General features: G+C 64.2%; 452 protein-coding genes, 4 tRNA genes, 1 other RNA gene, 3 pseudogenes and 2 riboswitches (2 of these 462 running past the window's edge). Of the genes and pseudogenes, 235 read left to right on the top strand and 225 right to left on the bottom strand.

Going from position 1 to position 449525, the window contains the following annotated elements; translation table 11 throughout:
• The 4 genes from PVU19_RS15335 to PVU19_RS15320 form a co-directional block, all read right to left on the bottom strand.
• Positions 1-69, bottom strand: the 5' end (the start) of a protein-coding gene (locus PVU19_RS15335) for a DUF3489 domain-containing protein (protein WP_050664070.1). The gene continues 486 nt to the left of window position 1, outside the view; only the first 69 of its 555 coding nucleotides appear in the window; its start codon is at positions 67-69; the stop codon falls past the left edge of the window.
• A gap of 103 nt (positions 70-172) precedes the next feature.
• Positions 173-442, bottom strand: coding sequence for a hypothetical protein (locus PVU19_RS15330; protein WP_050664069.1), 270 nt, complete (start codon positions 440-442; stop codon positions 173-175).
• 113 nt (positions 443-555) lie between these two features.
• On the bottom strand, positions 556-774 hold the full coding sequence (locus tag PVU19_RS15325) for a hypothetical protein (RefSeq protein ID WP_050664068.1): 219 nt from the start codon (positions 772-774) through the stop codon (positions 556-558).
• Positions 771-965 (bottom strand): hypothetical protein, encoded by a 195-nt coding sequence (locus PVU19_RS15320; protein ID WP_050664067.1) that lies wholly within the window; start codon positions 963-965, stop codon positions 771-773. Before PVU19_RS15320 ends, PVU19_RS15325 begins: the two co-directional genes overlap by 4 nt.
• A gap of 123 nt (positions 966-1088) precedes the next feature.
• On the opposite strand from PVU19_RS15320, the gene PVU19_RS15315 reads away from it, so the two are divergent.
• From PVU19_RS15315 to cobJ, 9 genes are all read left to right on the top strand, one after another.
• Positions 1089-1661, top strand: coding sequence for a hypothetical protein (locus PVU19_RS15315; RefSeq protein WP_235575879.1), 573 nt, complete (start codon positions 1089-1091; stop codon positions 1659-1661).
• Between the two features lie 225 nt (positions 1662-1886).
• A riboswitch (cobalamin riboswitch) is annotated at positions 1887-2106 on the top strand.
• Positions 2107-2188: 82 nt separating this feature from the next.
• Positions 2189-2890, top strand: coding sequence for a HupE/UreJ family protein (locus PVU19_RS15310; protein WP_160316384.1), 702 nt, complete (start codon positions 2189-2191; stop codon positions 2888-2890).
• 27 nt (positions 2891-2917) lie between these two features.
• The gene (locus tag PVU19_RS15305; protein ID WP_050664071.1) at positions 2918-3304 is read left to right on the top strand and encodes a DUF1636 family protein; all 387 of its coding nucleotides are present in this window, start codon (positions 2918-2920) and stop codon (positions 3302-3304) included.
• Between the two features lie 40 nt (positions 3305-3344).
• A complete protein-coding gene (gene cobW / locus PVU19_RS15300; RefSeq protein ID WP_050664065.1) occupies positions 3345-4400 on the top strand; it encodes a cobalamin biosynthesis protein CobW in 1056 nt (351 codons plus the stop codon).
• 15 nt (positions 4401-4415) lie between these two features.
• Positions 4416-7706 carry a cobaltochelatase subunit CobN gene (cobN, locus tag PVU19_RS15295; protein WP_050664064.1) on the top strand — a complete coding sequence of 1097 codons (3291 nt, stop codon included), beginning with the start codon at positions 4416-4418 and terminating at the stop codon, positions 7704-7706.
• Positions 7703-8875 carry a precorrin-3B synthase gene (cobG, locus tag PVU19_RS15290; RefSeq protein ID WP_082237912.1) on the top strand — a complete coding sequence of 391 codons (1173 nt, stop codon included), beginning with the start codon at positions 7703-7705 and terminating at the stop codon, positions 8873-8875. Before cobN ends, cobG begins: the two co-directional genes overlap by 4 nt.
• Before the next feature lie 3 nt (positions 8876-8878).
• The gene (locus tag PVU19_RS15285) at positions 8879-9508 is read left to right on the top strand and encodes a precorrin-8X methylmutase (protein WP_050664062.1); all 630 of its coding nucleotides are present in this window, start codon (positions 8879-8881) and stop codon (positions 9506-9508) included.
• Between the two features lie 59 nt (positions 9509-9567).
• Entirely contained in the window at positions 9568-10242 is a 675-nt protein-coding gene (gene cobI, locus PVU19_RS15280; RefSeq protein WP_420833271.1) for a precorrin-2 C(20)-methyltransferase, read from the top strand.
• Complete coding sequence (gene cobJ / locus PVU19_RS15275) at positions 10239-10991, top strand: precorrin-3B C(17)-methyltransferase (protein WP_050664060.1); 753 nt, start codon at positions 10239-10241, stop codon at positions 10989-10991. Before cobI ends, cobJ begins: the two co-directional genes overlap by 4 nt.
• Here cobJ and PVU19_RS15270 read toward each other — a convergent pair.
• On the bottom strand, positions 10964-11719 hold the full coding sequence (locus tag PVU19_RS15270; protein ID WP_050664059.1) for a cobalt-precorrin-6A reductase: 756 nt from the start codon (positions 11717-11719) through the stop codon (positions 10964-10966). The genes cobJ and PVU19_RS15270 overlap by 28 nt on opposite strands.
• Here PVU19_RS15270 and PVU19_RS15265 point away from each other — a divergent pair.
• From PVU19_RS15265 to cobF, 6 genes are read left to right on the top strand one after another with little or no spacing between them, the layout of a single operon-like run.
• Complete coding sequence (locus PVU19_RS15265; protein WP_050664058.1) at positions 11718-12920, top strand: bifunctional cobalt-precorrin-7 (C(5))-methyltransferase/cobalt-precorrin-6B (C(15))-methyltransferase; 1203 nt, start codon at positions 11718-11720, stop codon at positions 12918-12920. The genes PVU19_RS15270 and PVU19_RS15265 overlap by 2 nt on opposite strands.
• Positions 12902-13297 carry a cobalamin biosynthesis protein gene (locus PVU19_RS15260; RefSeq protein ID WP_321164596.1) on the top strand — a complete coding sequence of 132 codons (396 nt, stop codon included), beginning with the start codon at positions 12902-12904 and terminating at the stop codon, positions 13295-13297. Before PVU19_RS15265 ends, PVU19_RS15260 begins: the two co-directional genes overlap by 19 nt.
• Complete coding sequence (gene cobM / locus PVU19_RS15255; RefSeq protein ID WP_050664056.1) at positions 13294-14088, top strand: precorrin-4 C(11)-methyltransferase; 795 nt, start codon at positions 13294-13296, stop codon at positions 14086-14088. The genes PVU19_RS15260 and cobM overlap by 4 nt, the downstream gene beginning before the upstream one ends.
• Positions 14081-15409, top strand: coding sequence for a cobyrinic acid a,c-diamide synthase CobB (locus tag PVU19_RS15250; protein ID WP_050664055.1), 1329 nt, complete (start codon positions 14081-14083; stop codon positions 15407-15409). The genes cobM and PVU19_RS15250 overlap by 8 nt, the downstream gene beginning before the upstream one ends.
• Positions 15406-16146, top strand: coding sequence for a uroporphyrinogen-III C-methyltransferase (cobA, locus tag PVU19_RS15245; protein ID WP_050664054.1), 741 nt, complete (start codon positions 15406-15408; stop codon positions 16144-16146). The genes PVU19_RS15250 and cobA overlap by 4 nt, the downstream gene beginning before the upstream one ends.
• On the top strand, positions 16139-16897 hold the full coding sequence (cobF, locus tag PVU19_RS15240) for a precorrin-6A synthase (deacetylating) (RefSeq protein WP_050664053.1): 759 nt from the start codon (positions 16139-16141) through the stop codon (positions 16895-16897). Before cobA ends, cobF begins: the two co-directional genes overlap by 8 nt.
• On the opposite strand, the gene PVU19_RS15235 is transcribed toward cobF, so the two are convergent.
• Both PVU19_RS15235 and PVU19_RS15230 read right to left on the bottom strand, forming a co-directional pair.
• On the bottom strand, positions 16869-17009 hold the full coding sequence (locus PVU19_RS15235; protein ID WP_160316383.1) for a hypothetical protein: 141 nt from the start codon (positions 17007-17009) through the stop codon (positions 16869-16871). The genes cobF and PVU19_RS15235 overlap by 29 nt on opposite strands.
• A gap of 212 nt (positions 17010-17221) precedes the next feature.
• Complete coding sequence (locus tag PVU19_RS15230; protein ID WP_274789801.1) at positions 17222-17926, bottom strand: IS6 family transposase; 705 nt, start codon at positions 17924-17926, stop codon at positions 17222-17224.
• A 404-nt stretch (positions 17927-18330) separates the two neighbouring features.
• Between PVU19_RS15230 and PVU19_RS15225 the strand changes: the two genes are divergently transcribed.
• The 3 genes from PVU19_RS15225 to PVU19_RS15215 all read left to right on the top strand — a co-directional run bounded on the left by PVU19_RS15225 (position 18331) and on the right by PVU19_RS15215 (position 19945).
• Positions 18331-18897 carry an integrase core domain-containing protein gene (locus tag PVU19_RS15225; RefSeq protein ID WP_235575895.1) on the top strand — a complete coding sequence of 189 codons (567 nt, stop codon included), beginning with the start codon at positions 18331-18333 and terminating at the stop codon, positions 18895-18897.
• A 315-nt stretch (positions 18898-19212) separates the two neighbouring features.
• Positions 19213-19566, top strand: coding sequence for a type II toxin-antitoxin system RelE/ParE family toxin (locus PVU19_RS15220; RefSeq protein ID WP_050664241.1), 354 nt, complete (start codon positions 19213-19215; stop codon positions 19564-19566).
• A gap of 4 nt (positions 19567-19570) precedes the next feature.
• Positions 19571-19945 carry a helix-turn-helix transcriptional regulator gene (locus tag PVU19_RS15215; protein WP_050664242.1) on the top strand — a complete coding sequence of 125 codons (375 nt, stop codon included), beginning with the start codon at positions 19571-19573 and terminating at the stop codon, positions 19943-19945.
• Positions 19946-20121: 176 nt separating this feature from the next.
• On the opposite strand, the gene PVU19_RS15210 is transcribed toward PVU19_RS15215, so the two are convergent.
• The 6 genes and pseudogenes from PVU19_RS15210 to PVU19_RS15185 all read right to left on the bottom strand — a co-directional run bounded on the left by PVU19_RS15210 (position 20122) and on the right by PVU19_RS15185 (position 23806).
• Positions 20122-21115 (bottom strand): IS5 family transposase gene (locus PVU19_RS15210; protein WP_235575896.1). Its coding sequence is split into 2 segments (ribosomal slippage): positions 20122-20442 and positions 20444-21115, totalling 993 coding nucleotides; the frame shifts between segments, so codons are not numbered across the junction.
• Between the two features lie 414 nt (positions 21116-21529).
• Positions 21530-21841, bottom strand: coding sequence for an addiction module antidote protein (locus PVU19_RS15205; RefSeq protein WP_050664243.1), 312 nt, complete (start codon positions 21839-21841; stop codon positions 21530-21532).
• Positions 21831-22133, bottom strand: a complete 303-nt coding sequence (locus tag PVU19_RS15200; RefSeq protein ID WP_050664244.1) for a type II toxin-antitoxin system RelE/ParE family toxin — start codon at positions 22131-22133, stop codon at positions 21831-21833. Before PVU19_RS15200 ends, PVU19_RS15205 begins: the two co-directional genes overlap by 11 nt.
• A 108-nt stretch (positions 22134-22241) precedes the next feature.
• Entirely contained in the window at positions 22242-22754 is a 513-nt protein-coding gene (gene nusG, locus PVU19_RS15195; RefSeq protein ID WP_050664245.1) for a transcription termination/antitermination protein NusG, read from the bottom strand.
• 315 nt (positions 22755-23069) lie between these two features.
• Positions 23070-23384: pseudogene (locus tag PVU19_RS15190) on the bottom strand (acyl-CoA transferase); the annotation flags it as partial.
• Positions 23381-23806, bottom strand: coding sequence for a MerR family transcriptional regulator (locus tag PVU19_RS15185; protein ID WP_050664246.1), 426 nt, complete (start codon positions 23804-23806; stop codon positions 23381-23383). The pseudogene PVU19_RS15190 and the gene PVU19_RS15185, both read right to left, overlap by 4 nt.
• Positions 23807-23882: 76 nt before the next feature.
• Here PVU19_RS15185 and PVU19_RS15180 point away from each other — a divergent pair, with 76 nt between their 5' ends.
• The 4 genes from PVU19_RS15180 to merA are packed head-to-tail and all read left to right on the top strand — an operon-like array spanning position 23883 to position 26263.
• Positions 23883-24272, top strand: coding sequence for a mercuric transporter MerT family protein (locus PVU19_RS15180; RefSeq protein WP_050664247.1), 390 nt, complete (start codon positions 23883-23885; stop codon positions 24270-24272).
• A gap of 18 nt (positions 24273-24290) precedes the next feature.
• Positions 24291-24596: a heavy-metal-associated domain-containing protein gene (locus tag PVU19_RS15175; RefSeq protein ID WP_050664248.1), complete on the top strand. Its 306-nt coding sequence runs from the start codon at positions 24291-24293 to the stop codon at positions 24594-24596.
• Between the two features lie 4 nt (positions 24597-24600).
• Positions 24601-24834, top strand: coding sequence for a mercury resistance system transport protein MerF (gene merF, locus PVU19_RS15170; RefSeq protein ID WP_121096992.1), 234 nt, complete (start codon positions 24601-24603; stop codon positions 24832-24834).
• Entirely contained in the window at positions 24827-26263 is a 1437-nt protein-coding gene (gene merA / locus PVU19_RS15165) for a mercury(II) reductase (RefSeq protein WP_050664250.1), read from the top strand. The genes merF and merA overlap by 8 nt, the downstream gene beginning before the upstream one ends.
• Positions 26264-26313: 50 nt before the next feature.
• Here merA and PVU19_RS15160 read toward each other — a convergent pair whose 3' ends face one another.
• The 7 genes from PVU19_RS15160 to PVU19_RS15130 are packed head-to-tail and all read right to left on the bottom strand — an operon-like array spanning position 26314 to position 31410.
• Positions 26314-26946: a DUF6441 family protein gene (locus PVU19_RS15160; protein WP_050664251.1), complete on the bottom strand. Its 633-nt coding sequence runs from the start codon at positions 26944-26946 to the stop codon at positions 26314-26316.
• On the bottom strand, positions 26943-27254 hold the full coding sequence (locus PVU19_RS15155) for a head-tail joining protein (RefSeq protein ID WP_050664252.1): 312 nt from the start codon (positions 27252-27254) through the stop codon (positions 26943-26945). Before PVU19_RS15155 ends, PVU19_RS15160 begins: the two co-directional genes overlap by 4 nt.
• Entirely contained in the window at positions 27254-28267 is a 1014-nt protein-coding gene (locus PVU19_RS15150; protein WP_050664253.1) for a major capsid protein, read from the bottom strand. Before PVU19_RS15150 ends, PVU19_RS15155 begins: the two co-directional genes overlap by 1 nt.
• Positions 28268-28292: 25 nt before the next feature.
• On the bottom strand, positions 28293-28658 hold the full coding sequence (locus PVU19_RS15145) for a head decoration protein (RefSeq protein ID WP_050664254.1): 366 nt from the start codon (positions 28656-28658) through the stop codon (positions 28293-28295).
• Between the two features lie 6 nt (positions 28659-28664).
• Positions 28665-29657: a head maturation protease, ClpP-related gene (locus PVU19_RS15140; protein WP_050664255.1), complete on the bottom strand. Its 993-nt coding sequence runs from the start codon at positions 29655-29657 to the stop codon at positions 28665-28667.
• A 4-nt stretch (positions 29658-29661) separates the two neighbouring features.
• Positions 29662-31191: a phage portal protein gene (locus PVU19_RS15135; protein WP_245964048.1), complete on the bottom strand. Its 1530-nt coding sequence runs from the start codon at positions 31189-31191 to the stop codon at positions 29662-29664.
• Positions 31192-31194: 3 nt separating this feature from the next.
• A complete protein-coding gene (locus PVU19_RS15130; RefSeq protein WP_274789800.1) occupies positions 31195-31410 on the bottom strand; it encodes a phage head-tail joining protein in 216 nt (71 codons plus the stop codon).
• A 47-nt stretch (positions 31411-31457) separates the two neighbouring features.
• Between PVU19_RS15130 and PVU19_RS15125 the strand changes: the two genes are divergently transcribed.
• A complete protein-coding gene (locus PVU19_RS15125) occupies positions 31458-32072 on the top strand; it encodes a plasmid pRiA4b ORF-3 family protein (RefSeq protein ID WP_085881315.1) in 615 nt (204 codons plus the stop codon).
• Positions 32069-32332, top strand: a complete 264-nt coding sequence (locus tag PVU19_RS15120) for a GIY-YIG nuclease family protein (protein ID WP_200812592.1) — start codon at positions 32069-32071, stop codon at positions 32330-32332. The genes PVU19_RS15125 and PVU19_RS15120 overlap by 4 nt, the downstream gene beginning before the upstream one ends.
• Positions 32333-32451: 119 nt before the next feature.
• Here the strand turns inward: PVU19_RS15120 and PVU19_RS15115 are convergent, their stop codons facing one another.
• The 3 genes from PVU19_RS15115 to PVU19_RS15105 all read right to left on the bottom strand — a co-directional run bounded on the left by PVU19_RS15115 (position 32452) and on the right by PVU19_RS15105 (position 35292).
• Positions 32452-32691 carry a CDGSH iron-sulfur domain-containing protein gene (locus PVU19_RS15115; RefSeq protein WP_085881316.1) on the bottom strand — a complete coding sequence of 80 codons (240 nt, stop codon included), beginning with the start codon at positions 32689-32691 and terminating at the stop codon, positions 32452-32454.
• Positions 32692-32783: 92 nt separating this feature from the next.
• Entirely contained in the window at positions 32784-34784 is a 2001-nt protein-coding gene (locus PVU19_RS15110) for a phage terminase large subunit family protein (protein WP_274789799.1), read from the bottom strand.
• Entirely contained in the window at positions 34732-35292 is a 561-nt protein-coding gene (locus tag PVU19_RS15105; protein WP_274789798.1) for a hypothetical protein, read from the bottom strand. The genes PVU19_RS15110 and PVU19_RS15105 overlap by 53 nt, the downstream gene beginning before the upstream one ends.
• A gap of 112 nt (positions 35293-35404) precedes the next feature.
• Between PVU19_RS15105 and PVU19_RS15100 the strand changes: the two genes are divergently transcribed.
• The 4 genes from PVU19_RS15100 (at position 35405) to PVU19_RS15085 (ending at position 36784) form a co-directional block, all read left to right on the top strand.
• Entirely contained in the window at positions 35405-35677 is a 273-nt protein-coding gene (locus tag PVU19_RS15100; protein WP_050663603.1) for a hypothetical protein, read from the top strand.
• A gap of 5 nt (positions 35678-35682) precedes the next feature.
• The gene (locus PVU19_RS15095) at positions 35683-35901 is read left to right on the top strand and encodes a hypothetical protein (RefSeq protein ID WP_050663602.1); all 219 of its coding nucleotides are present in this window, start codon (positions 35683-35685) and stop codon (positions 35899-35901) included.
• Between the two features lie 95 nt (positions 35902-35996).
• Positions 35997-36587, top strand: coding sequence for a DUF3489 domain-containing protein (locus tag PVU19_RS15090; protein ID WP_050663601.1), 591 nt, complete (start codon positions 35997-35999; stop codon positions 36585-36587).
• A complete protein-coding gene (locus PVU19_RS15085) occupies positions 36587-36784 on the top strand; it encodes a hypothetical protein (protein ID WP_050663600.1) in 198 nt (65 codons plus the stop codon). The genes PVU19_RS15090 and PVU19_RS15085 overlap by 1 nt, the downstream gene beginning before the upstream one ends.
• 9 nt (positions 36785-36793) lie before the next feature.
• Here the strand turns inward: PVU19_RS15085 and PVU19_RS15080 are convergent, their stop codons facing one another.
• The 10 genes from PVU19_RS15080 to PVU19_RS15035 form a co-directional block, all read right to left on the bottom strand.
• A complete protein-coding gene (locus PVU19_RS15080) occupies positions 36794-37003 on the bottom strand; it encodes a DUF7220 family protein (protein ID WP_050663599.1) in 210 nt (69 codons plus the stop codon).
• Entirely contained in the window at positions 37003-37995 is a 993-nt protein-coding gene (locus PVU19_RS15075; protein WP_121097588.1) for a DNA cytosine methyltransferase, read from the bottom strand. The genes PVU19_RS15080 and PVU19_RS15075 overlap by 1 nt, the downstream gene beginning before the upstream one ends.
• Entirely contained in the window at positions 37995-39317 is a 1323-nt protein-coding gene (locus PVU19_RS15070; RefSeq protein WP_050663895.1) for a site-specific DNA-methyltransferase, read from the bottom strand. The genes PVU19_RS15075 and PVU19_RS15070 overlap by 1 nt, the downstream gene beginning before the upstream one ends.
• 617 nt (positions 39318-39934) lie before the next feature.
• A complete protein-coding gene (locus PVU19_RS15065; RefSeq protein WP_050663896.1) occupies positions 39935-40375 on the bottom strand; it encodes a DUF6362 family protein in 441 nt (146 codons plus the stop codon).
• Positions 40372-40572 carry a hypothetical protein gene (locus PVU19_RS15060; RefSeq protein ID WP_438829812.1) on the bottom strand — a complete coding sequence of 67 codons (201 nt, stop codon included), beginning with the start codon at positions 40570-40572 and terminating at the stop codon, positions 40372-40374. The genes PVU19_RS15065 and PVU19_RS15060 overlap by 4 nt, the downstream gene beginning before the upstream one ends.
• Positions 40569-40826 carry a DUF6378 domain-containing protein gene (locus PVU19_RS15055; protein ID WP_050663897.1) on the bottom strand — a complete coding sequence of 86 codons (258 nt, stop codon included), beginning with the start codon at positions 40824-40826 and terminating at the stop codon, positions 40569-40571. Before PVU19_RS15055 ends, PVU19_RS15060 begins: the two co-directional genes overlap by 4 nt.
• Positions 40823-41461, bottom strand: a complete 639-nt coding sequence (locus PVU19_RS15050) for a crossover junction endodeoxyribonuclease RuvC (RefSeq protein WP_438829813.1) — start codon at positions 41459-41461, stop codon at positions 40823-40825. The genes PVU19_RS15055 and PVU19_RS15050 overlap by 4 nt, the downstream gene beginning before the upstream one ends.
• Positions 41439-43844: a phage/plasmid primase, P4 family gene (locus tag PVU19_RS15045; RefSeq protein ID WP_050663899.1), complete on the bottom strand. Its 2406-nt coding sequence runs from the start codon at positions 43842-43844 to the stop codon at positions 41439-41441. Before PVU19_RS15045 ends, PVU19_RS15050 begins: the two co-directional genes overlap by 23 nt.
• Complete coding sequence (locus PVU19_RS15040; protein WP_050663900.1) at positions 43805-44554, bottom strand: isoleucyl-tRNA synthetase; 750 nt, start codon at positions 44552-44554, stop codon at positions 43805-43807. Before PVU19_RS15040 ends, PVU19_RS15045 begins: the two co-directional genes overlap by 40 nt.
• Positions 44551-44757 carry a DUF6511 domain-containing protein gene (locus tag PVU19_RS15035; RefSeq protein ID WP_050663901.1) on the bottom strand — a complete coding sequence of 69 codons (207 nt, stop codon included), beginning with the start codon at positions 44755-44757 and terminating at the stop codon, positions 44551-44553. Before PVU19_RS15035 ends, PVU19_RS15040 begins: the two co-directional genes overlap by 4 nt.
• 234 nt (positions 44758-44991) lie before the next feature.
• On the opposite strand from PVU19_RS15035, the gene PVU19_RS15030 reads away from it, so the two are divergent.
• From PVU19_RS15030 to PVU19_RS14950, 17 genes and pseudogenes are all read left to right on the top strand, one after another.
• The gene (locus tag PVU19_RS15030; RefSeq protein WP_050663902.1) at positions 44992-46191 is read left to right on the top strand and encodes a hypothetical protein; all 1200 of its coding nucleotides are present in this window, start codon (positions 44992-44994) and stop codon (positions 46189-46191) included.
• Complete coding sequence (locus PVU19_RS15025; RefSeq protein ID WP_147434213.1) at positions 46157-47242, top strand: hypothetical protein; 1086 nt, start codon at positions 46157-46159, stop codon at positions 47240-47242. The genes PVU19_RS15030 and PVU19_RS15025 overlap by 35 nt, the downstream gene beginning before the upstream one ends.
• 183 nt (positions 47243-47425) lie before the next feature.
• Positions 47426-48037 (top strand): sigma factor, encoded by a 612-nt coding sequence (locus PVU19_RS15020; RefSeq protein WP_050663903.1) that lies wholly within the window; start codon positions 47426-47428, stop codon positions 48035-48037.
• A gap of 157 nt (positions 48038-48194) precedes the next feature.
• Positions 48195-48485 carry a hypothetical protein gene (locus tag PVU19_RS15015; protein ID WP_050663904.1) on the top strand — a complete coding sequence of 97 codons (291 nt, stop codon included), beginning with the start codon at positions 48195-48197 and terminating at the stop codon, positions 48483-48485.
• Positions 48482-49378 carry an ATP-binding protein gene (locus PVU19_RS15010; protein WP_050663905.1) on the top strand — a complete coding sequence of 299 codons (897 nt, stop codon included), beginning with the start codon at positions 48482-48484 and terminating at the stop codon, positions 49376-49378. The genes PVU19_RS15015 and PVU19_RS15010 overlap by 4 nt, the downstream gene beginning before the upstream one ends.
• 4 nt (positions 49379-49382) lie before the next feature.
• A complete protein-coding gene (locus PVU19_RS15005) occupies positions 49383-50009 on the top strand; it encodes a hypothetical protein (protein ID WP_050663906.1) in 627 nt (208 codons plus the stop codon).
• An 11-nt stretch (positions 50010-50020) separates the two neighbouring features.
• Positions 50021-51703, top strand: coding sequence for a DEAD/DEAH box helicase (locus PVU19_RS15000; protein ID WP_082237862.1), 1683 nt, complete (start codon positions 50021-50023; stop codon positions 51701-51703).
• Between the two features lie 196 nt (positions 51704-51899).
• Positions 51900-52355 (top strand): DUF2924 domain-containing protein, encoded by a 456-nt coding sequence (locus tag PVU19_RS14995; protein WP_050663908.1) that lies wholly within the window; start codon positions 51900-51902, stop codon positions 52353-52355.
• Positions 52352-53671 (top strand): recombinase family protein, encoded by a 1320-nt coding sequence (locus tag PVU19_RS14990; protein WP_050663909.1) that lies wholly within the window; start codon positions 52352-52354, stop codon positions 53669-53671. The genes PVU19_RS14995 and PVU19_RS14990 overlap by 4 nt, the downstream gene beginning before the upstream one ends.
• Positions 53668-54069, top strand: coding sequence for a hypothetical protein (locus PVU19_RS14985; RefSeq protein WP_050663910.1), 402 nt, complete (start codon positions 53668-53670; stop codon positions 54067-54069). Before PVU19_RS14990 ends, PVU19_RS14985 begins: the two co-directional genes overlap by 4 nt.
• Before the next feature lie 94 nt (positions 54070-54163).
• A complete protein-coding gene (locus PVU19_RS14980; protein ID WP_200901880.1) occupies positions 54164-54376 on the top strand; it encodes a helix-turn-helix domain-containing protein in 213 nt (70 codons plus the stop codon).
• A 1-nt stretch (position 54377) separates the two neighbouring features.
• Entirely contained in the window at positions 54378-56501 is a 2124-nt protein-coding gene (locus PVU19_RS14975) for a type I restriction-modification system subunit M (protein WP_274789797.1), read from the top strand.
• Positions 56501-57901: a restriction endonuclease subunit S gene (locus PVU19_RS14970; protein ID WP_050663913.1), complete on the top strand. Its 1401-nt coding sequence runs from the start codon at positions 56501-56503 to the stop codon at positions 57899-57901. The genes PVU19_RS14975 and PVU19_RS14970 overlap by 1 nt, the downstream gene beginning before the upstream one ends.
• A gap of 2 nt (positions 57902-57903) precedes the next feature.
• Positions 57904-58563, top strand: a complete 660-nt coding sequence (gene darT / locus PVU19_RS14965; RefSeq protein ID WP_050663914.1) for a type II toxin-antitoxin system toxin DNA ADP-ribosyl transferase DarT — start codon at positions 57904-57906, stop codon at positions 58561-58563.
• 17 nt (positions 58564-58580) lie between these two features.
• Positions 58581-59639: a type II toxin-antitoxin system antitoxin DNA ADP-ribosyl glycohydrolase DarG gene (gene darG, locus PVU19_RS14960; RefSeq protein WP_050663915.1), complete on the top strand. Its 1059-nt coding sequence runs from the start codon at positions 58581-58583 to the stop codon at positions 59637-59639.
• Positions 59639-62581, top strand: a complete 2943-nt coding sequence (locus tag PVU19_RS14955) for a type I restriction endonuclease subunit R (protein ID WP_050663916.1) — start codon at positions 59639-59641, stop codon at positions 62579-62581. Before darG ends, PVU19_RS14955 begins: the two co-directional genes overlap by 1 nt.
• Before the next feature lie 63 nt (positions 62582-62644).
• Positions 62645-62851, top strand: a pseudogene (locus tag PVU19_RS14950) (ATP-binding protein); the annotation flags it as partial.
• A gap of 211 nt (positions 62852-63062) precedes the next feature.
• Here the strand turns inward: PVU19_RS14950 and PVU19_RS14945 are convergent.
• The 5 genes from PVU19_RS14945 to PVU19_RS14925 form a co-directional block, all read right to left on the bottom strand.
• Positions 63063-63548 (bottom strand): hypothetical protein, encoded by a 486-nt coding sequence (locus PVU19_RS14945; protein WP_152911682.1) that lies wholly within the window; start codon positions 63546-63548, stop codon positions 63063-63065.
• Positions 63549-63572: 24 nt separating this feature from the next.
• Positions 63573-63893: a hypothetical protein gene (locus PVU19_RS14940; protein WP_152911683.1), complete on the bottom strand. Its 321-nt coding sequence runs from the start codon at positions 63891-63893 to the stop codon at positions 63573-63575.
• A gap of 89 nt (positions 63894-63982) precedes the next feature.
• On the bottom strand, positions 63983-64747 hold the full coding sequence (gene istB / locus PVU19_RS14935; RefSeq protein WP_274789796.1) for an IS21-like element helper ATPase IstB: 765 nt from the start codon (positions 64745-64747) through the stop codon (positions 63983-63985).
• Positions 64744-66240 carry an IS21 family transposase gene (istA, locus tag PVU19_RS14930; RefSeq protein WP_420833234.1) on the bottom strand — a complete coding sequence of 499 codons (1497 nt, stop codon included), beginning with the start codon at positions 66238-66240 and terminating at the stop codon, positions 64744-64746. Before istA ends, istB begins: the two co-directional genes overlap by 4 nt.
• A 581-nt stretch (positions 66241-66821) precedes the next feature.
• Positions 66822-67220 (bottom strand): hypothetical protein, encoded by a 399-nt coding sequence (locus PVU19_RS14925; RefSeq protein WP_050664321.1) that lies wholly within the window; start codon positions 67218-67220, stop codon positions 66822-66824.
• A 175-nt stretch (positions 67221-67395) separates the two neighbouring features.
• On the opposite strand from PVU19_RS14925, the gene PVU19_RS14920 reads away from it, so the two are divergent.
• The 11 genes from PVU19_RS14920 (at position 67396) to PVU19_RS14870 (ending at position 84328) form a co-directional block, all read left to right on the top strand.
• Positions 67396-68889 carry a recombinase family protein gene (locus PVU19_RS14920; protein ID WP_235575904.1) on the top strand — a complete coding sequence of 498 codons (1494 nt, stop codon included), beginning with the start codon at positions 67396-67398 and terminating at the stop codon, positions 68887-68889.
• Positions 68889-69800 (top strand): plasmid partitioning protein RepB C-terminal domain-containing protein, encoded by a 912-nt coding sequence (locus PVU19_RS14915; protein WP_050664323.1) that lies wholly within the window; start codon positions 68889-68891, stop codon positions 69798-69800. The genes PVU19_RS14920 and PVU19_RS14915 overlap by 1 nt, the downstream gene beginning before the upstream one ends.
• Positions 69797-70717, top strand: coding sequence for a plasmid partitioning protein RepB C-terminal domain-containing protein (locus tag PVU19_RS14910; protein ID WP_050664324.1), 921 nt, complete (start codon positions 69797-69799; stop codon positions 70715-70717). Before PVU19_RS14915 ends, PVU19_RS14910 begins: the two co-directional genes overlap by 4 nt.
• A gap of 381 nt (positions 70718-71098) precedes the next feature.
• Positions 71099-71959 carry a BrxR family helix-turn-helix transcriptional regulator gene (locus tag PVU19_RS14905; protein ID WP_050664325.1) on the top strand — a complete coding sequence of 287 codons (861 nt, stop codon included), beginning with the start codon at positions 71099-71101 and terminating at the stop codon, positions 71957-71959.
• A complete protein-coding gene (locus PVU19_RS14900; protein WP_050664326.1) occupies positions 71943-75215 on the top strand; it encodes a helicase-related protein in 3273 nt (1090 codons plus the stop codon). The genes PVU19_RS14905 and PVU19_RS14900 overlap by 17 nt, the downstream gene beginning before the upstream one ends.
• On the top strand, positions 75212-75919 hold the full coding sequence (locus PVU19_RS14895) for a DUF4391 domain-containing protein (RefSeq protein WP_050664327.1): 708 nt from the start codon (positions 75212-75214) through the stop codon (positions 75917-75919). The genes PVU19_RS14900 and PVU19_RS14895 overlap by 4 nt, the downstream gene beginning before the upstream one ends.
• Before the next feature lie 13 nt (positions 75920-75932).
• The gene (locus tag PVU19_RS14890) at positions 75933-77810 is read left to right on the top strand and encodes a site-specific DNA-methyltransferase (protein WP_274789794.1); all 1878 of its coding nucleotides are present in this window, start codon (positions 75933-75935) and stop codon (positions 77808-77810) included.
• Positions 77811-77941: 131 nt separating this feature from the next.
• On the top strand, positions 77942-78310 hold the full coding sequence (locus PVU19_RS14885) for a hypothetical protein (protein ID WP_152911674.1): 369 nt from the start codon (positions 77942-77944) through the stop codon (positions 78308-78310).
• A 36-nt stretch (positions 78311-78346) separates the two neighbouring features.
• Positions 78347-80239: a site-specific DNA-methyltransferase gene (locus PVU19_RS14880; protein WP_082237775.1), complete on the top strand. Its 1893-nt coding sequence runs from the start codon at positions 78347-78349 to the stop codon at positions 80237-80239.
• A gap of 13 nt (positions 80240-80252) precedes the next feature.
• Complete coding sequence (locus PVU19_RS14875) at positions 80253-83381, top strand: type III restriction-modification system endonuclease (RefSeq protein ID WP_050663625.1); 3129 nt, start codon at positions 80253-80255, stop codon at positions 83379-83381.
• Positions 83381-84328 carry a GIY-YIG nuclease family protein gene (locus PVU19_RS14870; RefSeq protein ID WP_050663624.1) on the top strand — a complete coding sequence of 316 codons (948 nt, stop codon included), beginning with the start codon at positions 83381-83383 and terminating at the stop codon, positions 84326-84328. Before PVU19_RS14875 ends, PVU19_RS14870 begins: the two co-directional genes overlap by 1 nt.
• A 317-nt stretch (positions 84329-84645) precedes the next feature.
• Here PVU19_RS14870 and PVU19_RS14860 read toward each other — a convergent pair whose 3' ends face one another.
• The 13 genes from PVU19_RS14860 to PVU19_RS14800 all read right to left on the bottom strand — a co-directional run bounded on the left by PVU19_RS14860 (position 84646) and on the right by PVU19_RS14800 (position 97412).
• Positions 84646-84903, bottom strand: coding sequence for a hypothetical protein (locus PVU19_RS14860; RefSeq protein WP_050663623.1), 258 nt, complete (start codon positions 84901-84903; stop codon positions 84646-84648).
• Positions 84900-85574 carry a YcbK family protein gene (locus PVU19_RS14855; RefSeq protein WP_050663629.1) on the bottom strand — a complete coding sequence of 225 codons (675 nt, stop codon included), beginning with the start codon at positions 85572-85574 and terminating at the stop codon, positions 84900-84902. The genes PVU19_RS14860 and PVU19_RS14855 overlap by 4 nt, the downstream gene beginning before the upstream one ends.
• Before the next feature lie 74 nt (positions 85575-85648).
• The gene (locus PVU19_RS14850; RefSeq protein WP_050663622.1) at positions 85649-85936 is read right to left on the bottom strand and encodes a DUF6127 family protein; all 288 of its coding nucleotides are present in this window, start codon (positions 85934-85936) and stop codon (positions 85649-85651) included.
• Positions 85937-85955: 19 nt separating this feature from the next.
• On the bottom strand, positions 85956-87032 hold the full coding sequence (locus PVU19_RS14845; RefSeq protein WP_050663621.1) for a DUF2793 domain-containing protein: 1077 nt from the start codon (positions 87030-87032) through the stop codon (positions 85956-85958).
• A gap of 10 nt (positions 87033-87042) precedes the next feature.
• Positions 87043-91011 carry a baseplate multidomain protein megatron gene (locus PVU19_RS14840; RefSeq protein ID WP_050663620.1) on the bottom strand — a complete coding sequence of 1323 codons (3969 nt, stop codon included), beginning with the start codon at positions 91009-91011 and terminating at the stop codon, positions 87043-87045.
• Positions 91012-91020: 9 nt separating this feature from the next.
• A complete protein-coding gene (locus tag PVU19_RS14835) occupies positions 91021-91455 on the bottom strand; it encodes an NlpC/P60 family protein (RefSeq protein ID WP_050663619.1) in 435 nt (144 codons plus the stop codon).
• A complete protein-coding gene (locus tag PVU19_RS14830; protein ID WP_050663618.1) occupies positions 91452-92336 on the bottom strand; it encodes a DUF2163 domain-containing protein in 885 nt (294 codons plus the stop codon). Before PVU19_RS14830 ends, PVU19_RS14835 begins: the two co-directional genes overlap by 4 nt.
• Positions 92333-92959, bottom strand: a complete 627-nt coding sequence (locus PVU19_RS14825) for a DUF2460 domain-containing protein (protein WP_050663617.1) — start codon at positions 92957-92959, stop codon at positions 92333-92335. The genes PVU19_RS14830 and PVU19_RS14825 overlap by 4 nt, the downstream gene beginning before the upstream one ends.
• Entirely contained in the window at positions 92959-95373 is a 2415-nt protein-coding gene (locus PVU19_RS14820) for a phage tail tape measure C-terminal domain-containing protein (protein WP_050663616.1), read from the bottom strand. Before PVU19_RS14820 ends, PVU19_RS14825 begins: the two co-directional genes overlap by 1 nt.
• Entirely contained in the window at positions 95366-95596 is a 231-nt protein-coding gene (locus PVU19_RS14815; RefSeq protein ID WP_050663615.1) for a DUF7697 family protein, read from the bottom strand. The genes PVU19_RS14820 and PVU19_RS14815 overlap by 8 nt, the downstream gene beginning before the upstream one ends.
• Positions 95593-96030, bottom strand: coding sequence for a hypothetical protein (locus PVU19_RS14810; protein WP_050663614.1), 438 nt, complete (start codon positions 96028-96030; stop codon positions 95593-95595). Before PVU19_RS14810 ends, PVU19_RS14815 begins: the two co-directional genes overlap by 4 nt.
• Positions 96030-96968 carry a phage tail tube protein gene (locus tag PVU19_RS14805; protein ID WP_050663613.1) on the bottom strand — a complete coding sequence of 313 codons (939 nt, stop codon included), beginning with the start codon at positions 96966-96968 and terminating at the stop codon, positions 96030-96032. The genes PVU19_RS14810 and PVU19_RS14805 overlap by 1 nt, the downstream gene beginning before the upstream one ends.
• Before the next feature lie 24 nt (positions 96969-96992).
• Positions 96993-97412: a hypothetical protein gene (locus PVU19_RS14800; RefSeq protein WP_050663612.1), complete on the bottom strand. Its 420-nt coding sequence runs from the start codon at positions 97410-97412 to the stop codon at positions 96993-96995.
• Between the two features lie 132 nt (positions 97413-97544).
• Between PVU19_RS14800 and PVU19_RS14795 the strand changes: the two genes are divergently transcribed.
• Positions 97545-97859, top strand: a complete 315-nt coding sequence (locus PVU19_RS14795; RefSeq protein WP_050663611.1) for a hypothetical protein — start codon at positions 97545-97547, stop codon at positions 97857-97859.
• A 61-nt stretch (positions 97860-97920) separates the two neighbouring features.
• Here PVU19_RS14795 and PVU19_RS14790 read toward each other — a convergent pair whose 3' ends face one another.
• The 8 genes from PVU19_RS14790 to PVU19_RS14755 all read right to left on the bottom strand — a co-directional run bounded on the left by PVU19_RS14790 (position 97921) and on the right by PVU19_RS14755 (position 105623).
• Entirely contained in the window at positions 97921-98550 is a 630-nt protein-coding gene (locus tag PVU19_RS14790) for a DUF6441 family protein (RefSeq protein WP_050663610.1), read from the bottom strand.
• Complete coding sequence (locus tag PVU19_RS14785; protein WP_050663609.1) at positions 98547-98858, bottom strand: head-tail joining protein; 312 nt, start codon at positions 98856-98858, stop codon at positions 98547-98549. Before PVU19_RS14785 ends, PVU19_RS14790 begins: the two co-directional genes overlap by 4 nt.
• On the bottom strand, positions 98858-99193 hold the full coding sequence (locus tag PVU19_RS14780) for a DUF2190 family protein (RefSeq protein WP_050663608.1): 336 nt from the start codon (positions 99191-99193) through the stop codon (positions 98858-98860). Before PVU19_RS14780 ends, PVU19_RS14785 begins: the two co-directional genes overlap by 1 nt.
• Before the next feature lie 78 nt (positions 99194-99271).
• The gene (locus tag PVU19_RS14775) at positions 99272-101326 is read right to left on the bottom strand and encodes a prohead protease/major capsid protein fusion protein (RefSeq protein ID WP_050663607.1); all 2055 of its coding nucleotides are present in this window, start codon (positions 101324-101326) and stop codon (positions 99272-99274) included.
• A gap of 5 nt (positions 101327-101331) precedes the next feature.
• Positions 101332-102903 carry a phage portal protein gene (locus PVU19_RS14770; RefSeq protein ID WP_050663606.1) on the bottom strand — a complete coding sequence of 524 codons (1572 nt, stop codon included), beginning with the start codon at positions 102901-102903 and terminating at the stop codon, positions 101332-101334.
• Positions 102903-103112, bottom strand: coding sequence for a phage head-tail joining protein (locus PVU19_RS14765; RefSeq protein ID WP_050663605.1), 210 nt, complete (start codon positions 103110-103112; stop codon positions 102903-102905). The genes PVU19_RS14770 and PVU19_RS14765 overlap by 1 nt, the downstream gene beginning before the upstream one ends.
• On the bottom strand, positions 103112-105115 hold the full coding sequence (locus tag PVU19_RS14760) for a phage terminase large subunit family protein (protein ID WP_200901870.1): 2004 nt from the start codon (positions 105113-105115) through the stop codon (positions 103112-103114). The genes PVU19_RS14765 and PVU19_RS14760 overlap by 1 nt, the downstream gene beginning before the upstream one ends.
• Complete coding sequence (locus PVU19_RS14755; RefSeq protein ID WP_050663604.1) at positions 105063-105623, bottom strand: hypothetical protein; 561 nt, start codon at positions 105621-105623, stop codon at positions 105063-105065. Before PVU19_RS14755 ends, PVU19_RS14760 begins: the two co-directional genes overlap by 53 nt.
• Positions 105624-105735: 112 nt before the next feature.
• On the opposite strand from PVU19_RS14755, the gene PVU19_RS14750 reads away from it, so the two are divergent.
• From PVU19_RS14750 to PVU19_RS14735, 4 genes are all read left to right on the top strand, one after another.
• Positions 105736-106008 (top strand): hypothetical protein, encoded by a 273-nt coding sequence (locus PVU19_RS14750; protein WP_050663603.1) that lies wholly within the window; start codon positions 105736-105738, stop codon positions 106006-106008.
• 5 nt (positions 106009-106013) lie between these two features.
• Entirely contained in the window at positions 106014-106232 is a 219-nt protein-coding gene (locus tag PVU19_RS14745; protein ID WP_050663602.1) for a hypothetical protein, read from the top strand.
• Positions 106233-106327: 95 nt separating this feature from the next.
• Entirely contained in the window at positions 106328-106918 is a 591-nt protein-coding gene (locus PVU19_RS14740; protein WP_274789792.1) for a DUF3489 domain-containing protein, read from the top strand.
• Positions 106918-107115, top strand: coding sequence for a hypothetical protein (locus PVU19_RS14735; RefSeq protein ID WP_050663600.1), 198 nt, complete (start codon positions 106918-106920; stop codon positions 107113-107115). The genes PVU19_RS14740 and PVU19_RS14735 overlap by 1 nt, the downstream gene beginning before the upstream one ends.
• A gap of 9 nt (positions 107116-107124) precedes the next feature.
• Here PVU19_RS14735 and PVU19_RS14730 read toward each other — a convergent pair whose 3' ends face one another.
• The 20 genes from PVU19_RS14730 to PVU19_RS14635 all read right to left on the bottom strand — a co-directional run bounded on the left by PVU19_RS14730 (position 107125) and on the right by PVU19_RS14635 (position 124162).
• Positions 107125-107334 (bottom strand): DUF7220 family protein, encoded by a 210-nt coding sequence (locus PVU19_RS14730; RefSeq protein WP_050663599.1) that lies wholly within the window; start codon positions 107332-107334, stop codon positions 107125-107127.
• Complete coding sequence (locus PVU19_RS14725; RefSeq protein ID WP_274789791.1) at positions 107334-108326, bottom strand: DNA cytosine methyltransferase; 993 nt, start codon at positions 108324-108326, stop codon at positions 107334-107336. The genes PVU19_RS14730 and PVU19_RS14725 overlap by 1 nt, the downstream gene beginning before the upstream one ends.
• Positions 108326-109660 carry a site-specific DNA-methyltransferase gene (locus PVU19_RS14720; protein ID WP_274789790.1) on the bottom strand — a complete coding sequence of 445 codons (1335 nt, stop codon included), beginning with the start codon at positions 109658-109660 and terminating at the stop codon, positions 108326-108328. Before PVU19_RS14720 ends, PVU19_RS14725 begins: the two co-directional genes overlap by 1 nt.
• A gap of 429 nt (positions 109661-110089) precedes the next feature.
• Positions 110090-110536 (bottom strand): DUF6362 family protein, encoded by a 447-nt coding sequence (locus PVU19_RS14715; RefSeq protein ID WP_050664305.1) that lies wholly within the window; start codon positions 110534-110536, stop codon positions 110090-110092.
• Positions 110529-110732, bottom strand: a complete 204-nt coding sequence (locus PVU19_RS14710; protein ID WP_082237998.1) for a hypothetical protein — start codon at positions 110730-110732, stop codon at positions 110529-110531. The genes PVU19_RS14715 and PVU19_RS14710 overlap by 8 nt, the downstream gene beginning before the upstream one ends.
• Complete coding sequence (locus PVU19_RS14705; RefSeq protein WP_082237995.1) at positions 110729-111253, bottom strand: HNH endonuclease; 525 nt, start codon at positions 111251-111253, stop codon at positions 110729-110731. Before PVU19_RS14705 ends, PVU19_RS14710 begins: the two co-directional genes overlap by 4 nt.
• On the bottom strand, positions 111250-111837 hold the full coding sequence (locus tag PVU19_RS14700; RefSeq protein ID WP_235575902.1) for a crossover junction endodeoxyribonuclease RuvC: 588 nt from the start codon (positions 111835-111837) through the stop codon (positions 111250-111252). The genes PVU19_RS14705 and PVU19_RS14700 overlap by 4 nt, the downstream gene beginning before the upstream one ends.
• A gap of 36 nt (positions 111838-111873) precedes the next feature.
• Entirely contained in the window at positions 111874-112356 is a 483-nt protein-coding gene (locus PVU19_RS14695; protein ID WP_152911712.1) for a hypothetical protein, read from the bottom strand.
• Between the two features lie 132 nt (positions 112357-112488).
• On the bottom strand, positions 112489-114873 hold the full coding sequence (locus PVU19_RS14690; RefSeq protein ID WP_082237993.1) for an AAA family ATPase: 2385 nt from the start codon (positions 114871-114873) through the stop codon (positions 112489-112491).
• Complete coding sequence (locus tag PVU19_RS14685) at positions 114870-115628, bottom strand: hypothetical protein (RefSeq protein ID WP_050664303.1); 759 nt, start codon at positions 115626-115628, stop codon at positions 114870-114872. The genes PVU19_RS14690 and PVU19_RS14685 overlap by 4 nt, the downstream gene beginning before the upstream one ends.
• A gap of 384 nt (positions 115629-116012) precedes the next feature.
• Positions 116013-116423, bottom strand: a complete 411-nt coding sequence (locus PVU19_RS14680) for a DUF6511 domain-containing protein (protein ID WP_274789789.1) — start codon at positions 116421-116423, stop codon at positions 116013-116015.
• A gap of 3 nt (positions 116424-116426) precedes the next feature.
• Complete coding sequence (locus PVU19_RS14675; RefSeq protein WP_274789788.1) at positions 116427-118067, bottom strand: DEAD/DEAH box helicase; 1641 nt, start codon at positions 118065-118067, stop codon at positions 116427-116429.
• Positions 118068-118108: 41 nt separating this feature from the next.
• A complete protein-coding gene (locus tag PVU19_RS14670; RefSeq protein ID WP_050664301.1) occupies positions 118109-118702 on the bottom strand; it encodes a hypothetical protein in 594 nt (197 codons plus the stop codon).
• A 19-nt stretch (positions 118703-118721) separates the two neighbouring features.
• A complete protein-coding gene (locus tag PVU19_RS14665; RefSeq protein ID WP_050664300.1) occupies positions 118722-119597 on the bottom strand; it encodes an ATP-binding protein in 876 nt (291 codons plus the stop codon).
• Positions 119594-120082, bottom strand: a complete 489-nt coding sequence (locus tag PVU19_RS14660) for a hypothetical protein (RefSeq protein ID WP_050664306.1) — start codon at positions 120080-120082, stop codon at positions 119594-119596. Before PVU19_RS14660 ends, PVU19_RS14665 begins: the two co-directional genes overlap by 4 nt.
• Positions 120083-120126: 44 nt before the next feature.
• Positions 120127-120480 (bottom strand): hypothetical protein, encoded by a 354-nt coding sequence (locus PVU19_RS14655; protein ID WP_274789787.1) that lies wholly within the window; start codon positions 120478-120480, stop codon positions 120127-120129.
• Positions 120481-120498: 18 nt separating this feature from the next.
• Positions 120499-120759, bottom strand: a complete 261-nt coding sequence (locus PVU19_RS14650) for a hypothetical protein (protein ID WP_274789786.1) — start codon at positions 120757-120759, stop codon at positions 120499-120501.
• A gap of 84 nt (positions 120760-120843) precedes the next feature.
• The gene (locus PVU19_RS14645; RefSeq protein ID WP_274789785.1) at positions 120844-121386 is read right to left on the bottom strand and encodes an RNA polymerase sigma factor; all 543 of its coding nucleotides are present in this window, start codon (positions 121384-121386) and stop codon (positions 120844-120846) included.
• Positions 121387-121665: 279 nt separating this feature from the next.
• A complete protein-coding gene (locus tag PVU19_RS14640; protein ID WP_147434238.1) occupies positions 121666-121911 on the bottom strand; it encodes a hypothetical protein in 246 nt (81 codons plus the stop codon).
• A gap of 76 nt (positions 121912-121987) precedes the next feature.
• Positions 121988-124162: a hypothetical protein gene (locus PVU19_RS14635; protein ID WP_152911630.1), complete on the bottom strand. Its 2175-nt coding sequence runs from the start codon at positions 124160-124162 to the stop codon at positions 121988-121990.
• 394 nt (positions 124163-124556) lie between these two features.
• On the opposite strand from PVU19_RS14635, the gene PVU19_RS14630 reads away from it, so the two are divergent.
• The 3 genes from PVU19_RS14630 to PVU19_RS14620 are packed head-to-tail and all read left to right on the top strand — an operon-like array spanning position 124557 to position 126717.
• On the top strand, positions 124557-125012 hold the full coding sequence (locus tag PVU19_RS14630) for a DUF2924 domain-containing protein (RefSeq protein WP_050662639.1): 456 nt from the start codon (positions 124557-124559) through the stop codon (positions 125010-125012).
• Complete coding sequence (locus tag PVU19_RS14625; protein ID WP_050662640.1) at positions 125012-126337, top strand: recombinase family protein; 1326 nt, start codon at positions 125012-125014, stop codon at positions 126335-126337. The genes PVU19_RS14630 and PVU19_RS14625 overlap by 1 nt, the downstream gene beginning before the upstream one ends.
• Positions 126337-126717 carry a hypothetical protein gene (locus tag PVU19_RS14620; protein WP_420833232.1) on the top strand — a complete coding sequence of 127 codons (381 nt, stop codon included), beginning with the start codon at positions 126337-126339 and terminating at the stop codon, positions 126715-126717. The genes PVU19_RS14625 and PVU19_RS14620 overlap by 1 nt, the downstream gene beginning before the upstream one ends.
• 3 nt (positions 126718-126720) lie before the next feature.
• On the opposite strand, the gene PVU19_RS14615 is transcribed toward PVU19_RS14620, so the two are convergent.
• Positions 126721-127557, bottom strand: coding sequence for a protein NO VEIN domain-containing protein (locus PVU19_RS14615; RefSeq protein ID WP_050662642.1), 837 nt, complete (start codon positions 127555-127557; stop codon positions 126721-126723).
• Positions 127558-127945: 388 nt separating this feature from the next.
• Positions 127946-128035: transfer RNA gene (locus PVU19_RS14610), tRNA-Ser, on the bottom strand.
• Between the two features lie 201 nt (positions 128036-128236).
• Here PVU19_RS14610 and PVU19_RS14605 point away from each other — a divergent pair.
• Genes PVU19_RS14605 through PVU19_RS14575 form a run of 7 tightly spaced genes read left to right on the top strand, consistent with a single transcriptional unit; the run spans position 128237 to position 134587 of the window.
• Entirely contained in the window at positions 128237-129124 is an 888-nt protein-coding gene (locus PVU19_RS14605) for an SPOR domain-containing protein (protein WP_050662643.1), read from the top strand.
• Positions 129125-129139: 15 nt separating this feature from the next.
• On the top strand, positions 129140-130303 hold the full coding sequence (locus PVU19_RS14600) for a D-alanyl-D-alanine carboxypeptidase family protein (protein ID WP_152911631.1): 1164 nt from the start codon (positions 129140-129142) through the stop codon (positions 130301-130303).
• Positions 130300-130926: a dTMP kinase gene (gene tmk / locus PVU19_RS14595; protein WP_050662644.1), complete on the top strand. Its 627-nt coding sequence runs from the start codon at positions 130300-130302 to the stop codon at positions 130924-130926. The genes PVU19_RS14600 and tmk overlap by 4 nt, the downstream gene beginning before the upstream one ends.
• Complete coding sequence (locus PVU19_RS14590) at positions 130923-132044, top strand: DNA polymerase III subunit delta' (protein ID WP_050662645.1); 1122 nt, start codon at positions 130923-130925, stop codon at positions 132042-132044. Before tmk ends, PVU19_RS14590 begins: the two co-directional genes overlap by 4 nt.
• Before the next feature lie 20 nt (positions 132045-132064).
• Positions 132065-132856 carry a TatD family hydrolase gene (locus PVU19_RS14585; protein ID WP_050662646.1) on the top strand — a complete coding sequence of 264 codons (792 nt, stop codon included), beginning with the start codon at positions 132065-132067 and terminating at the stop codon, positions 132854-132856.
• A complete protein-coding gene (locus tag PVU19_RS14580) occupies positions 132856-133653 on the top strand; it encodes an MBL fold metallo-hydrolase (protein ID WP_050662647.1) in 798 nt (265 codons plus the stop codon). The genes PVU19_RS14585 and PVU19_RS14580 overlap by 1 nt, the downstream gene beginning before the upstream one ends.
• Positions 133654-133657: 4 nt before the next feature.
• The gene (locus tag PVU19_RS14575; RefSeq protein ID WP_050662648.1) at positions 133658-134587 is read left to right on the top strand and encodes an AEC family transporter; all 930 of its coding nucleotides are present in this window, start codon (positions 133658-133660) and stop codon (positions 134585-134587) included.
• Between the two features lie 36 nt (positions 134588-134623).
• On the opposite strand, the gene PVU19_RS14570 is transcribed toward PVU19_RS14575, so the two are convergent.
• The 6 genes from PVU19_RS14570 to PVU19_RS14545 all read right to left on the bottom strand — a co-directional run bounded on the left by PVU19_RS14570 (position 134624) and on the right by PVU19_RS14545 (position 140661).
• The gene (locus PVU19_RS14570; protein ID WP_050662649.1) at positions 134624-135856 is read right to left on the bottom strand and encodes a mandelate racemase/muconate lactonizing enzyme family protein; all 1233 of its coding nucleotides are present in this window, start codon (positions 135854-135856) and stop codon (positions 134624-134626) included.
• A 78-nt stretch (positions 135857-135934) separates the two neighbouring features.
• Complete coding sequence (locus PVU19_RS14565; protein WP_050662650.1) at positions 135935-137020, bottom strand: zinc-binding dehydrogenase; 1086 nt, start codon at positions 137018-137020, stop codon at positions 135935-135937.
• 333 nt (positions 137021-137353) lie between these two features.
• Positions 137354-138160 carry a 3-oxoadipate enol-lactonase gene (pcaD, locus tag PVU19_RS14560; protein WP_050662651.1) on the bottom strand — a complete coding sequence of 269 codons (807 nt, stop codon included), beginning with the start codon at positions 138158-138160 and terminating at the stop codon, positions 137354-137356.
• A 10-nt stretch (positions 138161-138170) separates the two neighbouring features.
• Entirely contained in the window at positions 138171-139145 is a 975-nt protein-coding gene (locus PVU19_RS14555) for a threonine ammonia-lyase (protein WP_050662652.1), read from the bottom strand.
• The gene (locus tag PVU19_RS14550) at positions 139142-139975 is read right to left on the bottom strand and encodes an alpha/beta fold hydrolase (RefSeq protein WP_050662653.1); all 834 of its coding nucleotides are present in this window, start codon (positions 139973-139975) and stop codon (positions 139142-139144) included. Before PVU19_RS14550 ends, PVU19_RS14555 begins: the two co-directional genes overlap by 4 nt.
• Positions 139975-140661, bottom strand: coding sequence for a haloacid dehalogenase type II (locus tag PVU19_RS14545; protein WP_050662654.1), 687 nt, complete (start codon positions 140659-140661; stop codon positions 139975-139977). Before PVU19_RS14545 ends, PVU19_RS14550 begins: the two co-directional genes overlap by 1 nt.
• Positions 140662-140886: 225 nt before the next feature.
• Here PVU19_RS14545 and PVU19_RS14540 point away from each other — a divergent pair, with 225 nt between their 5' ends.
• Both PVU19_RS14540 and PVU19_RS14535 read left to right on the top strand, forming a co-directional pair.
• The gene (locus tag PVU19_RS14540) at positions 140887-141315 is read left to right on the top strand and encodes an FKBP-type peptidyl-prolyl cis-trans isomerase (protein ID WP_050662655.1); all 429 of its coding nucleotides are present in this window, start codon (positions 140887-140889) and stop codon (positions 141313-141315) included.
• A gap of 379 nt (positions 141316-141694) precedes the next feature.
• Entirely contained in the window at positions 141695-141877 is a 183-nt protein-coding gene (locus PVU19_RS14535) for a hypothetical protein (protein ID WP_050662656.1), read from the top strand.
• A gap of 2 nt (positions 141878-141879) precedes the next feature.
• Here the strand turns inward: PVU19_RS14535 and irrA are convergent, their stop codons facing one another.
• The gene (gene irrA, locus PVU19_RS14530; protein ID WP_050662657.1) at positions 141880-142302 is read right to left on the bottom strand and encodes an iron response transcriptional regulator IrrA; all 423 of its coding nucleotides are present in this window, start codon (positions 142300-142302) and stop codon (positions 141880-141882) included.
• 182 nt (positions 142303-142484) lie between these two features.
• On the opposite strand from irrA, the gene fabA reads away from it, so the two are divergent.
• From fabA to PVU19_RS14505, 5 genes are all read left to right on the top strand, one after another.
• Positions 142485-142994 (top strand): bifunctional 3-hydroxydecanoyl-ACP dehydratase/trans-2-decenoyl-ACP isomerase, encoded by a 510-nt coding sequence (fabA, locus tag PVU19_RS14525; RefSeq protein WP_050662658.1) that lies wholly within the window; start codon positions 142485-142487, stop codon positions 142992-142994.
• Positions 142995-143020: 26 nt separating this feature from the next.
• A complete protein-coding gene (gene fabB, locus PVU19_RS14520; protein WP_050662659.1) occupies positions 143021-144250 on the top strand; it encodes a beta-ketoacyl-ACP synthase I in 1230 nt (409 codons plus the stop codon).
• A gap of 7 nt (positions 144251-144257) precedes the next feature.
• Entirely contained in the window at positions 144258-145049 is a 792-nt protein-coding gene (locus tag PVU19_RS14515; RefSeq protein ID WP_050662660.1) for an enoyl-ACP reductase FabI, read from the top strand.
• Between the two features lie 47 nt (positions 145050-145096).
• Complete coding sequence (locus tag PVU19_RS14510) at positions 145097-145354, top strand: hypothetical protein (RefSeq protein WP_050662661.1); 258 nt, start codon at positions 145097-145099, stop codon at positions 145352-145354.
• A gap of 89 nt (positions 145355-145443) precedes the next feature.
• On the top strand, positions 145444-146742 hold the full coding sequence (locus PVU19_RS14505; protein WP_050662662.1) for a glycine cleavage T C-terminal barrel domain-containing protein: 1299 nt from the start codon (positions 145444-145446) through the stop codon (positions 146740-146742).
• 285 nt (positions 146743-147027) lie between these two features.
• Here PVU19_RS14505 and PVU19_RS14500 read toward each other — a convergent pair whose 3' ends face one another.
• A complete protein-coding gene (locus PVU19_RS14500; protein ID WP_050662663.1) occupies positions 147028-147903 on the bottom strand; it encodes a hypothetical protein in 876 nt (291 codons plus the stop codon).
• A 113-nt stretch (positions 147904-148016) separates the two neighbouring features.
• On the opposite strand from PVU19_RS14500, the gene miaB reads away from it, so the two are divergent.
• The 9 genes from miaB (at position 148017) to trmB (ending at position 156550) form a co-directional block, all read left to right on the top strand.
• Positions 148017-149342, top strand: coding sequence for a tRNA (N6-isopentenyl adenosine(37)-C2)-methylthiotransferase MiaB (gene miaB / locus PVU19_RS14495; protein ID WP_050662664.1), 1326 nt, complete (start codon positions 148017-148019; stop codon positions 149340-149342).
• A gap of 187 nt (positions 149343-149529) precedes the next feature.
• Positions 149530-150108: an OmpA family protein gene (locus PVU19_RS14490; RefSeq protein ID WP_050662685.1), complete on the top strand. Its 579-nt coding sequence runs from the start codon at positions 149530-149532 to the stop codon at positions 150106-150108.
• An 11-nt stretch (positions 150109-150119) separates the two neighbouring features.
• Positions 150120-150431 carry a hypothetical protein gene (locus PVU19_RS14485; RefSeq protein WP_152911633.1) on the top strand — a complete coding sequence of 104 codons (312 nt, stop codon included), beginning with the start codon at positions 150120-150122 and terminating at the stop codon, positions 150429-150431.
• Positions 150432-150613: 182 nt separating this feature from the next.
• Positions 150614-151588, top strand: a complete 975-nt coding sequence (locus PVU19_RS14480) for a PhoH family protein (protein WP_050662665.1) — start codon at positions 150614-150616, stop codon at positions 151586-151588.
• A 6-nt stretch (positions 151589-151594) separates the two neighbouring features.
• Positions 151595-152083: an rRNA maturation RNase YbeY gene (gene ybeY / locus PVU19_RS14475; protein ID WP_050662666.1), complete on the top strand. Its 489-nt coding sequence runs from the start codon at positions 151595-151597 to the stop codon at positions 152081-152083.
• Positions 152084-152125: 42 nt separating this feature from the next.
• On the top strand, positions 152126-153013 hold the full coding sequence (locus PVU19_RS14470) for a hemolysin family protein (protein ID WP_050662667.1): 888 nt from the start codon (positions 152126-152128) through the stop codon (positions 153011-153013).
• Positions 153006-154541 (top strand): apolipoprotein N-acyltransferase, encoded by a 1536-nt coding sequence (gene lnt / locus PVU19_RS14465; protein WP_050662668.1) that lies wholly within the window; start codon positions 153006-153008, stop codon positions 154539-154541. Before PVU19_RS14470 ends, lnt begins: the two co-directional genes overlap by 8 nt.
• A gap of 32 nt (positions 154542-154573) precedes the next feature.
• A riboswitch (SAM-SAH riboswitch) is annotated at positions 154574-154621 on the top strand.
• A 5-nt stretch (positions 154622-154626) separates the two neighbouring features.
• A complete protein-coding gene (gene metK / locus PVU19_RS14460) occupies positions 154627-155793 on the top strand; it encodes a methionine adenosyltransferase (protein WP_050662669.1) in 1167 nt (388 codons plus the stop codon).
• Between the two features lie 43 nt (positions 155794-155836).
• Complete coding sequence (trmB, locus tag PVU19_RS14455) at positions 155837-156550, top strand: tRNA (guanine(46)-N(7))-methyltransferase TrmB (RefSeq protein WP_050662670.1); 714 nt, start codon at positions 155837-155839, stop codon at positions 156548-156550.
• 4 nt (positions 156551-156554) lie between these two features.
• Here trmB and argE read toward each other — a convergent pair whose 3' ends face one another.
• Positions 156555-157721 (bottom strand): acetylornithine deacetylase, encoded by a 1167-nt coding sequence (argE, locus tag PVU19_RS14450; RefSeq protein WP_050662671.1) that lies wholly within the window; start codon positions 157719-157721, stop codon positions 156555-156557.
• Between the two features lie 321 nt (positions 157722-158042).
• On the opposite strand from argE, the gene PVU19_RS14445 reads away from it, so the two are divergent.
• From PVU19_RS14445 to PVU19_RS14430, 4 genes are all read left to right on the top strand, one after another.
• Positions 158043-161225: a BapA/Bap/LapF family prefix-like domain-containing protein gene (locus PVU19_RS14445; protein ID WP_050662672.1), complete on the top strand. Its 3183-nt coding sequence runs from the start codon at positions 158043-158045 to the stop codon at positions 161223-161225.
• Positions 161226-161303: 78 nt separating this feature from the next.
• Complete coding sequence (locus PVU19_RS14440) at positions 161304-162608, top strand: TolC family protein (RefSeq protein ID WP_050662673.1); 1305 nt, start codon at positions 161304-161306, stop codon at positions 162606-162608.
• Entirely contained in the window at positions 162605-164803 is a 2199-nt protein-coding gene (locus PVU19_RS14435) for an ATP-binding cassette domain-containing protein (protein ID WP_050662674.1), read from the top strand. Before PVU19_RS14440 ends, PVU19_RS14435 begins: the two co-directional genes overlap by 4 nt.
• Position 164804: 1 nt before the next feature.
• Entirely contained in the window at positions 164805-166004 is a 1200-nt protein-coding gene (locus PVU19_RS14430) for an HlyD family type I secretion periplasmic adaptor subunit (protein ID WP_050662675.1), read from the top strand.
• 262 nt (positions 166005-166266) lie between these two features.
• On the opposite strand, the gene PVU19_RS14425 is transcribed toward PVU19_RS14430, so the two are convergent.
• Positions 166267-167283 carry a ribose-phosphate pyrophosphokinase gene (locus PVU19_RS14425; protein WP_050662687.1) on the bottom strand — a complete coding sequence of 339 codons (1017 nt, stop codon included), beginning with the start codon at positions 167281-167283 and terminating at the stop codon, positions 166267-166269.
• A gap of 104 nt (positions 167284-167387) precedes the next feature.
• On the opposite strand from PVU19_RS14425, the gene PVU19_RS14420 reads away from it, so the two are divergent.
• Positions 167388-167987: a 2-hydroxychromene-2-carboxylate isomerase gene (locus PVU19_RS14420; protein ID WP_050662676.1), complete on the top strand. Its 600-nt coding sequence runs from the start codon at positions 167388-167390 to the stop codon at positions 167985-167987.
• Positions 167988-167991: 4 nt separating this feature from the next.
• Positions 167992-168798 carry an alpha/beta fold hydrolase gene (locus tag PVU19_RS14415; RefSeq protein ID WP_050662677.1) on the top strand — a complete coding sequence of 269 codons (807 nt, stop codon included), beginning with the start codon at positions 167992-167994 and terminating at the stop codon, positions 168796-168798.
• A gap of 140 nt (positions 168799-168938) precedes the next feature.
• On the opposite strand, the gene PVU19_RS14410 is transcribed toward PVU19_RS14415, so the two are convergent.
• A complete protein-coding gene (locus PVU19_RS14410; RefSeq protein ID WP_050662678.1) occupies positions 168939-169892 on the bottom strand; it encodes a radical SAM protein in 954 nt (317 codons plus the stop codon).
• 158 nt (positions 169893-170050) lie between these two features.
• Between PVU19_RS14410 and zwf the strand changes: the two genes are divergently transcribed.
• The 4 genes from zwf to PVU19_RS14390 all read left to right on the top strand — a co-directional run bounded on the left by zwf (position 170051) and on the right by PVU19_RS14390 (position 174484).
• Positions 170051-171505, top strand: coding sequence for a glucose-6-phosphate dehydrogenase (zwf, locus tag PVU19_RS14405; protein ID WP_050662688.1), 1455 nt, complete (start codon positions 170051-170053; stop codon positions 171503-171505).
• Positions 171502-172173: a 6-phosphogluconolactonase gene (pgl, locus tag PVU19_RS14400; protein ID WP_050662679.1), complete on the top strand. Its 672-nt coding sequence runs from the start codon at positions 171502-171504 to the stop codon at positions 172171-172173. Before zwf ends, pgl begins: the two co-directional genes overlap by 4 nt.
• Before the next feature lie 14 nt (positions 172174-172187).
• Positions 172188-173768 (top strand): glucose-6-phosphate isomerase, encoded by a 1581-nt coding sequence (gene pgi, locus PVU19_RS14395; protein WP_050662680.1) that lies wholly within the window; start codon positions 172188-172190, stop codon positions 173766-173768.
• A 440-nt stretch (positions 173769-174208) separates the two neighbouring features.
• Entirely contained in the window at positions 174209-174484 is a 276-nt protein-coding gene (locus PVU19_RS14390; protein WP_050662689.1) for a glycine zipper 2TM domain-containing protein, read from the top strand.
• A gap of 71 nt (positions 174485-174555) precedes the next feature.
• On the opposite strand, the gene eno is transcribed toward PVU19_RS14390, so the two are convergent.
• The 8 genes from eno to PVU19_RS14350 all read right to left on the bottom strand — a co-directional run bounded on the left by eno (position 174556) and on the right by PVU19_RS14350 (position 186451).
• Complete coding sequence (gene eno, locus PVU19_RS14385; RefSeq protein ID WP_050662681.1) at positions 174556-175830, bottom strand: phosphopyruvate hydratase; 1275 nt, start codon at positions 175828-175830, stop codon at positions 174556-174558.
• An 85-nt stretch (positions 175831-175915) separates the two neighbouring features.
• On the bottom strand, positions 175916-176890 hold the full coding sequence (locus PVU19_RS14380; RefSeq protein WP_050662682.1) for a glutathione S-transferase family protein: 975 nt from the start codon (positions 176888-176890) through the stop codon (positions 175916-175918).
• A 371-nt stretch (positions 176891-177261) separates the two neighbouring features.
• A complete protein-coding gene (gene ptsP / locus PVU19_RS14375) occupies positions 177262-179505 on the bottom strand; it encodes a phosphoenolpyruvate--protein phosphotransferase (protein WP_050662921.1) in 2244 nt (747 codons plus the stop codon).
• Positions 179506-179572: 67 nt separating this feature from the next.
• Positions 179573-180811, bottom strand: coding sequence for an aspartate kinase (locus tag PVU19_RS14370; RefSeq protein WP_050662920.1), 1239 nt, complete (start codon positions 180809-180811; stop codon positions 179573-179575).
• Positions 180812-180899: 88 nt separating this feature from the next.
• The gene (locus PVU19_RS14365; protein ID WP_050662919.1) at positions 180900-182435 is read right to left on the bottom strand and encodes a Ppx/GppA family phosphatase; all 1536 of its coding nucleotides are present in this window, start codon (positions 182433-182435) and stop codon (positions 180900-180902) included.
• A gap of 50 nt (positions 182436-182485) precedes the next feature.
• The gene (locus tag PVU19_RS14360) at positions 182486-184660 is read right to left on the bottom strand and encodes an RNA degradosome polyphosphate kinase (RefSeq protein ID WP_050662918.1); all 2175 of its coding nucleotides are present in this window, start codon (positions 184658-184660) and stop codon (positions 182486-182488) included.
• Between the two features lie 49 nt (positions 184661-184709).
• On the bottom strand, positions 184710-185384 hold the full coding sequence (locus PVU19_RS14355; protein ID WP_050662917.1) for a P-loop NTPase family protein: 675 nt from the start codon (positions 185382-185384) through the stop codon (positions 184710-184712).
• Positions 185384-186451: an AI-2E family transporter gene (locus tag PVU19_RS14350; protein ID WP_050662916.1), complete on the bottom strand. Its 1068-nt coding sequence runs from the start codon at positions 186449-186451 to the stop codon at positions 185384-185386. The genes PVU19_RS14355 and PVU19_RS14350 overlap by 1 nt, the downstream gene beginning before the upstream one ends.
• A gap of 368 nt (positions 186452-186819) precedes the next feature.
• Between PVU19_RS14350 and PVU19_RS14345 the strand changes: the two genes are divergently transcribed.
• Both PVU19_RS14345 and proS read left to right on the top strand, forming a co-directional pair.
• Positions 186820-188145 carry a hypothetical protein gene (locus PVU19_RS14345; protein ID WP_152911641.1) on the top strand — a complete coding sequence of 442 codons (1326 nt, stop codon included), beginning with the start codon at positions 186820-186822 and terminating at the stop codon, positions 188143-188145.
• A gap of 181 nt (positions 188146-188326) precedes the next feature.
• Positions 188327-189682 carry a proline--tRNA ligase gene (gene proS / locus PVU19_RS14340; RefSeq protein ID WP_050662913.1) on the top strand — a complete coding sequence of 452 codons (1356 nt, stop codon included), beginning with the start codon at positions 188327-188329 and terminating at the stop codon, positions 189680-189682.
• Between the two features lie 17 nt (positions 189683-189699).
• Here the strand turns inward: proS and PVU19_RS14335 are convergent, their stop codons facing one another.
• The 6 genes from PVU19_RS14335 to gatC all read right to left on the bottom strand — a co-directional run bounded on the left by PVU19_RS14335 (position 189700) and on the right by gatC (position 193903).
• Positions 189700-190206 carry a DUF2244 domain-containing protein gene (locus tag PVU19_RS14335; protein WP_050662912.1) on the bottom strand — a complete coding sequence of 169 codons (507 nt, stop codon included), beginning with the start codon at positions 190204-190206 and terminating at the stop codon, positions 189700-189702.
• Positions 190207-190242: 36 nt separating this feature from the next.
• Positions 190243-190643: RNase P RNA component class A (gene rnpB / locus PVU19_RS14330), an RNA gene on the bottom strand.
• A gap of 12 nt (positions 190644-190655) precedes the next feature.
• On the bottom strand, positions 190656-191375 hold the full coding sequence (locus PVU19_RS14325) for an N-acetylmuramoyl-L-alanine amidase (protein ID WP_235575820.1): 720 nt from the start codon (positions 191373-191375) through the stop codon (positions 190656-190658).
• Positions 191375-192091: a hypothetical protein gene (locus PVU19_RS14320; RefSeq protein WP_050662930.1), complete on the bottom strand. Its 717-nt coding sequence runs from the start codon at positions 192089-192091 to the stop codon at positions 191375-191377. The genes PVU19_RS14325 and PVU19_RS14320 overlap by 1 nt, the downstream gene beginning before the upstream one ends.
• Positions 192092-192128: 37 nt before the next feature.
• Positions 192129-193616, bottom strand: a complete 1488-nt coding sequence (gatA, locus tag PVU19_RS14315) for an Asp-tRNA(Asn)/Glu-tRNA(Gln) amidotransferase subunit GatA (protein ID WP_050662929.1) — start codon at positions 193614-193616, stop codon at positions 192129-192131.
• Positions 193616-193903 carry an Asp-tRNA(Asn)/Glu-tRNA(Gln) amidotransferase subunit GatC gene (gene gatC / locus PVU19_RS14310; protein ID WP_050662911.1) on the bottom strand — a complete coding sequence of 96 codons (288 nt, stop codon included), beginning with the start codon at positions 193901-193903 and terminating at the stop codon, positions 193616-193618. The genes gatA and gatC overlap by 1 nt, the downstream gene beginning before the upstream one ends.
• 141 nt (positions 193904-194044) lie before the next feature.
• On the opposite strand from gatC, the gene PVU19_RS14305 reads away from it, so the two are divergent.
• Entirely contained in the window at positions 194045-194737 is a 693-nt protein-coding gene (locus PVU19_RS14305) for a metal-dependent hydrolase (RefSeq protein ID WP_050662910.1), read from the top strand.
• A 74-nt stretch (positions 194738-194811) separates the two neighbouring features.
• Here the strand turns inward: PVU19_RS14305 and PVU19_RS14300 are convergent, their stop codons facing one another.
• Positions 194812-195618, bottom strand: a complete 807-nt coding sequence (locus PVU19_RS14300) for a pseudouridine synthase (protein ID WP_050662909.1) — start codon at positions 195616-195618, stop codon at positions 194812-194814.
• Positions 195619-195715: 97 nt separating this feature from the next.
• Between PVU19_RS14300 and PVU19_RS14295 the strand changes: the two genes are divergently transcribed.
• Positions 195716-196408 carry a cyclic nucleotide-binding domain-containing protein gene (locus PVU19_RS14295; protein WP_050662908.1) on the top strand — a complete coding sequence of 231 codons (693 nt, stop codon included), beginning with the start codon at positions 195716-195718 and terminating at the stop codon, positions 196406-196408.
• A gap of 6 nt (positions 196409-196414) precedes the next feature.
• A complete protein-coding gene (locus PVU19_RS14290; RefSeq protein ID WP_050662907.1) occupies positions 196415-196873 on the top strand; it encodes a nucleoside deaminase in 459 nt (152 codons plus the stop codon).
• On the opposite strand, the gene PVU19_RS14285 is transcribed toward PVU19_RS14290, so the two are convergent.
• From PVU19_RS14285 to PVU19_RS14270, 4 genes are all read right to left on the bottom strand, one after another.
• Positions 196865-197830: a LysR family transcriptional regulator gene (locus PVU19_RS14285; protein WP_050662906.1), complete on the bottom strand. Its 966-nt coding sequence runs from the start codon at positions 197828-197830 to the stop codon at positions 196865-196867. The genes PVU19_RS14290 and PVU19_RS14285 overlap by 9 nt on opposite strands.
• 6 nt (positions 197831-197836) lie before the next feature.
• Positions 197837-198394, bottom strand: coding sequence for a polyhydroxyalkanoate synthesis repressor PhaR (gene phaR / locus PVU19_RS14280; protein ID WP_050662905.1), 558 nt, complete (start codon positions 198392-198394; stop codon positions 197837-197839).
• Positions 198395-198526: 132 nt separating this feature from the next.
• Positions 198527-198976 carry a hypothetical protein gene (locus PVU19_RS14275; RefSeq protein WP_050662904.1) on the bottom strand — a complete coding sequence of 150 codons (450 nt, stop codon included), beginning with the start codon at positions 198974-198976 and terminating at the stop codon, positions 198527-198529.
• Positions 198977-199118: 142 nt separating this feature from the next.
• Complete coding sequence (locus tag PVU19_RS14270; protein WP_050662928.1) at positions 199119-200924, bottom strand: PHA/PHB synthase family protein; 1806 nt, start codon at positions 200922-200924, stop codon at positions 199119-199121.
• A 108-nt stretch (positions 200925-201032) separates the two neighbouring features.
• On the opposite strand from PVU19_RS14270, the gene phaZ reads away from it, so the two are divergent.
• Positions 201033-202328 carry a polyhydroxyalkanoate depolymerase gene (gene phaZ, locus PVU19_RS14265; protein WP_050662927.1) on the top strand — a complete coding sequence of 432 codons (1296 nt, stop codon included), beginning with the start codon at positions 201033-201035 and terminating at the stop codon, positions 202326-202328.
• Between the two features lie 20 nt (positions 202329-202348).
• Here the strand turns inward: phaZ and PVU19_RS14260 are convergent, their stop codons facing one another.
• A complete protein-coding gene (locus PVU19_RS14260; protein WP_050662926.1) occupies positions 202349-202804 on the bottom strand; it encodes a GAF domain-containing protein in 456 nt (151 codons plus the stop codon).
• Between the two features lie 426 nt (positions 202805-203230).
• Here PVU19_RS14260 and PVU19_RS14255 point away from each other — a divergent pair, with 426 nt between their 5' ends.
• Complete coding sequence (locus tag PVU19_RS14255; protein ID WP_050662903.1) at positions 203231-203692, top strand: GNAT family N-acetyltransferase; 462 nt, start codon at positions 203231-203233, stop codon at positions 203690-203692.
• 6 nt (positions 203693-203698) lie between these two features.
• On the opposite strand, the gene PVU19_RS14250 is transcribed toward PVU19_RS14255, so the two are convergent.
• Positions 203699-204871: a thiolase family protein gene (locus PVU19_RS14250; protein WP_050662902.1), complete on the bottom strand. Its 1173-nt coding sequence runs from the start codon at positions 204869-204871 to the stop codon at positions 203699-203701.
• A 97-nt stretch (positions 204872-204968) separates the two neighbouring features.
• Here PVU19_RS14250 and PVU19_RS14245 point away from each other — a divergent pair, with 97 nt between their 5' ends.
• From PVU19_RS14245 to PVU19_RS14235, 3 genes are all read left to right on the top strand, one after another.
• Positions 204969-205307 carry an STAS domain-containing protein gene (locus PVU19_RS14245; protein WP_050662901.1) on the top strand — a complete coding sequence of 113 codons (339 nt, stop codon included), beginning with the start codon at positions 204969-204971 and terminating at the stop codon, positions 205305-205307.
• Positions 205308-205357: 50 nt separating this feature from the next.
• A complete protein-coding gene (locus tag PVU19_RS14240) occupies positions 205358-205789 on the top strand; it encodes an ATP-binding protein (protein WP_235575818.1) in 432 nt (143 codons plus the stop codon).
• Between the two features lie 230 nt (positions 205790-206019).
• Positions 206020-207597, top strand: a complete 1578-nt coding sequence (locus PVU19_RS14235; RefSeq protein WP_050662900.1) for a gamma-glutamyltransferase family protein — start codon at positions 206020-206022, stop codon at positions 207595-207597.
• Positions 207598-207643: 46 nt separating this feature from the next.
• Here PVU19_RS14235 and hspQ read toward each other — a convergent pair whose 3' ends face one another.
• Entirely contained in the window at positions 207644-207970 is a 327-nt protein-coding gene (gene hspQ, locus PVU19_RS14230) for a heat shock protein HspQ (RefSeq protein WP_050662899.1), read from the bottom strand.
• Positions 207971-208159: 189 nt separating this feature from the next.
• Between hspQ and PVU19_RS14225 the strand changes: the two genes are divergently transcribed.
• On the top strand, positions 208160-208762 hold the full coding sequence (locus tag PVU19_RS14225; protein WP_050662898.1) for a transglycosylase SLT domain-containing protein: 603 nt from the start codon (positions 208160-208162) through the stop codon (positions 208760-208762).
• Positions 208763-208769: 7 nt separating this feature from the next.
• Here the strand turns inward: PVU19_RS14225 and PVU19_RS14220 are convergent, their stop codons facing one another.
• Positions 208770-209123 (bottom strand): hypothetical protein, encoded by a 354-nt coding sequence (locus PVU19_RS14220; RefSeq protein WP_050662897.1) that lies wholly within the window; start codon positions 209121-209123, stop codon positions 208770-208772.
• A gap of 58 nt (positions 209124-209181) precedes the next feature.
• Complete coding sequence (gene dapB / locus PVU19_RS14215; protein WP_050662896.1) at positions 209182-210000, bottom strand: 4-hydroxy-tetrahydrodipicolinate reductase; 819 nt, start codon at positions 209998-210000, stop codon at positions 209182-209184.
• 140 nt (positions 210001-210140) lie between these two features.
• Here dapB and PVU19_RS14210 point away from each other — a divergent pair, with 140 nt between their 5' ends.
• Both PVU19_RS14210 and PVU19_RS14205 read left to right on the top strand, forming a co-directional pair.
• Positions 210141-210560, top strand: coding sequence for a protein tyrosine phosphatase family protein (locus PVU19_RS14210; RefSeq protein ID WP_050662924.1), 420 nt, complete (start codon positions 210141-210143; stop codon positions 210558-210560).
• Entirely contained in the window at positions 210557-211279 is a 723-nt protein-coding gene (locus PVU19_RS14205) for a 2-dehydro-3-deoxygalactonokinase (protein ID WP_050662895.1), read from the top strand. Before PVU19_RS14210 ends, PVU19_RS14205 begins: the two co-directional genes overlap by 4 nt.
• Before the next feature lie 6 nt (positions 211280-211285).
• Here the strand turns inward: PVU19_RS14205 and PVU19_RS14200 are convergent, their stop codons facing one another.
• Entirely contained in the window at positions 211286-211744 is a 459-nt protein-coding gene (locus PVU19_RS14200) for a GatB/YqeY domain-containing protein (protein ID WP_050662894.1), read from the bottom strand.
• A gap of 162 nt (positions 211745-211906) precedes the next feature.
• On the opposite strand from PVU19_RS14200, the gene carA reads away from it, so the two are divergent.
• Positions 211907-213055, top strand: coding sequence for a glutamine-hydrolyzing carbamoyl-phosphate synthase small subunit (gene carA / locus PVU19_RS14195; RefSeq protein ID WP_050662893.1), 1149 nt, complete (start codon positions 211907-211909; stop codon positions 213053-213055).
• 96 nt (positions 213056-213151) lie between these two features.
• On the top strand, positions 213152-215089 hold the full coding sequence (locus PVU19_RS14190; RefSeq protein ID WP_082237614.1) for a glycosyltransferase: 1938 nt from the start codon (positions 213152-213154) through the stop codon (positions 215087-215089).
• Here the strand turns inward: PVU19_RS14190 and PVU19_RS14185 are convergent.
• Complete coding sequence (locus PVU19_RS14185; protein WP_050662892.1) at positions 215030-215674, bottom strand: GntR family transcriptional regulator; 645 nt, start codon at positions 215672-215674, stop codon at positions 215030-215032. The two genes, PVU19_RS14190 and PVU19_RS14185, sit on opposite strands and share 60 nt — an antisense overlap.
• Before the next feature lie 109 nt (positions 215675-215783).
• Here PVU19_RS14185 and PVU19_RS14180 point away from each other — a divergent pair, with 109 nt between their 5' ends.
• The 3 genes from PVU19_RS14180 (at position 215784) to PVU19_RS14170 (ending at position 217971) form a co-directional block, all read left to right on the top strand.
• Positions 215784-216428 (top strand): pyrimidine 5'-nucleotidase, encoded by a 645-nt coding sequence (locus PVU19_RS14180; RefSeq protein WP_050662922.1) that lies wholly within the window; start codon positions 215784-215786, stop codon positions 216426-216428.
• 96 nt (positions 216429-216524) lie between these two features.
• Positions 216525-216740, top strand: coding sequence for a hypothetical protein (locus tag PVU19_RS14175; RefSeq protein WP_050662891.1), 216 nt, complete (start codon positions 216525-216527; stop codon positions 216738-216740).
• A 28-nt stretch (positions 216741-216768) separates the two neighbouring features.
• The gene (locus PVU19_RS14170; RefSeq protein ID WP_050662890.1) at positions 216769-217971 is read left to right on the top strand and encodes a UbiH/UbiF family hydroxylase; all 1203 of its coding nucleotides are present in this window, start codon (positions 216769-216771) and stop codon (positions 217969-217971) included.
• Between the two features lie 315 nt (positions 217972-218286).
• Here PVU19_RS14170 and PVU19_RS14165 read toward each other — a convergent pair whose 3' ends face one another.
• From PVU19_RS14165 to PVU19_RS14155, 3 genes are all read right to left on the bottom strand, one after another.
• Positions 218287-219414, bottom strand: coding sequence for an aminotransferase class V-fold PLP-dependent enzyme (locus PVU19_RS14165; RefSeq protein WP_050662889.1), 1128 nt, complete (start codon positions 219412-219414; stop codon positions 218287-218289).
• A gap of 64 nt (positions 219415-219478) precedes the next feature.
• Positions 219479-219937: an Lrp/AsnC family transcriptional regulator gene (locus PVU19_RS14160; RefSeq protein WP_050662888.1), complete on the bottom strand. Its 459-nt coding sequence runs from the start codon at positions 219935-219937 to the stop codon at positions 219479-219481.
• Positions 219934-220389: an Lrp/AsnC family transcriptional regulator gene (locus PVU19_RS14155; RefSeq protein WP_050662887.1), complete on the bottom strand. Its 456-nt coding sequence runs from the start codon at positions 220387-220389 to the stop codon at positions 219934-219936. Before PVU19_RS14155 ends, PVU19_RS14160 begins: the two co-directional genes overlap by 4 nt.
• A 127-nt stretch (positions 220390-220516) precedes the next feature.
• Here PVU19_RS14155 and ilvC point away from each other — a divergent pair, with 127 nt between their 5' ends.
• Positions 220517-221539 (top strand): ketol-acid reductoisomerase, encoded by a 1023-nt coding sequence (gene ilvC, locus PVU19_RS14150; RefSeq protein ID WP_050662886.1) that lies wholly within the window; start codon positions 220517-220519, stop codon positions 221537-221539.
• Positions 221540-221594: 55 nt separating this feature from the next.
• On the opposite strand, the gene PVU19_RS14145 is transcribed toward ilvC, so the two are convergent.
• Positions 221595-221756 carry a hypothetical protein gene (locus PVU19_RS14145; RefSeq protein ID WP_160316363.1) on the bottom strand — a complete coding sequence of 54 codons (162 nt, stop codon included), beginning with the start codon at positions 221754-221756 and terminating at the stop codon, positions 221595-221597.
• Positions 221757-221933: 177 nt separating this feature from the next.
• On the opposite strand from PVU19_RS14145, the gene PVU19_RS14140 reads away from it, so the two are divergent.
• Positions 221934-222782, top strand: coding sequence for a DMT family transporter (locus PVU19_RS14140; RefSeq protein ID WP_235575809.1), 849 nt, complete (start codon positions 221934-221936; stop codon positions 222780-222782).
• Positions 222783-222917: 135 nt separating this feature from the next.
• Here PVU19_RS14140 and folP read toward each other — a convergent pair whose 3' ends face one another.
• Both folP and PVU19_RS14130 read right to left on the bottom strand, forming a co-directional pair.
• Entirely contained in the window at positions 222918-223925 is a 1008-nt protein-coding gene (folP, locus tag PVU19_RS14135; protein ID WP_274789783.1) for a dihydropteroate synthase, read from the bottom strand.
• Entirely contained in the window at positions 223925-224854 is a 930-nt protein-coding gene (locus PVU19_RS14130) for a dihydroneopterin aldolase (protein WP_074785284.1), read from the bottom strand. The genes folP and PVU19_RS14130 overlap by 1 nt, the downstream gene beginning before the upstream one ends.
• 220 nt (positions 224855-225074) lie before the next feature.
• Here PVU19_RS14130 and PVU19_RS14125 point away from each other — a divergent pair, with 220 nt between their 5' ends.
• Positions 225075-225659 (top strand): carboxymuconolactone decarboxylase family protein, encoded by a 585-nt coding sequence (locus tag PVU19_RS14125; protein ID WP_274789782.1) that lies wholly within the window; start codon positions 225075-225077, stop codon positions 225657-225659.
• Here the strand turns inward: PVU19_RS14125 and PVU19_RS14120 are convergent, their stop codons facing one another.
• Positions 225660-226013: an ArsR/SmtB family transcription factor gene (locus PVU19_RS14120; RefSeq protein ID WP_074785433.1), complete on the bottom strand. Its 354-nt coding sequence runs from the start codon at positions 226011-226013 to the stop codon at positions 225660-225662.
• Between the two features lie 283 nt (positions 226014-226296).
• Here PVU19_RS14120 and PVU19_RS14115 point away from each other — a divergent pair, with 283 nt between their 5' ends.
• The 3 genes from PVU19_RS14115 (at position 226297) to clpX (ending at position 230006) form a co-directional block, all read left to right on the top strand.
• On the top strand, positions 226297-227649 hold the full coding sequence (locus PVU19_RS14115; RefSeq protein WP_274789781.1) for an IS1380 family transposase: 1353 nt from the start codon (positions 226297-226299) through the stop codon (positions 227647-227649).
• Between the two features lie 302 nt (positions 227650-227951).
• Positions 227952-228584 carry an ATP-dependent Clp protease proteolytic subunit gene (locus PVU19_RS14110; protein WP_050662834.1) on the top strand — a complete coding sequence of 211 codons (633 nt, stop codon included), beginning with the start codon at positions 227952-227954 and terminating at the stop codon, positions 228582-228584.
• Between the two features lie 150 nt (positions 228585-228734).
• Positions 228735-230006, top strand: a complete 1272-nt coding sequence (clpX, locus tag PVU19_RS14105) for an ATP-dependent Clp protease ATP-binding subunit ClpX (protein WP_050662835.1) — start codon at positions 228735-228737, stop codon at positions 230004-230006.
• 151 nt (positions 230007-230157) lie between these two features.
• Here the strand turns inward: clpX and queF are convergent, their stop codons facing one another.
• The 5 genes from queF to PVU19_RS14080 all read right to left on the bottom strand — a co-directional run bounded on the left by queF (position 230158) and on the right by PVU19_RS14080 (position 234051).
• Positions 230158-230622 (bottom strand): preQ(1) synthase, encoded by a 465-nt coding sequence (gene queF, locus PVU19_RS14100; RefSeq protein ID WP_050662836.1) that lies wholly within the window; start codon positions 230620-230622, stop codon positions 230158-230160.
• Between the two features lie 12 nt (positions 230623-230634).
• Positions 230635-231375 carry a 7-carboxy-7-deazaguanine synthase QueE gene (gene queE, locus PVU19_RS14095; RefSeq protein WP_050662837.1) on the bottom strand — a complete coding sequence of 247 codons (741 nt, stop codon included), beginning with the start codon at positions 231373-231375 and terminating at the stop codon, positions 230635-230637.
• The gene (gene queD, locus PVU19_RS14090; protein ID WP_050662838.1) at positions 231354-231710 is read right to left on the bottom strand and encodes a 6-carboxytetrahydropterin synthase QueD; all 357 of its coding nucleotides are present in this window, start codon (positions 231708-231710) and stop codon (positions 231354-231356) included. Before queD ends, queE begins: the two co-directional genes overlap by 22 nt.
• Positions 231710-232408, bottom strand: coding sequence for a 7-cyano-7-deazaguanine synthase QueC (gene queC, locus PVU19_RS14085; RefSeq protein ID WP_050662839.1), 699 nt, complete (start codon positions 232406-232408; stop codon positions 231710-231712). The genes queD and queC overlap by 1 nt, the downstream gene beginning before the upstream one ends.
• A gap of 164 nt (positions 232409-232572) precedes the next feature.
• Positions 232573-234051: a class I adenylate-forming enzyme family protein gene (locus PVU19_RS14080; RefSeq protein WP_050662840.1), complete on the bottom strand. Its 1479-nt coding sequence runs from the start codon at positions 234049-234051 to the stop codon at positions 232573-232575.
• 108 nt (positions 234052-234159) lie between these two features.
• Between PVU19_RS14080 and PVU19_RS14075 the strand changes: the two genes are divergently transcribed.
• From PVU19_RS14075 to aat, 4 genes are all read left to right on the top strand, one after another.
• Positions 234160-234702, top strand: coding sequence for a LuxR C-terminal-related transcriptional regulator (locus PVU19_RS14075; protein WP_050662841.1), 543 nt, complete (start codon positions 234160-234162; stop codon positions 234700-234702).
• Positions 234703-234848: 146 nt separating this feature from the next.
• A complete protein-coding gene (gene accB, locus PVU19_RS14070) occupies positions 234849-235340 on the top strand; it encodes an acetyl-CoA carboxylase biotin carboxyl carrier protein (protein WP_050662842.1) in 492 nt (163 codons plus the stop codon).
• Positions 235341-235351: 11 nt separating this feature from the next.
• Complete coding sequence (gene accC / locus PVU19_RS14065) at positions 235352-236701, top strand: acetyl-CoA carboxylase biotin carboxylase subunit (protein ID WP_050662843.1); 1350 nt, start codon at positions 235352-235354, stop codon at positions 236699-236701.
• 2 nt (positions 236702-236703) lie between these two features.
• Complete coding sequence (gene aat, locus PVU19_RS14060) at positions 236704-237345, top strand: leucyl/phenylalanyl-tRNA--protein transferase (protein ID WP_050662844.1); 642 nt, start codon at positions 236704-236706, stop codon at positions 237343-237345.
• On the opposite strand, the gene PVU19_RS14055 is transcribed toward aat, so the two are convergent.
• The 12 genes from PVU19_RS14055 to PVU19_RS14000 all read right to left on the bottom strand — a co-directional run bounded on the left by PVU19_RS14055 (position 237312) and on the right by PVU19_RS14000 (position 248551).
• A complete protein-coding gene (locus PVU19_RS14055; protein ID WP_050662845.1) occupies positions 237312-237665 on the bottom strand; it encodes a DUF2155 domain-containing protein in 354 nt (117 codons plus the stop codon). The genes aat and PVU19_RS14055 overlap by 34 nt on opposite strands.
• The gene (gene mlaD / locus PVU19_RS14050) at positions 237662-238123 is read right to left on the bottom strand and encodes an outer membrane lipid asymmetry maintenance protein MlaD (protein ID WP_050662846.1); all 462 of its coding nucleotides are present in this window, start codon (positions 238121-238123) and stop codon (positions 237662-237664) included. The genes PVU19_RS14055 and mlaD overlap by 4 nt, the downstream gene beginning before the upstream one ends.
• Positions 238124-238134: 11 nt before the next feature.
• On the bottom strand, positions 238135-238518 hold the full coding sequence (locus tag PVU19_RS14045) for an NADH:ubiquinone oxidoreductase subunit NDUFA12 (RefSeq protein WP_050662847.1): 384 nt from the start codon (positions 238516-238518) through the stop codon (positions 238135-238137).
• A gap of 160 nt (positions 238519-238678) precedes the next feature.
• The gene (locus tag PVU19_RS14040; RefSeq protein ID WP_050662848.1) at positions 238679-238945 is read right to left on the bottom strand and encodes a hypothetical protein; all 267 of its coding nucleotides are present in this window, start codon (positions 238943-238945) and stop codon (positions 238679-238681) included.
• Between the two features lie 106 nt (positions 238946-239051).
• On the bottom strand, positions 239052-239957 hold the full coding sequence (locus PVU19_RS14035; protein WP_050662849.1) for a DMT family transporter: 906 nt from the start codon (positions 239955-239957) through the stop codon (positions 239052-239054).
• Positions 239954-240982 (bottom strand): DMT family transporter, encoded by a 1029-nt coding sequence (locus PVU19_RS14030; RefSeq protein ID WP_050662850.1) that lies wholly within the window; start codon positions 240980-240982, stop codon positions 239954-239956. The genes PVU19_RS14035 and PVU19_RS14030 overlap by 4 nt, the downstream gene beginning before the upstream one ends.
• Before the next feature lie 297 nt (positions 240983-241279).
• Positions 241280-243229 carry an acetate--CoA ligase gene (gene acs, locus PVU19_RS14025; protein ID WP_050662851.1) on the bottom strand — a complete coding sequence of 650 codons (1950 nt, stop codon included), beginning with the start codon at positions 243227-243229 and terminating at the stop codon, positions 241280-241282.
• Positions 243230-243320: 91 nt separating this feature from the next.
• Positions 243321-244076, bottom strand: a complete 756-nt coding sequence (locus PVU19_RS14020; RefSeq protein WP_050662852.1) for an ABC transporter ATP-binding protein — start codon at positions 244074-244076, stop codon at positions 243321-243323.
• Positions 244077-244090: 14 nt separating this feature from the next.
• On the bottom strand, positions 244091-244849 hold the full coding sequence (locus PVU19_RS14015; protein WP_050662853.1) for an ABC transporter ATP-binding protein: 759 nt from the start codon (positions 244847-244849) through the stop codon (positions 244091-244093).
• A 12-nt stretch (positions 244850-244861) separates the two neighbouring features.
• Entirely contained in the window at positions 244862-246064 is a 1203-nt protein-coding gene (locus PVU19_RS14010) for a branched-chain amino acid ABC transporter permease (RefSeq protein ID WP_050662854.1), read from the bottom strand.
• 4 nt (positions 246065-246068) lie between these two features.
• Complete coding sequence (locus PVU19_RS14005) at positions 246069-247100, bottom strand: branched-chain amino acid ABC transporter permease (RefSeq protein ID WP_050662855.1); 1032 nt, start codon at positions 247098-247100, stop codon at positions 246069-246071.
• A gap of 104 nt (positions 247101-247204) precedes the next feature.
• Complete coding sequence (locus PVU19_RS14000) at positions 247205-248551, bottom strand: substrate-binding protein (protein WP_050662856.1); 1347 nt, start codon at positions 248549-248551, stop codon at positions 247205-247207.
• Between the two features lie 219 nt (positions 248552-248770).
• Between PVU19_RS14000 and PVU19_RS13995 the strand changes: the two genes are divergently transcribed.
• The 8 genes from PVU19_RS13995 (at position 248771) to PVU19_RS13960 (ending at position 257287) form a co-directional block, all read left to right on the top strand.
• Entirely contained in the window at positions 248771-250081 is a 1311-nt protein-coding gene (locus PVU19_RS13995; RefSeq protein WP_050662857.1) for a helix-turn-helix domain-containing protein, read from the top strand.
• A 72-nt stretch (positions 250082-250153) separates the two neighbouring features.
• Positions 250154-250522 carry a response regulator transcription factor gene (locus PVU19_RS13990; protein WP_050662858.1) on the top strand — a complete coding sequence of 123 codons (369 nt, stop codon included), beginning with the start codon at positions 250154-250156 and terminating at the stop codon, positions 250520-250522.
• Positions 250519-250791: a hypothetical protein gene (locus PVU19_RS13985; protein WP_050662859.1), complete on the top strand. Its 273-nt coding sequence runs from the start codon at positions 250519-250521 to the stop codon at positions 250789-250791. Before PVU19_RS13990 ends, PVU19_RS13985 begins: the two co-directional genes overlap by 4 nt.
• A complete protein-coding gene (locus PVU19_RS13980) occupies positions 250791-253475 on the top strand; it encodes an ATP-binding protein (protein WP_050662860.1) in 2685 nt (894 codons plus the stop codon). Before PVU19_RS13985 ends, PVU19_RS13980 begins: the two co-directional genes overlap by 1 nt.
• Positions 253476-253545: 70 nt before the next feature.
• Positions 253546-254517: a FliM/FliN family flagellar motor C-terminal domain-containing protein gene (locus PVU19_RS13975; protein ID WP_152911640.1), complete on the top strand. Its 972-nt coding sequence runs from the start codon at positions 253546-253548 to the stop codon at positions 254515-254517.
• 86 nt (positions 254518-254603) lie between these two features.
• On the top strand, positions 254604-254930 hold the full coding sequence (locus PVU19_RS13970) for a TraR/DksA family transcriptional regulator (protein ID WP_050662862.1): 327 nt from the start codon (positions 254604-254606) through the stop codon (positions 254928-254930).
• 90 nt (positions 254931-255020) lie between these two features.
• Positions 255021-255230 carry a hypothetical protein gene (locus tag PVU19_RS13965; protein WP_050662863.1) on the top strand — a complete coding sequence of 70 codons (210 nt, stop codon included), beginning with the start codon at positions 255021-255023 and terminating at the stop codon, positions 255228-255230.
• An 89-nt stretch (positions 255231-255319) separates the two neighbouring features.
• On the top strand, positions 255320-257287 hold the full coding sequence (locus PVU19_RS13960) for an enoyl-CoA hydratase/isomerase family protein (RefSeq protein ID WP_050662864.1): 1968 nt from the start codon (positions 255320-255322) through the stop codon (positions 257285-257287).
• Positions 257288-257293: 6 nt separating this feature from the next.
• Here PVU19_RS13960 and PVU19_RS13955 read toward each other — a convergent pair whose 3' ends face one another.
• Both PVU19_RS13955 and PVU19_RS13950 read right to left on the bottom strand, forming a co-directional pair.
• The gene (locus PVU19_RS13955; RefSeq protein ID WP_050662865.1) at positions 257294-258901 is read right to left on the bottom strand and encodes a peptide chain release factor 3; all 1608 of its coding nucleotides are present in this window, start codon (positions 258899-258901) and stop codon (positions 257294-257296) included.
• Positions 258902-259036: 135 nt separating this feature from the next.
• The gene (locus PVU19_RS13950; protein ID WP_050662866.1) at positions 259037-260050 is read right to left on the bottom strand and encodes a Hint domain-containing protein; all 1014 of its coding nucleotides are present in this window, start codon (positions 260048-260050) and stop codon (positions 259037-259039) included.
• 195 nt (positions 260051-260245) lie between these two features.
• Here PVU19_RS13950 and PVU19_RS13945 point away from each other — a divergent pair, with 195 nt between their 5' ends.
• The 3 genes from PVU19_RS13945 to PVU19_RS13935 all read left to right on the top strand — a co-directional run bounded on the left by PVU19_RS13945 (position 260246) and on the right by PVU19_RS13935 (position 263103).
• Positions 260246-261025: an SDR family oxidoreductase gene (locus PVU19_RS13945; RefSeq protein ID WP_050662867.1), complete on the top strand. Its 780-nt coding sequence runs from the start codon at positions 260246-260248 to the stop codon at positions 261023-261025.
• 116 nt (positions 261026-261141) lie between these two features.
• On the top strand, positions 261142-262509 hold the full coding sequence (locus PVU19_RS13940; RefSeq protein WP_050662868.1) for an SLC5/6 family protein: 1368 nt from the start codon (positions 261142-261144) through the stop codon (positions 262507-262509).
• 66 nt (positions 262510-262575) lie between these two features.
• Positions 262576-263103 (top strand): DUF3833 domain-containing protein, encoded by a 528-nt coding sequence (locus tag PVU19_RS13935; RefSeq protein ID WP_050662869.1) that lies wholly within the window; start codon positions 262576-262578, stop codon positions 263101-263103.
• Between the two features lie 254 nt (positions 263104-263357).
• Here PVU19_RS13935 and ribA read toward each other — a convergent pair whose 3' ends face one another.
• A complete protein-coding gene (ribA, locus tag PVU19_RS13930) occupies positions 263358-264452 on the bottom strand; it encodes a GTP cyclohydrolase II (RefSeq protein ID WP_050662870.1) in 1095 nt (364 codons plus the stop codon).
• A 159-nt stretch (positions 264453-264611) separates the two neighbouring features.
• On the opposite strand from ribA, the gene PVU19_RS13925 reads away from it, so the two are divergent.
• From PVU19_RS13925 to PVU19_RS13905, 5 genes are all read left to right on the top strand, one after another.
• On the top strand, positions 264612-265298 hold the full coding sequence (locus PVU19_RS13925; protein WP_050662871.1) for a response regulator transcription factor: 687 nt from the start codon (positions 264612-264614) through the stop codon (positions 265296-265298).
• A gap of 286 nt (positions 265299-265584) precedes the next feature.
• On the top strand, positions 265585-266373 hold the full coding sequence (locus PVU19_RS13920; RefSeq protein ID WP_050662872.1) for an exodeoxyribonuclease III: 789 nt from the start codon (positions 265585-265587) through the stop codon (positions 266371-266373).
• 55 nt (positions 266374-266428) lie between these two features.
• Positions 266429-267349 (top strand): thioredoxin family protein, encoded by a 921-nt coding sequence (locus tag PVU19_RS13915; RefSeq protein ID WP_050662883.1) that lies wholly within the window; start codon positions 266429-266431, stop codon positions 267347-267349.
• 26 nt (positions 267350-267375) lie between these two features.
• Complete coding sequence (locus tag PVU19_RS13910) at positions 267376-268023, top strand: LON peptidase substrate-binding domain-containing protein (protein ID WP_050662873.1); 648 nt, start codon at positions 267376-267378, stop codon at positions 268021-268023.
• Entirely contained in the window at positions 268020-268229 is a 210-nt protein-coding gene (locus PVU19_RS13905) for a Trm112 family protein (protein WP_050662874.1), read from the top strand. The genes PVU19_RS13910 and PVU19_RS13905 overlap by 4 nt, the downstream gene beginning before the upstream one ends.
• A gap of 98 nt (positions 268230-268327) precedes the next feature.
• Here PVU19_RS13905 and cobT (PVU19_RS13900) read toward each other — a convergent pair whose 3' ends face one another.
• Positions 268328-270205 (bottom strand): cobaltochelatase subunit CobT, encoded by a 1878-nt coding sequence (cobT, locus tag PVU19_RS13900; RefSeq protein WP_050662875.1) that lies wholly within the window; start codon positions 270203-270205, stop codon positions 268328-268330.
• A gap of 98 nt (positions 270206-270303) precedes the next feature.
• On the opposite strand from cobT (PVU19_RS13900), the gene PVU19_RS13895 reads away from it, so the two are divergent.
• Positions 270304-270516, top strand: a complete 213-nt coding sequence (locus PVU19_RS13895) for a hypothetical protein (protein ID WP_050662876.1) — start codon at positions 270304-270306, stop codon at positions 270514-270516.
• A gap of 14 nt (positions 270517-270530) precedes the next feature.
• On the opposite strand, the gene cobS is transcribed toward PVU19_RS13895, so the two are convergent.
• Complete coding sequence (gene cobS, locus PVU19_RS13890; RefSeq protein WP_050662877.1) at positions 270531-271517, bottom strand: cobaltochelatase subunit CobS; 987 nt, start codon at positions 271515-271517, stop codon at positions 270531-270533.
• 166 nt (positions 271518-271683) lie between these two features.
• Between cobS and PVU19_RS13885 the strand changes: the two genes are divergently transcribed.
• Complete coding sequence (locus tag PVU19_RS13885; RefSeq protein ID WP_050662878.1) at positions 271684-272226, top strand: sigma-70 family RNA polymerase sigma factor; 543 nt, start codon at positions 271684-271686, stop codon at positions 272224-272226.
• Entirely contained in the window at positions 272223-272918 is a 696-nt protein-coding gene (locus PVU19_RS13880; RefSeq protein WP_050662879.1) for an anti-sigma factor, read from the top strand. Before PVU19_RS13885 ends, PVU19_RS13880 begins: the two co-directional genes overlap by 4 nt.
• Before the next feature lie 103 nt (positions 272919-273021).
• Here PVU19_RS13880 and PVU19_RS13875 read toward each other — a convergent pair whose 3' ends face one another.
• Positions 273022-274239, bottom strand: coding sequence for a cytochrome b/b6 domain-containing protein (locus PVU19_RS13875; RefSeq protein ID WP_050662880.1), 1218 nt, complete (start codon positions 274237-274239; stop codon positions 273022-273024).
• Between the two features lie 168 nt (positions 274240-274407).
• Here PVU19_RS13875 and fabD point away from each other — a divergent pair, with 168 nt between their 5' ends.
• Entirely contained in the window at positions 274408-275343 is a 936-nt protein-coding gene (gene fabD / locus PVU19_RS13870; RefSeq protein WP_050662881.1) for an ACP S-malonyltransferase, read from the top strand.
• Between the two features lie 27 nt (positions 275344-275370).
• On the opposite strand, the gene PVU19_RS13865 is transcribed toward fabD, so the two are convergent.
• Both PVU19_RS13865 and PVU19_RS13860 read right to left on the bottom strand, forming a co-directional pair.
• A protein-coding gene (locus PVU19_RS13865) for an IS630 family transposase (RefSeq protein ID WP_274789773.1) occupies positions 275371-276521 on the bottom strand; the annotation gives its coding sequence in 2 pieces (ribosomal slippage) (positions 275371-276071 and positions 276071-276521; 1152 coding nt in all).
• Between the two features lie 74 nt (positions 276522-276595).
• Positions 276596-277288 (bottom strand): DUF2726 domain-containing protein, encoded by a 693-nt coding sequence (locus PVU19_RS13860; protein ID WP_050663735.1) that lies wholly within the window; start codon positions 277286-277288, stop codon positions 276596-276598.
• 127 nt (positions 277289-277415) lie between these two features.
• Between PVU19_RS13860 and fabG the strand changes: the two genes are divergently transcribed.
• Positions 277416-278153 carry a 3-oxoacyl-[acyl-carrier-protein] reductase gene (gene fabG / locus PVU19_RS13855; protein WP_050663736.1) on the top strand — a complete coding sequence of 246 codons (738 nt, stop codon included), beginning with the start codon at positions 277416-277418 and terminating at the stop codon, positions 278151-278153.
• Between the two features lie 228 nt (positions 278154-278381).
• Entirely contained in the window at positions 278382-278615 is a 234-nt protein-coding gene (locus PVU19_RS13850; protein ID WP_050663737.1) for an acyl carrier protein, read from the top strand.
• Positions 278616-278691: 76 nt separating this feature from the next.
• Here PVU19_RS13850 and PVU19_RS13845 read toward each other — a convergent pair whose 3' ends face one another.
• The gene (locus tag PVU19_RS13845; protein ID WP_050663738.1) at positions 278692-279651 is read right to left on the bottom strand and encodes an alpha/beta fold hydrolase; all 960 of its coding nucleotides are present in this window, start codon (positions 279649-279651) and stop codon (positions 278692-278694) included.
• A complete protein-coding gene (locus PVU19_RS13840; protein ID WP_050663739.1) occupies positions 279651-279941 on the bottom strand; it encodes an SCP2 sterol-binding domain-containing protein in 291 nt (96 codons plus the stop codon). Before PVU19_RS13840 ends, PVU19_RS13845 begins: the two co-directional genes overlap by 1 nt.
• A 71-nt stretch (positions 279942-280012) precedes the next feature.
• Here PVU19_RS13840 and PVU19_RS13835 point away from each other — a divergent pair, with 71 nt between their 5' ends.
• The 5 genes from PVU19_RS13835 (at position 280013) to PVU19_RS13815 (ending at position 285022) form a co-directional block, all read left to right on the top strand.
• Positions 280013-280573, top strand: coding sequence for a tetratricopeptide repeat protein (locus PVU19_RS13835; protein ID WP_050663740.1), 561 nt, complete (start codon positions 280013-280015; stop codon positions 280571-280573).
• Positions 280574-280593: 20 nt separating this feature from the next.
• Complete coding sequence (locus PVU19_RS13830) at positions 280594-283440, top strand: helicase-related protein (RefSeq protein WP_050663741.1); 2847 nt, start codon at positions 280594-280596, stop codon at positions 283438-283440.
• Between the two features lie 3 nt (positions 283441-283443).
• The gene (locus tag PVU19_RS13825; protein ID WP_050663742.1) at positions 283444-283824 is read left to right on the top strand and encodes an RNA-binding S4 domain-containing protein; all 381 of its coding nucleotides are present in this window, start codon (positions 283444-283446) and stop codon (positions 283822-283824) included.
• A 52-nt stretch (positions 283825-283876) separates the two neighbouring features.
• Positions 283877-284215 carry a ferredoxin FdxA gene (gene fdxA, locus PVU19_RS13820; protein ID WP_050663743.1) on the top strand — a complete coding sequence of 113 codons (339 nt, stop codon included), beginning with the start codon at positions 283877-283879 and terminating at the stop codon, positions 284213-284215.
• A 297-nt stretch (positions 284216-284512) separates the two neighbouring features.
• Entirely contained in the window at positions 284513-285022 is a 510-nt protein-coding gene (locus PVU19_RS13815) for a CarD family transcriptional regulator (protein ID WP_050663744.1), read from the top strand.
• Between the two features lie 189 nt (positions 285023-285211).
• Here PVU19_RS13815 and PVU19_RS13810 read toward each other — a convergent pair whose 3' ends face one another.
• Positions 285212-285970, bottom strand: coding sequence for an adenosylcobinamide-GDP ribazoletransferase (locus PVU19_RS13810; RefSeq protein WP_050663745.1), 759 nt, complete (start codon positions 285968-285970; stop codon positions 285212-285214).
• A 78-nt stretch (positions 285971-286048) separates the two neighbouring features.
• Here PVU19_RS13810 and cobT (PVU19_RS13805) point away from each other — a divergent pair, with 78 nt between their 5' ends.
• Together cobT (PVU19_RS13805) and PVU19_RS13800 are read left to right on the top strand one after the other, a co-directional pair.
• On the top strand, positions 286049-287062 hold the full coding sequence (gene cobT, locus PVU19_RS13805; protein ID WP_050663746.1) for a nicotinate-nucleotide--dimethylbenzimidazole phosphoribosyltransferase: 1014 nt from the start codon (positions 286049-286051) through the stop codon (positions 287060-287062).
• Positions 287063-287223: 161 nt separating this feature from the next.
• On the top strand, positions 287224-288888 hold the full coding sequence (locus tag PVU19_RS13800; protein WP_050663747.1) for an ABC transporter permease: 1665 nt from the start codon (positions 287224-287226) through the stop codon (positions 288886-288888).
• A 108-nt stretch (positions 288889-288996) separates the two neighbouring features.
• Here PVU19_RS13800 and PVU19_RS13795 read toward each other — a convergent pair whose 3' ends face one another.
• Positions 288997-290682 (bottom strand): thiamine pyrophosphate-dependent enzyme, encoded by a 1686-nt coding sequence (locus PVU19_RS13795; protein ID WP_050663763.1) that lies wholly within the window; start codon positions 290680-290682, stop codon positions 288997-288999.
• Positions 290683-290815: 133 nt separating this feature from the next.
• Here PVU19_RS13795 and PVU19_RS13790 point away from each other — a divergent pair, with 133 nt between their 5' ends.
• Positions 290816-291259: an NUDIX domain-containing protein gene (locus tag PVU19_RS13790; RefSeq protein WP_050663748.1), complete on the top strand. Its 444-nt coding sequence runs from the start codon at positions 290816-290818 to the stop codon at positions 291257-291259.
• Here the strand turns inward: PVU19_RS13790 and PVU19_RS13785 are convergent.
• The gene (locus PVU19_RS13785; RefSeq protein ID WP_050663749.1) at positions 291249-292097 is read right to left on the bottom strand and encodes a DMT family transporter; all 849 of its coding nucleotides are present in this window, start codon (positions 292095-292097) and stop codon (positions 291249-291251) included. The two genes, PVU19_RS13790 and PVU19_RS13785, sit on opposite strands and share 11 nt — an antisense overlap.
• Before the next feature lie 366 nt (positions 292098-292463).
• On the opposite strand from PVU19_RS13785, the gene PVU19_RS13780 reads away from it, so the two are divergent.
• Positions 292464-293270 (top strand): CE1 family esterase, encoded by an 807-nt coding sequence (locus PVU19_RS13780; protein ID WP_050663750.1) that lies wholly within the window; start codon positions 292464-292466, stop codon positions 293268-293270.
• 19 nt (positions 293271-293289) lie between these two features.
• Here PVU19_RS13780 and PVU19_RS13775 read toward each other — a convergent pair whose 3' ends face one another.
• Positions 293290-294105 (bottom strand): cyclase family protein, encoded by an 816-nt coding sequence (locus tag PVU19_RS13775; protein WP_050663751.1) that lies wholly within the window; start codon positions 294103-294105, stop codon positions 293290-293292.
• 105 nt (positions 294106-294210) lie between these two features.
• On the opposite strand from PVU19_RS13775, the gene PVU19_RS13770 reads away from it, so the two are divergent.
• The gene (locus PVU19_RS13770; protein WP_050663752.1) at positions 294211-294477 is read left to right on the top strand and encodes a hypothetical protein; all 267 of its coding nucleotides are present in this window, start codon (positions 294211-294213) and stop codon (positions 294475-294477) included.
• Positions 294478-294488: 11 nt separating this feature from the next.
• Positions 294489-295070, top strand: a complete 582-nt coding sequence (locus tag PVU19_RS13765; RefSeq protein WP_050663753.1) for a DUF1523 family protein — start codon at positions 294489-294491, stop codon at positions 295068-295070.
• 143 nt (positions 295071-295213) lie between these two features.
• On the opposite strand, the gene PVU19_RS13760 is transcribed toward PVU19_RS13765, so the two are convergent.
• The 8 genes from PVU19_RS13760 to PVU19_RS13725 form a co-directional block, all read right to left on the bottom strand.
• Positions 295214-295612, bottom strand: a complete 399-nt coding sequence (locus tag PVU19_RS13760; RefSeq protein WP_050663754.1) for a Na+/H+ antiporter subunit G — start codon at positions 295610-295612, stop codon at positions 295214-295216.
• Between the two features lie 12 nt (positions 295613-295624).
• On the bottom strand, positions 295625-295894 hold the full coding sequence (locus tag PVU19_RS13755; protein ID WP_050663755.1) for a K+/H+ antiporter subunit F: 270 nt from the start codon (positions 295892-295894) through the stop codon (positions 295625-295627).
• Positions 295891-296382, bottom strand: a complete 492-nt coding sequence (locus PVU19_RS13750) for a Na+/H+ antiporter subunit E (RefSeq protein WP_050663756.1) — start codon at positions 296380-296382, stop codon at positions 295891-295893. The genes PVU19_RS13755 and PVU19_RS13750 overlap by 4 nt, the downstream gene beginning before the upstream one ends.
• 14 nt (positions 296383-296396) lie before the next feature.
• Entirely contained in the window at positions 296397-297914 is a 1518-nt protein-coding gene (locus PVU19_RS13745) for a monovalent cation/H+ antiporter subunit D (RefSeq protein ID WP_050663757.1), read from the bottom strand.
• Entirely contained in the window at positions 297911-298264 is a 354-nt protein-coding gene (locus tag PVU19_RS13740; protein WP_050663758.1) for a Na+/H+ antiporter subunit C, read from the bottom strand. Before PVU19_RS13740 ends, PVU19_RS13745 begins: the two co-directional genes overlap by 4 nt.
• 1 nt (position 298265) lies before the next feature.
• Positions 298266-301124, bottom strand: a complete 2859-nt coding sequence (locus PVU19_RS13735) for a monovalent cation/H+ antiporter subunit A (RefSeq protein ID WP_050663764.1) — start codon at positions 301122-301124, stop codon at positions 298266-298268.
• Positions 301125-301314: 190 nt separating this feature from the next.
• Positions 301315-301803 (bottom strand): hypothetical protein, encoded by a 489-nt coding sequence (locus PVU19_RS13730; protein WP_050663759.1) that lies wholly within the window; start codon positions 301801-301803, stop codon positions 301315-301317.
• Complete coding sequence (locus tag PVU19_RS13725; RefSeq protein WP_050663760.1) at positions 301800-302282, bottom strand: RNA pyrophosphohydrolase; 483 nt, start codon at positions 302280-302282, stop codon at positions 301800-301802. Before PVU19_RS13725 ends, PVU19_RS13730 begins: the two co-directional genes overlap by 4 nt.
• 134 nt (positions 302283-302416) lie before the next feature.
• Here PVU19_RS13725 and PVU19_RS13720 point away from each other — a divergent pair, with 134 nt between their 5' ends.
• A complete protein-coding gene (locus PVU19_RS13720; RefSeq protein ID WP_050663761.1) occupies positions 302417-303052 on the top strand; it encodes a glutathione S-transferase family protein in 636 nt (211 codons plus the stop codon).
• Between the two features lie 7 nt (positions 303053-303059).
• Here the strand turns inward: PVU19_RS13720 and PVU19_RS13715 are convergent, their stop codons facing one another.
• A complete protein-coding gene (locus tag PVU19_RS13715) occupies positions 303060-304283 on the bottom strand; it encodes an MFS transporter (protein WP_050663762.1) in 1224 nt (407 codons plus the stop codon).
• A 369-nt stretch (positions 304284-304652) separates the two neighbouring features.
• Here PVU19_RS13715 and PVU19_RS13710 point away from each other — a divergent pair, with 369 nt between their 5' ends.
• Both PVU19_RS13710 and PVU19_RS13705 read left to right on the top strand, forming a co-directional pair.
• Entirely contained in the window at positions 304653-305183 is a 531-nt protein-coding gene (locus PVU19_RS13710; RefSeq protein WP_200901889.1) for a hypothetical protein, read from the top strand.
• Entirely contained in the window at positions 305180-306088 is a 909-nt protein-coding gene (locus tag PVU19_RS13705) for a hypothetical protein (protein ID WP_200901890.1), read from the top strand. Before PVU19_RS13710 ends, PVU19_RS13705 begins: the two co-directional genes overlap by 4 nt.
• Positions 306089-306228: 140 nt before the next feature.
• Here PVU19_RS13705 and PVU19_RS13700 read toward each other — a convergent pair whose 3' ends face one another.
• The 4 genes from PVU19_RS13700 to PVU19_RS13685 form a co-directional block, all read right to left on the bottom strand.
• A complete protein-coding gene (locus PVU19_RS13700; protein ID WP_050664279.1) occupies positions 306229-306786 on the bottom strand; it encodes a YceI family protein in 558 nt (185 codons plus the stop codon).
• Between the two features lie 34 nt (positions 306787-306820).
• Positions 306821-307429: an ImuA family protein gene (locus tag PVU19_RS13695; RefSeq protein WP_050664280.1), complete on the bottom strand. Its 609-nt coding sequence runs from the start codon at positions 307427-307429 to the stop codon at positions 306821-306823.
• A gap of 279 nt (positions 307430-307708) precedes the next feature.
• Entirely contained in the window at positions 307709-308713 is a 1005-nt protein-coding gene (locus tag PVU19_RS13690) for a hypothetical protein (RefSeq protein ID WP_050664281.1), read from the bottom strand.
• A 65-nt stretch (positions 308714-308778) separates the two neighbouring features.
• Positions 308779-308862: transfer RNA gene (locus PVU19_RS13685), tRNA-Tyr, on the bottom strand.
• A gap of 158 nt (positions 308863-309020) precedes the next feature.
• Between PVU19_RS13685 and rlmB the strand changes: the two genes are divergently transcribed.
• Entirely contained in the window at positions 309021-309797 is a 777-nt protein-coding gene (gene rlmB, locus PVU19_RS13680; RefSeq protein WP_050664282.1) for a 23S rRNA (guanosine(2251)-2'-O)-methyltransferase RlmB, read from the top strand.
• On the opposite strand, the gene PVU19_RS13675 is transcribed toward rlmB, so the two are convergent.
• Positions 309779-310681 (bottom strand): hypothetical protein, encoded by a 903-nt coding sequence (locus PVU19_RS13675; protein WP_050664283.1) that lies wholly within the window; start codon positions 310679-310681, stop codon positions 309779-309781. The genes rlmB and PVU19_RS13675 overlap by 19 nt on opposite strands.
• Positions 310682-310795: 114 nt before the next feature.
• Between PVU19_RS13675 and PVU19_RS13670 the strand changes: the two genes are divergently transcribed.
• The 3 genes from PVU19_RS13670 to PVU19_RS13660 all read left to right on the top strand — a co-directional run bounded on the left by PVU19_RS13670 (position 310796) and on the right by PVU19_RS13660 (position 313254).
• Positions 310796-311095 carry a hypothetical protein gene (locus PVU19_RS13670; RefSeq protein ID WP_050664288.1) on the top strand — a complete coding sequence of 100 codons (300 nt, stop codon included), beginning with the start codon at positions 310796-310798 and terminating at the stop codon, positions 311093-311095.
• A 192-nt stretch (positions 311096-311287) separates the two neighbouring features.
• Complete coding sequence (locus PVU19_RS13665) at positions 311288-311761, top strand: CoA-binding protein (protein ID WP_050664284.1); 474 nt, start codon at positions 311288-311290, stop codon at positions 311759-311761.
• A gap of 80 nt (positions 311762-311841) precedes the next feature.
• A complete protein-coding gene (locus PVU19_RS13660) occupies positions 311842-313254 on the top strand; it encodes an FAD-binding oxidoreductase (protein WP_050664285.1) in 1413 nt (470 codons plus the stop codon).
• Here the strand turns inward: PVU19_RS13660 and PVU19_RS13655 are convergent.
• Both PVU19_RS13655 and metF read right to left on the bottom strand, forming a co-directional pair.
• A complete protein-coding gene (locus PVU19_RS13655; RefSeq protein ID WP_050664286.1) occupies positions 313223-313747 on the bottom strand; it encodes a PaaI family thioesterase in 525 nt (174 codons plus the stop codon). The genes PVU19_RS13660 and PVU19_RS13655 overlap by 32 nt on opposite strands.
• Before the next feature lie 61 nt (positions 313748-313808).
• Positions 313809-314675, bottom strand: a complete 867-nt coding sequence (gene metF, locus PVU19_RS13650) for a methylenetetrahydrofolate reductase [NAD(P)H] (RefSeq protein WP_050664289.1) — start codon at positions 314673-314675, stop codon at positions 313809-313811.
• A gap of 105 nt (positions 314676-314780) precedes the next feature.
• Between metF and PVU19_RS13645 the strand changes: the two genes are divergently transcribed.
• Entirely contained in the window at positions 314781-315686 is a 906-nt protein-coding gene (locus PVU19_RS13645; RefSeq protein ID WP_050664287.1) for a LysR family transcriptional regulator, read from the top strand.
• Positions 315687-315968: 282 nt separating this feature from the next.
• Here the strand turns inward: PVU19_RS13645 and PVU19_RS13640 are convergent, their stop codons facing one another.
• Positions 315969-316829, bottom strand: coding sequence for a helix-turn-helix domain-containing protein (locus PVU19_RS13640; RefSeq protein WP_050662978.1), 861 nt, complete (start codon positions 316827-316829; stop codon positions 315969-315971).
• Between the two features lie 107 nt (positions 316830-316936).
• Here PVU19_RS13640 and PVU19_RS13635 point away from each other — a divergent pair, with 107 nt between their 5' ends.
• Both PVU19_RS13635 and PVU19_RS13630 read left to right on the top strand, forming a co-directional pair.
• A complete protein-coding gene (locus PVU19_RS13635; protein ID WP_050662979.1) occupies positions 316937-317143 on the top strand; it encodes a DUF2061 domain-containing protein in 207 nt (68 codons plus the stop codon).
• Positions 317136-318041, top strand: coding sequence for a fatty acid desaturase (locus tag PVU19_RS13630; protein WP_050662980.1), 906 nt, complete (start codon positions 317136-317138; stop codon positions 318039-318041). The genes PVU19_RS13635 and PVU19_RS13630 overlap by 8 nt, the downstream gene beginning before the upstream one ends.
• A 272-nt stretch (positions 318042-318313) precedes the next feature.
• Here PVU19_RS13630 and PVU19_RS13625 read toward each other — a convergent pair whose 3' ends face one another.
• Genes PVU19_RS13625 through PVU19_RS13610 form a run of 4 tightly spaced genes read right to left on the bottom strand, consistent with a single transcriptional unit; the run spans position 318314 to position 322071 of the window.
• Positions 318314-319096 (bottom strand): heme ABC transporter ATP-binding protein, encoded by a 783-nt coding sequence (locus tag PVU19_RS13625; protein WP_050662981.1) that lies wholly within the window; start codon positions 319094-319096, stop codon positions 318314-318316.
• Positions 319096-320163 (bottom strand): FecCD family ABC transporter permease, encoded by a 1068-nt coding sequence (locus PVU19_RS13620; protein WP_050662982.1) that lies wholly within the window; start codon positions 320161-320163, stop codon positions 319096-319098. Before PVU19_RS13620 ends, PVU19_RS13625 begins: the two co-directional genes overlap by 1 nt.
• Positions 320141-321025, bottom strand: a complete 885-nt coding sequence (locus tag PVU19_RS13615) for a heme/hemin ABC transporter substrate-binding protein (protein WP_050662983.1) — start codon at positions 321023-321025, stop codon at positions 320141-320143. The genes PVU19_RS13620 and PVU19_RS13615 overlap by 23 nt, the downstream gene beginning before the upstream one ends.
• A complete protein-coding gene (locus PVU19_RS13610) occupies positions 321022-322071 on the bottom strand; it encodes a hemin-degrading factor (protein ID WP_050662984.1) in 1050 nt (349 codons plus the stop codon). Before PVU19_RS13610 ends, PVU19_RS13615 begins: the two co-directional genes overlap by 4 nt.
• Positions 322072-322314: 243 nt before the next feature.
• Between PVU19_RS13610 and PVU19_RS13605 the strand changes: the two genes are divergently transcribed.
• The gene (locus PVU19_RS13605; RefSeq protein WP_082237634.1) at positions 322315-324324 is read left to right on the top strand and encodes a TonB-dependent receptor domain-containing protein; all 2010 of its coding nucleotides are present in this window, start codon (positions 322315-322317) and stop codon (positions 324322-324324) included.
• A 55-nt stretch (positions 324325-324379) separates the two neighbouring features.
• Here the strand turns inward: PVU19_RS13605 and PVU19_RS13600 are convergent, their stop codons facing one another.
• The gene (locus tag PVU19_RS13600; protein WP_050662986.1) at positions 324380-325669 is read right to left on the bottom strand and encodes an NAD(P)H-dependent oxidoreductase; all 1290 of its coding nucleotides are present in this window, start codon (positions 325667-325669) and stop codon (positions 324380-324382) included.
• Between the two features lie 85 nt (positions 325670-325754).
• On the bottom strand, positions 325755-326546 hold the full coding sequence (locus tag PVU19_RS13595) for an IclR family transcriptional regulator (protein ID WP_050662987.1): 792 nt from the start codon (positions 326544-326546) through the stop codon (positions 325755-325757).
• A gap of 171 nt (positions 326547-326717) precedes the next feature.
• Here PVU19_RS13595 and PVU19_RS13590 point away from each other — a divergent pair, with 171 nt between their 5' ends.
• From PVU19_RS13590 to PVU19_RS13535, 12 genes are all read left to right on the top strand, one after another.
• Positions 326718-328235 carry an ABC transporter substrate-binding protein gene (locus tag PVU19_RS13590; protein WP_082237637.1) on the top strand — a complete coding sequence of 506 codons (1518 nt, stop codon included), beginning with the start codon at positions 326718-326720 and terminating at the stop codon, positions 328233-328235.
• Positions 328236-328330: 95 nt separating this feature from the next.
• Complete coding sequence (locus PVU19_RS13585; RefSeq protein WP_050662988.1) at positions 328331-329248, top strand: ABC transporter permease; 918 nt, start codon at positions 328331-328333, stop codon at positions 329246-329248.
• Between the two features lies 1 nt (position 329249).
• Positions 329250-330152: an ABC transporter permease gene (locus PVU19_RS13580; RefSeq protein WP_050662989.1), complete on the top strand. Its 903-nt coding sequence runs from the start codon at positions 329250-329252 to the stop codon at positions 330150-330152.
• A 4-nt stretch (positions 330153-330156) separates the two neighbouring features.
• Entirely contained in the window at positions 330157-331155 is a 999-nt protein-coding gene (locus PVU19_RS13575) for an ABC transporter ATP-binding protein (RefSeq protein WP_050662990.1), read from the top strand.
• Positions 331152-332150 (top strand): ABC transporter ATP-binding protein, encoded by a 999-nt coding sequence (locus tag PVU19_RS13570; RefSeq protein ID WP_050662991.1) that lies wholly within the window; start codon positions 331152-331154, stop codon positions 332148-332150. Before PVU19_RS13575 ends, PVU19_RS13570 begins: the two co-directional genes overlap by 4 nt.
• A gap of 1 nt (position 332151) precedes the next feature.
• The gene (locus PVU19_RS13565) at positions 332152-333735 is read left to right on the top strand and encodes a gamma-glutamyltransferase (protein ID WP_050662992.1); all 1584 of its coding nucleotides are present in this window, start codon (positions 332152-332154) and stop codon (positions 333733-333735) included.
• The gene (locus PVU19_RS13560) at positions 333732-335129 is read left to right on the top strand and encodes a M20 family metallopeptidase (RefSeq protein WP_050662993.1); all 1398 of its coding nucleotides are present in this window, start codon (positions 333732-333734) and stop codon (positions 335127-335129) included. Before PVU19_RS13565 ends, PVU19_RS13560 begins: the two co-directional genes overlap by 4 nt.
• A 150-nt stretch (positions 335130-335279) precedes the next feature.
• Positions 335280-335774, top strand: a complete 495-nt coding sequence (locus PVU19_RS13555) for an Lrp/AsnC family transcriptional regulator (protein ID WP_050662994.1) — start codon at positions 335280-335282, stop codon at positions 335772-335774.
• Between the two features lie 161 nt (positions 335775-335935).
• Positions 335936-337108 (top strand): glycine cleavage T C-terminal barrel domain-containing protein, encoded by a 1173-nt coding sequence (locus PVU19_RS13550; RefSeq protein WP_050662995.1) that lies wholly within the window; start codon positions 335936-335938, stop codon positions 337106-337108.
• 12 nt (positions 337109-337120) lie between these two features.
• Complete coding sequence (locus PVU19_RS13545; protein WP_050662996.1) at positions 337121-337570, top strand: OsmC family protein; 450 nt, start codon at positions 337121-337123, stop codon at positions 337568-337570.
• Between the two features lie 21 nt (positions 337571-337591).
• The gene (locus PVU19_RS13540; protein ID WP_050662997.1) at positions 337592-338395 is read left to right on the top strand and encodes an enoyl-CoA hydratase; all 804 of its coding nucleotides are present in this window, start codon (positions 337592-337594) and stop codon (positions 338393-338395) included.
• Between the two features lie 8 nt (positions 338396-338403).
• Positions 338404-340047, top strand: a complete 1644-nt coding sequence (locus PVU19_RS13535) for an acyl-CoA synthetase (RefSeq protein ID WP_050663019.1) — start codon at positions 338404-338406, stop codon at positions 340045-340047.
• A 21-nt stretch (positions 340048-340068) separates the two neighbouring features.
• Here PVU19_RS13535 and PVU19_RS13530 read toward each other — a convergent pair whose 3' ends face one another.
• A complete protein-coding gene (locus PVU19_RS13530; RefSeq protein ID WP_050662998.1) occupies positions 340069-340539 on the bottom strand; it encodes a DUF411 domain-containing protein in 471 nt (156 codons plus the stop codon).
• Between the two features lie 216 nt (positions 340540-340755).
• Here PVU19_RS13530 and PVU19_RS13525 point away from each other — a divergent pair, with 216 nt between their 5' ends.
• Positions 340756-343017, top strand: coding sequence for a mechanosensitive ion channel domain-containing protein (locus PVU19_RS13525; protein WP_050662999.1), 2262 nt, complete (start codon positions 340756-340758; stop codon positions 343015-343017).
• Positions 343018-343035: 18 nt separating this feature from the next.
• Here PVU19_RS13525 and PVU19_RS13520 read toward each other — a convergent pair whose 3' ends face one another.
• The 4 genes from PVU19_RS13520 to PVU19_RS13505 all read right to left on the bottom strand — a co-directional run bounded on the left by PVU19_RS13520 (position 343036) and on the right by PVU19_RS13505 (position 346670).
• Positions 343036-343830, bottom strand: a complete 795-nt coding sequence (locus PVU19_RS13520) for an alpha/beta fold hydrolase (RefSeq protein ID WP_082237639.1) — start codon at positions 343828-343830, stop codon at positions 343036-343038.
• A complete protein-coding gene (locus tag PVU19_RS13515; protein ID WP_050663000.1) occupies positions 343806-345107 on the bottom strand; it encodes a TRAP transporter large permease in 1302 nt (433 codons plus the stop codon). Before PVU19_RS13515 ends, PVU19_RS13520 begins: the two co-directional genes overlap by 25 nt.
• A 3-nt stretch (positions 345108-345110) precedes the next feature.
• Complete coding sequence (locus PVU19_RS13510; protein ID WP_050663001.1) at positions 345111-345614, bottom strand: TRAP transporter small permease; 504 nt, start codon at positions 345612-345614, stop codon at positions 345111-345113.
• Positions 345615-345680: 66 nt separating this feature from the next.
• A complete protein-coding gene (locus PVU19_RS13505) occupies positions 345681-346670 on the bottom strand; it encodes a type 2 periplasmic-binding domain-containing protein (protein WP_050663002.1) in 990 nt (329 codons plus the stop codon).
• Positions 346671-346879: 209 nt separating this feature from the next.
• Here PVU19_RS13505 and PVU19_RS13500 point away from each other — a divergent pair, with 209 nt between their 5' ends.
• On the top strand, positions 346880-347764 hold the full coding sequence (locus PVU19_RS13500) for a LysR substrate-binding domain-containing protein (protein ID WP_050663003.1): 885 nt from the start codon (positions 346880-346882) through the stop codon (positions 347762-347764).
• A gap of 354 nt (positions 347765-348118) precedes the next feature.
• On the opposite strand, the gene PVU19_RS13495 is transcribed toward PVU19_RS13500, so the two are convergent.
• Both PVU19_RS13495 and PVU19_RS13490 read right to left on the bottom strand, forming a co-directional pair.
• On the bottom strand, positions 348119-348334 hold the full coding sequence (locus PVU19_RS13495; protein WP_050663004.1) for a polysaccharide deacetylase family protein: 216 nt from the start codon (positions 348332-348334) through the stop codon (positions 348119-348121).
• 51 nt (positions 348335-348385) lie between these two features.
• Positions 348386-348757 (bottom strand): cupin domain-containing protein, encoded by a 372-nt coding sequence (locus tag PVU19_RS13490; RefSeq protein WP_050663005.1) that lies wholly within the window; start codon positions 348755-348757, stop codon positions 348386-348388.
• A gap of 297 nt (positions 348758-349054) precedes the next feature.
• Between PVU19_RS13490 and PVU19_RS13485 the strand changes: the two genes are divergently transcribed.
• Positions 349055-349999 carry a ligand-gated ion channel gene (locus tag PVU19_RS13485; protein WP_160316364.1) on the top strand — a complete coding sequence of 315 codons (945 nt, stop codon included), beginning with the start codon at positions 349055-349057 and terminating at the stop codon, positions 349997-349999.
• Between the two features lie 21 nt (positions 350000-350020).
• On the opposite strand, the gene PVU19_RS13480 is transcribed toward PVU19_RS13485, so the two are convergent.
• The 12 genes from PVU19_RS13480 to PVU19_RS13425 all read right to left on the bottom strand — a co-directional run bounded on the left by PVU19_RS13480 (position 350021) and on the right by PVU19_RS13425 (position 362969).
• Positions 350021-350386 carry a hypothetical protein gene (locus PVU19_RS13480; protein ID WP_050663007.1) on the bottom strand — a complete coding sequence of 122 codons (366 nt, stop codon included), beginning with the start codon at positions 350384-350386 and terminating at the stop codon, positions 350021-350023.
• 34 nt (positions 350387-350420) lie between these two features.
• Positions 350421-350930: a DUF308 domain-containing protein gene (locus tag PVU19_RS13475; protein WP_050663008.1), complete on the bottom strand. Its 510-nt coding sequence runs from the start codon at positions 350928-350930 to the stop codon at positions 350421-350423.
• A gap of 10 nt (positions 350931-350940) precedes the next feature.
• Positions 350941-351459, bottom strand: coding sequence for an HdeD family acid-resistance protein (locus PVU19_RS13470; RefSeq protein ID WP_050663009.1), 519 nt, complete (start codon positions 351457-351459; stop codon positions 350941-350943).
• A gap of 26 nt (positions 351460-351485) precedes the next feature.
• Positions 351486-353333: a glycerophosphodiester phosphodiesterase gene (locus PVU19_RS13465; RefSeq protein WP_050663010.1), complete on the bottom strand. Its 1848-nt coding sequence runs from the start codon at positions 353331-353333 to the stop codon at positions 351486-351488.
• A gap of 3 nt (positions 353334-353336) precedes the next feature.
• A complete protein-coding gene (locus PVU19_RS13460; RefSeq protein ID WP_050663011.1) occupies positions 353337-356468 on the bottom strand; it encodes an efflux RND transporter permease subunit in 3132 nt (1043 codons plus the stop codon).
• 3 nt (positions 356469-356471) lie between these two features.
• On the bottom strand, positions 356472-357482 hold the full coding sequence (locus tag PVU19_RS13455) for an efflux RND transporter periplasmic adaptor subunit (protein WP_152911644.1): 1011 nt from the start codon (positions 357480-357482) through the stop codon (positions 356472-356474).
• Positions 357483-357666: 184 nt separating this feature from the next.
• Entirely contained in the window at positions 357667-358125 is a 459-nt protein-coding gene (locus PVU19_RS13450; RefSeq protein ID WP_050663013.1) for a rhodanese-like domain-containing protein, read from the bottom strand.
• 108 nt (positions 358126-358233) lie between these two features.
• On the bottom strand, positions 358234-358980 hold the full coding sequence (locus tag PVU19_RS13445) for an amino acid ABC transporter ATP-binding protein (RefSeq protein ID WP_050663014.1): 747 nt from the start codon (positions 358978-358980) through the stop codon (positions 358234-358236).
• 9 nt (positions 358981-358989) lie between these two features.
• Positions 358990-359799: an amino acid ABC transporter permease gene (locus tag PVU19_RS13440; RefSeq protein ID WP_274789920.1), complete on the bottom strand. Its 810-nt coding sequence runs from the start codon at positions 359797-359799 to the stop codon at positions 358990-358992.
• A 26-nt stretch (positions 359800-359825) separates the two neighbouring features.
• Positions 359826-360569: an amino acid ABC transporter permease gene (locus PVU19_RS13435; RefSeq protein WP_050663016.1), complete on the bottom strand. Its 744-nt coding sequence runs from the start codon at positions 360567-360569 to the stop codon at positions 359826-359828.
• 59 nt (positions 360570-360628) lie between these two features.
• A complete protein-coding gene (locus PVU19_RS13430) occupies positions 360629-361420 on the bottom strand; it encodes a transporter substrate-binding domain-containing protein (RefSeq protein WP_050663017.1) in 792 nt (263 codons plus the stop codon).
• A gap of 313 nt (positions 361421-361733) precedes the next feature.
• Entirely contained in the window at positions 361734-362969 is a 1236-nt protein-coding gene (locus PVU19_RS13425) for a DMT family transporter (protein ID WP_274789778.1), read from the bottom strand.
• 59 nt (positions 362970-363028) lie between these two features.
• Here PVU19_RS13425 and PVU19_RS13420 point away from each other — a divergent pair, with 59 nt between their 5' ends.
• Complete coding sequence (locus PVU19_RS13420; protein ID WP_274789777.1) at positions 363029-363211, top strand: hypothetical protein; 183 nt, start codon at positions 363029-363031, stop codon at positions 363209-363211.
• 74 nt (positions 363212-363285) lie between these two features.
• Here PVU19_RS13420 and PVU19_RS13415 read toward each other — a convergent pair whose 3' ends face one another.
• A complete protein-coding gene (locus tag PVU19_RS13415; RefSeq protein WP_274789776.1) occupies positions 363286-364158 on the bottom strand; it encodes a polysaccharide deacetylase family protein in 873 nt (290 codons plus the stop codon).
• Between the two features lie 284 nt (positions 364159-364442).
• Between PVU19_RS13415 and PVU19_RS13410 the strand changes: the two genes are divergently transcribed.
• Complete coding sequence (locus tag PVU19_RS13410) at positions 364443-365405, top strand: TRAP transporter substrate-binding protein (RefSeq protein ID WP_274789775.1); 963 nt, start codon at positions 364443-364445, stop codon at positions 365403-365405.
• Positions 365406-365453: 48 nt separating this feature from the next.
• Here the strand turns inward: PVU19_RS13410 and PVU19_RS13405 are convergent.
• Positions 365454-366604 (bottom strand): IS630 family transposase gene (locus tag PVU19_RS13405; RefSeq protein WP_274789773.1). Its coding sequence is split into 2 segments (ribosomal slippage): positions 365454-366154 and positions 366154-366604, totalling 1152 coding nucleotides; the frame shifts between segments, so codons are not numbered across the junction.
• Between the two features lie 98 nt (positions 366605-366702).
• Here PVU19_RS13405 and PVU19_RS13400 point away from each other — a divergent pair.
• The 3 genes from PVU19_RS13400 to PVU19_RS13390 are packed head-to-tail and all read left to right on the top strand — an operon-like array spanning position 366703 to position 369351.
• The gene (locus tag PVU19_RS13400; RefSeq protein ID WP_050664444.1) at positions 366703-367158 is read left to right on the top strand and encodes a TRAP transporter small permease; all 456 of its coding nucleotides are present in this window, start codon (positions 366703-366705) and stop codon (positions 367156-367158) included.
• Entirely contained in the window at positions 367155-368435 is a 1281-nt protein-coding gene (locus PVU19_RS13395) for a TRAP transporter large permease (RefSeq protein ID WP_050664443.1), read from the top strand. Before PVU19_RS13400 ends, PVU19_RS13395 begins: the two co-directional genes overlap by 4 nt.
• 4 nt (positions 368436-368439) lie before the next feature.
• The gene (locus PVU19_RS13390) at positions 368440-369351 is read left to right on the top strand and encodes a LysR family transcriptional regulator (protein WP_050664442.1); all 912 of its coding nucleotides are present in this window, start codon (positions 368440-368442) and stop codon (positions 369349-369351) included.
• Between the two features lie 191 nt (positions 369352-369542).
• Here PVU19_RS13390 and PVU19_RS19405 read toward each other — a convergent pair.
• Both PVU19_RS19405 and PVU19_RS13385 read right to left on the bottom strand, forming a co-directional pair.
• Positions 369543-369668 (bottom strand): annotated as a pseudogene (locus PVU19_RS19405) (hypothetical protein); the annotation flags it as partial.
• A 264-nt stretch (positions 369669-369932) separates the two neighbouring features.
• On the bottom strand, positions 369933-370364 hold the full coding sequence (locus tag PVU19_RS13385; RefSeq protein ID WP_274789772.1) for a LysR family transcriptional regulator: 432 nt from the start codon (positions 370362-370364) through the stop codon (positions 369933-369935).
• Between the two features lie 230 nt (positions 370365-370594).
• Between PVU19_RS13385 and PVU19_RS13380 the strand changes: the two genes are divergently transcribed.
• The 6 genes from PVU19_RS13380 to PVU19_RS13355 all read left to right on the top strand — a co-directional run bounded on the left by PVU19_RS13380 (position 370595) and on the right by PVU19_RS13355 (position 374371).
• Positions 370595-370996: a hypothetical protein gene (locus PVU19_RS13380; protein ID WP_050664440.1), complete on the top strand. Its 402-nt coding sequence runs from the start codon at positions 370595-370597 to the stop codon at positions 370994-370996.
• A 14-nt stretch (positions 370997-371010) separates the two neighbouring features.
• Positions 371011-371142, top strand: coding sequence for a hypothetical protein (locus PVU19_RS13375; protein WP_268785361.1), 132 nt, complete (start codon positions 371011-371013; stop codon positions 371140-371142).
• 325 nt (positions 371143-371467) lie between these two features.
• Positions 371468-372883 carry an IS66 family transposase gene (tnpC, locus tag PVU19_RS13370; protein ID WP_274789764.1) on the top strand — a complete coding sequence of 472 codons (1416 nt, stop codon included), beginning with the start codon at positions 371468-371470 and terminating at the stop codon, positions 372881-372883.
• A gap of 36 nt (positions 372884-372919) precedes the next feature.
• The gene (locus PVU19_RS13365) at positions 372920-373480 is read left to right on the top strand and encodes a fasciclin domain-containing protein (protein ID WP_050663947.1); all 561 of its coding nucleotides are present in this window, start codon (positions 372920-372922) and stop codon (positions 373478-373480) included.
• A 73-nt stretch (positions 373481-373553) separates the two neighbouring features.
• Positions 373554-374021: a peptide-methionine (R)-S-oxide reductase MsrB gene (msrB, locus tag PVU19_RS13360; RefSeq protein WP_082237874.1), complete on the top strand. Its 468-nt coding sequence runs from the start codon at positions 373554-373556 to the stop codon at positions 374019-374021.
• A 62-nt stretch (positions 374022-374083) separates the two neighbouring features.
• Entirely contained in the window at positions 374084-374371 is a 288-nt protein-coding gene (locus tag PVU19_RS13355; protein ID WP_235575874.1) for a DoxX protein, read from the top strand.
• Positions 374372-374590: 219 nt separating this feature from the next.
• On the opposite strand, the gene PVU19_RS19400 is transcribed toward PVU19_RS13355, so the two are convergent.
• A complete protein-coding gene (locus PVU19_RS19400; protein ID WP_420833230.1) occupies positions 374591-374875 on the bottom strand; it encodes a DUF1272 domain-containing protein in 285 nt (94 codons plus the stop codon).
• On the opposite strand from PVU19_RS19400, the gene PVU19_RS13350 reads away from it, so the two are divergent.
• On the top strand, positions 374795-375028 hold the full coding sequence (locus PVU19_RS13350) for a tyrosine-type recombinase/integrase (RefSeq protein ID WP_050663950.1): 234 nt from the start codon (positions 374795-374797) through the stop codon (positions 375026-375028). The two genes, PVU19_RS19400 and PVU19_RS13350, sit on opposite strands and share 81 nt — an antisense overlap.
• A gap of 71 nt (positions 375029-375099) precedes the next feature.
• On the opposite strand, the gene PVU19_RS13345 is transcribed toward PVU19_RS13350, so the two are convergent.
• The 9 genes from PVU19_RS13345 to PVU19_RS13305 form a co-directional block, all read right to left on the bottom strand.
• Positions 375100-375176: transfer RNA gene (locus tag PVU19_RS13345), tRNA-Pro, on the bottom strand.
• Between the two features lie 108 nt (positions 375177-375284).
• Positions 375285-376391: a 3-isopropylmalate dehydrogenase gene (gene leuB, locus PVU19_RS13340; protein WP_050663951.1), complete on the bottom strand. Its 1107-nt coding sequence runs from the start codon at positions 376389-376391 to the stop codon at positions 375285-375287.
• 91 nt (positions 376392-376482) lie between these two features.
• Positions 376483-377481, bottom strand: coding sequence for an endonuclease/exonuclease/phosphatase family protein (locus tag PVU19_RS13335; RefSeq protein WP_338049938.1), 999 nt, complete (start codon positions 377479-377481; stop codon positions 376483-376485).
• Between the two features lie 53 nt (positions 377482-377534).
• Entirely contained in the window at positions 377535-378380 is an 846-nt protein-coding gene (locus PVU19_RS13330; protein WP_050663952.1) for a hypothetical protein, read from the bottom strand.
• Positions 378381-378714: 334 nt separating this feature from the next.
• Positions 378715-379320 (bottom strand): 3-isopropylmalate dehydratase small subunit, encoded by a 606-nt coding sequence (gene leuD / locus PVU19_RS13325; protein WP_050663953.1) that lies wholly within the window; start codon positions 379318-379320, stop codon positions 378715-378717.
• Positions 379320-380720, bottom strand: coding sequence for a 3-isopropylmalate dehydratase large subunit (leuC, locus tag PVU19_RS13320; RefSeq protein ID WP_050663954.1), 1401 nt, complete (start codon positions 380718-380720; stop codon positions 379320-379322). The genes leuD and leuC overlap by 1 nt, the downstream gene beginning before the upstream one ends.
• 295 nt (positions 380721-381015) lie before the next feature.
• Positions 381016-381510 (bottom strand): hypothetical protein, encoded by a 495-nt coding sequence (locus tag PVU19_RS13315; RefSeq protein ID WP_200901882.1) that lies wholly within the window; start codon positions 381508-381510, stop codon positions 381016-381018.
• A 154-nt stretch (positions 381511-381664) separates the two neighbouring features.
• Positions 381665-382366, bottom strand: coding sequence for a response regulator (locus tag PVU19_RS13310; protein ID WP_050663955.1), 702 nt, complete (start codon positions 382364-382366; stop codon positions 381665-381667).
• Positions 382363-382860, bottom strand: coding sequence for a MarR family winged helix-turn-helix transcriptional regulator (locus PVU19_RS13305; protein ID WP_050663956.1), 498 nt, complete (start codon positions 382858-382860; stop codon positions 382363-382365). The genes PVU19_RS13310 and PVU19_RS13305 overlap by 4 nt, the downstream gene beginning before the upstream one ends.
• A gap of 165 nt (positions 382861-383025) precedes the next feature.
• On the opposite strand from PVU19_RS13305, the gene PVU19_RS13300 reads away from it, so the two are divergent.
• Positions 383026-383892: a branched-chain amino acid aminotransferase gene (locus PVU19_RS13300; RefSeq protein ID WP_050663957.1), complete on the top strand. Its 867-nt coding sequence runs from the start codon at positions 383026-383028 to the stop codon at positions 383890-383892.
• Between the two features lie 885 nt (positions 383893-384777).
• Positions 384778-385467 carry a sugar transferase gene (locus tag PVU19_RS13295; protein WP_235575876.1) on the top strand — a complete coding sequence of 230 codons (690 nt, stop codon included), beginning with the start codon at positions 384778-384780 and terminating at the stop codon, positions 385465-385467.
• Here the strand turns inward: PVU19_RS13295 and PVU19_RS13290 are convergent.
• Positions 385447-386625, bottom strand: coding sequence for a glycosyltransferase family 4 protein (locus PVU19_RS13290; RefSeq protein WP_050663958.1), 1179 nt, complete (start codon positions 386623-386625; stop codon positions 385447-385449). The two genes, PVU19_RS13295 and PVU19_RS13290, sit on opposite strands and share 21 nt — an antisense overlap.
• A 222-nt stretch (positions 386626-386847) precedes the next feature.
• Here PVU19_RS13290 and PVU19_RS13285 point away from each other — a divergent pair, with 222 nt between their 5' ends.
• The 9 genes from PVU19_RS13285 (at position 386848) to PVU19_RS13245 (ending at position 397892) form a co-directional block, all read left to right on the top strand.
• Positions 386848-388263 carry a hypothetical protein gene (locus PVU19_RS13285; protein ID WP_050663959.1) on the top strand — a complete coding sequence of 472 codons (1416 nt, stop codon included), beginning with the start codon at positions 386848-386850 and terminating at the stop codon, positions 388261-388263.
• A gap of 13 nt (positions 388264-388276) precedes the next feature.
• Entirely contained in the window at positions 388277-389566 is a 1290-nt protein-coding gene (locus PVU19_RS13280; protein ID WP_050663960.1) for a glycosyltransferase family 4 protein, read from the top strand.
• A complete protein-coding gene (locus PVU19_RS13275) occupies positions 389563-391557 on the top strand; it encodes an acyltransferase family protein (protein WP_050663961.1) in 1995 nt (664 codons plus the stop codon). The genes PVU19_RS13280 and PVU19_RS13275 overlap by 4 nt, the downstream gene beginning before the upstream one ends.
• Positions 391554-393131, top strand: coding sequence for a GMC oxidoreductase (locus tag PVU19_RS13270; RefSeq protein ID WP_050663962.1), 1578 nt, complete (start codon positions 391554-391556; stop codon positions 393129-393131). Before PVU19_RS13275 ends, PVU19_RS13270 begins: the two co-directional genes overlap by 4 nt.
• Positions 393128-393889: an SDR family oxidoreductase gene (locus PVU19_RS13265; RefSeq protein ID WP_050663963.1), complete on the top strand. Its 762-nt coding sequence runs from the start codon at positions 393128-393130 to the stop codon at positions 393887-393889. Before PVU19_RS13270 ends, PVU19_RS13265 begins: the two co-directional genes overlap by 4 nt.
• A gap of 104 nt (positions 393890-393993) precedes the next feature.
• Complete coding sequence (locus tag PVU19_RS13260) at positions 393994-394968, top strand: metal ABC transporter solute-binding protein, Zn/Mn family (protein WP_050663964.1); 975 nt, start codon at positions 393994-393996, stop codon at positions 394966-394968.
• 2 nt (positions 394969-394970) lie between these two features.
• A complete protein-coding gene (locus tag PVU19_RS13255) occupies positions 394971-395756 on the top strand; it encodes a metal ABC transporter ATP-binding protein (RefSeq protein ID WP_050663965.1) in 786 nt (261 codons plus the stop codon).
• A 4-nt stretch (positions 395757-395760) separates the two neighbouring features.
• Positions 395761-396960: a metal ABC transporter permease gene (locus PVU19_RS13250; RefSeq protein WP_050663970.1), complete on the top strand. Its 1200-nt coding sequence runs from the start codon at positions 395761-395763 to the stop codon at positions 396958-396960.
• On the top strand, positions 396960-397892 hold the full coding sequence (locus tag PVU19_RS13245) for a metal ABC transporter permease (RefSeq protein ID WP_200901883.1): 933 nt from the start codon (positions 396960-396962) through the stop codon (positions 397890-397892). Before PVU19_RS13250 ends, PVU19_RS13245 begins: the two co-directional genes overlap by 1 nt.
• Positions 397893-398021: 129 nt before the next feature.
• Here PVU19_RS13245 and parC read toward each other — a convergent pair whose 3' ends face one another.
• Positions 398022-400328, bottom strand: a complete 2307-nt coding sequence (gene parC / locus PVU19_RS13240) for a DNA topoisomerase IV subunit A (protein ID WP_050664268.1) — start codon at positions 400326-400328, stop codon at positions 398022-398024.
• A 158-nt stretch (positions 400329-400486) separates the two neighbouring features.
• On the opposite strand from parC, the gene PVU19_RS13235 reads away from it, so the two are divergent.
• The 6 genes from PVU19_RS13235 to PVU19_RS13210 all read left to right on the top strand — a co-directional run bounded on the left by PVU19_RS13235 (position 400487) and on the right by PVU19_RS13210 (position 404739).
• Positions 400487-401134 (top strand): SH3 domain-containing protein, encoded by a 648-nt coding sequence (locus PVU19_RS13235; protein WP_050664269.1) that lies wholly within the window; start codon positions 400487-400489, stop codon positions 401132-401134.
• Positions 401135-401172: 38 nt separating this feature from the next.
• Positions 401173-402000, top strand: a complete 828-nt coding sequence (locus PVU19_RS13230; protein ID WP_050664270.1) for an SDR family oxidoreductase — start codon at positions 401173-401175, stop codon at positions 401998-402000.
• A gap of 102 nt (positions 402001-402102) precedes the next feature.
• Positions 402103-402309: a twin transmembrane helix small protein gene (locus PVU19_RS13225; protein WP_050664271.1), complete on the top strand. Its 207-nt coding sequence runs from the start codon at positions 402103-402105 to the stop codon at positions 402307-402309.
• Positions 402310-402313: 4 nt separating this feature from the next.
• On the top strand, positions 402314-402886 hold the full coding sequence (locus tag PVU19_RS13220) for a cob(I)yrinic acid a,c-diamide adenosyltransferase (RefSeq protein WP_050664272.1): 573 nt from the start codon (positions 402314-402316) through the stop codon (positions 402884-402886).
• A 168-nt stretch (positions 402887-403054) separates the two neighbouring features.
• A complete protein-coding gene (locus PVU19_RS13215) occupies positions 403055-403813 on the top strand; it encodes an electron transfer flavoprotein subunit beta/FixA family protein (protein ID WP_050664273.1) in 759 nt (252 codons plus the stop codon).
• On the top strand, positions 403813-404739 hold the full coding sequence (locus tag PVU19_RS13210; protein WP_050664274.1) for an electron transfer flavoprotein subunit alpha/FixB family protein: 927 nt from the start codon (positions 403813-403815) through the stop codon (positions 404737-404739). Before PVU19_RS13215 ends, PVU19_RS13210 begins: the two co-directional genes overlap by 1 nt.
• Before the next feature lie 49 nt (positions 404740-404788).
• Here the strand turns inward: PVU19_RS13210 and PVU19_RS13205 are convergent, their stop codons facing one another.
• Positions 404789-405622 carry a DUF6473 family protein gene (locus PVU19_RS13205; RefSeq protein WP_050664275.1) on the bottom strand — a complete coding sequence of 278 codons (834 nt, stop codon included), beginning with the start codon at positions 405620-405622 and terminating at the stop codon, positions 404789-404791.
• Positions 405623-405785: 163 nt separating this feature from the next.
• Here PVU19_RS13205 and PVU19_RS13200 point away from each other — a divergent pair, with 163 nt between their 5' ends.
• Positions 405786-406661 carry a 3-hydroxybutyryl-CoA dehydrogenase gene (locus PVU19_RS13200; protein WP_050664278.1) on the top strand — a complete coding sequence of 292 codons (876 nt, stop codon included), beginning with the start codon at positions 405786-405788 and terminating at the stop codon, positions 406659-406661.
• Positions 406662-406919: 258 nt separating this feature from the next.
• Here the strand turns inward: PVU19_RS13200 and PVU19_RS13195 are convergent, their stop codons facing one another.
• On the bottom strand, positions 406920-408281 hold the full coding sequence (locus PVU19_RS13195) for a cytochrome P450 (protein WP_050664276.1): 1362 nt from the start codon (positions 408279-408281) through the stop codon (positions 406920-406922).
• A 120-nt stretch (positions 408282-408401) separates the two neighbouring features.
• Here PVU19_RS13195 and PVU19_RS13190 point away from each other — a divergent pair, with 120 nt between their 5' ends.
• The 15 genes from PVU19_RS13190 to rpoC all read left to right on the top strand — a co-directional run bounded on the left by PVU19_RS13190 (position 408402) and on the right by rpoC (position 426422).
• Positions 408402-409130 carry a hypothetical protein gene (locus PVU19_RS13190; protein ID WP_050664277.1) on the top strand — a complete coding sequence of 243 codons (729 nt, stop codon included), beginning with the start codon at positions 408402-408404 and terminating at the stop codon, positions 409128-409130.
• 147 nt (positions 409131-409277) lie between these two features.
• Positions 409278-410453: an elongation factor Tu gene (tuf, locus tag PVU19_RS13185; RefSeq protein WP_274789771.1), complete on the top strand. Its 1176-nt coding sequence runs from the start codon at positions 409278-409280 to the stop codon at positions 410451-410453.
• 139 nt (positions 410454-410592) lie between these two features.
• On the top strand, positions 410593-410709 hold the full coding sequence (locus PVU19_RS19350) for an MAPEG family protein (RefSeq protein ID WP_338049890.1): 117 nt from the start codon (positions 410593-410595) through the stop codon (positions 410707-410709).
• 316 nt (positions 410710-411025) lie between these two features.
• On the top strand, positions 411026-411880 hold the full coding sequence (locus PVU19_RS13180) for an HTD2 family dehydratase (RefSeq protein WP_050663734.1): 855 nt from the start codon (positions 411026-411028) through the stop codon (positions 411878-411880).
• The gene (locus PVU19_RS13175) at positions 411877-413115 is read left to right on the top strand and encodes a CoA transferase (protein WP_050663733.1); all 1239 of its coding nucleotides are present in this window, start codon (positions 411877-411879) and stop codon (positions 413113-413115) included. The genes PVU19_RS13180 and PVU19_RS13175 overlap by 4 nt, the downstream gene beginning before the upstream one ends.
• Before the next feature lie 131 nt (positions 413116-413246).
• Positions 413247-413322 (top strand) — tRNA-Trp (locus tag PVU19_RS13170).
• A 297-nt stretch (positions 413323-413619) separates the two neighbouring features.
• Positions 413620-414228 carry a hypothetical protein gene (locus PVU19_RS13165; protein ID WP_050663732.1) on the top strand — a complete coding sequence of 203 codons (609 nt, stop codon included), beginning with the start codon at positions 413620-413622 and terminating at the stop codon, positions 414226-414228.
• An 89-nt stretch (positions 414229-414317) separates the two neighbouring features.
• Positions 414318-414515 (top strand): preprotein translocase subunit SecE, encoded by a 198-nt coding sequence (gene secE, locus PVU19_RS13160; RefSeq protein ID WP_050663731.1) that lies wholly within the window; start codon positions 414318-414320, stop codon positions 414513-414515.
• A 190-nt stretch (positions 414516-414705) separates the two neighbouring features.
• Positions 414706-415239, top strand: coding sequence for a transcription termination/antitermination protein NusG (nusG, locus tag PVU19_RS13155; RefSeq protein WP_050663730.1), 534 nt, complete (start codon positions 414706-414708; stop codon positions 415237-415239).
• A gap of 108 nt (positions 415240-415347) precedes the next feature.
• Entirely contained in the window at positions 415348-415773 is a 426-nt protein-coding gene (gene rplK / locus PVU19_RS13150; RefSeq protein WP_050663729.1) for a 50S ribosomal protein L11, read from the top strand.
• Position 415774: 1 nt separating this feature from the next.
• Positions 415775-416473, top strand: coding sequence for a 50S ribosomal protein L1 (gene rplA / locus PVU19_RS13145; protein WP_050663728.1), 699 nt, complete (start codon positions 415775-415777; stop codon positions 416471-416473).
• A 255-nt stretch (positions 416474-416728) separates the two neighbouring features.
• On the top strand, positions 416729-417247 hold the full coding sequence (gene rplJ / locus PVU19_RS13140; protein ID WP_050663727.1) for a 50S ribosomal protein L10: 519 nt from the start codon (positions 416729-416731) through the stop codon (positions 417245-417247).
• 74 nt (positions 417248-417321) lie between these two features.
• Positions 417322-417699, top strand: a complete 378-nt coding sequence (rplL, locus tag PVU19_RS13135; protein ID WP_050663726.1) for a 50S ribosomal protein L7/L12 — start codon at positions 417322-417324, stop codon at positions 417697-417699.
• Between the two features lie 240 nt (positions 417700-417939).
• Positions 417940-422076, top strand: coding sequence for a DNA-directed RNA polymerase subunit beta (rpoB, locus tag PVU19_RS13130; RefSeq protein WP_050663725.1), 4137 nt, complete (start codon positions 417940-417942; stop codon positions 422074-422076).
• 98 nt (positions 422077-422174) lie between these two features.
• Positions 422175-426422 carry a DNA-directed RNA polymerase subunit beta' gene (gene rpoC / locus PVU19_RS13125; RefSeq protein ID WP_050663724.1) on the top strand — a complete coding sequence of 1416 codons (4248 nt, stop codon included), beginning with the start codon at positions 422175-422177 and terminating at the stop codon, positions 426420-426422.
• A 195-nt stretch (positions 426423-426617) separates the two neighbouring features.
• Here the strand turns inward: rpoC and PVU19_RS13120 are convergent, their stop codons facing one another.
• The 4 genes from PVU19_RS13120 to PVU19_RS13105 all read right to left on the bottom strand — a co-directional run bounded on the left by PVU19_RS13120 (position 426618) and on the right by PVU19_RS13105 (position 431790).
• Positions 426618-428660 carry a dipeptide ABC transporter ATP-binding protein gene (locus tag PVU19_RS13120; protein WP_050663723.1) on the bottom strand — a complete coding sequence of 681 codons (2043 nt, stop codon included), beginning with the start codon at positions 428658-428660 and terminating at the stop codon, positions 426618-426620.
• Between the two features lies 1 nt (position 428661).
• Positions 428662-429540 (bottom strand): ABC transporter permease, encoded by an 879-nt coding sequence (locus PVU19_RS13115; RefSeq protein WP_050663722.1) that lies wholly within the window; start codon positions 429538-429540, stop codon positions 428662-428664.
• Entirely contained in the window at positions 429537-430496 is a 960-nt protein-coding gene (locus tag PVU19_RS13110; protein ID WP_050663721.1) for an ABC transporter permease, read from the bottom strand. Before PVU19_RS13110 ends, PVU19_RS13115 begins: the two co-directional genes overlap by 4 nt.
• Positions 430497-431040: 544 nt before the next feature.
• Positions 431041-431790, bottom strand: a complete 750-nt coding sequence (locus PVU19_RS13105; protein ID WP_050663720.1) for a WecB/TagA/CpsF family glycosyltransferase — start codon at positions 431788-431790, stop codon at positions 431041-431043.
• A gap of 190 nt (positions 431791-431980) precedes the next feature.
• Between PVU19_RS13105 and PVU19_RS13100 the strand changes: the two genes are divergently transcribed.
• The 6 genes from PVU19_RS13100 to PVU19_RS13075 all read left to right on the top strand — a co-directional run bounded on the left by PVU19_RS13100 (position 431981) and on the right by PVU19_RS13075 (position 439568).
• A complete protein-coding gene (locus tag PVU19_RS13100) occupies positions 431981-433144 on the top strand; it encodes a Gfo/Idh/MocA family protein (RefSeq protein WP_050663719.1) in 1164 nt (387 codons plus the stop codon).
• Entirely contained in the window at positions 433135-434031 is an 897-nt protein-coding gene (locus PVU19_RS13095) for an NAD-dependent epimerase/dehydratase family protein (protein ID WP_050663718.1), read from the top strand. Before PVU19_RS13100 ends, PVU19_RS13095 begins: the two co-directional genes overlap by 10 nt.
• A complete protein-coding gene (locus PVU19_RS13090) occupies positions 434028-435269 on the top strand; it encodes a glycosyltransferase family 4 protein (RefSeq protein WP_050663717.1) in 1242 nt (413 codons plus the stop codon). The genes PVU19_RS13095 and PVU19_RS13090 overlap by 4 nt, the downstream gene beginning before the upstream one ends.
• Positions 435266-436219, top strand: coding sequence for a glycosyltransferase family 2 protein (locus tag PVU19_RS13085; protein WP_050663716.1), 954 nt, complete (start codon positions 435266-435268; stop codon positions 436217-436219). Before PVU19_RS13090 ends, PVU19_RS13085 begins: the two co-directional genes overlap by 4 nt.
• Before the next feature lie 10 nt (positions 436220-436229).
• Positions 436230-438338: an NAD-dependent epimerase/dehydratase family protein gene (locus PVU19_RS13080; RefSeq protein ID WP_050663715.1), complete on the top strand. Its 2109-nt coding sequence runs from the start codon at positions 436230-436232 to the stop codon at positions 438336-438338.
• Between the two features lie 162 nt (positions 438339-438500).
• Positions 438501-439568, top strand: a complete 1068-nt coding sequence (locus PVU19_RS13075; RefSeq protein ID WP_274789770.1) for a CpsD/CapB family tyrosine-protein kinase — start codon at positions 438501-438503, stop codon at positions 439566-439568.
• 6 nt (positions 439569-439574) lie between these two features.
• Here PVU19_RS13075 and PVU19_RS13070 read toward each other — a convergent pair whose 3' ends face one another.
• From PVU19_RS13070 to PVU19_RS13050, 5 genes are all read right to left on the bottom strand, one after another.
• Complete coding sequence (locus tag PVU19_RS13070; RefSeq protein WP_050662462.1) at positions 439575-440873, bottom strand: Wzz/FepE/Etk N-terminal domain-containing protein; 1299 nt, start codon at positions 440871-440873, stop codon at positions 439575-439577.
• Positions 440874-441057: 184 nt separating this feature from the next.
• Positions 441058-441741 (bottom strand): 4'-phosphopantetheinyl transferase family protein, encoded by a 684-nt coding sequence (locus PVU19_RS13065; RefSeq protein WP_050662463.1) that lies wholly within the window; start codon positions 441739-441741, stop codon positions 441058-441060.
• Positions 441738-446237: a MupA/Atu3671 family FMN-dependent luciferase-like monooxygenase gene (locus PVU19_RS13060; protein WP_050662464.1), complete on the bottom strand. Its 4500-nt coding sequence runs from the start codon at positions 446235-446237 to the stop codon at positions 441738-441740. The genes PVU19_RS13065 and PVU19_RS13060 overlap by 4 nt, the downstream gene beginning before the upstream one ends.
• Complete coding sequence (locus PVU19_RS13055; RefSeq protein WP_050662465.1) at positions 446234-447202, bottom strand: glycosyltransferase; 969 nt, start codon at positions 447200-447202, stop codon at positions 446234-446236. Before PVU19_RS13055 ends, PVU19_RS13060 begins: the two co-directional genes overlap by 4 nt.
• Positions 447199-449525: the 3' end of a type I polyketide synthase gene (locus PVU19_RS13050; RefSeq protein WP_200901853.1), read on the bottom strand. The gene runs 4069 nt beyond the window's last position; only the last 2327 of its 6396 coding nucleotides appear in the window; its start codon lies off the right edge, out of view; its stop codon occupies positions 447199-447201. The genes PVU19_RS13055 and PVU19_RS13050 overlap by 4 nt, the downstream gene beginning before the upstream one ends.

Genomic DNA, 449525 nt, shown 5'->3' with positions numbered 1-449525 from the left:
GGCCAGATTGCCGGGACGGGTTGCCGCGCGGCTGAGGACGATGGTCTGGGTATCGGTGAGTTTGGTCATGGGGACCTCCGGTTCTGACAGGGCAGCGCGGGATTGCGCGGCCTCCTACCGGGTGAAGCCCGCCGCGAAGGCAGGCCGCACCCTTCTCCGGGGATTGGACAAGCTAGCGGGCGTATTCGCCCTCGCCGAAGGCGCTGTCGGTGATGCGCTTTAGCAGGCCGTTGTAGTGCTCGAGCGTGCCGACCATGGCCCAGCCCACCTCGTCGGGGTGGCAGTTGAAGTGATCGTCGCTGAGTGCCTGCAGGCGCGCGAGCATCTCGTCGATCTCGGCTTTCTTTCTGAGGAAGGCGGCGAGTGCGGCTTCCTTGTTGCGCCGGGCCTTCTCGGCGCGCAGCTGGTGGCGGGGTGTAGTTTGCGGGTTCAGGCTGGTCATGGAGTGGCTCCGTTGGGTGAGTTGCATCGTTTCCGTAGCATCATGATCGCTCTGGCAGGCCGGAAAGTGTAGGTAAATCAGCGCTATAAGATTGCTTTCTGCCCCGGTTCTGATCAGATCAGCCCCATGCCCGCCAGCACGGTGCTGGCGGCGGCAAGCCGGGCGGTGGGCAGTTCGATCTTGATATGCGAGATCACGTCCGACGCCTCGGCGGTGATGCCGGCCTCGCGCAGCGCGGCCTCGATGGTGTCGGCGACGGCATCGGCGTTCTTCCGACCCAAAGGGTCGGGCAGCGTGTCGTGATCGATGCGTATGGTGGTGATGGCGGTCATGCGGTGTCTCCGTCCTGCTGTTCGAGCATGGCGAGGATGGCGCAGGCCATCCCGCCGAGGAATTCGCTGCGGCGAAAGACGATCTCGTCTATGTCGTTTGCCGTGGTGATCGCGGGATCCACCACGGGGTCTTCCGCCATATGCGGCAGCAGGCGGGCGGCCTCGGTGTTGTAGCGTCGGGCAATAGTCATGGGCGTGTCTCCGATCAGGCTTTGTTTTCCTGATCCAAGAATCGCTCCGATCCGGAGCGTAATCAACTGAATTAGACGATCTTAACCGTTTATATTCAATAGCCTAAGGGAGCGCATGGGGTCATGGAAGGTCTCTCTGAGCGTGCCTATGCCGCCCGGTCCGGGCTGTCGCGCGGGGCCGTGCAGAAAGCGCGCAAGACGGGTCGGCTGGTGCTTTACCCGGATGGGTCGATCAACGCGGCCGCCTCGGATGCGCGGCGGGCGGAGACGACCGATCCCGACCAGCAGATGCGCGCGCAGGGCGGGGTTGGCACCGGCGGCGGCGATGGCGCGGCCAACGCGGTCTCCGGCCCCGGCGACAGCGCCTCCTATCTGAAGGCCCGGACCGCGCTGACGGTCTACCAGGCGCAGGAACGTCAGCTGTCGATCCAGCGCAAGAAGGGCGTTCTGGTCGACCGCGCCCGCGCCGAGACGCTTGTGTTCCGCCTCGCGCGGCAGGAGCGCGATGTCTGGGTGACTTCGGTCGAGGAACAGTCCGAAGGCTACGCCAAATCCAAGTTGAAATGGGTCTCAAACGACGAGCCACTGCCGTTTCTTTACGAGAGCACAGGCCAAATCACGCGCGTCACCATGGAGTGCGCCCCTGAGGCTAGACAGTTTGGCTCCGCGATTTTGACATGGACGGGGTTCTGGTAAGGAAGACCCCATGACACCGGCGACCGGATCGGCCCCGTTCAGCGCCTCTCGGACCGTCCGGGCACCACCGCTGGAAAGCGTAAGTATGTCCGGCTGCCTTATCAATCAGATACGCCCCGCCGCGACGGCTTTCTGTCCAGGGCCAACCGTGCGAACGGCACCGCCCGGCCCGGGCACCGCCAAGCCATCGCCAGAACAAGGAGGCTTGACAGCCACCAAGGCATCTGAGCAACTGACGGGGCTGGTGCCTGTGCAAACAGGTGAAAAGGGAATGCGCGAGGCCCCGTTCGGGCCGAACCGCAGCCGCCCCCGCGACCGTGACCGGAAAGGTCGCCCATGATGCCACTGACCGCAACTGCGGGTTGGGAAGGCCGGGCGACCGACGGGGCCAATGCACGCCCCGAGATCCGCAAGCCGGGAGACCTGCCAGCGCAAACGACGCAACCGGACGGGGTGTTCCGGTGACGGGTAGCTGTCGCGATCCCGCCATGTAACCCTCGTCCCGAGAAATGATCGAGGGACATGACATGACACGACTTCTCGCAATTCTTTTTGCCACATTGGCGGCGATGCCGGCCTTCGCGCACGATGCTGCCGGGGGCGAAGCGCCGCAAAGCATGTGGCATGGCTTTCTTGGTGGCCTCGCGCACCCGGTGATCGGGCTCGACCATCTGGCCTTCGTCGTTCTGGTTGGGCTCGCGGCGGCGGGCGCATCGCGGCTTGTCGCGGGGCCTGCGGCGTTCATCGCGGCCACATTGATCGGTACACTTTTGCATGTGAACGGCGTGGTGCTGCCAGTTGCCTGGGCTGTGATCGGAATGGCGACACTCGTGCTTGCCGGGCTGCTGATAGCGGGCCGGCAGGTTTCCGGGCCACTCGCGCTGGCAGGCTTCGCCTTTGCCGGGCTGTTTCACGGCTGGGCCTATGGCGCGGCGGTGATCGGATCGACGCCGATGCCCATTGTCGCCTATCTTGCTGGTTTCGGGCTGATCCAGTTCGCCATCTCCGGCGTGGTGGCGCTTGCGGCCCGTAGCCTGACGATGGAGTCCCCCGCCTGGCTGCGGTCGCACACCGTGGCGGCGGTCTGCGCGGGGGTAGGACTGGCGTTTTTCGCCATCGAGGCGAAAACCGTAGCGGCGGGGACCGTGATCCCCGTCGCGGATGAGGCTCAGGCCTCTGCCGATCACGACGGCGGCCATGTGCATGACCACGACCACGATCATGATTGAAACAGACTGCGGCGAATGGAGGGCCAAATGACACTGCATTCGCCCTGCGAGGTGGAGCTGCTCGTGTGCACCACCTGTCGCTGCGCAGTTACGACAGCCCCAAGCTCCGACGAAGCCGACGCGCGCCGCGACGGAAAGCGGCTTCTGGCCGCGCTCGAGGTTGGTCTGCCGGAGGGGATCGTGCTGCGCGGCGTGGAGTGCCTGTCGAACTGCAAGCGCGGCTGCACGATCGTGCTGCGCGGCAGCGGAAGGTGGACGTATGTCTATGGCGGGTTTGATCCCGACACGGATTGCGACACCTTGCGCAACGGGGTGGAGAAATACCGCGATGCGCCTGACGGCCGGGTGCCCTGGCGTGCCCGCCCGGAGCACTTTAAGCGCAACTGCATCGCCCGCATCCCGCCCCTTGAATAAGCAACCATCCGGGCGGCCAAAGCCAAAGGAAAATTTCATTATGTCGAGCCTCGAAAAACTTCCCGTCACCGTCATCACCGGCTTTCTGGGGTCGGGCAAGACGACGCTGATCACGCATCTTATGCAGAATCCCGGCGGGCGCCGGCTTGCCGTGGTGGTCAACGAGTTTGGCGACATCGGCGTCGATGGAGAGATCCTGAAGGGCTGCGCCATTCCCGATTGCCCCGCCGAGAATATCATGGAACTGGCCAATGGCTGCATCTGCTGCACTGTGGCCGACGATTTCATCCCCACCATCGAGGCGCTGATGGCGCTCGACCCGCGCCCCGATCACATCCTGATCGAGACCAGCGGCCTCGCGCTGCCCAAGCCGCTGCTGAAGGCGTTCGACTGGCCCGACATCCGCTCTCGGATAACCGTGGATGGGGTCATCGCGCTGGCCGATGCAGAGGCCGTGGCGGCGGGCCGGTTCGCACCGGACGTGGCGCGCGTGGATGCGCAGCGCGCCGCCGATGACAGCCTCGACCACGAAACGCCCCTCTCAGAGGTGTTCGAGGATCAGATTTCCTGCGCCGATATCGTGCTGCTGACCAAGCCCGATCTTGCCGGCCCCGAGGGCGTGGCCCGGGCGCGCGACGCGATTGCGGCCGCCTCTCACCGCCCACTGCCGGTGATCGAGGTGGCCGAGGGCGCGGTCGATCCGCGCGTGATCCTCGGGATCGGCGCGGCGGCCGAGGATGACATTGACGCCCGTCCCAGCCATCACGACGGCGCGGATGACCACGAGCATGACGATTTCGACAGCATCGTGATCCCGATCCCGGAAATCACCGATCCGGCCGATCTCGCAGCGCGCATCGCCGCGCTGGCCGAGCGTCACAACATCCTGCGCATCAAGGGCTATGCCGCTGTCGCGGGCAAACCGATGCGCCTGCTGGTGCAGGCCGTCGGTGCGCGTGTCCGCCATCAATATGACCGCCCGTGGCGGGCCGATGAGGCGCGGCAGGGACGGCTGGTGGTGATCGCCGAACATGACGATATCGACGCGGGCACCATCCGGGCGCATCTGGTGCCCGACGCCACCGCGGCAGAGTGACGGTCGGACGCCGCCATGCATGTGATCTTCCGCGAAAGCCACGGTCTGGACGAGACCGACACGCCAACCGATCTGGGGCAAAGCCCCGCCGATCTGGTGGTGCTGTCGCTGTCGGACAGCGATCTGGGGGCGTTTGCCGCCGGCTGGCATCGTGGCGGCGGGCCCGAGGGGCGGCTGCCTCCGCTGCGGCTGGCCAATATCGCGGCGCTCAAGCATCCGCTGTCGGTCGACACCTATGTCGAGGCGACCCTCAGCCAGGCCAGCGGCATCCTGATCCGGCTGATCGGCGGGGTCCCTTACTGGAGCTACGGGCTGCAACAGATCGAGGCGATGGCCCGCGCGCGCGGCATCGCTCTGGCGGTGCTGCCCGCGGACGGCCGCCCCGATGCGCGTCTCGACGCGATCTCGACCGTTCCGGCCTCGACGCTGAGACGGCTCGCGCATCTGTGTGACGCGGGCGGCGCGGTCGCGGCACAGGCGGCGCTGGCGCAGATGGCGCTGGCTGCGGGGCTTTATGCGGGGCCGGTGACCGGGGCGAAGACGCTGCCACAGGTCGGCGCATGGACGCCGGAGGATGGCGTCGGCTGCCCGGTGCCCGCGATCCTGCACCGGGACGCGCCGCTGGTCGTGGTCACGTTCTATCGCTCCTATCTTGTGGCGGCGGATCTCGGCCCGGTCGAGGCGCTGTTCACGGCCCTTCGGGCGCGCGGGTTTCGCGTGCTGGGTCTTTTCGCGCCGTCGCTCAAGGCGCCCGATCCGCGCGCATGGCTGCAACGCCAGATCGCGCATCTGGCCCCGGCGGCCATCGTCAACGCGACCTCGTTCTCGGGGCGTGGCGAGGCGGGGGAGTCTCCGCTCGACGCGGGCGGCGTGCCGGTGTTTCAGGTGGCGCTTTCCACCTCGACCCGCAGCGCATGGGCGGACGCGCCGCGCGGCCTCTCGCCCGCCGATCTTGCGATGCATGTGGTCCTGCCCGAGGTAGACGGGCGGCTTTTCGCCGGGGTCGCCTCGTTCAAGCAACCGGCCGAGCGGGACCCGCATCTGCAATTTTCGCGGTTTGTACATCAGCCCGAGGCGGACCGCATTGACGCCATCGCGGGCCGTGTCACCGCGTGGCACCATCTGGCGGCGACACCGGCCAATCACCGGCGCGTCGCGCTTGTGCTGTCGACCTATCCGGGGCGCGACTGGAACATGGCGCATGCCGTGGGCCTCGATGCGCTGGCCTCAGGTGAGGCGATCCTGTCCGACCTCAACAAAGCCGGGTACGCCCTCGCCCCCGGCGCGCCACTGGCGCGGGCCCTGCCCGAGGCGCGCTTGCACTGGCCCATGGCCGACTACAAGGCCGCGCTGGCGACCCTGCCGCAAGACCTGCAAGAGGATCTTCAAACCGCATGGGGCGCGCCCGATAGCGACCCTGACGCCACCACCGACGGTTTTGCCTTTCGGGCCATCCGGCGCGACCAAGCGCTGATCGCGCTACAGCCCGAGCGCGGCACGCCAGATGCCCGCGATTCAGATTACCACGACCTCGCCCGCGTGCCGCGTCACGCCTATGTCGCCTTCTACCTGTGGCTGCGGGCCGGGGCCGACGCGCTGGTCCATGTCGGCGCGCATGGCACGCTGGAATGGCTGCCGGGCAAGTCCGTGGCGCTGTCGTCTTCGTGCTGGCCCGAGGCGCTGGTGGGGGATCTGCCGGTGATCTACCCGTTCATCGTGAACGACCCCGGCGAGGCCGCGCAGGCCAAGCGCCGGATCGGCGCGGTGACGCTGGGGCATGTGCCGCCGCCGATGAAGGCGTCCGAGACGCCGCAACGGCTGGCGCGGCTCGAGGCGCTGCTGGACGAGTTTTCCAATGCAGACGGGCTTGATCCGCGCCGCCGCGACCGTCTGATCGGCGACATCCGCGCGGAGGCGCAGGCCCTCGGCGTCGAGGCGGATCTTGGCCTCGACACGGCCTCGTGCCCGGCCGAAGCGATCACCCGGATCGACCGCTTTGTCTGCGACGTCAAGGAAAGCCAGTTCGGCGACGGGCTGCATGTCTGGGGCCGCGCGCCCGAGGGCGGCGACGGCACGTTTGACACAAGCACCTCTGTCGCGGCCGAACGGCAGGCGTTGCTGGACGCGCTTGACGGGCGGCGGATCGCTGCGGGACCGTCCGGATCGCCGTGGCGCGGGCGCACGGATGTGCTGCCCACAGGGCGCAACCTTTTCACCACAGATCCGCGCAGCGTGCCGACGCGCGCCGCCTACCGGCAGGGCGAGAGCCTGGCCTGCGAGCTGATCCGCCGCCACCTGCAGGACGAGGGCGACTGGCCGCGCGGGCTGGTCGTCGATCTGTGGGGGTCGGCCACGATGCGCACCGCCGGAGAGGAATTCGCGATGGCACTGGCGCTTCTGGGCGTGCGGCCGGTCTGGGACGAGGGGTCGGAGCGTGTCTCGGGTGTAGAGGTTCTGCCCATAGCCGAGCTGGACCGCCCCCGCATCGACGTGACCTTGCGCGTCTCGGGCCTTTTCCGGGACGTGTTCCCGACGCTTTCGGCGCTCTTCCAGCAGGCGGTGCGGGCGCTGGCCGCACGCGACGAAGCGCCCGACTGGAACCCCTATGTCGGGGCGGATACCGCACGCGTCTACGGCCCCGCACCCGGCGCGTTCGGGGTGGGCCTCGGCGCATATCTGAGCGATTATTCCGAACAGGGCCGTCAGAGCGCGGGCGAGGCGTGGCTTGCGGCCTCGTCATGGGCGATCGACGGCGAGCAGAGCCAAAAGGATGCGGCCGGCCTGCATGCCCGCGTCGCGGGGGCGGATGCCTTTGTCCATCCCCAGGACCTGCCCGAGACCGATCTGCTGCTAGCCGAGGATTACGCCAGCCACGAGGCCGGCTTTGCCGCCGCGCAAAAGGTCACCGGCGGCGCCGCGCGGCTGTATCATCTCGACAACACCGATCCGTCCTGCCCCCGCGCGCGCGGCCTGACCGAAGAGATCGCGCGCGTGGTGCAGGCGCGCGCCGCCAACCCAGACTGGATCGCCGGCATGCGGCGGCACGGCTTTCGCGGCGGGGCCGAGATAGCGGCGACGCTGGAAAACATGGCCGCCTTCGCGCATCTGGCCGATGTGGTGCCCGGGCATCTCTTTGAGCTCTACTGGGAGGCGACACTGGGCGACGCCGGCGTCACTGCGTTCTTGCAAGAGGCCAACCCCGACGCGCTGGAGGCGATGCGCACACGCTTTGCCGAATTGCACGAGGCCGGCCTGTGGCAATCGCGGCGCAACTCGATCCTCGCTACGCTGGAGGCCGGGGCATGAGCGCGGCACGGATCCGCGGCTGGTGCCCTGGCGCGCACCGACCCATGGCCTCGGGCGACGGGCTTGTGGTGCGGGTGCGCCCGCCATTGGGCGAGATCACGCCCGATCAGGCGCGCGGGCTGGCCGATCTGGTCGACCGGCACGGCAACGGCATCGTGGAACTAACCAGCCGCGCCAACCTGCAGATCCGCGGTGTGACCGCCGCCGCGCATGAGACTGTGATCGCGGGGCTGGCCGGGCTTTGCCTGCTCGATCCCGACCCCGCTACCGAAGCACGGCGCAACATCGTGATCGATCCGTTCCGTCCCTCGGACATCGCAGACCGGCAAACACGGATTGCCGCGTGTCTCGCCGAGGCATTGCAGGACGCCGATCTCGCCGGGTTGCCGTCGAAATTCGGCTTTGTCGTCGATGCAGGCAGATGGCGACGGCTGGACGGCGTCAGCGGCGATATCCGGGTCGAGGGATCCGGCGATGATCTGATCGTGCGTGCGGACGGATGCGCGACCGGGCACCTCACCCGCAGCGCCGAGGATGCGGTCAAGATGTCAATGGGTCTCGCGCGGTGGTTTCTCGCGTCGGGCGGCGTCGCGGCGGACGGGCGCGGGCGGATGGCCCGCCACCTTGCCACGGGGGTCATGCCACCACCGGATCTGATGGGAGATCATGCGCCCACTCCATCCTCGGACCCTCCGCGACCGGGGGCCGATTCCGGCGGACTTTGTGTCGCCGCCGCCTTCGGTCAGCTTGAGGCAGAAGCTCTGCGCGCCCTTGCAAGGGCCGGCGCCCGGATACTGCGCATTACGCCGTGGCGCATGGTGTTTCTGCCGGGCATCGACAGCCTCGATCATGTCGCGGACACGGGCGGGCTGCTCACCGATCCCGACGACCCGCTGCTGCGCGTCACCGCCTGCACCGGCGCGCCGGGCTGCCCGCAGGCCAGCGTCGAGACGCGTGCGCTGGCCCGGCACCTTGCCACGACCCTGCCGAAGGACAAGACGCTGCACGTCTCGGGCTGCGCCAAGGGCTGCGCGCATCCCGCGCCCGCCGATCTGACGCTGGTCGGACGCAATGGCCGCTTTGACCTTATCCGGCGCGGACGGGCATGGCACGCGCCTGCGCAATGGTGGCTTCTACCCGCCCAGATAACAGCGGCAGTGCAGGAATAGACGATGCCCTACACATATGAAACCGATGGCGCGGCGATCTACGCGGAAAGCTTCGCCACGATACGGGCCGAGGCGGATCTCGCGCGGTTCGACGCGGACGCCGAACAGATCGCGGTGCGCATGATCCATGCCGCTGGAATGGTCGGGCTGGAGGCGAATATCCGCATTTCGCCGGGTATGGTGGCCGCGGCGCGCCGCGCACTGGAGGCTGGCGCGCCGATTCTCTGCGATGCACGGATGGTCAGCGAAGGCGTCACACGCAAACGACTGCCCGCCGAAAACGCCGTGATCTGCACGCTGCAATCGCCCGAGGTGCCGGAGCTGGCCGCGCGGCTTCGCACCACACGCTCGGCTGCGGCGCTGGAGCTTTGGCGGCCGCATCTGTCCGGCGCGCTGGTGGCCATCGGCAATGCGCCCACGGCGCTGTTTCATCTGCTGGAAATGCTGGAGGATCCCGACTGTCCGCGCCCCGCGGCGATCATCGGCTGCCCCGTGGGCTTTGTCGGCGCCGCCGAATCCAAGGCCGCACTCTGGGCCGCGCAGCCCGCACCTTGCGTGATTGTCGAGGGCCGGCTGGGCGGCAGCGCGATCACAGTCGCCGCCATCAACGCCATCGCGAGCCGCGCGGAATGAGCGTGACCCGGCCCGCTACCATCCATGGCGTCGGCCTCGGCCCCGGTGATCAGGACCTGATGAGCGTGCGCGCTGACAGGTTGCTGCGCAGCGCCACGCATGTGGCATATTTCCGCAAGGCGGGCCGACGCGGACGTGCGCGCACCTGCGTCGAAGGCATGCTGCGCCCGGATGCGGTCGAGATCCCCATGGAATACCCCGTCACCACCGAGATCCCGCTCGACGATCCGGCCTATGCCGCCTGTCTGTCGGAGTTCTATGCCGATGTGGCGGGCCGACTGCGCGAATTGGCCCAAGGCGGCACCGAGGTCGTAGTGCTGTGCGAGGGTGATCCGTTCTTCTACGGCTCGTTCATGCATCTCTACACGCGGTTGAAGGACGATGTCCCGGTGCGTGTCGTGCCCGCGATCACCGGCATGTCGGCGGCCTGGACGGCGACGGGCCTGCCGGTGACATGGGGCGACGACGTGCTGACGGTGCTGATGGGCACCCTGCCTGAAGCCGAGTTGACCCGTCGCATGGCAGGCAGCGACGCCATCGTCGTGATGAAGATCGGGCGGCTACTGCCAAAGGTGCGCGCTGCCCTCGACGCCGCCGGCAGGCTCGACACCGCGTGGCTGGTGGAATGCGCCAGCATGGCCGAGGAAAGGGTCATCCCGCTGGCCGAGGCCGGGGACCGCACCGTGCCCTACTTCTCGATCGTCATCGTGCACGGTCAGGGGCGGCGGCCATGAGCGGCGGGCTGGTGATCGCCGGCCTGGGACCCGGAGACGATGCGCTGGTCACGCCCGAGGTCTCGGCGGCGCTGGAGCGCGCCACAGACGTGATCGGCTATATCCCCTATGTCGCGCGCGTGGCCGACAGGCCGGGGCTGGTGAAACATGCCAGCGACAACCGGGTGGAGATCGACCGCGCGCAGCTTGCCCTGTCGCTGGCGGCCGAGGGGGCCCGCGTCGTTGTGGTCAGTTCCGGCGATCCGGGCGTTTTCGCCATGGCTTCGGCGGTATTCGAGGCGGTCGAGGCCGGTCCGGTGGCATGGCGCGCGCTGGATATCCGGGTGCTGCCCGGCATCACCGCAATGCTGGCTGCCGCCGCGCGGGTAGGCGCCCCGCTGGGGCATGATTTCTGCGCGATCAATCTCAGTGACAACCTCAAGCCCTGGGCGGTGATCGACCGCCGGCTGCGCCTCGCGCTTGAGGCCGATTTCGCGATCGCGCTCTACAATCCGCGCTCGGCTGCGCGTCCGGAAGGGTTCGCCCGTACGCTGGAGCTGTTGCGCGAGGCCTGCAAGCCAGAGCGCGTTATGATCTTTGCCCGTGCCGTCTCGACGCCCGAGGAGGATCTGCGCGTAGTGGCATTGGGCGAGGCCGCGCCAGGGATGGCCGATATGCGCACCGTGGTCCTGATTGGGTCGTCGGCCACGCGGATCATCGCGCGCGACGGCACACCGCTGGTCTATACGCCCAGATCGGTGCCGGTATGAGCGATCCAGTCAAGCACCGCCGGGACGTGATGCAGTTCGGCCCGGTCGGGGGGCTCGGGGCGGTCGATCATCACCACTGGCAGGCCGAGCGCGCGGGCCGCCGTGATCTTGGCATAAGCCCCGGTGCCGCCGGCGTTTTTCGACACGATCAGTTGGATCCCATGACGTACCATCAGCGCGCGGTCGGCCGCCGCGTCGAACGGCCCGCGATCCACCACCACCTCGGCCTCGGGCAGGGGCAGCGCGGCGTCGGGCGGGTCGATCAGACGCAAGAGATAAGCGTGCTGCGGGTTGGGTGCGAATTCGGCCAGATGCATGCGGCCCACGGCCAGCATCACCCGCGTCCGGGGCCGGTCGAGCGCCGCGACAGCACCCCCGATGTCGGGCACCCAGATCCAGTCGTCCCCTTGTTGCGGCGCCCAGGGCGGCCGCGTCAGCGCAACCAGGGGCACGCCTGCCCCCGCGCAGGCCGCGACGGCATTGCGGCTCATCTGTGCGGCGAAGGGATGCGTGGCGTCGATCACATGGGTGATCCGCGCAGCGTGCAGATACGCCGCCAGCCCAGCGACGCCGCCAAACCCGCCGACCCGCTGCGGCAACGGCTGGCGCATGGGGCGTGCCACGCGGCCCGCGAAGGACAGGGTGCCTTGAAGGCGGCGATCCGCCACGGCGCGGGCCAGCGCCGTCGCCTCGGTCGTGCCGGCAAGGATCAGGAGGTTGGGCTGCATGGCTGAGCTTCCGTGGCTGATGATCGTGGGGCTGGGCGAGGATGGCGCGGACGGCCTGCCGCCCGCAAGCCTGCGGGCGCTTGACGCCGCCGAGATCGTGATAGGGCCGGCGCGCCACTTGTCGCTGCTGCCCGATCTGGACGCAACCCGGGTTGAATGGCCCGTGCCCTTTGCCGAGGGTCTGACGCTCCTGCACGGCTATCGGGGCCGGCGCGTCGTGGCGCTGGCATCTGGCGATCCGTTCTGGTTCGGCGCGGGGTCGGTGATCGCGCGCGGTCTGGAGCCGGACGAGTGGCGCGCGCTGCCGTCCCCGTCAAGTTTCGCACTGGCTGCCAGCCGCCTCGGCTGGGCACTGGAGACGACGGTGTGCCTTGGCCTGCACGCGACACCGCTGGCGCGCCTGCGGCCGCATCTGGCCAGAGGCGAGCGCGCGATCCTGCTGCTGCGCGACGGCGCGGCAGTGGCCGATCTGGCGCGGTATCTGGTGGCCAAGGGGTTTGGCGCAAGTCACCTGACGGTGATGGAGGCGCTTGGCGGCCCGCGCGAACGGATCATGCCGGTTCGCGCGGACGCCCTGCCGGACACTGTTTTCACGCATCCCGTCGCGGTCGCCGCAAAATTCGACGGCACCGGACGTGCCCTGCCTTGCGCCTCCGGCATCTCCGACGATCTTTTCACCTCGGATGGCCAGATCACCAAGCGCCCCGTGCGCGCGTTGGCACTGTCGGCGCTGGCCCCGCAGCCGGGCGAGGTCCTGTGGGATATCGGGGGTGGCTCGGGATCGATCTCGGTCGAGTGGTGCCTGTCGCATCCCCGCAACACAGCCACCTGCGTCGAGACCCGCCCCGACCGCGCCGCGCATATCCGCAGCAATGCACAGAGCTTTGGCCTCGATCACCGGCTTTCTGTCGTCGAGGGCATGGCGCCGGATGCGCTGGCTGACCTATCCGCGCCCGACGCCGTGTTCATCGGGGGTGGGCTGTCAGAAGCGCTGCTCGACGAGCTGCACGCGCGGCTGGCCTCCGGCACGCGGCTTGTGGCCCATGCCGTCACGCTCGAGTCCGAGGCGCTGCTGGCCGAGTGGTCGGGGCGGATCGGTGGTGATCTGATGCGGATCGAACTGGCCAGTGCCGCGCCACTGGGCACCCGGCGCGGCTGGGTGCCCGCGCGGCCCATCGTGCAATGGCAGGTGGTGCTGTGATCGTGGCGGGCTTCGGATTTCGCGCCGCCGCCACTGTGGCGAGCCTCGAAGAGGCGCTGCATCTGGCGCGGCAAGGGCATGACGGGCATCTGTCCATCGCCTGTCTCGCGACCGCCGCCGACAAGGCCGGGACCGCAGCGTTTCGCACACTGGCCCTGCGGCTCGACCTGCCGACATGCGCAATCGACAGCGCCGCACTGACCGCTCAGCCCACGCCGACACGCTCAAGCGCCTCGCGGGTCGCCCGCGCCACCGGCAGCGTGGCCGAGGCCGCCGCACTGGCCGCAGCGGGGCACAACGCCCGGATCGTCGTGGCGCGCGTGATCTCGCCCGACGGGATGGCAACCTGCGCTCTCGCTGAAAGGAACGACCCATGACAGTCCATTTCATCGGTGCCGGCCCCGGCGCGCCGGACCTTCTGACGCTGCGCGGGCGCGACCTGATCGCGGCCTGCCCGGTCTGCCTTTATGCCGGGTCGCTGGTGCCCGAGGCCGTGCTGGGCCATTGCCCCGCCGGCGCGCGGGTGATCAACACCGCGCCGATGGATCTGGATGCGATCATGGCCGAGATCGCCAAGGCGCATGCGGCGGATCAAGACGTGGCGCGGCTGCATTCAGGTGACATGTCGGTGTGGTCGGCCATGGGCGAACAGATCCGACGCCTCAAGGAGATGGGCATTGCCTACACCGTCACCCCCGGCGTACCGTCTTTCGCGGCCGCCGCCGCCACGATTGGCGCGGAGCTGACCCTGCCCGGTGTCGCGCAATCGGTGGTGCTGACCCGGACGCCCGGGCGCGCGTCCTCCATGCCCGAGGGCGAGACGCTGACCGCGTTCGGCGCGACCGGCGCGACGCTGGCGATCCACCTGTCGATCCAGAACCTTGCCCGCGTCACCGCCGATCTGATCCCGCATTACGGTCCTGACTGTCCGGTGGCGGTGATCTGGCGTGCCAGCTGGCCGGATGAGCGGGTCGTGCGCGCCACGCTCGCCACGCTTGAGGGCGCAATGCCCGACGGGATATCGCGCACCGCGCTGATCCTTGTCGGGCCGGCACTTGCCGCGTCGGATTTCGACGAGAGCCGACTTTATGCGGCCGATTATGACCGCCGCTACAGGCCGCAATCGGCGACAAGCCCGTGGGCAGACTGGAGTGAACGTGATGACTGAGACGCATGGCGCATGGCCGCCGGGCCTGATGGTGTCCGCCCCGGCCTCGGGGACCGGCAAGACCACTGTGATGCTGGGGCTGTTGCGCGCTATGGCCGATGACGGCCTTAGCGTGCAGCCCTTCAAGTCGGGGCCGGACTATATCGACCCGGCCTTTCACCGCGCTGCAAGCGGGCGCGCGTCTTTCAACCTCGAGACATGGGCCATGGGGCAGGACCTCTTCAGCGCCATCGCGCATCACGCCACGGGTGCCGATATCTGCCTCGCCGAAGGATCGATGGGGCTGTTCGACGGTGTGGCCACGCGTGGCCTTGCCGGGTACGGGTCCAGTGCCGAGACCGCCGCCGCGATGGGCTGGCCGGTGATCCTGGTGCTGGATGTCAGCGGACAGGCGCAGTCGGCGGCGGCCACGGCGCTCGGGTTTGCAAGTTACGATGCGGACCTGCCCTTTGCCGGCGTGATCCTGAACCGCGTGGCCAGCCCCCGCCACGAGCGTCTGACGCGGGCGGGGATGGACCGCGCCGGGCTGCCGGTGCTGGGCGCGCTGCCGCGGCGCGGCGATCTCGCCCTGCCAGAGCGGCATCTGGGCCTGATCCAGGCAGTGGAGCATCCCGACCTCGACGCAGCGATCGCGGGCTATGCCGATTTCCTGCGGGCGCATGTCGATCTGGATGCGATCCGGGCGGCCGCCCGTGGCGGCACGGCCCCGGCGGCGGGCAGCCTGCCCGCGCCGCCCGCGCAGCGTATCGCGCTGGCGCAGGATGCCGCGTTTTCCTTCACCTATCCGCATATCCTGGCAGGCTGGCGCGCCGCAGGGGCCGAGATCCTGCCGTTTTCGCCGCTCGCCGACGAGGCACCGGACCCGTCCGCGGATCTGGTCTGGCTGCCGGGCGGCTATCCAGAGTTGCACGCGGGTCGTCTGGCCGGCGCGACGACGTTTCTCGCCGGTCTGCGCGACCACGCCAAAACAAGGCCCGTGCATGGCGAATGCGGCGGCTACATGGCGCTTGGCGCAGCGCTGATCGACAAGGACGGGGTGCGCCACGAGATGGCGGGGCTGCTCGGGCTGGTCACGTCCTATGAGACACGCAAGTTCCATCTGGGCTACCGCCGCGCGGTGCTTGGCGGGCCGATGCCGGGCCACGCGCCGGGCACGGCCCTGCGGGGACACGAGTTTCACTATTCCACGATTCTCGACCAGCCCGACGCGCCGCTCGCCGACGTTGCCGATGCCGATGGAACCACGGTGCCCGAAACAGGATCGCGCCGGGACCATGTCACCGGCACATTCTTCCACTTGATCGCCGAGGAAACACCGTGACAGGCACCCTCAAGGGCTTCGTCAGCTTCGTGGGGTCCGGCCCCGGCGATCCGGAGCTTTTGACGCTCAAGGCCGTCGACCGTCTGAAACGCGCCGACGCGATCCTCTACGACGACCTGTCGGCGGGGCCGATCCTGTCGCATGGGCGCATCGGAGCAGACCTTGTTGGCGTGGGCAAGCGCGCCGGGCGACCCTCGCCACGGCAAGACCATGTCAGCCGCCTGCTGGTGGAATACGCGACCGACGGCGCGCGCATCGTGCGGCTGAAATCCGGTGATGGCGGCCTCTTCGGGCGGCTCGAAGAAGAGCTGATCGCGCTGCGCGAGGCAGGCATTCCGTTCGAGATCGTGCCGGGCGTCGCCTCGCCCTTCGCCGCCGCCGCCGATCTAGGGATACCGCTGACCCGGCGGTTGACCGCGCGGCGCGTGCAGTTCGTGACCGGTCACGACGCCGGCGGGCAGCTGCCCGACGACCTGAACCTCGACGCGCTCGCCGATGCGCGCGCCTGCACGGTGGTCTTCATGGGCAAGCGGACCTTTCCCAAACTTGCTGCGGCGCTGATCGCACGCGGTCTGCCCGCGGAGACAACCGCGATCCTCGCCGAGGCGGTTGGCACGCCCGAGGCCAGCACCCTGCGCAGCACGGTCGCGGGACTGGCCGAGCGGCTGTCATCCGGGATCGGTACGAAACCGGCCCTCATCCTGTACGGCTCATTGGCAGATCAAGGCGATGATTGACCTCTGGCTCATCGGGATCGGGACCGGCAACCCGGACCACGTCACGCTGGAGGCACAGGCGGCCCTGCGGGACGCGGCGCTTGTGCTGGTGCCGCGCAAGGGGCCCGACAAGAGCGACCTTGCCGATCTGCGCCACACCATCCTGCGCGCCTGCGACAGCCCCGCCCGCGTGGTCGAGTTCGACATGCCGGTGCGCAACGAGGCCCTGCCATATGGCGCGCGCGTGGCCCGGTGGCATGACGAGATCGCCACTATCTGGGCCGAGACGATTGCAGCGGCGCAGCCAGACGGCCCCGTCGCGCTGCTGGTCTGGGGCGATCCCGGGCTTTACGATTCCACCCTGCGCATCGCCGCGCGGCTGGACCCGGTGCCCCGGCTGCGCGTGCTGCCCGGGATCACCGCGCTCCAGGCGCTGACCGCAGCCCATGCGATCCCGTTCAACAGCGTCAATGGCGCCGTCACCGTCACCACCGGGCGGCGTTTGCGCGCGCAGGGCTGGCCCGGCGCGGCCGATACGGTGGTCGCCATGCTGGACGGTGCCTGCGCGTTTCAGCATCTCGATCCGGACGGTCTTCATATCTGGTGGGGTGCCTATCTGGGCATGCCCGAGCAGGTGCTGGATGCCGGGCCATTGGCCCGGGCAGGCCCGCGCATCATCGACGAAAGAGCCGCGGCGCGGGCGCGCCACGGCTGGATCATGGACACTTACCTCATGCGGCGGGTCACGCCGCCGGGTGATGCAGGCGATTGACGAAGACACCGCTATGCTTGAAGCGGTCGACTGTATTGGCCAGTGCGAGCGCGCCGAGATCGACCAACGGCTCGATCAGGACCACCAGCATGTACGCGGCACGGAACGCCACAACGTCCGACGGTCTTGTCCTGTGTGGATGGCTCCGTTTGTGCAAGGGTTGATTTGAGTTGATGTTGATCGTTGCAGGTTGCGGTCATATGACCGGCCTGTTTGTGCGGTATGTCTGACCGCTGTGGTGCCACAACCACTGTGCTCAATGCGTTTTCTGGGTGCTGCCAGACGAATTCGAACTCGTCTCCATTTGGACAGAGACGCTGACGCTTATGCTGTGCAGAGACCGCGCCACTCGGCGAGGGCGGCGGCGCGGTTTCGCTTGAAATTCTGTCTGCTCGAGAGGCTGCGTTCCTGATTGAAGAGGTTGTAAACTGAGGCGTGGACTGAGGCGAACTTCTGCAAACTTCGCATCCGCCTGAAGCGCAGCATGGCTCTCTCACGTCGTCGAAACGGCAGGTGCGAATTTTCCGCCCTGTTGTTCAGCCAGCGACCGGTTTCCTGGCGATCGGCCGCGCCGATCTCCTTCAGCGCCGCGCCGTAGGAGCGTAGCTTGTCTGTGACGATAACCTCTGGTCGACCGTGCTTACGCATTGCTTTCTTGAGGAATTTCAATGCGGCCTTCTTGTCGCGCGACTTTGTTACGAAGCTTTCCAAGACCTCGCCCTCGTGATCCACGGCGCGCCAAAGGTAATGTCTCTCGCCGTTGATCTTCACGAACACCTCATCCAGATGCCAGCGCCAGCGGCTGGATTTCATTCCAGCGATGCGGTGCTTTTTGATCTCGGCAGCGAACATCGGACCGAACCGGTGCCACCAATACCGCACGGCCTCATGGGTGACATCGATGCTACGTTCGTGGAGCAGATCTTCGACGTTGCGGAGCGACAGCGGGAACCGGACGTACAGCATCACCGCCAAGCGGATGATTTCCCGGCTGGTTTTGAAGTACTTGAAAGGGTCTCGTTTTTCCATCCGGGCAGGGTAGGGGGTGTACACTCCACCCGCAAGCTGAGTTCCTTTGACAAGACCAGCTATTACGCATCGGGGCTGAGTGTGGGCACGAGATCGACGGGCTCATAGAAGTTGCCAAACCGGCGACCTACAAACGCTGGCTCGCCCAAATGCGCGGTGGAACCCCCTTCAAGTCGGTGGGACGGCCGCGCCTGACGCAAGAGCTGCGCGACGTCGTCACCCGGATCGGATCTGAAAACCTCCTTTAGGGCTACAAGCGGATCGCGGGCGAGCTGAAAAAACTGGGGCTTTATGCCGGTGCAAATTCCGTCAAACGCATCCTTACTGAGGCGGGCATTCACCCGAGCCCAGAGAGGCGAAAAAAGAAGCCGGCCCTGCCGTGGACCACATTCATCCGGGCGCATATGGAAAGCATGATCGCCTGCGACTTCTTCTCCAAGACCGTATTTACGCTCCGTGGGCCAAGGACAGCCTATGTGCTGATGTTCATCCACCTCGGCAGCCGCCGCGTATTTTGCAGCGCTCCGACCTATACCCCTGACTCGGCATGGACTACCCAGCAGGCCCGCAACACTTTGATGTGGTGCGCTGAACACGGCATCACACCGGATTTCCTGATCCGCGACGCCGACACCAAGTTCAGCGTTAACTTTGATACCGTCTGGGCGTCGGAGGCCGCGCGGGTCATCCAGATCCTGCACAGGGCACCAGACGCCAACGCTTTCGCAGAATCTTTCATCGGCACCATCAAGCGCGAATGTCTGGGTTTCTTCGTCTGCTTCAGCCGGTCCCAGCTCGATTACATCCTGCGAACCTGGGTGCGCCATTACAATTTCGAGCGCCCGCATCGCGGACGGGACATCGGGAACAACGTACTTCTGGTCAATTTCCGGCCCGCCCGTGATGGACCAATCACTCGCAAACGCGCGCTTGGCGGCATCATCACATCTTACTCCCGCGATGCAGCATGATTTACAGCTCTGCGTAAGGCGTGTGGCAACTCGAGACACCCATGTTCGCCGCTACACCAAAAAACAAGCAGCAAGATTTTTCAATGAAACCCTCTCTACCCCTTAAGTAATTGTAATCATTAATGTTGCATACGGTTCGAAAGTCATTCGGTTCGAGCGGGACTGGCAGCGAACCAAAGATCAAACCTTCCTTAGTCAACGGTCTTGATGGATTTTAAATCGGCCTTCCAGTGCCAGGCATGTACAAATGCCCACAGACACATGTTGCCAAAATAGTGCTCCAAGGCTATATATCTCAAAAGACATGAAGACCGTATGCCGTGGACAGTTTCGTTCTCAGAGGAGTTCGAGCCGGAGTTCGACGAACTTCCGCAAGATGTGCAGGACGCAATCCTCGCCCGCGCCCTGCTTTTGGAACGAGAGGGGCCATCGCTTGGTCGACCGCATGCCGACACCCTGACCGGGTCGAAGCATGCGAACATGAAGGAATTGCGATGCAATGCCGCTGACGGCGTGTGGCGCATTGCCTTTGCATTCGATCCCGACCGGCAGGCGATATTGCTTATTGGTGGGGATAAATCAGGTGGCAGCGAAAAGCGCTTCTACAAGCAGCTGATCGCTCGAGCCGACGAGCGGTTTGAGCGTCATCTGGCAAAACGGAAAGGATGAAACAATGGTACGGACCCTGAAAGACAAGCTTGCCGCGCTCGATCCTGCCCGGCGCGGGGGCGTCGTGGCTGAGGCTGAGCAGCTGCACACAGAATATCTGACGCTGCAGGAGCTTCGGAAAGCCAAGGATTTGACGCAGGTCCAGCTGGCCGAAACCCTCGGCATCCAGCAAACGACAGTCGCAAAATACGAGCGCCAGAGTGATTTACTGCTATCAACCCTCTCGAGCTACGTGCGGGCCATGGGGGGCAGCCTCAAATTGACAGTCGAGTTTCCTGGCAAGAAGCCAGTGGCACTCGACGGCCTTGGGGACTCCGATGAACCGCGTCGCCGTCGCCGTACGGCGCGCGAAGATCGGCAGACCGCAGCACGCACCTGATCATCAGAAGTAATAATTCACTCGCTTCGCTTAAGGAACGTCTGATCAACGGGTTCGGCTTCGCCGCGATGTCGGCCTGACGGCTCTACGGACCAAGAGACCAACCATTCTGGATCGGTTCTGCGGTTTTCGAACTGCCACAGCGGCGGTTTCGCGGTTTTCGGACGGACTCATCCTCATGCAAGCAGCCTTCGTCGAACCAGAAACAGGTTGCCGAGCGCAAACAGCGTGAAGAGCTGCGCACGGTTTTTGGCCAGCCCACGGTAGCGGGTCTTCACATGGCCGAACTGGCGCTTGAGAACGCGGAACGGATGCTCGACCTTGGCGCGCACCATGGCGATGACCCGGTTGATCTTCTCGTCGATGGGGTCGAGCTTGCCGCCCTTGGGCGCCTTGCGCATTACACCCCAGACTTTGCCATCCTTGGTGAACGCGGCCTCTCGCTCAGCGCTGACATAACCTTTGTCCATTGCCTGGCAGGGCATGTTTACATGCCCGAGAAGGGGCCCAGACCGAGGCCTCTTCGCCGTGCAAGAGCTCATCCCATACGCGGCTGTCATGGACTTTCGCCGTTGTCGCCTCGAGGCTGTGGACCGTGCCGCTGTCCACATCGACGCCGATGTGCGCCTTCATACCGAAATACCAGTCGTTGCCCTTCTTCGTCGAGGACATCTCGGGGTCACGTGCCTTGGACCGGTTCTTTGTTGAGGACGGAGCATCGATAATGGTCGCGTCCACCAGCGTGCCCGCGCGCAGCGTGATGCCATTGTCGGAAAGGTGGCCATTCACCTCAGCGAAGAGCGCCTCGGTCAGTTCGTGCCGCTCCAGCAGGTGGCGGAAGTTCAGGATGGTGGTCTCATCTGGAATGCGATCGTCGCCAAGCTCAATCCCGGCGAACCGGCGCATCGCTTCGCTGTCGTAGAGCATCTCTTCCGCCATCGGATCGCTCAACGCATACCAATTCTGAAGGAAGTAGACCCGGAGCATCATTTCCAAAGACATCGGCGGGCGACCGCCCTTCGGCCCGACCTTCGGGTAGTGCGGCGCGATCAGCGCCAAAAGACGGACCCAAGGCACCACCACATCCATCTCCGCCAGGAACAGCTCCCGCCGCGTCTGCTTCTTCTTCATCGCATCACGAAGACCGGGGAAGGCTGGCTGCTTTGGCATCGGACAGGCTCCTTGGAGGGTTCCCCAAGTCTACCAGATCACGCCGAAAGGAGGAGGTTTTTCAGACGTTCCTTAAGATTAAGTATCCGCTTTGACCCAGTGGCTTAGCGATGGTAATAAAATGGCACAAAGACAGGGATGTCCGACTAGCCGTTTTTCACGGTATCATCCCTTCACCCTTCGGCGACATATCCTTCCTCGCCGCCTTCAGGTGCAGCGCTACGTTCTCAGCGGTGAACTTGTAGCCCTTCCCGTCCGGCACGCGCGTGGCGGAAACAGGATACTTGGCCTTATGCGAAGCAATGCCCGCGACGCGAACACAATTCACCGTCTGAACGCCTGACTGGTGTTCCTTCCGACAGCAAGTGGGGCTGGCGGCGTGCCGTTCACACTCATCGCGTCACGGGACTTATCTCACGCCGCCGTGTTATGCGGCTTGACACTATCAGGCTGCGCAATCAGCTTTATGTTGAGCGAGGCCAATACCTTGAGCACGGTACCGAACTCAGGGTTCCCGTTGGCGCTCAGCGCACGATAGAGGCTCTCGCGGCTAACACCTGCATCTTCAGCGACGCGCTTCATCCCTTTAGCTCGCGCAACAACACCGATCGCATCAGCGATGAATGCGGGATCTTGCGTTTCAAGCGCATCCGATAGGTAGCCGGCGATCATTTCATCGTTGTCGAGATACTCAGCCGGATCGAAATCGTTGATTTCATGTTTCATTTCCAAGTTCCTTCCAGATGCGCTGCGCCTTCGTGATGTCTCGCTGTTGGCTTTTCTTGTCACCTCCGCACAGCAGAAAGATGATCTCATCCCCTTGCTGGCGAAAATAGACGCGGTAGCCTTTTCCCTCATGGATGCGCACCTCACTCACGCCATGACCTACAGGTTCAACATCGCCAAAATGCCCGAACTTCAGTCGCTGCAACCGACTGGTGATTTTTTGCTTCGCCCGCTGGTCACGCAAATTGCGCAGCCAGGAAGAAAAGATGTCTGTTTGCCTGATTACGAACATAACTCCATGTAGCCTCTGAGCTACACATTTTCAAGAGCCTTGTCACACGTTGGCCCCTTGGAACTCAAGATTGATTTCACTGCAGATAAAAACCTGTCAGAGGCAGCGTCAAACCGCTCGCAGCTGGTCTGCCCCAACCGCAACACGGGTCTGCCCGCCCATGATCTCCATCAACACCCAGACGCGCCGATCGGGAGCGATCCTCTCCACCTCGGCCACGAAGTTGGCGAACGGCCCTGTGTTTAATGCGACCTGATCGCCGGACTTAAGTAGCTTGGGCGGCAGCACTTTGCCATCAGCGTCGCAGCGCAGCATGATCTGGGACACGAGATCAAGAGGCACTGGTGCTGGTTCTTTGCCAAAGCTCACCAGTCGCGTGATGCCGTAGGTCGAGTTGACGCAGCGCCAAAGGCCGCGCGTCACATCAAGGGCCACGAAGATGTAGCCCGGGAATAGCGGCCGCATCGCGCTGATGAACTTGCCGTTGCGCTGGCGCGTTTCCTCTTCGAGGGGCAGGAACGTCTTGAAGCCCTGCCGCGCGAGGTTCTTATCCGCGATCGTGGCGCAGTTCGGCTTCAGCTGCGCTAAAAACCATGTTGTGCCAGGATCGTGAACCGTCATCTTGCGCCCTCTTGAAACTTTGCACCCATATATCGCTCAAAGTCGAACAAAGACAAGCGAATAAGCGGAACAAAGCGCCACACTCGGGTGGGCATCATGTCAACAGAGTAACGATCAAGCCATTGATAGAATACAACTATCCAGAAGTATCGACTTGATACCAACCCTTACCCACGCAAACGTCCGGCTGGAAAGAATTGGACTGTGGAGGCTGAGTTGGGCGAAAATAGTGAGATTACCGAGCTTCGGGCGGCGCTATATGTGCGCACGGCGACAGAGCATCCGCAATATTCGACCGACACCCAGTCAGAAAAGCTCCACGACTACCCAGTCACAGAGCCCGCTCAGCGTGCGGTCGGCGGCGAGCGCCGTGCCAATGCTGGCGGTCAGCGTGTCGAAGGCGGCATCACGGTCGGCGCCCTGAACCACCGCCTCGATCTCGGCGCGGTGCTGGTAGTGATAACGCAGCGGCGAAAACGTCACCTCCGGCTCCCCCGGCTCGCCGTCGCGCAGGATCAGTAATCCATCGGCCGGGACGCGCTCGGGCAGCACCTCGCTGCGCAAAGCGGTGGCGGGAAGCGCCGAGAGCCGCGCGTTCAGCGCGGCGAGGATGGTTTCGCGAGGTGTCATGGGTCGGCCGGGTTGGAAATCGCGTCGAGCACCGGACAGTCGGGGACTTCGGCGCCCGAACACCTGGATGCGGTTGCAGCGAGGACGGTTTCGATACGCCGGAGATCCGCGATCCTCGCGCGGACATCGGCAAGGTGGCGCTCCGTCCGCTCCTTGACCTCTGCGCAGGTCGGCGCGGCGCCGTCTTCGAGCCCCATCAGTCCGCGGATGTCCTCCATCGAGAACCCGAGTTCGCGGGCGCGCAGGATGAAGCGCAGACGTGTGGCGTGCGCGGTGGAATAGATGCGGTAGCCGGCGTCGGTCCGGGGCGGGTCGGGCAAAAGGCCGGTCTTCTCGTAATAGCGGATCGTCTCGATGTTGCAGCCGGTCGCCCGGGCCAGGTCGCCGCGTGTGAAACCGCTCTCGCGCTCGTGATCGGTCATGGGCAAGTTTCCTCTTGAGCCTGTAGTTGCTACAGACCCTACACCTCTCCTAAATCACAGACGAGAGGTGCGCGACATGGCGCTGACGGACGACCGAACGGACAGCACGGGCGCGGATCGCCCCGCCCGAAAGGGCTGGCTTGCGGCAGGCGGTGTGCTGGGCGCCTTTCTCGCCTCGGCCTGCTGCATCGGGCCGCTGGTGCTTTTGACCCTCGGCATCTCGGGCGCCTGGATCGGCAACCTGACGGCGCTGGAGCCTTACAAGCCGATCTTCGCCGTGATCGCGCTCGGCTTCGTCGGGGCGGGATTCCGGCAGGTCTATTTCCGCAAGCCGACCGTCTGCGAACCCGGTTCCTACTGCGCAAGGCCAGCATCGGCGCGCATCACCAAGACCGCACTCTGGGCCTCGCTGATCCTCGTTGTCGCAGCACTCACCATCGACTGGTGGGCCCCGCTTCTCTACTGATCCCGGAAGGACACCCTCATGAAGAAGTTCCTTGCCCTTGCACTGTTCGGCCTGACAGCCGTCGCCCCGATGACCGCCACTTCTGCGGTCGCGCAGTCCGTCGCCGCGGAGCAGACTATCACGTTCGCGGTCGACAACATGACCTGCGCGCTCTGCCCGATCACTGTGAAGCGTGCGATGGAGGGCGTCGCGGGCGTGCGCACTGTCGAGATCGACTTCGAGGCACGCACCGCCACGGTGATCTACGACTCCGCCGCGACCAGTGCCGACGCCATCGCGGCGGCCTCGGCCAATGCGGGCTACCCGGCGCGGGTCGCGGGCTGACGGGATGACCGAGCAGACCGACCGCAAGCTGATCGCGACAGGGATCGTCGGCACCGTCATCGTGGCGCTCTGCTGCTTCACGCCGATCCTGGTCGTGCTTCTCGGCGCCGTGGGACTGTCGGCCTGGCTGGGCTGGCTCGACTATGTGCTGCTGCCCGCACTCGCCTTTTTCGTCGTGCTGACGGTGTATGCCGTCTGGCGGCGGCAGCGGCGCCAGACCACTCGAACGGATGGATGACTTGATGAAAGACGATTGCTGCACGCCCAAGGGTGACTATGACCTCGCCGTCATCGGTGCGGGCTCGGCCGGCTTCTCGGCCGCGATCACGGCCGTCGAGGGCGGCAAGCGCGTCGCGCTGATCGGCCACGGCACGATCGGCGGGACCTGCGTGAACGTGGGCTGCGTGCCCTCCAAGACGATGATCCGCGCGGCCGAGGCCATGCATGGCGCGAAGGCCGCGCGCCGTTTCCCCGGACTGTCGGGCGACTCGCAGGTGACCGACTGGGCGGCCCTGATCGGCGCAAAGGACGACCTTGTCGCAAGCCTGCGACAGAAGAAATATGCCGAGCTGCTGCCCGAGTACGACGGTGTCACCTATGTCGACGAGGGGCCGGCGCGGCTCGTGGATGGCGGCGTCGAGGTCGGCGGGCGCAGGATCGCCGCGCCAAGGGTGATCGTCGCAACCGGCGGGCGGCCCGCAGTGCCCGACATCCCCGGCATTGCGGATGTGCCGACGCTCGACAGCACCTCGCTGATGGAACTGGAGCGGCTGCCCGAGAGCCTGATCTTCCTCGGCGGCGGCTATATCGGCGTGGAACTGGCGCAGATGATGGCGCGGATGGGCGTCCGCGTGACCATCGTCTGCCGGTCGCGCCTGCTGCCGCGCACCGAGCCGGAGGTGTCCGAGGCGCTCACGGAGGTCTTGCGGGAAGAGGGTCTGACGATCCTCGACGGCGTTCGCTACGAGGCTGCACGAGAGGTGGATGACGGCGCGCTCCTGTCGGTCACGCGGAACGGGACCGTCCGCGAACTGACGGCCGACCATCTCGTCCTGACCACGGGACGCGCGCCCAACACCGAGGGGCTGGGCCTGGCCGAAATGGGCGTCGAGACCGACGCGCGCGGCACGATCAGGGTCGGCGACGACATGGCCACGACACGCCCCGGCATCTATGCGGCAGGCGACGTCGCGGACCGCGACCAGTTCGTCTACATGGCGGCCTACGGCGCAAAGCTCGCGGCCCGCAACGCCGTGCTGGACGGCGCCGAGCGCTACGACAACGCGGCGATGCCGTGGGTGGTATTCACCGATCCGCAGGTCGCGGGCGTTGGCCTGACCGAGGCGGACGCGCGCGACGCCGGCCATGACGTGAAGACAAGCGTGCTTGACCTCGACAACGTGCCCCGCGCGCTCGCCGCCCGCGACACGCGGGGGCGGATCAAGCTGGTCGCAGATGCGCAGACGGACCGCCTGCTGGGCGGCGTGATCATGGCGCCGGAAGGGGCCGACAGCGTTCAGACGCTGGCCATGGCGCTGAAGTTCGGCATGACGACGAAGGCGCTCGGCGAGACGATCTTTCCCTATCTGACCACAGTCGAGGGCCTGAAGCTCGCCGCTCAGACCTTCGACATGGATGTCGCGAAGCTGTCTTGCTGTGCTGGTTGAGCCGATCCAACAGCCTCGAAACTTCTGCGGCGTTTGGCGATCCGACATGATCAAAGCCGCCCCTCCACCCAGTTCGCCACGATCAACCCGGGCACGCTGTCACGCGCGCGCTCGGCGTCCCGGTCGAGATCGAGCCGCTTCGGCAGCTTGACCTGCGGGACCAGCAAGAAGATCGGCGCGGTGACCTGGTTGCGCCCCGTCTTGGCGCGTGAGGCCACCGCGGTGCCCCGCGTGTTGATCCGGGCCCGATCCGCGACGAGCAGGCTCGGGCCGCGGCGGCGATAGACGAACCGCAGGCGCAGACCGCGGCGGCGTTCCCATTCGTCGGGGGTGATCTTTCCGCCGCGCAATCCGCGGCCGGCGGCGGGCGTCGGGATCGCGAGCCAGAACCCGGCCTTCGAGCGGATCAACGGGCCGGTGTCGTGGGCGCCGACGATGGCGGGCGCCTTCGACCAGACCAGCGCCGCCGCGCCGATGCTGGTGGTGCCCTTGGGCCAGGTCTCCGCGCGGATGCTCTTGGCGAGCCGCTGACCCAGCCCCGCGCCGATGATCTGGCGGCGCCAGTCGGCCTTGAGCTGCCCGCCGGCCTCACGCATGGCCGTGGTCACCGCCCGCTCGCCGGCCTTGATCTCGGCGGCCATCAACGAAGCGAGGTCGGGCGTGACGTCGAGTTTCAGCTTCATGTCGGCCTCAGATCCACGGTCCAGACGAGCCGCTCGCGGTCGCGGACCGGCTCGCCCTGGATCAGGAAGGCCTCGCCGTCGATCTCGATGCGGTCGCCGGGGCGCGGGGTCGGAACCTCGGCTACGCGCAGATCCACGCGCGTGGTCTCCGACCAGAGGCGCGCGTCGCCGAAGCCCGTGGTCTCGTCCGCCCGGCGGGTCACCACCCGGACGAGGACAGGCGTTCCACCCTCGGGCGTGTAGACGGCCTCGCGGGCGATGTTGTCGTCGGCGAAGAGCGCGTCGAGCGCCATCGCAGCCGCCGTCATCAGGTCCGCCGCGCGCTGCGCAGGACCTGCGGTCGGGTGCAGATCGGCAGCGGGTTGCTCTCGATCTCGAGCCGCACCCATTCGTCGCGGTCCCGGTCCGGGATCATGCGGGCATAGAGCGGCAGGCCGACGGTGTTGACCGTCTCGAAGGTGTCCGCAGGCGCGTAGTAGATCTCGAACAGGCCTTCGACGCCCTCGGGGTAGAAATACGCCTTGTCGGTGGGCACGCCGAAGCCCAGCCCGCCGCGATACCGGCGGAAGGTGATCCCGCCGAAGCTGACCTCCTCGCCCACGCGGCCGCGCAGATCGGCGGCCGCCGCGGTGTTGAGATAGGTCTCGCGCACCTCCTTGTGGGCGACGAGATCGGCGAAGAAGGCCGAGCCGCATTCGGCGCGCAGCTGCACCTGGCCAGCGGCGAGCCCGCCAAGGCTGTCCTCGACGCTCTCGATCAGAGCCTGGCAGCGCTTGCGCAGCGCGCCGGAGGCGGGCGTGGCGTTGTCGAGGTCGAAGTCGACCTCCGTGGCCGGGGTGATGCCGAACTCGGCGTGGTAATCGATCACCGTGGCGCCGTCCCTGGGGTCCTTCACCACGCCCTGGATGCCGTTGAAGAGGTGGAACTCGAACGTGGCCTCGGCGTCGTTGCGCAGGCGGCCCAGCTTGCGGGCGACCTCGGCCTGCACCTGCTGCACCGCGGTTTCCGAGCCGAAGTCGCGGATCGCCTGGATCTCCGAGGCCCAGAGCACGTCCTGCTTCTTGAACTGCCGGCAGACAAACGCCCGCATCTCGCGGCGTTCAGGCGTCTGGCTCTCGTAGGCAGAGCCACGCTCGGAGAACGGGATCAGCGACAGCGTGCCGTCGCGGCTCTCGATCATCACGGTGCGGCTGCGCACACCGCGGGCGCCGAAGAGGTCCGCGCCCGACAGGATGGCGGGCTTGTAGGGGATACTCTCGAGCGCGCGGGTGAGTTCGACGATGGTGAAGGCATCGCCTTCGAAGATGTCCATGGTGGCCATGTTGATGCCTCCTGTCGGTTTCGGATCAGCGGACGATGATGCCCGCGGCGAAGAGCGCGGCGTGGGCGGCGGCGACCTCGGGATCGCTGGGCGTGCCCGCGAAGACGAGATCATGCCGGTTGACGATGGCGGGGCCGCGGACCACCGCCACGGCCGGTGCATCGCCGCCGCTGGCGTCCGCCTTGCCCCAGAGCACGGCGACGGCGGTCTCTGTCCCGTCGGTGGCGTCGGGGTCGTGGGCGGCGTATTTGCCCGAGGCGGTGATCTGACCCAGCACGGTGCCGGGTGAGAGCGTGCCGGACGCAACGGTGACGGTCTCTCGGGTGTAGTCGCGATGGGCTTCCCAGACGAGGAAGCCGCCGGGGTGGGTGGACTCAGAAAGCGTGGTCATGGGAGCCTATCCTTTGAGCTTGAAGGTGCGGGCGATCACGTCGCCCCAGGGACGGGTCGTGGCGCTGCGGCCGGGTTGCGGGTGATGGGGCGTGATCTCCGGCGCGGCCTCGGCCTTCGTGTCCAGCAAGCTGCTGCGCACCGCGTCGAGGCTGGCGTCCTCCTCGAGGAAGCGCCCGGCCATCTGCGGCTGACCCGCGAGGCGGCAGAGATCGACCACGGCCCGGGCATGGGCGATGGCCTCGGCGCGGATGGCGGTGGCGTTCGGAGCCGTGCTGGCGTCTGCCATGGGGCCGTCCGGATCGTCGGCCACGGGCTGCGGCGCGGGATCGGGGACCGACGCGACATCGTTGGCGTCGTCAACGATGTCGGTTTCCGTCTTGGCGTATTCCGGATCTGGGGTCTCGACCGCGTCCACCAGCGCTGGCGGCGCGTTGCGGAACCGGGCGATATCGAAGCGCGCGGCGATGCGCACCGGCTCGGCCAGGCGCGTGGCGAGACCTGCCTCCAGCGCCTCGGCCGCTGTGAGCCAGGTCTCGGCGGCCATCAGCCCGGCGATCTCCTCCTCGGGCCTGCCCGAGCGGGCGGCGTAGCCGCGCAGCATGCCGGCCGCGATCTTGTCCAGCGTCCCGGCCATCTCGCGCATGTCCGCCGCCGTGCCCATGACGAGGCCGGAGGGATCGTGGATCATCAGGAAGGCATTCTCGGGCATGACGATCTCGTCGCCCGCCATCGCGATGTAGCTGGCGGCCGAGGCCGCGATCCCGTCGATCCAGACGGTGACGCTGCCGGCGTGGCGGCTCAGCGCGTTGTGGATCGCGACCGCGTCGAAGACCGAGCCGCCGGGGCTGTTCAGCCGCAGATCGATCGCGGTCTCGTCCGGCAGCGCGCCGAGTTCGGCGAGGAAGCCCTTGGCCGAGACGCCATAGGCGCCGATCTCGTCATAGATCAGCACCTCCGCGCCGCCGTCGCGGGCGCGGATCGTGTACCAGCTGTTCATGATGTCACTCCTGATTGGTGGCGCGGTCGGTCGCGGCCGCATCGATGTCGTCACCGCTGTCATCTGCCGACCCATCGCCCGGATCGGGCCGCGTTGCCGGCGTCGCCCGCGCGCCCTGCGTCTCGCCGGGGCTGGTGCGGTAGCGCAGGCCGAGCCCCTCGGCGCGCGCCGTGTCCGTCGCGTTCTCGCGGTCGACCTCCTCGACATCGTAGCCGGTGGCCTCCACCACCTTGCGCCGCGAGGTGATGCCCGCCTCCATCGCCAGCACCTGCGCCTGGATGTCCTTCAGCGGATCGACCCAGTCCCAGCGGGGCGGGATCCACTGCACCATTTGGGCGACGGCCGGGTCGGGCAGATCCAGCCGGCCTGCCAGCCGCGCCGTTTCCAGCCAGCGCGCCCAGACCGGGCGGCAGAGCTGATGCGCGATCACCCCGTGCTGGAGCTGCTGCACGCGACGCCGGAACTCGACGAGCTCGGCCCTCAAGCTCGAATAGTTGGCCTGGCGCACGTCACCGGTGACCAGGTGATACGGCAGCCCCAGCGAGGCCGAGACGCCGAGCAGCGTGCGGTACTGGAACGCCTCGTAGCTGCTGCCCACATCCGCCGGTGACGAGAACTTCACGTCCTCGCCCGGCAGCAGGACCTGCAGCGTCCCCGGCTCGAGGCTGGCGATGGCCGCGCCGTCGGGGTCGGCCTCCTCCGTGCCTATCATAGGCTCTTCGGGCGCCGTCTTGGTGATGAAGCCCGCGAACATCGCCGCGGTCTTCTTCCGGTCGAGCTCGGCGTCGTCGTACTGGTCCAGCAGGAAAAGCCGCACCATGGCGGGCGCGACATGCGGCAGGCCGCGGATCTGCCCGGCATCGAGCGGGCGATAGACGTGAAGGACGTCAGCCGCCGGCACACGCACCGTCTCCGGCACCGCCACGCGCCGGTCCGTGCTGTCGCCCGGATGGCTGCGGCGGAAGTGATAGGCCACCCGCCTGCCGATGGCGTCGAACTCGATCCCGCAGCGGATGCGGTTGCCGTTGGCTGCCGTCTCGGTCTTCTCGAAGGGCAGCATCTCGGATTGCAGGAGCTGCAGTTGCAGCGGCACGAGCAGACCGTCCTCGGTGCGACGTGGGCGCAGCCGCACGAAACACTCGCCCGCGACGAACATCTCTCGCGCGACCATGGCCTGAAGGCCGTAAAAGTCCGTCAGCCCGTCCGCGTCCGCCTCGTCGGTCCAGGCGAGCCAGAGCCGCTGGACCTGGTCCCGAAGCTCCGCGTCGTCGATCAGCGAAGACGGCTTGATGCCGTCGCCGACGAGATTGGCGGCGAAGGCCTCGCAGGCATTGGCGGCATAGCCGTTGGTGACCACCAGTTCGCGCGCCCGCGCCAGCAGCTTTGGGCCGCCCGAGGCGACGAGCGCGTTGACGTTCTCCAGCGGCGGGTTCCAGCCGCGCAACCGGCGCCGGGACATCGCCCCTTCGAGGCGCGCACGCATGCCCGCAGGGCCGCCGGCGGGCTGGCGGCGGAACCGGTCGAACAGCCCCATGGATCACAGCCCCTTCGTCGACGTCACACGCAGCTGCCGCACGATCCGCCGGCCCTCGGCCGCGGCGATCTCGCGGTCCAGCGCCTCGATGGCGCGGTCGATCTCGACCACGCTGCGATACTCGACGGTCTTGCCGTCATAGCTGACCCGCGCCACGCCGGAGGAGCGTTGTGCCGAGAGGGCGTCACGGCGGGACTTCAGATCGACGATTGTGGACATGCGGCCGGCCTTCTATCTTCAGGGTATCGCAGCATCCGGAGCCGGACATGTCAGAAACCGTTGCCCGCATTCGCATTGAACTCGAAGACACCGATCCCCTCGTCTGGCGCGAGCTGGATCTGCCAATGTCGACCACGTTGGCCGCGCTGCACGACATCATTCAGGTCGTGATGGATTGGTGGGACTACCACCTTTACGAGTTCGTGATCGGCGACAAGATCTATGGCGAGCCGCATCCCGATGACGAGATCTACGAACGCAAGGTTTACAAGGCCAGGGCGATCCGGCTTGGCACACTGCTGGATCGCGACGTGCGCGCGTTCGTCTACGTCTATGACTTCGGAGATAACTGGCGGCACCGGATCACCGTCGAAAGTGTCCGGCAGGGTGATGCGGATACCGTATATCCCAAATTCATCGCCGGCGCACGCCGGGCCCCGCCCGAGGACGTTGGCGGCATCACCGGGTTCGAGGAGTTCCTCGAAGCGGTGTCCGATCCCGAACACGAGGACCACGAGCGCCTGCTGGAATGGTACGGCAAGCCCTTCGACCCGGAAGACATCGACGAGCGAAGCCTGCACGTGAGCATCAACGACTTCGCGGCGCGGCGGCGCGGGCCGCTCCTGAGGCATCGCGGCGATGCGCGCAAAAAGCCGTTGTGACCGGGTTTGTCTATGTCCTTGGCAGCCGGACTGCCTCTCGGTATCGCACCTATGTCGGGTGGACCCTCGATCTCGAACGTCGCCTGGCCGAGCACAATTCCGGCATCGGCGCGAAATCGACACGCGGCAGTGTGTGGACCCTGATCTATGCCGAACGATGGCCCTCCCGCATCGAGGCCATGCGCCGCGAATGGCACCTCAAGCGCGACCGTTCCCTGCGACGGAGCCTTGCGCGATCGGCGCAGGGTCTTGGGCGCTGATCGACCAGAGTCCCCGACCCGTGCCGGGCACGCTCGCTGATTCTGGACACTGAAAGCCTGATCGGCATGGCAGCGACTGATGTCGATGCCATGCCGTTGCCGAGATCGTTGTCCGGAATTTACAGGCTTGAATGCGTGCCATCGCAGAGCGGAGCGTTGTTCGTATGCTTGCACCCGCAAAAGAACACCTTGCCGGTCTTTTCGGCCGTGTACTTCACCGGGGAAAAGCCCGAGCCCTTGTGGCTGCCGTCGCAGAAAGGCTGATTGCTGCTATTGCCGCAGGCGCACCACATGTAGGTCTTGCCCTCTTCGACATCCGTCGGGAATGGGGCTTTTTGCGCGATGGTTGGCTCGGTCATTGGCTACTCCGTCCTTTTATTACCTCCCTGGAGATAGCATCTCCGCTGCGCGCGGCAAAGACGATGCTCCGACCGCGCTGAAGTATCAGCGCTCACCCCATGTAGCTCGACCGCATGGTCCGTCGTCGTGGCGCAGTCCGGCCTTGGGCGCGCGGTGCAGCGCCTTGCCCGGTGTCGGTCTCGTTCGCCTTCGCCACGCCAAGCTGGTCTTCCAGATCTGCCCATCGCGCCTCCGACCAGCGGTCGGCCCCCGCAATCCAGGCGGCGGCCCGCGCATACACCCGACAATCCAGCGCCTCGTTGCGTTCGCGCAGCTTCTGCCATTCGAGTTTGGTGAACCCCCGCCTGCTCTTGACGGTCACCAGTTGTTCGGCCGTCAGCTGTTTCAGCCATTCGGCATCGGCCCATGATGGCAGATGCACGGTTCCGGGCGGAAAGGACGCACCGGCAGTAATTTCCTCGGGTGTCGGCCGGTCCTGCCGCAGGAAGCGATAGGTTTCGGCCTTGAAGGTCGAGGTCGCCACGCTCCACAACCGCGCGCCGCGCCGCAGGCGTTTGCCGCCGATGGTGGCATCGACATAGGTCGGCCCGGTCACCGGGCTCGCCCGGTTGAAGCCTTCGAGCCCCTTCACGGGCGCGACCTGCGCAAAACCCACCTGCCGCGCCCACGCGTAAACCGCGCTGGTCTCGAAGCCCGAGTCGATCGCGAACCGCGCGATGGTCAGGTGCTGGCCTCTCTCATGCGCCCATGTCCGGACCAGCAGGTCCGTCAGCGTCTGCCAGCAGTCCGGATCGCCGGGCCCACCCTCGATAACGATGTGATCGACCAGCCAGCTTTCCAGCCCGCGGCCCCAGGCCCAGACATCGACCTCGATCCGGTCCTTCTGCACATCCGCACCCGCCGTCAGGAACAGCCCCTTTTCCGGCACCGTGCCCGGCGCCCACGCCTCGCGCCGGTCGGCCAGCCGCTGCCAGTCCGGGGCCTCGCCGGTCTCCATCCAGGTCTCGCCAAGCACGGTGTTCCGGAACGCCCGCAGCGCTTCGTCGCTGCCCCGTGCCGCCTCGTGCGCCCGCGCGATCCGGGTCCAGCCGAGCCAGCCCACCGGCGAGTAGAGCGCCGAGAGGTGATAGCCAACGGTGCCGGGATCTTCGGACTCAGCGGTCGCGCGCCATTCGCCGGCTGCCAGCATGGCCGTCTTGTGGTGCTCGGCAATGGCCGCATCGCAGCCCTCGCAGTGATATTCGGCGGTGTCCGGCTGGCCCTTGTCCCAGCGGAGCCGCTCGAACTTCAGCCATTGCACATGGCCGCAATGCGGGCACGGCACATGATACCGGCGCTGATCGCTGGCCTCGAACTCGCGCTCGATGCGGCTCAGCCCCCGGATCGTCGGCGTCGAGACGAGGAACACCTTGCGCCGGTGGGCAAAGGTCAGCGAGCGCGCCTCGGCCAGCGTCACCGGATCGCCTTCCTCGTCGGCCGAGGCCGGATACGCGTCGACCTCGTCGAGAAAGATATAGCGCGCCGGCGTGGACCGCAGCCCCACCGCCGAGTTCGCCCCGGTCATGATCAGGATGCCGCCCGCGAACTCCTTCGACAGCATGGTGTTGCCCGCATCGCGCGAGCGCGCCGGCTTGATTCGCTCCCGCAGCTCCGGGCTTTCCTCGATCAGCGGGTCGATCCGCTGGCGCGAGTTGCGCTTGGCCAGTTCCACCGTCGGCTGGACCGCAAGCATCGGGCCCGGCGCCTGGTGGATGGCGAACCCGATCCAGTTGTTCCCGGCCTCTGTCGCGCCGACCTGCGCGGCCTTCATGAACACCACCCGCTGCGTGGGATCGCCGGGGCTCAGCCGGTCCATGATCTCGCCCATGTAAGGCGTGCGCACCGTGCGATACTGCCCGGGCTCGGCCGAGGCGCGCGACGACAGCTTGCGGTGCCGGTCGGCCCATTCGGATACCGTCAGGTCCGGGTCGGGCCGCAGCCCTGCGCCCCAGGCACGCAGGATGTCCTGCGCCCCGTCGAAGGCCTGCGCGTCCGCGTCCTCAGCGGAGATCGGGCTGGATCTCGGCGAGGTCGTCGAGCTGGGATCGGACATGTTTCTCCAGAGCCTTCTGCATCGCGGCCGGTTCCACGCCCAGATCGGCCGCCATCAGTGCGGCCACCCGGGCGGGCCAGTTGACCCAGACATCGCGCTCCTGCCGCGCCAGCCGGAACACCAGCGCCAGCGCGCGGGCGCGGTCGATCAGCTCGCCTTTCAGCTTTTGCAGCCGGATGCGCCGCTCCTGCGCCTTCAGCACCTCGTTGGCCGTCTTCGCCTGCAGGAAGGTCGTCCCGCCGCCCGTGGCCGGCGCGGCCAGGCCCTGTTCCTTGAGGGTATCGCCCACCGCCGAAACAGCCGCCTCCGGTACGGGCTTGCGCTTCGGCGCGGGCGGCTTGCGGGTTTTCGACGGGTCCGTGCTCTCGGCCCGGCGCGCGTCGCTGGCGTCGGGATCGATGCTCCCATCGGCGTGCAGCACCAGGCGGCCGGCGGCCTTCGCCTTCTGGATCGCCCCGCGCGAGAGGCCGACGCGGGCGGCGTATTGGCGCTCGCTCAGACCCTCCATGCCGCGCTCCGATTATCATTCGAAATCATGTGCTTATTGAGTTGATAAGCCTCTGCGCCGGAGCGAACCTGGATCCAGAAGGACGATGCAACTCAGCACACGGAGCCACCGGATGACCACGCGCCTGAACCCAATCACCACGCCCCGCCACCAGCTCCGCGCCGAGAAGGCGCGCCGCAACAAAGAAGCCGCGCTGAACGCCTTCATCGGCAAGAAAGCCGAGATCGACGAGATGCTCGCCCGGCTACAGGCGCTGAGCGACGACCATTTCAACTGCCACCCCGACGAGGTGGGCTGGGCGATGGTCGGCACCCTTGACCACTACGCCAGCCTCCTCAAGCGCATCACCGACAGCGCCTTCGGCGAGGGCGAGCACGCGGAGTAAGCACCATGGAAACCAGCACCATCCGCATCGCCATCCGCGGCCTGAACGAGCCTTGGGATGCCAGCCGCATCCCCGCCGTTCTCGAGGAGATCGGGGACGCCCTCCGCGAGGAAGCGGACATTTCGGCCCGCCTTACCGCCGACAGCATGACCATCGCCATCGACGTGGCGACGGATCGGCTGCCCGACGCCGCCACGCTCCTGCGAGACCTCGGGCTGATCTGACCTCCGGCCCCGCCGGAACTCCTGCCGCGCCAAGGCGCGGCTCGGGGTCGTAGGAGGGTCGCGACGGTCGCGGCCCCGACCAAGGAGACGACCCCATGACCAAGCTTTCCGATACCCAGCTCGTGATCCTCAGCGCCGCCGCGCAGCGCGAGGACCGCAACGTCCTGCCGCTTCCCGGCTCGCTCCGCGGCGGCGCGGCCGCCAAGGTGGTCGGCGCGCTCCTCTCCCGCGGGCTGATCGCCGAGACCACGACCGACAGCCGGACCAAGGCCGATGCCGCCCTCAACCGCATCTGGCGCAACGACACGGACGGCCGCGCCATCCTCCTGCACATCGCAGATGCGGGCCTCGCCGCCATCGGGATCGAGCCGGAAGGCGGCGACAGAGCGAACACGGGCGCCGACGCGGCGCCGAGCGCGGAGGCCCCGAAGGACGCTCCCGCCGAGGGCGACCCCGCGGCCAAGGCGCGCACACCGCGCGCGGGCACGAAGCAGGCGAAGCTGATCGAGATGCTCCGCGCCGAGGGCGGAGCCACCATCGACGAGATCGTGGCGGCACTCGACTGGCAGGCTCACACCGCTAGGGGCGCCATGTCCGGCGCACTGAAAAAGAAGCTCGGCCTGACCATCACCTCGGAGAAGGTCGAGGGTCGTGGGCGCTGCTATCGCATTCAGGACGCGGACTGATGCCGCGCTTCAGGGTCAAGATCACCCGCGACGTCACCGAAAGCACCTTCGTGTCCGTCGAAGCACTATCCCCTGAGGCGGCGCAAGTCGCCGCCTTCAAGGTTCTGGCCGACATGGAAAACGCCGTCTGGACCCTCGATGAAGGTTCGTGGAATGCGGGCGGTGCATACGTCTCGGAAGTCGCCTCCGAAGAGTGACGCGCGGCGTCACCGCCAAAATTCGAACAGCCGGCGCAGAAGATAGCCGCGCGCCAGCGAGACGCCGACGAAGGCGAGGCCGATGGTCATGTGCTCGGCGAGACCGGTCTCGATCCCGAACAATGGGAACACGACGATCTGCGTGGCGATGGCCAGCACGTAGCCGACGACGACGTTCGTCGCGGCCTCGACCATCGACATGATCCGGCTCTGCTTCATCACAGCCCCTCCGGCAGGCTCTCCAGAAACGCCGTCACGAACTCCGCCGCGAGCGGCGGCACGATCGCATTGCCGTAGCCCCGCAGCAGCCCCATGCGACCGGATATCCTATCAACCAGCGGGAATGTTCCGGGCTCAACGGGCCGCCAGCGGCCATCGCGGCAGAGGAGCCAGTCCGGATCTCGCCAGACGCCGTCCGTCGCATCGGCGCCGGTGGGGTCGTCACCTTCGACCAGTCGACCAGCTTTACCGTCCTGCGGCTCGCATCCGTGTTGCCCGCCGCGTTGTACGCTGCCGTCGCGGGCGAGCCCGCCATCGCCGTCGGCCAGCCCGCCAGCCAGACCTGCCGGCCGAGTAGCGCGTTGATCGGCACCGCCCGGCATTCCGATCCGTCCTTGTGATCCCGCGCTGAGGCCGTTGCCCAGCCCGCCCGGCTCCAGGGCGGCGGCGCCGAAGAACAGCCGCTGGCGGATGTGCGGAGCGCCGATGCCCGCAGCCGGCAGATCGGCCGCCGCGACGGTGTAAGATGCCGCTTCCAGGTCAGAAGCCAGAGCGTCGAACCACGCCCAGCCAGCCGGGCCCTCAGCCGCTGTGCGAGTCGCGCTGCCAACTGGTCCGAGCACTGCCGCGCTCGCGACCTGCTCGCCGAAGACGAACTCCGGGCGGCAGGCTGCGACGAGCCGCAGGAAGGCCGGGGCGAGATGGCGGTCATCGTCCTGTCCCTTGCGCTGCCCGGCCTGGCTGAATGGCTGGCAGGGCGGCGAGCCAGTCCAGACGGACAGATCCTCGGCCACGCCGGCGAGGCGCAGTGCGTAGGGCCAGCCGCCGATCCCGGCGAAGAAATGGCATTGCTTAAAGCCCCGCAGGTCCGACGGCGTGACGTCGAGGATGGAGCGTGCGTCCACCTCGCCCGCGGGCAGGAGCCCGGCCGCGATCAGTTCCCGCAGCCAGGCACAGGCGGCGGGATCGGTATCATTGTAGTAGACGGCCATCAGGCGGCAGCGTCTGCCTTGTCGCCAAGCCGCTCCGACTTCACCTCGGCAAAAGTCCGGCCGTCGCCGTCGAGGATCGCGTCCTTGCCAGTGTCCGCCTGCCAGCGCTCCACGGCGACATCGACATAGGCCGGGCTGATCTCCATCGCGAACACGCGCCGCCCGTTGGCCTCGCCCGCCATGATCTGTGAGCCGGAGCCGGCGAAGGGCTCGTAAGCCAGACCGCCCCGCGCGACGTGCTGCCGCATCGGGATGCCAAACGCGTCCAGCGGCTTCGGCGTCGGATGGTCGGGACGCTCGTCCTTGGTGAAGCTGGGCATTTCCCATGTCGAAGGCAGCGTTTGCTCGGCGACCTTTGGCGGCCGGTTCGGACGGCGCCAGCCCATGAAACAGGGCTCGTGCTTCCAGAGGTAATGCGACCGGGTCAGGACCCCGCGATCCTTCACCCAGATGATCTGCTGATGCACGAAGGCCCCGGCCTTTTCCCAACAGGCCTCCAGCATCGCCTGCCGGCGCGACGCGTGCCAGCAATACCACGCGGCATCCTCGGTGATCGCCTCAGCCACGGCGGCGGAGATGAAGCCGTCGTAGAGTTCCGCGCCCTGCGAACTGTCGTCCCACGTGTTGCCGTAGCTCTGGCTCCAGTCCTTGTTGCGTGTCGGGTGGTTCGAGCCGTCGTAATCCACAAGGTATGGCGGATCGGTCGCGAACAGGATCGCGCGTTCGCCGTTCATCAGGCGGCGCACGTCCGTTTCGCTGGTGCTGTCGCCGCAGAGCAGCCGGTGATCACCAAGGATCCACAGATCGCCCGTCCGCGACGCCGGATTGCGCGGCGGTTCGGGGATCACCACCGGCGGCGTTGTGCTGCCAGCGCCACCACTTTCTTCACCGTCATCCTCCGGCTCGAAGGCCAGCAGCTTGTCCAACTCGCCGTCGGAAAAGCCCACCAGCGACAGGTCGAAATCCTCCGCCAGTAGCTCGTTCAGTTCCGCCGACAGCGCAGCCTCGTCCCACGTCCCGAGTTCGGTCAATTTGTTGTCGGCGATCCGGTAGGCCCGCCGCTGCGCCTCGGTCAAATGCCCCAGCACGATCACCGGCGCCTCTTCCAGCCCCAGCTGCGTGGCGGCCAGCACGCGCCCATGCCCGGCGATCAGCTCGCCATCCTCGGCCACGAGGCACGGCACGGTCCAGCCGAACTCGGCCATGCTGGCGGCAAGCTTTGCGACCTGGTCGGCACCATGCTGCTTGGCATTGCGGGCATAGGGCTGGAGCCTGGCCAGCGGCCAGTGCTCGATCCGCTCGGGGGCGAAGGCGAGGGTCATGTGCGTGTGATCCTGTTTGATCGGTTTCGGTGCAACGCAAAGCGCGACAGCAGCATGAAATCTTGTTACATTCGGATTCTGTATTGGTGCCCAGTGGCGCAACCGGAGGGGATGCGCTGCACGCTGCTATCGGCTTCGGTGGCATCGATACACTCAGGCGAGCGTGGGTTCGGCGGCAATTCTGGGAGGAGGTGTCGCCGAACCGGGCGCCAGGATGAATTCCTTCAGCGCGGACTTCACTGGACTCCAAGCTGGATTCCCGCTGGACTCCGGAGTCCAGGCTATCCACCGCGGAATCCACCCTCCAAGCCGCTGTTATTGCGTGGTTATTTCCGGTTTTAGGGGTGGACTCCACGCGGGGTGGACTCCCAAAAAAACGGCCCTGTCGCTGGCGAAATTGCGCGCTTCGCCCGCCAGCATACGAAAGTCGCCCGGAAGGAACCAAGAATTCAATGGGTTAGCCGATTGGACCCCGACTGGACCCTTCGGTGGACCCCGGAAGCCAGCGGTGCGGGCCGTCCCGCGCGCCGCGTCGACGCACCTGTCGAACTTACTATTCACATACCGACGGGATGGCAAAAGTGTCTGGCAGAAATTTTGATCGGTGCGATTTTTTTTCAAAGGGCCGGGTCGTCAGCCCGCGCAAGGTCGATGACTTGCTGCATGGAGAGCCGCTGGCTGATGCTTATGCGGTTCAACTTGTGCGCTATCAAACACAGGCCATACACCCAGTGATGATGCGCCGAAGCCCGTCGCAGGCCAACGGTCCGGCAAACATCGCGCCAGCGATATCCGTATGCCCGCAGCCAAACGATCTTCCCATCCATTGGCGCAAGACCAGCGGTCCAGGTCAGCGTCTCTTCCATCCTGCTGATCGCAGCAGGCGACGGCAGCACGCGCATGGGTTTGGGCTCTTGCCCGACCTTGTCGGCAAAACTCTGCACCACCTCGGGCCAGGTGCTGAAGTATCCTGACAGCCGTGGTTCGGGCAACCGTTTCAGAACGAATGCCGCTTCGGAGAGACGGGCTTCAACCAGCGCAGGTGTCCAACTGCTCATCGCCCATCTCCAGCATCCGGTTTGCCGTACAGCTTTTCGCCCAGCTGACGGATTAATTCACGCTCAGGCCAGGTCAGACGGTCATCATCGAGCGACACGGCGAGGAGCTTCTGTTCCTTCCAGCCCTCCCGGCGCACGCGCTCCGGGTCTCGCCGATGACCGCCATATCCCGTTGGTATGAAGCGCATTCCCTTCATTGCTGGGCCTCCGACATCAGCACGGCATAACCGATCACATCGACAAGACTGTCCCGATGGTCGACGTCGTGGGTCAGGCGAACCATTTTCAGGTCGATCATGCAGAGAACCACCTGCGCGGGCGTCACCTCACAACCCAAATTCTGCGACCACCGAGCTGCAATCTTGTCCAACGACACACGTGCCGGGCCGTATTCCTCCGCCCGGATTTCAAGAACCTGCTCTGCTTCTGTGAGGATGATCGAGCGCGTCATGCTACACCTCCATGGGTTTCCACGGCCCAGAGCAGGATCGCGATGGCGTCAGCCTCGTTGTCATCAGCCGGGCTGAACCCACGCGCTCGGGCGGCGGCGATCATGGCGTCTTTGTTGGCGTTGCCTTTTCCGGTGGCGTGTTTCTTGATCGTGCCGACCGGGGCTCCTTGATAGGGCACGCCGCGCAATTCCCCCCAGGTTGTCAGGGTGGCCATGAGGCCGCCATAGACATGCGCCGCGTCTGTGCCGACGTGTCGACGCACTTCTTCGAAATAGATCGCCTCAATGGGCCCAGACAGGCGGTCGATCTCGCTAAGCCAGTTGGTGAAACGCAGAAAGCGCATGCCACCGCCATCGTAGCGGCCGGGCTTGAAGCTGACGGTGCCGCTGGTGATCAGTCCGTCAAAACCACGAAAGGCCCAACCGGTGGTCGTACCAAGATCGAGGGCAAGGATTGCAGGGCGCACATCGCGGTCATGCGCTGAAACCTCATTGACGGGTTTGACGGGTGTTGGCTTATCAGCCGTAGACAGGCGCGCATGCGCGCGCGTAACGCCTATATAGGGTTGACCCGTCAGACCCGTAAATTGTCCAGTTTTCATTGGCATTTTGCTACTCCTGCTCAAATAGGTCATCGCTGCTGTCCTGAATGCGAATTCCGCGAAACCCACGGGCTTTCCCATTGCTGTTCTTCTCAAAACCCCGAGTGCTCAGCGTCTCGGAGAACCGCTTCATGGAACCTGCGTATTCGTTGTTCGCTTCGGCCCATGCCTTCCAGCTGTTGAACAGCTCGGTCGATCCGGCCCAGTGGTTCTGGTTGCCGGTCTCGCAGCGCTCATCGATCCAGCGCCCCAAGGCATCCTCGGCCTCGAAGTAATCCTCGGTTGCGGCCATGACGGCCTGCGGCGCGCGGAGCCCGTGCTTCTGCCATTCCAGGCAGCCCCGCAGCGCCCAGTCGAGGATGCCATCCCGCTCGGCCAGCAGACGGTCAGGCAAGCGCTTGTCGCGTTTTGCTGCTGGGATGGTGACAGTGAAGGGCACCATGTGCAGGCGCCGCTTCATTGCTTCGTCTACATTGCGGATGGAGGGTTTGTGATTTCCGACGATCAGGAGCTTGAACTGCGGAATGAACTCGAAGAAGTCCTGCCGCATGAAGCGTGCGGTGATCTTGTCGCCGCCAGTCAGCGCCTTCAGCTTGCTCTCGGCCCAGCGGCTCCCCTGTTCGGTTTCGATCGAGGTCACGACCCGTGCACCCCGCAGCCCCGCCATGTCGGTTGGGTGGCGATCCCCATGGCTGGCCATGAACATGTCCATCGGTGCCACGGTGGCGTAATCGCCAAGGATTTCGGTCAGCGTGTTGGCGAAGACAGATTTCCCGTTCGCACCTGTGCCATAGAGAAAGAACAGCGCGTGTTCGCTCGTCACGCCGGTCAGGCAATAGCCTGCCATGCGCTGCAGATAGGACTGCAATTCGGCATCACCGCCGGTCACGGTGTCGAGAAAGGCATGCCAGACCGGGCAGTCGCCCTTTGGCGCAGCAGCCGCGATCTTCGTCATGTAGAATGCCGGGTCATGAGGCTGCGACTGACCGTTGCGAAGATCCAGCACGCCCTCGGCGGTGTTGAGCAGCCAGGGATCCCGATCCCAGACATCAGTAGTGGTGGCATGACGCCGATCGCTGCGAGCAAGGCGTTCAACGGCTGCTACGGTCGAGGCCGAAGACAGTTTTGTTCTGACCCGCGCCGAAGGTGACCGGACAGCAGCTGTCCGGCATACATGCCTGGCCAGATCAAAGGCCTGCAGTGTATCCTCGCGCTTCCATATCCGCGCCGTCCAGGTCAGCCATTGCCCCCATGCGGCGACAAAGCGCCAGGCGTCGGCATGCTGATCCGCGAAATTGGCCGCCAAGGCGTCCTCAGAGAAGCGAACCGGGCTGGGGCCACCATCGCCGCTGCCATCGTCACCGCCGGTATTTTCACCATCGCCATCGTCCGGGATGTCCCCATTCCGGGCCTGGTCGCGTCGCCAGAGGCGTTCCGCCTCCTGCTGAAGCCGTGCCTCCGGCCAGGGCGGATCAATACGGGCATCGTTGTAGGCAACGATTTCACCCCATGCCTCTGCCGGTGTGACATGGCCCTCCCGGCAACGGCGGATCCAGTATCCAATGACGCGGGAAAGCGCGTCGAACCTTGTGGTCCCATCAACACCGCCCTCACGGATCGGGCGGGCAAATAGTTCCGGGACCGTCCCGCCATCGGTCGCTGCCGTATTGAAATCGAGCCCATCCGGCACCGCGCCGTCCATGGGCGGCATGGCGAAGATGGCCGCGGTCAGCTCGGCGAGGTCATAGTCCACAGGATTGTGCTCGAGGATGGCGACCAACCGCTTGACCCCCGTCTTGGCATGGACCGACCCCGCCACCCGGATGGGCTGGTGGGCTGATTTGAATGCCGGATCGCCGCCAACCTTGGCCGCTATCATCTGTCGGGCGCGGCAAACCCGGGCGATGTCCTCGCCCTCGGCAGGTTCTGTCAGCCGCCAGTAGATGTGCAGCTTGTCCTGCCCCTGCGGTGTGATCCCACCGGAGGCGACCTCGAGCGTGGGTGTGCCAAGATGCTGGATCAGGTGGGCGCGCTTGGCGGCGATGTCGCCATGATCGAGATCGACCAGAATAACCTGCGTCTGGACCACATGCTCGGCGCGCGCGGCCCCTGCTTCATGGACAGTGCCCGGCACCACAAACAGCGCCATGCCACTCTGCGCGGCCCAATCCGCCTGGTGCGCGAGCTTGAGAACAAGATCGTTGTCGACAGCGACAAAGGGCGTGTGCGGAGGCGCGTCATCGACCCCTTTCTCCGCCAGCGCCCGAACCGGCGCCAAATACTCGCAGTAGCCGAATACGACATCGGCATAGATGGCTATCATGGCCGCATCGGGCATGACGGGCGAGACGGTATCGGCAGTTGTAAGGTGATCCGTCATGCCCAGCACCTCGCGGAATAGGCGCAGAACCGGCATTCGAAATGCTCAGGGTCTGTCGTGTGTCTGGGCAGCTGTTCTCCCGCATCGCAAGCCCGAAGGATTTGCACCGCCTTGTCGCTGGCCGCCTGTGCAAGCGCGCCGTTGAAGGGCACAAGCTCGTGCCAGACCTCGCAGGTGTCCTTATTGACAGCTGTGAAAAGCGCGGGCGTTTCGGTCAGGCCGAGATAAGCCTGATAAAGCGCAATCTGCGCGGCATAGATCGGCTTGGCTTTTGCAACTCCATTCTTGGAGATCGCGCGCCAGTTTTTCGCGTTTGCCGATTTGCATTCCCAGAGCGCGGGGACCGCCATGCCGTTTGGCGCGGCCACGACAACACCATCCGCATGCCCTTGCACCCGGTCACCGGCGACGGAAAAGCCGAACTGGTCCCCATGGCGGTTGCGTGTCCTGAGATCGAACCCCGACTTGCGCAGCCACTCAATCGCGAGGTCCTCAAGAAGATGCCCAAGCGCGAAGATGCGCAACGATTGCCCCGAGAAGCCCCCACCTTCATCTTTCGGCGTCTTGAGGTATTCATATTGGAGGCGGCGCGCGCAGGCATCGCCAAGCCTGCTACCGCCGAGATAATCCCGCTGCGGGTGCTGCGCATTTTCAGCGACAAGAGCGTGGTCGATCAGCGTGTTGATGCTGTCAGCGAAGCTAGGGGGCTTTTCCCTATGATTGAAATCGAGAAAGGCATCGCTCAAAACGGCACCTCGTTCTCGTCGTGCGGAGCTGTGGCAAGCATGCTTTCCTGGAAACCATCCACTGCGGCCTCGGCCAGTTTTTCAGCCTGCTCGGCAGAAAGCTCACTGAAGCGGGTGGACCAGCCGATCTCGGCCATCAGCTCGCCCATGAACTTCATGGCATGCGTCAACGCCCGGCGTTCACGGTCGTCCGGGTCGATCATGACGCTTCCTCATCGAAAGTGGCCGCAATGAAGTCAAAGCCTAGGGCGACGCGCATGGCGCGATCGGGAATCTCGATCATGGGGGAGTGCTCCAGCCGTTTTTCTCACATACCGGCGGGGGGCGTCGTCTGTCGGTTACTGGTCCGCGCAAGATTCATTCAATCACGACCTTGTGTGCCTGCGACGTAATACCTACTTGATCTAGTTGACGATACTTACGGAGCAGCGGCCGCCATGGCGACATTGAAAATTCGCGTTTTTACGAACCCCGATCGACTGAAGCACATAGCCAACGTCCATTTGATCAACCTACTGGCCCCTTGGCGGGAGTATTTCGCCGATCGCGGCGTGGAGATCCCGACCAACCGGGAGGACGAGTTTCCCCACGACAAATTGGCTGAAGCTCTCATGAGCTACGACGAAAATATGCCAATCGACCTGATGAACGGCCTTTATTTCATCGATGAAACCGCATCGAACGAAACGCTGGATGATTTGATCCAGCGCGCCAAAGACGAGAGCATTGAGATTGAGAGCCACGGAAAGTCGACCGCCGCCGACGTCGCTGTACAGATCTGGATCGCGAAACCTGAGCTGCTCGAGGAACGTCATACGAAGACGATCGCATTGCAAAAACAGGCCTTTGTCTATTTTCCGGGTCAGCAGCGTTCTGGGCGCGATCTACCGGATCTCAGTGCGGACAAGCTCGCTGAGATGGCGAAGCTCATGGACCCTTTTTTCGAGGAACGGCAGCGCGGGCGCGGGACCAGGATCTTCGCCTACCCACGCCCCGATGAAAAAAAGGTCTTCCTCCTCGTCCGGCACGGAATGCCGATGACGCGCGAAGGCAAGCATGAGGAGGATGGTGAGCCGGGCGTCGCCTTCTATCGACCGCAGAAGCACGACGTCTTGATATATGACGCCGCAATCGACGTCCTCGGGATCAACGCACAAAGTAAGGGTGAAAAGACCCTGTATCAGGAAGTACTCGGAGAAAAGATCTTCGGTAAGAAGAGCTATTTCGGCGAAGGAGACATCTTCACGTTGGCGCCTATCCGCAACGATGGTCCGAAAATTCAGGAATGCGGCGACATCGATGGTATCGATCAAGTCCGCCTCCTCGAGGTCGTCCGCGTTATTTTGGGCGACGTCACCAGGATCGATATTCAGAAATCCTCTGATCTGTTTAGGGCCCTTGGCGAGAACTGGGGTGCAGTTTTCACGTTCGGTCGTATTACCTCAGCCAAATTCGGATTTGTATTTGAAGGCTCTGCCAAGCAGCGGAGCGTCACCATAAGGTTGGACTCGGCCCGGTACGACCGCGACTCCGATGCAGAGTTTGTTGAAGCCTGGCTACGAGACAAGAATTTCTATGCACCGCCGCAGGAGGAGGACGTCATTGACGAAGATGACAAATCTGTGGCGAGCTCTTGAACAGTGGCCGGGCGCAGCCGCAGCGCGATGCGACTGGCTGAAGGAACTTGGCGACGAGTGGTCTGGTGCCGAGGCGTTTCTACGCAAGAGCGGCCGACGGGCAACCGAACTTGCTTGCCCCAAATCTAGTGAAAACGGCTGCAGCCGACAGATAGTCAAACTCATCGACGGTCGACTGCGCGCCGAGTGCGGCGATATTCCGAACCGGTGTGACTATGCAATTCTTGAGCGTCCGGACATCTCTGTCCTCGAGTTGAATCGTGCACACCTTGCATCGGCACTGGCTGAGGTATTTCATCTTGTAGATGCGCCAGACACCATTGGTCGCGCTCCGGTTCAGTACCTTGGTCGATACGAGATCAGCGCGGGCCGAGGATTTCCTGCATTCCTCGTGCTTCCAACTCCTGGTTTCCCGATCGATCTGGCCAAGCTGGACGAAATTGCCACTGCTTCAGCACCAAAGGTTGTATTCACGCCCACGCGGTCGTCGCTAGACCAAAATGCGCGCAGCTTCCTTGGCTTGAAACAGGCGACCCAGATAGCGCTCGAAGACATAGTTCTGGCTGGTGGAAACGGAAAACTGACTCCGGCTCGACCTATCGACAGTCTATTCTCGACACTTATCGAAGCCATAGTTCCTGCCGGTCACAACGTCCCCACTGGTCCGGGGATTGTGGTGCCGTCGGGAACCAATTGGGCAGCCATTACTATTGAATTCGTTGAGTTGGCGATCATCCGATTAACCGTTGCGGGCACATCACATCGGCTTGGACCTGACGATCTCGAACTCAAAAATGCCACGACGCAGCGCCCAAAGGCGGCTTGGTCTTTCCTGAAGGCGATGGCTCAGCAACGCGGGCGCATTAATCGCCGAAGAACTAACGCCACGGATCAATCACGGATCAGCAAGCAAAAGGAAGCTGCTTCGAAGGCTCTGCGAAATCTGACCGGTATGTCCGAGGATCCGATCAAAGTTGAGGGTGACGACTATGTCGCGTCCTATGTCACTCACGCCGACGATCTTCGGCAGGGCAAACAGGACCAACGCTGACGAAATTTCGTTGAGCCAACTGTAAAAAAGTTCAAAAAAATCGCCTGCCCAAAACCGCTGAAATCCTTTCGATTCAGCGGTTTTTCTTTGTCGTGACGCCACGCCAACAGCCACTCCAACGAATTTTCGCCGGTGCCAAGTACTCGGGCCGCGTGCCCGTCCACCTGGACCAAGGCGAAACTCATGGAGCAGCTTCACAAGCTTACCGACCCCACCACCCGTATTTCCCGCAATATCCGTATCCGTGCCGCAAGGCTCGCGCGCTCAGGTGCCGTGCCCGGGCTTGATGTTGATGACATCGAGCAGGAGTTGCGCCTCGATCTTATCAGACGCGCCCAAAATTTTGATCCCACGAAATCCTCGTTCGACACTTTCGCAGATCGCGTCATCGCCAACCAGATCGCAACGCTGGCCAGCGCCACGAGGGCCGTGCGCGCAGAGAGGGCGATGCAATCCCTGCACGCCCATGTGGGCGAGGATGAGGCTGACGGTGGTCTGACTCTGTCAGACGTCTTGCCCGAAACGGCCGCGATCGATCCTGTTGATGAGTTTGCCCTGTCCCATGGGCCTGGTCTTCGGGGTGATGTCGCAAAGCTGCTGGGCGCGCTCTGCCCCTCGTCACGTCAGGTCGCGATCGCAGTCAGCCACCTCAGCGTCGCCGAGGCCGCGCGTGTTCTCGGGCTTCACCGCAGCACGATTTACGAGCGTCTCACGGTCATCCGGCGGACCGCCCAGAGCCTTGGGTTGGATGGGTATTTCGAGGCTGCCCCGACAGTTTTGGCCCCCCGCCGGTAAGTGAAGGCAAGCAGATCATCGAATTCATGCCGGGCCTTCGGGGGAATGCAAAACTCTCAGGGAAACACCCCGACCGCGAGCTCCAGGGCGGCGTCGGGCCCGGCAGTTGTCACCTGAACGACAATCCCTGGGCACGACGAAAAAGGAGCATTCACACATGTTCACCAGTCCCCTCAAAAAGCTGCGCCAGTCCACTTGGCTGAGCGTAATCCCCGACACGATCGCAGTGCCGGCCATCGGCGGCCGCTCCGCCCGCTCAGTGGCGATTGAACGGGCCTCCATTGATGACATCGCGTTCGCATTGATCCCCCTCAACAAGGAACGCTCCGCGCTCGCGCAAGCCACCATGGCATTGGAAGAGATCATCTCGATGGCCCGTAAGCAGGGCGCGGCGGGCACCGATATCGCCGTCTCGGCTGCTGTCCGCGAACTGGAAGCGCGCAAATGAGCGCGCCCTTCGCACCCGCCCCGCTGAAGATCATCACTGCCGACGAACGGCTCAAGGAAACCCGCGGCATAAAGGGTGTCCTGACCGGCATTTCCGGCATCGGCAAGACCAGCCAGCTCTGGACGATGGATCCGGAACATACGCTCTTCCTGAACCTCGAGGCCGGTGAATTGGCGGTACAGGGCTGGCCCGGAGATGAAATCCGAATCCGTGATTGGGAACGTGCCCGCGATCTGGCCTGCTGGATCGGCGGACCAAATCCGGCGATGCGCGAAGATCAGCCCTACAGCCCGCGCGATTACGACCGCGTCTGCGCCGCATTCGGCGATCCGTCCGTACTCGACAAATACGAGACGGTTTTCGTCGATAGCATTTCGGTCGCCTCCCGCATCTGCATGCAATGGTGCAAGGGACAGCCCCAGGCACAATCCGACCGTAGCGGCAAACCCGACATGCGCGGCGCCTACGGGCTGCTCGGTCAGGAAATGATCGGCTGGCTGACCCACCTCCAGCACACGCCGCGTAAGAACATCTGGTTAGTCGGCCTGCTTGACAAAAAGATTGATGATTTCGGCAAGCCTTATTTTGCGATGCAGGTTGAGGGATCCAAGACCGGCCTCGAACTGCCCGGCATCGTCGATGAGGTCATCACGCTCGCTGAAATCCGCCCCCAAGAGGGCGATCCATTCCGAGCCTTTATCTGCACCACGATCAACGATTTCGGATTCCCTGCCAAAGACCGCAGCGGCCGACTCTCGATGATCGAGCAGGCGCACCTCGGCCGCCTGATGGCCAAGATCCGCGCCGGTCAGGGAACGACCTCCAAATCTGGCCTCGATTTCGAACTGCCCGAGGCAGCACCCCAATCCGATCCCATGACGAAAGGAGCCTGATCCCATGGCTGACAACATGGATTTTAACGGCGCGGACAGCCAGGACGCCGCATTCGATCTCATCCCGGCAAACACGCTGGCCAAGGTAGCCCTGACCATCCGTCCTGGCGGCGCGGGCCCTGAGGGCTGGCTGACCCAGAGCCGCACAAGCTCCGCTCTTTATCTGAATGTCGAGGCAATCGTGCTCGATGGTCCCTACGCGCGGCGGCGGATTTACACGCGCATCGGCTTCAAGGGGAAAAATGTCAACGAACGCGGTGAGGATAGCTATGCAAACCGGGGCCGCGCTCTCATCAGAGGCATTCTCGAATCCGCGCGCGGCATCAAGGCAAGCGATCAGTCGGAGGCGGCCCGCGCCGCACGTCTGATCCGAAGCCTCGGTGATCTCAGCGGGCTGGATTTCGTCGCCAAGATCGGCGTCGAAAAGGATCGCGACAATCCCGAAGATACCGGACGCAACGTGATCAAGGCGGCCATCGGCCCCGATCACGGCCAGTATCTTGCGGTGATGGGTGCTGCGCCCACGCCTGCGCCCCCCAACACCGCGCCAACTTCGGCATATGGCGGCAGCGCTGCCCCCCCCGGTGCGGATCCCGCCAGTTCTGGCAATGCGCCGTTCTGGGCACGCTAAGGGAGGCTGGCATGATTCCTCGTGATTATCAGCGGGCAGCGGTGGATGCCGCCCATAACCGCACGGCCGAGAATGGCAACACCATGCTCGTGCTGCCCACCGGTGCGGGCAAGACGGCCATCGCAGGCTTCTATGTCGGTGAACAGGCAGAACGGGACCGCAATGCCAAGGTGCTGGTTCTCCAGCACACCGACGAACTTATCGAGCAGAACCGTTCGGCGATGGGTCACATCTCGGGCCTGAACACCTCGGTGGTCAAGGCGGAGCAGGACTGCTGGGACGGCCGCGTGGTGTTTGGCAGCGTGCAGACGCTGGCGCGCGTCAATCGGCGCGAGGCCATGCCGACCATATCACACCTGATCATCGACGAATGCCATCGCGCCGCGGCCACCAGCTATCAATCCGTGATCGAGCATGTGCGCGGCCTGAACCCGAAGGCCAAACTGCTCGGTCTTTCCGCCACCCCCGGTCGCGGGGACGGCCAGTCCTTGCGCAAAACCTTCAGCAACGTGGGCTACCATCTCCGGATCGGCACGCTGATCGCGCGGGGCCTGCTGGTGCGGCCCCGGACCTATACCATCGATCTCGGCGTCGAGGATGAACTGTCCGGGATCAACAGCACCGCCGGTGATTTCGACATGCGCCAGGCCGATAAGGTGCTGAACCGCACGGTGCTCAATGAGACCGTCGTGGAACACTGGAAAGATAAAGCGGCAGACCGGCGCACGATATTCTTCTGCTCGACGGTGGCCCACGCTGAGGCCGTTGCTGAAGCATTCCGCGCGGATGGCGTCTCAGCCGAAACCATCACGGGCGACATGGCCGCCGGAGCGCGCGCCGACCTTATATCGCGGTTTGACCGCGGAGAGGTTCAGGTCCTTGCCAATTGTATGGTGCTGACCGAGGGGTTTGACAGTCAGCCGGTAGGATGCATCGGCATCCTGCGCCCCATGCTGCACAAAGGCACCTTCATCCAGTCCGTTGGGCGCGGCCTTCGGCGCGTCGATCCAGAGCGCTATCCCGGCATGATAAAGACAGATTGCATCGTGCTGGATTTTGCCGGTGCGGCGATGCGCCATGGGTCGCTGGAACAGGACATCGGCCTCGAAGATGAGGATACGCCCACCGGGGCTCAGCCGTGGAAGACCTGCCCGTCATGTGAGGCAGAACTGCCCCTCGGGGCATCCATCTGCGATTTCTGCGGCCACATTTTCACGCGGGATACCGGCGAGAAGCGGTTACTGACCGCGTTCGAGATGACCGAGATCGATTTGCTGGATCGCTCACCCTTCTCGTGGGTCGCGCTGCATGAAGACGAACAGGCGCTTATGGCCAGCGGGTTTCAGGGCTGGGCTGGCGTCTTCCATGACGGCACGCTCTGGTACGCGCTTGGCCGCCCCAAAGGCAAAGCCATCCGCACATTGGCTGTTGGCACACGGGTGCAGGCGCTTGCGGCAGCAGATGACTTTCTGCGAGAGACCGAAACCAGCAACGCCTCGGCCAAGAGCAAGCGCTGGTTGAACGATCCAGCCACCCTCCGCCAGATCGAACTGCTGACGCGCGCCGGATTTGAAATCAGTGGTATGGATTTCGGCCTCTCCAAATACGCCGCCAACTGCCATCTCAACTTTCGCTGGAACCGCGCAGGCATCCGCAGCGCGGTGATGCGCGATTTGGCGCGGAACGCCGCATGAAACGCCCCAATCCGCTCCCGCCCGACCAGATGACCGCTGCCGAGCGCCGCGCCGAATTGTGCGGCCTGCTGGCGCTTGGGCTGGTTCGATTGCGGATGCGGGAGATGGGCGAAGTATCTGACGATACTGGAGAACGTTGCCTACACTATCCGCCCGACCAATGCCGTCATGCAACTCCAACTCATCGGAGAAATGCATGAACAAGCCCGATCCCATCCCCGCGCGCCTGGCGGCGCTCAAGACCATGTCGACGCCCGACCTGAAGAAGCAGTGGCGTGAACTGTTCGACAGCGAGCCGCCGCCGTTCAACCGGCGCTACCTCGAATCCCGGCTGGCCTACCGCATCCAGGAATTGGCATATGGAGGGCTGAAACCGGAGACGATCCGGCGGCTGGAACGGCTGGGCGAGGAGCTAGACGGCGGCGACAAGAAGAAACGCAGCATCCGCCTCGACCGTGACCGCCCGATCACTGGCACCCGCCTGCTGCGCGAGTGGCAGGGCGTCGAGCAGGTCGTTACCGTCACCGCCGACGGCTTCGAATGGCAGGGGCGGCCCTACAAGTCGCTGTCCGCCATCGCGCGCGCTATCACCGGCACGCGCTGGAATGGCTGGGTCTTCTTCGGTCTCAAAAACCACAGGGGGCGGACATGACGAAGCCGCCGGAAAAGTCGAAACTCGTCCGCAAGTTGCGCTGTGCCGTCTACACCCGCAAATCCTCCGAGGAAGGGCTGGAGCAGGAGTTCAACAGCCTCCATGCGCAGCGCGAGGCCTGCGAGGCGTACATCGCTAGCCAGCGGTCAGAGGGCTGGGTGCTGGTCCGGGACCAGTATGACGACGGTGGCCTCTCGGGTGGCACGCTGGAACGTGCCGGATTGAAGCGGCTGCTAGAAGATATCGAGGACGGGCTAGTCGATGTGGTGGTGGTCTACAAGATCGATCGCCTCAGCCGCTCGCTCGCCGACTTCGCAAAACTGGTCGAGGTATTCGACCGGAACGGCGTGACCTTCGTCTCGGTCACGCAGTCGTTCAACACCACCACGTCCATGGGCCGGCTGACGCTGAACATCCTGCTCTCGTTCGCCCAGTTCGAACGAGAGGTCACCGCCGAACGTATTCGCGACAAGGTCGCCGCCAGCCGCAAGAAGGGCATGTGGATGGGTGGCGTCCCGCCCTACGGTTACCGCGTCGAGAACCGGAAGCTCGTCGTCGACGAGGAGTACGCCGGGCACGTCCGCTGGATCTTCGCCCGCTTCCTCGAGATCGGGTCCTGCACGGAATTGGCGCGGGAGGTCGGCGCACGCGGCATCCGGACGCCGCGCGGCAACCGGATCGACAAGAAATACCTGTATCGCCTGCTGAACAACCGCGCCTACATCGGCGAGGCGGTCCACAAGGGCGACAGTTACCCCGGCGAGCAAGACGCCATCATCGACCGCGAAATGTGGGACAAGGTTCACACCATCCTGCAGGAGAGCCCCCGCAAACGCGCCGCGCGCACCCGCGCCGACATGCCCGCCTTGCTGAAGGGGCTGCTGTTCGGCCCAGATGGCGCGGCGTTCTCGCCGACCCACACGCGTAAGGGCAGCAAGCTCTACCGCTACTATGTCAGCCAGACGGTGCTGAAGCATGGCGCCGGATCGTGTCCCGTCGGCCGGGTGCCCGCGGGCGAGATCGAGGCCGCCGTCGTCGACCAGCTGCGCGCCGTCTTCCACCAGCCCGAGATCGTGGCGGGGACATTGAAGGCGGCGCGCGCCGACGCCGACATCCCCGAAACCGACGCGCGTGCGGCTCTCCAGCAGTTTGATCCACTGTGGGACGAGCTGTTCCCGGCCGAGCAGGCGCGGATCGTGCAGTTACTGGTCGAGCGCGTCGACATCGGTGTCGACGGCCTGAATGTCCGCCTGCGCATCAACGGGTTGACCGGGCTGGTCCACGAGATGACCGCTGATCTCGGAGCAGCCGCGTGACCCGGGCGTCGAGAACGCCAGACACCGTAACGCTGCACGTCCCGTTCCGTGTCATCAAGCGCGGCGGGCGTAAGGAGATGGTGCTGCCACCCGGCGCATCGCACGAGCGCCCCCGCGTCGACAACACGCTGGTCAAGGCGCTGGCCCGGGCGTTTCGGTGGAAGCGGATGCTGGAGTCTGGCGAGTTCGCCACCATCACCGAATTGGCCGCACGTGAAGGCATCGCGCCGCCCTATCTCACTCGGGTCCTGCGGCTCTCATTGCTCGCCCCGGACATTGTCGAGTTGATCCTTGACGGCCGACAGCCGCGGGAGATGACCGTCGAAGCGTTGCGAGAACGGATCAGGGTGGATTGGGACGAGCAGCGCGCCGTCTTATTGGAGGCTCAAGAACTGTGAGCCCCCTCATTCAACAGAAAATCTTGGCCATGCTTGGACTGGCTTACCCTGAATTTACCTGATAGCGTCCGCAGGAAAGGGAGGCGTGTTTGCGATGTCTGTTCAGCCCGATCCGGCGATGACTGTGCGGGAGGTGGCTGGCTATCTGAATCTTGACGAGAAAACCGTCTACCGGCTGGCCAAGCGGGGCGATTTGCCTGGTTTCAAGGTTGCCGGTTCATGGCGGTTTAAACGATCCGATCTCGATAGTTGGATAGACCAACAAAAGCTCGCGGCGCGGAACTCGGGAGAGCAGCCAATTGAGTGACTTGAATATCAGCAATTTCATTTGGAACATCGCTGACGATGTGCTTCGCGACATCTATGTCCGCGGCAAGTATCGCGATGTCATCCTGCCGATGACAGTCATCCGCCGTCTCGACGCCGTTCTTGAGCCGACGAAGGCCAGTGTCCTCAAGATGAAGACGCAGCTGGACAGCGCGGGCGTCGCCAATCAGCATGCTGCACTTTGTCAGGCCTCCGGCGAGGCATTCTACAACACCTCATCTTTTCGCTTGCGCGATCTCACCACGAAATCCCGACGGCAACAGCTCAAGGCGGATTTCGAGGCATATCTCGATGGCTTCTCGCCGAACGTTCAAGAGGTCCTCGACAAATTCAAGTTCCGCAATCAGATCCCGACCCTCGTCGAGGCCGACGCGCTTGGCTTCCTGATTGAGAAGTTCCTTGACCCGTCGGTCAATCTCAGCCCGAAACCGGTCCTGCATCAGGACGAGAGTGTTCGTTTGCCAGGCCTCGACAACCACACCATGGGCACGATCTTCGAGGAACTGATCCGTCGTTTCAACGAGGAGAACAACGAGGAAGCCGGGGAACACTTCACGCCGCGCGACGTGGTCGAGCTCATGGCGCACCTCATCTTCATGCCCATCGCCGATCAGATCCAGTCGGGCACCTATCTCGTCTATGATGGTGCCTGCGGTACCGGCGGCATGCTCACGGTCGCCGAGGACGCGCTGGTGAATCTCGCCTCCGAGCATGGCAAGGATGTGTCGGTCCACCTCTACGGCCAAGAGGTGAATCCGGAAACCTACGCGATCAGCAAGGCCGACCTCATCCTCAAGGGAGAAGGCGTCGAGGCCGAGAACATGAAGTTCGGCTCAACCCTGTCGGGCGACGCGTTTCCCTCGCGCGAATTCGATTTCATGCTGTCCAATCCACCCTACGGCAAGTCATGGAAGACCGACCTCGAGCGTATGGGCGGCAAGAAGGATCTCCGCGACGCGCGGTTCGTCATCGAGCACGCCGACGATCCGGAATTCAATCTGACCACGCGCTCCAGCGACGGACAGATGATGTTTCTGGCCAGCATGCTGAGCAAGATGAAGACCGGCTCGCCGCTCGGCACGCGCATTGCCGAGGTGCACAACGGCTCGTCGCTGTTCACCGGCGACGCGGGCTCGGGCGAGAGCAACGTGCGCCGCTGGATCATCGAGAACGACTGGCTCGAGACCATCATCGCCCTCCCGCTGAACATCTTCTACAACACCGGGATTGCCACCTACATCTGGGTCCTGAGCAACCGAAAGGCGCCGGAACGGCAGGGCAAGGTCCAGCTTATCGACGCCACGACGTGGTTCAAACCGCTACGCCGCAACCTCGGAAAGAAGAACTGCGAACTGGCGCAAGACGACCGCAGGCGTACCGTCGACGCCTGCCTCGCGATGCAGCCGGACGAGCACTCCAAGATCTTCCCGAACGCGGCGTTCGCCTATTGGAAGGTGACTGTCGAACGCCCGCTCCGGCTGTCGGTCGATCTGTCCGAGGACGCGCTCCGACGCTTCGACAGCGCCGCGGCGGAGGCAGGAGAGACGCAGCTGTCGGCGGTCGTGGAGGACCTCGCCGAGAAGCTCGGCACGGGGCCCCATCTCGATTTCGGCGCTGTTCTGGACGAGGTCGAGGGCATCGCCCGTCAGCGCGGCGTGCGTATGACCGCGAAGCGGCAGAAGCTGCTGAAGACTGGCCTTGGCCGCAAGGATCCGGCCGCCGAGCCGGTCGTCAAGAAGGTGAGCAAGCCCAAGGCCGGGGCCGATGCGGACCACGATGCGCTCTACGGCCGGCGGCACATCCGGCAGAGCGACAAGCCGGCGGTCGTCGAGTACGAGCCGGACACCGAGTTGCGCGACACCGAGCAGGTCCCGTTCCTTGAGGACGGCGGCATCGAGGCGTTCTTTCGCCGCGAAGTTCTGCCCCATGCGTCCGACGCCTGGATCGACGCCGCGAAGACCGTGATCGGCTACGAGATTTCCTTCACCCGCCACTTCTACAAGCCGCAGCCGTTGCGCGAGCTGCGCGAGATCGAGGCCGACATTCGCGCGCTGGAGGACGAGACGGAAGGCCTGCTCGAAGATGTGCTGGGCGGAGGCGATTGATGGCAGGCGCGCTCAAGCCCTATCCGGCGTATCGAGACAGCGGATTGCCTTGGCTCGGCGACGTGCCCGAGCACTGGGAGGTGCGGCGCAACGGCCGGCTGTTTGCCGAACGGAACGACACGGGTCACGGCGATCTGCCGATCCTGGAGGTTTCGTTGCGGACCGGAGTTCGTGTGCGCGACATGGACAACGGCACGCGCAAGCAGGTGATGACCGATCGTAGCAAGTACAAGCGCGCTGCGGAGGGCGACATCGCCTACAATATGATGCGCATGTGGCAGGGCGCTGTCGGTGTGGCACCCGTCGAGGGGCTGATCAGCCCGGCCTATGTCGTCGCCGGTCCGTTCCCCGAGGTCGAGCCGAAGTATTATAGCTACCTGTTCCGAACCGGCGATTACATGCGCGAGGTCAACAAGTTCTCGCGCGGGATCGTCGCTGATCGCAATCGTCTGTATTGGGACGAGTTCAAGCAGATGCCGTCGGCCTTCCCACCGCCTGCGGAGCAACAGGCGATTGCGGATTTCCTGGATGCGCATGGCCGCCTCGTCGCGCGCCTGATCCGGAACAAGCGGCGGCTGATTGCGCTGCTGAACGAGCAGAAGCAGGCGATCATCAACCGGGCGGTCACCCGCGGCCTGGACCCCGCCGCGCCCATGAAGCCCACCGGCATCGACTGGATGCCCGAGGTTCCCGCGCACTGGGAGGTGAAGCCGCTCAAGCACTGGCTGCGCGAACCCGCCAAGGCACTCAGCGACAAGACCTCGCCAGAGTATGAGTTCGATTATCTCGACATCAGTTGTGTCGGGACTGGATTTCTAGCGGCCCAAACAGAGCGGATGAAGTTCGAGGACGCCCCGTCTCGCGCGCGGCAAATCGTCCAGAAAGGCGACACGATCATTTCGACTGTTCGTACCTATCTGAAGGCGGTCTATTTCATTGAGGACGAGTGGCCGGACCTGATTGCATCGACAGGCTTTGCCGTGCTGCGGCCAGTCGAAGCCGTGGAGCCCCGGTTGCTCGGCTACGTCCTTCAGAGCGGCACATTCATCGAACGTGTCATTCGGGCGTCGATCGGTGTGGCGTATCCAGCGATTTCGGAGGGCCGCTTGTGCACCCTTCATGTGACCTTTCCGCCTGAGTTGACCGAACAGAAAGCCATACTTGATCACATCGCATCCGAGACTGCTGCCTTCGACACGGCCATTGAAAAAGCACAGAACGAGATCGCGCTCATCCGCGAATACCGCGAGCGGCTCATCGCCGATGTCGTTACCGGCAAGCTGGACGTGCGCGACGTGGCGATCAAGGCCCCGGCGGATGGAGCCATCGAGGACGCCCTCGACGAGGACGACGCGCCCGAGCCTGACGAAGAGGCCGAACTGGCGGAGGTCGAGGACTGATCATGCCGCCGCCCGCCGCGCCCAAGATATACCACATCGTCCATGTCGACCGCCTGCCGTCGATCATCGCGGACGGCGGCCTTCTGAGCGATGCCGAGATCGTCAAGCGCGCGGCTACCAATCCAGCGCACGGCATGGGCACTACGATCGGCATGGGCAGCATAAAGGAGGCGCGCCTCACCCAACGCACGCTGAGGAGCAATCCTGGGCTCTTCGTGGGGCATTGCGTGCCGTTCTACTTCTGTTTCCGATCGGTCATGCTGTACGTTATCTACAAGGCCAATCACCCGGGGCTCGAGTATCGCGGGGGCCAAGGGCCGATTGTGCACCTGGAGGCCGATCTCTTGGCGACAGTCGATTGGGGCAATGCCAATGGTCGCCGTTGGGCGTTCACTCTGTCAAACGCAGGTAGCGCCTACTTTTCGGATCGTGCGGACTTGGCAGAGTTAGATCAAATCGACTGGGACGCGGTCAACGCAAGGAACTGGCAAAGCTGCAGAGAGGCGAAAGCTGCAGAGTTCCTGATGGAACAGTCGTTTCCATGGGAGCTCGTAACGCGCATCGGCGTACGTTCGCAGCAGTACCACGGGCAAGTGAGGACCGCGCTTCAGGCGGCGGAACACAAACCCCATGTCGAAATCAAGCCAGATTGGTATTATTGAGCCGGAGGGAGGCATCGATGTTCGAATTCAAGACGGGCGACATTCTCGCGGAAGACGCCGAAGCCCTGGTCAACACCGTGAACTGCGTGGGCATCATGGGGCGGGGTATCGCGCTCCAGTTCAAGAACGCGTTTCCCGAGAACTTCAAGGCCTACGCCGAGGCCTGCAAGCGCGACGAGGTGCGCCCCGGCCGGATGTTCGTGGTCGAGACCAATCAGCTGACGAGCCCGCGCTACATCGTCAATTTCCCGACGAAGCGGCACTGGCGCGGCAAGAGCCGCATGGAGGACGTCGAGGCCGGTCTCGAAGCGCTCGCCGACGAGATCAGGACGCGCAACATCCGCTCAATCGCCATTCCCCCGCTCGGCAGCGGCCTCGGTGGGCTGAAATGGGAAGAGGTGCGCCCACGCATCGAGGCCGCGTTGCGCGGTTTCAATGACCTTCGGATCGTTGTATTCGAACCGAATGGCGCCCCGGAGGCGGGTCGGATGACACGCCCGCAGGATGCTCCGAACATGACGCCGGGCCGCGCGGCTCTGGTGGGATTGATGCATCGCTATCTGAGCGGCCTGCTCGACCCGTTCGTCACCCTGCTCGAAGTGCACAAGCTGATGTATTTCATGCAGGTCGCCGGGGAGCCGTTGAAGCTGAAATACCAGAAGGCGCCCTACGGGCCGTACGCCGAGAATCTCCGGCACGTCCTCCGCACGGTCGAGGGCTACTATGTGTCAGGCTACGCGGATGGCGGTGACGCGCCCAACAAGCAGCTTGAGCTGGTGCCCGGCGCGATGAACGACGCGGGAACCTTCCTGGAGACCCACGCGGACACCGGCGCTCGCTTCGACAAGGTCGCGGATTTGGTGGCCGGGTTCGAAACGCCATTCGGATTGGAGCTGCTGGCGACAATCCACTGGATCATGAAGAACGAGCCCGTCGAGACCACGCAGGACGTCGTTGAGCGGACCTATGCCTGGAACGCGCGCAAGAAGCACTTCTCTCCGCGTCAGATCAAGCTGGCGGTGGACGTGCTCGGGAACAAGGGCTGGGTGGACAACGCCATCGCCCACGGCGGCTGATGACGACCGATACGAGCGAGAAGGGCCTCGAGACGCTCATTGTCCGGTCACTGATCGATGACGCCGGCTATGCTGCCGGCGATCCGAACGACTTTGACCGCGACCATGCCGTCGATCTGACGAAGCTGTTCGCCTTCCTGACCGCAACCCAGCCCGATGCGGTCGAGGCGCTGGGTATCGGTGAGGATGGCCCCAAACGGTTGCAGTTCCTGCACCGCCTGCAGGGTGAGATTGCCAAGCGCGGTGTCATCGACGTTTTGCGCAACGGCGTGAAGCACGGCCCCGGCTCGGTGGAGCTATTCTTCGGCACACCCACCCCCGGCAACGTGAAGGCCGAGGACCTGTTCGCCGCCAATATCTTCAGCGTTACGCGCCAGCTGCACTATTCCAAGGATGCGACCAAGCTGTCGCTCGACGCCGCGCTGTTCATCAACGGTCTGCCCGTCGCGACCTTCGAGTTGAAGAACAGCCTCACCAAGCAGACCGTCGAGGACGCCATCGAGCAGTACAAGCGCGATCGCGATCCCAAGGAGCTGCTGTTCCAGTTCGGCCGCTGCGTCGTCCACTTCGCGGTGGATGATCACGAGGTGCGGATGTGCACGCACCTGAAGGGGAAGGCATCCTGGTTTCTGCCGTTCAACAAGGGCTGGAACGACGGTACTGGCAATCCGCCGAACCCTCATGGCTTGAAGACCGACTATCTTTGGAAGCAAGTTTTGACCAAGCGGAATCTCACCGATATCCTCGAAAACTATGCGCAGGTGGTCGAGGAGAAGGACGATCGGGGCAAGAAGAAGCCGCCAAAACAGGTCTTCCCGCGCTTCCATCAGCTCGATGTGGTGCGCAAGCTGCTGGCCGACGCTGTGGCCTCCGGCGCCGGGCGGCGATATCTGATCCAGCACTCGGCAGGCTCTGGCAAGAGCAACTCGATTGCCTGGCTCGGCCACCAGCTGATCGGGCTGGAGACCAGCGGCAAGCCGACCTTCGACACCGTCATCGTGGTCACCGACCGCCGCGTGCTCGACAAGCAGATCCGCGACACCATCAAGCAGTTCGCGCAGGTATCCTCAATCGTCGGCGCGGTTACAGAAGGGTCACAACAGCTGCGAGGCTATCTGCAGCAGGGCAAGAAGATCATCATCACCACGGTGCAGAAGTTCCCGTTCATCCTGGACGAGATCGGGGACGGGCATCGCGGGCGAACCTTCGCAATCGTCATCGACGAGGCGCATTCCAGCCAAGGCGGACGTGCAGCGGCGAAGATGAACATCGCGCTCGCCGCGAACGGCGCCGAAGAGGAAGATGAAACGGTCGAGGACACGATCAACCGAGTGATGGAAGCGCGGAAGGTGCTGCCGAATGCGAGCTATTTCGCCTTCACCGCGACGCCCAAGAACAAGACGCTGGAGATTTTCGGCGCGGCGGTACCGGAGGGCGGCAAGGTCAGGCACGTCCCCTTCCACAATTATTCAATGAAGCAGGCGATCGAGGAGGGCTTCATCCTCGACGTGCTGAAGCATTACACCCCGGTCGAGAGCTATTACCGTCTCATGAAGACGGTTGAGGAAGATCCGCAATTCGACACCAAGCGGGCGCAGAAGAAGCTCAGGCGCTATGTCGAATCCCACGACCATGCAATCCGCAAGAAGGCGGAGATCATGATCGACCATTTCCACGATCAGGTAATCGCTCACCGCAAGATCGGCGGCTCCGCGCGCGCCATGGTCGTGACGAGCGGTATTCGCCGCGCCATCCAGTATTTTCACGCCTTCGGGGAGTATCTGAAGGAGCGCAAGAGCCCCTATCAAGCAATTGTCGCCTTCTCGGGTGAGCATGAGTATGGCGGCCAGAAGGTGACCGAGACGTCGCTCAACGGCTTCCCCAGCAACAAGATCGGGGAGACGATCCAGAAGGATCCGTACCGGTTCCTTATCGTGGCGGACAAATTCCAGACCGGCTACGACGAGCCTTTGCTGCATACGATGTACGTGGACAAGACGCTGTCCGGCATCAAGGCCGTGCAGACGCTGTCGCGTCTGAACCGCGCGCATCCACAAAAGCACGATACCTTCGTGCTGGACTTCATGAACGATGTGGACGGCATCGAGGCCTCTTTCGAGGACTATTACCGCACGACAATCCTGAGCGAGGAGACCGATCCGAACAAGCTTCACGATCTAAAGTCGCGGCTCGACGGCTATCAGGTCTATTCATGGGAGCAGGTCGAAGACCTTGTGGCGCTGTATCTTGGCGGCGCCGACCGGGACAAGCTCGATCCCATCCTCGATGCGTGTGTGGCCGTCTACAAGGCCGACCTCGATGAAGACGGCCAAGTCGACTTCAAGGGTAAGGCAAAGGCATTCACGCGCACCTACGGGTTCCTGGCAGCGATTCTGCCCTATTCGAATGCTGAGTGGGAAAAACTCTCGATCTTCCTGAACTTCCTCACGCCGAAGTTGCCGGCCCCAGAGGAGCAAGACCTTTCGCAAGGCATCATCGAAGCCATCGATATGGACAGCTACCGGGTCGAGGCGCAGGCAGCGATGTCGATTGCGCTCTCCGATACGGACGCAGAGATCGGCCCAGTTCCGACAAGTGACGGGGGCCGTAAACCAGAGCCGGAACTGGACCTGTTGAGCAACATCCTCAAGACGTTCAACGAGATGTTCGGCAACATCGACTGGAAGGACGCCGACAAGATTGGAAAGGTGATCGCTGAGGAACTGCCCACCAAGGTCGCGGCCGACAAAGCCTACCAGAATGCGATGAAGAACTCTGACAAGCAGAACGCCCGCATAGAGCACGACAAAGCGCTTGAGCGCGCAGTCATCGAGTTGCTGTCGGACCACACCGAGCTGTTCAAGCAGTTCAGCGACAACCCTTCTTTCAAAAAGTGGCTGTCGGAGACCATCTTCTCAGCAACCTACGCAAATGCTTCATGAATGGGACATCAGTGTGCCTGAGGACCACAGTTCGACGTCGGTTCTTTCTCGTTGCGATACTGAAAGTTGATCTCCCAACGCTACGAGCGCGGCTCCACGCTGATCACAAGCAACCTGCCATTCGACGAATGGACAGAAACATTTGGATCAGAACGCCTGACCGGCGCACTGCTCGACCGCCTGACCCACCACGTCAACATCCTCGAGATGAACGGCGAAAGCTACCGCCTTGGCCAGAGCAAGGCGCGTCAGGCAACACCCAAAACCTAAACCTCAATCCGCACAGATTGGCCCTGACGGGCCAAAGCATCCGGGCAACCGCCAGCTATATGACAAGCGCGGCCGCCCGGATGCTGGCGCTCGTCTGGACGCTGATTATCACAGCCCCAAAGTGGCAACATTTTGCGCTGCCCTTTGGTCCAATTTTGCTCTGCCGTTGACACCTGTAATGCATTTTATGTTACAGTTTGCGATGCTGCGATCAATCCTCCCACCAGCGGCTTCTGATTGCGTTGGCAAAGCCGCAAGTGAGTAGCCATCTATCATTATGAAGACGACGAAGGGTTATACTACCATCTCTACCTGTCGTCCAAATGTTGGTTGTATTGCCATGATCATAGGATACGATGACCGACCAAGTATCCTCCCCAACTTTGTGTACACCAATCATCTCATGATTCTTGCTAGTACCTGAGTTGGGCCCCATCATTCCTCCAGAGAGAGCAACGCACGTCGATCTTATATTCTCCATTAGGACAGCATCGCTCGGGAGAGCACTCACTGCGCTCGTGGATGCAATCAGCGCTAAAGTAAACTTGATAGTTAGAAGTTTAAAAGCGGCATAACCTTTGAAAAATTGCATGGTTGAATTCCTTTTGGGTGACAATACCGAGTCAAAACCGGTTTTTTCTAAAACTTTCTGCATCGCAATATTTTTGGCGGCACTAGTCTTCTGAACCGCTTCCATCGCAGTGAGGACAATAGCCTGCACTTATTGAGCTTCCGTCGCATCCCGATGGACAGTCAGCCCCAAGAACGAAGTCCGAAGCAATCTCATTTGCCGCGTTATCATGATAGTCATCTTGGCAAACTCCGGTACCGTCACAATGTGGACAATCAGCCATTTTTCTCTCCTGAGCGGTGTGTGAATAAAATGCTGCCATGGAACCAAGAACATTTCCAGTATTTCGAGATCGGCAAGATGCTTTACTCCAGAATCTCCATCCGACATTCCTGTCAACGCCGGAGTAAAATCCAGCCACAGGGCGGCGCAAAAACCGGCCACTTTGGGTTTGGGCGTAACGCGCGGCACGAGGCGGCGGCCAGTCAGCCGCGCTTCCCAAATAGCTGGCGGTTGACTGGCCGCTTTGGCCCGTCAGGGCCAAATCTGGATAGGCTGGATCAGGCGTTGTTGTTGGACTTGCGCGCGCGGCTTTGAGCGAGACGATAGCTCTCGCCGTTCATCTCGAGAATGTTGACGTGGTGCGTCAGCCTGTCGAGGAGCGCGCCGGTCAGGCGCTCGGTGCCGAAGGTTTCGGTCCATTCGTCGAACGGCAGGTTGCTGGTGATCAGCGTGGCACCACGCTCGTAGCGCTGCGAGATCAGCTCGAACAGCAGCTCGGCGCCGGTCTTGGAGAGCGGCACGAAGCCCAGCTCGTCGATGATGAGCAGCTTGACGCTGGCCAGTTGCTTTTGCAGGCGCAGCAGACGGCGCTCGTCGCGGGCCTCCATCAATTCATTGACCAGCGCTGCGGCGGTGGTGAAGCGGACGGGCAACCCCTTCTGGCAGGCCGCCAACCCGAGGCCCAGGGCGATGTGCGTCTTGCCGGTGCCGCTTGGCCCGAGGGCGATGGTGTTCTCGCGCCGCTCGATCCATCCGCAGCGGGCCAATTCCAACACCTGCATCTTGTTGAGCTTCGGGATCGCCTTGAAGTCGAAGCTGTCCAGGCTCTTGGCGGCCGGGAACTTCGCGGCCTTGATGCGACGCTCGATCATCCGCCGTTCGCGGTCGATCATTTCCATTTCGACGAGGCGCGCCAGGAACTGGACGTGATCCAGCCCTTCAGTGGCGCATTGACGTGCCTGCTTCTCGTATTCGCGCAGGAAGGTGGGCAGCTTCAGCGTCTTCAGGTGATGGTTGAGCAGGATCTGCGGAGCCTCCGTCATCCCGTCGCCTCTGTCATCAGGGTCATGTAGCTGGCAGCCGAGGTCGTCCCAACATCGGCACGCGGCAGGTAGGGATAGCTGGCCAAGTCAAGCTTGGGCGGGCGCTTCTCGATCCGACAGAGCAGAATGTGCTTGACCGCATCGAAGCCCGTCGCGCGCAGGCGCAGGGCCTCCTTGACCGCGCCATGCAGGTCGTCGAGGCCGAATGTCTCCAGCAGTCTCAGGACTTGCACATACTCACGCCGTCCCATCTTCAGCATGTGTGCCTCCATGAGGCGGCGCAGGGTCTGGAACTCTTCGGGCAGATCCCACGCTGCCAAGGGCGCAGCCTGATCCAGGGCATTGATCTTGCGTTCGATCAGCGGGAGATAATGAATCGGATCGAAGACCACATCCTCGCGCGCGTAACACCGCGGATGCCGGGCGATCACGTCTCCACGGCAGCCGATCACGACCTGATCGACATAGCCGCGCACCCAGACATTCTGATGACCATAGGCGACGGGAACCGAGTAATCGTTGGTCTCGTAGCGCACGAGCGATTGCGAACTGACCTGGCCGCTGGCTTGCGCGCAAGCCTCGAATGGAGCCCCGGGCAGTGGCTTCATCGCCGCCAGATCGCGCTGCAGCCGTTCGCCAATCGTTTCCTTATGGCCACGCAGGATCTCGTTCTGGCGATTGCGGCACTGGGCCTCCAGATCCGCGTTGAACGCGTCCCAGCTGGCAAAACGCGGGACCGGCACCATGAAGTTCCGGCGGGCGTAACCAACGATGCCCTCGACTTTACCCTTGTCGTTTCCCTTGCCCGGCCGCCCGTAGCGGTCATGGAACAGGTAATGCGACTGCAGGGCACTGAACAGCGTGGCGCGCTGGCGCGTCCCGTCGGCCAGGATCTTCGAGACCAGGCAACGATCGTTGTCATAAAGGATGGAGTGCGGGACGCCGCTGAAGAAGGCAAAGGCGTGGACGTGGCCATCCATCCACGCCTCCGCCGTCGCCGCGGGATAGGCCCGCACAAAGCAGGCGTCGCTGTGCGGCAAATCCAAGACGAAGAAATGGGCCTTCTGCTCGACGCCATCGATGATCACCATGGCTTCGCCGAAATCCGCCTGGGCATCCCCGGGCGGGTGGGCGAGCGGCACGAACATCTCACGTCCACGCCGCTCGCGGTCCCGGATATAGTCCTTGATGATCGTGTAGCCGCCGGTGAAACCGTGCTCCTCGCGCAACCGGTCATATACCCGCTTGGCGGTATGGCGCTGCTTGCGGTGGGTCTCACGATCCCCGTCCAGCCACGCGTCGATAATCTCGGTGAACCCGTCCAGCTTCGGGCGCTTGATCGGCTTCTGGCGCCGGTAACCGGGCGGCGCTGAAAACGCCAGCATCTTGGCTACGCTGTCGCGCGAAACATTGAAATGACGCGCTGCTTCTCGCTGGCTCATGCCTTCGCCACACGCCAGGCGAACCTTCAAATACAAATCCACGGTATGCATCTCCACGCCCCCTCTTGCCGTCACAAGAAGAGCAAAATGGCCGGTTTTTACACCGCCCGCAGCAGGACTATCCCGCCGCTACCGTGGCCGAGTTTTGCACCGCCGTTCTCAGCGGGCTCCCCCGCACCCGCGGGGATAGACCCGTGCAGCGCACTATTCAGTTAGGGCCATATCTGGGAGCACTACTGAATTCAGGACAACAGTTCGATTTCTGTTCCTTCTCGCGAATGCCACTGGCGTCGAAATGCTTAGCTGCGGTACCGCAATAGTCTATCAGTTACAGATGCTTGCAAGCAATTTACCAAATTGGCGCAGTCAACAGGTCCGGAGAATATCGGCAAAGAGAGACTGCTTCCGGGCCTCCTGGCGCGAGGGCCAGTGCTCAGTCCGCCCCGCATAACCCTTGAAAACAACAAGAAAATCCGGCCGCAGCCGGAACAGGAGAACGCTTTCGCGAGGGCAAGTGGCGGAGGGAATGGCTCACGCGCCCAACTCTCTCCCGTGCAGGTTTCCACCGCACGGGATCGCTTCGAAATCCTGCGCGCCATTGAGGGACAATAGCTTTCAGTTCGCTCAGCTGATCAGCTGACCTTGCCGCCTGGGTCGTCACCACCAAGCTGACGCACGGCATCAAGCAGATCCGAAATCGCATCTTCGGCTGCCGCGAGCTTGATGGCCACCATCAGATCCTCGCGCCCTGCCATGGCCAAGAACGTACCCAGCACCTCATCAGAGTGCCGCGACAGCGCAATCAGGTGCGCGCCACTCGGACCGTAGGTGCCCGAGAACCAGTTCTTCACCGTCTTCTCGTTGGCACCCGTCCAGGCCGCCACGGTTTTGACACCCGCCCGACTGTCGCCGAGCGACCGCCTTAATGCCGATGCGATTTCTTCGACAAAGCATCCATTCGTCTGATGACCGCCTTTTCCATTATATCCGTTTTCTTTTGGAAAGAACTTGCCCTTTTTCGGAAACGACATTCCACACTCCTTCGCTTTACATGAGTGAGAAGAATTCAACCGTTGATTCCGACGGGAGCGATGGATTTGCCTGGAATTATGAGGAGATACGCATGTGACTGGTCGATGGGTGGCCCATTCCGACAAGAGCGACGAGCCGCCTGAAACGGATGTGCCTGCCGTCGCCTATGTGCGGATGTCGACCGATCATCAGAAGTACTCCACCGAGAACCAGCTCGACATCATTCGGAATTACGCCACCGCCCGGGGCTTGCAGATCCTGCGTGTGTTCGAGGACTCTGGTCGGTCCGGGTTGCGGTTGGACGGCCGCGAGGCGCTGCAGAACCTGATGGCCGAGGTCCGAACCGGCCAGGCGGATTTCAAGGCCATTCTGGTCTATGATGTCAGCCGCTGGGGCCGGTTTCAGGATGCTGATGAAGGGGCGTATCACGAGCATGTCTGCTCTCGCGCCGGGATCCGCGTTCACTATTGCGGCGAGCAGTTCGAAAACGACGGCAGCATCGGCTCCAACCTTCTGAAAACCGTCAAGCGGGTGATGGCGGGCGAATACAGCCGCGAGCTTTCGGTAAAGGTCTTCGCGGGGCAATGCCGCCTAGTTGAGCTTGGATACCGCCAAGGCGGTGCGGCTGGATACGGCCTGCGTCGGGTGCTGATCGACGAACACGGCAACCCGAAGGGTGCCTTGTCCCGCGGCCAACAGAAGAGTTTTCAGACCGACCGTGTAGTTCTCGTTCCGGGCCCTGAGCAGGAACAGGATGTCGTGCGCCGCATGTACCGAATGTTCGTCGAGGATGGCAGCTCGGAGCGTGAGATTGCGGAAACCCTGAATGCCGAGGGGCATCTTACGGATCTGGAGCGGCCATGGTCCCGAGCATCGGTGCACCAGGTCCTGACCAACGAAAAATACATCGGCAACAACGTCTACAACAAGGTGTCCTTCAAGCTGAAGCACAAGCGAGTGGTGAACCCACGCGAAATGTGGATCCGGGCGGAGGGCGCCTACCCCGCCATTGTGGACGAGGTGCTGTTCCTGCGCGCGCGCGAAATCGTCGACGCGCGCAGTCAGCATTTCACGGACGCCGAACTGCTCGAAGCCCTTCGCGCTGTGCTGAAACAGAAAGGCGTCTTGTCTGGACTGATCATCGACGAACAGGACAACGTGCCATCCTCGAGCGCCTTTCGGAGCCGCTTCGGCAGCCTGCTGCGCGCGTACCAGATGATCGGCTACGAGCCGGAGCGGGACTATCGCTACGTCGAGATCAACCGGGCCTTACGGCAGGCCCACCCCGGCATCGTGGCCAAGATCCTCGACGGTGTCGCGGAACGTGGCGGCCAGGCGGTGCAGGATCCGGACACGGACCTGATCCGCATCAATGACGAGTTCACGGCGTCGGTCGTGCTTGCCCGGTGTTTCGAAACGCAGGGCGGTTCCCTGCGATGGCGCATCCGTCTCGATACTGGCCTGGTGCCCGACATCACGATTGCCGTGCGAATGGACGAATTGAACGAAGCGCCACGCGATTATTACCTGCTGCCGAGCATCGATATGACCATGGCCCGACTGAGGCTGGCCGAGCAGAACGGGCTGTCGCTGGATGCCTATCGCTTTGACGCACTCGACTATTTTTATGCGCTCGCTGGCCGGGCCCGGATCACGGAGGCCGCCTGATGCCAGACGACGCCCAGGACATTGCCCAGAAACAGGTCACTCTCATCCCCACCAACCGAATTCGCATCCTCAATCCCCGCGTGCGTAACCGGCGAACTTTTGAGGAAATGGTCGAGAACATCGCAAAGATCGGTCTGAAGCGACCAATCACCGTGGCGCAGCGCGCCGGAACCGACCCTGTTGAATATGACCTCGTCTGTGGCCAAGGGCGGCTCGAAGCGTTCATGGAGCTTCAGCAGGATGCCATACCGGCCATCATCATCGACGCCGATGAGAGCGATTGCCTGGTCATGAGCCTCGTGGAGAACTGCGCGCGCCGCCAGCACAACCCGATCGACCTTATGCGTGAAATCGGCAACCTGCGCAAACGCGGCTACAATGATCGCCAGATCGCAAACAAGATCGGGGTGACGCCAGACTATGTCGGCATGATCGCGGGGCTTCTGGAGCGCGGGGAAGAACGGCTGGTCTCGGCCGTGGAAACCGGCCTTCTGCCGCTGAACCTCGCCATCGACATTTCAAAGACAGACGCCGAGGGCGGCCAGCGCGCTCTGATGGACGCCTACACCCAGAAGAAGCTGCGCGGCAAGAAACTGGCCGCCGTGCGCCGTCTCATCCAGCAGCGCGACGCACAGGGTCCGCACCTTCATCGAAACCGATATGGCAGAAGCGACGGCACCAAGCGCCCCCTGACCAGCGACGCACTTGTGCGTGCCTATCAACAGGAAGCGGAGCGACAGAAGGTGCTGATCAAGAAGGCCGAGCTGACGCAGGGCCGCCTGATGTTTGTCGTGGAGGCATTTCGCTCGCTGCGCGATGATGACCACTTCCTGACGCTCCTGCGCGCGGAAGGGCTGGACACCCTACCCACATATCTCGGTCAATCGCTGGACGCAGGAGCGTCCGAATGAGCCGGGGCAAGCGCAAAACCCCGGACGCGGTTGCGCTCGGCTTTGAGAGTGATTGCGTCACCGTACCGGTAGAGGCTGTGTTGCCCGTTAAGGCGTTAAGCGCATCGGTCAAATCCAGCCGCAAGTACCGCCAGATCACCGCGTCGATCAAAGAGGTTGGCTTGGTCGAACCGCCGGTCGTCACGCGATCCACGGGTGAGGAAGACACCTACATGCTGCTTGATGGGCATATCCGGATCGAGGTGCTGAAGGATCTCGGCATCGAACGGGTCGAATGTCTGATCTCCACTGACGACGAGGCCTTCACCTATAACAAGCGGATCAGCCGCCTAGCACCGATCCAGGAGCACAAAATGATCCGCAAGGCCATCGAGCGCGGTGTGTCCGAGGAAAAGATCGCCCTGGCTCTGGACCTCAATCCGCGCAGCATTGTGCGAAAGGCAAAGCTGCTCGACGGGATCTGTGAAGAGGCTGTCGGCATCCTGAAGGACAAACACTGCGCGACCGCCGTGTTCGAAATCCTGCGTAAGATGAAAGCCATGCGCCAGATCGAGGCGGCAGAGCTGATGATGAATGCAAACAATTACTCGCCAGCGTACATCTCCGCAATCCTTGCAGGAACGCCCCAGGCGCAGCTGGTGGACACGAAGAAACCCAAGAAGATGAGGGGCATCACCCCGGAGGCCATGGCCCGCATGGAGCGCGAGCTGGCCCGGCTGCAGGAAGGGATCACTTCGATCCAAGACTCCTACGGCCAGGACCACCTGCAGCTGACCGTCATCAAGGGGTATCTGGGGAAATTGCTCGGGAACGCCCGGATCGTCCGTTACCTGATGCAGCATCGGCCGGAGTTTCTGACAGAATTTCAAGCAATCACCGAGATGGTCTCCGCCCCACAACAGCCTGAGGCGGAATAGCCAAAGCGGCTAGAACCGATGGGGACCCGGACCCGACAAGCGCGGGGACCGCAGGAGACGCCGCACTGTGGGGCGGATCGAGCGCGGTGGTGGGGATGGCGGCGAACCCGCTCGGAGCCCACCAGGTCGGCTGAGGTTTCGCCGACCCCGTGACCGCGCATGTGGTTGCGATATTTGCAGGCGTGCCGAGGGAAAGCGTGTCTCGGCACGCCTGCTTCAACGGACCACTTTCCTGCATGCCGCCTTCACATACCGCCGCAAACCTAAGAAAATGCGCAGGATTTCGATTGAACGCGCTGAATTGCTCGGCTAGCGTGACAAGGCGCACATAAATTGGGTGTGCATAGTTAACGTGCGGATCGGCAAGGCCGGGGGAACGCAGTGGAAAACGACAAGGTGGAACTTCGCTGGGGAGTCGAGCAACGGCTCGAGTTCATCGAATTCCGCCTGTTTTGGGAGGGGCATGTGAACCGTAGCGATTTGATGGAGCAGTTCGGGGTATCGGTGAACCAGGCGTCCACCGATCTGAACCGCTATATCGGCTTCGCCCCGGCCAACATGGTCTACGACAAGAGTGCACGGACCTATGTCCCTGGCCCGGACTATTCCCCGCAGTTCCTGAAGCCTGACGCCAGTCGTTACCTCGCACAGCTGCGGTCTTTGGCTGATGGCATCATGGACAGCGACGACACTTGGATTGCTGAACTGCCTTCATATGATGCTGCGCCAACACCGGTGCGTGGGGTGAACCCCACAACCCTGCGCTCCGTGGTCGGGGCAATCCGACGCAACGAAGCACTTGAAGTGAAGTACCAGTCCCTCTCACGTCCAGAGCCCATTTGGAGATGGATCGCGCCTCATGCCATAGGGTTCGACGGGTTCCGGTGGCACACTCGGGCGTTTTGCCAGACGGACGAGGTCTTCAAGGATTTTCTCCTATCCCGCATCATTGAGACACGCGAAACCAGGGCAAGCGAAATAACCGATGCAGCCGATGCAGACTGGCAAGAACGTGTCACGCTTGAGATCGGCCCCCACCCTGAACTGTCAGATTCACAGAAACAGGTCATTGCGCTGGACTACGGCATGCAGGGTGGCACGGCAAAGATTTCCGTGCGGCGCGCATTGGTTTACTACTCCCTCAAACGGCTCGGGCTCGACACTGATCCAGCTGCGCGGCAACCACAGGATCAGCAGATCGTTCTTCTAAATCGCGAGGTCCTCGATGAAAATCATCGATAACACCTCTCAGCTTCTTGGTGACGACCTCAAGGACACAATGTCTCGCGGATCGCGTCTCAAAATCGCCGCGTCATGTTTCTCCATTTATGCATTCGAGGCGCTGAAAGCAGAGCTATCGAAAGTGGACAGCCTGCAGTTCATATTCACTTCACCAACCTTTGTACCAACCGAAGTAACCGATCGCTTACGAAAAGAACGGCGTGAATTTTTCATCCCAAAGGCGCGCCGTGAAAGTGGCCTTTATGGAACCGAGTTTGAAATTCAGCTTCGCAATAAGTTGACGCAACGAGCGGTAGCCCGCGAATGTGCGGCCTGGATCCGCAAGAAGGCGAAGTTCAAATCGAATACCTCCAAGGCGCCCATGCAACAATTCATGCATGTCGACAGCTCTGCTGAAGGCGTCGCCTACATGCCCATCAGCGGTTTCACAGCAGTCGATCTTGGCTACCAAAAGGGCGATGCTGTTTCCAACTTTGTGACGAAGTTTGACGACCCAAGTCACGCGCAGATGTATCTTCAACTTTTTAATCAGATCTGGGTAGACTCAGAGAAGGTCAAAGACGTCACAGACGCGATCTGTGATCATATTGAGTCCGTCTATCAGGAGAATTCACCCGAGCGGATCTACTTCATGATGCTTTACAATATCTTCCAGGATTTTCTGGAAGATATCGACGAAGACGTACTGCCAAATGATCTGACGGGCTATCAGGACAGCCTCGTCTGGAACAAGTTGTTCAACTTCCAGAAGGATGCGGCAACCGGGATCATCAACAAGCTAGAGACATACAACGGCTGCATTCTGGCGGACAGCGTTGGCTTGGGGAAAACGTTCACAGCTCTCGCTGTCGTCAAGTATTATGAGCTTCGCAACCGTGCTGTCTTGGTGCTTTGTCCCAAAAAACTCGCCGACAACTGGCGGAACTACAACACCAATCTGACGACGAACATTTTTGCAAAGGATCGGTTCAACTATGATGTCCTCTGTCACACGGACCTGTCGAGGACCTCGGGCGAGTCATTCGGGATCCCGCTAAACCGGATAAATTGGGGAAATTACGATCTCGTTGTAATCGATGAATCCCACAACTTCCGCAACAATGACGTCTATAAGGATCGCGAAACCCGCTACCAGAAGCTGATGAACAAGGTCATCCGCGATGGCGTGAAGACCAAGGTCCTCATGTTGTCGGCCACGCCTGTAAACAACCGTTTCACCGATCTCCGCAACCAGCTCGCCCTCGCATATGAAGGGCAGTCTGAAGGCCTAAGCCGTAACTTGAAGACCGACACGAGCGTCGAAGAGATTTTTAGGCGAGCCCAAAAAGCCTTCAACACCTGGTCGCTGTTGCCCCCGGATGAACGAAACGCTGCGTCGATTCTCAAGGCGCTCGATTTCGACTTTTTCGAGCTTCTCGACGCTGTCACGATTGCCCGCTCGCGCAAGCATATCGAGACCTTCTACGACACCAAGGACATCGGTAAATTCCCTCAACGCCGGAAACCATTGTCTTACCATTGCCCTATCACCCATCGTGACGATGTGATGGGGCTGAACGAAATCTTCGAACAGCTCTCGGTCCTCAAGCTGTCCGTTTACGCACCTATCAGCTACATCCTTCCAAGCCGCCTTCGGAAGTATGAAGAAATCTATGACACCCAAGTCGAAGGGGGGCGTGGCAAGCTGCGTCAGGCTGACCGCGAGCGCAGTCTGCAAGCCTTGATGACGACTAACCTGCTTAAGCGCTTGGAAAGCTCGGTTGAGGCGTTCCGGCTTACTCTGCGCGCCCTCGCTGCAAACATATCACGGACGCTAATAGCGATCGGCGAATTCGAACGATCCGGCGGCACGCAAAGCGTCAGTGATTACCTGGCCGATGTCGAAACGCTGGACGCGGAAGATGACGAACTTGAGGGCCTCAATGAGTTCACGGTGGGCAAAAAGGTTCAGATCAGTCTCGGAGACATGGACCTACCGTCTTGGAAACACGATCTTCAGGCCGATCTTATTCTGATCGACGATCTGGTCGCTTCGATGGATAAGGTCCGACCTGAGGACGATGCCAAGCTCCAGCACTTGCAAGACGTTATTACCCGTAAAGTTGGCGAGCCAATTAACCCGGGCAACAAGAAAGTGCTTATCTTTACGGCGTTCGCGGACACGGCAAATTACCTCTTTGCAAACCTCGCCCCTTTCGCGAAGGACCTCGGGCTGCACACCGGGAAGGTGACTGGCTCGGATTCACCGAAGACCACACTCAAGAAGAGCTATGACTTCCAGGGCGTCTTGACGCTGTTTTCGCCCCGCTCGAAAGAAAAGGACGTCATCCTGCCGGACGAGCCCGCAGAGATCGACATTCTGATTGGCACGGACTGCATCTCCGAAGGCCAGAACCTTCAGGACTGCGACTATCTGATCAACTACGACATCCACTGGAACCCGGTGCGCATCATTCAGCGATACGGTCGCATTGACCGCATTGGGTCACCGAATTCGCAGATCCAGCTGGTAAACTATTGGCCCGACATTTCGCTCGACGAATACATCAACCTCAAGGAGCGTGTCGAAAACCGGATGGTGATCGCCGACATGGTGGGTACCGGTGACGACAACGTCCTGACAGCCAAAAGTGGCGACATCGCCTACCGCAAGGATCAGCTCAAACGCCTGCAGGAAGAGGTCATCGATCTTGAGGACGTCAAGACCGGTGTCTCGATCACTGACCTTGGCCTGAACGACTTCCGGATGGATCTACTCAACTATGCCAAGCAGCACGGCGAGCTCGACAACCTACCGAACGGCATGCATGCCGTGGTACCGTCGCAGGCACAAATGGGGCTCCGTCCCGGCGTAATCTTCGCGCTGAAAAACATCCACGATACCGTGAACATCAACCAGCAGAACCGGCTCCACCCCTTCTATCTGGTCTACATCGCCGACGATGGCGAAATCATCGCCGACCATACCGAGGTCAAGCGCCTGCTCGACCTGATCCGGACCAGCTGCAAGGGCCGCTCGATCCCTGTCCCCGACGTCTGCCGCACGTTCAACGAGCGCACGGAGGATGGCCGCAAGATGGAGCATTATTCCGGGCTCCTGAGCGCCGCAATCCGCTCGATGATCGAGGTGAAAGAAGAAAAGGATCTCGACAGCCTGTTCAGCGGCGGCCGCACGACCGCGCTGACCCACACCATCGCCGGGCTCGATGACTTCGAGCTGATCGGCTTCCTGGTGATCGAGGACAGCGTCGCATGACAGGCTTCTTCGACTACCCCAAGAGCGCTGCCTTCGGCCGGGTTCTGCCTAAGAACAAGATCTACGAGCACGCAGGCGCGAACACCGCCCTCAAGGATCTGTTCGTGCGTGAGGTCGATCAGATCGTCTGGCGCTACAAGCTCGCGCCGGAAACGATCAACCTGAGCGCCACCAAATCAGTGGCAGAAATTCAGGTCTTCGACATATCGCTGAAGACCGGCAAGCTGGACGAGGCCGTTCTGCGCGCCATCGACAAGGCCATCCCTTTTCCCCTGATCTTCGAGTTGAGCCATGGCGGCAAACGCAGGTCCATGGCGGCCTACAAGCGGCCAAGCGAGGCCGACAGGGCGAAGTGGGTTATCAGCGAGTATTTTTCCACGGACTGGGTGGCCGATACCGCCGCCAGGTCGCCCCTGCCGGTCGCGCTCAACCTAGGTGGGCTTTATGATGCGCTTCTGTCCGGTTTGATGCCACAACAGGTTCAGACCATTCCCGGAGAGGACGCTGAAGACATTCAGACCCGCGTCGACCGGATGGAGGCGATCCGCGCCAAGACGCGGGACGTCGAACGGATCAAGGCACGGCTGGCGCGCGAGAAGCAATTCAACAAGCGCGTGGGCGTAAACGCAGAGCTGCGCGCAGCGAAATTGGAATTGGAACGGCTGACCGGAGCGACGGCCCAGACAGCCGCGCCGAGTGAATAAGAGGACGACGAGTATGGACAAAATGAAGCTGCACAGCCCCGACCTGAACCATGAGAACATCACGACGATCAGTGAATTGTTCCCCGGATGTGTGACCGAGGCCGCGGACGAAAACGGCAAGCTGCGGCTGGTCGTGGACTTCGATCAGCTGCGACAGGAGTTAAGCGACCATATAGTTGAGGGCGGACAGGAGCGTTTTCACCTCAATTGGCCAGGGAAGCGCGAGTCACTAGCAATAGCTAATGCACCAATCTCAAAAACGCTCCGCCCGTCTTCGAAGGAAAGCGTCGAATTTGAAAGCACTAGAAATATTTTTATCGAAGGTGACAACTTAGATGCGTTGAAGCTAATTCAGGAAACCTACTTGGGCAAAATAAGGATGATATACATCGATCCGCCCTACAACACTGGAAACGACTTCGTCTACGACGACAATTTTGTTGAACGACCGAAAGATTTTTTGGCTCGCTCAGATCAGCAAGACGAAAGCGGCAACAGGCTTGTCGCAAACCCAAGCTCGAATGGTCGCTTCCACTCAGATTGGCTAAGCATGATGTATCCAAGGTTGCGCTTGGCTCGAAACCTACTCCGTGATGACGGAGTCATTTTCATAAGCATCGACGATGGCGAAATCCAGAATCTCAAGAAAATCTGCGATGAAGTATTTGGATCCGATAAATTCATTGCATGTTTTGTTTGGAAAAGTCGCCAGAACATCGACAACCGTACAGTCACAGGCGCATCCGTCGATCATGAGTATATATTGTGTTACGGGAAGGAAATTCGGGGTTCTGAACGAAACAAGCAGCAGTATACAAACCCTGACAATGATCCAAGAGGCGATTGGGCAAGCGCAAACATGGTGGGAATCGCCACTGCGGATCGACGTCCGAATCTCCACTATGACCTGATTCACCCGACCACGGGGGTCAACTATGGTTGTCCGAAAATGGGCTGGAGATATGATCGCAATACCATGGCACGCCTGATACAAGAAGATCGAATTCTTTGGCCTGCCTCTTCTGACGGACGGCCGCGCCGGAAAGCATTTCTGAACGATTTAGATTCTGACTTCACGGGGTTCTCAACAATTGTCGGTGACGGAATTTTCACCCGTGATGGTACGTCTGACATGGTAAATCTCTTTGGGGACCGCGTATTTAGTTTTCCTAAGCCCGTATCTCTAATGAAGATTCTCGTTGAACAGGCCACGAAAGCGGATGATATCATACTCGATTTTTTTGCGGGGTCAGGTGCGACGGCTCATGCCGTATTGGAGCAAAATACCCAAGACGGAGGAAATCGGCGTTACATTCTGGCACAACTCCCCGAAGCACTTGACCCTGCAAACAGAGAACAAAAGACCGCCGCAGATTATTGCGACAAACTTGATAGGCCGCGAAACATTGCAGAACTTACTAAGGAAAGACTACGAAGAGCGGGCGTAGTAGCCCGCCAAGCGAACACAGCTGACCGTCAGATTGACGCCGGATTCCGCGTCCTGAAGATCGATACCTCAAACATGGAGGACGTCTATTACCGTCCTGACGAAGTCAAACAAGCCGACCTGCTCACCGCCGTCGACAACGTCAAACCGGACCGCACGGCCGAAGACCTGCTCTTCCAGGTGCTGGTGGACTGGGGTGTCGATCTGACGCTGCCCATCCGCCGCGAGACCGTCCACGGCAAGACCGTGTTCTTTGTCGACGACAACGCACTGGTCGCCTGTTTCGATACCGGCATCACCGAGGATCTGGTGAAGGAGCTGGCCAGGCATGAACCGCTGCGGGTCGTGTTCCGCGACAATGGCTTCGTCTCCGATGCGGTGAAGATCAACGTCGAACAGGTCTTCCGCCAGCTCTCCACCACCACCGACGTCAAGACGATTTAGCCGAGCAGATTGAGAGTGTGCAAAGCCACACGACACCGCCCCAAACAAGTGACGACAAGCCCCCAGGCGCTTTCAAAACGGCGCTGCCATGGTTCAGAAGTACGAGAAGAACACGACACCAAACGAAGTGCATGACGAGCAAGAATACCAAAACAGAAAGCGACCTGATGAACATAGATTTCTTTAAAGACGCGACCGACGTAGTGCTTGAAGTCGAAGTAAACCCTGATGCTGCAGGTCGGTTTGAGTCACGATATCGAGCCCTAACCGGTTCGAACCCTAATCTCGGGGAGGGTTACCAGCATCAACCGAACAAATGGGGTCTAGAAGTTCGGGTGTATTTCAATAGCGAGGTGGATATGTCCGATGAGTTCACCTCTATTGACGTCTACGTTGAGCAAGGTGACCGGCCCTATCGCAAGCGCTGGGTCTATAGACTGAACGACCGTGAATTTTTTTGGTCGCTCGTTGAGGCCGGATATCGACTTGGCGAAAACTAATACTCTGACAACGTAAGGCGAACCGAGGGTGAAAACGTGACGATAAAAAAACTTGAAATGAAAACCCCTGAACTGTCACGGGACATCAAAGCTCAGCTTGGCACGTTACTGCCGGAACTTGTGACGGAAGTGAGGAACGAGGCTGGCGAACTTGAGCAAGTCATTGATTTTGAACTCCTGAAGCAGATCCTCGATGGACAAGCCACAGAGGGTGTGCGTGAGCGGTACCATCTAAACTGGCCTGGGAAAGCTGCTGCACTCATTGAAGCTAATACATCCTTGGAAAAAACCGTTCGTCCATTCGAAGTGGACAGTCTGCATTTCCAAAGCACCAAGAACTTGTTCATCGAAGGAGACAACCTAGACGGGCTAAAGCTGATCCGCGAGAGCTACCTGGGGAAAGTAGATATGATCTATATTGACCCCCCCTACAACACAGGAAGTGACTTAATTTACAACGATCAATTTAAGTTGGGCGCGGACGAATACCTCGAAAAGTCAGGGCAAATTGATGGAATGGGAGGAAAGCTGGTAGCGAACTCTCAAACCAACGGCCGCTTTCATTCCGACTGGCTGTCGATGATGTATCCTCGGCTACGAATAGCCCGCCAACTTATGTCCGATCAGGGGCTTATTTTTATTTCGATCGATGACAATGAGCGCGCTAACCTACAGAAGCTTTGCGAAGAGGTCTTTGGGGCCAACAATTTTTTGGGTTGTTTTGTTTGGAAGCGTCGTAGCGGTGCCATGGATGCTGTGACAAACCTTAGTGAAGATCATGAGTACGTTTTGGTCTACTCGAAGTCTCAGGCCACCCTCAAAGGTGTTGAGAGAACATTCGAAAAGTATAAAAATCCAGACAACGACCCTCGGGGTCCCTGGATCTCAGATAACCTCAGCGCAGGAAAACCGGGAGGCGACACATATTATCCGATAACGGACCCAGACACCGGGAACGAGTTTCTTCCTCCGAAGGGAAGATACTGGCCCTATAGCCGCCAAACTATGGCACAAAAAGTTTCTGAAGGCCGTGTCATATTTCCTAAAGGCTCGACTGGCACTCCAATGCTAAAGCGCTTTGCGTCTGAGGCAATGAAGCCCACAATACCGGTATCGTCTTGGATTGAACGCCCCACTGGCGGCGGTGGGCAAAGTACAATCGTTTCTCCAATGAATAGCTCTGCAACGACGGCGTTGAAAAATCTTTTCGGAGGTAAGCTGTTTTCATTTCCCAAGCCGGTCGAGCTAGTAAGAGCGCTCATTGAACAAGGAGCAGCGAAAGACGCACTAATTTTGGACTTTTTTGCGGGCTCGGGAACGACTGCTCAAGCAGTTTTCGAATGCAATGCAGCTGACGGTGGGAACCGTCAGTGCATTCTGATTCAGTTGCCCGAGGCAATCGATGAAGGATCAGACGCATTTAAAGATGGTTACGAGACTATTGCGGACTTCTCTAAGGAACGCATACGCAGAGCTGGTGCCATGGTCCTTGAAGGTGAATGTCATTCCGGCTGGAACAAGGACGTAGGCTTCCGCGTCCTGAAGATCGACACGTCGAACATGCGGGACGTCTATTATCGTCCTGACGAAGTCAAACAGGCCGACCTGCTCACCGCCGTCGACAACGTCAAACCGGACCGAACGGCCGAAGACTTGCTCTTCCAGGTGCTGGTGGACTGGGGCGTCGACCTGACGCTCCCCATCCGGCGCGAGACCGTGCAGGGCAAGATCGTGTTCTTTGTCGACGACAACGCGCTGGTCGCTTGTTTTGACACTGGCATCACCGAGGATCTGGTGAAGGAGCTGGCCGGGCATGAACCGCTGCGCGTCGTGTTCCGCGACAACGGCTTCGTCTCGGATGCTGTGAAGATCAACGTCGAACAGATCTTCCGCCAGCTCTCTCCCACCACCGACGTCAAAACCATTTGAAAGGGCGACAAACATGAAACTGAAGTTCAAGGTCCAGCCCTATCAAACCAATGCCGTCGACTCCGTCGTGGACTGTTTCGCCGGTCAGCCAATGGCCAGTGGCGTCAACTATCGGATCGACCCCGGCCGCAAGGCACAGACCAGCGCGTTCGAGGAAGGCTTCAAGAACGCCGACATAGCGCTGAGTGAGGCACAAGTTCTGGCAAACATCCAAGATGTGCAGCACCGCCAGAACCTGCCGTTCAGCCAAAGCCTCACAGACTTCACCGCCGTCAACGGGCGTGGCGAGCGAACACCGGCGCCAACGACCTACACCCGCGACGCGCTGGCCGCGAGCCGCTACCACCTCGACGTCGAGATGGAAACCGGGACCGGCAAGACCTATTGCTACATCAAGACCATCTTCGAGATGAACAAGCGCTTCGGCTGGTCGAAGTTCATCATAATGGTGCCCAGCATTGCGATCCGCGAAGGCGTCTACAAATCGCTTCAGATCACGGCTGACCACTTCACGGAAAGCTACGGCAAGAAGGCAAGGTTCTTCATCTATAATTCCAAGCGTCTGCACGAGCTGGAAAGCTTCTCGTCGGACGCTGGCATCAACGTGATGGTCATCAATATTCAGGCCTTTGCTGCCCGTGGTGCGGATAACCGTCGCATCTACGACGAGCTCGACGACTTCCAGTCTCGCCGCCCCATCGACGTGATCGCCAGCAACCGGCCGATCCTGATCCTGGACGAGCCGCAAAAAATGCAGGGTAACGCGACGATGGAAGCGTTGCCAAAGTTCAAGCCACTCATGGTCCTTCGTTATTCAGCCACCCACAGGACACAGCACAACCGGATCCATCGCTTGGACGCCTTGGATGCCTACAACCAGAAGCTCGTGAAGAAGATCGCCGTACGTGGAATCCAAACGCGCGGTCTGGCCGGAACCAATGCCTACCTTTACCTCGAGGGGATCGACATCTCGAAGAAGGCGCCGGTCGCCCGGATCGAAATGGAAGTGAAGCTGAAATCCGGCGAAATCAAACGGCAACTTCGGCGGCTGGAATTTCGCGACGACCTGTTCACGCTTTCCGGGGAGCTGGATCAGTACAAAGGCTTCACGATCTCTCAGATCGACTACAACCACGACACGGTGCAATTCACCAACGGCGAGGTGCTTACGGCTGGCGAGGCCACAGGTGACGTGTCAGAGCGCGACATCCGGCGGATCCAGATCCGCGAGACGATCAAAGCGCATTTCGACAAGGAAAAGCAGCTCTTCGCTCAAGGGATCAAGGTCCTTTCGCTATTTTTCATCGATGAGGTGGTTAAGTACCGTGACTACGGTCAGCCGGACGAAAATGGAGAGTACGCCCGTGTCTTTGAAGAGGAATACGAGCTGTTGAAGGAAGAGTATCTTTCAGAGCTGGCAATCGACAACGAGGCGTACCGAAAGTATCTCGCAGCAATTGATGTGACGAAGACTCACAACGGCTATTTCTCAATCGACAAGAAAACCAAACAGTTGAAGGATCCCGCAGTCGGTGCGCGGGCCGTCGATTCAGATGATGTCGACGCTTATGATCTCATCCTGAAGGACAAGGAGAGCTTGCTAAGCCTTCCCGGTCCAACCGACAGCGCTGATCAACGGGCAAAAAGAGAAGTTCGTTTCATTTTCTCTCACTCTGCGCTGCGGGAGGGGTGGGACAACCCCAATGTCTTTGTCATGTGCATGTTGAAGCATAGCGACAATACGATCTCTCGGCGCCAAGAAGTGGGTCGGGGTTTGCGGCTATCCGTAAACCAGCACGGTGACAGAATGGACCACCCGGCGGCGGTTCATGACATTAATGTTCTTACGGTGGTCGCGAGCGAAAGCTACAAGGACTTCGTGGGCGGGCTGCAGAAGGAAATTTCGGAGACTTTGTCCTCACGGCCCCGGCAGGCCACCGAAGCCTACTTTGCAGGCAAGACCATCACCACCGATGCGGGCCCTATTGAAATCACGCCTGCAATGGCGAAGCAGGTCTACAGATATCTCGTCAAGAATGATTACACGGACGACGCTGATCAAATTTCTGAAGACTACCACAAGGCAAAAGAAGCAGGCACGCTGGTCGAGTTGCCAGATGAACTTAAGCCGCATGCCGAGCAGATATTCCAGCTCATTGACAGTGTGTTCAGCGATGCACAGCTGCCTAAAGTCGACGACGGGCGAAAACCAAAGACGAACCCGCTCAATGCCAACTTCGAGAAGAAGGAATTCCAGGAGCTCTGGTCCCGGATCAATCGGAAAGCAGTCTATCGCGTGGACTTCAACTCAGCTGAGTTAGTTCGAAAATGTGTCAGCGCCCTCGACAGCCAGCTACGCGTAACACCACTTCAGTATACCGTTCAAGCAGGCGTTCAGACGGAAGGGATTACCGACGACCAGTTGAAGGCTGGCGACGGTTTCGAGGTGACCGCGACTTCCACCCAACATGGTGGCTCGGTGTACTCACGAGTGAAATATGACTTGGTTGGCAAGATCGCAGAGAATTCCCAGCTCACGCGTCAGTCGACTGCCTCAATCCTTTCAGGCTTAGAGGCTAGTATCTTCGCTCAGTTTCAGCAGAATCCAGAGCACTTTATCGCAGAGGCATCGCGGATTATTGCCGAGCAGAAGGCGACGATGATTATCGAGCGTCTGAGCTATGACGAGGTCGCTGACTGCTACGACGTCGATATCTTCACCGCCAATCAGAGCGGTCAAGATTTCTCGCGCGCAAGCGCCAAGCTGAAGAACCACGTCTACGATTATGTTGTAACCGATTCTGATGTCGAAAAGCGTTTCGTGGCAGAGTTGGAAACCAGCTCAGAAGTGGTCGTATACGCCAAGCTTCCTCGTGGTTTCCTCATTCCAACGCCAGTTGGAGATTACAACCCAGATTGGGCGATCTCTTTCAAGGATGGGGGCGTGAAACATATTTATTTCGTGGCTGAAACCAAAGGTTCGATGTCAACGATGAAATTGCGCGAGATAGAGAAGACCAAAATCGAGTGCGCCAGAAAATTCTTTGATGAAATCAGTCAGAAAATTTCACAAGATAAGGTGAAATACGAGGTCGTCACTGATTATGCAAAGTTGATGGATATAGTCGGTCGTGCAGCGTGATGAAACCCCGCTCGATCAACATCTTCCTCCTCGACGGCGATCCGAACGGCATTCGGGTAGCGCAAATCTCGATGTCTACGATCCAGGCAATCGCCTTCCGCCGCAACCAGCTGCGCCGGGTTCGCGAGGCTTTTCCCGAGATTGAGCGGCCAGGCGTCTATATCTTGATTGGCTCCGATGACAATCAGGCGGATCAGCAACTCGCCTATATCGGTGAGTCTGAAGGTATCGGTGGTAGGCTATCCACTCACAACTCCAATGAAAGCGGGCGAGATGCTAAAGGTTTTTGGACAGACACGGTTGTCCTGATAAGCAAAGATGAGAACCTTACCAAAAGCCATGCGCGCTACGTGGAAGCATGCTTGATCCGTAGCGCTGGGAGCAATCCTCGCTGGACCCTGCCCAATACTAGAATGCCGTCCAACGATGCTGGGAAGTTACCGCTTCCTGATCGCGCGGCCATGGACGAATTTGTTGATCAGACGAAAACACTGGTCGGCGCTCTCGGCTGGGATGTGTTTCGCGAGATGCGTGGGCGGGCACCGCAAATGATACCGCTAGAACAGGACATGCTGCAGCCTGAGCCGATCGCAAGCGCAAAATTCTTTTTCCGTGGCGAAGGCTTTTCGGCAGAAATGGTGGTCGGCCCGTCCGGGGATTTCATTGTTCAAGCGGGGTCAAAAGCGCGGCTTCGAACTACATCCACAATCCCCAGAGGAACCACGACTTTGCGCTCCACCCTGCTTGAAAAGGGCGTGTTGCGTGAAGACGGGAAATTTCTCCTCTTTACCAGCAACTACAGCTTTTCATCGGTTTCAGCCGCCGCTGCAGCAGTGATCGGAGCAAGCGCGAACGGCCGAATTCTTTGGAAGCTGCCCGACGGATCAACCTATGCGGATTGGGAGTCGGGTCTGAGCGAAAAAGACGCTGCTGAGCCAACCAAATAGGGTGGTTATGCATTCGAATCCGAAGCTCCCAATACCACGTTCGCCGTCAGGCACGTCAACGACAACACCATGATATAAATTCAGAAACTTGGTTTGTCGGCGTGGGATTGCTATTTGGAATTTTCCTTTCCACGCGTAGGAAGCCTTATGGTGCCGACCAACTGCAGGCCCGCGCCTGATCTCGCATGACCGCGTAATCGCCCATCATCTCGACGACGGCCGATCCGTCCGGCAGAAGAGCGAGTTCCTCCGTCGCGCGGTTCCGAATTTCCCTACTGTATTCCACGACCGGCGGACATGCCGCCAAACCGTTCGCTTCAAAACCCGCCGTCGCGCAGCCGGTCAACCAGCTCGCCACGATCACGAGGACGGCGAACCGCCGCCTCCAGCATCCGGCGTTGGATTTCATTGGTCTTCTCCCTGGTTTCAAGGCGTTCCGCCAAGCGACCAACGCGCTCGCCGGAACGGCGGATCGAAAGCAGGAACAGGACGATGGCGACAACCATAGCTCCATAGCGCAAAGCGGCCCGCGCCGGTGGGGTGGCAACGATCCCGCCGAGAATGCCGGCGATCATCTCTGCCCCCGTTTCCAATCATCGAGGCGGGCATAGATGGTGACCGCGATCCCTCCGAGCGCCACGGCGATGAACACCCAGCGCAACGTGTCCAGATATGGCACCAGTGGCAGGACGGCGGACTGGGTCTCGGACAGGACGCTCTGTGCGACTTCGACCCCCGCCGCGCCCAGCGTCGCAACCCCGGCCGCCCCGCCGCCCTTCATTGTGCGACTGTCGGCCAACACCTCGCGCGCGGGCGGCGTGTCCTCGGCGAATACGGTCGCCCGGACCGGGAAGCGCTCGCCCCATTGGCGCGCCGGGCCGAGATCAACATGGATGAAACCCGAGCGCGGATAGAAGCCGAATCCGAGGTACCCGACCGCGCGTGCCGCTGCCTCGAATGCCACGGGATCGTGGTTCGACATTGCGATGTCGAAGGCCGCGCCGTCCATGTGCTTCGATCGCGGTGCCCCACCCACCGCGCGGTTATGCTCCGGGCTGCGATAGGCAGAGCGGACGATCAGCGGCTTACCCAGACGGTCACGCAGCGCCTGCAGTCTGTCAAGCGCGAGCTCGTTGATCAGCAGCTTGCCGGTGCCCCGGCAGGCAATCTCGGCCGGGCTGAAGTTGGGCCAGCGCCAGGCACTTTTTGGCAGGTCGCGCCAATGATCATAAAAGGTCGTGGTCATGATGTCCTCCAAAAACGAAAAAACCCGCCAAATGGGCGGGTTCAGGGTGGTGCGTGAGTTGTCGCGATGGGCGTCTACGGACCGCCGCCGAAGATCTTGAGTTTGAGCGCGATCCCGGCCAGCAGCGCCAGCATCACACCGGTGGTGATCATGCGGACGGCGGTCTGCATGGCCGTGCGGCGCACTAGCCGGATGCAGTCGAGCAGCGATCGCAGATCACGGATATCGAGCGCCGCTTCTTCACCATCGAGGCCGACATCTGCGAGCGCCCGCTTGGCGCCTTTCTCGGCAGCGCGTGCCAACATCGCTTCGAACTCTGCATCGGGCATGCGCACGAAGCCCTCATATCGCGGTGGTGTCATCGGATCATCCTCCCGCCACTCAACCGACCTTGCAGCCCCAGAAGGACGTGTGATCGGCGGCGAAGTAGCCGTCCGCGACCCGGAAATACCCCTGCAGCTCAACGGTATCGCCCGCAGTCAGCGGCACCATGGTCTGCAGCCAGATCGCGGTGGCGAGCGTGACGTGAGTGGCGGAGATCTCGCCGATGGAACCCCGGATTTCCGTGGCACCGTTCAGCACGAGCCGACCGCGCATGCGGGCCGTGGCGCTGGCGTTGATCTTGTAGAGCAGCGTTGCGCCGAACAGGTAGGTCCCGTCCACAGGAGCGGTGAAGAGGCTGGTTCCAGCGTCGAAGGCCCCCTGATCGTTATAATCGGTGTTGTTCAGGCCGATCTTTGTCCAGGCTCCAACGCCCACGTAGTTGTCGTAGTTCGTGTAAGCCTTGAAGCGCGGCAGTTGCGGCTGCTCGACGATGCCGGTGGCGTTGTCCACGATCAGACCGTCGAAGAAGGTGCTGCCGTCGGCCGAAACCGCGAGGCGGAAACTGTCGGAGCCGAAGAGACCGACGAGCGCCTTTGTCACAAAACCGCTCTGCAGCGTCAGACCTAGATCGTCGCCCGCCGCTTCCTTGTTCATGGTGTAGAACAGATCGCCGGTCCCGCCTTCGGCCACGGTCTTGGCGGTCCAGAGCGCCGCGTTCAACTTGGCAGAGAACGGGTTGGCGGCATCGGCTGTCGTCCCGAGTCCGAGCAGCGCAAGGTTCTGCAGATCTGTCGGCGTGGTGCCAATCCAACCCGCGCCATCGTAGACCAGCAGCAGCCCCTCGTTCTCAACCCATGCACGCCAGCCCGCCCGGGGCGGCAGGCGCAGCCAGGTCCCATCCGTGAACAGCGCCACGTTCAGGTCCCACCCCGTCCAGTCACTGGTCCCGCCGCTCGCCACGATATGGCGGTCGCCTTCGGCAGGGCTGCCGGGCGGCGCGGTCAGGTCGCGATCGAGAACGGAGAGCTGCACGAGCCCGTCGAGGAGCCGCAATGACTCGTTGTGGGTAACATGCTTCTGGGCCTGCGCCGCCAGAATGTAGGGCAGCAGCAGTTTGGTCGTGGCATCGGACATGAGATAGCCTTCAGAATGTGAGCGTGACGGTTTTGGCCGCACCCCGCCCGATCAGGGCGGAGAGCTGGGAGATGCGGACTGTCAGAGTGTCGCCGGGCCCGAACGGCGCGCCCCAATCGGTGGTTTGCTGGGCGGCTGTGTAGATTGCGCTTGTTGTGGGCGCACTCAGCACCCGCTTCACCGTGCTGCCATCGAGGATCTCGACCTCGTAGGCTTCCAGTTCCTCGGTTAGAGGCACCTCAACTGCGCCCCAGCTGTCGGCAGAAAGCGCTCGGGACCGGCGCGTCCAGCGGATGGTCAGATCACCGGGCGTGCGGGGGCGACGCCACGGCTGCTGGACATGGGCGACAGAGAACGGCCGCAGACCCACGCCAACCGGTGTGAAGGAGGCGGCGACATAGGTCTCGTCGCTGACAGACCGGCTTGCGGGACCGACGCGCCAGTTCCAGGGAAGCCCGAGATCGGCCTCGGCGATTGGTAGTGATGCCAGAGCTTCGTCGAGCACTACCACCCGAGCGCCTGCATGAGCTGGATTGGTCATGGCCGCTTCCGTGCCGCGCTGACCTCGCAGCAGCCGCGTCAGTTGATAGCGGCCCGGCGCGATCAGGTCTGCCGTGCCTGCCTGCACGATTTCCCAGATGCCGGTGGCACTCTCGACGGCGATTGCATTGGCCCCGCCGAGCAGCGTCAGGTCGGTGACACTTTCGAACGTACCAGTCAGTAGATCGATGACGAGTGCATTGCCGAGATCGAACCGCGAGGTGGGGCCTGCATAGAAATTCGAGACCAGCGTGCCGATCCGGGCACGGCTGCCGAACGTCGTCAGTGGCTCAAACCCGTCCGTCGACGGACTGCGAAACACCGCCATCTCCCCCGGCCAGGGAACGGCATGGCCAGCGATGAGCGGCCGATGCGCAGGCTGATCCTCGGTCAGTTGTGGCAGATCCAGCAACACTGCCTCGGGTGCGCCGAACACCACGGCCTTCGAGAGTGAGGACGGTCTTGGCGATCCGGGCGGAAGGTCGTGGGCTTCCCGATCCTGACGGACCGCTTCGATCCCGCGTGCCTCGGCATCCGCGATGGAGACGAGCCGCAACGGGATGTGCCGCCCGTCATGTTCCAGCGTCACGACGTCCGCCGGATCCAATGCCAGCCGCGAGGGCGGCAGGAGGAATGCAGCCGTTTCCCGCCCGGTCCAGGCTTCCATCAGCGCGCGGCGGCAGCGCCGTTCAGCTTCCTCAGGCGGGACCGCCATGGGAAAGCTCTCCGAGGCGATCCGGGTCGTATCCACGGTGATCCGGCGCGCCTCGACGAGGGCGGCGTCATAATCCTCGTCAGCCCGTGCAACCTGCCATTTGAGCGCCTGCGGCAGTTCGGTTTCCTGCGCGCGGGTCAGTTCCAGAACGTCGCCGTCGCGAGCGGCCACCAGATCGTCGTGTGTCACACTGGCCACCGCTGCGCGCCCGCGCATGACAAACCGGATCACCCCCTCGGTCTCGACCGCGTCGAAACCGAAATGGCGCGACAACGTGGTAATCGAGGCGCGCGGGCTTTCTAGCGCACCAATCGCATAGCCCTCAACCGCCCCCCAGAGCCCCGATACGTCGATCAGGTTCTCTGGCAAGCCCGCCCGCAGGCAGAGGAGGCGAACGAGCGCCGCCAGCGACACCGCGCCAAGCCGCCCTGTCAGCCAGTGGCCGAGTCGCCAGTTTGCCCCGTCTGTCCAGACGTCGGTCAGCGCCGGGAAGAACGGATAAGGCCGCGCGTCCCAGGTCCAGGCGGCGCATTCGGGAACGTGCACCATCCGGTCGCCGTAGATGCCGGAAACCGGATTGTTCGCGGCCTCGCCCCACCAGAGAAAGGTCGCCTCCAGATAGGCCCGCTGGATCGCATCGTCCCGCCAACCGCGCGAGAAGTGCGGCGTGAAGCTCTCCGATGACTTCGGATCGAAGAAGACGTTTGGCTGGTTTGTGCCCCGGTCGATGGCCGGGCAGCCAAGTTCGGTGAACCAGATCGGCTTGGATTGCGGCACCCATGCCGTGGATGTCCCGCTCTCCACACCGCCCGGGCGGTTGTAGTGCGCGTTCGACCACCAGGCGCGCAGATCCTTGTAGCGGAAGACCCATGGCTTGCTGGCAGTACCATCCGTGATCGGCGTTCGGACCTGCGCTGAGCGGTCGGCGGCGCTGGCATAGAACCAGTCGAATCCTTCCCCGCCCGTAATGTTCCCCTGCAGATAGGCGCGGTCGTATATGGCGGGCCAGCCCTCGGCCGCATCCGCATGCTCGAAGCCATCGCGCCAGTCGGAGAGCGGCATGTAGTTGTCGATACCGACGAAATCGATCTCCGGATCGGCCCAGAGCGGATCGAGGTGGAAGAACACATCGCCGCTGCCATCGCCCGGCTGGTGTCCAAAGTATTCCGACCAGTCGGCGGCATAGCCAAGGCTCACACCCGATCCGAGGATGGAGCGGACATCGGCCAACAGATCCCGATATGCCTGCACCGCCGGATATGTGGACGCGCCCGAGCGGATCGTCGTCAGGCCCGGCATCTCGGTGCCAATCAGAAAGGCATCGACCCCGCCCGCCGCTGCGCAGAGATGGGCATAGTGCAGCACCATGCGGCGCAGACCCCAGTCGCCAGATGGCCCGGTCCACGAAACAGACTGACCTGAGACGCTGAAGCTCGCGGGCGTGGCCGAACCGAACAGCGCCGTGACTTGCGTGGCGGCCGTGCCGGTCATGTCCACCGTCCCGGCATACCCCGCCTCAGGTGAACATGTAATCCGCCCCCGCCATGGAAACGCGGGCTGGCCTGTCTCGGCGGCGTTGTCGGAATACGGATTCGGCAGCGTGTTCCCGGGCGGCACGTCCATCAGGATAAACGGGTAGAAGGTCACGCGCAGCCCGCGCGCCTTCATCTCCTGGATGGCCTGTACGACGGCGAAGTCGGACGGCGTGCCGCCATAGACCGGGCGATCTTGATCATCGCGGCTGACGAGGAAGGCACCGGCGCGGCTGACGCCGTTGACCGACCAGCTGAGGGGCGTCGTCGACTTGGCCGACACCTCGACGCCCGGCCGCACCTTGCAATTGCCTGCCCGCAGATCGTCGCCGAACCAGGCCACGACCAGCGATACGCTCTCGACCTTCGGCGCCATGGCCTGCAGCCGGTCCAGCGCCACCATCATGTCGGTGGAGTCGGGCAGCGCGTTCAGGTTCTCTGCCTGCGTCGTGCCGCCATCGGTCTTGCGGATCGCCTGCGTCGCGTAGGCGAACTCGCCCGAGGCCGGGATCATTGTCACCGCCTGCGTCAGACCCTCCGCGGTGTCCGGATCGGCGAGCGGGCGGAAGACCTCAAAACTCAGCTGCGGGATGCGGTTGCCATAGTTCCCCAGCGGCAGGTCCTCGAAAACGACATAGGCCGTGCCGCGATAGGCGGGCGTGTTGGCCCCGCCCATCTTCACCGAAATGAACGGATCCGCCGCCTGGCTCTCATCGCCCGGATACCAGCGCCAGGTGATCCCGACGGTGTCCAGCAACTTGCCGTCGGCCCAGATGCGTCCGATGCCGGTGATCGGACCCTCGCAGAGCGCCACGGCGAAGCTGGCATAGTACAGATACTCGGTGGTCTTGACCTTGCCGCCACCCCCACCGCCCTTGCCACCACCCTGCGTGGTGGTCTTGGTCTCCTCGCGGAAATCGGTTGCCCAGACAATGTTGCCACCAATCCGCATGCGGCCATAGAGGCGCGGGATCACCGCGCCTTCGGTGGCCGAGGTGATGCGCAGATTGTCCAGCCGCGCGCCTTCGATCCGCTGGGTTGGTGCCAGTGACGAAATGATCCAGCTGTCGACGACCGAGCCGATGGTGGAGCCGATGAAGCCACCGATGGTGGCGGCGCTGACGCCGAGGATCGCGCCGCCAATGCTGCCGCCAATGGCAGCGCCAGCGGCACCGAGAACGAGGGTGGCCATGTGGGAGTCTCAGCGTTTGGGGAACAGGAAGGCGAAGGCGATGCGCCGCCTCCAGGATGGGGTGAGCAGTTCCTCGATTACGCCGAGGCGCTCATAGGCGTGGAGGAAGCTGTCGGGGCCGGTGAGGATCCCGACATGCTTTGCAATGGCGCGGGGCTGCATGCGGAAGAGGACCAGCGCGCCGGGACCGGCCTCTGCCGGTTCCACCTCGATCATCATGCGTCGCGCGCCCTCGGCCAGAACCTCGCGCGGCCCGGTCTCGCCCCAGTCGCGGCTGTAGGCCGGGATCGGGAACGGCTCTGGCCCGACGACTTCACGCCAGACGCCGCGGGCCAGCCCAAGACAGTCGCAGCCAACGCCCCGGAGGCTGGCCTGGTCGTGATACGGCGTGCCTAGCCAGGACCGCGCTACCTTGATAACGCGCTGTGATTTGGCAGCATTCAAAGCACCGCCCCCTCGTGCCCACCATCCTTGGTGGCATAGCGGAGAACCGCGTCCTGGCCGGGGATGTGCGGGAAGCCACGAAAGTTGACGGTATTTGAGAACTTCGCGCCGCATGTCTCCAGGCGCTTGTCGCACCCCGCGCGGACAATGAAGGCGTCACCTTCGGCGATGGATCGTACCGGAGCTTCGAGCAGTGTCAGCACTGCGATGCCGTCAGTCAGGTCATGTGCGATGATCTCGGCGCGCCGACCGGCATTTGCGCCACCGGTCCATTCGAGCGTGCCGAAGGTGAACCAGCCAGAGGTGAATGCGCCCAGCCCCGAGGCGGTGAAGGCCCGGTCGCGCAGGAAATCAATGACGCCACCCGTGCCCCTGAACGCGGAGTTCTCCAGATCGATGCCGCAACGGGCGTCGCCGAGTGCGGCATCGCAGGTCGCCTGGAAGGTCCGTCCCACCGTCTGCCCAAGCACGTGAGCCAATGACCGAACCTCGGCCACGAAGGCCAGCCGCCCGCGCCGGATCTGGCCGATGGCCCCGCGCCGCATCAGGACGCGCTGGCTGGTCTCGGCCCAGTTTACCCGCCAGACCTCGACCTCGGCGTTGTCCCAGCGGCCGTCGAGGATATCGGTCTCGGTGATCCGGTCGGAGGTCAGCACGCCCTCTGCGTCCTGTGCATCGACCGACAGGTCGGAGCCAGAGCGCACCTCTGAAGCCGTCAGCCCGCTTTCCGGCTCGAAGTTCGTGCCGTCGAACGTCAGCGTCCGGTCGTGATCGGTGAAGCCAAAACTCGCGCCGTCGGCGCGAAGGATGCGCCAGCACCAGGATAGCGTTGTTGTCCCGTCGTCCAGATGCGCTTGCAGATTGGGGGTGATGCTTTTCATCGACGGAGTTCCAGCAATGGTATGGAGGTGATCGAGCCGAGCCGTTCGAGGTCGAGCGTCACGTCGAGCACGTCGGTGTCGAAACGGACCGGCACGTCGAACTCGAAGCCTGCGGTGATCGCGACGCCGGAGCCCGGCGCGGCGCTGAAGGTGACCACGCCGGTCATGGTGTCGACGGACCAACCGGAGGGCTGCTCCACCCCACCGAGCGCGATGCGAACGGTTGCGGTCACAGGCTTAGCGATAGTTCGTGTCCAGGACTGCGCCCCGGAGGTGTAGCGCTTCACCAACTGGAAGACGGTCGTCGTGCCATCGCCGGTGCCAATCGACTGATCCGTCGGCGATGGCGTGCCCGAAGGCAGGCAGGACTTGTGGTCGCCCCAGTCCTTGAAGCGGAACCCATGTAGCCGACCGTTGCGCGCCTCGAAAAAGGCAACCACGGCCGCCAGATCGTCGGCGCGGCGGATGCCATAGGCGACGTCGTAGCGGCGGCGCGAGTTTGCCCAGCTGGCGTTCCGCTCCTCATCGCCCGAGGAGAGCTCGACGATCTGCGTCCGCCGTTCGGGCCCGCCACGGGCGCCCCGGCTGATGTTGTCGGGAAACCGGACCTCGTGAAACGCCATCACATGCCCCTCCGCCCGAGCGATACGGCGCGGGCGATGTCGGCCGCGACCTGCGTGCGCGATTGTCGGAAGCTTTCGGCGTCGCGGGCCATGATGGTGACATTGACCCCACCGCCGCCGTAGCTCTGTGCTTCACGCCGCGACAGCACCCGCTCGCCCCGCTGCAGGATTGCAGGCACCTCGTCGTGGCGGAGCCCTGCAACGCCGCCGGAGTGCATCCGGGGCGCATCCGCGAACGCCATCGCCGGGACCATCCGGCCTGGTGCGGAGGCACCTACCATGCCGCCTGCATGCAAGATGTTCGCGAAAATCCCGCCGGCACCCCCAAGCGCGCCGGAGAGTGCATTGGCGATGGGCCCGAGGATAAATCGACGTGCCGCCAGCTTGGCGAGATCGGCCAACAGCGAGGTAACCAGATCGCGGAAATCCAGCTTGCCGGTCTTCACGAAGTCTCCGACCGCGTTCTCTGCCGACTGAAATGCACCAACCAGCGCCTGGCCGATATCACCGCTGATATCGCGGGCCTTGCTGGCATAGTCGGAAAGTGCTGCGGTGACCGCCTGCCAGCCGGTGACGGCGGCTTCGCTATTGGGTTCGGCGGCGGCCGCTGCAGCCCCGGCCGCTGCGCCCGCACTCGTGGCCGCCTGTCCGGCATCGCCAAGGGCTGTCTCGAACCGCGCCGCCGCGTCGGTGGCTTCGGTCAGCGCGTCCGCGCCATCGTCATCGCTGCCCCGCACCGCATCACGCAGCGCCTGCCAACTGGCGAGCGGCGCACGTGCCCCCTCGGCGAGATCGCGGGCCGCGCCACGATATGTGTTGGCCGTGGCAAGCGCAGTATTGGCCGCCGCGGTGAGCCCGAGATCGGGTGCGGAAAGCGGGTTATCCTCAAAAGCGCGGTCGAAGGCAGTCTGTGCGGCGGTGGTCGCGGCCGTCGCGGCACCCTCAAACCGGTTCTCGATCTCGCCGAGGTCGAGGTCGGGGACCAGCGAGATGCGGCGCTCCGACCCGAGGGCTTCGAGCCCCTGGTTTATGCCGCCAATGAAGTCGTTGATCCGCGAGACCACGCCGTTCAGCATCGCCTCAACACCGTCGATCAGGCTGTTCGCCGCCTGAAACGCCAGATCGCCGATGGCGGCTGGCAGCAGTCCCCAAATCGCCTTGATCGCCTCATAGGCCCCCTCGAATGTGTTCGCAGCCGTGTTGCCAAAGGCCACGACGCTCTCGATGGCGCTCTGCATTCCGGAGGCGGCATCGGCCTTTAGGTCGAAAAACATCGCAGTGGCTGCAGCGCCCGCCGCAGCGGCACCCATCTTGATCCGCTCCCAGACCTCGACCGCGAGGTCATTCAGGAGCGACATTGCTTCTCCGAAACCGCCCGCGGCCGACACGAGGCGGGTGAACTGATAAACAAGCTCGCCTGCGCCAACGATCAGCGCCCCGATGCCGGTGCGGATCAGTGCGCCGCGCAGCAAGACCAGCGCGGTCGCGAGCCCACGGACCGACAGCGCTGCGGCTGCCATACCGGCGACCCAACGCCCTGCAAGAAAAGCCACAAACGTGGCGGCATAGGTGGTCAGACGGCCGATGTTGTCGAAAAGGCCTCGGATCGCGATGCCGAGTGGCCCGGTGCGGCTGGCCACGGCCGCCATGGCATTCGCGACCGCTTCCAGCGCGGGTGCCGCAGCGACCGCCAGCTGGTTCGACAGCCCGCGCCAGATCAGGCCGAGCCGCGAGATCGCGTCGTTTGTCCGCTCGATCTGGTCGGCATCCTGCTCCGACACGACGACGCCGAAGGCCAGAACATCCTCTGTCGCCTGGCGCAATGTTGCGGTGTCGATCCGCGACATCGCGATGGAGCCTTCCTCGCCGAACAGCTGGCCCGCCACGGCGGCGCGTTCTGCAGCAGGCACGAAGCTTTCGATGGCGGCGTTGATCGCCCCCACCCGTTGATCCAGCGGCAGCGCGATCAGGTCTGTTGCAGACAGCCCAAGCCGGTCCAGCGCGTCGGCAGCGGGGCCACTCCCGGCGGCCGCCTGGCTGAGGCGGCGTGTCAGATCCTTTGTCGCCTGTTCGATGCCGGAGATGGAGACGCCCGCCAACTCACCCGCCCGCTCCAACGTCTGGATCGAGGCGACCGTGGTCCCGAGAGACTGAGCCAGTTTGGCCTGCGCGTCGACGGTCTGCAGCCCGGATCGGACCATCGCCACGCCAGCAGCAGCGGCGGCGGCCACGGCGGCAGCGGCGGCCACTGTGACACGGCGGGAAAACGCCGCGAGCCGTGTATTGGCCGCTTCCATCTCCCGGCTAAGGCGGCCGAAGCCGCGCGCCCCGGCTTCGCCGACGCCTTCCAGCTCGGCACGCACCTGTCGGCCGCCGACTGCGGCAAGTCGGACAGAAACGCGCTTTTCAGCCATTGGAATGATCCATCTGTTCGTTGAGCTTCGCGACCATCACCGCCTCGACGACGGGCAGAAGTTCGGCTGCTGCGGCAGGCGGCACGCCGAGCGCGTTACCGAGCGCCAGCGCCGCCGACATGTCCCAGCCGATCACCGCGCCCGGCAGCACGCGAAGTTGGCCGCCGAGGCGACCGATCAGGTCCCAGACCTGCAAGCCTTCAAAGGTGGTAGGTCGGTTCATCCGCGCCGGGCAGGTTTCGCAGGTCGCTTCGCACGCTTCGCAGTAGCGCTCGCCCCTGCCGAAGGACCACTCGGCGAGGACGCGGAGACGTTTTTTTCCTGGTCCAGCAGCAGGCCTTTGGAAACGTATGTCAATTGGAATGCCTCGAAGATTGGCCAGATGTCGAGAAGCGCATCGACGGCCTCGGGACTGGGGTCGATGGGATTGCCGTCTGCGTCGCCGATGCCCTCCCAAGTGAGAACTGCCCGACGCGCGAGGGCCTTGGCAAAGGCAACGGCGCGTTCCTCGTCGGAAGCGTCTACCGGGACCGCCTCGACGGCCGGATCGCTCCGCGTTCCAACCATCAGGGCCGTGGTCAGTGGGCGCAGCTCCGCCCGCACACCTGGCACGAGATCATGCCAGCGCGGCGTGTTTGTAAGATCGAGAGTCAGCATCAGTATACCTCGATGTCGTTGATCAGGGTTGCGGTGCACATCCGGCCGAGCGTGCTGTCGCGGGCGGCCTGCCAGTCGAAGGTGGCCTGCACGCCCTGCGGTCCGGAAATCTCGATCCGGGGGCGCGGCAGATAGACAGCGTGGACGGTGAAGGTAAAACTCTCGCCAGAGGGCAGCACATAGGCAAACTCCAGCTCGCAGGGATCGCCATTGATCGCCTGTGTCACCAGCGTCTGATCGGCGAACCGCACCTCGATGGAGCCGGTCAGAGCCGCAATGGACGGGTCCGCGCCGTCGATACGGCCGTCCGAGCGGATGGTTTCGATCCGGTCGAGATTGTTGGCGTAGGTGATGTCGGCCGAGACGACGTTGCCGAGGGCAGAGCCGTTGCGGGTGATGGCTCCGTTGAAATGGCCGAAGCGCTTCAGTTCCAACGCGGCGGGCGTCCCGGCGCTGGTCGTCGTGCCCACGGTCTCGCCCTGTGCCACCAGCCGGGCAGTTGCGGTCAGCAGGCCAGATCGCTGCATTTGCCAGTTAATCTGGTCGAGCACGCAGCCGGAATACATCGCATAGCGCGGCACCTCGGGCATGCCGGTCTCGATGGACATGCTGGGCAGCGTCCAGGACCCAGACTGGAATTCATGCGTCCAGGGGCCGGTGCCAGTCGTGGTCGGGTCGCCAAAACCCGCCTTCAGCCAGAACCCGAAGGCTTCCGCATCAAGCGGCACGACCACATCGCCGTCCGCCGTCACCGCATCCTTGATCGGCGCCAGCGGATCACGGCCGTAACCCAGCAGTTCCGAATTGAGCAGTGGCTGCTCCGCCCCCAGCGAGGTGCTGGCGAAGGGCATCTTGGTGAAGCCGCCGACGGGGGGCGTTCCATAAGTGGTCTCGAACGCAAGCGCCATCTGCGCCCGCGCCCCTTGGGCTCGTGCCATGTTTCTCTCCTTGAATTGTCGGAATCAGCTGAGTGGATCGGCCGTTGAATAGTGCAGCACCACCTGGATCACAGCGGCCTTCAGGCTGGCCGCGCCCTCGACCGGCAGATCGACCGGGCGCGGCGCTTCCGCTTCGACCCAATCGCAAAGGCCACCAAGTGTGCGGTCGGTGGCAATTGCCGCGCCAATGCTGGCGGTCAGGGTGTCGAAGGCGGCGTCACGGTCGATGCCCTGCACAACCGCCTCAATCTCGGCTCTGTGCTGGTAGTGGTAGCGCAGCGGCGACAGCGTTACTTCCGGGTCCCCCGGCTCACCGTCGCGCAGAATCAGCAGGCCAACGGCAGGCACGCGTTCTGGCAGCACATCGCCGCGCAAGGCGGTGGCGGGCAGTACCGAGAGCCGCGCATGCAGCGCGGTGAGGATGGTTTCGCGAGGGGTGGGCATTGTCGGTGGCCTCGAATCCTCGCCCGCGTTATCAAGACGCAGGCGTTATTACTGATCGTGCAGGGGGACTTGTGCTGGATCAGTCATCTTCATGGTTTCTCATGGTAGGTGATCACACACAGGAGAACCTACATGCAGTTTCAATTTAACACCGATGCCAATATCCAAGGCGATGACCGCCTGGCCGAAGTTGCTGAAACGGTTGTCACATCGGCGCTAGGGCATCTGACTGATCGTCTATCGCGCATCGAGGTGCACTTGGCCGATGTGAACGGCGCCAAGGGCGGGGCTGACGACATTCACTGCACCATCGAAGCACGTCCCGAGGGAATGCAGCCGCAGACCGTCACCCACAGTGATGCGAATGTAGACGCAGCCCTGCGCGGCGCATCGAAAAAAATCCGCGCGTTGCTGGACAGCGAATTCGGCAAGCTCGGACGCCGATAGGGCTCACCGATGACGTGGGCAATCGTAAAGCGCTGAGAACTCTCAGCATCGTTGTCACCAATCATCGCCGACCCTCGACCCAGTTCGCCACGATCAGCCCCGGTACGGCATCGAGCGCCCGCTCTGTATCCCGGTCGAGGTTCAGCCGCTTTGGCAGCTTCACCTGCGGCACCAGCAGGAAGATCGGCGCGGTGATCTTTCCACGCCCGGTCTTGGAACGCGACACCACTGCCTGGCCCTTCGTGTTCAGCCGCCCCTCCGCCACCAGCAGGCTCGGACCTGTCCGGCGATAGACGAAGCGCAGACGCAGACCGCGCCGTCGTTCCCATTCGGCCGGGGTGACCCGACCACCACGTGTTGATTTTCCAGCAGCGGGCAGCGGGATTGCCAGCCAGAACCCATCCTTCGAGCGGATCAGCGGGCCGGTGTCGTGAGCTCCCACGATCACCGGTGCCTTGGACCAGACCAGAGCCGCGGCGTCGAGGCTTTCACCCGACCTCGGGAAGTTCTGGTTGCGGATCGAGTTGGCGAGCCGCCGTCCGAGTCCCGCGCCTGTGATCTGCGTGCGCCAGGCAGTCTTGAGCCCGCTCCCGGCCTCGCGCATGGCGGCCGTCACTGCGCGTTCGCCCGCCGCCACCTCGGCTGCCATCATGGCCACAATATCCGGATCGATGTCGAGTTTGAGCTTCACGCGGGCCTCAGATCCACGGTCCAGACCAGCCGCTCGCGGTCGCGGACGGGCTCGCCCTGAATGAGGAAGGCATCGCCGTCCATTTCCAAGCGGTCACCTGGACGCGGGGCCGGAACCTCCGCGACTCGCAGGTCGACCCGGGTCGTTTCCGACCAGAGCCGGGCGTCCCCGAAGTCACTGATTGCATCAGCCTGCCGGGAGACGACGTGCACCAGAACGGGCGCGCCGCCGTCGGAGGTGTAGACCGCCTCTCGTCCGATGTTGGGATCCGCGAACAGCGCATCAACGACGGCGGTAAATGCCGTCATCAGAAGCTCGCGTTCAGGCGCACCCGGCCGATCAGGTCGCCCGCGCCGCTCGCCACCGCCTCGACGGCCGCGCCGATCAGCGTGTTCGCCGTGGCGGTCTTGGTGGCTTCCTTGTTGGTGTTGTCCCAATAGACCTTGTCACCAGCGGACCAGGCCTGGGATGCGACCTTTTTCAGATCGAAGATGCCGACGAGCGCGGCCTCGACCGTTTCGGCATTGGCGGCATCACCTGCGGCAACGCCGAAGATGGAGCCGACGAGCAGGCCGTCACCGGAGGTCACGGCATAGGGCGCGGTCAGGGTGATGGTGTTGCCGAGCTGGACGTAGTTCTTCATTGCGGGATCCTTTGCAAACGGGAACGAGCGGCCCGATTGGACCGCCCGTCAGAGGTGAGATTTCAGCGATGGCCCGGTTTATGCGCCCGGGTTCTTGTACAGGCCGCGCCAGTCGATGGCCTTGGCGCCGAAGTCGAGGCGGCACTTGATCTCGACGCCATCGACATCGAAGCCGTTGCGCGTCTCGATGTACGCGCCCTGCTGACCCTCGAGATAGGCGTACTCGATGGTGTCGATCTGGTTCGGACTGGCCGCCAGGTACCAGGCGGTCTCGCTGACCGCATCAAGCCGGGGCTCGCTGATGGGCGCGAGCGTGCGGATCGACTGTGGCACGACGTTGGACGTCGCTGCGGGCACTAGGTTTTGGGCAACCATCTGCTCTGCCTTCAGTTCCAGCGAGGCAGGCACGATCAGGAAGGCGGGCCGCACATTCAGCACCGTCTTCTTGTCGAGCCCCGTCTGCTTGGCCATGGCGGCGCGGGCCGCTCCAACCGCCTCGACGGCAAGCGCCGCACCTGTGCCTGCGAGGTTCTTGTGGGTGGTGTGGAACAGCGCGTTGCCGTCGGCCATCGCTGGGTTGGCGGTGATGATGCCCCAGACCACGTCCGATTCCAGCTGCGCGATGGAGTTGCCGTACATCGCCGGGATGCGGGTGAAGGCGTCCAGATCATCATTGATCAGCGTCTGGCGGGTGATTGCGACCACCCGGCCATAGGTCTTGACCTTGTAGCTCTCCTTGCTCTCACCGAGCGTGCCGCGCTTGAACTCGCCGCTCTCACCGACCTCCAGCAGCTGCGGCGCTTCGCCGAGCTGGACCCGATGCATCGCCTTGAAGTCGGTGGCGAGCACTTGGCGGCAGAACAGCATGAAGGTGCGCGGATAGGCATCGTAGGCCTGCCGAAGAGTCTTGTTGGTGACGGCGGAGAGGATTTCAGGGAAGTCAGACGTCGAATGCAGGGCCCGGGTCGCCACCTCATCACGCGACAGGCCGCGCGTGTTCACGCCCGCGTTTCCGAGGCTTTCGCGGGCCAGTTCCAGTAGCGTCATGCCACGATACTGGCGCGCGGCATCTTCCAGAGTGAAGAGCGTCGGGCTATAGCGGTGCAGCAGCGCATTTGCGACGGCATCGCGGCGGGTAATCGCCTCATCGCGGCCACCCAGCGGGATCGACACCTGGCTGAATGTGCGGGTCTCGTCCGATTTCGAGGCCACCTGATCGAGGATCAGACGCCGGGCCTCACCGATATCCGTGCCGCGTTTGACCAGATCCTCGGCAAAACTGCGCTCGAGGTTCAGGCGACCTGCCAGATCGTAGATTGTGGACACGCGATCCCGCTCGCCCTCGCGTGCGCGGGTCGCGACAGCTTCGGTATCAGGTGCAACGGGCATGTTCGGATTCTCGGGCTTCGGCTGCGCGCGGGTTTCGCTGGAGACAACCTTCGGCTCGGCCACAGGCGTCTTCGGTTCAGTCATGGTGGTGTCCTCGGTCGCGACAGTGTCGCTGGGTTGGTCTGTGGCCTCTGCGGCCGGGGCGTTGGGTTTGTCCGTCATCGGGATGGCTCCTGTGTTTGTGGGTGGGACGTCCCGGCGGTGAAGGACGCAAGTTGCAAGGTCGGATTGGGCGCGGAAGCCTGCGGCGGGGTCGGCGCCAACGGGCACGGCGGACACCTCGAAGGGAGTCCAGTCCACCGCGCGCCAAAGCTCGCGGGCAGCATCGGGTTTGGAGACCTCGAAGCGGTGAACCTGGTAGCCGATGGAGACCGCACGGATGTGTCCCGCCTGAATGTCGCGCCAGATCGGTTCGACATCGGCGCGCTCAGAAATCCGAACCTGCGCAACGCCCCGGCCGTTTTCGATGCGCGCCGAACCAGGCACGACCGAGCCAATCACAGCGTCGAGCGTGTCGATCTCATGCACCTTCAGGAACGGCGCGCCCGCATTAAGCCGATCCAGCCGCACATGGGTCGGATCGAGGCTGAGCTCTTCGTCATAAGGCTCGCCGAACAGGGTCGACCGGCGAACGCGCGCCCCCGCTGACCAGATCACCTCGACGGTGCGGGCGTCGGTATCGGCTGAGTTCGGCGCAAGCTCCGCCGACCGGCGCAGGGCCGGTAGTTCGATCATCGTGTCCATTTGTGTCAGTCCTGTTGGTCGGGGTCAGGCTGCGCCACACCCGTTTCGGAGACGTCGGCCGGATCGCTCGCCGGGTCATTGGCTGGGTCGTCGTCGACGAGATCGTTCGCCTGATCGCTTGTTTGGGCGCTGCCGGTCTTGGTGACTCGTCGCGGATCGCTGTCGAGCACCAGTCCGAGCGCATCGAGTTTGGCGTTTGTAGCTGCGATTTCGGCCAGCACGGCGTCCGGATTGCGGCCCTGTTTCGCGATCACCTCGGCCAGCGTCATGGTGCCTGAGCGGATCGACAGCAGGTTCGCCATCGCGTCCTTCTGCGGATCGACGGCCTCGAACTTCGGTGGAGACCATTCGACCGGTACATCCGGCGTCGGGATCTGGCCCGCCGCCCATGCGGCCTCGGTGAACCAGCGCCAGACTGGTGCACAGAACATCGGGATGAATAGCTGCCACTGCACGGCGTCGATCTGGCGGCGGAACTCGACGAGCCCGGCGCGGATCGAGGAATAGTTCACCTGGGACAAATCGCCCGTCAGCAATTCATAGGGCACCCGGAACCCTGCCGAGATCGTGTGCAGGCTCGCCCGCTTGTATTCGCCATAGCCGCCGGTGGCCGACGGCTGGTTGAAACGGATGTCTTTGCCTCCGCGCGCATAGGCGATGAGGCCCGGTTCGAACTGCTCAACCCGGTTGCCGTCGGCATCGACCACCGAAGGCGCGATGCCCTGCTGGGCCTCGTCGTCACCGAAGACGATTGCGGTGACGCAGGCCTCGGTCTTCTTGCGGACCAATTCGGCTACTTCGTAATCGTCGAGATCACGCAAACTGCGGATCACTGGCGCGCCCCAGGGAACGCCCCGGGCCTGCGTGCGCTGCTTTTCATAGATGTGGGCAATCTCGGTTGCCGGGACAGGGCGGCTCTGCAGGCCATTCTGCAATGCGCCGTAGGCGTCACCCGGATGCTCGGCATGGAGCCAGTAGGCCCGACGCTTTCCGACCGGATCGAACTCGATCCCCTGCACCAGGCGTCCCGCGCCGAGCGCGCCGGATTTCGTGGCATCGAGGAAGTCGGCCTCCAACACCTGCAATTGGAGCGGCACCGGCAGACCGTCCGAGGATCGCCGTAGCCTGCGACGCACAAGGACCTCACCTGCTTCGACCATCTCGCGGCAGATCAGGGTCTGCAGTCCATAGAAGTCGAGCTGACCATCGGCATCGGCGGCATCTGACCACCGTGCGAAGAGCGCATCGACTTTGCGGTCCAGCTTGTCATTGCCGCTGGCGGCGCGCGGCATGATGCCCGCACCGACAATGTTGTTCACCAGCACCGCAACGGCCTTGGCCGCGTGCGGATTGTTGCGGACCAGATCTCGCATCCGATCCCGCAAAAGCGCCCCGGCCACGCCAACCTCGGTGTCAGCGGAGGTGCCCGGCGCGCGCCAGCCGTCGGTGCGCCGCCCCTTGGCCGCACCGTCATAGCCACGCGTCAAGGTTTCGAACGCCTGCCTGGCGAGTACGCGCCGTGCCGCAGTGCGCGGGGCCACCGTGGCAATCGCATGGTCAAACCAGTTGGCTGACATCAGCGATCCCCGCGCGAGAAGCTCGCGAGACCAGCGACCGGCAATGGCCGGGTCGTGCCCGCGATGGCGCGCTCGATGGTGCGAATGCGCGCCAGCAGATCCTCTGCAGAGCCGTAATCGATGGATTTGCCGTCATAGCTGACGCGCGTCGTGCCGCTTGCATAGGCCCGCCGCAGCGCCGAAAGCTCGGTTTCCGTCCAATCTGCCATCAAAACCATCCTCCACGCCGTCCAAGCCAGTCAGACCGCCGTTTCCCCTGCGACGCCTGCGCCTGTCGATTGATCTGCCCCGCGGGATCCACCGAGGTATCGGCAACCCCAAGTTGATCCTCGAGGTCGCGCCATTTCTCGTCGGTCCACCGATCCGCGCCCGCGATCCAGGCGGCGGCGCGGGCATAGACCCGGCAGTCGAGCGCCTCGTTACGTTCCCGAAGCTTCTGCCATTCCAGCCGGGCGAAGCCGCGCTTGGTGCGCACGGTGACCAGCTGCTCAGCGACGAACTGCTTCAGCCATTCATTCTCGACCCAATGTGGCAGGTGCACGGTGCCAGGCTGGCTTTGTGCCCCTTCCGCACGTTCCTCGTCGGTCGGCCGTTCGAGCCGCAGGAACCGATAGGTCTCTGCCTTGAATGTCGAAACAGCCACGGTCCAGAGGCGCGCGCCCCGGCGCAGCCGCTTGCCGCCCTCGGTCGCGTCCACATAGGTGGGCCCGGAGACCGGGCTCGCGCGATTGAACCCTTCGACGCCTTTCATGGGGGCCACCTGCGCGAACCCTTGTGCCCGCGACCAGCCATAAACCGCTGGGGCCTCGTAGCCGGTGTCAATGGCGAGCCGCGCGATCTTCAGATGCGCGCCACGTTCATGCGGCCATGTCCGGTTCAACAGCGCCGTCAAGTCGCCCCAGGCCTCATGCCGGTCCGGCCCGCCCTCGATGACGATGTGATCGACGAGCCAGCTTTCCAGCCCTCGGCCCCATGCCCAGATATCGACCTCGATCCGGTCTTTCTGGACGTCGCCGCCTGCCGTCAGGAACAGCCCCCCTGCAGGGACAATTCCCGGCTTCCAGCGTTCGCGCCGATCATAGAGCCGCTGCCAATCGGGCGCTTCGCCGGTTTCGACCCACGTCTCGCCGAGGATCGTGTTGCGGAACGCCTTGATCGCCTCGTCCGACCCTTGGGCCGCGTCCCATGCCCGCACGATCCGCTCCCAACTCAGCCAGCCGATCGGCGAATAGAGTGCCGAGAGGTGATAGCCGACGGTGCCGGGATCTGCCGCCGTGGCAGTCGCGCGCCATTCACCTGCCTCCAGCATTGCTGTCTTGTAGTGCTCTGCGATGGGCTGGTCGCAGCCCGCGCAGTGATATTCAGCCGTCTCCGGGCGGCCCTTCTGCCAGCGCAATCGCTCGAACTTCAGCCATTGGTCATGGCTGCAATGGGGGCACGGCACGAAGAACCGCCGCTGGTCGCTGGCGTCATATTCGCGCTCAATCCTGCTCAGTCCCCGGATTGTCGGGGTCGAGACCAGGAAGACCTTGCGGCGATGGGCGAATGTCAGCGACCGCGCTTCGGCCAGCGTGACGGGATCGCCTTCATCGTCGGCCGATGCTGGATAGGCATCAACCTCATCGAGAAAGATGTAGCGCGCCGGGGTCGAGCGCAGCCCAACGGCCGAGTTCGCCCCGGTCATGATCAGGATGCCGCCCGCGAATTCCTTCGACAGCATGGTGTTGCCCGCGTCGCGCGAGCGCGCCGGTTTCACCCGCTCGCGCAGTTCCGGGCTCTCGTCGATCAGCGGATCGATCCGCTGGCGCGAGTTGCGTTTCGCTAACTCCACCGTCGGCTGGACCGCCAGCATCGGGCCCGGCGCCTGGTGGATCGCAAAGCCGATCCAGTTGTTCCCGGCCTCGGTCGCGCCGACCTGCGCGGCCTTCATGAACACCACCCGCTGCGTGGGATCGCCGGGGCTCAGCCGGTCCATGATCTCGCCCATGTAAGGCGTGCGCACCGTGCGATACTGCCCGGGCTCGGCCGAGGCGCGCGACGACAGCTTGCGGTGCCGGTCGGCCCATTCGGATACCGTCAGGTCCGGGTCGGGCCGCAGCCCTGCGCCCCAGGCACGCAGGATGTCCTGCGCCCCGTCGAAGGCCTGCGCGTCCGCGTCCTCAGCGGAGATCGGGCTGGATCTCGGCGAGGTCGTCGAGCTGGGATCGGACATGTTTCTCCAGAGCCTTCTGCATCGCGGCCGGTTCCACGCCCACATCGGCCGCCATCAGTGCGGCCACCCGGGCGGGCCAGTTGACCCAGACATCGCGCTCCTGCCGCGCCAGCCGGAACACCAGCGCCAGCGCGCGGGCGCGGTCGATCAGCTCGCCTTTCAGCTTTTGCAGCCGGATGCGCCGCTCCTGCGCCTTCAGCACCTCGTTGGCCGTCTTCGCCTGCAGGAAGGTCGTCCCGCCGCCCGTGGCCGGCGCGGCCAGGCCCTGTTCCTTGAGGGTATCGCCCACCGCCGAAACAGCCGCCTCCGGTACGGGCTTGCGCTTCGGCGCGGGCGGCTTGCGGGTTTTCGACGGGTCCGTGCTCTCGGCCCGGCGCGCGTCGCTGGCGTCGGGATCGATGCTCCCATCGGCGTGCAGCACCAGGCGGCCGGCGGCCTTCGCCTTCTGGATCGCCCCGCGCGAGAGGCCGACGCGGGCGGCGTATTGGCGCTCGCTCAGACCCTCCATGCCGCGCTCCGATTATCATTCGAAATCATGTGCTTATTGAGTTGATAAGCCTCTGCGCCGGAGCGAACCTGGATCCAGAAGGACGATGCAACTCAGCACACGGAGCCACCGGATGACCACGCGCCTGAACCCAATCACCACGCCCCGCCACCAGCTCCGCGCCGAGAAGGCGCGCCGCAACAAAGAAGCCGCGCTGAACGCCTTCATCGGCAAGAAAGCCGAGATCGACGAGATGCTCGCCCGGCTACAGGCGCTGAGCGACGACCATTTCAACTGCCACCCCGACGAGGTGGGCTGGGCGATGGTCGGCACCCTTGACCACTACGCCAGCCTCCTCAAGCGCATCACCGACAGCGCCTTCGGCGAGGGCGAGCACGCGGAGTAAGCACCATGGAAACCAGCACCATCCGCATCGCCATCCGCGGCCTGAACGAGCCTTGGGATGCCAGCCGCATCCCCGCCGTTCTCGAGGAGATCGGGGACGCCCTCCGCGAGGAAGCGGACATTTCGGCCCGCCTTACCGCCGACAGCATGACCATCGCCATCGACGTGGCGACGGATCGGCTGCCCGACGCCGCCACGCTCCTGCGAGACCTCGGGCTGATCTGACCTCCGGCCCCGCCGGAACTCCTGCCGCGCCAAGGCGCGGCTCGGGGTCGTAGGAGGGTCGCGACGGTCGCGGCCCCGACCAAGGAGACGACCCCATGACCAAGCTTTCCGATACCCAGCTCGTGATCCTCAGCGCCGCCGCGCAGCGCGAGGACCGCAACGTCCTGCCGCTTCCCGGCTCGCTCCGCGGCGGCGCGGCCGCCAAGGTGGTCGGCGCGCTCCTCTCCCGCGGGCTGATCGCCGAGACCACGACCGACAGCCGGACCAAGGCCGATGCCGCCCTCAACCGCATCTGGCGCAACGACACGGACGGCCGCGCCATCCTCCTGCACATCGCAGATGCGGGCCTCGCCGCCATCGGGATCGAGCCGGAAGGCGGCGACAGAGCGAACACGGGCGCCGACGCGGCGCCGAGCGCGGAGGCCCCGAAGGACGCTCCCGCCGAGGGCGACCCCGCGGCCAAGGCGCGCACACCGCGCGCGGGCACGAAGCAGGCGAAGCTGATCGAGATGCTCCGCGCCGAGGGCGGAGCCACCATCGCCGAGATCGTGGCGGCACTCGACTGGCAGGCTCACACCGCTAGGGGCGCCATGTCCGGCGCACTGAAAAAGAAGCTCGGCCTGACCATCACCTCGGAGAAGGTCGAGGGTCGTGGGCGCTGCTATCGCATTCAGGACGCGGACTGATGCCGCGCTTCAGGGTCAAGATCACCCGCGACGTCACCGAAAGCACCTTCGTGTCCGTCGAAGCACTATCCCCTGAGGCGGCGCAAGTCGCCGCCTTCAAGGTTCTGGCCGACATGGAAAACGCCGTCTGGACCCTCGATGAAGGTTCGTGGAATGCGGGCGGTGCATACGTCTCGGAAGTCGCCTCCGAAGAGTGACGCGCGGCGTCACCGCCAAAATTCGAACAGCCGGCGCAGAAGATAGCCGCGCGCCAGCGAGACGCCGACGAAGGCGAGGCCGATGGTCATGTGCTCGGCGAGACCGGTCTCGATCCCGAACAATGGGAACACGACGATCTGCGTGGCGATGGCCAGCACGTAGCCGACGACGACGTTCGTCGCGGCCTCGACCATCGACATGATCCGGCTCTGCTTCATCACAGCCCCTCCGGCAGGCTCTCCAGAAACGCCGTCACGAACTCCGCCGCGAGCGGCGGCACGATCGCATTGCCGTAGCCCCGCAGCAGCCCCATGCGACCGGATATCCTATCAACCAGCGGGAATGTTCCGGGCTCAACGGGCCGCCAGCGGCCATCGCGGCAGAGGAGCCAGTCCGGATCTCGCCAGACGCCGTCCGTCGCATCGGCGCCGGTGGGGTCGTCACCTTCGACCAGTCGACCAGCTTTACCGTCCTGCGGCTCGCATCCGTGTTGCCCGCCGCGTTGTACGCTGCCGTCGCGGGCGAGCCCGCCATCGCCGTCGGCCAGCCCGCCAGCCAGACCTGCCGGCCGAGTAGCGCGTTGATCGGCACCGCCCGGCATTCCGATCCGTCCTTGTGATCCCGCGCTGAGGCCGTTGCCCAGCCCGCCCGGCTCCAGGGCGGCGGCGCCGAAGAACAGCCGCTGGCGGATGTGCGGAGCGCCGATGCCCGCAGCCGGCAGATCGGCCGCCGCGACGGTGTAAGATGCCGCTTCCAGGTCAGAAGCCAGAGCGTCGAACCACGCCCAGCCAGCCGGGCCCTCAGCCGCTGTGCGAGTCGCGCTGCCAACTGGTCCGAGCACTGCCGCGCTCGCGACCTGCTCGCCGAAGACGAACTCCGGGCGGCAGGCTGCGACGAGCCGCAGGAAGGCCGGGGCGAGATGGCGGTCATCGTCCTGTCCCTTGCGCTGCCCGGCCTGGCTGAATGGCTGGCAGGGCGGCGAGCCGGTCCAGACGGACAGATTCTCGGCTATGCCGGCGAGGCGTAGTGCGTAGGGCCAGCCGCCGATTCCGGCGAAGAAATGACACTGCGCGAAGCCGCGCAGGTCGGTGGGCTCCACTTCGAGGATGGACCGCTCGTCCACGTCGCCATCCGGCAGCAGCCCGGCCGCGATCAATTCCCGCAGCCATGCGCAGGCCAAGGGGTCGGCATCGTTGTAGTAGACGGCCATCAGGCAGCGGCATCGGCGCCTGCTGCCGTGGTCTCGCCCAGCCGCTCGGCTTTCACCTGCGCGAAGGTCCGACCGTCGCCATCGAGGATCGCGTCCCTGCCGGTCTCGGCCTGCCAGCGCTCTACGGCGACATCGACGTAAGCCGGGCTGATCTCCATTGCGAAGACGCGCCGGCCGTTGGCCTCACCCGCCATGATCTGCGAGCCCGAGCCAGCGAACGGCTCGTAGCAGAGCCCTCCACGGGCGACGTGCTGGCGCATCGGGATCCCGAAAGCGTCGAGCGGTTTCGGCGTCGGGTGGTCGGGCCGGTCGTCCTTGGCGAAGGACGGCATCTCCCAAGTCGAGGGCAACGTCTGCTCGGCAACCTTCGGCGGGCGGTTCGGTCGGCGCCAGCCCATGAAGCAGGGCTCGTGCTTCCAGAGGTAATGCGACCGGGTGAGAACCCCGCGGTCCTTCACCCAGATGATCTGCTGGTGGACGAAGGCGCCGGCTTTCTCCCAGCAGGCCTCCAGCATCGCCTGCCGGCGCGAGGCGTGCCAGCAGTACCAGGCGGCGTCCTCGGTGATCGCCTCGGCGACGGCGGCCGCTATGAACCCGTCGTAGAGTTCGGCCCCTTGGCTGCTGTCGTCCCAAGTGACGCCGTAGGACTGGCTCCAGTCCTTGTTCCGCGTCGGGTGGTTCGATCCGTCGTAGTCGACGAGATACGGAGGGTCGGTCGCAAACAGCACCGCGCGCTCGCCGTTCATCAGACGGCGGACATCTTCGTGGTTCGTGCTGTCCCCGCAGAGCAGCCGATGATCGCCGAGGATCCACAGGTCGCCTGTCCGCGAGGCCGGATTGCGCGGTGGCTCGGGGATGGTCAGCGGAGGCACGGAGCCCCCGGCGCTACCTTCTTCTCCGCCGCCCACGTCCGTATCGAAGGCCAGCAGCTTGTCGAGTTCGCCGTCGGAAAAGCCGACCAGCGACAGGTCGTAGTCGTCGGCCAGCAGCTCGTTCAGTTCCGCCGACAGCAGCGCCTCGTCCCATGTTCCGAGTTCGGTCAATTTATTGTCGGCCAAACGATAGGCCCGGCGCTGCGCCTCGGTCAGGTGCCCGAGCACGATCACCGGCGCCTCGGTCAGCCCAAGTTGCGTCGCGGCCAGCACCCGCCCGTGGCCGGCGATCAGCTCGCCGTCCTCGCCCACGAGGCACGGCACGGTCCAGCCGAACTCGGCCATGCTGGCAGCGAGCTTCGCGACCTGGTCGGGCCCGTGCTGCTTCGCGTTCTTCGCGTAAGGCTGCAGGCGCGCAAGCGGCCAGTGCTCGATCCGCTCCGGGGCGAAGCTCAGCGTCATGCGTATTCCTGTCTATGGCATTGGGGCCGAAGGGATTGGACTCCCCCACGGGTGGACTCCGCGGTGGGGGCCACCGGCTTCCGGCTGGACTCCGAAGTCCGCGGGGTATCCACCCCGCGCGGCCGGTCAGGTCTTTGAAATCACGAAGCTTTCAGGGTGTCGTAGCTGGATGCTGGACACCGGTGGCTTCCCAAAAAATCGGCCCTGTCGCTGGCGACATTTTGCGCTTCGCCCGCCAGCATACGAAAGTCGCCCAGAAGGAACCAAGAATTCAATGGGTTAGGCGATTGGACCCCGGCTGGACCCTTCGGTGGACCCCGGAAGCCAGCTGCGAGGCTTCTGCCTGCGCGCTCCTCTCCCGAGCATATCCCTTTTTTAACCCCCTAGACGAAATGTGTAAGGCCCTGCGATGTACACCGGAAAATTTCCTCACATGACGATTGTTCTTGACAGGCTGTTTGCGTTTTCGATCACGAACCGCTGCGAACGTCGCGCCGGAGGCAGGCGGCCATGCAGCCGCCAGGTGATCACCGCTAGCCCGAACTGCCAGCGTTTGGTCGCCGCTGTCCGGCTCAGCCCCATCTCCCAGCAGATCGGTTTCCACGGCGTGCGTTCGGCGCGCAGCCAGACGATCCGGGCATCATCCCGTTCCAGCCAGCGCAGCCAGAGCAACGCTTCCTCGGCTTCGGTGATCTGGCGCGGGCCCGGCCGGGGGCGACGCATCTGCGGCTCTTGACCGACCTTGTCCGCGAAGCTGTGGAAATACTCGGGCCACGCGTTGACAAAACCCTGCGGCATGACGCCGGGCAAGGTGCGGAAGACGTCGGCGGCGCTCTCCAGCCGATCCTCCACCCGTGTGGTTGTCCAATCACCCATGGCGCATCTCCCGTTCCCGTTTGCCGTAAAGACGCTCGCCAAGTTGGCGCACGAGTTCGCGTTCGGGCCAGGTCAGACGGTCATCGTCGACCGCGACAGCCAGCAGCCCCTGTTCCTTCCAGCCGTCCCGTTTGACTTCATCGGGCTGGCGGCGATGGCCGCCATAGCCCTTGGGCGTGAAGCGCATGCCGGTCATTGGAAATGCCCCCAACGCTTGCCGTTGATAATGTCATCGACCGTTTGCCGAGAGACGCCGAAACCGGTGGCAGCATCCTGTCTGGGAATGCCCAAGACATGCATCTTGCGGATCGCGAGCACGCAGACTTCGTCGAGCTTGGACTGGCCATTCCTTGAACCACGATTGTGCGTTCCATGTAGGACTGTGTCCGCCATGTTCTCGCGTTGCGTTGCCCAACGCAGGTTCCAAGGTTGGTTGCCGTCACGACTGCCGTCGCAATGGGCAACCACGTGACGTTTCGTAGGTGGTTGTCCGAGAAATGCTCTTGCGACAAGTCGATGAACTGGAATGCTTTTCTTTCGATTATTCCGCCAAAGCTGAACGTAGAGATACTGGTTCTGCGAGTTTGTCCATGGCTTGAGCGGGCGACCAGCGCGCGTGCCCTTTCCTGCTAGCGCCCGCCGAACATGACCATCCTCGGAGATTTCATATTCCGGCCAATCTGGAATTGTGCGCCATTCTGCGTTGAAATCCATCATGCCAATCCTCCATTCGTTTCAATCGCCCAGAACAGGATGGCGATGGCGTCAGCCTCATTGTCGTCGGCAGGGCTGAAACCTCGGGCGCGCGCCGCGTCAATCATCGCCTGTTTCGGCGCATTGCCCTTTCCAGTTGCGTGTTTCTTGATGGTGCCGACGGGGACGCCCTGATACGGGATGCCCCGCAATTCAGCCCAACTGGTCAAACTGGCCATGAGGCCGCCAAAGACATGGGCCGCGTCCGTGCCCGCGTGGCGGCGGACTTCCTCGAACCAGATGGCAGCGATGGGTCCGGACAGCCGCTCCAACTCGCCCAGCCAGTTCGTGAACCGCAGGTATCGCATTCCACCGCCGTCGAACCGGCCGTTGCGGAAGGATGCGGTGCCGCTGGTGATCAGCCCGTCGGCACCATGCAGGGCCCAGCCAGTGGTCGTGCCGAGATCGAGAGCGAGCAAGGTGCGGTCGGCGCGTAAGGCAGGCGGCAGATCGGGGATTGCCTCATGCGTCCTGGTGGTCAGAGTCGCTTCAGCCATCGTGGTCTCCTTTTCGGGTTGGCTGCGGGGGTGGAAGACGACGGCGGTCATGTGCTTGGCGGTACGGGCCACCGTCGTCGGATGAATTCAGGATTTCTTCCGCCTGCCGTGCTTGCTGAGGTGCTTGGCAACTCGCTTGCGACCGGCCCCAGCCACCGCCTTGCCGGGCGCGCGGTGATCAAGGCAGCGACGATTCAGCGTTCCCGATCGCAGACCGCTCCAGCATTGGAATGGCCTGCCGCATTGCGCGCAGTGGCTTTCCCAAAGGATGATCGGGACGATTTGCCCGTCGCGGCGTTTGTGCAGGTCGGAGCCAACCGCGATATAGCGCTGACCCTCATGCATCAGTACGGTTCCCGGCAACGGCAGCACGCGGAAATTGATCTTGTGAACGACGCGCGCAGACTGGCCACCAGTGGAGCGCTTGCCTTGATCGACAACAGCATCGGGCAAACCAGTCGCGCGGATACTATCGTCGTATGAGGGGGCGGGACGACGTCCGCCCCCCTCATACTTAGTATAGGGGTTGCCACTCTTCCTCATGCCGGTAGCGCAAGTATCTGTTTTCATATCGTTTTCTCCTGTTTTTGATGACAGAGGGGCATGACAGAGACCTTTGTCATCGTCATCGGTAAGCTGTTGATTTCATTTACTTCATGACAGAGGCATGAGGATGACAAAGGCCTCTGTCATATGACAAAGTCACTCATCGCCCCCTTCCGGATAGATCCAGACAGCGGGGTTCTCGACATCTCTGGCGCGGCCGGAATGGGGGCACTTGTAATGGCTCGGCTGGACTGAAATGCCCTCTCCGAGCACCTCGCCGGTGGCGGGATCAATGATCGGATCCTGACCGAAACGCATGCCTTCCACGCACAGGTAGCCGAAGTGGGACCGGGTCGCCGCGAAGCCTTGTTCGGAGAGGTCACGACGGAACTTCACAAATCCCTTGGTTGCCAGAACGCCGAGGCGCTCGCGGATGGTGAACTGACTTCCAAGACCATGCTGGTTCTCGAAGGCCTCACCCAATTGCGTCGAGGTGTAGAGCCGCCCCTCCGAGGCTTCATCGAGCAGAATTGCCAGGATCACATCGTGCTTCCGGGCGCGCTCCGCATCATGCTTGGCTCCCACCTCCTGACGCACCAGACGCTCGTTCATCGGGTTGATCTCGACCCATTGGCCGCCGACCTTGTCGATCACCTTGGGCGGCAGCGCGGGACCGTTCCTGAGCTCAATCTCCAGCTTGCGCTGCGAGCAATCCTCGTCGGGCCGATGCAGGATCAGACCGGAGGTATAAAACCCACGCAGTGCGCTGGCGCCGGAGAGCGCGAGAAAGGGATCGTCCTTTACCTGCTGCTTGCTAAGCTTCTTCGTGTGGTGGATCAGGATCACGCCGCAGTCGGGGTCGATATGGTCGCGCAGGACCTCCACCCGTTCCTTCAGGAAGAACATCATGGCGGTGTTGTCGTTCTCGCCGCCGCCGTCCGGCCCACCGTCAAACAGGTTCCGGATCGGGTCGACGCAGATGATGTCCACTGGCGCATCGGGGAAGGCCGTCCGCACGGCGCGGGCCACCCGCACGCTGCCCTCGTTGTCGAGCAGCATCTTCAGTTTTGGGGTGGCCACGAAAGTATTGCGCGCGGCGGCCATTACCTCTGGTGGCAGGGCGATCTGCTTCAGCCGCTCGCGCAGGTAGTGATACTGGATCTCGGCCTGCAGATAGAAAATCCGCAGCGGCCGTGGCGGGGTGAACCCGAGGAACGGCACGCCTGCTGCCATGTGGACGAGCCAGGAGATCAGAAGGTCGCTCTTGCCCACCTTGGGCGCGCCACCCAGCACCAAGAGCCCGCCCGGTGTCAGAACGCGCGGTGCGATGATGTCCTCCGGCATCGGACTCTGGTCGTCCAGCAACGCGCCCAGAGTGAACGCGGGCATTTCAACCGGTCCCGGTGCACCGGAATCGAGCCGGATCAGGGGCGGTCCGTATTTCTCGACATGGCGCTCCCAGAGCCGCTCGGACTCCCGCTTGAGCCGTTCCACGGGCCATTGCGGCCGCAACATCGCGGCGTTGTAGCCGCAGATGCCTTCCCAGCCTTCGTCTTTTGTCATCCGGCCCTCGTGGACCATGCGGATGAAATACCCGATCGCAGCCGACGCACCCTCGAAGCGGGACCAATCGTCCTGCGCCCCCTCGCGCACCGGGGTCACCAGCACATCGTCCATGGCCGGTTTGTCGGGATGCGTGAACTCGGGCTGCAGCGACACCCCAGGCGCGGGCGGCATGTCTGTGACCGCTTCGATGAACTCGGCCAAGTCACGCTCGCGGTCGGCGTTCAGCTCGACGATCCGCACCTGCGTCTTGAGGCTGTTCTTGTAGTAGACGCTGCCTGCCACCCGGATCGGCTGGTGGGCGGAGCGGAAATGCATGTCACCGCCGACCTTGGCCGCGATATCCCCGCGCATTCGGCAGACACGGGCGATGTCGTCGCCCTCGGCGGGCTCGGTCAGCGCCCACCAGATGTGCGCTTTCCGCTGGCCCTCTGGTGTCACGCCGCCGCTCTCCACCACCATGGTCGGTGCGCCGAGATGGCGTTCCAGATGGGCGCGCTTGGCAGCGATATCGCCGGTATCGAGATCGACGACCACGGTCTGCATCTGGAGGATCTCGGCGGCCTTGGCCTGACCGGGCGCGGCCACTGTGCCGGGGATCACGTAGACCGCGGCCCCCTCGCGGGAGGCCCATGTGGCGAAAGTCGCCATCTTTTCAGGCGCGGCCTGATCTGCCTCCAGCCAGATGTTGTGCGGGCGGCCATCGATGCCCTGACCCTTGTCGATGAAACTGCGGACCGGGATCAGCCCGTCACAATAGCCGAAGACGACCTGCATGAACTGGGTGATCTGCTCGAGATCAGGCTCATCGCCGAATGGGTCGGTTTGCGGGGCCGCGTCGTTGAAATCCCGCCAAGGATTGAAATGCACAATGTTTTCCTTGGGTGCATCAGGCGTCATGGGTGCATCGGGCGTCGTGTCATCGCGCATGGTCAGGTCCTGCTCGGGGTTGGATGGGTCGGTGTGCTCATCGGTCATGTGGCCAGCCCCCAGCACCGCTCGGCATGGGCACAGAACCGGCATTCGAAGAAATCACGATTGGCAGCGATGCGGGGCAGCAACTCACCCGCGTCGGTGGCCTGCAGGATCCGCACGGCGCGGTCGGACATGCGCTGCGCCAGGTCGGCATCAAACGGCACGAGCTCATGGTGCAGCTCGGCCGTGTCCTTGTTGATCGCCGTGAACAGCGCCGGTGCCGCCGAAATCCCTGGCACCGAGGACTCCATGTAGGCCTGATAGATCGCGATCTGGGCGGCATAGACGGGCTTGGAGACTGTCACCCCGTCCTTGACGCAGGCCCGCCAGTTCTTGGCGTTCATCGTCTTGCACTCCCAGAGCGCGGGAACACGCATGCCAAGCGCCGCCGGGGCTGAGGCAATGATCCCGTCGACATGGCCCCGGATGCGACCGCCTGCGACCGAGAAACCGAACTGGCCGCCATCGCGTTTTTGGGTGACCAGATCGATCCCGCCCGCGCGCAGCCAGCGGATCGCCAGATCCTCGAGTTGATGACCAATCGCGAAGATCCGGAGCGTCTGCCCGCTGAAATCGGCACCCTCATCCTTCGGCGCACCGGCAAACTCGAATTGCAGCGCGCGTTCGCAGGCGTGTCCCAGACGGGACGCGCCGAGATAGGTCCGGGGCGGCGTGGCCTCGCGCTCGGCGATGAGGGCTGCGTCGACCAGCGCGTTGATCCGGTCCGCCGTCGAACGACGTCTATTGTAATCAAGCAAGAGGACTCTCCCGGTAAGAGCGGTGAACGTGTCCATGACAAGTCGTGCACAGCCACTTCACCTCGAGCGGTTTGCGGTAATCATGGTGATGGGCTTCAAGTTCGGTCACGCATCTGCAGGATTGGCACCAAACGGGAACCACAATTTCGCAAGCGCGCACGGCATGCCTAACAGCCTGATGCGCCGCTAGCTTTTGGCGATTGCGGGTGCGATATCGCTGTTGTGCTTCCCGGTGGCGGGCTGGGTCACGGTGATTGCGGGCGTAATCGCGCTGGTACTCCCTGAGGCAATCCCTGCACCAGGACTGCAGACCGTCAGCACTTCGCTTGCGTAGGCCGAATTCGCTCGAGGGTTTTGGTTCTCCACATTTCGAACATGACTTCATCAGAACGGCACCTCCGGGGTTTGGGCCCGCGCGATGTCAGCCATGGCCTCACGGAAGCCCTCGACCGCTTCCTCGATCAGGGCGCGCACCTGTGCCTCGGTCAGATCCGCGAACGCGGTCTGCCAGCCGATCTCGTCCATCAGCAGCGCCAGCCGCTTTATGGTGGCGGTGATGGCGGCGCGTTCTTCTTCGGTGAGATCAACCATGGCAAAACGCTCCCGCGCCAAGCGCGTCCAGAAGTCTTGGCAGGGCATCGAGCAGAACCAGACCGATGGCCGGGGCAGCTTCGACCGGACCGGATCGCGCCAGCCAAAACCACGCGTGGGTTGCCGGCAGACAGCACAGAGCGTTCCACGCGGATGCCAGAGACGACGCCGCTCCTCGGCCGTGATGAGGGTTATTGGTTTCATGGTTCACGCCGCCATCCGTTCTGTCCCGGCCGCCGCATCTACAGCCGCGCGGATGGCGCGCTTGTTGAAGCCGAAGGTCATCAGCGCCGAGGCGCGATAGCGCGTCAGGCCGAAATCGTGGCGGCACTCGGGCGGCAGGTATTTCAGCTGCTTGTCGGTCGCCGCCTGTTTCAACCACGCCTTGGTCTTGAAGGCGCTCTCATCGCTCTCGTGGTTGTTCAGCCAGTCGTCAGCCTGCGCGAGACAGACCGTGCGTTCGCCGACACCAAGCAGCCGGGACGCCTGACCTTTGCCGCCGCCGACAGCGTGCCAACGGCCATCGAGGAAGAATATCCCGCCCCATGCGTTGAACCCGTTGGCCATCAGGGCCGCATCGTCGCCGAAGAGGTCAACCCATGCGAAACTGGAGCGTTTCAGCAGGTCGATCTCGGACATGATGAAACTGTCGATCGGTGCGGAACCCTCCCGCGACAGGTCCGCTCCGCAGAATGGGCATTCGGTGACAGCGAGCGGGATCTGTGCCTCGCATTCAGGGCAAGTCTTGCTCGGGGCGGGTCCTGGCACCGGTTCGCGACCGTCCAGGTCGACATCCTGCTCCAGCGTGCCGTGCGTCAGGCTCGACGTCCCGAAATCCAGCACGATGCAGTCTGTCTTGACGACGCCCGGGTATTCTTCCGGATCGACGGTACGCAGACCGCGGCCGATCATCTGGATCATGGTGGATTTGTAGGACGAGGGTCGCAGCAGCACGACACAGGAGGTGGGCGGATGGTCCCAGCCCTCCGTCAAAATCGAAACGTTGACGATCACCCGGATTTCGCCCGAGGCATAGGCGGCGAGGATCCTGCGCCGGGTCGCCCCGTCCAGGTCGCCATGGATGACGGCCGCTGAAATGTCCGCGTCGTTGAAGGCCGCGGCGACGTTCTCTGCGTGAGCAACGGTGGAGCAGAAAACGACCGTGGGTCGGTCGCCCGCCTTCTCCTTCCAGTGCCGGATCACCTCGTCAGTGACCGGGGCGCGGTTCATAATGCCCGCCACCTCATTCATGTCGAAATCCGACAATGTCTTGCGCACCTCGCGCAGCTGGTCCTGCACGCCGACGTCGATGATGAAGGTGCGGGGCGGCACGAGATGGCCTGATGCGATCAGCTCTCCCAGACGGACCTGGTCGCCCACATTGTCGAAAATCTCGCGCAGACCTTTGCGGTCACCCCGGTTCGGCGTGGCGGTGACGCCGAATATCCGGCAATCGGGATTAGCGCTTCGCGCGCGATCGATGATCCGGCGATAGCTATCAGCCACCGCGTGGTGCGCTTCGTCGATGACCAGCAGGTCAAGCGCGGGCATCGCGGTGAGATTGGCGGTACGCGTCAGCGTTGGCACCATGGCGAAGGTCGCCTGACCGGCCCAATCCTTGGTTCTGGCGTCTATAACCGAGGTCGTGATCTTCGGCGCGACCCGGCCGAACTTGGTGCGGTTCTGGGACGTCAGCTCGTCGCGATGGGCGAGGATGCACGCCTTCGCGTCGCTGCCCTCGATGGAGCGCGCCACAACGGCGGAGAGCGCGATCGTCTTGCCGAAGCCGGTAGAAGCGATGCTGAGCGTGTTGCCATGATCGCAGAGCGCAGCAAGGCTGCGCTCCACGAAGAGGCTCTGGCGCGGACGAAGGCGCATCTCGCAGCCCCTTACTGCGCCCATGCCGGGCGACCCGGCACAGGTGCGGCGGCAGGTTGCGGCGCAGGCGCAGTATTGGTGGCGGATTGCTGTTGGCCCAGCGACGGTGCCGCGCCCATGGCCTGCGCATAGTCACGATGATCGGGTGTGACGGCGCTGCGGATCTCGTTCTTGTCGTCGCCGCTGGCGTCCGTACCGATGTCGATACGGGCGATGAACTCGATCCCGTCGAGGTCCGCAAAGCCGCTGATGCGTCGCGCCGCCTGCGCCTCGGCCGACATGTCCTTGTCGGAAATCCCCCGCGCCGAGTTCAGCATGCCACGCACGAGGCTGCGGCCCATGTTGGTCCAGTCCGGACCCTTGGGGCTGTAAAGGCCAATCAGCGTGAAGATCTTACGCCGGGCATACTGGCCTTCGGTCACGGTGAACTCGCCGTTGAGATAGACAGCACCTGTCGAGCCGCGCGTGGCATAGCCGCCGGTCCAGCCCTGTGAGGCATCGTCGAACCCGCCCGGGCGGATGGTCAGGCGCACCTTGGCCAGCGTGCCTTTCGGGATAAGGTTGGTGTTGCTTTGCGCGTCGTTGAAATCGTTCCAGGAACCCATGGGGAACCTCCTTCTATTTTCAGGATTGCGGTTGGGATTGGTCGGCACCGGCCGGATCGGCAGGCGGCGGGGCGTAGGTCAGCCGATCCGTCACGGGAGCGGCGGGAGTCCGGATCTTCGCCATCAGGCGGCCGAGATGGGGTTCTTCCACCTGTCCTAGGCGGCCAGAGCGATCCTTGGCAGGAAATCCCCAAGGGTTGATCGTCTGGCAGACAAAGGCGCGATACGGATCACCGCCGTCGGCCTTCAGTTCGGCCATGGTGATCACTTCATCGACGATCCCCGGCAGCTCGAGGCCTGTTTTGGAGCCATCGATCTGCGGCTGGAAAACCTTGCGATTGAAGTCGTCGAGCTTCTCGTCAAGGATCCCAACGAACCACACGTTCTTGGCCCGCGTGTGCTGCAGATGGGTGAGCCAGCCTATCATCTCGCGGCCATGCAGCCCGTAAGCGCCACGCACATCCGGCTTGCCGGTCTTCTCCGACAGCGCCTCGGGCTGGCCCTTGCACCAGCCGAAACAAAGCCGCCCCGCCACAGTGATGGAGTCGACGAAGATGGTGTCGTAGCGATCGAGTTCCGCCGGATCGCCGAAGCGGTCGCAGACGGCGGTATAATGCGCCGGGCTGTAAGGCTGCTCGTCGCGCAGCGCCGGGTTGGGCCCGCCGATGAACACCGCGAAATCCCGGCATTCCGTCCATGTGCGCGGCCGGATGCTGTCTCCCGCCCAGCCCTCGATGGCGAGATCGCCCGCTTCGAGATCCATGAACAGCGTGCGCTTCGGATCGAGGGTCCAGAGCAGCGAGGTTTTCCCAATTCCGCTCTTGCCGAAGATGCAGCCCTTGATGCCGCGCGGCTCGGCCAGCCGTTGGTCAGCGGTGATGATGGGGAGGCTCATTGGTCGGCCCCCTGCGCGAGGATCTCGACCTTCAGCGTGCCGGGACGGACGGTGCGTGCGGGCTCGAATCCTTGCCGGATTGCCTCGGGCCAAGCCGCGTATTTGCGCTCCGGCACCTTGTAAGCGAGATCGACATATTCGGCCGGATCGTCCCCGGCATCGCGGATCCTTGCGACCATGTCGGCAAGCCGGTCCTGATCCCAATCCACCCGCTTCGGCAGATCAGCCACCACGGTGAAATCACCGTCGTCGAAGCGGACGGTGCCGGTGTCCTTGCCCGAAACCTGGCGTTCTTCGGCGGCCCGGGTGGCGTAGCGAACGGCCAGTCCAGCATCGAAGCGGGTCTTGGCAGCCTTGTCGCGCTTCAGGCGTTCGTCGATCTCGCGCTGCAGGATCGCCAGCAACTCGACCGGCAGGGCCGCGATCTCGGCGGCGCTGACGGATAGCAGATCGTCGGGCGTGGGCGTGTTTTCTGGGAATGGCATGAAAGTGTCTCCGTGATCGGTGAAAAAAGATTGAAATGCGGGCATCACGCGGCCTCCTGTTCCGCGAGCAGCAGCTCGGACAGGGAGACGGCGGCGGCTTTGGGCTTGGGTCTGGCGACGGCGATGTAGGCGAACTGGTCAGGCCCCACGCGCTCCTGGACGAGATGCACGAGGCCCAGTTCGGCGGCCCAGAAGGCCCGCGATCCAAGACCGCGCAACGCGGCACGCGCCGCATCCGACAGCTTTGAGAACATCGGGAAGACGTCGAGCACCAGAAAGCCGCGATGGTATTCCAGCCGGTCGCCGGGAACGGCCTGCGCCACCCATGCGCAGAACTCGATCTCGGACAGCGGTCGGCTGGCGCGGACCGTGATGAAGGGTGTGGTTCCCATGAACATGATCTCCTCCTTTTCCCTCTACTCAGGCCGCTGCTGCATCGTCCCAGCGGGGACCGAGGCCGCTTCGGTGTCTTGGTTTGAGGCGTTGTGCTGCTCGTCCGGCTGGCCCGCTTCGGCGTCGGCGTAGACCGCCACGAGAGGCGTCCCATCCTGGTGGGCACCGGCATTTTCGATGCGGTAGGCACGCTGGTTCTTCAGGATTTCCGGCAGCTCCCAGCGGCGGTAGAGGCCGGGGATGCGCTTGAGGTCTGCGGACAAGAGGTCGGCTTTGCTGATCATGCTGGTCGACTTTCGGTTTGAGTGGGGCGCGCGGTGGCGTCTGAATGGGAAAAGCCACCGCGCCGCAGGGATCGGGACATCCGGTCAGCGAAATTCTTGCAGGACGTCGCGCAGACGCCGGGTCGCCCGCTGATAGCGTTTGCGCGTCGCCGCCTCGGACAGCCCCATCTCGGATGCGACCTCAGCCTGGGAGAAACCGTCGATGGCCACACGGATCACCAGATCCGCATCCGTGCCGATGATGCGGACCAGATCGCCGTGGAGCAGTCCGGGGCTGGCAGTGGCCTGTGACACTCCCCCGTCAATCGGGATATCGTCCGTATCGGTCTCGCTGCGCAGGTACTGGTGCCGGTCCTCGCGCTGACGCGTTCTGATCAGGTCGCGCTCGATGTTCCGCAGGATGGTTGCCGCGATCCAGTTGACCCGCCGCAGGTCCAATCCCCGAATGGTTTCCGAGGCCCGTGCGAGGATTTCGGATGCAACCTCATCGCCGGTGCCGATCCTGCGCCAGATCGATCTGCGCCGAACGGCATCCAGCCCCGGCCAGAGCGCCAGCAGCATAAGCGTCAGGGCACAATCGGAGGCCGCGCCGCCGGACTGCGCGGCCGTGACCAGTGCAACCAGCAACCGATTTTTGTCGTCTGGCGCACGGCAACCGACGTGCAGCGTGTCCAGCACTGCGGCCGGATCAGCGAAATGCGCGAGCGGCCCGCTGCTGCGCCGGAGATCATCGAAGGTGTGTTGAAAAACAAGAGTTGAAGAAGAAAACATGAGGTGATCACGGATCTCGTGCCACGCGATAGACATTGGACGCCTGCCTTGCGGCCAGGCGTCCGGCGCCTTTTTGTGGCCAGGTCAGGACGTCACGCGTCTCTGCGGTTTCTGGGAGTTGGGTGGATGCGCGCGTCAGCGCGCGGGTACGGTCGCGTGGTTCAGCGTGCCGCAGCCGCGGCATGTGGCCTGAACCGGAAAGCCGACGAGATACTCGTGCCCCCGCGCGAAACGCAGGTGCATCCGGCTGTCACGGCAAACGCCGAGCAGCTTGTCACAGCGCGTGCAGCGCCATTCCGAGTTGGAGGTGGTGGGCTTGGTCTTCGCGGCGCCGGACCAGCTCGTCGGGGCTGCCTGGCGCGAGGGAAAGGGAGTCGGCATTGAGGTGCTCCTCTGTTCGAGTGAGCACCCCTACTGACTGGCCGAATCGGAGATGGTCAGACCCCCCAAAGGGAGATCAAACGGAGATGGGTTCCTCGCACAGAGCCCAATATGCGCGGCGTGGCGAGTACAGGTACCGGGCGTTCACCTCGGCCCATTCGTCCCCAAATAGCTGAGGCAGCTGGGAAAAACCGGCATAGTCCTTCAGAACTGCAAGCTTCACGCCGTTTTCACGATCACGATGGGCCATGTAGAGACGCTCGAAGAGCTTCACCTTTTTCGCCCCTATGACGATGCGGGGATCCTGACCAGGCACGGTGATCTGAGCGGCGTCATTGCCTTGTTTGCGGAAGTGGATCGCCGCGCCCCGCGCAGCCGGGTCGATCGCAGCCTCGTAGGAGGAACGCACCGCATCCGCGTCGATCATGCCGGCATCGGCATCGATGTGATCCCTGAGGCTCAGGACGACGTGGCAACCTAGATAGGGAAAGCGCACGTCTTGTGGCACGAAAACGATTCCGCGCACGCGGTTGCCTTCGCCTCGGACGAGACGGTCGGAGGCCTCCAGCAATCTGTCGACCGACGTTGCGCGCGCGAGGAAGATCGGTGCGTCGGCCAGCCCGATACTTGCGACACCCACCTGATGGAGATGGTCGGCCATCTCGCGCACGCGACCTTTCAGGCCCGTTGGCTTGAGCAAGTCGCGCAGCGCGTCTCGCAAGTAGTCGAAGCGGATCTCGTACTCAGAGACGTCCTCTGCCGGGATCGTCGAACCCGTTCCACCTTCGATCAGCGTCAGTGTTGCCTCGTCGCTCGAGCCGTCGCGCTCGACGTTGTGAACGACCTCGCCAAGCTCATCGTCTTCGAACAGGATGACATCCGACCATCCCTTGCGTGTCAGGAAGCCGGCGCCGGTCAACTCGTCGGCGGCGATTCCAAGTTCATCAAGAGATCGGCCGGACGCCTTTTCGTTGGCGAAATCGTATAGCGACAGCAGCTGTGGAAGTTTCTCCTTGCGCTGCGGCTTCGAAAGGTCGCCGATGCGTTCCATCACGCCCCAAGCTTCAAGGAGATCATATCCCAGCTCTCGCTTGGCGGGGTCCCGCTCGCTCTGAATGTTCGACTTGTTCCTGCCGAAGACGTCGAACTGCAAGATGGCCTTGCGCTCGCGCCCATCCACATGCTCGATCCGGAAGCGGACCTTCGTGACATAACCGCCGCCCGCTTTCGGAATGATTGCCCCGAAAACGCTGCGGGCGATTGCGTCTATGTCGTCCTCCGGGGCGACACTGAGGGTCACCTTCCGAGACCAATCACCCAGCGCGACCTGAACTTCGATTATGCCGGCCTTCTTGACCCGATGGGCTTCTTCATCGGGTATCGGCAGCTTGAGTGAGTTCCGGAAGCGCGACAGATTGTAGGTCTTCTGGGTGAGGGGCTTGTTTGAAATGTCGTGCTTCAGAGTATCTGCGGCGAACAGGTTGGCGACGATCTTGCGTTCCACCCTGTCGCGCGAACACACCTCGATCCGTCGCCGGGCATGTGAATAGACCAGCAGCATCTCATCAGGTGGGCGGAAATAGAGCAGCTTCGTCGACTTATCCGGCTGGACGGTCTTTTGGCTCGCGTAGGCGCCGAAAAAGGTGACAGCCAGCAGTACATCCTGACTTTCACCGTTTTCGGCGGGCAGGTCGACAGCCTCCACCTTGCAACCATCTTCATGCTGCAGGCGCTCCGCGATTTCCGTAGAGAGCGCATCATGGTCGACACCCGCGGCAGCGAGGGGAATCGAAGCATCTATCGACCACGCCTCGTAAAGCGTTCCGTGCTCGCGGTAGACCCGCACCTGCATTGCGCGCTCAGCGGCCTCGAACAGCGCAATGGCATGGAGGTAGGCCCAAAGGCTCCTGGCGACCTCATCGCGCTGCGCCTTCAACCCTTCCTTCGCAGCGAACCGTGGGTCTTCGGCGAGCCGACGCAGCATCGCATCTGGCGTCTTGTCGGTCATCAGCATGACGCGACGGGCCTCGATCTCTATCAGGTTAATTCGGTCGCTCTTCAGAGCCTTCAGAGCTTCCGCCATTTTTTCGCTACGGATCTGATCTTCAGCATCTGCGGGCACAGCGGCCATTGCATCGCTCAGAAATACCGAAAACTGGGAGTGCGAAAGAAACTCGCTGATCAAATGGATTGGGGATTCAATAAACAGGCGCGAAAGCTCCGGCGCCCCGCGAAACAATGACCTAGCCACCTTGCCCTCCTACTTGCTGTCCTCACTACACTTTGCGGAGCGCCAGTCTGACGATTCAATCGAACAAAACAAGACCGAAGCGCAACCGGAAGCGGCAGCGGCACCCACCATGATCGTTTCTGGAGCGATGTCCCGATCCCGTGCGGCAGATGGCTTTTTACGGATGAAGCCACTGCTGAACGGACTCGCCCCGCATGAAACGTCCCAATCCGCTCCCGTCCGACCAGATGACCGCCGCCGAGCGCCGCGCCGAACTGTGCGGTCTGCTGGCGCTCGGTCTGGTTCGGCTGCTCGGGCAAGATATGCGCGAAGTATCTGACAATACTGGAGAACGTTGCCTACACTATCCCGACGACCAATGCCGTCATGCAACTCCAACTCACCGGAGAAACGCATGAACAAGCCCGATCCCATCCCCGCGCGCCTGGCCGCACTGAAATCCATGTCCGTCACCCAGTTGAAGTCGGAGTGGCAGACGATCTTCGACACAGCGGCACCGAACAACAGCCGAGCGTTCCTCGAGACCCGGTTGGCCTACCGCATTCAGGAGCTGACCTATGGCGGCCCCGATCATCAAACCCGGCGCATGCTGGACCTTCTGGCCGACGAGGTCGGCGGCACCCTGACGCGCAAGAGCCAGATCGCCGATCCTCGCAATCCCGTGGTCGGCACGAGGCTGATCCGCGAATGGAACGGGGTCGAGCACACGATCACGGTCTTGCGGGACGGGTTCGAGTGGCAGGGGCGACCCTACAAATCCTTGTCTGCGATTGCGCGGGCGATCACCGGGACGCGCTGGAATGGCTACCGCTTTTTCGGGTTGCGCGAACGAAAGCGGGGGAATGATTGATGGATCAACGCGCAACTCCAATTCGCCGCCAGCGCTGCGCTATCTACACGCGCAAATCCTCCGAGGAAGGGCTGGAGCAGGAATTCAACAGCCTGCACGCCCAGCGAGACGCCTGCGAGGCCTACATCGCCAGCCAGCGCTCCGAGGGCTGGGTGCTGGTCCGCGATCAGTATGACGACGGCGGCATCTCGGGCGGGACGCTCGAACGGCCCGGCCTCAAGCAGCTTCTGGCCGACATCGAGGACGGCCTGATCGATGTGGTGGTCGTCTACAAGATCGACCGCCTGTCGCGGTCGCTGATGGACTTCTCGAAGCTGGTCGAGGTGTTCGACCGGAACGGCGTGACCTTCGTGTCGGTGACGCAGTCCTTCAACACGACGACGTCCATGGGGCGGCTGACGCTGAACATCCTGCTCAGCTTCGCCCAGTTCGAGCGTGAGGTCACAGCCGAGCGCATCCGTGACAAGGTCCGCGCCTCCCGCATGAAGGGGATGTGGATGGGCGGCTATGTCCCGCTCGGGTACGATGTAAAGGACCGCAAACTCGTGGTGAACGAGGAAGAGGCCGCCACCGTGCGGGGCATCTTCGAACGGTTCGTCGAGGTCGGGTCAGCGACCGTGCTGGCCCGCGAACTGCGCCGCAAGGGGCTCCGCAACAAGCAGGGTACGTTGGTCGACAAGGGATACCTCTACAGGGTGCTGGTGAACCGCGTCTATCGCGGCGATGCGGTCCACAAGGGCAAGGCCTATCCCGGCGAGCATCAGGCCATCATCAATGAGCGGCTGTGGGATCAGGTCCATGCCATCTTTCGGGAAAGCCCGCGAAAACGGGCCAACAACAGTCGCGCGCAAGCGCCTGCGTTGCTCAAGGGGCTGATCTTCACGGCCACGGGCGCCGCCATGACTCCGAGCAGCACGAAGAAGGGCGCGCGGCGATACCGGTACTACGTCTCGATGGACGTCATCAAGAATCGCGAACCCAGCGATGAGAGCATCCCGCGACGCCTTCCTGCCGACCTCGTCGAAGCGGCCGTGGTGACCGAGTTGCGGCGGGTGATGCGCGCCCCGTCGATCACGGCGCAGGTCATCGCCCACTTGGTGCGCGAGGGTCACGCCTTCGCCGAGGCCGACGTGATCTCCGCGCTGCAGACGTTCGATGACGTCTGGGGCCAGCTGTTCCCTGCAGAGCAGACCCGGATCGTGCAGTTGCTGGTGCGCCGGGTCACCGTGACGTCCGAGGGGCTGGTGATTGATGTCCGGACCGACGGCGTCTCGGGCGTCATGCGCGACATGATGGCCCCACGAAAGAAGGTGGCGGCGGAATGATGAAACACGACGAGTCCATCCAGATCTTCGTGCCGCTCAAGGTTCGCAAGCAGAACGGGCGGCCGAAGATCATGCCGCCCGCCACCTATCTGCCCAGCGAAGACCGGACGCAGGATCCGCATATCCTGCGCGCCATCGGCCGGGCGTGGGGCTGGCGGCGACGCATGGAGGCTGGCGAGTTCAACACGGTCACCGATCTGGCGAAAGCCGTGGGGCTGGCCGAACGCCATGTCAGCCGACAACTGCGGCTCGCCTATCTCGCGCCGGGGGTCGTCAAGCGCTTGGTTTACAAGCGCGAGGTGCCCGCCGTGACCCTGTTGAAACTGACCGATGTCGCGGCCTTGCCGTGGCACGAACAGCCGGAGCGGGTGTTCGACTGACCCTCATTGAAAGCTCGCCTGAAACGTCGTCGCAGTCAGCGACACATGCGCGTCCAGCGGCGGGTGCAGCTCGAACGCCTTCGGCTCGCGTGAGAAGTTCCACAGCCGGAACAGGCGCCATTCCGACCGTCGCTCCTCGGCCACGGCCAGCTCGTTGCGGGTGACATGGAAGGGCGTGCGCTCCCATCCGTTCGTCGTCTTGACCTCGATTAGCCGGGGCAGACCGTCCGGGGCGAAACTCGCGATGTCGTAGCCCGCCCCGTCGCCATCCTCCTCCGACACCCACCGCACCTTGCGCGCCAGATCGCCCCGTCCTGCCGTCCGCAATGCCGCGCGCTCATGCGCCAGCACGCGCTCCTCGCCCGCGCGACCAAGGGCCCGGTTGCGCTCGTCCCGGCCCGCCACGTCGAACTTGCGGGCGATGTGCAGCATCTGGTCCAGTTCCTGCGGAGGCGGCTGGTTCGACAACGTCGGCGGCGGCCCGATCCAGATCTGCACCGCCTCGCGTAGGCCAGCGCCGGGTTGCAGCCCAGGTTGGCGCCCGAGCCAGGCCGGGTTCAGCGCCAGCCACCGCGCCACGGCATCCACCAAGGTCATCTGGAAGTTGAACGCGGGCTTGTAGCCGGGGATCCAATCCTCGCCGAGCCCCTTCAGCACCGCGCTGATGTTCTGGTGCTTGAACTCGACGGACCCCTCGGACCGGTCGTTCAGCAGCGGCAGCAGCGCGCGGCGATGCTCGGCCTTGCTGTAGCGGCGCGCAGAGATGTCGTCGGCCAGCATCGCGAAGTAATCCGCGACGATCAGGTCATTCTCTTCATCCGTCCAGGGACCATTCGACATTGCGCCAGGCTATGGGCACGAAGTGTGTTTGTCATCAGAGACTTCCGGCAGGGCCTTGGCTCGCTTCGGACGCTTCCGCCGGACTTGGGGATCGGCCGCCACGGAGCCGTCCTTCTGGCCGCCCTGCGCCTTCGTGTCCGTCTCCGTCACCGGATTAGCTCGCGAACGGGACGACCCCATGAGCTCCGCAACCCATTGGAAATGCGAGGATGTTTTGCGCCGTCCCATGACCTTCGAGGGGCGCTCGAATAGAGACACGGGGCATTCGGAGACCCGTTCTGCGTCAAGCGTCCAGTCTCCGAAGGGCGGATAGCCCTGCCAACGCCCTTTGAAACAAAAAGAAAAAAGGCCGCGATGGGGGCCCATAGTCGGATTCGGCATTTGAATGTGGCGGAGGAGGTGGGATTCGAACCCACGGTACGCTCTCACGCACGCCGGTTTTCAAGACCGGTGCAATCGACCACTCTGCCACTCCTCCGGCCCGGATGCTCCTACAGCGCCGCGCACGATTCTGAAAGATGTTGTTTCGCGTGGAAAATCGCCCATGCCGCGCCTGCGCACTTTTCACGTCGCGGGTGAGGCGCTAGACTGTGCGCGGGATCATGCCGGAATAACGAGCGGCGCGACCGGAAAACCGGCGCAGGCCGGGTGGGCGTGAGCTACAGGCAAGGGGCAGAACATGACATATGCGATTGGGGGCGGACGGGCACCGTGGTGCCGTTTGATGCTGGCGGGGCTTGGTCTCGCGGTGCTGGCCGGATGCGATGAGAATGGCAATTTCTCGCTCCAGCCCGATACGCGCGGCGGTGAAGTCCCGGCGCGTTCCGGCAGTTCGGTCAAGCTGGTGGAGCGCGATGTCGAGGCTCCGGATGTGTTTCAGGTCACCGACATGGGCCTGTGGGACGGTCGCCCGTCGCTTGGCGGGGTCTGGGTGGCGCATCCTGACGTGAAAGAGCCCGAGCGGGTGATCATCCGCAACACGTCGAATTCGAATTTTGTGATCGGCGCACTGTTCCGGCGCGAGCGCGAGACGCCGGGGCCTGCGTTGCAGGTGTCATCGGATGCCGCCGCCGCCCTTGGCATGCTGGCAGGCGCGCCGACACAGCTCAACGTCACGGCCCTGCGGCGCGAAGAAACTCCGGTCGCACCAGAACCCGAGGCGGAGGCCGCGACTGAACCGCTCGCCGAGACGCAGGGCATCGAAGAAAGTGCGCTTGACCCGGTCGCGGGCGCCGCCGCGGCCATCGAGGCCGCCGAAGCGCAGGCTGAGACCGCAGCCGCCCCCGCCCCGGTCGAGACGCCCAAACCGCGCCCCGCACCGCGTGCATCTGCGCTGGAAAAGCCGTTTATCCAGGTCGGTATATTCAGTGTTGAGGAGAACGCTCAGAACACTGCCACCGCGATGCGGCAGGCGGGGATGGTGCCCACCGTGCTGGAACAGTCTTCACAGGGCAAGGCGTTCTGGCGGGTCATCGTCGGTCCCGTCACCAGCACGTCGGAGCGCGGCACCGTACTGAAAAAGATTCAGGGGATCGGCTTTGACGATGCCTATCCCGTCACCAACTGATCAATGGAGGTGAGCATGCGCCTGATCCGCCCTATCCTTGCCGGTCTTCTGGGGCTGATGCTGGCCTGGCCCGCCGCCGCTTTCGAGACGAGCGCGCGCGCAGCTTATGTGGTCGATGTCACCACCGGCACGGTTCTGCTCAACAAGAACGCCGACACGCCGCTGCCGCCCGCCTCGATGTCCAAACTGATGACGCTCTATGTGGCCTTCGAGGCGGTGCGCAGCGGACGCTTGTCGCTGGATGAACGCCTGCCGGTTTCGCAGCATGCCATGAGCTATGGTGGCTCAACCATGTTTCTCGACACCACTGACCGCGTGAGCGTCGAGGATCTGTTGCGCGGGATCATCGTGCTGTCGGGCAATGACGCCTGCGCGGTGATCGCCGAGGCGCTGAGCCCTGATGGCACCGAGGCCGGGTTCGCCCGTTTCATGACGCAGCGCGCGCAGCAGATGGGCATGACCAATTCGGTGTTCAAGAATTCCAACGGCTGGCCTGCCGATGGCCATGTCATGAGCATGCGTGATCTGGCGTTGCTGGCGCGGAACATCATTCAGGACTTTCCAGAATTCTACGAGATGTTCGCCGAGCGCGAGTACCGCTTCGACGGGCGTGCGCCGAGCAATATCAACAATCGCAATCCGCTTCTGGGTCTGGGCATCGGGGCGGACGGGCTCAAGACCGGGCACACGCAGGAGGCGGGATATGGCCTCACAGGCTCGGCACGGCAGGGTGACCGCCGGGTGATCTTTGCGATTTCCGGCCTCGACAGTGCCTCCGCCCGTGCCCGAGAATCCGAGGCGATCGTCAATTGGGCGTTTCGCCAATTCGCGCGCAAATCCGTGGTGAAGGCCGGAGACGAGGTGGCGCGCGCGCCGGTCTGGATGGGCGAGGCGCAGAGCGTGGGGCTGACCCCGGCCGAGGACGTCGAAACGCTTTTGCCGGTGTTGGGCGGCGATCAGGTTGCGGCACAGGTGGTCTTTACCGGCCCCGTGCGTGCGCCTGTGGCAGCGGGCGATCAACTGGCTGAATTGGTTCTGACACCCGAGGGGCTGCCCGAGACGCGGGTGCCGCTGGTGGCTGCCGAAGCCGTTGCGCAGGGCGGGTTCGTGACCCGTTTGCGGGCGGTCTCGGGGTTGTTGATCAAACGGTTGCAGGAAGGTCCCGAGGGCGCGCTTTGAGCGGGTCGGGCCTGTTCATTAGTTTCGAGGGCATCGACGGGTCGGGCAAGTCCACGCAGGCGCGCCTGCTGGCCGAACATCTGCGCGAGCGTGGCCGCGACGTGGTGCTAACCCGCGAGCCGGGCGGCAGTGCCGGGGCCGAAGAGATCCGCCGTCTGGTGCTGGAGGGCGACAAGGATCGCTGGTCGCCCGAGACCGAGCTTTTGCTCTTTACAGCGGCTCGGCGTGACCATCTGGAACGGGTGATCTTGCCTGCGATTGCCGCCGGTCAGGTGGTGATCTGCGACCGTTTCGCCGACAGCACGCGGATGTATCAGGGCCTTGGTCGCGCCGACCTGCGCGGGATGGTCGATCAGCTGCACGAGTTGATGATCGGGCGCGAGCCGGATGTGACGGTGCTGATCGACATTGCGCCCGATGTGGGGCTGGGCCGCGCTCTGTCGCGCGGCGGCGGCGAGGAACGGTTCGAATCCTTCGGAGAAGGGCTGCAGGCGCGGATGCGCGACGGTTTTCTGGCTTTGGCCAAGGAATTCGCGGCGCGTTTCGTGGTGATCGACGGGGGCCGCGGGATGGAGGCGGTTGCCGGGGATGTGGCGCACGCGGTGGAGGCGCGGCTGCCATGAGTGACGAGTTCCTGCCAGATCCTGATCGCGTCGAAGGCGCGCCGCACCCGCGCGAGACCGCGCGTCTGATCGGGCAGGGGGCCGCAGAGACGGAATTCCTTGATGCGTTCAACAGTGGGCGGCTGCATCATGGCTGGCTGATCACTGGGCCGCGCGGGGTGGGCAAGGCGACCTTTGCCTGGCGGTTGGCGCGCTTTCTGCTGGCCAATCAGGAGACGCAGGGTGACGGGCTTTTCGGGGCGCCGCCGCCGCCCGCGTCGCTGGATGTGGAGCCCGAGCACCCTGTTGCGCGGCGCATGCTCGCGCTGTCGGAGCCGGGGCTTTTCCTGCTGCGACGTGGTCCCAATGACAAGGGCGACCGACTCGCCGCCGAAATCCGGGTGAGCGAGGTGCGCAAGCTGGGCAATTTCTTCGCGCTGTCCTCGGCGGATGGCGGGCGGCGTGTGGTGATCGTCGATGCGGCGGATGAGCTCAACACGCAGGCCGCCAATGCGATCCTCAAAATGCTGGAAGAGCCGCCCGCGCGCACAATTCTCTTGCTCGTTTCACATCAACCCTCTGGCCTTTTACCGACGATCCGCTCGCGGTGCCGCACGCTGCGGCTGGCCCCGCTCGGCCCCGAGGACATGGCCACTGCGCTCGAACAGGCGGGCATCGCGCTTGAGGGCGATCCTCTGGCGCTTGCGGAACTGTCGGGTGGCTCGGTCGGGGCTGCGGTGCGGCTGCTCAATCTGGGCGGTCTCAAGACCTATTCGGAGCTTGTCGGCCTGATGGAGAGCCTGCCGCGCCTTGATCGCGCGCGCGCGCTGAAGCTGGCCGAGGCGGCGGCGATGCGAGGTGCGGAAGAGCGGCGAGACCTGCTGTTTTCCTTGACCGATCTCTTCATGATCCGCCTCGCGCGCACCGGCGCGACCGGTCATCCGCCGGGGGCAGAGGCCGCCCCGGGTGAGGCCGCGTTGCTCTCGCGTCTTGCGCCTGATCCGCAGCGCGCGCGGGAATGGGCGGATTGCGCGCAAGAGATCGGCGCGCGGGCGCGGCATGGCCGGGCGGTCAACCTTGACCCTGCCAGCCTAGTCCTAGATACGGTGTTCAGAATTCAGCAAACCGCGAAGGGCTGAGCGCCCGCCGAGGGAGAGGCATGAGCACCGATATCCGCATCACCGACAGCCATTGCCACCTCGATTTTCCCGACTTCGACACCGAGCGTGACGATGTGATCGCCCGCGCAGTGAAGGCGGGCGTGACACGTATGGTGACGATCTGCACCAAGCTGCGGCAAGAGCCACAGGTGCGCGCCATTGCCGAGGCGTATCCGGAGGTGTTCTACGCCGCCGGAACGCATCCGATGAGCGCCGCCGCCGAGCCGATGGCGTCGGTGGAGGAGTTGGTGGCGCTCGCCGCGCATCCGAAATTCGTGGGCATCGGCGAGAGCGGGCTCGACTACCACTACACCGCCGAGAGCGCCGAGGTGCAACAGCAGAGCCTGCGCATCCATATCGCGGCGGCGCGGGAAATCGGGCTGCCTCTGATCATCCATGCCCGCGATGCCGACGAGGACATGGCGCGCATTCTGACCGAGGAATGTCGCAACGGGGCATACACTTGCGTCATGCATTGCTTTTCTTCGGGGCCGGATCTGGCCAAGGCGGCGATCGATCTCGGGTTTTACCTGTCGATGTCGGGCATCGCGGCCTTTCCCAAGAGCCAGGCGCTGCGCGACATCTTCGCGGCCGCCCCGGTGGACCGCATATTGGTCGAGACCGACGCGCCCTATCTCGCGCCGCCGCCCTATCGCGGCAAGCGCAATGAGCCATCCTATACCGTGCATACCGCGCAAAAGGGGGCCGAGGTGTTCGGCATGGAGTGGCCAGAATTCGCCGCGCAGACCGAGGCCAATTTCGAGCGGCTGTTCACCAAGGCGGTGCTGTGATGGGCGAGTTGCGCTTTACCATTCTCGGCTGCGGCTCTTCGGGCGGTGTGCCGCGCCTTGGTGGGCATTGGGGCGATTGCGACCCGTCTGAGCCGCGCAATACGCGCCGGCGCTGTTCCATGCTGATCGAGCGCGAGACAGAAGGCGGTGTGACCCGCGTGCTGATCGACACGTCGCCCGACCTGCGTGCGCAGCTGCTGGATGCGGGCATAGGCGCGCTCGATGCGGTGGTTTATACCCATGCCCATGCCGATCACGTGCATGGCATCGATGACCTCCGGATGATCGTGTTCAACATGCGCCAACGCCTGCCGGTCTATGCCGATGGTGACACGCAGAACGCGCTTTATTCGCGCTTCGGCTATGCCTTCACCCAGCCCGAGGATAGCCCCTATCCGCCGATCCTCGACATGCACACGATTGATGGCCCTTTCGAGATCGAAGGGGCTGGGGGTGCTATTCCGCTCTCCCCGTTTCAGGTCGGGCATGGCTCTATTGATGCGCTTGGCTTTCGGGTGGGGGATCTGGCCTACCTGCCCGATGTGGCCGAGATCCCCGAAGCGGTCTGGCCCACACTTCAGGGGCTTGATTGCTGGGTACTCGACGCGCTGCGGCGCACGCCGCACCCGACGCATGCGCATCTTGAACTGGCGCTTGAATGGATCGCGCGGGCGGCCCCGCGCCGTGCGGTGCTGACCAACATGCATATCGACCTCGACTACCGGACCGTCGCCGACGAGACGCCTGAACATATCACCCCGGCCTATGATGGGATGATCATCCGCTACGCGGTCTGATGCGATGCAGGCGCTGATCGAAGTCATCCTGCCGGTCTTTCTGGTGATCGGCTTTGGCTATCTCGCGGTCTGGCGCGGCTGGTTCAGTCAGGCGGGGGTCGAGGGGCTGATGACCTTCACCCAGAAATTCGCCATTCCCTGCCTGCTCTTCGCCGCTATCGCAAGACTCGATCTGGGGCAGAATTTTGAATGGCGGTTGCTTCTCAGCTTCTACGCGGGGGCGCTGTCGGGGTTCCTTCTAGGCCTCTTGGGCGGCAGGTTCCTGTTTGGCCGCTCGTGGGAGGACGCGGTCGCCATTGGCTTTTGCGGGCTCTTTTCCAACTCGGTCCTGCTGGGCTTGCCGATCATGGAACGCGCTTACGGGGTTGATGCGCTTTCGGCCAATTTCGCGATCATAGCGATCCATTCGCCCTTTTGCTACGGCATCGGCATCACCGTGATGGAGGTTGTGAAGGCGCGCGGGCAGGCGGGGATCACGGTCGTGGGCAAGGTGCTGCGTGCGATGTTCTCGAACACGCTGATCATGGGGATCGGCGCGGGGTTCGCCGTCAATCTCTCGGGGTTGCCGTTGCCGGGGCCGTTCAATGATGCGGTTGACCTGATGGTGCGCGCGGCGCTTCCGGCGGCGCTCTTTGGGTTGGGGGGTATCCTTGTGCAATACAAGCCCGAGGGCGATATGCGGGTGATCCTCTATGTCTGTGCCGCCTCGCTATTGGCGCATCCGCTGGTCACCTACGGGATCGGGCGGGGGCTTGGCCTGTCGGTCGATGCGCTGCGCTCGGCGGTGATGACGGCGGCGATGGCGCCGGGGGTCAACGCTTATATCTTCGCCAATATCTACGGCCATGCCAAGCGGGTGGCGGCGTCGAGCGTGTTGATCTCGACGGCGCTGACGGTGGTGACGGCTTGGCTGTGGCTGCAAGTGCTTCCTTAGAAAGCACTTTTCCAGTTTTGCCCGTGCTTCGCCGACTCACTCCGTCTTTAGCGGTGCGCCTCCGGCGAAGCTGTTGCCGTTCACGTAATCGCAAGGAGCGTCCTGCATTTCCAGGTGAAGTCCGTTGCCGTCGAAGGGGTGCGCGCGGGCGAGGGCCTCATCCACGTCGATGCCGAGGCCGGGGGTGTCGGGCGGGGTGATGAAGCCGTCCTCGACCGTGATACCGCCCTTGATGAGCGCGCTGTGAAACGGCGTTTCGATGGTCTCGGCCATCAAGATGTTGGGGATGGAGGTGGCGAGGGCCACATTCGCTGCCCATTCCACGGGTCCGGCATAGAGGTGGGGGGCGAGTTGCGCGTTATGGGCCTCGGCGATGGCGGCGACCTTTTTCATCTCCCATATCCCGCCTGCGCGGCCAAGGGCGGGTTGCAGGATTTCGGCGGCACCCGCGCGCAGGACGGCGGCGAATTCGGCCTTGGTGGTCAGCCGCTCTCCGGTGGCCACGGGGATGCGCACGGCCCGGGCCACACGGGCCATTTCTTCAATGTTATCAGGGGGTATGGGCTCTTCATACCAGAGCGGAGAGTAGGGCTCCAGCGCCTGTCCGAGGCGGATGGCGCCGGCGGTGGTGAACTGCCCGTGGGTCCCGAAGAGAAGGTCGGCGCGGTCGCCCACGGCCTCGCGGATGGCACGGCAGAAGGCCACCGACATGGTGATGTCGGGCATCGCGGGCATATGCCCGCCGCGCATCGTGTAGGGGCCGGCCGGATCGAATTTTATCGCGGTATATCCGCGACTTACGCAGTCGAGCGCACTCTCGGCGGCCATCTCGGGGGAGGTCCAGAATTGGCTCAGATCGTGGTGCGGCAGGGGGTAGAGATAGGTATAGGCGCGGATGCGGTCGTTCATCCGGCCGCCGAGCAAGGCCCAGACCGGACGGTCGCGCGCCTTGCCCAAGATGTCCCAACAGGCGATTTCCAGCCCGGAAAACGCACCCATCACGGTCAGATCGGGGCGCTGCGTGAAGCCCGAGGAATAGGCACGGCGGAACATAAGTTCAATGTTTTCAGGGCTTTCACCTGCCATGTGGCGCGTGAACACGTCCTCGATCACGGCGCGCATCGCGTCCGGTCCGACCGAGGCGGCGTAGCATTCGCCCCAGCCGGTGATGCCGTCATCGGTGGTCAGTTTCACCAGGATCCAGTAGCGCCCGCCCCAGCCGGGGGCGGGAGGCGAGGTCACGATGATGTCGAGGTCTTGCAGTTTCATGGCGGTCTCCGGGGGGGCTGATTTTGCCGGTCGGTATCGTGTCGGTATTACGTCGGTATCGCGTCGGTGCCGATGTCGTCAGTCGAACACGATCACGTTGCGCTTGGCAGATCCGGTCTTGGTGTCGGCGATGGCCTCGTTGATCTGGTCGAGCCGCCAGCGGCCCGAGATCAGCTCGTCGAGTTTCAGCCGCCCCTGTTCGTAGAGATCGACCATCCACGGGATGTCGCGGCGGATCACAGCCTCGCCCATCTTGGAGCCGACAAGCGCCTGACCCATGGCGGCGAAATTGGCCGCCTCGTAGCGGCTCTCGGCGCCGGTATGGGGCATGCCGACCATGATCATCCGGCCCCCGCCCGCGAGGTAGCGCGGCGCCTCGTCATAGGCGCGCGCGACCCCCACGGTGACGAGCACCGCGTCGGCCCCGCGCCCCATCGCCTCTTTCGCCGCGCGCCACGGCTTGTCCTCGGTGGCAAGCACGCCGTCGGTCGCGCCGAACTCTCGCGCGATGGCAAGTTTCTCTTGGTTCATGTCCACCGCCACGATACGCCGCGCGCCTGCGATGCGCGCGCCCTGAATGGCGTTGAGGCCGACACCGCCCGCACCGATCACCACCACGTCCTGCCCTGCGCGCAGATGTGCCGCGTTGACCACCGCGCCGACGCCGGTGATCACCCCGCAGGCCAGCAATGAGGCCGCCGCCATGTCGATGCCTTCGGGCAGTTTCACAACCTGGCTGTGATGCACCACGACCTTTTCGGCGAAGGCCCCGCAGGCCATGGCCTGATGCAGCTTGCCGCCATCCGTGGTCGTGAGGGGGCCGTGATCGCCGTCATAGGGCGTCTCGCAACCCGTGGGCCGCCCGCTGCCGCAGCTGGGGCATTGGCCGCAGGCGCGGATGAGGGTGACGACGACCGGGTCGCCCGCGTTCAGCCCTGTGACACCGGCCCCGATGCCGCGCACCCGGCCCGCCGCCTCGTGGCCGTAGACCGCCGGGAGAGATCCGCCCCAGCCGCCATCGGCATAGGAAATGTCCGAATGACAGATCGCCACGGCGTCGAGATCGACGAGGACCTCGCCCGCCTCGGGCGCGCGCAGGTGGACGTCCTCGACGGTGAGCGGAGCGCCGAATGTATGGCAGACGGCGGCCTTGATGGTGTGCATGAATTTCTCCCGCGTTTTTTCACAGGTGAGGGGGATTCGGGGGAGGGTTCAAGGGCAATTTTGTGGGGGTGTGGGTTGGGCTGGGGTGTGGGTTGGCCTTGAGCGGACCTTGGATCAAAGCACCCGCGCGATACGCGGTCGAAGACCGCCGCGCATCGACGGGCCGCCCCGACGGCACGGCGATTTGGCTGCAACCTGCGCATTGCTTGGATGTTTTCCTGACTTGGCAGAGATAAAGGTCTGCCGAACCAACCTTGGATCGCCGCACCGCGGCCCGTCGATGCGCGGCTCACGTCTATGCCCGCTCAAGGTCAATAACCCCAAACATCAGCGCTATGGCGGCGTTGCGCGCAGATGCCCCGTGGCGTCGATGAAATCAACAAGGCAGGCGGCATAATCGGCGGGTGCGTCCACGGGTGGCACATGCCCGGTACCGCGCAGCAGGCGGAATTGCGAGCCGGGGATGAGATCGACGGTTTCACGCACGAGATCGGGCGGGGTGGAGCCGTCCTCGGCCCCCGCTATCCCGAGGGTGGGGATGCGCAGCCCCGAGGTGGGTGTATAGAAATCGGTGCCCGAAATGGCGGCGGCGCAGCCCGCGTATCCCTCGGGGTCATGGGCGCAGAGATGCTCATACCACGGTTGGTGTTGGCCGGCCTTGACATAGGCGCCGGGGAACCACCGCTCGCACGAGCCGTGGGCGAGCTCTTCCATCCCGCCGGGGCGGGGGGCGGTGGCGATGCGCTCGGCCCAGATCTCGGGCGTGCCGATCTTGGCCCCGGTGTTCGAGAGCACCAGTGCGCGCACGAGGTCGGGGCGCTTTACCGCCAGCCCCTGCGCGACCATGCCGCCGACGGAGAGGCCGACGAAGATCGTGTCGCGCAGGCCGAGATGGTCCATCAGCCGTTCCGCGTCGCGGATCAGCGCGCCCATCGTGTAGGGCGCGGGCGGGGTGGAGGATTGCCCGTGGCCGCGCGCGTCGTAGCGGACCACGCGCAGGCCGGGCGGCAGCAGCGGCACGATATTGTCCCACAGATGCGTGCCGGTGCCGAGCGCATGGGCGAGCACGAGCGCCGGGCCCGTGGCCGTGCCCTCGTCGAGATAGTGGATCGTTACGTCATCGAACTCTGCGAAAGGCATTCTTGCTCCTTCAGGCGAACCGGCTTAGCGCCGTTTGGAAAACATCCGCGTCGACATTGCCGCCGGAAATGGTGCAGATCACCGCGTCGCCCTCGATCTCATCCGTGCGGAAGAGGGCGGCGGCAAGCGCCACCGCGCCGCCGGGTTCGGCCACCAGTTTGAGCCGGGAAAAGGCGAGTGCCATGGCGTGCAGCGCCTCGTCGTCGCTCACCACAAGGCCGGGGCCGCAGAGGCGGTGTAGGATGGGAAAAGTGATCTCGCCCGGTTGCGGCGTGACGATGGCATCGCAGAGGCCGGTCGTGGTCTGCGCATTGCGCATGATCTTGCCATGGCTGAGAGAGCGGGTGGCATCGTCAAACCCCTCCGGCTCGCAGGGGCGGGCGCGCAGGCCCGGCGCGTCGGCCTCGAGCGCCAGGGCGATGCCCGAGGTGAGGCCGCCACCGCCGCAGCACACCAGCACATCCGCCGTCTCGATCCCGAGGGCCGCCGCATCCTCGGCGATCTCAAGCCCCGTGGTGCCTTGGCCTGCGATCACCTGTGGCTCGTCATAGGGTTTGATCAGGGTCAGGCCGCGCTCGGCGCTGAGCGTGGCACCGATGGCGTCGCGATCCTCGCCCGCGCGGTCGTACAGCACCACCTCGGCCCCGAGGGCGCGTGTGTTGTCGATCTTCATGCGCGGTGCGTCCCTTGGCATGATGATGACGGCAGGCACGCCGAATTCGCTGGCGGCGAGCGCCACGCCCTGCGCGTGGTTGCCAGAGGAAAAGGCGATCACGCCATGGGCGCGGGTGTCGGGATCGAGTGCGGAGATGGCCGAGCGCGCGCCGCGATACTTGAAGCTGCCGGTGTGTTGCAGGCATTCGGGTTTCACGAAGACGCGCCGCCCGGCAATGTCATCCAGAAAGGGCGAGGAGAGCAGCGGCGTGCGCCTTGCATGGCCTGCGAGGCGGGCGGCGGCGCTGCGGATCATGGTGATATCGGTCATCTTGTCTGGTCCAGAAGGGCGCGAATGGCGGTGAGGGATTGGGTCTCATCGAGAAACGGGACGTGGCCCCGGTCAGGCACGGTGGCGGCGATCATGTCGGGGCGGCGGTCCTGCATCTTTTGGAAGGTGTCCACGCTCAGCAGGTCGGAATTGGCGCCCCGGATCGCGGCAAGGGGGAGGCCCTCCAGCGCATCGAAGAGCTGCCAGAGATCCGGGGCCTCGCCCGCGCCTGCCTGACCGACGAGAGCATCGCGCAGCTTCGGGTCATAGCGCAGGCCCAGCCCGCCGCCGGGTTTCTCAAAGAACATCGCCTCGGCCTGTGCGCGCCAGCGGGCCAGCGGCACGCCGTGAAAGGCGCGCGCGTTGACATGGGCAAGCGCGCCGCCTGCGGCGTCGAGATCGGGCAGGGCGGGTTCGCGCCCGACATAATCCATGATGCGTTCGATGCCTTCGGTGGTGACCTCGGGGCCGATATCGTTGAGCACGACACCTGCCAGCCGGTCATGGGCGGTGTGGCCGAGGGCCATGGCAATGAGCCCGCCGCGCGAGGTGCCGATGAGGGTGACGCGGTCGATGCCGAGATGATCGAGCAACTCGACTGCATCCTGCCCCTCGCGCAGGATGTTGTAGGACATGAAATCGGGCGCGTGATCGGACTGTCCGCGCCCGCGATAATCCATGCAGATCATCCGGCAGCCCGAGAGGTGCGGGGTGAGAAAGCCGAAATCGGCGCTGTTGCGGGTGAGGCCCGCGAGGCAGAGCACAGGTTGGCCGTGGCCTGCATCGGTGTAGTGGAGCGAGAGCCCGTCCGACGTGGTGAAGCGTGCCATCAGCCGCGCGCCAGATCGGGAATGCCGGAGAGATCGGTCAGTTGCCGGTCGGGGGCGGCGGGCAGGCGGTCCACGGGATCGCCCGCGCGGTTGACCCAGACGGTGTTGAAGCCGTAGCCAGCGGCGGCGCAGGCGTCCCAGCCGTTGGAGGAGACAAAGAGCACCTCTTCGGGGGCGCAGCCGAAGCGTTGGCCGACAAGGTCATAGACCACCCGGGCGGGTTTGAAGATGCCGACGCTTTCGACCGAGAGCACATCGTCGAGAAGTGCGCCGATACCGGCCGACTTCACCGCACCGTCGAGCATGTCGGGCGCGCCGTTGGACAGGATCGCGGTGTCCTTTCCCGCCTCCTTGAGGGCGGCGAGCATGGTGGGCACTTCGGGGTAGGCCTCGAGTTCCCAGTAGAGTTGCAGCAGGCGTTCGCGCAGGTCGGCGTCACCGCCCAGACCTTCGGCCTCGAGCGCCCAGTCGAGCCCGTCCTGCGTGACCTGCCAGAAGCCGACATGCTCGCCCATCACGGCGCGCAGCCAGGTGTATTGCAACTGCTTGAGCCGCCATTTCTCGGCAATGGCAGGCCAGTGGCGGGCGAAGGTCTCGCGCCCCGGCTCGGACGCGGCGCTGCGCGCGGCGGCGGCGACGTCGAAGAGCGTGCCATAGGCGTCGAAAATGCAGGTGGTGATCGGCATGGTATCCCCTCTTGGGTGATCGTGCGGGTGATTTCGCGCGCAGACTGGCATGGACGGGGCGGGGGGGAAAGACCCCATGCGCATACGGCGTAGTGAGCAGCCAAGGATCGGTTTGCAAATCTGGCCATGGGCGGTTACGATTCGCGCCAGCCACACAAGCACCCGCGCGACCGGCGCGGCCTTGCAAACTCACGCACTCCCCATACACAACAGATTGGAACAGCCATGACGCAAGTCAAATCGGGCGATACAGTTCGCGTACATTATACCGGCACCCTGACCGATGGTCAGACCTTCGATTCCAGTGAAGGCCGCGATCCGCTGGAATTCGTGGTCGGCTCGGGCCAGATCATCCCCGGCCTCGATGCCGCGATGGAAGGCATGGCCGTCGGCGAGAAGAAGACCGTCGACGTGCCCGCCGATCAGGCCTATGGCCAGCCCGACCCCAATGCGCAGCAGGCCGTGCCGCGCGCCGAGATCCCCGAGGATATCCCGCTCGATCTTGGCACGCAGCTGCAGGTGCAGACGCCGCAGGGGCAGGTGATGCCGGTGACCGTGGTCGAGGTCACCGAGGAGCAGGTGATCCTCGACGCCAATCATCCGCTGGCGGGCAAGGACCTGACCTTTGCCATCGAGCTGGTGGACATCACCTGATCCCGCTTGCAGGTTTGAATGAGTGCACGCGCCGGGCCTTGGCCCGGCGTGTTGCGTTTTAGGGGGGGAAGATATTTTGGCATTAGCGGGTCTTCAGTATCAAAGAGATGAGCCGCGCGGTGCCCGATCGCCGGGTGGGCGCAGCAACCTCGGTGGACCGCACTTTATTTCAGCCAAGCACTCCCGCGTTATCAATGGCTTGAAACGTTGCAAAAGCGCCCGCCCGAGGGGGCGGTCGGGCGCTGCGCGGCGGTGCCTGCGGCACCTTGATTCCGCGCATTGGTGCTGCACCTGAACCACAGCATTAGCCCGGCCGTTGCAGATTGGACGCCGAGCCCTCTAGGATGGCCCCTATCGCATCACGCCGAAAGGGCCCGCCATGACCGCGACCGAAAAGATCCTGACCCGTATCCGTGAGCTGCAGGACGAGTTGGACGAGGAATTTGCCCGCCGCCGTGCCGCGTTCCGCTACGGGTTCGAAAACGGGCGGGTGGTGTTCGAGGCCGAGGTGCGCCGCCGGATCACGCAGGCCGGACTGTCGGGGATCGCGCCGTCTGGGTGACCTTACTGCGCCGTGCGGCGCAGGCGGATCACGACGTCGACCGCGCTGATTTCGGCGCCGTCGGGGGCTGAGGGCAGGCGCGAGATTTCCAACTCGTCGGCGGGGGCGTCGCTGAGGCGGTTTTCGTCTTCCCAGAAGAAATGCGGGTGGTCATGGGTGTTGGTGTCGAAATAGCTCTTGGAGCCATCGACCGTCACTTCCTGAATGAGCCCGGCCTCGCAGAACGCGCGCAGCGTGTTGTAGACGGTGGCCAGCGACACGCTTTCGCCCTGGGTCTGCACATCGGCAAAAAGGCTTTCGGCGGTGACGTGCCGGTGCTGGCCATCCCCCACAAGAAGACGCGCCAAGGCCACGCGCTGCCGCGTGGGCCGCAGCCCGGCCCCCGAGAGCCAATCGGTCGCCACTGTCGTCGCTTGCGTTGTCATGGATCGCCTTTCCCTTCTTTGTCTGTAATATAGGGCCGCGCCCCCCCCGAGTTCAAACAAAATTCATCTTCCGCGAAACAAGGCCGCAACACTGCGGCAGGCTTGCAAGGGGCTTTTGCCCGGTGTTAGAGGGTTTCAAGACAAGTTCTTTTGCGAAGCAAGCAATGAAAGGGGCCGCCCGAATGGCCGATTATCCAAGCAGTTTCGATCGCGACGATCTGCTGAAATGCGCCCGCGGCGAGCTTTTCGGGCCGGGCAATGCGCAATTGCCCGAACCGCCGATGCTGATGATGGACCGCATCACCGAGGTGTCGGGCGATGGCGGAGCGCATGGCAAGGGGCATATCGTGGCCGAATTCGACATCGACCCCGATCTTTGGTTCTTCAAATGCCACTTCCCGGGCAATCCGATCATGCCCGGCTGTCTGGGCCTTGACGGTCTGTGGCAGTTGACCGGTTTCAACCTCGGCTGGCGCGGCTGGCAGGGGCGCGGCTATGCGCTCGGCGTCGGCGAAGTCAAGCTGACGGGCATGGTGCGCCCTGACAGAAAGATGCTGACCTATTACGTGGATTTCACAAAGGCGGTGCAGACCCGTCGTCTCACGATGGGGGTTGCCGATGGCCGGGTTGAGGCCGATGGTGAGCTCATCTATCAGGTCAGCGACATGAAAGTGGCCCTTTCGGAAAACTGATCCGCGCTGAAACAAGGAGAGCGCCTATGCGTCGTGTCGTCGTCACCGGGCTGGGGATCGTATCCAGCATCGGCAACAACGCCGAAGAGGTCCTGACCTCTCTCAGGCAGGGAAAATCGGGCATCACCGCCAATGAAGCGATGGCTGAACACGGCTTTCGCAGCACGATCGCGGGGGCGATCGACCTCGATGTCGCCGAGCATGTCGACAAGCGCACGCTGCGCTTCATGGGGCCGGGGGCGGCCTATGCGCATATCGCCATGGGGCAGGCGATTGCCGATAGCGGGCTCGAGGAGGCCGATATCGTCAACCCGCGCACCGGTCTGGTCGCGGGCTCGGGCGGGCCGTCGACCTCGGCGATGTTGCAGGCGCATCAGACGGTTCTGAAAACCGGATCAACCAAGCGCATCGGGCCGTTCGCGGTGCCCAAGACGATGTGCTCGACGATCTCGGCCAATCTGAGCACCGCCTACCGGATCAAGGGCATCAACTATTCGATCACCTCTGCCTGTTCGACCAGCCTGCATTGCATCGGCAACGCCGCCGAGCAGATCATGATGGGCAAGCAGGATGTGATGTTCGCGGGTGGCGGCGAGGAGCTGGACTGGACGCTGTCGTGCCTCTTTGATGCGATGGGCGCGATGTCATCGAAATACAACGACACGCCGGAGCGTGCGAGCCGTGCCTTTGACGCCGATCGCGACGGGTTCGTGATCTCGGCCGGTGGCGGCATCGTGGTGCTGGAAGATCTGGAGCATGCCCGCGCCCGGGGTGCCAAGATCTATGCCGAGGTGACAGGCTATGGCGCCACCTCGGACGGGGCCGACATGGTTGCCCCTTCGGGTGAGGGCGGTGAGCGCGCGATGCGCGTGGCGCTGTCGACGCTGTCTGAGGACCGCAAGGTGAGCTATATCAACGCGCATGGCACCTCGACCCCCGTCGGCGATGTCGGCGAGGTCGAGGCGGTGCGCCGCATCTTCGGGCACGGCACCACCCCGCCGATCAGTTCCACCAAGTCGATGACCGGTCATTCCCAGGGGGCCACGGGCGCGCAGGAGGCGATCTATTGCCTGCTGGCGCTGGAGCACGATTTCATCATTCCGTCGATCAATGTCGAGACGCTCGACCCCGCGCTTGACGCGGCCGAGATCGCGACCGACCGGGTGGATAATGCCGGGCTCGATACGGTGATGACCAATTCCTTCGGCTTCGGCGGCACCAATGGCTGCATGCTGCTGAGCAAGTATCACGGATGACACGCAGATGATAAATTCGATGCAGGGCAAGCGCGGCCTGATCATGGGGGTGGCCAATGACCGCTCCATCGCGTGGGGGATTGCCCGGGAAATGCACGCGGCGGGGGCGGAACTGGCGTTTTCCTACCAAGGCGAGAATTTCGCGCGGCGCGTGGCCCCGCTGGCCGAGAGCGTCGGCTCGGATATCCTGCTGGATGTGGATGTGACCGATGATGCCTCGCTCGATGCGGCCTTTGCGGCGCTGGCCGACCGCTGGCCGACGATTGATTTCGTTGTCCATGCCATCGCCTATTCCGACAAGTCGGAACTGACCGGGCGGTTTCTGAATACCAGCCGGCAGAACTTCAAGCATTCGATGGAAATCTCGGCCTATTCCTTTATCGAGGTGGCCCGCCGGGCGCATCCGATGATGCGCGACAATGGCGGCTGTCTGCTGACGCTGACCTATCAGGGGTCGAACAAGGTCGTGCCGAATTACAACATCATGGGGGTGGCCAAGGCCGCGCTTGAGGCGGCGACGCGGTATCTGGCCAACGATCTGGGCCCCGAGGGTATTCGCGTGAACGCGATCAGCCCCGGCCCGATGCGGACGCTGGCGGGGGCCGCCATCGGTGGCGCGCGCAAGACCTTCAAGCACACGGAAATGAACGCGCCGATGCGGGCCAATGCCACGCTGGAGGCGATCGGTGGCACGGCGGTCTACCTTGCGTCCGACGCAGGTGCCTGCACCAGCGGCGAGATCATCCATGTGGATTGCGGCTATCACGTGCTGGGCATGCCGCAGGCCGAGAACCTCTGATCGGGCAGCGCCATATTGCTGCCATGCTGTGATGCCAGACTTCCGGCATGTTTGATCGTACCGAATATCTCACGCCACGACAGGCGCGTTGCCGACAGCGGGCGCAAAATGCGCGCGGATGGGCGCGGGTGGTCAATCTTGCGATGGTCGGCTGCTGTCTCGGGGCGATCTGGCAGGAGCCGGAGATTGCACCGCCGGTACATGCCGGGATGACGCTGGTGGTGAATAACGTGGCGCGGCTGGTGCTCGATCCTGAAACGCAGCGCGCGGCGACCGAAAAGGGCGAGGCGGCTTCGGGCGTCTGAGGCGCGGGGATGCCCCGCTTGAAGGTCCGTGATCGGGATTCTGCCGCGCGCGTGTTGACCGCGCCCCGGGCGATCCCCACGTCATTTGCATGACCTACCAGAACCGCACCCACCCGAACGTGCCCGGCGTGGATCAGTCGGATCGCACCGTGCCCGCCAATCTTCGCCAATCCGGGCCGACGCCTGTGCAGATGCTGGTCTCGACCCGGGTCAGGAAATCCCCCTTTTGGCACCTGTCGATCGAGGCCGGGGCCTGGCGCGCGACGATCTACAACCGGATGTATCACCCGCGCGGTTATGCCCGCCCCGAGGATGGCGGGGCGATGGCCGAGTATCGAGCGCTGGTCAATGGCGTGACCCTGTGGAATGTCGCGGTCGAGCGGCAGATCCGCGTCAAGGGCCCCGATGCCGAGGCGTTCGTCAACACCGTGATTACCCGCGACGCCACGCGGATCAGGCCGATGCATGGCAAATATTGCATCCTGTGCAATGACAAGGGCGGCATCCTGAACGATCCGGTGCTGCTGCGACTGGCCGAGGATGAGTTCTGGTTCTCGGTTTCGGATAGCGACCTGATGCTGTGGCTGCAGGGGGTGAACACGCCGCGCCGCTGGGATGTGGATATCCGCGAGTTGGACGTCGCCCCGCTGCAGGTTCAGGGGCCGCTCTCGGAGGGTCTGATGGCCGACCTGATCGGCGAGGCATTGCGCGACATCCCCTATTACGGGCTGATGGAGGCGCAGATCGAGGGTTGCCCGGTGGTCATCAGTCAGACCGGGTTCAGCGGCGAGAAGGGTTATGAAATCTACGTGCGCGATGCCTCGGAGACCGCAGAGCGCGTCTGGTATGCGCTGCGCGGCCTGGGGGCGCGTTATGGGCTGCGGGTGATCGCGCCGGGCCATCATCGCCGGATCGCTGCCGGGATCCTGTCCTGGGGGCAGGACATGGATTCAGAGACCTCACCGTTTCAGGTCAATCTCGCCTATCAGGTGCCGCGCGCGAAACCCGTCGATTACATCGGCAAGGCGGCGCTGGAGGCGCAGCGCGACGAGATCGAGGTGGGGCGCTATCCGTTCTCGCTGAAGCTGGTCGGGCTGAAGATGGGCGGGTTGCCGATCACCGATTATGCGCCGGATTTCTGGCTGGTGGGGGATGCCGAAGGCGCGCGCTGTGGCTATGTCACCTCGCCGTGGTATTCGCCGGAACTGGAGCAGAATATCGCCTTGGCCTATGTGCCGTGGGACAAGTCCGCCGTTGGCACGCAGTTGCAGGTCGAATTGCCGGAGATGTATCAGGAAACCTCGGGGCAGTCGGTTGCGGCGGTGGTGTCGGAGGTGCCGTTCGTTGCGTCAGAGCATCCGAGCGCGCGCGAGCAGGGGCGCGGGTAGGGCGGTATCGGATAGTGTTTGGACGTTGTTAGTGGTCTGGAGCGGACGTTGACCGCTACACTCATGCGCGGAATCAAGGCCGAAGGCCGCCGCGCATCGCCATGCCAGAGGCATGCCTCCGGCATGACGCCGCCCCCCGGCACGGCGATTTGGCTGCAACCTGCTCTGCGCTCGCATGTTTTTCGGGTTTGGCTGATATAAAGTGCTCGCAAACTATCGTTGGATCGCCGTACCGCGGCCCGTCGATGCGCGGCTCACGTCAACGGCATCTTCAGGCCACCCGCGTCAGAACCATTGCCCCGGCTCCATCAGCCCCAGATCGAGCAATTGCCGGGAGTGCCATTCGAACGGGATCGAGTTGTGCCAGTGGAAGCCCTCGATATCGAAGGTCGAGCCGGGGTTGCGCTTGAGCGCCTTGGCGGTGCGGAATGACACGATGGCGGCCGTCAGGTTGTTGTGCCACGGGCAGGCGTAGGTGTTGTATTCCTCGTCCGAAAACGTGTGATCGTCGCGCAGGGTCAGCCCGGCCTTGGCCCGAAAAAGCGCGATCCGGTCGATCTTGCGCCGGGCGGCGGGGATATGCTCTTCGTAGCGCCAGCGCAGCCCGCCGAAGAAATCGAGCTGGCGTTCGCGCGGGTGGTTGTGATTGGCCGGGTCATTGCGGGCGAGCGCGTAATAGCCGGATTTGTCCATATGCGCCTCTTCCAGCGAGACGGCGGTGGGATGGCGCGCGAGATCGCCGGCATAGAGGTCGATCACATAGGTCAGCATCGCGTCGCGCCGTTCCTCGGTGTGGAAGGCCAGAAGTTCGCCGACGGTGCGCGTCTCGCAGAACGGGTAGAAGAGGTATTCGGCATTGTAGCAGTAATACATCCACAGCCCCGGCGCGGCCTTGATCACCGCGTCCACCGCCCCGGTCAGGCTGTCGCCCGAGGGCAGATCATAGGCGATGCGATGGATGAGCGGGTTTTCGGCCACATCGGTTGCCAGGCCAAAGCTGTCGGGGGCGAAGAAGAGCACCGATTTGAACCCCGAATCGACATGGTGGCGCAGGGTGGAATCAAGCTCCACCTCGTCCTCGGCAAAGACCATTGCCACCGGCCCCTTGGCGAGGGCGGTGCCGGGGGCGGCGAGAAACTCGGTCAGGGTCGGGGCGGTCATCGGCTGCTCTGTCCTATTGTTGGCGGCAGATTCCGTCAAACGCGCGGGCATTGCAAGTGCCCCCTGCAGTGATGTAGTCACCCGACTTGAACCCTCAGGCGGAGGCCCGGCGCATGGCGGATGTGAAAAAGCTCTATATCAAGACCTATGGCTGTCAGATGAACGTCTATGACAGCGAGCGCATGGCCGAGGCGATGGGCGGCGCGGGCTATGTCACCACCGAGGATGCGGCCGAGGCCGACATGATCCTGCTCAACACCTGTCATATCCGCGAAAAGGCTGCCGAGAAGGTCTATTCGGAACTGGGCCGGTTCCGTGCGCTGAAGGAGGAAAAGCCCGATCTCAAGATCGGTGTGGCGGGCTGCGTGGCGCAGGCCGAGGGGCAGGAAATCATGCGCCGTCAGCCGCTGGTCGATCTGGTGGTGGGGCCGCAAAGCTATCACCGCCTGCCGCAGATGGAGGCGCGGGTGCGCGAGGGCGAAAAGGCGCTCGACACCGATTTTCCGCTCGATGACAAGTTCGACACGCTGCGGCAGCGCCCCAAGGCGAAACGCGGCCCGACCGCGTTTCTGACCGTGCAGGAGGGCTGTGACAAGTTCTGCGCCTTCTGCGTGGTGCCCTATACCCGTGGCGCCGAGGCGAGCCGCCCGGCGGCGCGCGTGCTGGAAGAGGCGCGTGATCTGGTCGAGCGGGGCGTGCGCGAGATCACCCTGCTGGGGCAGAACGTCAATGCCTATCATGGCGCGGGAGAGGGCGGCGACTGGTCGCTGGCGCGGCTGATCTGGGCGCTCAATGACATCGACGGGCTGGAGCGTATCCGCTTTACCACGAGCCACCCCAACGACATGGATGACGATCTGATCGCGGCGCATGGCGAATGTGCCAAGCTGATGCCCTACCTGCATCTGCCGGTGCAGTCGGGTTCTGACCGCATCCTCAAGCGGATGAACCGCAGCCACACCGACGAAAGCTATCTGCGGCTGATCGAGCGTATCCGCGCGGCGCGGCCAGATATCCTGATATCGGGCGATTTCATCGTCGGGTTCCCGGAAGAGACGGAAGAGGATTTTCAGGCCACGATGGACCTGATCGAGGCGGTGAATTACGGCTACGCGTTCTCGTTCAAGTATTCCACGCGCCCCGGCACCCCGGCGGCGGAACGGCCGCAGGTGGCCGAGGATGTGAAATCCGAGCGGCTGCAGCGGTTGCAGGCGCTGATCACCCGGCAACAGCGCGCGGCACAGGATGCTATGGTCGGGCGCACCGTCGGCGTGCTCTTTGAAAAACCCGGGCGGATGGCCGGACAGATGGTCGGCAAGTCCGATTACCTGCATGCGGTTCACGTGACGGATGACCGCGTGCAGCCGGGCGATCTGGCGCAGGTCGAGATCTTGGAGAGCGGGCCCAACTCTCTTTCAGGGCGACTCGTCTCGGTCTGATACGCGCGCGCCGGCATGAAATGCGGCGGAAATGCGGCGCTGACTTGGGATTGTTTCTGCATAGTCCACAATATCTGGTGGAATTTGCTTCACTTTGACAGCTTTCTTGCTAAACTTTCATTGCATTTGAGTTGGGCCGCCCCTCGCACCGGGTGACCCAACGGGGGGTAATATAAGGACAGTGGTCGTGGCGAAATTGACTTCGGAAAGGCTGCACGGTCTGGTGAAAGGGTCTGCGGTCGCGGCGCTCTCTCTGGGCCTGGCGGCAGGGGCAGCATTTGCCCAGAGCGGTGATCGCATCGTGAGTGGCGAGCGATACATTCCCACCATCTGGGTCGATCCCGATGGCTGTGAGCATTGGGTGATGGATGACGGTGCGGAAGGCTACATGAGCCCGCATGTCAGCCGTCAGGGCATCCCGGTCTGCCGTGAACTCAACCTTTGTGGCGTGGTAAATACCGATCAGCATTTTGCGACAGACAGTGCGCGGATCCACGCGGGGGGACGCGAAAACCTCAAGAATTTCTTCCGCGAAGCAGACGCAGTCTCCTATCTGATCGTGGGACATACCGACAGCCGTGCATCAGATGAATACAACATGAACCTTTCGTTGCGCAGGGCCAATGCCGTTGCCGCCGTCGCGCAAAGTGTGGGTGCGCGTATTTCGGATGTGCGCGGTTACGGTGAACGGATGCCCAAGGCGTCGAACAATACCGCCGAAGGCATGGCACAGAATCGCCGTGTCGAAATCATGTGCTGGCGCTGAGGGGACTGATGATGAACACGCTTAAAATTGCATTTCTTATCCCTGCGTTCGGTGTTTTGGCCGCCTGTACCGGCGGGCATGGGTCTGTTGGACCCGACAAGACCAGTGACCGGGGGACAGATCAAAAGCACCTCAGCCAGTTGCAGGCGGGTATCTGGGTAGATCCGAATGGATGTGACCATTGGATCATTGATGATGGCGTCGAAGGCTATCTCTCGCAGCGACTCGACAAGTTCGGCAAGCCGGTCTGTTCGGGCGTAGCCCCGCCGACCGTCGCCACCGGGCCGTTCAAACAAGGCTCTCGCATCTCTGACCCGCTCTGACCGAGGCCGGAGGGTGCAAGCTGAATCTACTGCGGGCGACATCGCCCGCATTTTTTTGTTAGGCGCAGGGCGGCAGCGCATGTCGGCGCTTGCACCCCGCGTCGCATGTTGGCACTCTGAGTGCAGACCTCTTGCAGTGGGAGACATGTTTGGTCCATAGCGCACCGCCCCCCGCCCCGGACATGGCCGCAGGCCACGAAACCCTTGTTGAATTTCCCGATAACCGTCTGCTGATCGAGCTTTGCGGTGAATATGACCGCAACCTCGCCGATATCGAAAAATCCCTTGGAATCCAGATCCTGCGCCGCGGCAATCAGCTTGTCGTGGTGGGCGAGACGGATGCGCGCGAGGCGGCGGCGGAGGTGCTGGCCGCGCTCTACGAGCGGCTGGAGAGCGGCAAGAGCGTGGAGCGCGGCGACGTGGACCGCGAATTGCGCATGGGCGACGACGAGGGCGATTCGGGCGGTCTGGACGGCGATCAGCTTGAGATGTTCAAAGGCGGCACGGTCGAGATCAAGACCCGCAAGAAGCTGGTGGAGCCGCGCACCGACGCGCAGAAAGCCTATGTGCGGTCGCTCTTTGCGCATGAGCTGGCGTTCGGCATCGGGCCTGCAGGCACCGGCAAGACCTATCTCGCGGTGGCGGTCGGCGTGAACATGTTCATCGAGGGGCATGTGGACCGGATCATCCTGAGCCGTCCGGCGGTGGAGGCGGGCGAGAAGCTGGGCTATCTGCCCGGCGACATGAAGGACAAGGTCGATCCCTACATGCAGCCGCTCTATGATGCGCTGAATGATTTTCTGCCCGCCAAGCAACTGGCCAAGCTGATCGAGGAAAAGCGCATCGAGATCGCGCCGCTGGCGTTCATGCGGGGGCGGACGCTGGCCAATGCGTTTGTCGTGCTCGATGAGGCGCAGAACGCCACCTCGATGCAGATGAAGATGTTCCTGACCCGTCTGGGCGAGGGTAGCCGCATGGTCATCACCGGCGACCGCACGCAGATCGACCTGCCGCGCGGCGTGCCGTCGGGGCTGGCGGATGCGGAGCGGCTGCTGACGACCATTCCGCAGATCAGCTTCAACTATTTCACCGCCAAGGACGTGGTGCGCCACCCGTTGGTGGCGGCGATCATCGAAGCCTATGAGGCTGAAGGTTAGGCGCATATGCTGACCGAGGTGATGATCGAGGACGACCGCTGGCAGGCGGTGGGGCTGGCGGGGCTGGCGGAGCGCGCGGCGGAGGCCACGCTGGTGCATCTGGGGCTGGCCCCCGGTGATTGGGAGATCAGCGTTCTGGGCTGTGACGATGCGCGCATCGCCGTCCTGAACGGTGATTTCCGGGACAAGCCGCAGCCCACCAATGTATTGAGCTGGCCGAGCGAGGAGCGCGGGGCCGACCGCCCCGGCGCGCGCCCGGACCTGCCCGAGGCGGGGCCTGATCCGGAACTGGGCGATATCGCGATTGCCTATGAGACCTGCGCACGCGAGGCCGAGGCAGGCGACAAACCGCTGGGTGATCATGTGACACACCTGATCGTGCATGCGGTGTTGCATTTGTTGGGTTACGATCACATCCGTGACCAAGATGCCACTTTGATGGAGGCGACCGAGGTTGCCATACTTGGCAAACTGGGGGTTGGTGACCCATATTAGCTAATGAGGGGCCTGGACCCCTGTGATTTGGAAAAGAGACGGATGGACGAGAGTACGGACGGGTCTTCTAGCGCAGCGCAGGGCGCGCAGCCGGAGGGCCATAGCGAGAGTGACGAAACGGGCGGGTTTTTCCGTCGCGTGATCGGGATATTCAACCCGGGCGAAGATATCGACGAGATAGCGCAGGACGACGCCGAGTACGTGAATGGTGCGCCGGGTATCGGCAACCTGCGGCACATGGCGGTCGAGGATGTGGCCATCCCCAAGGCCGAGATCGTCTCGGTGCCGTCGGACATTACCAAGGATGATCTGGTGCATGTGTTCCGCGACAGCGGCATGACCCGGCTGCCGGTCTATGAGGGCACGCTCGATACCCCCATCGGCATGGTGCATCTCAAGGATTTTGCCCTCAAGCACGGGTTCAACGGCAATGGCCCCGCGTTTTCGCTGAAGAAGATGCTGCGGCCGCTGCTGTTCGTGCCGCCGTCGATGCCGATCGGGGTGCTGTTGCAGAAGATGCAAGCCGAGCGGCGGCACATGGCGCTGGTGATCGACGAATATGGCGGCGTGGACGGGCTTGTCACCATCGAGGACCTGATCGAACAGGTGGTCGGCGAGATCGAGGACGAGCACGATATCGACGAGGGCCAATACTGGACCGAGGAAAAGCCCGGCTGTTACATCGCCCTCGCCAAGACCCCGCTGGAGGAGTTCGAGGCCGAGATCGGGCAGTCGCTGACCGACGTGGACGAGGTGGACGAGGAAGAGATCGACACGATCGGCGGGCTGGTTTTCATGCTGTTGGGCCGGGTGCCGGTGCGCGGCGAGGTGATCGAGCATCCCGCGGGCCCGGTGATCGAGGTGATGGAGGCCGACCCGCGCCGAATCAAGCGGGTGCGGGTGCGGTTGGTCGAGGCGGCGCATGGCTGAGCAGGGGCGCGTGGCCGGCATGGCCGCGCAGATCCTCCTGATGCCGCGCGGGCGGCGCGTTTTTCTGTTGTTGCTGATCGGGGCGCTGGCGGCGCTCGGGCAGGCCCCGGTCGGGGCGTGGCCGGTGACGCTGCTGGCGCTGGCGGTGGTCTTTGGCCTCTTTCGGATGACCGAGGGATGGCGACAGGCGGCCTGGCTGGGCTGGCTGATCGGTACCGGCTATTTCCTGCTGGCGCTCAATTGGATTGTCGAGCCGTTCCTTGTGGATGTGGCGCGGCATGGCTGGATGGCGCCCTTTGCGCTGATGGCGCTGGGCGCGGGGCTGGCGCTATTCTGGGCGCTGGGCCTGGGGTTGGGGCGGGCCATGGGCGGTGGTTTGCCCGGGTTCGTCGGCGGCATGGGCCTTGCCGAACTGGCGCGCGGGTTTGTTTTTAAAGGCTTTCCATGGGCGCAGCCGGGGCATGTTCTGATCGACACGCCGCTTTTGCACTGGGCGGCGTGGCTGGGCGCGCCGGGATTGCTGGCGCTGGTGCTGGTGGCGTCCGCGCTGATCTGGCGGGTGGCGACGGCGCGGCATGTGCCCTCGGTGCTGGGGCTGCTGGTGCTGGTGGCGCTTTGGCCGCTGGGGGCATGGCGCACGCCCGAGGCGGGTGCCGCGCCCGAGGCCGCCACGGTGCGCCTTTTGCAACCCAATGCGCCACAACATGAGAAATGGGACCCCGACAAGATACAGGGGTTTTACGAGCGGCAATTGCGGTTCTCGGCGGCGGGCGAGGGGGCGCGGCCGGACCTGATCGTCTGGCCGGAGACGGCGGTGCCGGTGCTGCTGAACCACGCGGGGCGCACATTGGAGAGCATTTCCGGCGCGGCGGGGGGCGTGCCGGTGGTGCTTGGTATTCAGCGGTTCGAGGGCCCGCGTCTCTATAATTCGCTGGCTTATGTGGAGGCGGGGGGCGCGGTCGCGGCGGTTTATGACAAGCATCACCTCGTGCCCTTCGGGGAATACATGCCGTTCGGCGATCTGCTGGCGGACTGGGGGATTCACGGCCTCGCGTCGAATGCCGGGCAGGGCTATTCCGCCGGGCCCGGCGCGCAGGTGCTCGACCTTGGCGCCGTGGGGCGGGCGCTGCCGCTGATCTGCTACGAGGGTGTATTCTCGCGCGATCTGCGGGCGGCCCCCGAGCGTGCCGATTTCCTGTTGCTGATCACCAATGATGCGTGGTTCGGCAAGATTTCCGGCCCCTATCAGCATCTGGCGCAGGCGCGGCTGCGCAGCGCCGAGATGGGGCTGCCGATGATCCGGGTCGCCAATACCGGCGTGTCGGCGATGATCGACGCGACCGGGCGCGTCACCGCACGTATCCCGATGGGCGAGGCGGGATGGCGCGATGCGGCCCTGCCGCCGCCCTTGCCGCCGACGCTATATACGCGGCTGGGCGATGCGCCGATGATCCTGCTGTTTCTGGCTCTGCTGGGGCTGTCACGGCTGCGCCACAGGGCGCGGCAGACCGGTGCAGTTCTCCATTGACGCCACCGGGTGGGGGGCGTAACGACACGCCACAATCGTCACAACGGCTTCCTGGCGTGGCGGTGAAACACAATGGAGCACTTTCATGGCAAGACAGAATTACCTTTTTACCTCCGAATCCGTTTCGGAGGGGCACCCGGATAAGGTCTGCGACCGGATTTCCGACGCGATCCTCGATGCGTTCCTCGCCGAGGAGGAAAACGCCCGTGTCGCCTGCGAGACCTTTGCCACCACCAATTGCGTGGTTGTCGGTGGCGAGGTGGGGCTGTCGGACAAGTCGCGGCTCGCGGATTTCATGGGCCGGATCGACGGTATCGTGCGCGACTGCGTGCGTGATATCGGGTACGAGCAGGACGAATTTCACTGGAATACCTTGCAGTTGCATAACATGCTTCATCCGCAGTCGGCGCATATCGCGCAAGGCGTGGACCGCGATGGCGCGGGCGATCAGGGCATCATGTTCGGCTTTGCGGTCGATGAGACCGATGCGCTCATGCCGGCGCCGATCCTGTTCTCGCATGCGATCCTGAAGCGGCTGGCGGAGGCGCGCAAATCGGGGGCAGAGCCGACGCTTGGGCCCGATGCCAAGTCGCAGCTGACCCTGCGCTACGAGGATGGCAAGCCGGTCGAGGTGACGCAGCTTGTGCTGTCGACGCAGCATACCGACGAGGCGCAGACGAGCGATGATATTCGCGCCATCGTCGAGCCCTATATCACGGACGTGCTGCCGAAAGAGTGGATCACCAGCAATACCGAATGGCACGTGAACCCCACCGGCACTTTCGTGATCGGGGGGCCTGATGGCGATGCGGGCCTGACCGGGCGCAAGATCATCGTGGATACCTATGGTGGCGCGGCCCCGCATGGCGGAGGCGCGTTCTCGGGCAAGGACCCGACCAAGGTGGACCGCTCCGCGGCCTATGCGGCACGGTATCTGGCGAAGAACATCGTGGCGGCCGGGCTGGCGCAGAAATGCACGCTGCAACTGAGCTATGCGATCGGCGTGGCGCGGCCCCTGTCGATCTATGTCGATACGCATGGCACCGGCCAGGTGCATGAGGCCGAGATCGAGAAGGCCGTGGCGCAGAACATGGATCTGACGCCGCGCGGCATTCGTGAGCATCTGTCGCTGACCCGTCCGATCTATGCGCGCACGGCGGCCTATGGTCATTTCGGGCGCGCGCCCGACGATGACGGTGGGTTCAGCTGGGAGCGCACCGATCTGGTCGATGCGCTGAAAAAATCCGTTTGATCAAGGGGCTGGCGCGTGAACCTCACGCGCCAGTTTTTGCTGCATGAGCCAAGACAAGCACCCGACCGGCGCGCCGTGGCGCAACTTTCACGGCCGGTTCAAGGGCAAGGCCCTGCGTCCCAAGCAAGAGGAATATCTGGCTGAGGATCTGGGCAAGCTGTCGCCCGGGCCGGTCGATTGGGACATGAACCCCGCGCGGGAACCGATTGATCTGAAGGCGCTTTTCGGGGATCGGGAGGTCTGGCTTGAGATCGGGTTCGGCGGGGGTGAGCATATGGTGCATCAGGCCGTTGAGAATCCGGGCGTGGGGATCATCGGCTGTGAGCCCTATATCAACGGCGTGGCGATGCTATTGGGCAAGATCCGCGATGCCGATGCGCGGAATGTTGCGGTTTATCCGGGGGATGTCCGCAACATGTTTGACGTGCTGCCGGAGCAGTCCATCTCGCGGGCGTTCCTGCTTTATCCTGATCCGTGGCCCAAGAAACGCCATCACAAGCGGCGCTTCGTGACCGAGCAGCATTTGACGCCGCTTGCCAAGTGCCTGAAGCCCGGTGCTATTTTCCGGGTAGCGACGGATATTCCGGATTACGTGCGCCAGACATTGGAAGAGGTGCCGCGCCACGGGTTCGAGTGGCTGGCAGAGCGCCCTGCCGATTGGCGGGAGCCGTGGGGCGACTGGATATCGACGCGCTACGAGCAAAAGGCCCTGCGCGAGGGCCGGGTGCCGCATTACCTGACCTTCCGGCGGGTCTGAGGCGTCAGGCCGCGAGCTTGTCGCCCAAGCGGCCCAGCATGTCGAGGCATTGCTGCAGCTGGTCGAGAGCGACGTATTCGTCGGGCTTGTGTGCCTGGTCGATCGAGCCGGGGCCGCAGACCACCGCCGACATGCCGTATTGCTGGAAGATCCCCGCCTCGGTGCCGAAGGGCACGAGTTCCGCGCCGTTGCGGCCGGTGAGTTCCATCATGATGTCCTTGGCCTCGTTGATCTCGGTGGGTTCCAGCCCGTCGACCTCGCCGATCACCTCGGTGGTGATGCTGGCCTCGGGGTGGACGCCGCACATGCGCGGCAGCAGCACCTCTTCGCAATAGCGGCGCATGTCCTCCTTGACGAATTCGGCATCGGCGAGGGTGACGGGGCGCATTTCCCATTCGATGGTGGCGTTCGAGGCGATCACGTTATGCGCCACGCCGCCCTTGATCGAGCCGGTGTTGATCGTGGTCCAGGGGGGCTCGAAGCGGCTATCTTCGGGGGCACGGAAGCGCAGCGATTCCTTGAGTTCGAGCAGGCGGTTGACGTAGCGCACCGCGTATTCGACCGCGTTGACGCCGCGTGCGGGATGCGAGCCGTGCCCGGCGAGGCCGCAGAAATGGGTGGTGTATTCGTAGCAGCCCTTGTGGCCCTCGATGATGCGCATCGAGGTGGGTTCACCGATGATCGCGACGCCGGGGCGGATGCCGCGCTTTTTCAGGCTGTCTACCAGCGCCTGCGCGCCGAAGCAGCCGACCTCTTCGTCATAGGTGAAGGCAAAATGAACCGGGCGGTCGCGGACCTTTTCGGCAAAGATCGGGGCCATCGCGCAGGCGGCGGCGATAAAGCCCTTCATGTCGCAGGTGCCGCGCCCGTAGAGGTGACCGTCATGTTCGATCAACTCGAACGGGTCGCTGGCCCAGTCCTGTTCGGCCACCGGCACCACGTCGGAATGGCCCGAGAGCACGATGCCGCCATCCACGTCATCGGGGCCGATCGTGGCGAAGAGATTGGCCTTGTGGCCAATCTCGTCGTGGAAGATGTCGACGCGCGCGCCGTGGGATTCGAGCCGGTGCGCGAGATAGGCGATCATGTCGAGGTTGCTGACCTCGGAGATCGTCGGGAAGGCGATGAGATCGCGCAAGAGTGCTACGGTATCGGAGAGTTGCGTGCTCACATCGATGTCCTTGGTCAGTAGGGCGGTTTGAAAACTGTCTGACCTTGTTGATCCTGAGCGGCCCCGTCAAGTCCTTGTCCGGGGAAATCTTGCCGGACGTGGCGGGCAATAATTGTGCTGCCTGTTGCATAATCGACTCAGGCGTGTGGCGGGGTAGGCCGAATACTGGCCTATACATCAAGATATATTGGATAATCGCATAATTTGTGGGTTGCATTTGAAAAACATCTAGCGATGGCACCGAAAAAAGGCTATTTTGTGACCACATAAAAAAGGCGCACAAAAAAAGCGTCTGTTGTCTGAGGTCAGAGTGGTGGTGTCATGAAGGTGATTGATTTTGTCACCCGCACAGATGCGGGTATTTCACAGCGTGGTTCGGTGTCAGTTGGGGATGGTGTCACAGTCATACCGGCGACGCGCGGACAGGAAATTTCTCTAAATTTAAGGCAGACGGAAATCGCGGGTTATGCGCGCGATGGGTCGAACCTGATCATCAACCTGGCGGATGGCCGGGTGGTGGTGCTCGACGGATATTTCGCGGAGGAGAGCGGCGCGCAGAGCCGTCTGTTCATCTCGGCGGACGGGTATCTCAACGAGGTGACATTGATCGACGGGGCGGATGGCGCGGTCTATGCGCAATACGGCCCGACCGAACAATGGGGCAAGTGGAGCCCGGATGACGATATGATCTTCCTTGGTGGCAACGAGGTGGTTGCAGCCCCAGCCGACGAGGAAGTGTCGATGCTGGGTGCCGGTCTGTTGGCCGGTGGCGGGCTTTTGGGTGTCGGCGGTGCCGGTGCGGCGGGTCTGGCGGCGGCGGCGGCCGTCGGTGGTGGCGACAGCGGCGGCGGCGGTCGCGCGCGGATCGAGCCGGTGGTCAACGAGGACGGCGTGGTTACGGTGGCCGGGGATGATGTCGACGATCCGTCGATCTCGATCACCGGGCGGGCCGAGCCGGGGTCTGAGGTCGTGGTCACCATCGGGGACGAGGAAATCGCCACCGAGGCCGACGATCAGGGCGATTGGGAGGTGACGTTCGAGGATGACACGTTCCCCGGTGACGGCACGCATCCGGTCGTTGTCGTGGTGACCGAGCCCGACGGGACCGAGACCACGCTGGCCGGGCCGGATGTGGTGATCGACCTGACGCCGCCCGATATTGCGGTCGAAGACGGCACGCAGGCGGTGGGCCATGTGGTGAACCTTGTCGATCACGAGGATGGGGTCGAGATCAGCGGCAGCGGCGAGCCCGGGGCCGGGATCGTGGTCGTGATCGACGGTGTCGAGGCACAGACCGTGGTCGACGATGCCGGGGCGTGGCAGGTGGTGTTCGATCCCGCCGATCTGCCCGGTGGCGAGCGCGAGGCGCAGGTGACGATCACCGCGACCGACGGGTTCGGCAACACAACGGTGGTGACGGATATTCTGGAGATCGACACCGTGCCGCATCCGATTTCGATCAATGCCGGGGCCGTGGGTGGCGACGGTGTGGTCAATTTCGACGAGGCGGCGGGCGGTGTTGAGATCACCGGCAGCTCGACGGCCGGGGCGACGGTGATCGTCACGGTGGACGGTGTCAGCCGCGAGGTGGTGACCGGGGCCGATGGCACCTGGCGTGCGGTCTACGAGGCGGGCAGCCTGCCGGGCGGTGAATATGACGCCACGGTGAGTGCCAGCACGGTGGATGTTGCGGGCAATGCCAGCCAGACCAGTGCAACCGTGCGGATCGACACCGAGGTGCGCGAGTTCGACATGCAGGGCAATCCCGGTGGTGCCGATGGTGTGATCAACGCCGCCGAGCAGGGCGGCGGTTTCAGCATGACCGGGCAGGTCGAGCCGGGCTCGTCGGTCGTGGTGGCGTTCGCGGGCAGCACGGTCAATGCCGTGGTGGCGGCAAATGGCAGCTGGACCGCGACATTCACCGGCGCGCAGGTGCCGGGCGGCACTTATAATGCCGATGTGGTGGCGACCGCGACCGATGCGGCGGGCAACTCGTCGGAGGTGCGGCAGGCCGTGGCGGTGGATACCGAGGCCGGGCATCTGACGCTGAACGCCGCCGCGATTGGCGGTGACGGGGTGATCAATGCCGCCGAGGCGGATGCCGGTGTTCTGGTCACCGGGCAGGCCGATCCCGGGGCGACGGTGATCGTCAGCCTTGACGGAGTCGAGCATACCGTGCGCGCCGATCAGAGCGGGGAGTGGCGCAGCCGCTACACCTCGGGCGAGATCACGCGCGGGGTGCATGAGGCCGATGTGACCGCGCGCACCGTCGATGCCGCTGGCAACGAGACGCAGGTTGCGGGCACCGTGCAGGTCGACACGCAGGTGGACAACCTGTCGCTGGAGGATCTCAACCTCGCCATCGGGGCCGATGGGCGCGACGTCATCAACAATGACGTGGCGACCGGCGGGTTCGTGGTGACCGGCACGATCGAGACCGGAAGTCAGGTCTTTGTCACAATCGACGGCGTGCGCCACGAGGCGGAGGTCGATGGCAATGGCAACTGGACCGCGCGTTTTGGCCCGAACGAGATCGTGTCCGGGGAACGGGATGCCGATATTCGCGTCGATGTGACCGATCCGGCGGGCAACACCGCCTTTATCGAGGACACCGTGCGGGTCGATACCTTTGTCAACGCGCTGGATCATGCCGGGCCGGTGACCGCTGACAACGTGCTCAACATCGCCGAGGCCGGTGCGGGCGTCACCCTGACCGGACAGGTCGAGGCGGGATCGTCGGTGCGGGTCGAGGTCTTTGGCCGCAGCTATGACGCCGTGGTGGTCCCGAACGGCCTCTGGTCGGTCGAGGTGCCGGGAGGCGATGTGCCCGCGCAGGAAGGCAGCGTCGAGATGGTCGTCATCGCCACCGACTGGGCGGGCAATACCGACCGGATCACCGAGAGCTTTGCCATCGACACGGTGGCCCCCGATACCCCCGGGATCGTTGGCTATTTCCGGCAGGGCGACGGGTATCGCAACGCCACGGTGGAGACCAGCGAGGACGATATTGGCATTCATCAGGTCGATGCCGGTGGCAATGTGCGCGAACTGGCGCTGGGTGTGCAGGAGAACAGCTTTACCGGCGAGACGGATTATTTCTTTCTCGACGGCGCGGGGCGGCCTGCCTCGGTGCCCGACGGCTCGCAGCTGGTGGTCAGTGGCACCGATCCCGGTGGCAACGCGTCGAGCACTTACGTGGTTCTCGATGAGACCAACACGCAGGTGGTCGATGTGACCAACCCCAACCTTGCGGGCTTTAACATCGAGACAATCGACCTGCGGTTCGGAGATCAGGCGGAGCTGACGCTGACCGAGGCGCAGCTGCGCGGCCTGTCGGGCAACAGCGATCAGGTGGTCGTGCAGGGCGGGGCCGACGATCAGGTGACGATCACCGGGGCGCAGGCGGCGGGACAGACCCAGATCGACGGTCAGACCTTCGACGTCTACACGCTGGGGAACGACGCGACGGTCGTGGTGGACGAAGACATCAACACCATCACCTGAGCCAAAAGACCGGGGCGCGGGTCCGGGATGGCGCGCGCCCCCAATCACAAGACCGCAAAAAGGTCGGGGGGCAGGATTATGGGACAGGTGACAAGAACGCTGGTGGCGGGCGGCATGAGCCTGATGCTGGCGGGCTGTCTGGGCGGTGCCGGGGGCGGCGAGGTCTCGCGCCTCGGTGCGGGACCCGAGACTGCCCGGCCCGACACCGTCGCGCGCAGCAAGGCCGAGGCGCAATCGAAGATCATCGCGGAATTGCAGGCGCGCCGGTCGGTATTGCCCGAGGGCGGCAGTTTCGATCAGGTGGCGCAGTCGGTTCTGGCCGCCTATAGCCGCAGCGCCGAGTCGGATTTGCTGGCGGCGCGGCTGCGGGCCGAGGCGGCGTCGAAGAACTGGCTGCCGAAGATCGGACCCAATATCAGCCTGAGCAGCCTGAGCGACATCGTTTCGCAACTGATCGTGGAGCAGGTGCTGTTCGACAATGGTCGCAAGAAGGCCGAGCGCGCGATGGCCGCCGCCGATGTCGAGGTCGCTGCCGTGACGCTGGCCGAGGATGTGAATGACCGGGTTCTGACCGGGCTTACGCTCTATCTCGACGCAGCACAGGCGCGTGAGCGGCGCAGCCTCGAGGCGCGCACGCTGAGCGATCTGGAGCATTTCGAGTGGATCATGTCGGAGCGCGTCAGGGGCGGCGTGTCGGACATGTCCGATCTCAACGTGTTGCGCAGCCGGTTGGCGGAAATCCGCGAGGTGATCGCGCAGCAATCCGAGGTCGAGCGCACGGCGCTGGCCGAGTTGAACGCCATGGCGGCGCACCCGCTGAGTGGGGTTGCGGGGCTGAGCGAGGTGCCGGTGCACGCAGGTCAGGTGCCCGCGCTCGACCTGCTGCGGGCCGAGGCCGAGAGCGTGCGCGACATCGCGGGCGCGATGGTGGCGCGTGGCGGTCTGTTGCCCAATGTCACGGCGGGCGGCACGCTGGGCGATGGTGGTGACCTGGGGGTCAACATCCGCTCGGATCAGTTGCTGGGGCTGGGCACCGGCGCCGAACTCAAGGCCGTGGAGGCCGAGAAGGAGGCCGCCGCGCGGCGGTTGAGCCAGGCGCGCGAGGACAGCGAGCGCGTGGTGCAGCGGCTGGAGGCGCGGCTGGACGCGTTGGCGCGGCAGGTTGGCGAGGCGAGCGCCCTGCGGGCGGCGTCGGAGGCCAATCTCGATATCTTTCAGCGGCAATACGATGCCGGGCAGCGGCAGGTGATGGATGTGGTGGGCATCTATGAGACCTTTGCCGAGCGGCAGGTGCGGGCGCTGGCGCTGAAATACGATCTGGCGCGCACGCGGCTGGAACTGGCCGATCATCTGGGTGTTCTGGCGGAGGGGAGCCGGATTTGAACAAAGCCCCCGTCGCCCTGACCGTCAAGACCGCCCACGCCGCGCCGCAGGCCCCCGCCGCGCGGTTCGGACCGCGCGCCAAAGCGCGGGCGCGGCTGGGTGCGGCCTATGCGGCGGCGCTGGGGTTTGACGCGGTCGAGCGCGATATCCTGGAGGCGATGGTGGCCGGTGACGCCGACCGCGCCGAGGGTGAGCCGCCGCGCCCCGGTGCGCTGGCGCAGGGGTTGCGCGCCGCCGGAATGATCGCGCGGGTCGAGGACGTGCGCGCGCCTGATCCTGCGTTTTGGCCCGCCATCGCGCAGATGGCGCGGGGCAAACTGGTGCTGGTTCTGGCGCAGGAGGGCGAGACCGTCATCCTGCATGACACGAGCTGTGCCGATCAGCGCGCCGAGGTGCCGCTAACCGAGTTCACGCCCTATTTCACCGGCACGCTGGTGCGCGCCGAGGTGCCCGCCCAAAGCCTGAGCCGGGCGCATGACCTGCCGGCCGCCGAGGCGCATTGGTTCTGGGGACAGTTCAAGCATTTTCAAAGGCATATCGCCGAGGTCGCCATTGGGTCGTTCGTGGCGAACCTGTTGGCGGTGGCGGTCGCGCTCTTTGCGTTGCAGGTCTATGACCGGGTGATCCCGCATCAGTCGGAGGCGACGCTGTGGGTGCTGGCGGCGGGGGCGGGGCTGGCGCTGTTGCTGGAAGCGGGGCTCAAGATCGCGCGGGCGCAGTTGATGGATGGTGCGGGGCGGCAGATCGAGCTCAATGTGCAGCGCCTGCTGATGGACCGGGTGCTGGGCATGCGCTCGGAACTGGCGGGGCGGAGCCCGTCGCAGATTTTCTCGGCGATGCGGGAATTCGGGTCGGTGCGCGAGTTCTTCACCGCCTCGACCATCGGCACGCTGACCGATTTGCCCTTTGTCGTGATGTTTCTGGCACTGGTCGCGTCAATTGCCGGAAATGTGGTGTGGGTGCTGATCGCCGGGGGGATCGTGATGGTGATCCCGGGCCTGTTGTTGCAGCGCCGGATGATGCGGCTGACGCAGGAGATGCAGGGCGCGGGCGCGCGTGGCGCGCGGCTGTTGCACGAGGCGATATTCGAGCTTGATACACTCAAGACGCAGCGCGCCGAGGACCGGTTTCGCCGGATCTGGGGGGATCTGACCGCGCTGCAGGCGCTCAAATCGAGCGAGCAGCGGCGGCTGGGGTCGGTGCTGACCTTCTGGGCGCAGGGGGTGCAGCAGGCGACCTATATCGCGGCGGTGATCATGGGCACCTATCTGGTCTTTGCCGGGGAGTTCACCGTTGGGTCGATCATCGCGGTGGGGATTCTCACCAGCCGCACGCTGGCCCCGCTGACGCAGCTTTCGGGCACGCTGTCGCGCTGGAGCAACGTCAAATCGGCGCTTGAGGGGCTCGACTCGATCGCCCATGCCGAGCAGGACGCAGCCCCCGGCCGCAGCTATCTGCGGCGCGAGCACCTGACCGGGGCCTATGACCTGCGCGAGGTGAAATTCAGCTATGACGCCGAGGCCGCGCCGGTACTGGATATTCCCGCGCTGGCCATTCAGCCGGGGCAGAGGATCGCGGTGCTGGGCACCAACGGGTCGGGCAAGTCGACCTTCCTCAAGCTGTTGGCCGGGCTTTATGCGCCGTCCTCTGGCCGGGTGATGCTGGACGGCACCGATATGGGGCAGATCGCGCCGCGCGACCTGCGGCGACTGGTCGGCTATCTGGGGCAGGATGTGCGGCTGTTCACCGGCAGCCTGCGCGAGAACCTGAACCTGACGCTGCTGGAGCTTGACGACGCGCGGCTGATGCAGGCGCTGGATTTCGCCGGGCTGGGGCCGTTCGTGAAGGGCCATCCCAAGGGCCTTGACCTCGAAATTCTCGACGGCGGGCAGGGTCTGAGCCAGGGCCAGCGGCAGAGCATCGGCTGGGCGCGGCTGTGGTTGCAGGACCCGGCGATCTGCCTGCTGGACGAGCCGACGGCGGCGCTGGATCAGACGCTGGAACGCACGCTGGTCAGCCGGTTGGAGACATGGCTATCGGGGCGCACGGCGGTGATCGCCACGCACCGCATGCCGATCCTGAGCCTGACCGACCGCACGCTGATCCTGCAGGCCGGGCGGATGGCCGTCGATGGCCCGCGCGATCAGGTGCTGGCGCATCTGACGCAGGTCGGTGCCACGACGGGAGGGGCATGAGATGAGCGACACGACAGAGCGCAGCGCGGCCCATGTGATCGCCGATCTCAATGCGCGGCTGGGCGGCCCGAGCCTGATGATCTGGCTTTGTGCGCTGACGGTCTGGGCGTTTGTTCTGTGGGCGTCGCTGGCCTGGATCGACGAGATCGTGCGCGCGCCGGGCGAGTTCATTTCCAATTCGCGGCCGCAGATCATCCAGAACCTCGAAGGTGGCATCCTTGCCGAGTTGCAGGTGCAGGAGGGCGACGTGGTGGAGCGCGGCGATGTGCTGGCGCGGCTGCATGACACCCGGTTCCAGAGCGAGGTCGCCGATATGCGCGACCAGATCGCGGCGCTGGAGGTGCGGCAATTGCGGCTGGAGGCGGAACTGGCCGGGCAGTTCGATTTCGAGGTGCCCGAGGCGCTGGCCGGGCGCGCGCCCGAGATGGTCGCCTCGGAGCGCGCGCTGCTGAAGGCGCGGCAGGAGGATTACGTCAAGCGCAGCGAGGGGGCGGCGCGGGTGATGGCGCAGGCGGCCGAGGAAAAGCGCCTGCTGGAGAACCTGCTGGCGCAGAAGATCGTCGCGCTGATCGAGGTCACGCGCGCGCGCAAGGCCCATGCCGATGCCGAGAAACGCTATGACGAGATCGTCACGCAGGCCGAACTGGAACGGGCCGAGGCCTATTCCGAGGTGCTCAAGGAGTTGGCGACCCTGCGCCAGACGCTCAAGGCCAGTCAGGACCAGCTGAACCGCACCGTGCTGCGCAGCCCGATGCGCGGGGTGGTCAATAATCTCAGCGTCACCACCATCGGCGGGGTGGTGCGCCCCGGCGAGGAGATCCTCGAGATCATCCCGCTCGATGAGGCGCTGCATGTCGAGGCGCGGGTCGAGCCGCGCGACATCGCCAATATCCGGCGCGGGCAGGAGGCGACGATCAAGCTGACGGCCTATGATTACACGATCTACGGCACCCTCAAGGGCCGGGTGGATTTCATCTCCGCCGACACGTTCAAGGACGAGCGCGCCCGCGACCCCGACGGCAACCCGCATTACAAGGTGACGCTGCGGGTGGATATGGGGGCGCTGACCGCGCGGCAGGCCGGCATCGAGATCCGCCCCGGCATGCAGGCGGATGTGGAATTGCACACCGGCGAGAAGACGGTGCTGCAATACCTGCTCAAGCCGCTTTACAAGAGCCAGGAGGCGCTGCGCGAGCCGTAGGAGCATTCGCCTGATGCTATCAGTCGTTGAGCCGCCTGGCGCGGAAGCAAGGCCGAAGGCCGCCGCGCCATCGCCAGGCCGCCCCCCGGACTGGCGATTTGTCCGAGTTAGCGCTTCAATCAGGCCTTTTTCGGGCTGGCGGACATAAAGTGACCTGAAACATCGTCAGATCGCCAGCCCGCGGCCTGACGATGGCGCGTCAGAAGCTAGTGATCACTGGCTGGCAATCCGGCCGCGGTGCCAACTGGCCTGCGCCCCGCCGTCAGCCCGCGAATTGCCCCTCGTAGACCGGCTCCAGCGTGGGGGTCTCGAAGAGCGACGAAACCGAGGTGCCGTTCCAGATGTTGAGGATCGCCTGCGCAAAGACCGGAGCGGTCGGGATGATGCGGATATTGGGCGTGGCCTTGACCGCCTCGGTGGGCTGGATCGTGTCTGTAATGACCATGGATTTCAGCACCGAGTTGGTGATCCGCTCGACCGCCGGGCCGGACATCACGCCGTGGGTGGTATAGGCGTGCACCTCGCGTGCGCCGTTGTCGATCAAGAGTTGCGCCGCCTTGCACATGGTGCCGGCGGTGTCGCACATGTCGTCGACGATGATGCAGATCTTGTCGCTCACATCGCCGATCACCGTCATTTCGGCGACTTCACCGGCCTTTTCGCGGCGCTTGTCCACGATCGACAGAGGGGCCTCGATCCGCTTGGCCAACTCGCGGGCGCGCGCCACGCCGCCCACATCGGGCGAGACGATCATCACGTCGTCCATCGTGCCCTTGAACTGGGTCATGATGTCGAGCGCGAAGATCGGCGAGGCGTAGAGGTTGTCCACAGGGATATCGAAGAACCCCTGGATCTGGGCGGCGTGCAGGTCCATGGTCAGCACCCGCTCGATCCCCGCCTCGACGATCATGTTGGCCACCAGCTTGGCCGAAATCGGCGTGCGCGCCTTGGAGCGGCGATCCTGCCGTGCATAGCCGAAATAGGGGATCACGGCGGTGATGCGCTTGGCCGAGGAGCGGCGCAGCGCGTCGGACATGATCAGCAGTTCCATCAGGTTGTCATTGGCCGGGTTCGAGGTGGGCTGGATGATGAACATGTCCTCGCCGCGGACGTTCTCGTAGACCTCGACAAAGATTTCCTGATCATTGAACCGTTCAATGCGCGCGTCGCAGAGCCCGACATCGACCCCCCGATGCATCGACATGCGCCGCGCGATGGCCTTGGCGAGTGGCATGTTGGCATTGCCGGAAATCAGCTTGGGTTGCGATGTGGAAGGCATGATGTGGTCCCCGGAATGATCCATGTGACAGATTCGTGATGTTGCACACCGCTTAGCATGCGCCTAACGTCGCGCAAAGCGATGCGAACGGGGAGCGCGGTGAAATGGCCCATATAGATTATTATTTCTCGACCTTGTCGCCCTTTGCCTATCTGGCGGGCTCGGGGCTGGAGGAGATCGCGGCCCGGCACGGTGCAGGCGTGACCTACAAGCCGCTCGACATCATGGCGCTGTTTGCGCGCACCGGCGGCACGTCGCCTGCTGAACGGCATCCGTCGCGCAATGCCTACCGCGCGCAGGAATTGCCGCGACAGGCGAAAAAGCGCGGCCTGCCGCTCACTCTCAAACCGGCGCATTGGCCGACCAACCCGGCGCCGTCGTCCTATGCGATCATCGCCGCGCAGAATGCGGGCGGTGGCGATGTCGGCGCGCTGGTGCAATCGGTGCTGCGCGCCTGCTGGGCCGAGGAGCATGATATCGCCGAAGATGCGGTGGTGCGCGACTGCCTGCAACAGGCGGGGTTCGATCCGGCGCTGGCCGACACCGGCCTGCTGAGCGGGGCCGAGACCTATGCCGCCAATCTCGAAGAGGCGGTGAATGCGGGCGTGTTCGGCGCGCCGTTCTACGTGGTCGACAGCGGTCAGTCTTTCTGGGGGCAGGACCGGCTGGAGGATCTCGACCTGCATCTGGCGGGCAAGCTCTGAGGTCATGCCGAAGGCGAGCCGCGCGGGCCATCCGATTTACTGGACCGAGTTCGGACGCGGACGGCGCGCGGCGCTTGGGCTGCATTGCTCGCTGTCGCATTCCGGCAGCTGGAGCGGGATCATGCGCGGCCTCGGCGGCGTGCTGCACCTGACCGCCCCCGATCTGCCGGGACACGGACAGAGCGCGCCCTGGGATGGCGCGACAGAGATCCAGGCGCTGAGCACCGCGATCGCGGCGGAGTTCCTGACCGGCCCCACCGATATCATCGGCCATTCCTTTGGCGCGACGGTGGCGCTGCGGCTGGCGGTCGAGCATCCCGGGCTGGTGCGGTCGCTGATCCTCTACGAACCGGTGTTCTTTGCCGTGGCGCTGGCCGATCATCCGCAGATGCGAGCGCGCCACGCGCTCGAGATGTCGGGCTATGCCAAGGGGATCGCAGCGGGGGACATGGCGGCGGCGGCGCAAGCTTTTCTGCGGGTCTGGGGCGACGGGCGCGCCTGGGACGATCTGCCCGGCGCGGTGCGCGCGGGGCTGGCAGCGCAGATGCCGCTGATCGAGGCGGCGGGCCCGGCGCTCTACGAGGATGCGGGCGGCATGCTGGCCAGCGGTGCGCTGGCCCGGGTCGCAGCACCGGTGCTGCTATTGGAGGGCAGCGCGTCGCCTGCGATCATCACGGCGATCAACGAGGGGCTGGCGGCGCGCTTGCCGCAGGCCGCGCGCGCGGTGATCGCGGGGGCGGGGCATATGGGGCCGATGACCCATCCCCGGCAGACCGGCGCGGAAGTGCTGCGGTTTCTGGGCGAGACCTGAGCCGGGCGAGACGCGCTTTGCAAAGCGCGTCCAAGGCGTTTGCAAACGCCTTGTGGTGCGTCCTGTGGCGGCGTGGTGCGACACGCGCTTTGCAAAGCGCGTGGCAAGGCGTTTGCAAACGCCTTGCGCGGCGCGCCGGGTCAGCCCGAGCAGCTGGCCCCGCCGAGGACGCAGAACTTGGCGCAATGCGGGTGATTGAGGGCGACATCGAGCTCGGCCTCGGCGAGGGTTTCGCCCAGCTCGAATTCCGGCGCGTAGGGCAGCAGGGTGCAGGCCAGCACGGCCGGTTTCTCGGCCCCCTTGCGTTTCACGACCATGCGCGAGGAGGCGCACATCACGTCGCGCGGCGACTTGCCCAGGATATCCCAGCAGGCGTTGGTGATCTCGGGGACTTCGGCGCTCTCGTCCATTTCGGGAAAGAGCACGGTCGCGCCGGGGTCATAGGCGTCGATCTCGAACCCGTGTTCGGCATAAAGCCGGGCATAGCCCGCGCGCGATTGTGCCTCGGTCTCGCCCCAGACGGTGCGGCCTGCCACGGTCATGCGGATGCCGTTGTCGCGCAGCCAGCACATGCCGTCGATGGTTCTGGCAAAGGTGCCCGGCCCGCGTTCCTCGTCATGGCAGGCTTCGGACCAGTGATCGACCGAGATGCGCAGGGTCAGCTTGTCGCGCCATGTCTGCGCCAGGTCGAGCAGGCCCGCGCGCATCGTCTTGCGCATCATAGGGCGCATCGCGTTGGTGAGGATCAGCACCTCGTACCCCTCTTCCAGGGCCGCCCGTGCCATGCCGATCATCTGCGGATTCATGAACGGCTCGCCGCCGGTAAAGCCGATTTCGGTCACCGGCCAATCGCGCGCGCGGACCTGGTCGAGATAGTCGCGCACCTCCGATTCGGTGATATAGACGAGCGCGTCATTCGAGGGTGAGGACAGGATATAGCAATTCCGGCATTCGATGTTGCACAAGGTCCCGGTGTTGAACCACAGCGTTTCGGGATGGCTGAGCGGCACGGTGGCGCGCGGCTGACCATCGGCGGTGCGCGCGGCATCCTGAAACTTGCCTTGATTGGCGGGGATATTGAGGCTGTCTTTCATGCGTTGGATCGCTCCTTTCCGAATATGTGTGAGCTATCTCTCACGATCTGGCAAGGGAAGGGCTCTGACGCCATTGTGAAGCCGCAGCGACATGTTACAGTCGTGCCGACACGCGGATCGCCCGGAAGATGGGCGCGCGGCAATCTGAGGAGACAGGCATGGCGTCTCGGGTGATCCCGGTCGATCCGTTCGATCTGGTGGTGTTCGGCGGCACGGGCGATCTGGCCCGGCGCAAGATATTGCCTGCGCTCTTTCGCCGTTATGTCGCCGGGCAGATCGAGGGCGACGTGCGCCTGATCGGGGCGGCGCGCAGCGAGATGGACGCGACGGCCTATCGCGAGATGGTGCGCGAGGCGATCCTAGAGTTCGGTGGCGATGAGGCAGGCCGCAAGACCGAGCTCGCGGCGTTTCTCAAGATGCTGGATTACGTGACCCTTGATGCCAAGGGCACGCAGGGCTGGGCCGATCTGGCGGCCAAGATGCGCACCGATCGCATCTGCGCGTTCTATTTCTCGGTGGCCCCGTCGCTGTTCGGGGATCTGGCCAAGCGGTTGCACAAGCATGGCATGGCTGATGACGAGAGCCGCATCGTGGTGGAAAAGCCCTTTGGCCGCGATCTGGAGACCGCCCGCGCGCTCAACCGGACGCTGGCGCGGCATTTTCACGAGGGCCAGATCTACCGGATCGACCATTATCTCGGCAAGGAAACCGTGCAGAACCTGATGGCGATCCGGTTCGGCAATGTTCTGTTCGAGCCGCTGTGGAACAGCCAATATGTCGACCACATCCAGATCACCGTGGCCGAGAGCGTGGGCGTCGGCGGGCGTGGCGATTATTATGACAGTTCGGGCGCAATGCGCGACATGGTGCAGAACCACATGATGCAGCTCTTGTGTCTCATTGCGATGGAACCGCCCGCCAAGTTCGAGCCCGACGCCGTGCGCGACGAAAAGCTCAAGGTCATTCGCGCGCTCGATCCGGTGGAGCCGGAAAACGTGGTGCGGGGCCAGTATGAGGGCGGTGACGCGCAGCCGGGCTATCGCGCGCAGGTCGAGAATGCCGACAGCCTGACCGAGAGTTTCGTGGCCCTGAAGGCGCATATCAGCAATTGGCGCTGGGCCGGCACGCCGTTCTACCTGCGCACTGGCAAGCGCCTCAAGGAGCGGGCGAGCGAGATCGCGGTGATGTTCAAGGACGCGCCGCATTCGATCTTCGGTGCCGATGCCGGGCGGCATCACAATATCCTCACCATCCGATTGCAGCCCAATGAGGGGATCGAACTGGGTGTCACGATCAAGGAACCGGGGCCGGGCGGCATGCGTTTGATAGATGTGCCACTCGACATGACCTTTGCCGAGGCGCTTGGGCCCGAGGAGGCCGATTTCCCGGATGCCTATGAGCGGCTGATCATGGATGTGATCCGTGGCAACCAGACGCTTTTCATGCGCGGTGACGAGGTCGAGGCCGCCTGGGCCTGGACCGATCCGGTCATCGCCGAGTGGGACGCGCAATCAGATGCGCCATTGCCCTATGCGAGCGGCTCTTCGGGGCCGGATGACGCGCTCATGCTGATGCATCGCGACGGGCGGCGCTGGCGGGAGATACGACCATGAACATCATTGATTATCCGGATGCCGAAATGCTGGCCATCGGCCTTGCCGATGAACTGGCAAGCGCCCTGCGCACCGCGCTTGCCAATGAGGAGCGCGTGCTTTTCGTGGTGCCCGGCGGCACGACGCCCGGCCCGATCTTTGATGCGCTGTGCGAGACAAGTCTGGACTGGGACCGGGTGGATGTGCTGCTGAGCGACGAACGCTGGCGGCCCGAGGTGCATGTGCGCTCCAACACGCGGCTGATCCGCGAGCGGCTGCTGACCGGACGTGCGGCGGCGGCGCGCTACCTGCCGCTTTATGCCAAGGCGGCGGAGCCCGAGGAGGTGCTGGCGGAACTGGAGGCCAATATCTCGCCGGTGCTGCCGATTGATGTCTGCCTGTTGGGGATGGGCGAGGACATGCATACCGCCTCGCTTTTCCCGGGGGCCGACAATCTGGAGGATGCGCTAGCGCGGCGCGCGCCGATCCTTGTGCCGATGCGCGTGGATGGGGCCGAGGAGCCGCGCGTGACGCTGTCGGCGCGGGTGCTGAACGGGGCGGTGGCCAAGCATCTGGTGATCACCGGCGACAAGAAGCGCCGCGCGGTGGAACGCGCGCAGCACATGCGGGCCGTCGAGGCCCCGGTCGCCGCCGTGCTGGACGACATGACCGTGCATTGGGCCCCGTGACAGGAGTGTGTGAAATGTGGACCGAGGTCGAGCGTGCGGCTGAGGCCGCGGCAGGGCGCAGTATTGCCGATTTGTTCGAGACGGCAGGCCGCGCTGAGGCGTTTTCCGTGCGCTTTGACGGGATGCTGCTGGATTATTCCAAGACCGCGCTCGATGAGGATGCGCGCGCCGCGCTGGTGCAGCTGGCCGGGGCGGCGGGGGTTGCGGCGCGCCGCGCGGCGATGTTCGACGGGCAGCCCATCAACGAGACCGAGGGGCGCGCGGTCCTGCATAGCGCGCTGCGCAACCTCTCGGGCGGGGCGGTCATGGTCGAGGGCGAGGACATCATGCCCGGCATCCACGCCACCCGCGCCCGGATGGCCGCGTTTGCAGAAGAGATCCGGCAGGGGTCGATCACCGATGTGATCAATATCGGCATCGGCGGCTCGCATCTTGGCCCCGAGATGGCGGTGCGCGCGCTCAGCCCCTATCACGACGGGCCGCGCTGTCATTTCGTGTCGAACGTGGACGGGGCGGATATCGCTGACACGCTGTGCGGGCTCGATCCCGCGACTACGCTGGTGATCGTCGCCTCCAAGACCTTTACCACCATCGAGACGATGACCAATGCCGCCACCGCGCGGGCGTGGATGGAGCGCGCGGGCGTCGAGCCGGGGCCGCAATTCGCCGCCTTGTCCTCGGCGCTGGAGAAGACCGCCGACTGGGGGATCGACCCGGCCCGTGTCTTTGGCTTTGGCGATTACGTGGGCGGGCGCTATTCGGTCTGGGGGCCGATCGGCCTGGCTGTGATGATCGCGATCGGGCCGGAGCGGTTCGAGGAATTCCTGACCGGGGCCGAGGCGATGGACCGGCATTTTCTGGACGCCGAACCGCTGGAGAACATGCCCCTGATGCTGGCGCTGGTCGGGCTCTGGCATCATCAGGGCATTGGATACGGCACCCGCGCCGTGCTGCCCTATGATCAGCGTCTGGCGCGGTTGCCCGCCTATCTGCAACAGCTGGAGATGGAGAGTAACGGCAAGCGGGTGCGCATGGATGGCGCGCCGCTCACACGCCCCTCGGGCCCCGTGGTCTGGGGTGAGCCGGGCACTAACGGGCAGCACGCGTTCTATCAGTTGATCCATCAGGGAACGGCAGTGGTGCCCTGCGAGTTTCTGGTGGCGGCAGAGGGGCATGAGCCGGATCTGGCGCATCATCACCGGCTGCTGGTGGCCAATTGTCTGGCGCAATCCGAGGCGCTGATGCGCGGGCGCGGGATCGACGAGGCGCGCGCGCTGATGTGCGAGGCGGGGTTTGCCGGGGCCGAGTTGGAGCGGCAGGCCGCACACCGCGTGTTTCCGGGCAATCGGCCCTCGGTGACGCTGGCCTATGACCGGCTGACGCCCCGGCGGTTGGGGCAGATCGTGGCGCTTTATGAACACCGGGTGTTTGTCGAGGGGGTGATCCTCGGGATCAATTCCTTCGATCAATGGGGGGTGGAACTGGGCAAGGTTCTGGCGGGCGAGATGGTGCCGCTGCTGGAGGGGAGCGACACCACCCGCAAGGACGGCTCAACCCGTCAACTGGTTCACTTCTGCAAATCATACACGGGCTGAGCCGCCTCCCCCCGGGAGTGGGGGCATTGATACTCTCCGGGGGATTGGCGTGTCTCTGAACCATCAGAACTCGGAAACGCACACGCCACTGGGTCACACATACGCGCACCGCACAGGTCTCGGCCCCGTTCCAAGCGCATCATTTGGGATGCTGCGCGAGGCGGGCACCGCGACCCGTTCGGCGGCGCACATCAGGACTCACGTCTGATGTGGGTGAGAGTTTCAGGACAGGGGAGATTTTTTGCGCCGACGTGCGCGAAGGTGGATCATTGTGGAGGAGTGGGGTGAGGGGGGGCTGACGAGGACCTTTGCCGAAGCCTTTTCGGGCGGCGATGGAACATGTGGGCGGGGTTGCGCGTTCCAACGTGGTGAGGTGGCGCGATGTGCCGCCCCGGTGGGTGCCGCAAGGGCCTGCCGTGCACCATAGAAAGGAGATCAGGATGAAACTTTGGATGCTACTCGCCGCAGGTCTGACCACGCTCGCACTCGGGGCCTGTGCGAACATGTCAACCGAGGGGCGCACAGTAGCCGGTGCCGCAGGCGGGGCCGCCGCAGGCCTGATCGCGGCGGAGGTGCTTGACGCCGATGATAATTGGCGAGTGATCTCGGCGCTCGGCGGGGCCGCTGCCGGGACGGTCGTGGCGCAGAACACGCAGAACGGCAATTGCGCCTATGCGCGCGGTGACGGAACCTATTACACCGCCCCCTGCCGCTGATATCGGGACGGATGACAGACGCGGGCCGGGCTTGAGAGAGCCCGGCCCGTTTTGCGTGCCGCGACGCTGGATCAGCGCAGGATCGAGCGGCCTGCGTAAATTGCGGTTTCGCCGAGCATTTCCTCGATCCGGATCAACTGATTGTATTTCGCCAACCGGTCCGAGCGGGCGAGCGAGCCGGTCTTGATCTGCCCGCAATTGGTGGCGACAGCCAGATCGGCGATGGTGGCATCCTCGGTCTCGCCAGAGCGGTGCGACATGACATTGGTCATGCGCGCGCGATGCGCCATTTCGACCGCCTGAAGCGTCTCGGTGAGGGTGCCGATCTGGTTGACCTTGACCAGCATCGCGTTGGCCGCGCCTTTCTCGATGCCCATGGCGAGGCGCGTGGGGTTGGTGACAAAGAGATCGTCGCCGACCAGTTGCACGCGGTCGCCGATCGCCTGCGTGAGGGCCACCCAGCCGTCCCAGTCATCCTCGGAACAGCCGTCCTCGATCGAGATGATCGGATAGTCGTTCACAAGGCTTTGCAGATAGGCCACGTTCTCGTCGCTCGAAAGGCTCAGCCCCTCGCCGGAAAACTCGTATTTGCCGCCCTTGTAATATTCGGTCGCGGCGCAATCGAGCGCGAGGCAGATGTCGTCACCCGGTGTGTAGCCCGCTTTTTCGATGGATTTCAGGATGAAGTCGAGCGCGTCGCGGGTCGAGGACAGGGCCGGGGCAAAGCCACCTTCGTCGCCCACGCCAGTCGCAAGGCCCGCCGCTGACAGTTCCTTTTTCAGGGTGTGGAACACCTCGGCCCCCATGCGCACCGCATCGCGGATGTCGGACGCGCTGACCGGCATGATCATGAATTCCTGGATGTCGATCGGGTTGTCGGCATGTTCGCCGCCATTGATGATGTTCATCATCGGCACCGGCAGGGTGCGCGCCGAGGTGCCGCCGACATAGCGATAGAGCGGCTGGCCGGAATAATCCGCCGCCGCCTTGGCGACCGCAAGGCTGACACCGAGGATCGCGTTCGCGCCCAGACGCCCCTTGTTGGGGGTGCCGTCGAGTTCGATCATGGTCATGTCGACCGCCACCTGCTCGGTGGCGTCCATGCCCAGAAGTTCCTCGGCGATCTCGCCGTTGACCGAGGCACAGGCCTCCAGCACGCCCTTGCCGAGATAGCGCGCCGCGTCGCCGTCGCGGCGTTCCACCGCCTCATGCGCGCCGGTCGAGGCCCCCGAGGGCACCGCCGCACGACCCATGGTGCCATCTTCGAGCGTTACATCCACCTCGACCGTGGGATTGCCCCGGCTGTCGAGAATTTCGCGGGCATGGATGTCGATGATACTGCTCATGGGCGGGAATCCTTGGACCAAATTGCGTTGCACGTGCCTTAGCAAGTTTTCCCGGTTTTGCAAACGCGGCACGCGGGCGCCGCGATCAGCCGCGCCCGTGCGGTGCGTCGTAATCGGGGCGCGGGTTGATCGGGATGATCCGGTGCGGATTGATGGTGTCGTGGCTATAATGGTAGTGGCGCACGATGTGGTCGAAATCCACCGTCTCGCGCACGCCGGGCCATTGGTAAAGCTCGCGGACATAGCCCCAGAGATTGGGGTAATCGACGATCCGGTGGCGGTTGCACTTGAAATGCAGGTGATAGACCGGGTCAAAGCGGATGAGCGTGGTGAAGAGTCGCCAGTCGGCCTCGGTCAGCCGGTCACCCATCAGGTAGCGGTTCTGCGACAGGCGCTCTTCCAGCCAGTCGAGGCTGTCGAAGAGCGGATAGACGGCGGCCTCGTAGGCCTCTTGTGAGGTGGCGAAACCGGATTTGTAGACGCCGTTGTTGACGGTGTCGTAAATGCGCTCGTTGACCGGCTCGATCGCGTCGTGCAGGTCTTCGGGCCAGTAATCGTCGGTATTGCCGGTGATCCCGTCAAAGGCCGAGTTGAACATGCGGATGATCTCGGAGCTCTCATTGGAGACGATGGTCTCGCGCTCGGTGTCCCAGAGGATCGGCACGGTCACGCGGCCGGAAATCTCGGGATCGGCCTTGAGGTAGATGTCGCGGGCGAAGGGCAGGTCGTAGAGCCGGTCGCCGGTGGTGCCGGGAAAATCGGTACGGAATTCCCAGCCCTCGGACAGCATGTCGGGATGCACGACCGACACGCCGATGTGGTTGGTCAGACCCTTGAGGCTGCGAAAGATCAGGGCGCGATGTGCCCATGGGCAGGCATAGGCGACGTAAAGGTGATAGCGCCCGCTTTGCGCCTTGAAGCCGCCCTCGCCCGACGGGCCGGGGCTGCCATCCGGGGTGATCCAGTTGCGGAATTTCGCGGTCGAGCGGACGAATTTCCCGCCCGTCGATTTGGTGTCGTACCAGGTGTCGTGCCAGACGCCGTTGACCAGTTGGCCCATGGGGATGCCCTCCTTCTTTGGTGCGAAGGTAGGGTGGCAGGACGGCGGGGATAAGCCGTAGCACCGCGCAGGGGGCGTGCGGGGGTGCACAGGGGGATGGGTCGGGGGTGGGCTGAGGCGGACACAGCACCCCGCCATAGGGTGCCGCGTGATCGCAGGGCCGGGGACTGGCGATGTGACGTTCGTGGCGGGTACTTTATCCCAGCCAAGTCATCCTGAACTCATCACGTTGCGCGCCCTATCAAATCGCCAGGCCGCGGGACGGCCCGGCGATCGCGCGGCACCTTCGGTGCGTTTCGCGCGGGCGGTGCAAATGTCGGGTTTAAGCCACCCCCGCCCCACATCACGATCCACCACGCGCCCACCAACCATCACAGCTTGCCGCGCAGATACTCCATCACGGCGGGGCGCACGCTTTGCGCGCCGACGCTGCGTTCGGCGTGGATCACGTCGCGCAATTCGCCAAGGTCGATGCGGCGCAACACGCTTTTGACCGGGCCGATGGAGGCCGGACGCATGGACAGCGTACGAAAGCCGATGGCGGCGAGGCAGGCGGCCTCGACCGGACGGCCTGCATCTTCGCCGCAGAAACTGAGCGGGGTGTCGAGCGTGGCGCAGCGATAGACGATGCCTTCGAGGAAGTTGAGGAAGCTCACGTTCAGCGTGTCGTAGCGGCGGCGCACGCGCTCGTTCTCGCGGTCGGCGGCGAAGAAGAACTGCTTGAGATCATTGCCGCCCACCGAGAGGAAATCGACCTCGGAATAAAAGCTGTCGGGCGCGAAGGCGAGCGAGGGCGTCTCCAGCATCGCGCCCACCTCGATCACCTCGGGGATGGGGTGGCCGAGAATGCGCTCGCGCTCCAGTGCCTTGTCCATCTCGGCGCGGGCGGCAGTGAATTCGTCGCGCTGCGCCACGAAGGGGAACATGATCGTCAGCGGCCGTCCACGCGCGGCGCGGATGAGCGCCTGAAGCTGCATGCGCATGACGCCGGGTTTATCCAGACCAACCCGAATCGCGCGCCAGCCCATGGCGGGGTTCGGCTCGTCGGTGGCCTTCATGTAGGGCAGCACCTTGTCGGAGCCGATATCGAGCGTGCGAAACACCACGCGCTGATCCTTGGCCGCGTCCATTACGCGGGCGTAAAGCTCCGACAGTTCGGCGCGCTTGGGCATGTGGTTGCGAATGAGGAATTGCAACTCGGTCCGAAAGAGGCCGACGCCTTCGGCCCCTGAGCTTTCGAGGCTGGGCAGGTCGGCCATCAGACCGGCATTCATCTTGAGCTTGATGTGTGCGCCGCAAAGCGTCTTGGCGGGTTTGTCGCGGATCGAGGCGTAGCGCTCCTGCGCCTGGGCCTGCATCGCCATCTTGTCGCGAAACGCCGAGACGACCGAATCGTCGGGGCGCAGATGGGCGATGCCCTGATCGCCGTCGACGAGGATCAGATCGCCGTTAAGCGCCTCGGTGGTGACGCGGGCGGCATGAATGATCAGCGGAATGGCGAGCGCGCGGGCGACGATGGCGGCATGAGAGCCGACCGCGCCTTCCTCGAGCACGATCCCCTTGAGTGCGCGCCCGTAATCCAGAAGCTCGGCGGGGCCGATATTGCGCGCCACGAGGATCGGGTCGGCGGGCATTTCCGCGCCGGTCTCGTGGCCCTGTCCGGTGAGGATGCGCAGCAGGCGATTGCTGAGATCATCGAGATCGTGGAGGCGTTCGCGCAGGTAGGCGTCGCTGACCTGGCTCATCCGGGCGCGGGCGGCGGATTGTTCCTTTTCAACGGCGGCTTCGGCCGAGAGGCCGCTGTCTATGTTGCCCTCCATCCGGCGCATCCAGCCCTTGGAATTGGCGAACATGCGATAGGCTTCGAGCACGTCGAGATGTTCTTTTTCGCCGCCCTTGGCGGAGCTGAGCATGCGGTCGACGCCGACGCGCAGCGCCTCGACCGCCTCGTGCAGGCGTTCCAACTCGCGGGCGGGGTCTTCGGCGATGGGGTTGGTGACGACGACGCGCGGTTCGTGCAGCCAGACATGACCCTGCGCCGCACCTTCCTGTCCGCAGCTGCCGCGAAAGAGAACCGCCTGGCTGTGGCGCGCCGACATCGCCGCGCCCTCGCCGACGAAGGCCCCGAGTTCGGCCATCTCGGCCAGCACCATGGCCACCACTTCGAGCGCGTAGATCTCTTCATCCGAGAACAGCCGCGCCTGTTTCGATTGGACCACCAGAACGCCCAGTTTCTCGCCGAGCCGTTGCACCGGCACGCCCGCGAAAGAGGAATAGGCCTCTTCGCCGGTCTCGGGCATGAAGCGAAAGCCCTTGGCGGCGGGGGCATTGTCGGTGTTGATCACCTCGCCCGAGCGCGCGACGCGACCGACCAGACCTTCGCCGAGCTTCATCCGGGTCTGGTGCACGGCCTCGGCCTTGAGGCCTTCGGTGGCGCAGAGTTCAAGCGTGTCCTCGTCGCGAAAGAGGTAGATCGAGCACACCTCGGTGTGCATCTCCTCGGCGATCAGCCGGGTGATCTGGTCGAGCCGGGTCTGCCCGCCCGCATCCTCGGCCATGACCGCGCGCAGGCGGCCCAGCATCTGGCGGCTGTCGGTCTTGAAGCTGTCGCTCATGGGTGGCGGTCCCCCGGGGTCGTTTCAGGGCTGGCCCGCCCGGTGCGCCGGTTATCCGCGCGCAGACTCAGGCCGATTTGTCCAACTCGAAGGCATCATGCAGCGCCTGAACCGCGAGTTCCATGTATTTCCGGTCGATCAGAACGGAAATCTTGATCTCGGAGGTTGCGATGACCTTTATGTTCACACCTTCATCACTGAGCGTCTTGAACATCTTGGCGGCGACACCCGACTGGCTGCGCATGCCGATGCCCACGGCAGAGACCTTGGCGACGTCGGTGTCGGCTATCAGATCGTGATAGTTGATCTGGCCCGCGTCCTTGGCCGCAAGCAGCGCCTTTTCGGCGCGTTTGACCTGATCAGTGGGGCAGGAGAAGGTCATGTCGGTGCGGCCCTCCTCGGAGATGTTCTGCACGATCATGTCGACGTTGATCCCGGCCTCGGACAATGGCCCGAAGATGGCCGCCGCGATGCCGGGCCGGTCGGCCACGGAGACGAGGGTCATTTTTGCCTCGTCCCGGGAATAGGCGATGCCGCTTACGACGTTCGATTCCATGATTTCCTCCTCGGCGCAGACAAGCGTGCCGGCCTCATCCGATTGTTCCTCGAAACTGCTGAGCACGCGCAGTTTCACGTTATAGCGCATCGCCAGTTCGACCGAGCGGGTTTGCAGCACCTTGGCCCCGAGCGAGGCCAGTTCGAGCATTTCCTCGAAGGCGATCCGGTCGAGTTTGCGGGCCTTGGAGGCGATGCGCGGGTCGGTGGTGTAGACGCCGTCCACATCCGTGTAGATGTCGCAGCGCTCGGCGTTGAAGGCTGCGGCAAAGGCCACGGCGGTGGTATCGGAGCCGCCCCGCCCGAGCGTGGTGATGCGGCCCTCGGGGCTGATGCCCTGAAAGCCCGCGACCACGGCGACGCGCATGCCCTCAGTGAACTTGGCGGTGATGTTCTCGGGCGGGATATCCTCGATCCGGGCGGAAGAATGCGACGAGTTGGTCTTGAGCGGCACTTGCCAGCCCTGCCAGCTGCGCGCGGGCACGTCCATTTCCTGCAAGGTCAGCGCCATCAGCCCGGCGGTCACGTTCTCGCCGGAACTGACCACGGCGTCGTATTCGCGCGCGTCGTAGAGCGGTGAAATTTCGCCGACCCAGTTCACCAACTCATTGGTCTTGCCGGACATGGCCGAGACGATGACGATCACGTCATAGCCCTTGGCGACCTCGACGCCGACGCGTTTGGCTGCGCGCCGGATGCGGTCGATATTGGCGACGGACGTGCCGCCGAATTTCATCACGAGAACGGGCATGCGCACTGTCCTGAGCCGTTTTTACCGGGCGGGGTTTACGCGGCGGCGCGAGGCGGCGCAAGAGGGCAGGTGACGCGGGGGCGCGCGCTCAGCGCACCACGGCCTCGGCCCCGAGGGCCGAGGCAAGTGCGGCGAAGCGCGACCGCGCCACTTCGCCGTAGAGCGGGGCGGCCTCATCCGAAAGGCGCAGTTCGAGCACCTTTTTCTTGGGGAACCAGCGCAACTCGCCCAGGCGGGCGTTCTTTTTCAGCCAGAGCATCGCGGCGAAGCGCATCGCCTTGCCGACGATTTCGGCGTCATCCTTGTCCTTCTCGGAAATCAGGCTGTCGAGATCGGAAAACCGGCTGTTGTCGCGCTTATTGGAATAGCGGTGCAGCAGTGCAAGGCCGAGGAACACGCGCTCGGAATGCTTGAGCCCGCCGAGGTTGGCGCGGGTGGCGTTGTCGAAACAGACCTCGCCGCGGTAATCGGGATGGGCGCGCCAGCTGACATCGTGCAAGAGGCAGGCGGCGCGGATCAGGCGGCGGCGTTCTGGGCTGGCAGATTTGAAGAGCGGCAGCAGGAAGTGATAGATCACCTTGCCGAAGCCCGGCAGGCGGGCGTCCTTGTGCTCGGCGAAGCGGCAGGCCTCGATCAGCGGGTCGCGGTCACGCAGGAGTTGCGGCATCTGTTCGTAGAGCAGCCCTTCGCGGATGCCGTAGCTGGAGACGGCGATGTCGCGCGGCTTGAAGGTCTTGAGCACCTCGCGCAGCACTTCGGCCGCGAGGGGGACGAGGGCGATACGACTGGACGACACGCCGGACGCGTTGCGCAGCGTGTCGAGATCGGTTTTCTCGATATGCTTGATCGTGGCGCGCAGATCGGCGGGGCGCATCCGGTATTCGTGCAGCACGTGCAGCGGATAGCCACGCCGGGCCATGTCGATCTTGGCAATCGCGCGCCAGGAGCCGCCGACGAGAAACAGGCGGTTGCGCTGTTCGCCGAGTTCCTTCTGCATGGCGGCGAGCGTCTTCTGGATGTGCGTCTTGCGGGCCTTCTTGCCGCCCTTGAGATCGGCCAGCTTGAAGGGTCCGAGCGGCGAGGAGATGCGCGCGCCGACGGTGCCGCCGTCGATTGCTGCGAGTTCCATCGACGAGCCGCCGATATCGCACACGAGACCGTAGGACCCGGGCCAGCCCAGAAGCACGCCCTGCGCCGAAAGCCGTGCCTCTTCGCGCCCGTCGATGACCCAGAGCTTGAGGCCGGTCTCGCGCTCGACCTCGGCGCAGAAATCGGCGCCGTCCTCGGCGTCGCGGACCGCTGCCGTGGCCACGGTGACCAGCGGGCCGGTATCCATGCCATTGGCCAGCATCTGGAAGCGGCGCAGGGCCTCGACCGCGCGCTTGCGTCCTTCGGGGTTGAGCCGCCCGGTTTCAGTCATGCCGGAGCCGAGGGCGCACATGATCTTTTCGTTGTAGAAATAGGCCGGGCTGCGCGCCGCGCCGTCAAACACCACGAGGCGGACGGAGTTGGAGCCCACATCGACCACGCCCACCCGGCTGAGCGCGCGGGCTGTGTCGCTATCGAAGAGCGGGCGGCCGAAAGGCCCGCCATCGGGTTCCGCAGGATCGTTGGTGCCGTCCATATCCGTCCCAGTCTCGTGCGCCCCCTCTATGCGACAGGGGCGCGCGCGGGTCAATCACCGGTATGGGTGAGTTTCGGCACGTCCGACGCGCCCGCCGAGCCACGGCCCGACAGCGACGGGTTCTCCATGAAGAAGCGGTGGCAGTTGAAGGCGAATTCGCCTTCGGGCTTGACCATGCGTGAAAAGGTGCCGTCCGGGGCCATCACCCAGCTTTGGGCGACATCGGCCATGTTGGCGGCCATCACCTGGCTGACGATCTGTGCCTTGACGGTGGGGTTTTCGATCTCGACCAGCGTTTCCACACGGCGGTTGAGGTTGCGCCCCATCCAGTCGGCGGAGGAGATGAAGACCCGTGCCTTCTTGGAGGGCAGCCCTGCGCCGTTGCCATAGCAAACGATGCGCGAATGCTCCAGAAAGCGCCCGACGATGGATTTGACGCGGATGTTCGAGGACAGGCCCTTGATGCCGGGGCGCAGCCCGCAGATGCCGCGCACCACGAGGTCGATCTTGACCCCGGCCTCGGAGGCGGCATAGAGCGCGTCGATCACGTCCGGCTCGATCAGCGAATTCATCTTCGCCCAGATCGCTGCCGGACGTCCGGCGCGGGCGTGCTCGGCTTCCTTGCCGATCAGGTCGATCAGGCGGGGTTTGAGCGTCGTGGGCGAGATCGCCAGGTTTTCGAGGCTGTCGGGCTGCGCGTAGCCCGAGAGGTAGTTGAAGACCTTGGTGGCGTCCCGTCCCAGGGTGGCGTCGCAGGTGAAAAAGCTGAGATCGGTGTAAATCCGCGCCGTGATCGGGTGATAGTTGCCGGTGCCGTAATGGGTATAGGTGACGAGGTTGTCGCCCTCGCGGCGGACCACGGTTGAAATCTTGGCATGGGTCTTGAGGTCGAGAAAGCCGTAGACCACATGCGCGCCCGCGCGCTCCAGTCGCCGGGACTGCCGGATATTCGCGGCCTCGTCGAAGCGGGCCTTGAGTTCGACGAGCGCGGTGACGGATTTGCCGTCTTCGGCGGCCTCGCACAGGGCCTCGACGATGGGCGAGTTGCGCGAGGTGCGGTAGAGCGTCTGCTTGATCGCGACCACGTCCGGGTCGCGCGCCGCCTGTTGCAGGAAGCGCACCACCATGTCGAAGGTCTCGTAGGGGTGGTGCAGCAGCATGTCCTTTTGCCGGATCGCGGCGAACATGTCGCCGTCATGGTCCTGCACCCGTTCGGGCACGCGCGGCGTGAAGGAGGGCCACAGCAGGTCGGGCCGGGCGTCGAGCACCAGTTCCTTGAGATCGGCGAGACCGATCATGCCCTCGACCTCGACGACCTCGTCGGGGATGACGTGCAATTCCTCCATGATGACCGCGCGCAGGGCCTCGGGCGCCCCGGCGGAGATCTTCATGCGGACAACCTCGCCCCGGCGGCGGCGTTTCAGCGCCACCTCGAATTCGCGCACGAGGTCTTCGGCCTCGTCCTCGACTTCGAGATCGCTGTCGCGCAACACGCGGAAGGCGCAGTGCCCCTTGTACTTGTAGCCGGGAAAGAGGCTGGAGAGATGCAGGAGCAGCAATTCCTCGAGCGGCAGCACGCGGAATTCGCCCTCGGGGGCGGGCAGGGCGACGAACCGGTCGATCTGCTGAGGGATCGGCAGCAACGCCTGCAACGGGCGCTTGTCGGACTTGCGTTCGAGTTGCAATGCCAGGCTGTAACCCAGATTGGGGATGAACGGGAACGGATGCGCCGGGTCGATGGCCAGCGGCGAGAGCACCGGAAAGACCTTGTGCAGGAACACATCGGCCAGCACGTCCTTGTCGGCGTCGCTGAGCGAGGTGTGATCGAGAATCGCGATGTTCTCGGCCTCCATCTCGACGCGCAGCGCCTCGTAGGTGTCTTGCTGCGATTCGAGCAGGCCGCGGGCGTTGTCGTTGATCAGCACAAGTTGCTCGGCGGGGGTGAGCCCGTCGGCGGCGGGCGTCGTGTTGCCCGCCTTGGCCAGTTCGCGCAGGCCCGCGACGCGCACGTTGTAGAATTCGTCGAGGTTGGTCGCGGAAATCGACAGGAAGCGCAGCCGTTCCAGCAGCGGCACGCGGGGGTTCTGCGCCTCTTCCAGAACGCGCCAGTTGAAGCCCAGCCAGCTGAGTTCGCGGTTGAAGAAACGACCGGGACCGGTGACGTCGAGATCGGGCAGGTCGACCGGCTCGGGAGCGGGGGATTTGAGAAAATCTGCGTTTGTCATGGCGGCCTTATGGCGTTGGCATGTAACGGTTGGGTGACGCAGGGTGGCGCTATTCGCCGGGATTGTCCAGCACCCGTGCGGCAAGGCTGCGGGTGATCGCGCGACCCTGGGCCAGCGCGGCCCGGTCGAGCGCCTCGACGGTCTCGCGGGCGGCGTCGAAGGACCGTTCGATGCGGCGGGCGAGATAGGGGATGGTGTCGGGGCTGGGGCTGAGCTGGCGGTCGGCAAAGAGCTTCATCAGCACCGCCGAGAGCAGGGCGTCATCGGGCGCGCGCAATTCGGTGAGCAGAGTGCCCTGCATGCGGCTGGCCAGGTCGGGCAGGGTCAGGCCCCACAGATGCGGCGCGGTGCGCGCGGTGACAAGCAGCGCATGCCCGTCTGCCAATGTCAGGTTGTGCAGATGAAAGAGCGCATCTTCGGCAGCGCGGTCACCGGCGATCAGATGGCCGTCTTCGACCGCGATGGGGCCTTGGGCGAGGGTGGGGATATCGGCGTCGGGCAGGTCCTGCGCGGCGATCATCTGCGCACCCGAGAGCGCGGCCCAGACATGGGTGAGATGGGTCTTGCCCGCGCCTGCAGGGCCGGCGAGGATCAGCTTGCGCGAGGGCCAGCCTTGCCAGCCCTCGATCATCGCCACGGCTTCGGCATTGGCGGGGGAGACGAAGAAATCCTCGCGCCCCAGTGCCGGGCGCACGGGCAGATCGAAGCTCAGCTGTTGGGCCATCACTCGTCGCCCTGGCTGTCGAGTCCGCGATAGAGGCGGCTGTCCTTGTACTGGTCGAGCACGAACCGGGTGATCACCCCGAGCGAGGCCGCCACTGGCACCGCCACCAGCATGCCGACAAAGCCGAAGAGCGTGCCGAAGGCCGACAGCGCGAAGATCAGCCAGACCGGGTGCAGCCCGACCGAGGAGCCGACCAGCTTGGGGGTGAGGAAATTGCCCTCGATCACCTGACCGGAGACGAAGATCGCCGCGACCAGCCCGATGCTGACCCAGTCGCCCCAGAACTGAAAGAGCGCGAGGCCGAGCGCCAGCGCGCCGCCGAGGATCGCACCGACATAAGGAATGAAGGTCACCAGCCCGGCCAGCGCCCCCACCACAAGGCCGAATTGCAGCCCCACCAGCATCAGCGCCATCGCGTAATAGGTGCCGAGGATCAGGCAGACCGTGCCCATGCCGCGGATGAAGCTGGCGAGCGTGGCGTCGATCCGTCCCGCGAGGCGGCGGATCACCGGAGCATGATCGCGCGGCAGCAGATCGTCGATTTTTGCGATCATGCGGTCCCAGTCATAGAGCAGGTAGACCGCAACCACCGGGGCCACCACCAGCAGTACCACGATGTTGAGCAGCGAGGCGGCGGAGGAGAGCGCGGTTTGCAGCACCTGCCCGCCCCGGTCGCGGATCGTCTCGCCCAATGACGTAAGCGTCTGATGCGCCGCTGAGCCGGGATCGAACAGCGAGGGGACATGCGTGCTCAGAAAATCCCGAAGGTCGCGCGCCAGTTGCGGCGCGGTCTCGAAGAGGGCGATGGCCTGGTTGACCAGCGTCGGGATCACCAGCAGCAGGGCGAGGGTAAAGAGCAGAATGGCCACCAGCGTGATCACCACGACTGCCGCCATGCGGCTCAGCCCCATCCGCTCCAGCCGGTCGGCGACGGGATCGAGGAAATAGGCCAGCGCCCCGCCGATCACGAAGGGCAGGATCACATTGCCCAGAAACCACAGCAGCAGGATGAACACCGCCGTGGCGATGCCCCAGTATTTCGCCTGTTCCCTGACCGGCAATGCCATGATGCGCCTCTCGCATATTCCCGCACTTACATCGCCGTTTGTCCGGTAGGTTTCAAGTGCTCTCCACTCTCCCCACCCGCCTGCGCGTGCAATCCCATCCTCCGTCATCCTCGGGCCCCGACCCGAGGATCTCTTGGATCAAGGAGAAACCCGCCTTGGCGGGGATGATGCGCATTGGGGGGCGGTCAGTCCCTAGGGGAGGGTGGACGCTGTAGCCCTAGGTATCGACCCGACACTCGGCCTTTGGCTAAATGTCCCGGACGGCTGCAACTTAGGTCGAGAAGCGTGTATGATCGCTGCCTTTCTGGTAAAGCCCTTGAGCTAAAGCAAGAAGCGCGCGAACATATTCTCAGATTGTGAGGAATTCTATGGCGGCGAACACATACAGAATACGCAGATTAGATGATCGTGCGCTTTACGATCTCCTAATTCGGGGAAAGGAGCGCGCAGAGCAAGCGGCGCGCGCAGATGGTCTGAAAGGAAATGAAGTCTCTGCCACGCTTTCCTTCGCCGGGCCTCCATTGGTAGGAGCCTTGTCCTTTGAGGAACGTGAGCCGGAGTCCGGCAAGTATACGATAGTACGGGCAACTCTTACGCTACAAACACACGATGAGAAAAGACAGGAATCGAGAAAGCCGTTCTCAATCCGTAGGGGTGATGAAGGTGAATTGGATTTCTTCGACATTCCTCAGGAGTCAACTGGTGCTGCCGAAGCATCGTGGCGCAACGGAAGAGGGCGTGCCGCTCTTCTTGGCGCACATGAGGTTTTGACGGATGCTCTTGCTCCCGCAGCCATGGATCCGAGAGCGGAGATAGGTCAACTGACTAACTTCGTGTCCAATATCGATACGTCGTTCCGCAGCTTCACTCAAGGACTTGAGACGGCTCTTCAAACTTTGGCGGACCAACGTGCCAAGGAACAAGATCACAACGAGCAAGAACGAGAGCGCCTTCGCAAAGAAAACGAGGGAGAACGTAAGCGCCTTCTTGAGAGTGCAAAGGGTGAGATTGAGGCCAAGACCGAAATGCTTGATGAGCGCGAAAAGGAACTGGCTGATCGAGAGGCAGAACTGCTTATAAAAAGCTACAAGGATGCACGTCGTCAAATATTCAATGACCTGTTGCGTGACCTTACAGATCGAACCAAGGCTCCTTCGGCATCGAGATCCATAATCGCTATGCGGTGGATGATTTTCTTTACCCTCATCATAGGCGGCTTGGTCGCGGCAGTTTTCGCGTTCCAGACCATGACGCCTGATGCACTGCCAGAGGGCGCAACGTCGTTCCAGATATGGACTGTGATCTTGAAGCCCGTTGGCCTCTCAATTCTGGCACTCGGTTCATTTGCGGCGGCCGTGCAGTGGCTTCGACATTTCTACACACAAGACCTGAGAGAGGCCATCGAGATACAACGCTTTGGGCACGACATGACTCGCGCTTCTTGGATTATGGAGGCTTACCTAGAAATGACCAAGGAACACGGCGTCGAAAATGTTCCTGAGAGCTGGATGCAAAATGTAACCGAAGGCATGTTTCAAGGCGACCGCGCACGACATGGGGTTGATGAAGCATCGCAGGCCCTTGCCGCCCTGCTCGGGATGTCAGCATCTGTCAAGGCAGGGCCCGAAGGGCTTGAGGCCACCCTAGGGAAAAGAGGATTGCGGAGGCTTTCAGAAGCATCACAGGGAGACTGACGCGGATATGACCACGCCCGCATTAAAGCAATACTCGTGACTGAGGCGAGGCCGGGTTTCCTTTTCGTCACTCATCGCGCGCCGATGGCCGCCGAATTCGCGCCACAAACCGGTCGGTTGCCCGTTCCGGATTAATGCCTTAGACCGCGCCTTGACATCGTTTGACCGAGGAATTCCTAACATGCGTCTCAGCCGATATTTTCTGCCCGTCCTCAAGGAAACGCCCTCGGAGGCGCAGATCGCCAGTCACCGCCTGATGCTGCGGGCGGGGATGATCAAGCAGGCGACTGCCGGGATCTATTCCTGGCTGCCCTTGGGCTTCAAGGTGTTGCGCAAGCTGGAAAACATCGTCCATGAGGAGCAGGTGCGCGCGGGCCATGTGCCTATGCTGATGCCGACGCTGCAATCGGCGGATCTGTGGCGCGAGAGCGGACGTTATGACGATTACGGTGCCGAGATGCTGCGCATCACCGACCGGCACGGGCGCGACATGCTCTACGGCCCCACCAACGAGGAACTGATCACCGACATTTTCCGCGCCCATGTGGGCAGCTACAAGGACCTGCCGCTGACCCTCTACCACATCCAGTGGAAATTCCGCGACGAGGTGCGGCCGCGGTTTGGCGTGATGCGCGGGCGCGAGTTCTTCATGAAGGACGGCTATAATTTCGACCTGACGAAAGAGGACGCGCTGCACGCCTATAACCGTCACATGGTCAGCTACCTGCGCACCTATGAGCGGATGGGCCTTCAGGCCATTCCGATGCGTGCCGATAGCGGCCCGATCGGTGGCGACGACACGCATGAATTCCTGGTGCTGGCCGAAACCGGCGAGTCAGAGGTGTTCTATGACAGTGTGATCACCGATCTGAAGTTGGGCGAGCGGGTGGTCGATTATGACAGCCGCGCAGAGTGCGAGGCCATCGTCACCGAGTGGACGACGCCCTATGCCCGCACCGACGAGACCCATGACAAGGCGACATTCAACGCCATTCCCGAGGATCGTCGCCGCTCCAGCCGGGGCATCGAGGTGGGGCAGATCTTTTACTTCGGCACCAAGTATTCCGAGCCGATGGGCGCCACCGTGCAGGGCCCGGACGGCAAGCCCGTGCCGGTGCATATGGGCAGCCACGGTATCGGTGTCAGCCGCCTCGTCGGCGCGATCATCGAGGCGAGCCATGATGAGAAGGGCATCATCTGGCCCGAGGGCGTCACGCCGTTCCATGCCGGGATCGTCAATCTCAAGCAGGGCGACAGTGAGGCGGATGCCGCCTGCGAGGCGCTTTACGCGTCGCTCACGGCGCTTGGGCTGGAGCCGCTTTACGACGACCGTGATGAGCGGGCGGGCGGCAAGTTCGCGACGATGGACCTGATCGGTCTGCCGTGGCGGATCACGGTGGGGCCGCGCGGCCTCAAGAACGGGGTGGTGGAACTGACCAGCCGTCGGACGGGCGAGAGCGAGGAGTTGCCGCCCGAAGCGGCGGTCGAAAAGCTGGCGCAGATCTATGCGGGCCATGTGCTGCGGCCTGCGTTCTGAACGATAGCGCGGCGCGCCTATCCCGCCATCGGTGATGGCGGGCGTAGCGCATCGCTCAACTCGCCATAAAGCGCCTTGCGCTCGTCCTCGGACAGGAAGGCGCCGATTTCGACCTCGCGGTCGCTGCCCTTGAGGGTGATGTAATGCTCGACCGGGCCGCCCTTGGGGTGCATCTGCACCCGCGCCCAGTAGCGGTTGCAGTCCCATTCCTGCACGTCGCCGCGCGGATTGGTGCGGGTGAGGTGCACCTCGTCCGGTGAAATGACCAGTTCCTCGGTCACGCGCGCGCTGCGATAGCTGTGCTCCAGCGCCCACCAGATACCACCTACGGCCGCCAGTATGAAGGGCAACAACCCCCACAGCACCACCGTTCCCAGAAGCGGATAAAGCGGGATGGTGATCAGCGTGAAGGTTCCCAGCACGAACGCGGCAAAGCCCCGGCGCGGCAGCGACCGGTGCGGCCAGAGCGAAAGGCTGATATCTGCGTCTGCCCCGCGCGGCGGGGTGCTCCATTCATACGGCATGACCCGTTTGTAGCCCTTGGATGGAAAATGAAAAGGGTGCGCGGAGGGCCTGTAAGCCGGATTCTGTCCAGGGGTTGCCCCCTTGGATGACCATTCATCTGGACGCGTGGTTGCCCGCGCGCCTCAAGCTGCCAACCCGGACCGCCGGGCCAAGACGTGCCTGCGGGCGGTTTCGGTTGCCCGACCGGTCCCCGCGTGCGGTCCCTATTTGGCATTGCTCCCGGTGGGGCTTGCCGTGCCGGTCCGGTTGCCCGTCCCGCGGTGGGCTCTTACCCCACCGTTTCACCCTTACCCGGCCACAATGGTCGGGCGGTCTCTTTTCTGTGGCGCTTTCCCTCGGGTTTCCCCGGCCGGGCGTTACCCGGCACCGTTGTCTTGTGGAGTCCGGACTTTCCTCGACGCCCCTTGCGGGGTGCCGCGGCCATCCGGCCCTCCGCGCGAGGTTCGACTTAGGCGGTCGCGCCGTCCCGGTCAACGGGGAAGCGACGCGCGAGATCGGCGATCATCGCGCAATCCTCGGGGTCAAGCGGCCCGGTGGCCTGGGGACGAAAGCGCAGGCGGACGGCGCGCAGGATGTCGTCGGCTGTCACGTCCTCGCGCAGGGCGTAGCCGAAGCGCTCGGCGTTGTGCAGGAACTCCGCCGCCGAGACGCCGCCCGGCAAGGGCGTCTCGGGCCAGACCGAGAGCCCCGACCGCGCCAGCCCGCGCCAGTCAAAGCGCGGCCCCGGATCGGATTTGCGGGCGGGGGCCATGTCGGAATGGGCAATGACGCGCGCGGGCGCGATTTGCCAGCGCTGCATGATATCCGCCATGAGCCGTTCCAGCGCCGCCATCTGTGGGGCGGGAAAGGGATGCGCGCCGGTATTGGCCAGTTCGATGCCGATGGAGCGGGAATTGACGTCGCTGACATTGCCCCATTGCCCGGCCCCGGCATGCCAGGCGCGCATCTCTTCCTCGACCATGCGCCAGACGCGGCCCCGCTCGCAGATCAGGTAGTGTGCGGAGACCTCGGCCTGCGCGTCACAGAGCCGTTGCAGCGCCGCCTCGGGCGTCACCATCGCGGTATAATGCAGAACGATCATGTCGGGCGTTGCGCCATTCCGGCGCGGCCCGACATTGGGTGAGGGGTGGGGGATCACCGCAAGCTGCGCGTCGGCGCAGCCGCGCATCAGCCGCCGACCGCGGTCTGGAACGGGCTCGGATCCCAGCCGCAGGCATAGCCGTCGCCATCGGGATCAAGCCCGAGGCGGTCACGCTCCGGCCCGCCCCGGCGCAGAAAGTCGATCTGTGCCTGATCGGAGGACGGGTATTGCGCGCAGTTGCGGCGGAACTTGCTTTCGGCGTTGAAGCCGCCGCGACTATAGAGCCGGGTGCCCACCGGGTGGCGGTTGGCCAGCGCGTAAGCCACGATATTGGGGCCGACATCGCCGGGGCGGGCGCCGATCGCTTCGGGCTGAATGACCTGATATTGCTCGCGGTTGCGGGCGATGCGGGCGGCATCCTCCTCGATGGAGCGCTCCGAGCCGACGGCGTCGAAATCGTTCTCCTGCGAGATACCTGCGGAATTGAGCACCGGGGGCGGGTTCGACGGGCTGGCCTGTAGCGGCGCCTCGCCGGAATTGGACGCGGCGAGCGCGGCTTCGGTTTCCGCCGCGAGACGCTCTGCCTCGCTGCCCCCGGTCGCCTGCCCGGTGGCGTCGAGCGGCTCGGACGAGACGGCATCGGGCGCGGGCAGGGTATTGCCCGCAAGCGCCGCCTCGCGCGCCGCTTTCTCGCGCTGATAGTCGCTGTAGTCCTCAAAGCCGACGCCCGCGCCGCTATCGGGGATCGCTGGGGCACAGGCCCCGAGCGCCAACATCGTCACCACTGCAACTGCGATCCGCATCATTTTTATCCTGCCATGTGCCCTTTTGTCGGGGCGTTTACCACCATTTGGCGGGCTTGGCCACAAAGCCCGCCGCCTGCTCCAGCGCATAGGCGGTGTTAAGCAGATCGCCCTCTTCCCATGGCCGGCCAATCAGTTGCAGCCCGAGCGGCAGGCCTTGGCGGTCGATCCCGGCAGGCACCGCGATGCCCGGCAGACCGGCCAGGTTGACGGTCACGGTGAAGACGTCGTTGAGATACATCTGCACCGGATCGGCATCGGTCATCTCGCCCAGACCGAAGGCCGCGCTTGGTGTGGCGGGGGTGAGGATGGCGTCGATACCGGCGGCGAAGACCTCTTCAAAGTCGCGCTTGATCAGGGTGCGGACCTTGCGGGCGCGGTTGTAATAGGCGTCGTAGAACCCGGCCGAGAGCACGTAGGTGCCGACCATAACGCGGCGTTGCACCTCGTGGCCGAAGCCTTCGGCGCGGGTTTTCTCGTACATCTCGGTGATGCCGTCGCCCTGCGCCAGTTTTGCCCGGTGGCCATAGCGCACGCCGTCATAGCGCGCGAGGTTCGACGATGCCTCGGCGGGGGCGATCACATAATAGGCGGGCAGGGCGTATTTGGTGTGCGGTAGGGAAATGTCGCGGATCTCGGCGCCTGCGTCCTTGAGCATCGCGGTGCCATCGGCCCAGAGTTTCTCGATCTCGTCGGGCATGCCGTCCATGCGGTATTCTTTCGGAATACCGATCACCTTGCCCTTGATGTCGCCGTTCAGCATCGCCTCGAAATCCGGCACGGGGATATCCGCCGAGGTGCTGTCCTTGGGGTCATGGCCGCACATCGCGCCCAGCATGATCGCGCTGTCGCGCACCGTCTTGGTCATCGGCCCCGCCTGATCGAGCGAGGAGGCAAAGGCCACGATCCCCCATCGCGAGCAGCGCCCGTAGGTGGGCTTGATGCCGGTGATGCCGGTGAAGGCCGCAGGCTGGCGGATCGAGCCGCCGGTATCGGTGCCGGTCGCGGCAAGGCAGAGATCTGCCGCCACGGCGCTGGCCGAGCCACCGGAGGAGCCGCCGGGGGTGAGCTGTGCCTCGTCATTGCCGCGCCGCCACGGGTTGACGACGTTGCCGTAGCAGGAGGTCTCGTTCGACGAGCCCATGGCGAACTCATCCATGTTGAGCTTGCCCAGCATGACGGCACCGGCGTCGAAAAGGTTCTGCGTGACGGTTGATTCGTATTCCGGCGTGAAGCCTTCCAGAATGCGGCTCGCGGCCTGGGAGGGCACGCCGCGCGTGCAGAAGAGATCCTTGATCCCCAGTGGAATGCCGCACATCGCGGGCGCATCGCCCTGCGCGATCCGCGCATCCGCTGCCTGCGCCTGCGCGCGGGCCAGATCGGGCGTGTCATGGACAAAGGCATTGAGCGCGCCTGCGCCCTGCACCGCCGTCAGACACGCCTCGGTCAATTCCACGCTGGTCACATCGCCCTTGCGCAGCGCGTCGCGGGCATCGGAAATGGTCAGTTTGTTGAGATCGGTCATCATTCAACCACCTTCGGCACGGCAAAGAATCCCTCGCGCGCGTCGGGCGCATTGGCGAGGATCTTGTCTTGCTGGTCACCCTCGGTCACCACGTCCTCGCGGCGCTTCAGGCGCTGCGGGGTGACGGAGGTCATCGGCTCGATGCCCTCGACATCCACCTCGCCCAATTGCTCGATAAAGCCGAGGATGGTGTTGAATTCCTCTGCCAGCGCAGGCAGCGCGTCTTCGTCCACGCGGATGCGCGCGAGCTTGGCCACCTTGGCCGCAGTTTCCAGATCGATCGACATGAGCCACTCCTCTTGTCCGGTTGCCCTCGCGTTTAGCGCCCGCGCGATATGGGTGCAAGACGGGTGCGGGCCCGGCACCCCCTTTATTCTGGCCGAAGCCTTGCTACAGTCGCGTCAAATCGCAACACAGGGAGACGACACATGAAAATCATCTGGCTCGGACACAGCTCTTTCCGGATCGAGATCGGCGGACAGGTGTTGCTGCTCGACCCGTGGCTGAATGGCAACCCGATGCTGCCCGAGGACAGTCACGAGGAGGCCACCAAGGGGGCCACGCATATCCTGCTGACCCATGCGCATTTCGATCATGTCAACGACGTGCTGCCGCTGGCCAAATCCCTTGGTATCCCGGTGGTCGGCCAGTTTGACCTGATGGCGCATTGGGAACAGGCCGAGCAGGTCGAGACGGTGGGCTTCAACAAGGGCGGCACAGTCGATCTGGAGGGCGTGAAGGTGACGATGGTGCATGCCACCCATTCGACCAGCTTTGGCACCGATGCCGGGCCGCATGTGCCGGGCACGGAATGCGGTTTCATGATCGCGGGCGAGGGGCATGTGATCTATGTCTCGGGCGATACCGACGTGATGGCAGATATGGGCGTGTTCCACGACCTGCATGCGCCCGATATCGGGATCTTGTGCGCGGGCGGGCATTTCACGATGGATATGGCGCGCGCAGGCTATGCGGCGAAAACGTTCTTTGACTTCAAGACGGTGATCCCCTGCCACTACAAGACCTTTCCGATCCTGGAGCAATCGGCGGAGGCGCTGGTCAAGGCGTTGCCCGGCGTCGATGTGATCGAGCCCGAGGTGATGACGGCGATCAGTATCTGAGCGCGGAGGGGGGCGCTGCCCCCGTCGCGCCTGCGGCGCGACTCCCCCGGAGTATTTCTGGAAAGATGAAAGGCTCAGCGGCGGCGGCGCTGCGGTTTGCGCTGCGGTTTTGTGGGCGACTTCTTCGTGTCGGGCTCGGGCTCGTCCGGCATCCCCAACTGGTCGCGCAGCACGCGGGGGCGGATCTCCTCGACCGCGCCGGGCTTGAGCTGGCCCAGCTGGAACGGCCCGTAGGACAGCCGGATCAGGCGGTTGACGACGAGGCCCACCGCCTCCATCGCGCGGCGCACCTCGCGGTTCTTGCCCTCGCGGATCGACACCGAGACCCAGGCATTGGCCCCCTGTTGGCGGTCGAGCGTGACCGTCATCGGCTGAAATTTCTCGCCCTCGACCACCAGCCCCTTGCGCAGCGGATCGAAGGTGGCCTCGGTCGGCCGCCCGTTGACGCGGGTGCGGTAGCGGCGCAGCCAGCCGGTCGAGGGCAGCTCCAGCTTGCGCTTCAACTCGCCGTCATTGGTCAGCAGCAATAGCCCCTCGGAATTGAGATCGAGCCGCCCGATGCTCATCACGCGCGGCATGTCCTCGGGCAGATCGTCGTAGATCGTCGGGCGGCCCTGCTCATCGCGGGTGGTGGTCACGCGGCCCACGGGCTTGTGATAGAGCCAGAGGCGCGCGGGTTCGGGGGCTGCAAGGGCGCGGCCATCGACCACGATCTTGTCCGCAGATGTCACGTTGAGCGCGGGCGAGGTGATCTTTTGCCCGTTGACGGTGACCCGGCCCGCCTCGATCAGGCGCTCGGCCTCGCGGCGGCTGGCGCGGCCTGCGCGGGCGATGACCTTGGCGATGCGGTCGCCCGGGGGAGGGGTGGGGGACGTGTTCATGAGGACAGGCCATAGAGCAAACTGCGGTGGTGAAAAAGACCCTATCAGCGGCGTCGGCGCGCGGCTATGGTGCGCGCGCGCGGCGAGGGGGCAGAGGATGGAATGGCAAAGTGAGCTTTGGATCAGCGGGCTGATCTATGGGGCGCTGGCCTTTGGCGTCATGGGGTTTCTGGCGCGGGATGAATTGCTGCTGCGGCTCTTCATGCTGGCGGCGAGCGCGCTGTACCTGATTTATTACTACAATGTCGCCTCGGTTCCACTTTGGGATGCCATGCTTGCGAATTCGATCCTCGCCACGGTGAACATCGCGGTGATCCTGATCGTGGTGCTGGAGCGCACGACCTTTTACATGTCGAAGGAAACCGAGGCGCTGTTTCGCCAGTTTCCGATGCTGACGCCGGGACAGTTCCGCAGGTTGCTGAAGGCGGCGCGCGAGGTCGAGGCCGTGGAGCCGCTGAGCCTGACCCGTGCGGGCACGGCGGTGGACCGGCTGTGGTATGTGCATGAGGGGGCGCTGCGGATCGGCAAGGGCGGCCGGGAGGCCCGGGTTGAGACGACCATGTTCGTGGGCGAGTTGGCTTTTCTCACAGGTGCCCCGGCGAGTGCGTCGGTTTCGGTGGAGCCGGGGGCGCGGGTGCTGGAATGGGAGGCCGCCGACCTGCGTCGCCTGCTCGGGAAATCGGCCAAGCTGAATGTTGCGCTTCAGGCCCAGTTCAATGCCGATCTGGTGCGCAAGGTCACGCGGTCCGCGCCATTGGCGGAATTCTCCCTTGGCAGGTTGGAGCCGTAAGGCGGCATGAGAGATACGACACATATGGACCGGGCGCTGGATGAGGCCCGTGCCGCGGGTGCCCGGGGCGAGGTGCCGGTGGGCGCGGTGTTGGTGGCCCCTTCGGGCGAGATCGTGGCGCGTGCGGGCAATCGCACGCGCGAGTTGAACGATCCCACGGCGCATGCCGAGATCCTCGCGATTCGCGCCGCCTGTGCTGCGCTCGGCTCGGAGCGGCTGGTGGGTCACGATCTCTACGTTACGCTGGAGCCTTGTGCGATGTGCGCGAGCGCCATTGCGGCGGCGCGGATCGCGCGGCTCTATTACGCGGCGGACGACCCGAAATCGGGCGGGGTCGCGCAGGGCGCGCGGGTGTTCGCGCATCCGCAATGCCACCACGTGCCGGAGGTTTACGACGGGATCGGCGCGCGCGAGGCCGAGGCGCTGCTCAAGGCGTTCTTTGCCGCGCGGCGCGGCTCAGAATAGGGTGATGCCCTTGGCCAGGAACGGGTGCTGCCGGATTGCCGGATCGACGATCGTTTCCTGCAGGATCGGCTTTAGCTTGGCGGCCAGCGTTTCGGGCATGTCCTGCAAGATACCCTTGCGCGCGGTCACGCTGATGGTGCGGGTGAGCGGCGCCAGCGGCAGTTCCAGCACGTCGATCTGATCGGCGAAGCGGCGCGCGCGCATCAGGGCCAGCGGCGTAAGGATCGACCAGCCGGTACCCTGTCCGACCAGCGCGAGGATGGAGTGATAGCTGTCCAGTTCGAACCGGTGCGGCAGGCTGAGATTTTCCCGCGCGAGATGCGATGAGATCAGCCGCCCCATGTAATGGCGCTGCGTGTACTGGATGAGCGGCAGGCGCTTGAGTTGGCGCAGCACGTCGCGGTCGGGCTTGATCACGCCGCGCGGGGCGACCACGGCAAAGCCTTCGCGCAGCACCGGGTGTACCTCGGTCCAGTCGGCGGCACCGCCCAGTTCGGCAGCGACGATGATATCGAGTGAGCGGGCGTCAAGCTGATCGTAGAGATGATGGCTCGCCCCGGTTTCCAGCAGGAACTGGCAACCTTTCAGTTCTCCGGCCATGTGGGTCAGCAGTTGCGGGGTCACATCCGCCTCGAGATCCTCGATCATGCCGAGGCGAAAGCGGGTCAGCGTCGAGAGATGCGACATCGCGAGTTCGGCGCGCGCCTGTGCGGCCTCGTTGAGGATGACCTGCGCGCGGCGGTGCATGATCTCGCCCGCAGGGGTCAGGCGGATGGGGCGCGCGTTGCGTTGCAGCAGGGTGGCCCCGACCGCGCCTTCGAGGTTGGTGAGTTGCTGGCTGACCGCCGAAGGGCTGGCCCCGAGACGCCGGGCGGCGGCGGAAATCGAGCGTTCGTCGGCGGCGGCCATGAACACCTCTATGCCCCAGAGGGTGATCCGGCCCGGGCTTTCGACCATGGGACGTTACTTGCCCATCTTCGACAGCTTGCTCTGCAACTCCGCAAGCTGTTTCTTGATGTCGTCGAGATCTTCGTCGTCCCGCGGCGCATCGCCGTCGGATTGCGGCGTCGTGCTGCCCATGCCGGGCATGCCGCCGGTCATCGCCTTCATGAACGCCTCTTGCTGAGCGCGCATCGCCTCCATGCCGGGCATCGCCGCGAGCGGATTGGCCTTGGTCATGTTCTCCAGCATCTTGGATTGCCCGTCGCGCAGCATCTCGAAGCTGGCGGCGAGGAATTCCGGCACCACGCTGGTGGCCTGCGTCGTGTAGCTGCGCACGAGGTCGTTGAGCACGTTGATCGGCAAGACGCTTTCGCCACGACTTTCGTGTTCGGCGACGATCTGGAGCAGGTATTGCCGGGTCAGGTCGTCGCCGGATTTCAGGTCGATGATCTGAACCTCGCGCCCGTCGCGGATGAATTCGGCGATATCCTCCAGGGTGACGTAATCGGAGGTCTCGGTGTTATAGAGCCTGCGGCTGGCGTAGCGTTTGATAAGTAACGGTTTTTGGGTGTCGGCCAAAGGATGTCCCTCCCGAGGAATGCGGCTGCAGCACAGAGTAGACGCATGTGCAGAAAAAAGAAAGGGCGAGCCTTTCGGCTCGCCCTTCGCAGTCCATGCCCCTAGGGAGGGGACGGGGCATGTATTCTGCTATCACTTGGTTGCGGCGGTCGCTTTCTGCGTCGCGGCAGTCACGTCGTCGGTTGCTTTCTTGACAACCTTCGTCGCGTCTTCCTGCATGGTCTTGCCGGCAGCCATCATCAGTTCGACGGTTTCCATCTGAACCTTCTTCGCGATTTCGGCGAAGGCGGCCATGTTCTCGGCGGCCACTTCGGCGTTGGCCGATGCGAAATCGGTCATCGACTTGGCGTAGTCTGCGGGCTCTGCCTTGGCTTTCGCCATCTCGGACATCTTGGCCAGGGTTTCCTTGGTCCATTTGTTCGAGATTTCAGCCGACTGCTCGGCTGCGGTCAGGGCGACGCCGGACAGCTTCTCGCTGAGCGTTGCCTGGTTCTTGAACGCGTCTTCCATCGCTTTGGTGTCGACGGGGAATGCGCCCATGACGTCTTTGAACATCGCGGTGTAATCTTGGGTCTTAGCCATTGGTAAAGTCCTCTCGGGTTAAGCGGGGTGATCCGCTGTGTTGTGCAACTGAGAGGAATATACGTGCTGCAGTGCAGCATTTCAAGATGTTTTTCTGCATTGCAGCATTTTTGAGTAACCCAAGGTCAAGAACCCATGAAAATCAGGTGGTTGCCTTCTTGCGCACATAGGTGCCGGGGGCCGGGGCAAGGGCGGGGTGCTCCGAATCGCCCGGCTCTCGGGCCGCGACCATCTTGCCGGAGCGCTTGGCGAGCCATGCTTCCCAGCGGGGCCACCACGAGCCTTCGTGATAGGTGGCGTTGGCCATCCACTCCTCTGCGGACCCGCTCAGATCCTCATTGGCGTAGTGGCCGTATTTCTTTTTCGAGGGCGGATTGACGATGCCGGCGATATGGCCGGATTCGGACACGATGAAGGTGCGATCCTTGGAGCCGGTCTGCTGAAAACCGCGATAGCAGTCTTTCCAGGCGGCGATGTGGTCGCTTTCGCAGGTGACCGACATCAGCGGAATCTTGACGTCGCCGATATGCAGCCGCTCGCCGCAGAGATCGAATCCGCCGGTCACGAAATCGTTGCTCTGACAGAGCCCGCGCAGGTATTGCACGGTCATGCGCCCGGGAAGGTTGGCGCCGTCGCCGTTCCAGTAGAGCAGGTCGAAGGCGGGTGGTGCCTCGCCCATCATGTAGCTGCGCACGGCGGGCTGATAGATCAGATCGCGCGAGCGCAGGAAGGACATGGTGCGTCCCATGATGAAAGAGCGCAGCATGCCTTGCGCGGCCACTTCCTCCTCGATTCCGTCGATGAAATCGTCCTGCAGGAAGGGGGTGAATTCGCCCTGTTCGGCAAAATCGGTGAGGGCGGTGAAGAAGGTGGCCGACTTGACCGACTTGTCGCCGCGCTTGGCCATCAGCGAAAGCGTCAGGTGCAGCGTGGTGCCTGCGATACAGTAGCCCACGGCGTTGACCTGCTTTTGGCCGGTGATCGCCTTGGCCTCTCGTATCGCCGTCAGAAAGCCCTCGTCGATATAGTCCTCCATGCCGACATCGGCATGGCTGGCATCGGCATTGACCCAGCTGACCACGAAGAGGGTATAGCCCTGATCGGTGATCCATTTGATCATGCTGTTCTGCGCCTTGAGGTCGAGAATGTAGAACTTGTTGATCCAGGGCGGAAAGATCACCAGCGGGATGGCGTGCACCTGTTCGGTGGTGGGGCTGTATTGAATGAGCTCCATCATGCGGTTGCGATAGACCACCTCGCCGGGCGTGGTGGCGATGTTGGTGCCCAGCTCGAATGCCTTGTCATCGGCGAGCCGCACGACCAACTCGCCATTATTGGCCTCAAGGTCGGCGATCAGGTTCTCCATCCCCTTCACGAGGCTTTCGCCCTCGGTCTCGATCGCGCGTTCCAGCGCGTCGGGGTTGGTGCCGAGGAAATTCGTTGGCGACATCATGTCGATGATCTGATGCGCGAAGTAGTCCAGCCTGCGGCGGTCCTTGGCGGGGAGATCCTCGTCGATATCCTCCAGCGCCTGCTCGATCGCCTGCGCGTTGAGGGCATATTGGCGCTTGATGTATTTGAAATAGGGATGCGAGTTCCAGAGCGGGTTGGCAAAGCGCTTGTCACCCGCCAGCGGATCGGGCCCGTCCTCAGTCTCGGCCACCTCGCCGCGCACCAGCATCTGCTGCGCCTCCATGAAGTGGCGCACCGACTTGCCCCAGTATTCCAGTTGCTGCTCGTAGATCTTGCCGGGGTTTTCGAACATTTCGGTCCAGTAAGAGGATGCCGCCTTGGAAAACAGCTCTTGCGAGGGGGCGTTCAATGTCGGATTTGCGGGCTTGCGCGCCGCGAGTGCCTGGATGAGTCGCTGTGACAACTGCTCGACCTTAGCGAGATTTTCATTCAGCTTTTCAACGTTCTCGCCTGCGACATCGTCATGCGTTGTCATTTCAATCATTTCCCCTTAACATTTTCTGCTATGCAGCATATCGTCGTCAAGGCCGGAGGGGCAGTGCGACGAATGGAACCGGGTGCCCACCCGAAACAGGAGACGAATATGCGCTACATGGCCACCTACGATCTGATGGAATCCCTCCGCAATGCCAACCAATGGCTGGGAGCCTCCGCCCTCTCCATGGCATCCTATCCGATGTTCAGCATGGTGCCAAACCCTGCGTTGCAATGGATGGCCGCCTGGGGCGAAGTAACGGAACGCAGCTTTCAACGGATGACCGCCAAGCCCGACTGGGGTATCCGCACCTTTACCCACGAGGACGGGCGCGATCACCTGGTGAACATCGAGACCGTCGTCTCGCGTGCATTCGGTGACCTGATCCATTTCAACGTCGCTGGCCGCGAAGAGCAGGCGCGCAAGGTGCTGCTCGTGGCACCGATGTCGGGCCATTACGCGACGCTGCTGCGCTCGACGGTGAAGTCGCTGATGGTCAATTGCGAGGTCTATGTCACCGATTGGCATAACGCGCGCGACATTCCCGTGTCCGAGGGCAAGTTCGATATCGAGGATTACACCCTCTATCTTGTCGATTTCATGAAGGCGCTCGGCCCCGATATCAACGTGATCGCCGTCTGTCAGCCCGCGCCGCTGACGCTGGCCGCGACCGCCTATCTCGCCGAACTCGACCCCGAGGCGCAGCCGCGCACGCTCACGCTCATCGGCGGCCCCATCGACCCCGACGCGACCCCCACCGACGTGACCGATTTCGGCCGTCGCGTGACCATGGGCCAGCTGGAAGAAACCATGATTCAGCGTGTCGGCTTCAGCCACAAGGGTGTGGGCCGTCAGGTCTATCCCGGCCTGCTGCAACTGGCCTCTTTCGTGTCGATGAACGCAGAACGGCACGCCAAGGCCTTTACCGATCAGATCCTGCGTGTGAGCCAAGGCGATGCCAGCGATCACGATGCGCATAACCGGTTCTACGACGAATATCTCGCCGTGATGGACATGCCCGCCGAATTCTACCTCTCGACGGTGGAGCGGATCTTCAAGGGGCTGGAAATCGCGCAGAACCGCTTTGTCGTCGATGGTCACCCGGTCGATCTGGGCAAGATCACCGATGTCGCGGTCAAGACCGTCGAAGGCGGCAAGGACGACATTTCCGCGCCCGGGCAATGCGTCGCCGCGCTTGATCTGTGCACCGGGCTGCCCGACAGCATGAAGGCCAGCTACCTTGAGCCTGAGGCGGGCCATTACGGTATCTTCGCCGGTCGCTCCTGGCGTAACAACATCCGCCCGCTGGTGCTCGATTTCATCGACGCGAATGCCGGGCGCAAGAAAGGCGCGCGCAAAGCCGCGCCGAAGCCTGCCAACCGGAACGTCGCCGCCAACGGCTGAGGCAGTCCGGTCTGGGTTTTTTACACGCTGCCGAAGACTTGTGACAGGATGCGGGCCAGATGGTCCGCGTCCTGTTGCGTGAAGGCGCTGGGCCGGTCGCTGTCGATATCGAGCACCGCGATCAGGTCGCCTGTCCCGTTGCGCACCGGCAGCACGATCTCTGACCGGGTCGAGGAGGCGCAGGCGATGTGGCCGGGAAAGGCGTCGACGTCATCGACACGCTGCACCTCGCCGGTGCGCGCCGCCGCCCCGCAGACCCCGCGCGAAAACGGAATGGTCAGGCAGCCATGCCCGCCCTGGTAGGGGCCGATCTTGAGCATCTCGGGCGCGGTGACGCGGTAGAACCCGGTCCAGTCGAAGCGGTCATCGGCGTGGTGCAATTCGCAGACCACGGTCGCCATCAGCGCCACGGTGTCGGTCTCGCCTTCGGTGAGGGCGGCGATGGTCTTGGTGATGCTGTCGTAGTCAATGGTCATGGTCGCGATATGCCACGGCACGCAGGCGGGGGCCAGTCCCCTCGCGGGGGGGATGCGTTAGACTTGCGGGGCGTCGGGTCCGCGGGAGAGGATTGGGAGTGTGGGCCTGGAGCCGCCGTTGGAGTTAGCCGCGCATCGACGGGCTGCGGTGCGGCGATACAACAATAGTTTCCTAGCACTTTATATCAGCCAAACCCGAAACACATGCGAGCGCAGAGCAGGTTGCAGCCAAATCGCCGTGCCGGGGGGCGGCCCGGCGATGCGCGGCGGCCTTCGGCCTTGATTCCGCGCATGAGTGTAGCGGTCAACGGCGGCAACAGGCCCTTCACCTCCAAAGCTTCGCAACGGCGGCCACCGGTTGCATCCCACCGGCCTCTCGTGGCAAGCCCTTGTCCCGACACCCGAATCCCATATCAAGGAGAGGCCATGTCCCGGCTCACCCTGCATCGCAACCACGCCCGCGACCTCGCCCCGCTCGCCCGCCTTCTTGCCGATCCCGACGATCTGGCGCTGGTCAATCCGCATGCTGCACAGCCCTTTGATCCCGGCGAATGGGCGATGAAATGGGTGGGGGAACGGGACGACGAGACCTTCTACCTGCTCGACGACGCAGGGCGCGAGGTGGGCTTTTTCGCGCTGCGCGTGGGCGTAGGGCCGGAGGTGCGGCACCTGACATATGTCTTCGTCGAGGAACACATGCGCGGCGGCACCGGTGAGGAACTGGCGCGGCTGGCCGAAGACGCCGCGCGCGATCTCGGCGCGCTGTCGATCACGCTCAAGGTCGAACTCGACAATGAGCCTGCCCTCAACCTTTACCGCAAGGCGGGGTACGAGGAACTCTCGCGCCGCGGCGGCATGGCCACGATGCGGCGCGATCTGGACGGCTAGGCCCTCTCAGACCCGCTCGATGGCGATCGCAGTGCCTTCACCGCCGCCGATGCAGATGGCGGCGATGCCGCGCGTGAGCCCGCGCTTTTCCAGCGCATTTAGCAGCGTGACCATGATCCGCGCGCCCGAGGCCCCGATGGGATGGCCCAATGCGCAGGCCCCGCCATTCACGTTCACCCGGTCGCGCGGCAGACCCATCTCGTGCATGAAGGCCATGGGCACCACGGCGAAGGCCTCGTTCACCTCCCAGAGATCGACATCCTCGATCCCCCAGCCCAGCCGCTTGAGCAGCTTTTGCGCGGCAGGTACGGGGGCGGTGGTGAACCAGCCCGGCGCCTGCGCGTGGCTGGCATGGCCGAGGATGCGGGCGCGGATGTTGAGCCCCTGCGTCTCTGCCGCCTCGCGCGAGGCCAGCACCAGTGCAGCCGCCCCGTCGCTGATCGAGGATGAGTTGGCCGCCGTCACCGTGCCGCCCTCGCGAAAGGCGGGTTTGAGTTGCGGGATCTTCTCGGGGCGCGCCTTGGCGGGCTGCTCGTCGGCGGTGATCACCACCTCGCCCTTGCGGGTTTTCAGCGTGACCGGCGCGATCTCGCCCTCGAAGGCCCCGGATGTCTGCGCGTCGAGCGCGCCCTGCAACGAGGCGATGGCATAGGCGTCCTGTGCCTCGCGGGTAAACTGGAATTTCTCGGCGCAATCCTCGGCGAATGTGCCCATCAGGCGGCCGGTGTCATAGGCATCCTCCAGCCCGTCGAGGAACATGTGATCGACGACCTGTCCATGCCCCAGCCGCGCACCGCCGCGCATCTTGGGCAGCAGGTAAGGGGCGCAGGACATCGATTCCATGCCGCCCGCGATCATCGTCTGCACCTGGCCAAGTGCGATCTGGTCGAAGCCCATCATCGCGGACTTCATGCCCGAGCCGCACATCTTGTTGAGCGTGGTGGCGGGCACCTCTTCGCCGAGGCCGCCCAGAAACCCGGCCTGGCGCGCCGGGGCCTGGCCCTGTCCTGCGGACAACACACAGCCCATCAGCACCTCATCGACCGTTGCCGTGCGCGCATCATTGAGCGCCGCCGCAATCGCCGCACCGCCCAGAACCGGGGCCGCGACGCCGTCGAAATCGCCCTGAAATCCGCCCATCGGGGTGCGCGCCGCCCCGGCGATCACAACCTCTTTCATTTCGCATCCTCCCACTGAAATTCTGCGCCTGAATACCGGATGGTAACGAATCAGGTCTAGCGTGCCCTGTATTACTACGTATCATCCCGGAGGCAGTATGGATCTCGCGACCACCCCTTATCCTGACATGACAATCATCACGGTCAACGCCGGGCGTATCGACGCCGCCGCCGCCATCGCCTTCAAGGATGCGATGCGCGCTGCCGTGGCGGATGGGCCTGCGCGTGTCGTGCTTGACCTGTCGCATGTCACCTTTGTCGATTCGAGCGGGCTCGGGGCGATTGTCGCGGCGATGAAGCATCTTGAGGCGGGGCGCAGGCTTGATCTTGCTGGGCTGACGCCGGATGTGGCCAAGGTGTTCCGGCTGACGCGGATGGACACCATCTTTACCATCCACCGCAACCTCGACCGGCTGATCCCCCGCGCGACCGGGTGATGGCGCTCTGCCACATCGAGCCCTACAGGACCCGGAGACCGACCCAGATCATGGCAGACACCATCCATGTCGAGTGTATCGCCACCCAGACCGCCGTGCGCGGGCTGCTGATCGGCATTCGGACGTGGCTGCGGGCTGCGAACCTGTCGGAAGAGAACTGCGGCACGGTGGAGATCGCCCTTGCCGAGGCGCTGAACAACATCGTGGAACATGCCTACCCGGCGGATCTGCCGGGGGGTATCGCGATCGATCTTGCACTGACCGCCGCCGGTCTGCGCTGTGAATTGCGCGATCAGGGGGCGGCGTTGCCGGGCCTTGGTCCGCCGGATACCGGCCTGCCACCCATCGACGGCCCGCGCGAAAGCCTGCCGGAAGGGGGATTCGGCTGGTCGCTGATTCGCACCCTGAGCAGTCGGCTGAGCTATGAACGCCGCGACGGCGAGAACCGTCTGACGCTGGAATTCAACCTTAACCCGGCCTGATTCAATCTATGGGGGAACATGCCGCATTATCACCGCAATCCGGGCAAACTGGTGCCGCACGGCCCCGTCACAACAGGTCCTGTAGCTGCATATGGCTTCCCTCGACGTCGTGCGTAATTGCCCCCACCCAGTGCGCGGCGTCGAGGTCTCTCCCCTTCTTCAGTTCGGACGATTGGCAAAGCGCGCGATAGGTCCTAATGTCTGCCCCATTCACAAGATGAGGCAACGACATGCGCGACTTTCACCTGCCGGGCCGCTCGGCCACCTATGCCACGAACGGGATGTGCGCCACGTCTCATCCACTTGCGGCCAAGACCGCCATCGACATCCTCGAACGTGGTGGCAACGCCGTGGACGCCGCGATTGCCGGTGCGGTGCTGTTGGGCATCTGCGAGCCGCAGATGACCGGCATCGGCGGCGATTGCTTTGTGCTGTTCAACACCCCCGGTGACCAGACTGTGCATGCGCTCAACGGCTCGGGCCGGGCACCTGCCGCTGCCTCGGCGGCGGCCTTGCGCGCCGAGGGCCATGATGTGATCCCGCTTCGCAGCGCGCATGCCGTCACCGTTCCCGGGGCTATCGACGCGTTTTGCCAGTTGAGTGCCGATCACGGCAAGCTGGGGCTGGATGCGCTGCTTGACCCTGCGATCCGCTATGCGGAAGAGGGCGTGCCGGTGGCACCGCGCGTGGCCTTTGACTGGCCGACGGCGGGCCAGGCGCTTCAGGCACATGGGCGCGCGCATTTCATGCCGACGGGCAGCGCGCCACGGGTGGGCGACATGTTCCGCGCGCCCGGTCAGGCCGAGGTGCTGCGCCGCGTGGCCCGCGACGGCCGCGCCGCGTTCTACGAGGGCGAGGTGGCCGAGGATATCCTGGCCGCGCTCAACGCGCTTGGCGGTGTGCATCAGGCGCAGGATTTCGCCGCGCAACGCTGCGACTACACCACGCCGGTGAGCGGCGATTACAAGGGCGCCAATCTGGTCGAACATCCGCCGAACGGGCAGGGGGCCACGGCGATCCTGCTGCTCAATATCCTCAAGCATTTCGACATCGCCGGGATGGACCCGATGGGAGCCGAGCGCCTGCATATCGAGGCCGAGGCCACCAAGCTGGCCTATGACGCGCGCAACCGCTTTATCGCCGACCCGGACCATACCGCGCGGTTGGATCACATGCTGTCAGCGGAGACCGCAACGCGGCTGGCCGCGCTGATCGACCCAAATCGTGCGATGGAGGCCGCATCCCCGCTGAGCGAGCAGGTGCACCGCGATACCGTCTATATCACCGTGGTGGACAAGGACCGCATGTCTGTTTCGCTGATCTACTCGATCTTCCATGGCTTCGGCTCGGGCATCGCATCGGAAAAGTTTGGCGTGCTGCTGCAAAACCGCGGTGCGGGTTTTACGCTGGAAGAGGGGCACCCCAATGAACTGGGGGCCGGCAAGCGCCCGATGCACACGATCATTCCGGGGATGCTGTCCGAAGGTGGGCGCGTGACGATGCCCTTTGGCGTGATGGGCGGGTCGTATCAGTCGACGGGCCATGCGCGCATGGTGTCGAACCTGCGCGATTTCGGGATGGATGTGCAGACGGCCATCGACGCGCCGCGCGCCTTTGCCGATCACACCGGGCTGAAGGTCGAGCGCGGTTTCGCGCCGGAGGTGGCGCAGGCGCTGACCGATCTGGGGCACACGGTCTATGATCCGCCGGAGGCGATCGGCGGCGCGCAGGCGATCTATATTCACGACAATGGCGTACTGGAAGGTGGCAGCGATCCGCGCAAGGATGGTTGCGCGCTCGGGTATTGAGGGTGCAGGGGCGGTGTCTGGTGGGGGCGAACCCACCGCACCGGCCTTAATTCAACTGGAAATGCAGCGGGTAATGCCCGTCCTCGAACGGTCCGAACAGATCGGGGATGTCCGGATGATCTACCGGCTCGCCCGAGTAGTCGGCCACGAGGTTCTGTTCGCTCACATAGGCGACGTAATAGCTTTGCTCGTTCTCGGCCAGCAGGTGATAGAACGGTTGTTCCTTCGAGGGGCGGCTGTCCTCGGGGATCGAGGCATACCATTCCTCGGTATTCGAGAACTGGGGGTCCACGTCAAAGATCACACCGCGAAACGGGTGTTTCTTGTGACGGACCACCTGGCCCAAGTGATATTTCGCGCGTGTTTTAATCATAACGAGTGTGCCCCTATCACACATACTAGACGGTGCAAGGCCGGTTTGTCCAATCATCGGCTGAAACATAAGGGAAACAGTCTGTGAACCGCACCGGGACAGACCGCCGCGGCGCGATCCGCGAATTCGTGATTCCCCCCGGCCCACGTTTCCGCTAGACTTGGCAAAAAAGAAGAAAGCGAGAGGCAAATGAGCAGAACTCTTCGCGCTTTGGTCGTATTTTTGCTGCTGTCCTCCTGTGGCGGCGGAACGGGTTACGGTACGGCCCCGCGCAATCTCGACAACGCCTGTGCGATCCTCGCGGAGCGACCCGAATACGCGCGCGCATTCAACGCGTCGGCGCGTCGATGGGGCGTGCCCGCGCATGTGCAGATGGCGACGATCTATCAGGAAAGCAAATTCATCAGCGACGCGCGCACGCCGTTTCGCTGGTCGCTCGGCGTGATCCCGACCGGGCGGGTCAGTTCCGCCTACGGCTATAGTCAGGCGCTCGACGGCACCTGGGACGAGTACAAGCGCGAGACCAACCGCTTTGCCGCACGGCGCAGCGATATTCATGACGCGGCGGATTTCATCGGCTGGTACATGGCGAAATCGACCGAACGCCTCGGAATTTCGCCGCTGGATGCGCGCAATCAGTATCTTGCCTATCACGAAGGGCGCACCGGCTTTTCGCGCGGTAGCTATAATGGCAAACCGTGGCTGTTACGGGTTTCGGGCGAAGTGGGCGAGCGCGCCACGCGTTACCGCGCACAACTGGGTACATGTTCCCAAGGGCGCGGTCTGGTCTGAGGCCGCGCTATTCCAGGTAGAGGTCGGCGTATCGGCCGCTGCCCTGGTCGGAGATGAACCGCAGTTTGTTGCCTTGCAGGCGCACGGCCTGACAGTTCGGCCCGAGATCGGTGCTGCCCCAGTAAAGGTCGCGGCAGAAATAATCGCCATTCCATTTCCATGCCCCGGTCACGTCGCGGCCAAAGGCGCGCCCCTTTATCTGGCCCTCGGGGGTGACGTTGAGCGAAATACCAAAACGTGTCAGGTCGCGATCCTTGATCAGCGATACAAACCGCGCGCGGTCGGTGATGTTGTTGAAGCCCTCAGCGGCCACCGGGCCGGCAAGGCCCAGACACAAGATGGAAATCAGTACGGCACGCATATCAAAACCCTCACACTAGGTGATTTGTACCGAGATACGTGTGAGGGCGGGATCTGGATCAGTTGTCGTTCAGGCCGAGCACGTCGATCATGTCATATTGCCCCGGCTTGCGCCCCTGTCCCCAGAGCGCAGCCTTGAGCGCGCCGCGTGCGAACACCGCGCGGTCGGTGGCGATGTGGCGCAGCACGATGCGCTCGCCCGCGGCGGCGAAGATCACGTCATGCTCGCCCACGATATCGCCGCCGCGAATGGCGGAAAACCCGATATGGCCGCGCTCGCGCTTGCCGGTGATGCCGTCGCGGGCGCGGTCGCTGACGTGATCGAGCAGCACGCCGCGCCCGTCGGCTGCCGCCTCGCCCAGCATGAGGGCGGTGCCCGAGGGCGCATCGACCTTCTGATTGTGATGCGCCTCGACGATCTCGATATCGAAGTCCTCATCCAGCGCCTGCGCCACTTTCTTCGTCAGCTGCGTCAGCAGATTCACGCCGACGGACATGTTCCCCGCCCGCACGATCACCGCATGACGCGCGGCGGCCTCGAGCTTTTTCAGGTGGCTGTCGTCAAATCCGGTGGTCCCGATCACATGCACCACCCGCGCCTGCGCGGTCAGGGTCGCCATATCGACCGTCGCGTCGGGTGCGGTAAAGTCGATCACCGCATGCGCGCCCGCCACCAGTTCCAACGGGTCGTCGCTGACCGTCACCCCAAGATCGCCGCCGCCCATGGCCGCGCCCACGTCCTGCCCGATCCACGCGTGACCGGGCCGCTCGACCGCGCCGATCAGACGCGCGCGCGGGCTGTCGCTGACCGTGCGGATCAGCATCTGCCCCATTCGCCCAGAGGCCCCGGTGATCACGATACCCGGCAAATCGCTCATGGCTGGCCGCTCCCTTATGTGGTCTCTTGTCCGACGTTTCGGTCTGCATAGCGCGGGGGCGCATGCGCGACAAGGCACGCGGCATTGATCTTGCGGGCGATTCTCGCGCATATGTCGGCAACGCTTTCAGGGAGGGCCACATGGACCTGCGCAAGATCACCGAAGATTTCTCCGTCTCGCCCCAGATCACGCCCGAGGACGTGCCAGCCATCGCCGAGGCCGGGTTTCGCGCGGTCCTGTGCAACCGGCCCGATGGCGAAGAGTTCGGCCAGACGCCCTATGACGCCGTGGCCGATGCGGCCCGTGCGGCGGGGCTCGAGGTGCGCTGCGTGCCGTTTTCCTCGGGGCAATTGACGCAAGGCGTGGTGGAAGAGTTTCAGACAGCCCTTGCCGAGATGCCGCGCCCGGTGCTGGCCTATTGCCGTACCGGCACGCGCTGCACGATGATCTGGAGCCTTGTGAAATACGACGATCTGGGGGCCGACGAGGTGCTGCGCGCCACGTCGGATGCAGGCTATGACATGTCCGGCCTCGTGGCGCAGCTTGATCGCCGGGCATGAGCGATTGCGCGATTGTCGGCCATGACGGCCACCGCGCGCGGGCCTTTGTGCTACGCGGCGGCAGGGTGGTCGACAGTGCCCATGGTCCGGACCGCGACGCGGCGCTCGCGGCATTGGTAGCGGTGCCGGAGCGGGTCTTTCACATCGGCGACGGCGCGCCTGACAATCTGCCCACCCCCCTTTTGCCCATCACCCCGGGGCGCGGCTTGCCCGGCCTCACCCAGAACAGCCCTGCCGATGTGCTTGATGGCTGGGTGCGCCTGCTGCTGCTGGGCTTTGTCGAAGCGCAGCCCGACTGGGACGGCGTGGCGCTCGTGCTGACGGATCAGCTCAGCCATTGGGTGCATCTGAGCGCGCGCGAGGTGGTGAGTTGCCAGAGTTTCCTGACCCCGCGCCTGATCGCGGCCCTGGGGGGCACGCTGCCTGCCGATATGGGTGCGCTTGGCGACAGCCTGAGCCGCCCTGAACGCCTTGCCGCGCATCTGCGCAGTGCCGAGGTGTCGGGCCGGGCCGGTGCGATTTCGGGCTACCTGATTGGTGCGGAACTGGCCGCGGCACGGCCCTATTGGCTGGGCCAGAGCGTGGCCCTGATCGACGGCGGCGGGAGCGGTGCGGGGCATGCCGAGGCATTGGAGGCGCAGGGCGTGCCGGTCAGCCGACACGACCCCGAGGCCATTCTGTCCACCGCCCTTGCCGCGCTTGGCGAGCGGATCGGCTAGCTGGCTTCAGGCCAGCCGGGCCTTGACCTGCGGGCCGACCGCGCCGAAATCCATCTGCCCGGAATGGCGCTCTTTCAGCTTGCCCATGATCTTGCCCATATCGCGGATCGAGTTCGCGCCGACATCGGTGATCGCCTTGTCGATGGCGGCGGTGACCTCGTTCTCGTCAAGCTGGCGCGGCAGGAATTCCTCGATCACCTCGATTTCCGCACGCTCGCGCTCGGCAAGGTCGAGACGGCCACCCTCTTCGTAGGCGCGCACGCTCTCGTTGCGCTGCTTGGTCATCTTGGCGAGGATGGCCATGATCTCGGGATCGCCCACGGTTGTCGCGCCGTCGGCGCTGCGCCCGGCGATTTCCTGATCCTTGATCGCGGCGTTGATCAGGCGGAGCGTGGCCAGACGGCTGGTATCCTTGTCCCGCATCGCCTGCTTGAGGGCCTGATTGACCCGGTCGCGCAATTCCATTCGTTCCATCCCCATGGTCTCTACACAAGATGCCAAGGCTACTGAAAAGCCACGGCCATGGCAACCGTCAGAGGACTGCGCGGACGGGTGATCCGGCCCTTGACCCGACCGGGGCGCAGCCGTAGGTATGCGCCAATTTGCTCACACCGGAGACTCGTCCAGATGGCCCATGCGACCCGCCCCCGCCCGACTGCTTGCCTGGCGCTTGCCGATGGCTCGCTCTTTTATGGTCAGGGTTTTGGCGCGGTGGGCGAGACGGTGGCGGAACTCTGCTTCAACACCGCGATGACCGGCTATCAGGAGATCATGACCGATCCCAGCTATGCCGGGCAGATCGTGACCTTCACCTTCCCGCATATCGGCAATACCGGCGTGAACACCGAAGATGACGAGACCGTCGATCCGGTGGCCGCGGGCATGGTCGTCAAATGGGATCCGACCGATCCGTCGAACTGGCGCGCGCAGGAGCATCTGGCGGCATGGCTCGCACGGCGCGGGCGGATCGCCATCGGCGGGGTCGATACCCGCCGTCTGACCCGTGCGATCCGGCAGCAGGGTGCGCCGCATGTGGCGCTGGCGCATGACCCCGAGGGCAATTTCAACGCCGAGGCGCTGGTTGCGAAGGCACGCGGTTTTGCCGGGCTGGAGGGCATGGACCTCGCGCGCGACGTGACCTGCGCGCAGTCCTATCGCTGGGACGAGATGCGCTGGGCCTGGCCTGAGGGCTATGCCCGGCAGACCGACGCGCGTCACAAGGTCGTGGCGGTGGATTACGGGGCCAAGCGCAATATCCTGCGCTGTCTGGCAAGTGCGGGCTGCGAGGTGACGGTGCTGCCCGCGACGGCCACCGCCGAGGATGTGCTGGCGCATTCGCCCGATGGTGTGTTCCTGTCCAATGGTCCGGGCGACCCGGCGGCGACCGGCGAATATGCGGTGCCGATGATCCGGGGTGTGCTCGACAAGGGGCTGCCGCTGTTCGGGATTTGCCTCGGGCATCAGATGCTGGCGCTGGCATTGGGCGGCAAGACCGTGAAAATGAACCACGGCCATCATGGTGCCAACCACCCGGTCAAGGACCTGGAGACCGGCAAGGTCGAGATCACCTCGATGAATCACGGTTTTGCGGTCGATGGTCAGAGCCTGCCCACAGACGTGATGGAGACCCATGTGTCGCTGTTCGATGGCTCTAATTGCGGCATCCGTATCAAGGACCGCCCGGTGTTTTCCGTGCAGCATCACCCCGAGGCGAGCCCCGGCCCGCAGGACAGTTTTTACCTGTTCGAGCGGTTCGCGGCCTCGATGGCGCGATAAGCCCTGAGTATTTCCTCTCGCGTTAACCACTCGTTAAAAGATCGTTAACCATCCGCGCGCTAGCGTTTCCTCAAGGCAGAGAGGGAAGGTTGCCGCATGGGGATTTCTGAATTGCGCCAGCTGGGGCCGGGTTGGGATGATGGGGTTGCGACGCTGCGCCGGACCGGTGCATTGGGGCGCGAACTGGTCCGGGCAGGCACGGTCAGCACGTCGGACATGGCGCTTGCCGAGCTGATGCGGCGGCATTGCGACACCTCGCTCGACCGTATCCTGCGCGCCGAGGGGCTGGCCAGCGAGGATGATCTGCTGGCCGCGCATGCCCGCCATCTGGCCACCCGACGGATCACACCCGAGGCCCTCGCCACCTCTCCAACCATAGATAGCGGTCTCGATCCTCGCGTGCTCTTGAAGCATGGGGCATTGGCGATCCGGGACGGGCATGGCGCGCCGCGCATTGTGGCCGATGGTGGCGACAGCCTTGTCGCCCTGCGCCGTGCTCTGCCGCCGGACCTGGCGGAGGCCCGCGCGCTGATGGCCCCGCGTGCGGATGTGCAGGCGCGGCTCGCGCAGGAGTACAGGGCGGAGTTGCGCGCATTGGCCACTGCGCGGGTGCCTGAAAGCGAAAGCTGCCGCACCTGGGGTGGTACGGCTGCGCGACGCCTGCGCCTGACCCTCGCCGCGCTTTTGTGTCTCGTGGTGCTGTGCCTGACCTTTCCGGTCACGTTGTTCGGCCTGTTGGCAGGCTGGGCCGTGGTGACTCTGGTGGTCGCGGCGGGGCTCAAGACAGCTGCGTTCACGGCGCATCTGACGGGCGCGCGATCGACGCCCGTGCCGCGTCCGAATCTGGCCCTGCCGCGCGTGTCGATCCTCGTGCCGCTCTTTCGCGAGACCGAGATCGCGCACGCACTGATCGCGCGCCTGAGTCGGCTCACCTATCCCAAATGCCTGCTCGACGTGATCCTCGTGCTGGAGGAAGAGGATCAACTGACCCAGCAGACCCTTGCGGGCATCGACCTGCCGCCCTGGGTGCGGCCCGTGGTCGTGCCGGACGGGCAGCCGCGCACCAAGCCGCGCGCGATGAATTACGCGCTCGATTTCTGCCAGGGCGATATCATCGGCATTTTTGACGCCGAGGACGCGCCCGACCCCGATCAGATCACCAAGGTCGCCCGCCGTTTTCAGCAGGTCCCGCGCGAGGTGGCCTGCCTGCAGGGCATTCTCGACTACTATAACCCGACGCAAAACTGGCTCGCGCGCTGTTTCACAATCGAATACGCGACCTGGTTCCGGACCATGCTGCCGGGCATGGCGCGGCTCGGGCTGGCTATCCCGCTTGGCGGCACGACGCTCTATTTCCGGCGCGACGTGCTGGAGGAGCTGGGCGGGTGGGACGCGCATAACGTGACCGAGGATGCCGATCTGGGCTTTCGGCTGGCGCGCCACGGCTACCGGACCGAGATGATCGAGACGGTGACCGAAGAAGAGGCCAATTGCCGCCCCTGGCCCTGGATCAAGCAGCGTTCACGCTGGCTCAAGGGTTATATGACAACCTATCTGGTGCATATGCGGGCGCCCCGGCATCTGCATGCGCAAATGGGGGCGTGGAAATTCTGGGGCTTTCAGGCGCATTTCGTCAGTGCCGTGTCACAGGTCCTGCTCGCGCCGGTGCTGTGGTCGTTCTGGCTGGTGCTGTTCGGTCTGCCGCACCCGCTCGACCCGGTCCTGCCGCGCGCGGTGCTCACTGCCATCGGCAGTCTTTTCCTGACCGTCGAGGTGTTGAATGCCTGTATTCACGCGGTGTCTGTCGCGCGGCTAAAGCACCGGCATCTGATCGCCTGGGTGCCGGTGATGCATTTCTATTCCCCGCTTGGCGCGGTGGCGGCCTACAAGGCGCTCTATGAACTGGTGTGCAAGCCGTTCTTCTGGGACAAGACCGCGCATGGCCTTTCGGTGACGGCACGCGGGCAGCGTGGCTCAGACGGCCGACTGGACCTCGCCGGAATCAAGCTTGAGCCGGGTCACGAAGGCCTTTGAAATGTGATCGCGCAGCGCCTGTGCCGCCGCCTCGCCGTCATGCGCCTCGATCGCGGTGACGATGGCGTCATGTTCCTTGAGCGCATCTTCGTCTCGGCCTACGGCGGCCAGCGACGTGGTCGCCAGAAGCGCCATGGAACGATGCACGAGATCAAGCTGCTGCACCAGAAAGCGGTTATGGGACGACAGGTGTATCTGCTTGTGAAAGCGCCGGTTGGCGCGCGCCATATCAGACGGTTTGCCCAAGAGCGCGCGATCATCCTCGACCATGTCGCGCAGCACACGCACCTCTTCGGGCGTGGCGTGGCGTGCGGCGAGCGCCGCGGCCAGCCCTTCGAGTTCGGCGCGCACCACGTAAAGCTCTGCCAGTTGGTTGTAATCGAGCGAGGCCACGATCAGGCTGCGCCCGTCGCGCGTCAGCATGGATTGTGTCTCAAGCCGTTGCAGCGCCTCGCGGATCGGGGTGCGTGACACGCCGAACCGCTCGGCCAGATCGCTTTCGACCAGCCGGTCGCCGGGCTTGAACACGCCGATGTCGATCGCCTCGAGGATCAGGGAATAGGCATCGGTGCTGGGCGGTTTCATGGGCGGTTCCGTTTCGTTTCCTGCGTTGAGGCAAGACCTTACGCGGATTGTGCGCGGGATCAAGCCTTGCCCGATTGCACCCATTGTCGCGCCCGCCTATGATCGCGCCATGCCGAAACAGGATTTCACCCATGTCGAGACATGGGTTTTCGACCTCGATAACACGCTCTATCCCCCCTCTGCCCGGCTCTTTGATCAGATCGAGGCGCGGATGACGCATTTCGTGATGGAGACGCTGCGCGTGAGCCATGCCGAGGCCGACCGGCTGCGTCATGCCTATTGGCGCGATCACGGCACCACGCTGGCCGGGCTGATGCGGCTGCATGATCTCGATCCCGGTCCCTATCTGCACGCGGTGCATGACATCTCGCTCGATCATCTGGAACCCGATGCCGATCTGGGTGCGGCCATCCGTGCGCTGCCGGGGCGGCGGATCGTCTACACCAATGGCTCCGCGCCCTATGCCGAGCGGGTGATCGACCGGCGTGGGCTGGCCGGCGCATTCGATGCGGTCTACGGCGTCGAGCATGCGGAATATCGCCCCAAACCCGAGGCAGAGGCGTTCGAGACGGTGCTGCGGCGCGACGGCAGTGCGGCGGCGCGTGCCGCCATGTTCGAGGACGATCCGCGCAACCTCTCGGCGCCGCATGCCATGGGGATGCGCACCGTGCATGTGGCACCGGACCGCGTTGAGGCCGCGCATATTCATCACCATACCGACGATCTGGGTGGGTTTCTGGCGCGGCTGGTCTGAGCGCTGTGGCGCTGCGGCGAAACGCCCCTTTGCGGTACGGGCGCGCGGTCATAAATACGTGAATGAAACAGTCACCTTTTCACAATGAGGCCGCTCATGACCCTGACCGACACCACGCCCACGCACGACGTACCGCACGCCCATCACGACGCGGACGCCGCCGCCGTCGGCCCGATCCTGCTGAGTGTCGCGGTATTTATCGCCGGGTGGGCGACGAGCGTTGCGCTCTGGGGTATTCCCGGGTTTTATATCCCCGCGCTGGCGCTGGTCCCGCTGATGTGGGTGGTGCTGCTTATCATTTCGCGCGGCTGAGGCCGCCCGCGCCCCGGAGGAGGCCGACATGACGCAGGCGGAATATGACATCGTGGTTTCAGGCGGGGGCGTTGCCGGTCTTGCTGCGGCGTCGATCTTCGGCAGCGCGGGCTTTTCCGTGCTTTGCGTAGATCCCGCGCCACCCATTACCGCTCGCGATGCCGAAGGATCTGACCTGCGAACCACCGCATTTCTGCAGCCAGCACAGGCCCTTTTGGATCGGGCGGGGCTGTGGGCGCGGCTCGCGCCTCATGCCGCCGATCTGCAGGTGATGCGGATCGTCGATGCGGGCGGTGAGGTGCCGGAGCCGCGTGTGACGCGCGAGTTCGACGCCTCGGATATTTCCGAAAAGCCGTTTGGCTGGAACCTTCCCAACTGGCTGTTGCGCCGCGAAATGGTGGCGCATCTGGAAAGCCTGCCTTCGGTCACATTCCGCCCCGGCACCGGCACGACCACGCTTTTCACTCGTGAGAGCGAGGCGCGCGTCGGGCTGAGCGATGGCACTCGTGTGCGGTGTCGGCTGGTGATCGCCGCCGACGGGCGCAATTCGCCCATCCGCGAGGCGGCGGGGGTCGAGGTCAAGACCACACGCTATGGGCAAAAGGCGCTGGCCTTCGCGGTCACCCATCCGATTCCACATGAGAATGTCTCGACCGAAATCCATCGCTCCGGCGGGCCGTTCACGCTGGTGCCGTTGCCCGATCACGAGGGGCGGCCCTCGTCCGCCATCGTGTGGATGGAGGAGGGGCCGGAGGTGGCGCGTCTGGCCGCCCTGCCGGTGGAGGATTTCGAGGCCGAGATGAACATCCGCTCCTGTCACCTGTTCGGGCCACTGACGCTTGCCTCGCGCCGGACGGTCTGGCCGATCATCAGCCAAGTGGCTGAACGGATATGTGCCGAGCGCGTGGCGCTGGTCGCCGAGGCCGCGCATGTGGTGCCGCCGATTGGTGCGCAGGGGCTGAACATGTCGCTTGGCGATATGCGCGTGTTGCTGGAACTGGCCGAGGCGGCACCCGAGAGGCTGGGCGACCGCGCGATGCTCGAGACCTATCACCGGCGTCGGCATCTGGAGGTGCGTGCGCGGGTGACCGGGATTGACCTGCTCAACCGGGCTTCGATGATGCGCGCGCAGCCCCTGCGGGATGCGCGTGCGCAGGCGCTCGATGCGATCTACTCATTGGCGCCGGTGCGCAAGACGCTGATGCAGATGGGGCTTGGCGCGCGCGGGTGAGAAAGAGCCGTGACGCCGGGCTGAAGCGAAGGGTAGGGGTGATTTGGCCTGGAGGGGACATAGCACCCCGCCAGAAGAGGCCGCGTGATCGCCGGGCCGGGGACTGGCGATGTGACGGTCGTGGTGGGTGCTTTATGCCAGCCAAGTCATTCTCAACTCAACACGTTGCGCGCCCTATCATATCGCCAGGCCGCGGGGACGGCGTCATGCCGGAGGCATGCCTCCGGCATGACGATCGCGCGGCACCTTCGGTGCGTTTCGCGCGGGTGGTGCGTATGTCCGCTCCAGGCCAAAATTAGCCTTTAGCCCCGAAGGTTACAAAACCCGGTCGAGCACTGTCTCCAGCCGGTTCAACGCGGCGGGCACATCGTAGAGTTTGTCCAGCCCGAAGAGGCCCAGCCGGAAGGTGCGGAACCCATCGGGTTCGCCCACCTGCAGGGGCACGCCGGCGGCGATTTGCATACCCTCTGCGGCGAATTTTTTGCCGTTCTGGATGTCGGGATCGCTCGTATAGCTGACCACCACCCCCGGCGCGCCAAATCCTTCGGCGGCGACCGAAGTCACGCCGCGCGCGGCCAGCATCGCGCGCACCCGGTCGCCCAATTCCCATTGCGCCTCGCGTAATTTTTCAAAGCCGTAGTCGCGCGTTTCGATCATCGTGTCGCGGAAGGTGCGCAGCGCATCGGTGGGCATGGTGGCATGATAGGCATGGCCGCCATCCTCATAGGTCTGCATGATCGCGCGCCATTTCTTGAGATCGAGCGCGAAACTGTCCGAGGTGGTCTCCTCCAGTCGCGCTAACGCGCGCGCCGAAAGCATCACCAGACCGGCCGAGGGGGAGGCTGACCAGCCCTTTTGCGGCGCCGAAATCAGCACGTCGACGCCGGTGGCTTTCATGTCCACCCACGCGCACCCGCTCGCGATGCAATCGAGCACCATCAGCGCGCCGACCTCATGTGCGGCCTCGGCCAAGGCTGTCACATAGTCATCCGGCAGGATCAGCCCGGCTGAGGTTTCCACATGCGGGGCGAAGACCACGTCCGGTTTCGCCTCGCGGATCTTGGCGGTGACCTCCTCGATCGGGGCGGGGGCAAAGGGCGTGGCAGCACCGTTGCCGGTCTGACGCGCCATGCATACGGTGGTGTCAGAGGTGAACTGGCCCGCGTCGAAAATCTGGCTCCAGCGGAAGGAGAACCAGCCATTGCGCACGATCAGAGCATGCGCGCCGCGCCCGAATTGCCGGGCCACGGATTCCATTGCGTAAGAGCCGCCGCCGGGCACGAGCGCGACCGCATCGGCGGCATAGACCTCCTTCAGCATGGATGAAATGTCGCGCATAACCGTTTGGAAAGATTGGCTCATATGGTTGAGCGAGCGGTCGGTGAACACGACCGAATATTCCAAGAGGCCGTCTGGATCGACATGGTCGAGAAGGGCAGTCATGGGGCGTCTCCTGTTGGGTTGCGGCCAAGATGCAGTGCAGGCCCGGGGATGTCCAGTCTCGGGGCTAGCCGATGGGGCCGGGGCGGCGTTCCTCGGACAAGAGCACATTCGCCTCGACGTTGCCGACACCGGGCAAGGTCATGATCCGGCGGCGCAACACGCGCTCAAAATCCGAGATGTCACGCGCCACGACGCGCAGGCGGTAGTCGTAAAGCCCGAGGATATGTTCGACCGTCTGCACCTCGGGGATGGCCGAGACCGCGCGTTCGAAATCCTCGAGGCTGACACGCCCCTTGGTGGCGAGCTTCACACCGAGAAAGACAGTGACGCCGAACCCCAGTTTTTCGTGATCGAGATCAAGGCGTTGCGCCTTGATGACGCCGCTGTCTTGCAGCTTGCGGATGCGCCGCCACGCGGCGGGCTGCGAGAGGCCGAGGCGGCGGCCGATGGCGCTTGCCGATTGGGTCGCGTCTTCGGTGAGCGCGCGCAGGATCAGCCGATCGGTGGTATCGAGGTCGATCATACCGGCAGCACCTCGTCGGACTTGATCCGTGCCACATGCATCAACGCCTCGATATCGGCGATATGCGGCAGGGTCAGGATGGCGCGGCGGTAGAGATCCTGATAATGCGCCATGTCGCGCGCTATGACCGAGAGGCGCAGATCGACGCGGCCAAGAAATGTTTGTATTTCAATGACTTCCGACACGTTTCTCGCGGCCTCCATGAATTCGTCAAAGGCGCGGACCTGCGTCTTGTCGAGGGTGATGCGCAAGGAAACCTCCACCTCGTAGCCGAGCGCGCGCCAGTCGATCACCGCGCGATTGGCGCGGATCACGCCCGTGGCCTGCATCCGGTCGAGCCGCCGGGCGCAGGTTGCGGGGGTGACGCCCGCAAGGTCTGCCAGTTCCGCGGGGCCGAGATGGGGGGCGTGCTGATAGTGGCGCAGGATACGCCGATCCGTGTCGTCGAGCATGAAATTTTATCCATTAGGTAATAAAACGAATGAATATCACGAGAAATAAGCAAATAAAATCGCTTTTGATCCCCTAATCTGCGGCAACGGCCTATCCTGACGCCAGTCAAGCAAAAAGGAGAACGCCATGCGCGTGTATTATGATCGTGACTGCGACATCAACCTGATCAAGGACAAGAAGGTCGCCATTCTGGGCTATGGCAGCCAGGGCCATGCTCATGCGCTGAACCTGCGGGATTCGGGCGCGAAAAACCTCGTTGTCGCGCTGCGCGAAGGGTCGGCATCGGCGAAGAAGGCCGAAGGTGAGGGCCTCAAGGTCATGGGTATCGCCGAGGCGGCGGCTTGGTGCGACCTGATGATGTTCACCATGCCCGACGAGTTGCAGGGCGAGACCTATCGCAAATACGTGCATGACAACATCAAGCCCGGCGCGGCGATTGCCTTTGCCCACGGGTTGAATATCCATTTCGGCCTGATCGAGCCGAAAGAGGGCGTGGACGTCATCATGATGGCCCCCAAGGGCCCCGGCCACACCGTGCGCGGCGAATATGTCAAGGGTGGCGGCGTGCCCTGCCTTGTAGCGGTGAACAACGATGCCTCGGGCAAGGCGCTGGAAATCGGGCTTTCCTACTGTTCGGCCATCGGTGGCGGGCGCTCGGGGATCATCGAGACCAATTTCCGCGAGGAATGCGAAACCGATCTCTTCGGCGAGCAGGCCGTGCTCTGCGGTGGTCTGGTGGAACTGATCCGCATGGGCTTTGAGACGCTGGTCGAGGCGGGCTACGCACCTGAAATGGCGTATTTTGAGTGCCTGCACGAGGTGAAGCTGATCGTCGACCTGATCTACGAGGGCGGCATTGCTAACATGAATTACTCGATCTCGAACACGGCCGAGTATGGCGAATATGTCAGCGGGCCGCGCGTGCTGCCCTACGAGCAGACCAAGAAAGAGATGAAGGCGATCCTGCACGACATCCAGACGGGCAAGTTCGTGCGTGATTTCATGACCGAGAACACCGTCGGTCAGCCGTTCTTCAAGGGCACACGCCGGATGAACGACGCGCATCAGATCGAGGAAGTCGGCGAGAAGCTGCGCGGCATGATGCCGTGGATCAGCGCGGGCAAGATGGTCGATCGCGAGAAGAACTGAGTCCCGACTCACAAAGCCCGATCCGGCCCCTTGCATGGGCCGGATCGCGTCCTGTTTACGGAGCCTTCTTGTGGGCATCACCGTCCCGCGCGAGGGCACTCTTGGGGGTCTCCGCGGATTTGCGCCGTTCATCGGTTTTGCGCTTGCTGCGCAAGGCCAGTATCAGCACCACTACCAGTGTGATCAGGGCCAGCCCGGGTAACAGATAGATATCCATGATGGTCCTCCTTTCGTTTCACAACCGCCCCACCTGCATCGCCCAACCGTCCCGTCAACCGAGGCATCCGGTCACAGGGCTGTCTCCCATCAGTCGAGGATTGGTCAAATTATTGAAATCGCGCCCATAAACTTCCTCCGGATCGGAGCGCTCGGGTTGATTTGGGGGGCGTCTTTCATGTTCATCTCGGTGGCGCTGCGCGACACCGGGCCGCTGATGATCGCGGCGACGCGGATCACACTTGGGGCGGTTTTTCTGCTTGCACTGGTGCGGCTGAAGGGGCGGTCTCTGCCGGATCCGCGCCAGCCCAACGGGCGCATGATCTGGGCGTTTTCGGGCTTCATGGCATTGTTTTCAAACGTTATCCCGTTTTCCCTTCTGGCCTGGGCGCAGCAATCGGTGGCGTCTGGCTTTGCCGGGGTCTGCATGGCGGCGGTGCCGCTCCTGATCCTGCCGCTGGCGCATTTTCTGGTGCCGGGTGAACGGATGAGCCTGCGCAAGCTGGTGGGCTTCGTCATGGGAACCGTCGGGGTGGTTGTGCTGATCGGGCCTGACGCATTCGCTTCGACCGGCAAGGATTTGGAATCATTGGCAAGGTTGGCATGCCTTGGTGTGGCGGGCTGCTATGCCATGGGCACCATCGCCACGCGGCTTTGCCCCGAAGTGGACCGGCTGGCCCTGGCGGCCACCGTGCTGCTGATCGGGGCAGTGATCATCCTGCCCTATGCGCTGCTTCAAGAAGGGCTGCCAACTACATTGAGTGCAAAGAGTTTTCTGGCCTTGCTCTATCTTGGAATCTTGCCCACCGGGGTGGCGCAACTGCTGCTGGTGCAGGTCAATCGCGAGGCGGGGCCGAGCTTTTTCGGGCTGGTCAATTACATGGTGCCGGTCTGGTCGGTGATCCTCGGGGCGGCAGTGCTGTTCGAACCGTTGCCACCGAGCATGCTGGTGGCGATGAGCCTTATTCTGGGGGGCGTGGCGATCAGCCAATGGCGCGCCTTGCGGCGGGTGTTCGCGCGGGGCTGAGCCGGGGAAGTTGGCGTATATCACAGCCCAGTGTCACATGGGCGGGGACAACGCCTGGTGCTGTCAGGTTTTCTAAAGAAACCGGGTAAGACCTGTGGATAAATGCTGCGTTCAGATCGAGATCAAAACAGGTGATCAGCGGGCCGCGAAGGTGACGGCGCGCCATAGGTCGAGGGCTGCGCGGGTTTCAGGGACGTCATGGACGCGCAGGATCTGCACGCCTTGGGCAACGCCGCCGAGCGCCACGGCGAGGGAGCCGGGAATGCGGTCGGAGGCCTGCGGCGTGTGGCTGATGTCGCCGATGAAGCGTTTGCGCGAGGCCCCCAGAAGGACCGGGCAGCCGAATCCGTGAAAGAGCGAGAGATTTTGCAGCAGGCGCAGGTTGTGCGCTTGGGTCTTGCCGAAGCCGATGCCGGGATCGACGACGATGCGCCCGCGCGGGATGCCGAGGGCGATGAGCGCCTCCACGCGCTGCCCGAGCCAGTCATAGACGTCGAGCGTCACGTCGTCATAGCGTGGGTCGCGCTGCATGGTCTCGGGGCTGCCTTGCGCGTGCATGACGCAGACCGGCAGGGCGTGCTGCGAGGCGAAGGGCGCGAGGGCGGGGTCGAAGGTGAAGCCTGCCACGTCGTTGATCAGATTGGCCCCGACGCGCGCGGCCTCTTGCGCCACGGGGGTCTTGCGGGTGTCGATGGAGATGGGCGTCGCGATCTCGGCGCGGATGGCGGCGATCACTGGCGCGGTGCGGCGGATTTCGTCGTCGATCTGGACCGGGGCGGCACCGGGTCGGGTGGATTCGCCGCCCACATCCAGGATCGCAGCCCCGGCGCGGGTCATGGCATGGGCATGAGCCAAGGCCTGCGTGGGATCGAAATGCTGGCCGCCGTCGGAAAAGCTGTCGGGGGTGACGTTGAGGATGCCCATGATCTGCGGCGCGGTCATGTCGAGAGAGGCTATGGGCGCGCGGGGCGCGGTGAGACGGGTCATCGCCGTCTCGGGCAGGTCGCGGGCGGGCATCAGCCGCGGGGCGGCGTCGCGCGCCAGCACCTCGACCGTGTCGAACCAGCACCAGCCGCCCGCGAGCGGCAGGGCATCCTCGGGGCGGGCGGGGTCGGTGCGGGGGATGGGGCGGTAATAGAGCATCACAGGCCGGAGCGGGCGATGTCCTGAATGAGCACCGGCACGTCGCAGGAGGACGGCGGGGCCTCGCCTATGAGCAGCAGGTCCGAGGCCTCGATATGGCCAGCAAACCACGCGGCAAGATCGACCGGCTTGTCGGGGCCGACGGTGGGGCCGTCGACGGCGTCGAGCACGATCTTGGACGGGGCCCAGACGCTGATCTGGCCGTTCTTCATCGCCCAGTCGAGTTCGGTGCGGGTGGCGACCACGACGCAGCGGTCATCACGGCCCGCCAGAACCCAGGCGTTCTGTTCCATTGCTAGCAGGTCGACCCGGCGCTGTGTCATGCGGTGTCCGGTCTTGGGGCTGTCCACGTCGGGGCGGCCGACGCAGAGGATCACCGGCTCTGCCCGCGCCTCGAGCTGATCGAGCCAGCGCGGCAGGTTGGGCGAACGCACCGCCGCGTTGGTCAGGAACACCACATGCGGATGCGGTGCTGTGTCGTGATGCGGGCTGGCGGGCTTGGTGGCCAGATCATCGACCGAGCGGACGATCTCGACCCCGAGCGCGCCGGGGCCGCGGTCGAGTTTCTCGATACGCACGAAGGTGCGGACCGCCTGCGGCTCCCACAGGATGCGTTCGGCGATGCGTTCGGCCAGCGTTTCCAGAAGGTTGAGCCGTTCCTCGGCCAACTCGGCGGTGATCGCCTCGGTCACCTTGTCATAGGACAGGATGCGGTCGACATCGTCGTCGAGCGTGCCGGTCATCGGGCGCACCTCGACCACCACGTTGAAGCAGATCCGCTGCGTGGTGCCGCGCTCGGCCTGAAAGGCACCGATCTCCACCTCGACAGTGTGATCGCGCACCGAAATGCGATCGAGCGGCCCATCGGGGGCCGTGGCCGAGGCGCGCGCGGCGGGATGCTCGAAGGCGAGGCGGATTTCGTGGCTCATCACGGGGTCCTTTCCGATATCGGCGCTTGGGTAGCATGTGGGGGCCGCGCGGGAAATGGGGGAATGCGACGCATGGAGTGGCCCGTGCGGCAGCCGTGTTGCGCCGCACAGGCCGCTCTGCGCCTGCGCACCGGCCTCACACTTAGGTGAACGGTGCGGCGGTTTCATCCAACACGGGCCCAGATTACCTTGGGTTTGACCGCAAGCAAAGGAGGGTCAAATGACTGCTGAATTCAAGGTGGACGCCACCCCCGTGAGTGACGAGACGGCCGATGGTCTGGCCAAGGAGTTGTTGGACGGGGCCCGTGAAAAGCTGGGTTTCGTGCCGAACATGTATCGCGGCATGGCCGTCAATCCGGGCCTGCTGAGCACCTATCTGCACGGCTATGCGCATTTCCGCGAGCAGGCCAATTTCACGCCGCCGGAGCAGGAGGTCGTGTTTCTGACCATCTCGCTGGCGAATGGCTGTGACTATTGCACCGCCGCGCATTCGATGCTGGCGATCAATGTCTCGAAGCTGTCGGAGGCGCATACGCAGGCGCTGCGCGACGGTAGATCGCTGGACGATGAAAAACTGGAGGCGTTGCGCCGGTTCACCCATCACATGTGGGAGACGCGCGGCCTGCCGACCAAGGCCGAGGCCGAGGCGTTCAAATCCGCAGGCTATTCCGATATCCACGTGCTGGAGATCATCCTGGCGATGGCCGTCAAGACGATCAGCAACTATTCCAACCATGTGAACCACACGGATGTGGATGATGCGTTTGCGCCCTATGCGGTGGACAAGACCGTGGAGGCCGCCTGATCAGCCATTGCGCCCCTGCGCGTCGGGGGCGCAAAAGAGGTCATAGACCACTTCGAGCACGCGGCGCGGGCGTTCATCGGCAAGGCTGTAATAGATGGCCTTGCCCTCGCGCCGGGTGCTCACCAGCCCTTCGAGGCGCAGGCGCGACAGCTGTTGCGAAACCGCCGCCTGCCGGGCCGAAAGCAATTCCTCCAACTCGGTCACGGATTTCTCGCCTGAGACCAGATGACACAGAATCATCAACCGCCCTTCGTGGCTGATCGCCTTGAGGAAATTGGCCGCCGTGGTCGCGTTTTCGACCATGCGGTCCATTTCTTCGGGGGAGATCTGGTCATCGAGAACGGGCAGGGGCATGACATGTGCATCCATTGAGAGCGTTGGAGTGGTATTTAGGGCGTTTTTCCGCATTCTGCAAAACATGTGCGGACGTCTGCGCGAAAAAGTGAGCGGCTGTGGCGGGGAAAGCGACGGCAGCGCGGCCGCGTGCCACAAATTAATGCGACGCCCTTGCAGCCCCTTGGGCGCGACACTAAGACTCCTTTACCCGCATTCCCCAAGTAAATCTGTGATTTCGCTGTCCTGAACTCGTTATTTCCTATATAAATCATAGTGTTGATGGCTGAGAGGGACGTGTTTTATGGATCACCCAGAGGGTGCGAGTTCGGATCGGGGTGATCGGGTCGATTTCGACCGCCGCGTGCGGCTGGAGTTCCGGGGTGCGCAGATCAGTTCGGACGGCGGCTTGCTGGTGATGCGCGAGCTCGATGACGCGCTCGGGCTGTCGGGCCTTGCGTCAGAGGCGCTACGCGATAACCGCACCGGCAAGAACACCGTCCATCGGCTCGACGGGCTGTTCCGGCAGTCAGTGTTCGGGCGGCTGGCCGGATACGAGGACGTCAACGATGCCGACCGTCTCGCGCTCGATCCCGTGATGCGTCAGGTTGTCGGTGGTCGGGCTGTCGATACACAGGCTGCCTCGGCCTCGCAAATGGGGCGGTTCGAGACCGAGACGCTGGCCTTGGCTGAGAACCGGGCGGCGTTGGCAGACCTGAACGGCCAATGGATCGACCGCTTCCACGACCGCAACGGGCTGAAGTATATCGTGCTGGACATGGACAGCTCTGTCAGCCCCACCCATGGCGACCAGGAGGGCTCGGCCTGGAACGGGCATTTTGACTGCACCTGCTATCACCCAAACTTCCTGTTCAACCAGTTCGGCATGCTGGAGCGCTGTGCCCTGCGCAATGGCAACGTCCACAGTGCTGACGGCTGGCAGGATGTGCTCGATCCTGTCATCGCCCGATATGCCAAGCGCGACCTCATGCGCTTCTTCCGTGCCGACGCCGCCTATGCGATCCCTGCGATCTACGCGCGGCTGGAAGAGACGGGCTATTTCTACACCATCCGGTTGCCCTCCAATGCAGTGCTCAAGGAGAAGATCGCGCATCAACTGGCCCGGCCTGTGGGGCGTCCGTCGCTGACCAAGGTCAAGCGCATCTACGAGGACATCGAGTATCAGGCGCAAAGCTGGGATAAGCCACGCCGGGTGATCGCCAAGATCGAATGGCATCCGGGCGAGCTGTTCCCAAAAGTCGGCTTCATCGTCACCAATATGCCGATGGACCCGGACTGGGTGGTGCGCTTCTACAACCAGCGTGGCACCGCCGAGCAGCATATCAAGGAAGGCAAATACGCCTTCCGCTGGACGCGGCTGTCATGCAAGCGGTTTCGTGACAACGAGGTCCGGCTGCAACTGCACGCCCTTGCCTACAACTTGGCAACGTTCCTGCGCTGCATCGAGCTCCCAGAGGCCATGGCTGACTGGTCGCTGACATCCCTCCAGCTCAAGCTGATCAAGATGGGGGCCCGCGTCGTGCGTCACGCCCGCGCCATCACCTTCCAGCTTGCCGAAGTCGCGGTCACCGGCCCGATGGTCCGCGCCATTCTTGCCGCGATCCACCGATTGCGAGCGCCACCCTCATGCGCGTGAAAAAAACCAGGCCCAAACCGAACGAAAGCGGCTGGACAGGTCCGCCTGCCGCGCTGAAAAACGCAGTCGTTGCCGCAGGATGACGCCGGTTCACGGCCCGATCCGCCCAAATCGGCGTCCTCGCACGGCAGTCGCGGCCATCACGAGCACAATACGCTTGACCCACTGGGCCCTGTCAGGCAATTTTCGCTTCAAGCGGCAGGCCATTTGGGGAATGTCGGCTTTAGCAACTGACCGGCTACGGTCGGCAAATCCCATCGACCCGGGCAGGCAGGCCCGGGCAAAACAGCAGGCGGGCCCCGATGAACGACCCTATGGATACCTATATGAACACCCTCGTGCCGATGGTCGTCGAGCAGACCAGCCGGGGGGAACGCGCCTATGACATCTTCTCGCGCCTCCTCAAGGAGCGGATCATCTTTCTAAGCGGCCCGGTGCATGATGGCATGTCGAGCCTGATCGTGGCGCAGTTGTTGCATCTGGAGGCGGAGAACCCGTCGAAGGAAATCAGCATGTATATCAACAGCCCCGGCGGTGTGGTGACGAGCGGCCTGTCGATCTATGACACGATGCAATATATCAAGCCCAAGGTCAGCACGCTGGTCGTGGGGCAGGCGGCGAGCATGGGATCGCTCTTGCTGACGGCGGGCGCGCCGGGCATGCGGTTCTCGCTGCCTAACAGCCGGGTGATGGTGCACCAGCCTTCGGGCGGCTATCAGGGCCAGGCGACGGATATCATGATCCACGCCAAGGAAACCCAGAAGCTGAAGGACCGGCTGAACGAGATCTATGTCAAGCATACCGGCCAGACCATGAAGAAGGTGGTGGATGCACTGGAGCGTGACAATTTCATGTCGCCCGAAGAGGCCAAGGACTGGGGTCTGATCGACGAGATCGTCGAGAGCCGCGCCACCGGCGACGACGAGGAAAAATAAGGCGATCTCGGCACCCGGACCGGGGTGCCGCGATTTTCGGATTGTGGTGCTTTTCCGCCTGTCCTAAGCTGGTGGGAGACACGAAAGACAGAGCAAAGGCCCTGACCGGGCCGCATGACGCATAGCGGCGCAGGGTCTGAAAGGTACGTGATGGCAACGAATTCCGGCGGCGACAGCAAAAACACGCTTTATTGCAGCTTTTGCGGCAAGAGCCAGCACGAGGTGCGCAAGCTCATCGCCGGGCCGACCGTGTTCATCTGCGATGAATGCGTCGAGCTTTGCATGGACATCATCCGCGAGGAAACCAAGAGCGCGGGGCTGAAATCGAGCGAGGGTGTGCCGACGCCGCATGACATCTGTCAGGTGCTTGATGACTATGTGATCGGGCAGGCGATGGCCAAGCGGGTGCTGTCGGTCGCGGTGCACAACCATTACAAGCGCCTGAACAATTCCGGCAAGAGCGATATCGAGCTGTCGAAGTCGAATATCCTGCTGATCGGCCCCACCGGCTGTGGCAAGACGCTGCTGGCGCAGACGCTGGCACGCATCCTCGATGTGCCCTTCACGATGGCCGATGCCACGACGCTGACCGAGGCGGGATACGTGGGCGAGGATGTAGAAAACATCATCCTCAAGCTGTTGCAGTCGTCCGAATACAACGTCGAGCGCGCGCAGCGCGGCATCGTCTATATCGACGAGGTCGACAAGATCACCCGCAAGAGCGAGAACCCGTCGATCACCCGCGACGTGTCGGGCGAGGGGGTGCAGCAGGCTCTGCTAAAGCTTATGGAGGGCACCGTCGCCGCGGTGCCGCCGCAGGGCGGTCGCAAGCATCCGCAGCAGGAATTCCTGCAGGTGGACACCACCAATATCCTGTTCATCTGCGGCGGGGCCTTTGCCGGGCTCGACAAGATCATTGCGCAGCGTGGCAAGGGCAGCGCAATGGGCTTTGGTGCCGATGTGCGCGGCAATGACGAGCGGGGCGTCGGTGAAATCTTTACTGATCTGGAGCCGGAGGATCTGCTTAAGTTCGGTCTGATTCCGGAATTTGTCGGGCGTTTGCCGGTTCTGGCGACGCTGGAGGATCTCGACGAGGACGCGCTGGTGACGATCCTGACGCAGCCCAAGAACGCGTTGGTGAAGCAGTATCAGCGGTTGTTCGAACTGGAGGGGGCGCAGCTCAGCTTTACCGATGATGCGCTGACCGCGATCGCGAAACGCGCGATTGCGCGCAAGACCGGTGCGCGGGGCCTGCGCTCGATCCTCGAGGATATTCTGCTCGACACGATGTTCGATCTGCCGAGCCTGGAGAATGTCGAAGAGGTGGTCGTCAACGAGGAGGCTGTGAACTCGGACGCGGCACCGCTGATCATCTACGCGGAATCCAAGGGCAAGAAGAAAGAGGGTGCGAGCGCGGGGTGAAGCGCGGCACCGCCTAGGTTGGATGGGGCCCGCGTGTGATGCGCGGGCCTTTTTTGTGGGGAGTTGCGTTTGGCTTGGAGCTGACATTTGCGTGAGCCGCGCATCGCGCGGGTGCGTCAATCCAAGGTTTGCAACAGGCCCAAGCCCGCGCTTATCCCCGCCCGCGATAAGGCGGCACGCCCTGATCGGGGATCCATACGCCCTCGGGCATGGGCCCGGTTTGCCAGAACACGTCGATCGGGATACCGCCGCGGGGATACCAGTAGCCGCCGATGCGCAACCATTGAGGATCGAGAAACTCGACCAGACGCCGGGCGATGGTGATTGTGCAATCCTCGTGGAAGGCCCCGTGATTTCGGAAAGAGGTGAGGTAGAGTTTGAGCGACTTGCTCTCAACCAGCCAGGCACCCGGCACGTAGTCGATCACCAGATGGGCAAAGTCGGGCTGGCCGGTCATCGGGCAAAGCGAGGTGAATTCGGGCGCGGTAAAGCGCACGTTATAGACGGTGTCAGACTGCGGGTTGGAGACCCGTTCCAGCACCGCCTCTTCGGGGTGTTGAGGTACCTGCGTTGTGCCGCCCAATTGCTTGAGGTCTTTGTAGATATTGTCGCTCATTGTCTTTCTCCTTCAAACCCCGCGCTTGTTGCCCCAGAGCATGACATGCAATTGCGGCAATACCTTCGCCGCGAACCATCCGTCAGCCACCACGCGATCCACCAGCCAGCGCATGCGGTCATCTATGCCGTCCTGATCCACGACCGCGCTGTCATCCTCGGGCGGCGGCGGGGTGTGGTTGCCCGGTTGCAGGTAGAGCGGCAGGGCTGGGTAGCGCGCCGCCACGTCCTGCGCCCAAAGGTAATCCGCCTCGTCGAAGATCACGATCTTGAGGACGGCCGGGGCGGTGCCGGCCGCTGTCACGCAGTCCTCGAACACGGGCCAATCGACGGTCATGCCGGACGAAGGTGGCTTGGGGCTGAGCACCAGCATGTCGAGCGACGCGAACCAGTCGCGCGCGACGGAGCCTTGGGTCTCCATGGCAAAGCGGTAGCCCTGTGCCTTGCCCATCTCGATCAATGGCCCAAGCGGCTGGATCGCCGGATTGCCACCCGAAAGCGTGACCATCAAGGGCCGGTCGCCCGAGAGGTGCGCCACCTCGGCCATAACCTCGGCGGGCGGCATGGGGGCCCAAGTGGCGCGATACTCCGCATTGACCGCATGCAGGCTGTCGCACCATGAACAGCGGTAGTCGCAGCCGCCGGTGCGCACGAAGACCGTGGGTTCACCAATCAAAGCGCCCTCGCCCTGAATGGTCGGGCCGAAGATTTCCGAAATGCGGATCGCCTCGCTCACGGCCGGTATTCCGCCCATGTCTTGGGGGTTTCGCTGACCTTGACGGCGGTCACTTCGGGCCAGCGGGCGCGGCACCAGTCATAGAAATGCTTCGCCATGCGCTCGGCAGTCACGCAATCGTCGCCCAGCACGTCATTGAGGTGCCGGTGGTCCAATTCATCGTCGATATAGCGCTTCAACTCAGCCAGATCGAGGTAGTCGCGCACGAAGCCATGTGGGTTGAGGTCGGCGGCGGTGAGTTCGACCACGACGATGTAATTATGGCCGTGCAGCCGAGCGCATTGATGCTCCGGCGGCAGGCCGTGCAATTGATGCGAGGCGGAGAAATGGAATTCCTTGGTGATCCGGTACATCATGCGCCTCCTTTCGCCACGGCGGTGAGCCAATAGTCGGGATCGGCATACTCGGTTGGATCGGCCACACCCGCCAGATGAAACGCCTCGCGCCGCTCCACACAGGTGCCGCACCGCCCGCAATGCCGCGCGCCACCCTTGTAGCAGGACCATGTCTCGGCAAAGGGCATGCCGTGGCGCGCACCGTCGGTGACGATATCGGCCTTGGAGCCGTGCAGATAGGGGGTGTAGAGGGTGATGTCGGCATAGCCCTCGAGCGCGGCGTCCTGCATCGTCTGAAAGGCATTAACAAAGCCCGGGCGGCAGTCAGGGTATATGAAGTGGTCGCCGCCATGCACCGCCATGGCCACGGCCTCGGCCTTTTCTGCTGCGGCCATGCCGAAGGCGATGGTCAGCATGATAGCGTTGCGGTTGGGCACGATGGTGATCTTCATCGTGTCCTCGGCATAATGGCCGTCGGGCACGTCCACATCATCGGTCAGCGCCGAGCCCGAGAGCGCGGCACCGATCTGGCGAATATCCACCACCTTATGCGGCACACCCAGACGGCGCGCGCAGGAGGCGGCGCATTCCACCTCTTTCACGTGGCGTTGCCCGTAATCAAAGCTCAAAAGCCCCGCCAATTCATGCTCAGCGGCCACCTTATGGGCGAGCGACACGGAATCGAGCCCGCCCGAGCAGATAACTATCGTCTTCATGGTGTCATCCTTGTTTTTTAAAGCGGGTAGGCTGCGACCGCTTGGGCGCGCGTCTAGCGCCTTTGGCCTGCAAGAACAAGTGTCGTTTGGTGGGGAAGGCCCTTGCAAGGCGCGTGGCAAGGCGTTTGAAAACGCCTTGCAGTCGTTTTCGAAAACGATTGCGGTCAGGCGTCGAGGCGGGCGCGCAGATCGGTCTTGAGCACCTTGCCGTAGTTGTTCTTGGGCAGGCTTTCGGTGGCGATATAGCGTTTGGGGCGTTTGAACCGGGCGATATGGGCGCGGCAATGGGTGTCGAGTGCGGTCTCGTCGAGCGGGCCGTCGCTGACCACGAAGGCCACCACCACCTCGCCCCACTCGGCATCGGGCGCGCCGACCACGGCCACCTCGGAGACCGACGGGTGAGTGAGCAGCACCTCCTCGACCTCGCGGGGGTAGATGTTGGAGCCACCGGAGATGATCATGTCCTTGGAACGGTCCTGCAGCGTGACATAGCCCTGCGCGTCCATCCGACCCAGATCGCCGGTCCAGAGCCAGCCGCCGCGCAGCGCGGCATCGCTGGCCTGCGCGTTCTGCCAATAGCCCGGCATCACCGTGTCACCGCGCACGAGGATTTCACCCACCTCACCGGGCGGCACATCGGCCCCTGTTTCATCGGCAATCCGCACCTCGACCACGGATTGCGCGCAGCCCACCGAGGCGAGGCGCGCGTGCCAGTCGGGGTGGCTGCGGTCGGCTACGTCGCGGCGCTGCAATGCGGTGATCGCCATGGGGCATTCGCCCTGCCCGTAGATCTGGATAAAGACCGGGCCGAAGGTCTCGACCGCCGCGAGGATATCCGCGAGATACATCGGCCCGCCTGCGTAGACCACGCTGCGCAGCCCCGTGCCGGGCGTGCCGGTGGCGCGGGCATGGGCGGTCAGGCGTTTGACCATGGTCGGGGCGGCGAACATGTGCAGGCGGTCGTGATGCTGCGCCAGATCGAGGATCTCGCCCGCGTCGAACCCGCCCGAGGCCGGGCAGACATGGCGCGCGCCGCGCAGCACATGGACCATCGCGTAGAGCCCTGCACCGTGGCTCATTGGCGCGGCGTAGAGCGTGGCGTCCTCCGCGCTCACCTCGTCCACATCGGCCAGATAGCTCAGCGACATGGCGATCAGCATCCGGTGGGTGATGCACACGCCCTTGGGCCGGCCGGTGGTGCCGGAGGTGTAGAAGAGCCAGGCCAGATCATCGGGCGCGCGGGCGGTGAGGCGTGGCAGCGGCGTGCCGCGCGGGAGGTGCTGCGCGGTGACGCCCTGCGTGGCGAGGGCTGCTTGGCCGGTGCTGTCGGCGAGGGTCAGGCGCGCGCCCGCGTCGTCGATGATCCAGGCGGCCTCGGCGGCGTGCAGCTTGGCATTGATCGGCACCGCAGCGGCCCCGGCATACCAGATGCCATAGAGTGCCAGCAGATACGCGGGCGCATTGCCCATGAAGATTGCGACCCGGTCGCCGGGTGTCACGCCCTGTTCCACAAGTGCGCCCGCCACCTCGCGCGCGGCACGATCAAAGCCCGCGTAATCCATCACCCGCTCGCGCCCGAGAAAAAGCGCGGCGCGGTCGGGCATGGCCTCTGCCGTGCGTTCGAGCCAGATGCCGATATTCATTGCCGGTCCTCCCGATGGACAGAAAAGCACCTGCGGGCCCGGCGCACAATTCCGTATATCTACGCAAAGCGCTTGGCGCGGCGCGGGCGGCGCGGCATAAGGTCGGGCATGGATATCGGACACCTCGCCTTTGATCACGCGCCCGTGGGGCTGGCCCTGCTTGAGCATCGCATCATCCGGGCCTGCAATCTGCAATTTGCCGCCATCTTCGGCGACACCCCTGCCGATTACACCGATATTCCTCTGGCGCGCTATTACCCCTCGATCGAGGATTACCGCCGCATCGGGGCCGACGCGCTGGCGGTGATGCGCAAGACCGGGCGTTATTCGGACGAGCGGGTGATGAAGCGGCGGGATGGTACGCTGTTCTGGTGCCGGGTGCGGGGGCAATCGCTCACGCCCGAGGCCCCGTTTCAGCGCGGCATCTGGTCGTTTTCCGATCTTTCCGAGGAACGCCCGCTGGTGGCATTGACACAGCGTGAGCGGGAGGTGGCGATCCTGACCTGCCGGGGTATGACCTCGAAGGAAATCGGGTTGGAACTGGGGCTGAGCTATCGCACCGTCGAGGTGTATCGCGCCCGGCTGCTGGAGAAATTCCATGCCCGCAAGCTGGCGGAACTGGTGGCGAAACTGTCGGGGATGCCACTCTGAGGCGCGCTATCCTCGCAAATTTGCCCATCAAACCCCAAGTTGCAAGGCAATGGCCGCTTTTCTCAGGCTTTGGCTTGCCCTATAAGCGGCGAAAACAAACGCAACGAGCCCGCGTGCGGGCATCTTTGCTGTGGTCGAGGAATCCTATGTCGAACAAATCCCATGAATCGGACGTGGCCTTCATCAAGGCGCTTGCGGAACTCTTGAACGAGAACGACCTGACCGAACTGTCGGTCAAGCGCGAATACGGCGAGGACGACACACTCAACGTGCGGGTGAGCCGACGCGGTGAGGTCGTGACCACGCAGATGAGCGCGGCCCCGGCCCCCGCCTATGCCGCAGCACCCGCAGCGGCCCCGGCTGCGTCCGCGCCGTCCGAGCCCGCCGAGGACCCGGCAAGCCACCCCGGTGCCGTGACCTCACCGATGGTGGGCACCGTCTACATGCAGGCCGAACCCGGCGCGCCGTCCTTTGTCAGCGTCGGTCAGCAGGTGGCCGAGGGCGACACGCTGCTGATCATCGAGGCGATGAAGACGATGAACCACATTCCTGCGCCGCGCGCCGGGACCGTCATGCGTATCCTGATCGAGGATGGCGCGGCGGTGGAATATGGCGCGCCGCTGATGATTATCGAATAAGGCACCCGCGCATGTTCGAGAAAATCCTGATCGCCAACCGGGGCGAGATCGCCCTTCGCGTCATCCGCGCCGCCCGTGAGATGGGGATCGCGACGGTGGCGGTGCATTCGACCGCCGATGCCGATGCGATGCATGTGCGCATGGCTGATGAGTCGGTCTGTATCGGCCCGCCGTCCTCGTCCGAGAGCTACCTGTCGATCCCCGCGATAATCGCCGCCTGCGAGGTGACCGGTGCGCAGGCGATTCATCCCGGCTATGGCTTTCTCAGCGAGAACGCCAATTTCGTGCAGATCGTCGAGGATCACGACCTGACCTTCATCGGCCCCTCGGCCGAGCATATCCGCATCATGGGCGACAAGATCACCGCCAAGGACACGATGAAAGCGCTTGGCGTGCCCTGCGTGCCCGGATCGGAAGGCGGTATCGCCGATGTGGCTGCGGCCAAGGCGCTTTGCGCCGAGATCGGTTTTCCGGTGATCGTCAAGGCCACGGCAGGCGGCGGTGGGCGCGGCATGAAGGTGGCGCGCAACGCGGATGAGCTTGAGCGCGCGTTCCTGACCGCGCGGTCCGAGGCCAAGGCGGCCTTTGGCAATGACGAGGTCTATATCGAGAAGTACCTAACCACGCCGCGCCATATCGAGATCCAGGTCTTTGGCGACGGCAAGGGCCGCGCCGTGCATCTGGGCGAGCGTGACTGCTCGCTTCAGCGCCGTCACCAGAAGGTTCTGGAAGAGGCGCCCGGCCCCTGCATCACCGAGGAAGAGCGTGCGCGGATCGGCAAGATCTGCGCTGATGCCTGTGCCAATATCAATTATCGCGGCGCGGGCACCATCGAGTTTCTCTACGAGAACGGCGAGTTCTTCTTTATCGAGATGAACACCCGGTTGCAGGTGGAGCATCCCGTCACCGAGGCGATATTCGGCGTCGATCTGGTGCAGGAGCAGATCCGCGTGGCCGAAGGTCTGCCGATGTCCTTCACGCAAGAGGATCTGCTGATCAACGGCCATGCCATCGAGGTTCGCATCACCGCCGAGAAACTGCCAGATTTCGCGCCGCGGCCCGGCACGATTACGCAGTTTCACGCGCCGGGTGGTCTGGGCGTGCGGATGGATAGCGCGCTTTATGACGGCTACAAGATCCCGCCCTATTACGACAGCCTGATCGCCAAGCTGATCGTCCACGGCAAGGACCGGCCAAGCGCGCTGAACCGTCTGGCACGGGCCTTGGGAGAACTGATCGTGGACGGTGTCGATACCACCGTGCCGCTCTTTCATGCGCTGTTGCAGGAAGAGGACATCCAGACCGGCAATTACAACATCCACTGGCTGGAACACTGGCTGGAAACCAACCTGCAAGCCTGAGCATGTCGCATGTCCTGACCCCCGCGCTTTTGCTTCAGGCCTACGCGGCGGGGGTCTTTCCGATGGCAGAGCATCGCGACGACCCCGAGGTGTTCTGGGTCGATCCGCATATGCGCGGGGTGCTGCCGCTCGACGGGTTCCACATTTCACGCAGTCTGGCGCGGCGGATGCGACGGGGTGGCTATACGGCGACGCTCGACGCGGATTTCGAGGGCGTGCTGCGGGGCTGTGCCGACCGCGATGATACCTGGATCAGCGCGCCCATTCATGCCGCCTATATGGCGCTGCACCGGATGGGGAATGCGCATTCGCTGGAAATCCGGCAGGAGGGCGTGCTGATGGGCGGGGTCTATGGCGTGGCGCTTGGCGGGGCGTTTTTTGGCGAGAGCATGTTCTCGCGCTGCACAGACGCGTCGAAACTTGCGCTGGCGCATCTGACCGATCACCTGTGGCGCTGTGGGTTTATTCTGTTCGACACCCAGTTCATCACGCCGCATCTGGAGCGGCTTGGTGCGATCGAGATTCCGCGTGCGGAGTATCGCGGGCTATTGCGGCAGGCGCTTGGACTTGACGCGCATATCCATGCAGAGCCGTTTTCAAGCGACCCTGATCAGATCTTGCAGCGCAGGACCCAGATGTCGTAGCGGGCATGTTCCAGCGGGTTGAGCGCGGGCGAAGAGGCCAGCATCCAGCCCGAGAAGATCTCGCGGTTGCGCTCGGTCTCGCGAATCGTGACAAAGGCGTAGGCGTCGCCATCGGGATTTTCCACCGGGTAGCGGCATTCGGCCAACTCCACGGTGAGGCTGCCGAATTCTGTGGCCGTGCCATTGTCGAGATCGAGGTCGCTGGCCTGTCCGTTGACCTTGTCGAGGCCGCGCAGGATCGCACCCTGGCCCTGCACCGCGGCCTCCTGCGCTTGGCTGGCGGAGGCGAGGATGATCGCGACGGCCAAGGCGCGGATCATTGCGCTGCCCCGTCCTCGCTGCCGCCCGATACGAATTTCATCAGGAGCGAAACCAGGCTGACCGACCCTTGGGTGAATTCGATCTCGTCGCCGGGCTCGAAATAGAAGGGCGAGCCGCCGGGCATGATCTCGACGTAATTGCCGCCCAGAAGCCCCTCGGAGGAAATCGCCACCGCGCTGTCATCGGGCACCTCGATGTTGTCCTGCACGGTAAAGACCGCCTTGGCGCGGTAGGTGCCGGGGTCGAGCACGATATCTGCCACCCGGCCCACCTTGACGCCTGCGAGGCGCACATCGGTGCCGATGCTGACACCGTCGGCACTGCGGAAACTGGCATTGAGCGTGTATTCGTCACCCGCCCGTGTCATGCCGGTGGTCTTGCCTGCATAGATGAGAAATCCGATGGCCACGGCCAGGACGATCCCGCCAACCAGAACTTCGGTTTTGCTTTCGGACATGGGAGCCGCCTTTATTCCGGGGTCCAGGCTTCGTAATCGCGCCGTTCGACCGGTTCGGGACGGCGGATCGAGCCCGCGGGCGCATAGGCCAGCGGTGTGCCGGTCAGGTTCTCGCTATGCGGTTTTTCCCACGACTTGTGCTTGAGCGGGCGCTCGGTCGGGGGTTCCTTGTAGGTGTGGTGCAGCCAGCCGTGCCAGTCGGGATCAACGCGGCTCGCCTCGGCCTCGCCGTTGAAGATCACCCAGCGACGCTTGCCGTCATGGGTGCGATAAAAGGTGTTGCCCTGCGCGTCCTCGCCCACCTTGACGCCCTTGCGCCAGGTATAGAACTGCGTATTGAGCGTCTGCCCGTGCCACCATGTCACGGCGCGCAAAAGCGTGTTGAGAATACCCATCAGACCCTCCGGCGTTATCCTCACCCGATATGGCGGATTTGGCGGCAAAGGTCCAGTGCTGCATTGCCCCGGTATTCCGGGGCAGTGTGGACGGGTGCGGGATGCGAATGTTGATATAAGCCGCGCATCGCGCGGATGCGCCACCCCGAACCCGACTCGATCAGCAAGGCACCGTCCGATAGGTGCCATCACCGTTGGAATAGGCGCATTGGTCGGTGCGGGTGTTGCGCGCGATCAGCGTGCCGGCGGCAGCCCCTGCGAGGGTCGAGAGCACGGTCCAGCCGGCATTGGCGTCGAACACCGCCGCCCCGATCAGCCCCGCGCCTGCACCAAGTGCGGCACCGGTGACTTCGCGATTGTCCGTGGTGTCAATACAGCCAGCAAGGGTCAGGCTGGCGATGCTGGCGAAGATCAGGCTGCGTTTCATGATGGGCTCCTTTCCGTGGTTGCGCGTCATGTATGATGACGCAGGATAGGACGATTTATTCCCGAGGAAAAATGCGCCTCGGCAGGGGATTGCCGAGTGCGAGCGGTCAGACCATCGGCGGCGGCGGTCTGCGCCGTGCGCCTGAAAGCGCGTTGCCCGCGATGGCCGTCAGCAGCACCGCGCCGCCGATCAGCGTGTTGGGCGTCGCGGTCTCGCCCAGCACCAGCCAGACCCAGACCGGGCCCAGCACCACCTCGGCCAATGACAGAAGGGTCAGTTCGGCGGCGGGCACGGTTTTTGAGCCGATGGTGTAGAGGATGAGGCCCGCGCCGACCTGAAACACCCCCATGCCCAGGGAAATCCCGGTGTCATTCGGTGAGAGTGCAAAGCCGAGCCCGAGTGCGAGGCAGATCGCCCCCATGATGACAATCGCGAAAAGACCCGAGAGAAACACCGCCGGCATCATCTCGGTGGCCTTGCCCCAGCGTAGCGTGATGGTGAAGCTGGCAAAGCCAAGGGCCGAGCCGATGGCGGCGAGATTGCCCTTGAGCGCGGCCCCCGAGGATTTGTCCCAGACCATGATCGCGATGCCGATGCTGGCCACGGCGATGGCAACCCATGTGGCGGGTCGGACGCTCTCGCGCAGGATCAGGCGGCCGAGAATGGCTGCCATCAGCGGGGCCGAGGCAAAGAGCATCATCGCGTTGGCGACCGAGGTGGTTTGCACCGAGTAGATGCCCCCCGTATAGGCCGCGACCAGCGACAGCCCGCCGATCACCCCCGGCCAGCCCATGCGCAGAGCAAGGGTGATCGGGTTCTTGCCGGTGCGCAGGCGGATCACGATGAAGAGCAGCAGGCTCATCGAGATCGAGCGGTAGAACAGGATCTGCCAGACCTGCGCGTCGTCGATCAGGCGGATGCCGAGGCCCACCGTGGACCACAGCACGCCCGCGAAAAAAACCAAAGCATAGCCGCGCAGGTCACGCTCGGGCAGGGCGGCGGCGAGGGTCACTTGAGGGCCTCATCCTCGGGGATTTGCGCGGGCAGGGGGCTGCCGGGGGCAAAGATCGACTCGGCGGTGTAGGGGGTGTCGTCGCTGCGCCGTGCGGCGCGCAACTCGCGCCAGCCAAGGTAGAGACCTGACCCGATGATCAGCGTCATGCCCGCCAGCGTGCTGAGCGCCGGACGCTCATCCCAGAGTAGGTAGGCCAGCACGGCGGCGAAGGGCAGATAGGTATAGTCGAACGGGGCGATCAGCGAGGCATTGGCGATCTGATAGGCGCGCGACAGCAGCATGTAGCCCGCCATGCCAACCAGCCCCAACAGCGCCAGTTGCGGCAGCGCGTCCGCGCTGGCCACCGACATGTCCCACCGCAGGTGATGCGTCTCGGGGCCGAGGGGGATCAGATGCGACACGGCCCAGCCCATCGGCAGGATCATCAGCCCGGCAAAGCTGAGCGTGTAGAGCCCGACCGTGAGCGTGCTTTCCCGCTCGCCGATGCGGCGCGCGATGATCTGCGACAGCGCGTAGGTGACCGCGCAGAAAAACGGCAGGATCGCGACCCATGAGAAATTCTCGCCCGCCGGGTTCATCGCAATGAGCACGCCGACAAAGCCCACCACCAGCGCCGCCGTCCGGTGCAGGCCGATGGTTTCCCCCAGAAAGAGCGCCGCGAATAGCGCGGTGATCAGCGGGGCCGAGAAGAAGATGGTCGAGACCTCCGCGAGCCCCATGAACGGAAAGGCCGCATAGAACATCGAGAAGCCGGAGGCGAAGAGGAAGGCGCGCGCCATGTGCAGCGGCCAGAGTGGGGTGAGCAGGCGGTGCGGCCCGCCGAGCCAGAGGATCAGCGGCGTCAGCACCAGCACGGTCACCACGGAACGCACGAAGATCAGCATCCAGACCGGGTAGATGGCAAGCAGCGATTTCATCATCGCATCCTGCCCGACAAAGAGCAGCATGCCGATCTCGACACAGAGAATGCCCTGAAGCGCACGGGACGGCACCGGGGCGGGATGCGCGGACAACATCGCCATAAGCGGTCTTTCACAGGTTTGTCGGGGGTGGGCGCGGTGGCCACTGAGTTCCGGCTACAGGAGCCGATTGCGACTTTCATGTCCGATAGCGACAAAAGGACGAAAAACCCCGCAGGCGGGGGCCATATACACGTCATCGCCCGGCTTGACCGGGCGATCTGTTGTTGTGAGAGATCCTCGGATCAAGTCCGAGGATGACAGAGGGTGGGGGTAAGGGTGTCATCGCCCAGCTTGACCGGGCGATCTCTCAGTCTGGAGATCCTCGGGTCAAGCCCGAGGATGACGTGGAAATGTGGTTCAGCCGCGATTCATCCGGTTCTCGATCAGCTCGTCCACGACGCCGGGGTCGGCCAGGGTCGAGGTGTCGCCGAGCGCGCCGTAATCATCCTCGGCAATCTTGCGCAGGATGCGGCGCATGATCTTGCCGGAGCGGGTTTTCGGCAGGCCGGGGGCCCATTGGATGAGGTCGGGCTTGGCGATGGGGCCGATCTCGGTGCGGACCCAGGTTTCCAGTTCCTTGCGCAACTCTTCGGTCGGTTCCACGTCGTTCATCAGGGTGACATAGGCGTAGATGCCCTGGCCCTTGATGTTATGCGGATAACCCACCACCGCCGCCTCGGCGACCTTGGCATGCGCGACGAGGGCCGATTCAACCTCCGCCGTGCCCATCCGGTGGCCCGACACGTTGATCACGTCATCGACACGGCCGGTGATCCAGTAATAGCCATCGGCGTCACGCTTGCAGCCGTCGCCGGAGAAGTAATAACCCTTGTATTGCTGGAAATACGTCGCCTCGAACCGTTCATGATCGCCCCAGACGGTGCGCATCTGACCTGGCCAGCTATCCTTGAGGGCCAGCACGCCTGAGGCTTCGGTGTCGGTGATTTCCTTGCCCGATTCCGGCTCCAGCACCACCGGCTCGATCCCGAAGAAGGGCAGCGTGGCGCTGCCGGGTTTTGTCGGGATGGCGCCGGGCAGGGGGGTCAACAGGTGACCGCCGGTCTCGGTCTGCCACCAGGTGTCGACGATTGGGCAGCGGCCTTGGCCGACATTGTCGTTATACCAGTTCCACGCCTCGGGGTTGATCGGCTCGCCCACGGTGCCCAGCACCTTGAGCGACGACAGATCGCATTTGCTGACATATTCGGTGCCCTGGCCCATCAGCGCGCGGATCGCGGTGGGGGCGGTGTAGAACTGGTTGACCTTGTGTTTCTCGCAGACCTGCCAGAAGCGGCTTGCGTCGGGGTAGGTCGGCACGCCCTCGAACATCAGGGTGGTCGCGCCATTGGCCAAGGGGCCGTAGACGATATAGCTGTGACCGGTGACCCAACCGACATCGGCGGTACACCAGAACACGTCGCCCTCGTGGTAGTCGAAGACCAGTTCCTGCGTCATCGCGGCATAGACGAGATAACCGCCGGAGGTGTGCACCACGCCCTTGGGCTGGCCCGTGGAGCCGGAGGTGTAGAGGATGAAAAGCGGGTCTTCGGCGTTCATTTCCTCGGGTGGGCAATCGGTGGCGGCCTCGCTGGCCAGTGCGTTATAGTCGTGGTCGCGCCCCTCGATCCACGTGGTCTGGCCGCCGGTATGCTTGACGACGAGGCATTTCACCTTGTCCGAGCAATGCAGCAGGGCCGCGTCGGTGTTGGATTTGAGCGCCGTCTTACGCCCGCCGCGCGGGGCCTCGTCGGCGGTGATGACGACCTTGGCCTGACAGCCGTTGATCCGCGCCGAGAGGGCGTCGGGCGAGAAGCCCGCGAACACGATGGAATGGATCGCGCCGATCCGGGCGCAGGCCAGCATCGCATAGGCCGCCTCGGGGATCATCGGCAGGTAGAGCACCACGCGGTCGCCGCGTCCCACGCCCATATCCTTGAGGACATTGGCCATGCGGCAGGTGTTCTCATACAGCTCGCGGTAGGTGATATGCTGCGCTGCATCCTCGGGGTTGTCCGGCTCCCAGATGATGGCGGTGCTGTCGCCGCGCGCCTCGAGATGGCGGTCGATGCAGTTGGCGGCGACGTTGAGCGTGCCGTCCTCGAACCATTTGATCGAGACGTTGCCGAAGTCGTAATTCACGTCCTTGACGCGGGTGTAGGGCTTGATCCAGTCGATCCGTTTGCCATGCTCGCCCCAGAACGCCACCGGATCATTGATCGAGGCGGCATACATTTCCTTGTATTTCGCGGCATCCACATGGGCGTTCGACGCGAACTCTGCGGAGGGGGGATAGGTGGTGTCGGACATTTGAACAAACCCTTGCTGTCTGCGGTCGATAGAAATTCGAGCCCGCCCCGTTTGTTACAGGGAGAAACAGCCAAGGGCGGGCTACCCGGCCTCAGATGGCCAGATATTCGGAGCGGAGTTCCTCGTTATCGAGCACTTCCGCTGCCGTACCGTCAAACACGATCCCGCCGGTGTCAAGGATCACGGCGCGGTCGGCCAGCTCCAGCGCGCGAACGGCGTTCTGTTCGACGAGGATGGTGGTGATGCCCTGCTCCTTGATGATGCGCAGGGTTTTCTCGATCTCGTCGACGATCACCGGGGCGAGGCCCTCGTAAGGCTCGTCCAGCAACAGGACCTTGATGTCACGTGCGAGCGCGCGGGCAACCGCGAGCATCTGCTGTTCGCCGCCCGAAAGCGTCGTGCCCTCTTGCTTGCGGCGCTCGGCGAGGCGCGGAAAGAGCTCGTAGAGGCGGTCGAGCGACCAGCCGATCGGCGGGGCGATCTGTGCCAGTTGCAGATTTTCCTCGACGGTCAGGCCGGAGATGATGCAGCGATCCTCGGGGACAAGGCCGATGCCCGCCGCCGCTGCTTCGTGGCTTTTCATGTTGTGGAGCGGCTGGTGGTCGAGCCAAATCTCGCCATGCGTGACCTGCGGGCTGTCCATCCTGGCAATCGAGCGCAGGGTCGTGGTCTTGCCGGCGCCGTTGCGGCCCAGAAGGGCGAGGATTTCGCCCTCGTGGACGTTGAACGAGATGTTCTGGACGATGTAGCTCTCGCCGTAATAGCTCTCCATGTTCCACACCGAGAGGAAGGCGGGGGCGGTTTCGGCGTAGTTTCTGCCTTTGGAAAAGTCGGGTTTGACGTTCATGATCCGCGCTCCTGTCAGGCTGCCGTTTCACCAAGATACGCTTCGCGCACCTTGGGATGGCCCTTGATGTTTTCGGGGGTGTCTTCGACCAGCGGGCTGCCCTGCGCCAGCACGGTAATCCGCTCGGCGAGGGAGAACACGACATGCATGTCGTGCTCGATGATCGCGATGGTGATGTCGCGCTCGTCCTTGATCTGTTTCAAGAGGTCGATGGTGTTGTTGGTATCGGCGCGCGCCATGCCCGCCGTCGGCTCGTCCAGGAGCAGTAGCTTCGGGGTCTGCGCGAGGCACATGCCGATTTCCAGACGCCGCTTGTTGCCGCGCGACATCGAGGCGGAATGCATGTGGCGCTGATCCTGCAGGTTGAGGTCTTCCAGCATCGCCTCGGCCTGATCAATGATCTCGTTCTCATTGTGCGAGCTTTCGAGCGCATGCATCCGAAACACGCCGTCGCGCTTGGCGAAGATCGGGATCATCATGTTTTCCAGCACCGTGAGATCGCCGAAGATTTCCGGCGTCTGGAACACGCGGGAGATGCCCATCTGATTGATCTCGTAGGGCTTGCGCCCCAGCACCGACTGGCCCTGGAACATGACCGATCCGGTGTCTGGGATCAGCTTGCCGATCAGGCAGTTGAGCAGGGTGGATTTGCCCGCCCCGTTCGGCCCGATGATCGCATGCACGGTATTTTCCGCAACGCTGAGGTTCACGTCCCCCAGGGCCTGCAGCCCGCCGAAGCGCTTGTTGACGTTCTTGACTTCGAGAATGCCCATGTCATGCGCTCCTTATTCGGCGGGGGTGGATTGGGTGGATTTCTTGGCATCATCCGGCTTCTTGCGGCGGAATAGCCGGGCGATGCGCTGGCCACCTTCCACAAGGCCACCGGGCAGGAAGATCACCACGAGCATGAACAGCAGCCCGAGCGTGAGGTGCCAGCCCTTGCCGACGAAGGGATGCACGAGGGTCACCAACAGGTTCTCGAGTCCGTCGGGCATGAAGCTGAACCAGCTATGCAGGACGCTGTCGTTGATCTTCGAGAAGATGTTCTCGAAATACTTGATGAAGCCTGCGCCCAGAACCGGGCCGATCAGCGTGCCAGCGCCGCCGAGGATGGTCATCAGAACGACTTCGCCTGATGCCGTCCACTGCATGCGCTCTGCGCCTGCCAGTGGGTCCATCGAGGCGAGAAGCCCGCCTGCAAGCCCGGCATACATGCCTGAGATCACGAAGGCCGCGAGCGCATAGGGGCGCGCGTTGAGGCCGGTATAGGTCATCCGCGTGTTGTTCGACTTGATCGCCCGCAGCATCATGCCGAACGGCGACCGGAAGATGCGGATCGCGATGTAGAAGCTGAGCAGCATCAGGATCGCGCAGAGATAGTAGCCGTTGTTGAATTGGAACGACCACGGACCGACGATCATTTCGTAGGTGTCGCGCATCTCCAGCCCGAAGAAATTGGTCACCGGGATGGAGCCGTCCTCGGTGCGGCTCACGCCGAGGATGCGGGGATCGTCAAGGGTCAGTTGCAGGCCGGTCTCGCCGTTGGTGATCGGGGTCAGGACCGAATAGGCGAGGTTGAAGCTCATCTGCGCGAAGGCCAGTGTCAGGATCGAGAAGTAGATGCCAGAGCGGCGCAGCGAGATGAAACCGATCAGCAGCGAAAAGAGCCCCGCCACGACCACGCTGAGCAGGATCGCGGGGACGACATTCATGCTGAGCAGCTTGAACATCCATACCGCCGAATAGCTGCCAACCCCGAGGAAGGCGGCGTGACCGAAGCTGAGATAGCCGGTCAGGCCGAAGAGAATGTTGAAGCCGATGGCGAAGATCCCGAAGATCACGAAGCGCTGCATCAGGTCCGGATAGCCCGCGTTGAACTGTGCCATGGCGCTGTCAGCCGGGAACGGGTTGAGGAGGAAGGGTGCGCAGAGCGCCAGAATGGCGACGATGAGCAGCAGTGAGAAGTCTCTTTTGTTCAGTCCGAGCATTGTCTTAGTCCTCCATCACGCCTTTGCGGCCCATCAGGCCCCGCGGACGGGTCAGCAGAATGATGATGGCCACGAGGTAGATGATGATCTGGTCGATACCGGGGAGGATCGACTTGATTTCATTCATCGAGGCAAAGCTTTCGAGCACACCCAGAAGGAAGCCCGCAAGCACCGCACCCGGCAGAGAGCCCATGCCGCCGACCACGACGACCACGAAGCTCAGCACCAGAAAGTCCATGCCCATGTGATAATTCGGAGAGTTGATTGGCGCGTACATCACCCCGGCGAGCCCGGCCACGGCGGCGGCAATGCCGAACATGATGGTGAAGCGTTTGTCGATGTTGATGCCCAGAAGCTGCACCGTCTCGCGGTCGGCCATGCCGGCGCGGACCACCATCCCGAAGGTGGTGAATTGCAGGAAGGCAAAGACGCCACCGATGATGACGGCGGCGAAGGCGAAATAGACGAGGCGCCAGTAGGGGTAGATGATCGCATTGGGATCAAAGCCGAGCATGACCCCGAAATCGAACGAACCGCGGAAGACTTCAGGCGCGCCGGTGGGGATCGGGTTGGCCCCGTAGAAGTATTTGATGATTTCCTGAAGCACGATGGCCAGTCCGAAGGTCACGAGGATCTGATCGGCATGCGGACGCTTGTAGAAATGCTTGATCAGCCCGCGTTCCATTATGAATCCGATGGCGATCATGATCGGGATCGAGAACAGGATTGCAAGCGGCACCGACCAGTCGATGATCGCACCGCCCATTTCCGGTCCGAACCAATGCTCGATATACGGCGTCTTGACGGTCATCGGGTTGCCGAGAAAATCGGTCCTGGACTCGTCTATGGTTTCGTAGCTGATATTGAAGATGCGCTGCAACGTGACGGCGCAGAACGCGCCGATCATGAACAGTGCGCCATGGGCGAAATTGACGACCCCGAGCGTGCCGAAAATCAGCGTCAGGCCAAGCGCGATGAGCGCATAGGCCGAGCCCTTGTCGAGCCCGTTGAGAATTTGAAGAATGATTGCGTCCATTGTTCCCACCCATGGGTTAGAGGCGATGGTGGTCTTGTGCGAAAGCGAACCGCCAGGGGAGTCGGCCGCGCGCGGCGTGCGCGCGACCGGTCAGTCACGTCAGATCAGGCGCCCGGGTTGCAGGCCCCAAGCTCGCCGCCGGCGAACATCGGGTGATCGGGCGGGTAGGTGACCTGTGCGGCGGGTGTGACCTCGACCACTTCGAGAAGGTCGAATTCGCTGGTCGGGTTCTCTTTCCCGCGCACAACGAGCACGTCCTTGAAGCACTGGTGGTCTTCGGCGCGATAGAGCGTCTTGCCGTTGCCCAGACCGTCGAACTCGAAGCCTTCGAGGGCTTCTGCCACGGCGCAGGGGTTGAAGCTTCCGGCACGGGTGACGGCATCCGCATAGAGCAGCGTCTGGCAATAGCAGGTATGCGCCGCCTGGCTGGGCGGGAAGCCGTACTTTTCACCGAAGGATTTGACGAATGCCTTGGAAGCATCATCGGTCAGCGACCAGTGCCAGTTTGTCGAGCCGTGAATGCCCTTCACGTTCTCGCCCGCACCACGTGCCATCAGGCGCGAGTAGAGCGGCACGACGATTTCGAAGTTCTTGCCGTTCACCTGCTTGTCACGCAGGCCGAACTGCACGGCGTTGGTCAGCGAGTTGACCATGTTTCCGCCGTAGTGGTTCAGGACCAGAACATCGGCACCCGAGTTCAGAACCGGCGCGATGTAGGACGAGAAGTCGGTCGCGGCGAGCGGGGTCTTGACCGTGTTGACGGTTTCCCAGCCCAGCGACTCAGTCGAGGCGACGATCGACTCTTCCTGCGTCCAGCCCCAGGTGTAGTCGGCGGTCAGGTGATAGGCTTTGCGGTCCGAGCCATAGAGGCTCTGGAGCACCGGAGCCAGAGCGGCACCCGACATGTAGGCGTTGAAGAAGTGGCGGAAGCCGTTGGCCTTCTTGTCCTTGCCGGTGGTGTCGTTGGAATGCGTCAGACCCGCCATGAAGATCACGCCAGCCTCTTGGCAGAGGCCCTGCACGGCCACGGCCACGCCCGACGACGAGCCGCCGGTGATCATGATCGCACCGTCTTTTTCGATCATCGACTTGGCCGATGCGCGCGCGGCGTCGGATTTGGTCTGGGTGTCGCCGGTCACATACTCGACCTTCTTGCCCATGATGCCGTTGCCTTGCAGCGCCTTGGAGCTGAAGGTGTTCATCATGCCGCCGTCGCCGCCCCCGTTGAGGTGCTCGACCGCAAGCTCGTAGGCACGCAGCTCGTCCGCGCCCTCATCGGCATAGGGACCGGTCTGGGGCACGTTGAAGCCGAGCGTCACGGAGCCGCCGGTCGGCTCGTTGGTGAAGGCTGCGGCGCTGGATGCGGTGAAGATCGTCGGCAGCGCGACGCCGGCACCGGCGATGGCGCTGGTCTTGATCAGACCCCGACGCGTCAGGTTCGATTTGGACATGGATTCCTCCCATTATGGAAATCGCGGGAAGGGCCTCCTCTTGCGCCTCCCCTGAGCACAAGTGTGCTTCTCAAGTATGCGGGGGGCTTAGAAAATTACGCAACAACTGGTTTTCGTGAAACAATTTTTTTGTAAATTTATAGACAGGTTTGGTTTTCATGTTGTAAAGAAATTCTCGCGCAGTTGCGGCAAGTCCAGTTCAAGGCAGGGAAAATTCAGATGCCGGAACGGCTTATGATCGGAACACGGATCCGCGAGCGTCGGGTGCTCAGTGGTATACGGCAGTCGGAGCTGGCGAAACAGGCGGGAATTTCGCCCTCCTACCTCAACCTGATCGAGCATAACCGCCGCAGAATCGGCGGCAAGACCCTGCTCAAACTGGCGCAGGCGCTGGAGGTGGAGCCGCAGGTCTTGTCCGAGGGGGCCGAGGCCACGCTCATCTCAGCCCTGCGCGAAGCCGCGGGAGAGCCGGGTGTCGATGGTCCTGAACTGAGCCGGATCGAGGAGTTTGCCGGGCGCTTTCCGGGATGGGCGGGGTTGCTCACGGATCTTTACCGGCGCACGCAAGGTCTGGAGCGCACAATCGAGACATTGACCGACCGGCTGGCGCATGATCCCTTTCTGGCGGATTCGCTGCACGAAGTGATTTCATCTGTGACGGCCATTCGTTCAACCTCGTCGATCCTGGTGGAAACCGAGGCGCTGGAGCCCGAGTGGCAGGCGCGCTTTCACCGGAATATCAACGAGGACAGCGCGCGGCTGACCGAGGGCGCGCAGGCGCTGGTCAAGTATCTGGAGGGCGCGCCCAATCGGGACGCCGAGGTGCAATCGCCGCAGGACGAGATGCACGCCTTTCTGGCGGCGCGCGGGTATCATTTCGAGGAGCTGGAGCGCGATGTCGCCGGGCCGCGTGATGTCATGCGGCTGTTGAAGGACGAGGCGGCGCAAGCGATGTCGACCCCGGCACAGAGCCTGACCCGGGAGGTGTTGCTGCGTTATCTGGCGGATGCGCGGGCCTTGCCGCTCGGCCCGTTTCTGGCGCGTGTCCGCACCATCGAGTTGCATCCCGACCGGCTGGCAGACGCCACCGGCGTGGAGATCGCACAGGTCTTTCGCCGTCTTGCCGCACTGCCCGAAGATGAGGTTGGACCCGTCGGGCTGGTAATCTGCGATGCCTCGGGCACGCTGGTGTTCCGCAAGCCGATTGACGGGTTCGACATGCCGCGGCTGGCCGGGGCTTGCGCGCTCTGGCCGCTCTATCAGGTGATGGCACAGCCGCAGGTGCCGCTGCGCGCCCGTGTGCGGCAGGTCGGGCGTGGTGGCGAGGTGGTGGGCGCGCTCGCCGTGGCCGGTCTGGCGGCACCTGCGGGCTTTGACCGGCCCGCGCTGATGCAGGCGAATATGCTGCTCTTGCCCGATCCGGGCGAGGCTTCGGGAGGTGTGCACGAATTGGGCGTGAGTTGCCGGATTTGCCCGATCAAGGACTGTGTGGCGCGGCGCGAGCCGTCGATCATCGCAGAGGGCTTTTGACTTGGGGCCCGAGATTGGGAATAGTTGCGCGGTGCGTCTGACCGCGCACGCATCGGAGGGGAGGCCGGTTGCATGGGGAAAAAGGTTCTGCTGATCGAGGATGAGCCGAATATAATCGAGGCGGTGAGCTTTATCCTGTCGCGGGATGGCTGGGAGGTGAAGACCCATTCCAACGGGCATGATGCGATGGAGGCGGTGCGCCTTCGCGGCCCTGACCTGATCATTCTCGACGTGATGCTGCCCGGCAAGAGCGGCTTTGACATTCTGGCCGAGATCCGGGGGGATCTGGAGTTCGCGGAGATCCCCGTGCTGATGCTGACGGCGCGCGGTCAGATGAAGGATCGCGAGATGGCCGAGAAAGCGGGAGCCAGCCAATACATGACCAAGCCGTTTTCCAATGCAGACGTGCTGGCGGCGGTGCGCGATCTGGTGGGGGCATGAGCCCCGAGCGCGGCCCGGTCTTTCTGGCGCGGCGCACCTACAGGCGTCGCCGCTTGTCCGATGGCGCGCGGCTGTTGCCGGTGCTGGGCGGCCTTTTATTCTGTGTGCCGCTGTTGTGGCAGGGCGGCGAACGCGCGCCCGGCACGGCTGAGACGATGCTTTACGTGTTCGGGCTCTGGGCGGTTCTCGTCGCGATCTCGGGGGTGATCTCGCGTCACCTGCGCGCCAGCGATACCGAAGAGGGTGCTGCGGACGGTGAGGAGGGCTGATGGCGATCCTCAACGTCCTTGTTCTGGTCTGTGTACTTTACGTGGTGCTGCTCTTCGTGGTGGCATTCGGTGCGGACCGGGCCGCGGCGCAGGGGCGGGGCAGCTGGCTTGGTTCGCCCCTTGTCTACACCCTGTCGTTGTCGATCTACTGCACGGCTTGGACGTTTTACGGCGCGGTCGGGTTCGCGGCACGGTCGGGCCTCGAATTCGTGACGATCTATCTGGGCCCCACGCTGGTGATGATCGGCTGGTGGTGGACGCTGCGGCGTCTGGTCCGGGTCGGGCGCAGTCAGCGCATCACCTCGATCGCCGATCTGATTTCGTCGCGCTATGGCAAGTCAAACCTGCTCGCGGTGCTGGTGACGGTGCTCGCGGTGGTGGGGACTACGCCCTATATTGCGCTGCAACTGCAATCGGTGACACTGTCCTTCGCCGCCTTCGCCGAGACCGATCTGGCCGCCACCACGCTGCCCGACAGGCAGTCCACCGCGCTCTGGGTGGCGATGGGGCTGGCGCTGTTCACCATCCTCTTCGGCACCCGCAACCTCGATGCCAACGAGCGCCATCACGGTGTGGTCATGGCCATCGCGATGGAAGCGGTGGTCAAGCTGTGTGCGCTGCTGGCAGTGGGCATTTTCGTGGTCTGGGGACTGGCAGGCGGCATCGAAGGCACGCTTGAACGAATTGAGGCCTCGGCGATTTCGAGGTTCGATGTGTCGGGCGGACGCTGGGTCGGGCTGACCGCGCTGTCGGCGGCGGCCTTCCTGTGCCTGCCGCGGATGTTTCAGGTCATGGTGGTCGAGAACGAGGATGAGGACCATCTACGCACCGCCGCCTGGGCCTTTCCGGCCTATCTGATGCTGATGAGCCTGTTCGTCGTGCCGATTGCCGCCGTCGGGCTCGACATGATGCCCGAGGGGGCAAATCCGGATCTTTTCGTGCTGACCCTGCCGCTCATGGACGGGCGCGACGGGCTGGCGATCCTGTCGTTTCTGGGCGGGTTCTCCAGCGCCACCTCGATGGTGATCGTGGCGGCCATCGCGCTATCGACCATGGTGTCGAACCATGTGGTGATGCCGATCTGGCTGCATTTTTCGGGCGGTGCGGCGATGGTCTCGGGCGACGTGCGCAACGTGGCGCTTCTGGCAAGGCGGCTGAGCATCGCGGGCGTGGTGTTTCTGGGCTATCTCTATTTTCGCCTGTCGGGGGGCGGCACGGCACTCGCGGCGATCGGCCTCATCGCCTTTGTCGGGGTGTCGCAGTTCCTGCCTGCGCTCATGGGCGGGCTGTTCTGGCGTGGGGCCACGCGGACGGGTGCGCTTTTGGGGCTGAGTGTCGGGGCGACTCTTTGGCTCTATTGTCTCTTCCTGCCCAGCTTTGGTCCGTCGCTCCTCCTGCCGCAGGGGGTGTTCGATCACGGGCTCTGGGGACTTGCCTGGCTGCGGCCCTACGCGCTTTTCGGGGCCGAGGGGATGGACCCGGTGCTGCATGCGCTGATGTGGTCGATGCTGCTCAATGCGACTGCGTTCATTCTGGGATCTCTGCTGAGCTTTCCGCAACCGCTGGAGCGCTTGCAGGGCGCGCAATTCGTCAATGTGTTCGATCATTCCGGGACACCCGGCGGCTGGACCGGGGGCATGGCGCAGAGCGAGGATCTGCTGATCATGTCGCAGCGCATCATGGGCGCGCGCGAGGCGCAGGCGCTCTTTGCCGCCGCCGCCGGGCGGCAGGGCGTGGCGGGCTATCTGCCCGAACCCAGCCCCGATTTCCTGCAGGAGCTGGAACGCGCGCTCTCAGGCTCGGTGGGCGCGGCGACGGCGCATGCGATGATCAGTCAGATCGTCGGCGGGGCCGCCGTCTCGGTCGAGGATCTGATGGCGGTGGCGGACGAGACCGCGCAGATCATGGAATATTCCAGCCAGCTCGAGGCCAAGAGTCAGGAACTGGCGCGCACGGCGCGGCAATTGCGGCAGGCCAACGAGAAGCTGACCCAGCTGTCGGTGCAGAAGGACGGGTTCCTCAGCCAGATCAGCCATGAATTGCGCACACCGATGACCTCGATCCGGGCGTTCTCGGAGATTCTGCGCGATACCGGCGATCTGACGGGGGACGAGCAGAGCAAATACGCCTCGATCATTCATGACGAGGCGGTGCGCCTCACCCGGCTGCTCGATGATCTGTTGGACCTGAGCGTGCTCGAGAATGGGCAGGTGGTGCTGAACACGCAGACCGGCCTGTTGTCGGACCTGCTCGACCGGGCAGAGCGGGCGGCGGGGGTGAATGACAGCGGTCTCACGGTCGCGCGCGACCGTGCGGCGGAGGCGGTGGAGCTGACCTCGGACCTTGACCGGCTGGCGCAGGTCTTCATCAACCTGATCGCCAACGCGCGCAAATATTGCGACGGCACGCCGCCGGTGCTGAGCATCCGGGCGAGTGTGGCCGACGGGCATGTGGTTGTCGATTTCACCGATAACGGGTCTGGCATTCCGCCCGAGAAACAGGCGGTGATCTTCGAAAAATTCTCGCGCATCGGCGAGACCAAGGCCGGGGGCGCGGGGCTGGGTCTTGCGATCTGCCGCGAGATCATGGCGCGGCTTGGCGGGTCGGTCAGCTATCTGCCGGGGCAGACCGGCGCGGCGTTTCGCGTGAGCCTGCCGCAGGCGCGGCGCATGGCGGCGCAATGAGCGGGCAGGCGGTAAGGGAATCGTAACCACGCCCGACCTAGGATGGCGCGACGGAGGGATATCGCGCGCCATGACAGCCCAAGACACAGCTTCGGTCATCCACCGCAAGGCCCGCGCAGCGCGCGACGGCTCTGACGCGCGGGCGATGTCGCCGGCCAAGGCGCTGCGCCTCGCGGTGGCGCGGGCCGCCGATACGCTGCTTGACCTGGCGCTGACCGTGGCCACGGTCGAACAGCGGCGCGTCAGTCTTGCTCAGGTCGCGGAGACGGTTGCGGACGAGGGGCTGATCCTGCTGCTGGACGGTGCGGGCGGGGCCCGCGGGGCCCTCGCCCTCGACGCACAGATGATGGCGGCGCTGATCGAGGTGCAGACCACCGGCAAGGTGCGGTCCGGTGCGACCCCTGCGCGGCGGGCAACGCGCACCGATGCGGCGATGGTGGCGCCGCTCGTCGATGCGGTGCTCGACGGGGTCGACAGCGAAATGTTGGCCGAGGTGGAGGGATACGTGCCGCGCGGTTTTCGCTTTGGCGACCGGGTTGAGGATCGGCGCGCTCTGGGGCTCGTGCTCGACGCGCCGGATTTCGATGTTTTTCGCGTGACCGCTGATCTGGGGCCGGGTGTTCGGACCGGGCGGCTTGATCTGCTGGTACCTGCGCGCCGTCCGCTCGCCGCCAAGACCGGCACCCGGACCGACGTGGGTGGACCTGCCCGCGCCTTGATGAGCGATGTGGCGCTTGGCGCGCCGGTGGTGCTTGATGCGGTGATGGCGCGGATCACCCTGCCGTTGCGCGAGGCCTGCGCGCTGTCGCGCGGACAGGTGCTGGCGCTCACCCCCGAAAGCCTGGGCGCGATCCAGGTGACCGGAGCGGGCGCGCATCTTGTGGCCGAGGCGCGACTGGGGCAACTCAACGGCTGGCGTGCCCTGCGCCTTGTATCATCCGCCGCCGCGCCTCTGCCCGACACGAAGGCCGAACCGGAGCAAAGCACGGCCAAACCAGCCCCCGGCACGGCACTGACGTTACACGCCAAGCAGGACGCGTGAGCCCGCGCTCTGGCCAGGGTTGATATGTGTCAAGGCCCGCCACGTGTGGTTCTGCTAGGATAACCCCGAATTGCGGAGGATGATTCATGCTGGACAAATCGACATATCGCGAGGCGCTGCTGCAGCGTCTCAAGCTGCTGGATGCACGGCTACACGCCATCGAGACCGAACTGGATGCGCCGAAATCCCGCGACTGGGAAGAACTGGCGGTCGAGCGGGAAGGTGACGAGGTGCTGGAACAGCTTGGCCACAGCGGCGAGTTGGAGATCGCGCGGATCAGGGCGGCACTTGGCCGTCTGCGCGATGGCAGTTTCGGACTCTGCACGTCGTGTGGTGAGCAGATTGCCGCTGATCGGCTCGACATTCTTCCGGAAACGCCTGTTTGCCGGTCATGTGCCGCGCAAATGTCCTGACCGCGTTCACAATTCTGTCGCGCATCGCATCTACCTATAGGCCGCGTGGAAAAGACCCGCTATGGTTGTCTTCCATCAGGGAGGAATGTCATGATCAACGTCACTGCCGAACTTGACCAGATCCAGACCCTCGTCGGTCAGGAGGGGTTGAACACCCGTTATCGCCATGAGCCCCGGTTGCGCCGGGTGATCGACCATCTGCGCGCCGAGGGCCAGGCCGTGCCGCCCCGGATCAAGCAATTGCACCAGACCTTGCTGAGCGAGGCGATCGAGGCTGAATTCGACAATATGCCGGTCTGAGGCGACGCCCATATCCCGCCTGTGCTTGCGTATGGAGCAATTCTTCGTAGTAATTGCTCCAATGGCAATGCAGAGCGAGTGGAGCAGGTGTGAGCGGGACGATCCAGACAGATCAGAAGGACGGGATCACCGTGCTGCGGCTCGACCGTCCGGTGGCCAATGCGCTTGCGCCTGAGCTGCGCGCGGCCTTGATGACGGCGCTCGATGCGGCCGAGGCGAATGCGACGTGTCTCGCGGTTGTCTTGACCGGGACCGGCACCGGATTTTCCTCGGGGGTTGACCTCACGGAATATGACGGGCCGCTGGCGGCCCCGCGGGTCGGCGATATCTGCAAGCGGATCGACGCGTTTTCCAAACCGGTGGTCGCGGCGCTGCACGGCACGGCCCTTGGGGCGGGGCTGGGGCTGGCGCTTGCGGCGCATGGGCGGGTGGCGCAGGTCGGCACTCGGATCGCGCTGCCGGAAATCAGCCTTGGGATGATGCCGGGTGCGGGTGTAACGCAGCGTCTGCCGCGTCTTGTCGGGGCGCAGGCCGCACTGGAACTGATGCTGTCGGGACAAGCCGTGCCAGCAGAGGATACGCGCTTGCGGCGTCTTTTCGACAAGATCACCGAGGACCCGCCCGAGGCCGAGGCCTGCACCTTGGCTGCACGTCTGGCCGCAGCGGGCCAGTGGTCGCGGAGCGGCGACATGGTTCGCGGTCTGTCGGACCCTGCGGGGTATCAGCGCGCCATCGCCTCGGTGCGCGACAAGCTGGGCGCGCAGCGCGGTGCGGCGGCGGATATCCTGCGCGCGGTCGAGGCGGCGCAACTGTTGCCTTTCGCGCAGGGCCTCGATTTTGAGGAGGTGCTCTTTGAGGAACGCGTGAACAGCGCCGAGGCGCGCGCGCAGCGTCATGTCTATGCCGCCGAGCGGCGGGCGGCTGTCTTGCCGGAATTGCGCCGGGGACAGGTGCGCGAGATCGGGCGCGTCGGGCTGTCGGGGCGTGGGCTGGAGGAGGTGGCGCTGCTCTGCCTCGCTGCCGGGCGCGCGGTCTGGTCGGATGATCCCGACCTGCCCGCCACGTTGCGCCGGACCCTCGATTCGCGAGTCGCGCGCGGTCAGATGCAGGCGGGCACCAAGGAGGAGTGGCTGTCACGGCTGAGCGGTGACGCCGGCGACCGGCGGGCCGACCTGTGGCTGGGCACGGATGCGGTCGAGCCGGGTGCAGGCATTGCGGCGCGACTTGATCTTGGGGCGGGTTTTGCCGGGCCGGGGCTGGTGCTGCGGCTCTTCGCGCCTGCCGAGACGGCCCGATGCGCAGAGATCGGCGTGCCCGAGGGCCATGCGCCCGATGAGGTTGCCAGCCTTGCGCGGTTTCTGACGGCGCTGCGGGTGACGGTGGTGCGCGCGGCACGCCCCGAAGCCGGACCGGGGCTGGGTCATGTTTTGGGGGGTGCGCTGTGTCTGGCCGGTCTGGCGCTGGTGCAGACCGGATTTGCCCCGCAGCGCGTCGATCAGGCGGCGCGGCATCTGGGGCTGCGCATGGGTCCGTTCCTTATGATGGACCTCGAGGGGCTGGTGCCCGCCGAGGCGCGCCTGCGCCGCGTGGCGGATATGCTGGGCCTGCCCGGAGACGCGCTGACCCCGTTGGCCGGGCGGATCGCCAAGGGCGCATCGGGGCGGGCCGTCGGGCGCGGGTTTTACGACCATCCGCCCGAGGGGCCGCGCACGCCACGCGAATTCGCCGAGATGGGCGAGGCGGCGCTGCCCGGCGGCATGGCCCCGCGCCATGCGCTGCATGCCGCCCTTGTCAATGCGTCGGAGCGATTGCTGGCAGCGGGCGCGGTGCAGCGGGCCTCTGATCTGGACGTGATCATGGTGCGCGGTCTTGGCTATGCCCGCAGCCGGGGCGGCGCGCTCGGCCATGCCGATCAGCGTGGTTTGATGGCCGTGCTCAAGGATATGAAGGCGCTTGCACCTCTCGCGCCGCCACTCTGGTCGCCACGCCCGGGCATCGTCGAGCGCGTGAAGCTGGGCGAGGGGTATTTCGGACGCGCCGGTGCGGCTGCGCTCTGACCGGCCTCAGACCATCATTTCCTTGGTCGCGGTCAGGGTGATGTCGGGGTAATCGCGTTCCACCCGGTCGATATCCCACTGCATGCGGGTGAGGTAAACGACGTCGCCGTCATTGTCATGGGCGATGTGCTGCTTGTTGGCGGCGGTGAATTTTTCGACCGCCTGCTTGTCGCCCTGCACCCACCGGGCGGAGGTGAACTGTGACGCCTCGAAGCGGACGGGCAGGCCGTATTCCAGCTCGATCCGGCTGCCCAGAACCTCGAATTGCAGTGCCCCCACGACGCCCACGATAAAGCCCGAGCCAAAGGCGGGTTTGAACACCTTGGCGGCGCCCTCCTCGGCGAATTGCATCAGCGCCTTTTCCAGATGCTTGGCCTTCATCGGATCGCCCGCGCGGGCCTGTTGCAGCAGTTCCGGCGCGAAGGACGGGATGCCGGTCACCTTGAGCGTCTCGCCTTCGGTCAGAGTGTCGCCGATGCGCAATTGCCCGTGGTTGGGGATGCCGATGATGTCACCGGCCCAGGCCTCTTCGGCGAGTTCACGGTCGGAGGCGAGAAAGAGCACGGGGGCCGAAACCGTCATCGGTTTTTTCGAGCGCACATGGGTGAGCTTCATGCCGCGTTTGAAATGGCCAGAGGCGAGGCGGACGAAGGCGACGCGGTCGCGGTGCTTGGGGTCCATATTGGCCTGCACCTTGAACACGAACCCGGAAACCTTTGATTCTTCAGGGCAAATCTGGCGCGGTTCGGCGCGTTGGGGCTGCGGTTCAGGGCCGTAGGTGCCGATGCCCTCCATCAGTTCCTTGACCCCGAAGGAATTGATCGCGGAGCCGAACCAAATGGGTGTCATATGCCCTTCGAGCACCGATTGAGAGTTGAGTTCGGGCAGCAGCTCGCGCGCCATCTCGACTTCTTCGCGGAGCTTGGCGACGAGGGTTTCGGGCACGTGTTCGTCAAGTTGTGGATCATCCAACCCGTTGATCTTGATGGATTCCGCCACTTTGTTGCGGTCGGCGCGGTCCATCAGTTCAAGACGGTTGTTAAACATGTCATAGCAGCCGACGAAATCGCGGCCCTGGCCGATGGGCCAGCTGGCGGGGGTCACGTCGATAGCCAGGTTTTCCTGAATTTCATCAATGATATCAAACGTATCGCGGCTTTCGCGGTCCATCTTGTTGCAGAAGGTCAGGATCGGCAGATCGCGCAGGCGGCAGACCTCGAAGAGCTTGCGGGTCTGGCTCTCGACGCCCTTGGCCCCGTCGATCACCATCACGGCGGCATCGACCGCGGTCAGCGTGCGATAGGTGTCTTCGGAGAAATCCGAGTGTCCGGGCGTGTCCACAAGATTGAAGCGGAAGTCTCTGAAATCAAAAGACATCGCCGAGGCCGAGACGGAGATGCCCCGGTCCTTTTCCATCTGCATGAAATCCGAGCGCGTGCGCCGCGCCTCGCCCTTGGCGCGGACCTGTCCGGCCATCTGGATGGCCCCGCCATAAAGCAGGAATTTTTCCGTCAGCGTGGTCTTGCCGGCATCGGGGTGGGAGATGATGGCGAAGGTGCGCCGCCGGGCAATCTCGGCGGGCAGATCGGGGCGATTTGTGCGGGTGTCCAACATGGCTCGCCATATAGAGGGGGGAGGTGAGGGGCGCAAGCGAGGGGTGGATGAGGGCTGTCTGTATCGCGTCGGTATTCTGTCGGTATCGCGTCGGTGGGCAGGACCGCGGATTTCGGACAGTCCGCGCCGCGCGGCTTACCGTGTCGAGGCGCGTTTGAGCAGGTCGGCGGCGTCGGGGTGGTCGAGCAGGGCGCGGCCGACCTCGAATTGCAGATGGGTGCTGTTGCCGTGGGCGGCGGCCTCGGCCAGCAGCTTTTCCTCGAGTTCCGCGGGCAGTGCCGCGCGGGTGCGGGGATCGACGAGCAGGGTCTCGGCGGCGATGCCTTCGGCATAGATGATCTGATGCGCGTCGAACAGGATCTGGTAGTAGTCGACGAAGCCGCCGGTTTCGCGGCGGACGGTGTCGCCGTTCACCAGATGGCGGGCGCGGACCAGCACCTCGTGCCGGCCGGCCCCGAGCGCATCGGAGCGCTGGTAGATGAAGAGCCGGTGATCGGGGCTGACCAACAGGTCGTTTTCATTGTGCAGAGCCCCGGCGGTGATACGGACGGGGGCGAAATCGCCCACGGCGCGGGCCGTCGAATGGCCGATCCACCGCACCGGGCGGGCGCCGTCGTCGCGGGTGAGCACCATGTCGCCGGGGCGCAGATCCTCGACCGGTATCTGCTCTCCCCGGGCCATCGTGATATGGGTGCCCCGGGTGAAGGAGACGCAGGCGGCCTGCGCGAATTTGCGCAGCGCACCGTCCCGGTCGACGCCGACCAGCGCATAGCCGGTGCGCGGCGCGATCTGTGCCAGCGGCATGGCGTAGATGTCGGCAACGTGGCCTGCGTCATCCACCTCGACGAAGACGAGCACATCCGTGGTTCCGCCGGTCGCCGACATCAGCGTGAGCGCGCAATCGAGATGGACATGCGCGCCGGGCAGGCCGATTTCCGATTCGGCCCCGATGGTGAAGGGGCCGGTGCCATGCATGACAAGCGACAGCCGCGCCGGGCGCGCCTGCACGGTCAGTTCATACACGTCGTCGAGATCGAGTTCGGCGGCGAAGGACAGCGCATCGCCGAGGTTGGCCCCGTTGACGACACGGAAATCCATGGCCTGAAAGACCGGAATGGATTGGGCGGGGCGGGGTGCGTCTTGGGTCATTCGAGAGCGGTCATTCTGAAAAGGTGATTGGCATAAGTATCTATACCAGAGAGCTAGCTTAGGATTGTGGCAGCATGTGGTCAATCGCTGCGAGATTTGGCGGCAAGAGCCACGCATGCGCCCTGCAAGATACTGGCCATGTTGCGCGACAGGGTGTTAAGTCGCGGTAAAGCATCGAAACAAGCGGAGGGTGAGATGGATCTTGGCATCAAGGGCAAGCGGGCGCTGGTTTGTGCGTCGTCGAAAGGGCTGGGGCTGGGCTGTGCGCGGGCGCTGGCCGCGGCGGGCGTCGATCTGGTGATGAACGCGCGCGGGGCCGAGGCGCTGGAGGCGTCGGCGGCGACAATTCGCGAGGAGTTCGGTGTCGAGGTCGTGACCGTGGCCGCCGATATCACCGATGACGCGGGTCGCGCGGCGGTGCTGGAGGCGGCGGGCGCGGTGGATATTCTGGTGAACAACGCGGGCGGGCCGCCGCCGGGGATGTGGACCGATTGGGAGCGCGAGGATTTCATTGCCGCGCTCGATGCCAACATGCTGACGCCGATCGCGCTGATCAAGGCGCTGGTGCCGGGGATGATGGAGCGCGGCTGGGGCCGGGTGGTCAACATCACCTCGCAATCGGTGAAGGCACCGATCCCGGTGCTGGGCCTGTCGAATTCGGCGCGGGCCGGGCTGACCGGCTATGTCGCGGGCACCTCGCGGCAGGTGGCGGGCAGTGGTGTGAACATCAACAACCTGTTGCCGGGCATTCATGCCACCGACCGGGCCAATGCGCTCGACAAGGGGGTGTCCGAGGCGCAGGGAATCAGCATGGACGAGGCCAAGGCGCGGCGCTGTGCCGGGATTCCGGCGGGGCGCTATGGCACGGCCGATGAGTTCGGCGCGGCCTGCGCGTTTCTGTGCAGCCAGCATGCCGGGTTCATCGTGGGGCAGAATATCCTGCTCGATGGCGGCGGGGTGAATGCCACGCTGTGACGCCGGATCGGGGGGGGGCGCGATCACGTTTGCGTCACAAGCTGCGCCGGGGCGTGGCGGTGCCCTGCGCGGCTTGGTAGCGATTGGTGGACTCTTCACAACGGGGAACGAATGAGATGCAAGCAGCGGTGATCATTGGCCTTTTCGGGCTGGTCATTCTGGCCAGCCTGCTGGTTGCGCCACGGCGCGCCACGATCGGCGGCTTTTTCAGCGGCGCGGGTGTGGACGGGCGCGCGCCGGGTCTGTGGGTGCTGGTGCTGAGCCAGGTCACGACGTGGATTTTCGCGCGGTCGCTGATGAACTCGGCAATCCTGGGTTATTTCTACGGCATCTGGGGCACGCTGGCCTATGCCGCCTATTACGGGTCGTTCCTGACCGGCGGCTATATCGTGGGCCGGTTGCGCGCGGGCGGTGCGGGATCGGTGCAGGACTGGCTGGGTGCGCGGTTCGGGGCTACGGGCAATGCCTGCTACAATCTGGTGATCGGGCTGCGCCTGTTGTCGGAGGTGTTCGCCAACCTGCTGGTGGTCGGGCTGATCTTTGCCGCTGTGCTGCCCGAGGTCGGCGTGGCGCGCGAGGCGGCGATCCTGATCGTGGCCGCGCTCGGGCTGGCCTATAGCGCCTGGGGGGGCTTGAGTGCGGCGCTGCGCACGGATGTGTTGCAGATGGTGGTGTTTCTCGGCGTCTTTGCCGCCGCCTTTGTCGCGCTCGTCGTGAGCCCCGGATTCCAGATCGGCGCGGTGCTGACCGCGCCGGGCACGGCGGGGGCGTGGAACGGGCAGGTGTTGCTGGTGGTGGCGCTGTTGCAGGTGTTCTCATACCCCGCGCATGACCCGGTGATGATGGATCGCGGCTTTCTCGCCGATCCGGCGACGACGCGGAAATCGTTTCTGCATGCGTTCTGGATCTCGACCCTGTGCATCATCGGGTTCGGGTTTTTCGGCATTCAGGCGGGGCTGATTGGGGCGGAATATGAGGGCGAGTTGATCGGCACATGGGCGGGGATGTTCCCGGCATGGCTGTTCATCGCGCTGCTGGTGTCGCTGCTGATTTCGGCGCTGAGCACGCTGGATTCCGCGCTGGCCAGTGCGGCGCGGCTGGTGGTGGATGAGCTGAAGATCGGCAGCCGGTCGCTGATGGCGGGGCGGGGCGCGATGGTGGTCTTCATGGCGCTGGGTACGCTGCTGACGCTCTGGGGCAATCAGACGCTGTTTGACGCCGTGGCGGTCAGCGGCACGGCGAGCATGTTCCTGAGCCCTGTTCTGGTGGTGGGGCTGGTGATGGGGCGGCAGATCGCGCTCTGGTCCTATCTGGTGGCGTTCGGGGCCGCGATTGCGGGGGCGGTGACATACTTTGCGCGCAGCGCGGACTGGGCCGTGGCGCTCCTGCCCGAGGGGCACAAATACGAGCAGTTGCTGGTGATCTGCGTGGCGGTTCTGGCGGTGGGGTTCGCCGCCGTGCTGAGCGGGGCGCGCCGGGCCTGAACCTTGCCGCGCGGCGGGTTCGCGATAGGTTGCAAAGGGTAGCTGATCACCCCGGAGGCCCTTTCCATGCGCGTCGTTGTCCTGATCCTGTCATTGATGGTCCTGAGCGCCTGTGCCGGGCGGCCGGATCTGGCGGATGAAAAGCTGAGCCAGCGGGATTTCGACCTGGAGGAGTTTTTCGACGGGCATGTGGTGGGCTATGGCCAGTTTCAGGACCGGTTCGGCACGGTGCGGCGGCGCTTCGAGGTGCAGGTGGCGGGCGATTGGGATGGCGAGGTGCTGACACTGACCGAGGATTTCGTCTACGAGGATGCCAGCACCGAACGCCGGGTCTGGACCTTGACCAAGACCGGGGCGGAGACCTGGGAGGGAAGCGCGCCCGGAGTGATCTGGCAGGCCAGCGGTGAAGAGCGTGGCGATGCGTTCAATTGGCAGTATACCATTGATCTGCCGGTGCCGGATGGCACGCTGCGGGTCAGTTTCGACGACTGGATGTGGCAGGTGAGCGAGGACCGCGTGCTGAACCGCGCCTATATGGACAAATATGGCGTCGAGGTGGGCGAGGTGATCATCTGGTTCGAGAAGCGGGGGTAGGGGCGGTTCTGGCCTTGAGCGGACCTTGCCGGTTTCAGAGACAAGCCGCGCGGTGCCCGGCCGCCGGGTGGGCGCAGCAACCTCGGTGGACCGCACTTTATGCCAGCCAAACACTCTCGCGTTATCAATGGCTTGATACGTTGCAAAAGCGCCCGCCCGAGGGGGCGGTCGGGCGCTGCGCGGCGGTGCCTGCGGCACCTTGATTCCGCGCATTGGAGCTGCACCTAAACGGCAGCTTCAGGCAAATCACGCCCCTATAAAAGGTGACCAGATTTCGACGCCTTGGTCGCGAGATAGGCGTGATTGTGGGCGTTTTCGCCCAGTTTCAGCGGCACCCGTTCGACGACCTTGATGTGGTTGTCCTCCATCATGGTGATCTTGGCCGGGTTGTTGGTCAGCAGCCGCACGGAAGAAAAGCCCATCAGCGACAGGATGCGCGCGCCGATACGGAAATCGCGCTCGTCATCCTCGAATCCCAGCCGGTGATTGGCCTCGACCGTATCAAAGCCCTGATCCTGAAGCGAATAGGCGCGCATCTTGTTGGCAAGGCCGATGCCGCGCCCTTCCTGATTGAGATAGAGCAGCACGCCCGCGCCCTCGGTGCCCATCTGCAAGAGCGCGCCGCGCAGTTGCGGGCCGCAATCGCATTTCAGGCTGCCCATCAGGTCGCCGGTGAAACAGGCCGAATGCAGCCGGGCCAGAACCGGCACGGCGCGGTCGGGCTGGCCGATCTCGATGGCGTAATGTTCTTCGCCGCCATCCTCGGGGCGGAAGATGTGCAACCGGCCCGCCTCGGACACTTCGAGCGGCAGGCGGGCGCTGACCACCGGGTGCAGCGGGCTGGTGCGCAGGAGTTGCGGCGTGGCCTGATCGAGCGTCACGCGGGTCAGTCCGTGGCGGGCGGCAAATTGCTCGCCGTCGGTGAGCGTCAGCACCACGGCGGCGGGCAACAGGCGCGCGGATTTCACGAGGTTGAGCGCCAGCCGGTGCAGCCCGGCATCGCCGTCGCGCTGGGTCTGGAGCGGACCTTTCATCGGGGTCTTGAGATCGTCCGCCGGATCGGCCACCGCCAGCACCCACGAGAGCCGCGCATCGGGCGGCAGCAGCACGCGCGCCAGATCTCCGTCATAGGCGCGCGCCTTGAGCGTGGCGGCGCGGCGCGCGGTGATCGCCAGCACGGGGCTCTGACCGAGCGCGCGCAGGTCGGCGAGGCGCTGGCCATCGAGGGTTTCGGCGGCCATGACCAGGGCGGCGCTGCCATCCGCCGCGCAGAGCACCACCGGAACGCCCATCCGCAGGTCCGAGCGGGCACGGGCGATGATCTCGGTGATGTCGGGCGAAAGGCTCATGCTGCGGGTCTCCGGCTGCGTCTATCGGTCATGTAGAGCGTTTTGTAATGAAATGAAAGAAACGCTCGCAGGGCAACACGTGGGCGTGAGGCGGATGTTGCACATCTTGTCGCAGCCGCGCTTGTGGCGCATGTTCCGAGAGAAGAAGAGGAAGAGTATATGGCACAGGTCAAGAAAATTCTGCTGGTCGATGACGATGACGATCTGCGCGAGGCGCTGGGCGAACAATTGATCATGACCGAGGATTTCGACGTCTTCGAGGCGGGCAACGGCGCGGATGCGATGAACAAGATCAAGGACATGATCTATGATCTCATCATCCTCGACGTCGGGCTGCCAGATACCGACGGGCGCGAACTGTGCCGGTTGATGCGCAAGCAGGGCATCAGGGCCCCGGTGATGATGCTGACCGGGCATGACGGCGATGCCGATACGATCCTGGGGCTGGATGCCGGGGCGAACGACTATATCACCAAGCCGTTCAAGTTCCCGGTGCTGCTGGCGCGCATCCGTGCGCAACTGCGCCAGCACGAGCAATCCGAGGACGCGGTGTTTCAGCTGGGCCCCTACACGTTCAAGCCGTCGATGAAGATGCTGATCACCGATGACGAGCGCAAGGTGCGGCTGACCGAGAAGGAAACCAACATCCTCAAGTTCCTCTACCGCTCGACCGAGGGGGTGGTGGCGCGCGACGTGCTGTTGCACGAGGTCTGGGGCTACAATGCCGGGGTGACGACGCACACGCTGGAAACCCACATCTACCGCCTGCGCCAGAAGATCGAGCCCGATCCCGGCAATGCTCGCCTTCTGGTAACGGAATCGGGTGGATATCGCCTTGTGGTTTAAAGGACACGCTCGCTTGACTTCGATCAAAGTCTTATCTGAGGATCACGAATAATCTGCTAATGTTAGCTCATGTATGGCTATACATGAACCTCCCTGTTGGACTGGCCCCGGCATCGCGCCGGGGCTTTTTTCTTTCTGGCCGGTCGGTTGGGGGCGCTGCCGTCGACGTCGTGGGGTCGCGCCCCGGGAAATTTCCGGCCAGAAGAAACCCTGCCCGCACAATCGCATCTGGAAACGCGGCGCGCCGCGCTTTAGGGTCTGCGCGAACGCAGACAGGAGATCGCGCATGAGTTTTACCCTCGCCACATGGAACATCAATTCGGTTCGCCTGCGCGAGGGGCTGGTGGCGCGACTGATGGAGGACGAGGCCCCCGACATCCTGTGCCTGCAGGAATGCAAGAGCCCGGTCGAGAAGATTCCGCTGGAGCGGTTCCATGAGCTTGGCTACACCCACATGGTCGCGCGGGGGCAGAAGGGCTATAACGGTGTGGCGATCCTGTCGAAATTGCCGATCGAGGATGCGGGTGACAAGGATTTTGCATCCCTTGGCCATGCGCGTCACGTGGCGGGGCGGCTGGAGAACGGGGTTACCATCCATAATTTCTACGTGCCTGCCGGGGGCGACGTGCCCGACCGTGAGAAGAACGAGAAATTCAGCCAGAAACTCGATTACCTGACCGAGATGCGCGACTGGTTCCGTGACAGCCGTCCGGAAAAGGCGATTCTGGTGGGGGATCTCAACATTGCACCCCGCGAGGATGATGTGTGGTCGCACAAGCAGCTCTTGAAGATCGTGAGCCACACGCCGGTCGAGGTGGAGCATCTGGATAACGTGATGGAGGCGGGCGGCTGGCATGACGTGACCCGCGCCGACATTCCCGAGGGACAGCTTTATAGCTGGTGGTCGTACCGCGCGCGCGATTGGGACACCGCCGACAAGGGCCGCAGGCTGGATCATGTCTGGGCCAGTGGCGATATCCGCGCCGCCGCGCATGGCAGCCGCATCCTGCGCGATGCGCGTGGCTGGGAGAAGCCGTCGGATCACGCACCGGTCTTTGCGCAATTCGACCTTTGAATCTGCGCCGCTGCCCCTCATATAAGGCGCAACACAAAGCTGAAGGATGGTGACAATGCTCGAATTGGGTCAAGGACAAGCGAAACCTGCGGCAGGCGACCTGATCAAGGACGTCTCGGAGGCCGATTTCATGGCCGAGGTGGTCGAGGCGTCGCAGAACGTGCCGGTGATCGTGGATTTCTGGGCGCCGTGGTGCGGGCCGTGCAAGACGCTGGGACCGGCGCTCGAGGCGGCTGTGACGCGCGCGGGCGGGGCCGTGAAGATGGCCAAGGTCAATGCCGATGAGAACCAGATGATCGCGGGGCAATTGCGGATTCAGTCGCTGCCCACGGTCTATGCGTTCTGGCAGGGCCAGCCGATCGACGGCTTTCAGGGCGCGCTGCCGCCGTCGGAGATCGACGCCTTCGTGGCCCGGGTGATCGAGGCTGCGGGCGGTGCGGCCGAGGGCGGCGGGCTCGATGAGGCGCTCGATGCCGCCGACGAGATGCTGGAGCAGGGCGCGGTGACGGATGCCGCGCAGACCTATGCGGCGATCCTGCAGGAGGACGGGCAAAACGCCCGCGCCTATGCCGGGATGGTGCGCGCGCAGATCGCGGCGGGCGATCTGGATCAGGCCGAGGCGATCCTGAACGGGGCCCCGGCCGAGATCAGCAAGTCGCCCGAGATCGAGGCCGCGCATGCGCAGCTCGAACTGGCGCGGCAAGCTGAAAACGCAGGGCCCGTTGGTGACTTGCGCGCCGCCGTGGAGGCCGATCCGGACGATCATCAGGCCCGCTTTGACCTCGCGCAGGCGCTCTACGCCAAGGGCGAGGCGCAGGAGGCGGTGGACGAATTGCTGGAGCTGTTCCGGCGGGATCGCGAGTGGAATGACGCGGCCGCCAAGACGCAGCTTTTCACCATATTCGAGGCGCTCAAGCCGAATGATCCGGTGCTGTTGAACGGACGCAGAAAACTCAGCTCGATGATATTTGCCTGAGCCATGCAGCGGGCTAGGTAAGCGGCATGACATATAACGTCGATCTGCCTGAGATCATTCCGATTTTCCCGCTGCCTGGCGCGCTGCTCTTGCCGCGCTCGCGCTTGCCGTTGCATCTGTTCGAGCCGCGCTATCTGGCGATGCTCGATGACACGCTCAAGACGCCGGGGCGGCTGATCGGGATGGTGCAGCCCAACAAGGTGCCGGGCCGCGATGGTGGCACGGGGCTGCACACCATCGGCTGTGTCGGGCGGGTGACGCAATTCTCGGAGACCGAGGACGGGCGCTACATGATCACGCTGTCCGGTCTGTCGCGGTTTCGCGTGGTCGAGGAGGTCGAGGGGTTCACGCCCTATCGGCGGGCCAAGGTGTCGTGGTCGGGATTCGAGCGCGACATGGGGCCGGTGGATAGCGATCCGGGCTTTGACCGGGATCGGTTCATGAACCTGCTGTCACGTTATTTCCAGGCGCGGGAATTGCAGACCGATTGGGAATCGCTGCGCGAGGCGGAGGACGAGTTGTTGATCAATTCGCTGTCGATGCTGCTTGGGTTCGAGCCGGAGGACAAGCAGGCGTTGCTGGAGGCGCCGTCGCTGAGCACGCGACGCGAGACGCTGGTGACGCTGATCGAATACACGCTGCGTGGCGGCGATGACGAAGGGGTCATGCAATGAGCGAGACGGATGAGGCACCGGGGTTTGACCGGCGCATGCTGGACGGGTTGATCTGCCCGCAGACGCACCGGACGTTGGAGTATGACGCGGCAAAGCAGGAGCTTGTGAGCCGCGCGGCGGGGCTGGCCTTTCCCATTCGCAACGGGATTCCGGTGATGCTGATCGACGAGGCGCGCAAGCTGGATGAGGATCTGACGGCGCGGTGATGGGCGAGGCTGTTTATTGGCCTTGAACCGTCGTTGGACCAAAGCACCCGCGCGATACGCGGCTCACTCCAAGGTCAGCTCCAGCCCAAAACCAGCCCTCAGACCGCCTTCCTGATCCCCATCATCCGCGCCCGTGCGCGCGGGTCACTGTCGAAGAGCGCCGCCAGTTGCTCGGTCATCGCGCCGGCCAGCTGATCGGCATCGGTGATCGTCACCGCGCGCTCATAATAGCGGGTCACGTCATGGCCGATGCCGATGGCCAGCAGTTCCACCTGTTTGCGCCGCTCGACCATGGCGATCACGTCGCGCAGGTGTTTCTCAAGGTAATTGGCGGGGTTCACGCTCAGCGTGCTGTCATCGACCGGTGCCCCGTCGGAAATCACCATCAGGATCTTGCGCTGCTCCTTGCGGGCCACGATGCGCTTATGCGCCCATTCCAGCGCCTCGCCGTCGATGTTTTCCTTGAGCAGCCCCTCTTTCATCATCAGCCCGAGGTTGTCGCGCGTCCGGCGCATCGGGGCGTCGGCGGACTTGTAGATGATGTGGCGCAGATCGTTCAGGCGACCGGGCAGTTGCGGGCGGCCCTCGGCCAGCCATTTCTCGCGGCTCTGCCCGCCTTTCCACGCGCGGGTGGTAAAGCCCAGCACCTCGACCTTGACCGAACACCGCTCCAGCGTGCGCGCCAGAACATCGGCGCAGATGGCGGCAATGGAGATCGGACGCCCGCGCATCGAGCCGGAATTGTCCAACAGAAGTGTGACCACCGTGTCGCGGAACTCGGTATCCTTCTCCACCTTGAAGCTGAGCGGCGTGGTGGGGTTCGCGACCACGCGGGCCAGCCGACCGGCATCGAGAATACCCTCCTCGCGATCGAATTCCCAAGAGCGGCTCTGCTGTGCCTGCAGACGGCGTTGCAGCTTGTTGGCGAGACGTGACACGGCGCCTTTCAGCGGTTCCAGCTGCTGATCGAGATAGGCGCGCAGGCGTTCCAACTCGACCGGGTCGGCCAGATCCTCAGCGCGGATTTCCTCGTCATGCTCGGTGTTGTAGACGATGTAATTGGGGTCGGCGTCGGAAATCGGCTGCGGTGCGGGCGGCTCCAGCGGGGCCTCGCCCTCGGGCAGTTCGGTTTCTTCGTCCATGTCCTCGTCGGACATCTCGTCCATGCTGACCTGCGCCTGTTGCGCATCCTGCTGCTCGTCCTGACTGCGCTCGGGGTCGGCCTCGGCCTCTTCCTCGTCGCTGTCATCCTGACCGCTGCTGTCGGGCTCTTCCTGCTCTTCGCCGGTCTCCTCGGCGTCGTCTTCCTGGTCGTCCTCGGCGCTGTCGGGATCGTCGCCCAGTTGATCGCCATAGCCCAGATCCTCGATGATCCGGCGGGCGAAACGCGCGAACTCGGTCTGATCGGCAAGCGTATCCTGAAGGTTTTCCAGCGTGCCGCCGGCCTGCTCCTCGATGAAGCCGCGCCACAGCTCCATCACGTTCTGCGCACCCGGTGGCATGTCGCGCCCGGTGGCGAGGTGGCGGATCAGGTAGCCCGCGGCAGCGGGCAGGGGCGCATCGGCGGAATTGGTGATCTGCTCAAAGCCCAGACGGGTCGCGTCCTGTGCGATCTTGGCGTCGATGTTGGTGGCGGTGCCGGGCATCTCGCGCGCGCCCACGGCCTCGCAGCGAGCGGTTTCCATCGCCTCGTAGAGATCGCGGGCCATGTCGCCGGGGGGCGCGTAGCGGGCATGGGTGCTGGCGTCGTGGAACTTGTGCCGCAGGGCCAGCGCATCGGCGGTGCCGCGTGCGATCAGCACCTCCTCGCGGCTCATCCGGCGGCTGACCTGCGGCAGCCGCATCGCATCGCCCGAAATCCCCGCCGGATCGACCGAGTAGCTGACCGTCAGATCCGCATCGTCGGCCATCACCTTGGTGGCATTGGCGAGCGCCTTCTTGAACGGGTCGGCGGGGTTGTCGGAGGGTTTGTTCATGGGGTGGCCCCCGGGCTTGTGACGTTTAGCGGTTTGTTAACCGAAGATTTGCAATGATGCGCCCGACAGCCTATCTTTGAACCACAAGGAGACGTCGGATGGCCGAGACGCCGGACAATCACACGATTGCACTCTTGCAGGAGATGCGCCGCGAAATGCGCGAGCGTTTCGACGCAGTTGATGATCGCTTCGACGGGGTTGATGCGCGCATCGACGGGCTGACCCACATCCTGACGCTGATGGCGGGGCATTCCCACGATCTCGACCGGCGCGTCGAGACCCTTGAAAACGCGGCCAAGCCCGAGGTCTGAGGCGCGGGCCTGCGTCACTGCACGCTCACATTCGCCGCACTTTCCGGCAGTTCCTCGTCGAAGCAGCGCTGATAGAATTCCGCCACCGTCTGACGCTCCAACTCGTCGCATTTGTTGAGGAAGGTCAGGCGGAACGCGTAGCCGACATTGCGGAAGATATTGGTGTTCTGCGCCCATGCGATCACGGTGCGGGGGCTCATCACCGTGCTGAGTTCGCCATTCATGAAGGCGGTGCGCGACAGATCGGCCACGGTCACCATGCGGCTCACGGTCTTGCGCCCCTCGGCGGTGTTGTAGAGCGGGTTCTTGGCCAGCACGATCGCGGTCTCGGCGTCGTGGCTCAGGTAGTTGAGCGTCGCGACCAGTGACCAGCGGTCCATCTGGCCCTGGTTGATCTGCTGCGTGCCGTGATAGAGGCCGGTGGTGTCGCCCAGACCCACCGTGTTGGCGGTGGCGAAGAGGCGGAAGAACGGATTGGGGGTGATCACCTCGTTCTGATCGAGCAGTGTCAGCTTGCCGTCGGCCTCGAGCACGCGCTGAATGACGAACATCACATCGGCGCGGCCCGCGTCGTATTCGTCGAACACGATGGCGGTCGGGTTGCGCAGCGCCCAAGGCAGGATGCCCTCGTGAAACTCGGTCACCTGTACCCCGTCGCGCAGCTTGATCGCGTCCTTGCCGATGAGGTCGATCCGGCTGATATGACTATCAAGGTTGACCCGCACGCAGGGCCAGTTGAGCCGGGCCGCCACCTGCTCGATATGGGTCGATTTGCCGGTGCCGTGATAGCCCTGGATCATCACCCGGCGGTTGTGGGAAAACCCGGCGAGGATGGCCAGCGTCGTGTCGGGGTCGAACTTGTAGGTCGAATCGAATTCCGGCACGCGCTCGCTGCGGTCCGGGAACCCTTTGACGACCATGTCCGTGTCGATGCCAAAGGTGTCGCGGACGGAGATTTCCTCGGTCGGTTTCGCATTGATGTCAATCGTGCCGTCAGCCATGTCGCCGGTCCTTCAATCGGGTCGTTATTTGCGTCTCGTGGTGCAACATATCGCAGGTGAGGGCAAGGGGAAGGGGCAAGATTGGATTGGCCTCAAGGGCATGCAGGACTGGTCATATGGCGCAGGCGTGTTAGGTTTGTGCTGCGAACAGGATATCGGCGGTTGAATGACGACACGCGCGGACATTGAAAATCTGATAGCGCGCGTGGCTCAGGGGGACCGGGCCGCGTTCAAGGCGCTTTATGGTGCCACCTCGGCGAAACTCTTTGGCGTGACGCTGCGTGTCTTGAACGATCGCGCGGAGGCGGAAGAGGTGTTGCAAGAGATCTATGTCAAAGTCTGGCACAATGCGGACAGGTATACTGTCAACGGGCTGAGCCCGATGACATGGCTGATCACCATTGCTCGCAACAGCGCCGTGGACCGCTTGCGCAAGCTGCGCCGGGCCGAGACACCGGCGGAACTGGAAGAGCGGATCGCCGATGACGCGGCAGGGCCCGAGGCCCTCGCCGTCGCGGCGTCCGAGCGGGGCCGCCTTGTGGCCTGTTTCGAGGAACTGGCCACCAAACATGCCGAGGCGGTGCGCCGCGCCTATCTCGAGGGTGAGACCTATGCCGATCTGGCGGCGCGTTTCGACGTGCCGCTGAACACGATGCGAACCTGGCTGCGCCGCAGCCTGCTGAGCTTGAGGGAGTGTCTGACGCGATGAGCGATCAGGACCAGCCAGACCGGGACGATCGGGTCCTTGCGGGGGAATACACCCTCGGGCTGCTCTCGGCAGAGGATGCGGCCGCGTTCGAGGCGCGCATGGTGCGCGAGCCTGAACTGCGGGCGCTCTATGCGCAATGGGCCGAGGATTTCGCGGGGCTGACCGATGATATAACGCCGCAAGCGCCGCCCGCGAGGGTCTGGCAGCAGATCGAAGCGGGGCTGTTTGGCACCCGCGAGCGGGGGTCGTGGCTGCGGCGCTTGACGCTCTGGGGTGGCGGGATCGCGGCGGCGGCGGTGCTCGTGCTGGCCGTGTTCCTGCCCGATCTGGTGGAGCGCGGGCCGGTGCCGCCGGTCGATCCGCCCTATGTGGCGCAGATCGCGGCAGAGGATGGCAGTCTTGTGGTGCAGGCGGTCTATGATGATGAGACCGGCACGCTCTTTGTCGATCGCGAGGCCGGAGGTGCCGCCCCGGGGCGGGCGCTGGAACTGTGGCTGATCGCCGGCGAGGATGCGCCGGTGTCGCTTGGCGTGATGCCGCAGGATGCACAGGCGGTCCTGCGGGTTGCGGATGATCTGCGCGGGCGCGTCGCCGGGGCCGTGCTGGCCATTTCCGACGAGCCCGAGGGTGGCTCGCCCACGCGCGCGCCAACCGGCGACGTGCTGGCCGTGGGCCCGGTGCAGGAGAGCTAGGGCAAGGGCCTGTCGGGCGGTGCCGGGTTTGGGTTGCGGCAGCGACAGCGCCAAGACAACCGCGTCGCGCGATGCCATCAGATCGCGCGTGAGACAGGGCGTTTCACGCCCCACTCTCTCGCGTGGCGGTCAGGTCGAAGCGGATCTCGACCGAATAGCCCAGTGATCCCTCGTCGCTGACCCCCTGACCGATCTTGAAATCGCGCCGATCCACGGTGAGGCCGCCCGAGGCGGTGGCGGTGTCATCTTCGATGGTCAGATCGAAGGGCATCTCGATCGGCACGGATTGGTCGCGAATGGTGAGCGTGCCGCGCGCGACGTGGCCGTCGCCCTCTGCCGACAGGTCGGCGGCGAATGTGGCGGTTGGGTATTCGTTCACGTTGAAGAAATCCGCGCCCATCGCCTGCTGCGTGACCGACCCGAGGGTGAGCGACGGGATGCTGACCGTCACCTCGACCGTGCCATGCTGGCCGCTTTCGTCGGGGGTTTCGGCATAGGTGATGTCGGCGGTCCAGTCGGCGAAACTACCAGTCACCTCGGATCCCATCTGGCGGATGGCGATCTGCAACTGGCCGCTCTCGACCTGCCAGTCGCTTTCGACCTGCGCGAGGGCCGGGCCGCCGGATTGTTCGGTGGCGAACCAGCCGAGGGCCGTGGCACCGCCCATCGCCGCGCCCCAGACCGCGAGGGCGGTGACGAAGGGCAGCACATGACCGGGTTGGCGCGCCGTGGGCGGGGCCGAGACCTGCCCCGGCAGCATCCGCCGCAGGGTGGCGTCGCGGTCGATCAGGTGATGCTTGAGCGCGCCGGCCACATGTGCGGCGATCGCCCCGATGAGCACCCATTGCAGGATGAAATGCGCCGTCCCGGCGGCCTGTGACAGCGGTTCGGATTTGGGAACGAAGGGCAGGGTCTGCCCGAACGGCCACCAGATCGGGGCAAAGCCCGAGGTGGCGGCGTGATGCACCCAGCCCGACAGCGGCACCAGCACGAGCGAGCCGTAGAGCAGCCAGTGCACGGTTTCCGCAAGCCACGCCTCGGCGGGTTTGTCACCGTTGAGCAGGCCCGGCTTGGTCTGGCCCAGTGCCCATAGAATGCGGGCCAGCGCCACGAAAAAGATCGTCACGCCAAGCGTCTTGTGGATCGAGAAGAGCAGGGTGGCGCGAGCGATCACCGTCTCGTCTGCGCCGCCCTCGACCGCGTGGGCGACATCGGAGGCGATCCAGCCAAGCGCGATATTGGACAGGATAAGAAGCGCGGTGAGCCAGTGAAATGTCTTGGTCACGCGGCCATAGGTATCGGCGGAATTGGTCAGGGGCATCGCACTCGTCCTATTGCGGGTTTCGCGTCAAACTAGACGATGCGACGCCAGAGACAATCGCCGCGCGCGCACATGGCTCGTGCATTACTGCGGGAACGGGCTTTGACGTTGCCTTGCGCGGCATGGCGATGTATCGGGGGGCACTTTTTCAAAGGGAGGCAGGGGCAGATGAGCCGAGCATTCGTATTCCCCGGACAGGGCGCGCAGGTGATAGGCATGGGGGCCGATCTGGCGAGGGCCTATCCGGCCGCGCGGGCGGTTTTCGACGAGGTGGACGCGGCCTTGGGTGAAAAGCTCTCGGCGCTGATCTGGGAGGGGGAGCAGGACCAGCTGACCCTGACCGCCAATGCGCAGCCTGCCTTGATGGCCACGTCCCTGGCGGCGCTGCGTGCGCTGGAGGCCGAGGGGGTCGAGATCGGGCAGGCGGCGTTCGTGGCGGGGCACTCTTTGGGCGAATATTCCGCATTGGCGGCGGCGGGCAGCCTGAGCGTTGCCGATACCGCGCGGCTGCTGCGCATCCGGGGCCGTGCCATGCAGGAGGCCGTGCCGGTCGGCGTGGGCGCGATGGCCGCCCTTCTGGGCCTCGATTTCGAGGCGGCGCGCGCCGTGGCCCAAGAGGCCGCACAGGGCGAGGTCTGTCAGGCCGCGAATGACAATGATCCCGGTCAGGTCGTGGTCTCGGGGCACAAGGCGGCGGTGGAGCGCGCGGTCGAACTGGCCAAGGAAAAGGGCGCCAAGCGTGCCGTCCTGCTGCCGGTGAGCGCACCGTTTCACTGCGCGCTGATGCAGCCCGCTGCCGAGGCGATGACGGCGGCGCTGTCGGAGGTGGAGGTCAAGGCCCCCGCCGTGCCGCTGGTGGCGAATGTCCGCGCAAGCGCGGTTTCGGACCCTGCGGAGATCCGGCAATTGCTGATAGAGCAGGTCACCGGGTCGGTGCGCTGGCGCGAGTCGGTGCAATATATGAGCGGTGCGGGCGTGACCGAGATATGGGAGATCGGCGCGGGCAAGGCGCTGTCGGGGATGATCCGCAGGATCGACCGCGAGATCGCCTGCCGGGCGGTCGGCACGGCCGAGGATGCGGCGGCGGCAGCGGCGTCGCTCTGAACTGCAGATATGCCCTAGTCCTGCGATTCAGCTTATCTGCGGATAGAGGTGGGCGAGTTTCATGCGCGCGTCCTCGGTTGAGAAGCGCCATTTGACGGCTGTGCCGCCCTGGTTGCGGGGTATTTCCCATGCCCTGGTCTGCTCTTCGAGTTTCCCGCGATCGGGGATGCGGCGGTCGAGGCACTGGCGTGCGAGGGTGCTCAGTTCGCATTCAGCGATGTTGAGCCAGGAGCCGTGTTTCGGTGTGTAGTGCCATTCGAACCGTTCTGCGATCCGGCGGGCTTCGGCCGGGTCGAACGCCTCGTAGAGCGAGGCTGGCCGGTGGGTGTTGAGATTGTCCTGCACCAGAACGATCCTTTCAGCCTCTTGGAAATGGGTATCGGCCAGGTCCCGCAGAATATGGGCATAATCGACGGCCGTGCGCCGCTCGCGAACGGCGACATGACGCCATCCTTCCAGAGGCGCAAACAGCATGAACAGGCTGGCCACGCCGGCGCGCTCGTATTCATAGTCGAAGCGCGCGTCGCGGCCGGGCCCCATCGGGATTGGCGTGCGCGTCTCATTGGTCAGTTGCTTGCTCGTCTCGTCCAGACAGACCAGCGGGCGCGCCGGATCATGCGGGCGCGTGTAGACCTCCAGCACATCTTCCATCGCCGCGACAAAGGCAGCGTTGGCCTTGGGCGGGATCACCCAGTAGCGGCTTCGATGCGGTTTGAGCGCGTTTTTTTGAGCACGCGCTGGATCGTGCTGTCGCTGGCTGCCTCCACGATGCCCAGTTCCACCACCCGTTTTTCCAACAACCGCAAGGACCAGCGCGCATGGCCTTCGGGTGGTTCCGAACAGGCCAGTTGCAGCAAGCGCGCCTCCGCTTCCCCGTCAAAGATCCGGGGCGTTGGCGCCGTCTCGCGCTTTTTGCGCGCCAGGGCCGCTTCCAGACCCTCCTCCACGAACTGGCGGCGCGTGCGAAGCACCGTCGACGCGCTGGTGTCCAATGCCGTAGCAATCCGCGCATTATCCCAGCCGCCATTTTCCACAGATGCGTCCGCCTTGAGCAAGATCCGTGCTTTCAGCAGCCGGTAAGCAGCATCCCGACCGGTCCGGATCATCCCCTCAAGGAACGACCGCTCATCAGCACTCAACCGAACCACATATTTCACCAACGGCCCTGTTTTCGTCATCTCAATCACCTCTCGACCATTTTCGACAGTGATTCAGAGAAATGTCCTCGTGTCAAATAACCTGAAGCTGAGGACTAGGGCGCGGACCCGACGGCGGATTTAAAGCCAATGAGCTTCACGAGTTGCTCCTTGAGTTCGTGCGGTAGGGTGTCGGTGTGCACCTCGATGAACGCCACACCCGCTTTGCGACAGGCCTCGCGTTTTACGGCATCGCGCATGAACGCAGTCTTGCGGTAATGGCCGCCTCCTTGGTATTCGATTGCGACCACGAGGCGGCCAAAGCAATCAATCACCGAGAAATCGAACCGCTTCGAGTTGATCGCGGCATGGGCGGCATCGCGCGTGGCTGCATCCTGATCATTGCATGGACGAAGAACCTCTCCGACGCTTGTCTGCGCCATCACCCGATGACCGCGTCCGATTTCTGCCAGAGTGGCTTCGATAACAGGCAGCAGGCGGGCTTCGGATTTGTTGAGAAGCGGCTGTGTTTCAAAGGTTGCCGCCGCGACCGCGATCATCTGTTGCTCTGGAAGATGCATGTTTCGGGTATTGGTCGTCGATGTGTTTTGGCGCGCTTTCTGGAAAGGCAGGATCACGGCACCCGCGGCATGCCTGCGACGTCCGTGGCCCCGACGCCCGGACCTGCGCCAATGTTTTGTCAGCACGCCAAGAACCAGGATCGCGACAAGCATGGCCATCACGATATGCGGCACCGATCCCAGATCGCCACCGGCAATCGGGCCGAAGAATGGGTTTTGTTCGATCATCGTAACAGTCCGAATGCAAGATCATATCGGATATGCGCGGATTTCGGCGATGTTGCGGCTGCAGGCTGGCAAAAAGCGGACAATGTGTTAATCACCCGCGAAGTATGTAGAAAGAAGGCTCGGAAACATGTTCGATCTGACGGGAAAAAGCGCGCTGGTCACTGGTGCGTCGGGCGGCATCGGGGCGGCGATTGCGCGCGCGCTGCATGGCGCGGGGGCGAGTGTGGGCCTGTCGGGCACCCGGGTGGAGCCGCTGGAGGCACTGGCCGGTGACCTCGGCGAGCGCGCGCATGTGCTGCCCTGCAATCTGGGCGACAAGGATGCGGTCGAGGCGCTGCCCAAGCAGGCGATTGCCGCCATGGGCAGTCTCGATATCCTTGTGAACAATGCGGGCATCACCCGCGACCAGTTGTTCATGCGGATGTCGGATGACGACTGGCTGGATGTTCTCAACGTCAACCTGACCTCGGCGATGCGGCTCTGCCGTGCCTCGGTGCGTCCGATGATGAAGGCCCGCTGGGGCCGGATCGTCAATGTGGGCTCGGTCGTGGGCAGCACCGGCAACCCCGGTCAGGTGAACTATGCCGCCGCCAAGGCCGGGTTGATGGGGATGACCAAATCCATCGCCCACGAGGTCGCGACGCGCGGGATCACCGCGAATGTCGTGGCCCCCGGGTTCATCGCCACGCCGATGACCGCAAAGCTGACCGACGAGCAGAAAGCGGCGATCAACGGGCAGATACCGACAGGTCGCATGGGTACGCCCGAGGAGATCGCGGCGGCGGTGCTGTATCTGGCCAGCCCCGAGGCGGGTTACGTCACCGGGGTCACGCTGCACGTCAATGGCGGGATGGCGATGATCTGAGCCAAGCGTCGCAAATCGTGAGCGACGGGGCGAGTGAAAGCATTTGCCATCGGCGGCGCATATGCTATAGGCCACGCAGATTTGCCGGAGGGATATGCGGTTTCTCCCGGTGGCCTGTGCTTTCAGGCAGTCGAGAGCCGCCCGCAGGGGCACAATCAAAGCCGCTTCCCGCGCCGGGCGGGGGCAGAGAACGGGCAAGCCGCCCAAGACAATATGAGGAAGTAAGACATGAGCGATATCGCAGACCGCGTGAAAAAGATCGTTGTGGAACACCTGGGCGTGGAAGAGGACAAGGTCGTGGACAAGGCCTCGTTCATCGACGATCTGGGCGCAGACAGCCTTGACACGGTCGAGCTGGTCATGGCCTTCGAAGAGGAATTCGGTATCGAGATTCCGGATGACGCCGCCGACACCATCCAGACCGTGGGCGATGCGGTGAAGTTCATTTCCGAAGCTTCCTGAGATTAACCCGTCTCATCGAAAAGGCCCTGCCGGTTGGCGGGGCCTTTTTCGTTGCAGCGGGGTTTGGGATGGGCTGTCAGGACACCGCCACGGCGTCGGACTGGCCGGTGCTGCTGTAGAAGTCGCAGAGCAGGCCGAAGAGGCGGGCCTGCGTCGCCTCGGTATCCATCAGCGTCTCGTGGCGACCGCCGGGCACGAGTTCGAGCCGTCCGCCCGGCCAGCGTTTCATGCGATCATGCACGCGCGGCACGTCGACGATATCCTCGTCGCTGCCCAGAATGGTCAGGCAGGGCAGGTCGGGCGAGGGGCGGCGCGCGAGATCACGGGTCTCGCGCAGCGCCTCGTGCAGCCAGTGCAGGCTGGGGCCGCCCAGGCCAAGCGCGGGATGGGCCCGCAACTGCCGCCCCATATAGGCCCACATGTCCTGATCATTGGTGAGCTTGTTGGTCTCGAACGGTTCGCTCAGCACGTAATGTTCGGCGGCGGTGCCGGGGGCGTAGCGATGGCTCATTCCGACCTGACGGCTGCCCCATGACAGCGACCACGCCACCGGGCGCAGCGCGTCGGCCATCCTGATCCCCCACATCGGACCCGAAAAGGCGACGCTGGCGACATCGAGCCCCTGCATCACCGCGCGCAGCCCGATGCAGCCGCCCATCGAATGCGCCAGAAGATGCCACGGGCGCGGCAGGTCGAGCCGCTCGGCGGCCTGCATCATCGCGGCGACATCGTGCTGGTAGTCGATGAAGTGATGCACATGGCCCGACATCGAATCGTCAAGCAGGCGGCTGGCCAATCCCTGGCCGCGCCAGTCGATGGCGAAGGTGGCATATCCCCCTGCGGCGAACCGTGTCGCGGCGCGGCCGTATTTCTCGATATACTCGGTGCGTCCGGGCCAGAGCAGGACCGTGCCCCGGGGGGCCTCGCGGTTCCAGAGGCCGACGCGCAGGCGCACGTTATCGCGCGCCGTGATCCACCAAGCGGCACCGCCCTCGGGCCCTTCGGCCACATCTGCGAAGAACGGTGCCGTGTCCATCAAGCGAGAACGCTGCCCAGCTTCATCGCAAGCCCCATGTCGCCGTCGACGCTGAGACGGCCTGACATGAAGGCCGCCGTCGGGTCGAGATCGCCCTGCAGGATCGATTCGAACGTGTCGGCATCGGCGGTGAGTGTCACGTCGGCGTCATCGTCGGAGGCGCGCGCGCCATCCGAATCTATGACGATGCTGCCTTCGCCCTCGATCACGAATTTCGCGGTGCCGTCAAAACCGTCGTCGCCCATCTTGTCGTTGAGGGCCTTCACGGCCGCGTTGATCACGTCGCTCATCTGCGCTTCCTTTCACAATTGCGATGTCGGGGGTTTGAATCCCGGCATTCTGCGCTAAACTCACCACCGTTATGGGCGCAGCAATCACCAATCTCAACCGTATCGTCACGGCATGTCTGGCGGTAGTCACGTTTTCCTTACCCGCCATGGCGGAGGACACGCGGCTTGATGCGCTGCTGTCGGACCTGTCCACGGCTGAACCGGCAGAGGCACGCAAGATCGCCGCCGAGGTCGAGCTGGAATGGTCGAAATCGGGCTCGCCCGCGATGGACCTTCTGTTGCGCCGTGGCGAAGATGCGATCGAGGCCGGTGATCTCGATGCTGCGGTCGAGCATCTGAGCGCGCTGATCGACCATGCGCCGCACTTCGCGCAGGGCTGGCACTTGCGCTCGGTCGCGTTTTTCAAGCAGGACCGTTACGGGCTGGCGCTGGCCGATATCGAGCGGGCGCTGGCGCTGGAGCCGCGACAGTTCAACGTGATCTACGGGCTGGGCGTGCTGCTCGATGAGACCGGGCATCCCGATCTGGCCTATGACGCCTTTTCACGTGCGTTGGCTATACATCCCCACCATGAGGACGTAACCAAGGCCAAAGAGCGTGTGGCCCGCGACCTGGGCGGCGCGGAACTCTGACGGCATAAGGAACGCGGCGGATGTCCGAGCAGTCGAGAACCCTTGCGGTTCTGGGCCCCACCAATACCGGCAAGACGCATTTCGCCATCGAGCGGATGCTGGGATATCGTACGGGGGTGATCGGCCTGCCGCTGCGCCTGTTGGCGCGCGAGGTCTATGACCGGATCGTGGCGGTGCGCGGCCCGTCGGTGGTGGCGCTGGTGACGGGCGAAGAGCGCATCGTGCCCGAGCGCGCGCAATACTGGGTCTGCACGGTCGAGGCGATGCCCGACGGGATGGGCACCGATTTCGTTGCCGTGGACGAGATCCAGCTTTGTGCCGACCCTGAGCGGGGCCATGTCTTTACCGACCGGCTGTTGCGCATGCGGGGCCTGCGCGAAACGCAGTTTCTGGGCAGTCACACGATGCGCAGCGTGATTGCCAACCTCGTGCCTGGGGTCGAATTCCTGAGCCGCGAGCGGATGTCGCAGCTGAGTTATTCGGGGCCGAAGAAGATCTCGAAGATGCCCGCCCGCAGCGCGATTGTCGGGTTTTCGGTGGAAAACGTCTATGCGATGGCCGAATTGCTGCGCCGTCAAAAGGGCGGGGCGGCGGTGGTGATGGGCGCGCTTTCCCCGCGCACGCGCAATGCGCAGGTGGCGCTCTATCAGAATGGCGATGTCGATTATCTGGTGGCGACCGATGCGATCGGCATGGGGCTCAACCTCGATATCAACCACGTTGCGTTCTCGTCGCTGACCAAGTTCGACGGGCGGCGGATGCGGCATCTGCAACCCAATGAGCTGGGGCAGATCGCGGGGCGCGCGGGGCGGGGGATGAGCCATGGCACATTCGGTGTGACCGGCGAGGCGCCCGATCTCGACCCCGATCTGGCGCAGGCGATCATGGAGCATCGCTTTGCCCCCATTCGCAAGCTGGAATGGCGCAACGCGCGGCTGGCTTTTGGCAGCACGCAGTCGCTGATCGCCGCGTTGGAGGCCAAGCCCGAACACGAGTTGCTGGCCCGCGCCCGCGAGGCCGACGATCTGGGCGCGCTCAAGACGCTGGTGGCAGAGCCCGATGTCGCGGGGCGCGCCACCGATGCGCCCTCGGTCCGGCTGTTGTGGGATGTCTGCCGAATTCCCGATTTTCGCGGCATCAGCCATGCCGAACATGCGGGCCTGTTGGAACGAATTTACGGCGATCTGGTTGAGTATGGGCGTGTGCCTGACGATTGGCTGGCGCGGCAGGTCAAGCGGATCGACCGCACCGATGGGGATATCGACACATTGTCGAAACGGCTGGCGTATATCCGCACATGGACCTATGTCGCACAGCGCAAGGGTTGGGTGGATGACGAAAATCATTGGCGCGGCGCGACTCGCGCGGTAGAAGACCGCCTGTCGGACGCGCTGCACGAGCGTCTGACGCAAAGATTTGTGGACCGGCGCACATCCGTGCTCTTGCGCCGGCTCAAGCAGAAGGAGGCCATGGTGGCCGAGGTAAACGATCAAGGTGATGTGAGCGTCGAAGGCGAATTCGTCGGACGGCTCGAAGGGTTCCGCTTCATGCAGGACAAGGCGGCAGCGGGCAAGGAGGCGCGCACGTTGCAACAGGCGAGCCTGCAGGCGCTGGCTCCGCATTTCCATCTCAAGGCGGACCGGTTTTACAACGCGCCCGATACCGAGATCGATTTCACCGAACAGGGCGGGCTGCTCTGGGGCAAGGAAGCGGTTGGCAAGCTGATGCCCGGTGCCGACCCGCTCAAGCCGCAGGTCGCGGCCTTTGTCGATGACGAGGCAGGCGCGGATGTGGCGCAGAAGGTGCAGCGCCGCCTGCAGCATTTCATCGACCGCAAGATCGCCACGCTGTTCGAGCCGATGATGAACCTGCAACGCGACGAGACGTTGAGCGGTCTGGCACGCGGCTTTGGCTTTCGCATGGTCGAGGCGCTTGGCATCATTCCGCGCGGCGAGGTGGCTGCCGAGGTCAAGGCGCTCGATCAGGAGGCGCGCAGCGTGCTGCGCAAGCATGGCATCCGGTTCGGTCAGTTCACGGTGTTCATGCCCGCGCTGCTGAAACCTGCGCCGACACGGCTGCGGCTGGTGCTGTGGTCGCTGAGCAACGGGCTGCAGGATTTCCCCGAGGCACCGCCGCCGGGTCTGGTGACGGTGCCCGCGCGGGACGACGCGCCCAAGGGCTATCACAGCATGGCAGGCTACCGCGCGGCGGGTGAGCGGGCGATTCGCATCGACATGCTGGAACGGCTGGCCGACATGCTGCGCAGTGAGGACACGCGCGGCGGCTTTGAGGCCAAGGCGGACATGCTGTCGATCACCGGCATGACGCTGGAGCAGTTCGCGGCGCTGATGCAGGGGCTGGGCTACAAGGCCGAGCGCGGTGAGCGCGAGAAGGTCAAGCCGGTGGATCAGGTCGTGGCGGAAGCGCCCGCCGATGCCGCGCTAGCCGCCGAGGAAACCCCGGTCGAGACTGCCGAGGAGGCCGTCGAGGCGATCGCGGATCAGGGCGAGGCCCCGATTGTCGCCGAGCCGCCGGAGGCCGAGGTCGAGGTGGTGCCCGAGATTTCGGAGACCCCGGACGAGGAAGTGACACCAGGCGAGACGCCGGAGATGGCGGAGCCGGAGATCGAGGTTTATTACACCTTCACCTGGGCCCCGCGCGCGCCGCGTGGCAACCGCCCCGCACAGGGCGGGCGTGGCAAGGCGCAAGGCAAGGCGCAGGGCAAGCCCAAGGGCAAGGGCGGCCCCAGGGGCAAGCCGCGCGAGGACAACCCGCGGAATTTCTCGGCCAAGCCCGAGAAGAAGGACAAGATCGACCCCGACAATCCCTTTGCGGCGGCCCTGATGGGGCTCAAGACCAAGGGCTGATCCTTGGTCGGGGGCGCGTCACGCATCCGTCTCGACAAGTGGCTGTGGCATGCGCGGTTCTTCAAGACGCGCTCGCTGGCGTCCAAGCAAGTGTCGGGCGGGCATGTGCGGGTCAACGGCAACCGGGTATCGAAACCGGCGCAGGCGGTGGGGCCCGAGGATGTGCTGACCTTCGTGCAGGGCGACGCGGTGCGGGTGGTGCGCATTCTGGCCCCCGGCACGCGGCGCGGCCCCGCCTCCGAGGCGCAAACCCTCTATGATGATCTGACCGAGCCCAAGCCACAGGACAGCGTTCCGCCCGCGCCGAAATACGAGGGAAAAGGACGCCCCACCAAGCGCGACCGCCGCAAACTCGATCTCAATGGGCCGGGGACGCTTGATTGATCCGGTTCACTGGATTAGGTGAAGCGCAATCCGGGAAACATGAGAGACGACCATGACCTACATCGTCAACGACAGCTGCATCGCCTGCAAATACACCGACTGCGTCGAGGTCTGCCCGGTGGATTGCTTTTACGAAGGCGAGAACATGCTGGTCATCCACCCCGATGAGTGCATCGACTGCGGTGTCTGCGAGCCGGAATGCCCCGCCGACGCGATCCGCCCGGACACCGAGCCGGAGATGGAGAAATGGGTGAAGTTCAACCGCAAGTATTCGGAGATGTGGCCGGTCATCATCACCAAGAAAGACCCGCTGCCAGAGGCCGAGGAACGCGATGGTGAGACCGGCAAGCTGGAGAAGTACTTTTCCGAGGCCCCCGGCGAGGGCGGCTGAGACCGATTCGCGCAGCTTGGGCGTGCATGGCGCGCCAGGCGGCCCGAGAAAACCGCAGAATCCGTTGTTTTCACGATGGATTTACCGCTCCTGTGAAGCATGGCCTTTCACAGGGTCCGTTTTTGTGATACATTTCCTTCTCAAACAATGAGAGATGCCTGACGTAAATTCACCCACCGTGCTGCCTGGGGGTGAATTTCCTTGTGACAGTGACACATATCCCCGGTCTGCAACTGGTCCGAGGCGTTTGTTCGTCTGCGTCACCAAGGCAGGCCCCCATGCTAGGAAATGAACCGAATGTCGAAATCCAAGAAATCCGAATTTCGCCCTGATGATTATGTCGTGTACCCCGCCCATGGCGTGGGTCAGATCGTGTCCATCGAAGAGCAGGAAATCGCCGGGATCACCCTGGAGCTTTTCGTGATCTCCTTCGAGAAGGACAAGATGACCCTGCGGGTGCCGACAAACAAGGCGACGGAAATCGGAATGCGCAGCCTGTCCAGCCCCGACGTGATCTCGAAGGCGATGACCACGCTCAAGGGCAAGGCCAAGGTCAAGCGCGCGATGTGGTCGCGCCGCGCCCAGGAATACGAGCAAAAGATCAACTCGGGCGATCTGATCGCCATCGCCGAGGTCGTGCGCGACCTGCATCGCAGCGACGATCAGCGTGAGCAGAGCTATTCCGAGCGCCAGCTCTACGAGGCGGCGCTCGAGCGTCTGACCCGTGAGGTCGCGGCTGTTTCCGGTGGCGATGAGGTTCTGGCCGCCAAGCAGGTGGACGAGGTTCTGGTCTCGCGCGCGGCGTAAGCCGGGTTGCGGATTGGTATTGGGCCGCGCCTTCGGGGCGCGGCCTTTTTCGTGGGGGATCGGGAGGTTGAGAGAGGGGCTGTGGGTGGTCTGTCGTCGCGCGGCGGCACGTTCCGCGCCTTGATTCCGCGCATTGGTGCTGAATGGCAACGGCAGCAACAGGCCAAATCCACCCAGGCACAACACATATTACGCCAGCAGGCTGACCAGCACCGCGATCTCAACCATCTGTTGCGTCGCGCCCAGAATATCTCCGGTCTGCCCGCCGATCCTGGCCCGGGCGAGGGCCGCCACCGCGACCGTGACGAGCCCGGCCCAGAGCAGCGCCCAGAGCCCGGCCCCGCCTGCGAGGATCAGCGCGCCCCCGATTGACAGGCCCAGACCAAGCAGGACCGCTGCCATCGGGGCCCGGCCCTGACTGTGTGACAGCCCGTCGGCGCGGGCATGGGGCAGGGCGGCCATCACTCCGGCCATCGCCGCGCGTGACAGGGTGGCGGCGGCCAGAACGCCCGCAACGCCTGCCGCCGGGGACTGTGCGAAAAGCAGCCAGAGGGCGATCCCCCGTGCGGCCAGTGACAGGCAGAGCGCGATCACCCCGTAGCTGCCGATATGGCTGTCGCGCATGATCTCCAGCCGCCTCTGCTGCGTCCAGCCGCCCCAGAGCCCGTCGGCGCTGTCGGCGAGCCCGTCTTCGTGCATCGCGCCGGTGCTGACGATCCCGAGGGTCAGGACCACAAGCGCCACCAGAGGCGCAGGCAGACCGCACCACAGTGCGACCAGTCCGCCCAATGCCGCCAGCCCACCCATGACCAGCCCGGCCAGCGGATAGGCCCAGGCCGCGCGTGCCCCGCGCGCGAAGCAGGTGCAGCGCACCGGCAGGCGGCTGAGCAGCGAGAGCGCGAGGGCGATATCGCCCGCGCGGATCAGGGCGGTGTCGTTTTCTGCCATGCGGGGGCCTTTTGGGGCTGTGGTCAAGGACCCTGTCGCGATACATCAAGGGCAGGTCCCTATGCAACGAGGCACGCCATGCACGCCGGTTTTTCCACCCTTGCCGATCTGGCCGCGCGGCTGCGCGATCTGCCTGCGCCCGATGCCGCAGCCCATGAGGCGGCGCGCGTGCGCGATGCGCAACTGACCAAGCCGCCCGGTGCGCTTGGCCGGTTGGAGGATCTGGCGCTGTGGTATTGCGGCTGGCGCGGTGAGGCGCGGGCGCAAGTGAGCGCGCCGCAGGTGATCGTCTTTGCCGGAAATCATGGGGTGGTGGCGCAGGGCGTCTCGGCCTTCCCGCCGGAGGTGACGGCGCAGATGGTCGCCAATTTTGAGGCGGGCGGCGCGGCGGTCAACCAACTGGCCCGGGTGGCGGGCGCGCGGATGGATGTGCACGCGCTGGACCTTGAGCGGCCGACGGGGGATATCAGCACCGGCCCGGCGATGACTGAGGCCGAGGTGATCGCGGCCCTGCGCACCGGGTGGGAGGCGGTCGCGCCGGAGACCGACCTGCTGGTCGTTGGCGAGATGGGCATCGGCAATACCACGAGCGCGGCGGCGATTGCGCTGGCACTTTTCGGCGGGGCGGCGGGCGAGTGGACCGGGCGCGGCACCGGCATCGACGCGGCGGGGCTGGACCGCAAGACGCAAGTGGTGGCGCGCGCGGTCGCGGCGAATGCAGGCGCGACGGACGGTCTGGAGGTGCTGCGCTGCCTTGGCGGGCGGGAACTGGCGGCGATGGCGGGGGCGATTCTGCGCGCCCGGATGATGCGGGTGCCGGTGCTGCTCGACGGGTTCATCTGCACCGCCGCCGCGGCCTGCCTGGAGGGGACGCAGCCCGGCGCGCTTGATCATACGCTCGCGGGCCACGTCAGCGCCGAGCCGGGCCATGCACGGCTGCTGGAGCGGTTGGGCAAAGATCCGATCCTGTCGCTTGGCCTGCGCCTTGGCGAGGGCACTGGCGGGGTGCTGGCCATGGGTGTCGTGCAATCGGCGCTGGCCTGTCATTCGGGCATGGCGACGTTTTCCGAAGCGGGGGTTGCGGGCGGTTGATGCTATAGTCCTGCTTGACCGGACGATCTCCTGACGGGGAGATCCTCGGGTCGAGCCCGAGGATGACGGGGATGGGGAGACTGACACAGGCAATTCCTTGACCCTTCCGTCGCGCCGGAATACTGATCGAAACTGTCGGATTAGACCGGAGCAAACCGCCCATGAGTGAAACCCTGTTGCATCGCCTCGCCTGGGTCGTGGTTGTGCTGTGCGTGGCACCGATCCTCGCTGCAGGGCTGGCCGCGTTTACCGGCGACTTGCAGACATGGCGCGAGGTGCTGTCTTCGGTGCTGCCGCGTTACACGGCGACGACGCTGGCGCTGGTGGCGATTGTTGGGGTCAGCACGGCGGTGATCGGCTCGGTGACGGCGTGGCTGGTGACGGTCTACCGCTTTCCCGGGGTGCGGCTCTTGGAGGTGGCGCTGGCGCTGCCGCTGGCCTTTCCGGCCTATGTGATGGCCTATGCCTATACCCATATGCTGGATCATCCCGGCCCGGTGCAGACCGCACTCAGGGCGGTGACCGGATGGGGGCCGCGCGATTACTGGTTCCCGGAAGTGCGCAGCCTTGGCGGGGCGGCGCTGATGCTGACCATCGTGCTTTATCCTTATGTCTACCTGCTGGCGCGCGCCTCGTTCCGGCAGCAATCGGCCAATGCGTTTCTGGTCGCGCGCACGCTGGGGCGCTCGCCGATGAAGGCGTTCTGGCGGGTGGCGCTGCCGATGGCGCGCCCGGCCATTGCTGGCGGCGCGTTGCTGGCGATCATGGAGACCATCGCCGATTTCGGCACGGTCGCGTTTTTCAATGTGCAGACCTTTGCGACCGGCATCTATCAGGCGTGGTTTTCGCTCGGCGACCGCGCGGCGGCGGCGCAGCTGGCGCTCTGCCTGCTGAGTTTCGCGCTGTTGCTGGCGGGGCTGGAACGCGCGAGCCGGGGCCGGGCGCGCACCGCCGGGCGCGGCGCGCGGTTCGAGACGATGGAGCGGCCCGAACTGCGCGGGGCCGCCGGTTGGGGGGCGTTCACGCTGTGCTTTCTGCCGGTGCTGGTGGGGTTCCTCATCCCGGTGGTGATGCTGGGGGTGATGGCGATTGGCTCGGGTCAGGATCTTTTTTCGCCGCGTTATGTCGGGTTCATGACCAATTCGGTCACATTGGCGAGCGTCGCCGCCGTGCTGACGGTGCTGGGGGCGATCCTTGTGGGGTTTCGCGCGCGCACCCGTCCCGGGCGCGCCTCACGCTGGCTGGTGGTGGGCGCGGGACTTGGCTATGCGGTGCCGGGCGGGGTGATCGCGGTGGGGTTGATGGTGCCGATGGCGGCATTCGACAACGCGCTCGATGCGTTCATGCAGGAGGTCTTCGGCATCCGTACCGGGCTTTTGCTGACCGGGTCGATCTGGCTGATGGTGATGGCCTATGTGGTGCGGTTCATGGCCGCCGCGCTCAACGCCTATGACAGCGGCATGGCGACGGTGCCGGGGCATCTCGATGCGATCGGGCGCTCGCTCGGGCAGCCGGGGCCGAAGCTGCTGACGCGGGTGCATCTGCCGGTGGCGCGGACCTCGGTGGTGACCGCGCTGCTGATCGTCTTTGTCGATGTGATGAAGGAACTGCCCGCGACGCTGATCCTGCATCCGTTCAACTTTCAGACGCTGGCGGTGCAGGCGCATCGGCTGGCCGCCGATGAGCGACTTTCCGAGGCGGCGGTGCCCTCATTGGTGTTGGTGGCGTTCGGCCTTGTGCCGGTGCTGATCCTGTGCCGGACGCTGGGGCGCGAGAGCATGGGACGGCGCGCGGCCAAGCTGGGCACGGCGATCGCGCCGGGGTAGGGTGCACGGCATGGCGCTGTGCGGCCGTTGCCGCAGCGGTGCCTGTTGCATCTGGGCCCCGCGCAGATGCAGACGGTCAACCGCAATCGGAACGCAAAGCCCGGTTCGCTACCCCTTCGTCGCCTTTTCCAATCCCGCTGCGCGCATCTGGCTGAGGGTCATGCGCGGGGTCAGCGCCTCGGGCGAGATCGCGAGATCGAGCACCGCGCCGGTGGACGAGGCACAGGCGCGGGCGAAGGCGGGGGCGAAACCTTCGGTGGTTTCGACCCTTTCGGCGTGAAAGCCGTAGGCGCGGGCCAGTGCCGGGAAATCCGGATTGACCATGGTGGTGCCCGACACGCGCTCAGGATAGTTGCGTTCCTGATGGGCGCGGATGGTGCCGTAGATGCCGTTGTTGAGTATCAGGATCACCGGTTGCGCGCCTGCTTGTGCGGCGGTGGCGAGTTCCTGACAGTTCATCTGAAAATCGCCGTCGCCGGCGAAACAGACGACGCGGCGGTCGGGATGCACGATTTTGGCGGCGATGGCGGCGGGGATGCCGTATCCCATGGAGCCTGATTGCGGCGCGAGCAGCCGCATGTTGGGTCCGTATTTCAGGAACCGCCCCGACCAGATCGCGAAATTTCCCGCGCCGTTGGTGATGATCGCATCCTCGGGCAGCACCTCGCGCAGATGGGCAGTGACGCGGCCCATATCGACGGGGGGCGGCTGATCGGGCAGGTCAAACGCGGCCTCGTAAGATTTCCGCCCCCCGGCGCGCCAGTCGGACCAGTCGCCGCGCAGGGGGCCACCCGCGTCGAGCGCGCGGATGAAGGCGTTGGCACCGGCCTGAACGCCAAGTTCCGGCTGATAGACCTTGCCCAGTTCAAGATCCGAGGCATGGACATGGATCAGGCGTTGCGCGGGCTGCGGCACGGTGAGAGCGGTATAGCCGTCGGTGGAATTTTCGCCAAAGCGGTTGTTGATCGCGAGGATCACGTCGGCCCCGGTGATCAGCGCGCGGACATGGGGCATCATGCCCACCCCCGCCTCGCCACAGAAGCAGGGCGAGTGGTTGTCGAACTTGTCCTGATAGCGGAAGACCGAGACGACGGGGATGTCGGAGCCTTCGGCAAAGGAGTGCAGCGCCGCGCGGCCTGCGCTCGTCCAGTTGCAGCCGCCATAGAGGATGAGCGGGCGCTTGGCCGCGCCGAGCATGTTGCGGGTTCTGGCAATGGCCTCTGCGCTTGGCTCTGCCTCGGGGTAGTGGCCGGGGCCGGTGAGGGCGGGCTTGGTGCTGGTGGCTGTCAGCATGTCCTCGGGCAGGGCCACGACCACTGGGCCGGGGCGGCCTGTGAGCGCGGTTTTCCACGCGCGGGCGGTGATTTCGGGGATGCGGTCCACGTCGTCGATCTCGACCGCCCATTTGACCATGCTGCCGAAGACGGCGCGGTAGTCGAGTTCCTGGAACGCCTCGCGCCCCTTCATGTCCGTGCCGACCTGCCCCACGAAGAGGAGCATCGGCGCGCTGTCCTGCATCGCGGTATGCACGCCGATCGAGGCATTGGTCGCCCCCGGCCCGCGCGTCACCCAAGCGATGCCGGGACGGCCCGTCAGCTTGCCATAGGCGGCGGCCATGTAGGCGGCGCCGCCTTCCTGTCGGCAGATCGTGAAATCGAGCTGGCCGGCCATGTCGTGGAGCGCATCGAGCACCGCCAGATAGCTTTCGCCCGGCACGCCGAACGAGTGCCGCGCGCCAAGCGCGACGAGACAGTCCACCAGCAATTGCCCGCCATTGCGCGTGTCATGGGTCATGCCCGATCCTTTCCGTTGTTGCGCGCAGGCTGACCCATCGGGCAGGGGAATGACAAGCCCCTTTCCGGGCGGCTTGCCGGGGGTGCCTCGCGCGGTCATAGTCGGCCCGGTTCATGCCATGACAGGAGCGCCCATGCCCAGCCCCCGCCTTGCCGCCCGCGCCGTGATCGTCGAGGAGGGACGGCTGTTGCTGGTCAATGCCTTTGCCGCCGCCGACAGTACGTTGTGGTGCGCGCCGGGCGGCGGGGTGGAGGCGGGCGCGTCGCTGCCGGAGAACCTGACGCGCGAGGTGCATGAGGAGACCGGGCTGCTGATCGAGGTGGGGCCGCCCTGCCTGATCAACGAGTTTCATGCGCCCGAAACCGGGTTTCACCAGGTCGAGGTGTTCTTTCGCTGCCGGGTCGCGGCGGGCGCGCTGAGGGAGGATTGGCGCGATCCCGAAGGTGTGGTCAGCCGCCGTCGTTGGGTCACCCGCGACGAGATGGCGGGGCTGCGGGTGAAGCCCGACAGCCTCGGTCGCGTCGCCTTTGCCCGGGGCATGGGATACGACCCTCTGGAGGTGCTGGTCAGCCCTTGAAGGGTAGCACCGAGATCGCGACACCGCCCAGAACCAGCACGCTTGCGAGGATGAATTGCAGGCTCAGGCTCTCGCCCAGAAAGAGCATGCCGCCCGCCATGGCGATCACCGGCACGGTCAGTTGTGCCACCGCCGCCACCGAGGAGGCCAGCCCCGGCAGGACGCGGTACCAGAGCGCATAGCCCAGCCCCGAGGTGATCGCCCCCGAGATGATGGCGAGGATGACGCCCTCGGTTCCAAGGAGCGTGCCCTGCGGCCCGATTGGCAGGGCAAAGCCAATGAGCAGCCCGAGCGGCGCGGCAAGGATGAAATTGGCCGCTGTCGCCTGCAGCGCGTCGGTGTTGAGCCGCCCGGTCAGCGAATAGATGCCCCAGCCGACGCCCGCGGTGGCCATCATCAGCCCGTGCGGCACGCTGATCTGCGGCCCTGCACCGGGCCAGAGCAGCCAGGCGAGACCGGCGAAGGCCAGCGTCGCGCCGATCCAGCGGCGGGGCGGCATCGCCTCGCGCGCGACGAGGCCCCCGGCGAACATGGTGATCTGCACCACGCCGAAGAGGATGAGCGCGCCCAAGCCCGCATCGAGCACGGTGTAGGCGGTGGAAAAGCCGTACATGTAGACCAGCAGCGCCAGCACCCCCGCCACGCGCCCCGGTCCGCGCAGATGCAGCCCGCCGCGAAGGGCGAGGCAGAGCGCGGCCAGCATCACCGCGCCTGCGATGAGGCGGATGGTGCCGAAACTGGTGGCGTCGATGCTGCCGCCCGCGAGGGCCATGCGGTTCAGGATCGAATTGGCGGCAAAGGCGATCATGGTGAGGGCGGTGAGGAGAAAGAGGCGCATGGGGCAGGCATAGCGCAGGTCGGGCCGGGGGTATAGTCACGGGTGAGTGTGGGGTGGATTGGCCTAGAGCTGCCGTTGTCGCCCCCCGCGCGAAACGCACCGTAGGTGCCGCGCGATCGCCGGGCCGTCCCGCGGCCTGGCGATTTGAGGGGTTGCGCAACGTGTCGAAGTTACAATGACTTGGCTGGCATAAAGCACCCGCCACGACCGTTGCATCGCCAGTCCCCGGCCCTGCGAGCGCGCGGCACCTTTTGGCGGGGCGCTATGTTCGCTTCAGGCCAAAATCGTCTCGGCTGACAGGCTTGTGACATGACATTTCAGGCGTCGCGGTTACCTTGGCCGCGATGTGACACGACCGGAGCCGTCATGCGCCTGATCCCGTTTCTTCTGGCCCTCCTGTGGGCCGCGCCTGCACTCGCGGGGACCGCCGATGGGGCCGCCTGTCACGCGGACATTCCCTGTCCGCTGGGGGAGCGGTCCTACCACGTCAAGGCACCCGGTGATTGGGATGGTATCTCGCCCTTGCCGGTGCTGCTGCATTTTCACGGCTGGATGCGGCAGGGCACGCTGATCGTCAAGCATGGCCGGATCTCCGGGGCGACGCGGCGGCGCGGTGTCCTGTTGCTGGCGCCCAACGGGCGGGGCAAGACCTGGGATTTCTGGAGCGATCAGACTGACGATGTCGCCTTTGCCGCCGCCGTGATCGAGGATGCCGCGAAACGCTATCCCATCGACCGCCGCCGGATCTATGTCTCGGGCTATTCCTACGGCTCGGCGATGGCCTGGCGCTATGCCTGCGAGAACGGCGACGGGGTGGCGGCTCTTATCGCCGTTTCCGGCACCCTGCGCCAGTCCGAGATCTGCCCGCAGGCCCCGGCGGCGGTGCGCCATGTCCACGGCACCTCTGACAGGGTGATGGATTTCCCCTTTGGTCCCGATGGTCAGACGACATGGCCGGTCAAGCTCTGGCGTGACCGGATGGGCTGTGCCGGGCCCGGCACCGAGGCGGGGCAGTGGAGCATCACCCGGCATGACACGTTCCGCCGCACCACATGGGCCTGTGCCGAGGGGGATGTGACCCTCGATGTGCATCCGCGCGGTCATTTCATCCCGCGCGGCTGGATCGCACGGCAACTCGACGAGTTGCTCGGGCGGGCTGCGTCCTATCCCTGAGAGACGCGAGGGTGCCGGGTCAGATCAGCGCGAAGATGCGCGCCGGGCCGCCGGTGCCGCCGCGATGCTTGGGCGCGCCGATGACCACGGTCGCGCCCACCGCCGGAACCTTGTCGAGATTGGCCATGCATTCGATGCCGAAACGCCCCGTCGGCAGCCAGGCGTAATGCGTGGCGAAGTCCGCCGAGGGCCCGTGATCGAGCGACAGCGTGTCCGAGGCGATGGAGCGCGCGCCGGTCTCTTCGATTAGCATCTGCGCGGCCTCGACGTGAAAGCCCGGATAGTGCTGCGCCTCGCCGTCGAAGCCGCGAAAGGCGTCGCTGCCGGTCTTGGCCCCCCAGCCGGAATAGAGCGCCACGCAGGCCCCGTCGGGGATGTCGCCATTGGCCGAAATCCATGCCTTGAGATCGTCGGGGGTGAGCCGCGTATCGGCATCCTCGGCGGCGCGGGCCGCGATATCGACGACGCAGAGCGGCGCCACGAGATCGCCCACCGGGATTTCGTCGACCGACGCCCCATCGGCGGAGAAATGCAACGGCGCATCGACATGGGTGCCGGTATGTTCGTTGACCGTCAGCGTCAGCAGGTTGAAGCCGTGATCGGCAAAGTTGAAATTCTGCTCGGTGGAGATGCCGGGCGCGCCGAAATAGGTGGGAAAATCGGCGTCATAGCTGTGAGTCAGGTCCTCGACCGTGTTATGGCCATGCGCCATCGCGGGCGATGCGCCCAAGGGCGAGAGCGCAGTGGCGGCCCCGGCCCCGGCGGCGGTGCCAAAGAAGGCGCGGCGTGACAGCATCCTGTCCTTGACCGCATTGATTACGCAGGCGTCACACATGGCATGTCCTTTCCGGTTTGCGTCCATATGGGGTGCAGCCTAGCATGATTCTGCGCTATGCAGGGGTGCGGCTTTGGTCGGCGGACCGGAAAAGGGAGAGGGTGGATGCTGGCATTGATGCGATTGCTGATCTTCGGGCTGATCGCTTTGACGGCGCTCTATCTCGGGATTTCCTGGTATTCGCGGTCCGTGCGGCGCAAGAAAATGGAGCGGGATTGGCAAGAAGCGGGTCGTCCCGGCGACCGGGATGCCTATATAGAGGCCGGGATGGTGCAGTATGAGCAATCGTTGCGCAAGCGGCTGATCTGGCTGGTCTATATCATTCCGGTGACGCTGATCTGCGTCACCATCTATGTCACGAATTTCATGTAAGGGGGCCACGCATGGTCTATGTCAAATGGGTGTTCTGGGGCGTGTTCTGGACGGCGGTGATCGCCTTTCTGCACTATACGCTGCCGCAGCATGACGTGGTGCGGATCACCGACACCTATGAAAAACGGGTCAATCCGGGCGACAATGCGCTGTTCTGGTCGAATGCCGATACTGGCGAGGATCCGACGGCGACCGAGCGCGACGTTTTCTTCATCCAGACCTTTCAGGGCAACGACAAGCCGATGATCTATCGCAACGAGGATACCGGCTGGGGCTGGCCGCCATATTTCAAGTTCGATACCGCCAATCTTCAGGCGCAGGCGTCGGACATGATGTCCAAGAAGAATGCCGAGACCTCGCAATGGGTGGTGGTGCGTCATTACGGGTGGCGCAATGAGCTGTTCTCGATCTACCCCAATGCGGTGAGCATCCGCGCGGCCACCGGCCCGGACGAGCAGATCATACCGTGGGTCAAGATCGTGGTGCTGGTGCTGCTGGCGGCGCTGTTCTGGGCCATTCGCGTGCGCTGGATCCGGTTTCGCGAGCGCCGGATCGAGCCGGTGGTGGATGAATGGAGCGAGAGCGCCCGGTAGCGTGGTGCGAGGCGTGGCCTGATACGGTCGCGGCGTGATGGAATTTTGAAAAAATTCCGATCAAGAAAGTTTTGAACTTTCCTGGTCCGTAACCGGGCTTTGCGCAGATGATCTTGCGCACCGGGTCACGCATCGCCGCGCTTTCATGCGCGCGGGTTTTCTGCCGCTTGCTCTGCTTCGATGCGCTGACGTTCGGCGTCGCTTTCATAGCTGGCCCAGGGCCGGTCGGTGCCGGTGGGTGGCAGGTCGGCGGGTTTGTGCAGCAGGTGCAGATGCGTCTTGGCGATGAAATGCCCGGTGATCGGTGCCGTCAGGAACAAAAACAGCGTGATCATCAATTCGTGGAACGAGAAATTCCCCACGACGAAGTAGAAATAGAGCATTGAGGCGATGAGCGCGCCACCGACCCCGAGCGTCGTCGCCTTGGTCGGCGCATGCAGGCGCATCATCGGGTCGGGCAGCTTGATCAGGCCGAACGAGCCGACCAGCCCGAAAATGCCGCTGATCACCAGACAGGCGGAAATGAGGATGTCGATGAGCATGATCTTTCCCCCTTATTCGATGATGTCGCCGCGCAGCAGGAAGCGCGTGTAGGAGACGGTGGAGATGAAGCCGGTCATGGCGATGATCATCGAGGCCTCGAAATAGACCGTCGTGCCCTTGTGGATGCCATAGAGCGCCAGCAGCGCGATGGCGTTCACCACCATCGTGTCGAGCGCGAGGATACGGTCACCGACGGCAGGCGCGCTGATCACGCGGTAGATGTTCATCAGGAGGCCGAGGCCGAAACAGGCGAAGGCGAAATAGAGCGCGTATTCGATCATTCGAAAATCTCCTTCAGCCGGGCCTCGTAGCGGGTCTTGATCTCGTCGCGCACGGCGTCAGGGTCGGGCGCGTCGAGGCAATGCACCAGCAGGCTGCGCCCGTCGGCGGCGACATCGCTCGATACCGTGCCGGGGGTCATGGTGATGGTGCCTGCCAGCACGGTGATTGCCTCGGGGGTGCGCAACTCGAGCGGGATGGAAATCCACGCCGGTTTGGTGTTGGCGTTGGTTTTGAAAAGGATCACATAGGCGACCTGCACATTGGCCACGCAGATATCCCAGAGCACGACCAGCACGTATTCCACGATGCGCGGCGCGCTGCGCAGCTTGGGCCGGTTGGGCCAGTAGGGCGAGGTGATGACCGGGATGATCAGGGCCAGAATTGTGCCGAGCAGCAGGTTGCCAAGGGTCAGCTTGTTGACCAGCATTTGCCAGACCACAATCAGCGTGAGCGTGAGGAAGGGATGGGGCAGAAGTTTGCGGAGCATCGTCTTGTCCCTCCTCAGTTTGTGCCGAGCACGGCGGCGATATAGCCATCCGGTGCATGCAGTTGCGTGGCCGTCGCGTCGATATAGCCCATCATCGGACCGGCGAGGACCGACAGCGCGATGATCACCCCCAGCATCGCGCAGACCGCCACAATCGGCAATGCGGGTTGCGGGGCGGGGGCCTCTTGCGGGGCGTCATCCGTCGCAGGGGCGAGGTTCCAGAACACCATGCTGCCCGCCTGCGCAAAGCCCAGCACCGCGACGAGCGAGGTGGCGAGGATCACTGCCCAGATCAGCCAGACCTCGGCCATGTCGCGCACCGCGTCGAGCACCAAGAGCTTGCCGATGAAGCCCGAGAGCGGCGGCATGCCCGCCGATGCAATCGCCGCGCCGAAGAACAGCGCCGCGATGAGCCCGTGATGTGCCATGCGCGGGCCGGGCCGCAGCGCGCCGCCCATATCCCCACGCCGTTCGCGTACCAGATCGACCACGAGAAACAAAAGCGCCGCCGCGAAGGTGGAATGCAGCATGTAATAGATCGCCGCCGCCGTCGTCTCGGGGCGGAACCCGGCGATGGCGATTAGCAGCGTGCCCATCGAGCCGATGGAGGCGAAGGCGGCGAGCCGACCCAGACGCTTGGCCCCGAGAACGCCGATCATCCCCGCAGCGATGGTGATGAGGGCCGCGTAGATCATCATATTGTCGATGAGTTCCGCCGTGGCGCCCAGATCGGGGCCGAAGACCAGCGTGTACATCCGCAGGATCGCATAGGCCCCGACCTTGGTCATGATCGCAAAGAGCGCGGCCACCGGGGCGGGGGCCTCGGCATAGGTTTCGGGCAGCCAGAAATGCAGCGGCAAGAGCGCGGCCTTGATCGCGAAGACCAGAAACAGCAGCATCGCGCCGACACGGAGGAGCGCGCTGTCCTCGACCGGGATTTCCGCCGCACGCACTGCCAGATCGGCCATGTTGAGCGTGCCAGTCACCGCGTAAAGCGTGCCGAGCGCAAAGAGAAAGAGGGTGGAGCCCAGCAGGTTGTAGATGACGTATTGTACCCCTGCCTTGAGCCGGCGCGCCCCGCCTGCGTGGATCATCAGCCCGTAAGAGGCGATCAGCAGCACCTCGAAGAACACGAAGAGGTTGAAGGCGTCGCCGGTCAGGAAGGCGCCGAAAATGCCCATCAGCTGAAACTGGAACAGCGGATGGAAATTGTTGCCGCGCTGATCCCAGCCCGAGCCGATGGCGTAGAGCAGCACCAGCCCGGCGAGCACCGCCGTCAGCAGCACCATCAGCGCCGACAGGCGATCCAGCACCAGCACGATGCCGAAGGGGGCAGGCCAGTTGCCCAGCTCATAAACCTCGATGGCACCCGTGGCCGCGTGCAGCGTCAGGCCAAGCGCCACCGCCAGCACCGCCACCACGCCCGCCAGCGAGAACACCCGCTGCAACAGCGGATGGTGCCGCATGGTCAGGGTCTGCACCGCCGCGAGCACCGCCGGAAGAAGAACAGGGGCGATAATCCAGTGGTTCATGCCTTATTCTCCTGATCGGGCGCGGCGCTGTCGTCCATGTTCACGCTGTCCTCGCGGCCCGAGAGGTAGGCCCCGAGGGCCAGCATCACCACCACCGCCGTCATCCCGAAGGAGATCACGATGGCCGTAAGCACCAGCGCCTGCGGCAGTGGGTCGGTATAGGTCTCGACCCCCTTGCGCAGCACCGGGGGCAGGTTGATCGCCAGCCGCCCCGCGCCGAAGAGAAAGAGATTGACCGCGTAGGTCAGCAGCGAGATCCCGATGATCACCGGAAAGCTGCGCAGGCGCAGCACGAGGTAGATACCGGCGGCGGTGAGAAGCCCGATGGCTGTTGCGAACAGAAGTTCCATGTCAGGCCTCTCCCTCTTTCGGTGCGTCTTCGCGCGCCGGGTTGATATCCATCGGGAAGACGTTGACCGTCTCGCCCGAGCGGCGTGCCATGCTCGACAGGCTGTTGAGCGCGAGCATCACCGCGCCCACCACCGTCAGGAACACGCCCACGTCAAAGGCCATGGCGGTGGCCCATTCGAATTCCTCGATGGGCGGGAAATGCAGATAGCCGTAATCCGAGGTCAGGAAGGGCCGCCCGTTGAGCCATGCGCCGATGCCGGTCACGCTGGCGATCAGCACGCCAAAGCCGATGGTGGCGTGATAGGTCACGCGCTGCCGGTCTTCGGCCCAGGCAAAGCCCGAGGCCATGTATTGCATCAGGAACGCGATGGCGACGATCAGACCGGCGATGAAGCCGCCGCCGGGCTCGTTATGGCCGCGCAGGAAGATGAAGGCCCCGACCATCAGCGCAATCGGCATCATCACGCGGGTCGCGACCACCATCATCAGCGGGTGCCGGTCGCCCGCCTCGGCATAGCGATGCGCGTCCCAATTGGCGAGCCAGCGCCCACCGGGCCCCTTGAGCACGGTCTCGGTCAGCGCGTAGATCACCAGCGCCGCGATTCCCAGAACGATGATCTCGCCATAGGTGTCAAAGCCCCGGAAGTCCACGAGGATCACGTTGACCACGTTGGTGCCACCGCCGCCCTTGTAGGAGTTGGCGAGGTGGAAGGCCGAGATGCTCTCTTGGGCGAAGTCACGCACGAGGATGGCATAGGTCAGGCCGGTGACCGCCACGCCGCCGACAATGGCGATGCCTGCGTCACGCAGTCGGCGGGCCGGGCTGCTCTCGGCAGGCGTCTCGCGCGGCAGGAAGTTCAGGGCCAGAAGGAGCAGGATGATCGTCACCACCTCGACCGAGATCTGCGTCAGCGCAAGATCAGGAGCGGAGAAGTAGACGAAGCCGAGCGAGACCATCAGCCCGACGATCCCCATCAGCACCAGCGCGAGGAAGCGGTTGCGGTGGAAGGCCACGAGGCAGATCGTGGCCAGCACCAGCAGCAGCCAGCCAATCGCCGGGATGATGGTGATCGGCAGCGCCTCGCGCGTCGGGCCGAGCGCGTTGCCGCCGGACCATGCCAACGCACCGGCGGCGATGACCGCGATGGCGAAGACGGCGGCGTTGCGGGTGAGCGCGCCGTTGTGGATACCGTCGGTCAGCGCGTTGGACAGGGATGTGGCGGCGCGCGTCACGGCGTCGAACATCACCTTGGCCTCGGGGCGCGGCGTGGCGTTCCACATCCGCATCAGGGGGGCGTGCAAGGTGAGCAGGAGCGCGCCGCCCAGAACCGCGATCACCGACATCCAGAAGGCGGGCACCAGCCCGTGCCAGTGGTAGATTTTCACATAAGGATCCGCCTGCGTCACCGCCTGCGCCGTCACCTTCACCAGATCGCCCGCGAAGGTCATCGGCATGAACCCAATCAGGATGACCAGCACCGTCAGGAAGGCCGGGGCCGCCCACATGCCGAAACCGGGGTCATGCGGCTTGGCGGGGTAATCGCTGCGTTCCTTGCCGAGGAACACATGCGCGATGTAGCGAAACGAGTAGGCCACCGAGAAGAGCGCGCCGAGCGTCGCAACCGCGCCCATTAGCCAATGTGGCCCGATCCAGTGGGTATGCGCCACCTCTTCCAGCATCATTTCCTTGGAGAGGAATCCGTTGAGCGGCGGAATGCCCGCCATGGAGAGCGCCGCGATGGTGGCGATGGTGAAGGTGATCGGCATCAGGTGCCGCAACCCGCCAAGCCGTTTGATATCGCGGGTATGGGCCTCGTGGTCGATAATGCCCGCGGTCATGAAGAGCGCTGCCTTGAACGTCGCGTGGTTGATGATGTGAAACACCGCCACGACCGCCGCCGCCTTGGTGCCGAGACCCAGTAGCATGGTGATGAGGCCGAGGTGGCTGACCGTGGAGAACGCGAGCAGCGCCTTGAGATCATCCTTGAAGAGCGCGATCTTGGCCGCCATCACCATGGTGATGAGGCCGGTCGAGGCCACGATCCAGAACCATTCCGGCGTGCCCGCCAGCACCGGCCACATCCGCGCCATCAGAAAGAGCCCTGCCTTCACCATCGTGGCCGAGTGCAGGTAGGCCGAGACGGGGGTGGGCGCGGCCATGGCGTGCGGCAGCCAGAAATGGAACGGGAACTGCGCCGATTTGGTGAAACAGCCCAAGAGGATCAGGATCAGCGCGGGCAGGTAGAGCGGGCTGGCCTGAATCGCCTCTTTCTGCGTCAGGATCACGCTCAGGTCATAGCTGCCCGCGATATTGCCGAGGATCAGCATGCCCCCGATCATCGCAAGACCGCCGAGGCCGGTGACAGTCAGCGCCATGCGCGCGCCCTGCCGCCCCTCGGGCAGATGCTTCCAATAGCCGATCAGCAGGAAGGACGATAGCGAGGTCAGCTCCCAGAAGACCAGCAAAAGCAGGATGTTGTCGCTGAGGACGATCCCCACCATCGCGCCCTGAAAGAGCAGAAGGTAAGTGTAGAACTGCCCCATCGGGTCCTCTCGCGACAGGTAGAACCGCGCGTAGAGGATTATCAGCAGGCCGATGCCGAGGATCAGCCCGGCAAAGAGCAGCCCCAGCCCGTCGAGCATGAAATTGACGTTGAGGCCAAGCGAGGGCAGCCAGTCGATGCCAAAGGTCAGAACCTCGCCACGCATCACGGCGGGGGCGCAGAGCAGCAGCAGGATCAAGGCGAGGATCGTGGCAGACGCGGTGAAGGCAGCGCATGTGTTGCGGCCCGCCTGGATCATCAAACCCGGAAAGAGCGCGCCCAAGAATGGCAATGCCGCGATGATCGGCAAATAGATTGCGGCACTGTCCATGCGTGTCCTGCCCCCTGTCCCGTCCCTGTGGCCCGGTTTGCACTGCCCCCATCACTGGGCACAGGCCAAGCCATCTCGATTAACCATCGGTAATATATTGATGCCCTTGCCCGCAACAACCCGAATCCGGTCGATTTCAGGTTTATGCGTTGCAAAACGCATGCCGACTGCGTGGTCAGGGGCTTTGAGGATCGCATCGCCCGCCGCTGTAACAGGTCTCCACCCGGCGCAGGGTTTCCGGCGTGGGGTCTGCAAAGCCCATGCCGCCGCAGGGGTCGAGTGCGAGCAGGTAACCGTCCTGCGTGCGTTGCAGAAAGGCGAGATAGGAGGTGCCGGGGATGGCGCCCGCGCACCACGGCCCGAAACACTGGGCATCGAGGGTTATGGCGCGATCAAACCGCAGGTCGAACCCGGTCTTGGTGAGGGCATGCCCGGTCATGCGCGCCGGGATCAGGGTATGCGGCGGGCTCGCCGCCTGATCCTGCCAGTCTGTGCGCGGCAGGGCGTCAGCGTCGAACTCCAGCCGCGCATGCACCACGATATAAGCCTCTTCCGCCTCGGCCGCCTGCTGATAGGTCCGGGCCACATCAGGCGGCAGGCAGGTCAGCGCGAGCGCCGGGCCGGTGAGCGCGCAAAGCAGGGTGAAGAGCGCGACGCGGATCACAGGAGCGCCTCGAATTCGTCAAGCACCGACGTGTAGACCGCGCGTTTGAACGGCACGATATTCGCCACCAGATCAGCGGGTGGCAACCAGCGCCATTCGGAAAATTCCGGGTGATCTGTGGCGATGTTCACATCCGTGTCCTGCCCCAGAAAGCGCATAAGCACCCATTTCTGCTGTTGCCCCCGATAGCGCCCCTTCCAGATGCGCGGCACGAGGTCATGCGGCAGATCGTAGTAAAGCCACCCCTCGGCCTCGGCCTCGATCCGGACCTTGTCGGCGGTGACGCCGGTTTCTTCCCAGAGCTCGCGCAGGGCGGCCTGTTGCGGGGTCTCGCCGGGGTCAATGCCGCCCTGCGGCATCTGCCAGGCGGGGGCGTCATTGTCGATGCGCTGCCCGACAAAGACATGGCCCGCGCGGTTCACGAGCATCACGCCGACACAGGCGCGGTAGGGCAGTTTGGCGATCTCTTCGGGGGTCATGGCGGGCCTTTCCTGAGCGCGCAAACCCTGCTTTGTCCTGCGCGGCGCGTCAAGCGGGCAGAGCGTCGGAGTTGACATTTACGGCACGCGGGACACCCTGTCGCGGGAACCACGCCGCAGGAGGAAAAACACCAATGGCTGACAAACCCGTGCTTTATGGCTTCGATGGCTCGACCTATGTGCGCACGGTGCGCATGGTGCTGGCCGACAAGGGCATCGACTACGATCAGGTGCCGGTCAATGTGCTGGAAGGCGAGCCGCGCCAGCCCGAGCATCTGGCGCGGCATCCGTTCGGCAAGGTGCCGGTGCTGGATATCGACGGGCTGCGCATTCGCGAGACCGATGCGATCTGCCGGTATCTGGAGGATATCGCGCCCGAACCGGCGCTGACACCCAAGGATGCCAAGGCCCGCGCGCGGATGAACGAGGCGATCGGCCTGATCGGCAGCTATGGCTACGGTGCCCTCGTCGGTGTGGCGGGCTATCATCTGTTTCCCGATCTTATCGGCGGGCAGGACGAGGACGCGCGCAAGCAGGCGATCGCCGATTCCAAGACGTTGTTGCAGCTGTTGATGGACAACGGCGACGGGGCGAAGTGGCTGGCGGGTGATGCGCCGACGCTGGCCGATTACTTTCTTGGGCCGATCCTGTTCTACGTTTCGCTCACGCCGGACGCCGACGCGGTGATGAGCGTACCGGGCGTGAAGGAGTGGTTCGAGGCGATGCAAAGCCTTGAAACCTTTGCCAAAACCGAGCCCGATCTGGGCTAGGGCCGGGTCAGTCGCGTTCGCGGCTGCGCCCGGTCAGGCGGCCGATCAGGAAAGACGTGCGCGGCGACCAGATATAGGCCGTGCGGGTTTCGGCGCCGGGGCGGGCCCGCATGCGGATCAGGCCGAAAATCACCAGCACAGCATGGCCTGCGGCGATCATCACAAACATCGCGGCGGGGCCGTAGACCTCGATCAGAGTGGAGGCCATGAGGGGGGCGGCGATGGCGCCGACGGCGAAGAAGAACATCAGCGCCGCCGACAGCTCCACCCGTTCGGAGGCGTCGGCGAAATCATGGGCGTGGGCGGCGCTGACCGAGTAGATCGGAAAGGTGGTCATGCCGAAGAAGAACGCCGTCATCAGGATGCCGAAGGTCTCGAGGTTATGGGTCATGGCGGTGGTGAGGCTCGACAGGATCGCGGCGAGCGAGAGTCCGATCAGAACCCACCTGCGATCATAGCGGTCGGCGAGCCAGCCGACGGGGTATTGCGCGACCGCGCCGCCCAGCACGAAGACCGCCAGAAAGCCCGCGATCTGGTCGATGGCGAGGCCGACCTGTCCGCCGTAGAGCGGCCCCACCATGCGGAACGAGGCCGAGGACAAAGCGGCCACCAGAACGCCTGCGGCGGCGAGCGGTGAGCAGGCGATCAGCAGCATCGGACGCAGGCGCGGAGCGGCGGGGGTTTCGGGCTCTCTGAGGCGCGAGAGGGTGAGCGGCAGAAGGGCCGCGCAGCACAAGAGCGCCAGCAGGTTGTAGGAGACGTAAGACGCTGGTGCCAATACGGAAATCAGCATTTGCGCGGCGAGGGATGCGCCCATGTCCACCACCCGGTAGACCCCCATGGTGCGGCCCCGGGTCTGGTTGGTGACCTTGGCCTGCAACCATGCCTCGATCACCGTGTAACAGCCCGCGACGCAGAGACCCGAGGCGACCCGCATCAGCGACCAGGCATAGGGGTCGATCACCAGCATATGGGCCAGCAGACCGATCGCGCCCATGGCGGTGAAGGCGGCGAATGCGCGGCTGTGACCGATCGAGCCCATCAGGCGCGGGGCGACCCAGCAGCCGATGAAAAACCCCACGAAATGGGCCGATCCGAGCAGGCCGATCTGGGCTGTGGAGAAGTCCAGGGCAAGGCCCGAGAGGGCATCGAGCGGACCCACCCCGCCGGTGGAAAGCTGGAGCAGAATGACCGACAGGAAGAGGGCCGCGAAGGAAATCATCAGGCGCATGGTGGGGCCAGAATGGCAGGATGCGTGGGGCGGGACCACATGTTTTCGACATGGCGGTGTCGGTTTCGGGCCAGGGGCCGCGAATCACGGTTAACGCCCGGAAATTCCTGAGTTTTGACAGGCTGTATCGCGTCGGTATCGCGTCGGTATTCCGTCGGTGCGGATTTCGGGGGGGGGTGGGGTTAATGGGGCGTGCGGTGGGGGCGGCGCGAGTCCCGGGGCAGGAAATCGTAGGATGGGTGAAACCCACGCGGATCGACTGGGCAGGGTTGTATTTGCTATTCACAATTCCACCATAGCCTTTTGTTCGGATTTGGCGCATGTTACCGGCGTTGGTCGTATTGAGATTGAGACGTCACCGGAGTTTTCATGGCGAAGTATTCTAACCCGATCTTATTCTCTTCGTACTTTGGCATTGATCCGGATGAGCTGGACAAGGCAAATTTATTAGATCCGTTTATTAATGTGGACTTGGAGCTTTTCATTGACCCAGTTTTGCTCGAGAAGTGCTCCTATGAGGAAATCTCTAAAGAGGCGGTTGGAGATTTTCGAAAACACTTCACCAACGTAATTCGGCTTCTAACAATCTCTGAAAACGAGGGCGATGCTGCATGGAAGGGCGCAGAAAAACTTCTGAAGCTAGAAGAACCTTCGGAAAATGGACTAGGATACGGTGGTTCAAGCAGGTCAGGCAGTTCCCGATCCTACGAGATTAAGCAGTCAATTCTCAGAACCTCGGCAGAGATTATTAGGTTGGGTGCAAAAGACCCGGACATGATCTCTCTAATGGGTTTTTTTGAAGAGGGCGTTGGCCCCGACACCATTAGCGATTTTACCACTTGGGTCATTTTTTCGAGGCTTGCAGGAATCACTAGGGACTTTGTGAACGCACGAATGTGAAAACGCAAATAATTGACGTAAACAGCAAGGTGGAACTTCCTACTTACGATGACGGAAGTGGGAAACTCAGGCCATTCTTACTGGTTCCAAGAGATATTGTTCGTGATCTACCTATCGCAAATGATTGGTCGGATGTTCAGGCGGCCGCCATGTTAAACGATCAAATTCGAGCGCGAGTTAGTCAGATGCTCGCGGGGATAGCAACACCAACCGTCACCGAATATAAGGAAGCTTTGCGGAGTGCAGCACTAAGTTCTTCTGACGCTTTCAGCCACTTTCTTGCATCTGTCATGGCCAACGCTAAAGCCTACGACGCTGATGAAGACATTCTAGGTTATTTTCGCCTGCGGCAGTTAATGTTGCAAGACAAAGCAAGATTCGAAGTGAAATCAAACGTTGATTTAACTAAGGGTCCTGAGGCAATCCGAGAGGTCGTGCTAGAAGCGATCGAGATGTTCAAAAAGCACGTTGAAGTTGGCGATCTCTGGAAGGAGTTATGGTCTGGAGATAAACCCAAACTTGAGCGGGCTTCGCAGATCATTTTTCAACTCGCTGCAGATGCATTTTGTAAGGCTAACAACATTGATATGTCACCCGAGGCGAACATGGGGGGAGGACCTGTCGATTTCAAATTCTCGTCCGGCTATGAGGCGAATGTTCTCGTAGAATTGAGGAGAGATATCGGCAAAGTTAAGCATGGTTACGAGGTTCAGCTTGAGCACTACAAAAAGGCAAATCATAGCTTCTTTGGCATCTTCGTGGTCATTGACTACGGAAAGTTGGGAGGCAAACTCGAAAAAATTCAAAAGATTAGAAATGAGCGAATTGCGTCAGGTCAACGCGCGTCCGACATCATTGTTATTGATGCGACACCCAAAGAATCCGCTAGCAAGAAACTCATATAGCTGAATTTATTGCGCACTGGCAGTCTGGATTGTGATGCGAGGTGCCGCGAACCTCCGTTGCTCCTTATCAACATGATTGTGCCCTCTTCTCCCACGCCACCGTATTGGCTAATTCGCCCTCGTTGCAGGTGTATAATGCCCTACCTCTCAATCCGCACCACGATCCGCAGGTCTATGAGTGGCCCCACGAGGTCGGCAAAGCCGGAGGCGCCGAAGGCGTGGCGGTCGATCTGGCCGGTCAGTAGCACGGTGAGGTGGTCGAGGTCGCGGGCCTCGGTGCCGCGCTGGCGGTAGAGGCCGGCGTCGAGGGTGATCGGGCGGGTCACGCCGCGCAGGGTGACGCGGCCTTCGATCCGGGCGGCCTGCAGGGTGCCGGTGATGCGGGTGGAGCGGAAGGTGATCAGGGGGTGGCGCGCGGTGTCGAGCACCTGGGGCCCGCGCATCGCCTCGGTCGCGAAGAACACGCCCGCGCGGGCCGCGCTCGCGTCGAGCGTGACGGTGACGCGGCTGGCGGAGGGATTGGCAAGGTCGATCCACATTTCGGCGGCGCGCACCGGCATGGTGCCCGCCGTTTCCGCCTGCCCGAGCCGGTAGGTGAAGCCCACCGAGGAGCGTTCGGTGTCGAGCCGGTAGGCCTCGGGCGCGGCGGCGGCCTGTGTGGCGATCAGGCAAAGGGCGAGGGCGAGACGGCGGATCATGTCCCGGTATACGCGCGGCGGCGGGGGGCGGATGTCACGTTTGCTTGAGCGCCCATGCGCCGGGCTGGCCCGAGAGGTGCCATGCGGCGGGCGGGGCGTCGCGGGCGCGGCGGCGTTCCAGATGCCAGCGGTCGGTGTCGAGGTCATGCGCGGGGGCCATGTGCCAGCGGCTCTCGACCCCCGGTGCGCCGCCGTTGCCCGGTGTCAGGATCAGGCCGAGGGGGCGGTGGTGGCCGCGCGTGGCGCCTTCTTCGGCGGCCAGATGCAGGCGGCGCACGGGGGTGAGGCCGGGGGGTGCTGGCAGGTCGGCGATGACGAGGGGGGTGGCGCCGCTGCGCAGCGCCTCTTCCATGCACCAGAGCAGATCCTCGCGGCGCTGGGGCGTGGCGAAGAGCAGGCGGTCGGGGCCGTTGTCGGGGCCGGTGAGGGGGCAGGCGCCTTCGGGGTTGAGGCGGTCGGTGGCCCATGCGGGGGTGATCCAGAGCACCGGGCCGCGTGTGGCCCCGATGAGCAGGGCGGCGAGGCTGTGACGGGCGGGGCCGCAGCCCTCGTGCAGGCGGGCCTGGGTGAAGGGCAGCGTGCCCAGCAGGCGCAGGGCCGGGCGCGGGCAGTGCTGCTGGCGGGTGAGGAGCGGGGCGGTCATGGGGGAGAGTGTAGCGTGTTCGCGGAATGTTCTCAAGTTGGGGGTGGGGAATGGCCTGGAGCTGACATTGATGTGAGCCGCGCATCGACGGGCCGCGGTGTGGCGATCCAACATCTGTTTGGCAGTGCTTTATGCCAGCCAAGCCCGAAAAACATCAGAGCGCAGAGCAGGTTGCAGCCAAATCGCCGCGCCTGGGGGCGGCACGGCGATGCGCGGCGGCCTTCGGCCGCGTTTCGCGCAGGTGCGTCAATCGGATGTCTGATCCAGACCGCCCCCGCCCTAGCGCATCCAGAAGCCGTTGCGCTTGATCATGTTGCGGATCGCCTGTTCGCGGCGGGGCAGGTTGTCCTGGTCGAAGAGCGCGCGCACCTTGGCGCCGCGCCCCTGGTAGATCATCCGCTTGATGGCGTCATATTCCTTGAGCGCCTTCTTGGTCCGGTGCGGGGCGGTCACCTCTTCCAGCACGGCGATGACGTGGTCGCTCTCGCGGGCGTAGAGCAGGGGCAGGGTGCGGTAATGGCAGGTGATGTCGCCGTCGAGCAGCCCCTCGGGCAGGGTGTCGCGGCCGCCGCCAAGGGCGTGGATCACCAGTGGCAGCGCCACCTGATCGAGCCACGGATTGAGCGACTGGCACACCAGTTCGGGGGGCGCGTCGTCGCGGATGGCGAGGGCATAGTCGAGGAAGCGCTGCCCGAAGACCTGCGGGCAGGTGTAGAAGAAGAAGCCCGCGTTGAAGTAGAGGTACCGCTTCCAGTATTCGTCGGGCTGGGAGAGGTCGAGCGAGGTTTCGAAATCGAGACCGAACCAGTCGTAGAGCGATTTCCAGATCTTCGTGTAGCCGGGGCCGTAAAGTTCCGGCTCGGGCCAGGTGCCGCTGCGGCGCAGCGACGCGGTGGGCCGGGTGAAATCGAAGGGCACCCGGCTCAGGTCGCCGGTGATCAGCGTGTCGGTGTCGAAGAATACGAAGGGCGCACCCTCGGGCAGGGCGAAAAGCGCCTCGATCTTGTTGCCATAGGGGTAGGCATGGCCGAAATGACGGCTCTCGAAGGGCAGGATCTCGGCCCCCAGATCGTCGAGCCGGGCGCGGATTTCGGCGCTTTTCATGCGGGGGTCATTGGGCCAGAGCGGGCCCGGTTGCGGTTCCGCTATGAGGAGCCGCCCGGCAAATTCCGGTGACATGGCGCGCAATGACGCGGCGAAGATCAGCGCCTCGTATTCGAGCCGTCCGCCCTGAGCGACGATCACGATGTTGAAATCTGCCTGTTGCGTGCCGCGTTCGGCCATGCCCGTGCCCCTGCGTTTTGCGCCGCAGTATAGGCGGTTTACGGGACGAGCCAAAAGGGGGAAAGTGGTGGGCGACCTAGGAATCGAACCTAGCGTGCGTCTCCGCGAGGGAGTTACAGTCCCCTGCCACACCTTGCGGCCTGTCGCCCACTTGCCCGGTGCGCAGCACCTGACGTTGCCCGGTGCTGAGCACCTGACGTGGAGGGCTGATTACTAGCGGCCCGCGCAGGCGTCAACCGGAAAATCGCTTGCACATAAGCGCGCTCCGGTGCAGGGTCGCGCGCCTGAAAAGAGGGGTATGAACCCAATGAAAAAACCCCGTTGGGTGATCGAGAAGGAACAGGCGCGGCGGGCCTCTGCGGCCGAGACCGTGTGGCTGTTCGGTCTGCATGCGGTGCGCGATGCGCTGGAGAATCCGCGCCGCGAGAAGCTGCGGCTGATCGTGACGCGCAATGCCGCCGACAAGCTCTCGGAGGCGATTGTCGCGAGCGGGCTGGAGCCGGAAATGGCCGATCCGCGCCGGTTCACCGCGCCGCTCGATCCGGGGTCAGTGCATCAGGGGGCCGCGCTGGAGGTCAAGCCGCTGGACTGGGGGCCGCTGTCGGAGGTCTGTCTGGGCGATGGCGCACAGGCGCCGCGCGTGGTGCTGCTCGACCGGGTGACCGATCCGCATAACGTCGGCGCGATCCTGCGCTCGGCGGAGGTGTTCGGCGCGCGGGCGGTGATCGCGCCGCGCCACCATGCCGCCCCCGAGACCGGGGCGCTGGCCAAGACCGCGAGCGGGGCGCTGGAGCGCCAACCCTATCTGCGGGTGCGCAACCTTGCCGATGCGATCACCGAGTTGCAGGCCATGGGCTATGTCGTGCTGGGGCTGGCCGGTGAGGCCGAGGCGAGCATCGAGAGCGCGCTGGAGGGCCGGCGCGACCGGCCTGTGGCGCTGGTGCTGGGGGCCGAGGGGCCGGGGCTGCGCCCGCGCACGCGCGAGACGGTCGATGCGCTGGTGCGCATCGGGTTCGCCAGTGATTTCGGCTCGCTCAACGTGTCGAACGCGGCGGCGGTGGCGCTTTATGCCGCGCGCGGCTGAGCGCGGGCGGCGGCATCCTCGAACACCGGCAGGAAGCGGCCCTTGATCATCCAGCTGAGGCCGAAGGCGATCAGGCCCGTGGCCTCGAACACGAAGGTCAGGCGCAGGCTGTCCCAGAGTGCGGCAAGGTTCTGGGCGGTGCCGTCGGGGAGTATACCCTGCAAGAGCAGCGCCTTGATCCCGAGCACGGCGACGACCGCGAAGATTAGCTTGCCCAGCACGCGATACCACGCGTTGCGCCGGTCCTTGCGGTTGCCCGCGACCAGCGAGGCGGTGGAATTGGGCCGGGTGAAGACATAGGCTGAGAAATACCCCAGGATCATGAACATCACCCCCGCCGCGCCGAAATGCGCCAGTTGCAGCAAAAGCGGCACATCGGTCCCGATGGGGGCGAAGCTGGCCCAGAAATCATAGCTGATGGTGCCGGTGACGGTGCCGCCGGGCGGGTGAAAGCCCTGTGAGCCCGCCGCATCGGTGAGAAAGACGCGCGCGACCTCGCCGGTATATGTGCAGCCCGAACCGGTGGTCGGCACGAAGGCCACCACCACGCTGGCCGCGCCCGCGAGTTTCAGCAGCATCACGTCATACCAGTGCCAGCCGAGACAGCCTTCGCGCCCCGGTGCGCGGAAGCTGTAGAAGAACATCAGCAGGAGGCCGATGAAGCTGAGCGCGCCGACGAGGATGTCGCCGCCGATGCGGCTGTAATAATAGTGGCTGATCGAGGCGTTGAAACAGGTGTTGGTCAGCACCGAGATCACGGCGAGCGAGAGCGGCAGGCCGAGGGCGACGTAGCCCACGCTAAGATTGATGCGGCGCAGGTCGATATCAAACGGCAGATCGCGGGGGGCTGTGGGCGGCGCGGGCGGGTCTGGCAGGTCGGTCATTGGGTGAAATCCTTTTGCGGAAATGCCACAACCTTACCATGTATCGCGTAACCGGGCGACGGTTTCGTGGGGCGGGCCCTTGGAAACCCCTGTCAATTGACCGATATGGGGCGCATGGGTCACAAGATCGCCACTTGCAATTATTGCGGCACGCGCGCGGCGCTGGTGCTGGACCGGGACCGGCATGAACTGGCCTGTTCCAGCTGTGGTGCGCCGTTGCATGACATGAAGGCGATGCCCAAGGCCAAGATCGAGCGGCCCCGCGCCAACACACGCCCGATGCCGCTGCCCCGGCAGGAGTATCGCGACGACCGCGCCCCTGCGCGTGGCAGGAAAAAGCCCAAGCGGCGCAAGGGCCTGGGGCGGCGGGTGCTGGAGGAAATCTGGGACGTGGTCGAGGATATCTTTGACTGAGGGCGCGGCGTCACCGGTAGTCACAGCTATATTACAATCCCTTTATATTCTGAGAATCGGACCTACATCTGTCCCAGAGACGCCGATCCGGAACCTCGGCGTCTCATATCACTGTCCCTCGTTCCGCGACTGGCGCCCAAGTGTTTACTTGGGCGCTTTTTTCTTGGCGCGCTTCGTGCTTGAGTGGTCGCCATGAGCGAAGATTACAGTGATTCCCACCTGCGCGAGATCCTGACCCGCACGCGGCGCGTCGCGGTGGTCGGCGTGTCGATGAACCCGGTGCGCCCGTCCTATTACGTGGCGCGCTACCTGAGCCTGAAGAAATTCGAGGTGGTGCCGGTCAATCCGGGCCATGCCGGGCAGATGCTGTTCGGGCAACGGATCGTGGCGTCGCTGTCCGAGATCGAGGGCGGGGTCGATATGGTCGATATCTTTCGCCGGTCGGAGCATGTACCGCCCATCGTCGATGAGGCGCTGGAGATGTTTCCCGGGTTGCAGACGGTCTGGATGCAGATCGGGGTGGAGCACGCGCAAGCCGCCGCGCGTGCGCGGGCGCGCGGGGTGGATGTGGTGATGAACCGCTGCCCGAAGATCGAGTATCAGCGACTCTTTGGCGAGTTGCGGATGGGCGGCTTCAACACCGGGGTGATCTCATCGAAGCTGTGAGCCGCGGATCTGAATATTTATGGCAAGATGAAGCGGGGGAACGGGCTGGCCTTGGGCCGGGCTTGTGATAGCTAAGGGTCATGACGCTCAATTCCGCCACACCCGCATTCATCGACACCCTGCGCGCGGGCCTGTCCGACGCGAGTTTTCGCGAGGCCGAGCCGCGCTATCTGGAAGAGCCGCGCGGGCGCTGGCAGGGGCAGGGCGTGGTGCTGGCCCCCGATGACGTGGACGGCGTGGCGCATGTGGTGCGCGCCTGTGCCGAGGCGGGGGTGCCGGTGGTGCCTTATGGCGGCGGCACGGGATTGGTCGGCGGGCAGATCGCGCCCGATGGCCCGGTGCCGGTGATCCTGAGCCTTGAGCGGATGCGCGCAGTGCGCGGCATCTGGCCCGAGGAAAACGTGATGGTCGTCGAGGCGGGGGCGATCCTGCAGGATATTCACGACGCGGCGGAGGCGGCCGGGCGGCTCTTTCCGCTGAGCATCGCCGCCAAGGGATCGGCGCGGTTGGGCGGCCTGTTGGGGACCAATGCGGGCGGGGTGAACGTGCTGCGCTATGGCAATGCGCGCGATCTATGCCTGGGGCTGGAGGCGGTGCTGCCTGATGGGCGGATCTGGCACGGGCTGAAGCGGCTGCGCAAGGACAATACCGGCTACGATCTGCGCAACCTGCTGATCGGATCGGAGGGCACGCTGGGGGTGATCACCGCCGCCGCGCTCAAGCTCTATCCGCGCGCCCATGGCGAGGGCACGGCGCTGATGGTGGTGGAGGGGCCGCGCGCGGCGCTCGACCTCTTGGCATTGGCGCGCGATCATCTGGGCGAGGGCGTGAGCGCCTTCGAGATCATGCATCGGCAGGGGCTGGAATTCCTGGCCGAGACGCTGCCGGAGATCCGTCAGCCGTTCGATGAGATGCCCGAGTGGTTCGTGCTGATTGACGTGGGGTTGGCGCGGGGGCTTGATCCCGCGGCGGCGCTGGAGGCGCTTTTTGCCGAAGCGTTCGAGGCGGGGCTGGTGAGCGATGGCATGATCGCGCAATCCGAGGCGCAGCGGCATGCGTTCTGGGAGGTGCGCGAGCAGATCCCCGAGGCGAACCGGCGGATCGGATCGGTCAGTTCGCACGACATATCATTGCCGATGTCGGAGGTCCCGGCGTTCATCACGCGAGGGGCCGGGGTGATCGCGGGGATCGGCGAGTTCCGGATCAACTGTTTCGGGCATCTGGGCGACGGTAACCTGCATTACAACGTCTTTCCCATGCCCGGGCGCGCCCGCGCCGATCATGTGGCCGAGCGCGACGCGATCAAGCGGGCGGTGCATGATCTGGTGCACGAGATGGGCGGGTCGGTCAGTGCCGAACACGGGATCGGGCGGCTCAAGGTCGAGGATCTGGAACGCTATGGCGATCCGGTGAAACTGGATGCGATGCGCAGCATCAAGGCGGCGCTCGATCCGCAAGGGATCATGAACCCGGGGGCGGTGCTGGCGCGCTGAAATCGGCGTTCGTGTCGGGCCGCAGGATGATGCAGGTGGTGGAGCCGGTGGCGTAGAGCTTGCCATCCTCGACGCCGCGCAATCCGCCGGTGGCGACGCCCGTTGAGCGGCCGCGATGCTGCACGGTGCCGATGGCGCGGACCGCGCGGCCCATGGGAAGGGCGCGGGTGATGTTGGTCTTGAATTCCAGCGTCGTGTAAATCTCGCCGCGCGCCAGTTCGGTCATCACCGCGCAGCCCATGCAACTGTCGAGGATCGCGCCATACCAGCCGCCATGCACGCCGCGCATCGGGTTGAGCGCGGCAAAGGTCGGCGTGCCCTCGAAGACGACGCAGCCCGGCTCGGCCACTACGGGGTGAAACCCCAGGGTCGCGCCGATGGGCGGGCCGGGCAGGGTGCCCGCGATCATGTCGCGCATGAAGTCGAGCCCGGAGCGCGACAAGAGCGCTGCCATGTCGGGAAGATCGTCGAGCGATGTGGCGTGATCCGGCATGGTGGTCCCCCAAGGCGCGTGCGCGGGCAGGCTATGCCGCGCCGCGCCGGGGGGCAAGCCGTCAGGCCACGTCGCGCAGCGTGACGCGGGGTGTGACGCCCAGGGCGTGGCACACATCGCGGGTCAGTTCGGGACGATTGAGCGTGTAGAAATGCAGGTCTTCCACCCCGCCCTCGATCAGGTCGCTGCATAGCTCTGTGGCCAGCGCCGTGGCGAGCAGGTCGTGACGGTCATCGCGGATCGCCTTGTCGAAGCAATCGTCGAGCCAAGCGGGGATCTGCGTGCCGCAGGAGGTGGCGAATTTGCGCGCGCCGGTCCAGTTCTCAATGGGCAGGATGCCGGGGATGATCGGCGCGTCGATGCCCGCCGCGACGCAGGCATCGCGGAAGCGGAAAAAGGTGTCGGCCTCGAAGAAGAACTGGGTGATCGCCTCGGTCGCGCCGGCGTCGATCTTGCGCTTGAGCCAGTCGATATCGGCGCGGCTGTCGGCGGCCTCGGGGTGTTTCTCGGGATAGGCGCCGACGCGGATGGTGAACTTGCCGGTCTCGGCGAGGGCCGAGATCAGCTCGCAGCTGTCAGCAAAGCCTTGCGGATGCGCGGTGAAGCCGGTCGAGCCTTTGGGCGGGTCGCCGCGCAGGGCGACGAGTTCCGTGACACCTGCGGCGGCGAACTGATCGGCGATCTCCAGCGTTTCCTCGCGGCTGGCATCAACACAGGTCAGATGGGCGGCGACGTTGAGGCCGGTGGCCTTGTGCAGCGTGCCCACGGCCTCGCGCGTCAACTCGCGCGTGGTGCCGCCCGCGCCATAGGTGACGGAGACAAAGCGCGGATCGAGCGGCGAGAGGGTGTGGACGGTGTCCCAGAGGCGGAACGACGCCTCGAGCGTCTTGGGCGGGAAGAATTCGAACGAGATGCGCGGCGTTTTCATCGGGATCATCCTGTGAGGAAGCTGGAACTGTCGCCCTCTTGTTGCAGGCGCAGCATTGTGAGACAACTTCATTAAATTCATGGTTTGAATGAGGCGCGCTAATATATGCATATCGAGTTCCGGCATCTCAGGACGATCCGCGCGATACATCAGGCGGGCGGATTGGCGCGCGCGGCGGACCTGCTGCACATTACGCAATCGGCGCTGAGCCATCAGATCAAGGGGTTGGAGGATCAGGCCGGGGTGGAGCTTTTCGTGAGGCGGTCCAAGCCGTTGCGTCTGTCGGCGGCGGGGCAGCGCCTGTTGCGGCTGGCCGAGAAGATCTTGCCCGAGATCGAGGCGCTGGAGCATGAGTTCGAGGGGCTGCGCGAGGGCAGCGCGGGGCGGATGCATATCGCCATCGAGTGCCATGCCTGTTTTGAGTGGCTTTTTCCGGTGCTGGAGCGGTTTCGCAAGACATGGGGTGAGGTGGATGTGGATATCCGGCCCGGCCTCGCGTTTGACGCGCTGCCTGCATTGCAAAAGGAAGAGGTCGATCTGGTGGTGTCGTCGGATCCGGAGGATCTGCCGGGGATCAGCTTCAAGCCGCTCTTCGATTACGAGCCGGTTTTCGTGGCCTCGAGCCAGCATCCGCTGGCGCAGAAGGACTATGTCGAGGCTGGTGACTTTCGCGACGAGGTGCTGATCACCTACCCGGTGGACCGCTCGCGGCTGGATGTGTTCACCGAATTGCTGACGCCCGCCAAGGTGGAGCCGCGCAGCATACGGCAGGTGGAGTTGACGGCGGTGATCTTGCTGTTGGTGGCGTCCAATCGCGGGGTCGCCGTGCTGCCCGACTGGGTGGTGCGCGAGGTCAAGACGAGCACGGATTATGTAACGCGGCCCTTGACGGAAGCTGGCAAGACCAAGCGGCTCTATGCGGCGATCCGCGACGAGGATGCGGACAAGCCCTATATGGCGCATCTCATTCGTCTTGCGCGGGAAATTCCGGTGCGGTTGCAGCGGGGCTAGGGTGGGGGTGTCGGCATGGGGCGGACTTTGGCGGTTTCAGAGATGAGCCGCGCGGTGCCCGACCGCCGGGTGGGCGCAGCAACCTCGGTGGACCGCACTTTATGCCAGCCAAACACCTCCGCGTTATCAATGGCTTGATACATTGCAAAAGCGCCCGCCCGAGGGGGCGGTCGGGCGCTGCGCGGCGGTGCCTGCGGCACCTTGATTCCGCGCATTGGGGATGCACGTGAACGGCAGCAACAGGCCATTCGCGTCGGTCCATCTGGCACGTCGTGTATCTCCCTAGCCGACCTCGTCGCGCAGGGCGCGCAGGTGGTCGGGCAGGGCGCGGGCGCTGATCGCTGCCTCGCGCAGCAGCCCGTCGAAATGCAGCGTCATCGCCTGCACCCGCTCGGTATCGCGAAACACAAGGTAGTTGCGTCCCAGATAGAGCACAGCGAGGAGCGGGCCGAAAATCGTGACTGGCGCGGAATAGAGGCGGCGGGCGTCAAATAGGTAGAGCCGCAGGCCGGGATAGAGCTGGGAGGTCACGGCGATGAAATGGTCGAGCTGGGCGCGGCGGATGTCTTCGGGCAGGTCGCGGTAATAGCCTTCGCCGCGCGCAAAGCTTTCGATCTCGAAGAGCGGCAGGGCGATCTCGTAATCCGAGCGGGCGGCGCGCATCCAGGCCATGCGGTCCTCGGAGGCCCCGATCGCCTGATCAGTGGAGCGGCCAAGGTGGGGCGCGTATTCCCATTGCAGCATGGCGCGGGTCTTGAGCATGTCGGGCAGACCGGCGGGGACGTGGCGGATCTTGTAGCCCGCCGCCTCCTTGTGCCAGGCGAAGATCTGTTCATCGACCAGCGCGCGGGGGGCCTCGGTCAGCGAGAGCGTGTTGGCGAGCATGTCGGCGGCGGTTTCGGGCCGGTCGGTGAGGCCCAGAAGCCAGTCGGCGGAGATGCCCAGCGCGCCCGCGCATTCGCCCACCACCTGCGCATTGGGCAGGCGCGCGCCGGTGCCGGTCAGCAGTTGCGACACGGTGGAGCGGTCCACCCCGATGGCGCGGGCGAGCGCGCTTTGATTGGTGTCGCGCAGGCGCATCGCCTCGGCCAGTCGGGTGCGAAACAGCGTGGCGCGCAGACGTTTGTCGAGTTTTTCATTCATATGGTGATTTAAATCACAAATGCGGAAAAATGTTAACCATTTCCGAAATGGCCGGTCAATCAAATCGAAAGCATTCTCTGCGCATCGTTCAATCAAATGGAGGAGACATGGAGACGCGATTGCGCAGCATCGTGAAGGCGGTGATCTGGAACCTGATCGGGCTTACGGTCATGGCGGTGGTGGGGTTGATCGTCACCGGCTCGCTGACAGCGGGCGGGCTGATGGCGGTGATCAATACCGCGATCGGATTCACTACCTATGTGCTCTACGAACGCGTCTGGTCGCGCATCGGATGGGGCCGCTGTCATGGATGAGGCGCGGCGCGGGGCGGTGGAATGGCCCACCCTGCTGTTGCTGATCGCCTGCTACGCGGTGTGGCTTCTGGGCACGACATGGGGGGCTGCGGTCTGGCTGCCGTTGGGGATCTGTGTCACCGGGGTGGCAATCGCGCTGCAGTCGTCGCTGTGCCACGAGGCGCTGCACGGCCATCCGTTCAGGGCGCGCGTCTGGAACGAGGCGGCGGTCTTTCCCTGCCTGTGCCTGATGATTCCTTATAGGCGATTTCGCGACACCCATCTGGCGCATCACCGGGATGAACATCTGACCGATCCTTATGACGACCCGGAATCGAATTACCTGGACCCGAGCGTGTGGGACCGCCTGCCGGGCTGGGCGCGGGCGGTTCTGCGGGCCAACAACACGCTGGCGGGGCGGATGATCCTGGGGCCGTTTATCGCGCAATGGGCGTTTCTGCGGGCAGACTGGCAGGCGATCCGCGCCGGGGATCGGGGCGTGCGGGAGGCATGGCTGTGGCATGTGCCGCAGGTGGCGGTGGTGCTGGCCTGGGTCTGGGTGGCCGCGATGCCGGTCTGGGGCTACCTGCTGGCGGTGTGGCTGGGGATCGCGCTGTTGAAGATCCGCACCTTTCTGGAGCATCGCGCGCATGCGCGGGCGAGCGGGCGCACCGTGATCGTCGAGGACCGGGGGCCGCTGGCGTTGCTGTTTCTGAACAACAATCTGCATGTGGTGCATCACATGCATCCGGAGGTGTCGTGGTACCGGTTGCCGGGGCTTTATGCGGCGCGACGCGCGCATTACCGGCGGCGCAACGATGGCTATGTCTACCAGTCTTACGGGCAGGTCTTTCGTGACTATCTGTGGCGTGCGAAGGATCCGGTGGCGCATCCGCTGTGGCCGTGGTGGCGGGGGTAGGGGGAGTGGTTGTGGTCTGAAGTTGCCGTTGCCGTGCATCGTCTGCCGCGGTGTGGCGATCCTACGCTGGTTTGGCAGTGCTTTATGCCAGCCAAGCCCGAAAAACATCCAAGCGCAGAGCAGGTTGCAACCAAATCGCCGCGCCGGGGGGCGGCGTCATGCCGAAGGCATGCCTCCGGCATGACGATGCGCGGCGGCCTTCGGCCGCGTTTCGCGCAGGGTGCTTCAGTCGGAGTTTCGCTTCAGCCCAATATTCTACCCCACCCCTTGCCTCAGCCCGCCCGGGCGTTCTGCGGCAGGATGTAGGGCCGGTTGCCGGGCGGGGGCACGCTGACCGCGAGATCGCAGCCATAGACCGCCGAGAGCGTTTCGGAGGTGATCACCGTCTCGGGCGTGCCCTCGGCCACCACGCGGCCCGATTGCATCATCACCACCTGGTCGGCGAACATCGAGGTGAGGTTGAGATCGTGCATCACCGCCACGACCCCGCCGCCGCGCGCGGCAAAATCGCGGGCGAGGCGCATGACGCCCAGTTGATGGCCGATATCGAGGCTGGAGACCGGCTCGTCGAGAAAGAGCCAGTTGGGGCCGTCGGGGCCCAATGGCTCCCATATCTGGGCGAGCACGCGGGCGAGTTGCACGCGCTGCTGTTCGCCGCCCGACAGGTCCTGGTAGGTGCGGCTGGCCATTTGGCGCAGCCCGACATGATCCAGCGCGCGCAGCGGCAGGTCGGGGCGGTGCGCGAAACGCCCTGCGCCGTGACCGATGCGCACGACCTCGATCACGGTGAAGGGAAAGGCCAGCCGGGCGGCCTGTGGCAGCACGCCCCGGCGCGGGGCGAGGGCCATGGCGTGGCGCGGATGCACGGGCAGACCATCCATGGTGATCGTGCCCCGGGCCGCAATCTCGCCGGTCAGCGCGCGCAAAAGCGTGGTCTTGCCCGAGCCGTTGGGGCCTGCAATCGCGGTCAGGTGCCCTGCGCGCGCCGAGAGGCTGACATCGTGCAGGATGGCGATGCCGCCGAGGCACAGCGAGACATGATCGGCGCACAGCATCACAGGTCCACCAGGCCGCGCCGCCGCAGCAATATCCACAGAAAGACCGGCGCGCCGAGCACGGCGGTGACGATGCCGATGGGCAATTCGGCGGGTGCGATGAGCAGGCGGCTGAGGATATCGGCGCTCAAAAGCAGGCTTGCGCCCAGAAGCGCGCTGTTGATCAGAAGGGGGCCGTGATCCGGCCCGGTGGCCAGCCGCAAGAGATGCGGCACGACGATGCCGACAAAGCCGATGCCCCCCGAGACCGCGACCGCGGCCCCCGTGGCCCCGGCGACGGTGAGAATGGCGAGGGTCTTGGTGCGCTGCACCGGGATGCCGAGATGCAGCGCCGTCGCTTCGCCCAATGCCAACCCGTTGAGACCGCGCCCGAGGGTGGTGGCCGCAACCAGCGCCAGCCCGATGATCGGCGCGGCGGTGGCAAGCTTCGCCCATGTCGCCCCGGCGAGCGAGCCGAGGCCCCAGAAGGTCAGATCGCGCAATTGCTGATCGTCGGCGGCATAGACCATCAGCCCCGAGACCGCGCCGGAGAGCGCCCCGAGCGCGATGCCCGCCAGCAGCATCGTCGCGACCGAAGTGCGCCCGCCGCGCGTGGCCACCCCGTAGAGCAGCAGCACCGAGGCCCAGCCGCCGACAAACGCCGCAAGCGGCACGGTGTAGATGCCGATGAGGGACTGGAGCGCCGGGGGCAGCAGCCCGCCCAGCACGATGGCGGTGATCGCGCCCAAGCCCGCGCCCGCGCTGACGCCGACGATGCCGGGATCGGCGAGCGGGTTGCGAAAGAGCCCCTGCATCACCGCGCCCGACACGGCGAGTGCGGCACCGACAAGCGCGCCCATGGCGATGCGGGGCAGGCGCACCTCCCACAGGATGATGCGGGCGAGGGTGTCGTCCTGCGCGCTGCCGGTGACGAGGCCGAGGAGCGAGACGCCCGACGCGCCGCTTTCAAGGCTGATCGCGCAGACCGAAACGAGCAGCAGCCCGAGCCACAGATGCGCCTGCCGGGCGGTGGCGCGGCGGTCGCGGGGCTGCGCCTCGATCCTCTCAGCTTGGGTCAGTGTCATCATCGGCCCCGGGCGTTGCATAGATGGCGCTGTGCAGGTCGCGCGCGGCCTGCGCTGTGCGCGGACCGAAGCCCAGAAGATAGAGCCCCTGCATGCGGATCACCGCGCCGGTCGTGGCGGCGGGGGTGGTGCGGATCGCGGGCATGGACAAGAGCACCTCGTCCTCGATGGCGTGATCGCCGCCACGATCCATCATCAGGATCACGTCGGGGGCGGCGCGGCTGACCGCCTCGTCGGTGATCTGCTTGTAGCCCTCGAATGCGTCCACGGCATTGACCGCGCCCGCCATGTCGATGATGCCCGCCGCCTGCGTGCCGGTGCCACCGGCGAGGATGCGCCCGCCCTGCAGGCTGAGGATGAAGAGGACGCGCCTGGCATCGCCGGGGGCGATTTGCGCGGTTGCCTTGGCTGTCGCGTCGAGTGCGGCGCGGGTCTCGGCGATGAGCGTCGCGGCGCGGTCGGGCAGGCCGAGCGCATGGCCCACCACGGCGATCTTTTCAAGGATGCCGGGGCCGTCACTGGCCTCGGGCACGGTGGTGAGCGGCAGGCCCGAGGCCTTGAGCACGTTGATCGTCTCGGGCGGGCCCGCGCCCTCGATGGCGAGAATCCGGTCGGGGGCGACCGAGAGCACGCCCTCGGGGCTGAGCGCGCGGGCGTAGCCCACATCGGGCAGGCCGGTCACCTCGGGCGGGTAGGTGGAGGTGGTGTCGCGCGCCACCAGCCGGTCGCCCGCGCCGAGCGCGTGGACGATCTCGGTCACCGAGCCACCGATCGAGAGCAGGCGGTCGCAGGACTGGCCGAAGGCGGGCAGGGCGCAGAGCGCGGTGGCCTGCGCGAGCAGGGTGCGGCGGGTGAGACGGGTCATGCGGGCACCTCTGCATCGGCGCGGTCCGGCAGGGCGGCGACATGCGCGCCGAAGGCCGGGCGGTGGTCGCGGTCGTCCTTGCGCAGGCCGAAGATCTGCAGGATCAGCCCGCCCTCGGCATCGAAGGCCTCGACCGAGATGGCGGGGCCGCGCTGGGTGGGCTTCTCGACTGCCCAGACCTCTGTGATATGGTCGCGGCGCAGGTGCAGGTTGAAGCCGGGATCGAGCACGTTCTGCCACGGGCCCATGGCTTTGAGCGTGTGGACCGGGCCGGAATGGATCTGGATGCAGCCGCGATTGCCGACGAAGATCATCGCCTCGGTGGCGTCTTCGGCGAGGCGGGTGAGGAGTGTGTCCACCGCTGTGGGCGCCAGTGCGCGCACAAAGGGCGCGCCCGCGATGCGGTAGGCGCCGAGGCGGTTCATCCTGAGTTTGGAGGTCAGGCGCAGGAACTGGTGGGTGTCGGTCAGGCGCTGCCATTCGTCGCGCAAAATCTCGACCTTTTCGGGGTTGGATTTCGCCGGTTCGGTGGGCTGGCGCGGGGCCACATCGAGGGTCTGGCCCTGATCTGGCAGGGCCTGCGACAGGCGCAGCGCGTCCCAAGCGGCGAGCGAGGAGCCGTCGCGCAGGAAGATCTTGTGCACCGCGTCGCCTGCGGCATCGAACACCTGAAGGCTGCGACGGGGGCCGGTGTCGGCCTCGGTCTCGACCATGAAGGCGTGGCACCAATGGCTGGAAAAGAGGCGCAGGTCGATATCGGGGGTGAGGATCATCGCGGCGTGTTTGCCGCTGTGATAGTTGTCGTAGCGCCCGACCTTTTCATGCACGCAGGAGGGGTTGCGAGTGAGTGCCATCACCTCGCCGAGTTTCTGCGCCGCCGCCATCACCTGATCGGGATGCGCCGCGATGCGCGTGGCGCCCGCGCCAACCGAGGCGGTGACAAGCTGCGCCTCGGAAATACCCAAGGTGTCGGCCTGATCGCGGCTGCGCAGTTTCGGGTTCTCGGCCTGAAAGGCGCGGATTGTTTCGGGGGTTATGGGGGCCATGCCTACCTCTTGATCTGATGCAAAGGGGTGGCTGCGTCGCGGTCGATGCGGACGTGGCTTATGTGACGATCCGGGTGAATCGCAATGTTGACTCTTTTAGTCACAAATGGGTAAGGGGTGCAAGAGCGCAGGCCGAACGTCGGCGTATCGCACTCATTTCAACCAAAAACGACCGTGCCAGCCTTTCGCAAGCACAGCGGCGTGAAAGCCAATGTCTGCAAGACGAGAAGGGGACACGGGGACATGACAAACCATCTGAGACTCGCGCTATTGACGAGCACCTGCCTATGCGCGGCGGCACCATTGCTGGCGCAGGACGGCGCGGAGGGATTTCTGGGGACGCTGACGCTGGGCGAGAGCAAGCGGGCGGTGCAGACCGAGACCGCAACGCCGGTGACGGTGATCGACGAGGAGGAACTGCGCGACCGGCAGGCCGGATCGGTGGCCGAATTGCTGGTCACGGTGCCGTCGGTGGCGCTGGTCAATGGCGACACGGCGCAGGGGTCGGGCATCTCGATCCGGGGGTTCGGGTCGAACAGCACCTTCGGCACCGATCAGAAGGTCCTGATACAGGTGGACGGGGCGACGCGGGGGGCAGAAGAGCTTTACCGTATCGGCACGCAATTGTTCACCGATCCGTTTCTCTTCCGGGAGGTGGAGGTGCTGCGCGGCACGGTGGGCTCGTTCGAATACGGCTCTGGCGTGGTCGGCGGTGTCGTGCGGCTGGAGACCATCGACCCCGAGGATGTGACCGGCGGTGAGACCGGCCTCGCGCTGCGGCAGACGGTGGAGTTTCAGACCAATGGCAACGGTGTCACCACATCGACCATCGGGGCCTGGCAGGTGAATGAGGATCTGGGGTTCATGTTCAACTACGTGGATCGGAGCCTTGGTTTTCCGGAGGATGGCAACGGCGACGTGATCAACCCCGGACGCGACCGGGTCGACGATCCGTCGTGGTTGATCAAGGGCAAATATCGCTTTGGCGATGACAAGGCGCATTCGCTGGAGGCGAGTTTCCAGGAGACGCAAAGTTCGCAATTCGATGTGCCCTATGACAGTTTCGGGAACCTCACGTTTTTCGGCAATGTCGACCGCGAGATCGAGAGCAAGACCACGATCCTGAGCTATGGCTACAACCCCCTGAACGATCTGGTGGATCTGTCGCTGCAATATTCGCATGTCGACGAGGTAATCACGCAGGCGGCGGTTTCGTGCCCCGGAAGCCCGCCTGCGCCGACGTCGATCTGCTCGGACCTGCTGGATGCCGATCACGAGTATGAGACGACCACGCTGACCCTCAAGAACACGGCGTTCTTTCAGACCGGGGCGCTGGTGCATGACCTGACGACAGGGATCGAGTATATCAACCGCGAGCGGGTCAATGCCTTTGCAGCACCTGGTGGCGAGGATGAACGCTGGGCGTTCTTTGCGGTCAACGAGATCGACATCGGCGAGGCGTGGACGGTGACGCCCGCGATTCGCTATGAAAGTTCGACAGTGAGGGGCGACACCGCCCCCAATGACGGGACGTTCAGCAAGGATGCGCTGATGGGCGGGCTGTCGCTGCGCTATGCGTTCGGCAACGGCTTTGCGGTCTTTGGCAGTGCGGCCTATACCGAGGTGATGCCGATCATCGACGATCTGGAATTTCCGGGCCGCGTGACGCGCAGCGAGAAGTCGCGCAGCTACGAGGTGGGCTTTTCTTACGAGCGGCGCGGCGCGCTGCGGGCCGGGGATCAGCTGGCGCTCAAGGTCAATTACTTCGACAGTGAGTTATGGGACGTGAATTCCTTTGTCGATGCCACGGCGGCGCAGAACCCGCTGGAGGAAATTCGCACCGAAGGGGTGGAGATCGAGGCCTCTTATGCAATGGAGAACGGGTTCTACATCGATCTCAACGCCACCCTTGCGGAGGGTGAGGAGGTCACGCAGGCGGGGCTGGTGAGCGACTGGCGCAATCAGGCGGCGGATAACCTGCGGCTGACGGTCGGCAAGGTGTTCAACGACATCTACGATCTGAGCTGGGAGGTGGTGAGTGCCGATGCGATCACCGTGAACGGGGCGCGCGACGCGGGCTACACGGCGCATAACCTGCGCGCCACGATCGCCCCCAAGGGCAAGGGCGTCTGGGAGAACACCGAGTTCCGGGTCGGGATCGACAACGTGTTCGACGAACAGTTCACGCCCAATCTGGCGACGCGTCCCGCGGTGGGGCGGAACTTCAAGTTCACGCTGGCCAAGACGTTCTGAGTTGCGGGATGAGGGCCTGCCGCGTCTTGCGCGCGGCGGGCCCTTGGCGTGCCTGTCAGCCCGCGATGAGCCCGCGATAGAGATCGACCACCGGGTCGGGACCAAGCGTCACGTCATCGAAGCCGAGCACCGCACCGCGTGCCACGTCGCGGGTCATTGCCACGCCATGCGCAAGGCCGATGGGCAGGGCGTGGCCGGCGCGGGCGATGGGCTGTGCCTTGCCCCAGACGGTATAGCCGCCCTCGCCGTCGAGCACCTCTCCGGCTGTGAGGTCACGTTTGGCCACCGCCGCGACGGTGCCGCGCATCTCGCGGGACTGGCCGGTGGGCTCGTGGCGCAAGGCGGCGCTCAGGACTGAGATCGACAGTTCCAGACCGATCAGGTGGAAGGGTTTGTACATCGAGGCAAAGCGCCCGGTGGAATCGGTGGGCAACCCGTATTGTTTGAAACAGGCGGCGGCGTAGTCGTTGGGGGCCTCGAGCACCACGTAGACGCCCCATCGCAGATCACGGAATACCGGGCGGCCGTCGCGTTCGAGCGACGACACCGTTTCGGCCATGCCGCGCCGGTCAAGCTGGCCGCCCACCTCGCGCGGGCGCAGCACATGGGCGAGATCATCGACGCCGCAGGGCGGGAAGGCGAGGCCCGCGTCGGGCACGTCGAGACCGCAGGCATTGGCGATGGCGACCATCTCGATCGCGCTCTTGGTGCCATCGAGGAAGGAGTTGAACATCTGCGGGTTCATGCCCGCCGCAGCCGCCTCTTGCGCCGTCAGGCCGTAATGCGACCAGACGTCATCGGGGGTGACCTCGTGATAGGCGGGCAGGTACTTGGTGCCCTTGCCGGCGGCGGTGACGTGAAAGCCGGTGGCGCGGGCCCAATCGACCATCTCCGAGACAAGTGCCGGTTGATCGCCGTAGGCCATGGAATAGACCACGCCCGCCGCGCGCGCCTCGGACGCGAGCGCGGGACCGGCGAGCACGTCGGCCTCGACATTGACCATGACGATGTGCTTGCCCGCCGCGATGGCGGCGCGGGCATGGGTGATGCCGACGCGCGGATTGCCCGTGGCCTCGATCACCACGTCGACATCGTCGCGCGCGGCCAGCGCCGCGCCGTCCTCGAGATAGGCGGTGGCGGCGATGCGGTTCTCGTCCCAGCCCACGGCGGCGCAGGCGCTGCGCGCGCGGTCGGGCGAGAGATCGGCGATGGCGCTGACCTCGAGCCCGGCGATGGTGGGTGCCTGGCTGAGGAACATCGAGCCGAATTTGCCCGCGCCGATGAGGCCCGCGCGCACCGGTGTGCCGCGCGCCCCTGCCTCTGCCGCCAATCTTGCCAGGTTCATGTCTGTCTCCTCCGCTTGCGTTTCGGGCGCAGGACACTCTGGCCCGGGGCGGAGTGCAAGCGGATTTTGCCGGATCGGACGCCGGTCAGGCCCCGCCTGCGCGATGCGCGCGGAAGGCGGGAGAGATGGCGTTGGCGGTGTCCTGCAGCTTGGGCAGGATGTCGGCGACGATGCGTTCGCGCGTCCATGTATGGGCGGAGACCGAGCATTGCACGGCGGCGAAGGCGCGCCCGTCATGGCCGATGATCGGGCTGGCGACACCGATCTCGTTGAGAATCATCTGCCCGGTGGAGACGGCGAATCCGTCCCGCGCAGCGTCGTCGATGCTGGTTGCGATCTTTGCGCGGTCAAGCGTGGTGCTGGGGGTGAAGGGCGTGATCGGCCATGTCTCGATGGCGTGGCGGCGCTCGTCTTCGGGGAAGGTGGCGATGATCGCGCGCCCGCCCGAGGTGGAGAGCGCGGGCAGGCGCCGCCCGATGATGGTGGCCGCGAAATAGGTGCGTTTGCAGGGCAGGCGGCTGACATAGATGATGTGATCGCCGGAGATTTCGGCGAGGTTCACTGTCTCGCCCAACTCCTGGCTGAGATTGATCAGCTTGGGCATCGCCTGACCGATCAGCGGGTTGGACCAGTAATAGGCATAGGCCATCTGCAGCCAGGCATGGGAGGGGCGAAAGCGGCGGGTGACCGGGTCCTTGTCGAGCATGCCTTCGACATGCAGCGTGTTGGCGAGGCGCTGTGTGGCGCTCTTGTCGAGCCCGGTGCGCTGCGCGAGTTCACCGAGCGACAGGTCGGTATGGCCCTCGTCGAAGGCGCGCAACAGGCGCAACCCCTTGGCGAGCGATCCGACGTAGAGGGTATCCTGCTTTGTTTTCATGCATCTCTCGTAAAATGTGGCCGGATGTCGCAACCCGGGCTTGACGTGGTGAAGGATGTTCGCATTAATGGATCATATGGCGATTATATGTATCATAATATGATACGTCAACGAAAAGCCAACATCACGCGCCTCGCCATATCGGCGCGCGACCAACATAGGGAGAGAGACATGAAACAGTCCTCTTTGAGACATGCGATTGCCGGTCTGGCGATCGTCGCGGCGTCTGGCGCGGCCTATGCCGACAAGGCCAATGACACGCTGCGCGTGGCCTTCACCAAGGAGCTGGAGAACGTCGACAGCTACTTCAATTCCTCGCGTGAGGGCGTCGTTTTGCAGCGCGCGGTCTGGGACGGGCTGATCTACCGCGATCCGGCCACCAACGAATACAAGGGCAACCTTGCCACGTCCTGGGAGTGGGTCGACGACCTGACGCTGGAATTCAAGCTGCGCGAGGGCGTGACCTTTCACAATGGCGAGCCGTTCAACGCCGATGACGTGGTCTACACGGTCAATTTCGTGGCCAAGGAAGAAAACGGCGTCAAGACGCAGCGCAATGTGAACTGGATGAAGTCGGCCGAGAAGATCGATGAGTATACCGTGCGCATCCATCTCAAGGACAAGTTCCCTGCGGCGATCGAATTCCTGTCCGGTCCGGTGTCGATGTACCCCAATGAGTATTACGCCGAGGCGGGTCCGTCGGGCATGGGGCTGGAGCCGGTGGGCACCGGTCCCTACAAGGTGGTGTCGGTGACGCCGGGGCAGCATTTCGTACTGGAGAAGAACGAGAATTACCATGACAGCCCCAAGGGGCAGCCCGAGATCGCCAATGTCGATATCCGCACCATTCCGGACGTCAACACGCAGATGGCGGAGCTGTTCAGCGGGTCGCTCGACTTGATCTGGCAGGTGCCTGCGGATCAGGCGGAAAAGCTGGCGGAGATGGATCAATTCACCGTCACCAACGAATCCACCATGCGGGTGGGGTATCTGTCGATGGACGCCGCCGGGCGCTCGGGCGATACGCCGTTCACCAACCTCAAAGTACGCCAAGCCGTCAACCACGCGATCAACCGCGAAGAACTGGTGGCGGCGCTGCTCAAGGGTAAGTCCAAGGTGGTCTGGACGCCCTGTTTCCCGAGCCAGTTCGGCTGTGTGGAAGAGGCCGCGACGCAGTATGAATACGATCCCGAGAAGGCCAAGGCGCTCTTGGCCGAGGCAGGCTATCCCGATGGGTTCACGACCGAGTTCTACGCGTACCGCGACCGGGAATATGCCGAGGCAATCCTGAGCTATCTGAATGCGGTCGGCATCAAGTCGGACTTCAAATTCCTGCAGTACTCCGCGCTGCGCGAATTGAACATGACTGGCGATGTGCCGCTGGCGTTCCTGACCTGGGGCAGCTTCTCGGTCAATGACGCGTCGGCGATGGTCAGCCAGTTCTTCAAGCACGGCTCGCTTGACGATGCGCGCGATGATCAGGTTCTGGCCGATCTGGAAGTGGCCGACAGTGCGACCGATGCCGAAACCCGGATCGAGAACTACACCAAGGCCATTGAGCGGATCACCGAGCAGGCCTATTGGGCGCCGATGTTCTCGTACAACACCAACTACGTGTCCACCAACGAGGTGGAGTACACGCCGACCGCCGATGAGGTGCTGCGGTTCACCACGATGGAGTGGAAGTGATCCACACCGTCTGAGCGGGGGGCCGCGATTGCGGCCCTCCGTAACCCCCGTCGCCCGCGCATCCAGCGACCTGCCAGAAAACGAGGGGCCTGCCCGTGCTCATATTCATTCTCAAACGACTTGGCCTTGCCGTTCTGGTGGCCTTTACCGTGTCCTTCATCAGCTTCAGCCTGCTGTTCATGGCGGGCGATCCGGCGGCGGCGCTGGCGGGCGAGACCGCAAGCGGCGAAGATATCGAATCGATCCGCAAGCTCTATGGCTTTGATCGTCCGATGCTGGTGCAATACGGCGACTGGCTGATCTCTGCGTTGCAGTTCAACTTTGGGGAAAGCTATTATTTCCGTCTGCCGGTGTCATCGCTGATCGTCGACCGGCTGGGCGTGACCATGACGCTGGGCGTTTGCGGGATCACCTTTGCGCTCTTGACCGCCGTGCCGCTGGGCGTGGCCGCCGCGATCCGCCCGAACTCAATCATCGACCGGGTGGCGCTGTTCCTGTCGGTGGCAGGGCAGGCGATGCCAAGCTTCTGGTTCGGCCTGATCCTGATCGTGATCTTTGCCATTCAACTGGGGTGGTTGCCGCCCTCGGGTGCGTCTACACCTGCGCATTTCATCATGCCGACCATCGTGCTGGGCTATTACGCGATGCCCGCGATCATGCGCCTGACGCGGGCCGGGATGCTGGATGTGCTGTCGTCGGATTACATCCGCACCGCGCGGGCCAAGGGTGCGCCGGAGGGCCGGGTGCTGTTTCGCCACGCGCTGCGCAACGCGATCATCCCGGTGGTGTCGCTGGCGGCGGTGCAGATGGGCTTCATGCTGGGCGGCTCGATTGTGGTCGAGTCGATCTTTGCGCTGCACGGCGCGGGGTTCCTTGCGTGGGAGAGTATCGCGCGCAACGACCTGCCGACGGTGCAGGCGCTGATCCTTGTCTTCTCGATGTTCTACATCGTCTTCACCTTTCTGGCCGATGTGCTGAATGCCTGGCTCGATCCCCGTATGCGGAGCAGCTGAGATGACCCAACTTGATACGCAGGATCCCATTCTGGCAGAAATCACCGGCCCGACTCCGGGGCAGATGTTGCGCAAGCGCGTGTTCGGCCATCAGGGCCTGATGATCGGCTTGGTCGTGCTGTTGTTCCTCACGCTGGTCGCGATCTTTGCGCCGCTCCTGGCCCCGCATGACCCCTATGCGCAGAGCCTGATGACGCGGATGGAGCCGCCGGTGTTTCTGGGCGGTGACTGGGAGCATCCGCTGGGCACTGATCACCTCGGGCGCGATTACCTGTCGCGGCTGATCTACGGCGCGCGGGTGTCGCTGATGATCGGGGTGATCGCGGCGCTCATTTCGGGCGTGATCGGCACTGCGATGGGGGTGGCCGCCGGATACTTTGGCGGGCGCGTGGACATGGTGGTGACGTTTCTCATCAATGTGCGTCTGGCGATGCCGGTGGTTCTGGTGGCGCTTGCCGTGGTGGCCATTCTGGGCGGATCATTGCAAGTGGTGATCGTGGTTCTAGGCCTGCTCTTGTGGGACCGGTTCGCGGTGGTGATGCGCGCCTCGACCTTGCAGGTGCGGGGCCGCGAATATGTGGCCGCTGCGCGGGCCATCGGGGCCTCGACCCCGCGGGTGATCCTGTCGGAGATCATGCCCAATATCGCCAATAACCTGATCGTCGTGGTGACGCTGGAGATGGCGCATGCGATCCTCTTGGAGGCGGCGCTGTCGTTTCTTGGCCTCGGTGTGCAGCCGCCCACCCCAAGCTGGGGCCTGATGGTGTCGGAGGGCAAGAACATGATGCTGTTCGAGCCGTGGATGGTGCTGATCCCCGGGGCCGTGCTGTTCATCCTCGTGCTGGCGATCAACCTGATGGGTGACGGTCTGCGCGACGTCACCGCCCCCGAAAACCGGAGCTGAGACCATGGAGAACCCCCTGCTGAGCGTGCGTAACCTGACGCTGGATATTCCCGTTGGTGGTGGCACATTGCACGCGGTGCGCGGCATTGATTTCGACCTGATGCGCGGCGAGACGCTGTGTATCGTGGGCGAGAGCGGGTCGGGCAAGTCGCTGACCTCGCTGGCGCTGATGGGCCTGTTGGGCAAGACCATCCGGCGCAGCGCCGACCGGATGGATTTCGATGGCACGGACATCCTGACCGCCAAGCCGCGCGCCATGCGTGCGCTGCGCGGCGACCGGATGGCGATGATCTTTCAGGAGCCGATGACCTCGCTCAACCCGGCCTACACGATTGGCGATCAGTTGACCGAGGCGCTGCTGTTGCACAAATCCGTCGGCCGCGAGGCGGCGCGGGAGCGCGCCATCGAGTTGCTGGAAAAGGTCGGAATCACCGCCGCGCGCAGCCGTCTGGGGCAATATCCGCATCAGTTGTCGGGCGGGTTGCGGCAGCGGGTGATGATCGCCATGGCGCTGATGTGCGAGCCGGAACTGATCATCGCGGACGAGCCGACGACTGCGCTCGACGTGACGATTCAGGCCCAGATCCTGCGGCTGCTTTATGATCTGGGCCGCGAGATGAACATGGCGATGATCCTGATCACCCATGATCTGGGCGTGGTCGCGCGTGTGGCCGATAAGGTGGCGGTGATGTATGCGGGCGAGTTGGTGGAGACCGGCCCCGCGACCGACGTGTTCAACACGCCGTCGCATCCCTATACGCGGGGATTGCTGCGCTGCATTCCGCAGCCGGGCAAGACCGAGCGGGGCAGCACCCTGGGCACCATTCCGGGCATCGTGCCGTCGCTGATCGGTGATGTGCAGGGCTGCGCGTTTCGCACGCGCTGTCCGTTTGCGCAGGCGGAGTGCAAGGCGGATATCCCGCGCCGGGAAGAGGGCACGCATATGTTTCGCTGCATTCATCCCGATGGCAAACGCCACGCCGAAGAGGAGGTCACCGCATGAGCAAAGTATCTGCATCCGCCGTTCTGGAACTGCGCGGCGTGACCAAGACCTATCACGTCAAGCAGGGCCTTTTCGGCACGGCGCGGCCGTTGACGGCGGTCAACGACGTGTCGCTCTCGCTGCCGCGCGGCGAGGTGCTGGGGCTGGTGGGCGAGTCGGGCTGTGGCAAGTCCACGCTGGCCAAGATCCTGTTGGGGCTGGAGGCCCCCACGGCGGGGCAGGTTCTGGTCGATGGTGAAGAGATCGGCGCGCAGGACCGCATGACGCTGGCGCGGCGGATTCAGCCGATCTTTCAGGATCCCTATTCGTCGCTGAACCCGCGCAAGAGCATCTTTGACATCGTGTCGCTGCCGCTCCGCGTGCATGGCATCGGTGACCGTGCGCATTGGGAAAAGGAAGTGCGCTCGATCCTCGATATCGTGGGGCTACCCGCGCGGGTGATGAACACCTTTCCCAGCCAGATGTCGGGCGGGCAGCGGCAGCGCGTGGCGATTGCGCGGGCGTTGATCATGAAGCCCGAGATCGTGATCTGCGACGAGCCGACCTCGGCGCTGGATGTGTCGGTGCAGAGCCAGATTTTGAATCTGCTGGGCGATCTGCGCAGCGAGTTCGGGTTGACCTATCTGTTCATCAGCCACGATCTGGCCGTGGTGGAGCATCTGGCGACGCGGGTTGCGGTGATGTATCTGGGGCGCATCGTCGAGGAGGCGGGTGTCGCGGGGCTGTTTGACGAGGCCGCGCATCCTTATACGCAGGCGCTGCTCAAATCCGTGCTGACGCCGGAGCCGGGGCTGGGCGTGCCCGATACGCAGCTTGGCATGGCCTATCCCAACCCCATCGACCCGCCGTCGGGCTGTCATTTTCACCCGCGCTGCCCGATGGCGACGGAGCTGTGCAAGACCACCGCACCGCGCCCTGTCGAGACCCCGGGCGGCCGTGTGGAGTGCCACCTGCACGACCCTGAAAGCCCGATGCATAATCCGAAGGCGGCGTGACATGTCGGTGAACCTGTCGCGCACGGCGACCACGACCAAGACCGTCATCGAGACCGAATATGGCATCGTTGCCGCGCAGCACCGGCTGGCCGCGCAGGCGGGGGCCGATGTGCTGGCGGCGGGGGGTGACGCGGTGGATGCCGCGATTGCCACCTCCTTTGCCATCGGCGTGCTGGAGCCGTGGATGAGCGGCCCGGCGGGGGGTGGTGCGCTGATGCTGTGGCGTGCCGATGAGGGCCGGGCCGAGGCGCTCGACTACGGGATGCGCGCGCCCGTCAATCTTGATCCCGCCGACTATCCGCTGACGGGTAAGGGGATCGCAGGCGATCTTTTCCCGTGGGAGCAGGTCGAGGGCGACCGCAACGTACAGGGTGCCACCGCCGTGGCGGTGCCGGGGCTGGTGGACGGGATGGGGCGGATGCATGCGCGCTATGGCCGGATGCCATGGGCCGATCTGCTGGCGCCTGCCGTGGCCCTTGCGCGCGAGGGGATGCTGGTCGATTGGTATGCCGCGCTGATCATCGCGTCGACCACGCGGGAACTGGCCAAGGATGCCGATGCCGCCGCGCTCTTTCTGGAGGACGGGCAGTGGCCGACGATTTCGGGCTGGACGGCGCTGGCGGAAAAGCGGCTGGATCAGGCGCGGATGGCCGACAGTCTGGAGCAGATCGCGCGGCATGGCGCGCGGGCGCTTTACGATGGTGATCTGGGGGCGGCGATGGCCGCCGACATTCAGGCCAAGGGCGGCAGCCTGAGCCATAACGATCTGCGCGGCTATGAGGCGGTGTTTCGCGACCCGCTGCGCGTCGCGTATCGCGGTGCGCGGTTCGACGTTCTGCCGGGGCTGACCGCCGGGCCGACCTTTGCCGATGCCCTGCGGGTGATGGAGGGCAGGGACATGGGGGTGCAGCCCGGTGCCGACGGGTTTGCCGCCTACGCGGACGGGTTGAACGCCGCCTATGCTGACCGGCTGGCGACCATGGGTGATACCGGCGAGAGCGAGACGCATGCGGGCTGCACCACGCATTTCTCGGTGGTGGACCGGCAGGGCAACATGGTGGCGCAGACGCAGACGCTGCTGTCGATTTTCGGGTCGCGGGTGGTGTCGCCCTCGACCGGGTTCACCATGAACAACGGGATCATGTGGTTCGACCCGGTGCCGGGGCGGCCCAATTCGCTGGCCCCCGGTAGACGCTGCCTGATGAATGTCTGCCCGATTGTGGGCGGGGCGGGCGGCGCGCGCTTTGCCTTTGGTGCCTCGGGCGGGCGCAAGATCGTCTCGGCGATGGTGCAGATGGCGTCGTTTGTCGCCGATTACGGGATGGAGATCGGGGCGGCGTTTCATCATCCGCGCATTGATGTGTCGGGCGGGGCGGCGGTGGTCGCCGACGAGACGCTGCCCGATGCGGTGCTGGCGCGTTTGCGCGCCGAGCATACCGTGCATACCACCCGGCGCAGCCCGTTCCCCTATGCCTTTGCCTGCCCTGCGGGGGTGATGCGGCGGGGCGCGGTGAACAGCGGCTGCACCGAGATCATGTCACCCTGGGGTGACGCCGTTTCAGAAGAAAAGACAGGACCAACATGACCAGAGATGCAGCGATCACCACGATTTCCGATTACTTCGACGAGGGCCGGTTTCAGAGCGATCTGGCCGATCTGGTGGCCTATGAGACCGAGAGCCAGAACCCCGATCAGGCCCCCGAATTGCTGCGCTATCTGAAAGAGGCGATGCTGCCCCGGCTGACGGAGATGGGGTTTGCCTGTGCCATCCACGACAATCCCGCGCCGGGGGCGGGACCGCTGCTGGTGGGGGAACGGCATGAGGGCGACGACCTGCCGACGATCCTGAGTTACGGGCATGGCGATGTCATTCGCGCGCAGACCGATCAGTGGCGCGAGGGGTTGCATCCCTTCAAACTGGTCGAGGAGGGTGATCGCCTTTATGGGCGCGGCACTGCTGACAACAAGGGGCAGCACCTGATCAATATCGCGGCGATGGAGGCGGTGATCGCGGCGCGCGGGAAGTTGGGGTTCAACTGCCGGATCGTGATCGAGACCGGCGAGGAGACCGGATCGCCGGGGCTGCATGATTTCTTTGCCGGCCACAAGGACGCGCTCTCGGCGGATGTGCTCATCGCCTCGGACGGGCCGCGGTTGCAGCCCGAGACGCCCACGATGTTCATGGGCTCGCGCGGGGGCGTGACCTTCGATCTGGTGGTCGATCTGCGCGAAGGGGCGCATCATTCGGGCAATTGGGGAGGGTTGCTGGCCGATCCGGCGATGATCCTCGCGCAGGCGCTGTCGTCGATCACCGATGCGCGCGGGCAGATCCGCATCCCCGAATGGCGGCCTGATAGCCTGAGCAACAGCGTGCGCGCGGCCTTGGGCGGGTTGCCGATCGAGGGCGGCGACGGCCCGGCGATCAACCCCGATTGGGGCGAGGAAAGCCTGACGCCCACCGAGCGCGCCTATGGCTGGAACAGTTTTGCCATTCTGGCGATGAAGAGCGGCGTGCCGGAGGCCCCGGTCAATGCCATCTCGGCGCATGCGCGTGCGACCTGTCAGTTGCGCTACGTGGTGGGCACGGTGCCCGAGGATATCCTGCCCGCGCTGCGGCGGCATCTGGATGCGCAGGGGTTCGAGGGTGTGCAGATCGTGCCGCATGATCGCGGGTTTTTCCGCGCCACCCGGCTTGATCCCGATCATCCTTGGGTCAAATTCACCGCTGCCTCTTTAGAGCGGACCTCGGGGCAGGCGCCGCATGTGCTGCCCAATCTGGCGGGGTCGTTGCCGAATGACGCCTTTGCCGAAATCCTCGGGCTGCCTACGGTCTGGGTGCCGCATTCCTATCGCGGCTGTTCGCAGCATGCGCCCGATGAGCATGTCCTGAAACCCGTCTGCCGCGATGCGCTGCGGCTGATGGCGGGGCTGTTCTGGGATATCGGTGAGGGCGAGGGGCTGCCTGCGGCGCAGGGCTGAGGGGGCGTTCTGGACGCTCTTGTCCTGCAAGTGGTCGCAAAGGATTGCGCCACAGTCGTTTTCCCACGTCAATGTCGGGGCAGGTGCGTTTGCCCCGGCCCATGCCTGTTGTCGGCGCATGTCCGGGTGCGGCTCAGAGAGAGTTCCCGAATGAACGACAGACAAGGGCTTGATGCGGCCGATATTCGCATTCTCAGCGCGGTTCAGAAACATGGGCAGATCAGCAAGACCAAGCTGGCCGAGATCGTGAACCTGTCGCCGACGCCGTGCTGGGCACGGCTGACGCGGCTGCGCGCGGCGGGGTATATTCGCGGCTATCACGCCGATATCGCGCTTGAGCGGATCACCGATGTCACGCAGGTGATCGTCACCGTGTCGCTGACCCATCACCGGCGCGCGGATTTCGAACGCTTCGAGAACCATGTGCGCGGTGTCGACGAGATCACCGACTGCATCGCGACGGGCGGCGGGATGGACTACGTGATGAGCGTGTTCGTGCCCAGCCTCGCGCAGTTTCAGGCGCTGATGGATGACCTGTTGTCGGCGGAGTTGAGCATCGACCGCTACATCACCTATTTCGCGACACGCCAGGTGAAGCGCAGCACGCCGAATCTGTCCAAGCTGGTCCACCGACCGGCGCGGTAGGCGCACGCGACCATTCGGTCTTTCGCATGGCTCGAAATCGGGACGAGAGGTCTCGTTTTGGGCCGTTTTTCGGAACACATGACGTGGCGACAAGCGTTAGACACGGCCCATCGACACACAGGTTTCAGCGGGTGCTGGGACCGGCGCATGGGAGGAATGACATGACGCAACCGCATGATTTCGGCTTTGGCACGCAGATCCGCAAGTCGCCTTATTTCGACGCCACCGTGCGTTGGGGTGCAAAGGGATTTTCGGTTTATAATCATATGTATATCCCGCGCGATTTCGGTGATCCGGAGCAGAATTTCTGGAACCTCGTGAACGACGCGATCCTGTGCGATGTGGGCGTCGAGCGGCAGGTGGAGATCACCGGACCGGACGCCGCCAAGTTCACCCAGATGCTGACACCGCGCGACCTGTCGACCATGGCGGTTGGCCAGTGCAAATACGTGCTGATCACCAATGGCGAGGGCGGTATCCTCAATGATCCGATCTGCCTGCGGCTGGGCGAGAACCATTTCTGGCTGTCGCTGGCCGACAGCGATATCATGCTCTGGGCGCAGGGCGTGGCGGTGCATTCGGGCCTTGATGTGACGATCTCCGAGCCGGATGTTTCGCCGCTGCAATTGCAGGGGCCGAAGTCTGGCGAGATCATGCGCGCGCTCTTTGGCGACGAGATCATGGACCTGCGCTATTACTGGCTGCGCGAGGTCGATCTGGACGGTATTCCGCTGATCGTGTCGCGCACCGGCTGGTCGAGCGAGCTGGGCTATGAGCTCTATCTGCGCGACGGCAGCCGGGGCGATGCACTGTGGGAGCGGATCATGACCGCGGGCCTGCCCTTTGGCCTCAAGCCGGGCCACACCTCGACCATTCGCCGGATCGAGGGCGGGATGCTGAGCTATCACGCCGATGCCGATATCACCACCAACCCGTTCGAGCTGGGCATGGATCGTCTGGTCAATGTCGACATGGAGGCGGAGTTCATCGGCAAGTTTGCGTTGCAGCGCATCCGCGACAACGGTGTGGCCCGCAAGCAGGTCGGTCTGATCATTGATGGCGAGCCGATGACCGGCCCCAACACCGCCTTCTGGACGATCAACCACGAGGGTGAAACCGTGGGCAAGGTAACCTCGGCGGTCTACTCGCCGCGCCTGAAAAAGAACATCGCGCTGGCGATGGTGGCGGTTGAGGCGGCCGAACTGGGCACCGAGCTGAACATCATGACGTATAGCGGTGAAACCACCGCCACCGTTGTGGAAAAGCCGTTCTTCGACCCGCGCAAGCAGCTGGCCGCCACCGGCGCGACCAAACCTGCCCAAGCCACCGCGTAAAGGGACCGTCACATGTCGGACCTTGCCATCGAGCTGCATTGGCAGCGCGCCGAGCCTGTCTTGCAGGCCGGCCGCTATTCGAACGCGCATACCGTGCAATATAACCGCGCGTATGACATGCAGGTGGACGCCGCCCCCGACTGGGGCGGCGATCCGGAACATACCAACCCCGAACAGGCGCTCGCTTCGGCGCTGTCGAGTTGCCACATGATGACGTTCCTGGCGCTGTCGGCCAAGGCGGGCTGGCCGGTGGCGAGCTATCACGACTACGCGGTCGCCCATCTGGGCAAGAACGCACGCGGGCAGATGTCGGTCACGCGGATCGACCTCAATCCGGTGGTGCGGTTCGACACCGGTTTCGCGGTCGATGCCGAGACGCTGGCCGAGATGCAGGACCGGGCGCATCGCTATTGTTTTATCGCCAACACGCTCTCCGAGAGCGTGGAGATCAACATTCTCTGACCCTTCCGAAGGAGGTGATCTGTGCAAGACAGTGGTGACATTCTGTTGCGGGAATTGGGCAATGACGGCGTTCTGCGCCTGACCCTGAATGACGTGGCGCGGCGCAATGCGCTGTCGGAGGCGATGCTGGCCGAACTGGGCCGGACATTTGCCCAAGCCGGTGAGGATGCGGCGGTGCGGGTGATCGTGCTGGCCGCAAACGGCCCGGCGTTTTGCGCGGGCCATGACCTCAAGGAGATGACCGCCGGGCGCGACGCACCGGACCGGGGGCGGGCCTATTTCGCGCGGGTCATGGCGCAATGCTCGGGCGTGATGCAGGCGATCGTGAATTGCCCCAAACCGGTGATCGCCGAGGTGACGGGCGTGGCCACGGCGGCGGGCTGTCAGCTGGTGGCAAGCTGTGATTTGGCGGTGGCCGCCGAGAGCGCGCGGTTCAGCACGCCGGGGGTGCATATCGGGCTCTTTTGCTCGACCCCGATGGTGGCGCTGTCGCGCAATGTGGCGGACAAGCACGCGATGGAGATGCTGCTGACCGGGGACATGACCCCGGCGGCGCGCGCCGCCGAGATCGGGCTGGTCAACCGGGCGGTGGCGGATGACGCGCTGAGCGAGGTGACGATGGAAATGGCGCGCAAGGTCGCCTCGAAATCGAGCATGACGCTGGCCACCGGCAAGCGCGCCTATTACGCGCAGCGCGAGATGCCGCTGGCGTCGGCCTATGATTATGCCTCGACCGTGATGGTCGAGAACATGCTGGCGCATGATGCCGAAGAGGGCATCGGTGCCTTTATCGAGAAACGCGCGCCCGCGTGGCAGGACAAGTGATCGACAGAATGGAGAACCCCTATAACACTGGCCTTGATCGCAACCCGGCGAATTATCAGCCGCTCACCCCGCTGAGCTTTCTGGAGCGCGCGGCGAGCGTTTATCCCGAGCACACGGCCATTGTGCACGGCCCCCTGCGGCGCAGCTATGCGGAGTTTTACGCGCGGTCGCGGCAACTGGCCTCGGCCTTGTCGCGCACCGGGATCGGGCGGGGTGATACCGTCTCGGCGCTGCTGGCGAATACGCCCGCGATGCTGGAATGCCATTACGGCGTGCCGATGTGTGGCGCGGTGCTGCATTCGATTAACACAAGGCTCGATGCCGCGATCATCGCCTTTCAGCTCGATCACGCGATGGCGCGGGTGGTGATCGTGGACCGCGAATTCATGGGGCTGATGCAGGAGGCGCTGGCGCTGGCACAGGTCGACCCGCTGGTGATTCAATATGACGATGCGGAATTCACCGGGGCGGGCGGCTGTGACGATGTTCTGGATTACGAGTGGTTCGTCTCGGAGGGCGACCCCGATTTTGCATGGTTCATGCCAGAGGACGAGTGGGACGCGATTTCGATCAACTACACCTCGGGCACGACGGGCGATCCCAAGGGCGTGGTGTCGCATCACCGGGGCGCGTATCTGCTGGCGCAGGGCAATGCGCTGACCACCTCGATGGCGAAACACAGCGTCTATCTTTGGACGCTGCCGATGTTTCACTGCAACGGCTGGTGTTTTCCCTGGACGCTGTCGGCGATCATCGGCACGCATGTCTGCCTGCGGCACGTGCGCGCCGAGCCGATCTGGGCGGCGCTGGCCGAGGAGGGGGTGACCCATCTGTGCGGCGCGCCCATCGTGATGTCGCTGCTGATCTCGTCTCCCGAGGGCGAAAGGCGGGCTCTAGCGCATGAGGTGCAGTTTTTCACCGCCGCCGCGCCGCCGCCCGAAAAGCTGCTGGCGGACATGCAGGCGGCGGGCTTTGGCGTGACGCATCTCTACGGGCTGACCGAGACCTATGGGCCGGCGGTGGTCAATGAATGGCACGGCGCGTGGTCGGATCTGCCGGGGCCTGAACAGGCGCGGCTGAAATCCCGGCAGGGGGTGCGCTATCTGCCGCTGGAGGGGTTGCAGGTGATGGACCCCGAGACCATGACCCCGGTGCCGCGCGATGGCGAGACCATGGGCGAGGTGATGTTTCGCGGCAACGTTGTGATGAAGGGCTATTTCCGCAATCCGCAGGCGACGCAAAAGGCGTTTGCCGGGGGCTGGTTTCATTCCGGTGATCTCGGCGTGGTGCATGCGGATGGCTATATCCAGCTCAAGGATCGGTCCAAGGATGTGATCATCTCGGGTGGTGAGAATATCTCGTCGATCGAGGTGGAGGAGGCGCTTTACCGGCATCCCGCCGTGGCCGTTGCCGCCGTGGTCGCCATGCCGCACGAGAAATGGGGCGAGACGCCTTGTGCCTTTGTCGAACTGGCCGAGGGGCAGGCGGTGGAGGCCGAGGCGCTGCGCGCGTGGTGCCGCGATCACCTGGCCCCATACAAGGTGCCGGGGAAGGTGGTGTTCACGGATATCCCGCGCACCTCGACCGGCAAGATCCAGAAATTCGTGCTGCGGGATCAGGCGAGGGATCTGGCGCTGCACCCGGTGGCGTGATGCGCGTGATGCGCCTGGGGATCAGGCCGCCGCGTAGCTGGTGAACACCTCGGTGCGACCACCGTGGTGGATCAGGAACACGTCATAGGCCTCGCGCCGGTCCTCGGGGCCCATGCCGGGAGAGCCATAGGGCATGTCCGGCACGGCGAGGCCCACGGCCTGCGGTCGTTCGGCCAGAAGGCGGCGGATATCGGCGGAAGGCACGTGGCCCTCAATCACATAGCCGTCGATGTCGCCGGTGTGGCAGGACATCATGGCCTGCGGAATTCCCGCCGCCATCTTGTGCCGGATCAGGGCGGTTCCGAGGCTGTTTTCGGTCGTCACCTCAAAGCCGTCGCTGCGCAGGATGCGCACCCATGCCTCGCAGCAGCCGCAGTTCGGGTCCTTGAGGACGTGGAGGGTGGGCATCGCCCCGGTCCGCGCGAGGTGAGGGGCGGCAACCGACAGGCTGGCGGCGCCGAGGATCAGGCTGCGGCGGGTGAGACGGGACATGGCGATCTCCTGTGCTGGTGGTCCGAGTATCGTGGCAAGCGGCGCGGCATGCAATGGCGGGTGGGGTCCGGCTACGGGGGATTGTGCCTTGACCTCGGGGCCTCCGCCTTTACGTTCAACGCAGATCATCCGCACCCTTCGTTCATGCGAGGGCTGCGCGGCGACGGGATCTGCTGACCGCAGTCCGTCGAAACAAAAAAATAAAGGTATCGTTACATGTTGCGACAGTTGGCGAGCGTACTCGTATCCCTCTTTCTTGTGTTTGGCGCAGCCCATGCGCAGGACGGCAGCGGGGCGTCCTCCGAGACCAACGGACAGAGGACGAGCGTCGATCTGTTGCTCGATGTCATCGAGGATGATGCGGCGCGTGCCGAGTTGATAGAGCGGCTGCGCGGCGCGGATGCGGTGCCGCCCGACGCGCCCGGTGATGTGATCGTGGAGACGCTTTCGGACGGGACCGCCCCGCCGGAGGACGCGTCCTTTGGGCGGCGGATCGCGCTGGTAACGCAGCAGGCGGCCGAGGATGTCGTGGGCTGGGGCATGCGGTTCTGGCGGCAATTGACCCGCGCACCCGAGGTGTTCGGCGGGCTGAGCGGCGGCGAGGCCGGGGTTCTGGTCGAGGCGCTGAAGGATCTGGCGCTGGTAATCGCGAGCACCGTCGTGGTGTTCTTTGCGCTGCGATGGCTGGGGAAATCGCTATATGCCAACATGAGCGCGTCGGCGCGCGACGGGGGGCTGGCGCGCACGGCGATGCTCTTCACGGCCTCTGCGGTGATCGACGCGGTGATCGTCATCCTCGCTTGGGGCGCGGGCTATGCGCTGGCGATTCTGGCGCTGGGCGAGTTCGGGCAGATCGGGATCAGGCAGACGCTCTATCTCAATGCTTTCCTGCTGGTCGAGATGGCCAAGGTGGCGGTGCGGCTGGTGCTGTCGCCCTCGGCGACCTCGCTGCGACCCCTGCCGATTGGCGACCGGGCCGCGTCTTACCTGTCGTCGCGGATCAACCTGATCGTCGGGGTGGTGGGCTATGGTCAATTGCTGGTGGTGCCGATCATCAACAGCAACGTCTCGTTCGCGGCGGGGCGCGCGGTGTCGGCGCTGATCGCGGTCGCGGTGCTGGGCTTTGCGATCTGGCTGGTGCTGCGCAATCGCCGGTCGGTCACACACTGGTTGCTGGGCGATGACGCGGGCCCCCGGGCTGCGGCACCCGAGGGGACGGCTGATCCTGCACCCGTGCGGGGCCGCCGGGCGCGGGGCGCGCTGGCCTATCTGGCGCGGCACTGGCACTGGCCGGCGCTGGCCTATCTGCTGGCGCTGTTCGTCATCGTGATGCTGCGACCCGGCGATGCGGTGTTTCAGACGTTCCTTGCCTCGGGGCAGGTTCTGGTGGTCGGGCTGCTCGGCTTTGCCGCCTCGGGCTTTATCAGCCGGACGATGGTGAGCGGCGTGAGCCTGCCTGCGCGTCTCTCGGACCGGGTGCCGCTGTTGCAGGGGCGGCTCAATGCGTTCGTGCCCCGGATGCTGTTCGTGTTGCGCCTGGTGATTTTTGCGGGTGTCGTGCTGCTGGCGCTCAATGCAATCGGTTTGATCGACCTGCGCGGTTGGTTGGTCAGCCAGTTCGGGTTGCGCTTCACGGGGATGATCCTGTCGGTGTCACTGGTGCTCCTGGTGTCGTTCGGGCTGTGGCTGGCGCTGACGTCGTGGGTGGATTACCGGCTCAACCCCGAGTTCGGCAGCGTGGCGACGGCGCGGGAACGCACGCTTCTGACACTTCTGCGTAATGCCGCGACGATTGCGCTGGTGATCATCACGCTGATGTTCGTGCTGGCCGAGATCGGGCTTGATATCGCGCCGCTGCTGGCCTCGGCCGGTGTTCTGGGCCTTGCCATCGGTTTTGGTGCGCAGAAAATGGTGCAGGACATCATCACCGGGATTTTCATCCAGTTCGAGAACGCGATGAACGTGGGCGACGTGGTGACTGTCGGTGGCGTCACCGGGACGGTGGAGCGGTTGACGATCCGCTCGGCCAGCCTGCGCGATCTGCACGGGGTGTTTCACATCATCCCGTTCTCGTCCGTCGACATGGTGTCGAATTACGTCAAGGATTACGGCTATTTCGTCTGCGACATGGGCGTCGCTTACCGCGAGGACGTGGAGGAGGCGAAACAGGCGATGCTCGATGCCTTTGCCGAGTTGAAAGGCGATCCCGATCAGGCCGACGGTATCCTCGACGAGTTGGAATGGTTCGGCGTCAACAGCTTTGGCGACAGCGCGGTGATGCTGCGCGCCCGGATCAAATGCGTGCCGGGGCGGCAATGGGGCATCGGACGGGCCTATAACGGTGTGCTCAAGACGGTGTTCGACGCGCGCAATATCGAGATCCCGTTCCCGCATCAGACGGTCTATTTCGGCGAAACGAAAGACGGCCAGACCCAGAGCGTCAAGGTGGACATGGAGACGCCGACCGCCCCGGCCTGACGGGCCGGGGGGCGGTGGTCAAGGCCGGGCAGGCGTCAGGAAATCGTCGAGCACGGCATGAAACAGCGCCGGTTTTTCGAGGTGCACGGCGTGGGCCGTGCCGGGGATCACGGCGAGGGCGGCGTCGGGCAGCCCCTGCCAGAGCAGTTCCACCTGCGGCCAGCGATAGGATTTGTCGCCGTCGCCCCAGAGCACCAGCGTCGGCATGGTCAGCCGGACAAGCGCGCCGCGCCCGTCCCAATGGCTCATCGCGTCGAGCCCGGCGAGAGCGGCGGCTTCGCTCGCCTGTGCGCCGAGATCGGCGACGATCCCGAAGCCCTGTGCCGCCGTGCCCTCGCGGAACCATGTCGCGCCGATGCGGCGGATGGTTTGCGCCACCCCATCGCAGCGGACCCGGTCGCGCGAGGTGTCGAGCGGCTCGAACCGGTCGGGCATGAGGCCGAGCGGCCCGGTGCCGTAGAGGATCAGCCGCGCGATGCGGTCGGGATGGGTCGCGGCCATGTCCTGCACGATCATCCCGCCCATCGAGTGACCCAGAAGAGTGATGCGGCCCAGCCCCAGCTCGTCCAGCAGATCGACCACCGCCGCGCCAAAGCGCGCGATCCGGTCGGCGGGGGGCAGCGCTGCAGACCCGGCATAGCCCGGCAGGTCGGGGGCGATCACGTCGAAGCGGTCGGCGAAGCGGTCTATCTCCGCCTGCCATTGCGCCGCCCCGCCGAGATAACCATGCACCAGCACCAGCGGCGTGCCCGCCCCCTTGCGCCGGTAGCTGAGACCGCTGCGCGCGGTCAGCGCATCTGTTCGGGCAGCCACAGGGCAGTCTCCGGGAAGAGGATCAAGATGACGATCAGCAGCACCAGCGCGCCGATGAAGGGCAGGCAGCCCATGATCACGTCGCCGATGGTCACCTGCCCGCGCCCGATGCCCTGAATGACATAGAGATTGAGGCCAACGGGTGGCGTCAGCACCGCGATTTCCATGGTGATCGTGTAGACCACGCCGAACCATATCAGATCGAACCCGGCGGCGGACATCAGCGGAAAGATCGTGGGCAGGGTGATGAAGGTCATCGAGACCGGCTCGAGGAACATGCCGAGCGCGATGTAGAAGATCAGCACGATGGTCAGCACCACGTAGGGCGAGAGATCGAAGCTGAGGAACAGCTGCGTGAATTCGTGCGGCACCCGGTAATAGGTGAGCACGAACCCGAAGAGCACCCCCGCCGAGAGCAGCAAGCCGAGATAGCCCATGGTGCGCATGGTGGCAAAGAGCGCGTCGGTGAAGCCCTGCCATTTGAGGCCGCCGACGCCGAAGGCGAGGATCACGGTAAGCAGGGCCGCGACCGCTGCCGCCTCGGTCGGGGTGGCGATGCCCGCATAGATCGCGACGGTGATGACGAGGCCGATGAGGCCGATGGGCGCGATGGTGGCGGCGATCTGGAGGAGGCCCATTTTCACCGACGCCTCGCTGTCGGGAATGTCGCCGGGCTTCAATATGCCCCAGACCAGCACGACGATGGCGAAGGAGGTGACGAGGATCAGGCCGGGAATGACGCCTGCGATAAAGAGATCGCCGATGCTCTGATCCGTGACGATGCCGTAGAACAAGAGGATCAGCGAGGGTGGCAAGAGCACGCTCAATGTGCCGCCTGCGGCCAGAACGCCCGAGGAGAGCCGCTTGCCATAGCCGAGGCGCAGCATCTCCGGCAGGGCGACGCCGCCGATGGTGAGTGCGCCCACCATGGACGAGCCGCAGACAGCGCCGAACCCCGCGCAGGCCCCGATCGAGCCGTAGGCCGCAGAGCCGCGCACCCGCACGCCCTGGTGCAGAAACTGGTAGAGATTGGGGCCGATATTGGATTTGCCGATGAGCTCGCCCAAGAAGACGAAGAGCGGCACCGCCAGCAGGATATAGTCGATCCAGACGCCCCAAAGTTTCAACTCCGCCGAGACGATGGAGGTGTCGAAGGACTGGATTTGCCACAGGAAGGGCAGGGAGGCGGCGGCCAGCGCGAAGGGGATCGGCAGGCCGATGGCGATCAGGAACATCAAAAGGCCGAGGAGGCCGAGGCCGACTTCATACCATTCCATCGCTCAAACCTCCTGTGCCGGGGTGCGGATGAGTTTCACCAGCCGCAGGGTTGCGTAGATCGAGAACAGCACCAGCGCGAGCGCGCCCGGCGCCCAGAACGCATAGCGCGGCCAGAGCAGGATTTCCGAGGAGGCGCCCGAGTTGAACGAGCGGATCGTGGCGCTCACGCCCGCGAGCGAGAAGAATAGCCCCACGCCCAGCATCACGCAGAGATTGATCAGTGCCGCGATCTTGCGCCCCATCGGGGGCAGCGTGTCGGTCAGCATGGTCACCTTGGGATAGGCGTCTTCCTTCATCGCGTAGGCAAGGCCCGCGAAGGCCACCGGAAAGAGCAAGAGCGCGGTCGCCTCGGTCACCATGCGGTCGGGGGCGTTGAGCGCGTAGCGGGTGAAGACGCCGTAGGTGATCCACACCATCTGCACGAGGACCACGATGGCCCCGGCCGCAGCGAGCCAGACCACGGCACGCTCCACATGGCCGATCAATCGGTCGAGACCGGGTTGCATGGCAAGCCTCCCTTTGCCGGAAATGGGGATGCGGGTGCCGCCGCGCTGGCAGCGGCACCTTTTGGGTCAAGGCGCGTGCTGTGCGAAGAGATCGCGGATCTGACCGGCCAGTTCCGGTCCGCAGGCCTCGTCCACGGTCTCGTTCCAGGTGCCCTGCACGCTGTTGATGAGTTCCATGCGCTTGTCCTGAGAGATCGAGACGGCCGCGCCGCCGCCCTTCATCACCGCCGTGCCGACGCGCTGATCGACCCAATCCTCGTAGCGGGGTTTCAGCCATTCCTCGGTCTCGTGCGCGGCCGCCATCACGGCGGCCTGTTCATCGGCCGTCATGCTGTCGAATTTTTCCTTGTTCATCATGTAGTTGATGTTGCCGTAAAAGAGGTTGGCGTTGACCATGTAGGGCATCACGTCCCACAGCTTCCAGCTGGAATAGGTGGCGACCCCCATGTTGATGCCGTCCACCACGCCGCGCTCGGCGGATTGGAACACTTCCTTGGGGGCGACAAAGACAGGCGCGCCGCCCCATGTCTCGATCATCAGGCTGACCAGCGGCCCGATGGAGCGGACCTGCTTGCCGTCGAGGTTGCCCAGATCGTCGATACCGCCCTCGAACCACCATTCCTGATCGTAGGAATAGTTGGAGTTGAAGACCGGCACGAGGTTGATCGCGGCGGCCTCGTCGCGGACCAGATCGGCATAGGCGGCGTCCATCTCGATCTGGCCTTCGAGGTCGATGGCGACGGGGTAGAGCGAGGTCACGCGGTAGCAGGGCAGGCGTTCGTCGGCGGGCATCCAGCTCATGTCCGAGACGCCACCCTGCACCGCATCGACGCCTTCGGACCAGCCATGCAGCGTGGCAGAGGGGAAGATCTGCACCTCGACGCTGCCGCCGGTCTTTTCCTCGACCAGCTTGGCGAAATGCACGAAGCCGTCATAGCGGATGTCGGCCTCGTTGACATAGGTCGAGAGGCGGATGGTGGTTTCGGCCACGGCGGGGGCGGCAATGGTGGTGCCGAGGGCCGTGGCGGCGATCAGTCCTTTGAGGGGAAATGTCATGGTTCTCTCCGTGTTGGGGTGGGCGAGACCGTTCGTGCGGCCTTCATCATTGAGTATGGTCAGAGGCGGGGTGCCTGCGTTGGAAACGACCAATGGAAAAAGGCTAGGCCGATGATGCGCGAGTCGGCCAATTCAAACATTTCATCAAACTATTCCGATCTTGCATGACGAGGGCTGCTGGCGCAATCTGATCTCATCGGGGGGCTGTCATGGACATCAACTGGCTGCGCGATTTCGTCTGTCTCGGGCGGACGCTGAATTTCACCCGCGCGGCGGACGAGCGCAACATCACCCAATCGGCGTTCAGCCGTCGCATCCGCTCGCTGGAAAACTGGATCGGCGTGCCGCTCATTGACCGGGCCAATTACCCGGTGCAACTGTCGGAGGCGGGGCGGCAATTCCTGCCGGTGGCGCAGCAGACGGTGGCGGATCTGACCGACACGCGGCAGGCGATCCGCGAACGCGCGCGCGGCAATGCGAGCTTTCAGAGGTTCGCGGCGCTGCACGCGATCTCGGTCAATTTCCTGCAGCCGCGCATGGCGGAACTGGAGCGGCATTACCCTGATATGCGCACGCGGGTGATTTCCGACAGCCTGACCGCCTGTTGCCAGTTGCTGAGCGAGGGGGGCTGCGAATTCCTGCTCTATTACCGGCATCAGGACGTGGCCCCGATCCTCGACGAGACCCGGTTCAAGCGCAAGGATATCTGCGAGGAGCGGCTGATTCCGGTGGCTCAGCACGAGGCGGCGGCGCGGCATGGCTGGACGCTGCCTGCGCGCGCCGGGCGCGAGGTGCCCTATCTGAGCTATGATCCCAACACGTTTCTGGGCACGGTGGTCGATCAGACCATTGGCAACCGCCGCCCCGCGCTCGACCTGCGCTACATGGATGCGCTGGCCGAGGCGCTGAAGCGGCGCACGCTGGCGGGGGCGGGCATGGCGTGGCTGCCGGAATTCTCGATCCGGCAGGAGTTGGAGGACGGCACATTGGTGCGGCTCGGCGGGCGCGACTGGACGGCGACGATGACCATTTCGCTGTTTTGCTCGCCCGAACGGCTCGACACGCTGGGTCAGACGATCTGGGCGCAGTTCTGACGGGTCGGGGGCGCGTTTCGCACGCAAAAAAGGCCCCGTGAGGGGCCTTGTTTCATTGGTCGGAGTGAGAGGATTCGAACCTCCGGCCCCTGACTCCCGAAGACCGACGCTGCTAGCCAAGTTATTGATTTTCCGTCAAAAGAGCACTGTTTTACGGGCCGAATTTCCAGCCAAGCCAATCAAGTTCAGGTTCGACAGGTTTATCGAACCAAAGAGCACTGTCTACCGACCTCAGTTTTGGCGCGAACTGGATGTAACTTGCACTTAAAGTTCTGTGGATAAAGGAATTTGACAGAGTTAGCGATATGTTGGCGGGACATATGCTGCGCGGCGCGAAGCAACTTTTCGACTGTGTCACGAGGTGAGAGTTATACAAGCCTTTCGCTCGACGGAGTGCGAGCAGAGCTGTTCGGGAAAGGTCGCGGCCACCAGCCCGGAGGTCATCAGGGTGACTGGGATATAGTGATGCTCCAGGATCGAGACCAGCCACGGGATGCCGTGGCTGGCGTTGTAGCGCCCGTAGCTGTCGGCATTGGGGTCAAATAGACCGTCGCCGAGTATGTTGCCCATCGGGCTAGCCCCAGATGTTACTTATTGCTTAATGTGATGACGCCGTCGCGCCTATTCAGTTTGCACTACCAAGATGTGCGCTGCTTCATCGCCAAGGACCCGGATTTCCCGACTGGGATTCTCGTAATCGGTATCGTCCAAAAGCATAACGCCTCCGGCACTCAAACGCTCCGTATCACCTGTGCTTGAACTCAGTTCCACTTCGCCCGAAAGCAAAACACAAAGCTGGCTGCGACTTGAAAAGTCCTTGCTGCTTGCAAAGCCAGGCGGCAACTCGGTGAAGAAATAGCGCTTGCATGGCCTAGCCGCGGACATCATCTGGGAGCTTACAACAAAACCGCTTAGCCCCGACTGAAAGTCCACCATTTGATGGCCGAACTGTGTGCCGCCTTTGCCGTCATTCGAAAAGGTCATAATCCGCATGGTAATTTCGATCTCCTACTCTGAATGCTGGCACATTCGACAGAGCGTGCCCATACGTATCAATTGCACGAAGGCTACAAACTTTGTTCGGATTTGAAAACGCGTTTTGAGCGACGGCGAAGGGTTCCATGACCTGCAGGTGCTGATTTTCTTGCCTGCGTGGGCTGGCCGGGACAGTATTCTGTTCAGAAAAAGGATCAGGGGGACGGCATGGATCGGTGGCTTGCAGGGGTATTGACGTGCATTGGTGCTATCTTGCTGGGGGCGGCGAGTGTCATGGCGTGCACATTACCGGACATGCGGACCGACGTCGCCCCTAAGCCGGAACATGGCGGCCCGGTTCAGGTAGACGCTTCCTTTACGGTGCTCGACATGCTGGGCGTCGATGATGTGAGCCAGCAAATCAATGTCGACATCGGCGCGATGCTGGTCTGGCGGGATCCACGATTGCAATCGCTTGAAGGCTGCCGGTTCGCCCGATCACAGGTTTGGACGCCCGACATCATCTTGCGGAATTCGTCCAACCTGCGCACCACGCTCAATAACGCGCGCGATCAGGTGGTGATCGGTGCCGAGGGTCGCGTGACCTACCGGCAGCGGTTCTTCGGCGAGATTTCGACCTATCACAACCTGCGCAGTTTCCCATTTGACGCACATGACTTCACCATCACTTTCATGCCGGTCGAAACCGGCGTCGAGACGCTGAAATTCGTGCCGGATCAGGCGAATACATGGCTGTCCGACAGGTTCAATATTTCGGGTTGGCACGTCACCGGTCTGACGCTTGGGGAAGAGAGCGCGAAACTGCGCGAGACCGGGCGCAGTCTAAGCATGCTGCACCTGACCATCGCGGCGGAACGCGAGGTCAACTACTACCTTTTCCGGATCATGCTGCCGCTCTTCTTCGTGGTTGCGATGTCCTGGGTGATCTTCTGGGTGCCGCCAAGCAGGTTCGAGTTTCAGATCGGTCTCGGGGCAACGTCAATGCTGACGGTGATCGCCTTCAATCTCGCGGTCGCCGGGGCCCTGCCCCCGCTAGGCTATCTGACGGTTCTGGACCAGATCCTGATATGGTCCATCGCGATGGTGTTTCTCGCCATCGCCGAGGCGCTGGTGACCGGGCTTCATGTCGTGAACGGCAAGGAAGCACGTGCGCTTCAACTTGATCGCGTGGCGCGCGTGGTCTTTCCCATTCTGCTCATTGGCGGATGGGCCGCACTCGCGTTGCGGGGTATGCGCTGAGCCGCGTAGCTTTGGGCGCGGTCACTCCGGTCCCGGGCTGACGCGCCATCCGCCGTCTGCCGTGCGACAGCGCCACGTGCGAAAGGTGGCAGGCTCGGGCCGTTTAACCGTGCTGACCCTGTGCACGAGTTCGGCACAGTTCCCGTCGATCCGACCCAGCGTGACCGCCCCCTTGGAGCGGCTCGCAGGGTTGCTCCAGCGGCGCGCGTCACCGGTTTGCCCAAGCGGCTCGACCAGTTGGCTTCCGGCTTTTTCCATCGCCGACAGGTCGCTCTGCGACAAGCCTGAGTCGTAGAGGATCTTGCCAAGACTACGCGCCTGTGCCTCGCCCGATCCCATCAATGGCAGCGCCAGCAGCGCCGCGGACAGGAGTATTTTCGCTCTCATAATGAATTCCTTTCGAGATTGTCGCTTCCGGTGCTCATCGTATCGCCGGTTTCTCCAGCCGCAAGGCCATCACGATCAGCGCCGCCCCGCTGCCCAGAAGTTCCAGCGACAGGATCACGCCCAGTTGCAGCGTAACGCCCAGCAGAACAAGCGCACCCAGCACAATCGACAGCGCACCCGCCACAAGCACCGCCCAGAACAGCGGATCGGTCTGGTAACGCCGTCCGATCCAGAGCTTGGCCAGCCCGCCTATAACCAGCAGCCCACCCAGAAACCAGCGCAGCAGCGTGCCATCGCCGATCGGTCCGATCAGCAGCGACAGGCCCAGAAACAGCCCCGCCGCCGCAAAGAGCGCGGCTCCGGCCCGTTCGCGAAAGGCCGAGGATTTCCAGGCTGCGCGTCCCTGCAAAAGCCCCATCAGCACCAACGCCCATCCCGCGATGGTGGTCGAGGTGATCTGCGCGGCATTCGGATTGATGAGGCCCAGCACACCGCCCGCCAACGCGACCAGCCCCGCCAATAGCCACCATAGCCAGTTTTTCATCACCGCCTCCTCAGTTTGTCTGGTCCCGGGCGGCAAGGCCCAGAACGATCAGGGAAATTCCGTTCGAAATCAGCTCGATCGCCAGCAGGATACCCAGAACCACCGCCGCTGAGAACGGAAAGCTCGTCAGGATCATCGCGCCCAAAGCCAGCGAGATGATCCCCGACAGGATCAACACCAGCCGGAGCCCGCCACCCGGTAGTCGAAACGCGAAGATGATCCGCAACACGCCGATGAACAGCATCAGCAGCGCCACCACGACCGTCAGTTGCAGCACGCCCTGCAACGGGTTGCTCACCAGATTGACACCGATGGCCAGAACCGCAGCGCCCAGCACGAGCGACAACAACCGCGAGCCCCAGCTGTCATCGGCAAAGATCGAGACCAGCATGAGCGCACCGATGGCGATAAAAAGATACCCGGTCAGAAGTTCCGCCGTCAGCGTCGCTGCCAGCGGGTTCAACAGGGCGATGAGGCCACCGATCAGCGACAGGGCGCCGATGCCGAGCAACAGGATGGAATTCTTCATTGTATGTCTCCCGAAACTGCTAAAATCTACGCCTCCGAAGGCTCTGCCACCAGATCGAAACTCTCGAGCCGCAACCGGTCGCTCAGCCACAACAAAATCCGCTCCGCCAGTGACAGCGCGGCTCGCTCTTTCATCACTTGCCGCGCCAGTGCGGGTTTGTTGGTGATCAGCCCGTCCACGCCCATCGAAATCATCCGCGACATGGCGCGCGGGTCGTCCACCGTCCAGACATAGACCTGCTTGCCTGCCGCATGCGCGCGGCGCAGTAGATGCCCTGAGACCTGCCCGGTATTGACCGCCAGAAATTCGGCATCGAGCGCGCTCAGATCACCGATTGCCCGCGCCGCGAGGATGCCCATCGGCCAGTCCGGGCGCAGGGCGCGCATCTTCGCCACACCCGCCCGCTTGAGCGACATGATCATCACGTCATCCGCCATGCCGGTCTCTTCGACGATCTGTGCAACACGCTCTTCCAGCCGCTCATCATGGCCGTAATACTTCAACTCGATCAGCACTTGGCCGCGCCCCTTGGCCACCTCCAGCACGTCGCGCAATGTGGGCACCCGGGCCTCCGCATAGGCGGGATCGAACCAGCTTCCGATGTCGATCTGCGCCAGATCCTCGGGCATCGCGTTCCAGACCTTGAGCGGCACGCCCGCCTGTTTCATGAAATCGCTGTCATGGGTGACGATCACGGTGCCGTCGGCGATCTCCTGCACGTCAATCTCGACCCAGTCGGCGTGATCCTCGAGCGCTTTTTCCACAGCGGCCAGCGTATTCTCGGGCCGTGCCGCCGCCGCCCCGCGATGCGCGATGACCTCGACCGCCTGCGGTGCCGCAAGACGCCCCGCCAGATCGCCCAGAACCGTAACCGCGCCCAAACCCGCCACGCCCGCCGCGATGGCAAGCCCGGTCAGAACCAGTGCAGCGCCGCCCGGCGCGCTGTCCTGCTGCGGTGCCAGAACCTTGGGGGCTACGCTGCGATGCAAATCATCCAACAGCACCGCCAGCGCGCCGTTGGACACCGCTGCCAGAACCGCATTGGCCAGCGACCAAAGAGCGAGCGTAAGAAGCGCGGCCAGCACGACCCCGGTGAGGCTTGGCAGCGCCAGCGCCTGCGCGCCCGACCCGAAAACGCCAATCAGCGCCGCGACCCCGGCGGCAAGCGCCAAACGCAGCGCAAGCCAGCCAAGGATGCGCCGGATCACCGCGCCGCGCCGCGCGCCCAGATGTGCCTCGCTCTGCGCAAAGCAGTCGCGCGCGGGCACCCCGTCGATCAGCCGCAGATGCAGGGCCAGCGCCCAGCCCGATAGCCGACAGACCAGCAGCCCCGCCATGATCAGGACGAGCGTGCCGATCGCACCTGCAGCCAGCAGAAACTCCGGCGGCCAGTAGGTCAGGTAATAGTTGATGTCGTGCGCCCGAAGTGTGAGCACCGCCACCGCCGCGCCCAACGCCAGAAACGGCAGGGCCAGCAGCGCCACCCGCAGCACCAGCCGCAGAGCAACGCCAAACACCGCCCCTAACCGGGGCAGCACTAGCCTCCAGACCGTCGCAAGCGTGGGCCGGAGCCCAGTCACGGGCTGCCGCAAGGCCGCCGTCATCAATGCAAGATCGAGCACCGCTGCGACAATCAGAACGCCCGCCACGGCCAATGCGCCAAGCGCCCCCAAGGGGGATAGCACAAAGCCCGCGATATCCTGATCGGTTAGCGCCGGATCACCCGACCAGCGCAGCGCAAGGCCGAGGATCACCCCTGCAAGCGGCAGCATCAGAACCGAGACAGCCAACCGCACACTCAAATGCAGCGCCGTGAACAGCAGCACGTCCGACAAAGCACGACGATAGGCCGGAAGGACCGCGTGCAGCCCCACCGGTCAGGTCTCCGCTTCGGTGGATTTGTGCCCTTTCAATCTCTCCCGCAAGGATTGGAATATCACGTAGAGCGCCGGGATCACGAAGATGCCAACCAGTGCCGCCGCCAGCATGCCGCCTGCCACGCCCGTGCCGACGGCGCGGCGCGACAGCATCGAGGCACCTTCCGCCGTTACCAGCGGGATAAGCCCGGCGATAAAGGCGAAAGATGTCATCATCACCGCCCGGAACCGCGCGCCCGCGCCCTGCACGGCGGCATCGAGAATGGTCTCCCCCGCCTCGCGCCGTGCCTTGGCGAATTCCACGATCAGGATGGCGTTCTTCGCCGCCAGCGCCAACAGCACCACCAGCCCGATCTGCGCGTAGATATTAAAGGGCAGCCCCGCCAAGAGCAGCGCCGCAATCGCCCCCGCCACGCCGAACACCACCGATAGCATCACCGGCACCGGCACTGTCCAACTCTCGTAAAGGGCCACAAGGAACAGATAGGCAAAGAGCATCGCAAGCACGAGGATCATCGTCGTCTGCCCCGCCGCCTGCTTTTCCTGCAACGCGGTGCCGGTCCACTCGTAATCAAAGCCCGGCGGCAGATTGGCCTCGGCCACCTCTTCCATCGCCGCCAGCGCGGCCCCAGATGACAGACCCGGCGCGGGGTTGCCGCTGATCTTGGCGGCGCGCTGATTGTTGTAGCGCGAGAGCGACATCGGCCCGGTGATATAGTCGGCACGGGCAAATGCCCCGATGGGCACCATCTTGCCCGAGGCACTGCGCACCTGAATCCGCGCGATATCGTCCACCGCGTCGCGATACTCGGGTGCGGCACTCATCCGCACCTGCCACGAGCGGCCGAACAGGTTGAAATCGTTGATATAGGCCGAGCCGAGCGTCGGTTGCAGCGCGGCAAACACGTCCGAGACAGGGATGCCCAGCGCATAGAGCCGCTCGCGGTCAATCTCGAGGAAAAGCTGCGGGCTGTTGGCCGAGAAGGTGCTGTAGACGCCCGACAGCGTCGGGCTGCCATTGGCGGCGAACGAAAGCCCCCGCGCGGTTTCGGCAAGTTCCTGCGGCGTGCGCCCCTGCGTGTCGAGCAGTTGCATCTCGAAACCCGACCCGGTGCCAAGCCCGGCGATGGGTGGCAGGTTGAACGCGATCACCTGCGCCGACCGGATCGCCGCGCCCTGCCGGATGGCCTGCTCGATCACGTTGAACACGCTTGTCTCTTCGCTCGTGCGTTCGGCGAATTCCTGCATCGACACAAGCGCAAAGGCGGCGTTCGACTTGGTGATCCCATCAAGCAGCGAGTAGCCCGCAACCGAGGTGACGGACTCGACCCCCGGCAGACCCAGCAATATCTCTTCGACCTCGCGCTGCGCCGCGATGGTGCGGTTGACCGAAGCCGCCTCGGGCAGGCGCGTCTCGACGATGAACGAGCCCTGATCCTCGGACGGCAGGAACCCCGTCGGCACCGCCTTAAACAGCCCGCCGGTCAGCGCAATGGCCCCGATCAGCAGCGCCAGCCCAAGCACCGCCCGCCGCGCGATGGACCCGGCGATCCGCGCATAACCGTCGCGCGCACCGTCGATGCTGCGAGAAATCCGCCCCATTATTCCCTTTTTCGGCCCGTGATGCGGCTTGAGCAGGATCGCGCAGAGCGCGGGCGACAGGGTCAGCGCGTTGATCGCTGAGATCACCATCGACACCGAAACGGCGACTGCGAATTGCTGGAACAACTGCCCGGATATTCCCGGAATGAACGCCACCGGCACAAAGACCGACAGCAACACCAGCGTCGTTGCGACAATCGCGCCGGTGATTTCGGACATCGCCGCCGAAGAGGCCTCGGCCGGGGTCATCCCGGGGTTTTCCTCCATCTTGGCCTCGACCGCCTCGACCACCACGATGGGGTCGTCGACCACGATCCCAATGGCCAGAACCATTGCCAGAAGCGACACGGTATTGAGCGAAAAGCCCATCGCCTGCATCACCGCGAAACTGCCGACCAGCGCTACCGGCACGGCAATCAGCGGTACCAGCGTGGCGCGCAGCGAACCCAAAAAGATGAACACCACGATCACCACGAGGACGAAAGCCTCGATCAGGGTCTTTTGCACCTCGTGGATGCTTTCCTTGACGAAGGTGGAGCTGTCCGAGACGATGTCATAGGCCATGCCGTCGGGGAATCCTGCTGCCACATCCTGCATCATCGCCTTGGCGGCGTCGGCGGCGGCAATGGCGTTGCCACCCGGCGCAAGATAGAGGCCGATCAGCGTCGCTGGCTTGCCATCAAAACTGGTCACGACATCAGAGCTTTTCTCGCCCAGCGTCACCTCTGCCACATCGCGCACCCGCACGACGCTGCCATCGCTGCCCGCGCGCAGGATGATCGCACCGAATTCCTCGGGGCTCGACAGCCGCCCCTTGGTCGAGAGGTTGAGCTGCAACCCCGGATCCTCGGTCACCGGCTGTCCGCCGACGCGCCCGATGGCGGCCTGAAGGTTCTGACTGCGCAGCGCAGCGCTCACATCGGCGGGCGTTAGGTTCAGCGCCGCGAGCCGGTCCACATCCAGATTGACACGCATCGCAAATTCATTGGACCCGAACATCGAGGCATCGCCGACCCCCTCGACCCGCTTGAGCCGGTCCATGAGGTTGAGCCGGGCATAGTTCGTAAGATCACGGCCCGTAAGCGCGTCACTCTCGGCATAAAGTGCGATGCCCATCAGCAGCGACGACGATTTCTTGGCGACCTTCACGCCGGTCTGACGCACCTCTGATGGCAAGAGCGGCTCTGCCAATGACACCCGGTTCTGCACGTTCACCGTGGCGATATCGGGATCGGTGCCCACCTCGAAGCTGATGCTGAGGATATAGGTGCCATCCGCGCCCGAGGTCGAGGACATGTAGATCATGTCGTCGACGCCCACGACCTGATCCTCGATCACCTGTGCGACGGTCTGCTCCACCACCTCGGCCCCGGCCCCGGGGTAGGCGGCGGTGACCGAGACCTGCGGCGGCACGATATCGGGGAACTGCTCCACCGGCATCTTGGTCAGCGCGATGAACCCGGCAAGGAAAAGGACAATGGAAATCACCCCGGCAAAGCGGGGGCGCTTGATAAAGGTATCTGCCAGCATGGATCAGCCCTCGGGTGCGGCGGCATCGACCGCGCTGCCGGGGCGAACCTTGTTCACGCCCTCGGTGATCACGCGCTCGCCCTCGCTCAGGCCCTCGGCGATAACGGCAAAGCCTTGCGCATTGCGGCGCACGGTGACGCGGCGCTGTTCGGCCACATCGCCCTCGCCCACCACAAGCACAAAGGCCCCCTGAATGTCTCGCTGCACCGCCTGCGCCGGGATCGCCAATTCGCCCTCGGCCGTGTCAGAGGTCAGCGTCACGCGCACCAGTTCACCATCTAGCAAACGCCCATCGGGATTGGCGAACCGTGCGCGCAGCGTCACGCTGTCGGTGCCCGAATTGACCCGGCTGTCCACGAAATCGATATCGCCCGGCGCGTCATAGACCGTGCCATTGGCCAGCGTCAGGCTGACCGCTGCCTCTTTCGAGGCCTCGCCGCGTTCGACCCGTTCGAGGAAATCCCGCAACACCGCGGTCGGCACCGCGAATTCGGCATGGATCGGATCAAGCTGCACCAACGTCGCCAGCGCGCCTGCATCCGGCCCGACAAGCCCGCCTTCGTCCACCGCGCTGTCGCCGATACGGCCCGCGAAAGGCGCCTTGATCTCCGTATAGGACAGGTTGGTGCGCGCCCGGTCGAGTGACGCTTCGAGCCGCAGCACATCCGCCTCCGCGGTCGCAAGCGCGGCCTCCGCCTGATCGAGACGCGCCTGCGCCCCGGCCTCGCGCGCGACGAGTTCTCCCTGTCTGTCCCGTTCGATCTGCGCCAGATCACGCTGCGCCTGCGCCGCGCGCAGCGCACCCTCGGCCTCGCGCGCCGCCGCCTCATAAAGATCGCGCTCGATGACGAATAGTGTCTGGCCCTGCGTCACCTCGACACCCGGAGCAAATCCGATCTCCTCGATCACGCCAGACACGCGCGCGACAAGCGCCACCCGGCGATTGGCATCCAGACGACCGTTGAAATCAGAGGTTTCCGCAAGATCGCGCGTCATCGCCTCGACTGCAACCACGGCTGCGGGCGGCGCGCCTTCCTGTGAAATTACGGCACTGCCAAGGGATGCGACAGCAACTGACAATAAAAGTGTTCTAATCTTTTTCACCCCATCAAGCGCAAAATCGCTGCCCGAACGATACCCGATAGGTCTCAGGAGTCACCTGAAAACGTGCATTCTCAATTTTTGCTGAACGCCCTGTTCAAACCTCGCTCATGAGAATGGCGTTTGGCCACGCGCTCAGAACCACTACCGAGGGCAGGTCCGACGTTCGTTCGAAATCGATAGACCCACACCTTGGGCCACTAGCGAAGTTGATCGCGCCGGGGATCGTGCCACCCTGAAACCAGTCGGGCGTCCGGCTGTCCACGACCACTGACCCTGGGTCTTGTAACATCTCCAGAAGCTCAAGCCCCCCGATCGTTGACACGTCCGGGGCCGGGCTCATCGCCTGGATGCAGAATTCCGGACACTGGCGCGAGGTGCGTGCCCACTGGCCGGTAATCTCGTTAGAAGGATCCTGAACGCGGCCGATCACTTGCGGGCCACTTTCGGTCTGCACGGTCACTTGAGGCATCGATTTCGTGATCCCCACTGTAGGGTCAGCCTGCGCCGCACCAGCGATAAGTGCGGCCGAAAAAGCAGTGGTGAATGTCTTCATTCTTTCCTACAGTCTGAGTGCCCACACAGCGTGCGCGACGCTAGTCGACTATTCGCTAACCCGTTGCACCTCCAACTCACGGCAAGCACCGTGGCTGTGGGACATGCATCAGAGGATCTGGCTGAGAAACTCCCTGGTGCGGGGGTCCTGGGCGTTCTTGAAGAAGGTCTCCGGCGGGCCGTGTTCGACAATGATACCGCGATCTGTAAAGTAGATGTGGTCTGCGACCTCTCGGGCAAAGGCCATCTCGTGGGTGACGAGGATACAGGTCATCCCCTCTTCGGCCAGATCCTTGATGGTCTGCAGGACCTCACCGACGGTCTCGGGGTCAAGTGCTGCGGTGACCTCATCGAATAGCATCACGTCAGGCTGCATTGCCAAGGATCGTGCGATAGCGACACGTTGTTGCTGCCCTCCGGAGAGTTCGCCGGGATACGCACCTTCCTTGCCCTCGAGACGGACCTTTTTCAACAACGCCCGTGCGGTCGCTTCAGCCTTTGCCTTGTCCTGTTTCAGCACGCGCACCGGTGCCATCATGACATTTTGCAACGCGGTCTTGTGCGGGAACAGGTTGTATTGCTGAAACACCATGCCGACTTTCTTGCGCAACTCCAGCTTGTCCAGGTTGGGGTCGTTCACCTCTTGCCCCTCGACGAGGATAGATCCCTGCTGAATGTCGTTGAGCGCATTGACGCAGCGGATCAGTGTCGATTTGCCGGACCCTGATGGGCCGATGATGCAGATCACATCACCTTTCATCACATCAATCGATACGCCGTTCAAAACCTTGAGTGTGCCAAAGGACTTGTGGACGTCCTTCAGTGAGACCATCGGTTCGGCAGGGGTCCAACTCATTTCATTTCCTTAGTTGATGACTGCGAATTTGCGTTCCAGCCGAACGGTGAAACGTGCGATGGGATAACAGTAGGCGAAGAACAAAAAGAGGACGAACCCGTAGAACGGCGCCAGCAATTCAGGACGACCGCCTTCTGCGGCGAGCGCCTGTCCGGTCAGGGTCATGACCTCTGAAACGCCGACGATCGAGGCCAGAACCGTTGCCATCGTCAGAACGGAATAGAGATTCATCCAGGGCGGCAGCATGCGCTTGACGCATTGCGGCAGGATGATCAGCCATAGAGTTTGCCGCCGCGAATATGCGAGGCTTTCAGCGGCTTCCCACTGTCCGCTGGGCAGTGATTTGACAGCCCCGCGCACGATCTCGGAGACATTCGCCATCACCGGCAGCGACAAGCCAAGAATGGCTTTGAACCAGTCGGGGAACGGTATTGAAACGCCCAGCAGGTTGATCTCGAACGGTAAAAGGAACATCGCGAAGAACAGCAGGACCAGCCAAGGGGCGTTGCGAAAGAACTGTGTGAGGAACCAAGAGACGCCGCGTGTCGCCCGTGAGAGCGATATCTGTCCGAGCCCCAGCAACGTGCCGAGCGCCGTTCCGAGGGCCATCGCGAGAAATGAGATGGCGAGATTGAAGATGAAGCCCTGCAACAACAAGGGCACCCAATCGAGAAGAACAGCAAACGGGGTCAACAGCGGCACGCCTGCCTGAGCAAAGGCAAGGGATGGCCCGAAAAAGACCAGAAGTGCGATCACCACGATGTGCCAGGGTCGAAAACCGAGCAGCGGTTCCGGCTCGCGCGGTTTGAAAGGCTTCATCACTGGAAGGTCGGTCTTATAGCTCATTAGCCAAACCCCGGAATTCTCATCGCGCGCTCCCAACGGTTCATGCCGCCCACGAGGATGCCGACCAAGACAAAATACGCCAGAAGGAGGAAGATCATCATCTCGGTGACGTTCACGTTGTCGGACCATATTTGGTTGGCCTCGTAGAGCATCTCGGGCACGGCAATCGCATAGGCGAGTGTGGTTGTCTTGACCAGGTTGACGAGGTTGTTGTTGAGCGCCGGCAAAACCACCCTGAACGCCAGAGGCAGCGTCACATCACGGTAGATCTGCAGTCTCGAAAACCCGAGAGCCTCTGCCGCTTCGACGGTGGATTTCGGCACCGCCTCGATCCCAGAGCGGAATATCTCGACATTGAAGGCCCCGGCGAAGAAGGACAGCGATATCGCCGCCCAGGCGAAACTGCCCAGAATCGGCGATTGGCCGCCCCAGTCATTCTCCACCGTCGGCAGCATAGTCCCGATGGCGAAATAAAAGAAATATAGCTGAACCAGCGGCGGGGTGTTGCGAAAGAGCTGAATATACCCGTTGACGATACGACGGGTCCATTTGAACGATGACCCTTGCAGCCACGCCCCGACCACCCCGATGAGCACTGAAAAGAACAAACAGACCAGCGAAAGCCGGATCGTCGTGAAGAATCCGTCGATCATGCGATTGCGGTCATACGCATCGTAAAGAAATGGCAGGTTTATGCCGGTTTCGTCGTAGAGAACACGAAACCATTCAAAGATGACGTCCATGTCGGAGGCGCTCCGGGGCAGAATTGGCTGGCGAAGCAGAAGGCTTCGCCAGCTGTAGTTTACTTGAACTTCGCGTGCATCGCTTCGGCGAACGGCGTGTTGGCCACGCCCCACTCCGTCTCAAGCTCAAGGATACGACCGGATTTGTGCCATTCGGTGATCATGTCGCTCATCAGGCTCGCGAACTCATCCTCGCCCAACTGGACGGCCAGCCCCCAGGGCGCGTCGTCGATCGTCTTGAGCGGCATTTCGTAGTCCGACCATTCGGGATCATTTGTTTTTGCGACAATTGCACTGTCATCATAGACAAACGCGGCGCAATTGCCGGCCTTGAGAGCCGAATACGCCTCTGCCGTGCCCGTAAAGGCGACGATCTCCGCACCATAGTTCTGCGACGTGGACTTATTGTAGAATGCCCCCTGAATGCCGCAGACAGGCTTGCCGCGCAGGTCTTCCCATTCTTCCAGGCCGAGGCTCTTGAGCGCCAGGATGTTCGTTCCGGAGGAGTAGTAATTGGGGTCTACGATGTGCACGACCTTGCGACGATCTTCGGTGTCCGTCATCGTCGCGATCATCAGGTCGATCTTGCCCTGCTCCAGAAATTGCATCCGGTTCGAACTGACGACCGGCACATACTCAACCTCAACCCCCAGCTTGTCGGCAACATCCTTGGCAAGATCGGGCTCGATACCGATGATGTTGCCGGATGAATCGAGAAAGCCGTAGGGCTTGTAATCGGCCTTGACGCCCACGACGAGTGTGCCGCGTTCCTTGATGGTGTCGAGCACATCGGCGGAGGCCGCTGTAAGGCCCATGGCCGATAAAACAAGAGCTGACGCGAGGGTGTTCATGGTTGTCTTAATCATTTCAATCTCCCTGAGTTTTTTCACCGTTGGTCGGTTGTAGTTCCATCAGTTCGAAACTTAGACATTACTTCAACCCTGAATCTGGCAAATTCTGACTCTAGATGTCAGAATTTCGCTTGCCTGACACGTTGCGGAGCGTGTTGCGTTAAGCCGCTTAGACAAGGCGATACTTTGAAGAGATTGTAACAGTAGCAGTCGCTTAAGAGATCGGCTTGGCTTTCAGCCTGTTGTCAGATCAAAGCGAGACCTACTGCTTTTTGTCAGAACGTGAACGGCCGACACTGATTGGTGACTTGGCCTATCCTCCCAGAGCAGGGCGTGACCAAGGCAATCTAGGTGGGGCCGTTGAGAGGGGCCATGGCGGGTATGCTCCGGTTGGCGCGCCGTGTCTGGACTCGGCCAGTTGGCTGGCCGTTGGATGGGATGGCGCTGGGATCAACCGAACCCATTGTGGCCGCACGTGGGATTGGGGCGACCAGGCGAACGGCGTGTGCCGCTCCCGGTCGTTGGTTGCGACGCCATGGTCCATCGGTGCAGTTCGCTGCCGCGAGAAGAGACCATTGCCGATCGCAATCGCCAGCACGATCAGCGCAGCGCCCGGTATCAGGCCCGGCCCCGCAGTTTCGCCCAGAAGCACCATCGCAATCAGGATCGCAGCGAGCGGCGAGAAGGATGTGGCGAGCGAAAGCTCAGAGGCGCGTGCGTGTTTCAGTGCCATGTTCCAGGCCAACTGGCCCAGCACGATGACCACGCCTGCATAGAGCCAGATCCACTGCCACAGCAGCGGTGAAAGAATGTCGCGGAACACCTGCGGGCCGTAGAGCGCCGAGACGAGCACGAAATAGATCGCCGCGCCCACGACGGTGCGATAGATCGAGAAGATCCCGAGCGGGATATCGCGCAGGCTCACTCGGGTCACCAGCGTCGAGGCGACGTAGGACAGTGTTGCCGCCACGGTGGCCCATTCGCCGGTGCCAAGCGCGCCGACCCCGCCACCGTCGCGCGATCCGATCATCACAACGGCACCGGTCAGGGCGATCAACCCGGCCGTCATGGTGCGACGGCAGACCCGCTCATTCAGCACCAGCCAGGCGGCCAAGAGAAAAAGCGGCGGCTCGATCCGCGAGACCAGAACCACGTTGGTCACGCTGGTATGGGCCAGCGCGTAGAAGAACAGCCCCGGCGTCAGCGCTGAGGACAGAAAGGCCGAGAGCGTCAGCATACGCCAGTCGCGGCCGGTCAGCCGCGCGATGTTGGCACGGGTCCAGTCGCGCCGGAACAGGAAAACCATCGGGATGACCGAGAGAAGCGAGCCCAGCAACAGCAGGTTCATGTAGGTTATGGCGTTGCGCCCTTGGTTGACTGGGTTGGCCTCGCCGATGTCGACCAGCAGTGCCACGATGGAATTCGACGCCGCATAGATGAGCACTGCGGTCCAGGCACAGATCAATCCCCAACTCGCCATTGGCAGGCGGCGGATGGCCAGACAGATGTCTGTTGTTATGGGCCGTCTAAGGTTTATTGCGTTCTGCATCGTTGCTCCTCAGGCCCGGGATTTCGGGCAGGGTCACAACGAAGCACGCAGGACGGACGATGAAAGTTTCAGGCTGGCCGCTGAATGCCGTCATCTCGGCGCGTGTGGATTATATGAATCCGGAACCTGATTTCCTTGGAATTCGCGCTTGCTTCGGTAAGGGTGCAATCAGCAAAACGACACATAATCAACACTTGGCGCAGACGTCGAACCGTGGCCTTGTGGATGCATGTCCGGTCTGAATTCGCGGCATTGTCCTTTGGACCATGCTGTTAGATTGGAGCGCGCTCATGTCACCCTTGCATTTGCACACAGATCAAGCGGCGTGCCGGCCGATCTTTTTGTAATGTGCTGCGATCTCGGAGCGCGTTGTGAGCCAGATGGAGTCGTCCTCCTTGCAGAGGCTTGCGATTTCGTCGATGGCCCAGGCGGCAGCGGGGCGACCGTAGCAATGGCCATGTGCAATGATGTCGAGGATGAGCGTTTCCGCAGGCTGCGACCGCAATCCGGTCAAGGCGTCGTGAAACATCTCGACGAATTGCGTCGGGGTGCGGCCGAAACGCATGGCGTGCGGCAGGTCGTTGAACTCGATCGACATCGGAATTGCCAGAATGTCGCCATTCTCGAACTTCTGGAGGTAGGGAAGGTCGCCATCGAGCACGTCGCCGTGCCAATGATATCCGTGGGCGGCAAGCATGCTTTGCGTCGCTGTCGATGATGTCACTCTGGGGCTGATCCAACCGGTGGGCCTGCGTCCGATTGCGGCTTCGATTGCCGCCGTGCTGCGGATGATCGAGCGCTCTGCGTCGTCAGCGGAAAGCGTCGGAAAGATCATGTCCTGGGCAAGGCCGTGGCCGACGATATCATGACCTCGGGCCGCGTAGGTGCGGAGCTGTTCGGGAAAGGTCTCAGCCACCAGCCCGGAGGTCATCAGCGTGACTGGAACCTCGTGGCGTTCGAGAATCGAGACAAGCCGTGGGATGCCGTGAGTGGCGTTGTAGCGCCCGTAGCTGTCGGCATTGGGGTCAAATAGACCGTCGCCGAGTATGTTGCCCATCGGCCCAACCCCGGATGTCACCCCTGGTGACCACATCTCGTAGGCAAGGTTGAATACCACGGCGATCCGACGGTTGTCGGGCCAGAAAATATCCGGTGCCAGATGTCGTGTCTCAAATTCGATCTGGGTCATGCACCTCTTCCTTCTTGCGCCACTTGCCGGAGCAGAGCTGGCTTTGTTCAAGCTTACGGGGTGACTCTGCCTGAGAAAACTTCATTTCTTTCAGAGCATCCTGCAGGGATTTCAGTTTGGAACCTGCATGATGTGCAGGTTACAGTGCGACTTATGCACTATTTGCATCGGTTGGCGCGCGTGTAGGCTTCGGTCAGACCTCCGGGACGAGGGAGAGACCCGGACGATCATCAAAGGGAGGAAAACCGATGACCATGACTTTCACACGCAGAGCGGTTGGCGCCATGCTCACCAGCATAGCCCTGACCGGTGCCGCGCATGCCGCCGAGATCGAGCTGAAGCTGGCTTGGCTCACGGCTGACAGCCCGACCGATCCCTATGCGATCACCGCCCATGCCTTTAAGGACGAGCTGGAGGCGGCATTGCCCGGACGGGTCGAGGTGCAGCTGTTTCCGAACCGACAGCTGGGCGACGACAAGGAGATACTCGAAGGGCTGCAATTCGGTACGATCGACATGGGGATCATCACCAACGCCGTGGTCGCCAATCTCGAACCCAGCTATCAGCTTGTCGATCTGCCGTTCCTCTTCGGCAGCGCCGAGCAGGCGCATGCGGTGCTTGACGGAGAGGTGGGGCAACAACTGGCGACCAACCTGCGTGAGCATGATGTCGTCTCTCTGGGGGCGGCCGAAGGCGGCTTTCGCAACATGATCAACAACACCCGGCCCGTGCGCACACCCGAGGATGTCGAAGGCGTGAAATACCGCACCATGCAGAACCCCGTTTTTATCGAGATGTTCTCTTCGCTCGGTGGCAGCCCGGTGCCGATGGCCTGGGGCGAGGTATTCACCGCGATGCAGCAGGGCACCGTTGACGGGCTCGAAATCCCAACTTCGGTGGTGAACTCCAACAACTACGCCGAGGTCACCAAGTATCTCAGCTTCACGCGGCACACCTACTCGGCGATCCATCTGCTGATGTCGGAGCGCAGCTTCGAGAATTTGCCCGAGGATGTGCAACAGGCGGTGATGGAGGCCGGTGAGGCGGCGATTGCCAAACAACGCGATGCGGTCGCCGCAGCCGAGGCGGACGTGGTCGCGGCGCTGAAAGAGAAGGGCATGGAAATCAACGAGATCGACGATGTGGGCGCGTTCCGCGCCAAGGTCGGTCCGGTTTACGAGCGCTTCGAGGCGACCATCGGTGAAGAGCTGCTCGACAGTGCGCTGCAAGCCGTGTCGTCGGACTGACGGCACCAAACGAGGCACGCGTGCGCAGGATCGCCCTAGTCCTGCGATTCAGCTTATCTGCGGATAGAGGTGGGCGAGTTTCATGCGCGCGTCCTCGGTTGAGAAGCGCCATTTGACGGCTGTGCCGCCCTGGTTGCGGGGTATTTCCCATGCCCTGGTCTGCTCTTCGAGTTTCCCGCGATCGGGGATGCGGCGGTCGAGGCACTGGCGTGCGAGGGTGCTCAGTTCGCATTCAGCGATGTTGAGCCAGGAGCCGTGTTTCGGTGTGTAGTGCCATTCGAACCGTTCTGCGATCCGGCGGGCTTCGGCCGGGTCGAACGCCTCGTAGAGCGAGGCTGGCCGGTGGGTGTTGAGATTGTCCTGCACCAGAACGATCCTTTCAGCCTCTTGGAAATGGGTATCGGCCAGGTCCCGCAGAATATGGGCATAATCGACGGCCGTGCGCCGCTCGCGAACGGCGACATGACGCCATCCTTCCAGAGGCGCAAACAGCATGAACAGGCTGGCCACGCCGGCGCGCTCGTATTCATAGTCGAAGCGCGCGTCGCGGCCGGGCCCCATCGGGATTGGCGTGCGCGTCTCATTGGTCAGTTGCTTGCTCGTCTCGTCCAGACAGACCAGCGGGCGCGCCGGATCATGCGGGCGCGTGTAGACCTCCAGCACATCTTCCATCGCCGCGACAAAGGCAGCGTTGGCCTTGGGCGGGATCACCCAGTAGCGGCTTCGATGCGGTTTGAGCGCGTTTTTTTGAGCACGCGCTGGATCGTGCTGTCGCTGGCTGCCTCCACGATGCCCAGTTCCACCACCCGTTTTTCCAACAACCGCAAGGACCAGCGCGCATGGCCTTCGGGTGGTTCCGAACAGGCCAGTTGCAGCAAGCGCGCCTCCGCTTCCCCGTCAAAGATCCGGGGCGTTGGCGCCGTCTCGCGCTTTTTGCGCGCCAGGGCCGCTTCCAGACCCTCCTCCACGAACTGGCGGCGCGTGCGAAGCACCGTCGACGCGCTGGTGTCCAATGCCGTAGCAATCCGCGCATTATCCCAGCCGCCATTTTCCACAGATGCGTCCGCCTTGAGCAAGATCCGTGCTTTCAGCAGCCGGTAAGCAGCATCCCGACCGGTCCGGATCATCCCCTCAAGGAACGACCGCTCATCAGCACTCAACCGAACCACATATTTCACCAACGGCCCTGTTTTCGTCATCTCAATCACCTCTCGACCATTTTCGACAGTGATTCAGAGAAATGTCCTCGTGTCAAATAACCTGAAGCTGAGGACTAGTCATTGAAACCACGAGCCGCGTGACTTCGCGCCTCGTGGCCAATCTCTGCGTCGGGCTGATCTTTGTGATGCTGGGCCTTCTCGTGACACAGGTGCTGATGCGCTATTTCCTCGGAGCGCCGCCGAGCTGGACCGAGGAACTGGCGATCATTCTCTTCGCCTGGCTGGTGCTGCTTTATGCCACCGTCGGATTGCGTGAGGGCTTTCACGTCGCTGTCGAGTCGATTCCGGCGCAGTTTGAGCGGTTGCAGGGATGGGCCGACCGGCTGGTGGCCGCTCTCGCGATCCTGTTCGGCTGGGTTACGCTCACCGCCGGGATTGCCTATGTCGGGCGCACGGCGGGGCAACTCACCGCCGCGCTGCAAATTCCCATCGAGGTGCTCTATCTCTGCGTGCCGGTCTGCGGGGCGCTTTTCATCCTGCATGGGCTGGCGCGGCTGGTCACGCCTGCTGACCCCGAGAAGGCCGCCGCATGAACACTACCCTTCTTGTCCTGACGCTTGGCCTGCCGCTGATGCTGGTGTTGCGCGTGCCGTTGGCCTTTGCCATCGGCCTGGCCACGATAGGCGCGCTCTGGAGCGCCGATATCGACATGATGATATTTGCGCAGCGCATGGTTTCGGGCACGCAATCCTTCAGCCTGTTGGCAATACCGTTTTTCATTCTCGCCGGTGACCTGATGACGGCGGGCGGTATCTCGCGTCGGCTGGTGGGATTCGCCGACGTGCTCGTGCGGCACCGCACCGGGGGGCTGGGCATGGTCGCGGTTCTGGCAGCCGCCTTCTTCGCGGCGCTCTCGGGCTCCGCGCCCGCGACCACGGCGGCCATCGGGGCGATCATGATCCCGGAAATGGAAAAGCGCGGCTATTCGCGCGCCTTCGCCACAGCCCTCGCGGTCGCAGGCGGGATCATCGGGCCGATGCTGCCGCCATCGATCCCGATGGTGGTCTGGGGGGTGATGTCGGAGACCTCGATCAGCCAGCTGTTTCTCGCCGGTATCGTGCCGGGCATCCTCTTAGCGCTCGGCCTCATGGCGCTCTGCTGGCATCACGCGCGCAAGCATGACATCGCGCCGCAACCCAAGGCGACACGCGCCGAGGTCTGGGCCGCCTTCAACGCTGCGAAATGGGCGCTTTGTGGGCCGATCCTCGTGCTGGGTGGCATCTATGGCGGGATCGTCACGCCGACCGAGGCGGCCATCGTCGCAGCGGTGTTTGCGCTGGTGCTGGGCTTTGGCGTTTACCGGGAACTGACGCTGGACAATATCGTTCCGGTCACGCGCGGATCGCTCAAGACCATGACCATCGTCATGTTCATCATCGCGCTGGCCAACGGTTTCGGCTGGGTCATGGCCTTCGAGCGCATCCCCGGTCAGGTGACACAGGCGATGGAAGGCTTTGCCGACACCCCGGCGCTTTACCTGCTGCTGGTGAATCTGCTTTTGCTGGTGATCGGCTGCGTGATGGACAATCTCGCCGCGATGATCATCCTCGCCTCTTTCCTCATTCCCATCGGAGAGCAGCTTGGCATGGACCCGGTGCAGTTCGGGGCGATGGTGGCGATCAATTTCACCATCGGCATGGCAACGCCGCCCTTTGGCTACACGATCTTTGTGGGGGCGGCGATCAGCGGTCTTCGGATCGGCCAGATCGCGCGGCCGCTGATCCCGATGCTGGGGGTGATGATTGCGGTGCTTCTACTGGTTGCCTTCGTCCCGCAGGTGACGCTGTCCTTTGTAAGCCTCATGCGGTGATGCGATGGTGAACCTGCGCAATTTCGACCTCAATCTGCTGGTGATCTTCCGCGCCATCATGGCACGCGGCTCCATTGCCGGGGCCGCGGAGGAAATTGGCTTGTCGCCCTCGGCGGTCAGTCATGCGCTGGCCCGTCTGCGCGTCATGCTTAACGACGAGCTGTTCTTTCACACCGCAGAGGGGGTGCGCCCCACCGACCGCGCGCGAGAGTTGAGCGCCGATATCGAACGTGGACTAGGCTTCATCTCGACGGCGATTTCGCTGCAACACCAGTTCGTGCCCTCCGAGGCGAAGCGGGTTTTCACCATGCAGGTCGCTGATTACGTCTCAGGTTTTCTGCTGCCACGGTTGGCCGAGCGGTTGCAGGTCGAGGCGCCCGGCGTGTCGTTCGACATCCTGCCGTTTTCGATCTCGCCCGAGAGCGTCTGGGACAGGGTCGATATGCAGGTGCGCCTCACCCCGGGACGACTTCAGCCCGAGATGGTGCGCTCGCAGCGGCTCTTGGCAGATGAGATCGTCGTGCTGATGCGCCGTGACCATCCGCGTGCGAATGATCCGATGACGGCGGAGCTTTATGCCGAACTTCCCCATGTTAAGCTGTCGCAATCGGCCACCGGAACCACGGTAATAGATGACGCACTTGCCGCGCGCGGCCTGGAGCGGCACATGGCGATGACCGTGGCAAGTTGGTTCGAGATTCCCGATATCGTGGCCAAGTCCGACCTGATCGCAATCGCGCCGCGTCGGCTCTTCTCGCTCGACCCACGCCTGCGCAATCTCAAGGCGTCACCCCTGCCACTGGAAGAAGTGGTGTTCTCGTTCGACCTCTGCTGGGATCTCAGGACCGAACGCGAGCCGGGACAGAAATGGCTGCTCAAGGTTGTGTCGGATGTCTTCAAGGAGATCCGCACGTGAAGCAGCCCGCCTTTGACCTGCGAGTTGTCCGGCTGCCGTAGCGCAATTCCAGCATTCGTTTGGTGAGTAGGCGGCGTGGATTTAGTCGAAATCCTTGTCGAGGTGCTGATCGCAGCTGCTAGCTGACCCATATCCACGAGGTGGTCTATGAAGAGCCTGAGCTTTTGCGGCATGGGTTTGACCGGCGGCCAGACGACATGGATCGGCAAGCCGTGTGGGCGGAGGTCCGGCAGAACCTGAACCAACCGACCCTCCTTGATATCCCTGTGAACGATAAACATTGGTAGAAGCGCTATGCGAAGTCCGGCACAGACCATGTCGCGCATCGCCTCGCCATTGTTGGTGACAAGATGCGAGGGTCGGGGAGGCCGAACATGCGGCTTGAAACGCCAGATGTCGCCGATCCGTCGGTTCAGAGAACGGATCGTGGCATGCTCCGAGAGCTAAGCCGGGTCAGTGAGCGGGCCATGACGCTCAATATAGTCGGGGCTTGCGACGATGGCGCGCCGATCCTCGCAGAGCTTGCGCGAGAGGAGCGTGCTGTCGGACATCTCACCTAGACGAATGCCAACGTCATGACCCTAGCGCGCCAGATCGACCATGGCGTCGTCATAGTCGAGGACGATCTCCAGTGCGGGATGTGCCCGGGCAATTAAAGCATTGATCGGGCCAAGATGATGGATGCCGAAGCTCATCGGTGCCGATATGCATAGCTGACCACGCAGTTCCTTGACGTCAGAGACCGCACTTTCAGTCGCATTGACCAGGTGCGCGAGCGCCGGTCGCAGCCGCTCGGCGAGTGTCAGCGCCGAATCCGTCGGTGTGATGCGTCCTGCGTGGCGTGTGAAGAGGGCTGTTCCGAGGGCTGTCTCGAAGTCACTGATCCGCTTGCTGATCACGGATTTCGAGACATCCACGCGGATTGCAGCGCCCGAAATCGAGCCTGCATCGATAACCACGAGAAAGGTCTCGATTTCGTTGATCGTCCACCGCATTTTTTCTGATTTCGGCATGGATCGATCATGCGCAATTTTCAAACGCTGTGTGCTGCGATGCGATGTAGCCACGCCGAGCGTCGGCTTGGCACCAGCGATAACACTCGAACATCTGCAACTTGCGGTTCTAACCAAGACAAAGAACTAGAACATTATATCGCCTCTCATCCCGCCACACTTTCCCAATCTCACGCTTGCTATAGCGAAGACATGCAGCGCGTGCTGCGTCACAAATGAGAGAAACAGCGATGACCAAGAGACCGCATCAGGACACCCGGCTGGCGAAATATGTCGCACGTAGGGTGTTGGAGTTGAAGTCGAAGAAAACGCAGTCCGAGATCGCCGCGCAGGCCGGATACCCGAACGCAAACATGGTGAGCATGGTCAAGAGTGGTGCCAGCAAGCTCGCACTTGACCGGGTGCCGTCCATGGCGCGCGCCTTGGAGTGTGACCGGGCCTATTTGATGCGTCTCGCCTTGGAGCAGGCCGTTGGACAGACGGCGGCAGCGGCAGTCATCGAAATCTTCGGCACGCCGGTCAGCGAGCACGAGCGCGGCTGGATTGAGGCTATCCGCACGGCCTCCGACAACAGCGATCCGCGCCTCACCAGCCGCTCACAGGCGGCGATCAACGCGATTTTTGGCCGCTGAAGGAGATCCAGAACATGGAAGACCTCACCGAAAACGAGCGCGCCTGGGTGGAGTTCCTGCGGACGATCAGTCTTGGTCGCGACCCTGGACCGACCCTGTGGCGTGTGCAACTGCTGCGCCGCGTCTGCGAGACCAGGAGGGCATAGGAAAGAGAATTGCACCCCTGCGCAACCAACATCCACTTGAGCGCTCATTGGGGCCAACCCAGCCGCTGACGACTTCTTCGATGTAGATTTTTCAGGCAGGCTGAAACTCTTTCGCTGGCGCATCCGTATCTTCTGTCAATAACGCAGGAAAGCTGCGGACATTATTGGGAGGAGAAATACATGAAAATCGGTAACTCCCAAGCACCCCCGCGGTAGGGGTTATTGTCAGTTTCGGGGTGAGTCCAATTTGCCATTCGGCGCGTGAAGTTTTCGTTCCGGGCTGAATTCCGTGGCGCCGGGTCGATTTCTCTGAATCAGTGGTGGCATGGATCGGCTTACCACCCTTGAACAACAACTCGCCACGGCTCTGCGCAGGATCACTGAGCTTGAAGCCGCGTTGGCGACCATGGCGGAAGAAAACGCGGATCTGCGCCGACAGTTGGCCAAGAACAGCAACAATAGCAGCAAGCCCCCTTCGAGTGATGGCCTGAAGAAACCGTCACCGCGCAGCCTGCGTGGCAAGTCCGGCAAGAAAAGCGGCGGCCAGGTTGGCCACCGGGGCAACACCCTGCGCCAGACGCCAACACCCGATTTTGTCGAACGGCATGAAGCGACGCGTTGTGGCGCGTGTCAACGCGCCCTGACGGCGGAGATGACGAAGGGGATGGAGAAGCGTCAGGTGTTCGACCTGCCCGCGCCGCGCCTGGAGGTCACCGAGCATCAGGCGGCGGTTTATTGTTGCGACCATTGTCGAGCCATGACGACGGCTGGCTTTCCCGATGGCGTGAACGCGCATGTGCAATACGGCACGCGCATGCGGGCGGCGGCGGTCTATTGCAATGTTCAGCAGCTGATACCCGAGGATCGGGTCTGCCTGCTCCTGCGCGACCTGTTTGGGGCCACCAGCCTGTGCGCAGCCAGCGTGACCAACTGGGTGAACCGCGCGGCGCACACCTTGGGTGGCGTGGTCGAGCACATTCTTGCCCGCCTCACCAAAGGCGGCGTTCGGCATCTGGACGAGACCGGACTTCGTGTTGCCGGCAAGCTGCACTGGCTGCACTCGATCTGCGATACCGCCTTCACGCATTACCGCATCGACACCAGGCGCGGTGCCGTTCCAACCTTCCTGACCGGCGGGACGATCGTTCATGATCACTGGAAACCCTACTACGCCCATATGAGTGGGGTCGACGCCCACGCCCTCTGCGGGGCGCATCACTTGCGCGAACTCAAGGCCATCGAAGAGATCGAAAAGGAGCCGTGGGCGAGAGAGGTGAGCGCGGTGCTCAACCGCGCCAATCAGCTCAGGTGCGAGGCTCAGCACCGAGGCGAGACCGAACTTCCGGAACCGGTTCGCCAGGGTATCGTCACCAGATACATGGCGATCCTCGCCGAAGGGCTCGCCTTCCACGAACGTCAGCCCCCACTGGCCAAAAGCCCCGGCACCCGCGGCCGACAAGCCAGGCGGCCAGGCCATAACCTGCTCATCCGCCTGCGTGACTACCGCGACGACGTCCTGCGGTTCCTCGCCGACTTCGCAGTCCCCTTCACCAACAACCAGGCTGAACAGGACCTGCGCATGATGAAGCTGCGCATGAAAATCTCGGGCACCTTCCGCACAGTTGAGGGTGCGCAGGTCTTCGCCGACATCAGGTCCGTCATCTCGACGGCCAGAAAACACGGGCTCAATGTCCTCGACACCCTGACCCTGTCACCATCTCAGATCATCGCTCGGCTCTGAAGGCAGCCCCCCGCACAACCTTATCGGAGAGGGTGCTTGGGAGTTACGAAAATCGTATCCAAACTGGCCACTGCCGTTGCAGCATTAACCATCGCGACTGCCGCCTATGCAGAAAACCCGATGGTTGGCGGCGCGCCGATGTTCGAGACGAAAAACATCGTGGAAAACGCCGTGAACTCGGCCGACCACACGACGCTCGTTGCCGCGGTCAAGGCCGCGGGGCTGGTCGAAACCCTGCAAGGCCCCGGACCATTCACGGTCTTTGCGCCGGTCAACGACGCGTTCGCGGCCCTGCCGGACGGCACCGTCGACACGCTCTTGAAGCCCGAAAACAAGGACATGCTCACCAAGGTGCTGACCGCGCACGTGGTTGCGGGTGACTGGTCCGCCGCCGAGATCGCACGCCAGGCGCGCGCTTCGTCCGATGGCTTTTATCACTTCAATGCGGTGTCGGGCGACGCCCTGTCGGCCCAAGTCAGGGGAAACAACATCTTCATCTACGACGAAAGCGGCAACGCGGGCCGCGTGACCATCGCGGATGTCGATCAGTCAAACGGCGTGATCCACGTCGTCGATACGGTCCTCGTTCCGAAATAGGTCGAGCAGAACCGCCTGGGCGGGCCGACGCCCCCCGCTGGTCCGTCCGGGCATTTTTCGAAGAGGTGAAACCATGAAACGCAGAGCATTTCTCTTGATGACGGGAGCCGCCTTGATGGCACGGCCTCTCCACGCCTCAACATGCGGTTTCGAGATTTGCCGCACCGAAGCGGAGTGGCGCGACCGCCTGAGCGAGAACGAATACCTGGTGCTGCGCGAGGAAGAAACCGAGCGGCCATACACTAGCCCACTCAATGAAGAAACGCGCACTGGGACATACCATTGTCGTGGGTGCGACCTCCCGGTTTATGTCTCGGACTCGAAATACGACAGTGGAACCGGCTGGCCGAGCTTTTATGAAAGCCTGCCGGATGCTGTTAGGACTAAAGAAGACAGGAAACTTCTCTTTCAGGTCCGGACCGAGGTGCATTGCCGCCGATGTGGCAGCCACTTGGGCCATATCTTCGATGACGGACCGGAGCCGACGGGCAAACGTCATTGCCTGAATGGTCTCAGCCTGACCTTCGTTCCAGGCGAATGACCAATAGATTTGAATGGGTCGCCGGGCGGTATCTCTTGGCGATACTTTTTCTTGCCGGGGCCGTGCAGAAGACAATTGACCCAGGTCCTGCGCAGGCGCTTCTGGCGGGTTCTGGATTGCCCGAGTTGTTGATCTGGCCCGCCCTGGCGTTCAACGCGTTGGCTGCCGGGCTTCTTATCGCGGGCAGGTTCCTGAAATCCCTGGGACGTTTGCTGGCGGCTTATTGCCTGCTGACTAGCGCCTTTCATTTCATTCCATCGGACCCATGGCAGATGTCGATCATGATCAAGAACTGGGCGGTGGCGGGCGGGTGCCTGATCTTGTCGGCATCGTTGGAAAATAGCACTTGAGCACAGGACCAAAAGCTTATGGTCAAAACGGTGATTTGGGCAATCTCGTAGGCTGCGACTCAATAACTGGACGCTCATCCGCCGCGCAGCGTCTGGTGCAGATGGGCTCGAGCCAGACCCTAGCTGTGCCATGCACGATGGTCAGCGTCCCAGACACGATCATCGTTTGCGAGCAATAGACCTAACGTTCCTGTGGCGGCAAGTCTCGGAGCTTTACGCTTAATGCATCAACCTGATCACGCGTCCACTTTGAATGTTTTCGAACTGTGCTGGCGGTTGATTCCTCAAGCCAAGCTTGGGCTGATCACGATGGGCACTCTGTGGGCGAATTGGTCGTTGTGCAAAGCCCCCGCCGCATGTTGCACACACGTTGTGTAGGATCTTTTCCAAACATTCGGCACAATAGGTGCATATGCGCGACAGTTGAAGTCCATCAAAAAGGGTTTCAAGGCCGCTGTGGTTGATGCAGGGCTGCGCGATGTCTCTCCGCGTGTGCTGCGCCACACGGCTGCTGTCCACATGGCTGAAGCATGTGTGACGATGGACGAGATCGCCCAGTATCTTGGGCATTCAGACTCGCGTATCACGGCCTCCATTTACGCGCGTTACAGTCCGGAACATCTCCGCAAGGCGGCCAGTGCACTGGAGTTCGGATAGCGTGCAGGTTCGACGAACCTTGGAGCACTGTCTTTAAAACATCAAAGGCCCCGTGAGGGGCCTTGTTTCATTGGTCGGAGTGAGAGGATTCGAACCTCCGGCCCCTGCCTCCCGAAGACAGTGCTCTACCAAGCTGAGCTACACTCCGACCGTGAGACAGGCGATTATACGTCGTGGCGGGGCTTTGCAAGCGGGATTTCCGGGGTCTTGCACAGTGCGGGCGCGGGCGGTGTGCCCGCGCCCGTTTTCACGTGGTTCAGAGGCTCGCGTCGAGGGCGGCGACGACGGCGTCGCCCATCTCGCTGGTGGAGACGGGGGTGGCCCCCTCCTCGCCCAGAAGGTCGGCGGTGCGCAGCCCGTCGGCCAGAACCTGCTCGACCGCCTTTTCCACGCGCGTCGCGTCTTCGCCCATGTCGAAGGAATAGCGCAGCGCCATGGCGAAGCTGAGGATGCAGGCGATCGGGTTGGCCTTGCCCTGACCGGCGATGTCGGGGGCGGAGCCGTGGACCGGCTCGTAAAGCGCCTTGGGGCGGCCATTGGCCATCGGCGCGCCGAGTGAGGCCGAGGGCAGCATGCCGAGGCTGCCGGTCAGCATCGCGGCGGCGTCTGACAGCAGGTCACCGAAGAGGTTGTCGGTCACGATCACGTCGAACTGCTTGGGCCAGCGGCAGAGCTGCATGGCGCCTGCATCGGCATACATGTGGCTGAGCTCGACATCCGGGTAATCGGTGTCATGCACGCGCTGCACCACCTCGCGCCAGAGCACGCCGGATTCCATCACGTTGGCCTTTTCCATCGAACAGACGCGGTTCGATCGCTTGCGCGCCAGCTCGAACGCCGAGCGCGCGACGCGGTCAATTTCGCTTTCGGTATAACGCTGGGTGTTGATGCCGACGCGCTCATTGCCCTCCTGGATGATGCCGCGCGGCTCTCCGAAATAGATGCCGGAGGTGAGTTCGCGCACGATCATGATGTCGAGGCCGGCGACCACATCCTTTTTCAGCGAGGAGAAATCCGCCAGCGCGTCGAAGCACTGTGCCGGGCGCAGGTTGGCGAAAAGGTCCATTTCCTTGCGCAGGCGCAGGAGGCCGCGCTCGGGCTTTACGCTGAAGTCGAGGTCGTCGTATTTGGGCCCGCCGACGGCGCCGAGCAGGACGGCATCGACCTCTTGCGCCTTTGCCATGGTGTCATCGTGCAGCGGCGTGCCGTGCGCGTCATAGGCGCAGCCGCCGACGAGATCCTCGCTCACATCGAAGGTGACCCCGCGTTTGTCGCCGAACCAGCCGATGATCTTGGTGACTTCGGCCATGACTTCGGGGCCGATCCCGTCACCGGGCAGGATGAGAAGCGAAGGGTTGCTCATGGGCGTTGGTCCTTGGTTATGGCTTTGAATGATGCAGGGGGCCTATAGCCAAGGCGTGGCGGGGTCAAGAAAGCGCATGCTCAGGGCAGTGTCAGGGCAGTGTCAGATCGACCCAGACGAGCCGGTGACGGCTGGCGGTGGCGCTGTCCTCGGGCCAGTGGATGCCTGTGCCGGTGACGCGCAGGTCGCGCGATGGCAGGATGTAGGAGACGCGCAAGCTGCCGGGGCCGGGGTCTGGCCAGTCGACCGTGTGCAGGCGCGGATCGCCGGATTTGTCGGGCGTGGGTGCGACCGGGCCGGGGCGCATCGGACGCGGGTCGTGCAGGCGCGGATCGGCGAGCAGGGCGCGGATTGCGCCCTGCCGTCCGTCGCTGTTATCCGGGTCGAGATTGGCGTCGCCCATCAGCACGAAGCGCGCCTGCGAGGGCGGGCCGAAGGCCCCGTCGAGAAACACCTGCCAGAAGCGGATTTCGTCGTGGTTGCGGCGTCCGTTGGCGTCCTCGTGCCCGTCGAAGACCGGCGGCGTGGCGTGAAAGGCGAGGAGATGAAGCGGCCCCGAGGGCAGCATCAGTGGCACCACCCAATGGCCGGTATAGGAGAGCCGCTGCACCGCCTGCGTCTCGGGGGAGGGGAAGGCGGTGCCATCGTCATGCGTTGGTAGCAGCGCGCCGGGGAGGTCGCGCCACAGCAGGTCGCTGAAATTGCGCACGGCGTCGTGGTCGATGGGCAGGCGCGACAGGAGCGCCATGCCGCCCTGACCGGAGAACGCGCCGTAGCCCTGCGCGTCGCGCGCGTCGCAGCAGCGCCCGTTGCCGTCCATGTCGTGCCCGGTATGCATGCCGCTATTGGGGCGCAGGGCAAGGATGTGCGGATAGTGCGGCCCGTCCTGTGCCAGCCGGTCGCGCAGGGCGCGCAGCGCGTGCAGGTCATGGTCATGATCGACCTCCTGCAGGAGCAGGATGTCGGGGGAGAGGGCCGCGATCACCGCGGCGATGGCGGTGATCTGCGGGTCGTCCTCGCGCAGGATATCGCGGAGCAGAAGGCCGGGGCCCCTGCGTTCCAATTCGACATTCCAGGTGGCGAGGCGCAGGCTGTCGGCGGTGGCGGGGCAGCCAAGGCAGAGCAGCGCGAGGCAGAGCGCGATCAGGCGCGTTGCAGCCCGTTGCCCCCGAGATCGTCGGCGGCATAGGCGCGGCGGCGCTTGTCCTCGATCATGTCGGCGATGCGGCTCATCGCGATGCCGCGGATCAACATGCTGGCAGGAAGAAAGGCCCATGCTGTCATCGTCCAGATCAGGGTTTGCGGATGCGCGATCGAGATCGGATCGATCAGGCTCGAGGCCGCGCTCACGGCGGCCGGGATCAAGAATGGCAGCAAAGATCCTAACACAACGTTAAGACCGGCATCCCGGCGCAGCCGGTGCAGCACATCGCCGCCGCCCGTGGGATCGAAAAGCGGCAGGTTGATCCAGACGTTGAAGGCCCCCGACCTGGCGGGCCAGCCCAGCAGACGCACCAGCGTGAGAAAGACCAGGATCATCCCCAGCGACACGGTATAGGCCACGCCCGCTGCCATGCGCACGGTCTCGATCAGGGCCGCATCGGCATCGGCGGGCATCATCAGCACGACAAGGCGCACCGGGGAATAGGGGAAATCCACCGCTTCGCCCAATCCGTGGGCGAAATGCGTGATCAGAACGGTCCAGACCGTCGGATCGCTCTGGCCGCGCAGGATCAGCGACAGGGTGATGAGGATCAGCGCGAGCGAGAAGAACTTGATCCGGTTGAACGGCGGCGCAAAGCGGAACTCTATGATGCTGGGATATTCGCCGTAATATTCGATGAAGGTCATGAACCCGGCGATGAAGGACAACACGATCACGATCTGCGCCGTGTCAGGTGGTGTGGACGGCATCAGAAGGGCCGGTGTCGCCACCAGCAATGAGATCAGTATGGCCCGCGCGAGCGCGCCGCGGATTTGTGAGAACAATGCCCGTTCCCTTTCAACTTGGTCGGTCGCGATGCGTCGCCGCGTCCCTGGTCCAACTTGATCCCGCATATTATGGCGGGGTGCCTCATTTCCGCCCAATTTTTGCCTACTTTCGCAGTTGATCACAAGACTTTGGTGAATCAGACGAAAGATATTGGGCGAATTGAAGGAGTGACTGGTGCAGGATTACATCATAGTTACGTCAACTTTGCGGCATAACCTCATGTAACCACTCCATCTTGTGGTCCGGGCGGAGTGAGGCACAAGGGCGCTGACCAATGAAAAACGCCGCGAGCGGTGTCGCGGCGTTTTTGATGTTTGCGATATCCGGGGCTCAGACCCAGGGGCGTGCTTGTGCCGCGCGCGCCTCAAAGGCGTCGATGGCGTCGGCCTTGGCCAGCGTCAGGCCGATATCGTCCAGTCCTTCCAGCAGGCAATGCTTCTTGAACGCGTCCACCTCGAAGGCGAACACTTCGCCGTCCGAGGTTGAGACGGTCTGCGCCTCGAGATCGACCTCGATGCGGGCATTGGCCCCCTTTTCGGCCTCTTTCATCAGCACATCGATGTGCTCCTGCGGCAGGGCAATTGGCAGGATGCCGTTCTTGAAGCAATTGTTGTAGAAGATGTCGGCATAGGACGGTGCGATGACGCAGCGGATGCCGAAATCCTTGATCGCCCAGGGGGCGTGCTCGCGGCTGGAGCCGCAGCCGAAATTATCGCCCGCGACGAGGATCTGCGCGTCGCGATATTGCGGCTTGTTGAGCACGAAATCGGGGATCTCGTTGCCGTCATCGTCATAGCGCATCTCGTCGAAGAGGTTGATGCCCAGTCCCGACCGCTTGATCGTCTTGAGGAACTGCTTGGGGATGATCATGTCGGTATCGACATTGATCAGCGGCAGGGGCGCGGCGATGCCGCTGAGTTTTTCGAACTTTTCCATCACATCATCTCCCGAACATCTGTGAGCCGACCGGTCACCGCCGCCGCCGCCGCCATGGCGGGGCTCATCAGGTGGGTGCGGCCGCCGCGGCCCTGACGGCCCTCGAAGTTGCGGTTCGAGGTGGCCGCGCAACGCTCGCCGGGGCTGAGTTGATCGGGGTTCATGGCGAGGCACATGGAACAGCCCGCAAGGCGCCATTCAAAGCCTGCCTCCTTGAAGATGTCGGCGAGCCCCTCTTCCTCGGCCTGGGCGCGCACGAGGCCGGAGCCCGGCACGATCATGGCGCGTTTCACCGCGATCTTCTTGCCTTTCAGGATCTCGGCGGCGGCGCGCAGGTCTTCGATGCGGCCATTGGTGCAGGAGCCGATGAAGACGGTGTCGATCTCGACCTCGCTCAGTTTCTGCCCGGGCTTGAGACCCATGTAGTCCAGCGCGCGCTTGACGGCATCGACCTTGCCACCGGCGAAGGTCGACGGGTCCGGCACCTCGGCGGTGATCGGCAGCACGTCTTCGGGGCTGGTGCCCCAAGTCACGACGGGGGCGATTTCCTCGCCCTTGAGGGTCACGACCTTGTCCCAATGCGCGTCATCGTCGGAATAGAGCGTTTTCCACCAGTTGAGCGCGGCCTCCCATTGCGCGCCCTTGGGGGCGTGCGGGCGGCCCTGCACATAGGCAAAGGTCTTGTCGTCCGGGGCGATCAGACCGGCGCGCGCGCCACCCTCGATCGCCATGTTGCAGACCGTCATGCGGCCCTCCATGCTGAGGTCGCGGATCGCCTCGCCGCAATACTCGATCACGTAGCCGGTGCCGCCTGCGGTGCCGGTGGCCCCAATGACCGAAAGCGTGATGTCCTTGGCGGTGACGCCGGGGGCCAGCTTGCCGGTGATCTCGACCTTCATGTTCTTCGATTTGGTCTGGATCAGCGTCTGGGTGGCCAGCACATGCTCGACCTCCGAGGTGCCGATGCCGTGCGCGAGCGCGCCAAATGCCCCATGCGTGGCGGTGTGGCTGTCGCCGCAGACCACGGTCATGCCCGGCAAGGTCCAGCCCTGTTCGGGGCCGACGATATGCACGATGCCCTGGCGGACATCGTTGACCGGGTAATAGTGAATGCCGAAATCCTCGGCGTTCTTGTCGAGTGCCTCGACCTGGATGCGGCTTTCGGGGTTCTCGATCCCATGCACCCGGTCGGGGGTGGTGGGCACGTTGTGATCGGGCACGGCGATGGTCTTGTCGGGCGCGCGCACGGTGCGGTTTGCCATGCGCAGCCCCTCGAAGGCCTGCGGGCTGGTGACCTCGTGCACGAGGTGACGGTCGATATAAAGAAGGCAGGTGCCGTCCTCGGCCTCGTGGGCGAGATGGGCATCCCAGATTTTGTCATAGAGTGTCTTGGGGGACATGCGTCCTCTCCCGTTTTGCTGGTGGCTACTTCAGATATGACGGTTGCGCGCGCGGCTCAGGCCCGCGCGGTTATGCTGCACATCGCCCCGAAAAACCGCCAGGGCAGGCGGGCGCGATCATCCATGTCGAAAATCCGTGTCATGCACCGCAGATACAGCGCCGTGGCGGCTCTATCAAGAGGGCGCGCCATGCAAAACGGAGGCACGGCCGCGCCCCCGTTTCATCTTGCCCGAAATATTCCGGGGGAGTCGCCCATCGGGCGGCGGGGGCAGCGCCCCCATGCCCCGCCCGGTCTCAGGGTGCGTCGGCAATTTCACCGGTCAGGGTGAAGAGCCGCTTGGGCCCGCCCGCCGGTTCGATCTTGAGATGACCGACACCGCGCAGGCCTGCGAATTGGCCGGTGCCGTTGACCAGCTCCCAAAAGCCGTCGTCATGCAGCACGGGCTTGTCCTCGCCCTTCATGAACACGGCGCGTACGGTGAACTTGATGATCGCCACATCGCCGTTCTCAGCCGTGAAGCGCAGATAGCCCTGCGGGTCACCGGCCTGGGGCGGGTTGATGTCATGCCAGCCGAATTCGGTGACATTGGCCCCGGCGAGCACGCCGTCGCCTTCCGAGACGCCCTCGCGGCGCACGGCGAGCACGAAATGTTTCGATCCGTCGCCCATCTCGAAGCGCATCTGTTCCTGCGGGTCCAGAACCGTGCTGACCGCGACCGGGGCGGCGAGGGCGGGGCCCGTCATCATCAGGGCGGCGGCACATGCGGCAAGGTATTTGGTGAAAGTCATTTTGCATCTCTCCTGCAACTCATCCAGTGCCGGACCACAGGGGGCGGGACCGGCTGGCGGGAAAGTCACATGCCACATGTAACCACTCAACGAGTCTTTGGTTTTAGACGGTCAAATATACGTGCATATATCGTGATCTGCGCATGTGTGCGGGTCAGTCGGGCGCGAGCATGTAGCCCTCGCCGCGCACGGTTTGCAGGTAGCGCGGTTGTTTGGGATCGGATTCGATCTTGCGGCGCAGGCGGGTGATCTGCACATCGACGGCGCGTTCCTGTGCCTGACCGCCATCGCGGCCCAAATCCTCGACAAGTCGCGCCCGGCTGACCGCCTGACGCAGGTTTTCGGCAAAGATCCGCATCAGTTGCACCTCGGTCGCGGTCAGGCGGATGGGCGTGCCCGCGCGGCTGAGTTCGGCGCGCTCGATATCGTAGCGCACCGGCCCCATCTGTACGATCTTGGGCTGGGTCGGTTCGGGTTCCGGCTCGGGCATGCGGCGCAGGATGGCGTTGATCCGCAGCAGCAGTTCCTTGGGCTCGAACGGTTTCGGCAGGTAGTCGTCCGCCCCGGCCTCCAGCCCCTCGATGCGGTCGGGGGTTTCGCCGCGCGCGGTCAGCAGCAGGATCGGCGTGTCATGGGTTTCGCGGATCGCGCGGGTCAGTTCCACGCCGCTTTCGCCGGGCATCATCACGTCCATCACCAGCAGGTCGAAGTCGAGCCCGACGAGAAGGCGGCGCGCGTGGGCCGCGTCGCGGGCGACCGACACGAGAAACCCGTTGCGGATGAGGAATTTGCGCAGGAGGTCGCGGATACGCTCGTCATCGTCGATGATAAGGAGGTGCGGCGCTGGCTCGCTCATGTGTCACTCTCCCGTATGGCGTGATAGCGGCGGCGCATGTCCGGGTCCATCATCGCCTCGAGCACGCGGCGAAAGCCCGCAACCGATTGCGGACCGGCGGCGCGATAGGCGGCGCGCATGCGCGCGCGCTGCGCATCCGACAGCTTGCGTTCGAGGGCTGCCCCGTCCTCGGTCAGGTAGAGGTGACGTTCGCGCTTGTCGGTGGTGCCGACGCGGCTCTCCACCAGACCGTCCTCGATCAGGGTGCGCAGGACGCGGTTGAGCGACTGTTTGGTCACGCCGAGGGTGGCGAGCAGGTTGTTGACCGTGGTGCCGGGGCTGCGGGCGATGAAGTGGACCGCGCGGTGATGCGCCCGGCCATAGGCCATGGTGGCGAGGATGCGATCCGGGTCGGCGGTAAAGCCCTGATAGGCAAAGAACATCGCCTCGATCCCCTGACGCAACTGTTCGTCGGTCAGGAAAAGCAGGTTCTCGCCGCCCTGTAATTCGGCCATGCCACCGCTCCGTTCACAAATCACGCGCCTCGGCTTCATATTAAGTCAGCTTTATTGACATTCCAAGGGCAAACTGGTAGCGAATCGCAGATTTCGCGCAATTTTATGTCCGAAGTGGACGTATTGGGCGCAACAAATGCAAAAGATGCGCAAAGGAGACGGAAGATGTCTGGCTACGGTGATCGCGATGGCAAGATCTGGATGGATGGCAAGCTGGTCGAGTGGCGCGATGCCAATGTGCATATCCTGACCCATGCGCTGCATTACGCAAGTTCGGTCTTCGAGGGCGAGCGCTGCTATGACGGCAAGGTGTTCAAGAGCCGCGCGCATTCCGAACGGCTGCTGAAATCGGGCGAGCTGATGGATATGCCGATCCCCTACACGGTGGACGAGATCGAGGCCGCCAAGCGCGAGGTGCTGGAGGCCAACGGGCTGAGCAATGCCTATCTGCGGGTGCTGGCGTTTCGCGGCGCGGGCGAGGACATGGGTGTCGCCGCCGCGCGCAACCCGATCCGCATGGCGGTGACGGCGTGGGAATGGGGCAGCTATTACGGCGATGCCAAGACCAAGGGCGCGAAGCTCGATATCGCCAAGTGGAAGCGCCCGAGCCCCGAGACGATCCCGGTCGCGGCCAAGGCGGCGGGGCTCTACATGATCTGCACCATGTCCAAGCACGCCGCCGAGGCCAAGGGCTGTTCCGACGCAATGTTCCTCGATTATCGCGGCTACGTGGCCGAGGCGACGGGGGCCAACATCTTTTTCGTCAAGGACGGCGAGGTGCATACGCCGCTGGCCGACGCGATCCTGAACGGGCTGACCCGGCAGACGGTGATCGGCATGCTCAAGGATCGTCAGGTCAAGGTGCATGAGCGGCACATCATGCCCGAAGAACTGGAGGGGTTCGAGCAGTGCTGGCTGACCGGGTCTGCCGCCGAGGTGACGCCGGTTGGGCAGATCGGGGATTACAGTTTCGAGGTGGGTGCGATGACGCGCGACATCTCGGAGGCTTACGAGGCGCTGGTGCGCGCCTGACCTTTTGCACCGGAACGCGAGCAGGGCCGTCCGGCGATCCGCCGGGCGGTTTTCGCGTGTCTCGGGGCGGCGATTCGGGGGTGTCCGGGGCATGGTGGGCCGTGCGAGGCAAAGTGATCCTCTGGTGGCGCTTTACTTAAACGTGTCGAAATTGTGGCCTGTTGCGGGTCAGTGCGTCTGGCGTTTGCGCGAGGCGGCTGTGGTGCGACGGGTGCGGCACGGGTGTTCTCGCTTGCGCAACAATAGATTTGGTCGGTGCGGCTGTTTTGCGGGAGGTCGAGCACTTTTCCGCCGTTGGCCCTCGTCAATCTCACGGTTTCGTGAATTTTGTTTCCCATGCAGCAACAGTGCGGCAGCGTTTGCTGCGCGAGTCCGCATAGACCGTGCATGGATGCGGGCAGCGGTCGTGGTGAGAATGCGGCGAAACCTTGATCCGATGTCGCGAGAAACTCTGCTCGAAATATGGTGATTTTCTGGCGCGGCGCGCCCGGGCGAAAGCCCGTGATGATCTCGATTCAGAGGGGGCGTGCAACCAGTGCGTGTAAAATATAGCTCTTCTTGACTTGGCTCGCAGCAGGCGTCATCCTGATTAAGTCTCCTCGGAGCCTATAAAAATTCGTTTGCCGGGATGTGGGGGCATCAATGCGGCAAGGGTATTTGGCGAAGGAGTGACGTTACGTCATATGCGCTCGGATGCGGAATACGTGTGTTCTTGCATCGCCCGAATGTAGCGCGGTTATTGCCACAATTCGGGCTTGATTGAGACAGGTGCGCCGGGCTCTCCGGCGTATCGGGAGACGGGGGGCTGAACTCTCCATCTTCGGTGAGTAACGGTTCGGGGACGTGACGAGTGCGGAAATCAAGTGCTTCTGGGGAGAAGCTGCCATGCCTTTTGATATTATGTGGGCCAGTACGCGCCCAAATGCCGGAAACTTCAGTGATCGTATCCCGATCCCGCCAAGGGGCCGCCTGCTCTATGCGGATCGTCTGAAGCGGATTCTGGACATCGCCATCGTGCTTCTTGCGGCGCCGCCGGCGTTGCTGACGGTGGGTGTGCTGTGCCTGTTGATCATGCGCGACGGCAAGTCGCCGTTCTTCGTGCAGCAGCGCGTCGGGCGGCATGGCCGCATCTTTCGCATGCTCAAGCTGCGCAGCATGGTTGTCGATGCAGAGGCGCGTTTGCAATCCTATCTGGAGGCCAACCCCGCGCGGCGCGCGGAGTGGAAGGTGAACCAGAAACTGCGCCATGATCCGCGGATCACCCGGATCGGTCGGATCATCCGAAAATCCTCTCTTGATGAGCTGCCGCAGCTTTGGAATGTGCTGATCGGGGATATGTCGATCGTCGGCCCGCGGCCGATGATGCCCTCGCAGAAGGCGCTCTATCCCGGTGTGGCCTATTACGCGATGCGCCCGGGGATCACCGGGTTCTGGCAGATTTCGGTGCGCAACGAGAGCAGCTTTGCCGAGCGCGCGCAGTTCGACGCGCAGTATTTCCGGGACCTCTCATTCGCGACAGACCTGCGGGTGATACTGCGCACATTCAGCGTTGTGTTACGCGGCACCGGTAGCTGAGGCGCGCGCCGCAAGAAGCTGCGCGCGCACCGTTTTTCCCCAGGATTTCCAGTTGAGGCGGGTCGTGTATTCGCGGCGGCTGCTGTGGCGCAGTTTCGCGTAGCCGTCGGGATCATCGACATAGCGCGCGATGCAGGCGGCGAAATCGGCGACCGTGGCCTCGGGGGGCAGGGCGTGACCGTTGACGCCATTGCGCACCGGAACCCCGCCCACGCGCAGGCAGAGCGATGGCAGCCCATGGGCCGAGGCCTCGCAAAAGGCGAAACCATAGGATTCGTAGGACGGCATGACCATGAAATGCGCCGTGTCGAGATGGTGCAGGAGGGTCCGGCGCTCGTCCGGCTTGCCCTTGTCGAGATGCGCATGCACCGTGACATGGGCGTTGCGGTGGTGATCGGGCGGGGTGCATCCGACGACCGTCAGGCGCGCATCGAGACCGCGTGCGCGCAGGGCCTGCATGGTGTCAAACGCGATCGGACCGCCCTTGGCATGCCAGTCGCGCCCCAGCAACAACAGGCGCAGTGGTGCGTCGGCGCTGATCGGCACCGGGGCGGCTGTGCCCGGATCGTCGATATTGGCACCCCATGGCACCAGATGCGAGGCCGTTGGAGAGAGGCCGTAGAGCGCGTCCGCCTCTGATTTCAGCCATGCGCTGGGCCAGAACAAATGATCGCAGCGGCGAAACACCCGCCGTTCGGCGCGCAGGATCAACGGGTCGAGCATGCGCGCGAGCCGCAGGTAAGAGCCGAATTCCTGCCCCACCTCGGAGCGTTTGTAGGCTGTTGGCGTGGCGTCGGAACTGAAGACGCGCAGTATCGGGTAGGGCAGGTTCAGCCCCATCAGCGACTGAAAGCTGTAGGCGCAGAACAGGACGTCATACCGGTCCTCGGCCAATTCGCGCCGTACCCCGCGCGCGATGATCCGCGCTAGGGCCAGATGCGCCCGCCAATCGGCCCGCATGGTGATCCGGTCGGGCATTGCCTCGATCATCGCCCGAACCGGTTGTGCCGCGTGCCAGCCGGAACTGAGCACCGTGACCTCGCCGACGTGATCGCGCAATGCCCCACAGATCCGTTGATTGCCGCCGGAATAGGTGAACCGGTCTTCCGGGGGCTGATCGCAGAGATAGGCGATTTTCAGGGGGCGATCCTGGCCCATATGTCGAGCGATCCTCTTGCTATGGTAACAATCGTCGCTGTGAGGCGGTATTGATGCATCGCACCGGCGAAATCGGTCTTTAGACTGTTGAATTTGTTGATATCAGGCGTCGTTGGAGCATAGACTGTCCCTCAAATCAACCCTGCCGGGGGCGGGCCTCAATCCCATGGGTCGCGCAGGGACGGCTCAACGACGTAAGATCACAGGGGTGCCCGGCGCGTCATGCCCAATGCCTTGGCCTATCTGATGCTGGCGGTCTGGCCGCTTGTCACGCTGGTGATGTTTCGCCGCTGGCCGATCGAGCGTGCGCTGATCTGGTCGCTTCTGGGGGCCTACCTGTTCCTGCCGCCGCCGCCTGCCGCGTTCGATTTTCCGCTGATGCCGCCGCTGACCAAGGAGTCGCTGCCGAGTGTCGCGACCTTTCTGATCTGCCGTGTCGTGTGCGGGCGACGTGCGCCGCTCTTGCCCGAGGGGTGGCTGGCGCGGGGGCTGGTGCTGATCTTCGTGTTCTGCCCGGTGGCCACGGTGCTGACCAACATGGAGCCGGTGTTCTTCGGCTCTGTCGGTCTGCCGGCGCTCGGGCTCAAGGATATGGTGGCGCAGGTGTTGTTGCAGTTCATCCTGCTGTTGCCGTTCCTGATGGCGCGGCAGCATCTGGCAAGCCAGCAGGGCCTGCGTGAACTAGTGATCGCTGTCGTGCTGGGCGGGCTGATCTATTCGCTGCCGATGCTGCTGGAGGTGCGGCTGTCGCCGCAGCTCAACACCTGGGTCTATGGCTATTTCCAGCATGATTTCGGTCAGATGATGCGGCAGGGCGGGTTCCGGCCCATCGTGTTCATGTATCACGGGCTGTGGGTGGCGTTCTTTGCGATGATGGCGATGACCTGTGCCATCGCGCTGGCGCGCGAGGCGGATGCGCGGCGACGGGTGCTGCTGCTGGTTGCGGCGGGGTACATGGGCGTGGTGCTGGTGCTGTGCAAATCGCTGGGCTCGTTGATCTACGGGATTTACCTTGCGCCGCTGGCCTTGTTCCTGCCGACGCGCACGCAGATCCGCATCGCGGGTATCATGGCCGTGGTTGCGGTGGCCTATCCGGTGCTGAAGGGCGCCGGGCTCATCCCTGTCGACTGGATGATGGAACAGGCCGCCAAGGTCAGTGGTGAGCGGGCCGGGTCGCTGGGCTTTCGCTTCGAGAACGAGGATATCCTGATGGAGCGCGCACTGGAAAAGCCGCTTTTCGGCTGGGGCAGCTGGGGGCGCAACCATATCCTCGATCCGGTGAGCGGGGTGATTCAGACCGTGGCCGATGGACGCTGGATCATCGTCATCGGCAGTCTCGGATGGGTCGGCTATCTGGCCGAATTCGGGCTGATCGCGCTGCCGGTGCTGCTGTTGTGGGTCAACGGACGGTATCTGCCCGACGAGGCTTATGTGCGGCTGATCGGCCCGGTTGCGTTGTTGCTGGCGGTCAACATGATCGACATGCTGCCGAATGCGACGCTCACGCCGATCACCTGGCTCTTTGCGGGGGCGGTGCTGGGTCTGGCCGAGGCTGCGCGGCGCGGGGCGCTGGCCCCCGGTGAGCGGACAGCGCCTGCGGCAGGGTCGCGCAGCCTTGGCTGGCGGCCGATCATGTGAGGAGAGGCCGCGCATGAGCAAACCCGGCGTTCTGGCCATTGCCGAGGCGGCCAATCCCGAATGGGTGAGCGTGCCGCTGGTCGGCTGGTCGCTGGCCACGGCCCTGCGCGAGGTGGCCGAGGTGCATATCGTCACACAGGTGCGCAACCGCGAGGCGTTTCTGCGCGCCGGGCTGGTCGAGGGGCGCGATTTCACCGCCATCGATTCCGAGGCGCTGGCGCGGCCGATGTGGAAGCTGGGCGAGCGGCTTCGGATGGGGCAGGGCAAGGGCTGGACGATGGTGCAGGCGATCAACGCCATCAGCTATCCGTGGTTCGAGCATCTGGTCTGGCGGCAATTTGGGGCGCAGATCCGGGCCGGGGCGTATGACATCGTGCATCGCATCACGCCGCTGAGCCCGACGATTTCCTCGTCCCTGGCAGGCAAGTGCGCCCGCGCAGGCGTGCCGTTCCTCCTCGGGCCGCTCAATGGTGGCGTGCCCTGGCCCAAGGGGTTCGACGCCGAGCGGCGGCAGGAACGCGAATTCCTGAGCTACCTGCGCGGAGCCTACAAGGCGCTGCCGGGGCGCGGGGCGACGCTGCGCCATGCGGCGGCGATATTGGCCGGGTCGCGGCACACATTGGGCGAGATGCCAGGATGGGCGCAGGAAAAGGCGGTTTACCTGCCGGAGAATGCGATTGATCCGGCGCGGTTTGCGGGCGGTGGCGCGCCTGCGCCGGAGGGGCCGTTGCGCGCCGGGTTCGTCGGGCGGCTGGTGCCCTATAAGGGGCCGGATATGCTGATCGAGGCGGCGGCCCCGCTGATGCGCGCCGGGCGTTTGCATCTCGATATCGTGGGCGATGGGCCGATGATGGCGGGGTTGCGCGCGCAGGCCGAGGGGCTGGGCGTGGCCGGGGCCGTGACGTTTCACGGCTGGCTGGAGCATGAGCGCGTAAGGGACGTGCTGGGGGCCTGCCACCTCTTCGCCTTCCCCTCGATCCGCGAATTCGGTGGCGGCGTGGTGCTGGAGGCAATGGCGCTGGGCGTGCCGCCGCTGATCGTCGATTATGCCGGGCCAGGGGAATTGGTGGACGCGGCACGCGGCACCAAGGTGCCGATTGGCACGCGGGGTGAGATCATCGCGGGCTTCGCCGCCGCCCTTGAGCGGCTGACGCAGGACCGCGCCGCGCTGGCCGCGACCGGGCAGGCGGGGCGCGATTGGGTGATGGAGCATGCCACATGGGCCGCCAAGGCGCGGCAGGTGCGCGCGGTTTATGACGCGGTGCTGACGGGCGCGCCACTGCCGCAGGTCTTCCCGTCGTGAGCGCCGCAATCGCCTACCGCCCCGAGATCGACGGGCTGCGCGCCATCGCGGTGCTGTCGGTGGTGCTCTATCATTTCGGGCTGCCGGGGATCGCGGGCGGCTTTGTCGGGGTCGACGTGTTCTTCGTCATCTCGGGCTTCCTGATCGGCGGCATTCTCTGGGACGATATCCGCGAGACTGGCCGCATTCGCCTTGCGCGGTTCTATCTGCGGCGCATTCGGCGGCTGGCCCCGGCCTATTTCGCGATGGCGGGGGTGACGCTGGTGCTGGGCTGGTTGATCCTTTTGCCGTTCGAGTTTCGTGAATTCGGCAAGTCGCTGATTGCCGCGACGGTCTATCTGTCCAACATCCATTTCCACCGTCAGGCGGGGTATTTCGACGGGCTGTCGGAGGAAAAGCCGCTGTTGCACACATGGTCGCTGGCGGTGGAGGAGCAGTTCTACATCGTGCTGCCGTTTCTCATGCTGGCGCTGTTGCGCTGGCGGGCATCCGTACCGGTGATCCTCGGGGGGATTGCCGTGCTGTCGCTGGTGGCCTGCATCTGGCTGACGCGGTCGATGCCGCAGGCCACCTTCTACCTTTTTCCGTTCCGCGCGTGGGAATTGCTGGCGGGCGTGCTGCTGGCCATCGCGGGGCGCGAGGGCGGCTGGCGCTACGCGCTGCATCCGGCGCTGTCATGGGGCGGGCTGGCGCTGATCCTCGGCTCGGTGCTGTTTATCCGTGCCGAGGATTTTCCCGGCTGGCAGGCGCTGGGGCCGGTTCTGGGTACGGTGCTGATCCTGTTGAACGGGCGCGAGGCGAACCTGGTCAACCGGGTGCTGGCGCATCCCGGGCCGGTGTTCATCGGGCTGATTTCCTATTCGCTCTACCTGTGGCATTGGCCGGTTTTCGTGCTGTCGTCCTATTGGCGCGGTGGCTATGGCGGGCCGGTTGAGGCGGCGGGGTGGCTGGGCTTGGCGGTCGTGATTTCGGGGCTGTCCTGGCGGTATGTGGAACGGCCCGTGCGGCGCATGCGAGGCGGCACTCGCGTGCTGCTGGGCGGCACGGTGCTGGCCTCTGCCGGGCTGCTGGTCTTGGGGGGGCTGCTGTGGCGCGGTGACGGCTTGCCCGCGCGGTTTCCGCCCGAATATCGCACCCATATCGCCGCCTCCGGCGATTTCAATCAGGACTGGTCGCGCTGCACCGTGCCGGGCAGCGGCGCGCTGGCCGGGGTCGAGACCTGCCCGATTGGCCCCGAGGGTGCGCCGCAGGTTCTGATCTGGGGCGACAGCCATCTGCGGGCGATGAAAGAGGGGCTGGAGGCGGCGGCGTGGCTGGCCGAGCGCCCGGCGCTCATCCTGTGGCATGCCGGGTGCCCGCCGCTCTTCGGGGTGGAAAAGACCGAGAGTGCGGCGACGCCTGCACAGGATGCGGCCTGTACCGAGGCCAATCAGGTGATCCGCGAGGGGCTGGCGCAGATCGAGAGCCTGGAGGTGCTGCTGCTGGTCGGGCGCTGGAGTTACTATGCCGAAGGGCAGGGCGCGGGGCGCGACGCGGATAACCGGATCACGCTTGCGCCATTGCCCGGCAGCCTGCTGCCACAGGGGCCGCAGCATACGCTGTTCAACGCGGCGCTGACGCGAACGCTGGCGGACCTTGGGCCGCAGTTTGCGCGCCTGTATGTTCTGCGCCAGCCGCCGGAGGTGCCGGATTACGACTCGCGCGCCGTGGCGCGGGCGCTGGTGCATGGGCGTGGCGTGGCCGAGGAGGTGCTGCGCGTCCCGCGCGCCGAGGCGGAGGCGCGCGCGGCGCGGGCCGAGGCCCCGCTCCGGGCGCTCGACGCCGCCGGGGTGATCGAGGTGATCGACCCCTGGCCGAGGCTATGTGATGACGTGGCGTGTTCCGTCATGCAGGATGGCGCGGCGCTTTATTTCGACAACAACCACCTGACCAATCGCGGGGCGATCGCGCTGAGCGATCTGTTCGCGCCGGTGTTCGAGGGGGTGGAATGAGCAGCGATATCCGAGACACCCTGTGGGATGTGATCGTGATCGGCGCCGGTATGGGCGGCGGGATCATCGGGCGCAGGCTGGCCGAACGCGGCCTCAAGGTGCTTTTTGTCGAAAAGGGGCCGCAGGGCTATCGCGCCGAGCGGCAGGGGCTCGACCCCGAGATGGGCGACCCGGTGGCGCGGCAGTTGCGCGGCTATTGGCCGGGTCGGGTCCGGGCGCGGATCGACGGGCGCGCGTCGGAGTTTTTCGGCCCCCTCGGCGCGGGGGTGGGCGGATCTTCGGTGTTTTACGCCGCCACGCTGGAGCGGCCCGAGCGGCATGACCTGGAGCCGGTCGAGGGCCGCCCGCACCCGACCGGAGGCTGGCCGGTGGGCTATGACGCGATGCGCGACTGGTACGCTGAGGCCGAGCAACTGCTGCATGTCTGCGGCGCGGCCGATCCGCTCTCGCCTGAGCCGGTTGACCCGTTACGTGAGCCGCCGCCTTTGTCCGGCGTGGACCGGGCCTTGATGCACTCCCTGCGCGGGGCGGGGCTGCATCCTTACCGGCTGCATTCCGCGATCCGGTATCTGGAGGGGTGCGAGGGCTGTCTGGGGCGCAAATGCCCGCGCGCCTGCAAGATGGATGGCCGCTCTGCCGGGGTGGAGCCGGCGCTGGCGACCGGGCGCGCGGCGCTGCTGGACGACTGCGAGGTGCGCAGGCTGTGTGGTGGGGCCGATCACGTCAGCCATATCGAGGTAACGCAGGGCGGCGAGGCGTTCGAGCTGCGCGCACGGCAATTCGTGCTGGCGGGCGGCGCGCTCGGCTCACCGCGGCTGTTGCTGGCCTCGGCATCCGAAGCGTGGCCCGAGGGCTGTGCCAATGGCAGCGGGCTGGTCGGGCGCAACCTGATGTTTCATCTCAACGAGATTTTCGCGCTCTGGCCGCCACGCGGCACGCCGCAGGATGGCCCCGGCAAGGCGATCAGCTTGCGCGATTTCTATCACTGGCAGGGGCAACGCTTTGGCACCGTGCAGGCGATGGGGATCGCGGCGGGCTATGGCGAGATCGTGCATGCGCTGAACGGCATGTTCGACCGCTCGGCGCTGCGCAATCTGCGCGCGCTGCGGCATCTGACGCGCCTGCCTGCGGCGGTGGCGGCGCGGCTTTTGGGGCGGGCGCAGGTTTTTGTCGGGCTGATGGAGGATCTGGGCTATCCTGAGAACCGGGTGACATGGGACGCGCGCGCGCCCGAGGTGATTGACATCGACTATACGCTCAACCCCGAGCTTTTGGCCCGCCGCCGTGCCTTTCGCCGTGCGATCAGGGCGGGGCTGCGCGGGCATCGCGCGTTCTTCCTGACCCATGCGCCGGAGTTGAATTTCGGCCATCCCTGCGGCACGCTGCGGATGGGCGACGACCCAGACACCAGCGTTCTGGATGCCGAGTGCCGGGCGCATGGCATCGGCAACCTCTATGTGGCGGATTCGTCGTTCATGCCGTCCTCGATGGGGGTGAACCCGAGCCTGACCATCGCCGCCAACGCGTTGCGGGTGGCCGAGGTGATGGTGCGACGACGGGAGGGGCAGGAATGACGCTGAAGGACGGTATTGCGGTGGTCACAGGCGCTGGCGGCGGCCTTGGCCGGGCGCTGGCGCTGGACCTGGCGGCGCGGGGGATGCGCGTGGCGGCGTTGGGACGCAGCGCGGGTGGCTTGGAAGAGACCGTTGCGATGGGGCGTGACTGGCAGATCCTGCCGGTGGTGGCGGATGTGTCGGACGAAGGAGCCGTGCGCGCGGGGTTCGCGCAGCTGGCGGAGGCGGGGCCGGTCACGGTGCTGATCAACAATGCCGCCGTTTATCCGCGCCGAGATTTTCTTGACGAGAGCGGCGAAAGCTTTGCCGAGACCGTGGCGATCAATCTGGGCGGCACGGTGAATTGCACGCGCGCCGCACTTGACGGGATGGTCGAGGCCGGGCGGGGCCGGATCGTCAATGTCTCGACCTTTGCCGATATCGCGCCGCTGCCCGCCTCTTCGGCCTATGCGGTCAGCAAGGGCGCGGGGCGCATTTTCAGCCGGGCATTGGTGGCCGATCTGGCGGATCGGTTTCCGGGGATCGTGATCAGCGACTGGATGCCGGGGATGCTGGCCACGCGGATGGGCGTCGCTCAGGGGCTCGACCCGGCACAGGCGGCGCGATGGGGGGCGGCACTGGCGCTCTGGGATGATCCGGCGCTCAATGGTGCGGTCTTCGAGATGGACCGTGAGATCCTGCCGTCACGCGGTTTGAAAGGCCGGATCAAGGATGCGGTGCTGATGCGCAGGCGGCACGCGCGGGTGATCGAGGCGTAGCCGGGGATACACCCCTTTTAGTTTGAGAATGATTTGCAATCTCCTTGACTATTTTGCGAGTCACTCTCATATTCAAGTGCAGTTTCACCCAATGGAGAAGCCGAATGTCGTTGCATCGCCGTCATGTTCTGAGCCTCGCCGCCGGGGCCGTGGTCGCGCCCATGGTCTGGGCAGGGGGCGCGCGGGCGCAGGCGGGCAAGCTGTCGGTCGTTGCGACCACCGGCATGATCGCCGACGCCGCGCGCGTCGTGGGCGGTGATCTGATCGAGGTGCGCGGGCTGATGGGGCCGGGGATCGACCCGCATTCCTACCGGCAGACGCGCAGCGATATTGCGGCGCTCACCCGCGCCGATCTGGTGCTGTGGCACGGGCTCTATCTCGAGGCGCAGATGGAGGAGTTCCTGCTCAACCTGGCGGGGCGACAACCGGTCGTTGCCGTGGGCGAAGCGGTGCCGGAAGCGGCCCGCATCGGCCACGAGGAGTACGAGGGCCGCTTTGATCCGCATGTCTGGATGGTGCCCGATCTTTGGCTGCCGGTGGTGGACCGGGTGGCACGGGCGCTGAGCGATCTGCGCCCCGAGGACAGCGCCTTTTTCGAGGCCAACGCGCAGGCCTACAAGGATGAGATCACGGCGCTTGGGTCCTATGCTGAGGGTGTTCTGGCCTCGGTGCCCGAGCCTGCCCGCGTGCTGGTCACCGCGCATGACGCGTTCGGTTATTTCGGGCGGGCCTATGGCTATGAGGTCGAAGGCATTCAGGGCATTTCCACCGAGAGCGAGGCCGGTCTGGCGCGTATCCGCGACCTTGTCGATCTGCTGGTCGCGCGTGATATCCGGGCGGTCTTTGTCGAAAGCACCGTGTCGGATCGCAATGTGCGCGCGCTGATCGAAGGCGCGGCGGCGCAGGGCCACGAGGTGCGCGTGGGTGGTGAGCTCTTCTCAGACGCCATGGGCCTTCCCGGCAGCTACGAGGGCACTTATCTGGGCATGATCGACCACAACATGACCACCATCGCGCGCGCCCTTGGCGGCGAGGCACCCGCGCGGGGCCGTCTGGGCCGTCTGGCGGCGGGGAGTTGAGCATGGCACTGGAACTTGTCGGATCGGCTCCGGAACAGGACGATGATCTGCCGCTTTCGATCCGGGGGCTGACGGTTTCCTATGGTGAGAAGCCGGCGGTGTTTTCCGTCGATGTCGGCTTTCAGCCCGGTCAGATGACGGCGATTGTCGGCCCCAACGGGGCGGGCAAATCGACGCTGCTCAAGGCCGCGCTTGGTATTGTCACGCCGCTCTCGGGGCAGGTGCGCTGTCATGGCCGCCCGCTGGCGGAGATGCGCGCGCGCATCGCCTATGTGCCGCAGCGCGCGAGCGTGGATTGGGATTTTCCGGCGCGGGTGCTCGACGTGGTGCTGATGGGGCTCTACCGCGACCTGGGCCTTTTGGGACGCATCCGGGGGCAGCACCGGGCGCGGGCGATGGAGTGTCTGGCGCGGGTCGGGATGGAGGGCTTTGCCGCCCGCCAGATCGGCCAGCTTTCGGGCGGGCAGCAACAGCGGGTGTTTCTTGCCCGCGCGCTGGCGCAGGGGGCCGATCTCTACCTGCTGGACGAGCCTTTTGCCGGGGTCGATGCCGCCACCGAAAAGGCGATCATCACCGTGCTCAAGGATCTCAAGGCCGAAGGGGCCACGGTGGTTGCTGTGCATCACGATCTGGCCACGGTGCCCGACTATTTCGACCGGGTCTTCCTGATCAACACCACGGCGATTGCCGAGGGGCCGGTTTCGGACGTCTTCACGCCGGACAATCTGCAAACCGCCTATGGTGGGCGTCTGGCGCTCGCCCAGATGGGCGGCGTGGCGGCGGGGTAAGGGCATGCTGTGGCAGGCGCTTACGCTGCAATTGGGCTATAACGCCTCACTGGTCACCCTGGGGGCCGCGATGCTGGGCATGGCGGCGGGGGCGACGGGCACGTTCCTTTATCTCTCGAAACGCGCGCTGGTCAGTGACGCGATCAGCCATGCCACGTTGCCCGGTGTGGTGCTGGGCTTCATGGCGATGGTGGCCATCGGCGGCGACGGGCGCTTTCTGCCGGGGCTGATGCTGGGATCGGCGCTGTCGGCGGGTTTCGGGTTGCTGGCGGTGACTTGGCTCACCACCCGCACGCGGCTGGCCGAAGATGCGGCCATCGGGGCGGTGCTGTCGGTCTTTTTCGGCTTTGGCATCGTCCTGTTGACGGTGGTACAGGTGATGGACTCGGGCCGTCAGGCCGGGTTGGAGACGTTCCTGCTGGGGGCCACGGCGGGGATGCTGTGGAACGAGGCGATGCTGATCGCGGGGAGCGGCGCGCTGGTGCTGGCGCTTGTGGTGCTGTTGCGGCGACCGATGACGCTGGTGGCGTTCGACCCGGGCTATGCCATGGGGCAGGGGATCAGCCTGCGCGCGGTGGAATTGGCGATGATGGGGCTGGCGCTGGCGATCACGGTTGTGGGGCTCAAGGTCGTGGGGCTGGTGCTGATCGTGGCGCTGCTGATCATTCCGCCCGTCGCCGCGCGCTTCTGGTCCGAACGGGTCGGTGCGGTGGTGGCCATCGCCGGGCTGATCGGCGGGCTGTCGGGCTATGCGGGGGCGGCGATTTCGGCCACCGCCCCGGCGCTGCCCACCGGGCCGATCATCGTGCTGGCCGCCTTCGGGCTCTTCGTGCTGTCGCTCTTGCTGGCGCCGGGGCGCGGTGTGCTGGCGGCGGCGCTGCGGCATCTGCGGTTTCAACGGCGGGTGCATCTGCGGCAGGGCCTGCTGGCGCTGGCCACCGGGCAGCCGGTCTACGAGCCGCTGACGCTGCGCCTGATGCGCCGCGCTGGGCTGGTGCGCGGCGACGGTGTGGCGACCGAGGCCGGCCGGGCGATGGCGGCGCGCGCGCGGCTCGATGAGCGCCGCTGGCAGATATTGCGCAGCGATCCGGAATTCGAGGCGGCGGCGGCGCGCTACGATGGCCTGACCCCGCTGGAAGAGGTGCTGACCGCCGATCAGATCGCGGCGGTCGATCAGGGGCTGCGGCCCGAGGGGGCGGTGTGATGGGCGCGGATTTCGTCATGCTCTCGCTGACCCCGCTGCTGATCGGGATCGCCGCGGCGGTGGCCTGCGCGCTGCCGGGCAATTTCCTGTTGCTGCGCCGTCAGGCCCTGATCGGCGACGCGATCAGCCACGTGGTGCTGCCGGGCATCGTCGTGGCCTTTTTGCTGACCGGTGTCGTGGCGGCGCTGCCGATGATGCTGGGTGCGGGTGCGGCAGCGCTGGTCGCGGTGGTGCTGATCGAGGTCATTCGCAGGCTGGGCCGGATCGAGCCGGGGGCGGCGATGGGCGTGGTCTTTACCGCGATGTTCGCGGGCGGCGTGCTGCTGCTGGAGCAAAGCGCGACCTCGGGCGTGCATCTCGACGTGCAGCACGCGCTTTACGGCAATCTCGAAAGCCTGATCTGGCTCGATGGCTATGGCTGGGCGGCTCTGCTCGACCCGGACACCCTGCGCGCGCTGCCGCCGGAACTGCCGCGCATGGCGGCGGTGATGCTGGGCGTGGTGGTCTTTACCGCCGTAATGTGGCGGGCGCTGGTGATCTCCACCTTCGACGAGGGCTTTGCACGCAGCATGGGCCTGCCGGTGCAGGCGCTCAGCCTGTCGCTGATCGTGGTGGCGGCGATCGCAGCGGTGGCGGCGTTCGACGCGGTCGGCTCGATCATCGTGATCGCGATGTTCATCTGCCCGCCTGCGGCGGCGCGGATGATGACCAACCGGATGGGCGCGCAGGTGGCGTGGAGCGTGGGCTTTGCCGTTCTCTCGGCGGTCTCGGGCTATGTGCTGGCGGGCTACGGCCCCTTGTGGCTGGGCTATGACAATGCGGTGAGTGCGGCGGGCATGATCGCGACCGTGTCTGGCGTGATCCTGGGGCTGGCGGCCCTCGCCGGGCCTTGCCGCACCGGCGGCGATGCGCAGGCGCGCGGGTTCGGGTGAGCCGGCCGTTGCGGGGGGAAGCCGTTTGCAAACGGCTTCCAAAGCGGCGTCGACGCCGCTTTCACGCGCTTTGCAAAGCGCGTTCAAGGCCCTTGCAAGGGCCTTGCGCGGCGGCCCCCGGGCGGGCACTCAGGTAAAGCGGTTGTCGCGGGGAAAACCGCGCGGGGCCATGCGGCCGGAACTGGCGCGTTTGGCCCGCCATTCGGTCAGATCCGTTTCAGTGCGCGTGCGCCCCGCCGGATCAAGCCAGCTGAGCCCTTCGGACAGGGTGAAGGTGGTGGCATCCGACAGCCCGCCATCCTTGTATTTCTGTAGCCGCACCCCCTTGCCGCGCGTCAGTTCCGGCAACTCATCAAGGGCAAAGACCAGAACCTTGCGGTTTTCGCCGACGCAGGCGACGTGATCGCCGGTCACCGGGCGGCAGACCTGCGCGCGGGCGGGCTCGCGCAGGTTCAGCACCTGCTTGCCGCTGCGGGTCTGGGCGACGATCTCGTCCTCGGGCACGACAAAGCCATCCCCCGCCGAGGAGGCCACCAGAAGTTTGCGGCCCGGTTTGTGGATGAGCAGATCGACGATCCCGGCCTCGTTGGGCAAATCGACCATCAGGCGCAGCGGCTCGCCCATGCCGCGCCCACCGGGCAGGTTGGCCGCCGAGAGCGTGTAGAACCGCCCGTTGCTGCCGAAGACAAGGATGCGGTCCGTCGTTTCGGCGTGGAACATGAAGCGCGGGGCGTCGCCGTCCTTGAACTTCAACTCGCGACCCAGGTCGATATGTCCGGTGAGGGCACGTATCCAGCCCATCTGGCTGCAGACCACGGTGATCGGCTCGCGGTCGATCATCGCCTCGAGCGGCACATCCTCGATCTTGCCCGCCTCGGCGAATTGCGTGCGTCGGGCGCCGATCGGATGATCCTTGCCGAAGGTCTTTTTCACCTCGCGCAGCTGGTCGGCGACCGCGGCCCATTGCAGGGATACGTCGTCGAGCAGGTCCTCGAGCCCGGCGCGTTCTTCCATCAGCGCGTCGCGCTCGCGTTTGAGCTCCATTTCCTCGAGCCGGCGCAGGCTGCGCAGGCGCATGTTGAGAATGGCCTCGGCCTGCACGTCCGACAGCCCTTCTTCATCGGTTGGGGCAGGGGGTACGTAATCGGCCTCGGACGTGGCGCGGGTGAAGGTGCGGCCCCAATCCTCGCGCATCAGCGCCGGTTTGGGCTCTTCGTCATAGCGGATGATGTCGATAACCCGGTCGAGGTTGAGGAAGGCGACGATCAGCCCTTCCAGAACTTCGAGACGGTGGTCGATCTTTTCCATCCGGTGCTGCGAGCGGCGCAGCAGCACCTCCTGCCGGAAATCGAGGAAGGCGCGCAGCACCTCCTTGAGCGAGCAGACCCGGGGCGTCACCCCGTCGACCAGCACGTTCATGTTGAGCGAGAAGCGCAGTTCCAGGTCGGAATTGCGATACATCAGCCCCATCAGGACCTCTGGATCGACGTTCTTCGAGCGCGGCTCCAGAATGAGGCGCACGTCATCGGTGCTCTCGTCGCGGACATCGGCCAGCACGGGGATCTTGCGGGTCTGGATCAGTTCGGCGATGCGCTCGATCAGCTTGGATTTCTGCACCTGGTAGGGAATTTCCGTGACCACGATCTGCCATTGGCCGCGGCCCATATCCTCGACCTCCCACTTGCAGCGCAGGCGGAACGCGCCGCGTCCGGTGCGGTAGGCCTGCGCGATGCTTTCGGGCGGCTCGACGATGACGCCGCCGGTGGGGAAATCGGGGCCGGGGATGTAGTTCAGCAGCGTGTCGTCGCGCGCATCGGGCGTCTTGATCAGGTGAATGCAGGCGTCGATCAATTCGGCGATGTTATGCGGCGGGATGTTGGTGGCCATACCGACGGCAATCCCCGACGAGCCGTTGGCCAGCAGGTTCGGGAAGGCGGCGGGCAGCACCACCGGCTCGCGCAGGGTGCCGTCGTAGTTGTCGCGGTAATCAACCGCATCCTCGGCGAGGCCGTCGAGCAGCGCCTCGGCAAAGGGCGTCATCCGCGCCTCGGTGTAGCGCGAGGCGGCGGGGTTGTCGCCGTCGATATTGCCGAAATTGCCCTGGCCGTCCACCAGCGGGTAGCGCACCGCGAAATCTTGTGCGAGGCGGGCCATGGCATCGTAGATCGCGGCATCGCCATGCGGGTGATAGTTGCCCATTACGTCGCCGGAAATCTTGGCGGATTTGCGAAATCCTCCGGTGCTGGCAAGCCTCAGTTCGCGCATCGCGTAGAGGATGCGCCGGTGCACCGGCTTCAACCCGTCGCGCGCATCGGGCAGCGCGCGATGCATGATCGTCGAGAGCGCATAGGTCAGGTAGCGGTCGCCGATGGCACGGCGCAGCGGCTCTGATGTCGCTTCGGGCATCATGTTGGGGTCGTCGATCAAATCACTCATGGATATTGTGATATCGCCACGGGAATGCACCGTAAAGCGGGGATCGGGGCAGGCGGCGTAAACTTTCCTGATTTTCCCCGTCGCGGGAACGCGCGAATCGGCTATTATGAGGTAGCTGCCAAGCTTTTTGACATGTGTGTGTAATCGGGGGATGCGCGATGTGGCGCTTTATTTTGCTGAGCTTTGTTTTTCTGGGCTGGGGATTTTACGAGATGAGTGGCGGGGCGGAGTATCGTCCCTCGGCCAACTCCATTCAGATGCGGGCGACGCTCGACAATCAAAGACCGAAACCGCGCCCGCTGCGGGTGAACGTGATCGAGATCGCGCAGGACGGCCTGCCGCAGCCCGACACGCGGGTGACGCGCACGGTCACCTCGCTGCATGGTCTGGGCCTGACCATGGGACAGCGGGTGGAAGTGACACTCGCCTCGGCGGCGGAGGGTGACGTGTCCCGGCCCTCTGCCGCCGTCGAACCTGTCGAACCTGATCTTGCCGGGCCCGAGACCCCCGAGATCACGGTGCCGACCGTCGCCGTTGCGCGCAGCGAAACGCCCATCGGCGTGGCGGTGCCCGGTGACGCGGTGTCGTCATTCGCGCCGGTGACCGAGACGCGCCGTGTTGCGGGCACATCCGTCAACCTGCGCACCGGGCCGGGCACCGCCTTTGGCGCGATCACCAGTCTTGCACGCGGGACCGAGGTGATCGTGCTGCGTGATCCGGGCAATGGCTGGATCAAGCTGCGGGTGGCCGGGACGGGGCGCATTGGGTGGATGGCCGACCGGCTTTTGACGGTGGCGTCCGAGTAGGCTTGCGTTGCGGGCAGGGACCGGTCACAAACCCCGCCATGAGCAAGAAAACTATCCTGATCACCGGGTGCTCGTCGGGCATCGGATATGACGCGGCGCACGGGTTGCGGGAGCGAGGCTGGCGGGTGTTTGCCGCCTGCCGCGCGCAGGCCGATTGCGACCGGCTGCGCGCCGAGGGGTTCGAGGCCCCGCGCATCGACTACGAGGACGAGGCCAGCATCGCCTCGGGCCTCGCCGAGGTGCTGGAGGCCACGGGCGGGCGGCTTGATGCGCTGTTCAACAACGGGGCCTATGCCGTGCCCGGCCCGGTCGAGGATGTGCCGACCGAGGCGCTGCGCACGATTTTTCAGGCCAACCTGATCGGCTGGCATGATCTGACGCGGCAAGTGATCCCGGTAATGCGCGCGCAGGGGCATGGCCGGATCGTGCAATGCTCGTCGGTGCTGGGCCTCGTGGCGATGAAATGGCGCGGTGCCTATGTGGCGACCAAGTTCGCGCTGGAGGGGCTGAGCGATGCGATGCGGATGGAGTTGTCGGGGACCGGCATAGAGGTGTCGATTCTCGATCCCGGACCGATCGAGACGGCGTTTCGCCAGAATGCGATCAAGCAGTTCGAGAAGTGGATCGACTGGGAAAACTCGGTTCGCGTGGAGGAATATCGTGCCGATCTTTTGACCCAGCTTTACGAGGGCAGCAGCAAGGGGCCGCAATGGCCGGCCGGGGCGGTCACGAAGAAACTGGTGCATGCGCTAGAGGCCGCGCGCCCCAAGCCGCGATATTATGTGACAACACCGACCTATGTAATGGGCGTGCTGCGCCGGGTTCTGCCTGCGCGCGCGCTCGACTGGATCATTTCCAAGGGCTGAGCCGTGCGGCTGTCAGGGCGGCCCGCGTCACATTTTCTCTTTCGCTTTTGGCCGCGCCCCGCCTAGATGTGCCCCACGTGACCGACTCGGAAAGGACGCCTTATGTGGAAAGACCCGTTATTCCTGCTTGTGGCTGCGGGCTGTGCCGTCGTGGCGATCATCCTTATCCGCGGCATTGCCACCTTCGGCAAGGAAGGGGTGGAGAATGCCAAACGGTCCAACAAGTACATGCGGTGGCGGCTGATTGCGCAGTTCGTGGCCATCGTTCTCATTCTGATTTTCGTTTATTTCCGCAGGCAGGGAGGCTGAGCCGATGGTGGTTCTCAACAAGATTTACACGCGCACCGGGGACGCGGGCGAAACCGCGCTGGGCAATGGCACGCGGGTGGCCAAGCATTCGGCGCGGGTCACGGCCTATGGCACCGTCGATGAGCTGAACGCCACGCTCGGCCTTGCCCGGCTGCATGCCTCGGGTGAGACCGACGCGGCGCTGGCGCGCATTCAGAACGACCTCTTTGATCTGGGGGCCGATCTGTGCCGCCCGGACATGGAAAAGGACGAAGAGTCCGAATATCCGGTGCTGCGCATGGTGCCCGCGCAAGTCGACCGGCTGGAGGCCGAGATCGACGCGATGAACAAGCATCTGGAGCCGCTGCGCAGTTTCATCCTGCCCGGCGGCAGCGCGCTCTCGGCGCATCTGCATCTGTGCCGTACCGTGTCGCGCCGGGCCGAGCGGCTGACGGTGGAGTTGTCGGCATTGGAACATGTGAACGACGCTGCCGTGCGCTATCTCAACCGGCTGAGCGACTGGTTCTTTGTCGCCGCCCGGATGGCAAATGACGGCGGCAAGGAGGATGTGCTGTGGGTTCCGGGCGCGAACCGCTGAAACACTCCTGCAACGATCCTGTCGTGAAAAGCCCGAAACGCGACGTCGCCGGGCTCTGACGTGACGATTTTACTCTGTTTTCGCGCGTCCTGACCCGGTATCAACGCGCGAGACGAATGAGACGAAGAGTCGGACCGGCTCTTCACCACTTTAAGGGAGACCATGCCAATGAAGGTTCTAGTGCCTGTCAAACGCGTGATCGATTATAACGTGAAGGTTCGCGTCAAGGCGGATGGAAGCGGTGTCGATCTTGCCAATGTGAAGATGTCGATGAACCCGTTCGACGAGATTGCCGTCGAAGAGGCGATTCGCCTGAAAGAGGCGGGCAAGGCCGACGAGGTGATCGCCGTCTCCATCGGCGTGAAGCAGGCGCAGGAAACGCTGCGCACGGCATTGGCCATGGGCGCGGATCGTGCGATCCTCGTGGTGGCCGCCGACGATGTGCATCAGGATATCGAGCCTCTGTCCGTGGCGAAAATCCTTGCGAAAATCGTCGAGGAAGAGGCCCCCGGCCTCGTGCTCTGCGGCAAGCAGGCGATCGACAATGACATGAACGCCACCGGGCAGATGCTCTCGGCGCTGCTGGGCTGGTCGCAGGCGACATTTGCCTCAAAACTGGAGATCGAGGGCGACAGCGCGCTCGTGACCCGTGAGGTCGATGGCGGGTTGCAGACGATCAAGGTGGGCATGCCCGCCATCGTCACGGTCGACCTGCGTCTCAACGAGCCGCGCTATGCCAGCCTTCCCAACATCATGAAGGCGAAGAAAAAGCCGCTCGATGAGAAGACCGCCGCCGATTACGGTGTGGACGTGACACCGCGTCTGGAAGTCACCGGCACGGCAGAGCCCGAGGCCCGCAAGGCCGGCGAAATCGTGGGCTCGGTCGATGAGCTTGTTGCGAAACTCAAGGAAGCGGGGGCCGTCTGATGTCTGTACTTCTTCTTGCCGAAGTCACCGATGGTGATCTCAATCTCGATGCGACCTCCAAGGCGGTGACCGCCTCTGCGAAACTGGGCGATGTGACGGTGCTCTGCGCCGGGGCCTCTGCTGCGGCGGCGGGCGAGGCGGCGGCCAAGATCGCCGGTGTCGCCAAGGTGCTGGTGGCCGAGGATGGCTCGCTCGGGCATCGTCTGGCCGAGCCGACGGCGGCGCTGATCGTCAGCCTCGCGGGGGATTACAGCCACATCGTGGCCCCGGCCACGACCGACGCCAAGAATGTGCTGCCGCGCGTCGCGGCGCTCTTGGATGTGATGGTGATCTCCGACGCCTCGGGCGTGGTCGATGCCGACACGTTCGAGCGGCCGATCTACGCGGGCAACGCGATCCAGACCGTGAAATCGCGCGATGCCAAGAAGGTCATCAGCTTCCGCACCTCGACGTTTGATGCGGCGGGCGAACAGGCGGCGGCCCCGGTCGAGACCATCTCGGCAGCGGACAATCCCGGCCTGAGCGAATGGGTCGAGGATAAGGTGGCGGCCTCGGATCGCCCCGAACTCACCTCGGCGGGTGTCGTGGTCTCGGGCGGTCGCGGTGTCGGCAGCCAGGACGATTTCGCGCTGATCGAGAAACTGGCGGACAAGCTGGGCGCTGCCGTGGGCGCAAGCCGGGCCGCAGTCGATTCGGGCTATGCGCCGAATGACTGGCAGGTTGGTCAGACCGGCAAGGTCGTGGCCCCCGATCTCTATGTCGCCGTCGGCATCTCGGGTGCGATTCAGCACCTCGCCGGCATGAAGGACAGCAAGATCATCGTCGCGATCAACAAGGACGAAGAGGCGCCGATCTTTAAGGTGGCCGATTACGGGCTGGTGGCTGACCTCTTCACCGCCCTGCCGGAACTGACTGAAAAGCTCTGAGTCCCTTTGACACCGGAGCAAGGCCCGCGCCCAACCGGCGCGGGTTTTTTCATGCCTCGGTCAGCGCGCGCAGAGCGGGCAGCAGGGCCTGCGCCGCCTCGGCATGGGCGAGCGGGCCGGGCAGGTCGGCGGCGGCGCTTTCCTCCATCGGTGAGAAACGCATGCCGCGCGTGCCCTGGTTGCGCGCGGTATTGCTGATCACCACCTGTGTCAGGTGGGCGGCGCGCGGGCGGATGGCGCGCATCATCGCAAGGCTCACAAAGGCCGGATCGTCGCAGATCTCTGTGGAATTCGGGTTCGGCCCCGGGGCGTGATTGGCCAGCCACAACAGAATGACGGGCCGGTCGATAAGAGCGATGGCGCGCTGCATCCGGTCGATCCAGATATCCTGCAGGCTGTCGCGCAGCAGCGTGAAACGCTCCGGCGCGAGCGCGGCAAGCCGCCGCATCATGTGGCGGGTGAAGTGGAATTCGGTAAAGTCCACCTCCGGATAAAGACGGCGCAGCCGGGCGCTGGCGCTGACAAAGCGGTCGTTGCGGCGCGGATGCACGTCGTAATAGAGGTTCGAGAGGTTCATCGCGCAGGGCACCTGCAGAACCACGGCAGAGGCCCCACGCACGAGATCCAGCAATCCCGCATCGCGCAGGAAGACGTCCGGCCCGGCATTGGGCAGGCCGAAATTGACGCAAGGCCGACCAAGATCCGCCTCAAGCCGTTCAGGCCAGGGCCGGTCGAGGAACTTGCCATGCGTCTCGGTGCCGCCCAGACAGGCGACATACTCACCCGAAAGGTCACGCAGCGGTCCGCGAAATGTAAGTTTAGACGTGCCGTATCGCACAGGCTTGTAGTCAAGGGGCGTGCGCCCCATGCGTTCGAAGACCATCGGTCCCACCCCTTATATCAAGTCACCCGGACGCAGGATTTTCTGATTCCCGTTTCCATTCCCTTAAACGTCGAATTCGCGGATAAGTTTAGGCACCCGCGGCCCTTGCGGCCCGGCCCTGCTGGGGCCTATGCTGGCGCGGCAAAACCACGAGGATCGGGCGATGGAAATCAGGACAATCGGCGTTGTCGGCGCGGGGCAGATGGGCAACGGGATCGCGCATGTCATGGCGCTGGCGGGCTACGAGGTGGCGCTGAACGATATCAGCCGTGAGGCGCTCGACAAGGCGATGGCGACGATCCGCAAGAACCTTGACCGGCAGGTGAGCCGGGAAAAGATCACCCAAGACGAGCTCGAGGTCGCGCTTGCGCGGATCACCACGACGCAAACCCTGACCGATCTGGGCCCGAGCGACCTGATCATCGAGGCCGCGACCGAGCGCGAGGCCGTGAAACAGGCGATCTTCGACGAGTTGCTGCCGCATCTGGGGCCGCAGACGATCCTGACCTCGAACACCTCGTCGATCTCGATCACCCGGCTTGCGAGCCGCACCGACCGGCCCGAGAAATTCATGGGGTTTCATTTCATGAACCCGGTGCCGGTGATGCAGCTGGTGGAACTCATTCGCGGCATCGCCACCGACAAGGATACGTTCGAGGCCTGCCGCGCGGTGGTGGACAAACTGGGCAAGACGGCGGCCAGCGCCGAGGATTTCCCGGCCTTCATCGTCAACCGCATCCTGATGCCGATGATCAACGAGGCGGTCTATACGCTCTATGAGGGGGTGGGCAACGTGCAGTCCATCGACCAGTCGCTGAAACTGGGGGCCAACCACCCGATGGGGCCGCTGGAACTGGCGGATTTCATCGGGCTCGACACCTGTCTTGCGATCATGAACGTGCTGCATGACGGGCTGGCGGATACCAAGTACCGGCCCTGTCCGCTGTTGACCAAGTATGTCGAGGCGGGTTGGCTGGGGCGCAAGGCCGGGCGCGGGTTCTATGACTATCGCGGCGAGGAGCCGGTGCCGACGCGGTGAGGGTAGGGGTGGGCTGGAACTGTCGTTGACGGTTTCAGAGATAAGCCGCGCGGTGCCCGATCGCCGGGTGGGCGCCGCAACCTCGGGGGACCGCACTTTATGCCAGCCAAGCACTCCCGCGTTTTCAATGGTTTGGAACGTTGAAAAAGCGCCCGCCCGAGGGGGCGGTCGGGCGCTGCGCGGCGGTGCCTGCGGCACCTTGATTCCGCGCATTGGCGCTGCGCTTGAATGGTAGATTCAGTCCAACCCTGCCGCCACTCACACCGCCTCGGCCATTAGCCAGACGCCGCCTTCGGGGCGCAGGGTCAGGATCATCACCGGGGCCGGATCGCGCCCGGGCACCGGCGTGAAGCGAAAGCGCGCGAGCAGCGTGGCAAGCACGATCACCGCTTCCTGCAGCGCAAAGCTGGCTCCGATGCAGATGCGCGGCCCGTCACCGAAGGGCAGGTAGGCGTAGCGCGGGATGCCTTTGCGGTCGGCAAATCGATCGGGATCGAAGGCGTCGGGGGCCTCCCACAGCAGGTGGTTGCGATGCAGCGCGTAGATCGGGATCATCACCGTGTCGCCGGGCCGGATCTCGCGCCCGCAGAGTGTATCGGCCGCCTGCGCCGTGCGCGAGATCAGGCCCGCAGGCGGATAGAGGCGCAGCGCCTCGTCGATGATCTGACGGATGAAGGGCAGCTTTGCGACGTCCGCGCCGGTGGCGGCGCGGCCCTCTAGCACCGCTTGCGCCTCGGCGCGGGCGCGGTCCTGCACCTGTTGGTCATAGGCGCAGAGGTAGAGCGACCAGCCGAGCGCCAGGGCGGTGGTCTCGTGGCCCGCCACGATGAAGGTCAGCAGGTTGTCGCGCAGTTCCGGCGTGCTCATCCGGCGCTTGGTCTCTGGGTCCGCGCCGTCGAGCAGCAGGTCGAGCAGGTCGGGCACCGCGCGGGGGCCGCGCGCGCGGCGCGCCTCGACCGCCTCGTCGGCGCTGCGCTTCATCTCGGCCATCGCGCCGCCCGACATCACCCGCGCCGGGCGCGGCACCCAGTCGGGCAGGCCGAGGATGTCGAAGAGCGACAGACGGCCCGCCTCGGCGATATAGGCGTCGATGCCGCGATGCACCGCGTCGAGATCGAACCCGCCGTCGCCCGAAAAGGTGACATCGGCGATCACGTCGAAGGTGGTGCGCACCATGTCGGCGGCCATGTCGATGGCGCGCGGCCCGGTCGCGGCGATACGCTCGGCGCTGCGTTTGGCGGCATCGGTCATGACCGGGGCGAGGTTCATCACGTTGCGATGCGAGAACGCGGGGGCCGCTGTGCGCCTCTGCCAGCGCCAATGCGCGCCCTCGGCGATGAAGAGCGACTCGCCGATCGCCGGGCGCAGCAGGTTCTTGGTGACCAGCGACTTGGGGTAATTGTCGAGGTTTTCCAGAAGCATGCGCCGGATCGCATCCGGGTCCATCACCATGTGCCAGCGCTTGCCTGTGCGCCCCGAGACCATCGGCTGGCGGGTGGCGAGATCGGGGATGATCGACAGCACGTTGCGCCGCGCGGCGCGTAATGATCCCAGCACGCCCAGGGGTTCGGTGACAAGCGGGACACGGACGGGCGGCCGGGTGATCTGGCTCTGTGGCATGGGGCACCTCTGCGCGATTGCCCTAGATATAGGATGACGGCCCGATCCGGGCAAATGATTGCGTGCCGCCGCGCTCTGGGGTATTGCGGCGCGAGTTTGCCTAGTCCGGGATGATACGGAATGACGCGTTTGCTTGCCCTTCTGGGGCTTATCTTCATCACCGCCTGCACCAATCCGAACGATCTGGATGAGGCGCCTGCCTATCTTGGCAATTTCCAGTTGGGGCACAATGTTGTCGTCGCTCCGAACCTGACCAAGGGCCCGGCATCGCGCGAGGCTTCGCAGGAAGAGTGGGTCGCCGCCGTGACCGAGGCGATGACCGACCGGTTCACCCGCTATCAGGGCTCCAAACTCTATCACCTGGGTGTCAGCATCGAGGGCTATGTGCTGGCCGTGCCGGGGGTGCCGATCGTGGCCTCGCCGAAATCGGCGCTGATCCTGCATGTCACCGCATGGGATGACGCGGCGGGCAAAAAGCTCAACCCCGAGCCGCATATGGTCACCGTGGTCGAGAGCATTTCGGGCGCGACCTTTCTCGGCTCCGGCTTGACCCAGAGCAAGGAGGTCCAGCTCCAGAACCTCAGCCGCAATGCCGCCAAGCAGATCGAGACCTGGCTGGTGCGTCAGAACCAGAAATTCGGCTGGTTCGAGGATGACGGTGTGCCCGCGTCGGAAAAGAGCGACGACGAGTTGACGCGCACGGCACCCGCTGCCGATGAGACACCCGCCGCAGGTGAGGCCGCAGCGCGTGTCGAGAGCGGCGACGCGCCGCTCACCCCGGCCGAGCAGGCGACGGCGGCGGTCGAGATCATTGAGGAGCCCGATGTCGCACCGCGCGTGATCGAATGATCCGCAGCCGCCGCTCAGGCCGCCCGTGCCGCGCGCGGGCAGGCGTGGGCGAGGTTGGGCTTGATTTTCCCGTCCAGACTCAATAAACGGCGCGCGGAGCAACAATCGGGCCACGACGGCCCCCCAACTGACAAGGCGCCCACGACCATGGCAAAGGAAAAGTTTGACCGTTCGAAACCGCATGTGAACATCGGCACGATCGGGCATGTGGACCACGGCAAGACGACGCTGACGGCGGCGATCACGAAGTATTTCGGGGATTTCCGGGCCTATGACCAGATCGACGGCGCGCCCGAGGAGAAGGCCCGCGGGATCACGATCTCGACCGCGCATGTGGAATACGAGACCGACACGCGTCACTACGCGCATGTCGATTGCCCCGGCCACGCCGACTACGTCAAGAACATGATCACCGGTGCCGCGCAGATGGACGGCGCGATCCTGGTGGTGAACGCCGCCGACGGCCCGATGCCGCAGACCCGCGAGCACATCCTGCTGGGTCGCCAGGTCGGCATTCCGTTCATGGTCGTCTACATGAACAAGGTCGATCAGGTCGATGACGAGGAGCTGCTGGAGCTGGTGGAGATGGAGATCCGCGAGTTGCTGACCTCCTACGACTATCCCGGCGACGACATTCCGATCGTCAAGGGGTCGGCGCTGGCGGCGATGAACGGCACCGATCCGGAGATCGGCGAGAACTCGATCAAGGAGCTGATGGCGGCTGTGGACGAGTATATCCCGACGCCGGCGCGCGCCGTGGACCTGCCCTTCCTGATGCCGATCGAGGACGTGTTCTCGATTTCCGGCCGTGGCACGGTTGTGACCGGCCGGGTCGAGCGTGGCGTCGTGAACGTCGGTGACGAGCTCGAGATCGTCGGCATCAAGGACACCCGCAAGACGACCTGCACCGGTGTCGAGATGTTCCGAAAGCTCTTGGATCGTGGCGAGGCGGGCGACAATATCGGCGCACTGCTGCGCGGCATCGACCGTGAGGGCGTGGAACGTGGCCAGGTGCTGTGCAAGCCCGGTTCGGTCAAGCCGCACACCAAGTTCGAGGCCGAAGCCTATATCCTGACCAAGGAAGAGGGTGGCCGTCACACGCCGTTCTTCGCCAACTACCGCCCGCAGTTCTACTTCCGCACCACGGATGTGACCGGCACGGTGAACCTGCCCGAGGGCACGGAGATGGTGATGCCCGGCGACAACCTCAAGTTCGAGGTCGAGCTGATCGCCCCGATCGCCATGGAAGACGGCCTGCGTTTCGCCATCCGCGAAGGCGGCCGCACCGTCGGCGCCGGCGTCGTCGCGAAGATCATCGAGTGATCTTTCGGTCAGAGTGATTGTAAGGGGCGTCCTTCGGGGCGCCCTTTTCTTTTTGTGGTGGGGCCGTGAGCACGGATGTTCTATCAAGACAGCCCGCGCAGCCAGTCTTCGCTCCCGTCGTCGAGGCGTGCAGGTCTTCGTGCTGAGCCGGGTTATCTATATTGCGGTCTATGTCGCGGGCGTGGCGATGGTGCGTTCGGTGGTGTTCATGGCCGGGTTCATCGGGCTGGTGATCATGGCGCTGGCGCTATTTTGAGGCAGATAACACTCACGGACCTGCCTTGGATCGGGGCCGTCCCTTGCGGGGCGGTCGCGGCTGTTTTCGGGCTTTGGCCGCTGGAATGGGGCAATCTGCCGCGCCGCGCAGCGGCGGCGATCACGGCACGTACGGTCCTGCGGCGGCGGCACGCTGTGGCCTGTGGGGGGCGAATTCGTGATGTATTTCAATGCGCGGGGCGGTGTTCTGCACCTGCATAGTCGGCTCTGCATGCAACGGTATTCTGATAACGTATTGAATTATTGACTTTTTTCCAATCTTCGGCAGGCTTTGCGCAAAGGGAAGAGACCGGGATATGGACACACTCAACATCGCAGCCTGGGCGGGGCGCAGTCAGGTGAGGGAGGGCGGCATCACCGCTGCATTGGCGGCGCAATTGCACGCCACGCTGGGTGTTACCGGACAGCCTGCGCCGGGGCAGGGCGAGGACATGCCCGCGCTCTGGCACTGGTGTGGCTTCAACCCGACCGCGCCGCTTGCCGAACTGGCGCGGGACGGGCATCCGGTGCTGGGCGATTTCCTGCCGCCGGTGCGCCTGTCGCGGCGCATGTGGGCGAGCGGACAGCTCAGGCTGGGCGCGCCGTTGCGGGTGGGTGAGGCGCTGCGCCAACGCTCGCATCTGGCAAGGATCGAGGAAAAGCAGGGCCGCGCCGGACCGATGGTTCTGGTGACGGTGGAGCATCAGGTCTTCGGCGAGCGCGGGCTGGCCATCGAAGAGGTGCAGAACATCGTCTATCTCGATATCCCCGAGGCATTCTCACCTCCTGCGAAACAACCTATGCCGGAGGTCGCCGCCCTGCACGAGGTGCGCCCGCTGAGCGAGGCGCTCTTGTTTCGCTACTCGGCGCTGACTTTCAACGCGCATCGTATTCATTACGACCTGCCCTATGCGCAGGAGGTCGAGCACTATCCCGGCCTTGTCGTGCATGGGCCGTTGCAGGCAACGTGGCTGATGCAGGCGGCGTCCCGTGTGCGGGGGCGCAGGCCTGCGTTCTTTGATTTTCGGGCGGTGCATCCGATGCTGTTGACCGACAGCCGCGAGGCCGAGATCATGGCGGTCGAGGAGGAAGACGGCGCGCTGCGGCTGATGAGCGGGCAGGAGGGCCATCAATGCATGCAGGCGACGGCGATATGGGAGGAGACGCTATGAGCGGAATACTCAAGGGAATGCGCGTGGTCGAGGGATCGGCCTTTGTCGCGGTGCCGCTGGCGGGAATGACGCTGGCGCAGATGGGGGCCGAGGTGATCCGCTTCGACCGGATCGGAGGCGGGCTCGATGCCGGGCGCTGGCCGCTGGCACCTTCGGGCCAGAGCCTTTTCTGGGCCGGGCTCAACAAGGGAAAGAAATCCATCGCCGTGGACATGCGCCGCCCCGAGGGGCGCGAGCTTGTCACCCGGATCGTCACCGCGCCGGGCGAGGATGCGGGGATGTTCCTGACCAATCTGCGGGTGCGTGGCTGGATGGATTACGAGACGCTGAGCAAGTTTCGCGAGGACCTGATCATGGTCACACTGATGGGCGACCGGCAGGGTCGCCCGCAGGTGGATTATACGGTGAACCCGGCCTTGGGCGTGCCCGCGATGACCGGCCCGGTGGGCTGGCCGGAACCGGTGGCGCATGCGCTGCCCGCCTGGGATCTGGTGGCCGGGCAATTGGTGGTGTCGGCGCTGCTGGCCGCCGAGCGTGACCGCTTGCGGCGCGGGCATGGCCAGGAGGTGGAACTGTCGCTCAAGGACGTGGCGGCGGCGGTGATGGGTCATCTGGGCCTGATCGGCGATGCGGTGGTCAATGACAGCGACCGGCCGAAATCCGGCAACGCGCTCTACGGCGCTTACGGTCAGGATTTCGTCTGTGCCTGCGGACGGCGGGTGATGGTCATTGGCCTAACCAACCGGCAATGGCGCGGGCTGGTCAAGGCGACCGGCACCGATGCGGCGATGACGGATCTGACTGAGCGCACGGGGCGCGATCTGAATGACGAAGGTGTGCGCTGGGAACTGCGCCGCGAGATCACCGCGATCCTGCGCCCGTGGTTCGCAAGCCGCGAGGTGAGTGAATTCGCGGAGGATTTCGACGCGGCGGGGCTGACATGGTCGGTGTTTCGCACCATGCGCGAGGCGCTGGTCGAGGATGCCGACCTGAGCGCGGCGAACCCGATGTTCCAGACGCTTGATCAGCCGGGGCTGGGCGAATTTCCGGTGCCCGGGCATCCGGCGGTCTTTTCCGGGCATGGCCGCAGCGCGCCGCGCGCGGCCCCGGTTCTGGGGGCCGATACCGAGGCGGTGCTGGGCGACGTTGTGGGGCTTGATGACACCGAGATCGCACAGCTTTTCGACAGCGGCGTGGTGCAGAGCCCGCGTTTCAAGGCGCGTCCGGCAGCGTGATTCCGCGCGAGGTCAGGGGCAGGTCAGGACAGGGCGCGTGGCGCATCTGCCGGGCGTTCCGCCCGACCTGCGATTAGTGTCTGGCACCCGCTTGACGCCCGTGTCGAAAATCAATAACACCGCCGCAGTCTAGGGGTATAGCTCAGCTGGTAGAGCGACGGTCTCCAAAACCGTAGGTCGCGGGTTCGAACCCTGCTGCCCCTGCCATTTTCCAGATCGCTGCATGTTTGCTCCGGGTGGCATCCACCACGCGAGTCGGGCGCGTCTTGATGGGGCCTTGAGCGCTTTGAGCCTCCCGCCATGGTTGAGTGACGCGCGCCCAAATCGCAAAATGCGCGCAAAATATAGCCTAAATGTGGTGAAAATCGGAATTGCCCCGTTTTCGCCGCAGGCTCGCCACGTTCTCGCCACATTTGCGCCCCACCGTCACCATTAATCGACGCATGCCGCCCGGATTCGGGCCGTCGATCCGCGTGGGGGCGTGGAAAGAAGAGTTTTATTGCCATGGAATACGATTTGCGTCGGGCCGGGGGCTCCGACTTGTATCCGCCACATCCTGATCGGGAATTCGAGGGGCGTCCGCCGCCCGACGCGGCATCGACCGATATTGCGGTGCAGAATGCCATCGCGACGATCAACTCGATCATGAACGAGGATCGTCGCCGCGCCAATATCGATACGTTGCCCGATCTTGCGCCACAGGTGGCGCTGCAGTCGGTTCAGCCACATGCCAAGAAAAAACCTCAGAAAGCCAAGGCCGCGCCCAAGGCGCGCGTCGGCTTCTGGTCCCGGCTTCGGGCGTTTCGTCCGGAGCCGCGACATGCGACCTGGGCGCTGGTCTTCGCGGCGGTGCTGATCTGGCCGAGAGCGGTTCTGATCGTGGGCTTCGCGCTGTTCTGCCTTGCGCTTATCGGCGTTGCCATCTTCGGACCGGAACGGATGACAGGTCTGCGCGATCGGCTGCGCGGCGGCGCGGAGATCGCCCTGCCGCAGATCGGCATCGGGCGGCTGCGTGATATCGTGGCGCGGCTGCGCGCCGCGCGTGAGGTGGAGCCGGACCCGTTCGAGGGGCGGCCTGATCCGTTCGAGCGCATCGCGCGCGATCCGCACTAGTCGGTCAAGGGGCGGCCATCGGCCCTTGAATTCGCCGGACAGCGGGCGTATGTCGGCGCGCAGTAGCGAAATCATGGAAGACAGCGCAGATGGCACGCACGAACCCGCTTCAGTTCATTCAGCAGGTCCGCTCGGAAGTGGCCAAGGTGGTTTGGCCCACCCGCCGCGAGGTGCTGTTGACCACGGTCATGGTGTTTATCATGGCCACGCTGACCGCGATCTTCTTTGCGCTGGTCGATCTGGGTATCCGCAGTGGATTGCAGGGCGTGCTGGGCCTGTTTGGCTGAGCGACTCATTAATTCGTTGCCGGGCCTTGAATTCGTGAACGATCAAAGGTAGTTGACGCAACACTTCTGGACATGGCGCGCGGCGATTCGGGTTGCGCGCCGCTTTTCGTTTCAGAGCGTGCGGGTGCAACCGCTTGGAAGAATACGAAAATCCGGCCTGGGCCGGTAAGAACAAAGGCATAGGGCGACGATGGCAAAGCGGTGGTACTCGGTCAGTGTTCTCTCGAATTTCGAGAAGAAGATCGCCGAGCAGATCAGACAATCCGTCACCGACAACAGTCTCGAGGACGAGATTGACGAGGTGCTGGTTCCCACCGAAGAGGTGATCGAGATCCGCCGTGGCAAGAAGGTGACTGCCGAACGTCGCTTCATGCCCGGCTATGTGCTGGTGCATATGGAGATGTCGGATCGCGGCTATCACCTGATCAACTCGATCAACCGCGTCACCGGCTTTCTGGGTCCGCAGGGCCGTCCGATGCCGATGCGCGACGCCGAAGTGCAGTCGATTCTCGGCCGCGTGCAGGAGGGCGAGGAAAGCCCGCGCACGCTCATCCACTTTGAGGTGGGCGAGAAGGTCAAGGTCAATGACGGCCCGTTCGAGGATTTCGACGGCATGGTCGAATATGTCGACGAGGACAACCAGCGCCTGAAGGTGTCGGTGTCGATCTTTGGCCGGGAAACCCCGGTCGAACTGGAATTCACACAGGTCACCAAACAGGCCTGATGATGTGAGCCGTGGGAGGCGAGGTGGCCGCGGCCATCGGACCGGACCACACAACAAGAGAACCGAAGGGGCGCGCCCCGACGGTGTTGGACCAAAAGGAGAGGCCACATGGCCAAGAAACTCGTAGGGACGCTCAAGCTGCAGGTGAAAGCCGGGCAAGCCAACCCCAGCCCGCCCGTCGGCCCCGCATTGGGCCAGCGCGGCATCAACATCATGGAATTCTGCAAGGCGTTCAACGCCAAGACCGCGGACATGGAGCCGGGCGCCCCGTGCCCGACCGTGATTTCCTATTATCAGGACAAGTCCTTTGACATGGTGATCAAGACGCCGCCGGCGTCCTATTACCTCAAGAAGGCCGCCAAGCTGCAATCCGGCTCCAAGACACCGGGCCGCGCCTCTGCCGGTACCGTGAGCACCAAGCAGGTGCGCGAGATCGCCGAAGCGAAGTGGCAGGACCTGAACGCGAACGACGTCGAAGCCGCGATGAAGATCATCCTCGGCTCCGCGCGTTCCATGGGCATCGAGGTGAAGTAAGATGGCAAAGCTTGGAAAACGGACCCGTGCCCTGCGTGAAGCAGCGACTGGCAAAGACAACCTGACCGTCGAAGACGCGGTCGCCCTGATCAAGGGTAACGCCACCGCGAAATTCGACGAGACCGTCGAAATTTCGATGAACCTCGGCGTTGACCCGCGTCACGCAGACCAGATGGTGCGCGGCGTCGTCGGCCTGCCCAACGGCACCGGCAAGACCGTGCGCGTCGCCGTCTTCGCCCGCGGTGCCAAGGCTGAAGAGGCCGAGGCCGCTGGTGCGGATATCGTCGGCGCAGAGGACCTGATGGAGACCGTGCAGGGCGGCAAGATCGAGTTTGATCGCTGCATCGCCACGCCCGACATGATGCCCGTCGTGGGCCGGTTGGGCAAGGTGCTGGGCCCGCGCAACCTGATGCCGAACCCCAAGGTGGGTACGGTGACGATGGACGTGGCGCAGGCGGTCAAGGATGCCAAAGGCGGCCAGGTGCAGTTCAAGGCCGAGAAGGCCGGTGTCGTGCATGCCGGTGTCGGCAAGGCGTCATTTGATGCCGAAAAGCTGGCCGAGAATGTCCGCGCTTTCGTCTCTGCCGTGCAGAAGGCGAAACCGGCAGGCGCCAAGGGCACCTATGTCAAGAAGATCAGCCTGACCTCGACGATGGGTGCAGGCGTGTCGATCGACGTCAGCAGCGCCGCTGTCGAATAAGAATTTGCATCCGGGGTTTCGACCCCGGGGCGAATGGCAGGGCCACAATCGGCCCTGTCCTGTCCGAGACGGAGGGTTCATCGCAGTCGCGGTGAATAATTCCTTCCTGAGATGGGGAACGAGATGAGATTTCCAGCCTGGGCATTTGCCCTCGGGTGATCTTGGCCTCGGGACCCTGAGATTGGACCCGAACGCCGCCCTGCAAGGGGTGGCACAACTGAGCCGGGGGGAAACCCCCAAATTTGGAGTGAAACTGTGGATAGAGCCCAGAAAGAGAAAGTGGTCGAGGAACTCGGCCAGATCTTCGAAAGCTCTGGCGTCGTAGTGGTTGCCCACTACACGGGTCTTACAGTTGCCGAAATGCAGGATCTGCGTGCCCGCGCCCGTGCGGCAGAGGCATCGGTTCGTGTTGCAAAGAACAGGCTCGCCAAGATCGCCCTTGAGGGCAAGCCGTGCGCAAGCATTGCAGACTACCTCTCGGGTATGACCGTACTCACCTTCTCCGAAGACCCCGTGGCAGCAGCCAAGGTCGCGGAGGGCTTTGCCAAGGACAACAAGAAGTTTGAAATCCTTGGTGGGGCAATGGGCGAGACGGCACTGGACCGTGCCGGTGTTGAAGCTACGTCGAAACTGCCGTCGCGCGATGAACTCATCGCGACGATTGCAGGCATGATCGGCGCACCTGCTTCGAACATCGCGGGGGCCATTGGCGCACCTGCTTCGAACATCGCGAGCATCCTTTCGACCATCGAAGAGAAGGCCGAAGCCGCGTAAGGCATACTGTAACATTCGCGTAGGGTTTACTTCCCGACGTTGGAACACATCTAGAGAACGGAAAGAGCTGAAAAATGGCTGATCTGAAAAAACTGGCTGAAGAGATCGTTGGTCTGACGCTTCTCGAAGCACAAGAACTGAAAACCATCCTGAAAGACGAGTACGGCATCGAGCCCGCAGCCGGTGGCGCGGTCATGATGGCGGGTCCTGCTGGCGACGCCGGCGAGGCTGCTGAAGAGCAGACCGAATTCGACGTGATCCTGAAATCCGCAGGCGCATCGAAGATCAACGTGATCAAGGAAGTTCGCGCGATCACCGGTCTGGGCCTGAAAGAAGCCAAGGACCTCGTCGAGGCCGGTGGCAAGGCCGTCAAGGAGCAGGTCTCCAAGGACGAAGCCGACGAGATCAAGGGCAAGCTGGAAGCAGCTGGCGCCGAAGTCGAACTCAAGTAATTTGCGCCGGGGTTTCCCGGAGCGAATTTGAAGGCTGGGCCCGGGAATCCGGGCCCGGCCAAACCTGTCTCAGAGAGGCCCTGCGCGGTTCGGGGCTTTTCTAAGGCGAGGTTTACAGGATCGGGAGGCCGTCATTGGGACGATGGCCGGGAATTGATCGAACCAAGCCCTCTCGGATGGCCGCGGCGCTGAGCCCCGACAGCGCGCGCGACCAGTGAGAAATGAAAGGTGACATCGACCATGGCTCAATCCTACCTTGGCCAGAAACGTTTGCGCAAATATTACGGCAAGATCCGCGAAGTGCTGGAGATGCCGAACCTCATCGAGGTTCAGAAATCCTCGTATGACCTGTTCCTGAAATCCGGCGACGAGCCCCAGCCGCTTGACGGCGAGGGGATCAAGGGCGTGTTCCAATCCGTCTTTCCGATCAAGGATTTCAACGAGACCAGCGTGCTGGAATTCGTCAGCTACGATCTGGAAAAGCCGAAATACGACGTCGAGGAGTGCATGCAGCGCGACATGACCTACAGCGCCCCGCTGAAGGTCAAGCTGCGCCTGATCGTGTTCGATGTTGATGAGGATACCGGCGCGAAGTCGGTGAAGGATATCAAGGAACAGGACGTGTTCATGGGGGATATGCCCCTGATGACGCACAACGGCACCTTCGTGGTCAACGGCACCGAGCGCGTGGTCGTGTCCCAGATGCACCGCTCTCCGGGCGTGTTCTTCGACCATGACAAGGGCAAGACCCATTCGTCGGGCAAGCTGCTGTTCACCTGCCGCATCATTCCCTATCGCGGCTCCTGGCTCGATTTCGAATTCGACGCCAAGGACATCGTGTTCGCCCGCATCGACCGCCGCCGCAAGCTGCCGGTGACGACGTTGCTCTATGCGCTCGGCCTCGATCAGGAAGGCATCATGAATGCCTATTACGACACGGTCGATTTCAAGCTGAAGAAGAAAAAGGGCTGGGTCACCAAGTTCTTCCCCGAGCGGGTGCGGGGCACCCGTCCGACCTATGACCTGATTGACGCCAAGACCGGCGAAGTGATCTTTGAAGCAAGCAAGAAGATCACCCCGCGTGCAGTCAAGCAACTGATCGACGACGGCAAGGTCACCGAGCTTCTGGTGCCGTTCGAGCATATCGTCGGCAAGTTCGTGGCGCGTGACATCATCGACGAGGAAACCGGCGCGATCCATGTCGAGGCGGGCGATGAGCTGACGCTGGAATACGACAAGGCTGGCGAGATCACCGGTGGCACCTTGCAGGCGCTGCTCGACGCCGGGATCACCGACATTCCGGTGCTGGATATCGACGGGATCAACGTGGGCCCCTATATCCGCAACACCATGGCGGCGGACAAGAACATGAACCGCGAGACCGCGCTCATGGATATCTACCGCGTTATGCGCCCCGGCGAGCCGCCCACCGAAGAGGCCTCGGCGGCGCTGTTCGAGACGCTGTTCTTCGACGCGGAGCGCTATGACCTCTCGGCTGTTGGCCGGGTCAAGATGAACATGCGTCTTAACCTCGACAAGCCCGACACGCAGCGCACGCTCGACCGCGAGGACATCGTGGCCTGCGTCAAGGCGCTGGTCGAGTTGCGCGACGGCAAGGGCGATATCGACGACATTGACCACCTCGGCAACCGCCGGGTGCGCTCGGTCGGCGAGCTGATGGAAAATCAGTATCGCGTCGGTCTGCTGCGGATGGAGCGCGCGATCAAGGAGCGGATGTCATCGGTCGAGATCGACACCGTGATGCCGCAGGACCTGATCAACGCCAAGCCTGCCGCCGCCGCTGTGCGCGAATTCTTCGGCTCGAGCCAGCTGTCGCAGTTCATGGACCAGACCAACCCGCTCTCGGAAGTGACGCACAAGCGTCGTCTTTCGGCGCTCGGGCCGGGCGGTCTGACCCGCGAGCGTGCGGGCTTTGAGGTGCGCGACGTGCATCCCACGCACTATGGCCGGATGTGTCCGATCGAAACGCCGGAAGGCCCGAATATCGGCCTGATCAACTCGCTCGCGACCTTTGCGCGGGTGAACAAGTACGGCTTTATCGAAACCCCCTACCGCAAGGTCGTGGACGGGCAGGTCACCGACGAAGTGCAATACATGTCCGCCACCGAGGAAATGCGCCACACCGTGGCGCAGGCCAACGCCAATCTCGATGACGCGGGCAAGTTCGTCAACGATCTGGTGTCGACCCGTCAGTCGGGCGAATACATGCTGGCCCCGCGCGAGCATGTGGACCTGATCGACGTCAGCCCCAAGCAGCTGGTTTCGGTTGCCGCCTCGCTCATTCCGTTCCTGGAAAACGACGACGCCAACCGTGCCCTCATGGGGTCGAACATGCAGCGTCAGGCGGTGCCGACATTGCGCGCCGAGGCCCCGCTGGTGGGCACCGGGATCGAGGGCGTTGTCGCCCGCGACTCCGGCGCTGCGATCATGGCCAAACGCGCCGGTGTGATCGACCAGGTCGATGCACAGCGGATCGTGGTGCGCGCCACCGCCGATCTCGAAATTGGCGATCCGGGCGTGGATATCTACCGCATGCGCAAGTTCCAGCGCTCGAACCAGAACAGCTGCATCAACCAGCAGCCGCTGGTCAAGGTGGGTGATACTGTCCAGAAGGGCGAGGTCATCGCCGATGGCCCCTGCACCGATATGGGCGAACTGGCGCTTGGCAAGAACGTGATCACGGCCTTCATGCCGTGGAACGGCTACAACTACGAGGACTCGATCCTGATCTCGGAGCGGATCGTGCGCGATGACGTCTTTACCTCGATCCATATCGAGGAATTCGAGGTCGCCGCCCGCGATACCAAGCTGGGGCCGGAAGAGATCACCCGTGACATTCCCAACGTCGGTGAAGAGGCGCTGCGCAACCTCGACGAGGCGGGCATCGTCTATATCGGGGCCGATGTGGAGCCGGGCGATATCCTTGTGGGCAAGATCACCCCGAAGGGCGAAAGCCCGATGACGCCGGAGGAAAAACTTCTCCGCGCGATCTTTGGCGAGAAGGCGAGCGACGTGCGCGACACGTCCCTGCGCGTCAAGCCGGGTGATTTCGGCACGGTGGTCGAGGTGCGCGTGTTCAACCGCCACGGTGTGGAAAAGGACGAGCGCGCGCTGCAGATCGAGCGCGAAGAGGTCGAGCGTCTGGCACGTGACCGTGACGACGAACTGGCGATTCTCGACCGCAACATCTATGCGCGTCTCAAATCGCTGATCCTCGGCAAGGTCGCGGTCAAGGGGCCCAAGGGCGTCAAGGCCAACTCGGACATCACCGAGGAGTTGCTGAGCACCCTGACCAAGGGTCAGTGGTGGCAGCTTGCCCTCAAGGACGAGGCTGACGCCAAGATCGTCGAGGCGCTGCACGAGCAATACGAGGCGCAAAAGCGCACGCTCGATGCCCGTTTCGAAGACAAGGTCGAGAAGGTCCGCCGCGGCGACGACCTGCCGCCGGGTGTGATGAAGATGGTCAAGGTCTTCATCGCCGTGAAGCGCAAGCTTCAGCCGGGCGACAAGATGGCCGGGCGTCACGGCAACAAGGGTGTGATCTCCAAGGTGATCCCGATCGAGGACATGCCGTTCCTTGCGGACGGCACCCCGGTCGATCTGTGCCTCAACCCACTGGGTGTGCCGTCGCGCATGAACGTGGGCCAGATCCTCGAAACCCACATGGGCTGGGCTGCGCGCGGTCTGGGTCTCAAGATCGACGAGGCGCTGCAGGAGTATCGCCGGTCCGGTGATCTGACCCCGGTCCGCGAGGCCATGCGCATCGCCTATGGCGACGATGTCTACGAAGAGGGCATCGAAGGCATGGACGAGCAGACGCTGATCGAATCCGCGGGCACCGTCACCAACGGCGTGCCGATTGCCACCCCGGTCTTTGACGGCGCGAAAGAGGGCGACGTGAACGACGCACTCACACGTGCGGGCTTTGACCAGAGCGGTCAGTCGGTGCTCTTTGACGGGCGCACGGGCGAACAGTTCTCGCGTCCCGTGACCGTGGGCATCAAGTACCTGCTGAAACTGCACCACCTTGTGGATGACAAGATCCACGCGCGCTCGACCGGGCCTTACAGCCTCGTCACGCAGCAGCCCCTGGGCGGCAAGGCGCAGTTCGGTGGTCAGCGCTTTGGTGAGATGGAGGTCTGGGCGCTCGAAGCCTATGGCGCCGCCTACACCTTGCAGGAGATGTTGACCGTCAAGTCGGACGACGTGGCGGGCCGGACCAAGGTCTATGAGAGCATCGTGAAAGGCGAGGACAATTTCGAGGCCGGTATTCCGGAATCGTTCAACGTGCTCGTCAAGGAAGTGCGCGGCCTCGGCCTCAACATGGAACTCCTGGATGCGGAGGAGGATGAGTAAGCGCAACGCGCCGGACCCTTTCAAAGGGTCCGGTCCGTTTTCTTTGCAAGAAAACGGCGTTGCCCCTCACCTCACCGCCAGCCTCTAAGGATTTGAAAATGAACCAGGAACTCACAAACAACCCGTTCAACCCCGTGGCCCCTGCCAAGGTGTTCGACGAAATCAAGGTCTCTCTGGCCAGCCCCGAGCGGATTCTGTCGTGGTCCTACGGCGAGATCAAGAAGCCCGAGACCATCAACTACCGCACGTTCAAGCCCGAGCGTGACGGTCTGTTCTGCGCGCGTATCTTTGGCCCGATCAAGGATTACGAATGCCTCTGCGGCAAGTACAAGCGCATGAAATATCGCGGCGTTGTCTGCGAGAAATGCGGCGTTGAAGTAACGCTGCAAAAGGTCCGGCGCGAGCGTATGGGCCATATCGAACTGGCCGCACCCTGCGCGCATATCTGGTTCCTGAAATCGCTGCCAAGCCGCATCGGCCTCATGCTCGACATGACGCTGCGCGATCTGGAGCGGGTGCTCTATTTCGAGAATTACGTGGTGATCGAGCCCGGTCTCACTGATCTGACCTATGGCCAGATGCTCTCGGAAGAAGAGTTCATGGATGCGCAAGACGCGTATGGCATGGACGCCTTCACCGCCAATATCGGTGCCGAGGCGATCCGCGAGATGCTGGCCAATATCGACCTCGAGAACGAGGCCGAAACCCTGCGCGCCGATCTCAAGGAAGCCACCGGCGAGCTGAAGCCCAAGAAGATCATCAAGCGCCTCAAGGTGGTTGAATCCTTCCTTGAATCCGGCAACCGCCCGGAATGGATGGTGATGACGGTCCTGCCGGTCATCCCGCCCGAGCTGCGCCCGCTGGTGCCGCTGGATGGTGGCCGTTTCGCCACCTCGGATCTCAACGACCTCTATCGCCGGGTGATCAACCGCAACAACCGTCTCAAGCGGCTGATCGAGCTGCGTGCGCCCGACATCATCGTGCGCAACGAAAAGCGGATGCTGCAGGAATCGGTCGATGCTCTGTTTGACAACGGTCGTCGCGGCAGGGTCATCACCGGTGCCAACAAGCGCCCGCTCAAGTCGCTGTCGGACATGCTCAAGGGCAAGCAGGGCCGCTTCCGCCAGAACCTTCTGGGCAAGCGGGTCGATTTCTCGGGCCGCTCGGTCATCGTGACGGGCCCGGAACTGAAACTGCATCAGTGTGGCCTGCCCAAGAAGATGGCGCTGGAACTGTTCAAGCCGTTCATCTATTCGCGGCTGGAGGCCAAGGGCCTGAGCAGCACCGTCAAACAGGCCAAGAAGCTGGTCGAGAAAGAGCGCCCTGAGGTGTGGGATATCCTCGACGAGGTGATCCGCGAGCACCCTGTCATGCTCAACCGTGCGCCGACGCTGCACCGTCTGGGCATTCAGGCCTTCGAGCCCACGCTGATCGAAGGCAAGGCGATCCAGCTTCACCCGCTGGTCTGTGCCGCCTTCAACGCCGATTTCGACGGCGACCAGATGGCTGTGCACGTGCCGCTCTCGCTGGAAGCCCAGCTTGAGGCGCGGGTGCTGATGATGTCGACCAACAACGTTCTCAGCCCTGCCAACGGCGCACCGATCATCGTGCCGTCGCAGGACATGATCCTCGGCCTCTACTATGTCACGCTGATGCGCGAAGGCATGCAGGGCGAGGGCATGATCTTTGCGTCGCTCGACGAGGTGCAGCACGCGCTTGACGCGGGTGAGGTGCATCTGCATGCCAAGATCACCGTGCGCGTGCCGCAGATCGACGAGCATGGCGACGAGGTCATGGTGCGGGTGGAAACCACGCCGGGCCGCGCGCGGCTTGGGGCGCTGCTGCCGCAGAACGCCAAGGCTCCGTTCCATCTCGTGAACCGTCTGCTGCGCAAGAAAGAGGTGCAGCAGGTGATCGACACCGTCTACCGTTACTGCGGTCAGAAGGAATCGGTCATCTTCTGCGACCAGATCATGACCATGGGCTTCCGCGAGGCGTTCAAGGCCGGGATTTCCTTCGGCAAGGATGACATGGTGATCCCTGATGGCAAGTGGACCATCGTCGAGGAGACCCGCACGAACGTCAAAGGGTTCGAGCAGCAATACATGGATGGCCTGATCACTCAGGGTGAGAAATACAACAAGGTCGTCGATGCCTGGTCGAAGTGTAACGACGAGGTCACCGAGGCGATGATGGGCTCGATCTCTGCCGAGCGCCGGGACGAAGCCGGTGCCGTGATGGAGCCGAACTCGGTCTACATGATGGCGCACTCCGGTGCCCGTGGCTCGGTCACGCAGATGAAACAGCTGGGCGGCATGCGCGGCCTGATGGCCAAGCCGAACGGCGACATCATCGAGACGCCGATCATCTCGAACTTCAAGGAAGGTCTGACCGTTCTTGAATACTTCAACTCGACGCACGGTGCCCGCAAGGGCCTGTCGGACACGGCTCTGAAAACCGCGAACTCGGGCTACCTCACGCGGCGTCTGGTGGACGTGGCTCAGGACTGCATCGTGCGCGAGCACGACTGCGGCACCGAGCGTGCGGTCACCGTCGAGGCGGCGGTGAATGACGGCGAGATCGTGGCGTCGCTGGCCGAGCGTTGCCTTGGCCGCGTGGTGGCCGAGGACATCGTCGATCCGCTGAGCGACCGGGTGCTCGCCTCCAAGGGCGATCTCATCGACGAGCGCATGGCCGATTCGCTGGAAGAGGCCGCGGTGCAGACGGTGCGCCTGCGCTCGCCGCTGACCTGTGAGGCCGAGGATGGGGTCTGCGCGATGTGCTACGGCCGTGACCTTGCACGCGGCACGATGGTCAATATCGGCGAGGCTGTCGGCATCATCGCCGCGCAGTCGATCGGCGAGCCGGGCACGCAGCTGACGATGCGGACGTTCCACATCGGCGGCGTGGCACAGGGTGGCCAGCAATCCTTCCTCGAGGCAAGTCAGGAAGGGGTGATCGAATATGAGCAGCCCCAGACGCTGGAGAACTCGAGCGGCGAGATGCTGGTCATGGGCCGGAACATGAAGATCCGGATTCTTGGCGACAAGGGTGTCGAACTGGCCAGCCACAAGGTGGGCTACGGCACCAAGCTTTTCGTCAAGGAAGGCGACAAGGTCGTGCGCGGTCAGAAGCTGTTCGAATGGGACCCCTACACCCTGCCGATCCTGGCCGAGAAATCCGGTATGGCGAAATTCGTCGATCTCACCTCGGGCGTCTCGGTCCGCGATGTGACCGACGAGGCCACCGGCATGACCCAGAAGATCGTGACCGACTGGCGCGCCGCGCCGCGTGGCAACGAGCTCAAGCCCGAAATCTTCATCGTGGGCGAGGATGGCGAGCCGATGCGCAACGATGCGGGCAACCCGGTGATCTATCCGATGTCCGTCGATGCGATCCTGTCGGTTGAAGAAGGCCAGCAGGTTCAGGCGGGTGACGTGGTCGCGCGCATTCCGCGCGAGGGTGGCAAGACCAAGGACATCACCGGCGGTCTGCCGCGTGTGGCCGAACTCTTCGAGGCGCGCCGCCCCAAGGATCACGCGATCATCGCGGAAATCGACGGCTACGTTCGCTATGGGCGCGACTACAAGAACAAGCGCCGCATTTCGATCGAGCCTGCCGATGACAGCCTGGAGCCCGTCGAATACATGGTGCCCAAGGGCAAGCACATTCCCGTTCAGGAAGGTGATTATGTCCAGAAGGGTGACTACATCATGGACGGCAACCCCGCGCCGCATGACATCCTCGGCATCATGGGCGTCGAGGCGCTGGCCAACTACATGATCGACGAGGTGCAGGAGGTCTACCGTCTGCAAGGCGTGAAGATCAACGACAAGCACATCGAGGTCATCGTGCGCCAGATGCTCCAGAAATGGGAGATCCAGGACTCGGGCGATACCACGCTGCTCAAGGGTGAGCATGTCGACAAGATCGAGTTCGACGAGGCCAATGCCAAGGCAGAGGCCAAGGGTGGGCGTCCCGCCAAGGGCGAGCCGATCCTGCTGGGCATCACCAAGGCGTCGTTGCAGACCCGGTCGTTCATCTCGGCGGCGTCGTTCCAGGAGACCACCCGCGTGCTGACCGAAGCCTCGGTGCAGGGCAAGCGCGACAAGCTGGTGGGCCTCAAGGAAAACGTCATCGTGGGTCGCCTGATCCCGGCGGGCACGGGCCGTGCCACGCAGGAAATGCGCCGCATTGCGCAGTCGCGTGACAATGTCGTCATCGAGGCGCGTCAGGAAGAGGCCGCTGCAGCAGCGGCACTGGCCGCTCCGGTGGTGGAAGACGATGTGGTCGGTGGCGACGAGTTCGACAATTTCGTCGAAACGCCGGAGAGCCGCGACGATTGATCGTCTCGTGACGGAAACTCAGGAAAAAGCCCGGCCATCTGGCCGGGCTTTTTTTTCGTGTCAGGACGTTCAGGCGGATTGCTCGGTTCTGAAGCCACGCATGCTGCGATGTCGCGGCACGAGGATGCAACATTGTTCAACCCGCCTGCATTGGTGGGTGCCGCTTTCATTCAATGAAAGCGGACCGAAATCTTTTCAAGATTTCGGGGCTTCGCCCGTCTGTCTCGCACATAGCTCATCTAGCGGGATATGGCAGCGGATGACATGGCCGTCGCCCGCCTGCTGAGCGGGGGGCGTGTCGGTGTCGCAGATCGTCCCGCATTTCACCGGGCACCGCCGCTGGAACGGGCAGCCATGCGCGGGGGGTGCCAGTTCCGCCACATCATCAGCCATCAGACGCGGCGCGTGATCGGGGTCGGGCGTCAGCACGGCGTTGAGCAGCACCGACGTGTAGGGATGTGACGGGCTGCCATAGACCGCCGCCGCCGGGCCGAATTCGCAGATCCGCCCCTGATAGAGCACCGCCACGCGGTCCGACAGCGCCCGAACCACCGTCAGGTCATGGCTGACAAACACGAAGGCTGTCTTGTGCGCCGCCTTGAGTTCGTTGAGCAGGTCGAGAACGGCGGCCTGCACCGAGACATCAAGCGCCGAGGTGATCTCGTCGCAGAGCACGATCTCGGGCCCGGCGGCAAAGGCACGGGCTACCGCCACACGCTGTTTCTCGCCGCCCGAGAGCTGACCGGGACGCCGGTCGAGGTAAGGCGCACCAAGCCGCACGGTGTCGAGCAGTTCCACCGCCCGCGCGCGCAGGGCACTATCCGTCAGTCCGAAATAGAGCCGCAGCGGTTGCGCGAGGATTTCGGCCACCGACTGGCGCGGGTTGAGGCTGTCATCGGGGTTCTGGAAAATCATCTGGATGCGACGCAGCTGATCGGGGCGGCGGCTCTCCACGGTCAAAGGCAGGGCGGTGCCGTCCCCAAGCGTGATCTGGCCCGAGGCGGGGGGCAGCAGCCCGGCAATCGCCTTGAGAATGGTCGATTTGCCGCTGCCCGACTCGCCGACCAGGCCGATTGTCTCACCCTGCCGCAGATGCAGGTCGATGCCGTCCACCGTGGCGGGCGGGCGTGGCGCACCGCGCAGCCGCTCGAACATCCCGGGCCGATCATAGCGGATCGACAGCCCCGCCAGATCGAGCGCGCAGGGGCTGTCCTCGGGACAGCCATGCGGCTGCGTGCCTGCCTGATCCCCGGTGATTTCATTCACCATGTCGGGGTACAGACAGCGGCTCATCTGATCCGCGCCGCCTGCGATCATCGGCGGGGTGGCGGCGCGGCAGTCCTCGGTGGCCAGCGCACAGCGCGGTGCGAAGGTACAGCCCTCGCGCGGCTCGCCCGGTCCGGGCGGGCGACCGTCAAGGGCACGTGGCAAGGTTTTCTCGCCCAGACGCGGGATCGACGCCAGCAGCCCGCGCGCATAGGGATGTGCCGGGTCGCGCAGCACCGCGCGGGTCGGCCCCTCCAGCACTGTCTCTCCGGCATAGAGCACCTGCACCCGGTCGCAGACCCGCGCGATCACGCCCAGATCGTGGCTGACATAGACCATCGCCATGTTGCGGGACTGGGCCAGATCGCGCAGTAAGTCGAGGATATGCGCCTGCGTGGTGACATCGAGGCCCGTGGTCGGCTCGTCGAGCAGCAGGGCATCGGGTTCGCCCGCAAGCGCCATGGCAATCGCAACCCGCTGTTGCTGTCCGCCCGATAGCTCGTGCGGGTAGCGGCGCAGGATCGCCTCGGGGTCGGGCAGGCGCACCTGTGCCAGCAGGTCACGCGCGCGGGTCGCATGCTGGCCATCGGGCAGGTCGCAATGCAGGTGCAGCGCCTCGCGGATCTGCGTGCCGATCCGCATCGTGGGGGTCAGTGCCTGACCGGAATTCTGCGGGATCAGCCCCAGTTGACCGCCCCTGATCTGGGCCAGCTCCGCCGGGCGGCGCGCGAACATCTCGGCCCCGTCATAGATCACGTCGCCCGATATCTTTTGCAGCCCATGCTTGAGATAGCCCATGGCCGCGAGCGCCAGCGTGCTCTTGCCCGATCCGCTTTCGCCGACGATGCCGACGCTCTCGCCCCGGCAGACCGTCAGATCGACCTCGTGCAGCACCGGCAGCATCGCGCCCGCGCGCCCGCGAAACCCAACGCAGAGCTTTCGGATGTCTATCAGGGGCGGCGGGCCTGCCATGTCAGATCACCGCCTTGCGGCTGTGGTCGAGCCCGAGAGTCTTGGCCAGCGCATCGGCGCTGAGATTGATCCCGATGATCAGGGTCGACAGGGCGATGACCGGCGCGATCACCCCCAATGGCGCCAGCGACATGTAGACCCGCGCATCCGAGATCATCAGCCCCCAGTCGGGTTTGGGGGGCGAGACGCCAAAGCCCAGAAAGGACAGTGCCGAGAACCCCAGCAGCATCCACGACCAGCGCATCGCGCCCTCGACCAGCAAGGTGTCGGTCACGTTGGGCAATAGCTCGCGCCGCACGATGTCGAGCGGGCGGTGCCCGCGTGCCCGCGCCGCCGAAACGAAATCGCGCGCCACCACCTCATGCGCCGCCGCCCGGGCCACGCGGATCACCGGGATGCCGAAGAAAAACGCCAGCGTCGGCATCAGCACCTCGCCGCCGCTGCCAAAGACGGTGATCAGCACCAAGAGCGGCAAAATGCCCGGCAGGGCCAGGAACGCATCGACCAGACGCATCGCGATCTCGTCGCGCCAGCCGCCCTTGAGGCCGAGATAAACCCCCAATAGCCCGCCCCAGATCAGCGCGACGGGGGTGGCCGTACCGGTGACCAGCAGCGCCTCGCGCCCGCCCAGCATCACGCGTGTCAGCACGTCGCGCCCGAGATGATCGGTGCCCAGCCAATGCGCAGGCGACGGACCCGCCAGCGTGATCGTGGCATCCATCGCCATGTAGTCGAACGGCACGATCCACGGGCTGAGGACCGCCAGCGCCAGATGAAACGCCACCAGCGTGAGCCCGATCGCGCCCGAGGGCCGCGCCATCATGGCGCGCAATATCTCCAGAATGCGCAGGCTCCGCAGGGCAGGGGTGGTGGTGCTCATGCGCCCCTCTCTTGGTGACTGCGCAGACGCGGGTTGAGCGCGAGGCTGAGGATGTCGGCCACAAGGTTCACCCCCACATAGGTGATCGCCACGATCATCGTGATTGCCTGAACCACCGGCAGATCGCGGTCGGAAATGGCATCGACCAGGAGCCGCCCGAGGCCCGGATAGTTGAACACCACCTCCACCACAACGACCCCGCCCAGGAGCCACGCGACGGTCAGTGCGATCACGTTGATTGCGGGTAAAAGTGCATTTGGCAGGGCGTGCCGAAAGACGATGCGCCAGTAGGGCACGCCCTTGAGCGTGGCCATCTGAACGTAATCGCCCGCCATCACCTCGATCATCGAGGCGCGTACCATGCGCATGACATGTGCGATCATCAGCATGGTCAGAACGGTCGAGGCGAGGATGAACTCGGGGAAGAACTCCAGCGGTGGGGCGTCGGCGGGGGTGAGCACGATGGCAGGCACCCAGCCGAGCCAGATCGCGAAGATCAGGATCAGGATTGTGGCGGCGACGAATTCGGGGATGGTCATGGCAAAGATCGCCCCGGTCGAGAACAGGATGTCCGGCCAGCGGTCACGCCACAGACCGGCGATCACCCCTAGGAAGATGGCAAGCGGTATGCCCACGCCGAGCGCCCCCGCCGCCAGCAGCAGCGAGTTGCGCAGCCGGTAGCCCACCAGTTCGGCGATCCGTTCCTGGCCATTTGCCGACAGCCCGAAATCGCCGGTGAGGATACCGCCCGACCAGTCGAGATAGCGCGTCAGTGCGGGTGTGGTCAGCCCCATCACCTCGCGGCATTTTGCGAGCGCTTCGCCATGTGCGTCCCGCTCCAGAATGGCGGTGCAGGCATCCCCCGGCAGCGCCTCGACGCCCAGAAAGATGATCACGGAGACAAGCCAGACCGTGACCAGCCCGAGGGCCAGGCGCCTGATGATCAAGGCCAGCATCTATCCGTGTCTCCCCAGAAACGCGCCGCGAGTGTCCGGGCAAGCCTAGACCAGCCCGCGCGCCTGCGTCGAGAGTTTCCTGCAGGTGACGCGGGGACGTGAACATGCGTGCGCGCACGGGTTTGGCGTCTTTGTGTGGAACGGTTGAAACCTGACACAGCGTCTCGAGTGTTAATGACCGCGCGCTGCGCGGGTGGGTTTACTGGCCTGGAGTTTCCGTTGGATCAAAGCACCCGCGCGATACGCGGTCGAAGATCGCCGCGCATCGCCGGGCCGCCCCCCGGCACGGCGATTTGGCTGCAAACTGCGCATCGCTGGATGTTTTCCCGAATTGGCAGAGATAAAATTCTTCCGAACAAGCGTAGCATTGCCGTACCGCGGCCCGTCGATGCGCGGCTCACGGCAACGGCAGCTTCAGGACATCCCAACCCTCAAGGTTATTCAGACAATCGGTTGCAAAGCCGGGGGCACGGGCCGCCAAACCCTGATCGAGGCGGTCAAGGGGGCGGGATGCAGATCTTGCTCTTGGCCCGGGTGGTGAACACTAAGTCCGCATGCGCCACGCGCGCCATGCCAGACCCGGCAGGATCAGCGCGCAGCGCGTATAGCGCAGGAACAGGCGGCGCGGATCGCTCAGCATGCGCCAGAGCCATTCCATCGCGATGCGCCGCAACCGGAGCGGCGCACGCCGCTGTCGCCCGGCGATGAAATCGAGCCCGGCACCGATGCTGGCAAAGCCCATATGCGGCAGGACCGCATAGGCGCGGGCGGCGAAGATTTCCTGTTTCGGTGCGCCAAGGGCGACAAGGCACAGCCCCGCGCCCGACGTCTCAAGCGCCTTGATTACGTCCGCACCCTGATCGCCGAGTGGCGAAAATCCCATTGGCGGTGCGATCCGCACGGCGATCTCCAGCCCCGGTACGCGCGCGCGAAGACTGTCCTCCGCCCCCTGCAGGGCGGTCTCGGTGCTGCCGACAAGGGCCAGCGGCGTGCCGGTCTCGGCGGCGATACGCGCCAGCGGTTCGATCAGGTCAGAGCCGGTCACCAGTTCCACCGGGGCTCCGGCCAGCCGCGACAGCCACACCACGGGATTGCCATCGGCCACGACGAAGTCATGCCGGGCATAGGCGTCGAGAAACTCCCGGTCGCGCGGCAGTTTCACCAGATGATCGAGATTGATCGTCGCGAGCGCAAACCCGCGTCTGGTGCGCAGTCGGTCGGACAGGTCGGCCAGCAGCCCCGCGCGGGTGCGCGGCGCGATGTGGAGCGTTCGGTCGTGAATGCGAAAGTCCAAAAGTGGCGTCCCGATAGCTGTCTGACCCGTCTGCTATAGCAGGGCTGGGTTCAGACTGCGGCGAAATCGCGGGAATTTCAGGATTTTCCCAAGCGTGCCTGTGCCCTTGCTGCATCACTGCTATCTAAAGGCTTGTTATCGGAAGGCAAAGGGCTGAATCTTGACACGATCCTATGGTTAGCGGGGGCGCATGAAACAGGGGAACGGGTCAGACCGGGCGGCCCATCAGGCCAAAGGCGGGCGCGTGGCGCTCATCGGCTGCGGATTCGTGGCCGATCTCTACCTGCGCTCCCTTGCCGTGCATCCCGAGGTCTCCGTCATCGCGGTGCATGACCGTGATTCGGCGCGGCTGGCGGCGTTCACGGCGCATTGGGGGGTGCAGCCCAAGGACAGCCTTGCGGCCTTGCTGGCCCGGCTCACGCCCGGCGATGTGGTACTGAACCTCACCAATCCCGACGCGCATTACGAGATCAACCGCGCCTGTTTGGAGGCTGGGCATCACGTCTATTGCGAAAAGCCGCTGGCGATGGAAATGACGCAGGCGCAGGCATTGCATGATCTGGCCAAGGCGCGCGGGCTGATGCTGGTCTCGGCCCCCTGTTCGGTGCTGGGCGAGGCGGCCCAGGTGCTGCTCTCGGCGGTGCGGCGCGGCGTGGCGGGCGTGCCGCGCCTGGTCTATGCGGAACTGGATGACGGGTTCATCCCGCAGGCCCCGTTTGCCAAATGGCAGAGCGAGAGCGGTGCGCCCTGGCCGCATGCGGACGAGTTTGCCGTCGGCTGCACGCTGGAGCATGCGGGCTATTACCTGTCGTGGCTAATCGCGATGTTTGGCCCGGTGGAGCGCGTGGTCGCCGCCTCGGCCGAGGTGCTGCCCGACAAGCCCGGCGCGACCGGCACGCCGGATTTCTCGGTGGCGACGCTTTTTTTTGCGCAGGGCCCTGTGGCGCGGTTGACCTGTTCGATCGCGGCACCGCATGATCACCGCATCCGGGTGATCGGCGACGATGGCGTGTTGCAGGTGAAAGAGGCGTGGAGCAATGCCGCCGCCGTTCGGTTTTATCGGCGGTTCGTCTTGCGGCGGCGCTTGATGGAGCATCCGTTCGGGCGGCGTCTGCGGCCCCGCGCGGCCTCGCATCCCAAGGTCGGCCGTTGGGGGGCGGCGTCGATGAATTTCGCGCTCGGCCCGGTGGAAATGCTGGCGGCTCTGGCCGAGGGGCGGGCCTGTCGGCTGACAAATGCCATGGCGCTGCATCTGACCGAGGTGACACTGGCCATTCAGAACGCAGGCTGCGATGCAGGGGCGCACGTCATGCAAAGCACATGCGAACCGATGGAGGCAGCATCATGGGCCTGACACTGATGATCACCGGGGCGGGCGGCTTTCTGGGCCGCGCGGTCGTGGACGAGGCGAAGGCGCGCGGACATGAGGTGCGCGCGCTGACGCGGGATGATCTCGATCTGACCTCGAGAGAGTTGCCCGCGCTCGATGGGGTGGATTGCGTGATCCATCTGGCCGGGTCGCTCTCGGGCGACGAGGCGGTGCAGGCGCGCGACACCGTTGAGGTGACGCGCGGGGTGATCGAGGCGATGCAGGCGCAGCCCTTACCGCCGCGTCTGGTGCTGGCAAGTTCCATTGCGGTCTACAGTGCCGATGCCAAGGGTGTCGTGACCGAGGCCACGCCGCTGGAAGATCGCCCCGACCGCCGCGACGCCTATGCCCGTGCCAAGCTGGCGCAGGAGGAGATGCTGCGGGGCAGCGGGTTGCGTCACACCATCCTGCGCCCCGGTGCGATCCTTGGCCCCGATCGGGCGATGAATGCGCATCTTGGCCCCGCAACGGGCGGCACGCTGATCCTGATGGAGCGCGGCGGTGAGGTTCCGGTCGTGTCTCTGGCGGATTGTGCCCGCGCTTTCGTGCGGGCCGCCGAGGCCCCGGGCGAGGGCCGTGCGCTCAACATTCTGGGCTCTGACCGGCCCACGCGGGCGCGCTATGTCGCGGCGCTCCGGCGCACCGGCTGGCCGCGCCACGTGCTACCGCTCAACTGGCGGCTGGTGATGCCGCTGGCCTGGCTGCTGTCGCCTCTGGGCGACCGCCTGCCGGGGCTGTTGCGTCCCGCCATCCTGCGCGCCCGGATGCGCCCCCTGCGCTATGACATCGCGGCGGCGGAGGCGGCTCTGGACTGGACACCGCAGGACGACTTCGACAGCGCCTTCGCCCGCGCAACCGAGGGCGGGGGATGAGCTCGCGCATCGCCTATCTGACGGGCGAGTATCCGCGTGCGACCGATACGTTCATCCAACGCGAGGTGGCGGCGTTGCGCGCGCGCGGCCTGACGGTCGAGACCTGTTCGATGCGCCGCACCGGGGCAGAGCATCACACCGGCCCCGAGCAGCGCGCCGAGGCGGCTGGCACCTTTCACGTGCTGGAGGCGTCCGTCTCGCCCCGCCGCTTGATCGCCGCACATCTGGCGGCTTGGCGCAAGCCGGGGGCGTGGCTGCGCGCCTTGCGTCTCGCGTGGCGGACCAGCCCCGGCGGGATCAAGCCGACGCTCTATCAACTCATCTATCTGGCCGAGGCCGCCGTGCTGGCGCAGCACCTGCGCGCGCGCGGCCTCACGCATCTGCACAACCATATCGCCAAGTCGAGTTGCACGGTGGCGATGCTGGCCTCGGAAATGTCGGGCATTCCCTACAGTTTCACCTTGCACGGGCCGGATATCTTCTATGAGCCGCATCGCTGGCGGCTGGATGAAAAGATCGCGCGGGCGCGGTTTGTCGCCTGTATCAGCCATTTCGCCCGCTCGCAGGCGATGGCGTTCTCCGCGCCTGAGCACTGGGCCAAGCTGCATATCGTGCATTGCGGGGTTGACCCTGCGCGCTATGACGGGCCCGCGCCGGAGGCCGCTTCGCATCTTCTCTTCGTCGGGCGGCTGGCGGCGGTCAAGGGCGTGCCGGTGCTGCTGGAGGCCATGCAGGACCTGATCGCGGATCACCCCGACCTGCGCCTGACGCTGGTCGGCGACGGGCCGGAGCGCGCGGCGCTTGAGGCGCGGGCGCAAGGCCTTGGGGGTCATGTGAAATTCGGCGGCTACAAGTCGCAGGACGAGGTGGCGGCACTGCTGCGAGAGGCGACGGCGCTGGTCCTGCCAAGTTTCGCCGAAGGTCTGCCGGTGGTGCTGATGGAGGCGCTGGCCGCCCGCGTCCCGGTCGTGACGACACGCATCGCGGGGGTGGCGGAACTGGTCGAGGACGGGGAGAGCGGGCTACTGGTGCCCCCCGGTGATCTGGTGGCGCTGCGCGCGGCGCTGGCGCGGATGCTGGGTGATCCGGGGATGCGCGCGCGCATGGGCGCGGCCGGGCGCGCGAAGGTGGTCGACGAGTTCGCCTCCGACAGCGAGGCGGCATGGCTCGCCACGCTGTTTGAAGGCTACGCCCACGGCACCCCGCCTCAAACCCTCAGACCGGAGAGCGGGAAATGACCCTCGCCGTGGTGCTGATCGGGCGCAATGAGGGGGCGCGGCTGGAGGCGTCGCTTGCGTCGCTGGAGGGAAGGCGCGTCGTCTATGTCGACAGCGGCTCGACCGATGGCAGCGTCGCGGTGGCGCGGGCGGCGGGCGCAGAGGTGGTGACGCTTGACCCCGCCACGCCGTTTACCGCCGCGCGGGCACGGCATGAAGGGTTCGAGGCGCTGGGCGAGACGCCGCCCGACGTGGTGCAATTCATCGACGGCGATTGCATGGTGGTGCCGGGCTGGATCGAGGCGGGGCTGGCGGCCTTGCAGGACGATGCGCGCCTTGGATTGGTCACCGGATGGCGCTCCGAAATCGCCCCCGAGACGTCAGTCTACAACGCGCTTTGCGACCACGAATGGCACCGTCCGGCGGGTGAGATCACGGCCTGTGGCGGCGACATGATGGTGCGGAGTGCTGCCTATATCGAGGCTGGGGGCTTTGATGCGCAGGTGATCGCCGCCGAGGATGACGAGTTTTGCCAGCGTCTGCGCAAGGCGGGCTGGCGGATGATCCGCCTGCCGCAACCGATGACCCGTCATGATGCCGCGATGACGCGGCTGGGCCAATGGTGGCGGCGCGCCGTGCGGTCGGGGCATGGCTTTGCGCAGGTGGGTGATCTGCACCCCGGCTATTTCGCGCGCGAACGGGCGCGGGTCTGGGTGTATGGTCTGGCTTTGCCGGTTCTGGCATTGGTGGGGCTGATCTGGTGGCCGCTATTCCTTTTGGTCCTCGCGGCCTACCTGCTGTCTTACCTCAAGACGGTGCAGGGGCTGCGCGGCGAGGGCATGGCCACGGGCACTGCGCTGCATCATGCAGTGTTTCTGACCCTGTCGAAATTTCCCAACCTGATCGGCATGTTGACTTATGAGCTACGCAAGCGGTGCGGGGCGGCAATGCAGATCATCGAATACAAGTGAGCGGTTTCTGATGACGGATAAGGTGATCAATGTGGGGCTTGTCGGCGCGGGCTATATCGCGGGCTGGCATGCGGCGGCACTTAAGCTGACACGGGGGGTGCGGCTGGCGGCGGTGTGTGATCTGTCGGCCTCGGCGGCAGAGGGATTGGCGGGCGCATATGGGGCGCGAGCCTTCACCGATCTGGACGATCTGATCGCGAGCGGAGAGGTCGAGGCGGTGCATATCCTGACGCCCCCAGACAGCCATGCAGCATTGGCGCGCAAATGCCTCGCGGCAGGCCTGCATGTGCTGGTGGAAAAGCCGGTGGCCCTCTCGGGGGAGGAGGCGGCAAGCGTGGCCGAGACGGCGCGTGCCGCCGGGCGTCACCTTGCAGCCGGGCATAATTTCCTCGGGCTACCCGCCTATCAGCGCCTCAAGTCGCTGGTCGCGGCGGGGAAATTGGGTCGGGTGTCGAGCGCCGAGATCACCTGGGCCTTTCCGCTGGGGCCGCTGCGCTCCGGACCTTTCGGGTTGTGGATGCTGCGCGAGCCGGGGAACTTGCTGCGCGAACTTGGCCCGCATCTTTTCGCCTTTGCGCAGGATTTGTTCGGCCCGGTGACGGTAACGGGGCTGCATCTGTCGAAGCCCGTGCACCTGCCCGGTGCGGGGGAGCGCCCACAAAGCTGGCGGATCACGGCGCGGGCGGGGGAGGTCGATCTGGCGATCAACCTGCAACTGGTCGAGAGCGTCGATGACCGCTCGCTGACCTTGCGCGGCTCGTCGGCGCTGGCGCGGCTGGATTACGCCGCCGATGTGCTGACCGTGACCCGTGAGAACACCGCTGATCTGGTGCTCAACCCGTTCCTGCGAGAGATGGGCGGGGCTTGGGAGCACCTGCGCGAAGGCGTTGGCAATGCTGCGCGACAGATCGGATCGCTGAACCGCAAGTCGCCCTATGCGCTTGGTTTCATCGGGTTGTTCGAGGCGTTTTATGGAGCCATCCGCGAGGGTCGCCCGCTCGATTCGCGCTTTGATGCGGCGGCGGCGGAAAGCGTGGCGCGGGCGATCGACGCGACAATTGCGCTGATGCCGGATCAGGGGTGCGAGACTGTGCGCCGCCCCAAACCACGCCGCACACCGAAACCGAAGGCGCTGGTGATCGGCGGTACCGGGTTTCTGGGCCGCGACCTGACGCGCGCCCTGGTGGCGCAGGGCCATGACGTGCGGGTGCTGTCGCGGGGGGGGCATGGCCCGTTCGATGATCTGCCTGAAACTGTCGAAACCTGCGCCATCAGCCTGCGCGACGAGGCGGGGCTCACCCGCGCGATGGAGGGGATCGACGTCGTGTATAACCTCGCCCGCGCGCTTGGCACCTCGTGGGAGGACTGTCTGGAAAACGATATCGGCGTCTCGGACCGGATCGCGCGGGCGGCGCTGGCGGCCGGGGTGGGACGCTTTGTCTATACCGGCACGATTGCCTCTTATGACATGTCGAACCCAGGGGCGGTGATCACCGAATCCACGCCCTTTGCCCGCGATATGAGCGACCGCAATCTCTATGCCCGCTCCAAGGCGGAATGCGAGCGGCGGCTGTGGGAGATGCAGCGCGAGCACGGCCTGCCGATGACCATCGCGCGGCCCGGCATCGTGGTGGGCCATGGCGGGCCACTGCAGCATTGGGGGATCGGGCGCTGGCACGGCGCGGGGGCGGTGCGGCTCTGGGGCGAGGGCGACAATCCGCTGCCCTTCGTGCTGATCGGCGATGTGTCGGACGGGCTCATTCGGATGGGCACGCAGGAGGCGGCGCTCGGTCAGTCGTTCAACCTCGTGGGCGATGTGCAGCCCTCGGCGCGCAGCTATTTCAACGCAATCCACATGCGGCTTGGCGCGCGTCTGCGGGTGAGTTCGGGCAACCTGACGGTGCTCTGGGCGGCGGATGCGGTGAAATCCGTGCTCAAGACCCATGCGCTGCGCCGCCCCGGCGTGATCCGCGCGTCGCTGCGTGACTGGAAATCACGGGCGCATTACGCGCGGTTCGACAATGCCAAGCCCAAGGCCCTGCTGGGATGGACCCCGGTCGCGGATCGCGAGGCGTTTCTGCAGGCAGCGGTGGACCGGGCCAACCTCATCGGGTTCTGAGGATCGGGGCATATAATCAGTGATTTTCCGTCGCATTGTTGCCGGATTTGCCCGGCATACCGGGCGCAACAGGCAGGAGTTCCCGGATATGGCAGCATCGGCTCGCCTCTTCATGACGCATGGCACGCGCCCCGGCGCGTGGCGGGGGGTGGAGCCGTGCCAATGAAACTCCAGCGCCACGACGCCTATATGCGCCGCCGAGAGGCGCGGCGCACGGCCGAGGAGGCCGGGGACGTGCCCGAGACCTCCCTTGAGGAGCGCGGAGATGAACGGGCCTTTCCGCTCGACCCCGAGATGCGGGCCGAGCCGGAGGAAGCGTTTGCCGTAGCTCCCGAATCGCTGGACAGTCCTGAGCCTGAGCCTGAGCCTGAGCCTGAGCCTGAGCCTGAGCCTGAGCCTGAGCCTGAGCCTGAGCCTGAGCCTGAGCCTGAGCCTGAGCCTGAGCCTGAGCCTGAGCCTGAGCCTGAGCCTGAGCCTGAGCCTGAGCCCGTCGCGTCGACACAGCAGCCACTTTGGGACGATCTGCGGGCCGTGCCGCTGGATACCCGTCACCTGATCCGCAATCGCCTGATATCCGCCACCCGCGAGGATCCGGCGCATGTGGCCTTTGACGTGCTGCGCACCAAGCTGGTGGCGACGCTGCGGGCGCGCGGCTGGCACCGGGTGGCGATCACCTCGGCCACGCCGGATTGCGGCAAGTCCTTCGTCGCGGCCAATCTGGCGATCAGCCTGTCGCGGCAATCGGGCCTGCGCACCGTCCTGATGGACATGGACCTCCGCCGCCCGTCGCTGGCAAAGATGCTTGGCATCTCGGAGCCGGGCAGCATGTCCCGTTTCCTGACTGGCGAATTATCCGCCGAGCGGCATTTCCTGCGGCCCGACAAGAATGCGATGCATATCGGGCCACATCTTGCGCTTGGTCTCAATGACCGTGCGGAAGCCTATGCTGCGGAACTCCTGCAGGCCCCGGGCACAGCGGCGGTGCTGGCCGATCTTTGTGCGCGGCTGGCGCCGGATGTGGTGATTTTCGACATGCCGCCCGCGCTCTACTATGATGACGTGCTGGGGTTCAGGCCGCAATTCGATGGCGTTCTGCTGGTCGTCGGCGGCGGGCGCAGCACCGCAAAAGAGGTGCGCGACCTCAAGGCCCGCTTTGGCGACGAGGTGCCGCTACTGGGCGTGGTGATGAACCGCGCCGAGGGCGAGAACATCACCAAATACGGATATTGACCCGGCTCAGTTGCCGCCAAGTGCGCGCAACGGCAAGAGCCTTTCCTCTATCAACCGGAACAGGATCGGCAAAACCAGCAGCGCGAGGGCCAACGTGCCAAGGCGCTTGAACAGGCGCGCCCGCCGCTCGCCGCGCAGACGCACCACCGGAATCGAGATCACGGGGGTGATGCCCAACTCGTCCTCGAGCTGCGACGGGGTGCGCAGCACCGGGTTGAGGATTTCCAGCACAAGCGCGAGGGCCAGCCCGAGTGCGAGGCTGGCCAGCCCGCCCGCGAGCGCCAGCTTCTTGCGGCTGGTGGAGACCGGATACTGCGGCGGGATTGCGGTTTCGAGGATTTCGAACCGCTCCTGCTGTTGCCGGGATTCAAGCACGCTGGCCATTTCCGCCTCGACCCGATTGCGGGTGATCGCGGTCAGCTGCTCCTGAAGCTGGGCCAGATCGCGATTGAGCGCGCCGAGTTCACGCTCCACCCGCGGTGCGGCGGCAAGTGCGGCCTCGATGGCGGCGATGCGGCTGGATACGAGCGCGCGCTGATCGTTCAATTGCCCGACCTGGCGGGCGAACACCTCTTCGCGCTGACGTGAACTTTCGGTCTCTAGCGCGATGATCTGCTGATCGATCTCCAGCAGCGTTTCCTGCAAGGTCCCAAGCTGATCGCGCATCGACCCGATACTGGTCGGCAAGGCGTCGGCATTGGCACGCTTGAAGTCGGCGATCTGTTCCTCGAGCGCCACGATGCGCGCATCGACGCGGGCCTCTTCATCGCTGTAGAAATCGAGAGTTTCCCGCACCGATTCCATGCGGCGCTGACGGTTCTGACTGATCACCGCATCGACGAAATCATTGGCGACCTCGGCGGCCTTGTCCGGGTCGCCAAGGCTGACCGTAACGCTCAGCCCCGAGGGCGTGGTCGCGGGCCCCGCGCCGGGCATGCCGACGGTGATCTGTTCGATCCGGGCCGAAATCCGAAGTTGATAGATCTTCTGCGACAGCGGCATGTCGTGGGCGTCGGCAAAGAGCCCGTGCTTGTCGATCATCTTGATCAGATGATCGCGCGCCATCAGCCGCTGTTCGATGAGTTGCAGGCGGTGGCGCGCATCGCTGCCGATGATCTGCCCACGGCTGTCGCGCTCGACCTGCGGGGTCTCGATCTGGATGACCGCCGTCGCCTGATAGACCTTGGGCTGGTTGAGCGCGACCATGATCGACACGACCGATCCGATCAGCGCGACAAGCATGATAAGCCACAGCCTGCGCCGCAGCATCCGCATCACGTCGGGCAAGGATTTGATCGAACTCATGGTCTACCTATCAGCGTCGTATCGGAGTGCATCGACGACCCAACCGCCCGGTGACCAAATCACGCCGACAGGTCAGGCGGGTCACCCCGCGCGCCCCGCCGACCGAATGCCCCCAAACGGTCCTGACAGAATTGCGTCTTGATTTCGCCCCAATTTAACGATCCGGCCACATTTGCGCCACAGTTTATTGCCTGCGATCCGGAAACACTGTGTTGCTCTCGCGGGGCAGGGTGATGAGCGCGGCAATGATCCCGTCCTCGATCACGAGATGCCCGGAGAATGACGTTCCCTCGGCAAATGGCGGGCAGGGGCGCAAAAGCGTGGCGGTAAATCGGCTGACATCAGGGCTGAGCGTGACCGCCAGATCGTGGAACTCCAGCAGCTGTCGGCTTTGGGAATATTGCGCCTTGTAGGTGGCTTCCTTGGCACAGAATATCAGCCGACCAGCAAGCGCCGAGGTATGTCGCGCGCGGTCCTGCGTGGTGCAGACCGTGTCCATCAGATCGTCCGGCAAGGCCGTGGCGGGTTCGAGATCGAGCCCAAGCCCGGCAAAATCACCGATGCGCGCAACCAGAGCGAGGCAGGTGCCCGCGCCATGGCTGATCGTGCCGGTCAGGCCGTCTGGCCAGACGGGAGCGCGATCGCCACCCTGCGGAATCGGGGCGGGGGGCAGGCCAAGCGTGATCATCGCCGCGCGCGCGGCGCGGCGTCCGGCGGCGAATTCCCTTTGCCGTGCGGGAACCGCGCGCGCCATCGCCGCTGCCTCTTGAGGCAGCAGCCCCGTCACGGGGGCGCTCGGGTCTGCCTGCACAAGCGCCACGCCGGGTGGCAGGAGCGCGCGCAGGGCGGCGGTGAGGGCCTCGGTCATCCCCGGCGCGCGGCGCGCATCGCGCGGCGCTTGGCCATCGCCTCGGCCCGGGCGGTGGCACGGTTGCCTGTCGCCGTGGCCGGTTCGGGATCATTGGCCGGTTTGGGCACGTCACCGCGCAATTCCGCCACCCGCGCGGCGAGCGTGGCCAGTTTCGGGCAGCGGAAGATGTCGGTGATGCCGAGGCGCTCGACGCCCAGTTCGGACCGGATCTCGCGATGCGCCTGCACCGCCAGAAGGGAATGCCCGCCAAGGTCGAAGAAACTGTCCTGCGCGCCGATCGCGGACACGCCGAGAATGCGCGCCCAGATCGCCGCGATCTCGCGCTCGAGGCTGTTGGCGGGGGTCACGGGGGCGGTGGCCTTGGCCGGGCGCGGTGCGCTGATGCGCGCAGGCGCGGGCAGCGCCTTGCGATCCACCTTGCGATTGGGCGTCAGCGGGAAGGCGTCAAGCGTTGCCAGATGGGCGGGGATCATGTGGGCGGGCAGGTGCTGCGCCAGATGTGTCTTGATCGTGGACTCGCTTGCCGTGCCGCGCAGATAGGCCACGAGGCGGGGATCGTCGGGCGTGTCCTCGCGCAGGAGCACGACGGCCTGCTCGACGCCGTCGCAAGTCTCCAATGCCGCTTCTATCTCGCCCAGTTCGATCCGGTAGCCGCGCAGCTTGACCTGTGTGTCGGCCCGCCCAATGAAATCGAGCCGCCCATCGGCGCGCCAGCGCACGAGGTCTCCGGTGCCGTAGATGCGGCCCCCGTCACGGAACGGGTCGGGGCGAAAGCGGTCGGCGGTGAGATCCTCGCGGCCCAGATAGCCGCGCGTGACGCCATCGCCGCCGATCCACAATTCGCCGGGCTGCCCGACCGGCACGGGCTGCATGTCGCCATCCAAAACATACGCCTGCGTATTGGCAATCGGCGTGCCAATGGGGCAGGGGCCAGGCACGTCCTCGGCGAGGCCAGTGGTGGACCAGATGGTTGTCTCGGTGGGCCCGTACATGTTGGTGATCTGCGCTTGCGTGAGGCCGCGCAACTCCTGCACCAGACTGCCGGGCAGCGCCTCACCGCCGAGCATCAGGTGCCTGATCCGCCCGAGCGCATGCCGGGCCTCGTCATTCATCGCAATCATCCGCGCCATCGAGGGGGTGCATTGCAGATGCGTGACCTTGTGGCGCAGGATCTGCGCGGCGATCGAGAAATCATCGTCGGGGATGCCGCCGACCCGGTTCGAGCGCTCCAGCACGCGGGCGAGGGGCCGCAAGCCGTCGAGCACTTGCCGCACTGGGATGCCATAGTCGATCAGGCAGGCGACCTCATCCACGCCGATGCGTTTCAATTCCTCCACTCGCGCGACGCAATCCTCGATGGTGCCAAACAGCCCGGAGTCGTTGAAATACCGCTCGAAGGCGAACTCGAGGATGCCTTCGAGTTCCTCTTCGTCCAGCGACCCGAGATCGAGCTGAAAGGCGTTATCGACGCCTTTGGGTTTCTTGAAGGCCGGGAAGGCCCAGGCGTATTGCTTGATGAGCCCGGCGGCGGAGCGCAGGTAATCCTTCATCGGCTCGCGCGCGACGCGGGCGGCCTCCTCGCGGCTCTCGGCCACGTAGGTGTGCAGCATCAGCGTCACGGTGAAATCCGCCGGATCATGCCCCGCCTCGCGCAGGGCGGTGTGGTAAAGCGCGATCTTGTCGCCCACCTCTTGCACCGATTGGCCAAGCAGGTGGGTGAGCACATTGGCCCCGTTGGCCCCCGCCTCGCGCCATGTTTCGGGGTTGCCGGCGGTTGTCACCCAGACCGGCAGGTCGGATGACACCGGGCGGGGTTGCGTGACCACATCGTGCAGCGTGCCATCGGCGCGGGGGAAGCCCACGGCCTCACCCTTCCACAGCTTGCGCAGATCGCGGATCGCGTCGAACATCGCGGGCTTGTTGTTGGGCGGTGCGTTTTCCGGGCGCAGGACGAAATCGTCGGGCTGCCAGCCGCTGGCGATAGCCATGCCCGCGCGGCCATTGGTGAGGTTGTCGATCACCGCCCACTCCTCGGCGATGCGGGCCGTGTGATGGAGCGGGGCCACGCAGCTACCGGCGCGCACGGCGAGGTTTTGCGTGACGGCGGCGACGGCAGCGCCGGTGACCGAGGGGTTGGGATAGGGGCCGCCAAAGGCGTGGAAATGCCGCTCGGGCGTCCAGACCGCGCAGAAGCCATGGGTGTCGGCGAATTGCGCGCCTTCGAGCAGGGATTTGTACTTGTCGCGCCCGGTGCCGTCATCATTGCCCCAGTAGTAGAGGCTGAACTCCATGCCGCGATCCGAGGTGGCGATCTGCCCCGAGGAGACCAGCGCGCGGGCCTCGTCGCCACTGAGCACGAGGGTGTAGCCGCGCGCGAGGCTGTAGAACAGCTCCAGCACCGAGATATCGAAATTGAGGCTGGTCACGGCAAGCCAGACCGCATCGGGTTCCGCCGGGATACGGTCATCCATTCCGGCGAAGAAATTGGCGAGGTTGCGATGCGTGACCATCACGCCCTTGGGCCGCCCGGTGGAGCCGGAGGTGTAGATCACATAGGCCAGATCGTCCGGCCCCGCGCCGCTGTCGAGGCCCGTGTCGGGCGCGGTGGCAAGGCGGGGGTCAGTATCGAGCAACAGCCGTCGCGCGTCACATTGCGGCAGGGCCTCGGCTACATCCGAGCGGGTCACCACCACCCGCGCACCGCTGTCGCTCAGGTAATGCGCCAGCCGGTCGGCGGGATAGGCCGGGTCCATCGGCACGTAGGCCCCACCCGCCTTCCAGATAGCGAGTGCGGCCACCACCATATCGGCCGAGCGCGGCAGGCAGAGCCCGACCAGAACGCCCGGCCCGACGCCCATCTGGCGCAGCACATGGGCGAGGCGATTGGCGCGGGTATCGAGCGCGGCATGGCTCAGGGTCTCGGCCTCGAAGACCAGCGCGCGCGCCTCGGGGGTGTCTTGCGATTGCGCCTCGATCAGCCGGTGAATGGGGCGGGCGTCATAGGGCGTGTCGGTGCGGTTCCACGCCTCGACGGTCAGGTGGCGCTCGGCCTCGGGCATCGCGGCAGTCTCACCGCGCCCGAGCGCCTCCAGCCGCTTGGCCAAGAGATCGGTCATCGCGGGCGAGAGGCTGGCGGGATCGTAAAGGAGCGCCGGGGTATCGGTCAGATCGACGGTCAGCACAGTGCCGGGGATCAGGCCCTCGCCCGCCCGGCGCAGCCCCAGATGCGGGCGATGTGCGGCGTCGAGAGCGGGTTCGCGCGCGAAGAGATCGAGCGCGAAGGGGCCGCGTGCGTCGGCCTCGGCCATGTCCTCGGCCAGGCGGCTCGCATCAACGGGCACCCAGGGGCAGGCGAGATCCGGGGCGTCGGCCTGCACGGGGCCTGCATAGGCCAGATGCGCGCCCTCATCGCCGCCAATCCGCGCAGCCCATGTGGCGATGGCGGCAAGGGCCGTCTCGGGCGCAAGGTCAAGGGCGCGGCGCTCTGTCGCTGCACTCTTGCCCGAGGCGACGGGCAGGGTGATCGGACGCATTCCGGTCACGATCCTGCGCCAATAGCCGTCCTGCGTGGCGAGATCGGCGAGCGCCTGCCGGTCCCCGTCGGAGGCGGGCGCAACCATGTGACCCAACGGTGCGCAGGCGGCAAGATCGACCGTGGCACCATCGGAGCCGGTGATCCTGCTCAGGCGCAGCGCACCATCGCCGGTGGCGACGGTCAGCCGGGTGCCGTCATTTTCCAGCACCGTGCCCGGTATGCCTTGGCCTTGCACGGGGGCGGCCTGCCCGGCCAGCAATACGTGATCGCCGATGCGCAGGCGCGCCATGCAGAGCGGGTTGAAATAGCCACCATGATCAAGGGCGCGCACCACCCGCGCCAGATCGGCGGCGGGACGGGTGACATCGAGCCAGGCGCTCCCGGGCCGGTCGTCGCGCGCGTGATAGCTGCGCGGCACGCTCTGCTGTGCGACCAGCCCCGGCACGCCGTGTTCCAGCGCGCCGATCACCTCGTCAAAGCTGTCGAGCGCCGCCGCATAGCACTTGGCGTTGAGGGTAAAGGCGGTTTCATCCGGTGCAATGTCAAAGAGGCGTTGAACCACGATGCGGCCTTCATCGATGCCGCCCTCGATCAGGTGCCAGGTAATGCCATGCTGCGCGTCACCCTCCAGAATGCCCCAGACCGGTGCGTTCAGCCCGGCATGGCGCGGCAGCGGGCCGTCATGGAAATTCACGGCGCCGCGCGTGGCGTGCTCAAGCACCGTTTGCGGCAGAAGATCGAGATTGGCGATGGAAAGCAGCCAGTCACAGCTCAGATCGCCGAGGCGTTCGGCCAGCGCTGCGCCGGGGGCCTCGATCCGCAGCCCCTTTTCGCCAGCCCATGCGGCAACATCGGCATGGCGTGTCACCACTGCCGCGATGCCGTGCCCGCGCGCCAGCCACGCCTCGCCGCATTGCAGGGCGAGGGATTCGTTGCCGATGAGGAGCGCCTGCATCATGCGTCCGCCTTTCGTTTGATCGGGCCCCGCAGGGCCGAGCCCAGATCGCCCAGCACCAGATCGCGCAGGAAATGCGGCGGGCGCGGCGCGCCCTTGCGCCGGATCAGCCGCCACAGGCTGCCGAGGCTCGCGGCGGTCAGATGTGCCAGCGTGACCAGCGCGAGATAGCCGCGCCCGTGATTCTTGATGAAATAATGCCGACGCGACGCGAACCAGTACTCCGGCACCCGGTCCCAGCCCTTCATGCCCGTCGAGACCGAGCCGATATGCTCGACCCGGGAGGTGGCCACGTAATGCGTTTGCCATCCCGCCTGCGCGGCGCGGCGGCAGAGGTCGGTTTCCTCGAAATAGAGAAAGAAGGTTTCGTCAAAGCCGCCGATGGCATCAAGCACCTCTTGCCGGATCATCAGGCTTGCGCCCGCCAGCCAGTCAACAGGCTGCGTGGTCTCGGGCATCGGCAACGGTACGGAATGATGGCGCAAAAGGCGACTGACGGGGCCGATGCGCGCGGCACCTTCGAACTCGCCAAGGATAGACGGGAAGCGAAAGCAGCTAACATGCGGCGCACCGTCGGGACCGTGGATATGGCTGCCCGCCAGCCCGGCCTTGGGGGTCGCTTCCAGATGGGCCAGCAGGGCCGCGATGGCGCCCTCAGCCGGGAAGGCATCGGAGTTGAGGATATAGACGTAATCCGGGCGTGTGCCGTCCGAGAGGCCTGCGTGCATGCCCGCGTTATTGCCCGCGCCAAAGCCGCCGTTATGGCCAGATTGGATCACGCGGACGCGGTCCCAACCGGAGGTTTCCGCCTGCATTTTCTCGAACGAGCCGTCGCCTGAATTGTTATCGACGATCACGATCTCACCGGCGATGCCTGCCATGGCGCGCTGCGCGGCGGCGGCGGATTTGAGGCTCATCTCGGGCGTGCGCCAGTTAAGCACGATGGTCAGGACGCGCGGGGCCGTCATTCGGCCGCCTCCCGGTGGTTTGGTGGGGCGTCCTGCGTGCCCTCTGCGGCCTCGATTACGCGGCGCATGCGGGCGGCGAGGACGCGGACATTGGGCTCCAGCACCATGGAATCGTGATCCCCCGGCACCTCGGTCACCGACAGGTTGGGGGCATGGCCGGACCAGTCATTGTCGGGCAGTACATAGGCGCGCTCATCGCTGACCCATTGGCCGTTCGAGACCTGCCACTTGCCCGATTGCGGCGGGCGGAAGAGGTGCAGCGTGCCGGTCCACGGGTGGACCTGATACGTGTCGATGGCGCGGTAGAAGGCGGCCTCGATCTCATGATCGTGGAACTGATGTTCGGACGTGCCCGTATGCGGCTGCGGGCGGCGTTTGGCGATCTCCCACGCGACGCGGCGCGCGGCCCATTTGAGCGGGTAGAGCGGGCCATTCGATTTGAATTCCTGCCATTGAATCAGCGCCCTGTCGCGGCGCGCCAGCGGGCGGCGTTGTGGCAGGGGGGTGTCGAGCAGGATCACCACCGCCACCGTTTCGCCCGCCGCCTCAAGCTGTTGCGCCATCTCATAGGCGGTGATGCCGCCACCCGAAAAGCCGCCCAGCAGATAGGGGCCCTTGGGTTGCACCTGACGGATTTCGGCGATCATGTCGCGGGCGGCCTCGGTCAGGTCGTCATGCGGGCTGTCGTCGCCATAGAGCCCGCGCGCCTGCAGGCCGAAGAACGGCCGGTCATCCCCCAGAAGATGCGCCAAGTGCCGCAGGTTCAGAACGTTACCGAACATGCCCGCGACGAGGAAGAATGGCGTTTTCGGCCCGCCCTCGCCGCGATGCATCGGCACCAGATGGGTGAAGCGGCGGGCGGGCTCGGATGTCGCGGGGGTGCTCGCGCCTGCCTCCTGCGGGCCGATGCGCTCTTCGATCAGCCGGGCACAGGCGCGGATTGTGGGGGCCTCGAAGAGGATCGAGATCGGGAAATCGACGCGATACGCCTTGCGGATCATGCCGAAAAGGCGCACGGCGATCAGCGAATGCCCGCCTAGGTCGAAGAAGCTGTCCTCGACGCCGACCGGGTCGAGCCCGAGAAGGTCGGACCAGAAACCCGCGAGCCGGGTCTCGATCTCGCCCTCGGGGGCGACGTAATCGCCGTCGAGATCGGGCCGCTCGAAGCGTTGAGCACCGGTCTCTTGCGGTTGCGCACCGGCCTCGGCCTGACGGATGAGCGCGGGCAAATCCAGCGAGGACACCAGCACTTGCGGCTGATGCAGGGCGAGGGCGCGGCGGAACGCCTCGGCCCCCTCGGCGGGCCGGATGCCTTCGCACAGGTTGTGGCGCAGGCGCTCTTCAGCGGGGCTTGCGGGGGAGCTGTCAGCGCCAGCGTCAAAACGGATCTCACCGGCGCGGGGCGGCGTGATCGCCAGCCCGCCCGCCTGTCTGCGAATGGCGAAATCCTCGATCTCGACCAGCACCCGACCGGCTGGGTCGGTGAGCGTGATATCGAAGCGGGCGATGCCGGTCTCTTGCGCCTGTGCGGTCGTCAGCCGGACCATGCTCCGGACATCCTGCCCAAGCGGCGCATGCACCCGCACCGCGCCATAGGACATCGGCACCAAGAGATCGCTGCCGTCATAGCCCTCGATCAGGCCCATGGCCCAGCCGGTGGCGATATCCATCAGGGCGGGGTGCAAGAGGTGGCCGTTTTCCAGATCGTCCTGCGCCTCGGCGGGCAGGTGCAGGTGGGCGAGGCCATCGCCCGCGCCAAGACCCATCGCATGGAGCACGCGCCAGCGGGGGCCGAAATCGAGATGCCTCTCTTGCGGGGAGGGGAGAGGATTGGTCGCTTCCTGCCAGCTTTCCATACGTGTGCGCACGGTGTCGATATCGCGGAGCGCGGGCGGCGTGAGCGGCAGCAGCCGCAGATCGGCTTCGGCCAGCGTGACCCAGCCCTGGCGGCCCGCCTGAAGGTGGTCGGCCTCGATCCGCGCGGCGTAGCCCTGATCGCTGCGGCTGAGGGTGAGGCGCATCTCACGCGTGGCCCCTTGGGCCAGGTCGAAGGGGCGCAGGAACATCAGATCTCGGATCTCGAACGCGCCGTCTTCACCCTGCGCGCGCAGCGCCTGCGCCAGCAGGTCGAGATAGCCGGTGCCGGGCAGAAGCGCCTGACCGTCACGCGTGCGGTGCTGATCGAAGACCCAATGGGTGGCGGCGCTGTAGCTTGCGTGAAAGACGCGGTTGCCCTCGGCGTCAAAGCTGGCCTCGTCGATGAGCGGCTGATCGACCGGCAGGCGCGGGGCAGTGGGGGCCTTGCCGGTCTGCTGTGCCACAG

It is taken from the genome of Roseovarius tolerans, from assembly GCF_028885395.1.
GTDB lineage: Bacteria > Pseudomonadota > Alphaproteobacteria > Rhodobacterales > Rhodobacteraceae > Roseovarius > Roseovarius tolerans.
This window is presented reverse-complemented; position numbering and strand designations above follow the sequence as displayed.

Bases quoted from the DNA above. Each gene is read 5' to 3' on its own strand.
- PVU19_RS13095 (WP_050663718.1), top strand. From the start codon at position 433,135: ATGGGCCTGACACTGATGATCACCGGGGCGGGCGGCTTTCTGGGCCGC.
- PVU19_RS14335 (WP_050662912.1), bottom strand. From the start codon at position 190,206: ATGCCGTATGAATGGAGCACCCCGCCGCGCGGGGCAGACGCAGATATC.
- cobM (WP_050664056.1), top strand. From the start codon at position 13,294: ATGACAGTCCATTTCATCGGTGCCGGCCCCGGCGCGCCGGACCTTCTG.
- PVU19_RS14765 (WP_050663605.1), bottom strand. From the start codon at position 103,112: ATGGCAGATTGGACGGAAACCGAGCTTTCGGCGCTGCGGCGGGCCTAT.
- PVU19_RS15005 (WP_050663906.1), top strand. From the start codon at position 49,383: ATGGCTGACAACATGGATTTTAACGGCGCGGACAGCCAGGACGCCGCA.
- ribA (WP_050662870.1), bottom strand. From the start codon at position 264,452: ATGAGCCTTTCGCCCGACATCACCGAGATCATCGCCCGTGCCCGCTCG.
- PVU19_RS14380 (WP_050662682.1), bottom strand. From the start codon at position 176,890: ATGGGCCAACTGGTCAACGGCGTCTGGCACGACACCTGGTACGACACC.
- pgl (WP_050662679.1), top strand. From the start codon at position 171,502: ATGAACATCATTGATTATCCGGATGCCGAAATGCTGGCCATCGGCCTT.
- PVU19_RS14745 (WP_050663602.1), top strand. From the start codon at position 106,014: ATGGAAACCAGCACCATCCGCATCGCCATCCGCGGCCTGAACGAGCCT.
- rpoB (WP_050663725.1), top strand. From the start codon at position 417,940: ATGGCTCAATCCTACCTTGGCCAGAAACGTTTGCGCAAATATTACGGC.
- PVU19_RS13945 (WP_050662867.1), top strand. From the start codon at position 260,246: ATGGATCTTGGCATCAAGGGCAAGCGGGCGCTGGTTTGTGCGTCGTCG.
- trmB (WP_050662670.1), top strand. From the start codon at position 155,837: ATGAGCCAAGACAAGCACCCGACCGGCGCGCCGTGGCGCAACTTTCAC.
- PVU19_RS14125 (WP_274789782.1), top strand. From the start codon at position 225,075: ATGACTGCTGAATTCAAGGTGGACGCCACCCCCGTGAGTGACGAGACG.
- PVU19_RS14485 (WP_152911633.1), top strand. From the start codon at position 150,120: ATGAACACGCTTAAAATTGCATTTCTTATCCCTGCGTTCGGTGTTTTG.
- PVU19_RS14345 (WP_152911641.1), top strand. From the start codon at position 186,820: ATGGCGGCGAACACATACAGAATACGCAGATTAGATGATCGTGCGCTT.
- PVU19_RS13085 (WP_050663716.1), top strand. From the start codon at position 435,266: ATGACCCTCGCCGTGGTGCTGATCGGGCGCAATGAGGGGGCGCGGCTG.
- PVU19_RS13750 (WP_050663756.1), bottom strand. From the start codon at position 296,382: ATGCTCCGCAAACTTCTGCCCCATCCCTTCCTCACGCTCACGCTGATT.
- PVU19_RS14110 (WP_050662834.1), top strand. From the start codon at position 227,952: ATGAACGACCCTATGGATACCTATATGAACACCCTCGTGCCGATGGTC.
- ptsP (WP_050662921.1), bottom strand. From the start codon at position 179,505: ATGAGCGACAGCTTCAAGACCGACAGCCGCCAGATGCTGGGCCGCCTG.
- PVU19_RS14860 (WP_050663623.1), bottom strand. From the start codon at position 84,903: ATGATCGCCGGCATTCTCGGCGGGATCGTTGCCACCCCACCGGCGCGG.
- PVU19_RS13445 (WP_050663014.1), bottom strand. From the start codon at position 358,980: ATGAGTTGGACCCCTGCCGAACCGATGGTCTCACTGAAGGACGTCCAC.
- PVU19_RS14010 (WP_050662854.1), bottom strand. From the start codon at position 246,064: ATGCTCGGACTGAACAAAAGAGACTTCTCACTGCTGCTCATCGTCGCC.
- msrB (WP_082237874.1), top strand. From the start codon at position 373,554: ATGAAACGCAGAGCATTTCTCTTGATGACGGGAGCCGCCTTGATGGCA.
- PVU19_RS15230 (WP_274789801.1), bottom strand. From the start codon at position 17,926: ATGGAAAAACGAGACCCTTTCAAGTACTTCAAAACCAGCCGGGAAATC.
- PVU19_RS14210 (WP_050662924.1), top strand. From the start codon at position 210,141: ATGGACCTGCGCAAGATCACCGAAGATTTCTCCGTCTCGCCCCAGATC.
- leuD (WP_050663953.1), bottom strand. From the start codon at position 379,320: ATGGAAAAGTTCGAAAAACTCAGCGGCATCGCCGCGCCCCTGCCGCTG.
- PVU19_RS14830 (WP_050663618.1), bottom strand. From the start codon at position 92,336: ATGAAAAGCATCACCCCCAATCTGCAAGCGCATCTGGACGACGGGACA.
- PVU19_RS13315 (WP_200901882.1), bottom strand. From the start codon at position 381,510: ATGACTTTCACCAAATACCTTGCCGCATGTGCCGCCGCCCTGATGATG.
- rplL (WP_050663726.1), top strand. From the start codon at position 417,322: ATGGCTGATCTGAAAAAACTGGCTGAAGAGATCGTTGGTCTGACGCTT.
- zwf (WP_050662688.1), top strand. From the start codon at position 170,051: ATGGCGTCTCGGGTGATCCCGGTCGATCCGTTCGATCTGGTGGTGTTC.
- PVU19_RS14360 (WP_050662918.1), bottom strand. From the start codon at position 184,660: ATGACAAACGCAGATTTTCTCAAATCCCCCGCTCCCGAGCCGGTCGAC.
- PVU19_RS13875 (WP_050662880.1), bottom strand. From the start codon at position 274,239: ATGCCCCTGACCAATTCCGCCGATACCTATGGCCGCGTGACCAAGACA.
- PVU19_RS14700 (WP_235575902.1), bottom strand. From the start codon at position 111,837: ATGACCGCCGTCGTCTTCCACCCCCGCAGCCAACCCGAAAAGGAGACC.
- PVU19_RS13645 (WP_050664287.1), top strand. From the start codon at position 314,781: ATGCATATCGAGTTCCGGCATCTCAGGACGATCCGCGCGATACATCAG.
- PVU19_RS15330 (WP_050664069.1), bottom strand. From the start codon at position 442: ATGACCAGCCTGAACCCGCAAACTACACCCCGCCACCAGCTGCGCGCC.
- PVU19_RS14870 (WP_050663624.1), top strand. From the start codon at position 83,381: ATGAAACCCCGCTCGATCAACATCTTCCTCCTCGACGGCGATCCGAAC.
- cobS (WP_050662877.1), bottom strand. From the start codon at position 271,517: ATGGCTGACGGCACGATTGACATCAATGCGAAACCGACCGAGGAAATC.
- PVU19_RS15085 (WP_050663600.1), top strand. From the start codon at position 36,587: ATGCCGCGCTTCAGGGTCAAGATCACCCGCGACGTCACCGAAAGCACC.
- PVU19_RS13635 (WP_050662979.1), top strand. From the start codon at position 316,937: ATGGAGACGCGATTGCGCAGCATCGTGAAGGCGGTGATCTGGAACCTG.
- fabD (WP_050662881.1), top strand. From the start codon at position 274,408: ATGAGCCGAGCATTCGTATTCCCCGGACAGGGCGCGCAGGTGATAGGC.
- PVU19_RS14420 (WP_050662676.1), top strand. From the start codon at position 167,388: ATGGCCCATATAGATTATTATTTCTCGACCTTGTCGCCCTTTGCCTAT.
- PVU19_RS14225 (WP_050662898.1), top strand. From the start codon at position 208,160: ATGAGCAGAACTCTTCGCGCTTTGGTCGTATTTTTGCTGCTGTCCTCC.
- PVU19_RS13395 (WP_050664443.1), top strand. From the start codon at position 367,155: ATGAACACTACCCTTCTTGTCCTGACGCTTGGCCTGCCGCTGATGCTG.
- PVU19_RS14885 (WP_152911674.1), top strand. From the start codon at position 77,942: ATGACGAGCAAGAATACCAAAACAGAAAGCGACCTGATGAACATAGAT.
- PVU19_RS13220 (WP_050664272.1), top strand. From the start codon at position 402,314: ATGGTGGTTCTCAACAAGATTTACACGCGCACCGGGGACGCGGGCGAA.
- PVU19_RS13480 (WP_050663007.1), bottom strand. From the start codon at position 350,386: ATGAGAGCGAAAATACTCCTGTCCGCGGCGCTGCTGGCGCTGCCATTG.
- irrA (WP_050662657.1), bottom strand. From the start codon at position 142,302: ATGACAACGCAAGCGACGACAGTGGCGACCGATTGGCTCTCGGGGGCC.
- PVU19_RS14725 (WP_274789791.1), bottom strand. From the start codon at position 108,326: ATGGCCGTCTACTACAACGATGCCGACCCCTTGGCCTGCGCATGGCTG.
- PVU19_RS14925 (WP_050664321.1), bottom strand. From the start codon at position 67,220: ATGTCGTTTCCGAAAAAGGGCAAGTTCTTTCCAAAAGAAAACGGATAT.
- PVU19_RS14165 (WP_050662889.1), bottom strand. From the start codon at position 219,414: ATGACTGCCCTTCTCGACCATGTCGATCCAGACGGCCTCTTGGAATAT.
- PVU19_RS14980 (WP_200901880.1), top strand. From the start codon at position 54,164: ATGTCTGTTCAGCCCGATCCGGCGATGACTGTGCGGGAGGTGGCTGGC.
- PVU19_RS13785 (WP_050663749.1), bottom strand. From the start codon at position 292,097: ATGCGCCTCTTTCTCCTCACCGCCCTCACCATGATCGCCTTTGCCGCC.
- darG (WP_050663915.1), top strand. From the start codon at position 58,581: ATGTTCGAATTCAAGACGGGCGACATTCTCGCGGAAGACGCCGAAGCC.
- PVU19_RS13845 (WP_050663738.1), bottom strand. From the start codon at position 279,651: ATGGACACGGCACCGTTCTTCGCAGATGTGGCCGAAGGGCCCGAGGGC.
- rplA (WP_050663728.1), top strand. From the start codon at position 415,775: ATGGCAAAGCTTGGAAAACGGACCCGTGCCCTGCGTGAAGCAGCGACT.
- PVU19_RS13310 (WP_050663955.1), bottom strand. From the start codon at position 382,366: ATGAGCGAGCCAGCGCCGCACCTCCTTATCATCGACGATGACGAGCGT.
- PVU19_RS13795 (WP_050663763.1), bottom strand. From the start codon at position 290,682: ATGACCCATGACACGCGCAATGGCGGGCAATTGCTGGTGGACTGTCTC.
- PVU19_RS15045 (WP_050663899.1), bottom strand. From the start codon at position 43,844: ATGCCGGTTCTGCGCCTATTCCGCGAGGTGCTGGGCATGACGGATCAC.
- PVU19_RS14625 (WP_050662640.1), top strand. From the start codon at position 125,012: ATGGATCAACGCGCAACTCCAATTCGCCGCCAGCGCTGCGCTATCTAC.
- PVU19_RS13620 (WP_050662982.1), bottom strand. From the start codon at position 320,163: ATGATGACACTGACCCAAGCTGAGAGGATCGAGGCGCAGCCCCGCGAC.
- PVU19_RS14480 (WP_050662665.1), top strand. From the start codon at position 150,614: ATGGCCGCAGGCCACGAAACCCTTGTTGAATTTCCCGATAACCGTCTG.
- PVU19_RS14590 (WP_050662645.1), top strand. From the start codon at position 130,923: ATGAGTGACGAGTTCCTGCCAGATCCTGATCGCGTCGAAGGCGCGCCG.
- PVU19_RS13810 (WP_050663745.1), bottom strand. From the start codon at position 285,970: ATGGCAGAAAACGACACCGCCCTGATCCGCGCGGGCGATATCGCCCTC.
- PVU19_RS13065 (WP_050662463.1), bottom strand. From the start codon at position 441,741: ATGACCGAGGCCCTCACCGCCGCCCTGCGCGCGCTCCTGCCACCCGGC.
- PVU19_RS13305 (WP_050663956.1), bottom strand. From the start codon at position 382,860: ATGGCCGAATTACAGGGCGGCGAGAACCTGCTTTTCCTGACCGACGAA.
- PVU19_RS13690 (WP_050664281.1), bottom strand. From the start codon at position 308,713: ATGGCCGAACGCGGCACGCAACAGGCAGATTTCAACATCGTGATCGTC.
- phaZ (WP_050662927.1), top strand. From the start codon at position 201,033: ATGCGCTACATGGCCACCTACGATCTGATGGAATCCCTCCGCAATGCC.
- PVU19_RS15035 (WP_050663901.1), bottom strand. From the start codon at position 44,757: ATGATCGACCCGGACGACCGTGAACGCCGGGCGTTGACGCATGCCATG.
- PVU19_RS15250 (WP_050664055.1), top strand. From the start codon at position 14,081: ATGACTGAGACGCATGGCGCATGGCCGCCGGGCCTGATGGTGTCCGCC.
- PVU19_RS14240 (WP_235575818.1), top strand. From the start codon at position 205,358: ATGGCAGACACCATCCATGTCGAGTGTATCGCCACCCAGACCGCCGTG.
- PVU19_RS14605 (WP_050662643.1), top strand. From the start codon at position 128,237: ATGACATATGCGATTGGGGGCGGACGGGCACCGTGGTGCCGTTTGATG.
- PVU19_RS13435 (WP_050663016.1), bottom strand. From the start codon at position 360,569: ATGGACGTCATCTTTGAATGGTTTCGTGTTCTCTACGACGAAACCGGC.
- carA (WP_050662893.1), top strand. From the start codon at position 211,907: ATGGCCCATGCGACCCGCCCCCGCCCGACTGCTTGCCTGGCGCTTGCC.
- PVU19_RS13940 (WP_050662868.1), top strand. From the start codon at position 261,142: ATGCAAGCAGCGGTGATCATTGGCCTTTTCGGGCTGGTCATTCTGGCC.
- PVU19_RS15160 (WP_050664251.1), bottom strand. From the start codon at position 26,946: ATGAAGCTGAAACTCGACGTCACGCCCGACCTCGCTTCGTTGATGGCC.
- PVU19_RS14020 (WP_050662852.1), bottom strand. From the start codon at position 244,076: ATGAACGTCAAACCCGACTTTTCCAAAGGCAGAAACTACGCCGAAACC.
- PVU19_RS13670 (WP_050664288.1), top strand. From the start codon at position 310,796: ATGGGTCACAAGATCGCCACTTGCAATTATTGCGGCACGCGCGCGGCG.
- queD (WP_050662838.1), bottom strand. From the start codon at position 231,710: ATGTACCGGATCACCAAGGAATTCCATTTCTCCGCCTCGCATCAATTG.
- PVU19_RS13055 (WP_050662465.1), bottom strand. From the start codon at position 447,202: ATGACGGCCCCGCGCGTCCTGACCATCGTGCTTAACTGGCGCACGCCC.
- PVU19_RS14055 (WP_050662845.1), bottom strand. From the start codon at position 237,665: ATGATCCGCGCCTTGGCCGTCGCGATCATCCTCGCCTCCGCCAGCCAA.
- PVU19_RS13895 (WP_050662876.1), top strand. From the start codon at position 270,304: ATGGCCGAGACGCCGGACAATCACACGATTGCACTCTTGCAGGAGATG.
- PVU19_RS14570 (WP_050662649.1), bottom strand. From the start codon at position 135,856: ATGAAACTGCAAGACCTCGACATCATCGTGACCTCGCCTCCCGCCCCC.
- aat (WP_050662844.1), top strand. From the start codon at position 236,704: ATGTCGCATGTCCTGACCCCCGCGCTTTTGCTTCAGGCCTACGCGGCG.
- PVU19_RS14175 (WP_050662891.1), top strand. From the start codon at position 216,525: ATGACCCTGACCGACACCACGCCCACGCACGACGTACCGCACGCCCAT.
- parC (WP_050664268.1), bottom strand. From the start codon at position 400,328: ATGAGTGATTTGATCGACGACCCCAACATGATGCCCGAAGCGACATCA.
- PVU19_RS14840 (WP_050663620.1), bottom strand. From the start codon at position 91,011: ATGGCCACCCTCGTTCTCGGTGCCGCTGGCGCTGCCATTGGCGGCAGC.
- PVU19_RS13295 (WP_235575876.1), top strand. From the start codon at position 384,778: ATGCCTTTTGATATTATGTGGGCCAGTACGCGCCCAAATGCCGGAAAC.
- PVU19_RS14850 (WP_050663622.1), bottom strand. From the start codon at position 85,936: ATGACACCACCGCGATATGAGGGCTTCGTGCGCATGCCCGATGCAGAG.
- PVU19_RS14325 (WP_235575820.1), bottom strand. From the start codon at position 191,375: ATGCGCGGCTGCGCCGACGCGCAGCTTGCGGTGATCCCCCACCCCTCA.
- PVU19_RS15145 (WP_050664254.1), bottom strand. From the start codon at position 28,658: ATGACCACGCTTTCTGAGTCCACCCACCCCGGCGGCTTCCTCGTCTGG.
- PVU19_RS14130 (WP_074785284.1), bottom strand. From the start codon at position 224,854: ATGAGCCACGAAATCCGCCTCGCCTTCGAGCATCCCGCCGCGCGCGCC.
- PVU19_RS13425 (WP_274789778.1), bottom strand. From the start codon at position 362,969: ATGCAGAACGCAATAAACCTTAGACGGCCCATAACAACAGACATCTGT.
- PVU19_RS13950 (WP_050662866.1), bottom strand. From the start codon at position 260,050: ATGACCCAAGACGCACCCCGCCCCGCCCAATCCATTCCGGTCTTTCAG.
- PVU19_RS14900 (WP_050664326.1), top strand. From the start codon at position 71,943: ATGAAAATCATCGATAACACCTCTCAGCTTCTTGGTGACGACCTCAAG.
- PVU19_RS14895 (WP_050664327.1), top strand. From the start codon at position 75,212: ATGACAGGCTTCTTCGACTACCCCAAGAGCGCTGCCTTCGGCCGGGTT.
- PVU19_RS13280 (WP_050663960.1), top strand. From the start codon at position 388,277: ATGAGCAAACCCGGCGTTCTGGCCATTGCCGAGGCGGCCAATCCCGAA.
- PVU19_RS15220 (WP_050664241.1), top strand. From the start codon at position 19,213: ATGCCGTGGACAGTTTCGTTCTCAGAGGAGTTCGAGCCGGAGTTCGAC.
- PVU19_RS15315 (WP_235575879.1), top strand. From the start codon at position 1,089: ATGGAAGGTCTCTCTGAGCGTGCCTATGCCGCCCGGTCCGGGCTGTCG.
- PVU19_RS14180 (WP_050662922.1), top strand. From the start codon at position 215,784: ATGCCGAAACAGGATTTCACCCATGTCGAGACATGGGTTTTCGACCTC.
- PVU19_RS13270 (WP_050663962.1), top strand. From the start codon at position 391,554: ATGAGCAGCGATATCCGAGACACCCTGTGGGATGTGATCGTGATCGGC.
- PVU19_RS13500 (WP_050663003.1), top strand. From the start codon at position 346,880: ATGGACATCAACTGGCTGCGCGATTTCGTCTGTCTCGGGCGGACGCTG.
- PVU19_RS14305 (WP_050662910.1), top strand. From the start codon at position 194,045: ATGAAAATCATCTGGCTCGGACACAGCTCTTTCCGGATCGAGATCGGC.
- PVU19_RS13450 (WP_050663013.1), bottom strand. From the start codon at position 358,125: ATGAAGACATTCACCACTGCTTTTTCGGCCGCACTTATCGCTGGTGCG.
- PVU19_RS13675 (WP_050664283.1), bottom strand. From the start codon at position 310,681: ATGACCGACCTGCCAGACCCGCCCGCGCCGCCCACAGCCCCCCGCGAT.
- PVU19_RS13210 (WP_050664274.1), top strand. From the start codon at position 403,813: ATGTCTGTACTTCTTCTTGCCGAAGTCACCGATGGTGATCTCAATCTC.
- PVU19_RS14320 (WP_050662930.1), bottom strand. From the start codon at position 192,091: ATGCGGATCGCAGTTGCAGTGGTGACGATGTTGGCGCTCGGGGCCTGT.
- PVU19_RS14575 (WP_050662648.1), top strand. From the start codon at position 133,658: ATGCAGGCGCTGATCGAAGTCATCCTGCCGGTCTTTCTGGTGATCGGC.
- PVU19_RS14440 (WP_050662673.1), top strand. From the start codon at position 161,304: ATGGGACAGGTGACAAGAACGCTGGTGGCGGGCGGCATGAGCCTGATG.
- PVU19_RS13600 (WP_050662986.1), bottom strand. From the start codon at position 325,669: ATGAACCTGGCAAGATTGGCGGCAGAGGCAGGGGCGCGCGGCACACCG.
- PVU19_RS14810 (WP_050663614.1), bottom strand. From the start codon at position 96,030: ATGCTGACTCTCGATCTTACAAACACGCCGCGCTGGCATGATCTCGTG.
- merA (WP_050664250.1), top strand. From the start codon at position 24,827: ATGGATGACTTGATGAAAGACGATTGCTGCACGCCCAAGGGTGACTAT.
- folP (WP_274789783.1), bottom strand. From the start codon at position 223,925: ATGCTCTATTACCGCCCCATCCCCCGCACCGACCCCGCCCGCCCCGAG.
- PVU19_RS14430 (WP_050662675.1), top strand. From the start codon at position 164,805: ATGAGCGACACGACAGAGCGCAGCGCGGCCCATGTGATCGCCGATCTC.
- PVU19_RS15175 (WP_050664248.1), top strand. From the start codon at position 24,291: ATGAAGAAGTTCCTTGCCCTTGCACTGTTCGGCCTGACAGCCGTCGCC.
- hspQ (WP_050662899.1), bottom strand. From the start codon at position 207,970: ATGATTAAAACACGCGCGAAATATCACTTGGGCCAGGTGGTCCGTCAC.
- PVU19_RS14565 (WP_050662650.1), bottom strand. From the start codon at position 137,020: ATGCACACCATCAAGGCCGCCGTCTGCCATACATTCGGCGCTCCGCTC.
- PVU19_RS14780 (WP_050663608.1), bottom strand. From the start codon at position 99,193: ATGAAGAACTACGTCCAGCTCGGCAACACCATCACCCTGACCGCGCCC.
- PVU19_RS14955 (WP_050663916.1), top strand. From the start codon at position 59,639: ATGACGACCGATACGAGCGAGAAGGGCCTCGAGACGCTCATTGTCCGG.
- fdxA (WP_050663743.1), top strand. From the start codon at position 283,877: ATGACCTACATCGTCAACGACAGCTGCATCGCCTGCAAATACACCGAC.
- gatA (WP_050662929.1), bottom strand. From the start codon at position 193,616: ATGACCGATCTCAACAAACTGACCATTTCCGATGCCCGCGACGCGCTG.
- PVU19_RS13665 (WP_050664284.1), top strand. From the start codon at position 311,288: ATGAGCGAAGATTACAGTGATTCCCACCTGCGCGAGATCCTGACCCGC.
- leuC (WP_050663954.1), bottom strand. From the start codon at position 380,720: ATGTCCCCCAAGACACTCTATGACAAAATCTGGGATGCCCATCTCGCC.
- cobT (WP_050663746.1), top strand. From the start codon at position 286,049: ATGCACGCCGGTTTTTCCACCCTTGCCGATCTGGCCGCGCGGCTGCGC.
- PVU19_RS14910 (WP_050664324.1), top strand. From the start codon at position 69,797: ATGAGCCGGGGCAAGCGCAAAACCCCGGACGCGGTTGCGCTCGGCTTT.
- PVU19_RS14005 (WP_050662855.1), bottom strand. From the start codon at position 247,100: ATGGACGCAATCATTCTTCAAATTCTCAACGGGCTCGACAAGGGCTCG.
- PVU19_RS13245 (WP_200901883.1), top strand. From the start codon at position 396,960: ATGGGCGCGGATTTCGTCATGCTCTCGCTGACCCCGCTGCTGATCGGG.
- PVU19_RS13460 (WP_050663011.1), bottom strand. From the start codon at position 356,468: ATGCTGGCAGATACCTTTATCAAGCGCCCCCGCTTTGCCGGGGTGATT.
- PVU19_RS14120 (WP_074785433.1), bottom strand. From the start codon at position 226,013: ATGCCCCTGCCCGTTCTCGATGACCAGATCTCCCCCGAAGAAATGGAC.
- PVU19_RS14515 (WP_050662660.1), top strand. From the start codon at position 144,258: ATGATAAATTCGATGCAGGGCAAGCGCGGCCTGATCATGGGGGTGGCC.
- PVU19_RS13725 (WP_050663760.1), bottom strand. From the start codon at position 302,282: ATGACCCCCGAAGAGATCGCCAAACTGCCCTACCGCGCCTGTGTCGGC.
- nusG (WP_050664245.1), bottom strand. From the start codon at position 22,754: ATGACGGTTCACGATCCTGGCACAACATGGTTTTTAGCGCAGCTGAAG.
- PVU19_RS13815 (WP_050663744.1), top strand. From the start codon at position 284,513: ATGTCGAAATCCAAGAAATCCGAATTTCGCCCTGATGATTATGTCGTG.
- PVU19_RS13075 (WP_274789770.1), top strand. From the start codon at position 438,501: ATGAAACTCCAGCGCCACGACGCCTATATGCGCCGCCGAGAGGCGCGG.
- PVU19_RS14200 (WP_050662894.1), bottom strand. From the start codon at position 211,744: ATGGAATTGCGCGACCGGGTCAATCAGGCCCTCAAGCAGGCGATGCGG.
- PVU19_RS13595 (WP_050662987.1), bottom strand. From the start codon at position 326,546: ATGAAAACAAAGCAGGATACCCTCTACGTCGGATCGCTCGCCAAGGGG.
- PVU19_RS14690 (WP_082237993.1), bottom strand. From the start codon at position 114,873: ATGACCGATGAGCACACCGACCCATCCAACCCCGAGCAGGACCTGACC.
- dapB (WP_050662896.1), bottom strand. From the start codon at position 210,000: ATGAGCGATTTGCCGGGTATCGTGATCACCGGGGCCTCTGGGCGAATG.
- PVU19_RS14425 (WP_050662687.1), bottom strand. From the start codon at position 167,283: ATGCCTTCCACATCGCAACCCAAGCTGATTTCCGGCAATGCCAACATG.
- PVU19_RS14030 (WP_050662850.1), bottom strand. From the start codon at position 240,982: ATGGCGATGTTGTCCGCGCATCCCGCCCCGGTGCCGTCCCGTGCGCTT.
- PVU19_RS13285 (WP_050663959.1), top strand. From the start codon at position 386,848: ATGCCCAATGCCTTGGCCTATCTGATGCTGGCGGTCTGGCCGCTTGTC.
- secE (WP_050663731.1), top strand. From the start codon at position 414,318: ATGGCACGCACGAACCCGCTTCAGTTCATTCAGCAGGTCCGCTCGGAA.
- PVU19_RS15060 (WP_438829812.1), bottom strand. From the start codon at position 40,572: ATGAAGGGAATGCGCTTCATACCAACGGGATATGGCGGTCATCGGCGA.
- PVU19_RS15065 (WP_050663896.1), bottom strand. From the start codon at position 40,375: ATGAGCAGTTGGACACCTGCGCTGGTTGAAGCCCGTCTCTCCGAAGCG.
- PVU19_RS15130 (WP_274789800.1), bottom strand. From the start codon at position 31,410: ATGTCCACAATCGTCGATCTGAAGTCCCGCCGTGACGCCCTCTCGGCA.
- PVU19_RS14555 (WP_050662652.1), bottom strand. From the start codon at position 139,145: ATGACCGATATCACCATGATCCGCAGCGCCGCCGCCCGCCTCGCAGGC.
- PVU19_RS15135 (WP_245964048.1), bottom strand. From the start codon at position 31,191: ATGGGGCTGTTCGACCGGTTCCGCCGCCAGCCCGCCGGCGGCCCTGCG.
- PVU19_RS15050 (WP_438829813.1), bottom strand. From the start codon at position 41,461: ATGACCTATTTGAGCAGGAGTAGCAAAATGCCAATGAAAACTGGACAA.
- PVU19_RS15305 (WP_050664071.1), top strand. From the start codon at position 2,918: ATGACACTGCATTCGCCCTGCGAGGTGGAGCTGCTCGTGTGCACCACC.
- PVU19_RS14245 (WP_050662901.1), top strand. From the start codon at position 204,969: ATGGATCTCGCGACCACCCCTTATCCTGACATGACAATCATCACGGTC.
- PVU19_RS13510 (WP_050663001.1), bottom strand. From the start codon at position 345,614: ATGCAACCCGGTCTCGACCGATTGATCGGCCATGTGGAGCGTGCCGTG.
- PVU19_RS13745 (WP_050663757.1), bottom strand. From the start codon at position 297,914: ATGAACCACTGGATTATCGCCCCTGTTCTTCTTCCGGCGGTGCTCGCG.
- PVU19_RS13410 (WP_274789775.1), top strand. From the start codon at position 364,443: ATGCTCACCAGCATAGCCCTGACCGGTGCCGCGCATGCCGCCGAGATC.
- PVU19_RS13955 (WP_050662865.1), bottom strand. From the start codon at position 258,901: ATGTTGGACACCCGCACAAATCGCCCCGATCTGCCCGCCGAGATTGCC.
- metK (WP_050662669.1), top strand. From the start codon at position 154,627: ATGGCAAGACAGAATTACCTTTTTACCTCCGAATCCGTTTCGGAGGGG.
- PVU19_RS15110 (WP_274789799.1), bottom strand. From the start codon at position 34,784: ATGTCCGATCCCAGCTCGACGACCTCGCCGAGATCCAGCCCGATCTCC.
- PVU19_RS15225 (WP_235575895.1), top strand. From the start codon at position 18,331: ATGGAAAGCATGATCGCCTGCGACTTCTTCTCCAAGACCGTATTTACG.
- PVU19_RS13860 (WP_050663735.1), bottom strand. From the start codon at position 277,288: ATGATCGAACAAAACCCATTCTTCGGCCCGATTGCCGGTGGCGATCTG.
- queE (WP_050662837.1), bottom strand. From the start codon at position 231,375: ATGGGCGGAATACCGGCCGTGAGCGAGGCGATCCGCATTTCGGAAATC.
- PVU19_RS13755 (WP_050663755.1), bottom strand. From the start codon at position 295,894: ATGATCGAATACGCGCTCTATTTCGCCTTCGCCTGTTTCGGCCTCGGC.
- PVU19_RS14190 (WP_082237614.1), top strand. From the start codon at position 213,152: ATGGGGATTTCTGAATTGCGCCAGCTGGGGCCGGGTTGGGATGATGGG.
- PVU19_RS14045 (WP_050662847.1), bottom strand. From the start codon at position 238,518: ATGGGTATTCTCAACACGCTTTTGCGCGCCGTGACATGGTGGCACGGG.
- PVU19_RS13300 (WP_050663957.1), top strand. From the start codon at position 383,026: ATGTCTGGCTACGGTGATCGCGATGGCAAGATCTGGATGGATGGCAAG.
- PVU19_RS13550 (WP_050662995.1), top strand. From the start codon at position 335,936: ATGACGCAACCGCATGATTTCGGCTTTGGCACGCAGATCCGCAAGTCG.
- PVU19_RS13605 (WP_082237634.1), top strand. From the start codon at position 322,315: ATGACAAACCATCTGAGACTCGCGCTATTGACGAGCACCTGCCTATGC.
- accB (WP_050662842.1), top strand. From the start codon at position 234,849: ATGTCGAACAAATCCCATGAATCGGACGTGGCCTTCATCAAGGCGCTT.
- PVU19_RS15320 (WP_050664067.1), bottom strand. From the start codon at position 965: ATGACTATTGCCCGACGCTACAACACCGAGGCCGCCCGCCTGCTGCCG.
- proS (WP_050662913.1), top strand. From the start codon at position 188,327: ATGCGTCTCAGCCGATATTTTCTGCCCGTCCTCAAGGAAACGCCCTCG.
- PVU19_RS14160 (WP_050662888.1), bottom strand. From the start codon at position 219,937: ATGATCGACCTCGATACCACCGATCGGCTGATCCTGCGCGCGCTCACC.
- PVU19_RS15015 (WP_050663904.1), top strand. From the start codon at position 48,195: ATGTTCACCAGTCCCCTCAAAAAGCTGCGCCAGTCCACTTGGCTGAGC.
- PVU19_RS13230 (WP_050664270.1), top strand. From the start codon at position 401,173: ATGAGCAAGAAAACTATCCTGATCACCGGGTGCTCGTCGGGCATCGGA.
- PVU19_RS14000 (WP_050662856.1), bottom strand. From the start codon at position 248,551: ATGTCCAAATCGAACCTGACGCGTCGGGGTCTGATCAAGACCAGCGCC.
- PVU19_RS13850 (WP_050663737.1), top strand. From the start codon at position 278,382: ATGAGCGATATCGCAGACCGCGTGAAAAAGATCGTTGTGGAACACCTG.
- PVU19_RS14915 (WP_050664323.1), top strand. From the start codon at position 68,889: ATGCCAGACGACGCCCAGGACATTGCCCAGAAACAGGTCACTCTCATC.
- PVU19_RS13910 (WP_050662873.1), top strand. From the start codon at position 267,376: ATGACATATAACGTCGATCTGCCTGAGATCATTCCGATTTTCCCGCTG.
- PVU19_RS15185 (WP_050664246.1), bottom strand. From the start codon at position 23,806: ATGACCGATCACGAGCGCGAGAGCGGTTTCACACGCGGCGACCTGGCC.
- PVU19_RS13205 (WP_050664275.1), bottom strand. From the start codon at position 405,622: ATGGTCTTCGAACGCATGGGGCGCACGCCCCTTGACTACAAGCCTGTG.
- PVU19_RS14735 (WP_050663600.1), top strand. From the start codon at position 106,918: ATGCCGCGCTTCAGGGTCAAGATCACCCGCGACGTCACCGAAAGCACC.
- PVU19_RS14920 (WP_235575904.1), top strand. From the start codon at position 67,396: ATGTCGACCGATCATCAGAAGTACTCCACCGAGAACCAGCTCGACATC.
- PVU19_RS13120 (WP_050663723.1), bottom strand. From the start codon at position 428,660: ATGGCAGGCCCGCCGCCCCTGATAGACATCCGAAAGCTCTGCGTTGGG.
- PVU19_RS13420 (WP_274789777.1), top strand. From the start codon at position 363,029: ATGAAAGTTTCAGGCTGGCCGCTGAATGCCGTCATCTCGGCGCGTGTG.
- PVU19_RS13415 (WP_274789776.1), bottom strand. From the start codon at position 364,158: ATGACCCAGATCGAATTTGAGACACGACATCTGGCACCGGATATTTTC.
- PVU19_RS13740 (WP_050663758.1), bottom strand. From the start codon at position 298,264: ATGGAACTTCTGTTCGCAACAGCCATCGGGCTTCTCACCGCCGCCGGT.
- PVU19_RS14650 (WP_274789786.1), bottom strand. From the start codon at position 120,759: ATGATCAGCAAAGCCGACCTCTTGTCCGCAGACCTCAAGCGCATCCCC.
- PVU19_RS14540 (WP_050662655.1), top strand. From the start codon at position 140,887: ATGACGCAAGTCAAATCGGGCGATACAGTTCGCGTACATTATACCGGC.
- accC (WP_050662843.1), top strand. From the start codon at position 235,352: ATGTTCGAGAAAATCCTGATCGCCAACCGGGGCGAGATCGCCCTTCGC.
- PVU19_RS13990 (WP_050662858.1), top strand. From the start codon at position 250,154: ATGGGGAAAAAGGTTCTGCTGATCGAGGATGAGCCGAATATAATCGAG.
- PVU19_RS14290 (WP_050662907.1), top strand. From the start codon at position 196,415: ATGAGAGATACGACACATATGGACCGGGCGCTGGATGAGGCCCGTGCC.
- PVU19_RS14760 (WP_200901870.1), bottom strand. From the start codon at position 105,115: ATGTCCGATCCCAGCTCGACGACCTCGCCGAGATCCAGCCCGATCTCC.
- rplK (WP_050663729.1), top strand. From the start codon at position 415,348: ATGGCCAAGAAACTCGTAGGGACGCTCAAGCTGCAGGTGAAAGCCGGG.
- PVU19_RS13710 (WP_200901889.1), top strand. From the start codon at position 304,653: ATGGCGAAGTATTCTAACCCGATCTTATTCTCTTCGTACTTTGGCATT.
- PVU19_RS14235 (WP_050662900.1), top strand. From the start codon at position 206,020: ATGCGCGACTTTCACCTGCCGGGCCGCTCGGCCACCTATGCCACGAAC.
- PVU19_RS13225 (WP_050664271.1), top strand. From the start codon at position 402,103: ATGTGGAAAGACCCGTTATTCCTGCTTGTGGCTGCGGGCTGTGCCGTC.
- PVU19_RS14670 (WP_050664301.1), bottom strand. From the start codon at position 118,702: ATGGGTTCCTGGAACGATTTCAACGACGCGCAAAGCAACACCAACCTT.
- PVU19_RS13880 (WP_050662879.1), top strand. From the start codon at position 272,223: ATGAGCGATCAGGACCAGCCAGACCGGGACGATCGGGTCCTTGCGGGG.
- PVU19_RS13375 (WP_268785361.1), top strand. From the start codon at position 371,011: ATGGAAGACCTCACCGAAAACGAGCGCGCCTGGGTGGAGTTCCTGCGG.
- PVU19_RS13570 (WP_050662991.1), top strand. From the start codon at position 331,152: ATGAGCAAAGTATCTGCATCCGCCGTTCTGGAACTGCGCGGCGTGACC.
- PVU19_RS15215 (WP_050664242.1), top strand. From the start codon at position 19,571: ATGGTACGGACCCTGAAAGACAAGCTTGCCGCGCTCGATCCTGCCCGG.
- tuf (WP_274789771.1), top strand. From the start codon at position 409,278: ATGGCAAAGGAAAAGTTTGACCGTTCGAAACCGCATGTGAACATCGGC.
- PVU19_RS14995 (WP_050663908.1), top strand. From the start codon at position 51,900: ATGAACAAGCCCGATCCCATCCCCGCGCGCCTGGCGGCGCTCAAGACC.
- PVU19_RS14630 (WP_050662639.1), top strand. From the start codon at position 124,557: ATGAACAAGCCCGATCCCATCCCCGCGCGCCTGGCCGCACTGAAATCC.
- PVU19_RS14445 (WP_050662672.1), top strand. From the start codon at position 158,043: ATGAAGGTGATTGATTTTGTCACCCGCACAGATGCGGGTATTTCACAG.
- PVU19_RS13575 (WP_050662990.1), top strand. From the start codon at position 330,157: ATGGAGAACCCCCTGCTGAGCGTGCGTAACCTGACGCTGGATATTCCC.
- PVU19_RS15285 (WP_050664062.1), top strand. From the start codon at position 8,879: ATGCCCTACACATATGAAACCGATGGCGCGGCGATCTACGCGGAAAGC.
- PVU19_RS14710 (WP_082237998.1), bottom strand. From the start codon at position 110,732: ATGACCGGCATGCGCTTCACGCCCAAGGGCTATGGCGGCCATCGCCGC.
- PVU19_RS13215 (WP_050664273.1), top strand. From the start codon at position 403,055: ATGAAGGTTCTAGTGCCTGTCAAACGCGTGATCGATTATAACGTGAAG.
- PVU19_RS13615 (WP_050662983.1), bottom strand. From the start codon at position 321,025: ATGACCCGTCTCACCCGCCGCACCCTGCTCGCGCAGGCCACCGCGCTC.
- PVU19_RS13535 (WP_050663019.1), top strand. From the start codon at position 338,404: ATGGAGAACCCCTATAACACTGGCCTTGATCGCAACCCGGCGAATTAT.
- PVU19_RS13115 (WP_050663722.1), bottom strand. From the start codon at position 429,540: ATGAGCACCACCACCCCTGCCCTGCGGAGCCTGCGCATTCTGGAGATA.
- PVU19_RS13190 (WP_050664277.1), top strand. From the start codon at position 408,402: ATGACGCGTTTGCTTGCCCTTCTGGGGCTTATCTTCATCACCGCCTGC.
- PVU19_RS14855 (WP_050663629.1), bottom strand. From the start codon at position 85,574: ATGACCACGACCTTTTATGATCATTGGCGCGACCTGCCAAAAAGTGCC.
- leuB (WP_050663951.1), bottom strand. From the start codon at position 376,391: ATGAGCAACCCTTCGCTTCTCATCCTGCCCGGTGACGGGATCGGCCCC.
- cobN (WP_050664064.1), top strand. From the start codon at position 4,416: ATGCATGTGATCTTCCGCGAAAGCCACGGTCTGGACGAGACCGACACG.
- cobT (WP_050662875.1), bottom strand. From the start codon at position 270,205: ATGAACAAACCCTCCGACAACCCCGCCGACCCGTTCAAGAAGGCGCTC.
- PVU19_RS14260 (WP_050662926.1), bottom strand. From the start codon at position 202,804: ATGACCATTGACTACGACAGCATCACCAAGACCATCGCCGCCCTCACC.
- cobW (WP_050664065.1), top strand. From the start codon at position 3,345: ATGTCGAGCCTCGAAAAACTTCCCGTCACCGTCATCACCGGCTTTCTG.
- PVU19_RS14825 (WP_050663617.1), bottom strand. From the start codon at position 92,959: ATGGCGTTTCACGAGGTCCGGTTTCCCGACAACATCAGCCGGGGCGCC.
- PVU19_RS13840 (WP_050663739.1), bottom strand. From the start codon at position 279,941: ATGAGCGACGTGATCAACGCGGCCGTGAAGGCCCTCAACGACAAGATG.
- metF (WP_050664289.1), bottom strand. From the start codon at position 314,675: ATGAAAACGCCGCGCATCTCGTTCGAATTCTTCCCGCCCAAGACGCTC.
- PVU19_RS13915 (WP_050662883.1), top strand. From the start codon at position 266,429: ATGCTCGAATTGGGTCAAGGACAAGCGAAACCTGCGGCAGGCGACCTG.
- PVU19_RS13200 (WP_050664278.1), top strand. From the start codon at position 405,786: ATGGAAATCAGGACAATCGGCGTTGTCGGCGCGGGGCAGATGGGCAAC.
- PVU19_RS14655 (WP_274789787.1), bottom strand. From the start codon at position 120,480: ATGTTCATGGGAACCACACCCTTCATCACGGTCCGCGCCAGCCGACCG.
- PVU19_RS14580 (WP_050662647.1), top strand. From the start codon at position 132,856: ATGGGCGAGTTGCGCTTTACCATTCTCGGCTGCGGCTCTTCGGGCGGT.
- PVU19_RS14750 (WP_050663603.1), top strand. From the start codon at position 105,736: ATGACCACGCGCCTGAACCCAATCACCACGCCCCGCCACCAGCTCCGC.
- PVU19_RS15270 (WP_050664059.1), bottom strand. From the start codon at position 11,719: ATGCAGCCCAACCTCCTGATCCTTGCCGGCACGACCGAGGCGACGGCG.
- PVU19_RS14815 (WP_050663615.1), bottom strand. From the start codon at position 95,596: ATGAACCGACCTACCACCTTTGAAGGCTTGCAGGTCTGGGACCTGATC.
- PVU19_RS15205 (WP_050664243.1), bottom strand. From the start codon at position 21,841: ATGAAACATGAAATCAACGATTTCGATCCGGCTGAGTATCTCGACAAC.
- PVU19_RS13770 (WP_050663752.1), top strand. From the start codon at position 294,211: ATGCTGGCATTGATGCGATTGCTGATCTTCGGGCTGATCGCTTTGACG.
- PVU19_RS13525 (WP_050662999.1), top strand. From the start codon at position 340,756: ATGTTGCGACAGTTGGCGAGCGTACTCGTATCCCTCTTTCTTGTGTTT.
- PVU19_RS13760 (WP_050663754.1), bottom strand. From the start codon at position 295,612: ATGCTCATCGACATCCTCATTTCCGCCTGTCTGGTGATCAGCGGCATT.
- PVU19_RS13560 (WP_050662993.1), top strand. From the start codon at position 333,732: ATGACCAGAGATGCAGCGATCACCACGATTTCCGATTACTTCGACGAG.
- PVU19_RS13255 (WP_050663965.1), top strand. From the start codon at position 394,971: ATGGCACTGGAACTTGTCGGATCGGCTCCGGAACAGGACGATGATCTG.
- PVU19_RS13610 (WP_050662984.1), bottom strand. From the start codon at position 322,071: ATGGCCCCCATAACCCCCGAAACAATCCGCGCCTTTCAGGCCGAGAAC.
- PVU19_RS14255 (WP_050662903.1), top strand. From the start codon at position 203,231: ATGTCCCGGCTCACCCTGCATCGCAACCACGCCCGCGACCTCGCCCCG.
- PVU19_RS13965 (WP_050662863.1), top strand. From the start codon at position 255,021: ATGATCAACGTCACTGCCGAACTTGACCAGATCCAGACCCTCGTCGGT.
- PVU19_RS14355 (WP_050662917.1), bottom strand. From the start codon at position 185,384: ATGGCCCAACAGCTGAGCTTCGATCTGCCCGTGCGCCCGGCACTGGGG.
- PVU19_RS14365 (WP_050662919.1), bottom strand. From the start codon at position 182,435: ATGGACGGCACCAACGATCCTGCGGAACCCGATGGCGGGCCTTTCGGC.
- PVU19_RS14550 (WP_050662653.1), bottom strand. From the start codon at position 139,975: ATGGCACGCTTCACCACGTCGGACGGGCTCTCGCTCCACTACACCGAT.
- PVU19_RS14140 (WP_235575809.1), top strand. From the start codon at position 221,934: ATGTTCATCTCGGTGGCGCTGCGCGACACCGGGCCGCTGATGATCGCG.
- PVU19_RS14510 (WP_050662661.1), top strand. From the start codon at position 145,097: ATGTTTGATCGTACCGAATATCTCACGCCACGACAGGCGCGTTGCCGA.
- PVU19_RS13655 (WP_050664286.1), bottom strand. From the start codon at position 313,747: ATGCCGGATCACGCCACATCGCTCGACGATCTTCCCGACATGGCAGCG.
- PVU19_RS14040 (WP_050662848.1), bottom strand. From the start codon at position 238,945: ATGAAACGCAGCCTGATCTTCGCCAGCATCGCCAGCCTGACCCTTGCT.
- PVU19_RS14600 (WP_152911631.1), top strand. From the start codon at position 129,140: ATGCGCCTGATCCGCCCTATCCTTGCCGGTCTTCTGGGGCTGATGCTG.
- PVU19_RS14275 (WP_050662904.1), bottom strand. From the start codon at position 198,976: ATGGCTAAGACCCAAGATTACACCGCGATGTTCAAAGACGTCATGGGC.
- PVU19_RS15055 (WP_050663897.1), bottom strand. From the start codon at position 40,826: ATGACGCGCTCGATCATCCTCACAGAAGCAGAGCAGGTTCTTGAAATC.
- PVU19_RS14470 (WP_050662667.1), top strand. From the start codon at position 152,126: ATGGACGAGAGTACGGACGGGTCTTCTAGCGCAGCGCAGGGCGCGCAG.
- PVU19_RS13235 (WP_050664269.1), top strand. From the start codon at position 400,487: ATGTGGCGCTTTATTTTGCTGAGCTTTGTTTTTCTGGGCTGGGGATTT.
- PVU19_RS13925 (WP_050662871.1), top strand. From the start codon at position 264,612: ATGGCACAGGTCAAGAAAATTCTGCTGGTCGATGACGATGACGATCTG.
- PVU19_RS13490 (WP_050663005.1), bottom strand. From the start codon at position 348,757: ATGCGGATTATGACCTTTTCGAATGACGGCAAAGGCGGCACACAGTTC.
- PVU19_RS13695 (WP_050664280.1), bottom strand. From the start codon at position 307,429: ATGACCGCCCCGCTCCTCACCCGCCAGCAGCACTGCCCGCGCCCGGCC.
- PVU19_RS13180 (WP_050663734.1), top strand. From the start codon at position 411,026: ATGGACACACTCAACATCGCAGCCTGGGCGGGGCGCAGTCAGGTGAGG.
- PVU19_RS14415 (WP_050662677.1), top strand. From the start codon at position 167,992: ATGCCGAAGGCGAGCCGCGCGGGCCATCCGATTTACTGGACCGAGTTC.
- PVU19_RS14695 (WP_152911712.1), bottom strand. From the start codon at position 112,356: ATGAAAACAGATACTTGCGCTACCGGCATGAGGAAGAGTGGCAACCCC.
- PVU19_RS14370 (WP_050662920.1), bottom strand. From the start codon at position 180,811: ATGCCCGTTCTCGTGATGAAATTCGGCGGCACGTCCGTCGCCAATATC.
- PVU19_RS13980 (WP_050662860.1), top strand. From the start codon at position 250,791: ATGGCGATCCTCAACGTCCTTGTTCTGGTCTGTGTACTTTACGTGGTG.
- PVU19_RS14715 (WP_050664305.1), bottom strand. From the start codon at position 110,536: ATGGGTGATTGGACAACCACACGGGTGGAGGATCGGCTGGAGAGCGCC.
- PVU19_RS13545 (WP_050662996.1), top strand. From the start codon at position 337,121: ATGTCGGACCTTGCCATCGAGCTGCATTGGCAGCGCGCCGAGCCTGTC.
- PVU19_RS14845 (WP_050663621.1), bottom strand. From the start codon at position 87,032: ATGTCCGATGCCACGACCAAACTGCTGCTGCCCTACATTCTGGCGGCG.
- PVU19_RS13700 (WP_050664279.1), bottom strand. From the start codon at position 306,786: ATGATCCGCCGTCTCGCCCTCGCCCTTTGCCTGATCGCCACACAGGCC.
- PVU19_RS14535 (WP_050662656.1), top strand. From the start codon at position 141,695: ATGACCGCGACCGAAAAGATCCTGACCCGTATCCGTGAGCTGCAGGAC.
- PVU19_RS14505 (WP_050662662.1), top strand. From the start codon at position 145,444: ATGACCTACCAGAACCGCACCCACCCGAACGTGCCCGGCGTGGATCAG.
- PVU19_RS15030 (WP_050663902.1), top strand. From the start codon at position 44,992: ATGGCGACATTGAAAATTCGCGTTTTTACGAACCCCGATCGACTGAAG.
- PVU19_RS14155 (WP_050662887.1), bottom strand. From the start codon at position 220,389: ATGCTCGACGACACGGATCGGCGTATCCTGCGCCACTATCAGCACGCC.
- ilvC (WP_050662886.1), top strand. From the start codon at position 220,517: ATGCGCGTGTATTATGATCGTGACTGCGACATCAACCTGATCAAGGAC.
- PVU19_RS13385 (WP_274789772.1), bottom strand. From the start codon at position 370,364: ATGCCGAAATCAGAAAAAATGCGGTGGACGATCAACGAAATCGAGACC.
- PVU19_RS13905 (WP_050662874.1), top strand. From the start codon at position 268,020: ATGAGCGAGACGGATGAGGCACCGGGGTTTGACCGGCGCATGCTGGAC.
- PVU19_RS14080 (WP_050662840.1), bottom strand. From the start codon at position 234,051: ATGAATATCGGCATCTGGCTCGAACGCACGGCAGAGGCCATGCCCGAC.
- PVU19_RS13995 (WP_050662857.1), top strand. From the start codon at position 248,771: ATGCCGGAACGGCTTATGATCGGAACACGGATCCGCGAGCGTCGGGTG.
- PVU19_RS13470 (WP_050663009.1), bottom strand. From the start codon at position 351,459: ATGAAGAATTCCATCCTGTTGCTCGGCATCGGCGCCCTGTCGCTGATC.
- PVU19_RS13935 (WP_050662869.1), top strand. From the start codon at position 262,576: ATGCGCGTCGTTGTCCTGATCCTGTCATTGATGGTCCTGAGCGCCTGT.
- PVU19_RS15090 (WP_050663601.1), top strand. From the start codon at position 35,997: ATGACCAAGCTTTCCGATACCCAGCTCGTGATCCTCAGCGCCGCCGCG.
- PVU19_RS13970 (WP_050662862.1), top strand. From the start codon at position 254,604: ATGCTGGACAAATCGACATATCGCGAGGCGCTGCTGCAGCGTCTCAAG.
- darT (WP_050663914.1), top strand. From the start codon at position 57,904: ATGCCGCCGCCCGCCGCGCCCAAGATATACCACATCGTCCATGTCGAC.
- PVU19_RS14585 (WP_050662646.1), top strand. From the start codon at position 132,065: ATGAGCACCGATATCCGCATCACCGACAGCCATTGCCACCTCGATTTT.
- PVU19_RS14620 (WP_420833232.1), top strand. From the start codon at position 126,337: ATGAAACACGACGAGTCCATCCAGATCTTCGTGCCGCTCAAGGTTCGC.
- PVU19_RS14720 (WP_274789790.1), bottom strand. From the start codon at position 109,660: ATGACGCTGAGCTTCGCCCCGGAGCGGATCGAGCACTGGCCGCTTGCG.
- PVU19_RS13775 (WP_050663751.1), bottom strand. From the start codon at position 294,105: ATGTGTGACGCCTGCGTAATCAATGCGGTCAAGGACAGGATGCTGTCA.
- PVU19_RS13885 (WP_050662878.1), top strand. From the start codon at position 271,684: ATGACGACACGCGCGGACATTGAAAATCTGATAGCGCGCGTGGCTCAG.
- PVU19_RS13555 (WP_050662994.1), top strand. From the start codon at position 335,280: ATGAACGACAGACAAGGGCTTGATGCGGCCGATATTCGCATTCTCAGC.
- PVU19_RS14775 (WP_050663607.1), bottom strand. From the start codon at position 101,326: ATGGACACGATGATCGAACTACCGGCCCTGCGCCGGTCGGCGGAGCTT.
- PVU19_RS14300 (WP_050662909.1), bottom strand. From the start codon at position 195,618: ATGAACACGTCCCCCACCCCTCCCCCGGGCGACCGCATCGCCAAGGTC.
- PVU19_RS13715 (WP_050663762.1), bottom strand. From the start codon at position 304,283: ATGCGCCTGATGATTTCCTTCGCGGCCCTCTTCCTGTCGGTCATTCTG.
- PVU19_RS13250 (WP_050663970.1), top strand. From the start codon at position 395,761: ATGCTGTGGCAGGCGCTTACGCTGCAATTGGGCTATAACGCCTCACTG.
- PVU19_RS15325 (WP_050664068.1), bottom strand. From the start codon at position 774: ATGACCGCCATCACCACCATACGCATCGATCACGACACGCTGCCCGAC.
- cobF (WP_050664053.1), top strand. From the start codon at position 16,139: ATGATTGACCTCTGGCTCATCGGGATCGGGACCGGCAACCCGGACCAC.
- PVU19_RS14660 (WP_050664306.1), bottom strand. From the start codon at position 120,082: ATGCCATTCCCAGAAAACACGCCCACGCCCGACGATCTGCTATCCGTC.
- PVU19_RS13580 (WP_050662989.1), top strand. From the start codon at position 329,250: ATGACCCAACTTGATACGCAGGATCCCATTCTGGCAGAAATCACCGGC.
- PVU19_RS15095 (WP_050663602.1), top strand. From the start codon at position 35,683: ATGGAAACCAGCACCATCCGCATCGCCATCCGCGGCCTGAACGAGCCT.
- PVU19_RS14990 (WP_050663909.1), top strand. From the start codon at position 52,352: ATGACGAAGCCGCCGGAAAAGTCGAAACTCGTCCGCAAGTTGCGCTGT.
- nusG (WP_050663730.1), top strand. From the start codon at position 414,706: ATGGCAAAGCGGTGGTACTCGGTCAGTGTTCTCTCGAATTTCGAGAAG.
- PVU19_RS14705 (WP_082237995.1), bottom strand. From the start codon at position 111,253: ATGATGGATTTCAACGCAGAATGGCGCACAATTCCAGATTGGCCGGAA.
- PVU19_RS15140 (WP_050664255.1), bottom strand. From the start codon at position 29,657: ATGAACAGCTGGTACACGATCCGCGCCCGCGACGGCGGCGCGGAGGTG.
- PVU19_RS15000 (WP_082237862.1), top strand. From the start codon at position 50,021: ATGATTCCTCGTGATTATCAGCGGGCAGCGGTGGATGCCGCCCATAAC.
- PVU19_RS13975 (WP_152911640.1), top strand. From the start codon at position 253,546: ATGACAGCCCAAGACACAGCTTCGGTCATCCACCGCAAGGCCCGCGCA.
- PVU19_RS13100 (WP_050663719.1), top strand. From the start codon at position 431,981: ATGAAACAGGGGAACGGGTCAGACCGGGCGGCCCATCAGGCCAAAGGC.
- PVU19_RS13800 (WP_050663747.1), top strand. From the start codon at position 287,224: ATGAGTGAAACCCTGTTGCATCGCCTCGCCTGGGTCGTGGTTGTGCTG.
- PVU19_RS13530 (WP_050662998.1), bottom strand. From the start codon at position 340,539: ATGTCCCGTCTCACCCGCCGCAGCCTGATCCTCGGCGCCGCCAGCCTG.
- PVU19_RS13475 (WP_050663008.1), bottom strand. From the start codon at position 350,930: ATGAAAAACTGGCTATGGTGGCTATTGGCGGGGCTGGTCGCGTTGGCG.
- ybeY (WP_050662666.1), top strand. From the start codon at position 151,595: ATGCTGACCGAGGTGATGATCGAGGACGACCGCTGGCAGGCGGTGGGG.
- cobG (WP_082237912.1), top strand. From the start codon at position 7,703: ATGAGCGCGGCACGGATCCGCGGCTGGTGCCCTGGCGCGCACCGACCC.
- PVU19_RS15180 (WP_050664247.1), top strand. From the start codon at position 23,883: ATGGCGCTGACGGACGACCGAACGGACAGCACGGGCGCGGATCGCCCC.
- PVU19_RS14640 (WP_147434238.1), bottom strand. From the start codon at position 121,911: ATGCCGACTCCCTTTCCCTCGCGCCAGGCAGCCCCGACGAGCTGGTCC.
- PVU19_RS13630 (WP_050662980.1), top strand. From the start codon at position 317,136: ATGGATGAGGCGCGGCGCGGGGCGGTGGAATGGCCCACCCTGCTGTTG.
- clpX (WP_050662835.1), top strand. From the start codon at position 228,735: ATGGCAACGAATTCCGGCGGCGACAGCAAAAACACGCTTTATTGCAGC.
- PVU19_RS15310 (WP_160316384.1), top strand. From the start codon at position 2,189: ATGACACGACTTCTCGCAATTCTTTTTGCCACATTGGCGGCGATGCCG.
- PVU19_RS14350 (WP_050662916.1), bottom strand. From the start codon at position 186,451: ATGGCATTGCCGGTCAGGGAACAGGCGAAATACTGGGGCATCGCCACG.
- PVU19_RS13175 (WP_050663733.1), top strand. From the start codon at position 411,877: ATGAGCGGAATACTCAAGGGAATGCGCGTGGTCGAGGGATCGGCCTTT.
- PVU19_RS13720 (WP_050663761.1), top strand. From the start codon at position 302,417: ATGGCTGACAAACCCGTGCTTTATGGCTTCGATGGCTCGACCTATGTG.
- PVU19_RS13625 (WP_050662981.1), bottom strand. From the start codon at position 319,096: ATGCTGTGCGCCGATCATGTCTCGCTGTGCCTCGGCGGCATCGCCATC.
- acs (WP_050662851.1), bottom strand. From the start codon at position 243,229: ATGTCCGACACCACCTATCCCCCCTCCGCAGAGTTCGCGTCGAACGCC.
- cobI (WP_420833271.1), top strand. From the start codon at position 9,568: ATGAGCGTGCGCGCTGACAGGTTGCTGCGCAGCGCCACGCATGTGGCA.
- PVU19_RS14970 (WP_050663913.1), top strand. From the start codon at position 56,501: ATGGCAGGCGCGCTCAAGCCCTATCCGGCGTATCGAGACAGCGGATTG.
- pgi (WP_050662680.1), top strand. From the start codon at position 172,188: ATGTGGACCGAGGTCGAGCGTGCGGCTGAGGCCGCGGCAGGGCGCAGT.
- PVU19_RS14500 (WP_050662663.1), bottom strand. From the start codon at position 147,903: ATGACCGCCCCGACCCTGACCGAGTTTCTCGCCGCCCCCGGCACCGCC.
- PVU19_RS13290 (WP_050663958.1), bottom strand. From the start codon at position 386,625: ATGGGCCAGGATCGCCCCCTGAAAATCGCCTATCTCTGCGATCAGCCC.
- PVU19_RS13780 (WP_050663750.1), top strand. From the start codon at position 292,464: ATGCGCCTGATCCCGTTTCTTCTGGCCCTCCTGTGGGCCGCGCCTGCA.
- PVU19_RS13565 (WP_050662992.1), top strand. From the start codon at position 332,152: ATGTCGGTGAACCTGTCGCGCACGGCGACCACGACCAAGACCGTCATC.
- PVU19_RS13485 (WP_160316364.1), top strand. From the start codon at position 349,055: ATGCGGACCGACGTCGCCCCTAAGCCGGAACATGGCGGCCCGGTTCAG.
- PVU19_RS14770 (WP_050663606.1), bottom strand. From the start codon at position 102,903: ATGTCAGCCAACTGGTTTGACCATGCGATTGCCACGGTGGCCCCGCGC.
- PVU19_RS13195 (WP_050664276.1), bottom strand. From the start codon at position 408,281: ATGCCACAGAGCCAGATCACCCGGCCGCCCGTCCGTGTCCCGCTTGTC.
- PVU19_RS14205 (WP_050662895.1), top strand. From the start codon at position 210,557: ATGAGCGATTGCGCGATTGTCGGCCATGACGGCCACCGCGCGCGGGCC.
- PVU19_RS13390 (WP_050664442.1), top strand. From the start codon at position 368,440: ATGGTGAACCTGCGCAATTTCGACCTCAATCTGCTGGTGATCTTCCGC.
- PVU19_RS13165 (WP_050663732.1), top strand. From the start codon at position 413,620: ATGGAATACGATTTGCGTCGGGCCGGGGGCTCCGACTTGTATCCGCCA.
- merF (WP_121096992.1), top strand. From the start codon at position 24,601: ATGACCGAGCAGACCGACCGCAAGCTGATCGCGACAGGGATCGTCGGC.
- PVU19_RS14740 (WP_274789792.1), top strand. From the start codon at position 106,328: ATGACCAAGCTTTCCGATACCCAGCTCGTGATCCTCAGCGCCGCCGCG.
- PVU19_RS14875 (WP_050663625.1), top strand. From the start codon at position 80,253: ATGAAACTGAAGTTCAAGGTCCAGCCCTATCAAACCAATGCCGTCGAC.
- PVU19_RS14220 (WP_050662897.1), bottom strand. From the start codon at position 209,123: ATGCGTGCCGTACTGATTTCCATCTTGTGTCTGGGCCTTGCCGGCCCG.
- PVU19_RS13515 (WP_050663000.1), bottom strand. From the start codon at position 345,107: ATGGAATGGTATGAAGTCGGCCTCGGCCTCCTCGGCCTTTTGATGTTC.
- PVU19_RS14545 (WP_050662654.1), bottom strand. From the start codon at position 140,661: ATGCCGATCACCACCTGCATTTTCGACGCCTATGGCACGCTCTTCGAC.
- PVU19_RS15010 (WP_050663905.1), top strand. From the start codon at position 48,482: ATGAGCGCGCCCTTCGCACCCGCCCCGCTGAAGATCATCACTGCCGAC.
- PVU19_RS14785 (WP_050663609.1), bottom strand. From the start codon at position 98,858: ATGACGGCATTTACCGCCGTCGTTGATGCGCTGTTCGCGGATCCCAAC.
- queF (WP_050662836.1), bottom strand. From the start codon at position 230,622: ATGAGCGACAATATCTACAAAGACCTCAAGCAATTGGGCGGCACAACG.
- PVU19_RS15125 (WP_085881315.1), top strand. From the start codon at position 31,458: ATGTCAGAAACCGTTGCCCGCATTCGCATTGAACTCGAAGACACCGAT.
- fabA (WP_050662658.1), top strand. From the start codon at position 142,485: ATGGCCGATTATCCAAGCAGTTTCGATCGCGACGATCTGCTGAAATGC.
- PVU19_RS14665 (WP_050664300.1), bottom strand. From the start codon at position 119,597: ATGAGCCTCCCCATCATCACCGCTGACCAACGGCTGGCCGAGCCGCGC.
- PVU19_RS15115 (WP_085881316.1), bottom strand. From the start codon at position 32,691: ATGACCGAGCCAACCATCGCGCAAAAAGCCCCATTCCCGACGGATGTC.
- PVU19_RS13920 (WP_050662872.1), top strand. From the start codon at position 265,585: ATGAGTTTTACCCTCGCCACATGGAACATCAATTCGGTTCGCCTGCGC.
- PVU19_RS14075 (WP_050662841.1), top strand. From the start codon at position 234,160: ATGGATATCGGACACCTCGCCTTTGATCACGCGCCCGTGGGGCTGGCC.
- PVU19_RS13835 (WP_050663740.1), top strand. From the start codon at position 280,013: ATGGGCGCAGCAATCACCAATCTCAACCGTATCGTCACGGCATGTCTG.
- istB (WP_274789796.1), bottom strand. From the start codon at position 64,747: ATGACGGAGGCTCCGCAGATCCTGCTCAACCATCACCTGAAGACGCTG.
- PVU19_RS14250 (WP_050662902.1), bottom strand. From the start codon at position 204,871: ATGAAAGAGGTTGTGATCGCCGGGGCGGCGCGCACCCCGATGGGCGGA.
- PVU19_RS14185 (WP_050662892.1), bottom strand. From the start codon at position 215,674: ATGAAACCGCCCAGCACCGATGCCTATTCCCTGATCCTCGAGGCGATC.
- PVU19_RS14805 (WP_050663613.1), bottom strand. From the start codon at position 96,968: ATGGCACGAGCCCAAGGGGCGCGGGCGCAGATGGCGCTTGCGTTCGAG.
- PVU19_RS15155 (WP_050664252.1), bottom strand. From the start codon at position 27,254: ATGACGGCGGCTGCGATGGCGCTCGACGCGCTCTTCGCCGACGACAAC.
- PVU19_RS14945 (WP_152911682.1), bottom strand. From the start codon at position 63,548: ATGGAAGCGGTTCAGAAGACTAGTGCCGCCAAAAATATTGCGATGCAG.
- PVU19_RS14615 (WP_050662642.1), bottom strand. From the start codon at position 127,557: ATGTCGAATGGTCCCTGGACGGATGAAGAGAATGACCTGATCGTCGCG.
- PVU19_RS13790 (WP_050663748.1), top strand. From the start codon at position 290,816: ATGCCCAGCCCCCGCCTTGCCGCCCGCGCCGTGATCGTCGAGGAGGGA.
- PVU19_RS14795 (WP_050663611.1), top strand. From the start codon at position 97,545: ATGCAGTTTCAATTTAACACCGATGCCAATATCCAAGGCGATGACCGC.
- mlaD (WP_050662846.1), bottom strand. From the start codon at position 238,123: ATGTCCGAAAGCAAAACCGAAGTTCTGGTTGGCGGGATCGTCCTGGCC.
- PVU19_RS14820 (WP_050663616.1), bottom strand. From the start codon at position 95,373: ATGGCTGAAAAGCGCGTTTCTGTCCGACTTGCCGCAGTCGGCGGCCGA.
- PVU19_RS13080 (WP_050663715.1), top strand. From the start codon at position 436,230: ATGACGGATAAGGTGATCAATGTGGGGCTTGTCGGCGCGGGCTATATC.
- PVU19_RS15105 (WP_274789798.1), bottom strand. From the start codon at position 35,292: ATGGAGGGTCTGAGCGAGCGCCAATACGCCGCCCGCGTCGGCCTCTCG.
- cobJ (WP_050664060.1), top strand. From the start codon at position 10,239: ATGAGCGGCGGGCTGGTGATCGCCGGCCTGGGACCCGGAGACGATGCG.
- PVU19_RS15260 (WP_321164596.1), top strand. From the start codon at position 12,902: ATGGCAGGTGGTGCTGTGATCGTGGCGGGCTTCGGATTTCGCGCCGCC.
- PVU19_RS13110 (WP_050663721.1), bottom strand. From the start codon at position 430,496: ATGCTGGCCTTGATCATCAGGCGCCTGGCCCTCGGGCTGGTCACGGTC.
- PVU19_RS14800 (WP_050663612.1), bottom strand. From the start codon at position 97,412: ATGCCCACCCCTCGCGAAACCATCCTCACCGCGCTGCATGCGCGGCTC.
- PVU19_RS14680 (WP_274789789.1), bottom strand. From the start codon at position 116,423: ATGAAACCAATAACCCTCATCACGGCCGAGGAGCGGCGTCGTCTCTGG.
- PVU19_RS14755 (WP_050663604.1), bottom strand. From the start codon at position 105,623: ATGGAGGGTCTGAGCGAGCGCCAATACGCCGCCCGCGTCGGCCTCTCG.
- tnpC (WP_274789764.1), top strand. From the start codon at position 371,468: ATGGATCGGCTTACCACCCTTGAACAACAACTCGCCACGGCTCTGCGC.
- PVU19_RS13765 (WP_050663753.1), top strand. From the start codon at position 294,489: ATGGTCTATGTCAAATGGGTGTTCTGGGGCGTGTTCTGGACGGCGGTG.
- PVU19_RS14730 (WP_050663599.1), bottom strand. From the start codon at position 107,334: ATGAAGCAGAGCCGGATCATGTCGATGGTCGAGGCCGCGACGAACGTC.
- PVU19_RS13090 (WP_050663717.1), top strand. From the start codon at position 434,028: ATGAGCTCGCGCATCGCCTATCTGACGGGCGAGTATCCGCGTGCGACC.
- PVU19_RS14295 (WP_050662908.1), top strand. From the start codon at position 195,716: ATGGAATGGCAAAGTGAGCTTTGGATCAGCGGGCTGATCTATGGGGCG.
- PVU19_RS15200 (WP_050664244.1), bottom strand. From the start codon at position 22,133: ATGTTCGTAATCAGGCAAACAGACATCTTTTCTTCCTGGCTGCGCAAT.
- istA (WP_420833234.1), bottom strand. From the start codon at position 66,240: ATGCATACCGTGGATTTGTATTTGAAGGTTCGCCTGGCGTGTGGCGAA.
- PVU19_RS14015 (WP_050662853.1), bottom strand. From the start codon at position 244,849: ATGGGCATTCTCGAAGTCAAGAACGTCAACAAGCGCTTCGGCGGGCTG.
- PVU19_RS14890 (WP_274789794.1), top strand. From the start codon at position 75,933: ATGGACAAAATGAAGCTGCACAGCCCCGACCTGAACCATGAGAACATC.
- PVU19_RS15265 (WP_050664058.1), top strand. From the start codon at position 11,718: ATGGCTGAGCTTCCGTGGCTGATGATCGTGGGGCTGGGCGAGGATGGC.
- pcaD (WP_050662651.1), bottom strand. From the start codon at position 138,160: ATGCCTTTCGCAGAGTTCGATGACGTAACGATCCACTATCTCGACGAG.
- PVU19_RS13985 (WP_050662859.1), top strand. From the start codon at position 250,519: ATGAGCCCCGAGCGCGGCCCGGTCTTTCTGGCGCGGCGCACCTACAGG.
- PVU19_RS13590 (WP_082237637.1), top strand. From the start codon at position 326,718: ATGAAACAGTCCTCTTTGAGACATGCGATTGCCGGTCTGGCGATCGTC.
- eno (WP_050662681.1), bottom strand. From the start codon at position 175,830: ATGAGCAGTATCATCGACATCCATGCCCGCGAAATTCTCGACAGCCGG.
- PVU19_RS13260 (WP_050663964.1), top strand. From the start codon at position 393,994: ATGTCGTTGCATCGCCGTCATGTTCTGAGCCTCGCCGCCGGGGCCGTG.
- PVU19_RS13380 (WP_050664440.1), top strand. From the start codon at position 370,595: ATGACCAAGAGACCGCATCAGGACACCCGGCTGGCGAAATATGTCGCA.
- miaB (WP_050662664.1), top strand. From the start codon at position 148,017: ATGGCGGATGTGAAAAAGCTCTATATCAAGACCTATGGCTGTCAGATG.
- PVU19_RS13660 (WP_050664285.1), top strand. From the start codon at position 311,842: ATGACGCTCAATTCCGCCACACCCGCATTCATCGACACCCTGCGCGCG.
- PVU19_RS14410 (WP_050662678.1), bottom strand. From the start codon at position 169,892: ATGAAAGACAGCCTCAATATCCCCGCCAATCAAGGCAAGTTTCAGGAT.
- PVU19_RS15020 (WP_050663903.1), top strand. From the start codon at position 47,426: ATGGAGCAGCTTCACAAGCTTACCGACCCCACCACCCGTATTTCCCGC.
- PVU19_RS14390 (WP_050662689.1), top strand. From the start codon at position 174,209: ATGAAACTTTGGATGCTACTCGCCGCAGGTCTGACCACGCTCGCACTC.
- fabG (WP_050663736.1), top strand. From the start codon at position 277,416: ATGTTCGATCTGACGGGAAAAAGCGCGCTGGTCACTGGTGCGTCGGGC.
- PVU19_RS15150 (WP_050664253.1), bottom strand. From the start codon at position 28,267: ATGGCCACCATGGACATCTTCGAAGGCGATGCCTTCACCATCGTCGAA.
- lnt (WP_050662668.1), top strand. From the start codon at position 153,006: ATGGCTGAGCAGGGGCGCGTGGCCGGCATGGCCGCGCAGATCCTCCTG.
- rlmB (WP_050664282.1), top strand. From the start codon at position 309,021: ATGAAAAAACCCCGTTGGGTGATCGAGAAGGAACAGGCGCGGCGGGCC.
- queC (WP_050662839.1), bottom strand. From the start codon at position 232,408: ATGAAGACGATAGTTATCTGCTCGGGCGGGCTCGATTCCGTGTCGCTC.
- PVU19_RS15075 (WP_121097588.1), bottom strand. From the start codon at position 37,995: ATGGCCGTCTACTACAATGATACCGATCCCGCCGCCTGTGCCTGGCTG.
- PVU19_RS14170 (WP_050662890.1), top strand. From the start codon at position 216,769: ATGACGCAGGCGGAATATGACATCGTGGTTTCAGGCGGGGGCGTTGCC.
- PVU19_RS15070 (WP_050663895.1), bottom strand. From the start codon at position 39,317: ATGACCCTCGCCTTCGCCCCCGAGCGGATCGAGCACTGGCCGCTGGCC.
- PVU19_RS13070 (WP_050662462.1), bottom strand. From the start codon at position 440,873: ATGAGTTCGATCAAATCCTTGCCCGACGTGATGCGGATGCTGCGGCGC.
- PVU19_RS13495 (WP_050663004.1), bottom strand. From the start codon at position 348,334: ATGGGCAACATACTCGGCGACGGTCTATTTGACCCCAATGCCGACAGC.
- PVU19_RS13430 (WP_050663017.1), bottom strand. From the start codon at position 361,420: ATGAACACCCTCGCGTCAGCTCTTGTTTTATCGGCCATGGGCCTTACA.
- PVU19_RS13640 (WP_050662978.1), bottom strand. From the start codon at position 316,829: ATGAATGAAAAACTCGACAAACGTCTGCGCGCCACGCTGTTTCGCACC.
- PVU19_RS13505 (WP_050663002.1), bottom strand. From the start codon at position 346,670: ATGACATTTCCCCTCAAAGGACTGATCGCCGCCACGGCCCTCGGCACC.
- PVU19_RS14285 (WP_050662906.1), bottom strand. From the start codon at position 197,830: ATGGTCGAAAGCCCGGGCCGGATCACCCTCTGGGGCATAGAGGTGTTC.
- fabB (WP_050662659.1), top strand. From the start codon at position 143,021: ATGCGTCGTGTCGTCGTCACCGGGCTGGGGATCGTATCCAGCATCGGC.
- rpoC (WP_050663724.1), top strand. From the start codon at position 422,175: ATGAACCAGGAACTCACAAACAACCCGTTCAACCCCGTGGCCCCTGCC.
- PVU19_RS13440 (WP_274789920.1), bottom strand. From the start codon at position 359,799: ATGAAGCCTTTCAAACCGCGCGAGCCGGAACCGCTGCTCGGTTTTCGA.
- PVU19_RS13060 (WP_050662464.1), bottom strand. From the start codon at position 446,237: ATGATGCAGGCGCTCCTCATCGGCAACGAATCCCTCGCCCTGCAATGC.
- PVU19_RS14145 (WP_160316363.1), bottom strand. From the start codon at position 221,756: ATGGATATCTATCTGTTACCCGGGCTGGCCCTGATCACACTGGTAGTG.
- gatC (WP_050662911.1), bottom strand. From the start codon at position 193,903: ATGTCGATCGATCTGGAAACTGCGGCCAAGGTGGCCAAGCTCGCGCGC.
- PVU19_RS14270 (WP_050662928.1), bottom strand. From the start codon at position 200,924: ATGACAACGCATGACGATGTCGCAGGCGAGAACGTTGAAAAGCTGAAT.
- PVU19_RS15080 (WP_050663599.1), bottom strand. From the start codon at position 37,003: ATGAAGCAGAGCCGGATCATGTCGATGGTCGAGGCCGCGACGAACGTC.
- PVU19_RS13830 (WP_050663741.1), top strand. From the start codon at position 280,594: ATGTCCGAGCAGTCGAGAACCCTTGCGGTTCTGGGCCCCACCAATACC.
- PVU19_RS15100 (WP_050663603.1), top strand. From the start codon at position 35,405: ATGACCACGCGCCTGAACCCAATCACCACGCCCCGCCACCAGCTCCGC.
- PVU19_RS14115 (WP_274789781.1), top strand. From the start codon at position 226,297: ATGGATCACCCAGAGGGTGCGAGTTCGGATCGGGGTGATCGGGTCGAT.
- PVU19_RS13265 (WP_050663963.1), top strand. From the start codon at position 393,128: ATGACGCTGAAGGACGGTATTGCGGTGGTCACAGGCGCTGGCGGCGGC.